Here is a 461373-nt window from a genome sequence, read left to right as displayed (position 1 = left end):
GCTATTCCGGTTATTGCGAAGAAAAATGCGTCGACGATTCGGACTGCCAAACGATCGAAGATTGGAAGCACGAGTGTCACGCCGGGCGCTGCCAGATCGTCTGTAATGCCCAGTATGCCTGCCCTCAAACCCTCGACACGCCGCTCGAGTGCATCATCCAGTGGTGCGCCGCGGTGAAATCGGACTGATCATGCTCGTCGATCCGAACAGCCGCCTCTTCGATCGCGTTCAAGATTTATTCGTCAGTCCGTTTCCCGGGGCCGACTCCTACGCGGACGACGCATTCCAGGCACTGATGACGCGCGCCTCCGGCGACGGTTCTCGGACCGTGGGCCAGGAACTGCTCACTCGCGCCGGAGGCCAGGCCTGGAACCAGGCCACACAGATCCTCTGGAAGACGAAGGCCACGCAGGCGGGCGACCTCCTGTCGGGCGTCTGGTCGAAAGTCTCGTGGCTCAACACCAAGAAGGACACGATCGCCGGAGTGCTGGCCGAGGTTCCGTTCACCTTGACCCAGATCCCGAGGAGTTGGTCGCGTCGATCGCCTCCGTGGCGCTTGACGCCGCGCTCGACGCCGTCACCGCCGTTCCAGTGGTCGGGTGGATCGTGGGGATCGTCGCCGGCATCGGTCAGGCGCTCATGCCGCTGTTCGAGGGCTTGCTGGAGGGCGATCAAGTACCGCCGGAGCGCCGAGCCATCCTGCCATGGCGCCGCTATAGCAGCGACGTCGACCAGCAGTGGGTTCGCGCCTTCGTCCAGGTCGAGGCCGCCGGCGTCGACTGGACGCCGATGTTCTCTCCGCCGACCGACGCACGGCCGTGGTCGCTCGCGGACGGAGCCGATGACGACGGCAACATCGTCGGCCAGGTGCTCGCGCCCTTCGCCGGCAAGTCCGTCACATGGAACGGCGCCTACGGCTGCCTCCCCGGCACCTTCCGCGTCGCGGGGATCCTCCAGTACCGCGGTCGCCCACAACCGCCCAACTCGGCGCTGCGCTTCTACAGCGACGCCACCCTGATTCACCACTACGGCGACTTCACGCAGACCGGCGACTTCTATCCCTCGCTTCAGCAGCTCGCCGGGACCACATGGCAGCAGCTCGCCGCCGGCGGACCCGACAGCTACAAGGTCGACTGCGCCGCCCTCGAGAAACTGTGGCGCGACTGGTTCACCGCCCTCTACAACTCCGTCCTCGACCAGGGCCACGGGGACTGGCTTCTCGGCTACCTCGCCCGCGAGGTCCTCGGCGAGTGGCGTTTCGAGCCAGCGCCTCCGGCGCGCTGCGCCCCGAGGCCATCGATGGGACCACGGTGCCGCTCGTCACCCGCGCCACCTTGCAGAACGGCCAGCGGCGACCTCGCGGTCCCGCACGACCTGCATGTACAGCGACCTCGTGCTCAAGGACAAGCCGCGCACCCAGAGCGGGTATCTGCCGCAGAAGTGGTCCCGCGATCCGAAGACCAAAGAGTACATCGCTCCCGCGCTGTACGCCCAGACTCGCGCTCCAGGGTACGCGTGCGTTCCTGGCCTCCCGGCGAGTTGCTGCTCTCCAAGTACAAGCGGGCTGACGATGCGATCGTGCTTCCCGCCATCCGCGCGGTCGCGCAGCTACAGCGCCGCCGGCTCTCGCGCAGCCTCGATTGTGCGTACGTCCGCCCGATAGCGGTCGGCAGCAAACCCGCCTACGCCGCGTTCCGGGATCCGTCGCTCCGCGAGCACTGCATCGAGATGCGCAAGCGCCTGCTGACGCACCCGTCGCGCATGCTCGTCGAATACGAGACCGCTCGCGAGGTCGACCCCGAGTTCGCGAACGCCCTCAAGGAAGCCGGCGTGCCGACGAACGCGATCCAGCGCGGAGCGGCGAAGTTCGGGCTGCGCGACTCCGCCGCGACCGAGCCGCTCGATCCCAAGTCTCCCGCGCCCGAGCGCCCCGTGCGGCTGCAAGGCGGCCTGCCCTTCGATCCCGAGCCTCAACGGGTGCTCAATCATCGGAAGTGGCTCGGTCCCGCCGTGCTCGGCGGCTCCGCCCTCGCCACCGCGCTCGCGGTCGCCGTCGGAGCGCACCGAAGCCGAGCCAACGCAAGATAGGAAGGTGAATGTGAAGTGGGGACTCCAACACGTCAAGGTGACGCTCGAAGAGCGCGATTCAGGAGAAACGGTCGTCATCGAACAGAGTTCGGACGGCCGCGTCACCTGCGAGCGCGGCTCGACGGGCAAGCGCACCGAGGCCGTAAGCAAAAGCGCGCGCCCCCGGGCCCCCGAAGGCCACGCCTCCGGCAGAGAAGCACGAGAAGCCCAAGGTCGAGCGCAAGCATGAGAGAGACGACGGGCCGAGGCCCAAGGCCGCTGCGAAGCCCCCCGCTGAGTCCGCCGCTGGCTCGAGAAAGCAGACCGGCGCGAAGAAGAACCGTGCTCGGGACCAGCGGGTCGATCGCAAGACGGACGATACCGGTCCTCTGCGTTGGGAACCCGTCAAGGATCACGAATATGACGGCTTTGCCGCCAACTCGCGCGCTGGCCAGTTCAAAGTCCTCATTACTAAGGGATCGCTATGGGCGTTGTTCTACGAGGAGAAGCCCGCTCATCCCAAGAACCTGGGGTGCTTCCTCCGGAGCGAGCTCGAAGAGGCAAAAAGCACGCCCAGGCCCTACACGATTCCGGATGGCCCGAGTCCAAGTCCGGCCCCATCACGCCCGCCCGCATCATCCACATGTGCCCGGCCCCTCCTGAAGCCGAGGGCGAGGGCGTCGCGGAAGCCCGAGGGAAAGCCATGACCGAGGCCGAGAAACACCCAATGCCCAAGAAAACACCGACGGACACTTCCAAGCCGCCGCCGCCCGCTCCCGAGCCGAGCAAGGCTCGCAAGGGTGAGGCGGACCGCGACAACGAATTGCTGACCAGCTTCGCCAAGGCCGTCGACACCGCTCTCGACGACGACGAGGACGATTGACATGTCACAGCATCAACCCGGCTCCATCTACAAGGTCGGCGGCCGTCGCTACGTCGACAGCCAAGCCGTGTACAACTTCGCTCAGCGCCACGAGATCGTCGCCGAGCACGACGGCTGGCGCATCATGGTCCCCGGTGGGGCCGTCCTCTGCGCCCGCGTCGAGGATCCCGCCGACCTCCCCGGGCAGCGCGGCAGCCTCTACCAGCTGTCTGCCGACCCGGGGATCAGCTTGAAGGCCCAGAGCTCGGCGTGGATGTCGCAAGGCCTCGTCCAGGCCGGCGGCACCTTCGAGACATCGGCTGCGGCGAAAACCTCGTGCGGCGGTTGCGGCAAAACCTGCGGCTGCGGCCCGTGTCGCCTGAAGCACGGCCACGACCACTCCTAGCATTTCGCCTCGGGCATCGCCCTCTCGAGCGATCCCAGATCAATCTGGTCCAGCGCGGCCTTCGTCGCCATCGTTTCCTTCGTTGGAGTCCCCATGAAACCCGCAGCCATCCTCGACAAGGTCTTGCCGCAATGGCGAGCCAACCTGCCGGACGACTATTCGCCCGAGTACGTCGACGGTTTCATTCGTCGTAACCGCGATGCGCTCGAGGCGCTCATCGCCCGACGCATGATGGGGCGAAAGCTCAAGCGCGGCGCGCCTCCTGAGACGGTCGACGAGTTCGAGGTCTACGCGAAGCTCGTCGCGCGCGAGCGGGCAAAAGACCAGGATAGCGACGCTGATGTGCTCAAGCGAGTCCAGCGGCGGATGAGCAAGATGCTGGAACGCGACGGCAGCCCTGCCGGGAAGGAGGCAGCGAGCGCGCTCGGCATTCAGTTCGCCGAGCTCCGCGCCCTGGCGCTGCTTCTCCGGCAAGCGGGATGGGAGGTCGTTCCGTTGCTCCTTCGGCTCCCCTCTCTGGCCGTCTTCTCCACTGGCTCGGTGGTAGCGGTCTGCGACCCCAAGAACGACCTCCACTTCTACCCGGGTCTCGAGAACAGCGGCGAGAAGCTCCGCGCGGACTTGGCCAACGCACAGCGGCGACTTCAGCAGCTTCGCGCTGGAATCACGGATGGCGCGCGCTTTGAGCGCTACGCGCTCGCCCTGTGGAGCCGAACCCGCATCCATGCCGCCCCCGCTCCCGCCATACCCGTGTCTGAGGTACCGCCCGACCTCCAGGACAGGTCGCGCCGCACGCAAGCGAACATCCAGGCGCTGCGCCTCGCGGTGACCAAGGAGCCAGACGAGCTCACTGCCGAGGATCGCCAGGCGTTGGCGCAGTACTCCGGGTGGGGTGGCCTGTCCATTGACAACGTCAAAACGCAGCTTCCGCCTGAGCTCATCCCCGAGTCGTTCGGCCTGATTCACGAGTACTACACGCCGACCGCGATCACCGAAGCCATCACCGAGACCCTCTGCCCCCTGCTCCCCGAGCTCGCCGGAAACGATGGTGTCGTGCGGGCGCTCGAGCCAAGCGCCGGTATCGGCCGGCTGATCCGGGCGTTCAGCCCGCAGCGCTGCCTCGCCCTCGAGGCTGGCGGGCAGATCAAGAAGATCCACTGGACGGCGGTCGAGTTCTCCGTCGCCAGCGCGAGGCTGTTGCGTGCCCTTCGACCGGACGTCGACCTCCACAACATGCCCTTCGAGCGCTGGATCCGCGAGGAAGGCCGGCGCCAGCAAGGTACCTTCGGACTCATCGTCTCGAACCCGCCCTATGGCGAGCGCGGGGTGATGGCGCGCGAAGATCCTGACGAGTTCTACAAAGAGAAGCGGGCGTTCGCCTACTTCATGCGCCGCACCCTCGACCTGCTCGTCCCGGGTGGCGTCGGCGTGTTCTTGATCCCCGCCGGCTTCATGAGCGGCAACCTCAACCGCGGCCTGCGGGAAAAGCTGCTCCGACGCCATCACTTGCTCGGTGCTTTCCGGCTACCGAGCCACGATCGCAAGGGTCGGGAGACCGTGCCCGGCGCCTCGGTCGTGATGGACGTGGCCTTCTGGCGCAGCCGCGGCGGCGAGCTCACCGAGGTCGACGAGGCGGACGAGTTCATCCTCGACGGCGAGTACTTCGAAGCGCATCCGCATCACATCCTCGGTGAGGAAGATGGATCCTTCGCCGGGGACGACGAGGCCGGCCTGGCGAGCTGGCGGTACAAGGTGACCGGCGACTTCCGCGGCCTGCCGCCGTTGACGCCGCGGCCCGTCTGCACCGCCTGCGTGCTGACCTCGATCGTGCCGCGCGAGGATGTCGGGACCTTTCAGACCGTCGTGCGCGAGGACGAGGCGATCCCCGCGGATATCGACGAGGCGTTGCGGCCCGCGCTCGAGCTCGGCCGACGCGTGGGACGGTACCTGGCCGCCCTCGGTGCCGATGACGCCGACCGAGCGGCCCAACTCTGGCCCGAGCTCTACGCGGCGCTCGGCGATTTCACCGCCCACTTCGGCAACCCCTGGCGCTCGAAGCCGCTACGCGAGCTCGCCGAGGGCGCTCGAGCACTCGTCGCCGCGCAGCAGCTTCTCAACGCCTTCGAAAAATCCGGCGGCCTCGTAGCTGCGCTGCGCGAGGCGCCGGCGATCTCGCCGAAGTTCTCCGGCCAGCCGGACGACGTCGTTGCCCAAGCCGAGGCTCTCTTCCGCCAGCAGCGCGCGCTGAACGTTGCGCAGCTCATGCGCTTCCATGAGCAGCAGGGCGGCTCCCTCACGCCCGAGGCCGCTCTCGGCGCCCTTATGGCGGCCGACTGGAACCTCGACGGCGATGCATGGGACCAGCTTATGCCTGCCGACGCCTACCTGAGCGGGAGCGACCTGTGGGAACGCTACGACCGTGCGGTTGCCCGTGGCGACGAGCAGGCGAAGGTTCAGGCGCGTCGATTGCTCGATGCAATCAAGCCTGCGGTCTTCGACGACCTCACCGACATCAGCCCTCAGCACGGTTACGTCCCGCTCGACCTCGTGGCGGCCTGGATCTCCGCCACCTTGAACGCCCGTTACGGCACAATCGAACTCGAACGCAAGGGCGGCTTCGTACAGCTCCGCGGGCACGACTACACCGCCGAGGAACAGCCTGCGCTGGCCCCCGAGGCCCTCGCGTTCCTGGGCTACTACAACCACGACCCCGAGCTGTTCCGGCCGCCGCTAGAGAAGCGAGAGCGCGACGCGGGCCCCATGACGCGGGAGGAGCGGTCGGCGAAGAAACAGAGCCTCGCCGAGCGGCGCATCGCCCTGGCGAAGAAGTGGGACACCTCTTTCCGAGCCTGGGTCGCCGCGGACGAGAACCGAAGAGAGCAGCTCGTCTATGCCTACAACCGGATGTCCCGAGGCCGAGTCGTCCCGACGTATTCCCCCGAGCCCCTCGACATCATCCGCTGGGGCGCGCATGCGCCAAACTCAAGCCCCACCAGATCGCAGGTGCGCGCCGTGTGCTCGCCCAGCGTGGAGGCCTCGTCGCTTTCGACGTCGGCGTGGGCAAGACGTACACCGCGCTGGCGATCATTGCGCGCGCGCGCCAGGAGGGCTGGGTCCGCCGCCCGGTGATCCTCGTGCCTGGGTCACTGGTTTGGAAGTGGCACGACGACATCCTATGCACCCTCCCTGATTATCGGGTGGTCGTCATCGGCTCGAACCGCAAGCAGATCACCCGCGGCGTCCGCAGGGGCATCATCACCTCCGAGACCGACTCGCCGCAAGAGCGGGCAAAGAAGTGGCTCGCGCTGCAGAGCGGCCAGGCCGACGTCGCCGTGCTCAGCTTCGACGCCCTCGCGCGGACGAGGATGAGCGAAGACGCGGTGATGGCCTACGTCGAGCAGGTCGAGGCCGTCTCGCGCTCGATCGCCCTGCGCAAGCGAACGCTCGAGGAGAAGGTCAAGAACGCCAAGCAGCGCGACAAGCTGTCGGAGCGCGAACGAGCGCTCCTCGAGCACGGCGTCCGAGCCTGGGTCGAAGAGATCCTCGCTCTCCCATCCGACTGGGAGTACGACCCCGGCGTCGCGTGGGATGAGATCGGCATCGACATGCTCATCGTCGACGAGGCCGCAGCCTTCAAGAATCTCTATAAGCCGCAAGCTCGCGAGGACGGCGTCCCGAAGTTCATGGGAGGAGGCGGCGAGGGCTCGGACCGCGCATGGCAGCTCGACTTCCGCGCGGCTGCCGTGCGCCGGCATACCGGCGGTGCCGGCATCGTCCTGCTCACCGCCACCCCGGCGAAGAACTCGCCGCTCGAGTTCTACAACCTGATCCAGTTCATCGATCCGACCGCCTTCACCCGCGCTGGGATCCGCGACCCTGAGCAGTTCATCGATCGCTTCCTCAAGATCGACTACCGTGAGGTTTTAGACGCTGCCTTCCAGGTCACGAAGAAGAGCGCTGTGACCGGCTTCAAGAACCTCGACGACCTCAGGACGCTCATCCACATCTACGGGGAGTTCCGCACCGCCGCCGAGGTCGGCCTCAAGCTTCCGCGCCCGCTGGTCGAGACCCTCACCATCTCCATGGACGAGGAGCAGGAGGCGAAGTACACCCGCTACGTCGCGCAGATCGAGCAGATCCTCGAGAACCCGAATCCCGAATCAGGTGAGAGCTACGCGATCCTCGGCTTGCTCGCGCGGTTGTCCCTGATCGCGCTGCATGCCTCGTTGGAGGAGGGCTACTCCTACAAGACGGCGCTCGACGGCGGGATGGTCCAGAAGCGTGTTTATCGCGACGGAGAGCCCGTCGACGTCACCGTTCGGCTCGGAAAACCGACCTACGAGAGCCCGAAGCTGACGCAGTGCGCGAAGCGAGTCGCCGCCAGCCCGCACTGCGGCCACATCATCTTCTGCGAGCCCACCGCAGTGCATCAATGGATGCGCGAGGTCCTGGTGAAGCACGGGATCCCGCGCGAGCGCATCGCCATCCTCAACGCGGAGGAGACTGGGCCAGCGGACCGCATCCGGATCGCCCGCGAGTTCAACGGCCTGTCCTCGGAACCCCCTGCGCCTGGTACCTGCGCGCGCCCGATCGACAGCGCCATCGCGCCCAAGTACGACGTGGTCATCGCCAACTCGGTCGCCTACGAGGGCGTCGACCTACAGGTCCGGACATGCACGATCCACCACCTGGACCTGCCGTGGACGCCCGCCGATCTCGAGCAACGCAACGGCCGCGCCGTGCGCCAGGGCAACACCCTCGGCACCGTCCAAATCTACTACTACTTCGCTGACGGCTCGACCGACGGGTATCGCTTCTCCCTCATCGACGGTAAGGCGGGCTGGCTTGGCGAACTGCTCAAGTCGCAGGTCCGCGACACCAACAACCCCGCCGCGCAGCAGCAGCTCACCCCCGAGGACATCTTACTGATGATCTCGCGGAACAAGGAGAAGACGCGCGCACTGCTCGAGGAGAAGCGGAAGCGCCAGGCCGAGGAAGCCCGGGCGCGGATCGCCAAGGAGGCCTCGCGGCTGCTCCGACAAGCCGCCGGACGCTTCCGCGACGCCCGCACCAGCAGTGATCCCGAGCGAGCGGCTCGTCTGCGCGACGAAGGGGAGCAGCGCCTCGCCGACCTTGAGCACGTCAGCCCCGACGCGTGGCCATGGGCCCCCTGGATGTATGCCGTGCGCGACGTGGACATGCTCATCCCGGAGAGCGGCGGCGCTCCGGTCTACGAGAGCCTCCGGGTGGCCCGACCCCGCGCGGGCGCCCCGGACCAGCTCGACTACCTCGAGTTCGGGCAGCTGGTCAGCACGGTCGAGGGCGACAAGATCGGCCTGCGCGCCGCCGGCTCGCCGGGCTGGCAGCTCGTCGCCTACACCGGCAGCCTCAACGGTTCACCCATCGCCGCCACCGAGCTTCCCCGCGACGGCGGTCCCCTCTGGCCCGACGATGACGACCTACGCACGGCGGCGGCGATCGAGAAGAAGCTGGAGGAGGTCTTCCGCTACGGCCGCTTCGAGAGCTTGCGCTGGCGCGGCGCCAGCGACGCCTGGCTGGAGAAATGGTGGCCGCGCTTCGAGACGGCCATCCGCGATGGCCTCGCCCGCTCGCATCACCGTGAACAGGTGCCCGTCGTCGACGGTGAAGGCCTGGCGATCGGCGCCGGTGTCAAGCTGCTCGGCGCCACCCTCCTCCCGCCGACACGAGCCGGTTGGCAGCGCTTCCTCGAGCTCGCCCCATCGAGCGGCGAGAGCTTCACAACTCTGAAGACCATCGGTCTCGCCTGGTGGGACCGCAAGGTCCCGTCGGATTTGCTGTCGAAAGGACGCAGCACGGACGAGCCAGCAGCAGACCACACGGACGAGCCAGCAGCAGACCACACGGACGAGCCAGCAGCAGACCTCCCCGAGCCCGTGGTCCCCTCAAGCGGTACCTCCCCCAGCGGTGAGCCACTTCCCGAGGGCGAGCGACCCGAAGCAGTTACTCGGGACGATGTCTCACACCCCGCAGCACCCAAAGCGGCAGAGACGGCCCCCTACGAGGAGGCCCGAAGCGCAATCAAGGCGCTCGGCTTGCCCCTCGCCAGCAAGCTCGCTACGTCGCCCAAGCCGAGATGGCCATCGCCAGCGGAAAGAGTTACCAGCAGATCGTCGAGCGGGCGCGCAAGGCCGCGGAGAAACCCAAGACCCTCACGAGCGCCAAGACAGCTCAGCCTCAGGAGCATTCTCCCGCACGGCTCCCCCGCATCCTCGACATCGCGCTCGACACCTTCAACGCTGAGCCTCGCTGGCGCCTCGAACAACTTCGCTCCCGCCCGAATGGCTGGACCGTCGTGGTCTACCCGGAGGGGCGTGACGCTGATGACGCGGTCGCGGCAATCGACATCATCAAGGAGAACGTGGACGAGGTCCGCTGGCTCGATGCGGGTTTGTCGCAGGTCGAGCAGGACTCGATCATGGAACGGCTCGACCGCGCGCTGTGGGCCGCGTTCGATGCCAGGGAGAAGGAAGAAACAGCCGGCCAGCATGCCCACGAAGCCGAACAGACCCGGATTCCCTCTCCGATTCAGAACCTGATCGAGATGATGGAGCGACGTAGTCGTTCTCTGGTGGTTCCGCAGGCAGCCAGCGCACCTCCACGGCGGGAAGGTTACGAGCGGATCGCCGAGGCTTTGCGAGACCTGTCAGCGCCGACGGGCATCAGCGCCGAGGATCTTCAGCGGTGGTTAGAGTCGCACGGGTTGATGGCCGCGGGCGACGTGGTGGGCCGCTCCCGGGGGCCGAGCCGGTCTCGTTTCGCCAACTGCTCCGTGATCTCTGGTACGCCGTCCTCAGCTTCTATCCGATCGAGGAAGTCGAGGGCGAACCCGATGACTTGCGGATCTCGGAGGGGGTTATTTTCGGTCGTAAGGGCGCGGAATTCGTCCTCGAGCGCGTGACCGAAGGCGAGCGTGCATCCCTCCGCCGGATCCGCATCCATCGTGGCGAGTACGACGAAGAGACCGAGACCTACAGGATCGAGGAGCCGACCGATCGCCTCAGACCGGGCGGCAAGGTGCATACCCGGATCGGTGACGAGCCGTTCCTGGTCGAGCTGTACCAGAAGCTCGGCACATTTTACAGCGATCTCGAGCGAGCGCCCATGATTCTCCAAGATGTGCGCACGCTACTTTACTGGACCGCTGTGATGCTCGATGCCCCCCTGTGCCAAGGCGACGTCAAAGCACGGACATCCGCGGCCTTCGAACAAGCCAAGGCCTACTACGACACGGCTCGACGCCAACTCATGGAGGGTCGCAGCGTGGACGCGGTCCGTCGCATGCATGAGGCCCTTCGGCGCATCAGCGCGGCGTCGGCCGAAATCGCCCGGAGCTGCGGCGAGGGCCAACTCGACATCACCGCAGCCCCGCGCGCCCTGTCCGTACGACCCGAAGACGCCGCTCTGATCGAGGGTGGTGAACTGGAGACGAACCCGTGACCGAGTTAGGCATCCCGAGGAGGCACTGAAGATGGCTCGTTCGACCGAATGGGAGCAACTGGTGATGGCGCAGGGCGACACCAAGCCCGCCTGGCCGTTACCGACAGTGTCCCCTAACTCGCCACATGGAGCGTAGGCGGCGGCCGGCCCTTCGGTTGCGAGGGCGACGCGTGCGAGCGCTGGCACGCCGGCATCGACCTCACCGACGCGCCGGATGGCGCCCTGATCCTCGCGCCCGAGGACGCGCTCGTCGTCGGCATCGACCGTGGCTGGAGCGAGGGCTCCAAGGCGGCATTCCTGCGCACCACTTCCGGCCTCTTCGTCGTGCTCGGCGGGTTCAAAGCCGGCTCCCACAAGGAGTATGGCATCACGACCGGGCAGAACGTGCGCAAGGGCGACAAGCTCGGGCGCGTCCTCGGCTCCTACGGGATGATTCACCTGGAGACCTACGCGGCCGAGGCACGCACAGCCAATTCCGTCTGGTGGGAGGGCGAACCACCGCCGGACGGCTTGCTCAACCCGACGAACTACGTCGAGCGGATGGTCGGGGACACGGTGTCGCTGCTCCAGACACGGCAGCGACATGAGGCCCTGAAGGCCCTCGGGTACTACAAGGGGGACGCCGGTGCGCCCTGGGGAACGGCCTCCACAGAAGCCCTTCGCGCGGCGCAGACAGCTCTTGGGATCGGCGTCGACGGCAAGTGGGGCCCTGAGACCGAGGACGCCGTCCAGCGCGCGCTTGCAGCCCAGACAGGCTGCTCTGCCGACGAATGCAGCCCGAAAGGCTCCCAAATATCTCCGGCAGGAGAGAGTTCCGACCCCCTCCGGGGGATCGGTCGGCTCGGCTGGTGGATCATCGGCGGCACCGCCATCGTCGGAGTCACCGTTGGAGTGGCTCTGGCGGTGCGGGAACGGTCCTAGGACCGCTTCTTCTTCACGCGCAGGAACTCGCATGAATCGCTCTCTCCTCATCGCTACCCTCGTCACTGGCTCGGCGCTCGCTGGCGCCGGATACCTCCTGCGCCCTCGGCCTGGGCAGCGCCAAATCCCCTCGCCCGTTATCCCGCTAGTCACGCCAGTGATCGACGTACGGGTAGCAGAAGACGTGCTCGAGGTGATGGAAAAGCTCCGCGACGGCGAGGTGACGCTGCTCCTGCACACGGCCGGAGGATGCGTGACCTCCTGCGTCATGATCGCCAACGCCCTGCGAGAGTTCGAACGGTCGACGGCCGTCGTCCCCTACATGGCGCTCTCCGGAGGCACGCTTATCGCCCTCAACGCCCGACAGCTCCAGATGGGCCGCGGAGCGTCGCTCTCCGCGGTGGACCCCATCATCCAGGGCCAGCGGGCGAGGCACATTCCGGCAGACGAGCCCCACAACGAGATATCGGCGCTCGCGCGAGAATACGAGCGAGCCATCGGTCGCCACGTGCACGACACGCTCGTCGATCGGCTGCCGGGCGCCAGCGAGACCGAGCTGGAGCGAGCGTACGACGTGTTCATGGGCAAGGATGCACCGCACGAGTGGCCGATTCGCCGGCCCGAGCTCGAAGAACTCGGGCTGCGTGTGAGCCCCGCGTCGCACTCATGGTTTGAGATGGTGGATTCATACAGGAGGAGGTGGTGGTGATGCCCAGTGCAATGGACGAGGCGGTGATTGACGCGCCTGAGAACCCGAAAAGCGAAGAGCCGCCCATCTGCGTCGAGGTCGTCGAGGGAACGCTATGCTCGTCGGCCGAGCTTCAGCGAGCCGTGGTGACAGGGGCGATTGTCTCGGGCCTCGTATGCACGCTCGCGGGACTGACCGTGGGTTACCTGCTCGGCCATCGCGACGGAAGGGAGTGGAGATGAAGTTTTCGATGCTCAACCTCCTCGCCGGCCGACGCCACCAGTTCGGCGCGTTGATGCTGATGCGCGGAGAGACCTTCCTCGAGACGATCGATGAGGGCGGCATGGCGGCGTTCGTCCTCATCCGGGGTTCGGCGGCGGTGTCTCGCCAGCGAGTCGGGGCCCAGGCTGGACTCCACCTGACGCCGCGGCTCGGGGAACCGGTGGTGCTGACGAACCCGGGAACGTACTGCGTAGTGGCCAAAGAACACGTCATCGGTCTGCGATTGCTTCGGATGGGAGATGCCCCATGACTGCCGTCGACACCATCGAGCTGGAGACTAACCCAGAGACGGCCAGCTATCGCCACGGCCTGCGTCGGCGCTTGCACACCGTGCGCTCACAGTATGAGGATGAAGTCGCAGACGCGAAGCGTGACGGTCTCGCGGACGAGGTCGCATCCTCGACGGCTGGGCGCGCGGTTCAGGGGTCAATCCGTGCCCTACTCTCTGAGCTGCTGGCCCGAGCGGCTCTGCCGGCGGTGCGGGAGTTTCTGGCGACCGGCCACGCGGGCCACGAGAGTGTGGCCGGCCTCTTGGCTGACAGAGCGTTACTCGAACTCGTGGAGAGCGCGTACCCAGAGCCCACCTGGACTGCGCAGGCGTACCTCGATCGACACGAGGCCGAGGACGACGCGCTATGGCTCGCCTGGATGACTGCGTGGGCCGAAGCATTCGATGCAAGCGCCTCGGCGCCGCGTCGAAGCTCAAGAACGATTGCGCCGACGACCGTTGGCAAGAACGACCCCCCAACCGAGAAAACCAGGACTGACATGACGAGCAGCGACGCTTCGAGCAAGCCCACATTGAGCCCGAGAATGCAGAACATCATCTCACTGCTGACCCTGGCCGCCAACGCCTACGTCGCAGCGGATAAGTGCCGGCAGGAACGGCTGGCGGGAGAGACTGTGCGCCCCGCCACGCTCGAGGACGTCATGGCGAAGTCGGGTCTGAGGATACCGGGGATCCAGGACGCTCTGGTGCAGCTCATGGGCGGGAGCGAGGAGGCCAAGAAGGCCGCCTCGCTGCTCGTTACACGCCCGACCTCGCAGAGCTCCTTCGTCAGCTCACGGGGCAGTTCGGCGGGGCCCCGTCGACCGCAATCGTCACCCCACCGCCCGCGCCGAAACCGTCCGCGAGCCCCGCGCCAGGCCTGGTAAAATACCGTCCCGAGTTCACGAGTGCAGCCCGAGAGGCTACCCAGGCCCCCAAATCGCAACAGCCCCCGCTGGCAAGGTTTCGGCCTGAATTTACGCGGGAGGCCCGCGAAGCTGCGGCGCCAGCAACCGCTGTCTCGCCGTCCGCAAACATCCTCCGAACGCGGGTTGCCGCCGAGCAGCAAGCCCAGCTCTCCCTCGTCGCCAAGGTCCAGGAGCAGCTCGACGCGCTGCGCCGTCAGGTCAAAACTCATGAGGCTGAGCTCGACCTCCGCCTGAACCGCGCGGAAGCCGAGCTCGTCGTGTTGCAACGACAGATCCAGGAGCGGCCCGTCGCCGACCACGCGGCCACTCAAAGCGAGGGAACGTCCCGACAAGCGGTGGAGGCGGAAGTCGACCAACCGAACGCCGAAGCAGCTCAGGACTTCGACTCGGAGAAGCAGTCGAGCGACATCACTAAACCCGAGGGAGACGTGGACATCGGCCATCCCCACTGGCCCGCCGCTGCGACCGAGCATGAGGTCGCGCAAGCCATCGAACTGGTCTCCAAGTTCGCAGGCGAGGTCGACGTCCACCACCAACGCCAGCTCCGGCGCGTCGTCAGCTTGGAGCAGACCGTGAGCACCATGCGCGCGCTGGTGCTGCGGGAGCCCAACTCCATGGGAGCGTCGCCCTATGGATGAGAACCAAGACATCGTCGTCCTCGCCAAGAAGGTCTACGAACTTTCGATGCTGGCGCCTCCGGATCTCGAGGCCCGCAAGTGGGAAGCCTTACTGATCGTCAACGCAACGATGAACGCCGCGACTTCCGAGGGGGTGGCCAAGGCACACGCGGACAAGGATGCCAGATGGGGCTCGGAGATCCAGCAGGAAGGGCTTCTGTCGCGGGTCCATCCCAAGTGGCTCTTGCGCACTGACGACCAGAAACCGCCGGCGATCAAGCACGCACTGGAGAGCGCGTTGGACAACCCATACCGCGACCTCCGCACCCGCCTGCAGACGCTGCTGCTCCTGCCCCCGCGGACCGCGAGCCTCTCACCGACCTCGTGCGAGCGCTCGAGGTCGACGCCTACACCGGCGCGAAGGGTGACGCGCGCGAGCGGTTCCTCGACACTATGCGCGGCATCTCCAAAGAGTGGTTCAAGGACCCGTGGCTGACGGCACTGCCGCGCGACGGGCAACCGCCACCGATCTCCATCCTGATCGAGAACCAGGGCTCCACGCACGACGGCGGATGGCACGACGATCCGACCGACGACACGGAACTGGAGAAGGCCCAATTTCTCTGGGCGGATGCGATCCGCCACTGGGACGTTGACGTTCTCCGCGACAACCCCTTGAGTCAACTATACCTGTCCGTGGAGTCAGCCGCTTCGTCTGCCGGAGAAGTGGCGTCAGGCGCGAATGAAGCCGTAAAGGGCATCGGCACGCTCCTCAGATGGGCCCCGTACATGCTCGCCGCGATCGGGGTCCTCGGACTGACGACCGCCGCGCTCGCCGCGGCGCGGCGATGAGGATGCCGACGACCACGGCTGACGGCTAAAGCGAAACGGAGAGCACCATGAGCCAGTTTCACACCCAACGGCACACCGTCACGGCTCCCGCGCGCGCCGAGGGCGACCGCGTCCAAGCGAAAGCGGTGCATTACCTGCTCGGGGAGGTTACCCGTGTCGGTGTCTAAGCTCGCCGCGCGCGTCATCCTGACCTACGTCGGCCTGGTCGAAGGGTCAGCCGCGTTGATCCGCGGCCGCGAGCGCACCGCCGCGTTCCAAAGCGCGGTAGAGCGGGCTGCTGCGCTCGGCCGCCGCCTTGTGGTCATCGGTGACCCCGACGCGGGGCTCCATACCCGCCTGATGCGCGCCTACGGCTGCGGAGACGTGTGCATCGACATGAACGGCTGTCCCAAGTGTCCAGTCACGCTCGTCGCCGACATCACCAAAGGACCCATCGCCGACATCGCCGACGACTCGGCGGTAGTCTTCGTGTCCTGTGTCCTGGAGTACGTGTCGGACCTCAATGCCGCGCTCCGCGAGGTCTCGAGGATGGCTGGCAGCCCCGACAACGTCTTCGTCGTCACTGTGCAGCCCTGGACGCTGACGGCCAGGCTCTACCCCGGAGCTCGCTGGCGCGGCTCGGTGAGCTCGACCGACGGCTCCCAGACCGTCTACATGAAATCGGTGGGCCTGGAAGAGAAGCTCGTTCTCACGGGCGCATTGGGGCTCACGCTCGCGGCTGCGTTCTGGCCGAAAGGGCGCAAGTAGAGGTCATGCCGACCTCGGATATCGAGCAGGCCCTCACGGTCGCGCGGGCTGAGGTTCGAGCGCTTGCAGACCAGCTCCGTCAGGCGCGGGCAGACCTACACCGCCTAGGTATCACCGACCAGAACCGGGCTCTCAGATACGCGGCTTTAGCTGGGGCCCTCGGAGTGCTGTGCGGCATCAGTATCGGGCTAAGCATCCGGAAAAATCAGTCATAGGCGGCGGTTGTGCGAACGGGGCTAGCAACCCCGAAATTTCTCATCCTTACAATATAGCGGCTCACGAGAGAGCGCCTTCATCCACGGTTAGGCACCGTACACGTGCGCCTTCGCTACCGTGGCCGGCGTGGCCGGTAGAGAAAGAGGGAAAATGCAGAATCAGCAACGAGAGGAATCGCCGGCCTTGCTTCGCGTCGCGGAAGTCGCTGCGATCATCGGCACCAGCGAGGCACAGGTGAGAAACATGCGGGCGCGCGGTCAACTCCCGCCGCCCGTGAAGATCCCAGGACTCGGGCTCCGATGGCACCGTGCTGTCCTAGATGGATGGCTCGCGCAACTCACTGCGTGCCGGTGACACCGAAGTGATTGTGCAAGAGAGCGCCAGCACGCCGCCGGCCGCGGCGGCCAGCCCTCGTTCACTTCTCGGCACGACGCCGCGGTCGTTCACCAACATGGCGGCCTTCGGGCAGGCGCTAGCGTCGACGGAGAACGCCCGTCTTCGCCGCCCCCAGCGCGGCGATGTGGCCGACGCGTGCCCGCCGAGATCGCCGCGGCCTGAAAGCCCTTGACCAGCCCTCGCTCTCGGCGCTAACGCTCGAGCTCGAGGGCTGCGCGGAAAGAGAACGCGCAGATGAGTGTAACCGTGCGAGAACGAACCGATACCCAGCCGCCGCGGCTCCAGGTCGTCATCTGGGCCATGGCGCCGGGCAAACTCAAGGTGGAGCGCTACCGCTACACCCCGCCTCGCTCGATCACCAGCAAGACGGCGGCCCAGCGATGGGGCGAGCAGATCCGCCGGGAGATCGAGGCCGGCAGGCCGCCCCCACGGAGCCACGAAGGCAAGGCGAAGGCGGAGGCCGAAGAGGTCAAGCAGGAAGCGGCGGCCGCTCAACAGCACCTCACGGCCATGACGGTCGCAGAGTGGTGCGCGGCCTGGGAAGCGAGCGAACGGGCGCGCCGCGTACGAGAGTCGACCCTGGCTTCCCGAGAGAGCTCTCCGGTGCCTTTGCGCCGCGCGAGACACATCAGGGAAGCCGTTGGGCGAGAAGCGCATCAAGGACTTCCGGGCGACGGATTTCGACGACGTTCGCTCGGCCCTCTCCGAGCTGAGGTCGAGCACCGCGAACGTCTACCTGGGCGTCATGCGACACTGCCTGGAGGTTGCTCGGTCGAAGGGGCTCCGCACGGAGCCCATCGGGTCGCAGTGCGTCGAAGTGACGGAGCCCCCGTATGAGCGCGCGCATCTGGACGAGGAGGAGGCGGAAGTGCTGTGCCAGGCGCAACTCGACCTGCCCCACCGCCTGGTGGTGCTCCTCGGCCTGGACGCGGGTCTCCGCGCAAGCGAGATCGCCGGCCTCCAGATCAGGGACATCGACGGCGACGACTTGCATGTGCGCCGCTCCGTCTTCGCTGAGAAGGGTAAGCGCCTCGTGTACCACACCAAATCGGGCCGAGAACGGGTCGTGCCCATGTCCCGCGGCTCGCCGCCTGCGTGCGAGAGGCGGCGAACCTCAGCACGGACGAGTGGCTGCTCCATAACAAGTTCGGACAGCCCGCGACTCGGCGGACCGTGACGAACTACCTCTACACCGCCGCCAAGCTGGCAGGGATCGAGCGCCGCGGTCCCCACAGCCTGCGGCACTCGTTCGCCACGCACGCGTTGCGGGCTGGCGCCGATCTCAAGACCGTGCAGGAGTTGTGCGGACACGCTTCACCGCGCACCACGGAGGTCTACCTGCACGGCAGCAAGCGCACGCGGCGCGATGCGATCGCCAAGATGGCCGCCCACCGGACGAGCCTCGCCACCGAGAGTGGCAAAAATCTGACACAGGCCGGGGCGACACGAGGCGGCCCTGACGAAGGCACCGCCAACCCCGCGTAACTACAAGTTTTTCAAGTGGTGCCGTGAGCAGCGAGCCACTTGTGCATGAACGGCACGCTGGCCTCCCAGCCTTCGCGGAGCTGCTTCTCGAGCGAGCTCTCGATCAGGCCGCCGACGCCGAACACCTTGGCTTCGACCACGAGGTCGGCGATCCGGCGCACCTTGTTGTCGCCGATCGGCTCGATGCGCAGGGTGCCCTCGTTGCGGACCTTGTCGGCCATCGCGCTCGGGGTGACCTTCCACGTCCAGATCTTGGTCGCGCGGTCGAGCTTGCCGTCCTCGACGTAGCTGAAGTTGGGCCCGACGAGCTTGGCGATCGGCCCCGGCAGGTTCATCTTCGGCGTGCCCTTGACCTTGCGGGTCACGGTCGTGTCGGTCTCGCGCTGCTCGAGGATGTCGTAGCCGGAGAAGCCGAGCCCCTCGAGGTACAGCTTCTTGTTGTACTCCTGGTCGAGGAAGACCTTCCAAAAGGTGTCAGCGTCGCAATTGATCTCGTGGACGAGCGTGAACTTGGACATGCTGTGAGCCTTGCTGCTGCTGCTGCTGCGCGCCGGACTGTACCAGCGCGTCCCGCCTGCGGGAAGCGCAGATGCGCGCAAAACGGCCCTGCGGCGGCTAAGGCCGCGTACGCCGGACGAACAGCGCCCCGAGCCGCACGCCGACGACGTCGCTGCGGCCGTCGCCGTCGATGTCGGGGAACCCCACCACGTCGAGCGGCACCTCGGCCAGGGTGACCTGGGCGACCCCGTCCTCGCCGCGCAGCCACACGTGCGTGCCGTTCGCGTCGGCGATCGCGAGGTCGTAGCGGCCGTCGCGGTCGACGTCGGCGACGCGACGGAGCACCGCGCCGTCCTGCGCGTCGCGCTGCAGCAGCAACGACCGGCGCTCGGGCGCGCTGCCGTCGTGGCGGTAGAAAGACGCGCCCTCCTGCGTCACCAGCTCGACGCGCCCGGCCGCGTCGGGCGGGCCGAACATCGCCACCTCTCCGGGCAGCGCCGCGGGGCTCGCCCACGCGCCGTCGGCCTCGGCCCGGACCAGCATGTTGACGCCGGGAGCGGTGCTGCGGACCTGGATGTCGGGGCGGCGATCGGCGTCGACGTCGCCGAGCTCGAGCGTCGAAGCGTAGGTGTCGACTTCGGCCACGGTGACGAACGGCGCGAACTGCAACGGCCCGGTCCCGCGGGCCACCGCGACGAAGGCCTGCTCCATCATGAAGAGCGCGACGAGATCGGGCAGGCCGTCGCCGTCGAGGTCGGCGACCTTCGCGGCCTGCACGTGGCCCTCGGCCAGCTCGGCGAGGACGAACGGGGCCTCGCGCGTGTCCGGGCGGAGCGGATGGACCCAGATGCTGTCCGGCGAGGCGACGGCGAGGACCTCGAGCGTGCCGTCGTCGTCGAGGTCGCCGAGAGACAGCGAGCGGCGGAAGAGCCCGTCGGTGCTCGCCCGACCGCGCGCGAGCGGGTCGGTCTCGGCGCCCCACAGCACGCCGACGTCCCCCGCCACGTCGCGCGCGGCCGTCACCACGTCGTCGAACCCGTCGCCGTCGACGTCGCCGAACACGAGGTCGTACGGCTGCCCGACGAGCCCCTTGCCGCGGGTCAGCACCGGCCGCGCGACCGAGCGCATCAGGTGCGTGGCGATGCCCGAGCGCGACAGCGTGACGATGTCGAATTGCCCGTCGCCGACCGCGAACGCGCCCGCCGTGCCCTCGACGAAGCTGGCGCCCCTGATCGCGGGCTCGAACGTGCCGTCGCCGAGCCCGCGCTGCCAGTAATAATATCCGGACTGGATCGCCGAGGCGATGTCGAGCCGACCGTCGCCGTCGAGATCGCGGAGCGTGTGCGGCGGCTGGATGTCCGGGATCACCGTCGCCGCCGCCGTCCCGCTCGCGAGGCCGGACACGACCACGCCCGCTTGATAGGCGCTGATCACCGCCTCGACCGCGCCGTCGCCGTCGATGTCGCCGACGGCGAACCCGCCCGGGCGAAACACGTCCGCCTCGAGGCCCGTCAACGCCCCGAGGTCGTGCGTCGCGGCGGCGACGAAGTTCGGGCCCTCGGGGACCATGTGCGCCAGGACGGCGGCCTGCGCGTCGCGGGCGTACACCAGCAGCTCGTCGACGTCGTCCTCGTCGAAGTCGACCGTCACGATGCCGAAGACGTCCTGCCACGGGCCCAGCGGGACCTCGTCGGCGACGCTGCCGTCGAGGCCGAAGCGCAGCAGCGACGCGCCCTCGCCGTCGTACCCCAAGCCCGAATCGTGGACCGAGAGCGCTGCGATCGCCGCCGGCGACGCGGGCCCGGTGCGCACCGGCACCAGCTTGTACGGCAGGATCGCGGCCGGATGCGGCGGGCGCAACACGTACGAGCCGCCCGCGCCGGCCTGCGCCAGCCACACGTTCGCCACGTCGGACGCGAGGACGTCGGCCAGACCGTCGCCGGTGACGTCGGCGATCGTCAGCCCCATCGGCTTGACCTCGAGGTCGAGCTCGGCGATCCGCTCGAGCCCGCGGTCGGCCCGGCCGCGCAGCACGAGCAGCCGAGATTCGGAGATTGCGGCGACGTCGAGCAGCGGATCGCCGTCGAGGTGGCCGGTCGTCACCGCGCTGGTGTAAAGGCTGCTCTGCAGCGTCTCGTCGCGCCAGATCTCGATCGCCGCGCCGTCGGACGCGTACTCGCTGCGCTGCAGGAACCCGTACCCACCGCTCAGCAGGCCGCCGTCGCTGCTCGCGCCGACCCAGCTGCCCGGGGTCGGCATCGGCTCCTCGAGGCGGCCGAGCCACGTCGCGCCCTTGCCGAACCACGTCGTGATCCCGCGCGTCGACGGCACGGTGACGCCGAACAATCCGCTCGCGGCCACCGGCCCGACCACGAGCCCCGCGCCGTCGTCGTCGTCGCCCGTGCCCGCGATCGGCAACGCGATCGGGCTCGAGAAGCGGCCGTGGCCGTCGTTGCGGTGGACCAGCACCTGGGTCGAGTCGGCGCGCGTGAAGGCGTCGAGGTCGCCGTCGCCGTCGTGATCGCCGAGGTCGATCCACTGCATCGCCGCCGCGGCCGGGCTCGCCGTCGCCGCACGCATGCCGCCGTCACCTGTCCCGAAGAACACCTGCAGCGCCTGGCCCGGATCGACCACCACGACGTCGAGGTGCTCGTCGCCGTCGACGTCGCCCACGTCGAGCCGCAGCGGGGACCGGCCGGCCGGGTGCTCGCGCAGGGTCCCCGTCGACGGATCGATCACCGCGATCACACCCGCGTCCGGGAGGGTCGCGACCAGCTCGGGCGCGCCGTCGCCCGCCAGGTCGGCGGCCACCAGCGCCGCGGCCTCGTCGCGCAGGACGACCTCGCGGCGGCGCCCCAGCCGGCCCGAGGCGTCGGCGGCGAACACCACCACCACCGGCGGCTCGCTCAGCGCCACTGCGACCGCGCCCGGCAGCCCCGCGATCGCCGCGGGCGCCTGGGCGGGCAAGGCCAGCATCGTCCGCTGTCCTTCGGGCCAGGCGACCACCAGCTGTTCGCCCGCGCGGTCGAGCACGACTTGCTCGCGCTCGCCGTCACCGTCGAGGTCGACCTCGACCGCCTCGTCGACCCGCGGCGAGACGAGCTTCCACCCGCCCTCCCGCGCGCACAGCCGCTCCAGCCGGCCGCACGGCCCCTCGACGTCGCCGCACGTCGTGGCCGCGAGGGCCAGGCCGACGACTCCCGCGCCCCGACGAGGCGTGGAGGCAGGTCGACGGCGACGCGGCCACATGCCGCCTCAGTCTACACCCATGCCGGCGAAACCGTCGCCTGCGCACGCCCCGCGACGCACCCGGGCCCGACCCCAGCCGCGAGACGGTGGCAGCCGCCCGCCGGTCGCCCCTCGCGTGCCCGCCCGCCTGCTCTTCGGGACATGCCCCGATGGACAGCTCACTCCGCGATCAGCACCGGCCGGCGCGGGCTCGGATCGACCGTCACCTCCGTCAACCAGCCCGAGTCCTCCGGATAGAACACGATCGCGGTGCCTGGTCCGCACACGCCCTCGCACGAGGTCGGCCGCTCCGACAGCCCGCCGCACATCCGCGGGGCCGAGCGGACGTAGCGGAGACAGGCGCGGGCGGCGGCGCGGTCGTAGTCGCAGGTCGCGGCGAAGTCCTCCGGGCTGCCGGCGTCTTCGTAGGCGAGCCGCTCGCACTCCACCAGCGGCTCCTGGCTGTCGGCGCACTTGCGGTTGTACTTGCATATCCCGCGCGTCACGCCGCGCCAGAACGTCTCCGGTCCGGCGCTACAGCCGGACAACATCATACAGACTACGAGGACCATACGCGTCATCACCGCGATGGTGTCCACGCCCGGCGCTCGCGGTCAAGCAAAAGGCGTGCGCACGAACACTGTTAGCATTGCCCCGGCGCTGAAAACATCCCCGCCCCGCGCCGCCTCGCGGGCACGAACGCGCGCGAACGCGGTCGGTCGGCCGACGCGAACCGCCATGAATCACCATACCACCCGGAAAGACCGCCCCCACCTCGTATCATTGGCGGGTGCCCCGTGTCCTCGCCGGCGCGGGGTCGCTAGCCTCGCGTTCGGCCGTCGCCGCGGGCGCGCGCCCGACCCGCGCGCGCCGTCCCCCCGGCCTGCACCGACGAGCTCGCCCCGAGCTCGCGCCCAGGAGCCCGCCGCGCCCCGTCGCGGCCGTCTTTGACCGCGAGCGCCGCGGCCGGTACGCTCGCGCGCTCGCATGACCGCCCTGAACCTGCCCCCCGGACACCGCGTCGTCGTCAAAGAGCTCGCCGAGGATCCGGCCGAGGCGATCGCGCATCACATGTCCTTGGAGCCAGTCGACCCGCCGGACCCGCGCCTGCTCGCGCCGACCGACGTGATCGTGCGGATCCGCAGCGCCGCGGTCGGCTGGGTCGACCTGCTGATGACGAGCGGCCAATATCAACACGCGCCGCCCCTGCCCTACACGCCCGGGCTCGAGTACGCCGGCGAGGTCGCGTGGCTCGGCCCCGGCGTCGACCCCGGGCACTGCAAGTCGGCGACCCGGTGCTGGTCGACGGCCTGCTCAGCGGGCCGCGCTCGGTCGGCGCCTATCAGACCTACGGCGGGTTCGCCGATTACGCCGTCGCGCCCGCCGCGGCCGTGCGCCGCCTGCCCGCCGGCCTCGACTTCGATCAGGGCTGCAACCTGCTCGGCAATTACGAGACCGCCTACCACTGCCTCGTCACCTGCGGTCAGGTGCAGGCCGGCGAGACCGTGCTGATCCACGGCGCCTCCGGCTCGACCGGCCTGGCCGCCGTCCACGTCGCCAAGCTGCTCGGCGCCACCGTGATCGCCACCGGCCGCTCCGACGACAAGCTGGCCGAGGTGCGGGCCCAGGGCGCCGACCACGTGATCAATTGCAGGAACCTCGACGGCAGCCCCGGCGTGCGGCGCTTCCGCGACGAGGTCAAGGCGCTCACCCGCGGCCACGGCGTCGACGTCGTGCACGACGGGGTCGGCGGCGACATCTCGCTCGAGAGCCTGCGCTGCGTGAAGTTCGGCGCGCGCTTCCTGATCGTCGGCTGGGCCGCCACCCCGGCGGTGGCCCGCGGCAAGGGCCTGCGCGGCGCCCCGAACGCCAACATGCTGCCGACCAATCTGATCATGATGAAGGGCCTCACCGTGCGCGGCTGTCCGACCGTGCTGTCGACCCTGCACGATCCGTCGATCCGCGCGCCGCGGCTGGCCGCGATCTTCCAATGGGTGGAGGAGGGCCGGCTCCGTCCCCACGTCTCGCGCGAGTTCCCGCTGAGCGCCTACAAGGAGGCCATGCTGGCCAAGTGGCGCGGCGAGTTCGTCGGCGGCTGCGTCCTGCGGCCCTAACGCGCGCGCGCTCCGCGGCGAGCTCGGCGGCTCCGCGCCCGCGCGGCGGCCTCGACCGTGACGAGCCCACAAGCCCGCATTGGCGGCGGCGCGGCCCGATCTCGCGGCTTGCGCGGGGGGGCCCTGCTGCTAGCGTGGACGGGAATCATCGGTGCGAATGCGGGGGCGTCACCGGCCTCATCGCATTGGCGCCGTCGCCGCCAGAACGCGCCTCAGCGCCTCGCAGCGAGGTCTTGCGCGTTGACGCGCAGCGGCGACCGAGCTCGTCCTGGCAAATATGAATCGATGAGCTTGCACTTCCGGCGATGCGGTGCATGCCCTCAGCGCCGCTTGCCCTGGCGAGCCGCCGGGCGGGCAACACTCGAAAACGCATCACCCGAGAGACAACAGGGAGATTCTCATGCGACGAGACACTCATGCCCAAGCGTGGGCCATTGCGGCGCTGTTCACCGTGGTCGCCACCGGCGCCTGCAACAGCGAGCGCGAGCGGGCGGCCGATCGCCCGGCGCAGCAGGCCGAGCGCGCGCCGATGCCGCTGCCGACCACCGACGTCGACCAGGTGAAGGAGCACCCGGCCTGGTACTACGACAAGAAGGTCCGCGTCACGGGCGAGATCGACGAGGTCTACAGCGACCAGGCGTTCCGCCTCGAGGGCACCGGCTGGGCGTTCGACGACGACATCACCGTGCTGCTGAAGAAGCCGATGGACGCCGCCTCGCACACGTCCTACGCCAAGGACGACGAGCTGATCGTCACCGGCACCGTGCGCCGCTTCGTGGTCGCCGACGTCGAGCGCGACCTCGGCTGGGACCTGAGCCCGGAGATCGAGATCAAGCTCAAGGAGCGCCCGGTGCTGATCGCCGAGGCCGTCCGCAAGATCACCCCGGAGCAGGCCAAGGCCGCCGCCGAGGTGATGAAGGGCGACGTCGAGACCGTCCCCGAGATCCTCGCGGTCACCGACCAGAAGTCGCTGCACGGCAAGAACGTCGACCTGAACCGCGAGAAGGTCCAGATGATCGTCGGCAAGGGCATGTGGATCGGGCCGAGCACCAGCGAGAAGGTGTACGTGGTCCCGAAGGAGATGCCGAAGGACGTGGTCGCCGGCGACTACGTCACCGTCTCGGGCGAGCTCGAGGAGGTCCCCGCCAACGCGATCGAGACGTGGGAGCTGCCCAAGGAGATGGCGAACGACCTCGGCAAGGTCGTGTTCATCGACGACGCCCGCGTGCGCGAGATCGCCGACGACGACCAGCGCCGCAACTGAGGCCGCCATGGCGCGCCGCGCTTCGCCGCCGCTGCACACCCCCGACGGACGATACATCGTCGTCCGCGGCCGGTTGTGGCGCGCGGCGAATCCTTTGGCCGCGGACGTCCGGGCCGCGCTGGTGCAGTCATTGATGACGGCGCGCCGCGACGTCCGCCGCTTCCAGGCCGAGGGCGACGTCGCCGGCCTGCGCGCCGCCCGGGCCCGGGTCCACGCCGCCAAGGTCGGCCTCGGCGAGCGCGGCCCGGTGTGGTGGAAAGACGGCGCGCCGGACCTCGGCCGTCGCATGATCCACAATACCGAGTACGCAGAATGGTACCTCGATCGCGCGGCAGAGCTTGCACAACCGGGCGACCCGCCTATACAATTAGTAGGAGTTACGTAAAAGACCATGAGCAACGTCCTTCATCGCTCTTTCCTCGCGTTCGCTTTCCTGTTCGGCGCCGGCTTGGCGGCCTGCGGCGACGACAGCAGCGGCGCGACCAACCTCGAGATCAGCGCCAGCTGCAAGTCGTACTGCGACAAGGCGCGCGAGTGTGACGAAGACGTCTCGGTCGACGAGTGCGTCAACGACTGCAAGGACAAGATCGGCAACTGCATGGCCGACGAACAGCGGGAGACGCTGGACGACCTCGACTCGTGCGCCTCGGACGCGTGCGGCGAGTTCGGAGCGTGCACCGTGGGAGCGGGGTTGCAATGCACATTCGGACTGTGAGCTCGGGCCCCGGCGCGCCGGGTCCCGACACCATCGACCCCGCGGATCCGGGCCAGAACCCGCCCGATCCGCGGGGGCCGCGTGAGGCGCCCGGCCAGCCGGATCCGCGGGGACCCCGAGAGGACCCGACCCCGCCGCCGCAGCAGGATCCGCAGCCGACCCCGCCGCCGCGCGAGGACCCGACCCCGCCGAGCCCGCCGGAGATCGAGCCGCCCCCGAGCGAGCCGCCGCGCATCGATCCGCCGCCCGACCAGCCGCCGAGCGAGGATCCTCCGCCCATCATCGCCGGAGCCAGCGATGCCAACCTCGGCGTCCCCTGATCCCAACGACCCGCTCGCGCCTCGACCGGACGACCCAGTGTTCTTCCGGTGGTGGCGCGGCGCGCCGCGTTCGGCGTACCGCCGCCCGCTGCGGCTCACCGCCGCGATGCTCCTGCTCGCACTGGTCGCGCTCGTGGTGGTGATATTGCTGCGCTCGCCCTGAATCGTCGCGGTCGCTGTGCATATTTGCGCGTGCCCCAGTCGTCGACCGGTGGCATGCCAATGCGCATGACACAAGACGATTCCGTCACCGCCGTGGGTCCGATGCCCACCCCGCCGCGCGCCGGCGTCTGTTGGGGCTCGATCTTCGCGGGCACCCTCATCGCCGTCGGCGCGTGGCTCCTCCTCCATCTGCTCGGCATGGGAATCGGCCTCACGGCCATCCAGCCGCACGACCCGGGCTCGCTGCGCAGCGTCGGCATCGGCGCGGGGGTCTGGGCGCTCGTCGCCCCGATCCTCGCGCTGTTCATCGGCGGCCTCGCGGTGGGCAAGCTGGCCCAGCCGCAGGGGCGCGTCGCCGGCGTCATCCACGGCGCGGTCCTGTGGGCGCTGGCGACGGTGGCGTCCATCACGCTGTTGTGGATGGCGCTCACCGCGGTGATCGGCGGCGCGGTCTCGGCAGGCGCCAGCATGGCCTCGGCCACCGCCGGCGGCGCGGCCGCGGCCATGGGCGCCGGCGCGAGCGCCGAGATCACGCCCGAATCGCTGGGCCTGTCGACCGACGACCTGCTGGCCCCGGTCAATCGTCGCCTGCAGGCCGAGGGCAAGCCGGCGATCACGGGCGATCAGCTGATGGCGGCCGCGAAGAAGGCCCTGCGCACCTCGGTCCGCGAGGGTCGCCTCGACCGCCAGCTTCGTCGTGAACGCCCTGGCCGAGAACACCGCGCTCTCGCCGGCCGAGGCCGCCGACATCGCCGGGCAGATCGAGCGCGGCTACGAGACCCGCATGCACGAGCTCGCCGCCACCGCCCGCACCCACGCGCTCGAGGCCGCGGAGGGCACCGGCAAGGCGCTCCTGGGGCTGTCCCTGGCGATGCTGTTGGGTCTCGGCGCGGCCGTCGGCGGCGCCCTGGTCGGCGTGCATCGCTACCAGCAGAGCCCGCGCGACGGACGGCGCCGCTACGAGGGCGTCGCCTGACGCCGCCGTCATGCCTGCGCGCCGAAACGCGAATCACCGGTGAGGATCACCGGTGATTCGCGTCTCACGCTCGCCACGAATCGCTAGCTCAGGGCGGCGTCGGAGACGGCGGCGGCGTCGGGCTCGGCGACGGGTTCGGGCCCTTGGGCTTGGGCGGCTTCGGCTCCGGCTTCGGCTCCGGCTTCGGCTCCGGCGGAGCCGTCGGCGCATCGGGCTCCGGCTGGGCGATCTTCTCGGTCTTGCCCTTCTCGGCCGCCTGGGCGGTGGCCACGGTCGCCGTCATCATGGCGACCCCCAGGAGCGATGCGAGGACTCGAATTCGATGTTGCATGAATGCCCTTTCTCGCCGTCGAGCTTAACCGTCACCGGCCAGCGCGCAAATGCGGCAGATGCGTATACACGCCGACCGCGCGGCGATCGTGGGGGCATTGTGCTGGACCTCGCAAGCGGCGGCGACGCCTGCCCGGGTCGGCGGGGCGCTACGGGACGGCGCTGCGGCACACGTTGTCGATGCACAGCGCGACGATCTCGTCCTTGTCGGCGGTCGACTCGCCGTCCTCGGCGTCGGTCGGCTGCGGCGCGCAGTCGCAGAACGGCTCGAAGGTGCACGGCGCCGCTGCGGTCTGCCAGGCATCCGTCGATTGCACGTTGACGCTGTACGCGTCGACCGAGCCGCAACAGTCGGTCTGGTGGAACACGACGAGGCAATCCTGGTCGAACTGGCACGATCGGTCGACACCGGGCGCGTCCAGCGGGGGATCCTCGCACAGCTGGCCGCCGGTGGTCTCGACGCCGCTCGTGCTCGAGGTGGCGGTCTGCACGGTGTCGGAGCCCTCGCTCGAGCTGCTCGACGTCTCCCACGGACCGGAAGTCGAGGTGGTGGAGGTGCTGGTCTGGTCGGTGTCGGAGCCCGCGCTCGAGCTGCTCGACGTCGCCTCCGGACCGGTCGTCGAGGTGGAGCTGGTCCCCTCGGAGCCCGCGCTCGTCGTGCTCGAGCTGCTCCCGTCCGAGCCCGCGCTCGTCGTGCTCGAGCTGCTCCCGTCCGAGCCCGCGCTCGAGCTGCTCGAGGTCGCGTCGGCGCTGTCCTCGGAGTCGGAGTCGGAGTCGGTCGCCGAGTCGTAGTTCGGCTCGCCGAGGAGCTTGGCGTCGAGGGTGCAACCGCCGAGCGTCAGCGCGGCGAGGGGGAGGATGCTCAGGAAGTTGAATGTCATGCTTGCCTCAGTGCCCGGTGAATGTCCACACCCCCGCGCTTTCGTTGGCCCCGCCGCGAGAAAATCGACCTGTCCGTTCGGACTTGCGATCTCACCGCACGTCGCAGGACCGGCGCACCCGCTCGGCCGAGAGCGAGCCGGGGTGCGCGCGCAGGAACGCCGCCGCCGCGCTCGCGCCGTCCTCCCGACCCGCGGCGCACAGCGCCACCGCCCGCAAGGCGGCCGCCTCCTCGCGCAGCGCCCCGGCCGGGAAGCGCCGGTGGTAGTCGTCGAGTCGCGCCAGCGCCGGCTCGGCGGCCCCGCCCGCGAGCGAATCGTTGACCGCCCGCACGATCGCCAGCTCCTCGGCCAGCGCGTCGCCGCTGCCGCTCGCGGCGTTCGTCGGAGCCGCGGTGTCCGCATTCGTCGCAGCGGCGCCCGCCTCGTCCACGCCGGCGCCATTCGCCGCGGCGGGACCACGAGTCGACGCGGCATTCGCAGGGGCGCCGGCGCCGCGAGCTGGCGGCTTCGCCGGCGTCGCCGTCGCCGAAGTACCGCGATTCGCGTCGCCGGCCGTCGCAGCCGCGCTCTCGCCTTCGTCGTCAGCGCCCGGCCGCTGCAGCGGCGGCTCGGGGTCCGCCGCCTGCTCCGGCGCGACATCCAGGGTGGCCGACCCGGCGCCGTGCCGCACCCGCGGCGTCACCGAGGTGCTCGCGGCCTCGTCGGCCGATTGCAGCGCGGCCGCCGAGCGGGCCGCGTCGGCGTCGGCGTCGAGGCGCCGCGGCGACAGCTTGAAGGCGAGCGCCAGCGCGGCCGCGACCAGGCCGACCACGGCGACGCCGAGCCACTGACGCGAGCTGCTGCGCGGCCGCAACGGCACCACCCGCGCCTCCGCGGCCGCGGCCGCGCTGCGCCGCACCGACGCCAGCAGGCGCTCGGTGGCGGCGGACGACGGCCCGGCGTCGCTACGGTAAGCGGCCAGCAAGGCGCGGGCGCGCGGATCGAGTTCGTCAGCCATGGGGACCTCCCGCCGCGCCGCCGTGCAAGGCGGCGACGAACGCGGCGAACCGCGACCTCGCCGCGCGCAGCCGCGTGTACACGGTGTTGACATTGAGATCGAGCGCCGCGCTCACCTCGTGCGCGCGCAGGCCCTCGATCTCGAACAGCTCGAAGACCACCCGCTGCTCGGGGGTCAGCGTGGCCAGGAATTGCGCCACGGTCGCGGCGGCCTGCGAGCGCTCGAGCCACTCGGCCGGCCCCTCCGCCGGCCCGGGCTCGGGCACCTCGGCGTGCCGCCGCTGTCGCCGCTGATCGCCGCGCCGGCGGTTGCTGGCGATCCCGCGCGTGATGGCGTAGAGCCAGGTCGTGATCGCCGCGCTGCCGTCGAACTCCGGCAGGCGCCGCAGCACCACCAAAAACACCTCGTGGGCCGCATCCTCGATCTCCGGCTCGGGCACGCCCAGGCGCCGCAGGTTGCGCCACACGAAGCCGACGTGCTCGCGGTAGACCGCCTCGAATTCGCGATCGGCGGCCGACGCCTGAGCGGACGGTTCATCGGCGAGCGGGCCTGGCATGGCGGCGGCGATCATGCGCGCCGGCGTTCATGTCCGGGCCCGGCGAGAATCGTTGGCCCGCGGCTCACGGCAACCTCACCTCGACGCCGAGGCTCCCGGTGGCGCCCACGGGCGCGCTGCAGCAGACCTCGCCGGCCTGGGCGACCTCGAAGCGCACGCGGGTCAGCATGACCAGCAGCTCGGCGCCGAGAGTCAGCGCCACCTTGGGGGCCACCCGCACGTGCAGGCTCGGCCCCACGGTCGCGGCCGCCCACGCCGAGGTGGCGCGGTACGAGGCCGAGAGGTCGCCGATCCCGCGCCCGCGCAGGGCCCCCGCGGCGACGCCGGCGCACAGCGGCGCCTCGACCCGGCCCTTGCCGACGATCCCGCAGCCCTGCACGCCGGTGGCCGCGAGCCACATCCGCCCGCCGACGTCCGGATCGCCGGCCGCGGGCAGGTCGCGCGGCAGCCAAAAGCTCTGCGTCAGCGCCACCGACCAGTGCCGGCCGCGCAGGCCGACCGCGGCCCGCAGCAGCGCCGAGACCCCCGGCAGCGCGCCCGCGCCGATGCCCGCGCCCAGGCCCAGGGTGGCCCTCAGCGGGCTGCGCGGGCGATTGGGGGCCGACACCCCCGGCGGAGTCTCCCGCCCGGTGACGGCGCCCGGCAGTTCGGGCTCGAGCTCGCCCCCGGCGCCGGGCGCCCAACCCGTCTCCGGACCCTCTGCCGGGCCGCCGGGCGCCGGCTCCGAACCTTGGATCCCGGGCGCCTCCTGGCCGGCAGGCCCTGCGGTGCCTCCTGCCCCGCCGGCCCTCGCGATGCGCCCTGGTTCGCCGCCGGCCCTCCCGGCGCCCGCTGGTTCGCGGCCGGCCCTCCTGGCGCCTCCTGGGCCGGCTGCGCGGGCGCCTCCTCTGAAAGCGGGCCGGAAGGGCCCGCTTGCTGCAGTTCGGGCGCGGCCGCGATGGCGGTCAACAGCGCGGCCGCCTCGGCCAGCGCCTCGCAACGGTCGCCCTCGAGGCTGCGGCGGCCCTGCCCCTCGCGGCTGGTGATGGTCGCATCGAGCCGCCAGCGCCCGCCCGGCAGCGCCTCGACGCGCAGGTTCACCTGCGGCGCCTGGCCGGTCCGGGCCGGCGCCCGCGCCAGCAGCGCGGCGATCTGCGCCTTCACCGAGGCCTCGTCGGGGCAGCCGGGCGGCGCCTCCCAGCGGACCTCCGGCATCCCCGCGCCCTGCCCGGGCCCAGGCCCGAGGAGCAGCGCGGCGCACGTGGTGAGCGCGAGCATCGGCGGGGCAGACTAGCCGGCCTCGGCCGCGAACCCAACCCCGAAGCGCACGCGGCAATTCGCGCCCGCGCTGTCGACAATGCCGTCCCTGCGCGCCCACGCAGCCGCCCGCTGCACGCGGGGCGATGCGAGCGATGCGTCCATACCGGCCATGAAGACGCGCGCACGAATACCGCATCGCATGCATCACCAGACCCCGCCCACACCATCCATACGGCGGGACACGATCACGCTCATCGCATCTGCCTGCACATTCGCCGGATCTCATCCCTGCCACCACTTCACCCGCGAGTCCACGCCATCCACGGCGACGCATCCCTCGCTGCACATTCTGCGACTCGCCCCTCGACATTTTGCCACTCACGAGACCGCCGGAGGTCCCGACCGCGATGCGTCCCGCGGTCGGGCCGCGAGTCCGCCGCTCCACGCATCGTCGCTTCCCGGTCTCGCCGCTCGGCGGATCTGCGAAAACCTCGGCCGCGCCGCGGTTGCATCTCCCGCAGCAATTGGCGGATGCTCGCGTCCATGCGCCCGCGCCTCGTCCGCCCCTCGCTCCCCGGCCTCCTGCTCCGCCGCCCCGGCGTCCTCGTCCTGTGCGGCCTCCTGGCCTGCGGCGACGCCGGATCGGCCGGCAGCGACGGCGACACCCAGGCCACCACGCAGGGCGAGACGGGCGACGCCGTGTGCGGCGACGGCGAGGTCGCGGGCGACGAGGCCTGCGACGACGGCCCGGACAACGGCGTCGGCGGCAAGTGCAAGGCCGACTGCAGCGGCCTGCTGGTGGCGACCGTCGAGGGCGACGCGATCCCGTTCGACGCCAGCCCGAACGGGCGGATCGCCGGCGCCGAGGTTGCGATCCTCGAGTTCCCCGAGCGTACCGTGGTCACCGGCGCCGACGGCAAGTTCAAGTTCGAGGGCCTGCCGGTCGGCGCCGACGTCACGCTGACGATGACGCACCCCGACTATCACCCGATCCAGACCGGCACCCACGTCGTGCCCGAGGCGGGCCTGCAGCGGATCACCTTCCAGGCGGTCACCCACGCCATTTACGACGCCCTGGCCGCGATCGTCATGGTCACGCCGAACGAGAGCGAGTACTGCCAGATGGTCACCACCGTGACCCGCGTCGGCAAGTCGATCTACGACGAGGGCGCCCACGGCGAGGCCGACGTGGTCGTCACCCTCGACCCGCCGCTGCCGGCCGAGAACGGCCCGGTCTACTTCAACTCGAGCGTGATCCCCGAGCCCGGCCTGACCGAGACCAGCGACGACGGCGGCGTCCTGTTCGTCCAGGTCCCGCCCGGCGAATACACGTGGACGGCCACCAAGGCCGGCGCCGAGTTCCGCCAGGTGCGCATGAAGTGCCGCGCCGGCTGGCTGATCAACGCCGCGCCGCCGTGGGGCCTGCAGCGGCTGTGACGGCGGGGTGCCGGGCCCTTCCGCGGCCCGCATGGACCAGCCGCTTCAGTGAGCCTTCCAGGGGGACGTCTCGACTGTCCCCGAGGATATTCCAAAAGACATGACCGAACGGACATGTCCCGGAGACCATCCCGCTCGCGGGGTCCGACGATCGAGGCATCGCGGGCGGCGGCGCGCCGCCGTTCCCGCCGCCGCGGCTCACGCCTCTTTCGGCGGGATGTTCGCCTCGGCGGCCAGGGCCGCCTCCTCCTCGCCGAGCGCGCGGTGGGCCTTGGCGATGTTCTCCCACCCCGAGGCCCAGCTCGGTTCGACCTCGAGGTAGCGCTTGAGGTGCCAGATCGCCGGGCGCCAGCGGCCGAGGCGGACCAGCGCGTTGCCGAGGTTGTTGTGCGTCGGCGCGTGATCGGGGTCGAGCAGCAGCGCCTCGCAGAAGGCGTTTACCGCCTCGTGGTCGTCCTCGATCGCCGTCCCGTACTGAAAGTGCACGTCTGCGTCCTGGCAGTTGCGGCCGCGCAGCGCGGCGAACTGCGCCGTCCCGTCGGCCGCGCGGTCCAGGGTGTGCAAGATCCGGAACCCCGCGTTGAAAGCCTGCACGTAGCGGGTGCGCGGCCCGAGCAGGCGCTTGCCCTCGCCGAGCTTGCGCAACGTGTCGTCGTCGAGCGCGTCGGGGTCGTCGCTGTCCAGGCTGAGCACCCCGATCGCGGTCAGCGACGGGCGCGCGGCGACCAGCTCCGGCAGCACCGCGTTTGAGTTTTTGCCGAAGAAGCCGAGCTCGGTGACGTGCGGCAGCAGGGCGATCACGACCGCCGGCTCGACCGAGAAGTAGCTCTCCCAGCCGAGCCGCACGAGCCGCGGCAGGCGGGCCTCTTTCAGCGTGGCCATCACCGCCGCGTCGGGCTCGATGAGGCCGCAGTTCATCGCCTTGACCCACAGGCAGGTCAGCTCCGGCAGACCGAGCCCGGCCAGCGACGACGTGTCGTCGAAGTAGACCTCGAGCACCAGCTCGGTCGCGTAGCCCACCGCGTTGGCGGCCGCCACCAGGCGGCCCGAGTTCTCGTCCTCCGAGAGCACCTCGCCGGTGTCCGGGTCGACGTTGTCGCCGTTGAAGTGAAACCGCGTGACTCGCAGCGGCTGGCGCTTTGCGACCTCGACCCACGCCTCCGTCCCGTCGTCGATCCGCAGCTCGATCTCCTCGAGCTGCGCCAGCGCCGGGGCGGCCGCGATCTCGGGCCACAGCGCCGCCGCCTCGCTCGTGCTCAGCGTGACGCGCCGGACCCAGCCGTCGAAGATCGCCACGGTCGCGTCCTTCGGCAGCGGCCCGAGCAGCTCGGCGCGGGCCTGCTTCAGCAGCTGCTGGCCGCGCTTGACCTGCTTGGCGTCGAACTCGACCTGTCCGCGCGTGGCGAGGAACTCGAGCAGCTTGGCGTGCTTCGGTCCGAGCGGATCACCGGCGCCCGGCGTGGAGGTGGTGGGATTCGCCTTCTTCGTCATCGTGATCGCGGGGGGATGGGGGTTGTCGCGGCGGTGCGCGACGATCGACGGCACCGCGCGCGCACGCTAGCACGGGCTCGCGCGGCGCCTCGCCGCGTGGCTGCGGCGATGCAAGACTTGCCTCACTCGCCCGCCGCCTGCCTCGACGCGCCTGCCTCGACGCACAGGATGTTCCCCCTCGGGGATGCCACGGGTCATTGCATCGTGCCGGGTCCCGGCGAGCCTTCGCCTCGCGACAGGAGCGCCCGAGACCGCGACCGCGGCTGTCCGGCGATTGATATCACCTGTCCCATCAGACATCTCGTCGCGCCGACTCGCCGCCCTCAATCCGCCGCCACCGCCCGGGCGATCTGCTTGATGTGCGCGCGAGCGAAGCGGCACGGCGGGTCGTCGTCGGTGGCGACCGGCCAGAGCAGCTCCATGGTCCCGAGCGGCATGGCGAACGGCAGCGGCGCGGTGCGGAGGTGCGGCCGGACCTCGCGGATCTGCTCGGCCACCAGCGCCGGGATGGTCGCCAGCATCGCCGTGCCGTCGATCAGCGCCCCGAGGTGGGCGAACGACGAGACCGAGCAGCGGATGTTCCGCGCCTTGCCGAGGTAGTCCTCGACGACCCCGCGCAGGTCGCCGTTGTACGAGACGATGATGTGCTCCTGGGCGAAGTACTCGCGCTCGGTCAGCTTGCGCAGGCGGACGTGGCGCGGGTCGAACAGGCAGGTGAAGCCGCCGGAGATCAGGCGCTCGCGCCGGATCGCGGTCGGCAGCTCGTCGGCGACCGTGACCGCGGCGTCGAGGCCCGCGGCGAGGGCGGCCCCCACGGTGCGAAACTGGACCGGGATCGCTACCACGCGCATGCGCGGGGCCTCGACCGCGAGCACCTGCAAGAGGCGCGGCAGCAGCCACAGCTCGGTGGAGTCGGACAGGCCGAGCCGGAGGGTGCGCTCGCTGGTCGACGGATCGAACGAAGGAGCCGCCAGAGCTGCGTCGATGAGCGGCTGCAGGTGCGGCTGGACGCCGGCCCGCAGGCGCTCGCCGCGGCTCGTCAGCACCAGCCCGCGACCGCTGCGCACGAACAGCGGCGCGCCCACGGCGGTCGTCAGCCGCCGCAGCGCCGCGCTGACAGCCGGCTGCGTCAGGTACAGCCGCTTGGCCGCCTCGGTGACACTGCCGACCTCCGCGACGACGGCGAACACGCGCAGCAGGTTGAGGTCGAGGTCCCGTCCATAAATGTTGTTCATGTGTCGCATTCATCCTATTCACTGGGAAGATAAAGCGCCAGGGGCTACGTTGGGGCCCATGACGACTCGGACAACGAAGCTCGGTACGCACGGCCCCGCCGTCTTCCCGCTCGCTCTCGGCTGCATGGGCCTCGGCGCCGGCAGCTGGTACGGCAAGCACGACGACGCGGAGGGCGTCGCCACCATCCACGCCGCGCTCGAGCGCGGCGTCAATGTGCTCGACACCGGCGACTTCTATGGCATGGGCAAGAACGAGCTGCTGGTCGGCAAGGCGATCGCCGACCGCCGCGACCGCGTCCTGCTCAGCGTCAAGTACGGCGGCCTGCGCGGGCCCGACGGCGCGTTCCTCGGCTTCGACGCCAGCCCGGCCGCGAGCAAGAGCGCGCTGGCCTACAGCCTCACGCGCCTCGGCGTCGACTACATCGACATCTACCGCCCGGCCCGCCTCGACCCGCGCGTGCCGATCGAGGACACCATCGGCGCGCTCGCCGAGATGGTGAAGGCCGGCTACGTCCGCTACATCAGCCTGTCGGAGGTCGGCGCCGAGACGATCGCCCGCGCCGCCGCGGTGCACCCGCTGTGCGACCTGCAGATCGAGTACGGCCTGGCGAGCCGCGGCCCCGAGGCGACGATCATCCCGGCGCTGCGCACCCACGGCATGGCGATGACGGCCTACGGGGTGCTGTCGCGCGGGCTGCTCACCGGCAGCAAGCCGACGGGCGACGACATGCGGGCCCACCTGCCCCGCTTCTCCGGCGACAACGCGGCCAAGAACCAGCCCCTCGTCGCAGCCCTGCACCGCCTGGCCAAAGACCGCGACGTCTCGCCCGCGCAGCTCGCCATCGCCTGGGCGCGGGCCAAGGGCGCCGCGCAGGGCGTGACGGTGATCCCGACGATCGGCTCGCGCACGCCGCAGCAGATCGCCGACAGCATCGCCGCCCTGGCGATCGCGCTGACGCCGGCCGAGGTCGCGGCGCTCGAGACCGCAGTGCCCGCGACGGAAGTGGCCGGCGAGCGCTACCCGGCGCCGATGATGGCCCACCTCGACAGCGAGCGGTATTCGGGCCTCAGGCATGATGTGAGACATGACCATAAGGGCATGTCTCATCATACATGCGACGGCGCGCGGCTGCCCGTCACGCCCGGTCAGCGCCTCGGCGCCGGCGCGGCCTGATTCGCGGCCGACGCCTTTTTCTGCCCCGGCGCCAGCTTGATGATGAACGCCAGCGAGAACAGGTGATTGCTGTTGTCCGGGTCGCGCGGGCGGACGATGTACTGATTGAGGTAGCCGAACTCGACGCGGACCGGCTTGGTGTCGTACGCCAGGCCGACGAAGATCCGGTTCTGATCGAAGCCGGGCTCGGTATACGCGGTGCGGGTCAGGTGAAAGAAGAACTCGTCGTACAACAGGAGCTGCCACGGCGCGTCTCTTTGAAATTGATGGCGACGCGGAGCTGCTGGCGGAACCGGTGGGCCCAGCGGCTCATCCCCATCGTCTGCGGCACCCCGTCGACGACATCGTCGCTGCCGAGGCCGTGGGTGCGGATCCGGTGCTCCACGCGGTTGCGCCAGTTGATGTCGAAGCGGCCCTCCACCGCCCAGCGCAGCGTCAGCTGGGTGTAGATGCGGTGCTCGTCGACGTTGCGGGTGCGCGCGAACTCGGGGTCGTCGAAGAAGTCGGGCAGCCAGATGTAACCGGCGAACAGCCCGCCCCACTTGGCCCACATATAGCCGATGGCCGGCCGCACCACGACGAACGTGTTGGGGTTCTGCCGCGTCTCCACGATTTGCCCCGCCATGTCCCGGATGTATTGCAGCGGGGAGTTCATCCGCCGCAGGTGAAAGTCGAGCTGGAGGCGCAAACCCTTGGCCTTGGCGTCGAGGTTGCCGTCGAGCATCACCTGATTCCAGATACCCACGTCCGGCTCGGGCGGCGTGGTCGCGCCGGCCGGTCCGCCGGCGACGAGCGCGGCGACGCCGACGACGAGCGGGAGCAGGCGCGATGGGCGGCGAATCATGGCAGCCCCGGCACGGGGCCGACCAACAAGGCCCGACCCCGGCGCGACGACCGGGACATCGCGCGCGATCGCGCCTGCGCGCCGCGCGAGGCGAATGATTCGCCGCCTCGCCGGATCCTGCGCAGCCGCCGCTGCGAACGAGCGAGCAGCGGCCCGCGCCACGCGACGCCCGCCGCGCCGATCGGGCGGCGCCTTCACGGCCGGCCGCGACGCTCCGGCGAATCGCCACACCGACGATTCTCCCGAGGCGCGAGCGCGCCGATCGTCACGCCGTCGACGGTCGCGTCATTCCCTGCGGTCGGTCTGCTCGAACGAAGCCCGCGGTCAGGGATGCGGCGGCGGCTGGACGGGCGCCGGCTGAGCGGGCGCGGGCGCGTGCTTGGCGTGGCCGAGCTTGATGATGAAGTTCAGCGCGAACACGTGATTCAGCTGATCGGGGTCGTGGAAGCGGCGCACGTATTGATTGAGGTAGCCGACCTCGACGCGCACCGGCTTGGTGTCGTAGCCGATGCCGACGAACGCGCGGTTCTGGTCGAACCCGCGCTGCGTCGTGAAGGCCGTCTCGTTGAGGTGGAAGAAGAACTCGTCCCAGACGATGAACTGCCACGGGGCGTCCTTCTTGAAGTGGACGGCGAAGCGGACCTGCTGGCGGAACCGGTGGGCCCAGCGGGACAGCCCCTTGTCCTGCGGCTCGCCGTCGACGATGTCGTCGCTGCCCGGCCCGTGGAAGCGGACCCGGTGCTCCAGCCGGCTGCGCCAGCCGAGGTCGAAGCGGCCCTCTCGTTGCCAGCGCAGGTTGAACTGCGTGTAGATGCGGTGCTCGTCGATGTTCTTGACGCGAGCGACCGCGCGGTCGTCGAAGAAGTCCGGCTGCCACGCGTAGCCGAGGAACAGCCCGCCCCACTTGGCCCACATGTACCCGATCGCCGGGCGCACGATGGCCACGGTGTTCGGGTTCTGCCGCGTCTCCGTCACCGTCCCCGACATGTCCTTGATGTACTGCAGCGGCGCGTTCATCCGCCGCATCTGCAGGTCGAGCGACAGCCGCAGGCCCTTCGCCCGCGCGTCGAGGTTGGCGTCGATGAGCACCTGACTCCACATCTCGAGGTCCGGCTCGGGCGGAGCGGCCGCGCGTGCCTGCCCCCCGGCGAGGACCGCGGCGAGGCCGGCGGCGACTTGGAGCGAGCGCGAGGACACGAATCGGCGGCGGCGAATCATCGGAGTCTCGGCGGGTGCGGTGCTGACAAAACAAGGCCTCGATCGGGCGACGACGGCGGTGACGTCGGCCGACGCTGCGGCGAAGACTCGTCCCGGCGGTCGCTTCGGGCCGCCCGGTCATCGCCTCCCCGCGCTAGCGAGAGCGCCTGCGCGGGCTCCGCTCGGCCAGGGCCGGCGGCTCGGTTCCTTGTTACGTTCTGGTCACGATCGTCACGGAGCGGGCCGGTGCGAGATCGGGCTGAGTCCCGTCGACGCCGGGTAATTCCGCCGTCCGACGCCGTCTCGCAGGCTTCGGCGCCGCCGCGAAGGTGTCAGGCCGAGTTTGCAGAACGATGGCTTTATTGTCACACCTGCGTGACAAACGTCGTCGGGTTCGCGCCACGCGGATCGTGATTTTCCCCCGCAAGGGGTCCACTCTCCGCGCGGAACGGCATTCCGCCGAGCATTACCGGTTTGTCGCGAGAATGACACAATCGTTCCGCGCCCAAACCACGAGTCTTCGGACACGCGTCCACCGGCGAGCACCGCAGATCTACCGCCCCGAACGCCCTCGCCAGCACCGTAGTGGCCTCGAAACACCACCCAACATCCCGGTCGCTCGCTCGCGCGGCCTGCCGACCGGAGAGCCGGTCTCATGATTCGCGTGACGCCTGCAACGCGTGAATCGCACGACATACTCTGGGCAGTACGCACCCCCTGGCAGCGCATGTGGCCGCGCCGTGCGACAGAAGATTCCCGCGGCGCGAACGAGCGCTCCCTCTCGGCCCTCCCCTGTCCATCATCATTGCATGCGCGGACTGCCTCCCGCGGTTGCACGATCCGCAGCAGGCGGTGAGCCTGCACGACGCCCACGATGCATGCCGCCTGGCAGCTGCAGCGCGAGCACGACCTCGGCTCGTTCACCTCCGGCACGTGCGCAGACGTCGAGCACGTCCACGCGCCCGGGGCACCGCGCTGGTGGGACCCGCGGCCCCTTGAAACCGCGCGCAGGCGGCTCTACTCTCCGCTTTCGCGTGCCCGAGCCGATCACCATCCCCGACCCTGTCGCCGGTCCGGGAGCCGTGGGCCAGGTGCAGATCGATCGCCACCCGGGGCCGAGCGACGGGACCGCGCCGCCGCTCGTGATCGTCGGCGGCATGACCCAGACCCTGGCCAGCTGGGGCGCGCAGGTCCGGCCCCTGTCGGCGCAGCGGCCGGTGCTCGTATACGAGGCGCGCGGGCAAGGCCAGACGCGGCTCGCCACGCGCGACGTGTCGCCGCCGGTCCACGTCGGCGACTTCGAGCATTTGCTCGACGCGCTCGGCGTGACCGAGCCGGTCGACCTGTGCGGCTTCTCGTTCGGCGGCCGCATCGCGCTCGGCATCGCGGCGGAGCGCCCCGAGCGGGTGCGGCGGCTGGTGCTGTCGGGCGTCGGCGCCGGTCGCGGGGCGCTCGCGCGGGTGATCCTCCGCGCCTGGCGCGAGGCGCTCGGGACCGGCGACCTCGAGGCGCTGGCATGGCTCAGCCTGGCCGACACACTCGGCCCGCGTTACCTCGAGGCCAACGAGTCGGTGCTCGCCGCCTTCGTCAAGGCTACCGTGCGGCGCAACGCTTATGAAAACACCGCCGCCCTGTTCGCGCAGACTCTGGACGACGGGCCCGACTCGCTGTGGGCGCCGCTGAAGCTCGCGCCGCGAGTGCGGGCCCCCGTCCTGCTGCTGGCCGGCGAGCTCGACCGCCTGGCCTCGCCCAGCGAGCTGGAGGCCCTCGCGGCCGCGTTTCCGACCCCTGCGCGCGTCGAGGTGCTGCCCGACGTCGGGCACACGGTGGCCATCGAGGCCCCCGAGCCGTGGCGCGCGCGCGTCCTCGAATTCCTCGCCTGACAGCACGTTTCACGCCGGCTGATGCGAGCGGTCGCTCGCGTCAGAGGTCACGCGACCCGAGCGCCGCTTGCCCGCCATCCCGGCTCAGCCGCCCCCCCGTGCTGTGAAGCGCGAGGCTCCCATCAGCCTATTGGTCTGAGGAGAACCTCGCGCCGGCGAATCACAGCAGCTCGCCGCGGCCGAGCGCCGCCGCGATCTCGCCGCGCCGCAGCTTGCCGCTGGTCGTCTTCGGCAGCGCGCCCGGGGTCACCATGACGATGCGATCGACCGTGACGCCGCGCAGCTGCAACGCCGCGTCGAGGCGCGCCCGCAGGTCCTTTTGTTCCTGTCCTTCGAGACGTGTCTCGACGACCAGGTACGCGACCTCGGTCTCGAGCTCCGGATCGCGCACCCCCACCGCCGCGACCCCGCCCGCGCGCACGCCCTCGACCTCGGCGGCGATGTCCTCGATCACCGACGGGATCAGGTTGAGCCCGCCGCGGATGATGATGTCCTTGCAACGACCGGTGATGAACAGCTCGCCGCGGTCGACGAAGCCGAGGTCGCCGGTGCGCAGCCAGCCCTCCGCCAGCGCCGCCTCGGTGGCCGCGGGGTCCTTGTAATAGCCCTGCATCAGCGTCGAGGCGCACACGCGGATCTCGCCGACCCGGCGCTCCGGGAGCAGCTCGCCCGCCGCGTCGACGATGCGCAACTTGGTCTCCGGGATCGCTCGACCCACCGCCACCAGCTCGAGCGCGTGGGCCTCCTCGGACGGCGTCACCGACCCGTCGCGCTCGAGCGCCGCGCGATCGACCCGCAGCACCCGCGTCGGCGCCAGAAGGCGCGGGAAGCTCACCGCCACCGTCGCCTCCGCCAATCCATAGACCGGAAAGAACGCCTCCGCGCGGAAGCCGACCGGCGCGAACGCGTCGGCGAAGCGGCGCAGCAGCGGCGCCGCGATCGGCTCGGCCCCGATCATCGCGCACTCCCACGCCGACAGGTCGTGGCCGGCCGCGATCGCCTTCGGCGCCAGCCGCAGCAGCATCGCGTAGGCGGAAGGCGGCGCCGCGCAGATCGTCGCCTTGAACCGCGCCATCGCCTCCAGCCACACCAGCGGCCGCGCGCGGAAGTCGAGCGGCGACATCATGTTGGCGACGAAGCCGTTGTAAAACGGGAACAGCAGCCCGCCGATGAGCCCCATGTCGTGGTGCAGCGGCAGCCACGACACCGCCACCGAAGCCTCGTGGCTCGGCAGCACCCGGCTCATGCACGCCAGGTGGCGCAGCAGTCGCTCGTGCGTCAGCACCACCCCGCGCGGCTCGCCGGTGCTGCCGCTGGTCAGCTGAATCAGCGCCGTGTCGGCCGCGAACGAGTCGGGGTGCGGCAGCCCGTCCACCGGATCGCTCGCGCTCAGCTCCTCCGCCACGTGCACCGGCAGCCCCGCCGACGTCGGCGCGAACGGGGCCAGCGCCGCCGACAGCACCAGCGCGCGGGCGTCGAGCCGGGCCGCGGTGTCCTCCAATTGGGCGATGAAGCCGGCGACATCCGTGAGGCGGAACGGCAGCCCGACCTGGATCGGCACCGCGCCGATCGACCACGCCCCGAACAATGTCAGCACCGCCGATTCGACGTCGGTCACCAGCATCAGCAGGTGATCGCCGGGGCGGACCCCGCGGGCCCACAGCCCCGCGGCGGCCCGGCGGGCGCCGTCCCAGTAGCCCGCCCACGTGTACTCGCGCCATTCGTCGCCGCTCACCCGGCAGCGCAGCGCGACCGCCTCGGCGCAGCTCTCGGCGCGCGCCTTCAGCAGACCTGCCAGCGTCCGCGCGCTCACGACCGCCCGCCCTTCTGCGCGATCGGCCACGCCCCCGGGTCCACCGTCGGCGCGCCCTTCGTCGCCAGGATCATGTACTCGAGCGCGGTGCGGCGGGCGAAGCTCATGCGCGCCACGGTCATGTACTGCTGCAGCACCGCGGCGAAGCCCGGGGCCATGGCGTCGATCGTCTTTCGGTGCTTGCGCACGTTGTCGATCCAGTGGGCCAGAGTCTGCGCGTAGTGGCGGGTCAGGTCCTCGACGTGGAGGATGTCGAGGCCGGCGCGCTCCATCAGCTGCAGCTCCTCCGCCAGGCCGATCAGGCGGCAGTAGCCGAGCGCCTCGACGAAGATGTACTCGGTGGCCGCGCTGTCACGATCGCCGCGCGGCTGGACCGGGAAGTAACAGTCGGAGATCAGCACCCGCCCGCCGGGCTTCAGCAGCTCGCCCACCATCTCGTGCACCGCCGGCCGGTTGTGCATGTGGACGATGCTGCCGCTGAACAGCACCGCGTCGAACGACTCGGGCCGGAGCTTCAGGTCCTCGACGTGGCACACGTCGATCTGCACGCGATCGGCCACGCCCCACGCGCGGGCCCGGCGGAGCGCTTCCTCGCGCTGCTGCGCGCTGAGGGTGATGCCCTGGAACACGCCCTCGCTGTGCTGGGCCAGGTACAGCAGGTTCGAGCCCCAGCCGCAGCCGACGTCGAGCACGCGCTGACCGGGCCGGATGTCGAGCTTGGCGGCGATCCGGGCGTACTTGCGGGCCTGGGCCGTCTCGAGGTCCTCGCCGGCGTGCTCGTATACACCTGTCGCATAGGCCAGGCGGCTGTCGAGCACCAGCGAGAAGATCTCCGGGCTGTGCTCATAGTGGGCCGCCACGGCCTGGCGCTCGTGTTCACGCTGGTCGAAGGCGCTGCGGAGGTTGGCCTCGCGCTCGGCGCGGGTGTGGGCGGCGGCGGTCACTGGGCACCTCCCGCCTGGCGCGCGGCCACCTCGCGGGCGACCAGCGCGGCCACCTCGCGCACCGAGCCGAACGGGGCCGCCCCGGGCGCGGCGAGGTCGGGCATCGTGATGTCGAACGTCTCCTCGATGCGCACCATCAGCTTGATGAGCCCGAGGGAGTCGATGCCGAGCTCGCTGCCGTCGACGCGGGCGTCGAGCGGGATGGCGGACGCCGGCTGGCGCACGCTCTCGGCGATCAGCGCGCGCACGCGGGCGAGGATCAGGTCACTTTCGCTGGTTCCTTCCACGATAATCTCTCCGGTAAGAGGGCCGCCCTCGCGGGCCTATCGCGCGAGGGCGGCCTCATGTCATTGAAGCGATCGGGATAGCGACGCCGCCCCGCCGCGGGATCGCCGGCCGCGCGTGAGCATCCGCCGCAGCGCCCGTGAAACCGCCCCGCTCGCCCTCCAGGCCCGATCGGCGCCCGCGAGGGCCCACGTCCGCGGGCGCCGACCCTGGGACCTACCCGTGTCGGCCCGGCGCCCAGGGATGCGCGTCACAATATGCACACTCGAGCGACGTGCCGCGAATCACCAATGTCGACACTGCCGCCATCCGTCGCCGGCGCGAAGACCTCCGCGGGTCGCGTCAGCCGGGCGACCTCGCCGCGGGCGCCCGCCCCGCCCGACGCCCTGCGGGTCGGCGTGCGCCGACTCGCACGCCGCCGCCCCCGGCAAACCGCGGTAAAGCCCGCGCGCGGGCCCTGGCGGGCTTGAAGCAGGGGGCGCGCTCGGTACACCAGGATCATGACCGAGGCCAAGCCCGCGCCGCAGCCGATCTTCCGCAAGGACTACCGCCGCCCCGATTACACCATCGACCGGGTCGACCTGCGGTTCGAGCTCGGCGAGGAGACCACGCGGGTCCACGCCACGCTCACCGTGCGGCGCCTGGACGGCGCTCCCCAGGCCGCGCCGCTGGTGCTCGACGGCGAGAACCTGCGCCACGTGTCGGTCGCGCTGGGCGGCCGCGAGCTGTCCGCCGGCGAGTACGTCGTGAGCCCGACGAGCCTCACGATCCCCGCCCCCGGGGCCGCCTTCACTCTGGCGACGGTGGTCGAGATCCGGCCGCAGGACAACCTCGAGCTGTCGGGCCTCTACCGCTCGAGCGGCAACTTCTGCACGCAGTGCGAGGCCGAGGGCTTCCGCCGGATCACCTGGTTCCTCGACCGCCCCGACGTCATGGCCCGCTACAGCGCCGTCGTCGAGGCCGACAAGGCCAAATATCCGGTGCTGCTCGCCAACGGCAACCGCGTCGCCACCGGCGACCTCGACGGCGGCCGCCACTTCGCCCGCTGGGACGACCCGTTCCCCAAGCCGAGCTACCTGTTCGCGCTGGTGGCCGGCGACCTGCGCTGCTTCCCCGGCGAATTCGTCACCCGCTCCGGCCGCACCGTCCGCCTCGAGATCTGGGTCGAGCCCGACAACATCGACCGGTGCGCCCACGCCCTGCGCTCGCTGCAGGCCTCGATGCGCTGGGACGAGGACAAGTTCGGGCGCGAGTACGACCTCGACATCTACATGATCGTCGCGGTCAACGACTTCAACCTCGGGGCCATGGAGAACAAGGGCCTCAACCTGTTCAACGCCAAGTACGTGCTGGCGCGGCCCGACACCGCCACCGACGACGACTACGACGGCATCGAGTCGGTCATCGCCCACGAGTACTTCCACAACTGGACCGGCAACCGCGTCACCTGCCGCGACTGGTTCCAGCTCACCTTGAAGGAGGGCCTCACCGTCTTCCGCGACCGCCTGTTCAGCGCCGACATGGGCTCGCCCGCGGTCGCGCGGATCGGCGACGTCCTGGCGCTGCGCACCAATCAGTTCGCCGAGGACAGCGGCCCGATGGCCCACCCGATCCGGCCCGAGTCGTACATCGAGATGAACAACTTCTACACCACCACGGTGTACGAGAAGGGCGCCGAGGTCATCGGCATGATGCGGACCCTGCTCGGCGAGGCCGGCTTCCGCCGCGGCATGGACCTCTACTTCGAGCGCCACGACGGCCAGGCCGTCACCTGCGACGACTTCCGCGCCGCCCTCGCCGACGCCAACGGCGTCGACCTCGAGCAGTTCGGCCGCTGGTACAGCCAGGTCGGCACGCCGGTCGTGCGCGCCCGCGGCGAGTACGACGCCAACACCCGCAGCTACACCCTCACGCTCGAGCAGGCCCCGCCGCGCGGCCGCACCAGCGCCGAGCTCTTGCACATCCCGGTCGCCGTCGGCCTGCTCGGGCCGGGCGGCCCGCTCCCGCTCAAGCTGTCCGGAGAGACAGCCGCCGGCGCCGACACCCGCGTGCTCGAGCTGCGCGAGCGCAGCCAGAGCTTCCGCTTCGAGGGCGTCCCGGCCGCGCCGGTGGCCTCGCTGCTGCGCGGCTTCTCGGCCCCGGTCGAGCTCGAGGTCGAGCGCAGCGACGCCGACCTGGCCCGCCTCATGGCCGCCGACCCCGACGCCTTCTCGCGCTGGGACGCGGGCCAGGAGCTCGGCCGGCGCGTGCTCCTGCGGCTCGCCGCCGACGTCGAGGCCCGCCGCCCGCTCGCGCTCGACCGCGCCTTCGTCGACGCCTGCGCGAAGATCGTCGCCGACCCCGGCCTCGACGGCTCGCTCAAAGCCCTGGCGCTGACCCTGCCGAACGAGCGGCTGCTCGGCCAGCACCAGCCGGTGGTCGCCGTCGACGCCCTGCACGAGGCCCGCGAGTTCGCGGTCCAGGCCCTCGCCGCCGCCCTGCGCGAGCCCCTGCTCGCCATCTATCAGAGCAGCGCGCCGCAGGGCCCGTACCGCATCGAGCGCGCCGAGGTCGACCGCCGCAAGCTCCGCAACCTCGCCCTCGCCTACCTCGTCACGCTCGGCGAGCCCGAGCTCGTCGCCCTCGCGGTGTCGCAATTCCACCTCGCCGACAACATGACCGACAGCGAGGCCGCCCTCGCCTGCCTCATCGACCACGGCGGCCCCGAGCGCGACGCGGCCCTGGCCGAGTTCCACCGCCGCTGGCACAAGGACCCGCTGGTGCTCGACAAGTGGTTCGCCCTCCAGGCCGCCTCCAGCCACCCCGACACGCTCGAGCGCGTCACCGCCCTCGCCGACCACCCCGACTTCAACCTGCTCAACCCCAACCGCGCCCGCTCGCTCGTTGGCGTGTTCGGCGTGCGCAACCAGCATCAGTTCCACCGCAAGGACGGCCGCGGCCACGCCCTCGTCGCCGACAAGGTGCTGGCCATCGACCCCCACAACTCCCAGCTCGCCGCCCGCCTGGTCGCCGCCTTCAACCCCTGGCGCCGCTTCGACCCCACCCGCCAGCAGAGCATGCGCGCCCAGCTCGAGCGCATCGCCGGTCAACCGGGCCTGTCGAAGGCGGTCCGCGAGATCGTCGACCGCGCCCTCGCGCCGGCGTGAACGCGGCGGCGCAGACCTGCCCCGGCGTCACGGCTTCGACGCATCCGCCACGCATACGTCATACACAGCGAGGCTGATCGGGCCGGTCGGCTGGCACGCCGCGACCTCGGGCGGCAGGACCGGCGCGAAGCGCTGAAAGGCGTGCGCGAGCGTCTCCCGCAGCTTCTTCACCGTCGGCCCCTCGCCGGCCATCTCCACGATCCGCCGGGCCAGCCGCGTGCAGTCGGTAGGATCGGCCTCCGGCAGGCCCGGGGCCGCGACCTCCTTCATCGCGGCCTCCAGCTTGGGCTGAACGCTCGCCGACATCGCCTCCTGGAACCCGGGCTCGAGCATCGCCGCCGCCATCTCGATCATGCTCGTCTGCCACTTCTCGAGCAGGTCGGTGTGTAACGGCATCGCCGCCGGCGTGGCGAGCGCGAGCGCCTCGGAGTACGCGACCCGGCTCTTCGGCTCCGACGCCGACACCTGCCGGACCGCCGCGACCATGCGATCGGCGACGTCGCCGAAGAATCCGAGCACTCGTGTTCGCCGATCGGCGGCGAGACGCGCCGGATCGGGCGCTCCCTCGAGCGAAGCATCCGCCGTCGACGCCTGTGGATCCTTCCCCGGGCCTCCGGCCTGACAGGCGACGAGGCACAGACACAAGAGGCGACTTCGCGTCACCCTGATCTCATAGCACCACGGCGCGCGCCGGGGCCACCCCGGCGCGAGCACGTCCGCGGATCATCCACGCGCGACCTCGCTCTCATCGTCGGGTTCGCGGAGAAACAGCGCCGCGGAGAAAATTTCGTGCAGCGTGAATTGTTTCGGCTCGGGTCTCGACTCTCGAAGCGCCGATGGGCCGAGGCGCGCCGAGGGGCTGCTCCCCGGGGCGACGGGTCGCGTCGGCGACGCTGAACCGAAAGAGCACGAGTCACATGACCAAGTCGATTCATTCCTTCATCCTCCTCGCCCTCTTCGCCCCGCTGGCGTGCGACGACGACACCTCGCTCGCGGCGCTCTCCGTCGACGTCGACGACCCGGTCGCCTCGGTGGACGCCGCGCAGCCAGCGGGCGCCCGGTCGCGTGCTTTCGAGATCCACGAGGACGGCGAATCGCTCGAGGACCGGATCGTCGCAGTGGTCGAGGCCGACGCCGAGACCACCATCTACTTCAGCCGCGGCGACGCCGACGTCGACGGACACTTCCCGGTCGACGTGACGATCCTCGGCCGGGACGGCGGCTTCGATTACGGCGGTCTCGTCACCTCCCAGCAGGCCACCCCGCTCGAGCTGTACCTCGCGGTCGCCGCCGACGACGCGCCCGTCCCCGAGGCCCTGCAACGCGCCCACGACTGGCAGATCGCCGCCGAGGGCCGCCCGGCCCTCGCGCCCCGGCCCTCGCGGTCCCCGGTGCCGACCCGCTGGCGGCCTTCGAGGACATCCTCCACACCGACCAGAGCGACTTCACGTGCCTGTCGTGGGCCAACTTCCAGAGCTACATGGGCTCCCGCTTCGCCGGCGCGCCCGGTCGAGTGCAGGAGCTCGGCTCGGCGACCGGCTCGGCGACGATCTACAATCCGCACCCCAGTTCTTGGTACCCGGACAGCCACGTCGACATGGTCGCGTGCAACTACGAGTCCAGCAGCAGCCCCGGCTACAATGACGTGATCCACGCCGAGCTCTGCCACGTGCGCGGCTTCGGCGGCGCGCTCACGACCATTGCGGTCAGGCCGATCTCGACGACGGCTACTACCTGCGCCGGATCTACGGGCCGATCTCCGAGTACCGCCAATACAAGATCAACGTCGACCCGGTGAGCGCCGCATCGCTCCAGAGCTACAGCGGCATCGTCAAGCGCGACGCTTGAACCGGCCGGACAAGGATCGACCGCAGCCTGCGAACCGCAGGCTGGCGGCGCTCACGAGGCTGCGCCGCAGCTCCGTCGCGTCGCGCGGTCCCTCCGCGCTCGCGTCAGTCGAAGTGCTCGATGTCGAGGTCCGGCGAGATCGCCCAGGCGTGGCGGCGCTCCTCGTAGACCGACACCTGCGGCGCCTTGAAGCCCGGATCTGCGAACGCACCGACGGCGACCGTGACGAAGCCGGGGATACCGTCGGCCTCCCAGAACACGGTCGAGCCGCACCTCGGACAGAAGCGGAAGGTCGCACGCCCGCCGCTGTCGCCGACGCGCGCGAACTCGGTCGCGTCGCCGAAGAACGTCACCCGCTCGCTAGCGAAGCGCGCCTGGACGCCGAAGGCGCTCCCGGTGCGCTGTTGACAGGCGAGGCAGTGACAGATCGAGACGCGCACGGGGTCGCCCTCGCACGTGATGCCGAGCTGGCCGCAGCTACAGGAGGCGCGATGTGTGGTCATGGCCCAGCGCCATAGCCGTTCGCGCTCCTCACTTCAAGGCGCCGCGATCGGTCGCCGGGACGCTGATGGGTCCTCATCGGCATCCAGGCGCCGACCGCGGCCGGCGGCCCCCTCGGACGCGGCACCGCCGAAGCTGCCGCCCATCCGCGGCCCCGGAGATCTCGCGGGCCCGCACCTCTGGTACACGTCGACAGTACGCCGATGCCACTCGCTCCGCTGAAAGAACGCAAGCAGCTCATGGCCGCCTGTCTCGAGCGCGACATCCCGATCGCGGGCTGGAACTACTGCGCGACGCTCGACCCCGACGGCGCGAAGCTGCTGCTCGGTCGTCCCGGCGGCATCCTCGTGATCGACCTCGCCAGCGGCGGCTCGCACGAGGTCGAGGTGCCCGCCGCCGCGTACGACGCCGTCTCGAGCCTCGAGTTCACGCCCGATCGCTCGCGGGTGATCGCCACGCTGTGGGTCGGCTCCGTCGCGGTCCTCACCTGGCCGGAGCTGCACTGCATCGCCGTCCACCCCGTCTGCGACACCCGCCTGCACGGGCTCGCAGTGCTGCCGGACGGCCGCTCGGCATGGGTCGGCGGCCACGACGGCAAGCGCACGCGGATCGACCTCGACGACGGCACCGTGCTGGCCGCCCGCGCCGGCGAGCAGATGTGGATGGCCGACGCTGCGCTGTCTCCCGACGGCGAGCTCCTGATCACTGCGGACGCCGCCTGCAACGTGCGCCTGTGCGACCCCGAGTCGGGGCTCGAGCGCCGCCTGCTGCGGAGCCACGGCATCGCGCACGACCTGAGTTTTCACGGCGCCGAGCTGCTGCTCCCGGCGCTGACGACCGCGATCGTCGATGTCGCCAGCGGTGAGACGCGCGCCAGCTTCACGGGCGAGCACAAGCTCGGCGCCCAGACGGCGACGCTCCTCGCCGACGATCTCGTGGCCACCGGCGGCGCCCACGATCCGCTGCTGGTCCTGTGGAACCGCGCCGACGGCAGCAGCGCGCTGACGCTGAAGCCGTATAACAAAGGCGCCATCGAGCGCGTGCTGCTGACACCCGACCGGGAGCACCTCGTCGTCGTGCCGCGCTGCGACCACGCGGTCCAGATCTGGCGCGCCGCCGGGCTCGTCGAGGCGGCGCGACGCAGCCGCTGACGGCCCGCCCGCTGCACGGATGCCTGCATGAAAGAACATGTCCTCGCGGGCATGTCACCCCGGCGGAGCCGTGGTTCACGAGCGAGAACGCCGTCTTCTGCCCCTCGACCGGATGCGACCTCGCTGCACGCGGAGAGCCGGCATGACGATCGCGCGGGATAGCGACGCCGCCTTCCCCCTCGCCGCCGGGCGAGCACGGGTGTGCTACCGTCCCGACCCGGAGGGACCATGGAACGGCTCGGTTCGCGGCTGCGCAGGTGGCTTCGCCAGCGGGCGACGGGTGAGGCGTCGCGCGAGACGCACGGGCAAGGACCGTATCGCACCGACGCGGGCGAGCAAGCAGCGAAGGCGAAGCCGGCGCACGTCGTCTTCGCGCCAGCGAACGGCTGGGTACGTTGGGCCGGCGAGGACGAGGAAGGGTTGCTCGTCGCCGGGACTGACGGCCTGGCGCGGCTGCGTCCTGGCGAATCCACCCCGCGGAAGTTGACGTCCCCCGAATGGGTGCATCACCATGCGCTCGGTCCGCGCGGCGTGGTCTGGCTCGCGAGCGCAGGTCCTCGCACGGAGGTGCATTGGCTCGAGACCGGGAAGCAATTATCGCACCGAATCGCGGAGTCCGACGGCGCGCCGGACGGGCTCGTCGCGGACGAAGCCGGCGTCTATTGGGGGAACAGCAATCCGGACATGGATCCCGACAACCCGAAGGTGATGCTGAAGGCGAACGGCCAGGTCTTCTACGCCCGATTCGACGGCGGGTCGCCGGTCCGGGTCGCGCGTCGGGACCAGCACACATGCCCGGTGTTCGCCGATTCGAGCGGAGTCGTATGGTACGAGTCCGGCGATCCCGGCATGGTGGTATTCGAAGCCACCGTCGCGGGCATCGTGAAGACGACGCAATCCCGCAGTGCGACGACGCCTGGTGGGGCCAGGCGACGACGATCGACGCGAGCGCGGTGTACCTGTACGACCGCAAGGCCGGCGGGCTCGTCGCACTGCCTCGCCGCGGCGGCGAGCCGCGGCTGCTGGCGCGCACCCGGCAGCCGCCGCTCGCGCTCGCAACCCGTGACGGGGCGCTGTATGCGATCGTCGGCGATACCCGACGCGCGCCGCGCGAGGTCTGGCGGCTGGACCTGGCGAGCTCGCAGGTGCACGTGCTCGGGCACTTCGTCGCCGACCCCTGGCCCCACGGCAGCGGATACCCACGCCTCGGCCTCGCCATCGGACGCACCGCCTTGTATGTATTTGGCGGACAACAGCTCCTGAGCGTGCCGCGGGTATTGTGATTGGCGATCGCCAGGCCGCCGAAGCGCCCCGGCCGAGGTCGACGTGGCGATGGCGATCGCCGCCATGTTCTTCGCCTCCCTGCGCAAGCCGAAGCGGCCGATGATGACCCGGAAGTGGATGGCCTTCGGGACAGGTCGAGGGCCACGGGCGCGGATCGACCTGACTGCAGCAGACAGGTCGCTCGCGCGGTCACGCGGTCGACGCGTGCGCGCTGGCTGCGCCGAACCTCGGGAAATGCCGTGCGCCGGCACCAACGGACATGTCCCGGGAGACATCGACCTGCGATCGCCTTTGCCCGTCCGCCGCACCCGCGCCCACCTGTGCGCTGGGGCCGAGACGCGGCACCCGGCGACATCCCCGGTCCACGATCGCGCGCCGGCGTCCGCGATCGCCTGCCCGCAGCTTGCACCCTTCGCCCGCATCCGAGAACCTCGAACAGGCGCCGATGCCCGTCGACCCCACGCACTCGAGCCAGCTCGTCACCCGCGTCGACACGCCCGCGCCGGCGTCCGAGCGCGGCAGGCGGGCCGAGTCCGACGGCGACGCCGGCCCGGCGAAGATCGGTCGGTTCGTCGTCCTGCGCAAGCTCGGCGAGGGCGGCATGGGCGTCGTGTACTCGGCCTACGACGAGCAGCTCGAGCGCAAGGTCGCGCTCAAGCTGCTGCGCGGCGAGATCCGCGGCCAGCAGCAGAGCGTCGGCCAGGCCCGGCTTTTGCGCGAGGCGCAGGCGATGGCCAAGCTGTCGCACCCCAACGTCGCCCAGGTCTACGACGTAGGTCCGTTCGGCGACGCGGTGTTCATCGCCATGGAGTTCGTCAGCGGCGGCAGCCTCAAGGACTGGCTTTTGCGCGAGGACCGGTCGTGGCGAGCGGTCCTCGGCGCGTACCTGCAAGCCGGCCACGGCCTCGCCGCGGCCCACGGCGCCGGCATCGTCCACCGCGACTTCAAGCCCGACAACGTGATCGTCGGCGACGACGGCCGCGTGCGCGTCGTCGACTTCGGCCTCGCCCGCCACGACGAGCACGCCGTGGTCCTCCCGGGCGGCCCGCCGCCGAGCGCGAGCAGCGTCGAGCTGACGCAGATCGGCACGTTCATCGGCACGCCCGCGTACATGGCCCCCGAGCAGCTGCTGCGCGAGCCGGCCGACGCGCTCAGCGACCAGTTCAGCTTCTGCGTCGCGCTGTTCGAAAGCCTGAACGGCTACCGCCCGTTCAAGGGCGCGACGACGGCGGAGATCTCGAAGGCTGTCCTCGAGGACAGGCGCCTCGACCCCCCGCGCGACACCGCGGTCCCGGGTGGGTCCACGCCGCGCTGGTGCGCGGCCTCAGCATCGATCCGGCCCTGCGCTTCCCGACCATGGACGCGCTCCTGCAGGTGCTGTCGGCCGACCCCGACCGCGCCCGACGCCGTCGCCTCGGTATCGCCGCGGCCGTCACCGGCGTGATGCTGTTCGCCAGCGCCGGCGGCTACGCGGCCTACGCGATCCAGGCCCGCGACGCCGCGACCTGCGTCGGCGCCGACGAGCAGCTCGCCGGCGTCTGGGATCTCTCCGTCGCCCCCACCGTCCGCGCGGCCCTCACCGCGACCGGGACCGCCTACGCCGACGAGGTCGCGACCCGCGTCGACCAGCGGCTCGCCGAGTACGCCGGGGGGTGGATCGACATGCGCCGCGGCGCCTGCGAGTCGCACCGCCGCGGCGAGCAGTCCGACTCGCTGTACGACCTGCGCGTCGCCTGCCTCGACGATCGCAAGACCGCCCTGCGCGCGCTCGTCGGCGTCCTGACGACCGCCGACGCCGCGGTGCTCGAGAAGGCCGTGCAGGCCGCCGACCAGCTGCCGACGCTCGCGCGCTGCGCCGACACCCGCGCCCTGCTCGCCCGCAGCCCCGCGCCCGACGACCCCGCGGTCGCGCGCGCTGTCGACGACCTGCGGGCCCGCCTCGCCGGCGTGCAGGCCAAGTTCGACGTCGGTCAGTACAAGGCCGCGCGCGCCGAGCTGGGGCCGCTGCGCGCCGAGGCCGAAGCGCTCGCGCACCCGCCGACGCTCGCCGCCACGCTGCACCTCGCCGGCAAGATCGACGACCAGCTCGGCGACTACCCGAACGCCGAGGCCGCGCTGCTGCGCACCGCCGCGACGGCCGACCGCGCCGGCGACGACGATACCCGCGCCGCCGCGACCATCGACCTCGTCCGCACCGTCGGCGTGCGACAGGCCCGCTTCGACGAGGGCCTGCACCTCGCCGAGCTCGCGCGCGGCGCCACCGGCCGCCTGTCGGACGGCGGCACCGCCGAGGCGCTGCTCGAGGGCCGCCTGGGCGACCTCTTGCTGACCCGCGGCGACCTCGAGCGCGCCGCTCCGCACATCGACCGCGCCGTCGATCTGCGCGCCCAGCTCCACGGCGAGACCTCGATCGCCCACGGCCAGGCTTTGATCTCCCGCGGCACGCTCAAATTCCTGCGCGGCGACTACCCGGCCGCCATCGCCGAGTACCGCCGCGTCCTGGCGATCTTCGAGCAGACCTACGGCGCCCACCACCCCGTGCTCGGCGACGTGCTCAACAACATCGGCGCCGCCGAGCTGAGCCTGTTCCACCTCGACGACGCCGAGGCGACCTTCACCCGCACTCTGGCGATCGTCCGCGGCGCCTACGGCGACAGCCACCCCGCCCTGGCGACCGTCCACTTCAACCTCGGCATGATCGCCCAGTTCGAGGCGCGCTACCCCGATTCACTGGCCGCGTTCCGGCAGGCGCTGGCGATCTACGACGCCCACCTGCCGCCTGCTCACCCGAGCCGCGGCGACTGCCTGATCGAGCTCGGCAACACCCACCTGTTCGCCGGCGAATTCGCCGCGGCGGAGCAGTCGTTCGCCGACGCTCAGGCGATCTTCCAGCAGGCCTTCGGGACAGGTCACCCGCGGACCACGCAGGCGCTCGCCGGCATGGCGACCGCGCATTGCGCGCCGGTCGACTCGATGACGCCGAGCGCACCTTCCAGCGCGCCCTCGCCGAGCTCGCGACCAATCCCGTCGACCCGACCCGCGGCGTCCCGCTCGCCGGCCTCGGTCGCGTCCACCTCGCCGCTGGCCGCCACGCCGCCGCCGCCGAGGCGCTCGAGCAGGCGCTCCCGCTGCTGCCGGAGAACGCCTTCGTCGCCCCCTACGACATCGCCGAGGCTCAGTTCGCGCTCGCGCGTGCGCTGGTCCGGCTCGACCCGGCCAACGCCGCCCGCAGCCGCGACCTCGCGGCGGAGGCGAAGGCTCGCTTCCTCGGCGTCGGCGCGGCGTTTCAGCCGGCCGCCGCCGAGGTCGACGCCTGGCTGTCCGCTAGGGCAGGTTGATGTACGCCGTCCCGTCGGACTTGCCGGCGCACACCAGCCCGCCGATCGTCATCGTCTTGTCCCAGACGACGACCTGCCCCTCCTGCTCGATCATGTCGAACTTGCTCTTCGGCGTCAGGCACTGCAGGTCGGCGTTGCTCTTCTTGCAAGCCTCCCACACCGTCACGCCGGTGAAGCACTCGCACACGATCGGCTTGACCGTACAGGGCTCCTCGAAGTTCATCTTGTTCGCGTCCTGCCCGAGCGTGCTGCCCGTCGTGCCGTCCGTCCCGCCGCCCGTCGTGGTCCCGCCGCCGCCGATGACGCCGGTGCCGATGATCACCTTGCCCGGGTAGAAGTAGTTGGCCACCGCGGTCTCGACGATCCCGAGCCCGCACGCCGCAAACACACCGATCACGATCAACTTGCGCATGTCCAAACCCTCCGTTTCCGAACCGAGCTATCTATTTGGCCGACGCACCCGCGGCGCGTCAATCCGTCTCGCGCCCCCAAGCAGCGATCCGACGCATGACGCTGCGATGTAGGTGAAGGGTGCAGGAGCGCCAGTGTGGACCAGGGTTATCATGGCAGCCCTGATCGTGGCCCCCGACGGCGCCCGTCCACCGCAGACCGCAGCGGGGGCGGCGTCCCGCTCGAGCCACCCAGGCCTTACATCGGCCCCATTGGTGACACTCGCGTGGCGCCGCCGCCCGACAGACATGGCGCATGAGACAGGTGCACCGGAGAAGCGTCCGACGTCGCCGGGCGGACGGCTTCGATTCGACACACCGGCGATGCGTCGCGCTGACCCACGACGGGCGCCTCGAGCGGGAGCCAGGCGGCGTGCCATCGCCTCGTGGACCCTCGCACGATGACGCCCGCGGCAATCGACGATCGCGGGTCGAAGCACAGCAGAGAGAATCCCACGTCGCGACTGACGCGACTTGGATTGCTGACATCACAGATTCACTACACCACCTTGCTCTCGCATTCAGGTACGCCGGACGCCTCAATCATCGCAACGATTGGCCGTCTCGCGGGCGCCTTGCCGTCCTCGTCCAGGCGCGCCGCCCACGGCTCCGCCCACGCCGCGAACGCGCGGTACACCGCCAGCATCGACGCCTCCGTCGGGTCTCGCTCGAGCTCGAGCAGCGCCGGAGCATCGTCCCCCGCACCGCCGCATGTCGCTCGATCGACGCGTCCAGCGCCGCCGCGTCGCCGTCGTCGAGGAGGTCCGTCGTGATAGGGGCCTGGCAGGCCGCCACCAGCGCCGCGCGAGCGTCCATCTCCTGGTCGAGCTCGAACCGCGCCAGCGCCTCGTTCGCCCTGCTCTGGTTCACCTGCCACTCGATGGCGCTGCTGCTGTCACTGTCGGTGTCGACCGCCGACGCGCGCGCCGCCTCGTCCCGCAGCGCCTGGTGGATCGCTCCTCTGTCGAACCCGCGAGCGATCAGCGTCGAGCAGGTCGACCGCACCGACGACGGCGCCCCGCGGCCACGGCGAGGACGCGCGCTCGGATCGATCGTCGGCCGCCCGTGCGCGCGCGTGAACGAGGCTTCATTTGGCCTGTGGGCGCCCGGATGATGCGAGCGCCGAGGTGGGGATGACTCGCATATGCGCCCGACGCCCGGAGCATGTTTCGGAGGCGCGCCAGAGCCCACGCCGGGCGAGGAATTCAGCGGCATCGCCATCGGTGCGTGGTGGCGCGCGCCTCGCCTGGCGCGGCGGGCGGCGACAGAGCCCCCGACGGCCTCGCTCGCCCTCGGGGGCGCCGTCGTGGCATCCTCGCCGCGAGCCTTTGTTCGCCGGGCTGCAGGAGACATCGATGAACTCGGATCTTGAGCTCACCCAGTTGCGTCAGCGCGTCGCGGAGCTCGAACGCAGCGAGGCTCGCTACCGCAACATCTTCGAGAGCTCTCCGATCTCCCTGTGGGAAGAGGACTGGTCCGCGGTCAAGCAGCACCTCGACCGGATCCTCGCCACCGGCGTCGATCTCGACGCATACCTCCGCAGCCACGTCGACGACGTCATCGCCTGCGTCGGCCTGGTGCGGATCCTCGACGTCAACCGGGCCACGCTCGAGCTCTGCCAGGCCCCGAACAAGGATCAGCTGCTGCAAGCGCTGTCCGTCGTGTTCAACCAGGACTCGCTCGACACCTTCCGGCGCGAGCTCGTAGCGATCGGCGGCGGGGCGATGTTCTACGAGGAGGAGACGACCATCTGCACGCTCCTCGGCGAGGTCAGGAACATCATGTTCCGCGTCGTCGTCAGCGCCGACTGCCAGCACACGTGGGAGCGCTGCTTCGTGTCGCTCGTCGACATCACCGACCGCAAGCGGGCGGAGGAGGCGCTGCGCCTGAGCAAGGAGGAGACGATCCAGGCGCAGCGAGAGATGCTGGCCAGGTTGTCCGCCCCGGTGATCCCGATCAGCGACGACGTCATCGTCATGCCGTTCGTCGGCCAGCTGGACCAGGCCCGCATGCAGCAGGCGCTGGGCGTGCTCCTCGACGAGGTGCAGCGCCTGCGAGTGACCACCGCCATCCTCGACATCACGGGCGTCCCCGAGATCGACGCAGACGGCACCCAGGGGCTCATCCAGGCCGCGCAGGCGGTGAAGCTGCTCGGCGCGCAGGTGGTGCTGACGGGGATCCGTCCGGCCATCGCGCAGGGCCTGGTCGCCCTCGGCTCCAACCTCGACGAGCTCGTCACGCGCGGGACGCTGCAGACCGGGATCGCGTTCGCCATGCAGAGCGGTCGCGCGCGACGGTGACGCCGACCCCGCGTCGGCGACCGTGAGGCGCGAGCCGTGACGCCGCCGACGAGCCCGCTACTCGAAGAGCGACAGGGGCACCGCGTCGGCCATCGCCTGGTAGCCGGCGTCGTTGGGGTGCAGGTGATCGCCGCTGTCGAAGGCGGCGAGGATCCGCGTGGGGTGCTCGGGGTCGCGCACCGCGGCCTCGAAATCGATCACCCCGTCGTACGCCTCGTTGCCGCGGATCCACGTGTTGACGGCCTGGCGAATCTCCTCCCCTTCGAGCGAGTAGTACGGGGAAACGCCGCCTCGAACGGCATGATCGTGCCGACGAGGGTCTCGACCCCGTTCGCCCTCGCCTCGTCGGCCAGCGTCTCGAGCCCGTCGATGAGCTCGTCCGCCGTCACCTGTTCGGAGGGTCCCACGAATCCCGGCATGCCGATGTCGTTGATGCCGATCAAAACAATCGCGTGCGTCACTCCGGGCGTGCCCAGGACGTCGCGTTCGAACCGCGACAGCCCGCTCGGCCCGATGTCGTCTCGCAGCAGCCGGTTGCCGCCGAGCCCGTGGTTGACGACCGCGACCGACCGGGTCTCCGGGTCCTCCTGCAGGCGCGCGTAGAGCCGGTCCGGGTAGCTGCTGCGACCATCGAGGGTCGAAGAGGCGCCGTCCGTGATCGAGTCGCCGAACGTGACCAGGACCCTGTCGTTCGCCGCCGATTCGACGTCGACGCCCGCGAGCCAGAACGCGGACGTGAGCGCGCTCGGCTCAGTGAGACGCTGACTCGCCGCCTGGTTGCCCGCGGCGACGGCGTGCGTCGTGAGTGAGAGCGGATGCCAGGTCGCGAGCTCCGACGGCTTCGCGGCGTAGATGCTGACGATCAGCCGCTCGCCCTCGCTCACCTCGAGGTCCACGACATCGCTGAGGAGCTCGGCAGCCGCCGGGATCGTCGCGCCCGAACGGCCGGCGAATTGGACCTGGCGATCGCTGCCCGGCGCCGTGACGAGCGGCTCCTGCTCCTTCGCCACCCGGACTTCGGCGAGCTCGAGGGGCTGGCTCCCGAACAGGTTCGAGAGCCGCAGCCGGACCCGATCGCCCGAGGCAGTCACGGTGACCGTCTGGCGCAGCGTCTCGTCGCTGAAGCTGCGCGACTTCAGCTCGCCGATCTGCGCCCCCGGCTCCATCATGCTCGTCGCCCAGGCAGCGACCCACCGCGCGTCCCCGGCCCCGCTGCCGTCGTCGCAGCCGGCAGCGGCGAGCGCGAGCACGAACGCGCCGATCTTCGCCGGACGGATGAAGTCGAGTCCCATGGTCAATCCTCGTGAAGGTCAGCATTGTCGGTCCCTCGCTGGGGCGTGCCCCGCCCCCACTCGCACGACGAACGAGGACGCCGCGGATCGACACGGCGAGCACTAAAAAACAAAAACGCCTCGAGGGCCCGCGGCTCGCCCGCTCACGCCGCTGGTTGCGCGGCTGCGCTCGCTCTCCTTCCGGCCCGACGGAGCCGGCGAGCTCGTCCGTTCCGGAACCCAGGCGCTGCGACCGCTCACTGGCGGACCAGGCCGAAGGCGGCCCAGTCGTCGCTCGGGCCGTCGCACGCGTAGGCGCTCTCGGGGTCCGACAGCCACGACGCGCCCGTGTGCACCGCGTACGGACCGATCTTCCCGACCTGCAGCGGGAACGCCTCGAGCGAATCGTCGCCGCTCGAAAATCGCAGCACCGCCGGCTCGCCGAGGGCGAAGCAGCTCCCCTGGCCCTTGGGACAGAGACCACCGAGCGCCTCGACGGACACCGGCGCGAAGATGTCGTCGATCTGCCCCTCGCCCTCGACGAACGGCAGCGCGCTGCTGCCGGCCGCCAGACCGAGCAGCAACACGTCGCGGAAATCGCCGAGCGCGAGCCAGTCGCCGCGGTACTCGTAGTCGGCGCGGACGTAGCGCAGCGTCACCGGCGCGTCGAGCTGTTGGAGGCCCTCGGGCAGCTGCACCGCCGCGTTGGTAAAACTCACCACGACCTCGACGTCGCTGCCGTCGACGTCGCAGGCCAGCGTGACCGCGTCCGACACGTCGCCGAGCGACACGCTCTGGACCGTGCATGACGCCTGGACGTGGCCCTGAAAGTCGTCGGCGAAGCCGGACACGTCGAACATCACGTCGGGCACCTGCGGCGCCGGGCACATCCCCGCGGGTCCGGTGGTCTCGCTCTCGCCGGTCGCCTCGCCGGTCGTGCTCGCGGACGTCGTCGACGCCGAGGTCGTCGGCTCGACGCCGTCGGTCGTCGCGGTGCTGGTCGAGCCCTCGCCGCTGGTGTCGCCGCTGCCGCCCTCGGTCTCGCCGCCGGGGGTCTTGGGCCCGCACGCGGCCATGCCGACCAGGATCCACGCATAAGTCAGTCGCATGGCGGAGTCGTACCACCTCCCGCGCCGCCGAGCACGTGTTCGCGGTCAGGTCGGCCGACCACGACGGCGAACGCCGCGTCGGCGGCCGCGGGCGGTCTGCAGGCATCGCTCGCGCGCTGCCGATCGGCGACCCCAAAGCGGGGTCGGCGAGCCGCCGCGGCGCGTGCCGTCGCTCGCTACTCAGCCGTTGGTGAGCCCGAGCTTGAACGCGCCCGCCTTGATCTTGGACTTGGTCTTCATGGTTCCTCCTGTGGTGTATGGGGCAAGTCGCCCGGCGCACCGCGCGTCGCGGCGGTCCCCCAAGGAGATGACAGGTGCCGCGATCCGATGTCGCGTCGCGCGAGCAAAAAACCTGGCCTCGCCCGTTCGCGCGCCCGCCGGGCGACGCACGGCAGCATGAACTCGAGGACATGTCCGAATGGACATGCATCGTCAGCGCTCCCGCTCCCCACGAGCGCGATCCGGTGTGACCTCCGGCCGTGCCCGACGCGCCGATCGACCTGGAGGCCCTCGCGGCCCGCGTCCTGCGAGCGGGTCGGCCCGCGCTCGCCGACGCGCGTGCGGCAGTCGCGGACCGCGTCCGCCCCGCTCGGGCCGCTCCTATCCCTTGTGAGTCTTTGTCGCGAACAGCACGTACCCTGCCACCCCGAGCAGCACGAACCAGGCGAGCGCGAAGCACTGCAGGCCGGACGTCGAGACCGTCGTGCGTCCGGCCGGGTGGTCTCCGAGGTAGTCCAGCATCGTATAGGCGTATGGCACGAGGTCGAGTGCGCGCGGTCGTCGTCGCGGGGACGCGCGCGACCGGCTGTCGTCGCTCGATCGCTGCGCGCAAAGAGCCGATCAATTCGCGGCCGAGCACGCTGGCCGATCGGCGAGCCCGCTCCATGCTTCGCGGCCCCGAATCGGAGGCTGTCATGGTATTCATTCACAGTGGAAAATCGACGAATCGTCGCATGGGGCGCCTCGGTCTGTGCGCCGCATTGGTCGCTCCCGGCGTCGCCCTGGCGCCCGCGCTCGAAGCCGAAGTCGAGGCCGCGGATAACGAGCCCGGCGCGAACCTCGGGCTGACCGCCCCGAACACCCCCTCTGCCGCAGCTCTCGCAGAGCTCGTCGATTTCAACGGGGACGGTCGGTCCGACCTCGCCCTGACCGGTACCGGCGGCTGGGTGACCGTGCCGGTCGCACTGTCGGCCGGCGACGGCACCTTCACCGTCCTCAACGAGGGTGTGGGTGACTTCGCCGCCTGGGCTGCGACCGGCGCCAGGGTCCTCTCGGGTGATTTCGACGGCGATGGTCGCACCGACATCGCGCTGACGGGCACCAGCGGCTGGAGCACCGTGCCGGTCGCATTCGCCAGGGGTGGCGGCAGGTTCGACATCACCAACGGCTCCGTCGGTGCCTTCGCCAACTGGGCCGCCACCGGCGCCAGGGCCATTTCCGGCGATTTCAACCGGGACGGTCGCACCGATCTCGCCCTGACCGGCACGAACGGCTGGAGCACCTTGCCCGTCGCGTTCTCCAGGGGCGATGGCACGTTCGACATCAGCAACCAGGCCGTCGGAGACTTCGCCGCCTGGGCCGCCACCGGCGCCACGGTCGTCCCGGGTGACTTCAACCGCGACGGCCGCATGGATCTGGCGCTGACCGGCACGCATGACTGGAGCACCGTGCCGATCGCCTTCTCGCGGGGCAATGGCGGGTTCGACATCACCAACCAGGGCGTCGGTGATTTCGCGGCCTGGGCCGCCACCGACGCCAGAGTCATCCCCGGCGACTTCAACCGCGACGGTCGCACCGACATCGCCTTGGTGGGCGGCAATGGCTGGAGTACTGTCCCCGTCGCGTTCTCGCGGGGCAATGGCGCCTTCGACATCACCAACAGCGCGGTCGGTGATTTCGCGGCCTGGGCCGCCACCGGCGCCGAGGTCGTCCCGGGCGACTTCAACGGGGACGGGCGTACGGACATCGCCCTGACGGGCACGAGCGGCTGGAATACCGTCCCCGTCGCCTTCTCGCGGGGCGATGGTACTTTCGACGTCGCCAACACCGGCGTCGGCGACTTCGCCGCCTGGGCCGCCACCGGCGCCGAGGTCGTCCCTGGTGACTTCAACGGTGATGGCCGGACCGACCTCGCGCTGACCGGCACCCAGGGTTGGAGCACCCTCCCGGTCGCCTTCTCGACCGGCACCGGCTTCAGCGTGACCAATCGCCCGATCACCGACTTCGCCACCTGGTCGACCGCGCCGGGCGTGAAAGTCATCGGCGCGCTGCGGTGATTGGCCGACGCCTCTCGTCGTCGAGCTCGCCGTCGCCCACCTGGCGATCGATCTCGACGAATCGATCCTCGTGCCGAGGAGCTTGTCCAGCTCGAGGCCATCAATATGCGTCAGTCGGGTGCCCACGCACCGAGCCTCGCCACGTCGGTCCGCTCACACACCGCTCCCTCCTCGTCCCGTCCCGCAGCGTCCCGACGCTCGAGCGGCTCGACCCGTCGAGCCGCTTGCACCTCCCTCGCCGCGACCTACATTGGCGCGCCGTGCCCATCCATTATGTCGCCCTCGGGGACTCGGCAGGCGCGGGCTTCGGTGTGCCTGCCGGCGCGGGCTACGTCGATCGCGTGTTCACGCGGCTGCAGGGACGAGACCCGTCCGCGCGGCTGCGGAACCTCGCGCGCAACGGCGCAACCACCGCGACGCTGCGCACCGACCAGCTCGGCGCTGCCGTCGCCGCGCAACCGACGGTCTGCTCGCTGTTCATCGGCGGCAACGACCTGTGGCGCGGCGTGACCCCCTCGCACTATGGCCGCAACCTCGAGGCGATCGCCGATCAGCTCGACCGCGCCCGCTGCCCGGTCGTGGTCGGCACCCTCCCCAACCTGGCCCATGCGCCCGCTGCGGCGCTCGCCGAGCGCTTCCTCGGGATCGCCCGCGCCCAGATCGAGGAGCGAATCGTCGCCTACAACGAGCGCGTGCGGCGGCTCGCGGTCGACCACAGCTACACGCTGGTCGACCTGTTCGGCTCGGCCCGCCTCGACGAGCACGCCGAGTACTTCGCGGCCGACGGCTTCCACCCCTCCGCCGCCGGCCATGCCGCGTGGTTCGAGACGATCTGGCCGGCCTTCGCCGCGCTGCATCCGTCGTGACCACAAGCGCCATTTCTCCGCGTGCGCATCCGCGGGTGATTCTCGAAACGGCCCAACGGCTCGCTTTGCCTCTGCACAGGTCGATCGGCGACCCGCTACAGGCCGCGTGCTCGGATGATCGCGGCCGCCTCGGGGTACGCCGCGGCCCATGCTCGCAGGGCCGCCATTGTCACCTGTTTCACCGCGGCCCGCGCCTCTGGCGTGACGAGCTTGTCCTTGACCGGGCTGCCCCACTTGACGTCGCTCAAATTACGGCGACCGCGGCCATGAGCCCCTCACGTCGGGCCGCCGCACCCTTGCGCGGGAAGAAGCCGCGTAACCCGTCGAGCAACCCCTCGCCGTGCGTGCCGGGCTCGCGCGTGCGCTCCATGTTGACGAATCCGTGGATGCACGTCGCCGGTCGGGAATCGTCACACCACGCCAGGACGACCTCGACGTCGATCGGCCCCGCCTCCGTCTCCACCTCCTGGCGGCGATGGGCGATGCCGCCGAGCGTCGTGCGAGCCGACAGTCTCACCAGATCGACGAGCCCCTGCCCGAACCGCGGCGCAGACCCCGTCCATGACAGCCGCACCTGCGGCATGAGGAACGACAGGTCCAGGAGCCGAGCGCCGAGGTCCTCTCGCGGGATCCGCGTGACCGTGAAGATCTGCGGATCCGGCCGCACGCGGACGCGCGTGCCCGTCGGCTGCGTGGTCGGTTCGACGACCAGCGGCTGCACCGCGATCCCACGGCTGTAGCGGGCCGTCGCCCGTCGCCCGTCGCACACGGTGACCAGCTCGAACGACTCGCTGGCCGCGTTGACCACCGCGAGCCCGATCGCCCCGAGCCCGAGGTGTACGTGGGGGCGATGTCCGTCGACCGTCGGCCATTCGTCGCGGTGCTCGAGGATCTCGATGAGCGACGGCCCTTTATCCCGAGCGACGGGGATCCCGGGGCCGTCGTCGCTCACGGTGACGCTGTCGTCGTCGCCGAATTCGACGTCGATGCGGGTGCAACGACCGCCGAGCGCGAGGTCGAGGGCGTTGGCGATCACGTCGAGCACCAGGTGGAACAGGCCGCCCTTGTCATGGACGTCGCCGAAGTACATGCCAGGCCGCTTGCGCACGGCCTCGCGCAATGGGGGGATCTCGAGCTTCAACGTCGTCATGCAGACTCGGGTGCAGGGTCGTTTCTCGCCGAGCGTATCGCGTCGTATGCTTTTACCACGCCTCGCCCCGGCCCCGATCGCTTTGACAGCCGGCGCCCGTTCTCGTATGGCACCCGGATGAGGCGAGCGATTCACTGCGAGGCGGCGCTGCTGGTCGCGTGCGCGTGCACGGTCGGCGGTCGCGGGGCCGTCGACGCCGTCCCGCGAGCGGCGGAACCCGCGGTCGAGCTCTACGGCGCCGGCCACTTCACGACCGGGGCGTGGGACTTCTTCATGGCCTTCTCGCCCGATCAGCGGCAAGTGCTGTTCGGCCGCGCCGACCCGGCCTTCGACCATTACGAGATCTTGGAGACGCGCCTCGGCGTCGACGGTCGCTGGTCGAAGCCGGCGCACCCGAGCTTCGCCGGGCAGTGGAGCGACGCCGACCCGCACATCTCGCCCGCCGGCGACGCCGTGTACTTCATCTCGAATCGCCCCATCGGCTCCGACGAGCCGGGACCGCGCGCCACGTACGACATCTGGTTCGCCCCCCGCGCGTCGGACGGCTCGTGGGCGCCTGCGCAGCGCGTGCCCGAGCCGGTCAACGACGCCGCGGTCGACGAGTGGTCGCCGGCGATCGCCGCCAGCGGCAACCTCTACTTCGGGATCGAGCGCCCCGGCGGCCACGGCGGCACCGATCTCTGGCTCGCGCGCCGCATCGACGGCGTCTATCAGCCGCCCGAGAACCTCGGCCCTGCGATCAACACGCCGGGCCTCGAAGTCGAGCCGTGGATCGCCCCCGACGAGAGCTATTTGATCTTCGCCGGGCTGCGCCGCGCCGACTCGGTCGGCAGCTACGACCTGTACTTCAGCCGCCGGCGCGACGGGGCGTGGGAGCCCGCGCGACCGCTGGCGAGCCTCAACACCGCCGCCTCCGAGTGGAATCACAGCGTCTCGCCCGACGGCGCATGGTTGTACTTCAGCAGCAATCGCCGCTACTCGGGACCGCTCGGCCCGCGCTTCGACGAACCGCGGGACGACCGCAGCGTCGCCGGCGTCGGCGACGGCAAGCAGGGCGACATCTATCGCGTCTCGATGCGCGCGCTCGGCCTGCCGTGAATGCTCATTGCCACGTTCGCCGGACCGGCGCGTCGCCGCGCCGCCGGTGCGGCCCTCACAGCGGGTAGACGATGAAGTCGTCGTGGACCTCGATCACGGGCTCCTGCATGGCTTCGACGGCGTCGCGCAGCTCGAGCAGGTGGGCCAGGTCGAGCTCGAGCGGGTGCTCGTCGGGGTGCGACGGCTGCATGAACTCGAAATCCTCGCCGGGGGTGTTGGTCATCTCGATGTGCGCGCCGAGGACCCGGCAGACCTCCTTGTCGGCGAGGTGATCGACGAGACGGCCGATGCTGGCGACGTAGGCGGGGAAGTCGGCGATGTAGAGGCGGCCGGGGTAGAGCGTGTCGCCGGTGAAGACGACGCCGGTGGCAGGGTCGTAAACGGCGATGTGCGCCTTCTCGTGGCCGGGCAGCGGGACGATGTCGAGGACGCGCCCGCCGAGGTCGTACTGCACGATCTGCTCGGGCCAGCCGTCGATGCCGAAGAACTGGCGCACCGCCGCCTCGCCGATGCCGACGATGCTGGTGTCGGCGTCGCCGACGAACAGGTCGTTGCCGGCGACGTGATCGCCGTGGGCGTGGGTGTTGCCGACGACGAGCTCGATCGGCGCGCCGCCGTGGGCCTGGGACCAGTCGTCGACGAGGCCGTGGACGATGTCGTCGATCGGGATGTCGCCGTCGCCGGTGTCGAGCAGGAGGGCGCGCTCCGAGCCGAACAGCAGCATCATGAACGGGCCCTCGAAGCTGGTACACAGCGACTGGCGGAGGATCCAGGTGTCGCTGGAGTACTGATGGACCTGGACCTGCGGCTCGCTGCCGCAGTCGGTGCCGTCGATCCAGTGGGCCGGGAGCTCGCCGGCACACTCTTGCACGCCGGTGGTGGCGCTGGTGGTGGCGCCCGTGGAGCTGTCGTCGCTCGTCGAGGTGGTGCTCGTGGTCGTGGCCGGATCCGCGGTGGTGCCGGTCGTGGTGGTGCTGACGGTCGTGGTCGCGCCCTCGGTCGTGGTCACGTCCGTGCCCGAGGTCGTGGCCGCGGCCGTCGAGCCGGTGGTGGTCCCGTCGCTGGCGGCGGGCTCCTCACCGCCGCATGCGAGTACACAGAGCAGGGGAGTCCAGAGCTTTCGCATCACGCGAACGGTACGCCACCCTCGCTCGCGCACGCAACCACGGACAGGTGGACCGGAGTCGGCTAATCTGGGTCTGCAGCGGGCCGGGAGCGGCGGCCCGGGCGTCGGTCCCGCGTGTGGTTACGCCGTCCCCTTTTTCAGCATCCTGCTAGACCTGAAAGTAGTTCCGCCAGGCCTGGTAGAGCGCGTCCCGGATCGCCTGCGGGACCGCGCCGCCGCCGCGGTGGCTGAAGACCCCTGTGTAGCCGTAGTAGTAGTATTCGTTGTCGTTCGTCGCCATGTGATCGTCGCCGGGATTATCCACGTGACGGCTGAAATGGATGTTCGCGAAGGCGGCGATCGTGTTGCAGACGTAATAGACCCAGTTCCCCGTGAGGTTCTCCAGGGCGTTTGCGATCTTCCAGTCGTTCATGCTCATGGCGGCCCCGTCAGCGCTCGGCGAGGGAGATGTTGCCCGTCGGATCGACGGTCATTTTATAATCCTGCGGGCTGCTGTGGACGTCGGCGAGGACCATCTCCCCCGAGCCGTCGTCCCATTCGGCCTTGATCTTCCAGTCCTCGTCCCAGAGGATGCAGCGGCCTCTCCCGGTCTGGATGCTGAGCGGTATGTTCTTGTGCTGGGAGATCCACGCGTACACCTCGGCGTACGACCGTGGCCCCACCGTCTGGCTGTCCGCCGGGTGCTCCATGTTCACGATAGATATGTGGGCGTTCGATTGGTTGTCGCAGCCGCGAATGCCTGTCGTCATTGTTTCCTCAGGGGTTGCAATATGTCTCGCAGACATCGCGGTGCCGTGGGCGAAACGGCCTCTCGTGACCCCGACGACACCGCCCGCGCGCGGCCGCTCGTGCCGGTGGCCGCAGCGCACGCCGCAGCCGCGAGGCAGGCCGGAATCATCGAATCGCGCTCGCCGCCGACGCGCGCGATCGTTGTCGGCTTCCTCGTGCCTCGCCGCGCGCCGCCTGCAGGTCATGGCCGGCCCACGCGCCGCTCCGTGCGAGCATCTCAGGTGCTCGCCGCCTGAGAGCGCTCGAGTTCGTGGTGCCCGACGCCGACGAGTCGCCGCGGCGCATGGCGATGCGGGTCTCGTGCCCAGGCCGCGTGTCTGGCGCCAGATCGGCGTTCGGGCGCCGAGCGCGACACGCGGCATCGCCGCGAGCAAGCGGCTCACCGTCAGCCCCGTGACATCGCGTCCAGGGCGTCCCGGAGGATCGCCCCGCAAAGATCGAGCCCGACTCTCGCATCCGTCAGTGCCGTGTCCTCCGTGACCTTCAGGCCCTCGAACTTGCGCTCGCCGAACGTCGCCTGCAGCGACATGGAGCACGGCCGCTCAAGCAGTCCATTGCACTGGTAGGCGATCCTGAAGTCGACGACGGCCTTCGCGCCGATCCGAACGTCATCGATGGCGACGCCGCGATACGTGGCGGTCGGGTGCGCACACAAGAGCACCGCCTTGGCGCTCGCCGTCACGGCCGACTTGAGCAGATCGATCGACCGCGACACGAGCGTCGCATCGGTGAACGTGAAATCCTCGACCTCGTGCGTCAGCGTGTCGGGAGGGTCTCCGCTGCCGTCCCAGTCGGACGGAACGCCCCGAACGTCGTATGTGTGGAGGCGGAGACCGGAGAGGCGCTTGGCCTCTGGGGGCGAGAGGATCTCGACAGAGTGTTGCTTGCGGTCGCGCCACTGGCGACATCCGCTGCGCGTGCGGACCTCATGGAGGGCGTCGCGGAAGGTAAACTTGTAGCAGAACCCATACTCGGGATCAGTGTGCTTGGACTCGAAGTAGAGGCGGATCGGAGAGCCGTCCCGGACGATGTTCGTGCTCTGCCAATCGATGGTCGACCCGGACGCGTGATCGACGGCTGTACTGAACAGCAGTAGGTCGTACAGCTTCGCGTCCTCGCGGACTTCGGGCGCAACATACACGGAGCGGGGTGTCGCCGACGCGAGCGCCGGGACGGTCCAGAAGATGGCAGCGACGAACCATGGCTTGGGCATATCGTTTTCCTGACGATTGGAGCCTCGTTGCACCCTTCGGCGACCCGAGGCGTGGTGGGTCGGCGGAGCTTGCCGCCGTAAAAGGGGGTGCACTCCTCGGCGCGGCACGATCAGGGAGCGCTCGCTGCGAAAACTCACTGAAAGCCTTCACAAGGGGCCGCGGAGCCGCAACGTGGATGACGCCGCACCTCACCGACCCCGTCTCGCCGATCTGCGATACTTTGCCCTGACATGTCCCGTGAAGCTGCTCTGCACGACCTCCTCGTCTCGCTGTTCAGCGCCGGCGAGTTGCGCATGCACCTGTTTCGCCAGCATGAGGGCGGCGAGCTCCTCACCACGCTACCGGAGGGCGCGTCGCAGGCGACGCTGGTGATGGCCGTCATCGAAGCGTTGAAGCGCCGCGGGCTCATCGACCATGACTTCTTCGATGGCCTCGAGGCCGGACGACCGAAGCGCGTGAACGAGGTCCGCCAGGTGCGCGCACAGTGGATCCATGGGGTCGCCCTCGACCGAGGGGCGAAATGGGCGGATGCTCGCTACGAGCTCGAGGCGTCGTGCGGGCGAGGAAACTTCGGGTTGGTGTGGAAAGCCCTCGACCGGCATACTCTCGAGTATGTCGCCCTGAAGATCTTGCTCGAGCAACACTCCGATGATCCGCGGATCCGCCAGCGATTTGCCCGCGGTGCGCGAGTGCTCGCAGCTCTGTCGCATCCGGCGATCGTCAAGGTCCGTTCCGGCATTGAGCAGGAGGGTCTCCGGTTCTTTTATGCGATGGACTATCTCGAGGGCCGGTGCCTCGGCTCCCTCGTCGGCGAGCGCCCGCGCGACGAGCTGATCGCGCACATCATTGAAATCGGCGACGCCCTCGACCATCTCCACGCGCGCGGTCTACTGCATCGAGACGTAAAGCCGGGCAATATCCTCGTTACTTCGAAGGGACAGCCCAAGCTCATCGACTTCGATCTCGTCAGCGGCGACAACTTCGCGGCGATGACGACCCGCGCCCTCGGCACAGCGATTTACGCACCGCCGGAAGCGATTACGACTGACCCGAAGACCGCGGCTTACGATGTCTTCAGCTTGGCTCGGACCGTCGAATGCGTGCTCCGAGGGCGCGAGCCGCGGCTCGACGAGCTTGGGTCCTGCGACGCGCTCGAAACCTCCACCGCGGTCAAGGACGTTCTCCGAGCCGCCCTGCTCCACGATCCGAGCCGACGCACCAACTCAGTAGCACAGTTCTGTCGCGACCTCGAGCGCGCATGGGCGGGAGAGCGTCGACTTGTCAGGAGGGCAGAGGTCGAGCCCCGCGAAGCCACCGAGACGCTGTCGCAGGCAGGCGATGCCCGATTGCATGCGAACGCGTCGCAAACGAACGAGGCGCACCTCCAAACCGAAGCGCGCCTGCAAGAGGAAGCGCGAGCGCAGGAAGAGGCACGCCTCAAAGCCGAAGCGCGGGCGCAGGAAGAAGCGCGCCTGCAAGAGGAAGCGCGAGCGCAGGAAGAGGCACGCCTCCAGGCCGAAGCGCGGGCGCAGGAACAGGCGCGCTTGCAAGAGGAAGCGCGAGCGCAGGAAGAGGCGCGCCTCCAGGCCGAAGCGCGGGCGCAGGAACAGGCGCGTCAGCAAGCGGACTTGCAGGCCCACGACGAGGCGCGCCAGGAATCTATCCGTCGCGTACGCGCCGTCCAGGCACAGACGCGCGAGTCGGAGCGGCGCCAGTTGCAAGTCGCCGGGCACCGCGCGCGGGAGAGTGCCAGGCGCCGCGTGCTGCTCGTTGGGTCTCCTCCCGGGGACGTGAGCGCCGACGCGTCGGACCCCGGCGCCGACCCGGAGGCCACGAGCCCCGCGTCTCATACGCGAGCCACGGCCGTGGTTCCGGAGCTACCCGCCGCGTCGGAGTCCTGGCAGCCGAGACCACCCTGGCAAATGGGCGAACAGGCCGAACGAGCGTCGGGACCGCTCTCGGAGCCGCATGCTCCCTCGGCGCTCGCTCGGCTCCCCTGGACGACCATCGGCGACGTCACGTACGTCTGTCTCGTCCTCGGCGGCGGCATCTGCTACGGAAAGATCGAGACGACGCCCGAGGGGCTGTTCTTGCTGGCGGGCGTACTCTTAGGCGGACTCGCCGCGCTCTCGCTCATCTACAAGGTCCTGCGGCACGTCCTGGCTGTGCGACGAACCTCATCGTGACGGCACGGCCTGGCCGCATGATGTACCGCGTCGCGGCGACACTGCCGCCCCGACCCGTCGTTCGTAGTGGGCTCGCCCGGACCGGTCACGTCGACGGCCTCGTGTCCCCGGCGGCGGCGGATCTGCCTGGGTGGGCCTCGCGTCGCGCCGCAGACCGCCTTTCCCACCGCCAGGCGCACGCCGCAGCCGCGAGGCAGGCCGGAATCATCGAATCGCGCTCGCCGCCCACGCGCGCGGCCGTGTCCAGCTTCCTCGTGCCTCGCGCGCGCCGCCTATGGGTCATGACCGCAGGGCTGGTGCGGGAGTCGCCGAGCGCCCGTGCGAGCGGTTCGAGCGACGGGGGCTCAGGCGTCGGCGAGGCAGGCCGTCACCGCCCGCATGCAGGAGTCGGCGAACGCCTGATTCTGGCACATCGAGCACTCGGCGTTCGGCGGCGTGGACATCGTGCAGGTCGCCTCGCAGACATCGGCACAGGCGCCGCAGATGCACGCGAACAACGCGTCCGACAGCATCTGCGAGTCCTCGCAGAGCTCGCCCTCCGCGCCCATGAGCGCCTCGGCGCAGCGCAGGCAGTCGGCTCCGGTCGAGCCCGAGCTTGAATCGGGCTCTCCGGAGCTCGAGCTGGACGTGCCCGGCTCGCCGGTCGTGCTCGACGAGCTGGTGGTCGGCGCCGCGGTGGTCGCGTCCGTGCCGGGCTCGTCGGTCGACCCCGAGGATGTGCTCGCCGGGGCCGTGCTCCCGCTGCTGGCCCCGGTCCCGGTGCCGTCGGTCGTGGTCATGTCGCCGGTTTGCCCGCCGCACGCGCCCAGCAGTCCGGTGATGATAAGGACGATCCGTGTCTTCATGGCGACCCCTTCGCCGGCGCCGATGCGCGGGCCGTCACAGTGTGATCCCCTCGCCCGCTCGCCGTCAACTTCGACCGGCGCTCGCGGTCGACGAACGTCCCCCTGGGACATCCGCGAAGTCGTCGCATGAGACCGTCCCCGTCGGGACCCTTCGCCTCGCGCGAGCATCCGAGGATCCTTGAACAATCCGGCGTGGAACGGCCGGTGCTCCGGCACCTTCGCATGACCTCCGCGTCCCCGTCTCCCCGCGGATCGTCCCCGCCCTCTGTCGACATTCACCGCGCTCGCCCTGTTTCCCGGCGCGTTCGAGCTCGAGGGGCCGTGGCGGGGAACATCCGCGACGACTGACACGATTCGCTCGCTCCCCGTACCGACCTCGCTGCGCCGACGACCCGTCGTTCGTCGTCACCCACCGCCTGCCGCTCGAGCAGGCGCCGGACGCGTACAAGACCTTCCGCGACAAGCAGGACGGCTGCATCAAGGTCGTGCTGCGCCCCTGAGGTGATAGCGCCGGCCCGGAGTCGACGTAAACGCCGCGGCGGTGCGCCAGCGGCGTCTCTCGCATTTAAGCGCTAAAATGCTCCAGCGGAGGGCGTCGCGCCGCGATTGCTGCGCCCGAGGACACAGTCACTGTCTGCGCGGACGGCCAATGCTCGGCCAGCGGCCCGCGTCTTCCCTATGCACCGGATCCGGCGCCTCGCAGCACGCGAGCGCGGCCGCGAACCGGCGATCCGCAGCAGGTGAAGGAGATGTTTATGGCCAACGAAACGATGTCCACGACCGCGAACAGGTTCGATTTCTGGACCCCGCTCCCGGCGCAATCCGATGTCCGTCAGTTCGATCAGATCGCCGCGGGCGGCCGCGACGGTACGACGCTCTGGGGCGTGGCGACCGGCGGCGCGGTCTGGCGGTGGAACCAGCAGGCCTGGGAGCCGGTGCCGACCCAGCCGGAGGTCTCGACTTTCTCGCAGGTCTCGGTCGGCGCCGACGACGGCACGGTCGTCTGGGCGGTGGCGACCGGCGGCGCGCTCTGGCGGTGGGACGGGCGCGCCTGGGAGCGCGTCCTCACGCAGCCGGAGGTGTCGAGCTTCTCGCAGGTCTCGGTCGGCGGGGCGGATGGGTCGACGATCTGGGCGGTGGCGACCGGCGGCGCGGTCTGGCGGTGGAACGGGAAAAGTGGGACAAGATCCCGACGCAGTCGAATGTGTCGAGCTTCTCCCAGGTCTCCGTCAGCGGCGACGGCTCGGCCATCTGGGCGGTGGCGGACGGCGGCGCGGTCTGGCAATGGCGTGAGGGCGACTGGATCCGCGTGCAGCCGCAGATCGACGTGCAGAGCTTCTCGCAGGTCTCGGTCGGCGGGCCGGGCGGTTCGGTCGTCTGGAGCGTGGCGAACGGCGGGGCGGTCTGGAGGCGGCAAGCGAGCCTATGGGCGCAGGTCCCCGCGCAAGACGACGTCAGCCGCTTCCGCCAGGTCGCGCTGAGCGGCGCCGATGGCTCGACGATCTGGGCCGTGGCCGAAGGCGGCGCGGTCTGGGTGCGAGGACCCCAGGTCTGACCGCGGATATTCGGGTACGACGATTGTCCGTAGCACTCGCCGGCCGCGCACGGACGCGCGGTCGACGGGAACCGGAGCAGACACGGATCTCGGGCCGAGCCGAGCGTGAGCGCCATCGCCGAACCCGAGCGCGTGCGTGGCCGCGGAGCCGGGCGCGGACCCGCCTGTCATCCCGCGGATGATCGCCGATCACGGCATCGCGGCGCGCCCGTTGCGCCCGCCATCATGCGTGATATTGCGGCCACGATGCGCAGAAGCCGTGACTGTCCCGTGATTCGACTGTCGATATTGCGCTTCCAGGCGTCTCCGCTTGACAGCGTAAATTTATCGAAGGCAGTATGCCCGCGCCGCAGCGCCGCGCCGATCGCGGTGACAGGAATCATCACGATGCATTATTTTTCGCTCCGTCTCCCCGCGATCACCACATTCGCCCTGCTCGCCCCCGTGATGCTCGCCGCCTGCGGCGACTCCGGCTCGTCCACCACCGAATCCGCCGGCACCGACACCGACGCCCCGACGGGGACCACGACCTCGACGTCCGCGCCGGGCACCACCGCCGTCGACCCCACCTCCACCGGCACCACCGACGCCCCGACCACCGGCACCACCGAGGGCACCACCACCGAGGGCACCACCACCGGCACCACCGAGCTCACCACCGAGGGCACCACCGCCGGCACCACCGAGGGCCTCACCACCGACACCACCGACACCACCGACACCACCGGCGAGCCCGTGACCCCGGAGGGTTCGCGGGCCGTGCTCGCGCTGCTGGAGACCACCGATCTCCACACCACGATCCTCGGCTTCGACTACTACAAGCTGACCGAGGACCCCTCGTACGGCCTCGATCGCACGTCGACCCTGATCCAGCAGGCGCGCCAGGAGTTCGCCAACACCGTCCTCGTCGACAACGGCGACACCATCCAGGGCACGGTGCTCGCCGACTACCAGGCGCTCGTCGAGCCGCTCGAGTGCGCCGACACCCTGGCGATGTACAAGGTGATGAACCACCTCGAGTTCGACGTCGGCGGGATCGGCAACCACGAGTTCAACTTCGGCCTGCCCTTCCTGTCGCAGGTGACCCACACGCCGTTCGACGTCCCCGACCTCGATCTCGCCGGCTCCGAGATGTGCGGCGGGCCGACCTTCCCGCAGCTGTCGAGCAACGTCTTCAGCGCCAAGACCGACGCGACCCTGTTCCCGCCGACCGCGCTGCTGTCGCGGACGATCACCGCCACAGGTCCCGACGACGCCCCGCTCACCTCGACGCTGACGATCGGCTTCGTCGACGTCACCCCGCCGCCGATCCTCAACTGGGACAAGAAGTGGCTGGACGGCAAGGTCTACACCCAGGGCGTGCAAGAGACCGTGCCTCCGCTCGTCGAGGCGCTGCGGGCCCAGGGCGCCGAGATCGTGGTGGCGATCATCCACGGCGGCCTTGACGACTCGCCCTATACGCCCGCGCTCGAGAATCAGGCCTGGTATCTGGCCCAGATCCCCGGCATCGACGCGATGCTGATGGGCCACTCGCACCAGGTCTTCCCCAACCCGGCCAGCACGGCGCCGCAGTTCGACCTGCCGATGGTGGACAAGGACGTCGGCACGGTCGCGGGCGTGCCGGCGGTCATGGCGAACTTCTGGGGGCAGCACCTCGGCGTGATCAAGACCGGGCTCGTCTTCACCGAGGGTCGCTGGACGATCGACGCCGGTCAGACGGTCGTCGAGGCGCGCCCGATCGGCACCACCTGCATGGGCGGTCTGCCTGTGGCCTGCGACGCCGATCAGCGCTGGCGCACCGGCGAGCCGTGCGCTTTCGCCGGCATGTGCGAAGGCCAGGTCGACGGCGCCAAGATCCGCGTCGACGCCGATCCCTCGATCGCGCCGCTCGTCGACGCCGAGCACCAGGGGACGGTCGCCTACGTCAAGACGCCGATCGGCACCACCGACTTCGAGATGACGACGCTGTTCGCCGATCTCGGCGACGTCGGCGCGATCCAGATCGTCAACCAGGCGCAGGCCGACCACGTCTCCGCGTACATCCAGGCCAACCTGCCGGAGTACGCGTCGCTGCCGGTGCTGTCGGTCAGCGCGCCGTTCAAGACCGGCTTCGCCGGCGGCAACGACTTCACCGACGTGCCCGCGGGCAACATCGCCATCAACAACGCGGCCGACCTCTACCTCTACGCCAACACGCTCCAGGCGGTGAAGGTGACCGGCGCGGAGCTCCACGACTGGCTCGAGAAGGCGGCGACGCGCTTCAACCAGATCGACCCGCAGGTGGCGACGCCGCAGCCGCTGATCAACCTTGCGATGCCGGGCTACAACTTCGACATGATCACCGACCCGCGGGTCAGCTACGAGATCGACGTCACCCAGCCCCTGCCGCCGATGGGCGAGAAGGCGAGCGGCCGGATCAAGAACCTCACGTTCGACGGCGCCCCGATCGACCCCGCCGCCGAGTTCATCGTCGCCACCAACAACTACCGCGCCGGCGGCGGCGGGCAGTTCCCCGGGCTCGACGGCAGCAAGACGATCTACGCCTCGCCCGACACCAACCGCGAGGTCCTGATCGCCTACATCAAGAAGATCGTGACGCTCACCCGCCAGGACCACGGCTCCGCCCGCAGCTGGCACTTCACCAAGGTGGCGACGACGGGCCCCGTGGTCTTCTCCTCGGCGCAGAACGCCCTGCCCAAGGCGCAGGAGGCCGGCATCGACGGCATCACGCTGGTCGAGCAGGACGACGGCAGCAACAAGATGCTGTCGCTCTACGCGATCGACCTCTCGCAGTGAGCCCATGCGAACGACGCCGATCCCTGTCGTCCTCGTGACCGCGCTGGCCCTGTGCCGGTGCGCGCGAGAGGAGCGTCCAGCGCCCGGCCCGCGCGAGGCCGTCGCCCCGGCCGGGCAAGCGGCGCCCGTCGAGCGAGCGCCGCACGTCGCTCACGGGCCCCGGGACGCCCACGCGGCCCACGACGCCCACGCGGCCCATGACGCGCAGGAATCACCGCACGCTGCCCACGACGCGCAGGAACCACCGCTCGCGGCCCTCACGGCCGCGGCCGAGTCCGGCGATGTCGACGCGGCGGTCGCTCTCGGGCGGCGATACCTTCGCGGCTCGGCCCAGTTGCCGGCCGACGCCGGTCAGGCCCGGGCCTGGTTCTTGCGGGCCGAGGCGGCGCGTCCGGGCAGCGCCGCCTACGAGCTCGGACGGATGAGCCAGAGCGGCAAGGGCGTGCCGGCGGACCCCGTCGAGGCCGTGCGATGGTTCGAGGTGGCGGTCGACGCCGGCTCGGCCGACGCGATGTTCTTGCTCGCAGGCGCCGCCCGCACCGGCGCCGGCCTGCCACGCGACGACGCCCGCGCGGTCGCGCTGTATCGGCGCGCCGCCGCCATGGAGCACCCCGAAGCCTTGCAGGCGCTCGGGCTCGCGTACCAGCACGGAGAGCTCGGCCTGGCGATCGACGAGTCCGAGTCTCGCCGTTACATGGCCGCCGCCGGTCACGCGCTCCAACACCACCACCGCTGATGGCGCGACGCCCCAATGGGGCCACCGCGGCCGAGCGCACGAACGCCCCAGACGGGGCGACGAGCGGCGCCGCGAGACATGTCCTATTCAACATATCCCGGAGGACATGTTCTTCTTTAAAACAATGACCTTTTCGCCATGTCCTGTTCGACATGTCGATGAGGCCATGTCGTACACGCGCCCGCCGGTCGGCCTGTCCCTCACGTGAGGTGCAGCGGCAGCGCGCGCAGGCCGTGCAGGTTGATCGAGCTCCGCCACCGCAGCCGGGCAGGGTCGACGGCGAGGCGCAGCCGGGGAAAGCGCCGGACGAGCGCCACCAGGGCGATCCTCCCCTCGAGACGGGCCAGCGGCGCGCCGAGGCAATAATGAAGGCCGAGGCCGAACGCGACGTGACGATTGGGCTCGCGGGTGATGTCGAGCCGATCGGGGCGCTCGAACGCCGCCTCGTCGCGGTTGGCCGCGGCCAGCAGGGGCATCACCGCCTCGCCCGGCGGGATCGTGACGCCCCGGATCGTCACCTCCTCGCGGGTGAAGCGCGGCGGCGGCTGCTCGACCGGGTTCGAGAAGCGGAGCAGCTCCTCCACCGCGCTCGGGATCAGCTCCGGGCGCGCGCAGCAGCTCGAGCTGATCGGGGTGCTGCAGCAGCGCGAGCGTGCCGTTGCCGATCAGGTTCACGGTCGTCTCGTGCCCCGCCAGGATCAGCAAGAACAGCATCGCCACCAGCTCGTCCTCGGTCAGCTTGTCGTCGCGGTCGCGGGCCTGGATCAGGGCCGTCGCCAGGTCGTCGGCCGGCTCGGCCTGGCGGAGCCGGATCAGGCGGCGGAGGGCGCGAGCGAGCAGGAGGAGGCTCGGCATCTGGCGCACGATGTTGAGCAGGCTCGCTCCGCTGTTCTCGACCATCGCGTTCATCCAGCGGCGCAGCTTCATGCGCTCCGCCTCCGGCACCCCGATCATCTCGGAGATGATCGTCAACGGCAGCGGGAGCGCGAAGTCGGCGATCAGATCGACCGAGCCGCGCGCCGCGGCCCGATCCAGCAACGTCGCGGTCAACCGCTCGATCGGGCCCGACAGCGCCTCGATCCGCCGCGGGGTGAACACCCCCTGGACGAGCGTGCGGAGCCGGCGGTGCCCGGGCTCGTCCTGCGAGATCATCGACGTGTTGAGCGTGCGGACCACCGGCGGGAGCCACCACTGATCGGGGCGCCATCGATTCGCGCCGGCGTTCCGCGGGTCGCTCACGAGACGCGGATCTCGCAGCGCGCTGTACACGTCGTCGTAGCGCGACAGCAACCAGACGCGGCCGAAGAACGGCAGGCGAATCGAGGCGACGGGCGCCTCTCGCCGCAGGCGGGCGTAGAGCGGATAAGGATCCTGGCGGACCTGCGGGTCGGCGAAATCGATCTCGAGCGTCATACGGGGCTCTCAACGTAGCGCCCCGCCCCTCTTCCGGCACGCGCGAAGCGCCGCGTTCGCTGCCGACCCGGCAAGCGCCCCGAGCAGCACGGCGCCCTGTTGGGGCCTCGGACGCCCACTGCCGCCGCGGCCTGCTCATCACAAATGTCGAAGGCCGCTGCAGAATATTCTCAGGCTGGGCCCGCGTTGCCCGCGCGCGTGGCTTCGCTTCGCCAAGGATCTCGCGAAGACCCGGACTGGCACGCCCCGTGCTTAGCCCGACGGTTCAAGATCATGCGTGCTTCCGAGATCCTGGCCATGACGAGCGCGCTCGTGCTGCTCGCCTGCAACGGCGACGCGCCGACGAGGACCCTGGAGGCGCCGCTCGGCCCGGCGCCGTTGCTCGACGTCGATCCGGCTCCGGACGCCATCGAGGTCAGCGTCGTCGCTGCGCCGGGTCGGTGGGCTTTCCTCCCCGGCAAGCCCGCCGACGTCTGGGCCTACCGCGACGGCAACGTGGACGGCGACGAGGGCCGCGTGCCGGGTCCGATGCTGCTCGGCAAGGTCGGTGACCACGTCACGGTCCACTTTCGCAACGACCTGCCCGAGCCGACGACGCTGCACTGGCACGGGATCAAGGTGCGGGCGATGCACGACGGCAGCAACGTGTCGCAGATGGCCGTCGAGCCCGGGAAATCGTTCACCTACGAGTTCACGCTCACCGAGGCGGGCACCTTCTGGTTCCACCCGCACCTGCGAGCGGACGAGCAGATCGAGCGCGGCCTCTACGCGCCGATCGTGGTCCTCGGCGAGGACGAATTCCCGGTCGACACCGACCGCGTCCTCGTCCTCGACGACGTCAAGGTCGAGTCGAGCGGCCAGCTCGCCGACGATCACCAGCCTGGACCTCATGGTCGGCCGCCAGGGCAACGTGCTCCTCGTCAACGGCGAGAGGCTCCCGCGCCTCGAAGCCCCCGCGGGCGGGCGAGAGCGCTGGCGCCTGCTGAACAGCGCCAACGGGGCCTACTTCGACGTCAGCCTGCCCGGGCACTCCCTGCGCGTCATCGGCTGGGACGGCGGTGTCTTGCCCGAGCCCTACGACGTCGACCATTTGCTCATCGCGCCCGGCGAGCGCTACGAGCTGCTCGTCGAGCTCGGGGGCGCCGAGGGCGACACGATCGAGCTGCAGACGCAGCACTACGACCGCGGCCACGCGCTGCCGGACCTCGGCCCGCGGCCCCTCGCCACCTTCGCGCTCACCGCCCCTCCTGCGAACCCTGCGCCGAGGTCACCCGAACCGCGAGGCGACGTCGAGCCGCTGCCGGTGACGCCCGCCACGCCGCGCCGCAGCTTCACCCTGTCCGAGGAGGAGCCCGCGGGCCCCGCGGACGAGCCGCGCTTCTTCATCAACGACGAGGCCTACCCCGACGTCACGCGCCTGGTCGTCGGGACAGGTGAGATCGAGGTGTGGGAGATCGTCAACGACGCCGAGATGGACCACCCCTTCCATCTGCACGGGACCTTCTTTCAGGTGCTCGATCAGCCGCACCTCGGCTGGAAGGACACCGTCAACGTGCCGCGGAAGTCGACCGTGCGGATCGCCGTCGACTTCGACAACCCCGGCCTGTGGATGTACCACTGCCACATCCTCGAGCACGCCGAGCGCGGCATGATGGGCGTCCTGCAGGTCGGAGAAGCGCCGTGAGCGGCGCCGGCGGCCGGGCGCCGCGGTTGCCGCGCCCGTCCTCGTCAGCGATCCCGACCGCAGCAACAGCGAAAATTTTCTGCGTAATGCTCCATCGTCCTTGCCGTCCAATGGAAGGCCAGCCCCCATGCTACACCGACGCTACGCCCCGCTCGCTTTGATCCTCACCGTCCTCCTCGCCGCTTGCGGCGAGGACCACAAGAGCACCGATGCCACGACTCACGCGGGCACGCACGGCGGCGGAGGTACTGCGGACACGACGACCTCGACCACGGGCGAGGGCTCGAGTCCGACCACGACGGCCGTGGCGCCGCCGGCGGCGCCGACCGACCTCGCGGGCGACATCCTCGAGGGCGGCGTCCACCTCACCTGGAAGGACGCCTCGGACAACGAAGACAACTTCATCATCGAGAACAGGGCCGACGGCGACGCGGACTTTTCGCCCGTCATCGAGCTGCCCTTCGACTCCGTCACCTATCACGACACCGACGTCATGTCGGGCAAGAGCTACGTCTACCGCGTCAAGGCCGTCAACGCCGCCGGAGAGGCCGTCTCCGACGAGATCACGGTCACGCTCCCGTGACGCTCCGGGGCCTCGATCGAGGCCCCGCGAAGACGCCGAGCGTCACCCGGGTCCGAAGACCCGGGTTCGATCACGATGGTAGCGACGCCTCTCGTCGAGCCTGTCGCCTGGCGCTTGGCCAGACGAGATTGTAAGGACTCACGACGTGCGTGGCCCCTGAGCATCGCAAGAATTCGAGGACGATCATGAAAGACATGAAACTCAGTCGACGCCAAGCCCTCGTGGCCAGCGCGGCCCTCGGGGGCGCAGCCTCCGCTCTGGCGAGTCGAGAGGCGCAGGCTGCGGCTCCTGTTCACAAGTGGGAGTCGAGCTACAGCGGCGGAGGGACCTCCGCCGCGCGGGCGCCGGGACTGCCGGGGCGCGACTACCAGCCGACCGTCACGCCCGGGGGGGCCACTCTGGACTGGAAGATCGTCGACGGCGTGAAGGTCTATCACCTCGTCGCCGAGGAGGTCGATCACGAGTTCGCCCCCGGCCTTCGCGCGCGGTGCTGGGGCTACAACGGCCGGGTCCACGGACCGACGATCGAGGCCGTCGAAGGCGATCGCGTGAGGGTCTACGTCACCAACAAGCTCCCCGCGCCGACGACGGTCCACTGGCACGGCGTCTTCCTCCCGAACGGCATGGACGGGGTCGGTGGCCTCAATCAACGGTCGATCGCGCCGGGGGAGACGTTCCGCTACGAATGGACCTTCAAGCAGTCCGGGACCTTCATGTACCATTCGCACCACGACGAGATGACCCAGATGGCGCTGGGCATGCTGGGCATGATCGTCGTCCACCCCCGCCCTGCGCCGCAGGGCCACCGGGTCGACCGGGACTTCGTGATCATGCTGAGCGAGTGGAAGATCGTTCCGGGCGCCAGGCGGCCCGACCCGAACGAGATGACGGACTTCAACGTCCTCACCATGAACGCCAAGGCGTACCCGGGCACGGCGCCGCTGGTGTGCCGCACCGGCGAGCGAGTGCGGATCCGCTTCGGCAACCTCAGCGCCATGGACCACCACCCGATCCACCTGCACGGCTATTACTGGAAGGTCGTGGCCACCGACGGCGGCCGGCTGCCGGTGTCCGCGCAATGGTCGGAGACCACGGTGCTCGTGCCCACGGGTAGCACCCGGGATGTCGAGTTCGTCGCCGACGCGCCCGGGGACTGGGCGATGCACTGTCACATGACCCACCACGTCATGAACCAGATGGGACACGACCTGCCGAACATGATCGGCGTCGACGCGCGCAAGGTCGGCGCGCTCGGCGGCCGCGTCGTCCGCGGCTACATGCCGATGGGCGAGCGCGGGATGGGCGACATGGCCGAGATGGGGATGCCTGTCCCGAAGAACAGCATCCCGATGGTCGGCGCCAAGGGGCCGTTCGGCGACATCACGATGGGAGGCATGTTCACCATCGTCAAGGTGCGCGACGAGGACATCGGCGACGGGAACCAGGACCCCGGCTGGTACAAGCACCCGCCGGGCACGGTCGCCGCTCTCGCAAGGAAGGAGGACATGGCTCGTGACGGCATCCAGGCGTGAAACTCCGATTCGCGGTGCTCTCATCCGACACGGTCGTGCTCGTCTCCTCGCCTCGCTGCTCGCGGCGCTGTCGGCCTGCCGCGCAGGCCTTCCGCCCGAGCCTCCGGGGGCCGATCCGGCCGACCCGAACGCCCCTGCAGCGCCGTACGAGACGCAGGCGAATCCGTACGAGGTCTCGGCCTTCGCCGACGCGCCGGCCGAGTCTCACAGCGGGCACGAGCCCATGGACCATGCCGGGCACGGGCACATGGGCCATGGTGGCGGTGCCTCGGAGCAGCCCGCGAATACAAATCCTCACTCCGAGCACGCAGGCCACGACAGCGGCGCGAGCTCGTCGTCTCCGCGACGCGGAGTCGAGCCCGGAGCTCCTCCCCGGCAGGAGGGTACGCGGCGATGAAGACCCATGCTCTCATTCTGTCGCTCGTGGCTGCGCTCCTGGGATGCGCCTCGGTCCAGCCGACCCGGGCACGGCGAGACGTCGGGGAGATCGTCGAGACCCGCGTCGGGCTGGCCGATGTGGTCCCCGAGAAGCAGGACGCGGAGAGCCGCGCCCGCGTGCGTGACCGCGTCGCCGAGCTCACCGCGGAGCCGCTGACGCAGGAGCGCGCGCTGCAGGTCGCGATGCTCAACAACCGTGAGCTGCGGGCCGTGCTCGAGGAGCTCGGGGTCGCCCAGGCGAAGCTGGTGCAGGCGGGCTTGCTGGAGAACCCGGTGATCGCGGGCGACCTCGTCGACTCGACCCGCGGTTACGGCCTCGGCGGCGGGCTCTCGCTGACGCAGAGCCTCCTCAGCGCGTTCTTGATCCCCGCCAAGCGGCGCCTGGCGCAGGCTCGGCTGAATCACGCGATCGTGACGGTCGGCCAGGCAGCCTTGATATTGGCGCGGGACGTCAAGGTGGCGTTCGTGCGCACGCAGGCGGCCGAGCAGATGCTCGAGCTGTACCGCGGCCGCGCCCAGGCAGCCGAGGTCGCTCACGAGCTGGCGCAGCGCCAGCTCGACGCCGGCAACATCAACCCGCTCGACCAGCAGCTGTTCGCCGCCGCGCTGGACCGGGCCCGCATCGAGCTCGCCGACGCCGAGCTCGCCGCGCTGGTCGAGCGCGAGGCGCTGACCCGCTTGCTCGGGCTGTGGGAGAGGACGTCGCCTGGAAGCTCGCGGGCCCGCTCGCGGACGCCCTGCCAAACGAGGCCGAGCTCGGCCGGTTGGAGCAGCAAGGGATCGCCGACCGACTCGATCTCTCCGCGGCGCGCGTGGAGGTGAAGTCGATCGCCCACGCCCTCGGGCTGCGTCGACGGGGCATCGTGACGGGGATCGAGGCGGGCTTCGTGATGCGCAACGAAGTCGGCAACGACGCGGGCCACGAGCCGGTCCTCGGCGGCTCGCTCGCGCTGCAGCTGCCGATCTTCGACCCCGGTCACGCCGACATCGCGCGCATCCAGGCGTACCTGCGGCAGGCCCAGCACCGGCTGCAGGACGCGGCGATCCACGCGCGCTCGGAGATCCGCGTGCATCGAGCCGAGCTGGTCGCGGCGCGCCGCAAGGTCGAGCACTACCAGAAGACGGTGTTGCCGCGCGCCGAGTCGATCACGGACCTCACGCTGCTGCAGTACAACGCGATGCTCGTGGGCACTTACCAGCTGCTCGAGACCCGCTCGGACCAGATCGAGGCGCATCGCCAGTACGTCGAGGCCCTGCGTGACTACTGGGTCGCCCGCAGCGACCTCGAGCTCGCGGTCGGCGGGCGCCTCGTCCCACGGCGCGAGTGAGGCGCCCGCTCGGCGCCGTGTGATGATTCGTCGGCGACGATGGGGTCACCGGCGGAACGACAGCAGCGGCCCCGCGACGCGCTGCGGCGATTCGGCGGCGAACCACGCCCGCGTCGCGTCACGAAAGTCGGCGAGCCGAAGGCCGCCGGCGTCCGGCGCACACGCGTCGAGCTTGGCCAGGCCGCGCGCGAGCAGCCGCGCGGCGCTCTCGGGTTTGCCCTGCACGCGCAGCTTGTGATGGGCCGCGGCGACCTGGATGAGGCCCTGCAGCAGGCGGCGCTCGTCCGGGTCGGTGGCGACGCGCCAGCGGTCTTCCCAGGCCTCGTGGGCGGCAAAATGAGCGCCTGCGTTGAACAGCGCGACGCCCTGCGCGAGCGGCGTGTCGAGGCTCGTCGGCGGCACGGTCATCGGTCCCGCTTCATCCCGGTCACGGGGTGAATTCCGCGATTCGCCACAGCGCGGCGGGATCGTACATCTTGCCGCGCGTGACCACGGCCGTCACCTTGCGGACGTTGCGGATGTCGGCGATCGGATCGCCGGCCACGAGCACCAGGTCCGCCCGCTTCCCCGGTTCGACGGTGCCGACCTGCGCCTGCATGCCCATCACGCGCGCCGGGACGCTGGTGGCGGCCTGGATCGCCGCCATCGGCGAGAGCCCCGCCTCCACGTACAGCTCGAGCTCACGGTGCAGCGAATGGCCCGGCACCGAAATGTCCGTGCCGGCGACGATCGGGACGCCGGCGCGGTGCAGCTCCCCCACGACCGCCAGGTACTTGGAAAAGATCGCCCCGTCGAGCTCCGCCTGCGCGGGCGACGAACCGTCGAACAGCCCGCGGAGCTCCCGCGGCAGCTTGGCGAGGCCGGGCTCGCGGCGGGCGTTCTCTTCGGCGGTGTGAGTCATCAATTCGTAGAGCGCGAGGGTGTCGTCGAGCATCACCTTCTTCGCCGCGAAGGCGCGGACCACCTGCGCGAGCGGAGGCGCCTTGACGTCGGCGTCGGCGATTCGCCGCCCTCTGGCCTCGCGCGACAGCTTCCCGGCCTCGCCCGGGGCGAACAGCGGATCGAACAAGAACTGCACGTGGCTGACGCCGTCGTAGCCGGCCGCGATGGCCTCGAGGACGCTCATGCCCTCCGGCACGTGCCCGACCACCCGCATGCCGCGGCGATGCGCCGCCTCGGCGATCGGCCGCACCAGCGAGGGCGCGACGCTCGAGTAGAGCTTCACCTCGAGGCAGCCGGCGCGCTTGAGGCGATCGAGCACCGGCGCGATGTCTTCTCGCCGCTGGATCCGCACCGTCCCGAGCGCGCGCGGACCGTCGCCGTCGACGATCCCGCTCACCAGGATCCGCGGCCCCAGCCCCTTGCCCGCGTCGAGGGTGTCGCGGATGCCGGTCACGAACTCGAGGATGTTGCCGAGGTCGCGCACGGTGGTGACGCCGGCCGCCAGATACGCGGCGCCCTGCTCGACCTGCTGCACGTGCGCGTGCATGTCCCACAGGCCAGGGAGGATCGTGCTGCCGGAGACATCGAGCGTCGATGCGCCGGGCGGGATCGGCGTCGACGCCCGCGGCCCCGCGGCGACGATCTTGTCGCCGTCGTAGACGACCACCGCGTCGCGCACCGGGGGCCGACCGGTGCCGTCGACGAGGTCGGCGCCGACGAGCGCGACCGCTCCGGCCGGCCCTCGCGCCGCGGCTTGTCCGACCTCGGACAGCCAGGCGACGCCGTCGGCGCCCGCGCGCGACACGAGCTCCGGCAGGAGCGCGACGAACCCCTCGCGCGCGGCCTCGAAGTGATCGAACTCGGCGTCCCGCGTCACCACCGCGACGAGCCTGCCGGCGTCGTCGAGCCACGCGTCCTCGCGGCCCCACACCAGCCCGCGCACGCTCACGTGCTCGAGGATCACTCGCTTGCCCTCGACCTCGTGCTCCTGCTTGCCGCGCGACTCGATCGTCACCGTCGCCGCGGGCAGCAGCGTCATGGTCGCAGGGCGACCGCGGGCGACCCACGCGCGGAGCAGCAGGTCCTGGGCGAGCAGCGGCGCGTAGCCCGAAGCGACGACGTACGCGCCGGACGGCGTGCCGCGGACGGGCGCCTCGCCGACGCGGCTGTGCATGAACGTGCCGTCGGCCTCGACGAGGACGCGCTCGTCGATCGACGACATCCGCGAGGTCTTGCCCCACGCCTGATAATCACGCGGCGCGCCGTCGGGCCCGAGCCGGAACGACGCCGCGAGCGTCACCTGGCTGCCGCGATCCTGGAAGCCGAACGACGCCTTTGCCTCGAGCTGGCCCGCGCCGTCGCGCGTGTACGTGTCGCGCTCGACCCCGATGCGCTGCAGGAACTTGTGAAGGTGAAAGACGGTGGTCTCGACCACCTCGCGCTTGCCGTCCGGCGCCCCGGCCGGCCCCGCGCGCTCGCCGGGCGCCGCTTCGGAGGCGACGCCGGTCGCAGCCGGGGTCGTCACCGACGGCCCCGGCGTCGGCCGACACGCCGCGACGCACGTGAGAAGGAACGCGAAGCGCGAGAGGCTCGACATCTCCGACCGTATATCGGACGGAGCGCCGGGCTGTACAGCGCGGAGCGACGAAGCGGCGCCACGGGGGGCGCCGCCGTCGTCGATGAGGGCGCCACCGGTGCTTCGCGGAGCTTGCTCGCGCCGGACGTCGCGAGATATCCACCGACACCGGTCGCCCGGCGCGCGCGGATGTTCACGCGGCCGCTGCGAGGGACGACTCGTAGCCGGCCTCGCGCAGCGCCGCGATCACGTGGTTCACGGTCACCCTGTCCCGGTCGTGGCGCACGAGCACCTTGCCGTCGCTCAGCCGGACCTCCACCTCGGCGACCCCGTCCAGTTCTCCCAGGGCCTCGCGGATGTGGCGGACGCACGACTGGCAGCTCATGCCCGGGACATCGAGGATAGTTTCTTGATGCGTGTTCATGGCAGGTCTCCTTGCGGCGCAGAAATTCGCGGCTCGCATCGAGCAGACGCGACGGGCCGGAGCGCATTACAGGGCCACGTCTGCGCTTCACCCGCCGAGCGAGCTGTAATCCCCGGCGGGGTGCGGCGTCAGCGAGTCGAGGAAACCATGCCGAGCACCGACGTCACTGCGAGAACCGCGACGCCCGAGGACGCTGCCTCCCGCGTCGACCTGCCGATCCAGGGGATGACCTGCGCCAGCTGCGTCAGCCGGGTCGAGCGCGCCCTCAAGGCCGTGCCCGGCGTCGAGGAGGCGCACGTCAACCTCGTCACGGGGCGCGCGAGCGTCACCTTCGATCCATCGACGGCGACGCCAGCCGCGCTCACCCGGGCCGTCGAGGACGCCGGTTACGAGGTGCCGCGCGCCGCGACCGCCAGCACCACGAGCGTCGAGCTGCCGATCGCGGGCATGACCTGCGCCAACTGCGTCCGACGGATCGAGAAGGCGCTGCGCGCGGTGCCGGGCGTGACCGAGGCGACCGTCAACCTGGTCACGCAGCGGGCGACCGTACAGTTCGCGCCGGACACGACCTCGCCGCGCGCGCTGGTCGAGGCGATCACGCAGGCCGGTTACTCGGTGCCGAACTTCGCCGCCGCCCCGGCTGCCCGCTCCGAAGCGGCGACCCGGGCCGAGGCGCTCGAGCAGTCCGAGCAGCGAGAACAGCGAGGGCTCCGCCGCGACTTCATCCTCGCCGCGACGCTCACCGTCCCGCTGCTGGTCGTGGCCATGTCGCACGGCGCCATTCCAGGCACCGCGGGCGCGTTCGGCCGGTGGCTGCAATTCGGCCTCGCCACGCCGGTGGTGTTCGGTCCCGGCGGTCGGTTCTTGCGGCTGGCCTGGAAGGCGCTGCGCCACGGCGCGGCCGACATGAACACGCTGGTCAGCATCGGCACGCTCGCCGCGTGGGTCTACTCGACCGTCGCGCTGACGCTCCCCGGCCTGTTCCCGCACGCCGAGCACGGGGTCCTGCCGCACCTGTACTTCGAGGCAGCCGCGGCGATCATCAGCTTCGTGCTGCTCGGCAAGCTGCTCGAGACGCGGGCGCGCCGGCGCCTGTCCGACGCGGTCCGCGGCCTCGTCGCGCTGGTGCCGAAGACGGCGCGGCGGCTCGTCGGCGACCGCGAGGACGACGTCCCCGTCGAGTCACTCGTGCCCGGCGATCACGTGCTCGTGCGCCCTGGCGAGCGGATCCCGAGCGACGGCGTGATCGTCCGCGGCGTGTCCGCCGTCGACGAGTCGATGCTGACCGGCGAGAGCATCCCCGTCGACAAGACGAAGGACGCGCCGGTGTTCGGCGGGACGCTGAACCAGAGCGGCGCATTGGTGGTGCGGGTGACGCACACGGGCGGCGAGACGGCGCTGGCGCGGATCGCCCGGGCCGTCGAGCAGGCGCAGGGCTCGCGCGCCCCGATCGCGCGGCTCGCCGACGTCGTCAGCAGCTACTTCGTGCCGATCGTGCTCGGGATCGCCGGGGTCGCGCTGCTCGCCTGGCTCGCCGTCGATCCGTCCGCGGCGGGCTTCGCGGCGGCCCTCGAGCGCTTCGTCGCGGTCCTCGTGATCGCGTGCCCGTGCGCGCTCGGCCTGGCGACCCCGGCCGCGGTCGCGGTCGGCACCGGGCGGGGCGCCGAGCTCGGGATCCTCGTCAAGGGCGGGGCGGCGCTCGAGGCGGCGAGCCGCGTCGACACCGTGCTGCTCGACAAGACCGGCACCCTGACCGAAGGCAAGCCGGAGCTGACCGACGTGGTGCCGGCCCCGGGCTGGAGCGCCGCGGAGCTGCTGGCGCGGGTCGCCGCGGTCGAGCGAGAGAGCGAACATCCGGTCGCGCGGGCCATCGTCGAGGGCGCGCAGCAGCGTGGGGTCCGGGCCGCGCAGGCGAGCGATTTTCGCATGGAGCCGGGCTTCGGGATCGCCGGCAGCGTCGACGGCCGGGTCGTGCTCGTGGGCACGAGCGCGTGGCTGGGCCGCAGCGGGGTCGACGCAGCGAGCCTGGAGGCCGAGGCCGAGCGCCTCGCGGGGCGCGGCCGGACCCCCTCGTTCGTCGCGGTCGACGGCGCCCTGGCCGGCCTCGTCGCAGTCGCGGATCGACCGACCGCGGGCGCGAGGCAGGCCGTGGCCAGCCTGAGGGACATGGGGATCGCGGTGGCGATGGTGACGGGCGATCGGCGAAGCACCGCGGCGGCCATCGCGGCCGAGCTCGGCATCGACCGCGTGATCGCGGAGGTGCGCCCCGAAGACAAGGCGCAGGTGGTCGCCGACGAACGGGCCCGCGGTCGGGTGGTGGCGATGGTCGGCGACGGGGTCAACGACGCGCCCGCGCTGGCCGGCGCGCACGTCGGGGTCGCGGTCGGCACCGGCACCGACATCGCCCTCGCGGCCGCCGACATCGCGCTGCTGAAGGGCGGGATCTCGAGCTTGCCCGTCGCCCTGCGACTGGCACGCCGGACCCTGCGGACGATCCGGCAGAACCTGTTCTGGGCGTTCGTCTACAACGTGATCGGGATCCCGATCGCCGCCGGGGCGCTGTACCTGTGGACCGGGTGGTTGCTGTCCCCGGTCCTGGCGAGCGCCGCGATGTCGCTGTCGAGCGTGTCGGTGCTGACGAACTCGCTGCGCCTGCGGCGCTTCACCGCGGCTTGACCCCGGGCGGTCGTCGGCCGCCGGTGTAATGCCCCGCCGACCGCTGCGTCAGCCCTGTTGGAGCGAATGCAGGCACACACGAGGAGAACACAGGTCATGAGCGCCCAGGAGACGCACTTCGAATCGAAGCCGACGCCTGAAGTGGTGAGCCGGCTCGTCGCCAACCACCGCGAGTTCCTCGCCTTCCTGCAGATGCGGGTCGGCAGCCGAGCCGTCGCCGAGGACATCCTGCAGGACGCGTTCGTGCGCGGCCTCGACAAGCTCGGCGGCCTGCGCGACGACGAGGCCGCGGTCGCCTGGTTCTACCGGCTGCTGCGCAACGCGGTGATCGATCGCCGGCGGCGCGACGCGGCGGCGGGCCGGCGCCTCGACGCCCTCGCGGCCGAGCTCGAGGAGGCGGTCGAACCGGCTCCCGAGCTGCGCGGCGCGGTATGTCAGTGCGTGGCGCGGCTCGCCGACACGCTGAAGCCGGAGTACGCGCAGGCGCTGCGGCGCATCGAGCTCGACGGCCTCGCGGTCAAGGACTACGCGGCCGAGGCGGGCATCACCCCGAACAATGCGGCAGTGCGGGTGTTTCGCGCCCGCGATGCGCTGAAGAAGCAGGTCGCCCGCTCGTGCGGCACCTGTGCCGTACACGGCTGCCTCGACTGCACCTGCAGCGGAGGATGCGGCTCGTGATTGCATGAACGCGCGAGCCCCCTGTCGTCGCCAGCGCGAGCAGTCGGAGGGCGATGGCCAGGCCGGCATGAATCCGTCGCGCGAGACAGAGTCTCGCGGGCCTTTCGCGTGAAGCAAGGCACGAGACCTGCGCCGGGCCGGGCTGGCTCGAATGCTAGGATGCAGTCGATGCAACGGATGCAGCGATTGGCGATTTGTGGGTGGATGACGGCGGCGTGCGGACCCGGGGCGCCGGAGGGCGGCACGACCGCGACGGACCCAGATCCGTCGAGCACGACCGCTTCGTCGACCGACACGCCGAGCCCGTCGACGAGCACGGCGTCCACCACCGAGGTGCCGACCACCGGTGCGCCGACCACCGAGGGATCCACGACGACCGACGGCACGAGCGCGACGACCTCGATGACGGACGACACCTCGAGCGGCGAATCGACCGCCACCGAGGGCAGCACGACCGGAGAGGCGGCGCCGTGCTGCGTCGCTCCGGACGAGCCCACGTCGAGCGTGCAGGCCCAGACGCCGGTCGGCACGAGAGCCCTGCCGTGGGCCGCCTACGGCATCTCCGGCGGCGAATGCGGCGGCGCGCGGTTCCTCTACCTGTACTCCGAGGCATCCGGCGTGGAGGCGCCATCGTTCGAGCTGGACGGCGTCGACCACCTGGAGATCATGATCAGCAGCTACAGGGGCATGTGGCCGAACGACTTCATCGGCACCGGCCCTGCGGAGGTGACGGCGCGCTTCGACGGCCAGTCTGCGAGCGTCACGGGCGAGCTCACCGTCCTCGAATATGACAGCGGCTCCGAGGACACCCTCGGGTGCGCGCCGGAGATGACGCCGATCATGCCCGACGCCCACATCTCGTTCACGATCGCCCTGAAGGCCGACGGCTGGGACATCGCCGGCGAGGTGGTCGCCGGCTACTGCCCGGCGCTGAGCAAGTTCTGTCCGTGAGGTGCTCGGCTCCCCCGAGCGACGCGCGCGCGAGCACTTGAGCCGGGAGCGAGGCGGGTGATACCGTGCGACATGGATCGCCCGGGTGCTCGTACTTCGTCGCGCCGACCTTCACCTGCGACGAGCGAGGGGCCGCGATGACCGGTGACTCGGTCGAGGCGGCGCTGGCGAGCCCGGGGCCGAAGCTCGCGGCGTGGGACACGTCGCGGCCCGGAGAGGCGGTGTTCGCCATCTTCGCGGTGTCGTCGGCCGGCGCGCGGCTGCTGGCGCAGGGCGAGGCGGCGGACAGGGACGCGACGGCCGCGGCGTCGCGCCGCCGCGGCCTGCGGATCGGCGCGTGCCACGGCGGCCACGAATTCGTGTGGGTCGCCGACGAGCTCGGCTGCGTCGTGTGGTCGCGCGCCGCCGTCCGCCTCGACCTCACCCGCGTGCTGCTGCGATTCGCGGGCGACGAAGTGGCGCTGCGCGACGTGCGAGCGGTCGTGTCCTTCGTCGCCGACGACTGGGTCCGCCGCGGCGTCCGGATCGAGCGGATCGGCGGCGAACCGGTGGTCGCGCTCGACGAGCACGACGAGGTCGCGCGGCTCGATCCGACCTACAACTACGATGATTTCTCGATGTCCGACGCCGGCTGGACGAGCAGCTTCGGCCGCGATCTGGCGGCCTGGCTCGGCGTGCCGCACCGCGACGACGCGTTCGGCGGGGCGGTGACGGCGATCGTGCAGCCCGAGCCGCGGGACGACATTCACCGCATCGCGCTCAAGCTCGCCGAGCTGCGGGCGCTCGGGTCGCGCTGCCACTCGTCGCCGTTCGGCTTCGAGACGCGCCCGCCGCTCGCGCTCGCCACGGTCGACGCCTTCGAGCGCGAGTACGCGGTCGCGCTGCCGTCCGACTACGCGCAATTCCTCGTACGTATCGGCGACGGCGGGGCCGGACCGATCAGCTATCATTCGCTGTACCGGTTGTCGCTCGCGCTGCGCGAGGGCCGGCCCGCCAGGCCGTTCTTGCCGACGGGCCCGGCGGCGCACGCGTCCGCCGACTCGTCCGACATCGAGTGGCTGCTGCGACAGGCGGACGTCGAGGCGAGCCGCGAGGTCGCGCACCGCATCGAGGCCGACTTTCCGGCGGACTGGAGCGAGCGCGACGGCTGCGTGATGCTCGGCACCGACGGCTGCGGCAGCGACTCGCTGCTCGTCGTCGCGGGCGAGCGCCGCGGCGAGGTGTGGCTGGCCTGCGATTTCGGAATGGTCCGGACCTGCCGCTCGTTCGTCGCGTGGTACGAGGGCTGGCTCGACGAGCAGATCCTGGTGCTGCGCAACGAGCTCGCGTCGCTGGGCCACTTGGCGGACTTCGCCCGCGCCGGTCTGCGGGCGGGCCGGTTCGGCGAGGCGCTGTCGGCGGCCGAGGAGCTGCGGCGCCGGCAGCTCGCGCTGGATCCCGACACCGATTATTACCCGTCCGAGATGCTGCTCGGGATGGCGCGCGCGGGGGTCGACGGCGACCTCGACCGGGTGGCTGTCCTCTCGGACAGGTTCGTGGTGGACGACGGCTGGACCGGTCAGGCCGTCGAGGCGCTGCACGACCTGCTGGCGCGGCGGCAGGAGCTGCTCGAGCGAGCGCTGGTCCGCGGCGGGACGTGGACGCGGGCGGACGTCGAGGCTGCGTTGCCGGCGATCGACGGCGCGCTGCTGGCCGACGAGCGGGCCGCCGCGTTCGCGGCGTGCGACGCGGTGCTGGCCCTGATCCCCGACTGCGCGACGGTGCGGATGAAGCTGGCGGTGACGCTGCTCGCCTTCGACGACCCCGCCGGCGCGCTCGCCCAGCTCGCGCCGCACAGCGAGCCGTGCGCGCACGCGTGGAACCTGCGCGCCGCCGCCTGGTCGCGGCTGGGGCGGCTGGACGAGGCGCTCGCGTGCGCGAAGACGGGCCTGTCCTTGCGGCCAGGCTGGATCGTCCTCCGCGACAACCTCGGCGCCTTTCACGGCGAGAACGGCGACCCCGCGCGCGCGGCCGAGATCCACGCGGCCTCGATCGCGGCCGAGCCCGAGTACGAATGGGGGCACCACAACCGCGGCGTCGCGCTCGCCCGACTCGGCCACACGGAAGAGGCGCTGGCGTGCATCCGGCGCGCGCTCGAGCTCGGCCATCCGCGCTGGCGGGTCGCGGCCGAGCCGGGCATCGAGGCGCTCCAGCGGTCGCCGGCGTATCGGGCGCTGATGCTCGCGGGCTGACGCTCAGCGCACGCGCCAGGCCGGGTGCTCGTCGCCGACGGCGGGCGCGGGCAGAAGACCGTTCTCGACCGCGCCGTCGTCGCTCTCGGGCTCGCACAGGTACACCGCGATCGCCCCGAGCGGCTGGTCGGTGTCCACGCGCGACCAGCCCGTGGGGGCGGCCCGCGCCTCGCTGCGCCACTCGACGCTCACCTCGCCGACGCGGGCCGCCTCGAGGATCGCGCGCCCGCCCTCGGCGCCGATCGCCGCGACGCGGGCGACCTCGACGTCGTGAGCGCCGGCCGCAGGTTCGACGCGCAGGCCGTGCTGGCGCAGGTGCGCGGCGATCGGCGGCGGCACGAGGTAGGCGCGCGGGCGATCGACGACCGTGGTGCCGACGAACCTCGCGTGGTGCGGGATCGTCACGGAGACCGGCGCGCCGTCGGGCGTCCGCGGCTCGCGGGTGAGGATCTCGATCGGCGCGGCGAACCGCTCGAGCCGGTAGCGCACCGCGACGCGCTCGGGCGGGCGGGCGCTCGCGGCCACGACGTCGCGGATCTCCGCGGCGTGCTGCGCGGCCCAATTCAGCGTCTCGATCTGCCACGCCGACGCCGTCGCCACCCGCTCGGCGAACGGCAAATAGCTGTAGCACTCGAGCAGCAGGTCGAGGCGATTGGTGAGACCGCGGTAATTCGAGCCGAAGCGCGGGTGGTGCGGGTAAGTCATCCAGCCGAGCCCGACGGCCGCCGACGGGTCGACGTCGCCGCCGGCGTCGAGGACCTGCTCGTCCTCGACGAAGTTGCCGTACCACCCGCTCTCGAAGCCGCGCCGGCGCACCGCCGCGATCACGTCGGGGACCAGCCGCTCGCGCATGAACGCGATCGGCTCGGCGCGGCCCGACTCGACGGTGTGCGGGACGTCGACGGTCATCTGGAACCGGTGCACCGAGCCGTTGGTCGCGTGGTTGTCGATCGTCAGGTCGGGCGCCCACGGGATGTACACGCCCTGCTGCAGCAGGCGCATCTCGAGCGCGGCCTGGCGCAGGTAGTCGCGGTTGAGGTTGATGCCCTCGCTCTGGGTGCGCGTGCCGACGACCGGGCCCGGCTGACCGGCGAGCTTCTTGAGGTCGAGGCGGCGGTTGGCGGGGTCGAGGGCGTCGTTGCCGTCGGGGTTGAACAGCGGCACGACCAGCAGCACCAACTCGGACAGCCAGTCGGGGTGCTTGCCGTCGAGCAGGTCGCGCACCAGCGCGAGGCTCGCCTCCTTGCCCTCGACCTCGCCCGGGTGGATGCCGTCGAGCATCAGGACGACCGGCCGCCCGCTCCGGCGCGCCTCCTCGGGCGTGCGCACGCCGTCGCGCGAGAGCACGAGCAGCGGCAGCTCGCGGCCGCCGGGGCTCGCGCCGAACTCGGTCACGTGCAGGCGCCGGTCGTTTCGCGCGCGCAGGCCGGCGACGAAGCGCATCACGTCGGCGTGCAGGGAGGTCTCGCGGTATCCGGTCGCTTCGGCGCGGGTCAGCAGCATGACCGCCTTGTGGCACGAAAACCGCGCCGGCGTCGATCGCCGCGCGCCAGTCCCCGGCGTGCGGAAGTGCGCGTCACCGCGACCGCTCGGCCGCGCGTCCGGGCGAGCGCCTGCACGCGACGAGCGCCCTGCAGCGAATCGACAGGACCGGCGGTGCACTCAGTCGAGGACGATCTCGTGCGAGCTGCTGTACGTCCGGCGGCAGAACTCCCTGCGACACACGTCGTAGTCGGGCGCCCATGCCTCGGCGGCCAGCACCTCACCGGCGCGGCGGACGACCACCGAAGCGTGGTTCGGCATCCACGCCCGCGAATCGCACAGCGCGTGTTCCATGTCGGTGGTGAGCAGCACCACGGCGCCGTCCTCCCCCGTGAAGGCCGTGGCGTCGCGACCGTCACGGTCAGAGTCAGGCGATCGCGGTGACTGCCTCGACCGGAGCGCCGAATCCTGTCACCCGGGCGGAGCGTCGAATCGATACTGCGTGCGCTGGGCGGACGGCCGCGCCGCGAAGCGCTCGGCGAAGCGCGCGAGCGCGGGGTACGGCTCGACGGGCACGGTGGCGCGGAACGAGAGGTGGTCGACGAGGCAGAACAGGGACGCCTCGAACAGGCTCAGGTCGCGCGGCGAGGGCAGCTCGTCCAGCACGCGCGCGAGGTGGTCGTCGAGCCAGCGCAGCGCGCCCTCGAAGCCGTGGCGCGCCTTCACGAAGTAGAGGTTGTCGGCCGGGAGCCCGCACAGGACCGGCCCGAACACCAGCTGCACCTGCGCGGCCATGCCGTGCCGCACCAGCTCGTGGGCGTTGCGCGCGAGGTCGGAGCGGAGCTCCTCGGGCCACACGACGCGCCGGTCCGCGCCCGCGAGCTCCGCGAGCGCGCGACAGATGTTCTCGGCGCCGAACACCAGCGAGCCGCCCCTGCGCAGCGTCGGCAGCTTCAGGGCCGGGTTGCCGGCGTAGAATTCGGGCCGGGCGACGGTCATGTCGTGGACCGGCACCAGCTCGAACCGGACCGCGAGCTCGTGCGCGAAGACCTGCGCCAAACGGGTGAAGTGAGAGCTGCTACGACCGATGATCTGCACGTCGCTCATGTCGACTCGACCCCTCGCCATGGCATACCACCGGGTCGCGGCCGGCCACAGACACAGTTCCGGTCGCGCCGGGCCGGGGATCTGTGCACGGGCGAGGCCGCCCGACCTCGATCACCGGGTGACGGGGGCGTCCGCGGCTGGCTCGCCCGCCGCCACGGCCCGCGGCCCGCCGCGGAGCGGCGCTTCGGCGAGGATCGGCGAGATCGGATACGATGCGGGCATGCGTCCAGTCGCCCTCGCCGTCGTCACGCTGCTGTCCGCCTGTTCGAGCGTCCCCCCGGCGGCGGGCGTGCCGGACAGCGACACCGACACCAGCACGGGCAGCAGCGGCGGCGACAGCACGAGCGAGGGCGGCCACGCCCTGTGCGACGGCGGGCCGTGGCAGAGCGGGCAGCCGATCGCCGTCCCGGAGCTGCCGGTCGGCGATCCGGCCGCGGGCTACGAAGCCCTGCTCACCGAGGACTACGTCAGTTGCGGGATCCCCTGGGAGCTGTTCGGCTTCGCCGAGGACGTGCTCGGCGTCGAGGAGCCGCTGCCCGGGCGCACCGGCAAGAACGCCGAGGTCGGCCACGCCTGGAACGTCGTGACCCTCGAGGACGGCAGCGAGCTGGTCGTCTCCAACTGTCTGCAGTGCCACGCCGGCTACTTCGACGGCGAGCTGATCGTCGGCCTCGGCAAGGCCTCGGCCGACTTCACGACCTCGCTCAGCGACTTCGCCGAGCCGCTGCCGGACCTGCCCGAGACCAGCGACGCCAACGCGGCCTTCAACAAGTTCAAGGCGCGCGCCGCGGCGCTCGGGCCCTATTCGACGATGCTGACGATCGGCGCCAACCCGGCGGTCATGTTCGCCATCATCCTGCTCTCGCACCGCGACCCGGTCACGCTCGCGTGGAGCGACGAGCCGCGCTACGAGCTGTCGACCGAGCTGGTGATCCCGGCCGATCCGCCGCCGTGGTGGCGGGTCGGCAAGAAGGCCAGCAACTTCGCCAACGGCATGTCGCGCCGCGACCACCGCGGGACCATGGTCCTCGCGTCGTCGCTGTGCACCGACAGCGTGGAGGAGGCCGGGCCCGTGGTCGACTACTTCGCCGACATCCAGGCCTACCTCGCCTCGCTCGAGGCGCCGCGCTACCCGTTTGCGATCGACGAGGCGCTCGCGGCCGACGGCGCGGAGATCTTCGAGTGCAACTGCGCCGGCTGTCACGGCACCTACGCCGCCGACCCCGCGGCCGAGACCTACCCCAACCTGCTGATCCCGCTCGACGTGATCGGCACCGACCCCTCGTTCGCCACCCTCTCGGCCGAGGGCGGCTTTTATCATCACCTGAAAGATTGGTTCAACGAGTCGTTCTACGGCATGTTCAGCGAGGTCGTGACCGACGACCCGACGCCCGGCTACACCGCGCCGCCGCTCGACGGCATCTGGGCGACCGCGCCGTACTTCCACAACGGCTCCGTGCCCAGCATCGCGCTCGTGCTCGACAGCACGGCGCGCCCGAGCACGTGGCGGCGGCTCGACTACGACAGCACCCACTTCGACGAGGCCGCGCTCGGCTGGCCGTGGGAGCCGGCGATGGCCTGGTCCGAGGCGCCGGCGAGCGAGCGCAAGTTCATCTACGACACCACCGCGTTCGGCTACGGCAACGGCGGCCACACCTTCGGCGATCACCTCGACGACGCCGAGCGCCTGGCCCTGCTCGAGTACCTGAAGACGCTCTGACCCGAACGGCCCTCGCAGCGAGGCCGCGCAGCCCGGCGCCGCTCGAGACATTCCCGGGCCCGCGAGCCGCCCCGGAGAGCCTCATGAACCCGACCGCCACCGTCCCGCCCCCTGCCAGCAGCTTCGACCTCCCCCAGGACGCCTCGCTCCCGCGGCGCATCGGCCTCGCGCTCCGCGACGACGACACGCACCTTCGGACATGTCCTCTGCGACATGTCCATTGTCGCATGAGAATACATTGACCGTATGCGCTTCACGACATGTCCTTGATGACATGTACCATGAATAGAGGACACACCCGTCACGGCGCGGCCGCCTTCAGCGCGGCCCACGTCGCCGCCGCCTCCTCCTGCAGCGCGACCGCCCGCTCGCGGTCCGGCGGCGTGCGGGCCAGAAGCGCCCGCGCGAGCAGCGTCTGCGCCTCGGCCAGCCACAACAGCGGCAGCAGCGAGGGTCCGTCGGCCTGCCCCGCGAACCACGAGGCGGCCCGCCCGAGCGCCTCCGCGGCCTCGACGGGGCGGTCCAGCAGCAGCAGCGCGCGGCCCCGGAGCAGCTCGAGCTCCGCCACCTCGCCGGCGATCCACGTCGCCTCGCGCAGCTTGTCGGTCCACGTCCGGGCCCGCTCCACCTCGACCAGCGCAGCCGCGGGGCGGCCGGTGTGGACCGCGGCGAACGCCCGCGCCTTGGCCCGCTGGTGCGCCTCCTGCTCGCCGGCGCCGGCCTCCGACGCGCACGCCGGCACCCGCCCGGCGCTGGCGAGCGCCGCTTCCGGTTCGCCGCGGAACATCTGCAGGTGGGCCAGGTACTGGAAGCAGAACCCGCAGCTCGACGAGGCGCCGCCGACCACCAGGTACTCCGGGCACAGCTCGGCCAGCGTCGCCGCGGCCGCGGACAGCTCCGGCTCGTAACGGCCAGCGATCGCCCGGTGTTCGAGCGTGAGCGGGTGACGCGGCCCGAGGTGTGCGACCAGCTGGGCGTTGGCGCGGGCCAGGCCGGCGTGGCGGGCCTCGCCCTCGACGGTCATCATCGCGGCGTTGAGCATCGCGTTGGCCAGCTCGATCGGGTCGGCGTGCGGCGCCGCCAGCAGCTCCTCGACGGCGCGCCGCAGCGACGCCGCGCCGCCCTCGCGGTCGCCCGCCATGAACTGCACCGCGCCGACGGTGTTGTTCGCCAGCCCGCGGGCGGCGTGCGGCTCGGGGGCGCGGCCGGCCATGGCGACGACCAGCGGCGCCAGGCGCAGCGCCTCCGCGGGGCGGCCGCTCTGGACCCCGTCGACGTAGAGCAGGCGGGCGATCGCCTCCGCGGCCAGGTCGTCGCGCCGCGCCTCGACCGCCCGCGTCAGCGCCTCGACCAGCGCCGGCCGGGCCGCGTCCCAACGCGTGCGGCTGAACAGGATCCGCGCCTGGACCAGCAGCGCCTCGGCGAGCAGCGGCTCGAAGCCGACGCCGCGGGCCCGCCGGACCGCCTCGTCGGCCTTGACCAGCGCCCCGTCGAGGTCGCCCGCGTCGTGGCGCACGCGCGCCTCGATGAGCTCCGCGCCGGTCGCCGCGACGGAGCCGGCCAGCGCCGGATCGTCGGGCACCCGCGCCTCGCCGAGCACCACCGCCGGCTCGGCGCAGGCGGTGATCGGCGGCAGGCGGGCGACGAGCTGGACGGCGTCGAGCCCGGCCTCGCCGGTCAAAAGGCGCGCCGCCGCGGCCAGCGTCTCGCGCCGGCGGTCGAGGCAGCCCATGCGCGCGTCGAGCAGCGCGCTCGACTGCTCGCCGCGGCGATGATCGAGGCAGGCTTCGCGGTGCCCGACCAGCCACGCGCCGGCGTAGGCGTCGAGGCCCGCGAGCACCCGCGTCGAGCTGTCGGACCCCGCGAGCGCGGCGGCGACGGCCTCGCGGCGCTCCGGGTTCCACGCCCCCGCCAGCGCCTCGGGGCCGCCGCTGCACGGCTCGGGCCCGCTCGTCAGGGCGGCGACGAGGCCCGCCAGCAGACAGGCCCCGCCCAGCCCGGCCAGCCAGCGCCGCCGCCGTCGCCCGCGGTCGACCGCCAGCGCGGCGAGCAGCGCCTGCATGCTCGGGTAGCGGCGCTCGGGCTCGTACGCCAGCCCGCGCGCGACGATCCGCGTCAGCTCACCGGGCACCCCGGGGCCTCGCGCCGGCCGCAGCTGCCCCGCCTGCATCGCCGCGAGGATCGCCGCCGCGTCGTCGCCCGCGAACGGCCGCTGCCCGTGCAGCGCCTCCCACAGCGCCATGCAGAAGCTGAACTGATCGCTGCGCGCGTCGGCCGTGCCGCCGCGATGCTGCTCGGGTGACATGTACGCCGGCGTCCCGAGCAGCGCGCCGGTCATCGTCAGCGAGCGCGACAGCGTCCCGCGATCGGGCTCGGCCGCGGGCGGCCCCTCTGGCTCGTCGTGCTGGCGCACCAGGCCGAAGTCGGCCACCCGCGCCCGCCCGTCCTCGCCGACCAGCACGTTGTCGGGCTTGAAGTCGCGATGCACGAAGCCGGCCTCGTGCGCCGCCGCCAGCCCGCGCCCGGCGTCGAGGAACACCCGCAGCACCTCCGCCGGCGTCCGCGGCTGCGCCAGCCAGCTGCGCAGGTCGACGCCGCGGACCAGCTCCATGGCGATGAAGATCCGGCCGTCGATCGCCCCGGTGTCGTGGATCTGGACCACGTTGGGGTGCGACAGCCGGGCCAGCGCGTGAGCCTCGCGCAGCAGGCGGCCGGGGCTGGCGGTGTGACTGTCGGCGCGCAACAGCTTGAGCGCGACCTTGCGATCGAGGTCTGGATCGTAGGCCGCGTACACCACCCCCATGCCGCCGGCGCCGAGCTGCCCCAGCACGTGGTAGCGGCCGAGCCGCGCCGGCAGCGAGCGCGCCGCGGCTCCTGGCCGGGGTGACGGGTCCGCCGTCACCTCGTCGCTGTTCGACGCCGGCGAGCCGGTCGCCGACGCCAGGCTGTCGTCGCCGATCATCCGCGCGTCACAGAGGCTTCCAGGTCACCCATTCGTGCGTCATGTTCGCCCAATTGACGTTGGCGCAGTCCGGGATCGCCACGGGGCACTCGGCCAGGACGTCCGCGACATCCTCCTTGCGCGGCGTCGAGAGGCAGATCGCGCCACTGTCGTCCCACACCGCCTCGATACCCTCGACCTCGTCGGGGTCGTTCGTGTCCACCTTGGGCACGACGGTCCCGGCGGTGTTCCCCCAGAAGATGCTCGTGTTCTGCTCCGTGAAGCTGAAGCCGGTGCCGCAGTAGTCGGCGGTGATCATCTTCAGCGTCGCGTCCTGCTGCTGCCGCGTGGCCGGGGCGCCGGTCTGGGCGAATTCCACGTTCTGCTCGTAGCCGAGGGCCTTGGCCTTGAAGGCCGCCTCGTCCTTGCAGGCGAAGGTCACCCAGTCGCCGTCGATCAGGTCGACCGACTTGCCGACCCGGTCGTAGGTCTCGCCGGCGATGATCGTCAGGACCGGATTCGACGGCTCGTTCCAGTACGTCGGGCACACGTTCTTGGTGGTGACGATGGGGCCGCTCGCGTCGGTGAACGCGATCGCGTAGGTGGTGAAGGGCCGACCGTTGTCGTCCAATGGCGGCTCCGTGGGGTTGTACGCGACGATCTGGCCCCACTTCGTGTCGTTGTCCTTCTCGAGGAGGACGAACCAGCCGACGAGATCGGCGCCGCTGTAGAGGACGTCATCGTTCTCGTCGAGGACGACCAGCTCGTCGCGATTGGCGACCACGAGCGGGTGGAGGGCTGCGTTGCCCGGGGGGCCGGACAGGCCGACCAGGGTCACGCCGGCGGAGTTCGGCTGCCCGGACAGCGACAGCTCCGGGAACGGCGCGTCGTTGATGTACGGCGAGTTGGTGGGGGGCAGTTCACGCCGCAGGTCGTGCGGAACTCCAGCTCGGGGTACTCGGGCTCGGGCGCGCAGGCGGGGGTCACCGCGGACAGGGTGGCGAAGACGGGCAAAAAGCGTGCGACGGGCGATGTCATGATCGGGGTAACTCCAAGCAGGTTAAGCGGCGGTCAGCGTGCCCGACCGCGGGGCTGTGTGGACACTCCCTCAGCAACGGACATGCCGCGATTTTCCTCAACGATCGCGGGGCCCCGGGCGCGACGACACCAGGTTTTTCTCGGCTTGCCCCGGTGCCGCCGCATGGGACACCATCAACCCGCCCCATGGGCCCGCGCAAGTTCGAAAAGACGCCGTTCGAGCCGCGGTCCGCCGAGGAGACCGCATCCACCGAACGCTCCGTGCGCATCTGCGCGGCGCCGCGCACCGCCCGGCTCGTCCTCGTGCACCCGCGTGGCCTGGGCGAGGCGCAGGCGCTCGGCGAGGCTCCGGTGGTGCTCGGCCGCCAGCGCGACGCCGGTCAGCTCGTCGCCGCCCACAAGACCGTCTCGCGCCAGCACGCCGCGCTCCGCTGGGACCCGGTGGCCGGCTGCCACACCGTCGCCGACCTCGGCAGCCGCAACGGCACGTGGGTCGACGGCCGCTCCGTCCACGCCTTGCCGGTCTACCTCGAGGACCAGGCGGTGCTGCGCTTCGGCGACGTCCTGGCGGTCTACGAGCGGCGCGACGCCGACCTGCGCGACGCCCCGCAGGTCTCGACCGACGCGGTCCCCGGCGAGTCGCTGGCGGCCCGCAAGCTGCGGCTGGCCATCGGCCGCGCCGGGCCCGACCTCGCGCCCGCGCTGATCCTCGGCGAGACCGGCGTCGGCAAGGAGCGGATCGCCGGCGAGCTGCACCGCCTCAGCGGCCGCCGCGGCCCGCTGGTCGCCGTCAACTGCGCCGCCCTCAGCCCACAACTCGTCGAGAGCCAGCTGTTCGGCCACACCCGCGGCGCCTTCACCGGCGCCACCACCGAGCAGCCCGGCATGTTCCGCGCGGCCTCCGGCGGCACCCTCTTCCTCGACGAGCTCGGCGAGCTGCCGCTCGACCTCCAGCCCAAGCTGCTCCGCGCCGTCGAGCTCGGCGAGGTCGTGGCCGTCGGCAGCACCCAGGGCCACCGCGTCGACGTGCGCCTGATCGCCGCCACCAACCGCTCCCTCGCCGTCGACGTCGAGCAGGGCAAGTTCCGCCGCGACCTCTACGCCCGCATGGCGCTGTGGGAGATCCACGCGCCGCCGCTGCGCGCCCGCCGGGCCGACCTGCTGGCGTGGGTCGACCGCCTCCACCGGGCCTGGCACGCCCCGCGCAGCCGCGGCGAGCCGCCGCTGCTGGAGCTGCCGGTCGCCCTCGCCGAGGCCCTGCTGCTGCAGCCGTGGCCCGACAACCTGCGCGGCCTCCAGCGCTTCGTCCACGCGTTCGGGGCCGCCGACGGCGACATCGAGCCGGACGCCTGGCCCGCGCACCTCCTGTCCCTGGGGGCAGGTCCACCGGCCGCCGCGCCCGCGCCCGCAGCTCCGCCCGTCGACGCCCCGGCCGCCCGCACGAGCCCGCGAGCCCCGCGGCCGCGCCCCAGCCGCGAGGCGCTGCTCGCCACCCTCGAGGCCAACGCCTGGAGCATCCGCGCGACCGCCAAGCACTACGACTGCGAGCGCAAGCAGATCACCCGCTGGCTCGGGATGTACGCGATCGCCCTGCCCAGCCGCGACCCCGAGGCCTAGGCCGCGGACGCGCTGCTGTCGCCGTTCCGGGTGGCTGCCCGGGGCGACGCCGCGCCGAAGCGCACGCGACGTCAATATCCTTGAAGACATGTCCTTTAAGACATGCCTCAAAAGACGTACAAATGCGTGGTCGGAACGGCGCACCGACATGACTGGAAGGACATGTGATGCGGACGACCCGCGGCCCCGCGCGCGTCGGACGACCCCGCGAGCGCCGGCCGTCGCGCGCTCGCGGGGCGCCGCCGCTCAGTCGCGGGCCGCCGTCAGATAGTAGCTGTAGGGCGACGCGCTGGTGAGCTGCACCTTCGAACGGTAGTTGTTGGCGGTGATCGTGCTGCTGGTATAAGTGACCCAATCGTTGGCGGTCTGGGAGATGTCCGTGCCCGACACGAAGCTCCACGCCCCCGGGATGCCCTCGACCTGGACCTCGAAGTCCCAGCGCTCGGAGCACGTCGTGCCGCCGAGCCACCGCTGCCCCGCGGCTCCGGTATAGGCATACGCGACGGAGCTGGTCGCCTGGCCCGAGTCACACCAGTCGTACCCGCCCTGGTTGGCGGCGATGTCCGGGCAGAAGTCCTGGGACCACTGGTAGCAGGTCACGGTGATGTGGAGCGTGCCGTTCCACATCGTGAACAGCGGCTCCGGAGCCCGCGCCGCGAACGTGTCCCCGGCCGGCGCCAGCGCCCCTGTTCGAGCCGGAACGCGCGCGGCGCCCGGGACTCTCGCCCCTGCAGCTCCACGGCCTGGTCGTGGTCCTCCCACAGCCGCGCCGGCGCCTCCTTCTCCGGCGCGAGCGCAAGGTACAGCTCGAGCGGCGTCAACTCGAGCGCGCGAACCGCGTCGGCGAAGCGCGGCATCCCGCGCGCCAGCATGCCGACGCCGCCGTCCTCGATCGACACCTGCTCGTCGACGAACCGCACGCTCGCGCCCTCGGCCAGGACGATCTCGTCGAGGATGGCCTCCGCGTCGGCCTCCGCCCGGATCTCCCGCACCTCGTCCTCCGCGGCCGCGACGATGCCCCCGGCCTGCTCGGGCGCGTCGGGCCCGGTCTCCGCGTCACAGGCCCCCGTCAGGGCGGCGAGAGCCATCAATGTCACGATCTTCGAGGTAATCTGATTCGCCTTCATCGCTAATGTCCATTCGTTCGTTCGAGGGGCACCGGCGAGGCCGCCGCAGGGCATCTGCGCGGGCTCGTCGCTGCGTCGGTCGACACCATCGACCTCAGCAACCGACGTGCCCCGAATTTGTCGTGGAGTTCCGCGAGCCCCTCACCGAAGCGCCCGCCAGCGGCCCCAGGGGCAGCCCGCGCTGCCCCATGGGGCCGTCCCAGAGGCGGCCGCCACCTCGCCGAATCAAGGCACATCCATCGTCGACCCTCGACCCCTGAACGCTGTGCTCGTCCCCGCTCGGGCCACCAGTCCGTCACCCACGGTGCAGATCGCTCGACCCGTCCACCCCCGGCGCGACAGGACCCCGCATCCGGCACCGAGCGGATGAACAATGGCTTGAAGTGTCTCTTCTTTCAGACATTCATGCACCTTCGGGTTGCCGGGCGAAGGCCACTCGCGACTGAGCGCACTGTCGGGCCGCACGAAAACATCATTGAGCAAACGGCGCTCGATTTGCACCGCCTCAAGCACAAGACAACGTTCGACTCGACGCCCGGCCGCTCGCCAGCCTCGCGGCCATGCGGCGCTCGCCCGCTCGCTCGCCTCGTCAGCTCGACCACCCGCCCGTGCTACGCCACGCGCATGAGCGACAAGCCGACCACCGCGCACCCTGGCGTCCCCTCGCATCTGTTCGTGGAGGCCTATCAGGGCACCCCGCCGTGGGACGTGGGCGCGCCTCAGGCCGCCTTCGTCGCCCTCGCCGACGGCGGCCTCATCCGTAGTGACGTGCTCGACGTCGGCTGCGGCCCCGGCGACAACGCCCTGTTCGCGGCCGAGCGCGGGCACGGCGTGTGGGGCGTCGACCTCGTGCCCGAGGCCATCGCCCGCGCTCAGGCCAAGGCCCAGGCGCGCGGGCTCGACGTCCGCTTCCTCGTCCACGACGCCCTGAACCTCGCCGCGCTCGGCCGGCGGTTCGACACCTTGCTCGACTCGGGCCTGTTCCACGTGTTCGGCGACCGCGAGCGCGTGTTCTACGTGCGTTCGCTGGCCGACGCCATCCAGCCCGGCGGCCTCCTGCACATCCTCTGCTTCAGCGACGAGGAGACCGGCGAGCAGGGCCCGCGGCGGATCTCCCAGGCCGAGCTGCGCGACGCCTTTCACGACGGCTGGACGGTCCGCGAGCTCCGTCCGACCCGCTTCGCCAGCCACCTTCATCCCGGCGGCGCGCGGGCCTGGTGCGCCACGATCGAACGCACCGGCGCCTGACGGTCCGCGAGCGCAGGCATGATTGCGTCGGGCCCAGGCACCTCGCGTGGGGCCGTTCGGACGCACGTGATTCTCCGTCGGGATCCGGCTCCGGACCGACAATCGTCGCACCTGGTTCCTGGCCGTAGTTCGCTGCCGACAAAACCGAGTGGAGCGAGCCATGATGCGACGGAGCCGGACATCCTCGTCGCGTCGGCCAATGCGATGGCCGCGCCCACCGAGACCTGCGGCGACCCGAGCCAAGGCGACGAGCGGGTCGCCTGAGCCCGCTCGCCGCCGCGCACGGTCCGGCGCGGGCTCGAACGGCCCTGACGGCCGCCTGGGGGATTCTCGTGGCCGAACGCGTCCCCGGCCCGCGAGTCGCGGCGAACCGCACGCTGCCTGCAATGCGCCTGCGAGGATGGACGCTGGTCGCTCGCGCCGCCGGGTGTATGGTCCGGCGGCATGAAAGCCCGCTCGCTCGCCGTCACGCTCTGTACCCTCGCGCTCGGCCTCGCCTCGACGACCGCGCACGCCTCCAACTACCCGCCGGACTACGACATGTGCAGCCTCACCGAGACGCTCTACTCGGGGCCGTTCAAGGTGATCCGCGACTTCGTCGATCCGTGGGACGAGCACTACAAGCTCACGATCGTCTACGACGGCTACCTGCGCGACGACTATGCCGACGACCAGATCAACTTCTACGTGTCGCTCAACGGCAACAGCGCGATGCTCGACGCCCTGCCCGGCGTCAACGACGACGCCTACGTGTTCCTCGACTCCGGCCCGCGCGGCTGCTTCTGGTGCCCCAACGGCCCCAACCCGAACAGCTCGTGCGACAACGTCACCTTCGAGCCGTACCAGAGCGGCAAGTGGATCTGCAGCTACCCGAGCGCCGTCGAGAACCACCTGTTCTACTGGTCCCACGACGAATTCGGCGGGCTCAACGCCTGGGACATCGAGCTCGCGGCCGAGGCCGGGGGCCAGTGGGACAGCAACTACGGCGGCAACTTCGACGTCCGCTTCGAGCCGCGCTCCTGCTGGTGATCGAAGGCCCACGCGTCGCCACCGTGCGCCCCGACCGCTCCCCGGCCGCGACGGGCTCCGCCTCCCCGGAAGCGACAGCGCCGCGACCTGTCTAAAAGACAGATCGCGGCGCTCCATCGGTGACGCGCTCGCGCGCGGGCGATCCCGCCGCCGCCCGCACGGGCACGGCGACGGGCGGCGAGTCAGGTCTCAGCAGTCAACGCACGGGCTGTTGTAGTACTGCCACGAGCCCCAGGCCCCGTTCTGACACGTGCGGTAATAGCGGTTGTACTTCTGGCCCGGGTACGCGTTGTTGATCAGGCACCCGCCGCAGCTGCCGCTCGGGTTGTCCTGCCACTGCACCTGACCGGTGAAGCAGGTGGCCGCGCTCGGGTCGCCCGCGTCGGCGACCTCGAGGCTCGGGTCCAGCGAGATGCCCTCGGCGTCCTCGTCGGCCGGGGCGTCGCGCACGGCGCTCGGCGGCGGGGGTACGTCCTCCTCGGCGAGTTGCTCGACGCGGAGGCTCTCGGCGTCGAGGTCCGCGCCGTCGCAGGCGGCGAGGGGCAGGAGAGTGAACAGGCAGGCGGTCTTCAGGAGTGTATGGAAGCGCATGAGTTTCCTCGGTGTGCCGACTCGGAATGCACCGACCGTGCCACCCGAGTGCACGCCGATATCGGGGCCCCGGCCGCGCGTCTGTGGCTCCGCAGTCCACACGCGGCGGAAGCTTGTGGCCCCGCCGTCCACAGCACCCCGGCGACGCGCCCGGCGGCCGCGAGCGCTGGCTTCTGTCGAAGAAGCCTCGCTCGTGGCTTCACATGACCTCGCGGATTCTTGGCGCGAGGGCTCGAACGCGCAATCCTGATGAACAGGCCCCGAATCGCCGACGCTGGCGCCGACGATCAGTTCGTCGACGGCGCTGCGGGGGGACAGGTGAGCTCGAACCAGCCGTCCTCGGCCGGCACGCACGGCGAGGCGCACGGGGGGCGTTCGATGCAGCTGCAGTCGTCGGCGACGCAGCTCCACGGGAACCCCTCGCACTCGAACGTGCTCGCCTCCCCGCGAGCCGCGGGCAGCACCTCGGCGCAATACCCCGCCGGCTCCGCCTCGCAGTAGTTGTATCCGCACGGGCGCAGCCCTTCCGGCACCTCGCAGCCGCCGCCGGCCGCGACGTCGACCCCGTGTTGTTGCGCGTCGCATTCGTTGCCGTACACCTTCCCGTCGCACGCGCAGGTGTAGCGCAGAACCAGCTTGCAAGGCGGCGGCCGCGGTCGGCACGTCCCGCGCCCGACCCCCTCGCCGCAGCGGTCGTCGGACCAGTCGCACCACTCGTCCGGCCCACACCTCGCGCAATCGTCGTCGTTCGCGGCCACCGAGGTTTCCGTGACTTCCGCGGAGCGCTCGCTGCAGGCCGCGGCGATGGCCACCATCATGAGCGCCTTCTGGACCCGCACTCCGGCAGTATAGCCCGCGCACGGTCGACTCCGAGACACCATGCTCGCGGCCACCGACAGGTCCGGGTGCGGCTCACCGCCCGACGCGCTCGCGGAGCTCGCGGGCCCACGTCTCGAGATCGGCCGCGACGGCCGCGGCCGGCAGTGACTGCATCTGCGCGGCGAGCAGCTCGCGGCCGCGTCGCAGGCGGCTGCGTACTGTCCCTTCGGGCAGGTCGAGCACCGCGCCGATCTCCGCCGCCGTCAGCGACTCCCAGTAGAACAGTTCGAGCGCGATCTGCAGGTCGAGCGGCAGCGCCTGCAATGCCCGGTAGAGGATCTGGAGGTGCTGGCGGCGGTCGACGAGGTCGCTCGGCGAGGTCCGCAGATCGGCGACCGAGACCGTGCCGGCGTCGATCGGGCTGCGGTACTCGTCGCGGAACCGACGCAGCAGCAGCTTCCTGGCGATGCCGAACAGGTAGGCGCGCACGCCGGCCTCGGGCGCCTCGGTGCGCTCGAGCAGGGCGAGGAAGGTGCGCTGGACCAGGTCCTCGACGCCGGTCTGGACCTTGCTGAAGAAGAAGCGGGTCACGCCGTCGACGTGCCGCGCGAAGAGCGTCCGGCCGGCCTTCGCGTCGCCGCCGCGCCACGCGGAGAGGAGCACCTCGTCACTGTCCACCGGGCAACGGTAACCCGGCCCGGGGGCGCGCGAAAAAAAATCGAGAGGGCCCGTGATCGCGGAGGCGGGATCGGGAACGTCGTGCTCGAGGTGACCTTCGTGCTCACGCGTGCGACCCTGATCCCCGTGCCCCCCACCGTCCGCCTGACCGCGGCGCCCGGCCCGCTGGCGCCGATCGACCAGGTGCGCCGCCACGTCGCGGCCGCGCTGTTCGGCGACGCGACGCCGGCCCTCGCGGTCGGGCGGTTCCAGATCCAGCGCATGCTCGGCTCCGGCGGCATGGGAGTGGTGTACGCGGCAACCGACCCGCAGCTCGGGCGGACCGTCGCGCTGAAGCTGATCCAGCCGACGACGGCCGGCGAGCACGCGACCGAGCGTCTGCTGCGCGAGGCGCAGGCGATGGCGCGGCTGCAGCACCCCAACGTGGTGGCGGTCCACGAGGCCGGCGTGCACGGCGGGCAGGTCTACCTCGCTATGGAGTACGTCGACGGCGGCACGCTCGACGTGTGGCTGCGCGCCCGACCGCGCGGCTGGCAGGAGGTCCTCGGCGTCCTCGCGCAGGCCGGGGACGGCCTCGCCGCCGCCCACGCCGCCGGCCTGGTCCACCGCGACTTCAAGCCCGCCAACGTGCTGATGAGCGGCGCCCGGGCGCGGATCTCCGACTTCGGCCTCGCGCGCAGCAGCGCCGTCGCCGAGGAGCTCGAGCGCACCGCCAGCGACGGCGCCCTGCTGCTCGACCAGCCGCTGACGCGCACCGACGTGCTGCTCGGGACCCCGGCCTACATGGCGCCGGAGCAGTTCCGCGGCGGCGCCGCGACCCCGGCCAGCGACCAGTTCTCGTTCGCAGTCGTCGTCTTCGAGGCGCTCGCCGGCCACCGGCCGTTCCGCGGCGAGACGGTCGGCGCCCTGCTGGCGGCGATCGAGCGCGGCGAGGTCCACCCGATGAAGCGCGGCGTGCCGGCGCGGGTGCTCGCGGTGCTGCGGCGCGCCCTCGCGGTCGACCCGGCGCGCCGCTGGCCCGACATGCCGGCGCTGCTGGTCGCCCTGCGCGGCGTGCGGGCGACCCCGCGGGCGCGGGCGATGGTGGCGGCGGTCACCGGGGCGAGCGCGCTGCTCGGCCTCGGCTTGCTGCTGTCCGAGCCCGACCTGCCGCCTTTAACGCTGCCCCCGCTGCCCATCGACTGCGGCGAGGCCGAGCCGCTGCGCGGCGTGTGGGACGCCGGGCGCCGCGGACAGGTCGCTGCGGCCATGTCCGCAGAGACAGGTCTCGCGCTCGCGCCGATCGACGCCTACGCCGCCGAGTGGCGGGTCGCCCAGCGCGAGTATTGCGACGCGCCGGAGCCCGACGTGTGGACCGCGACCTGCCTCGCCGATCGCCGGACGGCGCTGTCCGACTTCACGCAGGCCGTCGTCGAGGCGCCGCGCTCCGGCGGCGTCGGCCTGGCCGCCAGCGAGCTGCTGCCCGCGCTGGCCGACTGCGCCGCGCCGGTGAACTACCGCGCCCTGGTCAGCGAGGCCCCGCGCGAGGTGCGAGCCCGGGCGTGGCACCTGCGCCTCGTCAACGCCAGCGCGTTCGGTCCGCGGCCCGCGACCCGCGAGACGAGCTTTCCGCCCGACCCCGAGCTCGCCCGCTGGTTCGTGACGACCGTGCCGAGCGCCCAGGACCCGCGCGCCACCCACGAGGCGTGGTTCTCGCTGCTCGTCGCCGGCCTGCAAGGGCCGCTGCTGCCCGCGCGCGACTCCCTCGTCGACGCCGTCGCGCTGGGCCGCCGCGCCGCCGAGACCGGCCTCGACGACATCGCCGCGCGCGCGTGGGTCCTCGCCGCCGAGCTGCTCGAGGCCGGCCCTCACACCGACGACGCGCGCGAAGAGGCGTGGGTCGGCGCCGCCACGGCCCTCGCCGCGCTGCCGGAGAAGCACCCGCTGCGCGTACGCCTGCGCCGCGACCTCGCGTACATCGAGCTGGCCCACGCGCGCCACGCCGTGCCCGCAGGGGTGTGCGCGCACGGGGATCCGACCTGTGTCGCCCGCTGGCGACGGCGATCGCCGACCTCGCCGCCGTCGCCGCCGATCCGTCGGCGACGTCCGGCGACACCGAGCTGCTCGCGCGGGCCCACGACCACGCCGGCGACGTCGGCGCCGCGGCGGCGGTCCGCGCCGGCACCGCGCCGCTGTGCCTCGCGGAGCGCGACCTCGGGTTCCTCGACTTCCCGGCGCTGAACACCCGGCTCTGACCGCTCGGCGCCCTTCACCGATCCGTGACCTCGGCCGCAGCACGGCTCGAGGCGCCGGACCTCGTCGAAAGAGCGGCCCCTCGTCGCCGCGCAGTCCCATCGTCGCAGCATCCCTGCGGCAGCGCAGGCCGCAATGTCGAGACCTGCGAGCGACTCGCCGGACGCTTCGGCGCAGGCCGATCTACCGTCGATCGACGGCTGCACCGGGCTCGCGTGACCGGCGTGAAACAGCTCCCCTCGCGGCCCGAGCGCAGCAGGCTCGGCGGTGGCGCGCTCTTCCTGCGGTCCGGGTCGCCCGAGCGCCCCGCCGTCGCCGGATCGGGCGCCGAAAAATCGAACGATCCCGAACTTTTAACGTCGCCCGGGCTCGCGTGATCGACCGATGAGTTCGCGAAGGCCGGGCGGTCTGTGCGATCGAAACCATGCGGCGGGGGTCCCGACCCGCCTCTCCGGAGATCGACATGACACGCAAGTTCTTCGTGAACCTCCCCGTCCGCGACCTTCCCAAGTCGATGGCCTTCTTCCTGGCCCTCGGCTTCGAGTTCGACCCGAAGTTTTCGAGCGACCGCAGCGCTTGCATGAAGGTGAGCGAGGGTACCTTCGTGATGCTGCTGACAGAGTCGTTCTTCGGCGGCTTCACGAAGCGCGAGCTCTGCGACACACGCACGCACGAGGAGGCTCTCTTCTCGTTCACGGCCGCGAGTCGGTCGGACGTCGACGCGATCGTCGCGAAGGCGACGGCGCACGGCGGCGTGTCTGCGGGCCCGCCGGAGGACCACGGTTTCATGTACGACCACGGATTCTACGATCTCGACGGACACGGATGGAACGTGGTGTGGACGGACCCTTCGGCGACGTGATGCCTCATCCGAAGTTGCTGCTCATCTCTATCGGGAGTACTCTCGCGCAATGCGACCCCTTCGCTATTCCATCAACGTCACCCTGGACGGGTGCTGCGATCATCGTGGGATCACCCCGGACGAGGAGATGCATCGTCGTGCGGCCGAGAACCTCGCCAAGGCCGACGCCCTGCTCTTCGGCCGGGTGACCTACGAAATGATGGAAGCAGCGTGGCGGACGCCGACCGTGACGGAGACGAGGCCTGCCTGGACGGACCCGTTCGCCCGGACGATCGACGCGGCCAAGAAGTACGTCGTGTCGAGCACCCTGGACCGCGTCGATTGGAACGCGGAGCTCGTGCGTGGGGACCTCGGGGAAGCCGTCCGCAAGCTCAAGCAGGAGCCGGGCAACGGACTGTTCGTGGGCGGCGTGAAGCTCCCGCAGGCGCTGGCCGAGCTGGGGCTCATCGACGAGTACGAGTTCGTGGTGCACCCGTCGATCGCGGGCCACGGGCCGACCTTGTTCGCGGGGCTGCCGAAGCGTATCGACCTGAAGCTCGTGAGCCGGCAAGAGTACGGCTCGGGGGCGGTGGCGATGCGGTACGAGCCGAGAAGGTAACCGCGCGATCGACGGCACCTTCCGCTCGTCGTTCGAGCGCGAGCCACCGGCGAGCCCGACGCTGCCGGGCTCGTCGGTTCGAGCCCTCCTCGTCCCTCGGGTCTCGGCGGCTGTTCGGCGGCGAGTGAGCCCGCGCCCGCGTCAGCGGCGAGCTGCGCCGCCGACGTCTGCAGGACGGATCTCGCGGCGTCGCGTCACGCCGGTCCGCGCGCCGCCTGTCCCAAGAGCCAGGCGCTCGCGCGCGGCGCGGGCGCGACGCCGGCGTGATCGGAAGATTTCCTCCGGAAAAGGCGTTCGCGCGTGAAAGATCGCAGTCGCCGCCGGCCCGATCGTCACCTGAACATCGTCGGTGCGACAGGGTGCGACGACGCAGAGGATTGTCCAGCCGCGCCGCAATGATTCGCACAACCGAGCGAATCGTGGGAGTGCCGATCCGCCCGCGCGCCCTCACCCCCATAAAGTCGGGTTTACGGTCCGGCCGTGCCTCTGCCATCCTCCCGGTGGACCCGACAATGACAGCCAGCGCGGACGCCGATCTGATCCTCTTCAACGGGCGAATCACGACCATGGACCCGCGGGTGCCCGAGGCCTCCGCCGCGGCGATCCGCGACGGGCGATTCGTCGCCGTCGGCGACGACGCCGACGTCCTGGCGCGCGCCGGCGCCGGCGCGCGGCGGATCGATCTCCGCGGTCGGCGGGCGATCCCGGGCCTCATCGATTCGCACCTCCACCTCATCCGCGGCGGCCTGACCTACAACAGCGAATTGCGGTGGGACGGCGTCGCCTCGCTGGCCGAGGCGCTGCGGCGGCTGCGGGCGCAGGCGCAGATCACCCCGCCGCCGCAGTGGGTGCGCGTCGTCGGTGGTTGGTCGGAGTTTCAGTTCGCCGAGCGGCGCATGCCGACCCTCGACGAGCTCAACGCCGCCGCGCCCGACACCCCGGTGTTCGTGCTCCACCTCTACGCGCAGGCGCTGCTCAACCGCGCCGCGCTGCGGGCCGTCGGCTACACGCGCGACACCCCCGACCCGCCGGGCGGCGTCATCCAGCGCGACCGCCACGGCGAGCCGACTGGCCTTCTGGTCGCCAAGCCGAACGCGTGGATCCTCTACGCCACCCTCGCCAAGGGCCCGCGGCTTCTGCCCGACGAGCAGCGCAACAGCACCCGTCACTTCATGCGCGAGCTCAACCGGCTCGGCATCACCGGGGCCATCGACGCCGGCGGCGGCTTCCAGCAGTACCCCGAGCACTACCAGATCATCGAGGAGCTCGCGGCCGCCAGGCAGCTCACCGTGCGGGTCGCCTACAACCTGTTCACCCAGCGCCCCGGCCAGGAGCTGGACGACTTCCGTCAATGGTCGCAGGCGGTCAGCCCCGGCCGCGGCGACGACTACTACCGCCTCAACGGCGCCGGCGAGATGCTCGTCTACTCGGCCGCCGACTTCGAGGACTTCCTCGAGCCGCGGCCCGACCTGCCGCCGCAGATGGAGACCCAGCTCGAGGCCGTGGTCGAGCACCTGGTCGCGCACCGCTGGCCGTTCCGCCTGCACGCCACCTACGACGAGTCGATCACCCGCATGCTCGACGTGTTCGAGGCCGTGAACAGGAAGGTCCCGTTCGCCGGCCTGCGGTGGTTCTTCGACCACGCCGAGACCGTCTCGGCGAAGAACATCGACCGTATCGCCGCGCTCGGCGGCGGCATCGCCATTCAGCACCGCATGGCCTACCAGGGCGAGCACTTCCTGCACCGCTACGGCCCCGAGGCCACCAGCGACGCCCCGCCCGTGCGCCGCATGTTGGCCGCGGGGATCCCCGTCGGCGGCGGCACCGACGCCACGCGCGTCGCCAGCTACAACCCGTGGGTCGGCCTCGGCTGGCTCGTCTCCGGTCGCAGCGTCGGCGGCACCGAGCTGCTCGGCCCCGGCGCCCGCCTGTCGCGCGAGCAGGCGCTGCGCCTCTACACCGCCGGCAACGGGTGGTTCTCCGGCGAGGACGGCCAGCGCGGCCTCGTCGCCGAGGGCTGCCTCGGCGACCTCGCGGTGCTGTCGGACGACTACTTCGCGGTGCCGGAGGCGGAGATCCGCGACCTCACCTCGGTGCTCACGGTGGTCGGCGGCGACGTCGTCCACGCCAGCGGCGACTTCGGCGGCCTCGCCCCGCCGCCGCTGCCGTTCAGCCCCGACTGGGCCCCGCCCGCGCAGTACGGCGGCTACGACCCCGGCGTGGTCGCCCGCGCCCTGCGCCACCGCGCCCACCATCACCACCACCACCACGTCGGCCTCGCCTGCCCCTGCGCGGTGTTCTGAGCGCCATGCACCTGTCCTCGCGGACATGCCCGGCGCCGCGCCGCGCCGGGCCCGGCGGTCGCGTGCGCGCGGCCCGGACCGCGGCGCTCGCGGTCGCCCTCGGCGGCCCGAGCCTCGCGCGCGCCGAGCCGCCCGCGGGCGGTCCGCACGGACATGTCCCTGCGGACATGTCGCCCGCGGCGGTCGCATCCCATGTCCCTTCGGACACACCGACCACCACCCTCGCGCCGCATGTCCTCGCGGACATGACCCTCAGCGCGCCCGCGGCCCCCGGATCTGCCCCCGAGGACAGGTCGTCCCTCGCCCCCGCCGACGCTGCCCCTGCAGCGACGACCACCTCCGCGCCCGGGCCAGGATCCACTGTCCCAAGGGACAGCCAGCCTACCCCGCCCGCCACGGCGCAGCTGACTGTCCCCGAGGACATGAGCGCCGCCGCCCCGCGACCTGTCCCCAAGGCCATCTCACCTTCCATCAAACCCGCGTCGCCGGCCCAGGCCGCCGGCGCCAGCGAGGCCGCCGCGCTGGCCGGTCGCGGCGGCGGTCCGCCGGCCGCCCCGCCGCCCTACCGCCTGCTGCGCGCCGATGAGGACTACCGCTATTTGCGCGACCCCACGCGCCAGGTCGACCTCCTGGATGTCCTCAAGTACATCCCGCTCGGTCCGCGCAAGCGGGTCGCGCTCGGCTTCGGCGGCGAGACCCGCCAGCGCCTCGACGCCTTCCGCCACCTCGACTGGGGGGCAGGCCCGCCGCGCTCGCTGTCGTGGCTGCAGCGCTACATGCTGCACGCCGAGCTGCGCGCCCCCTACTTCCGCGCCTTCGCGCAGATCAAGAGCGCCCTCGAGACCGGCCGCCCCGGCGGCCCGCGGGACATCGACCGCGACGACCTCGACTTCCACCAGGCCTTCGCCGACTTCGACCTCGAGCGCCCCGGCCTGCGCGTCATCCTCCGCGCCGGCCGCCACGAGCTCGCGTTCGGCTCCGGCCGCCTGGTCTCCCCGCGCGAGGGCCCCAACGTCCGCCGCAGCTTCGACGGCGTCTCGCTGATCGTCGCCGTCCGCCGCGTCCGCGCCCACCTGTTCGTCACGCGCCCGGTCGCCACTCGCCCCGGCGTGTTCGACGACGGCTGGGAGCGCGGCCAGTGGTTCGCCGGCGCCCACGCCACGGTGCCCTCGCCGCTGCCCGGCGGCCAGGTCGACGTCTACGCGCTCTACCTCGACCGCCCCGACGCCGAGTACCAGCGCGGCCGGGCGCACGAGCGTCGCCTGTCTCTCGGGACACGTTGGTTCGGCGCCGCCGGCCGGCTCGACTACAACCTCGAGGCGGTGCTGCAGACCGGCAAGTTCGGCGACGCCCCGCTGCTGGCCTGGACCCTCGCCAGCGACACCGGCGTCGCCCTCCCGCTGCCGTGGGACCCGAGGCTCGGCGTGCGCCTCGACGTCGCCTCCGGCGATCGCGGCGGCCGGCGGCCCATGGGCACCTTCTCGGCGCTGTTCCCCAAGGGCTCCTACTTCGGCGAGGACGCCCTGATCGGCCCCGCCAACTTCTACGACGTCCACCCGATGTTGACGCTCGCCCCCCTGGAGCGCCTGAGCCTCACCCTCGACTGGGTGTGCCTGTGGCGCTACAGCCGGGCCGACGGCATCTACAACGTCCCCGGCGAGCCGATCCTCGCAGGGCTCAACGACGCCCGCTTCATCGGCCACCGCGCCGGCGCCACCCTCGAGGCCGAGCTCGGGCGTCACATCGGCTTCGTCGTCACCGTCGGCCGCTTCTTCCGCGGCCCCTTCCTCGCCCAGGCCGGACGCACCCGCGACGTCGACTTCGTCGCCACCTGGCTGACCCTCAAGTTCTGACCGTCACCGTTGCACTCAACTCAATCACCCAAGGACTCGACATGCCCACCGCCACCGCCACCCCCGCCAAGTCGCTGCTCACCCCCGGCGACCACACCCTGATCCTCATCGACCACCAGTCGCAGATGGCGTTCGCCACCCGCTCGATCGACGCCATCATGCTGCGCAACAACGCCGCCCTGGCGGCCCGCGCGGCCCGGATCTTCGGCGTCGCCACGATCCTCACCACGGTGGCCGAGAAGACCTTCTCCGGCCCGATCTTCGCCGAGATCCGCGCCGCCCAGCCGGAGCTCGACCTCATCGATCGCACCACCATGAATTGCTGGGAGGACCAGAACGTCATCGACCGCGTCAACAAGCTCGGCAAGTCCCGCGTCGTCATCGCCGGCCTGTGGACGTCGGTGTGCATCGTCGGCCCGGTGCTGTCGGCGATCGAGCAGGGCTTCGAGGTCTACGTGATCACGGACGCCTGCGGCGACGTGTCCGACGAGGCCCACGAGCAGGCGATCACCCGCATGGTCCAGGCCGGCGCGCGCCCGCTGACCGCCCTGCAGTACCTGCTCGAGCTGCAGCGCGACTGGGCCCGCGGCGAGACCTACGGCGCGACCACCGGCCTGGCCGCCGAGCTCGGCGGCGCCTACGGCCTCGGGATCATCTACGCCAAGACCATGTTCAACGCCTCCGAGGGCGGCCACTAGGCCTCCATGAAGCTCTACCTGCTCTCGCTCGGCGTCGGCGTCCTCGTCGGCGTCCTCTACAGCGTGCTGAACGTGCGCTCACCGGCGCCGCCGATCGTGGCGCTGCTCGGGCTGTTCGGCATGCTCCTCGGCGAGCAGGTCGGGCCGATCGCGCGGCGGCTCCTCGCCGGGGAGCCGCTGAGTGCGGCATGGTTCTCCCGCGAGTGCGCGCCCAAGATCACCGGCGTGCCCGCGCCCGAGCCCGACCATGGCGACCACGCCCCCCGCTGATCCTCCCGCTTCGTCCGCCGCTCCCGCCTCGGCCTGGGCGCCGCTGCGCCACCGCGTGTTCCGCTCGCTGTGGCTCGGCGCGCTCGGGTCGAACATCGCCCTGTGGGTGCAGAACGCCGTCGGCAGCTGGGACATGACCTCCCTCGCCAGCGCGCCGATCTACGTCGCCCTGCTGCAGACCATGTCCGGCGCGCCGGTGCTGCTCGTCGGCCTGCCCGCGGCCGCCTTCGCCGATCTGTTCGACCGCCGGCGGCTGCTCGTCGGCTTCGCCGCGTGGATGGCCGCGGTCTCGCTCGCGCTCGCGGTCCTCTCGATCACCGGCGCGCTCGGGCCCGCGGCCCTGCTCGCCCTCACCTTCGCCCTCGGCCTCGGCGCCGCGCTGTCGGCCCCGCTGTGGCAGTCGGTGCTGCCGTCGCAGGTCGCCGCCGGCGAGCTCGCCTCCGCCGTCACTCTCGGGGGCGTCGCGGTCAACATCGCTCGCGCCGTCGGGCCTGCGATCGGCGGCGTCGGCGTCGCCCTCGCCGGCAGCGGCGCGGTCTATGCGTTCAACGCCTGCGTCTTCTCGCTGGTCGTGGTCCAGGTGGTGCGCTGGCGACCCACGCGAAAGCCCCCGCCGCAGACCCCCGAGCGGGTCGTCGGGGCGATCGTCGCCGGCATGCGCTTCGCCGTCCACGCGCCGGTGCTGCGGGCCGTGATCGCCCGCGCCGCCGCCTTCATCGTCTGCGGCAGCGCGCTGTGGGCCCTCTTGCCGGTGATCGCCCGCCGCGAGCTGCACATGAGCCCTCTGCGGTTCGGCGCCCTGCTCGGCTGCGTCGGCGCCGGCGCGCTGTTCGGCGCCGCGGTGATGCCGAAGCTGCGCGCGCTGGGGCCCCGATCGCCTGACCGCCGCCGCCAGCCTGCTCTACGCCGCCACCATGCTGATGCTCGGCCACGTGCGCAGCGAGCCGCTGCTGTACCTCGCCATGCTCGCCACCGGCGTCGCCTGGATCAGCATCATGTCGAGCCTCAACGTCGCCGCCGCCTCGGCTGCGCCCGGGTGGGTCCACGCGCGCGCGCTCGGCTTCTACCTGCTGGTCTTCCAGGGCGGCCTCGCGCTCGGCAGCCTCGCCTGGGGCAGCCTCGCCGGTCAGCTCGGCTCGCCCGGCACCCTCACGATCGCGGCCGCCGGCGTCGCCCTCGGCGCGCTCGGGGCCGTGCGCTGGCGCCTCGGCGACGCCCGCCGCGAGGCCGTCGCGTCGTGGGCCGCCTGGCCCGAGCCCGTGGTCCTCGGCACCGACCTCGACCACCACGCCGGCCCGGTCCTGATCGTCCGCCGCCACCGCGTCGCCGCGGCCCGGCGCGCCGAGTTCCTGGCCCTGAGCCGCGAGCTCGAGAACCTGCGCCGCCGCGACGGCGCCAGCGACTGGTCGATCTACGAGGACCTCGCCGATCCCGACCTCTTCGTCGAGACCTTCGCGCTCGGCTCGTGGTCCGAGCACCTGCGCCAGCACGGCCGCGCGGTGGTCGCCGACCAGGCCCTGCTGACGAAGCTCGCGGCCCTCAGCGAAGACGCCGGCGTCGTCCACCTCGTCGACGCGCGCGCCCTCGCGGCCGCCCGGGCCCGCGGTGCTTCCATCGATCCGCCGCACGCCGAGCATCCGTGACACCCGCCGGCTCTCGCCGCCCGAGCACTCGTGACGCCTGCGGGCTCTCGCCATCCGCCTCGACTCGCGTGAGTCGAGCGCTCGAGCCTCGCCGTTCGGCGTCCTGTCATTCATCGCACTTCGATCCGTTCGCCGCCCGCCGGCGACCGCTATCGACCTCGCTATTGTCGACATTCGCGGCCCAGCGGTCCTGCGACCCTTTCATGGCACCGCGAGCGTGCGGGCGCGATCGTTTTCAAAACAGTTCCGGTCGTGCTCTACGCATTGTCGTCCGCCCGCTCGCCCTCCCCGGGCGGCCGCGATCGGGCGCCCCCGGCGCCGCGGCATCACCGCCGGCCCGGGTCGTCGCGTCCGGACGCGCGCGTTCGCTCGCGTTCACCCGTCGTGGTCGCCGGTCCAGGCGTCCGAGCACGCGCGTATTCGCCCCTCTGAACCGGCGCCCCTTGCGCGCTGATCGGCGCGAGCTCCGCCAGGCTCGTGCCCGTCGTGGCGCACCTTGCGCCGACACGGGCCAGGGCTCCCGGCCCGCGGGGATTCCTCCTCCCTGCTTGCGTCCGAGCGCCGCGGTGCGCCGTCCTTCGGTCCCACGTAGCGCAAATAACGGACAATCCGATCGGGTGATCGACCCACCGCGCACGCCAGCCGGACGAACTCATGCGGCGAATCCGAGCCGTGCTTCCGCCTGGCCGTGCGCAACCGGCTGCGATTCGATTCATGAACCCGAGTGCGACCATTGGCGCCCCGAGCACGACCGCTGCGGCCGCTCTGGAATGAGGACAGCGAGCGGGGCGAATGCGTGCACGGCGACGACCGGACCCTGCCGGCTCGCTGACGACCGGCGCGCAGGAGGGTTTGCGTGGATCGCCGCCCAGGCCGCGGACACCGCCTCGCGGCCGCAGATGACCCTCTCTCGCCTCGACGAAAGCCCGCGAGCTGCAAGCCGCTGCGCGCTCGCCTCGTCGAGGCGTCGGCGCGGCCCCCGGCCTGGCCAATCGCCTTCCTATTAATACATGTCGCCCGCGACAGGCCGCTGCGGCCCTCGCCGTACGGCTCAGCCTGCCAGCAGCTCCGCCACCAGCATCACCGCGAAGCCGCCCAGGAAGATGTAGAACAGCACCTGCGCCAGCTGGACCGCGACCACCGTGATGCCGCCGAAGCCGATCAGCGCGGCCACCAGCGAGATGAACAGGAAGATGAGCGCCCAGCGAAGCATGTCCGAATCCTCGTGAGCCTCTTATTTTCGGATCGCCGGCCCGCGCAACCGCGCCCCGGGGGCTGCGGCGGACACCCGTCCTTCGGCCTCCAGAGCGCCTCTGAGAGGCCCCGGAGGCCATTTCCACCGATCCACGTGCCAATCCCCGCGCACGCCGCGCGACGCCCTTCTACCATTGCATGCGCGACAGCCCGCCCACGCCGCCGGGCCCTGCGATCGCCGTAGAAGGAGTGTCCAGGGTCCGTTCGCCTGACGCCGCGCCTGCGCCTCGCTGGGCGCTTCGGACCCCAAAAAACGTCGCGAAAAAAGTTGCGCCGGCCGGCATTGACATCCGTCCGGGCCCCGATCAGTTCTCCCACAAGACGACCGAGCGCCCGGGAAACAAGGTTCTCCCCGGGGCGAGGGCGAGATCCGCGGCACGGCCTCGATGCGCCGGCGAGCCGCTCGGACCACGCGTACGGCGGCGAATGGCCGCCCGGATATGGAAGGACTGACACCATGCTGCGAGAAATCGATACCCGTGACTCGAACGGCGCTCTGGTGAATGATTCGTCGCACCGGCCACTCACCACTTACTTCCGCGACCTCGCCGACGCCGAGGTGATGACGCGCGAAGAGGAGACCGCCGCTGCGATCAAGCTGGTGCACCTGCGCCGCGGCATGTGGACGGCGCTCCTCGACTATCCGCCCTACGCCGAGCCGATCTGCGCGTTCGTACGCGAGCGGCTGGCCGACGAGGTCTGCTCGCACGCCGCCCTGGCCGCCTATGAGAAGGCCGCGCGGACCCTCCGCGACCGCGACCTGCGCAAGCACCACGACGCCTTCCACGCCGCCCGCGACCGCGTCGCCGGCATCCTGCTCGAGGCCGACGTCGACACCGAGCTCGCCGACCTGCTCGTCGCCGACCTCGGCACCCTCGAGGGCAACCGCGGCGCCCCGACCTGCCTCGCCGTCCATCCCCCGCGCCGCGGCAGCGTCCCGTTCGCCCGCTACGTCGCCGCCGTGCGCAGCAAGCAGGCCGCCTTCGTCGCCGCCCGCAACGCCTTCGTGCGCTCCAACCTGCGCCTCGTCGTCGCCCTCGCGCGCCGGTTCTACCGCGGCAGCGTGCCCCTGCCCGACCTCATCCAGGAGGGCAACCTCGGCCTGCTCAAGGCCGTGGCCCGCTTCGACCCCGCCCGCGGCTGCCGCTTCTCGACCTACGCGGCCTGGTGGATCCGTCACGCCATCACCCGCTCGATCGCCGACAAGTCGCGCTGCGTCCGCCTGCCCGTCCACATGATCGAGGCCTGCCAGAAGGTCGCCCGCGCCCGCCGCGACTTCGAGCTCGCCGAGGGCCGCGAGCCCACCGACGAGGAGCTGGCCTTCGTCAGCGGCGTCAGCCGCGAGCGGATCTCCCGCATGGGCTGGTCGCTGATGGAGACCCCGCTGAGCCTCGCCTCGCCGGCCTCGCGCGACAGCGATGGCACCCTCGCCGACGCCGTCGCCGACCCCGACTACGTCCCCCCGTCCGACCTCATCGACCGCGACCTGCTGCAGTCGCAGCTCGCCGAAGTGTTCGCCCAGCTCACCCCGCTCGAGGCCGACATCCTGCGCAAGCGCGTCGGCCTCGACGGCGAGACCGAGATGACCCTCAAGGACATCGGCGCCGGCTACTCGCTGTCGCGCGAGCGGATCCGTCAGCTCCAGGAGGGCGCGCTCGCCAAGCTGCGCGCCGAGTTCTCGCGTCGCAAGCTCATGTGACGCGCGCGGTCGGTGGCGCCGCGGCCCCTTCTTTCGCTTGCCCGCCGCCTCTGCGCACTGCGGGCCGAGCCCAGCGCTCGCCCGCGAAACGATACCCCGTAGCGCGTCACCGACCGATTTGTCTTCCAATCCCGAACCGCCAAACCGCTCCGCGCGGCGGACCTGTCCCGCAGGACACGTCCGCCGCGCGGCCTCCTTTTGCGGCCCGCGCCGCCTGGCTCTCCGACCCGCCGACGCGCCGCGCGTCACCGGCCGGCTCTTCCGCCCGGCGCGTGACGGACATGTCCCGAAGGACATGCTCCCCGCGCGGCCGCCTCCTCCGAGCCGCGCGGCGGACGGGTAGCGAAAGACAACACCCGTCGGCACGTCGGTCCGCCGAGGCATGCCGAGGACGGGACCGGCGAGCCCGGGACCGAGGACGTCTGTCCGAGTCGAGGTTCGGGCGCGGCGCCGCCTCCCGTCCGCCCCGTCGAGCGACGCGAGGCCCGAGCCGTCGCCCGGCCAGGTCACGCCGCGCGGCGCCCCGGGCGCGCAGCCAGCCGAAGCGCACCCGCCCTTCGCGGCGACGGGGCGGGGCGCCTCCGCTACACTGCGCCGCCCATGCGCTTCCCCTTCCACGTCAGCGCCGTCGACCCCGGTTCACGGGCACGCCGCGGCGCGCTCGACACCCCGCACGGCCGGATCGAGACCCCGGTGTTCATGGCCGTCGGCACGCGGGCCACGGTCACCGGTCTGACGCCGGCGGAGCTGCACGAGGTCGGCGCCGAGGTCGTCCTCGGCAACACCTATCATTTGATGCTGCGCCCCGGCCCCGACCTGTTCCGCAGGGTCGGCGGGATCCACCGATTCATGGGCTGGCACGGCCCCATGCTGACGGACTCGGGGGGCTACCAGATCTTCTCGCTCTCCGACGATCGCGTGATCAGCGAGCGCGGCGCCCGCTTCCGCAGCTACACCAATCAGCAGTTCCACATGCTCTCGCCCGAGGCCTCGATCGCCATGCAGGAGGCGATCGGCGCCGACATCATGATGGTGCTCGACGTCTGCGTCGACGCCCGCTCGGACGAGGCCACCACCCGGGCCGCCATGCAGCGGACCCACCGCTGGGCCCTGCGCAGCCTGGCCGCCCGCACCGACACCCCGCAGGCGCTGTTCGCCATCATGCAGGGCGGCATCTTCTCCGCGCTGCGGCGCGAGTCGGCCGCCTTCCTCACCGACCACCCGTTCGACGGCTTCGCCATCGGCGGCCTCGCGGTCGGCGACACCCGGGCCGAGCGCGAGGACATCACGCACATGGCCGCCGAGCTGCTGCCCGCCGATCGCCCGCGCTATCTCATGGGCGTCGGCACCCCGCCCGACCTGCTGCACGCCATCCTCGCCGGCGTCGACATGTTCGACTGCATCCTGCCGACCAACCTCGCCTGGCAGGGCACCGCCTTCACCTCGACCGGCCGCGTCAAGCTGACCCGCGCGAGCACCAAGGACGACGACCGCCCGCTCGACGCAACCTGCCCCTGCAGCACCTGCAAGCTGTACACGCGCTCGTACCTGCACCACCTGTTCCGCTGCGGCGAGCCGCTCGGCCCGCGCCTCGTCTCCATCCACAACCTGCATCACTATCACGCGCTGATGGCCGAGGCCCGCGCTGCCATCGCGGCCGGTCACTTCGCGACCTACGCGCGCGCCAAGCTCGAGGCGATCGATCGCTACGAGCACAGCGATCGCCGGATCGGGGCCCCCGCGTGAGCGACGAATGCGAGGTGGTGACGACCACCGGCGGCGCCCAGGCGATCCTCGATCGGCGCGTCGGCGAGGTCATGCATCCTGTGGTCGGGCCCGCGGTCGAGGCCGCGCGGCTCTACTGCGAACCGGCCCGCCTGGCCGCGCGGCTGCAGCGGAGCGAGCCGTTGGTCCTCCTCGACGTCGGCCTCGGCGCCGGCTCCAACGCGATCGCGGCGTGGCGGCTGTCCGAGGCGCGGACCGCCGGGCCGCGCCTCACGATCGTCAGCTTCGAGCGCAGCCTCGACGCCCTCGCGCTCGCCCTGCGGCCCGAGCACGCCGCCGACTTCGGCCTCGACGGCGCCGCCGGAGCCGCCGCCTCGACGCTGCTCGGCGCGGGTGTCCACGAGGCCGCGCGGACCACCTGGCGCCTGATCGCCGGCGAGCTGCCGGGCTCACTCGCGGGCGCACCCGCGGCCGATGTCGTGTTCTGGGATCCGTTCTCGCCGCGCGCCAACCCCGAGCTGTGGTCGGTCGCCGCGTTCACGACGTTGCGCGGCCGCTGTCGCGCCGGGGCCACCGTGCACACCTACAGCGGCGCGACCGCGGTCCGCTCGGCGCTGCTGCTGGCCGGCTTCTTCGTCGGCGTCGGCGAGCCCACCGGTGCGCACAAAGCTGCCACTTGCGCTGCCGTCGATCCTGCGGACCTCGAGCACCCGCTCGATCGCCGCTGGCTTGCCCGCCTCGCTCGCTCGACCGCGGCCTTCCCCGCCGACGCCCCGGCCGACGCCTATTCGCGCGTCGCCGGTCACCCACATTCGCGTAGCCTCCGACGCGCGCAACCGTCGGCGCGGCGCCATTCGCATGCACCGCAATCACCGTCCGGCGAACTGCATCGTGACGACGGCCGGCCCCGGCGGCTGAAGGTCGAAAGCGACCCATGAAGCTCGTGATGCCCGCGGCGCGGCCGGCTGGCTGTCTCGCATGCCTGCGAGATGGTCTCGCATGCCTGCGAGACCATCTCGCATTCGCGCGACTCCTGGCGATTCCTTGTTGCGCCGAATTCCCCGTCGCCGAGGCGTCGCTCCGGTCCTGACGAATCGACGTGCCGTGAGCGCGCCGCCGCAGCAGCGCCCGACCCGGCGCACGCCCCGGCCTGCTGGAGTCGACGGTGCCAGGGGTGCTATGCCCGGCGGAATACTCCGAAAGGCCGCGCTGCGCCTGCCTTCGTCGCCCCGAGCGGGAGGGCCGGCTGTCCACAATGGGCGCGCAATCGTGGGGGCGCCCGCTCCCACGCGATCGAGAGCTCGCCTCGTCCGCAATCCATATATCGTTGACCGATACATCATACGGTGATAAGCCGAGAGTCGATGCAGGACCCCACGTTCCTGATCCTCCTCGCGCTCTCCGATCGGCCGCGCCACGGCTACGGCATCCTGCTCGAGGCCAAGGAGCTGAGCGGCGGCACGATCCGGATCGGCCCCGGCACTCTCTACGGGGCGCTCGAGCGGCTGGAAGACGCCGGCCACGTCGAGCTCGACCGCGAGGAGATCGAGGACGGGCGGCCGCGACGTTACTATCGCCTCACGCGGCGCGGGCGGGGCGTCCTCGTCGAGGAGACCCAGCGGCGGGAGAACCTCGTCGGGCTCGCCAAGCGGAGGCTCGCGCACCGATGAGCCGCCTCGAACGTCGCGTCCGCGCGCTCACCTCCCTGTTTCCCGTGGCGTTTCGAGCGCGCTGGGAAGAAGAGCTCGTCCGTACCACGCTCGAGAATTGCCCCGCCGGGCGGTCTTGGCCCCGCCCGCGAGACACCTGGGACCTCGTGCTGGCGGCGATCCGTGCCCACGCGAAGGCGCCCGCCGACCAGCCCTTCCGCCTCGTGCTCGTCCAGGGCATCGCTCTCGGAGCGACCTTCCTCGCCGGCGTCCGCGTCGGCACCGTCCTGCTTCGCCTCGGCCTGTTCCTCTACTGGCTCCCCGGCAACATCACCGCCGGCGTGCCGTTCGCCGAGCTCGCGCTGACCGTTGCGCCGCTCGTGCTCGAGCTCGTGACGTACATGCTCCTCGGAGTGGCGGTGCTGCTGCGGCGGCGCGCGGGCGTAGGGGTGGGGGCCGTCGCGCTCGTCGGCATCGGCCTCCTCGCGACGCTCCGTTACTCTGGACCCTTCGACCTCCGGTGGGCGCTCGGCATGGCGGTTCCCGGCGCCGTCCCCTTCCTCGTCGCGGCGGCCGCGACCGCCGCGACGACGGCCGAACGCGCGCTCGCGGTTCGCCCGGCCTTCGTCGGGCTCGCGCTGGTGTCGATGGCCGCCGCCGCGTGGCGCCTCGCCGCCTTGTTCGTGACGGCGACCTGGCACCTCTCACCCGGCACGGTCGACCGGGTCTCCGTCGCAGCCGCGGCGCTCCTGCTCGCCGTCTGCATCGCCGCCGGCTTCGCCGATCCGCGCTGGCTCGTCGCCCTGGGGCTCGCGGTGGTCAGCTGGAACGCCCGCGAATTCATCCAGACCGCCGACCCGCTCGCCTTCCTGGGCACCGCCGTCGTCGTGACGGTCGCGTGGGTGCACTGGCGCGTCCTCCGTCGCGGCCGAGCCGCGTGAGCGAGACACACGGCCGTCGAGCATGGCCGAGAGGACATGCTCTAAACGACATGCCCATCAGGACATGCTCCAAACAACATGTCCTTCGCTCACGCTCTGACGCAGCGACAATGCGGCGACCCGCCCCGGGCTCATCCCTTCTTTGCGAGGGACCCGGCGCCGCTCCGGGCTCGCGCAGCAGCGTCGGCAGCGTGATGTCGAGGCGGCTGTCGATCAGCCGCATGATGCTGTCGAGCTCCGCCGCCGGCACGTGGAGGCGCCGGCCCAGCGCGCGGCGGGTCTGCTCGAGCACCGCGCGGCGGGCCCCTTCGACCCACCGGGCCGTCGTCGAGCGGTGCACCTTATAAAAATCGGCCAGGCGGTCGATACTCAGCCCGTCGAGCGCGTGCTGGCGCAGCAGCACGCGCTCGCGGTCGGACAGCCCCGCCACGGCCTCGCGGAACGCCTGTTTAAATGCCTCGCGGTAGTGCTGCTTCAGGTGTTCGACCTCGGGGCCGGCGTCCGCGGGCAGGAGCGCCGCCATCGCCTCCTCGTCGCCGGAAACCTCGCGCTGCGGGCGGGCCAGCAGGCGCAGCGTCTCGCGCGTCGCGACCACGCGGATCCACGCGCGCAGGCTGCCGCGGCCCGAGTACTCGGCGAGCCGCGCGTGCGCCTCCTCGGGGGCCGACGGGCGCGGCATCAGCAGGCGCTCGCGCACGACCTGCTGCAGGTCGTTCTGCTGCGACGCAGTCGCCCCGCGGCGGCCGGCCGCGCGCTCGACGAGCGGGACCAGCAGGCGGTCGAACTGCGCCAGCGCCCGCGGCTCGCCCTCGACGCACGCGCACGCCAGGTACAGGTCGCCCGTGCACAGCTCGGCCAGCGCGGCCTCGACGGGCCGGTCCGCGGCCAGCCGGGGCGCCAGCGCGGCCACGAAGCGCTCCGCCGCCAGTGACACGCCCGGCCACGCGGCCGCGGCCGCGGCCACGACCGAGGCCAGCGCGCGACCGAGGCCCGGCGTGACCGCCAAATCGGGCCGCGCCGCGACGAACGCCGCCGCCAGCGCGGCCGCCTCGCGCTCGCGCGCATCGGTGTCCTCGCGCCCGGTGACCACCTCGCCGGTGATATCGTGCCCCGGTCGAGCGAGCAACGATGCCGTCGTCACCGCAGAGCGCATGCCTGGGCACGGACACGCTGCTCGAGCTCGTCGAGGGCCGCGCGGCCGCGGCCACGCGCGCGCGCGTGGAGGCTCACGCCTCGCGCTGCGAGGCCTGCCGCCAGCTGCTCTCGGAGCTCGCCAGCGACGCCGCCGAGGCCCCCACGCACGACGCCGGCGCGCCGACGCGCACGCCCGCAGCCGACGCCGCCGACCCGAGCGAGCTCGACCTGCCGCTGCAGCCCGGGGCCCGCCTCGGCCGCTACGTCGTCATGTCGCAGCTCGGCGCCGGCGGCATGGGCGTCGTCTACGCCGCGCACGACCCCGAGCTGGGCCGGCCCGTCGCCCTCAAGCTGCTGCGCCCGCACCCCGCCGGCCCGCGCCGCGAGCTCGAGGATCGCCTGCGCCGCGAGGCCCAGGCCATGGCCCGCCTCTCGCACCCCAACGTCGCCGCGATCCACGACGTCGGCCGGATCGGCGAGCGGATCTTCATCGCCATGGAGCTGATCCGCGGCCAGACCCTGGCGGCCTGGCTGCGCGCCGCCCCGCGAGCGCGCCGCGACGTCCTCGCCCGCTTCCTGCTCGCCGGGCGCGGCCTGGCTGCCGCGCACGCGGCCGGCCTGGTCCACCGCGACTTCAAGCCCGAGAACGTGCTCGTCGGCGACGACGGCCAGGTCCGCGTGGTCGACTTCGGCCTCGCGCGCGCCAGCGGCGACGAGCCGCTCACGATCACCGCGCAGTCGGGCCCCGGCAGCGAGCGACTCGCCGATCTGACCGCGACCGGGGCGGTGCTCGGCACCCCGATCTACATGGCCCCGGAGCAGCACGCGGGCCTCCCGGCCGACGCGCGCTCGGATCAGTTCAGCTTCTGCGTCGCGCTCTACACCGCGCTGTACGGCCAGCGCCCGTTCGCCGGCGACACCGTCGAGTCCCTGGCGCTCGCCGTGCGCGACGGTCGGCTGAGCCCCGCGCCCCGCGGCGCCCGCGTGCCCCGGCGCCTGCGACGGGCCCTGCTGCGCGGTCTGTCGGTCGCCCCCGCGGATCGCTTCCCGACCATGGACGCCCTGCTGGCCGCCCTCGCGCGCGAGCCCGGGCGTCGCCTCGGCGCGGCCGCCCTGCTCGTGGGCGCCGGCGCGCTGGCGGCCGGCCTCGTGTACGCCGCGACCGCCGAGCCCGCCCGGTGCCGCGGCGCCGCGCGCCACCTCGAGGGCGTGTGGGACGGCGAGCGCCGCGAGCAGGTGACCCGCGCCCTGACCTCGGCCGGGTCGCCGCCGGCCGCCGTGGCCCGCCTCGCGGGCAGCCTCGACGACTACGCCGCCCGCTGGGTGGCGATGCGCACCGAGGCGTGCGCGGCCACCTGGCTGCACGGCGAGCAGACCGAGGCCCTGCTCGGCCTGCGCACCTCCTGCCTCGACGCCCGCCTGCGCGAGCTGCAGGCCCTCGGCGAGCGTCTCGTCCACGCCGATCGCCCGACCGCCGAGCAGGCCGTGCGCGCCGCCCAGCGCCTGTCCGACCTCGAGGCCTGCGCCGACGTCGAGGCCCTCGGCGCCCCCGTGCGCCCGCCCGCCGATCCGCAGACCCGCCAGCAGGTCGAGGCCCTGCGCGCCCGCCTGGCCGAGGTCAAGGCCGCCTGGGACGCCGGCCGCTACCGCGACGGCCTCGCCCACGCGCGCGCCCTGGTCCCCGAGGCGCGCGCCCTCGGCTACCGCCCGCTCCTCGCCGAGGCCCTGTACCTCGAGGGCATCCTCGCCGACGACCTCGGCCGGTTCGACGACGCCGCGCGCTCGCTCGAGGCCGCGATCTGGGCCGCCGAGGCCAGCCGCCACGAGGTGGTGCTGGCCGACGCGCTCACCGACTTGATGTGGATCCGGGCGATCGAGCAGGCCGACTACGACGACCTGCCCGCGCTCGAGGCCCGCCTGACCGCCGCGCTCGAGCGACTCGGCCGCCCGCCCGCGCGCGAGGCCAGCTTCCTGTCGATGCGCGGCCGCGTCGCCCTCGAGCGCGGCGACCTCGACGCCGCCGACGCCGACCTGCAGCAGGCCCTGGCGATCCGCGAGCGTCGCTTCGGCCCCGACGACCTGCGCACCCTCGAGGTCGTCTTCTACCTCGCCGGCGTCGCCCTCCAGCGCGCCGACGGCGAGCGCGCCCTGCCCCTGCTCGAGCGCGTCCTGGCCGGTCAGCGGCGGGTCTACGGCGACGACCACCCCGAGGTCGCATTCACCGTCGAGACCCTCGGCGCCGCGCTCTACGCCCTGCACCGCTACGACGAGGCCGAGGCCGCCTACGAGCGGGCCCTCGCCACTTACCAGCGCGCGCTCGGCCCCGATCACCACCGGATCGCCACCGTCCTGCACAACCTCGGCCAGGTCCACGCCTGGCAGGGCCGCGAGCAAGACGAGCTCGATCGCATGCGCCAGGCCGCGAGCCTGAGCGAGCGCGAGCTCGGCCCGCAGCACCCGCACACCGGCGACGTCCTGGCCGGCCTGGCCGGGCGCTGTCGCGGGCCGGCCGGCACGGCGAGGCCGAGGCGATGTACCGCCGGGCCCTCGCCGCGCTGCGCACCAGCGTCGACCCCGATCACTACTGGATCGGCGACGCCCTGTTCGGCCTCGGCGAGCTCGAGGTCGAGCTCGGCCGCTACGAGGACGCCCGGCGCTCGATCACCCGGAGCCTGGCGATCTCCCGCAAGGCCCGCGGCGACGACTACGGCGGCGCCGACGAGCTGCGCGTGCTCGGCGACATCGAGTACCGCCTCGGCCGGCCCGAGCGCTCGGCCGAGCTGCTCGAGCAGGCCGTCGCGGCGCAGGACCCGGCCGCCGATCCGGGCCTCGTCGCCTGGACCCGCGGCCTCCTGGCGCGCGCCCTGTACGACGCCGGCCGCGACCGCCCGCGCGCCCGCACGCTCCTCGACGAGGCCTGGCGCCACATCCGCGCCGACGCGCGGATGGAAGAAGAGCGCGCGACCCTCGAGCAGTGGATGAAAGCCCGCGGCCTGGGCCCGCCGAGCTGACACGCCCGCGGGAGGCCTTCGCGCGGAGCCGGCTCGCGGTCATCGAGCGAAAGACGGGACTCGACCTCGACGGCCGCGATGGCGTGACCACGCGCCCCGTCTTGCGCATCCTTGGACCCGAGCTCGTCGGAGATTCCCGAAGCCGCCGCCGGACCGCTACGGGTCGATGATCGTGACAGGCGTCCAGGCGAGGCCCCAGCCGTAGTCCGGGTCGACCAGGGAGTCGGCGTTGGTGAAGTTGCTCAGCCTGCCACGGTAGCGCGCGCCGCCGGGGTGGTAGGCGTAGAAGGTGTAGGCGTCGCTCTGCGAGTTCGGGGCGGCGTCCAGGAAGTGGGTCTCGACGGTGCTCCACACGCCGCTCTGCAGCTTCTGGATGGTCAGCCACTTGTCGTCGACGTCCTCGCTGCCCATGTGGTCGGCGACGCAGCCGCCGATCCACGTCTTGGTGTTGGGGCTCGAACCCGGCCCGAAGGTGATCGGTGCCTCCAGGTACTCCTGCACGTAGTGCTGGGCCGCGTCGTATTGGCTGACCGGGTTCAGGTCGTTGTGCCACGAGCTCACCCACTGGGTGTGCGTACAGTAGCCGGCGATCGGGTGCGAGCCCTCCTCGCTGAGGTCCTCGGGCGAGAAGACGACCCGCGGGTCGGCCCGCAGCGGCCGCGCCGGCAGCTTCGACACCTGCTCGTGGTGCAGCGTCAGGCGGGTGATGGCGCCCGGGTCGTCGCCGTGGGCGGCGAGGTAGATCTCGAGCGGCGTCGGGTCGTCGGCCTGGACCGCCAGCAACCCCGAGCGCTGACGGGCGCTGCGGGCCTCCACCACGGCGACGCCGTCTCCGAGATCGATGAAGGTGAGGGTCGCGCCGTCGTCGCCGTCGAGGGTGGCGATCACCTCGCCGATCACCCCGTCCGACTCCGGCGCCTCGTCGGCGTCGAGCACCACCAGCGGGTGGACGTCCGGCGCGGCGGTGTCACACGCCGACAGGAACGGCAGCGCGCTCAGGGTCATCACATTCACGGTCCGCGAGAGCAGCTTGGGCATGATCATGATTCGTCTCGTATCTCCACAGACGCCGTCGCCTCAGCGGCCCGTCCGCGAGCGCGACGACGACGCGTCGTTCGACTCGCGGCCCCTCGAGCAACGGACATGCCCCGAAATTGTCGAGGAGTTGCGAGCGGCGGCCGCTCGACGGGCCGCGTGTGCCCCATGGGGCCCCATGAGGCACCCCAGGGCCGAGACCCGTTCCGGCATGCTCGCAAAGCGTGGCCGTCCCCGACGTCGTCCGCGCGCGAGCCCGACGCGGGTCTTCCGCCCCGGCACCCGCACCAGCGGCGCGCCCGACGCCGGCAGCACTGCCTGCGCGCCCCTGGCGAGTCTGGCGATGGCGCCACAGCGCGCCGCGCGCTCCGCTGCGCACCGCGAATGCCCGAAAGGACATGCTCGATGGGACATACATCAGCGCCGTCTCCGCGAGGCGCGGTCCTGCCATTGCGCGCGCGACGCGGTGATGAACGCGATCCCGTTCGCCGATCTCGACCGGATCTCCGGGCTCGATCGCCCCTTCACGCCGGCATCCCCGCAGCGACGCCTCGATCGCCGAATGCCTGCACTCGAGGGATTGCGAAAAGCGCGCCGCAGGTCGCCGATGCAGAAGGCTCCGCCCTGCCCTCCCCTGCACTCGCGAGTCCTGCGTTTGACCGAGCGCGAATGTCGGGCGGCGCCCGCCCCGCCGCCGCGATCGATGCAATCCGGAGAGATGCGCATACACCTCGATGCAGGCTGACGATGCGTCGCCGACCGCATTTGCGAGCGACGCCGCCCCACGCAGCACAGGCCGTGAATCGAGTACGATGCCGGCCGGGAGAGACCGATGAAAAGACGATTGTGGAGCCGAGCGGGGCTGATGGCCGCGGTGCTGGCCGCGGCGTGCGGGGACGACAGCGCGACCTCGAGTGCGACGAATGCATCGACCACCGAGGCGGCGACGGAGGCGGCGACGACCACCGGCGCGCCGGCGACGACGGAGGCGACGATCACCACCGGCACGCCGACCACCGGCGCGTCCGCGACCGGGACGACCACCGGCGAGCCGACCACCGGCGAGCCGACCACCGGCGCGGTCGCGGAGTGCGGCGACGGCAAGGTCGACCCGGGCGAGGAGTGCGACGACGGCCGCGGCAACGGCATCGACCAGGCCTGCACCGACGAGTGCAAGCAGGCCACCTGCGGCGACGGCCTCGTCGGCCCCGGCGAGGCGTGCGACAACGGGGCCGACAACGCCGACATGAACGCCTGCAAGGCCGACTGCAGCGCCAACGTGTGCGGCGACGGGGCCGTCGGCCCGGGCGAGGGCTGCGACGACGGCAACCAGACCGACGACGACGAGTGTACCAACGCCTGCAAGCTGGCCAGCTGCGGCGACGGCGTGGTCGCGCCGACCGAGCAGTGCGACGACGGCAACCAGGACGACACCGACGCCTGCACGAACAACTGCACCAACGCCAGCTGCGGCGACGGCTTTTTGCAGGCGGTCGCCGGCGAGGAGTGCGACGCCGGCGCGAGCAACGGCGTCAACGCCGACTGCACCGACGCCTGCAAGGCCGCGGTGTGCGGCGACGGCAAGGTCCACGACACCGGCGCCGGCACCGAGCAGTGCGACGAGGGCCCGAACAACCTGCCCAACAGCACCTGCAACCCGAGCTGCCAGCTCAACGTCTGCGGCGACGGCGACAAGGGCCCGATGGAGGGCTGCGACGACGGCAACGCGATGGGCGGCGACGGCTGCAGCGCCAGCTGCCAGACCGAGGGCTGCGGCAACGCGGTCGTCGACGAGGGCGAGGTCTGCGACGACGGCCAGAACGGCGACCAGGACGACGGCTGCACCGACCTGTGCGCCCTCCCGGCCTGCGGCGACGGCTTCGAACAGCCGGGCAGCGGCGAGGCCTGCGACCTCGGCAACGGCAACAGCAACAACGGCGCCTGCACCCTCGCCTGCGAGGACGCCGTCTGCGGCGACGACTTCATCCTCGTCGGCGTCGAGCAGTGCGACGACGGCCCGCTCAACGGCAACGACAAGGCGTGCAAGGCCGACTGCACCACCCAGAAGTGCGGCGACGGCTTCGTCGGTCCCAACGAGACCTGCGACGACGGCAACATGAACAACAACGACGCCTGCACCAACGTGTGCAAGGCCGCGACCTGCGGCGACGGCTTCGTCCAGCCCGGCGAGCAGTGCGACGACGGGGCCAACAACAGCAACACCGGCGCCTGCACCAACGTTTGCAAGACCGCCGTCTGCGGCGACGGCTTCGTCCAGGCCGGCGTCGAGCAGTGCGACGACGCCAACACCAGCAACACCGACGCCTGCACCAACGCCTGCAAGACCGCCGCCTGCGGCGACGGCTTCGTCCAGGCCGGCGAGCAGTGCGACGACGGCAACCTCGCCAACAACGACGGCTGCTCCTCCACCTGCAAGAGCGAGGTCTCGGCCCAGCAGTGCCAGACCGGCACCGACCCGTTCACCAACGCCCCGTGGGTGGTGTGCGAGGCCAACGCCAACAGCGCGTGGATCTCGGCCAACAACACCGGCACCTACACGCCGCTCGTGATCTGCCAGCAGCTCGGCTACTCGCAGGTCGGCCAGTACGGCGGCACCTGCGGCAACGTCTGCGGCTACTGCCAGGGCGCGACGACGTGCAGCAGCCCCGGCACCAAGACGTTCGACATGGCGGGCAAGAGCTGCGGCGCCGACAAGCTGTGCTTCACGGTCATGTGGACCTGCCTGAAGTGACCTCTTGGATAAGTGTTCTTGAGGACATGTCCTGAAGACCACTGATCGGAGCCGCGGGCGCGGCGGGCCGGGGGCCACCGCGTCCGCCGTGATCCGCGGGCCCGACTCGCACACCCCTCGGCGTCGAAGCGAGCACGCAGGCCCGTCCGCTCGCTCGCTCGTGGCGGCCCCGCCACGTCGGCGCGCAGCCGGCCGGCTCGCGCATTCCCGTGCGTCGCGGCTCCACAGCTGCTCCACACCGGTGCGTCAGCCTGATGTCATGCGCACCCCCGCCCTCCTCTTCTTCCTCGCCACGCACCTCGCCTGCAACACTCCCGAAGACCCTCCCGCCGAGACCCTGCGCGGCGCTCGCTACTGCGAGATCTTCCTCGGCACCGCCGACCTCGCCGCCGGCACCGTGGCCGTCGACGTCTACAACACCCAGCAGCTGAACGACTGCCCCGAGGACGCCTGGGCCGCCCTCGACGTCGCCGCGCTGGAGGCCGAGCTCGCGGTCGACGCGGTGATCCTCAACGGCCCGCGCTACTGGACCATCGACGCCTTCGACCGGGCCAGCCTCCTCGATCCGGAGATCCGCAGCTTCGGCGGCATCGACATGCGCAAGGTCGGCGCCCTCACCTTGACCCTCGCCGACGTCGCCGGCGGCGGCAAGCCTTACACCCCGCGGACCGTCGCGCGCGAGACCGTGTGGCGGCTTTACGCCGGCAAGCCGGTCTACGAGCTCGTCGACGCCGATGGCGCGGTCCACGTCATGCAGTCGTACAGCGACCAGAAATTCGACCAGGACGAGGCCGCGCTCGCCGAGCTCGGCGACGTGCTCGCGCCGCCCGCCGGCTGGAGCTTCCGCGTCCGCGTGCCGACCGAGGACCTCCTGGTCGAGGCGGTCGACGGCCTCGCAGTCGTCGTCCAGGACGACCGCGCCAACACCTACCAGCGCGCGCAGCCGTGAGCCGCGACCTCCGCCGGCCCCCGTCGCACGACCACGAGCCCGCGCCCGCGCCGAACCTGTCCCCTGCGCCAGGTGCTTGTGCGGCGTCGGCCGCAGCGTCCGGCCCTCGAAGCGGTAGAGCGTCCCGCCCACCCGGCCGGCTGCTTGACCTGGTTGTGCAGGCTGACGACGCGTCGCCCACCGCATCCACGAGCGACGCGACCACGCGAAGCCCGGACCGGCGAATCGAGGACGATGCCCGCCGGGAGAGACGATGAAACGACGATCGAGGCGCGAGCTGCCGCCGTCTTTTCAGCGCCGCGACGGCGCGAGGCTGCGCTCGATGCTCGCGACGAAGCCGAAGATCAGGCTGTGCTGCTGCGCCGCGAGGCCCTTCGCGCCGTCGGTAGTCGCATCACCGCGGTAGAAGAACCCGCCGTCGCCGAGCGCGCGGTCGTAGCGGTATTCCACGCGGAGCAGCAAGGCGTCGAGGAGGTGGAAGTCATTGGTATAAGTCCCGGCGACGAGCCAGCGATCCAGCACCGGCCCGCCGAACATGCGGCCGCGGTGGTCCCAGAAGAACTCGGGGCGGGCCGCCATGCTCCAGCGGGCGCGGCGGCCCAGCACGTGCCAGCGCAGCGACACCATCGCGTTGGCCCACGCCGCGACCGGCTGTCCTTCGAGCCAGGTCAGCCGCTCCCGCCCGTAGTCGCCGACCACCGCGACCGCCCAGCGCTCGCGCGTGAACACGACCTGGCTGTCGATCAGCATCCGCCACGCCGAGAGGCGGAGGTCGCCGTCTTCGGGCCCGGCGTACACGTTCTGGACCAGCGTCAAGTCCCGCCCGGGTTTGACGACGAGGTTGACGAGCCCGCTCGGGGCCCGGTTGGCGTCGGCGAGCGTGCCGTAGCCGTTGACCAGCCACAGGTTCACGCCGGCGCGCGCCCCGAGCGGCAGATACGCCCGCAGGCCCGTGAGGACGAAGGGCACCGACGAATAGCCCCAGGTGATCGAGGCGTGCCAGTTGTCCTTGGTCCAGAAGCTGCCGAAGTGGGTCGGCGCGGGCATCAGCCCTGCCGCGATCTCGACGCCCGAGCGGAGCCGGACCCCACCCCACGCGCGGCCGATGTGCTTCCAGGTCTCGGGGCCGGAGTATCGGCCGCTGTCGCCGCCGGGCACCGGATCGGCGGCGTACACCGCGTCCGCCGCGGCCCCTGCCTGGAGCGCCACCTCGAACATCCACGGCGACGCGACGGGGTCCTTGCGCACGTAGCCGACGAGCAGGTTCGGGCTGAACTCCCGGTCCTCGCGGTCACCGGGGTGCCGCGAAAGACGTGGTTGGCGGGGAAGTTGCTGTTCACCACGTACTGCGTGTCGACGAAACCGCCGACCACCCACCCCGACGGCCGGAGCGGCGGCCGTGCCGGCCCCAGCGCCTTCGGAGCCGCAGGGGCCGCTCGCGCGCCCTCCGCCGCCGGCGACCACGGCCCGAGAGCCGGGAGCGAGGCGAGCGTCGCCACCAGGGCGTTCATCCCTATCCACATACCCCACCCCCTCGTACGGACGCACTCTCAAAGTAATGTCGGGACCGCCGATCAGCCGGCCCTGGACGCCGCGGCGCCGCACACGGTCTCGACGATCATGCGGGTGACGACATACGGATCGCTGTTGGCGTTCGGGCGCCGGTCTTCGATGTAGCCCCGCTTGTCGCGCGCGACCTGCCAGGGGATCCGGATCGACGCGCCGCGGTCGGACACCCCGAACGAGAAGGTGTCCCAGCGCTGGGTCTCGTGGCGCCCGGTGAGCCGGTCCTCGATCCCGTGGCCGTAGTTGGCGACGTGCTCCGCCGCCCGCTCGCGCAGCGCCTCACAGGCGGCGATGCAGGCGTCGTAGGACTCGCGCATCGCCTTGGTCGAATAGTTGGTGTGACAGCCGGCGCCGTTCCAGTCGCCGCGGGCGGGCTTCGGGTCGAAGGTGGCGTCGCAGCGGAACTGCTCGGCGATCCGGCACAGCAGCCAGCGCGCGAGGATCAAATGATCGGAGACATCGAGCGGGCTCAGGGGGCCGACCTGGAACTCCCATTGCCCGGGCATCACCTCCGCGTTGATCCCCGAGACCCCGAGCCCCGCCGCGAGGCAGGCCGACAGGTGCGCCTCGACGATCTCGCGCCCGAACACCTGGCTGCCGCCGACGCCGCAGTAATAGGGCCCCTGCGGCGCAGGGTAGCCATTGGCCGGGAAGGCGAGCGGTGTGCCGTCGGGCTTGAGGAAGGTGTACTCCTGCTCGAGCCCGAACAGGCTCTCGTGCGCGGCGTACGTCTCGGCCGGCCCGCGCAGCAGCGCCCGGGTATTGGTCGGGTGGGGCGTCATGTCGGTCATGAACACCTCGCACAGCACCAGCTTGTGGTCGCCGCCGCGGATCGGGTCCGGGACCACGCACACCGGCTGCAGGACGCAGTCCGACGAATGGCCGGCCGCCTGGTTGGTCGACGAGCCGTCGAAGCCCCAGACCGGCGGCTCCTCGCCGGCCGCGAGGATCTTCGTCTTCGATCGCATCAACGCCGTCGGCCTGGTGCCGTCGAGCCAGATGTATTCAGCCTTGTAATTACTCATCGTCCGAGCTCCTTGTTCTTGTGGCCGCGACAGCGGCCGCGTTCACTGGTTCGACGTCGACTCGCGGTCGATCGCCGGGGCCTGCAGAGGCGCTGCCGCCGGAATTCGCGCGCAGCGAGGCAATGGCGCTCGAGCAGCGCGACCACCTCGTCCCGGCGGTGACGGACGGCGTCGTCGAGCGGCGTGCCGCCCCAGCGGTCCTTCGGGCTCACGCGCACGCCCTGGTCGAGCAGCAACTTGACGACGGCCGCGTGCCCCTCGGCGGCCGCGAGGTGCAGCGGCGTCCGCCGGTCGTAGTCGGCGCCGTCGAGGTCGACGCCGCGGGCGATCAGGCGCTGGATCGCCTTGACCTCGCCGAGCGCGGCCGCCCAGATGAGCTCATTGGTCAGCCCCGATTCGCTGTGCTCCGCCATCTCGGCGGCGTCGCTCGGCGGGCTGAATTGCGCCCCCGAGCGCACGCCGCCGTGCGCCTCGAGCAACGCGATCACGGCCTCGTGGCCCTGCATGTAGGCGTCGTCGAGCGGCGTCGTGCCCCAGCGGTCGCGGGGGTTCACGTCGGTCCCGCGGCCGACGAACCACTCGACGATCGCCACCTGGCCCTCGGCCGCCGCCAGGTGCAGCGGCGTGCGCAGGTCATAGTCGGCGCGGTCGATCCCGGTACCGCGGACCACGAGCCGCTGGATCGCCCCCAGGTCGCCCTTGCTCGCGGCCCAGATCAGCTCGTTGACGCTCTCCGCTCGCGCCTGCACCCGGCTGATCCGCGGGTCCTTCTTCTCGGTGTGGCCGGTGAGCGTGTCGTAGTGGAAATTGAAGGTGGCGACCAGGCGGCGACAGAATTCGATCCCGCGCACGCTGTTGCCCAGCTTGTCGAGCCGCGGCGACCACGTGCAGATCCCCATCACGTTCGGGACCACGATCATCAGCGCTCCCGCGACCCCGCTCTTGGCCGGCAGGCCGATCGTGAACGCGAACTCGCCGGAATAGTCGTACATCCCGCACGAATACATGAGGGACAGGCAGTGCTGCACCGTCTTGGTCTCGAACACCCGTTCGCCGCTGATCGGGCAGATCCCGCCGTTGGCCAGGGTCGCGGCGACTGCCGCCATCTGCTCCGCGTGGACCTCGATCGAGCAGCACTGGAAGTAGAACTCGAGCGTCTCCAGCAGGTCAGTGCTGGTCGGGAACGCCTGCTTCTCGCGCATGAAGTAGCCGAGGGCGAAGTTGCGGTCGGCGGTCGTGCGCTCGGACAGGTACACCGAATTGTTGAACTTGACCCGGGTCCCGCCGCCGAGGCGCCGCCAGGTGTCCATCACCAGGTCGAAGCGGTCGGCGACGTTGACCTCGCCCTCGCGCTTGAGCAGGGAGCAGCACATGATCGCCCCGGCGTTGATCATCGGGTTGTGCGGCCGGCCGTCGTGGTTCAGCGTCAGCTCGTTGAAGCCGCGTCCGCTCGGCTCGCGCCCCACGTGGCGGTGGACGATGTGCTCGCCGTGCAGCTGCAGGGCGAGCGAGTAGTTGATCGGCTTGCAGGTCGACTGCACGCTGAAGTCGACCTTCGAGTCGCCGAGCGACAACCGCTGGCCGTCGACCGTACACAGCGACACCGCGAACTGGTCGGGATTCACCCGGGCGAGCTGCGGGATGTACGAGGCGACCTGCCCCTCGCCGTTCGGCAGGGTCGATTCGTAGATGTCTGTGATATCGCGGCAGAACTCGTCGAAGTCTCGGATCACCATGTTGCCCTGGAGGGCGCGCTCCGCCAGCAGGATGCTGGGGCGGATGATCTCGCAGAACGTCCGGTAGTCGAGTCGGTCGTCGGGGCCGATCCCCGCGAGGAGCTTGCGCGTCTCCTTGAAGCGGTAGTCGTCGAGCGAGAGGCCCTCGCGGGCGATCGCCTCCTCGAGGTCGCGCCGGTAGATGTAGCTCTTGTTCTCGCTGTCGAGCGAGGTCAAGAGCCGATGCTCGCGGGCATCTCGCTCCTCGCCGCGCTCGTCGCGGCCGTGTCGGAGCTTGTGGCCGTTCGTGCCGCTCGTGTGGGTGCTGTTCATGCTCATACCGTCACTCCAAAAGCAGTGGCCCTACAGGGCGTCGATGCCGCGCTCGCCGGTGCAGACCCGGACGACCTCCTCGAGCGGCACGACGAACAGCTTGGCGTCGCCGTGCTCGTCGCGCACGTTCTCGAGGATGGTGCGAATCACCCGCTCGACCTCGGTCGACGGGACCACGAGCTCGACGCGGATCTTCGGCGTGAGGTCGGGGACGAACTCGACGCCCCGGTACAGCTCGGCGTCGCGCAGCCGGCCGTGGCCGGTGACCCGCGAGACCGTCATGTGCGCCACCTGGACGCCGAGGAGTCCCTCGCGGACCTCGTCGAGCCGCTCGTTGGCGATGATCGCAACTATCATCTTCATGGTCGCCCCGATTCGTCGTCAGTTCGGGTTGAGGAACCCGTAGCCGTGCTCGCCGTGCATGCTGTGATCGATGCCCGCGCGCTCCTGCTCGGCGCTCGCGCGGAGGCCGATCGTGCGATCGACCAGGACCAGCAGCGCCAGCGTCCCCACCGCCGAGACGCTGACGCTCAGCAGGACGCTCTTGAGCTGGTACCACAGCTGGATCGCCAGGCCGTGCTCGGGGAGGTCGCGGAGGAAGAACGTCAGGCCGAGCGCCCCGACGATCCCCGCCATGCCGTGGATCCCGAACACGTCGAGGGTGTCGTCGTAGCCGAGCCGCGCCTTGAGCAGGATCGCCAGGTAGCACGTCAGCGAGGCGAGCGCCCCGAGCAGCAGCGCGCCGGTCGGCAGCACGTCGCCGGCCGCCGGCGTGATCGCCACCAGGCCGGCCAAGATCCCCGACACCATGCCGAGGCTCGTCGCCTTCCGGTGGAGCACCTGCTCGATCACCATCCACGCCAGCGCGCCGCTCGCCGCCGCGATCTGCGTGACCGTCAGCGCCTGCGCGGTCTTGAGGCCGCTCGACACCGACGAGCCGGCGTTGAAGCCGAACCACCCCACCCATAACAGTCCCGCCCCGACCAACGTGAGCACCATGTTGTTCGGGTGCATCGCGGTCCGCGGGTAGCCGCGGCGCGCTCCCAGGTAGAATGCACACACCAGCGCCGCGGTCCCGGCCGAGATGTGGATCACCGTGCCCCCGGCGAAGTCGATCGCCTCGCCGTAGAGGAAGCCTCCGCCCCAGACGATGTGCGCGAGCGGGTTGTAGATCAGCAAGCTCCACAGGGCGATGAACAGGCAGTAGCCGCGGAACGAGACCCGCTCGGCGAAGGCGCCGGCGATCAGCGCCGGCGTGATGATCGCGAACTTGCCCTGGAACATCGCGTACACGTACTCCGGGATCGCGTGTTCGCGCATGATCGCGGTGTCGATGCCCGACAGCATGAACTTGTCCCAATCCCACCCGACCACCCCGCCGATGGTGGTCCCGAACGCCATCGCATAGCCGCAGACGGTCCACAGGACACCGATGATCGCCATCGCCATGAACGAGTGGAGCATCGTCCCCAGCACGTTCTTGGTCCGCACGAGGCCGCCGTAGAACATCGCCAGGCCGGGCACCATCAGCAGGACGAGCGCCGTCGAGGTCAACATCCACGCCGTCGTCCCGGTGTCGAGCGCGACCGGCTCGCCGGCGCGGGCGAGCCCGGGCGCGAGCGCGATGGCAGCGGCGACGACCGCGGCTGCGCCGCGCGAGGCGCTTCGTTGTTTCGCTCCTGTCATCATTGCTGTCTCCTGCAGCCCCCACGAGCGCTCGACACCGAGCCGGGGGCCGCGTCGCCATGGCGGCGGTGCCCCCGCACTGCCCGGTGGGCGCCGTTCGTCGGCCGCGACGGCCCTGTGTCTGCGCGGGCCTGGGGGCTTGTGCGGCGGGTCTCACCGCATTCGCCGTCGAGTCGGAGCTCGGCGGATCGGCGGTCGTCGCTCCCAATGAACACCTTGGACGAACCCTCGGGCGCGGCGACTGAGGGAATGACTCAATCCGCGGGGGAGCATACCGCTGCTAGTTTGATGGGCGTATGGCGACTTCCTCCTCCGGAGCGCGCCGAGGTGCGCAGTCCTCGAGGGGCGGGGCATCGACGCAGAGGGACACCGTCCTGGCCCTGCTCCTCCGCGAGGAGTCGCTGACGCGGCGGCTCGGACACGGCTACGTCCTGGCGCTGGCGATCGTCGCGTTGCTCTGCCTCGCGGGCCTCGTGCTGATCCACGGCGTCGTCCACCGGCACGTGGCCGACGCGACGCTCATCAACCTCGCGGGTCGCCAGCGCATGCTGAGTCAGAAGGTCAGCAAGCTGGCCCTCGAGATCGATCGAGCCCACGCGTCCGGCTCGCCGGGCGAGGTCGCGTCCGCGGGCGTCGAGCTCGCGACCGCCCTCGACGAGTGGCAAAAGGCCCACGCGATCCTGCGCGACCGCCCGAACGCGCGCTTGCCCGGGCGAAACAGCGGCGTGGTGGTCCCCCTCGTCGAGGCGGCCGAGGTCCATCTCCTCGCCATCGCCGAGGCCGGCGCGCGCCTCGAACGCGCGGCGGTCGACGGCGCCTCGCGCCCCGCCGTCGCCGCGGCAGTCGCGACCATCTTCGCGCAAGAGCCCGAGTTCCTGGCGACGATGGAGGCGATCGTCGAGACCCACGAGCGCGAGTCGCTCGCCGGCGTCCGGCTGATCCGCGACATCGAGAGCTTCCTCGTCGCCGCTTCCATCCTCACCCTCCTCCTCGAGGCCCTGCTGATCTTCCGGCCGGCGCTCCGCCTGCTGTCCCAGACCCAACACCGCCTCCGCACCGCCCTCGTCGCCCTCGCCACGAGCGAGCGCTCGAAGTCCGCGCTGCTCGAGGCGGTCCCGGACGTGGTCCTCCAGCTCGATCGCCGGCGGGTCTGTCGGCTCGTCCACGTGCCCGCGAACAGCGACCTGCCGGCGCTCGACGGACCGGTCGAGGACCGCTCGCTCGACACCGTCCTGCCACCTGCCGCGGCCCGCGAGATCGAGGCCGCGATCGCCCGCGCCCGCGAGTGCGAGCTGCCGCAGCGCTTCGAGCTCGCGCTGCCGGGCCGCGACGGCGAGCGGCGCCACGAGGCCCGGATCGCCCTCGCCGGCCTCGACGACGTGCTCGTGCTCGTCCGCGACGTCACCGAGCAGCGGGCCCTCGAGCGCGAGGTGGTCGCCGCCGTCGGCGACGAGCGGCGCCGGCTCGGGCGCGACCTGCACGACGGCCTTTGTCAGCACCTCGCCGGCCTCTCGCTCCTCGTCGGCTCGCTGGCCCACCGCGCCGGTTCCGAGGGCCTGGGCCCGATCGACGCAGCGGCGCTCGAGCAGGTCGGCGAGCTGATCGACCGCGCCCTCCGCGAGAGCAAGCAGATCGCCCGCGCGCTCCACCCGATCGCGCTCGAAGCCGGCGGCATCGCCGGCGCGCTCGACGATCTCGCCCGCTCGATCGAGGCGCTCTACCGCGTCCGTTGCGACGCGGAGGTCGACCTCGGCGACATGCAGCCGTCGATGCCGACCGCGACCGAGCTGTTCCGGATCGCCCAGGAGGCCGCGAGCAACGCGGCCCGCCACAGCGGCGCGACGCAGATCCGGCTCCGCCTGGTCGGCGACGGCGGCCACCTCCTCCTGACGATCGCCGACGACGGCGTCGGGATGGCGCGTGGACCCGCGGACCCGCGGGCCAGCGGGATGGGCCTACGGATCATGCAGCACCGCGCCAATGTGCTCGGTGCGCGGCTACGCATCGACGCCAACGCGGCCGGCGGCACCACCGTCTGCTGCGAGCTGTCGGTCGGCGCCTGACACGAGACAGCAGCGATGACGACGACGAACTCGACCCAACGGATCTTTCTCATCGACGATCACCCGGTGTTCCGCCACGGCCTCCGGCAATTGCTCGAGGCCGAGAGCGGCCTCGCGGTCTGCGGCGAGGCCGAGGACGCCCCGGGCGCCCTCGCGTCGCTGCAGGCCGGCGACCTCCCCGACCTCGCGCTGGTCGACGTGTCGTTGCCCAGCAGCGGCGGCATCGACCTCGTGCGGCGCCTGCGGGTGCTTCACCCGCAGCTCCGCTGCCTGGTGGTGTCGATGCACGACGAGCACCTCTACGCCGAACGGGCCGTCCGCGCCGGCGCGGTCGGCTACATCACCAAGGCGCTCAAGCCGAAGGCGATGGTCGCGGAGATCCGCAAGGCGCTGCGCGGCGAGCTGGCTCTCAGCGAGGGCGCGGCGACCATGCTGCTCCGATCGGCGTACGGCGGCGAGCGCCGGGAGTCGCGCTACGCCAACCTCAGCGACCGCGAGCTCGAGGTCTTCGAGCTGATCGGCCGTGGAATGAAGGCCGGCGCGATCAGCGAGGCGCTGTGCATCAGCACGAAGACGGTCGAACGTCACCAGGCCGGCATCAAGCAGAAGCTCGGCGTGGCGCACACCAGCGAGCTGCGGCGGATCGCGGCGATCTGGCTCAGCGAGAGCAGCGCCCTGACACCGTAGGCCGAGGGGACCACCGGCCGGTCGACGGCGTCTCGGAGATTGCCGATGTCCTTGTCCACAAGGAGGTCGAGATAGTTGCTGAACGGCGAGCGGACCGACCGAGGTCGCCCGCGCCCTCATTACGATGCGCCTGTCCCCACGGACATCCCTTCGACCTGCCCTTCGAGACATCAAAGCGCACCCGGGCGGTACGCGGCGCGGACCCGCTTCACGTGGCCTCACGCGCCCCGGCTTCAAGCCCGCGCCCGCGCCGAACCTGTCCCCTGCGCCAGGTGCTTGCGCACGTGGGCCTCGAGCGCCGCCACCTCCGCGATCGGCGGCGCCCGCTTGCGTTTGATCAAATGCACCTGAAGCCGCGGCAGATCGACCACCGGCACCGCGACCGTGCCCGGCGGCGTCGGGATGTACGCGTTGACCACCGTGAGGCCGAGGCCGAGCGAGGCGTAGTGCGTCATCAGCTCCCAGCCGTCGACCTCGACCGCCACGTGCAGATCGCCGCCGAGCGCCGCCGCCAGCGTCGCCCGGTGCGTGCGGCCCGGCGGCGGCAGGATCAGCGGCCGCCCGGCCAGCGCCCGCGCGCGGATGTGCCTGCGCTGCGCCAGCGGGTCGTGCTCCGGCACGATCGCCACCTGCCCGACCTCGAGCACGCGCGTGCCGTCGAGCTCCGGGTCGGCCTCGAGCAGCGACGTGAGCCCGAGGTGGGCCCGCCCGCTGCGGACCGCCTCGACCGTCGCCGGGCGGTCCTCCGTGCGCAGCGACAGCGGCCCTGACCACCCGCGCAGCGCCCTGGCCAGCACGTACAGCTGCAGCGCCCGGCCGGCGCTGACCACCGGCACCGTCGCCACCTTGCCGGCCGCGCGCGCGCGAAGCGGTCGACCGCGCCCTGCACCTCGCGCGCCAGCACCTCGACCTCCTGCCCGCGCGGCGTCAGCCGCAGCGCCCGGCCCTCGAAGCGGTAGAGCGGCCCCGCCCACCCGGCCAGCTGCTTGACCTGGGTGTGCAGCGCCGGCTGCGACAGGTGCAGGCGCGCCGCCGCGGCCGTGAAGCCGCCGGTCTCGACCACGGCGAGGAAGGCGCGGAGCCAGTCGAGGCGGACCTGCGACGTATCCATTTCTTGAATATATCATCCAAAACGAATCGTGTACATGGATGCTACGGCGATGCACTCTCGGGGCGTACCAAGCAAGGAGAGATTTATTTTATGCATCGCATCGGCATCGATATCGGCCGCGTCATCATCGGCCCGGTGGTAAACGGGCGCGCGGACACCAGCTTCCTCGGCTCCGGCCACGAGGAGGCCATGCGCACCCCGCCGGCCCCCGGCGCCTTCGCCGGCGTGGCCGAGCTGGTCGCGCGCACCGGCGGCAACGCCTGGCTGGTGTCCAAGTGCGGCCCCGGCGTGCAGGCCAAGACGCGCGCCTGGCTGGCCCACCACCGCTTCTGGGAAGAGACCGGCATGGACCCGTCCCACCTGCGCTTCTGCCTCGCGCGCCCCGACAAGGCCGTCCACGCGCGCAAGCTCCGGCTCACCGTCATGATCGACGATCGCCTCGACGTGCTCGAGCACCTGCGCGGGCTCGTCGAGCACAAGCTGCTGTTCGGCGAGCAGAAGCGACCCGCCCCGCCGTGGACCACGCCGGTCCTCGACTGGGCCGCCGTGCACGAGTGGGCCGCCCGTCAGTGGCCCTCCGCGGCCTGACGCCCCGACGACCCGCGCCGCGCCCCCCAGGGCCTCACACACGCTCGCGGACGAGCGACCACGAGACCCGTGCGTCGCCCGGCCGCGAGGCCCCGCCCTCGCGCTCGCGCTCGCGTTCACGACTCCCCGCTCGCGGCCGCGCGACCCCACGCGTCGCGCGGCCGCGAGGTCTTGCGCTCGCGCTTGCGGGGTCGATTCACCGCGCGCTCGCGGCTGCGCGACCACGAGACCCGTGCGTCGCCCGGCCGCGAGGCGCCGCGCTCGCGCCGAAGGGCGAGCCGTAAAATTTCCCCCTCGTGACGGAAGCCGTCGCGGACGGGCACGAGCCGCGTCGGAGGTGTTTCTCTTGCCTTACACCACGCCCCCCGCGCTCCTCGGCGTATCCGCGCTCGCCCTGTCCGCCTGCATCCCCTCGATCGTCGTGGGCGACAGCCCGCAGGACGAGACGACGGCCAGCTCGTCCACCACTCCAGGCTCGACCACCGCGCCGGACCTCCCGACCGGCGACCCGACCGACGGCGCCACCGCGACCGACGGCACCACCGACGAGCCGGCCCCCGGCGTGTGCGGCGACGGAGTCGTCAACGCCGGCGAGGCCTGCGACGACGGCGACGACGAACCCAACGACGGCTGCGACGCCGCCTGCACCCGCAGCGGCGAAGTCGTGTGGACCGTCGAGCGCGACGGCGAGATCTTCGGCTTCGCCATGGCCGCCGACGGCACGATCTACGTCAGCGGCCACGACCCCGTGTCCTTCCTCGCCGCCTTCGCCCCCGATGGCAGCGAGCAGTGGCATATCGACGCAGCAGGCTCCGGCCCGCTGGTCGTCGACGCCGCCGGCCAGATCTACCTGCTGTCCAAGTTCTCCGGCGTCCTCGCGTTTGCCCCCGATTCTACCGCGTTGTGGCACGTGGGCCCCGACGGCGAGTCGACCCCGAACCCGCCGGTGGGCATCGACGTCGGCGACGACGCGCTCTACATCGCCAACTACGAGCCCGGCGCGCAGGAGCGAGTCGTCGTGCGCCGCCTCGAAAAGGGCACCGGCGCGATCGTGTGGGAGGCGCTGACGCCCGAGGGCGAGGACGTCGACGCCCAAGATCTCGCGCTCGTCGGCGAGCGCATCTTCGTCGTCGGCAAGACCTGGAACGACGTCGACGGTGTGCGGCCGATGCTCGCCACGTTCGACACCGCCGGCGCCCTGCTCGGACTCGAGCTCGACGACCCGATCGACTCGCGACTCTGGAACGCGCTCGACGGCCTGGGCAACGGCGACCTCGTGCTCGCCGGGGGGAGCGCGGACGTCGGGCTCATCGTCCGGCGCCTCCACCCCGACCAGAGCGAACAGTGGTCCAACGCGACCGGCGGCGTCCCGAACATCTGGACCCAGCGGGTGATCGCCGGCCCCGGCGACCGGATCGCCGCCATCGGCAGCGACATCGGCAAGGACGGCGTCGGCGCAGTCAACCTCCACGCCGGCGACGGCGCCCTGCTGTGGTCGTCGAAGTTCTCCAGCCCCGAGGAGGGCGTGAACGAAGACCCGATCGGCGTCGGCTTCGGCCCCGACTTCCTCGTCGCCGGCGGCAGCATCTGGACCCAGCATGAGGACCAAAACATCACCACGACCTGGTGGCTCCGCGGCTTCGCCCTCGACTGAGCGCGCCTGCCGACCCGCACCGTCACGAGTCGCTCGTTGCGAACGCCAGCGAATCCCTCGAGACCGTGGCGAGCCGTCCTGCGGCGCGCCCCGGTGAATCACTCCGAGGGGCACCGTGCCCCACGAGCGACCCCGTGGCTCGAGGGCACCCGTGACGAGCCATCCTCTGGACGGACGCGTGCCCTCCCTGCATCCTCGTCTCCGAAGGCCACCCCTCAAACGCGCGCCTGCGGCTCCGCCGATGCGCGGTCCGCCTCGCGCCGCCCCAGCAGCCGCCGCGCCGACGGAAGAATCACCGCCCGCAACGTCGTCGCCGCCAGCTCGCGGCGCTCTGCCGCGCCGAGCCGGCCGCGAGCCGGATCTGCGACCGCCTCGGCGTCGATCCGCGGCGCTCTCAGCCCCGCCACTGCCGCCGTCACCGCCGCCCGCACGGGCGCCCCGCCGCGCTCCAGCGCCCACGCCAGCGCGCGCCAGGCAAGCGCCGCGTGGCGCTGCTCGTCGGCCGCGATCGTCCGCAGCACCCGCGCCACCGCCGGATCGGCGCAACCTGCCACCGCGTAGCCGGCCTCGACCGCCGCGATCGTCTCGCCGACGCAGCCCTCGATCAGCGTCGACACCGCCAGCTGCGACATGTCCGAAGAGACAGCCATCGCCGGCGTCACCGGCAGCGCGTCCGGCCCGAGCGGCCGCCCCGCGTAGGTCGACGCCAGCCCGAAGCACAGCCGCGCGTGCTCGATCTCGTCGGCGATCGCCGCCTGCGCCGCCGACACCAGCGCCGGCGGGGCCCCGCACGCCAGCAGCTCCACGATCCAGCGCGCGAACGCGGCCACCGACGCGTGCTCGAGCGCCGCATCACGGCCCCACGCGGCAGCCAGGCGCTCGCGCCTGCCTTCGTCGAGCCCCGTCGTCGTCGCCGCCACCGCCTCGCACCAGTCCTCGCGCCCGGTCAGCGCGGCCGCCCGCGCCGTCCCCTCGACGATGAACGGCCGGCCGACCCCGTCCTCGAAGCAGCCCCCTGCTCCTCGACGAACACCTCCGCGATCAGCCCGTCGTCGCCGACCAGCAGCTCGTGGCCGCCCCGCGACAGCGCCCGCGGCGTCGACGGCAGCGCGACCGACGGCGCCAGCGGCGAGTCCTCCGGCCACGGCCCCACCCGGTCGTCGGCGAACAGCGCCACCCTGCCGATGGTATCGACCAGCCCGACGTCGATCGCCGGCGCCGACGGCACGACTGTCTTGAAGGCCAGGTCCTCCCCCTCGACCACCACCTCGCCCGCCTCCGTGGCCGCGAACACCCGATCCTGCTCGAGCACCAGCCGCCGCAGATCGGCCGTCGTCCCGCTGTCGAGCTTCGTCCACGTCGCCCCCGCGTCGGTGCTGGCGATCGCCAGCCCGCCGTCACCCACCGCCACGATCCGCGTCCACCCGGCCTCGACCGCGCGGAACGACCCCGACAGCTCGGGCGCCAGCGCCACCGGCACCCACGTCGCCCCCGCGTCGTCCGAGCGCAAGAGCACCCCGTCGCCGACGATCACCCCCATGAATTGCCGCACCTCCCCGGGCAGCCGCACCGTCGCCAGCATCGCCGCCCGCAGGTCCGCCGTGGTCCCGAGGTCGATCGCGGTCCACGTCTTGCCGCCGTCGACGCTGCGCAGCGCCGCCCCGCCGTCCCCGACCGCCAATGCCACCGGATCGGCGCACGGCTGCAGCTCCGGGCACTCGGTCGCGCCCATCGCCACCGCCCGCAGCGTCCCGCTCGCCGGCTGCTCGACCGGCTCGAACACCGCGCTGCCGAGCGGCGCCAGCAGCCGCCCTTCGGCCGTGAGCGCCACCGAGAACTTCGCCGAAGTCCCCGCCACCGCGACCAGGTCGACCGCCTCCGCGGTCATCAACGACGACGCGCGCAGGTTGTACTCCCACTCCGAGTTGCACCCCTGCTCGCTCGTCACCCCGTCGCCGTCGGAGCCGTCGCCCGCGACCTTCACGGAGCACGCGAGCGTGACGGCCTGGAGCACCGCCAACACAGCAGCACGCAAATCAAGCGAGTTCATGCCACCTACGATACCACCCGCGCATCCCCCCAGCAATCGCCGGTGTCGACGCGAGCCCCACGGCCTCACCGCGACATCGATGTCATGGCAAAGCGACCCCGGGCCTGCGCGGGCGAGCGCGACCGCCGAACGCGACGTCGCCCCGCCCTCACGCAGCTCAGGCCAGCAGCGCCGCCGCCTCGTCGAGCGCCCGCACGCTCGCCACGACCGCCCCGTCGCCGCCGATCCAGCGGAGAAACTCCGCCAGGTCGTACGAGTGATGCAACCGCGGCAACGACCACGCGCGCGGATCGGTGGCCGCTCGCCACATCGCCGCCGCGAACACGCCCGCCGCCTCGGCCGGCGCGACCACTTCGCGCGCCGCCCACAGCTCGTCGAACCATAGCCCCTCGCGCAGCCCCACCGGCGTCATCGCCTGCTCGACGGCCAGCCGCGCGATCGACCGCGCCTCGGGCTCCATCGCCCGCTGCGCCGCCAGCAGCAGCAACATCTCGATCTGCTCGCGCCCGCTCGTCCGCTCGCGCACCCGCGAGGCCCACAGCGCCACCGGCCCCGTCGCGTGCCAGCTGTCCACCAGCACCTGCAGCGCCGCGCTGCGCAGCTCGACCTCGCCCACCCTGCACGCGCGGTCGAGGCAGCCGCGCAGCAGCGCCTCCGACGGCAGGTGCCCCGGCGGCTCCAGCACCTGCGTCAGGCCGACGATGAAGCGCAGGAACAGCGAATCATCGGACCACGTGTCGCCCGCGGGCAGCGACCACGCCTCGCCGAGCGCCACGCGATGCCCGAAGATCTGCCCGTGCGCGTCGGCCCGGACCACCGCGTCGGCGATCGCCGGCAACAGCCGCTCGGCCTCGTCGACGCGGCCGAGCGCGGCGAGCCGCACGAACAGACAGGCGCGCGCGTGGCTCAGCTGGTGCCGCCAATCGGCGGTGGCCATTCGCTCGCTCACCGCGATCGCGCGGCGCAGCTGCGCCTCGTCCATCCACGGCGCGAGGCGTGCGAACGGCCCGGGGTCGTTGCCCGGATCGATCGGCGCCAGGGCGATCGCGGCGAACGCCTCGATGGCCCGATCGACGACCGCCGCCCGTCCTTCCGGCGCCGACGCCTCGGCCAGCTCGGACAGCCGCCAGGCGAAGAACGGATCGCCCGGATCGATCGACCCCGCCTCCTCGTCCGCGTACGCCGCGTCGTCGGCCTCGACCGCATCACCCGCGAGCCGGCGCCGCAGCTCGACCGCGTACGGCCCGGGTCGATGCGGCCTCCGCTCGCGCATCCACTGGATCACCAGCACGCCCCGCAGCATGCGCCCCACCGCCGCGGCCGCCATCGACTCGTCCGCCAGCCACGCCGCGCGCGCGGCCGCGACGTCGCGGCGAAACCACCCGGCGATCGCCGCCGCCAGCTCGTCGCGCTCCGGTCGCTGGCAGAGGCCTCGCCACTGCTCGCGCAACGCTACCAGTTCGTCCGCGTCGCCAGTCACGCTCGGCACCATCGTCGATCGCCCGCCCCGGCCGCGCAAGCGTCAGCGATCGACCGCGCACGAGAACACGTTTCTCGCCGAACCAGGACGATCGACCGCTCGACCCCGCAGACCGTTCGCGTGCGCCGAGCCTCGCACGAGCCCGCAGGCCCAAGACGCGCCCGCGTCGACCTTCCGCGGCGCCGCGAACGATCGTCCGCATCGACCTCGTCGCGAGCAACGTCCTCACCGTCGGCAGTAGCGAACGACCGCCTCGACCTCACGACGAGGACACGCTCTCGCAGTGAGGTCGACCTACCCCGACCGGCCGCTCACGAGCCCGCGAAGAACTCGTGCGCGTCGACGTACTTGACCCCGAGCGAGCGCGCGAAGTCGCGGTCGCTGTCCATGTCGCCGACCATCACGACCCCCTCGCGCGCCAGGCCGTGGCGCTGGATCAGCGACACGCCGAGCCCGGGCAGCGGCTTGCGGCAGAAGCAGCCGGCCGGGAACGCCGGGTGCGGGCAATACATCACCTCCGCCACCGGCAGGTCGAGCAGCGCGATCGTCCGCGCGAACGCGGCCTCGACCGCGTCCTGGCTGACCGTCCCGGACGCCACCCCACTCTGGTTCGACACGAAGAACAGCTTGTAGCCCTCGTCGACGAAGCGGCGCAGCACCTCGCGGCGGCCCGGCAGCAGCTCGACGTCCTCGGGGTCGCGCGGGAAGATCTCGCCGCTCTTCGTCTTGCGCAGCGTGCCGTCGACGTCGAGCAGCAGCCCCTTGCCGGTGAATTGCGGATCGACGCGGCGCACGAACGGCACCTCCTCGACCACCCCGAAGCCCTCGTCGACGTGCGGCGCCTCGAAGCTCGCCGCCCACTTCGCCATCGCCGCCGGCGGCGGCAGGTTGGGGTCGTCCTTCGCCAGCTCCTTCAATTCGTCGGGCCCGAGCAGCTTGCCGTAGCGCTCGAGGATTCGCAGCACCACGTTGGTGTAGGCCTCGTCGATCGGCGTCGCCAGGAAGCGGCAGCGCACCGGCACCCCGTGCGCGTGCGCCATCCGGATCACCGGGAACCGCGACACCCGCGTCGCGTAGGTGTTGTCGAGCACCACCCGCCGCTGCCCCGCCGCCAGCAGCTCGCCCAGCTTCGGCACCAGCCCGTCGAGGTCGCCGCCGAGCAGGTCGCGGTTGAGCCGCGCGTAGCCGCGATCGAGGTAGCGGGCCACCTCCGACGATTTGCCGGCGCCCTGCACCCCCATCATGATCACCACCTCGGGCTCCTCGCCGGGGCCCTCGCCGGTCACCAGCACGCGCAGCCCGGCAGGCACCACCGGCGGCGCGGTGGCGGCCAGCGCCTCGGGCGTGGCCGCGAACGAGATCTTGGTCGCGAGATCGGCGCGGTCCTTGGCGTCGAACGGGACCTTCAGCGCGCGCAGGCTCGACTCGACGCTGGCCCGCTTGGTCGCCCCGAACAGCGGCACCACCGGCGGCCCGAGGTCGAGCAGGGCCGCCAGCGCCGCCTCGTGCGGCGTGATCTTGTGGCGGGTCGCGATCGGCTTGACCGCCCGGTTCTTCAGCAGGTTGGCCGTCTTCGCGTGCCCGCCGAGCGGCCGGTGGGCCAGGAACGGTATGTTCATTTGCCGCGCCAGTGCCACCAATCCGTCGACCCCGCTGTTCCGGTCGATCACGCTGAGCTCGTTCTGGATCGCCTGCACCTTGAAGTGGCGCTCGGCCTGGCGCACCTCCGCGATCGACGTGTTCGACAGCCCGAGGTGCTCGATCTTCCCCTCTTTCTGCAGCTCGGCCAGCGCCGTCAGGCTCTCCTCGAGCGGCGTCTTGGGGTCGCCCGCGTGCAGCAGGAGCATGAAGATCCGCTCGACCCCCAGCGCCTTGAGGCTGCCCTCGACCATCTTGCGCAGGTGCTCGCGGCGACCGTTCGGCACCCACTTGCCCTTCGGCCGGGCCAGCCCCGCCTTGGTGACCACGCGGACCTGCTCTCGCGGCCCGCTCCAGCCGCTCAGCGCCTTGCGCACGAGCTCCTCGCCGTAGTGCAGGTCCTTGTCGCTGAGCGCGTACGAGTCGGCGGTGTCGAGCAGACGGATGCCCTGATCGAGCGCGAAGCGGACGACGTCGATCGCGTCCGCCTCGCTCGGCCTGCCTTCCGTCGACAGCCGGAGGAGACCGAGCCCGAGCGGGACTTCGAGGGTACCGAGGACGCCATGGAGGGGGTTGTGGTGCTCACGGGATCTCTGGCATAGCCCCGAGAGCGGGGCGGAATCAACCGCGAGCCCGTGAATTGTGCATACAAGCGCACCGCCCCGCGGCCGCGGCCCGCGCCGTACGCCGGGGCCCTGCGACCCGCCGGACTTGCCTCACTGGGACGCGGCCCGTGCGAGCGCCGGCGTCGGGACATCTCTCCGTGGCGAAGGCGCGGGGCCGAGGAGCTCCGGGTGACGGCGGGCCTGGCGTCAGGATGTTACCCCCTCGTCATCCCACCACGCCGGTCACGCCACGCGGATCATTTCTTAGAAGAGCGAGGAACATGTACTGCCGCTGGCGCTGAGCCGGGCGGTCAAACGGGCCGCGCAGCGGCCGGGAGCGCGAGCGACGACGGCACTTGTTCCGCAGGTCGGGCCGTGGTCATCTGCCCCGGATGCTGCTGCACGTCACCCGGAGCGACCTCGTTCTCGTCGAGCGCATCGCCTCGTACGCGGTGGTTCGACGGGGCGCTGCACTCCGAGGGCTGGGCCTCGTCGGCCGCGCCGCCCCCACCCCGCGGAAGACTTGAAGGTCCTTCGCATGCGTCGCCCCGCTCCGAGTCTCCGCGAGTGCTTCGCTTTCCCCATCAGCACCCCCGAGGGGCGGCGTGACGTGCTGCTGGGAGGTACGCTGCTTCTCCTGCCCCTGCTGGGCTGGATCCTCAATCTCGGCCACCGTCTGGATGTCGTCTACCGGGTCTATCACGACGAGCCGCCTTACTTCCGCGGCTTCGCGCCCTGGGGTCACACCTTGCGTCGAGGGTTCCGCGCCTTCGCGGCGATCACCGTCTATCTCACGCCGGCCATCCTCCTCGCGGGCGCGACCGCGGCCCTTCACGGCCTTGCGTCCTCGGCCCTGATCTGGGTGACAGGCCCGCTCGCGCTCGCATGCTTCCTGCTCGCGATCTATGCGTTGCCCGGCGGGATGACCTACAACGCAGCATTCAACGATCTCTCCTATTTGTACCGACCGGACAAGGCGTTGCGGCGAGCGCTGGACGGCGGCTCCTCGTACCTCCGCGCCTGGGCCATCGCCCTCGCCGCCATGGCACTCACTCCGCTCGGCCTCCTCGCGGTCGGCGTCGGCTTCTTCTACAGCAGCGTATGGGGCTGGAGCGTCGTCGGCTACGCATTCTCACGAGCCCTCGTCCTCGACGAGAGCTCCCCGTTCGCCCGCCGCCTCCGTAGCGGCCGGCCTGACACGTGACAGGTCTGCACGATCACGACGTGAGCCTCGCACAGCTCCAGCGAGGGCAGGCCCAGGCGCGAGCCCCCGAAGGACCTCCTCGCAATCGTCGACTCTCGGGCCGGCGATTCGTCACACGTCGGCCATCACGAATCTTTCGGTGATCCCAGCGACTCACCATTTTCGGGTCCATGCAGAGGGTCCGCGACGTAATTCAAGCCTGCATTCGCCTCACGTGATTCGCGGTCTCACCTCCAAGTCCGCTGCGAAAGGCGAACGCCAAGTACCGACTCCCGCGACTCCGATCGCCCGACTTCCTGCCCATTAAAGGAGTCCGCCGCCGGGCTGGCGCCATCGAGCCGGCGCCCGCGCTCGTCCTCGCCCGTTCCGCGCGACTGTGACCGCCGGGCTGCGCGGGTCTGCGGCGCGGACGTACATGGCTCGAAGTTCAGGTGTGCGCCGGCGGTGGCCGATCAAATCGCCACGGGCCTGGACTCATTCTCGGGTCCGACGCGTTCATGTCGGCCTCACGTTCGCGCCTGCGCCTGGCGGTCGCGGCGTGGGTCGCTCGTATCCAACCAGTCGATCGGAGTAACAAACAGATGGCGAACACGAAGAACCTCGCGGCTCGTCGCGCGTATACCTGCGCGCTTGCGACGGCGCTGCATCTCTTGGCCACCGGCTGTGACGGTGCCGTGGAAGTCTCGATCAATATCACCAGTCCCTCGCCCGAGCTCCCCTGCGGGGACGGCGAGATCGGGCCTGGCGAGGAGTGTGACGACGGCGCCGCCAACGGCGACGACGCCGCTTGCAAGCTCGATTGCACCCTGGGCGTCTGCGGCGACGGCCACGTCGGCCCCGGCGAGGCCTGCGACGACGGCGACGCCGTCGACGACGACGAATGCAGCAACAGCTGCGTGGTCGGCCCGATCTGCGGCGACGGCCACGTCGACCCCGGCGAGGCCTGCGACGACGGCAACGCCGTCGACGACGACGCCTGCAGCAACGCCTGCGCGCTCGCCAGCTGCGGCGACGGCGTCGTCCAGGTCGGCGAGGCCTGCGACGACGGCAACGCGGTCGACACCGATCTGTGCACGGCTGCCTGCCTCCCCGCCAGCTGCGGCGACGGTTTCATCCAACCCGGCGAGGAGTGCGACGACGGGGCCGCCAACGGCCCGGGCGCGGCCTGTCGGCCCGGCTGCGTCCTGGCCGTCTGCGGCGACGGCGACATCGGCCCCGGCGAGGCCTGCGACAACGGCCCGAGCAACGCCGACAACGCCGCCTGCAAGCTCGATTGCAGCCTGGCCGCCTGCGGCGACGGCTTCGTCGGTCCGATGGAGGGCTGCGACGACGGCAACGACATCGACGACGACGCCTGCACCAACGCGTGCATCGCCCCGCTCTGCGGCGACGGCGTCGTCCAGGCCAGCGAGGCGTGCGACGACGGCAACACCGACGACACCGACGCCTGCACCGCCGCCTGCACCCTCGCGGCCTGCGGCGACGGCTTCGTCCAGGCCGGCGAGGCCTGCGACGACGGCCCGGACAACAGCGACGGCGGCGACTGCACCCTCGCCTGCGCGGTCGCGACCTGCGGCGACGGCCTCGTCCACGATCAGGGCAGCGGCGACGAACCGTGCGACGAGGGCCTCGCCAACGGCCCCGGTCACGCCTGCCTCGCCGGCTGCGTCCTCAACGTCTGCGGCGACGGCGACCTCGGCCCCGGCGAGGCCTGCGACGACGGCAACCTCGCCGGCGGCGACGGCTGCGGCCCGACGTGCTTCCACGAGGCCTGCGGCAACGAGCTCGTCGACATCGGCGAGCAGTGCGACGACGGCCAGGACGGCGATCCCGACGACGGCTGCACCGACGCGTGCATGCTGCCGAGCTGCGGCGACGGCCTCGTCCAGGTCAGCGAGGGCGAGCAGTGCGACGAGGGCCCCGGCAACAGCGACGGCGGCGCGTGCACCAGCCAATGCAAGCTCGCCACCTGCGGCGACGGCCTGGTCCAGCTCGCGGTCGAGCAGTGCGACGACGGGGCCGGCAACGCCGACACCCACGCCTGCAAGCTCGACTGCACCCTCGGCTACTGCGGCGACGGCTACGTCGGCCCCGGCGAGGCCTGCGACGACGCCGACGCGATCGACGCCGACACCTGCACCAACGCCTGCAAGCTGCCGACCTGCGGCGACGGCATCAAGCAAGCCTCCGAGCCGTGCGACCTCGGCCCGCTCAACGACAACGGCGGCGAGTGCACCCTCGCCTGCACCCTCGCCGTCTGCGGCGACGGCTTCGTACACGCGGGCGTCGAGCCCTGCGACGACGGCAACGCCAGCAACAGCGACGCCTGCCTCGGCGGTTGCGTCCCGGCCACCTGCGGCGACGGCTTCGTGCGCACCGGCGTCGAGGCCTGCGACGACGGCAACAACCTCGACGGCGACCTGTGCAACGCCGACTGCACGCGGCCCAAGCGCGTGTTCATCACCAGCATCACCTTCACCGGCGGCCTCGGCAACACCCTGGGCGCCAAGAGCAAGTGCCAGGCGCGGGCCACCGCGGCCAATCTGGGCGGCACCTGGGACGCCTGGGTCAGCTCCCCCGGCAGCAGCCCGGCGCTGCGCTTCGTCAAGTCGACGACGCACTACGCTCGCCTCGACGGCCCGGAGATCGCCCAGAGCTGGGCCGACCTGACCGACGGCAGCCTCGACGCCCCGATCAACATCGACGAATTCGGCGCCCTCGTGCCGCAGGCCAGCGTGTGGACCGGCACCTCGGCCACCGGCACCGCCCTGACCGACAACTGCAACAGTTGGTCGAGCACCTCGACGGGCCTCAAGGGCTACGAGGGCCGCAACGACGTCACCGACTTCAATTGGACCGCGCGCTCGCTCGCCCTCACCGCGAACTGCGCGAGTTATCAGCGGCTGTACTGCTTCGAGCAATGACCCGCGCCATCGACATCTCCGGAGATTTCATCACCATGACCATGAAGATCCGTCCCACCCACTCCCTGCGCGCGGGCCTCCTCGCGGCCGGCTTGCAGCTCGCGGCCCCCGGCTGCGACGGCGCCTTCGACGTCGCCGTCGACATCAACGTCTCGTCGGGCGGCACCGCCGGCAGCGCCTGCGGCGACGACCACATCGACCCCGGCGAGCAATGCGACGACGGCCCGCTCAACGGCCCCGGAAAGGCCTGCCTCGCCGACTGCCAGACCAACGTCTGCGGCGACGGCGACCTCGGCCCGGGCGAGCAATGCGACGACGGCGACGACAACGGCCCGGGCGCCCCCTGCACCGATCAATGTCAGCCGGCGGCCTGCGGCGACGGCTTCGTCGGCCCGGGCGAGCAATGCGACGACGGCAATCCGATCGACACCGATCTGTGCACCTCCGCCTGCGTCCCCGCGGTCTGCGGCGACGGCCTCCACCAGCCCGCCACCGGCGAGCAATGCGACGACGGCCCGACCAATGGCCCGAGCGCCGCGTGTCGCAGCAATTGCACGACCAACGTCTGCGGCGACGGCGACATCGGCCCCGGCGAGGCCTGCGACAACGGCCCGAGCAACGCGAACGGCGCCGCCTGCAAGCTCGACTGCACCCTGAGCGTGTGCGGCGACGGCCACGTCGGTCCGATGGAGGGCTGCGACGACGGCAATCCGGTCGACCTCGACGCCTGCAGCAACACCTGCGTGGCCGCCACCTGCGGCGACGGCCTGGTCCAGGCCACCGAGGCCTGCGACGACGGCAACGCCAGCGACACCGACCTGTGCACCACCGCCTGCACCGCCGCGGCCTGCGGCGACGGCCACCTGCAACCCGGCGAGGCCTGCGACGACGGCCTTGAGAACAGCAACGGCGGCGACTGCACCCTCGCCTGCGCGCTCGCGACCTGCGGCGACGGCCTGCTTCACGCTCAGGGCGGCGAGCAATGCGACAAGGGCCCGGCCAACGGCCCCGGCAAGGCCTGCCTCGCCGATTGCAAGCACAACGTCTGCGGCGACGGCGACCTCGGCCCCGGCGAGGCCTGCGACGACGGCAACCTCGTCGGCGGCGACGGCTGCACCGCGGCGTGCAAGCTCGAGCAGTGCGGCAACTTGATCGTCGATCCGGGCGAGCAGTGCGACGACGGGGCCACCGGCAATCAGAACGACGCCTGCACCGACCTGTGCACCATCCCGGCCTGCGGCGACGGCTTCTACCAGCCGTACTGGGGCGAGCAGTGCGACGCCGGCGCGGGCAACAGCAACAACGGCGCGTGTACGCTGAGCTGCAAGCTCGCGGTGTGCGGCGACGGCCTCCTGAACCTCGGCGTCGAGCAATGCGACGAGGGCGCGGGCAACGGCAACGACAAGCCCTGCAAGCTCGACTGCACCGGGGCGGTCTGCGGCGACGGCGTCGTCGGCCCCGGCGAGGCCTGCGACGACGCCGACGAGGACGACGACGACGAGTGCACCAGCGCGTGCAAGGCCATGACCTGCGGCGACGGCGTCGTCCAGGCCGGCGAGCAGTGCGACGACGGCCCGGCCAACGACGACCTCGGCGCCTGCACCCTCAGCTGCCTGCAGGCCAGCTGCGGCGACGGCTTCGTCCAGGCCGGCGAGGCCTGCGACGACGGCGACGGCGACGACACGGACGCCTGCCGCAACGACTGCCAGCCGGCCGCCTGCGGCGACGGCGTGGTGTGGGCCGGCGTCGAGCAGTGCGACGACACCAACGCCAGCAACGCCGACGCTTGCAAGAACGACTGCACCGTCCCGAAGCGGGTGTTCGTCACCGGCATCACCTACAACGGCAACCTCGGTGGTTCGGCCGGCGCCAAGGCCAAGTGTCAGGCCCGCGCCGACGCGGCCGGCCTCGGCGGCATTTGGGACGCGTGGATCAGCACCGGCAGCAGCACCCCGCTCACGCGCTTCGTGCAATCGGCGGGCGGCTATCGGCGCCTCGACGGCGTGTTCGTGGTCGACGACTGGGCCGACCTGATCGACGGCACCCTCGACGCGCCCATCCTCATCAACGAGTTCGGCGGCATCGTCGGCGCCCAGGGCGTGTGGACCAGCACCTTTCAAACCGGGACGGCGACCTCCCAGCGTTGCAACAGCTGGACCTCGGGCACCGCCACCTACACCGCGATGGAGGGCCGGACCGACGTCGTCGGCGTCGGCTGGACCTACAACGCCGCCACGATCTCGTGCGACCAACAGCGCCGCCTGTACTGCTTCGAACAATGACCCTGCGCGATCCGAATCACAGGAGAATCGACATGACCCACCATCTCTTTCGTACCATCGGCATTCGCGCGGGCCTGCTCACCGGCGCGCTGCTGCTCGTGGCTTCCGGCTGCGACGCCGACGTCGGCGTCAACCTCGACGTCGAGCCTCCGAACCTCACGGGCGGCGGCGGCGGCGGCGGTAACGTGAGCGTGTGCGGCGACGGCCAGCTCGGCTACGGCGAGGAGTGCGATCACGGCGTGGCCAACGGCCCCGGCAAGGTGTGTCGCACCAATTGCCTGCTCAACGTCTGCGGCGACTTCGAGGTCGGCCAGGGCGAGGAGTGCGACCTCGGCCCCGGCAACGGCGACGACAAGGCCTGCACCTCGGTGTGCCTGCTCGCGGTGTGCGGGGACGGCCTGGTCGGCCCGGGCGAGCCGTGCGACGACGGCAACGGCGTCGACGGCGACGCCTGCACCAACGCCTGCACCCTCGCCACCTGCGGCGACGGCGTCGTCCAGGCGCTCGAGGCCTGCGACGACGGCAACGGCGTCGACGACGACGCCTGCAGCAACACCTGCGTCGCGGCCGTGTGCGGCGACGCCGTCCTCCAGCCCGGCGCCGGCGAGGCGTGCGACGACGGCCCGGCCAACGGCGCGAACGCGGCCTGTCGCGGCAATTGCCTCCTCAACGTCTGCGGCGACGGCGACCACGGCCCCGGCGAACAGTGCGACAACGGCCCGAGCAACGCCGACAGCGCCGCCTGCAAGCTCGATTGCTCGATCGGCGTGTGCGGCGACGGCCACGTCGGCCCCGGCGAGAGCTGCGACGACGCCAACGCGGTCAACAACGACGCCTGCAGCAACGCATGCACCGTCCCGACCTGCGGCGACGCCATCGTCCAGGCCACCGAGGCGTGCGACGACGGCAACACCTCGAACCTCGACAACTGCACCAACGCCTGCACCGCCAAGGCCTGCGGCGACGGCTACCACCAGCCGGGCGAGGGCTGCGACAAGGGCGCCGCGAACAGCAACGGCGGCTCCTGTACCCTCTCCTGCAAGAACGCCTATTGCGGCGACGGCCTCCTCTACAATCAGGGCAGCGGCACCGAGCAGTGTGACAACGGCGCCAACAACGGCCCGCAGAAGGCCTGCCTCAGCAATTGCAAGCTCAACGTCTGCGGCAACGGCGACCGCGGCCCGGACGAGGGCTGCGACGACGGCAACCTCGTCAACGGCGACGGTTGCAGCTCCCTGTGCGCGATCGAGGCCTGCGGCAACGGCGTCGTCGATCCGGGCGAGCAGTGCGACGACGGCATGGACCACGATCAGGACGACGGCTGCACCGACCTGTGCCGCTTGCCGGCGTGCGGCGACGGCTTCACCCAGCCGAGCTTCGGCGAGGAGTGCGACACCAGCAATCTCAACAGCGACAGCGGCGCGTGCACCCTGGATTGCAAGCAGGCCGTGTGCGGCGACGGCCACCTGTGGCTCGGCGTCGAGCACTGCGACGGCGGCGCGGACAACGGCGAGGACCAGCCCTGCAAGCCCGACTGCACCGGCGCCATCTGCGGCGACGGCTTCGTCGCCCCCGGCGAGCCGTGCGACGACGCCAACCTCGTCAACGAGGACGGCTGCACCAACGTCTGTAAGCTGCCGACCTGCGGCGACGGCTTCCTCCACCCCGGCGAGGCGTGCGACGAGGGCGCGGGCAACGACAACAGCGGCACCTGCACCCTCGCGTGCACCCTGCCGACCTGCGGCGACGGCTTCACCCAGCCCGGCGAGGGCTGCGACGACGCCAACCTCGTACAGACCGACGACTGCCTGAACCACCGCCGTGCCGACCTGCGGCGACGGCTACAAGTGGCTCGGGCACGAGGAGTGCGACGACGCCAACGCCGTCGCGGGCGACGGCTGCCACGAGTGCCAGGCCGCCACCCGCGCGTTCGTCACCAGCACCACCTACGACGGCAACCTCGGCGGGCTCGAGGGCGCCGCGGCGAAGTGCCAGGCGCGAGCCACCGCGGCCGGCCTGGGCGGCACCTGGGACGTGTGGCTCAGCACCGACACCAGCGCCCCGCTGACGCGCTTCGTGCCCAACGCCGCCGGTTACGCGCGGCGCGACGGCTCGCTCATCGCCAACGACTTCGCCGACCTGATCGACGGGTCGCTCGACAACCTCCTCAGCCAGACCGAGACCGGGGTCTCAGTGGGCAACTCGGACGTGTGGACCGGCACCGACCCCTTCGGCGTCGCCACCACCGCCACCTGCAATAACTGGACGTCGAACAGCTCCCTCGTCAGCGGCGAGTACGGCCGCTCCAGCACGAGCACCTCGACGTGGAGCGACAACGGCACGCCCGCCGCGTGCAACGGCCTCCGCCGGCTGTTCTGCTTCGAGCAGTAGGACACGGATTTTGCCAACCACCTGATCGCGCTCGCCTTTCGCCCCAAGTCCGCGTCCTGGCACAGAAATTCTGCTAGAGCCTGAGAGCCCGTGAGTCCCCAAGACTCACGGGCTTCGACCTGTCTCGTGGAGAGATACTGGAGACGCTCCAGGTCCGTGCAGAGACGGGCGCTATGCCGCGTGCGCGAGGCCGGGCGTCTACGTCCCACGGCAGACCCACGACTGCGATGCCTCGGTGCTGGTGCGCCGGCACCTCGCCGACTTCCTCGCGCGCCTCGAGGAGAGCGGCCATGGTCCGTTGCCAGCGCCTTCAGCTCCTCACGGACCGAAGGCGCCACACGAAGCCGCTGCGCTCGCGGGCCTGGCACATCGACGAGATCGTTTTCGCGCCTCGCCTATTCCGTCGCCTGGATCGTCCTGACGATGGATCCAGGTGGATCCAGGACGGAGCAGCTCGCATGAACCCTTGGAGAACTTCGGGCCGGCTGTACTAGCCGGTGGGTGACTTAGAACGTAGTGAGCGTCAGACTCATGGTGGCGTCCACCGTCTCGTAGCCGATGTAGAGCGTGAGGACGCCTCCGCTATAGGTTCCGGCCACCTGATCGATCGGCAACGACACCGAGCCGAAGCTGCTGATCGGCGTGCCATCGAGCGCGACGGCGCCGGTGGAGAGCCGGACCCAGAAGACCCCGAAGGGGAAGGACACGACGGGGGACGAGGAGACGGAGGGAGTAATCGTGCCGCGGACCGGCTCTGCGAGCGAGATCCAGATCCCGTCCACGCTGAAGGGGTACGGATCGTCCGCCGCGTCGTAGAAGGTGCCCGTGTACTCCGCGTAGTGCAGACCGAAGTTGTTGATCGTGATATCGCAGGCCTGCCCGACGCAGTTCTCGACGCTGTAGTCGATGAAGCCGAGGTTGTCGCTCCCGACCGACGCGTGGGCGCCGCTGTCGAGCAAGAGGTCGCCGCTGAAGTGGAAGGGTTCGACGATCTTCTCGACGTCCTCGCTGTGCAGCTCGTAGTACGAATTATAGCACTCTTCCTCCACGTCGCTGACCCACTCCATGGTGTTCCCGTCGAAGACGCCGCAGTCGAGATACCCCTCGGGCCGATAGTTGTTGCCGTAGTCTTCGAGGTAGATGTCGTGCGCATCGAGGCACACCTTCGTGCATTTATCGGACGCGGCGGCCTCGGTCGCCGCGATCACGCAGTATTGCGCCCGCCGGGCTTCGTATAGGGGCAACGATCCGTCTCTTCCTCGCTGTAGCCCCAATCCTCATAGACGAACCCGCAGGCCGACGAGGTCGAGCCGACGCAGCTCCACGGGCGGTCGGCCTGGGGGTCGCCGCTCGGGCCGAGGTTGCACCAGGGGTCCGGTTCGAGGCCGAGGCTCGGGTACACGTCGATCAATTCCGCCAACGTCGTGCAGTAGCTCTCCCGCGAGCATTGGTCATAGTGCCCCGTGTCCAGGGGAACCATGTTCGTGGCGGCAGGTACTTCCTCGTAGTTCTCGAACGGCTGCGCGACGCTGCACGAATTCATGTCGTCGAACTCGGACGTCGGGTAGTCATCGACCTCGGCGAACGCGAATGGGGGATCGTTCATCTCGTAGTCCTGCGGGTCTCCGCCGAATGTCCGCGCGCAGATCGCCTGGAGGTATTCCCTATGGAGCCCGTATTGGAACAAGGCGGACCCGCCCCGACAGACTCGGCGGGCACGCAGGTGACCATCGGCGTCAGGGTCGGGCCGGCGCCGGTCGCAGCTCCGGTTCCGCCGGCTCCGGTTCCGCCAGCCGGATAGCATTCCACGAACCGTCCGTCGATGACGAGGTCCTCGTATTCAGGAGGCAGTGGAGGGGGGTCCGTTGGACCTGCGGAGGCGGAGGCAGATTGTAGTCCTCCCCGGCGGTGCTGCAGCCGAGGAGCGCTCCTGCGCCCGCGATCGTGAGCGCCACGCAGATCGCGCTGCGTTGCCGATTCTCCCGCTTCGGAATGACGTTGCTGATGATCATCGTTTTCTCTCCGTCTTGCCGTCCTTGCGGCGTTCTCGACGGCGCACGCATCAGCAACCGATGTGCCGCGAGTTTGTCGTGGAATTCTGCGAGCCGATGGCGCGGGGCCGACGCGGGGCCCCTGGGGCGCCCCATGGGGCTGGGCGGCGCCGGAGCCTGGACCAGATCCTCGCCCCGCGCGAGCGCTATACCACCGGCGACCTCGTCGCTGCGCTCCGCCTTCGACCCGCGGCGCCCGCCGGACCGGCGACGCGGCTCACCTGTCGACAGGTGAGCCGCGCCGCCGCTGAGGCTGCCGGGGCCCCGATCGTGACATGTCTCGAAGGACATCTTACCAGCGGCGCGCCTGCGCCGCGGCGTGAACCCCTCACGGCACGTGCACCGCCGCGCCCTCCACCTCCCGGACAGATCCTGCTGTTCCGCTGATCGCGGCCAGCGACGAGCCGGTCGCCGGGCTGCGCGAGAGATACCGCCAGACGATCGCGCACCTCGACGGCACCTCGCCCGCGTGACACGGAAGGCGCGCGCAGGAGCGTGGCATCCGGCGAGGGGTCGTGAAGCTGCCCCGAGGCCGAGCGCGGCTACGTGTTCGCCGCGTCGCTGGGTGGTTGAGCGGAGCCTCGCGTGGACGGGCCTGTCCCGACGGCTGGCGAGGGACCTCGAGAGGCTGCCGGAGACGCTCGCGGGGCTGCGCGTGCTGGCCTTCGTAGTCTGGTGGTGGCAGTCCCAGGATAAAATCTCCCTCTGGCGCCCCTTCACGCCGCTGGTATCGTGAGCGCCGTGAGCAGGCCGACCGGAGCGTCCGGTGGCTTGCATAGAGAGGATTTTCCAATGCGTTATCGACTGTTCGGCCGCACTGGCCTTTACGTCTCGGAGCTCTGTTTCGGAGCGATGACATTCGGCGGGAAGGGCTTCTACGAGCCCATTGGGAGGACGGCCGAGGCCGAGGCCGACGAACTCGTGTCCATCTCGCTCGAGAGCGGCATCAACTTCTTCGACACCGCTGACGTCTACTCCGAGGGCGAGTCCGAGAAGATCCTCGGCAAGGCCCTCGGCGCGCGCCGCAAAGACGTCGTGCTCGCCACGAAGGTGCGCGGCAAGGTCGGCGCTGGTCCGAACCAGCAGGGCCTCTCCCGCGCGCACATCATGAGCGCCATCGAGGGCAGCCTGAAGCGCCTCGGGACCGACTGGGTCGATCTCTACCAGATTCACGGCTTCGACCCGGTGACCCCCTTCGACGAGACGCTGCGCGCCCTCGACGACGTCGTCCGCTCTGGCAAGGTGCGTTACGTCGGCTGCTCGAATCTCGCAGCATGGCAGCTCGCCACGGCCAACGGCATCGCGGCGCGCCATGGTTGGGCTCGCTTCGAGTCGTTGCAAGCCCACTACACGATCGCCACCCGCGATCTCGAACGCGAACTCGTGCCTCTCCTGAACGACGCGCAGATGGGGCTCATGGTATGGAGCCCGCTCTCCGGCGGCCTGCTGTCCGGAAAGTATGGTCGTGACGGCAAAGGCCCCGACGGCTCGCGCCGAGCCAGCTTCGACTTCCCGCCCGTCAACAAGGACCGCGCCTTCGACTGCATCGACGCGATGCGGAAGATCGGCGACGCCAGGGGCGCGAGCGTCGCATGCGTCGCGCTTGCGTGGCTGCTCGCAAAGCCCCACGTCTCTGCGATCATTATCGGGGCGAAGAACGAGGAGCAGCTCAGGGACAACTTGAAGGCGAGCGACTTCGTGCTCGACCCCGCCGAGCTCGCCGAGCTCGACAGGGTGAGCGCACTGCCCGCCGAATACCCGGGCTGGATGATCGAGTTCCTGCGCAACCAAGGCCGAGCGCCGAAGAACGCTCGCTGACGGCCACGGTTGCCGTCTGGCGAGCCCGCATGCCCGCGTGTCGTTCACGCCGTGCGCGACCATGCGGGCTCGTCGGAGGCAGCGGTCAATAAACAAGTGAGGATCCATGATTCAAAAGCGCGAGCTCGGACAGGGACTGGAAGTATCGGCGCTCGGCCTCGGCTGTATGGGCATGAGCTTCTTCTACGGTCCGCCCAAGGACGTCGCGGAAATGACGAAGCTGCTGCGCGCGGCGGTTGACCGCGGCGTAACCTTCTTCGACACCGCAGAAGTCTACGGACCTTTTCTCAACGAGGAGTTGGTCGGTTCGGCGCTCGCGCCAGTGCGCGACCAGGTCGTGCTCGCCACCAAGTTCGGCATCAAGCACGGCGAGAACGGGCCGAGCCCGCTGTCGGGGGTCGACAGCCGACCCGAACAGATACGTCGAGTGACGGACGCATCTCTGAAGCGTCTGCGGACCGACAGAATTGACCTGCTCTACCAGCATCGTGTCGACCCGGAGGTGCCCATCGAGGACGTGGCCGGCACCGTGAAGGACCTGATCGCCGAGGGGAAGGTCAAGCACTTTGGCCTGTCGGAGGCCGGCGCGGCGACGATCCGCCGCGCGCACGCCGTGCATCCCGTGACGGCGTTGCAGAGCGAATACTCGCTCTGGATGCGAGAGCATGAGGCCGAGATCATTCCGACTCTGGAAGAGCTGGGCATCGGGCTGGTGCCCTACAGCCCCCTTGGAAAAGGCTTTCTGACCGGCACGATGGCCGCCAGCACGCCGTTGGCCGACGACGACCTCCGCCGGCTACTGCCGCGCTTCTCCCAGGACGCGATGGAGGCGAACCACGCGCTCGTCAGCCTGCTCCAGCAGATCGCCGACGACAAGCGAGCCACGCCGGCTCAGATCGCGCTTGCCTGGGTGCTGGCCCAGAAGCCCTGGTTCGTTCCGATCCCTGGCACGACGAAGTTGCACCGGCTGGAAGAGAACCTGGGCGCGCTCGACGTCGAGCTGACGCAGGGCGACTTGCAGCGCATCGAGGAGGCCTCGGCAAAATTCGCATTCAGGGCGCGCGCGTGCCCGAGCGGCTCCAGGCTCAGTTCGGACGATAACTCTCTCCGGGCCGTCCTCGACGACGGCGACCTCGAGGTCTCACCCCGCTGGGATCGGCCCGAAGAGTCGCCTCGTGCGCTCCTCGCTCTCGCCGGCCTGCGGTGAGTAGAACGTGACACGAAGCACGCGTCCGTCGGGCTCCGCCTGCGTGAGCGTCACGTACTCGAAGCGCACGAGCCCCACGTCCGGATGGATCAGCTCCTTCGATCCCTCGCCCACCTCGACCACGTCGTGGTCGCCCCACCAGCGGGCGAATCGGGGCTCACCCGCGACAGCGCGGCCGCCAGCTTGTCGAAGGCCGAGCGGTCGGCCGAGCGCGCCGCGTCGAGGCGAAAGCGCTGCACGCTGGCCCGCGCGTGCTGCTCCCAGGCGGGCATCATGCGGCGCTTGGCCGGGTCGGTGAACAGGCTCCAGAGCCCGTTGCGGAGCAAGGGCGTGAGCTTCGAGAAATCGCCGTGAAGCCTCACCGCGGCCGCGTTCCAGGCGAGGTAATCCCAGCGCATCGTGGCCACGACCGCCGGGAACGGGTGCATGTCGAGCACCCGCTGCAGCGCCTCGCTCACGCCGGCCGGGGCGATCAGCGGACTCGCCGCCGGCCGCCCCTGGGCGAGCGCAAACAGGTGCGCTCGCTCGCTCGGGGTCAGCCGCAGCGCCTGCGCCAGCCGCTCGAGGAACGGCTCGGACACATGGATGTCGCGCCCCTGCTCGAGCCACGTGTACCAGCTCACCCCCACGTCGGCGAGCTGCGCGACCTCCTCGCGCCGCAGCCCCGGCGTGCGCCGCCGGCCGCCCTCGGGCAGCCCCACGTCGGATGGCCGCAGCCGCGCCCGGCGGGTCCGGAGAAACTGCGCCAGCTCGGAGCGCGGAGACGACAGGGACGCGGCGGTCACGGCCGCAGTCTAGAGCCTGCCAGGCGCTTTGGGCAGGTGGTAGACCTGCGGCGTGAAGCGCAGTGGCTACCCAGCGACCTGCTCGGCGAGGTGCCATCTTCGCCTCCCTCGCGCTCATGCGAGAAGACGCGATTGGACCCACGACGACAGCGCCGGCGGCTTGCACCGCTCGACCCTGCGTTGCGCGGACGAAGGTTTCATCGTCGGCCCAGCGATCGACGCCTGCGTTCCGGTCGAGCCATGGTGACGAGGAGGTTCGGGACATCGCACGGCGGGCACGGTCGGCACGTCGGCACCGACGGGCCGAGCCGGAGCGACTTCATGGCGGCGAGGACGCGCCGTCGCCCGGCTGCGCGGCGATGCAGGCGCGCAGGCCCTCGCTGAGGCTGCGGAACGTGCGGACCGCGACCCCGTATGCGTGGGCGACGAGCGCCTGCGCGAGCTGGGGACGGATCCCGGTGATGATGCCGTCGGCGCCGACGAGCCGCAGCGCGGCGACCAGGCGCTGCAGCGGCTCGACGCTCGCCGGGTCGAGCGTCGCTACCGCCGTCACGTCGAGGATCACCGCGCGCGCGCGCCGGGTGGTGACCGCGTGCAGGAGGTCGCTGGCGAGCGCCGCGGCGCGCTCGCTGTGGAACTCGCCGATGATCGGGACCGCGAGCACGCCGGGCCAGACGTCGAGGATCGGGGCGGCCCGCGCGTGCAGTTGGGCGCTCTGCTCGGCGATCAGCGCCAGCTTGGCGTCGAGCTCGGCGACCAGCGCCCGGCTGCGCTCGGCCTCGCGGCTCGCGGCCTCGGTCTGGGCCTCGAGCGCGTGCACGAGCTCGGCGTTGGTCTCGTGCAGCGTCTGCAGGCGGTGCTGCTCGCTGACGTTGGTGAACTCGACGAGCACGAGGCCCGGGGCGAGCGCGCCGGCGACGATCGAGAACACGCCGTGGGCGACGATGTCGTCGTTGTACGGCACGTCGCCGAGGTGGCGCTCGCCGCCGCGAGTCGCTATCTCGGTGAAGACGGACGGCAGCGGGGTCGCCAGGCAGCCCGGGAAGCCCTCGACGATCGGCCGCCCGAGCACCGCCTCGCGGGCGACGCCGAGGAACCGACACGCCGCCGCGTTCGCGATCACCAGGCGCAGACTCGCAGGGTCGTCCGCACGCTCGAGTCGCCACACGCACACCCCGACCTTGAGGCCCTCGAGCGTCCTCGCGTGCATCGCGAGGTCCACGTCGCCGGACCACTCGCCCTCGCTCCGCGCTTCGCCAGTCACGGCGCCGAGCCTACCACGGGCGCCGCGGCGCCCGCCTGTCCGTCGAGGCCGCGCCGGACAATTGGTGGTACAAGGTGCGGGTGCCCTCGGGCGAGCGGGTGGTCGCGCTGCTCCGCGACCACCCGGCGAGCGCGGCTCGCCGCGCGCCGAGTTCCTGCAGCGGCTGGCGAGCACCCGCTTCGTCGCGGCGCGCGACTACCCCGGCCGAGCCGCTGCGCGGTCGAGCGGGCCGACGAGGAGGTGCGCTTGCCTGTATTGGGGGCCGGGAGGTTCTGACACCGGTGCTGCCAGCCGACCATGATGCACGTCTCAGCGCTACATATGTTCGGGGCCGTGGTGTTCACTGACTCACATCCGGAGACGAAGTCGGGCCGCGATCCGAATTCGACGGCCAGGGCAACCCGGCCTCAGTCGCGCAGCGGCAGGCGACGCTCGAGATGATCACCGCCGACTACTGCGGCGCCGGCCAGAGCTACACCCAGAACGGCACCGCGCTCACCACCATCGCCTACGCCGGCGGCGACTCGGGGATCTCCAGCTACGACTGCGCGCTGTCGGGCGACACCTTCTCCAACAACGGCGCGGTGGTGTTCTATGGCCAGCCACCGGCTTCGGCGTTCCTCACGGACTGCCGCATCGAGCACAGCGCCCGCGACGGTGTGGTGCGCGGCTGGGTCGGCGATCCGCTCGACTTCACCGCGACCAACACCTTCGTCGATGTCGCGCGCTGCCTACAGACCTTTCCCCAGCCGCAGAACGACTCGTGTCCGGCGGATCCGCCCTGCCCGAAGTGAGCGGCCGGACCGAGCGATCCGGCAAGCGCGACGAGCACGACGGGAAGCTCCCGCGCGCTCACAGGATCCTCGACACCGAGCGCCAGGCGATTTCTTCACACTCGCTCGGCCGGGCCCGACAGCTCATCCGTCGCGTCTCCCCGACGTATCCAAAGCCGAGCTCGGGTCAGGCCGACCTCTCCCTCGGTCCTGGCCCTTGGGACATCTTATCCCGTCAGCCTCGGTGCAGCGCAAACCGGGTCACTCCAGCGGCGCCGCGTCGGGCGCGAAGTAGGCGCGAGCGTCTTCGATCGCCTGTGCGGCCTGAGCGGCGAGCGCCGGGAAGCGCTCGCGGTAGGCGGCGAGCGCCGCGTCCAGCTGGCCGCGGCGGATCAGCGCGACGAGGTCGTCCGGCAGGCGCGGACGCTTGCGATCGCGGCCGTAGAGCGCGTCGTACTCGACCGTGCGCTCGGCGATCTGCCGGGTCCGCGCGCGGCGATCGTCTTCCGTGCGACGCTCCCGTTCGGCGAGACGCTCGGCGATCTGACGCGCCAGCGAACCGCGGGCGGCGAACGCCTTGCGCTTCGCAGGGCTCTGCAGCTCGGGCACGTGATAGATGTGCTCGATGAGGCGGCAGCTCAGCGAGATGGGCAGCTCGCGGCCGGACTTCGCCAGCGCGATCACCAGCTTCTGCCGAATATCCGAATCGTCGAGCTCGTACCCGGTGAAGCGATCGAGCCGCGCGAGGGCGGCTGGATCTCCGCCGAGCGCGTCATCGAGGAGCCGCTGGAGCGCGGGGAGATCGGCGGGCAACGGCGCTGCCGCGGCCTCGGCCCGCAGCCGCCGCTCCTCCAGCGCGGCCGCCTTCGTCTGGATCGGCCTGTCGCCCGCGAGCCCCGGCAGCGCCGCGGCGGCGAGCACCAGCGCGTCGAACGGCCCGGGGTCGGGTCGGCCGCCCAGGACGTCGTGGAGGGCGACGATCGCCGGCGCCGAGGCGGCGTCCCCGGCGGCGACTCGCCGCCCAAGCACCGGAATCGCAACCTCGCCGATCCGGTGCAGCTGCGACCCCGCGGCGTTGACCGCCCGCCGCTGCGCCGCCACGAGCTCGCGGATCCACGCGGCGAGCCCGGCGAAGTCGCCGGCGTCGAGCAGCTTGCGCGCGCGTGAGGCCGTGCGCTTCGGGTCGGCGTCGGCCCAGATGTGCGTGAAACGGCCGGACGGGTGGCTATACACCGCGCCGTGCGTCGCGTCGGCGAGCGCCCTCGTCCAGCTGTCGAAGTCGTCGTACGTGTCGTCGCTCAGCCGGCCGTTGGCGCGGATCACCGCGACGACCCGCTCCGCCCATTCGGGTTCGGGCAGCGGATCGGTGTCCTCGAGCTCGGCCCACTCCAGCGACATGCCGCCGAAGCTGCCTGATCGGCCGCGGGCGCTCCACTTGAGCCACTCGGTTCGCTTGCGCAGGAAACGCTCGGGGGACTGCGTGCAGAGGAGCGTGAAGTCGATCGACACGCGCGAACGTAACACGGCCGCGCGCCGCCGGCATCGCTCCGGCTCACGCGACGAGTCCGTCCCCGTGCGTCGTTCGCCTATTCGGCGTTCAGAGCCTCGGGCCCCGTTCGCCGGTTCGCGGTAGAGACGTGCCGCCGCCGCGCGGCCGTCGACCATTCGGAAGCTCAGGAGGCAGATCGTGTCGAGGCCGGGAGTGGGCGGATCGAGACCGGGCTCGGCAGCAGTGGCCCGGATGCGGCACTCGCCGCCGAGGGAGCGTCTCTCCGCGAACAATGGTGCGTCGGCATCGCCCGTCTCTCGCGTCACCGCGGCACGCCGAGGATCCAGCCGGTCGGCTCGGCGGGCGGCGCGAGCAGCTCGGCGCGCACGCGTTCGGGCTCGTCCAGCACGGCGTCGCGCATCGCCAGCACCTGCCGCGCGTCCTTGATCGCCACGCCGGCGTAGCGACTGCTGCGAAAATCGCCGAGCGTCGGCCAGATCTCCGCGACCACCAGGGCATCCTCGCGGTCGACCGATTCGAATGGCCACAGGCGGCCGCGCCGGCCGGCGAGGCGGAGCACGCGGGCGACGGCCGGCAGACCGAGCAACGCCTGCGAGCCGACCGAGCCGGCGCCGAGGAGCTTCCACGCGGATTGAATGTTGCGCTTGCGGGCACGCAGCATTCGCTCGACCGGGCGGTACTCGGCGACCCCGGTCTCGCGCGGCTTTTTGACGGTCACGTCGGCGGTGGCCTGCGCGGCCGGTACACCCCAGAACGGGCCCTGCGCACGGCGGGTGCGCTGGCGGATCTCCCGATTGAGCGCCGCGGCGACGGCGAAACGGTTGCCGGTCCCATCCGGCCGGTCGACGATCTGCGCCGCGATCGTCTCGACCAGCGCACGGCCCTCGGGGAGCACTGGCCGGTCATCCTCGGCGCGCGGGTAGCCGATCGGGAAGTCGAAGCCGATCAGCGCCCCGCCGGGGTGCTCGCGCAACAGCGCCTCGACCTGGTCCATGCAGTCGCCGCGGGTCCTGCAGTACACCGGTGCCGGGCGCACGGCCTGTCCCCGGCGGCCCCATGCGAACCAGCAGCGGTCCGCCGATTCCTTCGCCGGGCCTCTCGTCGAGGACGCGGACCAATCGATCATGATCACGAGCTGCGGCGACATCCGGCGCCGCGATCCTGCATGACGAGCTCGGCGCGTCGCGTGGGTGATGCACGAAGTCCCCGTCACCCACGCCCGAGGCCGGCTCGCGGATCCACCTCGGCCCACGACGAGCGCGGACGCCGATGACGCCGGTTCGCGCTTCGAGACGGCTCCGGGCGATCGAAATCTCGGCCGATCCGGCATCAATCTGCGCCCTGTCGCCCGCCTGCGCCGGGGCGCATCCTCGGGTCATCACCGTCCGCCTCGCGCGGGCGCCTGGAGGAGCATCATGACCCACGACCACTCCGCTGCTTCTGCTCACTCGACCGTGTCGGGCTTCGGCGCCGACCGGGCTGCGCATTACGACACCCAGGCCGCCGTCGCGCTCGCTGGCGTGCACGCGATGTACGAGCTCGGCGTCAGCGCGCTCACCAGCCAGCTCGACGGTCAGGAGGCGGCGTCCCTGCTGTTCGTCGGCCTGGGCACGGGCGCGGAGCTGGTGCCTATGGCCAGTTCGACGTCCCGGGCTGGCGCTTCACGGGCGTCGATCCGTCCGACGCGATGCTCGCGGTCGCCCGGCAGCGCCTGGCAACCGAAGGTCTGCTGTCGCGGACGCACCTGCACGTCGGCGAACTGCACAGCCTGCCTCCTGGACCCCCATTCGACGGCGCGCAGATGCTGGGGGTGCTGCATCATGTGCCGGAGACGGAGCGCCTGGGGCTGCTGCGCGAGGTGACCCGGCGGCTCAAGCCCGGCGCGCCGCTCGTCGTGGGCTGCCGCGTCGGCATGGACCCTGCACTATGGGACGTGGAGCTGCGGCGGTGGCGTACCCACGGCATCCCGCAGGAGGAGCTGGAACATCGGCGTCAAGGCCTGAGGACGATGCGATTCATCGAGTCCGATGCTGCGCTGTTCGAGCTGTTCGCGCAGACAGGGCTGATGACGCCGCGGCCGATCTTCGTCTCGCTGCAATTCAAGGTGTTCCTCGTGCGCTGGGAACCCGGCGCCGCGGGCTGAGCCTCGGCCGCCATCGTCGCGGGCGCGCCCCGCTGCCTGGATCCGCCGCATCGTCAGGCTGTCTCGAAAGCCAGGTCAACCGCCGTCAGTCGCCCCGCCTCGCCTTCGCTACCTGCGGCCGAACGAAGCCCAGACTCGCGCCCATGAAGGCGACTGGGGAGTGACGCCGACGGGATCGGAAGCGGTCTCCTCGCGGCGACGGCCCTGCCTAGCGAGGCCTCGGCGGCCGACCCTGTGCGCGCGGCGGAGCGCGCGTCGGTGGATCGACGACGCTTGGGCCGACGCGCGCTCGTCATGGTACGTTCTGCGTAGGATGGCGTGGGTCCACCTCTGGCGCAGCATCTCCCGAGCCGGCGTCGACTCCGGCCTGGACGAACATCTGCGGCGAAAAATCGAGCTGACGAACACGCTCGGCTTCACCGCGGGCGTCCTGGTATTCACGGGGAACTCGCTGTTCTGGGGAGTCCTCGGCGCCGACATTCGCATGGTCCTCGTGTTGTTCGCGGCGGCCCTCGCCTATGCCTCGCTCCCCTTGCTCAACCGCGCGCGTCGTTACGACCTCTCGCGCAGCATGCTGACGGTTCTTCCGCCGGTCTTCATCGTCGCAGCGGCGGGCATCATCAGCGACACTCCGGTCCTCAGCTTCAAGTTCGCGTTGCTGTCGGTTATCGCTGGGCCCCTCCTCGTGTTCGGCATCGAGGAGCCGCGGAAGATGAGCGCCGGTATCGGGTGGGTCGCCGTCTGCCTCGTCGGGATGGACGCGATGATGCCGATCATACCGAATTTTTCGGGTTTGGACGCCGATCCGCTCCGGGGTTCGCTCTCCGTCACGATCAACGCGGCGGTGAGCTGCGTGATCTTCACGTTCTCGTTCGTCTATTTCCAGCGCCTCAATCTCGCCGCAGAGAAAGTTGGAGGCCGAGAAGGCCAAGTCGGAGCGCCTGCTCCTCAACGTCTTGCCGCGAGAGATCGCGGACACGCTCAAAGAGTCCGAGCGAACCATCGCGGAGCACCTCGCTGGCGCCAGCATCCTGTTTGCAGACATAGTCGGGTTCACGCCGCTCGCGGCGAGGCTCTCGCCGGGCGCAGTCGTCGAGCTCTTGAACGAGCTGTTCTCCGAGTTCGACCGGATAGCTGAGCGGCTCGGCGTGGAAAAGATCAAGACCATCGGCGACTGCTACATGGCGGCCTCCGGGGTCCCCAGACCCTGCGACGACCATGCCCTCGTGCTGACACGGCTCGCGCTGGCGATGCAGGCGTACATGAGGGAGTACCGGTTCGAAGGACAGCGCCTCGCGCTACGAATAGGGATCAACTCTGGACCGGTGACTGCCGGTGTGATCGGTCGCAAGAAATTCATCTACGACCTGTGGGGCCACACCGTGAATGTCGCTAGCCGGATGGAGTCGCAGGGCAGCGGTGGGGTCGTTCAGATCACGGATACGACTCATGCGCTGATCAAGGACGATTTCGCGTGCACGTCCGGCGGCGTCGTCAACGTCAAGGGCACAGGCGAAATGCACGTGTGGCACGTCCTCGGTGCCCGCGACGGCCGAGCTTGACGGGCATGCTGCTGCGCGAGGTGACCCAGCGGCTCAAGCCCGGCACGCCGCTCGTCGTCGACTGCCGCGCCGGCAGGGACCGGGCGCTGTGGGACGGGCTGGCATCGAGGTCTCCGTCGCCCAGGACTGAGCCCGAATGAGGCGCACGTCTGCATTTGACGACGGCACCCACGAAACGAAACATGGAGAGCGACTCTCGTCTCTCTCCATGTCCAGGTTATATCAGACACGGGGGCTTGCAGCAAGCCCCGTAGCATGCCGCAGAGTCCTCGGCCATGACGACGACGAAGCAGGCAGTGGTGACACCGACCGATGTGCTCGACCTCGCGGAGGTCGATCGAACGAACGCCGACCGGGTCGGAGGGAAAGGCGCCAACCTGGGCGAGCTCTCCGGGCTCGCGGGCATTCGCGTGCCCGCCGGCTTTTGCGTCACGACCGCGGCCTTCCGGCGGATCGTCGCAGACGCGCCGCCCTTCGGCGCGTGGCTCGATCGGCTGTCGTCGCTCGCGGCGAACGATCGGGACGCGATCCGGGAGCTCAGCGGCGAGCTGCGTCGAATCATCGAAGCGACGGCCATCCCCGACGACCTGCAAGACGCCCTCGCCCGGGCCATCTCCAGGCTCGGCGCGGACGATGCCTACGCAGTACGCTCGAGCGCGACCGCCGAGGATCTGCCGGGGGCGTCCTTCGCCGGCCAGCAAGACACATACCTGAACGTCCGCGGGACGCCGGCGATCGTGGCGCACGTGCGTCGCTGCTGGGCGTCGCTCTTCACCGAGCGCGCGGTGACCTACCGGATCCAGCACGGCTTCGACCACCGCAAGGTCCACATGGCGGTGGTGGTGCAGAGGATGGTCTCTCCGCAGGCGGCGGGGATCCTGTTCACGGCCGATCCGGTCACGTCGAATCGCAGGGTGACGTCGATCGACGCCGGCTTCGGTCTGGGAGAGGCGCTGGTCGCCGGCCTCACGCGCGCCGACAGCTACAAGGTGCGAGACGGCCAGGTCGTCGAGAAGGCGATCGCCACCAAGACGCTGGCGACCTACGCCCTGGACGAGGGCGGCACCGAGGAACGACCGCTCGACCTCGAACGACAGCGCGAGCAGGTGCTGACGGAGACCCAGATCCTGCAACTCGAGCGCCTGGGCCGGCAGATCGAGGGCCACTTCGGCGTCCCCCAGGACATCGAATGGTGCCTCGTCGAGGACGAGTTCCACATCGTCCAGAGCCGGCCGATCACCACGCTGTATCCCGTCCCCGAAGCCGGTAAGCACAGCGACCGTGTCTACATTTCGGTCGGCCACCAACAGATGATGACCGACCCCATGAAGCCCCTGGGGCTGTCCGTGTTTCAGCTGGCGGCGTCCGGGCCCATGCACGCGGCGGGCGGCAGGTTGTTCGTCGATCCCACGAACCTGCTGGCATCGCCGGCCAGCCGGGATTCCTTTCTGGACATGCTCGGACGCACCCATCCGCTCATGAGGGACGCCCTCCAGACCCTCATCGAGCGGGGGTACTTCGGCCAGACGTCGCCCGGCGCGGCCGCGGCCTCGCCACCGAGCCAGGAGAGGCATCGCGCGGCGACCACCGGCTCCGACGCGCCGGCCGAGGACGATCCTGCCCTCGCCGCGGAGCTGATCGCGCGCAGCCGGGCCGCGATCGAGGCGCTCAAGCGCGACATTCGAACCAAGTCCGGGATGGCGCTGTTCGATTGCATCGCGGAGGACGTCCAGAATTGGGCCAAGTCCATGCGCGAGCAGCGGAGCATGGGCGCGATCATGGCGGGCATGAACGCCTCCGAGTGGCTCAATGAGAAGATGCTGGCGTGGCTGGGCGAGAAGAACGTCGCCGATACGCTGTCCCAGTCGGTGCCGAACAACATCACCTCGGAGATGGGCCTGGCCCTGCTGGACGTCGCCGACGCGATCCGCCCCCATCCGGAGGTGATCGCATTCTTGCAGCGCGTGAAGCACGACGACTTCCTCGACGAGTTGGTCGCGCTCGACGGCGGGCAGCAGGCCCGGGACGCCATCCGGCGTTACCTCGACGAGTACGGCATGCGCTGCGCCGGGGAGATCGACATCACGAGGCCGCGGTGGAGCGAGAAGCCAACCGCCCTTTTGCCCTTGATCCTGAGCAACATCAAGAACTTCACGCCCGGCGCCGGCGCGCGGAGGTTCGCGCAGGGGCGACAGGAGGCGCTGCAGCAGGCGCAATCGCTGTTGGAGAGGTTGAGGCAGCTGCCGGACGGGGAGCAGAAGGTCAGCGAGACCCGGCGGATGATCGACCGCCTGCGGAACTTCGCCGGGTACCGCGAGTATCCGAAGTACGACCTCGTCAATCGTCTCTTCGTCTACAAGCAGGCCTTGCTGCGAGAGGCCGAGCGGCTCGTGCAGGCCGGCGTGCTCCGCGACGTCGAAGACATCGACTACCTCGCGTTCGACGAGCTCCGCGAGCTCGTGCGCACGCATCGGCTGGACGAGCAGGTCATCCGCGACCGCAAGGCCGAGCACGAGCGGAACAAGAAGTTGACGCCGCCGCGGGTCATCACGTCCGAGGGGGAGATCGTGGCAGGTGCCTACAAACGCGCCGGTCTGCCCGCCGGCGCCATCGTCGGGCAAGCGGTCTCCTCGGGCGTCGTCGAGGGGCGCGCCCGCGTCCTCGTGGACATGGCCGACGCGGAGCTGGGCGCAGACGACATTCTCGTCACCACCTTCACCGATCCCGCTGGACGCCGCTGTTCGTGTCGATCAAGGGCCTGGTGGCCGAGGTGGGCGGGCTGATGACCCATGGCGCGGTGATCGCCCGGGAATACGGCCTGCCGGCCGTCGTCGGCGTCGAGCATGCGACCCGGCTGATCCGCGACGGGCAGCGGATCCGCGTGCACGGAACCGACGGGTACGTCGAGATCCTGTCATGAGGCCGAGCGAGCCGGCGTCGCACGGCGCGACGCCGGCCCGGTCGCCGCGCGTCACGGGATCTTGCAGATGTAGGGCCGCGCCGCGTCGCAGGCCAGGTCGTTCCACAGCCCGCCGGCCCACGCCGGCACGTTGACGCAGTCCTCCTCGCCGCTGTTGTTGGGCTCGCCCTCGTTCCACGCCGTGAAGTCGAGCGGCGTGCCGTCGGTCCACACGAAGTCGTCCTCGGCGTCGACGTCGTTGAGGCCGATCCACCAGTCGTTGTCGGCGATCGCGAACGCCTCGGCGACGACCCAGTCCTGGACCTCCTGGCTCGGGATCGACAGCAGGTGGCCGCCCTGGGCCACGCAGTCGGCCTCGGCCTCGGCGAACGGCAACGCGACGAAGCAGAGCTGCGCGGTGCCGGGGCCCGGAGGTCCTTCTCCACGCAATGGGGGCACTGCGGATCGTCGTCCCACACCCCGTTGCAATTGTCGTCGTCGAGGTCGCACGCCTCCTGCGCGCCAGGGTTCACGGCGGGGTCGTTGTCGTCGCAATCGTCGATGCAGGCCGAGAAGCCGTCGCCGTCGAGGTCGACGTCGCTCGGCACGGTGCAGGCGAGCCCGGCCTGGACGGTCGCGGCGCGCTGCATGAAGAACGCGACGTTGCCGGCGATCTCGTTGGTGTTGTCGCCGTTGCTGCACTCCTTGCGCGGGTCGGCGGCGACCGCCGGGGCGATGCTCGCGCCGAGCTCGGCGGCGGCGCCGGCGAGGTCGAGCGCCTCGACGCGCATCAGCACGTGGTCGAAGCTGTCGGCCAGCAGCTCCCGGCACGGCAGCGACGCCGCGCACATCTGCTCCAGCCGCCCGCCCCCGCCGAACGGATCGAGGTGGTCGCGCAAGATCTGGTCGATGCCCCACGGCATGAACGTCCACAGCGCGCCGTCCTCCTGCAGGCGGTGCACGTAATAATTGTTGCGAGTCCACGCGTAGCCGTCCCAGTGGCCGAGGTAGATCTCGGTGGCCGCGAAGTCGAGGTAGCGCCCCAGGTCGAGGACCGCGGCGACGTCGCTGGTGAAGGTCGCCGGATCGAGCATCGTATCGAGCGCGGCGGCGAATTCGTAGAGGTCCGCGAAGCCGACGTCGTCGCCGTTGTCCTGGTCGAACGAGGGCACCAGCTCGTTGCGGATGTCGCTGCCGTAGGCGCCCTCGTAGATGCTGCCCTTGTCGCTGCCGTACCAGTGGTCGAGGTAGGGCTCGTTGTCGACCGACTCGACCGCGGTGTAGAGGCCGTAGGGCTCGCCGTTGACGCGCACGACCACGTGGCCGGCGCGCGGCGCGGGGATGCCGACGTCGCGGAACAGCGAGTAGCCGAGGATCTCGCGCTGCATGCTGCAGTCCTGGACCATGTTGTTGACGGCCAGCTTCTCGAGGCCCAGGAGCAGCTGGTCGTCGACGTAGCGGTCGAAGTTGAGGAGGAAGGCGGCCTTCTGATCGAGGGTGCGGTACGAGCCGTAGTTGCCCTTGAGGCGCACGCCGATCTCCGGCAGCTCGTAGGTCTGGCCGTCGATCTTCGCGACGAGGTCGCCCTTCGTGTACTTCTTGCCGTCCTCGTCGAGGTCGGCGATGGCCTCGTCGGACAGGGTGATGTCGAACTCGGCCATGGCGCCGAAGGCGAACAGCGGCTCGGCCTCGAGGTACGGGTCGGCCTCGCCGGTGGTGCCGCTGGTGGTCGTGTCGGGCTCCTGCGTGGTCGCGGTGCCCTCGGTGGTGGTGGACGTCGCCTCGGTGGTCGCGGTGCCCTCGGTGGTCGCGGTGCCCTCGGTGGTCTCGGTGGTCGGCGCGATCGTGGTCTCGGTGGTCGGCGCGGCGGTCGTGCTCGTCGTCGGCGCGTCGGTCGTGCTCGTCGTCGGCGCGGTCGTCGTGCCGGGGACCGTCGTCTCGCTGCCGTCGGTCGTCCCGGTGGACGTGGCGTCGGTCGTGGCGTCGGTGGTCTGGGCCGTCGGGGTGGCGCAGGCGGCGGCGAGGAGGAGCGGTACGGTGCGATAAACGACGGTGCGGGCCATGACCCGCGACGGTACGCCGAACGCAGACGCGGGGGAGAGGTCGGCGTTTGCGGGCGCGCGCACGTAGGCGCGCCGGGGCCCGGGCTCGCTACCGCTCGAGCTGGCCTTCGGGACAGCTCTGGTGATTCTCCGCGCTCGCCGGCCGCGCGGTGGCGCCTTCGAGCCCGCTCACGCCCGGCGTTCGGCGAGGAACCGCTCGACCGCGCCGCGGGCCGCCTCGCCCTCGCGGCGGCCCATGTCGAACGCCTGGCGGACCCGCGCCGGGTTCGTGTAGTCCCACTTGTGGATCGGCACCGGCTCCGAGGGCGCGAGGTAGCGGACGTTGCCGGTCGCGGCCTGCGGGGGTGCGGGCGGTTCAGCAGCACCAGCACCGCGCCGGCCCGCGCCTCGGCGCCGAGGGCTCGCACGGGGGCCGCGTCGACCAGGCAGCCGTCGAAGTACATGCGACCCGGGGCGCGCAGGATCGGCGTCACCGGCGGGCTCGCCGACGAGCGCAGCACTCGCTCGGCCAGGTCGTCGACGCTGGTCGCGTCCTGGGCCGTGTCGACCTCGGCCGCGACGCCGCGGTGGGGCACCTCCGGGCCGTGCAGCAGCCCGCGGCGGCGCCGCGCCGCGTAGGCCCACCAGGCGCTCGCCACCGTCGGCGCGACGAGCCACCCCGGCTTGACGCAGGCCTGGAGGATCCGGACGCGCGGCGCGTCGGCGAGGCGCCGCAGGCTCGCGTCGCCGAGCAGCTCGCGCATCGTCGCCCGGTACATCGCCTCCTGCGGAAACACCGGGCGCCCGAGGAACAGCCGCTCGGGGTAGAGGTTGCGCGGGTTGACTGCAGTGCGGGCGCAGAAGGCCGCGACGAGCGCTTCTTCGAGGCCCAGGGCCGCCGCCAGCCCCATCGCCGCCCCGGCGGACACGCCCGCGACCTCGACCGTCCTGGCCAGCCCGGCGAGCCCCGTGTAGGCCCCGAGCGCCCAGAAGGTCCGGCAGCCGCCGCCGGCGAAGACGACCGACATCTCGCTCATGCGGCGCAGGTAACATCGGCGGCGGATCGGGGTCAAGAGCGCCCGCGAAGGCCGCGCGCCGGCGCCCGCTCGCTACATGCTCAGCCCGCCTCGCGCGCTGCGCTCTCCATGCGCTCGCCGAGAATCGGCGCTCCTCGCATTCGCGGCGTCGGTGCATTCGTCCGCGCTCCACGCATCATCGTGGATTTCGTGCATTCGTCGATCGCCGCCGCGCTCCGCCATGACGCGCATCTCGGCCGCGCGGATGGACTGCGGGCATTCGCCGAAGCTCCTGCCGAGGGCCGGCGCGTGACTTCGTCAGGGTCGCGATCGCCGGCGCCAATGTCATGAGCGCGGGCCTCGCCGCGCGGCGCTTCGGCGAAGGCGACCGCCATTCGTCTCGACCCCGACACCGTCGAGCCCCTGCCTCTCCGCGCGCGCCTCGGCCTTGCGCCGGAGCCGGGTTCACTCGGCGTCGGCCGCCCCGCCGAGCTCCTGCCCGCAGCGGGCCGCCCAATCCTCGAGGCGCGTCAGCGTGCTCTCGAGCACCTCGCGCGAGCGGGCCAGGCGGTCCATCGCCGCTTGCAGCGCGTCGCGGGCCCGCTGCAGTCGGCTGCGCACGGTGGCGGCCGGGACCCCGAGCACCTCGGCGATCCGGTCGGTCTTGAGCTCCTCCCAGTAGTGCAGCTCGAGCACCACCTGGTAGTTGACCGGGATCGATCGCAGCGCCTCGAGCAGCAGCCGCTGCTCCTGCGTGCGGGCGATGACGGACACCGCGCCCGGCTCGAGCTGCTCGACCGACACCTCGTCGAGGTCGACCGCGGGCGTGGCGCGCGAGTGCCGGCCGAAGTGGCGGCACAGCGTGTGATAGGCGATGCGCAGGAGGTACGCGCGGAACCGGCTGGCGTCGGCCACCCGCTCGCGGCTGGCGACGCTGGCGACGAACGTCTCCTGCATGAGGTCGGCGATGTGCTGCGGGCCGACCTTGTTGCGGAAGTACCGCTTGAGCAGCCGATAGTGGCGAGCGAACAGCTGCTCGCCCGCCACGGCGTCGCCCCCCGCCACGCCTCGAGCAGCTTGGCGTCGGTCGGCCCCTCGGAGGCTTGCGGCGGGGAGGTCATGGGCGCGACGGAGCCGCGATGATAGGCGAGCGCGGCGGCCGTGTCACGGCGCGCTCGGCGGGCACGACGTCAGCGGCTTGAACTTCGGCGATTTGGTCGGCGTATCGAGCGGCGGCCCCACCGTGTCGCTCCGCGGCGGCTCGGTGTACGTGACCGTGACCGTGTACTCCGTGTTGAGGTGGTCGGTGGTGAACACGATCTGGTTCGTGCCGCAGACGGGCCCGGTCGGGTAGCAGGCCACGCCGGTGACGCTGCCCGTCGAGATCGGCGCGCCGGTCGGGTCGCGCAGGGTCGGCGGGACGAAGATGACCGTGAGCGACGGCGCGGCCGCGTTGACGCGCACGGTGTAGGCGGAGTCGCCCGTTTCGAGGCTCTCGACCTCGAGGTAGGTGGGATTGGCGGTGAGGCATTGCGGCATGGGACGAAATCTCGTGACTTGCGGTGGGGGGTTGCGGTGGGGGTGAAGGGAGTGCTCCGCGGAGGTCGAGTCGAGCGCGCCTCAGCCGGCGGCGAGCCGGCGCTCGCTCGCGCTGGCGCCGAGGCTGTCGAGCAGGACCGCGAGCATCGCCTCGCCGCCCGCGACGGCGCGGGCGTGGGCGTGCGCGCGGGCCAGCAGCGCCGCGCCCTGCGGGCCCCGGGCTCGCGTCGCGCGGCCACGAGCCCCGACAGCAGCGCGAAGGTGACGCGATCGAGCTCGCCGGCGGGAGCCTCGGCGAACTCGGCCAGTCGCGCGGCCGCGCGCGCGGGCTCGCCCGCGACCAGCTTGACGGCCGCCAGCCCCAGACGCGCGTCGTCGCTCGCCTCCGGGGTCGCCCCCGGCCCGGCCTCGATCGCGGCGCGCCCCGCCTCGAGCTCCGCGCGCGCCTCGGCCGGCTCGCCCGCGGCCAGCAGCGCCCAGCCGAGCGCGACGCGAAACGAGGCCGTGTAGGGGTCGTCGGCGCCGTGGGCCGCGCCGTAGCCGGCCACCGCGCGGCGGAGACCGGCCACCGCCGGCCCCGGGCGGCCGAGGAAGTAGTGCCCGGTGCCCAGCAGGGCCGCCACCTCGGCGTGCTCGATCCGCGCGGGCTCCAGGACCGCGCGGAACACCGCCTCGGCGTCCTCGGCCAGCGCCACCGCGGGGGCGAACCGGCCCGCGTCGAGCTCGAGCTGCGCCAGGACGAACGCCGCCCGCCCGGCGTCCAGGGTCCGCGCCTCGTCGGTGCCCTGCCAGCTCGCCACCGCCCGCCGCAGCAGCTCGCCGGCCAGCGCCTCGTGGTCCGCCCCCGTCCCCGGGGCCCCGCGGAGGGCCTGGGCCAGGTTGTAGGCCGCCCGCGCGACCTCCGGGTGGCGCGGCCCGAACACCCGCTCGCGCCGCTCCAGGGCCCGCTCGAAGGCCTCCCGCGCCGCCCCGGCCTCGCCGCGCCCCAGCAGCGCGAGGCCGAGGTTCGACGCCGCGTGCGACGCGTGCAGCAGGTCGCCCTGGTCCGTCAGCGCCGCCTCGGCGGACTGCAGCTGCCGGGCGGCCAGGTCGAACTCCCGCGCCAACAGCGACAGGCCGCCGCGGGTGGCCTCGAGGCGCGCCGCGGTGCTCGCGTCGAGCCCCACACGGGCGCTGGCCGCGTCGGCGCGGCGCAGCCACTGCCGACCGGCGGCGAGGTCGGGCGCCTCGGTAGCCGCGACCATGGCCATGTGGCGCCAGCTGCTGGCGACCACGCGGTCGTGGTGCGCCGCCTCGGCCGTGTCCGCGGCCTGCTCGAGCCGCTCCAGGCCGTCCTGGCTGCGCCCCCGGGCCACCGCGACCCGCCCCAGCGCCGCTGGACCTCGGCGGTCAGCGGGGCGTGGCCGAGCGCCTCGGCCCGGTCCGCCAGCGGGAGCGCGCCCGCCCAGGCCGCCTCCACCCGCCCCGTGTGCAGCTCGGCCTCGGTCCGCGCCAGCAGCTCGCGCACCTGCTGCACCTCGCTCGCCAGGGCCGCCGGCGGCGCGGGCGGGCCGCCTTGCCGGGCCTCCGCCTCGCACGCCTGCGGGTCCTCGAGCTGCAGGACCGCCCGGGGCGCCGCGCGCAGCACCGCCGCCTCGCCGCCCTGCAGCGCGGCGACCAGCGCCTGGGCCGCCCCGCGGTGGCGCTCCAGGCAGCGGCCGAGGCGGTCGAGCACCACCGGGTCCCCGCCCGCCCGGGCCCGGCACAGCGCGCCACGGGCCGCCAGCCAGCGCCCGCGCCAGCGATCGAGGCCGGCCAGCACCGGCGCGGCGCTGTCGGCCAGCCAGGCCATGCCCTCCCCCGCCCCCGCGCCCGCGAAGCGCTGCCCGAGCTGCGCCCGCGCCTCGGCCCCCCAGGTGTCGTCGAGCTCGCGCTCCAGGGCCGCGCAGTCGTCGACCGCCGGCGCCGCGCCCCACCACGCCACCCCGGCCCCGCTGAGCAGGCCCACGCCGAGCGCCGCGACGCTCCCGAGCGCCACCAGCCGCCGCCGCCGCCGTCCGGCCAGCCCCGCCTCGATCGCGGCCAGCAGCGCGTCGACGTCATCCCAGCGCCGCTCCGGCTCGGCCTGCAGCCCGCGGCGGAGGATCGGCCACAGCCAGCCGGCGACCGCCCCGCGCGGCGGCTCGGCGGGCACCCAGTCGACGCGGCCGTGCAGCACGTCCGCCAGGGTCCGCCGCGCGAACGGCCGGTTGCCCCACAGCCCCTCGTACAGCGACACGCACAGCGCGAACTGGTCGGCGCGCGCGTCGGCGTGGCCGCGGAACTGCTCCGGCGGCATGTAGGCCGGCGTGCCCGCGATCTCGCTGGTGCGGTCGAGGGTCGGCCCCAGGCCGGGCCAGGCGGTGCCCGTGCCCGCGTGCGACTCGCCCGCGATCGCGTCGCCCCGCTCGAGCGCCGCGAGCCCGAAGTCGACCACCGCCACCCGCCCGTCGGCCGCCCGCAGGACGTTGTCCGGCTTGAAGTCGCGGTGGATCACCCCGGCCCGGTGCGCCGCGGCCAGCCCCCGCCCCGCGTCGACGTACGCGGCCAGCACCTGCTCCCAGCGCGGGGCCGGGCGGCCGCCCAGCCACTCGCGCAGGCTGCCGCCCTCGATGCGCTCCATCGCCAGGTACGTGCGGCCGTCGTGCTCGCCGACCTCGTACACGTGGACGACGTTGGGATGAGCCAGCCGCGCCAGCGCCCGGGCCTCGCCGCGCAGCCGCGCCGTCGAGCGCGGATCGGCGAGGTGCGGGTGGACCAGCTTGATGGCGATCGGCCGGTCGAGCTCGTCGTCGACCGCGAGGTGGACCTCGCCCATGGCCCCGGCGCCGAGGCGGTGCAGCAGGCGATAGCGGCCGACGCGAGCCGCCTCGCCGCGGGCGAACAGCCGCGACCGCAGCTCGGCGAACAGCCGCTCGTCGTCGACGCCGCTGAACGCGAGCTCCTCGGTCGCAGCGTCGGGCGGCGGACCTCCGAGCCCGAACGGCGTGGACGCGACGTCACTCGACGACGAACTTCCACGGTCGTATCGCGCGCTCTGCCGCCTCACGTCGCCCCTGCCCCACGGAAAGCCCACCTACTCCTAGTCCCCGGCCCGCGCGACCGTCAAGCCACGTCGGCACGGTCGGACGCGTCGCCCTCGCACGCCCGGGCGCCCACGACCGCCCGCCCACGTCGCCCGCGGCGATGCAGCCCGGCGAAGCGCCGCGCGCTGCTGCCAATCGCCCGGAGGAGCCCGCCGCGCGATTCGTCCGCGCGAATGCTCGGCGCGCGGACGCGCATAAACACCGCATCGCGCAGGTGAACATTCGCACCCGTCACGCACGAAAACACCCGTCGGTCACCCCGCTGCGCACGTCGGCGAGGCGGCGTCATTGCCATCACACCGTCGTCACGCGCGGAGCGGCGGCTCGCGGGGCTCGACGACCCCACCGCGAGCGAGCGCCGCGCGGCCGTCGACGAAGCGGCGCGCGCCGGTCGTCCGCTCGGGTCGTCCTGCCTCGGCTCTCCGCCCGCGCATGAACTCGGACCCGCCTGCCCGTGCCCGCTCGCGGTTCGATCGGCGATGGGCCCAGAATGACGTCACTCGCGGGTCTCGCTGCCGCCACCGGAATCAGGTGACCATGGGACCGCGATCGCTGGACCCGAGAATCATGGCAGTCCCGTCCGTCGCCGCTCGACGATGGGCCGGTCCTGCGCCGCGCTCGCGCCGCTACGCCGGGCGGCGCGCCGGCCAGTGGAACCAGGCGACGAAGTGATCGCGGATCAACCTGGCTCCGAGATACGCCTCGCGGAGGGCCTCGCGGGGCGAGTCGAGGCCGTAGCCGTGGGTGACGATGTCGGTGCAGATCTGCAGGCCGATGCCGTGGCCGTCGGTGGTGTAGCGGCTGGCGAAGATCCGGCTGAAGTCGTCGCCGAGATCGGTGAGCAGGCGGGCGCGGTGCTCGGGTGTGACCAGGTTGCTGACCACGAAGCGCAGGTCCGTCTCCTGCGATTCGGCGAGCGGAAAGATCTCGACGCGGACCACCGCGTCGGAGGCGAAGCGCGACGCGTTGTTGATCAGGTTGTACATCACCCGATCGAGCGCCGCGAACTCCATGCAGCACTCGGACACCGAGCCGCGGAAGTCGCACGCCATCTCGATGTGCACCCGGCCGGAGTCGGTCGCTCCGTACGCGATCCCGGCCCACTTCTCCACCAGCAACGACGTGTCGTGCTCGGCCGGCGACAGGTCGACCGCGTAGCCGGCCGGGTCGAGGTCGGGCAGCGCGTTGCGCATGATCTTGAGGTGGTCGCGGACGAGGAAGAACACCCGTTCGACGTCTTCGGCCTCGGCCTCGTCGGCCTCGCACAGGTCGAGGTGCATCAACAATCCGCTGAGGCTGCCGCCGCGGACGTCGTGGTAGACCTTGCGCACCGCCATCGGCATGTCCTCGGCGACCAGCGCCGCGCCGAGGCCGCGGATCTGCTCGCACAGCTCGCGGTAGTCCTGGCGCGCGAGCTCTGCCTGCAGCAGCGGGACGCCGGCCCTCGGCTCGTCGAGGCGCTGCACGAGCCGCTGCAGCGACCGCAAGAACTCGTAGATCCGGCGCACCACCGGCACGTCGGCGGGGGCCAGGTCGTGGATCGAGGCGACCACCGTGTCTCCCACGTAGCGACGCGGCCGCGGGCGAATGTTGGCGGGCGCTGCGAGTGCGAGCAATTCGGGGCGCGAGAGCGGAGAGCGGACTCCATGGGACGCCAGGATGCTGCCCCCAATGCCGTGTACTTGCAAGTCGGCCGCGCAGCCGCCGATCCGTCGCCGCCGTGACGGCGGCGCCATGCAAGGTTTGTCTCCGCTTCGTCCAACGTGACGGCTGAAACCGCGCCGCCGCACGGTCGAGGCCGCTGACGAGGTATACGAACTCGACCGCGCGGCGGACATTCGCGCTTCCGTCCCGACACGCCCCGCCCGAGGCGCTCCTGTCGTCCTTCAATCGCGGCACCACGGCCCCCGCGATACATCACGTCGTCGCGCGCACTCCTCACAATGTCACCGCGGCCGACTCGCCTCGATCGCCGCGCGACATGGCCTCGAGGCCAGGCTCGCGGCGCGGCGGGCGGCAGGGCCGCTGGCCCGCCCGCTCGCCGCGGCGTGAGCGTCCCCGGGGGCGCGGCGCGCCGCGCGGCCGCTCCCGTCTGTACAATGTCTGTCCTCGTTGTAAAAGGTTGTCCTCGCCGCCCCCGATCGAGGGTGGTTCGCTGTTCACCGGCGAAATGCGGGCCTCGGTCTGTTGATATTTGCGCCGCCCGGGCCGCGGCTTGACGTAGTGTCACCGCTCACGCTATCATCATATGAACCCTGGGCGAAAATCCGGGCTCGGCCCTTCCCCTGGGGCTCGCGCGCCGCCGCCGGGAACAGGCATTGGTCGGGCATGCAGAACCCCCTCAAACACTATTCTCTCCGCCTGACGCTGCGCAGCCCGATCATCTCGCTCGGGCAGCGACGGCCGCGAGCGTTCGACCTGTTCTTCGGCGAGCTCGTGCGCGACGACGACGTCACCTGCGCCGCGGCCAACGTGTACGCCGTGCGCCTCGGCGCCGAGGCCGTCCAGTATCCCCGGGCGGCCGCGCGGATCGGCAGCGAATACCTGGTGCGGGTCTGCGACGACGCGCTGACCCGCGACGGCCACGTCCAGGAAGAGATCGCCGATTGTTTCTGGCACCCCGTGACCGACGTCTACGTCCTCGACGGCCTCACGGGCGCCTTCGAGGCCGCCGAGCGGCCGGTCCTCCTCGGGCTGTTCGTGCAGACGATGTGGGCCGCGCTGTCGCGCGACAGCGGCATCCTGTTCCTCGACGTCCCCGCGGCGGAGCTGCCGTTCTGGCGCCACTTGATGGGCGCCGAGCAGCTCTCGGGCTTCGTCGTCGCCGGGGGCGACGAGCTGGCGCGCAACGACAGCAGCCGGCGCGCGCCCGGGTTCGAGGATTACGCCGCGCTGGCCAAGCTGCACGGCCGCTCGGCCACCGGCCGCAACTAGCACGAATGAGGCGCGGCCCGGTCCGGCCCTCAGCCCGCCGGCGCGGGGCCGCAGTATCGTCGTACGAGACCGAGCAGCAGATCGAAGTCGATCGGCTTGCGGACGAACCCGGCGACCCCGGACGGCGCTTTGTCGGGGTGCGCGGCCGACAGGACGACGACCGGCAGCGCGAGGATGCGGTCCTCTTCGCGCAGGACGTCGACCACGTCCCAATCGCCGAGGATCGGCATCATCAGGTCGATCAAGATCAGGCACGGATCACGGTCGGAGCGGCGCAAGAAGGTGAGGGCCTCGTCGCCGCTCCTCGCCTCCTCGACGATGTAGCCCTCGCGCCGCAGGAGCACGGCCGTGATGCCGCGAATTTCGGAGTCGTCTTCGATGATGAGAATCGTGGGCATCTCGCCGGAAACCTAGCAGACGATTCGTGGTGCGCATGGCGAGCCACCGCCCCACGGCGCATTCACCGCAGCCACGCGACGGACCAGCGACCTCAGCCGTTGGTTCATGGGCCGGGCCCTGGGGTATGTCGCCCGCCCGCCTGCGCCCGCCCGCGCCGCGCGAGGCCCGCAACGACCCACAACGGCCTTGAGACCCGGCTGGCTGGCCTTCGAGCACGCGGCGAGGGGCATGCTATTCTCGGCGCGGTTGATGAGCAACGCCGGGTCCGATTCTCGCTCCGACGCCCGTGCCCGCCTCGCAGCGATCGTGGAGGACGCTTACGACGCGATCCTGAGCAAGTCCCTCGACGGCACGATCCTGTCGTGGAACCGCGGCGCGGAGCGCCTGTTCGGTTACCTCGCGCACGAGGTCGTCGGCCGGCCGATCACCCTGCTCGTGCCCCCGGAGCGGGTCGACGAGGAGGCCCAGGTCACGGCGCGGATCGGCACCGGCGACCCGCTGCCGCCGTTCGAGACCGAGCGGCGCCGCAAGGACGGCCTCGTCACCGCGGTGGTCCTCGCCGTCTCGCCCCTGCGCGACGAGCACGGCCAGATCGTCGGCACCTCGATCATCGCCCGCGAGCGCAATGACGGCACCCGCGTCGAATACGACAGCACCGCGCCGTTCAACCACCTGCGCGACTCGAACCCGACGATGGCGTCGCTCCTGGCCGCGCTCGAGGACGAGCTGCGCAACCGCCTCCACGTCGTCACCATCTCCGCCCACCTCCTGGCCCGCAGCCCCCGCGGCGACGCGGCCGCCGACACCGCCCGCGAGCTCCTGGCCCGCCAGGCGAGCGAGCTCCCGCGGCTCATCGGCCTGTTCACCGACACGGCCACCGGCCTCGACGAGCCGGCGCCGGAGCGCAAGGACGCCCCCGACAAGGGCGTCACCGACGCGGCCTCGCTGGCCTGAACCCGGCCGCGAGCGCGTCGGCCGGCGAGCGCCATGTCTCACGGGACATGGTCGAGAGGTCATGTCCCAGCAGCCAGGCGGTGGCGGGTGGCCTGGAACGAGGCTCGCGCCGCCATGGCCGCGGTGAAGGCGGCCAGGCGAGGCCGGCCCGCTCGCCAGTCGCGGTCGGGCCAGCGGAAATCACAGTAGCCGGGCAGCAGCGCCGCGCAGATCTCCGCGAGACAGGGTGCATCGCCCGCCAGCGGCTCGCCTTCGAGCGAATCGAGCGTCGCCTCGACCGCGCGGGCGAGGCGGTCCCGCGCCGGCTCCGGCTCCCCGCGGCGCTCGCCCGCGAACAGGCGCCCCGCGGCCGCGCAGGCGTCCGCGGCGAGGGCTTGCAATCGCAGCGCGCGCCAGCGTCGCTCGCCGTCCTGGGGGATCAGCCGCCGCCCCGCGCAGGCGTCGAGATAGTCGCAGATCACCGCGCTGTCGTAGAGCGGCTCGCCGCCGTCGCGGACCAGCGTCGGCACCTTGGCCAGCGGATTCATCGCCCGCAAGCGGCCGTCGGTCCACGGATCGATCTCGACCATGGTGATTCGCTCCCACAGGCCGAGCTCGTGCGCGACGATGCGGACCTTGCGTGCGAATGGTGAGGTCGACGCGAAGAACAGCTGCACGCCTCCAGGGTGGAAGGCCGCGGCGCACCCGGCAAGCCGCGTCGCAGCCCAGGCCACGGCCCGCCGCCCGCCGCGCCCGTCGGCGCCGCGGGCGAACTTCGCCGGCCGCACGGGCGCGGCGGCCCCGGCGCGGCCTGCAAGCGCGTCCTGTCGACATTTGTGCCGGCAGAGGCGCGCCCGCGCTTCCAGCGTCCAGCGCGCCATGGTACTGCACAAACATGCAGTACGCGAGCATCCCCCACCCGCCTGTGCAGGCGGCCGAGGTGGCGACTCGGATCATTCACGAATGGGCGGCGGCCGGTCTCCTGCCCGGTCGTTCGCGCCGGGCCGGCGCGGGGTCCTCACGACATTCGCCGCCGGCTGCGGCGAATGCGGCGAGCCGGGCCTCGCAGCCGGTCGTCCTCGACAGCTTCAACCTGGAGGCGGCCGAGCGCCACCTGTGCGAGCAGGCGCTCGCGACCGCAGGCTCCCTCGTCCACGCCGCGGCCGCCCTCGGCATCACGCGGCATTCCCTCAAGCGCCGCATCGTCAAGCTCGGGATCGTCTGGCCGCGCCGTGGATCGGAGTCCTGAGCCGGCCGTCGTCGGACTCGAGCCGATGATTCGTCGCCCTCGCAGCGGCGCGAGCGCCCCCGCGCCGCGGCCTCAAGGGCGCCGTGGGCCGCGCGCCCCACCTCCGGCGCAGCAGCCCCCGGCGTGCCGCGCCCGTCCAGCGAGCTCCGCGAGGACGGATTTGCGAGCGAGCAGGGCGCCTCGACCCGAAGAGCGCAATGGCGGTACTTGCGAGGCGCCGGCCGTCGTCGAATGGAGCGAGCCCCGCGGGCGGGCGCCCACGGGCGCCCACGGGCGCCCGCCGGACCGCGACCGCATTAAATAGACAGGATCGTCGAGGTGCGCTCGCGCCGTGGATTCGGTACCCTGGGGGGTATATGCAAGCAGCTCGGACCGTCACTTTGCTCGACGTGCCATTTCGGGTGCTAGGCCCCGTCCCACTGGCTCCCTATCGCCTCGGCGCGCGGCTCCGGGCCGCCGGCCTCACCGCTCGCGTGCTGGATCTGAAGCCCCTCCTCGTCGCCAAGATAGGCCGCGGCGCCTACCGCGAGCTCAGCGAGAACGACGGGGTCGGCAAGTTCGGCGAGTGGCTGTTCTCGAGCCACGCCTACGGCGACCGCGTCGGCCGCGGCGACGACGAGTTCCTCGAGCGGTTCGCGGCCGACCTCGGCCCCCTGCGGTTGCTCGGCGAGCCGCGACGCTGGTTGCGGCGGATCCGCGACGAGGTCGTCCCCGAGTTTTTGCGCGACGCCTGCGCCCGCGTCGAGCTCGCGGGCGTCCCCGCGGTGATCGGCTTCGCCTGCGAGTCGTTCCAGACCAACGCCGCCCTCGCCGTCGGTCGCCGGCTCAAGCGTCGTCACCCGCAGCTCAAGCTGGTCCTCGGCGGCACAGGCGTGCGCGACGGCAACACCACGTCGTTCCAGCTCGCGCCGTGGATCGACGTCGTCGCGCCGTCGGGCACCGAAGAGCTGCTCGTCCCGCTGTACAAGGCGCTCGTCGCCGGCTGACCGCGCGGGGCCCTCACGACTTTGTTTGAACATGACCTTTCGGCCATGTCCATGCTCCCGCCCGCTGACGGCGCCGTCGTGAGCGTGACAGCGGTGTCGCGGTTGACCGGGCCTGCGCGGGTTGGTAGCCCGTCTTCATGCCTTCTCTTGGCTTGCGCATTTCTGCCCTCGTCGTCTCGCTGCTCGGCGTCGTCCCGGCGGCGGCCGCCTCGATCGCGGTCACCACCAGCGAATCCGACTCCGACACCTTCCCGGACACCACCGGCGAGCCGCCGCAGCTCATCACCATCGTCGAGCCCGCCACCAATGACGTGTTCGTCGGCGCCCCCGAGGCCACGGTCCAGGTCATCATCGAGTTCGAGGGGACCTTCGACGGCGCCGACATTCACCTCGTCAGCAAGACCCGGCTCGACGGCGACGGCCCGTGGACCGTGGTCAAGGAGGACGTGTGCGCCGCCGGCCCGTCGCCGTGCATGCTCGAGCTGTCCCTGGCGCCCGACAAGTACATGCTCAGCGCCCAGGGCGAGGGCCCGGCGGCGCCCTCGAGCAGTCGGTCGTCATCATCGAGGTCGTCGAGGGCGAGGCGACCGACACCGACGCCAGCGGCTCCGCGACCGAGGGCGAGACCGGCAGCGCCCCCACCAGCTTCGCGACCGGCGAGGACCCCGGCACCGACTCGACCGGCAGCACCACCGGCGACGACCCGTCCGCGTCGGGCGGCGACTCGGCCGACGGCGACAAGGGCTGCGCCTGTAGCACCGGTGCGAGCGGCCCCGACGTCCTCGGCCTCGCGCTCGCGCTCCTGCTCGTCCCCGGCCGCCGCCGCCGCCGCTGAGCGCCCGCAAATGCACATGTCCTGAAGGACATGTCACCGATCCCGCCCGCCTCGTGTACGATGCCGGACATGCGAGCACCCGGGTGGTGGGCGATCGGCGGCGTCGCGGTGCAGGCGCTCACGGGCTGCCCGACCAGCGCGGGCGACCCGACCGCGTCCACGAGCGAGCCCGCCGCGACCTCGACGTCGAGCACGAGCACCACCGGCGGCTCGCTCGCCCCCGACCCCACGACCTCGAGCACCACGACGACCTCGACCTCGACCACGACCTCGAGCACCACGAGCAGCGTCACCGGTGACACCTCGACGGGGCCCGACGGGGCCGTGGTCGCGCTGCAGATCGATCCGCCGCAGCTCGTCGTCACGGTCGCCAGCGGCTGGTCGTTTCCGGCGCAATTCCACGCGGTCGGCCTCGACGAGCGCGGCCACGAGGTCCCGGTCGAGGCCGAGTGGAGCCTCGCCGAGCCGGCGCTCGGCACGATCACGCGCCACGGCGGCACCTTCCAGGCCAGCAACACGACAGCCGGCGCCGCGGACATCCTCGTCAGCGCCGCCGGCCTGCAGACCACCGCGCAGGTCACCGTCGAGTTCGTCGACGACGCGCCGGGCTGTCCGCCGCGCCCGCCGCTGACCGACGGCGACCCGGCTCCCGGCGCCTTCGTCAAGGTCGTCGCCCCCGAGTACCGCGGCACCGGCGTCTACCACGGCCTCTATCTGCCGCCCGACTGGCAGCCCGGACGTCGCTACCCCGTGATCGTCGAATCGCCGTGCAACAAGTACGGCGATTTCACCGGCAAGGTCGACGACGCCACCCTCGGCTACTACCTCGCCGGCTGTCGCCATTACGCCTGGCTGGTCCTGCCCTACGTCGAGGCCGGCGCCAACCTCGATTACGGCTGGGGCGACGTGCCGGCGACGATCGCCTACTGGCAGACCCAGCTGGGCCGCACCGTCGACGCCTTCGGCCTCGATCCGGGCGCCGTGGTGGTCGCCGGCTTCTCGCGCGGCGCGATCGGCACCAGCTTCATCGGCCTGAATGACGCCACCATCGCCGACGCCTGGCTCGGCTTCGTGATGCACAGCCACGCCGACGTGGTCACGCCATTGACCCCCGACCAGGGCGCAGGCTCGGCGACGCGAATGGAGCGCGTGCGCGGCCGGGCCGCCTGGCTGTCGTGGGGCGCCGCGGGCGACGGCGGGGCGGCCAACAGCCTCAAGGGCGTCGAGCTGCTCACCGGGTTCGGCTATCCGGTGACCACGCTCGCGGTCCCCGGCGTCGGTCACACCGACGCCTGGATGGCCGACGACCCCGCCTCGCGGCAGGCCGCGCAGCAGTGGCTGTTCGCCACCGTGGCCGCGCGGCCGGGCACGCACGCGATCCGCGGGCGCGTGGTCGACGGCGCCGGCCACGGCGTCGCCGACGCGGCGATCGCCTCGGGCCTGCACGTCACGCGCACCGACGCGCACGGCTATTACGCGCTCCTCGGCCTGCTCCCCGGCCTGCGCGAGGTCGCGTGCACGCACGCGACGCTCACCTGCTCCGAGAGCCAGGTCATCGACATCACCGCCGGCGACGCCCAGGACGTCGAATTCGTCGCCGGCGGCGGCCCCTGACGCGCCTACTTCTTGCGCGCCGCCTGCACGATGGACGCCTTCCGCAGCGCCCGCACCTTCTCGAACAGCGCCACGTTGGCCGCCAGCAGCTTGGCCGTCTTCACCAGCGTCGTCCGCGTCGTCGAGGCCGTGGCCGCGGCCGCCACTGCGGTCAGCGCCTCGGTGTTCGCCAGCGACTGCTCGGCCAGCAGGAACGCGACGTCGAGGAGCATGCACTCGCGGCCCTCGGCGTCGACGGAGCCCGCGAGCAGCGGCGCCTGGGCCAGCGCTCCCACCATGTTCCCGGCCGCCCGGCTCGCCGGGCTCACGTACAGCGCCGGCAGCTTGAGCTTGACCAGCAGCGACTCGAGCGCCCCCGTGCGCTCCGCGTGCAGCTGCGCCAGCTTCTCGTAGACCTTGCGCCGCTTGGGCCGCGCGGTCTGCTCCGCTGCCGCCGCCGCCACGCGGGCCGCGTGCCGCTCGTGCATCGCCAGCGCGCTGACGAGATCGGCGACGAACACCCCGTCGAGGCCGGCCTGCTTGCCGATCGCCTTCAGCTTCGTCAGCGGCACGACCAGCGCCGGCTCGATCACAGTCATGCCCTCGGGTCGACTGACGCCGCCCTTGTCCTTCGTGACCGTCAAGGTTGCCATGGGTCCTCCTATTCCTCCGCCTCGTCGGCGGCGTCCTCGAGATCGGCGTGGGGGCGCGAGCGCAGCGCGGGGATCGGGTGCGGGCCCTCGGTGGTCAAGCGGAAGTCGTCGCCGAACGCTTCCACGTGGCGATCGATGACCGCCTCGCTCGGCACCTCGATCCCGCCGTTCACCGCCGCCTGGTACTTGAAGTAGCGCGCGTCCGTCGGCAGCGCCGTCAGCGGGACGAAGTCGAGCCCCACCGAGGTGAGGTCGATCTCCGCGGCGAGGACCGTGCGGATGTACTGCTTGTTCTCCTGGAAGCGCGTCGGCGCGGGCAGCTTCGCCGGCAGCAGCTCCGCCGGGTCCGTGCCCTGGTGGCGGCGCAGCAGCTCGCCGGCCACCCGGACGTGCTCGATCTCCATCGCCAGGTGCAGCTCCCACAGCTTGCGGATCCGCGGGTCCACCTCGTCGTGCATGAACGACCAGTACAGGTAGCACTCGTTGTAGTGGTGGAGCAGCTCGCGCTCGAACCACGAGTCCAGCGGGTCGAGCAGCGACTCGTACTGCGTCACGTGCTGCTCCTCGATCTCCGCGATCTCGAGGTACAGGCCGCGCGCCAGCGGCGGCACGTAGGTCGGCCCGACGTTCATGTAGAAGTTCATGGTCTGCTGCTCGGCCGCCAGGATCGTCATCGAGTGCAGCCGCGACAGCGGGTCGACCGTGTGGGTCTCGAAGTGGCGCCGGACCTCGTCGTACGGGTGGCGGTGCTCGACCACCGTCGGCCGCCCCGGCATCACCTCGGTCAGGTTGCCGACGATCTCGTGGACCCGCTTGGGCCCTCGACGAGGTCGATGAGGTTGGCGTAGCGGTACAGGTGATCGAAGTCCTCGAGCAGGCCGAAGTTCAGCACCTGGCGCAGGTACGGGTTCGGCTCGGTGCGGGCCAGCCAAGCCGTCAGATCGATCGCCACCTGCTCGTAGGCCAGGGTGGTCTCGAGCACGCTCTGGTCCCCGGGGAGCAGCCAGTTGACCGCCTTCTGCTGCTGCTGGTCGACCCGCCGCACCAGCGCGAGCTGGCGCTTGAGCGCCCAGTCGTCGGTGTGGCGCGCGAACTGGTGCGAGAACATGACCGACTCGACCTCGACGCCGTTCATCACGATCACGCGCGCCCGCGTGTACGGATGCACCTCGCGCTTGTCGAACGGCTGGACGTTGAGCTCCGACCAGTTGCGGATCTGCTTCTCGAGCGGGATCCCCTTCTCGGCGAGCGGATTGAAGCCCATGGAGACTCTCCTTCGTCCCCGGTGTCGATGCGCTGTTTCGCACCGAGCGTCGTGGGGAGCGTTCGTACCGGTAACACCGACCCTCGCCGCCGCCACTCGCTCGCGCTCCGTCGCGCTGCGACCCGCCCCCGATCGTCGCGCCGGCTTCGCCCTCGACTGCCATCATTCGTGCGGAGTGCCCGCTCGCCGCTATTGCTCCGTCGCCGACATCGATATCGAGCGTGCGCGCCGATTCGCCCGGCCGCGGCGTCCTCCCGCTCGCGCGCGACGGACCGTGGCGACCCCCTGGGCCGATCCCGCGGCCTCGTCGATCCTCATCGATCTCGGCGACGCGGGGTCCTCGTCGTTGCGACGCGAATCACGGCGGCCGCGTGGCCCGGCGCAGCGGGCCCGACCGGCCCCAGCGACGCGCGCGCCGGGCCGCTCGGCGGGCGCCAGGCTCCTGGTCCGGCGGCGGCGGGCCCGCGTGCCCAGCCGGACTTTCGAGGTCCGCGACGCGTCGGCCGCGTGCGTCGGCGTGTAGCGGCGCCCGGGATGCGTCGCGCGCGATCGCTGGCACACCCCGTCGCCGTGAATCACCACGACCTCGTCCACTCGTCATCGTCGCGCACGTTCACGACCTCGCAACAACTCCTGACGCGCGCGCGGGCCCTGATCCCGGGCGGCTATCACCTGTCCGGCCGGCCGCTGGTGACCCCCGCCGATTCGCCGATGTACTTCGAGCGCGGCGCCGGCAGTCGCGTGTGGGACGTCGACGGCCACGAATACATCGACTACGTCATGGCATACGGCCCGCTGCTCCTCGGCTACGCCCACGAGGAGGTCGACCGCGCCGCGTTCGCGCAGGCTCGCCGCGGCAACCTGCTGACGCTCAACCACCCGCTGCACCTCGAGTTCGTCGAACGCCTGGTCGCGCGCCTGCCCGGGGCCGAGATGGGCGCCTTCTTCAAGACCGGGTCCGACGCCACCACTGCCGCGCTGCGACTGTCGCGGCGGGCCACCGGTCGGCGCCGCGTCGCTCGCTGCGGCTATCACGGGTGGCACGATTGGTGCCTCCCGCTGGCCGACTTCGTGCCCGACGGGCTCGACCGCCAGGTCCTCGAGTTCCGGCCCGACGAGCCCGAGTCGCTGCGCGAGCTGCTGCGGACCCACTCCGGCGAGGTCGCCGCGGTCATCCTCGCCCCCGAGATGATGCCGTCCACGCGCCCCGAGCTCGCCCGGCAGTTCGCCGAGCTCGCGCGCGAGCACGGCGCGGTGTTCATCCTCGACGAGATCAAGACCGGTCTGCGCATTCACCCCGGCTCCTTTCAACAGTGGGCCGGCGTCGTCCCCGATCTGACCACCCTCAGCAAGGCGCTCGGCAACGGCTGGCCCGTCGCCGCGGTGGTCGGTCGCCGCGACGTCATGCGCCACGGCGCCGAGCTGCACATGTCGGCCACCTACCACGGCGAGACCACCGGCCTCGCCGCCGCGCTCGCCGTCCTCGACGTCCTGGGCCGCTCCGACGTCACCGGCCACGTGTGGCGCCTCGGCGAGCGCCTCGTCGCCGGCTTGCAGGCCGCCGCCGAGCGCCACCGCGTGCCCGCCCTGGCCTACGGCGAGCCGCTGCCGCCGATGCCGTTCCTGCGCTTCACCCACCCCGACCCGCGCGTGCGCGACGCGACCGCCGCGACCTTCTACACCGAGATGCTGCAGCGCGGGATCTTGCTGCACCCGCGCCACCTCTGGTTCGTCAGCGCCGCCCACTCCGACGACGACATCGATCGCACCCTCGCCGCCGCCGAGGCCGCGATGCTCGCGGCCGCGGCGAGACACCATTCGCCGCAGGATCCGTCACACCCATGAATGGCGGCGAATGTCATGACCGGCGCCACTCGTCGCGTCCGCGACGCCCTGGGACTTACCCTGGAGCTCGCTCCTCGTCGCACTTTTTACGCCCGGCTCCGCTTGTCAGCGCGCGAAGCTGGCCCATGCTCGGCGGACCGCGGGGCCGACCGACCAGGACTGCGAGCGCCGCGGCGAGCGGCCGTCCGCGCAGCACGAGCGCTGCGCGCCTCGAGATCCGCCCCGCGCTGTCGACGAGCGTAACGTGCCCGGCCCCTCGCATATGAACTCCGACCTCACGCCGACGGGCCGCGGCTATCCGCGCCCGCTCCTGCGGCGGGCCGACGACAGCTGGGTCAGCCTCGACGGCGCGTGGGAGTTTGCGATCGATCGCACGGGCCAATGGCGGCACCCCGCCGAGGTCGCCTGGAAGGGCTCGATCGAGGTCCCCTTCGCGCCGGAGACCGAGCGCAGCGGCGTCTGCGAGCGCGGCTACTTCGTCGCCTGCTGGTACCGGCGCCACCTGATCCTCCCGGCCGCCTCGCCGCGCCAGCGGCTGTTCGTCCGCTTCGGCGCGGTCGACCACGCCGCCACCGTGGGTCGACGGCGCCCACGTGGCCACGCACGAGGGCGGCTACACCCCCTTCTCGGTCGAGGTCACGCGCCTGGGCGGCGCCGGCAAGGCGATCGAGCTGGTCGTGCGCGCGGTCGACGACCCGCACGACCTCGCCAAGCCGCGCGGCAAGCAGGACTGGCAGGAGCAGCCGCACTCGATCTGGTACCACCGCACCACCGGCATCTGGCAGAGCGTGTGGCTCGAGCGCGTCCCTCACGTCCACATCGCCTACCTGCGCTGGACCTCGAACCTGTTCCGCTGGGAGATCGGCTTCTCGGCGCAGATCGCCGGCCTCGTGCCGGCGACCCTGAGCCTGCGGCTGCGGCTGTTCAGCGGCCGGCGCCAGCTCGTCGAGGATCAGTACCGGTGCACCCACAACGAGCTGCACCGGCGGATCCCCCTCTCCGACCCCGGCATCGACGACGCGCGCAACGAGCTGCTGTGGTGCCCGGGCTCGCCCAACCTGCTCGACGCCGAGATCGAGCTCGTCGACGACCACGGCGTCGTCGTCGACGCCGTGCGCAGCTACACCGCCCTGCGCACGATCGCGGTCCACCGCGACCAGATCCTGCTGAACGGCCGGCCGATCCGCCTGCGCATGATCCTCGACCAGGGCTACTGGCCCGACACCGGCATCACCGCCCCCGACGACGCCGCCTTGCGGCGCGACGCCGAGTTGGTCCTCGCCATGGGCTTCAACGCGGTGCGCAAGCACCAGAAGATCGAGGACCCGCGCTATCTCTACTGGGCCGACCACCTCGGCCTCCTGGTGTGGGAGGAGATGCCGAGCGCCTACCGCTTCACCGGGCGGTCGGTGCAGGCCCTCATCCAGGAGTGGATGCAGGTGCTGACGCGCGACACCAGCCACCCCTGCATCGTCGCGTGGGTGCCGTTCAACGAGTCGTGGGGCGTGCCGAACCTGCCCGACAACCCGTCCGAGCGGCACTACGTCACCGCGCTGTATCACCTCACCAAGACCCTCGACCCCAACCGGCCGGTCGTCGGCAACGACGGGTGGGAGAGCGTCGCCACCGACATCATCGGCATCCACGACTACGAGGTCGACCCGGCGCGGATGTTGCTGCGCTACCAGGCCCCGAACGTGCGCAACAACCTCTACGAGCGCGAGCGCTTCGGCGGCCGCGAGCTCGTCCTCGGCAACTTCCAGACCTTCGACCACCCCGTGGTCCTGTCGGAGTTCGGCGGCATCGCCTTCTCGGACGACCGCCGCGGCACCTGGGGCTACAGCCGCTCGAACGACGCCGGCGAGCTCGAGCGCCGCCTGCACGCATTGTTCGCGGTCGTGCGCGCCCAGGACATCCTCGCCGGCTATTGTTATACGCAGTTCGCCGACACCTATCAGGAGGCCAACGGCCTGCTGTTCGCCGACCGCACGCCCAAGCTGCCGATCGAGCGGATCGCCGCGCTCAACGGCCTCGGGCCGCCGACGCCGCACGACGACCACGGCCACCACGGGCAGGAGGTCTAGCGTGTTCAAGCGCAGCCTCGTCAAGCCCGACGGCCGCCTGCTCCACCTCTACGGCCGCACCTCGCCGCCGCCCGAGTGCGACTTAGGCGGGCCGAGCGGCGGGTACGGCGGCTCGCACATGCGCTGGCACCCGCTGCGCGCCGAATGGGTGGTGTACGCCACCCATCGCCAGACCCGCACCTTCTTGCCGCCGCCCGAGTACAACCCCTTGCTGCCCTCGAGCGACCCGAATCAGCCGACCGAGGTGCCCGGCAGCGCGTGGGACGTCGCGGTGTTCGACAACCTGTACCCCTCGCTGTCGGCCGACGCCGGCGCTTCCCCGCCGCAGATCGTCGACACCGTCCCGGGCGTGGGCGCGTGCGAGGTCGTGGTGTTCTCGCGCGACCCCGGACAATCGCTGGGGACCCTGCCGCTCGCGCAGATCGAGCTCATCCTCGACGTCTGGGCCGACCGCACCGCCGACCTCGGCCGACGCGCCGAGCTCGCCTACGTGTTCCCGTTCGAGAACCGCGGCGTCGAGGTCGGCGTCACCCTGCACCACCCGCACGGCCAGATCTACGCCTATCCCTTCGTCCCGCCGCTGCCCGCCCGCGTGCTCGCCCAGGAGGAGCGCTACCACGCCCTGCACGGCCGCGCCCTCGCGCTCGAGCTGCTCGAGGCCGAGCTCGCGGCCGACGAGCGGGTGCTCTACCGCGGCCCGCGGGCGGTCGCCCTCGTGCCCGTGTGCGCCCGCTACGCCTACGAGGTGTGGGTCACCCCGCGCGTGCCGTGCCCGTCCCTCCTCGCGCTCGACACCGAGATCCGGGCCGACCTCGCGCGCGCGCTCAAGACCACGCTGCTCAAGTACGACGGCCTGTGGGGCCGCCCCTTCCCCTACGTGATGGCCTGCTACCAGGCCCCGAGCGACGGCGAACTGCACCCCGAGACCCAGCTGCGCATCGAGTTCTATCCGCCGTATCGCATGCCGGGCCGGCTCAAGTACCTCGCGGGCACCGAGCTCGGCGCCGGGGTGTTCACCGCCGAGACCCTGCCCGAGCTCAAGGCCGCCGAGCTGCGGGCCGTCGAGGTGGAGCTCGAATGACGGACCGCGACGTGTTCGCCGCGCTGTTCGGCCACAGCAGCGACGTCTGCGCCAGCGCGCCCGGTCGCGTCAACCTGATCGGCGATCACACCGACTACAACGGCGGCTTCGTCCTGCCGACCGCGCTGCCGCAGCGGACCCGCGTGCAGCTGAAGCGGCGCGCCGATCGGGCGGTGCGGGCCGCCAGCGCCCAGCGGCCCGGCGTGGTCGGCTACGAGCTCGGCGCGGAGCGCAAGACCGGCGGCTGGGTCGACTACGTGCAGGGCGTCACCGCCATCCTCGCGGCCGAGGGGCGCACGCTGGGAGGCTTCGAGCTCCACGTCGACTCGGACGTGCCGGTCGGCGGCGGCCTGTCGTCCAGCGCCGCCCTCGAGGTCGCGCTGCTCCGCGGCCTGCGCAAGCTGTTCTCGCTCGCGTTCGACGACGACGTCCTGGCCGCGCTGGCCCACCGCGCCGAGACCGAGTTCGTCGGCGCGCCGGTCGGCATCATGGACCAGCTGGCCTGCAGCCGCGGCCGCGAGGGCGAGGCGCTGTTCATCGACACCCGCTCTCTCGTCCTCGAGTCGATCGCCCTGCCGCCGCAGCTCGGCCTCGTCGTCATCGACTCCGGCGTGCCGCACGATCACAGCACCGGCGATTACAAGACCCGCCGGGCCGAATGTGAGCAGGCCGCCGCGCTGCTCGGCGTCTGGCAGCTCCGCGACGTCGATGCCGGCGACCCGCGGATCGCCGGCCTCTCCGAGCCGCTGGCGCGGCGCACCCGCCACGTCGTCCACGAGAACCAGCGGGTCCTCGACGCCGTGCGCGCATTGAAGGCCGGCGACCTGCCTGCGCTCGGGCGATTGTTCGACGAATCACACCGGTCGATGCGCGACGACTTCGAGGTCTCGCTGCCGGCCATCGACCTGCTGGTGGCCCTGGCCCGCCGCCACCCCGAGGTCCTGGGCGCGCGCCTCACCGGCGGAGGTTTCGGCGGCGCGGTCGTGATCCTCACCGCACAGGCCCACACCGCCGCGGTCGCGCTCGACGTCGTCGCCGCGTACTCGGCGATCCTCCCTGGCGAGCCGGTGGTCATCCTCCCATGGTTGCACGCACAACAAAACCATCCCATGAACCTCGAATCATGAGCGCTCCCCTGCAAGACCGGACCGCACCGCAGCGCGGCGTCGACCCGGCCTGGGCCCTCGCCGACTACGATCTCGTGTGTCTGTCGCACCTCCGCTGGGACTTCGTCTACCAGCGCCCGCAGCACCTGCTGTCGCGCTGCGCCCGGGCGCGGCGGGTCTTCTTCGTCGAGGAGCCGGTCCGCGGCGACGCCCTGCCGCGGCTCGAGTGCAGCCGCCGCGACTGCGGCGTGACCGTGGTGGTCCCCCACGTCCCGCGCGACCTCGACGACGACGAGACCGAGATGATCCTCGCCAGCCTCGTCGACGACCTGCTCGGCGGCCAGCGGATCGGCAACTACGTGCTCTGGTACTACACGCCGATGGCCCTCGGCTTCACGCGCCACCTCGTCCCCGCCGCCACCGTGTACGATTGCATGGACGAGCTGTCGGGCTTCTGGGGCGCCCCTCGGGCCCTGCGCGAGCGCGAGCGCGACCTGCTGCGCAGCGCCGATCTGGTGTTCACCGGCGGCCGCAGCCTCTACGAGGCCAAGCGGGCGCTGCGGCCGAGCGCGCACCTGTTCCCCAGCAGCATCGACGCCTCGCACTTCCGCCAGGCCCGCGGCCTGCAGCCCGAGCCGCCCGACCAGGCGGGGCTCGGCCGGCCGCGCCTCGGCTACTTCGGCGTCATCGACGAGCGCCTCGACCTCGAGCTGCTGGCGGCCGCCGCCGACCTGCGCCCGGACTTCACCTTCGTGATGATCGGCCCGGTGGCGAAGATCGATCGCGCCACGCTGCCGCGCCGGCCCAACATCCATTACCTCGGGCAGAAGCCGTACGCCGAGCTGCCCGCCTACATCGCCGGCTGGGACGTCGCCCTGATGCCGTTCGCCCGCAACGACTCGACGCGCTTCATCAGCCCGACCAAGACGCCCGAGTACCTGGCCTCGGGGCGGCCGGTCGTGTCCACTTCGATCCGCGACGTCGTCGAGCCCTACGGCCGCGAGGGCCTGGTCGCCATCGCCGACGCGCCGGTCGAATTCGTCGCCGCCGCCAGTCGCGCCCTGGGGGCCACCCGGCGCGCCGAGTGGCTGCAGCGGGTCGACGCCTTCCTCTCGCGCGGCTCGTGGGATCACACGTGGGCGCAAATGGAATCGCTGATCGGCGCCGCGGTGCGCGCCAATCGGGCGACCGGCGCCCCGAGGATCGAATCATGTTCGACTACCTGATCGTCGGCGCGGGCTTCGCCGGCAGCGTGCTCGCGGAGCGGCTGGCGGCCGGCGCGGGCAAGCGGGTGCTCCTGGTCGACCGGCGGACCCACGTCGGCGGCAACGCCTACGATCATTACGACGACGCCGGCGTGCTCGTCCACAAGTACGGCCCGCACATCTTCCACACCAATCCACGCGAGGTGTTCGACTACCTCGGCCGCTTCACCGCCTGGCGGCCCTACGAGCACCGCGTCCTGGCCAGCGTCGACGGCCAGCTGCTGCCGATCCCGATCAACCTCGACACGGTCAATCGCCTGTACGGTCTCAGCCTCACCTCGCTCGAGCTCGAGCAGTTCTTCGCCGCCCGCGCCGAGCCCGTCGAGGCGGTGCGCACCTCCGAGGACGTGATCGTCAGCCGGGTCGGCCGCGACCTCTACACCAAGTTCTTCCGCAACTACACGCGCAAGCAGTGGGGCCTCGACCCCGGCGAGCTCGACGCCTCGGTGACCGCGCGCGTGCCGGTCCGCATCGGCCGCGACGACCGCTACTTCAGCGACACCTACCAGGCCATGCCGCGCCACGGGTACACCCGCATGTTCGAGCGCATGCTGGCCCACCCGGGCATCAAGGTGCTGCTGGGCGCCGACTACCGCGACGTCGTCGGCGAGGTCGCCTACCGCGAGATGATCTACACCGGCCCGGTCGACGAGTTCTTCGACCACCGCTTCGGCCCGCTGCCGTACCGCTCGCTGCGGTTCCAGCACGAGACGCACGACCGGCCGGTGTTCCAGCCGGCCCCGGTCGTCAACTACCCCAACGAGCAGCCGTACACGCGGATCACCGAGTTCAAGTACCTCACCGGGCAAGAGCACGCCAAGACCAGCGTCGTCTACGAGTACCCGTGCGACGACGGCGACCCGTACTACCCGGTCCCGCGGCCCGAGAACGCCGAGCTGTACCGCCGCTACAAGGCCCTCGCCGACGCCACCCCGGGCGTCCACTTCGCCGGCCGGCTCGGCACCTACCGCTATTACAACATGGACCAGGTCGTCGCCCAGGCGCTGACGCTCTACGCCCGGCTGCGCGAGTGACGAGGACGCCATGGAGCCCAGGCCCACCCCGGCCCCCCTGGAATTGTGGGGCGGCGTCGAATGCACCGTCAATCGCGTCGGCGACCGCTTCCACGACCAACTCGTCGCCAGCGGCCATCACCGGCGCCACGCCGACATCGACGCGATCGCCGACCTCGGCGTCCGCGTCGTCCGCTACCCCGTGTTGTGGGAGCGGACCGAGCGCTCCCCGGGGTGCCATGATTTCGCCTGGTCCGATCGCCGCCTGGGGCTGCTCCACGCGCGCGGCCTGACCCCGATCGTCGGCCTGCTCCACCACGGCAGCGGGCCGCGGCACACCGACCTGCTCGACCCCGAATCCCGCGTCTGCTGGCCCGCTTCGCCGGCGCGGTGGCCCGCCGCTACCCGTGGGTCGAGCTCTACACCCCGGTCAACGAGCCGCTGACGACCGCCCGCTTCAGCGGGCTGTACGGGCACTGGTACCCGCATCACCGCAGCGACGCGTCGTTCTGCCGCGCTCTGGTGAATCAGTGCCTGGCGACCGGCGCGGCGATGCGGGAGATCCGGCGCGTCCACCCCGGCGCGCGCCTGGTCCACACCGAGGACCTCGGGGCCACGCTGGCCGCCCCCGCGCTGCTCTACCAGGCCGAATTCGAGAACGAGCGCCGCTTCCTCTCGCACGATCTGCTGTGCGGCCGGGTCGGCCGCGAGCACCCGATGTACGCCTATTTGCGCGCCTCCGGGATCGCCGACGACGACCTGGCGGCCCTGCGCGACCAGCCGCCGCCCGACCTGCTCGGCGCCAATCACTACATCACGAGCGTCCGCTTCCTCGACGACCGCCTCGAGCATTACCCTCACATCCCCGCCGGCGGCAACGGCCGCCACCGCTACGTCGACGTCGAGGCCGTGCGCGTGTGCGACGACGGCATGCCCTGGGCCTACGAGCTGCTCCACGAGCTCGGCGCCCGCTACCGGCTCCCCGTCGCCGTCACCGAGGCCCACCTCGCCTGCGACGTCGACGAGCAGATCCGCTGGTTCGACGAGCTGTGGCGGGCCGCGGAGCGCTGCCGGGCCGCCGGGATCGACGTCCGCGCGGTCACTGCGTGGTCGCTGTTCGGCGCCTACGACTGGCATTGCCTCGTGACCCAAGAGACAGGTCGATACGAGCCCGGCGCCTTCGACGTGCGCGACGGCAGCCCGCGCCCCACCGAGCTCGCGCGCTACCTCGCCGGCCTCGCCGCCGCCCCCGCGGCCCCCCACCCGGCCCTCGCCGCGCCCGGCTGGTGGCGCCAGCCGTCGCGCCTGCACTACCCGCCGGCGCGAGCGCGGCGCCACCGCAGCGGCCCCTGCCCGGGCCCCATCGACGCGGCCGTCCCGCGAGGAGTGTGAACCAATGCGCGTACTCGTCACCGGCGGCGCCGGCTACATCGGCAGCGTGGTCGTGGAGGAGCTGCTGGCCGCGGGCCACGAAGTCGCGGTGATCGACAACCTGAGCAAGGGCCACGCCGACGCCGTCCCCGCCGGGGTCGAGCTGGTCCGCGCCGACCTGCGCGACGCCGACCTGGTGCGCCGGCTGCTCCGCCACGCCCGCGTCGAGGCGGTGGTCCACATGGCCGCCGACTCGCTGGTCGGCGAATCGGTGCAGAGCCCGGCCAAATACTACGACAACAACGTGGTCGCCGGCCTCGGCCTGCTGGGCGCCATGGTCGCGGTCGGCGTGCACCGCCTGGTGTTCTCGTCGACCGCCGCGGTCTACGGCGAGCCCGAGGCCCAGCCGATCGACGAGACCGCGCCGACGCGGCCGACGAACCCGTACGGCGAGACCAAGCTCGCGCTCGAGCGGGCGCTGGCCTGGTACGAGCGCGCCTACGGCCTGCGCTCCGCCTCGCTGCGCTACTTCAACGCGGCCGGGGCCAGCGCCCGCTGCGGCGAGAGCCACGACCCCGAGACCCACCTGATCCCGCTGGTGCTGCAGGTCGCCCTCGGCCGCGCGCCGTACGTCACCCTCTACGGCGACGATTACCCGACCCCCGACGGCACCTGCGTCCGCGACTACATCCACGTCGTCGACCTCGCCCGCGCCCACGTCCTCGCGCTCTCGGGCCTCGATCGCGGCAGCTGCATCTACAACCTCGGCTGCGGCGGCTCCGGCTACAGCGTGCGCCAGGTCATCGACACCGCGCGCGCGGTGACGGGCGCGGCGATCCCGGTGCGAATGGGCACCCGCCGAGCCGGCGACCCGGCGGTCCTGGTCGCCAGCTTCGCGCGGATCCAGCACGACCTCGGCTGGGAGCCGCGACTCGGCGCATTGGCGACGATCGTCGAATCGGCGTGGACGTGGCTGCGCGCCCACCCGAACGGCTACGTCCATTGATTCGCCAGAGTCGCGACGAGCTCGCCGCGCGACCGCAAGAGCTCCCCTCGATTCGCCAGAGTCGCGACGAGCTCGCCGCGCGACCGCAAAACCTCCCGTCGATTCGCCAAAGTCGCGACGAGCTCGCCGCGCGACCGCAAGAGCTCCCGTCGATTCGCCAAGGTCGCGACGAGCTCGCCGCGCGACCGCAAAAGCTCCGTCGATTCGCCGGACCCGCGAGCGCACGACCGCGGACAGGACGAACCGACGCGCCGAGCACCGGGATGCCCGCCCGACGCCGGGCGCTCGCGCGCCCTCGCCCGCGACCCCGTGATCCGCCGCAGGCGCTGACGCGGGGGACCCCGCGATCCCTCGCCCGAGGCATGCGCTCCGGTGCACCCGCATTGCGCGGCACCTGCCTCGTGATCGCCCCGCACCACGACGTCGGCGCCACCCCGGACTACGCGCAGCGCCGCCCGATCTCGCGATCCGTGCCCCCGTTTTCCAGGCCCGCCGTGATTTGCCGCGGGCGCGCGATCCGACGCCGCCCGACTAGTAGGAGTGGCAGCATGCGGAGCTCGACAATCCTCGCGGCGAGGGCCGACGAGCCGCCCGCGCGGGCGGGCCCCGATCTGCCGTCGCGGCTGCCAGAGCCCCCCTCGCTGCCCCTCCTGGCGCGCGCACGGCCCCAGCGGCGCCGGCGCGGAGGCGACGAGTGCCATGATATCCGCGATGGACCGACACGCAATCTCGGCACCGGGCGGAGCGTCCGCCGGCGCGGTCCTCGCCCCCGAGGCTTGACTCGGCCCGAGGATGACGCGTAGGGTCCTGGCATTATTGCGAGCGCTCCGCGACCGGCGGAGCGCGCCGCGGGCGAGTCGAGCGGGCATGTCCACATTCGGTCAATACACAATCGTCGAATCGTTGCATGAAGACCCCGAGACCGCGCTCGTGCGCGGGTTTCGCACCGAGGATCGCGCCCCGGTCACCCTGCGGCTGCCGCGGCGCTCGCCCCCGACGGCCCGCGACCTGGCCCGGCTGCAGCACGAATACGCGATCCTCCGCAGCCTCGCGGTCCCCGGCGTCGTCGCCGCGCACGCGCTCGAGCACCACGGCGACCGCCTCGCGCTGGTGCTCGCCTCGCCGCCCGGCGAGCCGCTCGATACGGTCCTGCGCGCGGGCCGGCTGCCCGTGCGCGAGGCGCTGGCGATCGCCGCCGCCGTCGCCGACATCCTCGTCGGCGTCCACGCCAGCGGCATCATCCACAAGCACATCAAGCCGGCCAACCTCGTCGTCCGCCGCGAGCCGCTCGCGGTCCACCTGATCGGCTTCGGCCTGGCCACGCGGCTGTCGGTCGAGGCCCAGCGGCCCACCAGCCTCGACGCGCTCGAGGGCAGCCTCGCCTATATGTCGCCCGAGCAGACCGGGCGGATGAACCGCTCGCTCGACCTCCGCAGCGACTTCTACTCGCTCGGCGCCACGCTCTACCACATGCTCACCGGCGTCCCGCCGTTCCCCGGCGACGACCCGCTCGAGCTCGTGCACGGCCACATCGCCCGCGTGCCCCCGCCGCCGCGCCAGCTCGCCGACGTGCCCGAGGTCGTCTCGGCGCTGGTGATGCGGCTCCTGGCCAAGGCGCCCGAGGAGCGCTACCAGAGCGCCAGCGGCCTCGCGGCCGACCTGCGCGAGTGCCTGCGCCGACAGGGCGCCACCGGCGACATCCCGGCCTTCCCGCTCGGGCGCCACGAGGGGGCCGCCGCGCTGCGCCTGCCGCAGAAGCTCTACGGCCGCGACGACGAGCTGCAGACCCTGCTCGCCGCGTTCGCGCGGGTGCGCAGCGGCGCCACCGAGCTCTTGCTGGTCGCCGGCTACTCCGGCATCGGCAAGAGCGCGCTCGTCCACGAGCTGCACAAGACGATCGCCCGCGACGGCGGCACCTTCGTCGCCGGCAAGTTCGACCAGCTGGCGCGCAACGCCCCCTACGCCCCATTCGTGCAGGCCTTCCGCGACCTCCTGCGTCAGACCCTCGGCGCGGGCGGCGATCGCATGGCCCGCGTGCGCGACGACCTCCTGCGCGCCGCCGACGGCCACGCCCAGGTCCTCGTCGATCTGATCCCCGAGCTCGCGCACGTCCTCGGACCCCAGCCGGCCGCCCCCGAGCTCGGGCCCACCGAGGCGCTCAACCGCTTCAACCGCCTCGTCGACGAATTCGTGCAGACCTTCGCCGGCGGCCAGTCCGGCCCGCTGGTGCTGTTCCTCGACGACCTCCAGTGGGCCGACCTCGCCTCGCTCAAGCTGCTGCAGCTGTGCCTCACCTCGCCCTCGCCGCGGCGGCTGCTGGTGGTCGGGGCCTACCGCGACAACGAGGTCGGCCCCACGCACCCGCTGACTGTCGCCGCCGACGAGCTGCGCGGCAAGGGCCTCGCCGTCCATGCGCTCGCGCTCGGCCCGCTCGCCCCGCAGCACCTCGGCGAGCTGCTCGCGGACGTGCTCGGCGGCACCTCCTCGCGCGCCATGCCGCTCGCGCGGGTCGTGTGGCGCAAGACCGACGGCAACCCGTTCTTCGTCGGCCTGTTCCTCCGCGGCCTCTACCAGGACGGCCTCCTCCACCCCGGCGCCGGCGACGGCGGCTTCACCTGGGACCTCGCCGCGATCGAGTCGCGCGAGGTCACCGCCAACGTCGTCGACTTCATGGGCCAGCGGCTGCGCCGCTGCGGCGAGGCGACCCAGCGGGCCCTGCGGCTCGCCGCCTGCATCGGCCACGAATTCACCCTCGCCGCCCTCGCCACCATCTGCGGCGAATCACCGGACGCGACCGCGGCCGCGCTGTGGGAGGCGCTCGAAGAGAACCTCGTCCTGCCCGACAGCAACGACTACCGCTTCGTCCACCACGCCGCGCCCGCGCCCGCGCAGGACGGCGCCCTCGAGCTGAGCTATCACTTCGCCCACGATCGCGTGCAGCAGGCCGCCTACGCGCTCGTCCCCGAGGACGAGCGGCCCGCCACGCACCTGCAGATCGGTCGGCTCCTGCTGGCGCGGCTCGGCGCCGATCCGCGGCCCGACGAGTTGTTCGACGTCGTCGACCACCTGGGTCGCGGCCTCGATCGCATGGTCGACCCGGACGAGCGCCGGCGCGTCTCCGAGCTCCATCTCGTCGTCGGCCGGCACGCCAAGAAATCCACCGCCTACGCGGCCGCGGCCCAGTACCTGCGCGTCGGCATCGAGCTGCTGGCCGAAGGCGCCTGGGACCACGACTACGCCCACGCCTACGCCCTGCACTGCGAGCTCGCCGAGTGCGAGTCGCTGGCCGGCGCCTTCGAGCGGGCCGAGCAGCTGTTCGCCGTCATTCACGACCGCGCGCGCGACCCTGTCGATCGGGCCAACGTCTACATCCTGCAGATGCGCCTCTACCAGGTCGCCGGGCGCTACGACGCCGGCGTCGACCTCGGCGTGCGGGGCCTCGCCCTGTTCGGCGTCGAGCTGCCCGAGCAGGACGGCGCCCTGCAGAGCGCCATGAGCGACGAGGCCTCCGCGATCGCCGGCAACCTCGCCGGGCGCCCGATCCCCTCGCTGCTCGACGCCCCCCTGATGACCGACCCGACCCATCGCGCGATCCTCTCGCTGATGGTCGGCATCATGCCGTGCGCCTACATCGGCCGGCCGAAGGTGTTCCCGTACTTCGCGCTCAAGGCCGTCAACTTCTCGCTGCGCCACGGCAACGCCGAGGACTCGTGCTTCGCCTACAGCGTGTACGGCTTCATGCTCGTCGCCGTGTTCGCCGACGCCGCCGCCGGCTACGCCTTCTCCGAGATGTCGATCCAGCTCAACGAGCGGTTCGGCAACACCAAGCTGCGCGGCACCCTGCTCCACCTCCACGGCGACCACATCAACTTCTGGCGCCGCCCGCTGCGCACCGACTTCCCGATCCTCGAGCAGGCCTTCCACGCCTGCGTGTCGGCGGGCGACCTCGTGTACGCCTCCTTCCTGGCCTTCGAGACAGTCTGGCAGCACATCGAGGTCGGCGCCCCGCTCGGCGAGGCGCGGCGGGCCGCCGAGCGGTTCGCCGCGTTCGCGCGCGAGAGCAACAACGACGCCGTCTATCAGACCATCCGCCTGCAGCAGCAATTCCTCGACAGCCTGGACGGCCGCGTCCGCCCCGGCACCCTGCTCGACAGCGACGACTTCGACGCCCGCGAGTGCCTCGACGTCCTCACTCGCGCCAGCTTCGGCTGCGGCATCGCCTTCCATCACATCATCCGCCTGATCCTGCTCTACACCTACGGCCGCCACGACGAGGCGCTGGCCGCCGCCGCCGCGCGCGAGGTCCTCGGCGCGGTGATGGCGATGCCGATCGAGGCGACCTTCCACCTCTACGAGGCGCTGGCGGTGTGCGCCCGCGCCCGCGTCGTCGATCCGACCCAGGCCCTGGGCGACCGCGACCTGCTGCGCGACAGCATCTTCAAGCTCGCGCGCTGGGCCGACGACTGCCCCGACAACTTCGAGCACAAGTACCTGCTCGTACGCGCCGAGGAGGCGCGCGTCACCGGTCGGCCGCTCGAGGCCGAGGAGCTGTACGACCAGGCCATCGCCTCGGCGCGGCGCCACGGCTTCGTCCAGTACGAGGCCCTGGCCAACGCCCTGTGCGGCGAGTTCTACCGCGAGCGTCAGCGCCACGTCATCGCCCCCGTGTACATGCGGGCCGCCCACGACGGCTTCTTGCAGTGGGGCGCGTCGGCCAAGGCCGCCCTGATCGCCCGCGAGTTCCCGCAGGTGGCCGCCGCCGCCTTCGCGCCGTCCGCTCCTGCGCCCGAGGACGGCGGCGCGGCCGACGGCGGAGTCGCGCTCGATCTGACGACCGTGGTGCGGCTCGGCCAGGCGCTGGTCGGCGAGATCGAGCTCGACAAGCTGCTCGACCGCCTGGTCCGCATCGTCATGCAGAACGCCGGCGGCACGCGCGTGTACCTCCTGCTCGACCGCGACGGCGCGCTCGAGCTCGCGGCGGTCGCCGCCGCCGACAGCGACGTCGTCGAGGTCGTGCCCGGCACGCCTTTGGCCGCCCGGCCCGACGTCCCGGCCACCCTCGTGAACTACGTCGCCCGTACCCGCGAGGCGCTGGTCCTCGGCGACGTCGCCCGCGACGCCCGCTTCGCCGCCGACCCCGCGCTCGCGGCTCGCCACGTCAAGTCGGTGCTGTGCCTCGCGCTCGCGCACCGCCGGCGCACCAGCGGCATCCTCGTCGTCGAGAACGACCTGATCCGCGACGCCTTCAGCCGCGGCCGCGTCGAGCTGCTGCAGGTGCTGTGCGCCCAGGCGGTCACGGCCGTCGAGAACGCCCTGCTCTACCGCCACGTCGTCGGCGCCAACGAGCGCCTCGAGGCCGACGTCGCCCAGCGCACCGCCGACCTGCGGGCCGCCAACGAGCGCCTGTCGGCCGAGCTCGGCGAGCGCGAACGGGCCGAGCAGGCCCGCGCCGCCATGCAGGAGGAGATGATCCGCCTGCAGCAGGCCATGCTCGCCGAGCTGTCGACGCCGATGATCCCGATCACCGACGCGATCGTCGTCATGCCGCTCATCGGCACCCTCGACACCGCCCGCTGCGAGCACCTCTTGCACACCGCCCTCCAGGGCACCGAGGCCGGGCGCATGCGCGTCGTCATCTTCGACGTCACCGGCATGAAGGGCATCGACACCGGCGGCGCGATCGCCCTGATCCAGGCCGCCTCGGCGCTGCGCCTGCTCGGCGCCCGCACGGTCCTGACCGGCGTCAACCCGGCGACCGCGTCGCTGCTGGTCGACCTCGGCATCGACCTGCGCGACATCGCCACCCACGGCACCTTGCAGGACGGCATCGCCTTCGCCATGCGCCAGCTCGCCGGCAAGCCGCGCGGCGGCGCCGCCTGACGCCGACGATCAGCCCGCATGCCCCTTCGCACATGACCGAACGGACATGCTTCAAAGCGCATGTCCATTCGGCCATCATCGGATTCGCCCCCGGCCTCCGCGCATTCGCGCGCGCCGGAGGTCCGGCCTCAACGCGGCCGATCGATCCGCAGCGCCTCGATCACCGCCCGCAGCGCCGGCGTCACGTGGCGACGGCTCGGCCAGTACAAAAAGCTCCCGGGGAACCGCGGGCACCAGTCGGCCAGCACCGGCACCAGCGCTCCTGCGGCCACGTGCGCCGCCACGTGGCTCTCGAGCGCGTAGGCCAGGCCGACCCCTGCGCGCGCCGCCTCGACGATCAGCTGCGGCTCGTTCGTCACCAGCGCCGACTCCATCGCCACGGTGAGCGCGCGTCCGTCCTTCTCGAGCTCCCACTTATAAAGCACCCCGGACGAGTGGCGATAGCTCACCGCGCGGTGCTGGCGGAGCTCCTGCGGCGTCTTCGGCGGCGGGTGGCGCGTGAAGTACTCCGGCGAGCCCACGATCGCCGCCCGCTCGTCGGGCCCGATTCGCACCGACACCATGTCCTTGTCGACCAGGTCGCCGAGGCGCACCCCCGCGTCGAAGCGGTCGGCCACGATGTCGGCCAGCCGGTCGTCGGCCACGATCTCGAGCACCACCTGCGGATACTTGCGGGTCAGCTCGGGCAGGCGCGGCGCCAGCAGGCGCAGCGCCGCGTCGCGGTGGACCGTCAGCCGCACCGAACCGGCCGGCTCGTCGCGCAGCTCGGCCAACCCGTCGACCGCCGCCGCCACCCCCTCCATCGCCGGCACCAGCGTCGCCAGCAGCCGCTCGCCCGCGGCCGTGGGCGCCACGCTGCGGGTCGTGCGGTGGAGCAGGCGCAGGCCCAGGCGCTCCTCGAGCCCCGTCATCGCGTGGCTGATCGCCGACGTCGACAGCCCGAGCCGCGACGCCGCCTTCGTGAAGCTGCGCGCCTCGGCGACCGCCACGAACACCGCCAGATCCGGCCAGTCCTCGCGCCTCATTGTTGAACCTCGCTCATCGGCCCTTCCTGCCGGGCCTCTCTACTCGACCCCCGCCGCCGTGCCTAGCCTGGCGGCGAAGGAGCCTCATGCCCGAAGTCCGAGCCTACGCCGCGCAGTCGCCCACCAGCGGCCTCGCGCCGATCACCATCGTCCGCCGCGAGCCCCGCCCCGACGACGTCGTGATCGACGTCGCGTATTGCGGGATCTGCCACACCGACCTGTCCCAGGTCCGCGACGAGTGGGGGAGCGCCGAATACCCCATGGTGCCCGGCCACGAGATCACCGGCATCGTCCGCGCCGTCGGCAGCGCCGTCACCGACCTCGCCGTCGGCGCGCGCGTCGGCGTCGGCTGCTTCGTCGACGGTGGCTGCTCCAGGGGCCGCTGCGACCGCGAGCACGAGCACCGCCACCTCGCCGACCTCGTCGCCACCTACAACGGCCGCGAGCACGACGGCGCCCCGACTTACGGCGGCTACTCGCGCTCGATCGTCGTCAAGCGCCCCTACGTGCTGGCGCTCCCCGACGCCTTGCCGCTCGACGCCGCCGCCCCGCTGCTGTGCGCCGGCATCTCGCTCTACTCCCCGCTCGTCCACTGGCGCGTCGGTCCGGGCAGCAGGGTCGCGGTCGTCGGCCTCGGCGGCCTCGGCCACCTCGGCGTCAAGCTCGCGCGCGCCTTCGGGGCCGACGTCACCGTCCTCTCCCGCACCGACGCCAAGCGGTCCGACGCCCTCGCCCTCGGCGCTCACGGCTATCACGCCACCTCCGACCCCGACACCTTCACGCGGCTGACGGGCCGGTTCGACCTCGTGCTCGTCACCGTCGGCGCCACCCTCGACTGGAACGCCTACCTGCGGCTCCTGCGGCCCGAGGGCACCCTCGTCCTGATCGGCATGCCCGACGCGCCCGGCAGCGTGAACGCCTTCGAGCTGCTGACCCAGCGCAAGTCGATCTCCGGCTCGGCCATCGGCAGCATCCCCGAGACCGCGCGCATGCTCGAGTTCTGCGCCCGCCACGGCGTCGCCGCCGACATCGAAGTCATCCCGATCCAGGACCTCGCCGCCGCCTACGCCCGCCTGGACCGCGGCGACGTCCGCTACCGCTTCGTCATCGACATGCAGTCGCTGGACCGCGCGCCGTAGCGCCGCGCCGAAAGGCCGAACGGACATGCTCGTACGAACATGTCCGTTCAGTCATCTCACCCGCCGGTCGCCCGGCGCGCGCTCACGGCGTGTAGGCGATGTCGAGCTTGCCGGCCAGCGCCACGGCGGCGTCGACCACCCCGTCCTTCACGCTGAAGTTCTCGAGCTGGACGTCGGTGAGCTCGCCGTCGACTTGCAGCTTGCCGGCCAGCACCCCGCCGAGCGCCTTCGTCACCGCCTCGGTCAGCGCGGCCGCCTTGGCGTCGAGCTTCCAGCGGGCCTTGTCGGCCACCAGCTTGCGCAGCGCCACGTACTGCGACTGCGACAGCTTCTGCAGCTTCTCGTTGTCGGTGTCGACCGTGTAGTCGAAGTTCTCGATCGACAGCTCGCGCGCCTTGGCATCCCACTCGAGGTCGCCCTGCAGCTTGAGCTCGCCGCGGAGCGCCCCGCCGACGCCGACCGCGAACGACAGGCGGTGCGGGTGTCGGCCCTCGAACGCGTCGACCAGCTTCACGTACGTGATCACGATGTCGGGCGTGTTGCGGCCGTCGAGCTTGACGTTGGCGACGCGCTTGCTCAGCTCCTCGTTGAGCTGGCTGAGCGGCAGGTGCAGGCGCGACTTGAAGGCGAACCCGGGCGGGTCGGTCACCGGCTCGAGCTTCGGCAGCGGCGTCGGCTTGACCGCCGGCTTGTCGCCGAGCTGGACCACCAGCTGACCCGCGAGGCCGAGGTCGACGCGGAGGTCGTCGCCGTCCATGCGCGGCTGAGACACCCCGATCGACGTCGGCTTGGCGACCAGCCACGCCGGGGTCGAGCAGATCGCCCCCGCCTCGGTCGGGCAGCGGCCCTGACCGAGCTGCTGCAGCGACTGCGGCTGCTGCAGCGCCGTCCACAGCGTCTGCGCCTGCTTCTTCAGGTTGAGCTGCTTCTCGAACTGCGCGTCGGCCTGGTCCAGCGCCTGCTCGATCTTCGGCACCAGCTGCTTCTGCAGGTTCTTGTTGACCATCGGCGCGACGGTCTCCTTGGTGATGCACACCTTGGCCAGCGCCTTGACGCACACCTGCCCGCTCGGCGCCGGCCCGAAGTCGATGTCGTCGAGCTTCGCCTCGGCGGTCACGCGGAAGTCGTCCTGGATCTTGAAGTCGGCGTGGAACTTGGCCGCGACCCGCTGCGGCTCGGCCTTGGTGCCCCACGTCTCGCCCTTCGTGATCCAGATGACGCGCTTGCCGATCTTCGTCGACGCGCGCACGTCGGCCGCGTAGCGCACGTTCACGCTCACGTCGAGCCGCCCGTCGTCGAACTTGGCCTTGATCGGGTCGCGCCAGACCGTGTAGCGGACCTCGATCTTGGTCGCCGACTTCGGGTCGCTGACCACCTGCCAGTCCTGCGTGATCGTCTTCTGGATCAGGCTGTCGACCTTCTTCACCGACTCGTCGAACGCGACGCGCAGCGGCACCACCATCTGGGTCCCCTCGCGCACGCTCGGCGGCGGCTCTTCCGGCTTCGGCGCCGGCCGCGGCGTGGGCGGCTTCGGCTGCGGCTTCGGCTTGGCCGGCTTCCCGGGGCCCGACGGCTTGGCGGGCTTCGGCGTCGGCTCTTTGGTCGGGGCCTGACTCGACGGCTTCGGCTTCGGCTTCCCCTTCGCCGGCTTGGGCTTGCCCGCTGCGCCCCGCGGCGGCGAGCTCGGCCCTGAATACGGCACGCGAACGATGGTGCAGCTGCAGAGGAATACGAGCAGCGTCGCGAAGGAGAGCTTGGGTGTCGGGAGCATCGTGCCGTCCTCAGACTCCGAAATCCGGGCGCGCTTCACCTCGCGCGGGTGCGGACCTCGGGCCGGCCGAGCATCGCCGGCACGGCCCCGCCAGGGAAGCCGCCCCGCACCGGCGCGTCATCGCCCCTGCCCCTCGCGCCCGCGCTCGCGCTCGCCTGCCCGCCACGCGCCCCGCAGCGGCCCAGCAGGCCGTTCACGCCAACGGAGCCGCTCGCGCATCGACCGCCGAGGGGCCGCGCTCGCCTGCAGGCGCTCCCGAGCGCGCCGCACACGCGGCGCATGCCCGACCCGCGCGGCGGTCCATCTGAGCGTGCTCACGCCGCCAGGATCGCCGAGCCCGCGTCCGCGGCGGAGCGATCCTCCCGCGACTTCATGAACCCCTCGTCATCTCTCCGCCCGACCTGTCTCTTCAGACACGTCGTCGCGCGAGGCCATCGGGCGACGAGCGGCCTCACGGACAACTTCGAGCCTCACCCCAATCTCGCCGTGCCATGACTTTGAAGACATGTCCAATGAGTCATGTGATCGAGAGACATCCGACCACGGTCGAGCGCGGCGACCCGACCGCACTCACGCCTCGGGCAACCAGGCTCGCAACCTCGCGGCGACCCCCGCGAGCTCCGCGTCAGCTTCGCCCTCGACCAGCGCGGCCCACACCTCCGGCCACCGCGAAGCTCCGTCGTCGGCCGCGAATTGCCGGCACAGCAGCCAGTGGACGCGCGGCCACCAGTGCTCCGGCGCCGGCCCGCCCGCGATCCGTCGCCAGCGCTCGCCCGTCGGCCAGCGCCCCGTCGTCGTGTACTGCGTCCATCCGAGCGCGAGGAACAGCGCCAGTCGATCGGCCTCCGGCGGCTCCGGCAACGACGCCTCGATCGCCTCCCAGTTGAGCCAGATCCACGTGTGCGCCTGCCGCTGCGCCCCGTATTGCTCGGCCAGCGCAGGCTCGGCGGGGAACGTGTCCGCCGCGATCCGCACCTGCGCCGCATGGAGGGCGATCACCCGGATCAACAGGTCGCCGGCATCGAGCTCCCCGCTGCGGTGCATTGCCAGCAGATCGTCGACGCAGAGCCCGCCCGCAGGCGCCTCCATCGCCACCACGTGCAGCTTGCCCAGCGCTTCGTGCAGATCGACCACCACGCACTTCTCGGGCGTGTAGTTCCCCGCTTCCACTCGTCGTCCTCTTCATCGGCGATGACGGGGTCGAGGTGCTCGCGCACCTCGTCGCGGGGATTCGGGCCGTACCACGCCTCCCAGTAACCGGGGTCGCACGAGCGGACGTACGCTTCCACGTCGACGCCCGCGGACGGCGGAAAGTAGCCGAGGAACTGCCACGGAGGCGCGTCCGCGTAGCACGCGAAATCACCGCCCGTATAGCCGAGCAGCGGCTCGTGCGGGGCGGCCAGCGGGTACGCCTCACGCACCAGCCTCTGCGATCCCTCGACCAGCGTCACCGTCATCTTCGTCGAATCGACCTCGGGCCAGCTCGGCAGCGTCGCCGGCACGATCGCGCGCCAATCGAGCCACTCGACCCGCAGCGCACGCACGGGCGGCTTGATGCAGCCGAGCGACCACACCGCTCCCAGCACCAGGCCGAGCGTCAGCGCCGCGCGACACCCCGCGCTCGCCGGCCCGCACGCCACCGCCACCGCCGCCGCGAACGTCGGCGCGTCGGGAAACGCTCCCGTGAATGCGAGCAGGGCCGCACCCACCTCCGCGCGGCTGCGCAGGTGCTGGCTCAACGCGACCAGCGGCGCCGACTCCGACGATTCCCGCACCGGCGGCAACAGGAAGAGCGCCACGGCCCGCGCCCTCGTCGCATCGTCCCGCCGCCCCAGCGCCCCCTCCACGACCTCCGGCGACACACCCACGCGCGCCGCGGCCGGCAGCAGCTCGACGAGCCCCGCGAGCGGCGCGCGCTGCAGCGCCGTCACGAACCACGCCTCGATCGCGGGCGCCTCGGTCGGCGAGAATCGGAACACGTCCGCCAGGATCTCGAGGTTCTGGCCCGCGCGGCCGGCGATCCCCGCGGCGATCAGCGGACCGAGCTGCTCCGGCGTCAGGCTCATGCCCTCTCGCAGACACATCAGCAAGAACTCGCGGCCGCCCGGATCGCCCATGAGCGCCGCGTAGACCGGATCGATCTGCACGTCACGACCGCCGCGACGTCCGAGCCGGAGCAACGCGACCTCCCGCCAGGTCGCCTTGCGCGCGTGCTCGACGATCCAGCCCACCTCGGCGTCGGCCGAGCGCACCCGCTCCAGGCGGCAAGCTGCCATGTACTCGCCCAGCGAGCGGTGAATGAAGCCGAACACCCCCGGGCTGTCGGCCACCAGCATCCCGTTCTCGCACTCGAAGCGCTCGATCCACTGCTTCGCCGCCCGTTCGCGCCCGCGCGGCCCGAGCCGCGCGAACTCCGGCTCCTCGCCCAGGCGCGCGGCCACCACCGCCAGCAGCTCGGGCTCGGCGATGAGCGCCGCCCCGGCCGACCGCTCCGACGCGCCGTCCAACATGTGCCACGCCACGTCCTCGAGGCAGCGACGCTGCACGTCGATCTCGAGGTTCGTCGGCCCGCGCCCGCGCAGCTCCGGCCAGGTCTCGAGCAGCGTCTGCACGCAGCGCTCGTACAGCTGCGCGCGCTCGCCCGGCAGGCGTTCGTCCGCCGCGTAGACCCGCGCCACCAGGGTCGCCAGCAGCGGATTGGTGGCCAACTTGCCCACCGCCGGGGTGGCCTGGAGGGCCGCGAGAAGCCCCTCGGTGAGCCGCTGGCGCCGCGACGGCTCGTCCGTCACCTGCAGCTGATACCAGCGGCGCACGAACGCCGCCAGCTCCTCGGCCCGGAACGGCTCGATGCGGTAGCAGGAGAACCGCTGCGGCCCCGAGCTCGGCAGCGCCGATTCCTCGTACCCTGCCACCCGGCTGGTGACGAGCAGCGCGGCCTCCGGGTACACCGCCGCGAACGCGTCGATGCGCTCGCAGATCGTCGCGCGCCAGGTCGCGTCGACGCGCTCGCCGCTCGTCGCGCGCGGCGTCGGGTCGCCGACCTCGTCCAGCCCGTCGAGCAGCACCACCGCCCGCCCCGACCGCAACCACGCCTCGAGCTCGCGCTCGCTGAACGACACCGACAGCCGCACGCGAGCTTGCTCGCGCAGGAACTCCGGCAGCGACACGTCCGCCTTGGCGATCTTCGCCACATAGTCGCGGAGCGGCAAGAGCAGCGGCAACGGAGCCGCCGAGCCCGGCGGCAGCAGCCCCTCGATCGCGCCTGCCAGCGCCGCCGTCAGGTAGCGACAGAGCGTGGTCTTGCCGCTGCCGGGATCACCGAGCACCACGATCCGCGGAGCGCCCTCCCGGACCTCGCCGTCGGCCCGGATCAATGCCCGCAGCAGCGCGCCGATCGAATAGCAGTACCGACCCCCGCGCAGCCGCAGCGGCACGTACAGCGCCTCGATGGGCAAGGTCGACGTCGGCCCTGCCCCGCCCACTGCGAGCAGGCGCACGAACCGGTGCGCCCCCGCGAGGGCCACTCGATAGCGGGCGAACCCGTCGTCGCCGCTCGCCGTCCGCTCCGCCGCGGGGGTCTCCGCCGGCGCGTCCCCGAGGCACACTCGTCGCAGCTCCGCGATCGCCTCGCACCGCCGCGGCCGCGCCGCCATGAGCCGGTCGAAGAACCCGTGGTCGATCGAGCCGCGCCGCTCGAGCGCGCGCACGGCCTCCTGCGCGAGCGACCGCAACGACGCCGCGGTGCCGGGCAACCACGGCAGCACCTCGACGGCCCCGGGCTCGCCGGCCAGGTGCGTCCGCATCCTCGTCGGTGAAGCTCTTCACCAGGAACTCAGCCAGCTTCGCCTCGGCGGCCACAGCCGCGCCAGTGTAGCGCATTCACGGCGCAGCCCGCTCCGCGACCTCGCGGCCGCCGCGTTCATCCTCGCCGGCGTCGTGATCGCTCGCACCCGGCACCTCGCCCCTTGCCCCTCGCCCCTCACGGCGAGCTCCGGCGCAATGTTCGCGATCTCTCGGCTCGCGCTGCCCCTCGCACCCCTCGGCGAGCTCCGGCGCAATGTTCGCGATCTCCCGGCTCGCGCTGCCCCTCGCACCCCTCACGGCGACCTCCGGCGCAATGTTCGCGATCACCCGGCTCGCGCGGCCCCTCGCACCCTCGGCGACCTCCGGCGCAATGTTCGCCCGGCTCGCGCTCGCCTCCGTCCCTCGTCCCGTCCGGCTTGCGACGGGATCCGACACAACGTGGGCGAGCACCGGTCGGCGATCGACCCTCTCCTCGTCGGAACCATGCCTCGCCGGGTGTCGGGCCCGCTCCGGCGCCCTCGCACCGACCGCCCTCGTCACGCCCGACATCCTCGATCGCAGCAAACACCGCGAGCCTCGCAATCATCGCACTCGCATTGTGTCGCCGACTGCGCGGCCTCGCCTGGAGGCATCATTCGCCGCCCGCCCGAGCCCGCTGCATGTGCATCGATATCCCACGCGCGTGTTTTGCGCTCACCCCATTGTGGACACGCATTTCCGCGCCACCCCGCGTCGGCCGGCCCGCGCTCGATCGCCGTTATTTCGACTTCTCGCCGCGATACGCCCGCTCTCGGCGCTGCCCGCTCGCTTTTCGCGTGGCCGATGCCCTCGGCCGGGTCAGGGAAAAACATGCGTACCAAGCACCAAAACCTCGCCTGGATCGCGCTCACCCTTGCCTTCGGCTTCGCCTGCGATCAAGAATCGACCGACGCCCGCAAGAGCGACGCGTCCGACCTCATCCCCTGCGCCGGCCCTGTCGGCCTGCTCTGCCCCGAGGGGCTGGAGTGCCGCGACGACGGCGCCGACGACTGCGATCCTGCCCAGGGCGACAGCGACTGCCCCGGACATTGCCAGCCCAGCGACCCCGTCTCCTGCGGAGGCGTCGCGGGCTTCGACTGCCCGGGAGACCAGCCGTGCGTCGACGATCCGAGCGACAATGCGACCCCGACGCCGGCGGCGCCGACTGCCTCGGCATCTGCATGCAGCCGCCGATCGCCCACTGCGGCGGTCCGGACGGCTCCGAATGCGCCGCCGGCCAGGTGTGCATCGACGACCCGAACGACGACTGCGACCCCGCCAGCGGCGGCGAGGACTGCATCGGCGTATGCGAGGACCTGGAGATCCTCGCCCAGGCCCTCGAATGACCGCCCCGGGCCCGCGGCCCCGCCCGCGCCGACTACCGCGAATCGCGGCGGAGCGTCCGCTCGAGCCCGAACCTGGGAGCTCACGATCGCGTCGGCGACCGAATCGACGATGCAGTGCGGCCCGCTCTCCGTGAGCATCTCGTCGAACTTCACCAGGAAGTCGTTCCCGTCCGGCAGACCGTGGTCGGTGATGACCACCATGAACAGCTCCTCCGCCGGCTCGACGCCTCAGGAACACGCCCGCGCCGCGCGCCGTGGCCCCCCTGTGAGCGCGTCGAATCACATTTCCCAAAGGACATGTCCCATAGTTCATCTCGCTATTTCGCGTCGTCGCGCTCGCACCGCCACGAATTCATCGCGCACGAGTGCCACCATTTCTCTCTTTTCCGGCCTGCTCTCCCCTCACCTCCGACGCTGCGAGTCAGATCTCCGAGCTCGCGGGCGCGTGAGCCAGCGCCGCTGCAGCCGGTAGCACGGCCCTCCGCCGTCGCCGGCCGCGTCGGGACGGACCGGCCACCGCGTGACGCCTCCCTCGCGCGCGCTCTCGCGCCCGCGTTCTGGTACGCTCCGACGATGAGCCTGCCTCGTCTGACCTCGTGTGTCTGTCTATTGGCCCTGCTCGCCGCGTGTACCAATCCCGGGGGCGGCGACGAAGGCACAGGCACCAGCACCACCGGCGATACCGGTGGTCCCGAGAGCACCGGCACCACCGACGCGCCCACCGGCACCACCGGGGACACCACCGCGACCGAGCCGCCGACCGGCACCAGCGACGTCAGCACCACCGGCCCCGACGAGCCGCCGCCCGCGCCCGAGGCCTTCCCCGTCCTGCAGGACATCGTGTTTTACGACGGCTACGCCGCCACCGTCGACGAGCCGATCCCCGACGGCGTCATCCGCCACAGCAACGCGCTGGTGGCCACCCGCTTCACCGAGGAGATGCAGGCCAAGGTGCAGACCACCTTGACGCTCGGCGTCATCGTCGGCGCCCTGTGCGACAACTACGATCGGCTCGGCGGAGTCAACCTCGCGCTCGTCCCCAAGGGCGCGCAGACCTACGTGCCCGCCGACGTCGACCGCATCGAGGTCGCGCGGTTCATCACTCCCTTCATGGACATGAACAAGCACCCGATGACGGTGCCTTACGAATGGCAGGCCAGCGACCTCGTGCCGATCTTGAAGGACCCGGAGCTGCTCGCCGAGTACGACCTCTGGTTCGAGCTCAGCATCTTCGGCGTGCCCTACGCCGCCAACGAGGAGGTCGACGGCTGCGCCGGCCGCAACGACACCCAGCTCGGCACCCTCCTGCTCTACACCGACAGCAAAAAGCCGGCCCCGACCTTCCATCACCTGGTGCCCGTCGCCATCTCTCAGGACTTCAACAATACACCGAGGGCGCCAGCGACGAGCTCGGCACCACCCGCAAGACCGTCCATTTCGAGCTCCCGGCCGACACCGCCAACGCCCAGCTCGTGCTGATCACCTCGAACCACGGCGCCAACGCCGGCGGCGAGGAGTACATCCGCCGCGACCACTACGTCTACGTCGACGGCGAGATGGTCCTGCAATACAAGCCCGGCCGCACCTCGTGCGAGCCGTTCCGCCCGTACAACACCCAGCCCAACGGCATCTACGGCCCCTACCCGCAATCGGACGAGGACTGGCAGTCCTTCAGCAACTGGTGCCCGGGTGACGTGATCGACACCCGCATCATCCCCTGGGGGGCCGCCAGCGCCGGCGAGCACGAGTTCGTGATCGACGTCCCCGACGCCACCTTCGTCGACATGCAGGGCAACTTCCCGTTCTCGCTCTACGTGCAAGCCGAGTAGCGAGACGCCTCGGGGCCGCCGGACCTCGCCTGCGAGACGCGATGGCCGTTTGACCGTGCCACCGGCAGCCTCGCGCGATCTCCCGCGCATGGCCGCGGAGGTCTCCCCGGCCTCGCGCCCGCTGCGGGCCGCTCCGGCCGCTCCTCTTTCATCGCCACGGCCCCGCGAACTGCGGTCTGCCGCCAGCGTCGGCCCCCAGCCGACGCTCGGACGGGTCGAGGTCCACGCGCCGCGAGCTGCCTGCTCCATGCGCAAATCCACGCCGCGCCCGCGGCATGAACCAGGGCTCATCGTTCGCGCCGGCCACCGGCTGAGTCCGCTCGGATACACTGGCCATCGTGCGCCACCTCTACTTCATTCCGCTTGGCCTGACTGCGCTGATTGCTTGCTCCACCGATCCGGCGGCCACCGACGCCGCCAGCGACACGCAGCATACGAGCAGCGGCACGGATCCCAGCGAGACCGGCGAGAGCACCGTGCCGACGACCACCGTCGGCATGACCGGCGAGACCGAGACCACCGGCGAGCCGCCGATGCTCGACACTTACAAGTTCGCCGGTGGCTGCTTCTCGCTGCGCAGCGGCGACCGCTACCTGGCCGCCGGCGACCCGGCCAGCTTCGCCTTCGCGGCCGACAAGGCCGGCGCCGCCCGCTTCACCATGAAGGCCGCCGACCTCGGCACCTACCTCTTCTACGACCAGGACGGCGGCTACCTCGTCGCCGACGACGGCCCGCTGCTGCGCCAGACCGCGCTGCAGTCCGACGTCACCCTCATCGACGACGCCTACGTCTCGGGCGCCGAATGGACCCTCGAGACCTCGACCGTCGATTGGTCGCAGTATCAATTGCGCAACCGGCGGAACGACCGCCTGCTCGGCGCCGACGCGCTCGCCGACGACGGCGTGCCCGTCAGCTTCGAGCCCGCCGACGGCTGCAAGCAGCACCCCGAGCTCAGCCTCGACGCCAGCGGCCAGATCTCCCGCACCATGTTCGACGACGGCGACCTCTACGGCATCGTCGACACCCACTCGCACATCCACTCCAACTACGCCTTCGGCGGCGGCGGCCTGTTCCACGGCGGCGCGTATCACCGCCTCGGCGTCGAGCATGCTCTGCCCGATTGCTCGATCTCCCACGGCGAGATGGGGCGCAAGGACTTCTTCGGCTACATCTTCGACAACTCCGGCAACGAGGAGGCCGACCTCGCCAGCCTCCTGCCCGACCTGGTCGCCAAGCAGCTCAGCGAGGACGCCCACGCCACCGCCGGGTACCCTGATTTCACCGAGTGGCCGAACGGCCCGCGGCGCTCCACCCATCAGACGCAATATTACATGTGGTTGCAGCGGGCCTACCTGGCCGGTCTGCGCCTGGTCGTCCAGCACGCCACCACCAACGCCATCATCTGCGACTTCATGATCGGCGAGGGCATCCAGAAGAGCCGCTACGGCTGCGACGACATGACCGCGGTCGACCGCATCATCGACGAGACCTACGCGATGGAGCGCTACATCGACGCCCAGTCGGGCGGGCCCGGGCTCGGGTGGTTCCGCGTCGTCCACACCCCGGCCGAGGCGCGCGAGGTGATCGCCGGCGGCAAGCTGGCGGTGATCCTCGGCATCGAGACCTCCAACCTGTTCGACTGCAAGCTCACCCCGCACGACGGCGACCCGACCTGCGACGAGGCCTACGTCGAGGCCCAGCTCGACCATTACTACGACCTCGGCGTGCGCGCCGTCTTCCCGGTCCACAAGTACGACAACAAGTTCTCGCCCGGCGACGGCGACCGCGCCTTCATCGAGCTCGGCAACTTCGCCAACAGCGGCCACTGGTCCAACTTCACCCTCGATTGCCCCGACCCGCAGGTCGGCGGCTTCGACAGCGGCAACGTCAACTTCGGCGGCCTCAACATGCCGCGCGACGTCTACGACTCGCCCGCGCCGATCGACAACAGCAAGTTCGCGACCGCTCCGCTCACCACCACCGGCATGTACCTCGGCCAGATCACCGAGCCCGCGCTCGAGGGCCCCTACTGTCAGAACGCCACCCTCACCGCGCTGGGCGAGCACATGATCGGCCAGATGATGGCGCGCGGCATGATCATCGAGGTCGACCACCTCCCGCAGTGGTCCTACGTGCGCGCCTACGAGCTGCTGCAGGCCGCCAGCTACCCGCCGATCGGCAGCCACGGGCGCAACAACGGCGGCGTCCTCTACGAGCTCGGCGGCGTCTCGGCCGGCGGCTTCGGCGTCTGCCGCGGCGACGCCCCCGGCACCACCGTGCAGGGCTTCAAGGACAAGATCCAGTTCATCATGGACAACGGCGGCTACCCGGCCGAGGGCTTCGGCTTCGACCTCAACGGCTTCGCCGGCGCCCGCGGCCCGCGCTTCGGCGACGGCGTGTGCCCGCTCCCGCAGACCGACCCCGTCACCTACCCCTTCTCGTCGTTCGCCGGCGACATCGAGTTCACCCCGCCGGTCGTCGGCAACCGCGAGATCGACTTCAACACCGAGGGCCTGGCCCACATCGGCCTGCTGCCCGAGCTCCTCGAGGACGCCCGCCGCGACGCCGTCGACGAGGCGGACCTCGAGCCGCTGTTCCGCTCGGCCGAGGGCTACATCCGCATGTGGGAGCTGGCCGAGGCGCGCGCGGCCGAACTCGGCGGCTGAACGCTCCGACCGCCCCGCATCGCCGCGTTCGATGCAGGCGGCGACCCGGCGATCGCGGTCGCAGGCCGCGACGACCTATCCCGGCTTCCCCGCGGCGTTCGGCAGCTTCGACGTCGCGGTGGCTTGGTTGTCGACCCCGGCCCGGCGCGCAGCGCGGATCAGGGCGACGAAGGCGCGCAGCGGCGCCGGGGGTTGCGGCCGGTCGGGTAGTAGAGGCAGAGGCCGGGCGTGTCCGGGGTCCAGTCGTCGAGCACCTGCGCGAGGTGCCCCTGGGCGAGGTCGGCGTCGACGAGCCAGCGGGGCAGGTACGCGAGGCCGACGCCGCGGCGGCAGGCCTCGAGCATCAGGTGGGGCTCGTCGACGATGAGCGACCCGGACACCGCCACCTCGAGCCGCTTGCGTCCGCGCTCGAGCGGCCAGCGGTACTCGGCGCCCGGCGCGGTGCGGACCCTGACGCAGCGGTGGCGCGCGAGGTCGTCTGGAGTCGCCGGCCGGCCGTGAGCGCGCAGGTAGGCGGGCGAGCCGACGATCACGAACGAGAGCGAGCCGCCGATGGGCACGCGGATCATGTCGCGCGGGACGCTCTCGCGCGACCGGATGCCGGCGTCGAAGCCCTCGCGCACGATGTCGACCATGCGCCGGTCGGTGACGAGCTCGACGGTGACGGCCGGGTAGCGGCGCCCGAACTCGGCCACGGCCAGCGTCAGGAGCTGCCGCGCCCCGCCGAGCGAGCTGTTGATGCGCAGCGTGCCCGACAGCTCCGCGCTCGCGGTGCGGGCCCGCTCGGTGGCGCTGGCGATGGCGGCGACCGCTGGCGCGACCTCGGCGACGAAGGCCTCGCCCGCGGCCGTGAGCGCGACCGAGCGCGTCGTGCGGTGAAAGAGCCGCACGGCGAGCCGCTCCTCGAGGTGGGCGACGGCGTTGCCCAGGGCGGTCGGCGACATGCCGAGGTCAGCGGCGGCCGCGCGAAAGCTGCGGCGGCGCGCGACGGCGAGGACAGCCTCGAGCTCGATCAGGCCAGAGCGATGCACCGGGCGATTATCGCAAAAATCGTGATGATGCAGCGCGGTTTGTCTCTGTTATCACGAAGCGCCCCGAGCCTCAGTCTGTGACCCATGAACACGAACCTCTCTGGCAAGCGCGCGCTCGTCACCGGCTCCACTTCGGGCCTCGGCGAGGCGATAGCGAAGATGATGGCCCGCGAAGGCGCTCACGTCGTCGTGCATGGGCGCGACGCGTGGCGCGCCGAGGCAGTGGCGACGGCGATCCGGGTAGACGGCGGCAGCGCGACCGTCGCGCTCGGCGACCTGACGAGTGACGAAGCCGCCGATGCGGTCGCCAGGGCGGCGGGGCCGGTCGACGTGCTGGTCAACAACGCGGGCGCATACCACCACGCGAGCTGGTTCGAGACCACGCCGGCGCAGTGGGCCCAGAGCCTCGACCTCAACGTGATCTCGGGCGTGCGCATGGTCCACCGGCTCGTGCCCGCGATGCGCGAGCGGGGCTGGGGGCGCGTGATCACGATCGGCGGCGGCCTGGCGATCCAGCCGATGCCGATGCAGCCCGACTACCAGGCGGCGCTCGCGGCACGCCACAACCTGGCCGTGTCGCTGGCGCGTGCGCTCGCCGGCACCGGCGTCACCTCGAACGTGGTCGCGCCCGGGGCGATCCTCGTGCCCGCGGTCGAGCAGTTCCTGCGCGAGATCGGCAAGCAGCGCGGTTGGGGCAGCACATGGGAGGAGATCGAGCCGACGCTGGTGCGCGAGATGGTGCCGAACGACGTCGGGCGCCTCGGCCACCCCGACGAGATCGCCGCCGCGGTCACCTTCCTGGCTAGCGAGCACGCGGCGTACATGAGCGGCGCCGTGTTGCGCGTCGACGGCGGCACCATCCGCTCGGTCGCGTGAGAGACGGCGCGGCGCGACAGGGGCTCCCCTGGTGCGCGCCGCGACGGTCGTCGACCCGCCGCGTGCTCGCCCGACCTCGACTCCATTGAGCTCGCCGGGTCGAAAATCAAGACCCCGGCACTGCGGCGTCAGCACGCGCACCACCGGGTGCGCCGATTCGCCGCCTCGCGCGCACTTATCCGCCGCGGATGCACACCGCCAGCTCGTCGAGCAGCGCGAGCTCGCAGCTCGGGTCCGTCACTCGCACGAAGCGCGCCTTGGGCACCGTCGGCGCACCTGGGTCCAGGTGGCTCGTCAGCACGTGCTCGTCGTCCTCCTCGAGCCGCCGGAACTCGAGCGTGCACGCGCGCACGTGCCAGCGCCGGCTCTCGTAGCCCATCCCCGCCGCATTGCTGCGATCGCTCAAAGCAGGCAGCTCGACGACCACCCGGTCCTTCGTCGCGCGGAACGTCCCCTCGCCGTACTTCTCGTCGGTTCCGTAGTCTGACGCGTAGATCTGCCCGTAGCGCGCGATCTTCTGCCCCGCCGCGTCCCGGCTCAGCACGAGCACGTGGAGCTCCATCATGCGGTCGTAGCGGTCTTCGGTGTCCTCGTCCGGATCGTACGTATCCTCGATCCACGTCCCGAGCAGGTCGCTCTGCATGGCCATCGGCGCATCATACCGCCAAGAGAACCGCCGATCTACCCGCTCACTCCGCCCGCGGCTCGACCACGAACACGACGCTCCCCACATACACGCGATCGCCCGCATGCAGCCCCGCGCGGGTGACCTTGTGGCCGTTCACGACCACGCCGCAAGCGCTGTCGAGATCGGTGACGATGCAATGACCCGCGCCGTCGAAGCTGAGCGAGCAAGTCCGGCGCGACAGCGTCACGTCCTCGATCACCAGGTCGCAGCCGGGCGCGCGACCTATGACCGTGACGGCCCGCTCGAGCGCGACCGCGCGGCCGCCGAACACCACCCACGCGTCTCGCGGGCGCCTGTCCTCGGCCAGCGCGAAGCGAAGCGACGGCCTGCCGGCGCCTCCTCGTCCTCGCCCACCGCCGCCAGGTGGGCACACGCACCGCAGCAGAACCCCTCCTCGGCCATTGGTAGATCCTACTTTCCTTTCCGCATGAGGCGGAGAAGTTGGGCAAGACCCCCGTTCAAACCGTGCATGCGAATTTCCCGCACACGGCTTACCGGTGGTCTCTCGGGCCGTCGCATTACGCGGCCTCCGGGTACTGCACGGTCCCACGTAGTCGGTGGAGCCCGTGGTCATGGAAGAAGTCGCTTGTCCAACCTTCGACGTCGTTGGCTCGCAGGTGTCGGCCATGGCGCCGCACCATGAAGTGCGTGAGCCGGCGCCATACGTACGTGTCGATCTGATTGAATTTCGCGGCGGCGTTCCCGGTGCGGAAGTAGTTACCCCAGCCGTGCAGCACGGGGTTGATGTCGCGGATGAGCACCCGGACATCTTTGACCCCGTTGCGGTTCGAGCCAGTTAGCTCCTTCACGCGGTGCCGAACCCGCGTCATGCTGCGCTGCGAAGGCCAGCGCTGGAGGAAGTACACCCTGCGATGCTCCTTCTCCCAGATCGGCCCGGACATGCGCTTGCGCAGGTGACAGCCGAGGAAGTCGAAGCCTTGCCGTCCCCGGCTCAGCTCGACGCGCCTCGTCTTTTCGGGATGCAGCTCCAGCTTGAGCCGTCGCAGGATCTCGCGGACCCTGACCTCGGCCTCCTCGCACGCCTTCGCGGTCCTGCACAGGATCACGAAGTCGTCGCAGTAGCGCACGAGCTCGCCCAGGTGGGCGTGTCGTCGCTGCCACAGCTTGTCGAGGACGCCGAGGTAGATGTTCGACAGCAGCGGTGAGATGACGCCGCCCTGGGGTGTCCCCGAGAGCATCGCCGTCACTTCGCTGTCTTCCATCACACCGGCTTCGAGCCACTGCCGCACCAGCTTGAGGACCCTGCGATCCGAGATTCGCATCGCCACGAGCTTCATCAGTCGCTCGTGATCGATGCTGCCGAAGTAGTCGCGGATGTCGGCGTCGAGCACGTGGTTCCCACCGCGCGCTCCCAGCACGCGCAAGCGCTCGAGCGCCTGCGTCGCACTGCGCTTCGGCCGGAAGCCGTACGAGCACGGAAGGAAGTCCGCCTCGAAGATCGGCTCCAGCACCAGCTTCGCCGCCATCTGCACCACTCGGTCCCGGACGGTCGGGATCCCCAGCGGCCGCTTCTTCCCGTCCGCCTTCGGGATGTACCGCCGCATGACCGCGCTCGGCCGGTACGTCCCGCCCTTGAGTTCGTCGGCGATCTCTTCGAGGAAGCGATCGACGCCGTACTCCTCCACCTCGGCCAGCGTCTGTCTGTCGACGCCCGCCGAGCCCCTGTTCCTCTTCACCCGCCTCCATGCTTCCCTCAGGACGTCACGCCTGAAGATGCGGTCGTACAGCGCATGGAAGCGGCGACCCGGATGCCGCTTGGCCGCGGCCCACAGTCGGCGTCGAAGTTCTCGCACTTTGTCACGCGGCCTGCGCCGCGTGGGGTTGTTGGGACCTGTCCTGCAGGCCATGCCCTCGCGCTTACCTTCTTCTCCGACACGACCACCCCAGGGGCCCTTCCCTCCGGCGGCGTTGTTCTGCGCCGCCATCGCCGGTACTACGGCCCCCTCGGACTCCCGCTGCACAGCGCTCGACTTCGCCTTCGGCTTATACGAGTCGCCTCGCCCCGACACGGGCCGTGCAGACGGGCCTCTCCTGTTCCGCATCGCTCCTTGAACGCGTGCTGCGCCCCGTACCCCGGGAGGACCCACCGCGCTTTCTGATCCGGATGACTGCGCGGTGGACGTGGCCTTCGCCGTGACATGAGCGGCTCGGCTCCTCCATTGTTTCTCTGTCGAGGCTGCAGGCTTCACTTCATGTTGCGGCCCGCGTTCTTGCTCCCTCCGTAGAGGCTTTTGACGCCCCGCTCGGGCCGCGAGAATCTCTCCTCGCGCCTGGGGCCTGCTACCGGGCGCTCCGGCGCCTACCCGGGCGGGACTCTCACCCGCTGGAACGGTGCAGCATGACGCGGCCGAGCCGCCCCCTTCGGGGTCCTGCTCGCCCTCGTCTTCAGGACGCACCACGCCGCCAGGGTAGCACGCGCCCCGCGCCTCGCGCCTCGTGGTAGACGACCGGCCGTGGAGCCCCGAGCACACTGTCCGCGGTGCCGTCGCCCCCGGCAGGTGTGCTGGTGCAGCGCCGTCGTGCCGGTGCCCAGCCGCACCCGCGTCGTCTTCTTGCAGCACCCGCGCGAGTCCCGGGTCGGCGTCAGCACCTGCCGCATGGCCCACCTCTCGCTGCCCGGCTCGCAGCTGCACGTCACCCTCGACCCCGACCGCCAGCCCGCGCTCGCCGAGCTGCTCGCCGCGCCCGACACTCACCTCCTGTTCCCCTCGGCCGACGCCACCGACGTCGACGCCCTCGCCCGCGCCCCGCACACCCTCGTGGTCGTCGACGGCACCTGGGCCAACGCGCGCAAGCTGGTCGGCCGCAGCCCCCTGCTGCGCGCGCTCCCGCGGCTGTTCTTCCGCCCCGACTTCGCCAGCAACTACCGCATCCGCCGCGAGCCCGACGATCACTGCCTCTCGACCATCGAGGCCACCGCGCACGTGCTCGAGCGCCTCGAGCGCGCCCCGGGCCGCTACACACCGATCCTCTCGGCCTTCGAGCGCATGGTCGAGATGCAGCTCGCCTACGTCGCCACCGGCGCCGGCGCCGACCGCCACCGTCAGCACAAGCCGCCGCGCGCGCCCAAGCCCACCGTCGATCCGCGCGCCCCGCTGCGGGCCGTCGCGGGCCGCATGGTCCTGCTGCACGTCGAGCCCAACGCGTGGCCCTACGCCACCCCGGACGCTCCGCCCGTCGAGGCCATCGAGCTGCGGGCCGTGCGGGTCGCCACCGGCGAGCGCTTCACCGCCTTGCTGGCCCCGCGCCAGCGCCTGTCCCCGCGCGTCACCTTCAACCTCGACCTGCCCGAGGCCGACATCCGCGCCGGCGCCCCGCTGGCGGCCACCCAGGCCGCCTGGCGCGAGTTCCTCGGCCCCGACGCGGTGCTCGGGATCTGGGGCTACCACGCCCTGTCGCTGCTGCGCATGGAGCCCGGCTGGACCCTCGCCCCCGAGCTCGACCTGCGCGCCTTGTGGCAGCGGGCTATCGGTCGCGCCGAGAACCTCCCCGACGGCCAGGGCCGCGCCCCCCGCCGGATCGCCGCGCTCGAGCAGTCCCTGCGCGCGCTGCTGGCCGACGCGTGACCCGTCACGGCTTGGGGATGTGCAGCGTCTTGCTGATCATCAACGAGCCCGACAGCGCGAACATCAGCACCAGCGGGTGCAGCTGCCAGCCGAGGTCGATCGCGCCGAACCACAGCGAGTCGCCGAGCCGGCCGTTCCAGGCCGCCAGCGCCAGCACCACCACCAGCACGAGGCTGGTCGGGATCGGCGTGCCCTCGAAGTAGCGCACCTTGCCGTCGTCGCCGGACAGCGACTCCGCGGTGACGTTGTAGCGGGCCAGGCGGCTGACGCCGCAGCAGACGAAGTACGACAGGACGACCCAGTCCCAGCCGCCCTGCATGCCGCAGGCGTAGGCCAGCGCGGCCGGGGCCACGCCGAACGAGATCACGTCGGCGAGCGAGTCGAGCTCGCGGCCCATGCTCGACGACTTCTGCCGCCAGCGGGCGATCCGGCCGTCCAGCGCGTCGAACAGGAACGCCAGCGGGATCAGGGCCATGCCCTGCAGCAGCGCGTGCGGGCGCCCGTCCTGCAGGAAGCGCATCGCGGCGAACACGGCCCCGGTGCCGCAGAACGCGTTCGCCAGCGTGAACCAGTCGGCCAGGTGAAACTCGCGGATCATGGAGAAGTGGCGCTTCATCGTGGTCTGCCTCGCTCGCCGGTCAGGGTGCCAAAGATCGGCCTCGATTGCAGAGAACCGTGGTCGCCGGCGAGCCCACGCGCAAGGCGAGCAGAAACGAGCCGCGGGACGCACGCGAGGCGGGCACCGACCTGATCCGGACGAAAACCCGTGCCGTGCGCCGCGCCGCGCCGCGCCGGCGAGCTCGGCACCGACCGGCGATCCCGATAAGCTCGGGCGCGATGAGCGAGCTCCGCGTCTATCACATCCCCGTCTGCCCCTTCAGCCAGCGCCTCGAGATCCTCCTCGCGCTCAAAGGCCTCGGCGGGGCGGTGAAGTTCGAGGTCGTCGACGTCACGAAGCCGCGTGACCCCGCCCTCCTCGCCAAGACGCCGGGCAGCACCAGCTTGCCGATCCTCGAGACCGAGACCGGCGGCGTCCTGCGCGAGAGCCTGGTCTTGATGCAGTACCTCGACGATCGCTTCCCCGAGCGGCGCGTCGCCGCGAGCGACCCGTTCGCGCGCGCCGTCGAGAACATGCTGACCGCCCTGTGCAGCGACTTCGTCAACGCCGGCTACGGCTACGTGATGAACCAGGACCCGGGCAAGCGCGAGGCGCTGCGGGACCGGCTGCTCGCGCAGTACGCCGGCATCGACGCCTTCCTCGCCCGCTACAGCCCCGACCGCACCTTTCTCCACGACGAATTCGGCTGGGCCGAGGCGGTCTTCACGCCCATGTTCATGCGCTTCTGGTTCGTCGAGTACTATGAGAACTTCGCGCTCCCGGACGAGCCGAAGTACGCGCGGGTCCGGCGCTGGCAAGCCGCCTGCCTCGCCCACCCGTCCGCGCAGCAGGTCACGCGCGAGGAGATCGTCAAGCTCTACTACGACTATTCGCGCGGCGTGGGCAACGGCGCCCTGCCCGAGGGGCGCACCGTCTCGTCGGTCGCGTTCGAGCCGCACTGGTCGCGCCGGCCGATGCCCCCGCGCGAGAAGTACGGCCGCAACGCCACCGACGCCGAGCTCGGCCTGGTGTGACCGTCAGGACGGGGCGAGGACCAGCAGAACCTGGCCCCTGTCGCCGGCAGCGACGGCGTCGCGCCACGCCGCGATGATCACGTCCAGGCTCGCTCCGAGGATATTCGTCCCGAGAGCGGGCGCGGGGATGGCTTCTCCCTTGGGGTCGATCATGACAGTCCCGCTCTGAAACACGTAGAGTCCCTGCAAATCATCGCCGCAGTTCATCCTTGCGATCGCGGCGTACGACACCTCGTCGACGCCATCGACCAGGATGTAGCCCGATGAGCCCGCCGAGCCGACATTCAGGGACGTGGGCGGGCCCAAGGCCGTCGAGAAGCCGTTGTCCGTCAAGGCCCCGAATGTCCCGACGGACTCCAGGACACGGTTCGACAGGCCGGCGAAACCATGGGTCGCGCCGAAATAAAGATCATCGAGACCCTGAATGAGGGAGAACAACTGGCAGATGAGTTCGTCGACCTGCCCGTGCGTCGTCATGCGAAGCACCTTACCGCTCGCCCTCGACGCGAGCAACGACGTTCACGACGCCGTCGGTCCCGCGCTCGCGCTGCGAGGCGCGACCACGGCCGGCGGCAGAGCGCGCGGATCTCGAGGTGGCGCGCAGGCGCTCGTCGACGACTTCGGCCCCCCCTCGAGGAGGCGGCGGTCGAGATCGCCGGCCTCGCGCAAGCAGACTCGGCTGGTCCCCGACAGCCTGGGATCCAGCCGCGGCAGCTCAACGCCCCGGCGCCGCGCGGCGCATCACATGTTCTTGAGGACATGCTCCTCCGAGCATGTCCTCACCTCTCACGCCGCGGCCGCCGGCGCGTGACGGGCCAGCAGCGCGCGGCCGGCCGGGCCGATGACCGCGACCATCGCCCGCCGGGCCACCGCCGCGCGGCCGGCCGCCCCGAGGCGCCCGTGCGCGAGCATCCTTTCGGACATGTCCTCTTCAACATGTCCCGAAGACCTCCCGACGTTCGCCTCGGCCGCCGCCAGCGCCGCCGCGCAGGCCGCGTGGACCTCGGGCCCGCCGCGCTCCAGCGCCCAGGCGACGAAGCGCCAGGCCAGCTCGGCGTGGCGCAGCTCGTCGGCGGCGATCTGCGCCAGCGCCTCGCGCACCGCAGGGTCCTGCGCCTTGGCCAGCGCCGCCTCGGCCTGCAGCGCGGCCAGCGTCTCGCCGATGCAGCCCTCGCGCAGCGTCGCCACCGTCACCGCCACCAGGTCGTCGACCCCGGCCAGCGCCCCGGCCAGCGGCAGCGGCGACGGCCCCTGCGGCGCGCCGCCGTAGGCCGCGGCCAGCCCGAAGCACAGCCGCGCGTGCGCGATCTCGTCGGCCATCGCCTGCTGCGCCGCCTCGACCAGGGCAGCCGGGGCCCCGAGCGCCAGCAGTTGCAGCGCGAAGCGGGCGAACGCGGCCACCGACGCGTGCTCGGCCAGGCCGTCCTCCACCCATTCGGCCGCCAGCGCCGCCCGCTCGCGCGCCGTCAGCCCGGCCAGCGCGGGCGCGACCGGCGAGCTCCAGTCGGCGCGGGCGAGCGGGCGCGCCGTGCGAGCTGTCTCTTCGACCAGGAAGGGCCGCCCGCAGCACGTCTCCTCCCACGCCACCTTCACGCAGCACTGCCCGCGCTGCTCGAACACCTCGGTCAGCGGCACGCCGTAGAGCCCGCAATCGCTGGCGATCGGCACCTCGACCCCCTCGCACGCCCCGCTGCCGCCGGTCGTGCCCGTCGTCGTGTCGCCGGTCGTCGTGCCGCTGGTGCTCTCGCCGTCGCCGGTCGTCGAATCGCCGGTCGTCGTGTCGCCCGGCGGGTCGACGCACTCGACCGTGTCGTAATAATCGATCGGGCAGTCCGGGGTGCGATCGCTGTCGCTCCACGCGGTGGTCTCGTCGGGATCCGGGCCCGTCATCTCTCCCGTCGTCGCGCTCGCGGTGCCCGGCTCCGTCTCCGTCGCGGTGCCCGGCCCCGTCGCGGTCGCGGTGCCCGGCTCCGTCTCCGTCGCGGTGCCCGGCTCCGTCGCGCTCGCGGTCCCCGGCTCCGCCTCCGTCGCGGTGCCCGGCACCGTCTCCGTCACCGGCCCGGGCGACGTGCCCGGCGTCGTCTCCGCGCTCGTCTCGTCGCCCGCGGTGGTCGTGCCGACCCCCGACACCTGGCCCTCGGTCGCGCCGATCGGTCGGTCCGCGCACGCGCCCGCGAGCGCCAGCGGAGCCACCCCGGCGGCCCGCAGCAGCGCCCCCATCACCTGCGCCTCGCGCAGCGTCATCCTCAAGTCGAAGCTCTTCATGCGACCGGCATATCACGCCGCGCCCCGGCGAGACAGCACCGCGCGCGCTTCATGACTCCAAGGACATGTCTCCAAGACCACATCTCCAAGACCACATCAACGGCGTTCTCGGGCCCGCCGCCCCGGCGCGCGGCCGCGACCGCGCAGTGTCCTCGCCGGCCACTCCGGCGACCGAGCGTGTCCTCGCGAGCCACGCCGCGCGCCCGGACGGCCGCAGGAGCTCGCCTGGCGCATGGCACGGCGACTGCACTCGCGCCGCGCATCCGGCCGATCGCGCTCCTGCGCCCCGACCGGACCTTGGGAACGAACATGCGCAAACGTCACCTGCTCCTCACATCCTTGAGTCTCGCCGGCCTTCACGGCTGCGAGGCCGCCGAGCCGCCCGCGGCCGAGGCCGCCGCCCCCCGCAACGTGTCGCTGTGGGAGCCCCCGCTCGAATCGTGCCTCACCGGCGTCAAGATCAGCTTCCAGCACGGCGACGGCACCACCGACGTCGCCACCTCCGTCAGCCAGGGCCTCGAGCAATTCGCTCGCCCCGGCGACCTCGTCGAGCTGAGCTTCGCCGTCACGCCGGGCTGCATCGCCGACCACGGCCCGCGCGTCACCCTGGCCGCGTACACCACCCCTGGCATCACCATGCAATCGCTGGTGCCGGTGCAGCCGCCGCAGGCCTACGACGTCCACACCGCGCGCCTCGAGGGCGGCGAAGCCACCCTGGCGGTGCGCCTGCCCGACTGCTTCTTTCACGTCGCGCTCGCGTTCGGCGAGCCGCTGCCGGTCCTGAGCGCGCCGCGCACCTACGAGGCCGAGAAGCGCCTGATCGCCGCGACCCAGGGCGGCGAGGCCGGCTGCGGCGACGTCCCGCGGCTCGCCGTCGAGGCCTTCGACACCGTCGAGCGCGGCTGGGGCGACGCGCCGCTCGTCACCCACTTCGGCTGGAACATCCTCGCCGGCAAGGGCACCGGCGACCTCACCTGCGAGCTCGACTTCGAGGGCGACGGCGAGGTCGACGAGGTCCTCAGCCCCTGTCCGGTCACCACCAGCGACATCAAGGTCGACGGCCTGCCGGTGCACACCTTCGACCAGCTCGGCGAGCACCGGCCCGAGCTCGTCGTGTCCGAGGGCGGCCGGCGGCTGTGGGCCGGCACCACCGTGCTCGCCAACCACCTCGACTACACGTCCGACGTCCGCTTCCCCGAGCAGCACCCGTACTTCGTCGCCGCCAAGCTCACCCCGGCCGAGGCGCCGACGCTGAGCCAGCTGGTGCTCAGCTACTCGAGCATGAAGGGCCTGCCCAACATCCAGGCCGGCGACGTCGTGGTCGGCCAGGGCGGCGCCGGCTACATGCTGCGGGTCGTCAAGCGGTTCCAGAGCGGCAGCACCCTCACCCTCTACGGCCACCCGGTCGGCCTCGACGAGACCATCGCCGGCGGCTACTTCGGCGTGCGCGACGTCGCCATCTCGACCGCCGACGCCCACTGCGTCGGCAAGTGCATCGGCACCATCACCCCCGTCCCCGCGGCGCCGGGCGGGATCTTCGCGACCAAGCAAGCGCTCGCCCTGGGCGCCGCCGCCGACGAGCTCATGGGCGACGAGGAGGACAAGCTCGGCGTCAAGATCACCATCCCGCTGGCCGAGGGCACCTCGCCCGGGACCGCCAGCGAGGCCGAGGTGTTCGCCGGCATCGTCGTCAAGAAGTTCTCGATCGACGGCCTCGTGTTCGGCGACCTGCGCGTCGACATCGACGTCGCGCCGACGATCGAGGCCTCGGTCGCGGTGAAGGCCGAGATCGCCGACTCGCTGCACCTCGGCGACCTCTTCATCGGCGGCCTGCCGACGCCGATCCCGGTGACCCTGCACATGCGCCCGCGGATCGACTTCGCCATGGCCTTCAAGTGGGCCGGCAAGTTCACCGCCGCGGCCCCGTTCCAGCTCACCCACGACGAGACCGGCTGGAACCACAAGTTCGCGCCGCAGATCTCCGGCGACGCCGACCTGCTCGAGACCGGCCCCGGCATGGAGTTCGCGCTCGAGTCCAAGTTCACCCTCGTCGACGAGGTGGGCTTCATGCTCGGCTTCCTCTACGGCCCGCACGTCGCCCCGTTCGGCGCTCTCGGCCTCAAGGCCACGGTCGACCCCGGCGCTTGCAAGTTCTGCGTCGCGGTGTTCGGCGAGGTCGGCGGCGAGTTCGGCTGGGACGCCCCGTGGGGCCTCGGCACCTTGTTCGACCCGCTGGTCGTCACCCTCGGCGAGCGCGAGTTCAAGAAGCGCTGCGAGGAGTACGACGACGAGTGCGACGACCCGCAGCCCCCCGGCGATCCCGGCGGCACCTGGGGCGATGTCCACGTCATCAGCCACGACGGCCTGCTGTTCGACTTCCAGGCCGGCGGCGAGTTCGTGCTCGTGCGCGCGACCGCGGGCGCCCCGCTCGAGATCCAGGCCCGCCAGGCCCCCCTGGGCGACAACTTGAGCCTCTCGTACAACACCGCCGTGGCCGCCAGGATCGGCGACCAGCGCGTCAGCTTCCACGCCGACATGCCCGTGGAGGTGTACGTCGACGGCGAGGTCGAGCTGCTCGAGCCCGGCGTGCCCGTCGCGGTCGGCGGCGGCGTCCTGCAGCTCGCGGGCGACCGCTACCTCCTCGACTGGCCCGGCGGCGACCGCCTGAGCGTGCGCGTGTTCGCCGACCACCTCGACCTCCAGGTCGCGCTCGCGCCGGCGCGCGCGGGCGCGGTCGAGGGCGTGCTCGGCGACGCCGACGGCGACCGCAGCAACGACATCGGCCTCGGCGGCGGCGTCTTCCTGGCCCAGCCGGTCGGCTTCGAGGCGCTCTACCGCGGCCCCGGCAGCTTCAGCGAGGCCTGGCGCGTCCCGCAGGACCAGTCGCTGTTCGTCTACGCCGCGAACACCGGCCCCCAGACCTACCGCGACGCCCCCTACGCCCTGATGCCGGTCAGCACGCCCCCGCCGAACCCCGAGGACATCGAGCTCGCCGAGGCCGAGTGCAGCGACTGTCCCGCGGCCCTGCGCGACACCTGCATGCTCGACGTCGCCTTCACCGGCGACCCAGCGTTCGCCGACGCCTGCCACGACGTGGCCCCGACCCCGGCCGAGACGATGTACCCGGCCGACGACTACGTGGCCGTCGCCCCGCGCTACGGCGCCGCCATCGACTGCGCCAACGAGAAGGTCGTGTTCCGCGGCCCCGACCTGGCCACCGCCGACCAGTACCCCGAGGGCAAGGACCTCAGCGTCCGCGTCGAGGCCGGCTTCAACTATGACTCGGGGTTCTTCCCCATGGACTACTTCGACACCACGAGCCCGCCGGCCGGCCCCGGCACCCCCGCCTCCGACTGGGGCACCCGCTTCGACTGCGTGGCGATCGGCGACGACGGCTACGGCGAGTGCGCGCTGCGGCTCGACCCCACCGACAGCCCCTGCACCAACCCCATCGACTACAGCCTGTTCCGCTTCCAGGTGCAGGAGATCGCCGGCGAGCCCGCGCTCCACGACATCGCCTACTTCACGGCCCCGTCCGACGAATGAACGCATGTCCCGGGGGACATGTCGCGCGAGCGCGGCATGTCCTCGCTCTGCGGCCATTGCATGCATGACCCGATAGACATGTTCTGAAGGACATTCACCCGCGCCCTGCCCCGCCCGCGCCGACGCCTGCCGAGGCAGCATCGATCCCCTATCTCTTCGGACATGCCCCAAAGGACTCGCGGCGATTGTCCGCACCGCCCCGCCGGCGAGCTCGACCGCGCGCAATCACAACATGTCCCCAGGGCCATATGATGCCCGCGTCCGCCGCGAGCGAACCCGCTCGCGCGCGCCGGCGACACCTCGCCCTCGCACGTCCGGTCCGGGCCGGGGCCGTTGCCGGGCGGCGCGAACGGTTGTATCCGTAGGCGGATGTCGACCGACGACCGCCGGGAGCCGGTGCCTGCCGCCGCGGCCGCGACCCTCGCCTGCGCCGAGCCGCAGGCGGGCCGGGCCAGCGTGCGGCGCTTCGGCCTCACCGTGGTCGAGGGGCCGGCCACCGGCGCGACCTGGCAGTCCGCGACCGATCGCTGCTCGATCGGCTCCCACCGCAGCAACCACTGCATCGTCGACGATCCGACGGTCTCGCGGTTCCACTGCGAGATCGTGATCGACGAGGCCGGCGCCCGCGTGCGCGACTTGAAGAGCCGCAACGGCACCGTGCTCGACGGCGTCAACGTGCTCGAGGCGTTCCTGCGCGCCGGCAGCCTCCTGCGCCTCGGCAAGACGGTGCTCCGCTTCGACCTCGGGGCCGAGGTCAACCGCCTGCCGCTGGCCAGCGAGCCGCGCTTCGGCGCGCTCACCGGGGTCTCGGCGCCGATGCGGGCCACCTTCGCCATGCTCGCGCGCGCGGCCGAGAGCAACGCCACGGTGCTGCTCGAGGGCGAGACCGGCACCGGCAAGAGCCAGGCCGCGCGCTCGGTCCACCGCGAGGGCGCGCGCGCCGACGGCCCGTTCGTCGTCGTCGACTGCGGGGCGATCCACGGCAACCTGCTGGAGAGCGAGCTGTTCGGCCACGAGAAGGGCGCCTTCACCGGCGCCACCGAGCGGCGGATCGGCGCCTTCGAGGAGGCCTCGGGCGGCACCCTCTTCCTCGACGAGATCGGCGAGCTCCGCTCGACCTCCAGCCCAAGCTGCTGCGCGCGCTCGAGGCCCGCGAGGTCCGGCGCGTCGGCTCCAACGCGCACCGCCCGGTCGACGTGCGCCTCGTCGCCGCCACCAACCGCGACCTGCGGACCGAGGTCAACCTCGGCAAGTTCCGCGCCGACCTCTACTTCCGCCTCGCCGTCGTCACCATCCGCATGCCGCCGCTGCGCCAGCGGCCCGAGGACATCCCGGCCCTGGTCGACGAGATCCTCGCCTCCCTGCACGCCTCGCCGGCGCAGGTCGAGCCGCTGCGCGACCCCGCCTTCCTGGCCCGGCTGCGCCACGCGGTGTGGTCCGGCAACGTCCGCGAGCTCCGCAACTACCTCGAGCGCTGCATCGTCCTCGGCCCCGGCCAGGCCGAGCCCGAGACCGGCGAGGCCGGCGGCGACGGCTTCGTCGTCGATCCCGCGGCGCCCTACGCCGCCGAGCGCGTGCGGGCCCTCGCCGACTTCGAGCGGCGCTACTTCGCCGGCCTGCTGCGCCTCCACGACGGCAAGGTGGCGCGGGCCGCCGACGCCGCCGGCATCGATCGCGCCTATCTCTACCGCCTGCTGCGACGCCACCGCATCGAGCCGTAGATGGACCGGGGCGGCCGCGACACCGGCGCGGGGCTCGGGCGCGCGACGGCCCCGCTGACGCAGCCGCTGGCGGCGCCCGGGGCCGCCACGGAGCTGTCTCTCGGGCCAGGTCGCTGGCTCAAGCACTACGAGATCATCCGCGAGCTCGGCCGCGGCGGCATGGGCCGGGTGTTCCTGGCCCGCGACACCCGGCTCGCCCGCCTGTGCGCGATCAAGCTGCTGCACGCCTGGGGCGGCGAGCGGGCCGGGCGGTTCCTCGCCGAGGCGCGGGCCACCGCGCGCTGCCGCCACGAGCACATCGTCGGCGTCTACGAGGTCGACGAGGTCCAGGGCTGCCCGTACATGGTCCTCGAGTACCTGGAGGGCCGCACCTTGCGGGCCTGGCTCGACGAGCGCGAGCCGCTGTCGCCGCGCCAGGCCGCCGAGCGCCTGCTGCCGGTCGTGCGCGCGCTCGCGTGCGCCCACGCGATGGGCATCGTCCACCGCGACCTCAAGCCCGAGAACGTGCTCGTCGGCGACGCCGGCCAGGTCAAGGTGCTCGACTTCGGGGTCGCCAAGCGGCTGACCGGCGACGCGGCGAGCTGGCTGGTGACCGACGGCGCCCCCGGCCCCGGCGACGGCCCCACCCTCGACGGCGCGTGCGTCGGCACGCCCGCGTACATGTCGCCCGAGCAGTGGCTCGGCCGCCCCGTCGACGCCCGCACCGACCTCTGGGCCGCCGGCCTCGTCCTCCACGAGATCCTCACCGGCGCCCACCCGCTCGCGCCCCTGTCCGCGGCGCGCCTGGCCGGCGTGCGCGACCTGGCCGCGCCGATGCCGAGCCTCGCCGCCGCCCGCCCCGATCTCGGCCCGATCGCCGACCTCGTCGACGCCTGCCTGGCCAAGGACCCCGAGCGCCGGCTCGCCTCCGCCGACCTCCTGCTGCGCGCCCTCGTCGCCCTCGTCACCGACGACGCCCCCTCCGCCCGCGACGCCGCCCCGTTCGCCGGCCTGGCCGCCTTCCAGGAGGCCGCCGCCGCCCGCTTCTTCGGCCGCGAGCGCGACACCGCGGCCGTCCTGGCCCGCCTGCGCCAGCAGCAGCTCGTCGTCATCGCCGGCCCCTCCGGCGCCGGCAAGTCCTCGCTGGTGCGCGCCGGCCTGATCCCCGCCCTCAAGCGCTCGGGCGCCCGCTGGGACGCCTTCATCCTCCGCCCCGGCCGCCGCCCCCTGCTCGCCCTCGCCGACGTGCTCGCCCAGCTTCGGCCCCCGGGGCCGCGCGCCGCCGAAGCCTCGCCGCGCGCCGTCGCGCCTGCCGGCGCCCCCGGCGACCGCCCCGACGCTCACGGCGCTCCATCCCTGCGCGCTCGCGCCCGTTCCGGACCCCGCCGTCCTGTCGCCCCACGGGACCGCCCCCGCGGCCTCTGCGAGCAGCGGGCACCCGCGCGTTCTCGCGCCTCCCTCCGCCGCCGACGCCTCGCCCCCGCGCGAAGGCGCGCCGACGCTTCCCGCCGACGCCTCGCCCCCGCGCCAAGCCGCGCCGACGCCCGCCAAGCACGCCTCGCCCCCGCGCCAAGCCGCGCCGACGCTTCCCGCCGACGCCTCGCCCCCGCGCGAAGGCGCCCCGCTCCCGCGCGACCTCGCCCCTCCGCCCGACGCCGACGCCCTCGCCGCCTTGCTCCCCGACCGTCCCGGCCACGCCGGCGCCCTCCTGCGCGCGCACTGCCGCGCCGGCGGCGGCCATCTCCTCCTGTTCGTCGACCAGTTCGAGGAGCTCTACACCCTCGGCGCCGCCGCCGACGAGCGGGCCGCCTTCCTCGCCTGCCTCGAGAGCGCCGCCGACGACGCCTCCTCCCCGGTGCGGGTCGTCCTCGCCGTCCGCAGCGACTTCCTCGACCGGGTCGCCGAGGACCGCCGCTTCACCAGCGAGGTCACCCGCGGCCTCGTCCTCCTCCCGCCGCTCGGCCCCGACGCCCTGCGCGACGCCCTCGTGCGCCCGGTCGAGGCGGCCGGCTACCGCTTCGAGGGCGACGACCTCGTCGACGAGATGCTGGCCGCCCTGGCCAGCACCCGCTGCCCGCTCCCGCTGCTGCAATCCACGGCCGCCCGCCTGTGGGACACGCGCGACGGTGCGCGCCGGCTGCTCACCCGCGCCAGCTACCACGCCCTCGGCGGGGTCGCCGGCGCGCTCTCCACCCACGCCGACGCCGTCCTCTCGACCCTCGCGGCGCGCGAGCAGCAGCTCGCGCGCGCGATCCTGCTGCGCCTGGTCACCCCGGAGCGCACGCGCGCCGTCGTCAGCCTCGCCGAGCTGCGCGCCCTCGCGCCCGGGGGCGACGCCGCCGTCCAGGTCGTGCAGCGCCTCGCGGCCGCGCGCCTCCTCCTGATCGGCGCCGGCGACGAGCGCGACGGCGCCACCGTCGAGCTGGTCCACGAGTCGCTGGTCGAGCGCTGGGCCCGGCTGCGCCAGTGGCTCGACGAGAGCCGGCAGGACGCCCATTCCTGGCCCGACTGCGCGCCGCCGCCCAGCAGTGGCGCGCCAGCGGCCGCGCCGAGGGCACCCTGTGGCGCGAGGACGCCGCCGAGGAGGCCCGCGTGTGGTCAGGCCGCCGCCGCGCCCCCGAGGCCGCCGCCCGCCTGCCGCTCGGCGCCGACGAGGAGCAGTACCTCGCCGCCGTCGTCGCCCGCCTCGGGCGCGCCGAGGCTCGCCGCCGGCGCCGCCTGTTCGCCGTCATCACCGCGCTCGTCGCCGTCGCCGCGGTCGTCTCCTGGCTGGCCTTGCGGGCCCGCGCCGAGGCCCTGCGCGCCCACGACGAGACCGCCCGCGCCGAGGCCCTGGCCGCCCGCGCCGACGCCGAGGCCCGCCAGGCCCGCAACGCCACCCGCATGGCCGCCGCGCGCGAGCTCGAGCTCCGCGACCCGACCACCGCCCTCGCCCTCGTGCGCGAGCTCGAGCCGCCCGACCTCCCGCGCGAGTGGGCCGACCTGGCCCTGCGCGCCCGCGACGGCGGCCTTTACGTCACCGTCCTGCCCCACCCCGCCCGCGTCCAGCACGCCGCCTTCGCCCCCGACGAGCGCAGCGTCGCCACCGCCGGCGAGGACCACCTCGTCCGCCTGTGGCACGACGACCGCGAGCCTCGCGTGTTCGCCGGCCACCGCGCCAAGGTCAGCACCGTCGGCTTCAGCCCCGACGGCCGCCTCCTCGTCAGCGCCTCCGCCGATCGCACCGTCCGCCTGTGGCCCGTCGACGGCGGCGAGCCGCGGGTGCTCCGCGGCCACGACCGCGCCGTCACCTCGGCCGCCTTCAGCCCCGACGGCCGGCGCCTCGTCAGCACCTCCTTCGATCACACCGTGCGCGTGTGGCCCGTCGACGGCGGCGGCGAACCGCTCGTCCTGCGCGGCCACTCCGACGCCGTCCTCTTCGCCGCGTGGAGCCCCGACGGCCGGCGCCTCGCCAGCACCGGCTACGACGCCACCACCCGCGTCTGGTCGGCCGAGGGCGGCGCGCCGCTGGCGACCTTCGTCGAGGAGCACGGCTGCTACGCCCTCGACTGGAGCCCCGACGGCGCCGCGCTCGTCGTCGGTTGCAACGACGACGCCGCGCAGATCCACGACCTCGCCCGGCCCGAAGCGCCGCCGCGGCGCCTCGCCGGGCACGACGGCCCCGTCATGGCGGTCGCCTGGAGCCGCGACGGCCGGCGCGTGCTCACCGGCTCGTACGACGCCACCATCCGCGTGTGGCCGCGGGGCGGCGACGGCCCGCCGCAGGTGCTGCGCGGTCACGAGGGCGCCGTCCACTCCCTGGCGTGGAGCCGCGACGGCCGGCGGATCCTCGCCGGTTCGTGGGACCGCAGCGCCCGCGTGTGGCGCCCCGAGGGTCGACCGCCGCCGCGGGCCGTGCACGCGCCGGGGGAGTCCATGCACGGCGCAGCGTTCGGCCCCGACGGCCGGGTCGCCATCGCCGAGCACGACCGCGTGCGCGTGTGGGATCCGTCCCGCGACGGCCCCGACGGGGTCCTGCGCGGCCACGCCGGCGCGGTCTACGGCCTCGCCTGGAGCCCCGACGGCCGCCGCCTCGCCACCGCCTCCACCGACGCCACCGCCCGCGTCTGGGACCTCGGCGGCCGCGAGCCGCGGGTGCTACAGGGCCACGGCGACTGGCTCGCCGGCGTCGGCTGGAGCCCTGACGGCCGGCGCCTCGCCACCGCCTCGGGCGACCGCACCGCGCGGCTCTGGGACCTCGCCGACGGCCGTGAGCTCGCCGTGCTGCGCCACGACGAGGCCGTCAACACGGCAGAGTGGAGCCCCGACGGCGCCCGGATCCTCACCTCCTCGCTCGACAAGGCCGCGCGCGTGTGGGGCAGCGAGCGCGGCGACCTGCAGCTCGTCCTGCGCGGCCATCACGAGTCGGTGTTGGCGGCCACGTGGAGCCCCGACGGCCTGCGCATCCTCACCACCTCCGAGGACATGACCGCGCGGCTGTGGGACCCCGACAGCGGGGCCGAGCTCGCGGTCTTGCGCGGCCACGTCGGCGGCGTCACCCGCGGCGCGTGGACCCGCGACGGCCGCTGGATCGCCACCTCGTCCAAAGATCGGACCGTGCGCGTCTGGCCGGCCGACGGCGCCGGCGACCCGCTGGTCCTGCGCGGCCACGACGCCACCGTCAACACCGTCCACTGGGACCCGGGCGGTCGACGGATCGTCAGCGCCTCCCACGACGGCAGCGTGCGCCTGTGGACCGACCTCGAGACGCTCACCCGCGTCGACGACCCCGAGCTGTGGAGCGCCACCCGCCACTGCGTCGACGTCGACCGGCGCGTCGCCCTCCTCAACGTCGCGCCGGAGGCGGCCGCGGCGGCGCGCGCCGCCTGCCTGGAGCGCGTCGCCCTCGCCGGCCCGGCGCTGTGAATCGTCACAAGGCGAAAAGGACATGTCCTCGTGGACATGTCCTTTTCGCCTCGTCTCATGATTCAGGCGCCGCGCGGCGGCGCCGTCTCACGGCTCACATCGGCGGCATGACGCCGCAGTCGTCGACCTCGCTCGGGACGCAGCCTTCGCAGTCCCAGCGGAAGTTGTCGAGGAGCGCGGTGCTCGTGTAGTACGAGTCGCCCATATCGGTGATGAAGAAGCCGATCGTGATGTCGGCGCCGGGCTGGACGCCGCCCTTGGCGGTGAACCAGTCGGAGCACGCGTGCTGCTCGAAGCCGGTGCCCTGCAGCTGCGGCTCGGCGTAGGTGTAGCCCGGGCCGTCGTAGTACGGGTCGAGCGCGGTGATCGTCAGCGGCAGGCCCTTGGTCGGGTCGTTCGGGTCGGGGATGAACGTGACGTTGCCGGTGTAGGGCTGGACCGGCGGGTTCGAGTTGGGGTTGGCCGGCGTGGGGTCGACCTGCCAGGCGACCAGGAGGTCGTTGAACGAGGTGTCGACGAAGGTCGGCCACTCGCCCGAGCAGAACACGAAGTCGAAGGTGTAGCCGAAGGTGCCGGCCGGGACCTTGGTCTTGAACGTGAACCACAGCTTGTCGTTCGGGTCGGCGTCGGCGATGTCGAACCACTGGTGCTGCAGCGTGTCCGAGCAGTCGTTGATGCCGTCGCAGTCCTGGAACGGCATGCCGCCGCTGCCGTTCATCGGCACCATCGGCGCCGGCATCGTGTCGGGCAGGTCGGGGTTTGGTTGCTGCCGACGAACCCGGACTGCGAGTTCGGCGGCTGGGTGACGATCCCGTCGCCGTTCGGCGCCGAGATCGTGCCGGTGCTGATGATCAGCATGGTGTCGCCTTCACGCGGGCTGTAGAGCAGCTTGTTCGGCGTGACGGGGTCCATGTCGTGATCGTACGTGTAGGAGCCGAAGCCCTTGGCGATCTGCCACGACGCGTTGTCGGTCGCGTTGAAGCTCCAGTCGGTGATCTGGATCGAGTTGGCGGGGCTGTCGTTGCAGATGCCGATCGCCTTGTGCGCCTGGGTCTTGTCGGCCTTGTCGGCCAGGTTCAGCGCGTCGTCGCAGACGACGTAGTCGGCCGGGGCGTTGCACGAGGCCGGGAAGAACGGGGTGCAGTCGTTCTTGCAGAAGTCGCCGGGGCCGCCGTCGACGTCGTTGCCGTCGTCGCACTGCTCGTCGCCTTCCTCGACGCCGTTGCCGCACTCCGGGGGCGTCGGCGTGCAGTCGGGCTCGCAGCCGTCGCCCGGCTCCTGGTTGCCGTCGTCGCACATCTCCGGCTCCTGGACCGTGCCGTCGCCGCACTCCGGCTCCGGCGTGGCGGTCTGGCAGTCGGCGCTGCACTCGTCGCCGTCCTCGGTGTTGCCGTCGTCGCACACCTCGCCCTGCTCGATCGTGCCGTTGCCGCACTGCGGCGTCGGCACGCAGCTCGGCTCACAGCCGTCGCCCTCGACGTCGTTGCCGTCGTCGCACGCCTCGCCGCCCTCGACCTCGCCGTTGCCGCACACCGGGTCCGGCGTGCCCGTCGTGTCCGGCAGGGTGGTGCCGTCGGTGTCGGTGACGCCCGCGGTGGTGTCGGTGGTCGCCGCGGTGGTCGAGTCCCCCGAATCCGAGTCCGTGCCCGCCGAATCGGTGGTCGTCGGCGCGGTCGCCGACGCTTGCGACGTCTGGGTCGTCGTCGGCGTCCCGCTGTCGTCCGTCGTCGCCTCGGAGGCGCTCCCGCCGTCGGTGGCGGTGCCAGTCACGTTGTTGCCGTCGTCGCCGCACGCCGCCAGCAACAGGGTGCTCAATCCAATGCTCAGGGTTCGAGTCGTCATTCGGCTGTTCCTCATGGGTAATCCTTGTGGGTCCGGCGATCGCGCGATGACCGCGATCGCGCATGCAACCCCCACGGTACCGCACAGGATCTGCGGGGTCGGTCGCCCCCGAGAGACGAGACTCACAGGCCACAGCGAGGTCACGATGTGCGCCGATCCACGCCGCGAGGCCGCGGGCGGGCGACGGATTCCGCGTCTTCTGGCGCGATTCCCCCCGCGGCGCGCACACGCGGCATTCGTCTGTTGACCCCGATTCAAGGACATCGGACAAACCCCGATATTAATAATCGGTGCCGGGCCTGCGCCGACGTCCGGCCTTTCGCCGGGAGAATTTTCGAGCCGCGCGGCGATTCGCGCGATCCCCGTCGGAGCGGTCCGTCGAGGCGGCGCGGAAGCGAGCACTTCGCGCGCCGCGGCCGCCGCGCCGAACAATGACAGCACCCGCCGGGTGCCCTCATTTCCGTCGTCGCGGTGCGTCGCGGCTCGCGTCCCCGCTGCCGTCATTCGCACGTCGTCGCCGCGATCGCGAACCGAAGCGCGTCGCGCCGCGCGGCCGCGAGAGGCGGCGATCGCAGCGCGACGAAACGGCGACGAACCTCGTCGGCGGCCCGGCTCGGGCGGTCGAGCGGGGCCGCCCGATTCACGGTTTTTGCCGCCTGACAGCACGTGCGGGTCGGCTTGAGCCGGAATGGCGGCTCCAGGCGAGCGGCGCTCGGGTCGCTTGGCCTCTGACGTGAGCGCCCGCTCGCATCAGCCCGCGTGAAACGTGCCGTGAGGGCGACCCGGGCCGCTCCCGGCCAATGGCATGACATGTCCGATTCGACATGTCATGCCGACGCGGCTCGGCGACCGGCCGGGCCCGGACCTACTGCTTCTGGCACAGGTTCCACTCGGAGTTGACGCACAGCTTGCCGCCGTTCATGCCGGCGTTGGTCGCCTCGACGTCCTGGCACACCCAGTTGGTGCCGTCGATGCACGTCTCGCCGACCTGCTTGTTGCCGCTCGAGCAGGCGGCGATGCAGATGCACTCGCCGGTGTCGGCGAACTTGATGTACGTGCCGTCGGCGCAGTTCTTCGGCACGTCCGGGTCGTCGCAGGCCTGGCCGAGGGTGGGGTCGCCGGAGAACGGCACGGAGCCGAGCGAGAAGTCGCCGTAGCAGGCCTCGCCGCCGGTCGTGGTCGGCGTGCCGCTGGTGCCGTTGGTGTCGTTGGTGTCGCCGCTGGTGTCACCGCTCGGATTGCCGGTCGGGCTCCCGCTCGGGTCGCCGCTCGGGTCGCCGCCCGTCTCGCTCTCCTCGGTGGAGCCGGTGGTCGAGTCGTCCGGTTCGCCACAGGCGGGCGCGAGCAGCAGCGCGGCGAGGGTCGAGGTGCGGAGGACGGTGGAGCTGAAAATCGTGGGCATTTGGGTCGTCTCGCTACCGAGATGCCGGCCGAATCGCGCCGTCGCAGCGGTCGCACGCTTCGTCGCTTGCGCGAGCTCACATGTCCTCGCGCGCGTCGGCGCCCGCCTGCGCGAGGCCGTCCGCCACGGAGCCCATCCCCTCGCGGCCGCCCGTCGACCGACTCCCTGGTCAGCGCAGCCGCGAATCATGCGACCTCGGGCCGCTCGCCCGCCGGCACCGCTGCATTTGCGGCCGCGGTGCGTCCCGGCGCCGCACCCGGGTCCGCCCCCCGGGCCGCCGTGCTAGCGTTCCCCGCATATGGCCGGCTCCACTTCTAAAAACATTGCGTCCGCTGCGAGCGCGACGTCGCGGTCGAATATCAAAACTCCGCCGCCGCGCGCCGCTGGTGGCGCCTGTACTTCCTGATCCCGATATTCTTGCTGCCCGCCTCGCCGTTCCTCGCCTCCGACTATGTCATCTGCCTGCCGCTGATGATGTCGTACATGGTCGGCATGGGCCCGGTCCTGTCCATCGTCCGCGAGGTGCCGGCCTGCGCCGAGTGTGGCGCGCTGATCCTCGCCGAGGAACAAGGCCCCGCCGCTGCGCGTACACGCGCCCCATGCGTGCCCTGATCCTCGCCCTGACGCTGGTCGCCTGCAGCGGCGGCCACGACTCGCGCCCCTCGACCGCCCCCGAGCCCTCGCGGGTCCCGATCGCCCTGACCTACCTCGGCGTCGCCGGCTGGCAGCTCGACGCCGGCCCCACCACCATCCTGGTCGACCCCTACTTCTCGCGGCCCGACCTCGACGGCCCGCTGGTCCCCGACCCCGCCGCCATCGCTGCCCATGCCCCAAAGCGTGCCGATGCGATCGTCGTCGGCCACTCCCACGTCGACCACGTCCTCGACGCCCCCGCGGTCGCGGCCGCCACCGGCGCGCAGCTCATCGGCAGCGAGAGCACCGCCCGCCTCGCGCGCGCCAGCGGCCTGCCGGACAGCAAGATCGTCGCCGTCCACGGCCATGAGCAAATCGCCGGCGACGGCTGGTCGGTGCAGGTCGTGCCGAGCCTCCACTCGAAGATCGGCGACGAACACCTCGGCGGCGAGATCGCCGCGCAGCCGCAGCTGCCGATGCGCTTCGCCGACTACGCCGAGGGCGGGACCTTCGCCTATCTCGTCGAGGTCGCCGGCCGCCGCGTCCTGTTCCTCGGCACCGCCAACTTCATCGAGGCCGAGGTCACCGGGCTGCGCCCCGACATCGCAGTGATCGCCACCGGCCTGCGCGAGAAGGTCGACGACTACACCTGTCGCCTCATGCGCGCGCTGGGCCAGCCCCCGCTCGTCTACACCAACCACTTCGACGACTGGCAGGCCCCGCCCGTCGACGAGCCCGCCGACGACGACCTGCAGGCCTTCGTCGCCGAGGTCAAGCGCTGCGCGCCGGCGACCCGGGTGGTGATCCCGCGCCACTTCGAGCGCATGGAAGTGCCGTGAATCGCGGCGCCGTACGGTCACCGCGCCGCGATTCACAAACATGTCCGAAAGGACATCTCACAGCCCGCGCACGAAGCGATCGATCCGCCGCAGCGCCTCGGCCAGCTCGCCCTCCGTGCCGGGCGTCCGGAGCACCTCCGACCACTCCCGCGTGTTGCTGAAGCCGCCGGTCGGCATGCCGATCGTGTGACCGAGCTCGTTGTCGACGATCGTGGCCGCGAACGTCTCCATGCCGCCGCGCACGTCGAGCGCGAGCCGCTGATTCTTGACCGGCGAGAACGCCTCGCGCCGCGCGGTCTTGTCCCAGATCTCCGCGAACAGGCGCACCCGCGGCTCCGCCGTCCCGAGCGGCCCCGCCGCGGCCGCCGGCTCGCTCGCGGGCGCTGAAGGGGTGGGCGTCACGGTCGCGGTCCTCTCGGGTTTGCACGCCGGCGCGACGACACCGAGGACGACCGTCGCGATTGCGAGGCATCGTGTCATGTCGAGTGCGATGATAGGCGCGGCGAGGCAGCGCGCGGCAACCGCCATTTGTCCGTCTCCCCGCAATCGCGGCGCAATGGCACCACCCGGCGGCCGCACCGCCGCGCCTCCCTGCGGCGAGCGGCAATATGGCGAGTCCGCCGCCGCGCTCCGGCGCCCGCTCCGCGCAATCATGTGTCCCCGGCGGTCGGGGATCTGCACGCGCGCCGCTCCCTCTTGACGCCGCGCGCCGGCGCTGCTGCGCGTCCGGGTCGTCGACTCGCGCCGCCGCCTCGCGATCGGCCCCGCCTTTTCGCCTGCAGAACCCCCCCAGCCACCCGATACGAGCCTTCTCAGCCTCGTGATACCCTGCCGGCGTGAGCGACCCGACCCCGCACCCCGGCATCGTCCTCGTCCCTCGCGCGGCGCAGCGGCGCGTGCGATGGAAGAACGACGGCGGCTGGACCACCGAGCTGGCGGTGTGGCCCGAGGGCGCGAGCGAGTTCGACTGGCGGGTCAGCGTCGCCGAGGTCGACGCCGACTGCACCTTCTCGCACTTCCCCGGCGTCGATCGCAGCATCCTCGTGCTCGCGGGCGCCGGCTTCGACCTCCACGTCGACGGCGAGGCCCCGGCGCACCTGCGCCTCGGCGGCCCGGCCCACGCCTTCTCCGGCGATCGCAGCGCGACCTGCACCCTCGCCGGCGGCCCCACCCGCGACTTCAACGTCATGTCCCGCCGCGGCCGCGTCCGCCACGCCCTCGCGCGCTCGCAGGCGCCGACGACCCTCGAGCGGCGCCCCGGCCTGACTTGGGTCGTCTACGTCGCCGCGGGCGAGACCACCATCGCCGGCCTCACCGCGGCCGCCGGCGATTGTGTCATCCTTTCAAAGGATGTCCCCGGGGACATGTCCCCTGTCACCCTCGCCGGCGACCTCGTCCTCGTCCGCCTCGAAGACGCGTGATCCGTCACAGCTTCGTCACCGTCACCGAGCGGATGCTGTACTGGCTGTGCTGCGTCGAGTCGGAGTCGAACGCGAAGTTGTAGCCCCACTTGCCGACGAACTGCGGATCGTCGATGTCCCAGGTCTTGGTGACCCAGTCCTCGCCCTCCGGGATCGTGTACCAGGCGCCGGTCGACTTGTAGCCGTCCACTCCCTCGTACTTGAGGTTGAATCCTGCCGACTGGGCGCCGTTGCGGCGCAGCACCGCCTCGATCCGGAGCGGCGCCGTATCGTAGGACATGAAGTTGGGATCGACCGTGAACGACTGCGCGGGGCGGCTGCCGATGTCGCGCGCCGGCACCCCGTCGATCGTCACCAGCTTGGCCTCGCCGAGCGGGTGCAGCCCGCTGTCGCCGTCGGCCGCCGAATACGTGATCGACGGCGCATCCGTGAAGTCGCCGCCCCACGGGAACGGCTGGGTGCGGTTGGCGATCGCCTCGGCCAGCAACTCCTCGGCCACGCCCACGAAGATCATCGGCGCCCCGGTCAATGCGTACACCGTCGCCTCGGAGGCCTCGCCGGTGCGCGGGTCGACGATCTGCACCGGCGCGGGGAACGTCAGGTCGACCGTCAGCTTCGGCCGCGCCCACGCCACCATCGTCGGGCCCTCGTCGGTGGCGAACACGAAGCCGTGGTATTGCCCGTCCGGCACCAGCCAGCCGCGGTATTTGGGGAGCGATCCGAGCCGCGCCACCAATGTCGTCATCGCCGTGTACGACAGCCGCGGCTCGTCGTCGCCGGTGAGGAGCCCGAACGGCCCGGAGTCGCCGTCGCGCCCCTCGAACCAGTGGACCCGCGTCACCCCCTGCGCGATCGCCATCGTGTACGCCTTTATCAAAGTGTTCGCCTGCTGCTCCGGCGTGATCTCGGCCGTCACCGGTTGCCCGATCTCCGTAAACCACACCGGCGCGTCTGCGTTGTCCGGGTCGCGCGCCGCCAGCATCTTGCGCAGCGTCGGCACGATGCTCATGTACTCGGCCTCCCAGCCGTCGTCCACGAGGCCCAGGATCTCGTACGGGTGCACCGTGACGTAATCGAAGTGGCCCGCCGCGCCGGCGAGGATTGTCTGCTCGAGCCAGTTGACGTGGTTGCTCTGGGCCGCGAGCCCGACCTGCACCGCCGGGTCGACCGCCTTGACCGCGTCGTAGGCGGCCTGAACGATCGTCGCGTAGGCGGCCGGCGACTTGTTCTCGGTGAAGTTCGGCGGCTCGTTCCAAACCTCCCAGTGGTACACGCGGCCGAGCGTCTTGCCGAGCAGGGTGGTGATGAAGTCCGTCCAGCCCGGCAGGTCGTCGACCGGGAACGTCCCCGGCGACTGCTTGGAATAGTAGAGGATCCCCGCGACCTGCCAGCCGTTGGCCTCCGCGGTGTCGAGTCGCGCCTCCGGGTCGGAGTTGTCGATCCCACGCAGCCACGTCACGCCGGTCGCTGCGATCGGCGCGGCCCAGACGTCGAGGATCTGCGACGACGAGTGCGAGCTGGCGATGCCCCACGGGCTCTCGACCGGATCGACGAAGCCTCCGGTGTCCTCCCCGGTCGACGTGCTGTCGGTCCCCGTCGTCGCCGTCGTCGTCGAACCGCTCGCGGTCGTCGGCTCTCCGCTGCTCGTGGTCGGCGCGCCGGTCTGCGTGCCCGTCGTCGGCCCGCCGTCGCTCGTGCCTGCGCTCGTGCCCGTGCTCGTGCTCGCCGGTCCGCCCGTCGCGCCCGTGTCCCCGCCGGCGTCGACGCAGCCCGCGAGGGCACACAGGAGCCAGGGAGCCAGGCGGAGCGCGTACGGGGCCGACATGCGGCGATGGTGGCCGGCGCCGACGGCCGCGTCCACCGTCGACGATCGCGGAGCCGTCGCCATCCCTCCCCGCGCTGGCAAATTCGCCGCGACACCCGGGCGAGCTCACGCCATTGACCACGCGAGGCCAAGACGCCCCGCGAGGGCGCACGAGGGCCGCAGGACGCTCCCCGACGCGACTGGCATGAATCCACCGAGCCGCCGCCGCGCGCCGCCGGGGCGCGTCTCACGGGTAGATGTCTCTCGGGACATGTCATTCGCTACACGCCGGTGTCGCACTCGCCTCGCCGAATCTGCCGGCGGTTCAGCGATCGCCTGCGTCGGCGGCGCGCAGCTCACGGCGTCGCCCGACTCGCATGATTCATCGGTCCGCGTGTTGCGATTCCGCGCCCGGCCGCGTATCCTCGCCACCATGCGCGCTCCTCTCCTCGTCCTCACGCTCGCCGCCTGCAGCCGCCCGTCGACCCCGACCGGCGCGGCGCCGGAGCCGACGCCCGCCGCAACGCCGGCGCCAGCGGGCGACGACGTGCTCGAGACCAGCGCCGGCCGCGTGCAGCTCCACCCGATCCACCACGGCACCGTGTACTTCACGATCGGCGACAAGGTGGTGTGGGTCGACCCGTGGTCCAAGGCCGACCTCACCGGGCCCAAGGCCGACCTCGTGCTCGTCACCGACATCCACCAGGATCACTTCGACGCCGCCGCGATCGCCACCGTGCGCAAGGACGACGCGCTGGTGATCGCGCCGGCGGTCGTCGCCGAGAAGTTCGCCGGCGCGGTGGTCCTCGCCAACGGCGAGGCACGCGACCTCGGCTTCGTCCGCGTCGAGGCGGTGCCGATGTACAACCTCGTGCGCGGCCCCGAAGAGGGCAAGCTGTTCCACGACAAGGGCCGCGGCAACGGCTACGTCCTGACGATCGGCGACCGCCGCGTCTACCTCTCGGGCGACACCGAGTGCACCCCCGAGATGAAGGCCCTGCGCGACATCGACGTGGCCTTCGTGTGCATGAACCTGCCCTATACGATGACCCCCGCCGAGGCCGCCGGGTGCGTCGCCGCCTTCAAGCCCAAGGTCCTCTACCCCTACCACTACCGCGACTCCGACCTCGACGAGCTCGACGCCGGCCTGGCCGGCAGCGGCGTCGAGGTCCGCCGCCGCGACTGGTACTGAAGCCGCGCGCCGCCCCGGCGCGGCGACGCTTCACGCGCGCGCTCGCATCAAACCCCGAGGCAGAGCTCGAGCGCGTCCTCGCATTGCTCGTGGATGCTGCACATCGGGCAGTTGCACTCGTGGCCCACCGTGTCCATCACCTGGTCCTGGCACGCCGAGAGCTCCTCGACGCTCACCCCGGGGTAGCAGCCGGCGAGCGCGGCCTCGCAGTCGCTGCCGACGCCGGGGTAGCAGCCGAGGAGCAGCAAGTGCCAGCAGTTGTCCCAGTCGAACGGATAGCCCCCCGCAGTGCAGGTGCAGAACGTCTCGCCGCAGCCGGGTCCGCCCTCGAACAGGCACTCGTGCGACACTTCGGCCGAACAGAAGCTCACGACGTCCGACGGCGCGAGCACCGGCGCACCGATCGGGTAACAGCTCGCGACCGCGTCGACGCACGCCTGCGTGACGTTCCAGTTGCCCTGGCCCGCGCACGCGTCGACCATCTCGCCGAAGCAGGTCTCATGGTCGAGGCCGACGCACCCCTCGGGCAGCTCCTCCGGTCCGCCGCTGCCCGCGCTCGTCGTGCCTGCGCTCGTCGTGCCCTCGCCCGCGCTCGTCGTGCCCTCGCCCGCGCTCGTCGAACCTTCCCCCGCGCTCGTCGTGCCGACACTCGTCGACCCTGCGCCCGTCGTGCCCTCGCCCGCGCTCGTCGAACCAGCGCTCGCAGTGCCCTCGCCCGCGCTCGTCGTGCTCTCGCCCGCCGTGCCCTCACCGAGGCTCGTCGACACCGACTCGCTACTATCACCTTCGCCCGACGAGGTCTCGTCCTGCGACAGCTTCGAGATCGTACAAGCACCCATCGATAGGAGCCCCGCAGCCAGGGCCGACACCAAGTTACGCACATGCATCATGTCTGCAATCCTTGCCGGCCCGACGCCTCGCGTCAAGCGACAGGCCATTCCGGCGACGCGTCCGAGCACCCTGCTCCGCCCCGGGCAGGCCCAGGAGCAGCGGTGCGGTCCGGCCCGACAGGCTGCGGCTCTCGCGTTCGAATCGCTCGTTTGCCGCAGGCCAGGGCCCCCTTCCGTGTTGCCCGGGCGAAACTGAGCCCCATTCTCGCAGCGTCCTCGACGCGTCGGGCGCCAGGACCGCGCGCCCAGCATTTCGAGCGCGACACCGACACGCAAAGACATGTCCAAAAGGACATGCTCACAAGGACATTCACATCACTCACACACGATCCCGTCGCCGTCGACGTCGCGATAATACTCGTACTCGCGATCGACCCCGCGACGATACGGCCCCGCGCCGTGGGCCCGCGCCTCCTTGCAGGTGCCGTAATCCGGGTCCGCCCCGCCGGTGGGCTTCGGGCCGCGCGTCGGCGCCTCGGTCTGCTTCGCCGTACGCGCCCCCGCCTCGGGCGCGTCGATCGGCCCGCCGCCCTCGGGCACCATTTCGTCGGGGCAGCCCTGCAGCACCTTCTTCATCGCCTCGCGCTCGTCCTCGGTGACCCACAGGCCGTACTTCGCCTTCACCGCGATCTGTCGCGCCACGTAGGCGCAGCGGTAGGCCGGGTTCGGCGGCAGCCACAGCGCAGCGTTGCTGCCGCCCTTGGCGCGATTGGCCGCAGCGCCGACCGCCAGCAGGTTGAGCGGATCGTTGGCCAGCGCGAGCCGCCGCGCCGGCTGCCACCCGGCCGCGCCGGTCGCCCACGCGTCGGCGAGCGCGACCACGTGATCGATGTCGACCGCCGGTCCCCCGCCGCGCAAGAACTCGACGTGCTTCGCGGTGTACGGATCCTCGAGCTCGCCCGCCGTGACCACGCAGGGGCGCCTGGCCGGCTCGAGGCGGACCTCTTGCAAGTCGCGGCGCAGGATGTCGTCGCGCGTGTCGCAGCCGTTGCGGTCGACGTCGGACCACGCGTGTCCGAACTGCTCGCGCGCGTAGCCGGGCCGGGCCTCGCGCGGCCGCACCGGGAGCGAGGCCAGGAGCGGCGCCGCCAGCCGCCCTCCCGGCGTCTCGCTCGCCTCTGCGGCCCCGCCGTCGCCGCGGCTCGCCGTCATCGCCGCGGGCAGGTAACCGGTGTGCGTCGCCGATTCGCCGGGCACGCAGCCGAGGAGCAGCGAGACGACGAACGCGGCGAGCGGGACACGCGGAGGCGCAGGCACGGCCGGACCCTCGCCGACCGGCGCCGGGCCGTCCAATTTTCGCCGAGGCCGCGGCGCCCGTGCGGGGCAATCTCGCGCCATTCGCCGCGGACCGCGAATCATCGCATCCGCGCCCGCAATCATGGCACCGTGGCGACGAATCGTGCCTGTCCCGGGACCCGCGCCGCTCGCGGGGCGCGTGAGCGGCGGATGGCGGACTGCGATACACTCGCGGCGTGCACCGGCTGTTCGCGGCTCTGGCGCTGGAGCTGGCCCCGGCCGCGCCCGACGAGCTCCTGCGGTGGGACGCGCCGGCCGCGTGTCCCTCGCGCGAGGCGCTGGGGCGGGCCGTCGCCGCCGATCTCGGGCGCCCGCTCACGCCCGCCGACGCCGCAGCCGTGACCGCCCGCGCGACCGCGCGGCGCCGCCCCGACCGGCGCTGGGAGCTGGGGCTCATCCTCGAGCCGCGCGACGCTCCTCCCGTCGCCCGCACCGTCGTCGCCGAGCGCTGCGAGCTGTTGGTCGACGCCGCCGCATTGATGATCGCGGTGGTGATCGATCCGGAGCTGCTCGCCGGGCCTCCTCTCACCGCCGCGCCCGCGACGCGCGAGCTCGGCGACGTCCCGCTGGCCGTCCCCGTCGTCCGCGAGCTCGCCCCCCGCCGCGCCCGCACGCCTTCCGGCCGCACCCGCGAGCGCGCCCGCCCCCGCGCCCGCGCCCGCCCCCGCGAGCCCGCTCGAACCCGCGAGCCCACCCCCGCTGCGGGCCAGCCTCGCGGTCGCCACCGGCCTCGACGTCGGCGCCCTGCCTCGCCCCGCGCCCGGCTTCATGGTCCGCCTCGGCCTCCTCGCTCGCCGCGTGCGCGCCGAAATCGGCGCCGTCCACTGGCCCTGGCAATCGGTGCGCGTCGCGGGCACCGGCAGCGGCGGCGACCTACGGCTCACCGCCGCGCAGCTGGCCGCGTGTCCGCGCCTGGCGCTGCGTCGGGTCGAGTTCCCGGTGTGCGCCGGCCTCGAGATCGGGGCCATGCACGGGCGCGGCGTCGGCGTGACCACCCCCACGGCCGACCGCGTGGTCTGGCTGGCCGCGCTGGCCGACGCCCGCGTGCAATGGGTCCCCGTCCCGCGGCTCGCGCTCGGCCTCCAGTTTGGCCTCGCCGCCCCGCTGCTGGCCGCGCGGTTTCGCCTGCGCGGCCAGGACGACGACCTCCACCGGGCCGCGCCGGTCGCCTTCCGCGGGGCGTTTGCGATCGAGCTGCGTTTTCCCTGACAGATCGGCCGGCCTCGTTGCATCACGGGAGCATCCCTCCGGTCCTCGCCCCACCGGCCGCCCTCGGCGACCCCGCCTCGCGCGCCCACGACGGCCAGCAAACCGCCGCCTTGCCGGCCGTGGCCGAGCTGTTCCGCGACCACTACGAGTTCGTGTGGCGCCTGACCGGCCGCCTCGGCGTCCCCGCGGCCGTGGTCGACGACGCCGTCCAGGACGTGTTCGTCGTCCTCCACCAGCGCCGCCACGAGTTCGCCGTCCGCGGCTCGGTGCGCGCCCTGCTCTACGGCATCACGCGTCGGGTCGCCCGTCGTTATCGCGAGCGGGCCGCGCGGCACGTCGAGCTCGTCGACGACCCGCGCGAGCCCGCCGGGCCCGGCCTCGACGAGGAGCTCGCGCGCCGCCAGGCCGCCGCCGTGCTGCGCGACGCCCTCGCCGGCATCGACGAGGACAAGCGCATGGCCTTCGTGCTCGCCGACATCGAGGGCATGCCCATGCCCGAGGTCGCCGAGTGCCTCGAGATCAACCTCAACACCGCCTATTCGCGGGTCCGGGTGGCCCGGCAGCTGTTGCAGCGAGCGATCGCCCGCCACCACGCCCGCGCGCACCGGAGGACCCCGTGATCGAACCACTCGACGACGAGCTGCGCCGCCTCGTCGGCGCCCTGCGCGAGGTCGACCGGCCCGGCGACGCCGCCCGCGCGAGCACCTGGGCCGCCATCGACGCCCGCCTCGCCGCCGCTCCGACCCCGCGCCGGACCGCGGCCCGCGTCTCGTGGCCATTGGCCGCCCTCGCCGCCGCCCTCGTGCTCGCCCTCGGCCTCGCCGCCGCGACCGCCTGGCGCGAGGCCGAACGAGCCGGCGTCGAGGCCGTCGACCAGCATTCGCCGGACTCGACGCCGCGAGCCGTCGAGCCGCGCCCGCTCCGCGCGGTCGAGACCTCGCGGTCCGTGACGGGCGAGAGGCCCGGCGAATCACCCCAGTCCGAATCACCAGGAGCCGCCTCGCCCGAATCAATTCAGGCCGACGCGCCCGAATCACTCCCCCATCCCTCACAGCTCGCCTCGCCCGAATCATCACAGCCCGACTCGCCCGAATCACACCCCCATTCGTCGCCCACCGGCTCCCCCGAATCACTCGCCCATTCCCCGCCACCCGGCTCCCCCGAATCACTCGTCCATTCCTCGCCACCCGGCTCGCCCAAATCACGGCCCGATCCCTCACCGCCCGCCTCGCCCGAAGCCTCCGACCCGTCCGGCCCCCACGCCTCGCCGGGCCTCGAGCCCGCGCGCCCCGCCTCGCCCTCGCGGCGCCGCCCGGCGGACAGCCCCTCGCTGCGCCCCGAGGAGGTCGCCTCGTTCCAGCGCGCCCAGGCGGCCCTCGCCGCCGGCCGCTACGACGACGCCCTCGACGCCCTCGACGCCCACGGCCGGCGCTTCGCCGGCGGCCTCTTCGAAGAGGAGCGCCAGGTCTCGCGCGCCACGGCCCTGTGCAAGCTGGGCCGCGTCGACGCCGCCCGCGACGCTCGCCGCCGCTTCCTGCGCGAGCGTCCCGGCTCGCACCTCGCCGAGCGCATGCGCCAGATCTGCCGCGACGACGAATAGCCTCACAGATCGGTCTGCGAGCCTGCATCTCGAGCGATGACATGACCTTCTCCTCGCGCCTGACCTCCAACCTCTTCCTCTCGACCCTGCTCGCCTTTGCGATCGGCGCCTGCGATCAGCAGCCCGGCGACCTCGGCCAAATGACCGACGGCGACGAAGCGCAGTGCGGCGACGCCATCGTCCAGCCCGGCGAGCAATGCGACGATGGCAACGCCGTCGACGGCGACGGCTGCACCGCCAATTGCACCCTCGAGAATCAACCCGCCTGCGGCGACGGCATCCTCCAGCCCGGCGAGCAGTGCGACGACGGCAACGCCCAGGCCGGCGACGGCTGCACCGCCAATTGCACCCTCGAGAATCAGCCCGCCTGCGGCGACGGCCTCCTCCACGACGGCGAGCAGTGCGACGACGGCAACGCCATCGACGGCGACGGCTGTACCGCCAATTGCACCCTCGAGGGCCAGCCCGCCTGCGGCGACGGCCTCCTCCAGCCCGGCGAGCAGTGCGACGACGGCAACGCCGTCGACGGCGACGGTTGCACCGCCAATTGCACCCTCGATGACCAGCCCCTGTGCGGCGACGGCGTCGTCCACCCCCTCGAGCAGTGCGACGACGGCAACGCCGTCGACGGCGACGGCTGCACCACCACCTGCATGCTCAAGGGCCAGGGCGTCTGCGGCGACGGCATCCTCCACGACGGCGAGCAATGCGACGACGGCAACGCCGTCGACGGCGACGGCTGCACCGCCAATTGCACCCTCGAAGGCCAGCCCACCTGCGGCGACGGCGTCGTCCAGCCCGAGAACGGCGAGCAGTGCGACGACGGCAACGCCGTCGACGGCGACGGCTGCACCACCACCTGCATGCTCGAGGGCCTGGGCGCCTGCGGCGACGGCATCCTCCACGACGGCGAGCAGTGCGACGACGGCAACTTCCAGGACGGCGACGGCTGCACCGCCAATTGCACCCTCGAGGGCGTGGGCCTGTGCGGTGACGGCGTCGTCCACCCGCTCGAGCAGTGCGACGACGGCAACGCCATCGACGGCGACGGCTGCACCACCACCTGCATGTTCGAGGGCGCCTGCGGCGACGGCGTCCTCCAGCCCCCCGAGCAGTGCGACGACGGCAACTTCCAGGACGGCGACGGCTGCACCGCCAATTGCACCCTCGAGGGCCAGCCCCTGTGCGGCGACGGCGTCGTCCAGCCCGGCGAGCAGTGCGACGACGGCAACGCGCAGAACGGCGACGGCTGCACCGTCACCTGCCTGCTCGAAGGCTGAACCCGCCTTCGCAGATCGGCTGTCCAGTTAAATCCGCAAACCTTCGGCCGGCCGCGCGGAGCGCTCGACAACGAGCGAGGCGCGACCGTCGCCGATGAATCCCTCTTCAGGTGTAGCTCATCGCCTCGCGTGCTACTTCGATGCTCGCCGCCCGTCGCCCCGAATGTCGCGTCCGCCGCCCTGCCCTCGGCAATGGGGACACTGCGTCGCGACCGAAATCACGGGCTCCCTCGCGGCCGTCGTCGATTCATCGGTGATTCACCGGCGCGCGCCGCAGTGATTCATCGCAGCGTCGGCGCTCTCGCGGTGCGACGACCGCCGCGGCTCAATTCGCGGACTTTCGACAATCGTGAGCCGACGTGCTTCACTGCCGCCATGCACACGCCTGGTGAAGAGGGGGACGGCGGTCGCCCACCGCGTGCCGTTCGTGCTCGTCGGCTTCGACCGCGACCTGCGGGTCTCGGACTGGAACGAGCGCGCCGAGCGGCAGTTCGGCCGCAGCGCCGCCGACGCCCGCGGTCACGGCGTCGCCGAGCTGCTGCCGCTGGCCAGCGGCGACTGGCGCGACCTGTGGACCGAGCGCGACGACGTCCCCCCGGTGTGGCTGGAGCACGCCGACGGCCGCACCTGGGAGTGGACCGTCGCGCCGGTGCGCCAGGGCGACCGTGTCGTCGGCGTCGCCTGCTACGGCGCCGACGTCACCGCCCGCGCCACCACCGCCCGCGAGGCCGAGCTCGAGCACGTCATGCTGCGCGTGCTGGTCGACAACCTCCCGCTGGTCGTATGCGCCTACGCCTCCGACGGCACCTACCTGTACGTCGGCGGCCAGGGCCTCGCCGCCACCTCGCTCACGCCGGAGCAGATGATCGGCCAGAACCCGCTCGTGATGTTCGCCGACAACCCCGACTCGGTGCAGTTCATCCGCCGCGGCCTCGAGGGCACCCCGACCCGCATGACGATCGAGTCGCTCGGCCGCTGGTGGGACAGCTGGCACATCCCCGCCCCGCCCGACAACCGCGCCGCCCTGGTCAGCATGTCGCTCGACGTCACCGAGTCGCACGCGCAGGAGCGCGAGCTGCGGGCCAAGCTCGAGCTGATCGAGCGCCAGCAGCGGGTGATCCGCGAGCTCTCGACCCCGATCATCGAGGTGTGGGAGGGCGTGCTGGTGATGCCGATCATCGGCCTCGTCGACAGCATGCGCACCTCCGAGATCATGGACAGCCTGCTGCAGAGCCTCGGCCGCATGCGGGCCAAGTTCGCCATCCTCGACCTCACCGGCATCGAGGTCGTCGACACCGCCACCGCCAACCACCTGATCGCCATGATCCGCGCCGCCCGCCTGCTCGGCGCCGAGGGCATCCTCACCGGCATCCACCCCGGCATCGCCCAGACGATCGTCACCCTCGGCGTCGAGCTGCGCGACTTCGTCGTCCACGCGACCCTGCGCCAGGCCCTCAAGCACTGCCTCGCCGCGATGGACGGCCCTCGCAGACCGTCCGGCAAGTAGCTCCGCTCGCTCGCCCACGAGCGCCGCGAGTCGCGCCCCTGCACGGCTCGCCGCCCGGCCGCGCCCCTCCCGTGGCTCGCGCGGCCCGCTGCGCACATGCAGCGGGCGCATCGCACATGTCCGCGAGGCTAGAACACGTAGCAGCCGGTTCGGGGCCGCGCCGCGATCGGGGAGGCGCCCCCACGACCGATCTCACGAGGCGGTCGTCGAATCATGGGACCATGACCTTGGATTTCGTCAGCGACCGCCAATTCGTCGCTCTGATGATTCTCCGAATGGCCCCTGTCGACGCGATGTCCATGAATGCCGACAGCCTGGACGGGCGAAGAAAGGCCCTTGAAGACGAGGACGATCACTCGTAGGTTCGTGCCTCGAAAACCAGGAGTCACCATGATGTTGCGGAAGGCGTGTGTGGTATCGACGATGTTCCTGTTCGCCTGCGGTGAATCGGAGGTCCTCGACGGGGCGGAGCTCGAGACGGTCAATCAGGAGATCGTCGACAACCTGCTGGCCGCGGGCTACCCGGACAGCGAGATCGAGGTCGGCGACGACGGCGTGGTCATCGTCGGCGGCGACGCGGTCGTCACCCTGGCGGCCTCGCGCGAGATGATCGGCCTCGACGGCCACGACGACCACCACGGCGACACCCAGTTCCGTCAGTACCGGACGACCAACCTGGTCGCCCCCGACGTCGCCGTCATCTGCGTCGACGGCTCGGCCTACACCGGGACGCTGGGCGCCGCGCTCGACAAGGCGATCGCCAATTACACCAGCCTGAACCTGTCGTTCGACATGGTGCGGACGAACGGCTCCGACGCCGGCTGCGACGCCGAGATCGTCATGACCGCCAAGGGCGGCGCCGGCGGCTCGTCGGGCTTCCCGGAGGGCGGCCTCCCATACCACACGGTCAACGTCGGCAAGTCCACCGCCAACTACGGGCTCGCGGTCGCCACCCACGTCATCACCCACGAGCTGGGTCACTGCATCGGCTTCCGCCACACCGATTACTACAACCGCGCGATCAGCTGCGGCACCGGCGGCAACGAGGGCGACGCCGGGGTCGGCGCGATCCACATCCCCGGCACGCCCACCGACGCCGTCCTCAACGGCTCGGTCATGAACTCGTGCTTCAATCAGGGCAGCACGGGCCAGTGGACGCCCGGCGACCTCACCGCGCTGAACGCTCTGTATTGACGGCACGCCGGCCGCGCGAGACCCGGCGCCCGCAGCGGCGCCGCGGACGTGCCCACCCGCGCGCAGCTCGATGATCGCCGACGAAAGCTGACGAAAGGTCATTGTGCGGGGCCGTGAGGCCTTCGTGTACGTGCACCGCCGCGAGTGCGACGATCGGCGGTCGGGCGCCTCGCGCGCCGGCAATCGCGGCACGACGCCACGCGAATACGACCGCAAGCGGTACGCGCAAAAGCCGGGCCGAATCTGCTATCGTCCCTGCGAATGACACGTGACCTGCTCCCGGCCCCGGCGCTCCGGGCCCGCATCGATTTCGACGAGCACGAGCTGGCGACCCGGCGCGCCTACTTCGAGATCGAAGACGCCGACCTCGAGCGACTCGGGCGCCTGGGGCCGTTCGCCCAGAAGCACATGGACGACGTGGTGGAGGACTTCTACCGCCTGCTCCTCGGCCACGCCGCGCCGCGCGGCTTCTTCGCGGACGAGGCCACCATTCGCCGCGTCAAGCGGCTGCAGCGCGACTACTTCGTGCAGCTGTTCGCCGGGCGCTGCGACCTCCAGTACGTCGAGGATCGCCTGCGGGTCGGCGCGGCCCACGAGGCGATCGGGATGCAGCCGCGCTGGTACATCGGCGCCTACCGGCACTACCTCTCGATCCTCCACGACAAGCTCTTTCACGACTTCCCCGATCCGGCCGAGGCGAGCGCGATTCATGCGAGCCTGCTCAAGCTCGTGATGTTCGACGTGTCCCTGGCCATCGACGCGTACATCGCCGCGAACCTCGAGACCATCGGCCGCCACCAGGCCGCGCTCCGCGAGCTCTCGACGCCGATCGCCAAGCTCCACGATGGCGTCCTGCTGCTGCCGCTGATCGGCGCCCTCGACGCCCAGCGCGCGCAGCAGGTGATGGACGCGGTGCTCCTCCGGCTCGTCGAGGAGCACGCGAAGGTGATGATCCTCGACATCGCCGGCGTGGCCGCGGTCGACGGCCGCGTCGCCGACCACCTGGTCCGGACGATCGCCGCCATGCGCCTCGTCGGCGCCCAGGCGATCCTCACCGGCATCAGCCCGCAGGTGGCGCGCACGCTCACCGAGCTCGGCGTCGACCTCGGCGCGGTGCCGACGCTGGCGCACCTGCAGGAGGGCATCGAGCTCGCCCTCGCGCTGACCGGCAAGCAGATCGCCGAGCGCGCCTGAGCACCGAGGCGCACGGCGGGTCCGCAGGAGCCGGCCCCCGGGCGATTCATCGCTACATGTCCTATGAAAAGACATGTCCTCTCGGACATGCCATCATTCCATCTTCGCCAGCAGCGCCTCGACCTTCACGCGCACCTTGCGGGAGTGCGGGTCGTCCGGCAGCTCGGCGCGGGCCGCCTCCGCCAGCGCGCGGGCCCGCTCGGGCGTGCGCCGCAGGGCCACCAGGGCCGCAGCGATCAGGTAGCGGGCCTCCGCGCGAGCGCTGGCCTGCTCGGGCAGCGACTCGACCAGCGCCAGCACCCGCTCGGCCAGAGCCAGCGCCTCCTCCGGCTGCCCGCGCCCCAGCGCCGCGCGGGCCAGACCGACCAGCGGGTGCGTCAATTCGACGTGCTCGGGCCCGTAGGCCTTCTCCCACAGCGCCAGCACCCGGGCGAACCGCGACGCCGCCTCGTCCGGTCGCTCGCGGTCGAGCGCGATGAGCCCCAGGTTGTTGAGCGGCGAGCCGAGCTCCGGGTTGTCCTCGCCGAGCGCGGCCGTCGAGATCGCCAGAGCGCGGGTGAACAGCGGCTCGGCGTCGTCGAGCCGCCCTTCGTTCTGGGCCAGCACGCCGAGGAAATTCAGCGGGTACGCGACATCGGCGTGCGCGGGCCCCAGCGCCTGCTCGAAGCTCGCCAGCGCCGCCTCGCCGCCGCGCCGCGCCGCCTCGCGATCGCCGCGCAGCATGTCGATGTGGGCCACGTTGTAGCGGGTCTGCGCGACCAGGAAGTGCTGCGGCCCGAGCGTCGCCTCGCGCAGCTCCAGCGCCGCCACCATCTCGCGGCGGGCCGTCTCGTAGTCGCCGGCGTCGGTGGCCAGGTTGGCGAGGTTCATCCGCGCCGCCGCGACCGACGGGTGACTCTCGCCCAGCACCCGCGACGCGAGCTCCAGCCCGCGGGTGAACGCCGCGCGGGCCTCGTCCTGGCGCCCAAGCTCGCGCAGCGCCGAGCCCAGGCTGCCGTCGAGGTTGGCCACGCCGGGGTGGTCGGGGCCGTGGGCCGTCACGAACAGCGCGCGCGCCTCCGCGAGCGCGACCACGGCCGCCGCCACCTGCCCGTCGGCCCACAGCGCCTGCGCCGCGGCGTTGCGGGCCCGCGCGCGCAGCGACGGCGACGCCGGCAGCAGCTGCACCGCCGCCGCCATCGCCCGCGACCAGTGCAGCGCCTCCTGCGGCCGCCGCAGGCTGGTCGCGGTCAGCCGCGTCAGCGCCACCCAGGCCCGCGCGTGGCCCTCGAGGTCGCGCGCCGCCGCGGACGCCTCGATCGCCGCCTGCAGCCGGGTCTCGCCGGTCGCCGGATCGCCGGCCATCACCGCCAGCTCGCCGGCGGTCCGCAGCGCGTCGCCGACCAGCGGCGGGTGGCCCAGCGCCTTGCTGTCCTCGAGGACAGCTTCTGCCAGGCGTCGACCCTCGGCGTAGCGACCGAGCTCGAACATGCTGTCGACCTCGGCCAGCCGCCCGTGCAACGCGTCGACCGCGGCGCGCTCGGCTGGATCGGTCGGCGGCGGTACTGCGGCCAGGAGCGCGTCGACGTCGCCGCAGGCCGCCACCGGGGTCAACGCCGCGGTCGCCTGGATCGCGCGGTCGGCCGCCTCGGCGTCGGCGGCGACGAACTGCTGCGCCAGCGCGTCGACCTCGCGCAAGCGCTGGCCCAGGCAGCGCATGCGCAGGTCGAGCAGGCTGTCCGACTGCTCGCCGCGCGCGTGCGTGGCCAGGCAGGCCTCGCGGTGCATCGCCGTCCACGCCTGTCCGTACTGCTCGAGCGCCGCCAGCACGCGCGTCGCGGTGCCGCTCGCGTGGGCCCGGCCGGTGGCCAGCAGCGCGGCCCTCACCTGCTCCGCGCGCGCCGCCGGCCACACCTCGGTCCAGCGCGCCTCGCCCACGGCGCAGCGATCGGCCTGCTCGCCCGTCAGCGCCAGCGCCAGCGCCACGCCCGTGACCGCCGCCAGCGCGCCGCCGATCCACCACCGCCGCCGACGCGCCCGCGGATCGTCGGCCAGCGCCGCCAGCAACGCGTCCATCGACGGCCAGCGCTCCTCCGGCGCCGCCCGCAGCCCGCGCAGCAGCAGGCGATGGAGATGCCCCGGCACCGCCGCGCCGCGCGGAGGCGGCCGCACGTGCCCGCTCACCACGTCGTGGGCCAGCTCGACCAGCGTCTCGCCGGCGAACGGCCCCTCGCCGTAGACCGCCTCCCACAGCGACACGCAGAACGAGAACTGATCGCTGCGCGCGTCGGTGGCCTGGCGGTGGAACTGCTCCGGCGACATGTACGCCGGCGTGCCGAGCATCCCGCCGGTGCGCGTCAGGTCGAGCGACAGCAGCGACCGCTGCAGCTCCGGCGCCTCGTCCCCCGCCTGCGGCTCGAGCGTGCCGTGGCTGCGCGCCAGGCCGAAGTCCATCACCCGCACCCGCCCGTCGCGCCCGATCATGATGTTGTCGGGCTTGATGTCGCGGTGCACCAGCCCGCACGCGTGGGCCGCCGCCAGCCCGCGCCCGGCCGCCGCGAACACCTCGACGATCTCGGACACCCCGCGCCGCTGGTCCGCCAGCCACTGCGTCAGCGTCCAGCCGTCGACGTGCTCCATCGCCACGAACACGCGATTGTCGTGGGTGCCGACGTCGTACACCGCGACCACGTTCGGGTGCTGCAGCTTCGCCAGCGCCTGCGCCTCGCGCTGCAGCCGGCCGCGCGCCAGGTCGGCGCTGGTCGCCGCGCCGGCCGCCGCGTGCCACAGCTTGATCGCCACCTTGCGATCGAGCTCGGGATCGTACGCCGCGTAGACCACCCCCATGCCGCCGGCGCCGAGCGGCCCGAGCACGAGGTAGCGGCCGAGCGCGGCCCCTCGCTGCAGCCGCACCGGTTCTCGCGGCCCCGCGCCGCCTCCGGTCGCCACGGTGGCCGCCAGGGGATCGTGGGCCTCGCCCGGGAGCGTCGCGCCGAGCGAATCGTCGGCGATCGTGGTGTCGTGGCCCTTCACTCGACCCAGGGTACGCCGACCGGCCGCCAACTGATCGATCGAACCTGACGCGCGCCTCCGCGCGGGCGCCCGCGGCGCCGGAGAATCACATGTCCCTCAAGACATGTCCTTCACGCCATCCCGAACCTCGCCCGCGCCGGCTCAGAAGAACCGCATCGGCTCGGTGCGCGTCAGCGCCTCGATCGGCACGTCCACCTCGACCTCGTCGGTCGGGATGAACGCCGGCCGGTCGATGCACAGGAAGCTCTGCTCGATGTCGGTGACGTTCTCGTAGCGGTGCGGGAACCCGCGCGGCCACGTGTGCGCGGTGCCGGCGACCACCGGCGCGCCCTGCAAGAGCAGGCCGTCGCCGAGCACCAGCTCCGTCTCGTCGAGGTGGTGGTGGACGTGCGTCGGCAGCACCGTGTGCGGGTGCAGGCGCTCGCGGTACACCCCGGACTCGCGCGTCTCGAACACCACGTCGACGTAGCCGAACGACTTCGTCTCGGTCACGAACTCGAGGTCGCCGCGCTCGCGGTGGATCTCGAGCGTCGGCACCGCCGCGCCCGACAGCGCCACCAGCTTCGACAGCCGCACGTCGACCGCCTCGACCTGCGGCCGCGGCACGTCCGCGCTCGGCGGCAGCAGGATCCACGCGGCGACCGCCTCGGCCGCGCTCTCGAGCAGGCGGAAGCGGGCCGCCACCATCACGAAGCGCAGCTCGCCGAGCAGCCGCGAGTAGTCGAGCGTGCTCGTCAGGCGCCCGTCGCGGGCCGCCGTGCGCGTGTCGAGGTGCAGCGTCACGTCGAGCCGGACCGGCTGCGGCGTGTTGCGCTCGTAGCCGAACAGGCCGACGATGCAGTCGAAGCGCATGTCGTGGAGAGAGAGGCGATCGAGGGTTCGGGTCATGCTACCGACAGTCCTCCGTCGACGCGCAGCGTCTGGCCGGTGACATAGGGGGCCGTGGCGAGGAAGACCACGGCGCGGGCGATGTCCTCCGGCGAGCCCTCGCGGCGCAGCGGCGTGCGCCGGAGGATGTCTTGCCGCTGCTCGTCGGTCGTCTCGCCGGCCATCGCCACCGGGCCGGGCGCGACCGCGTTGACGCGCACCTGCGGGCCCAGCTCGAGCGCCCAGGCGCGCGTCAGCTGCTCTAACGCCGCCTTGCTGGCGAGGTAGTGCGAGAACGCGTGCGTCGTCGTGTACGGGTGCGACACGGCCATGTCGGTGATGTTGACGACGCAGCCCGGGGCCGCCGCGCGCAGGCACGGCAGCAGCGCCTGGGTCAGCAGGAACGGCGCGCGCAGGTTGACCGCCAGCATCGCCTCGAGGCGCTCGCGCGTGATCGCCTCGAACGCCACGTGCTCGTAGCTGGCCGCGTTGTTGACCAGCAGGTCGAGCGCCGCACCGCGCTCGCGGACCTGCGCCGCCAGCTCCGCGGGCCCGTCCGGATCGGCGAGGTCGGCCACCGCGATCCAGGCCTGGCGCCCGGCCTCGCGCAGCGCCTGCACCAGCGCCTCGGCCTCCGCGAGCGAGCGGCGGGTGTGCACGACCACGTCGAACCCGGCCGCCGCCAGCGCCTTCGAGGTCGCCGCGCCGAGGCGCACGGCGCCGCCTGTGACGAGCGCGAGGGGCACCGCGCTCGTATACACCCGAGCCCCTGCGCGTGCGACTCGCCGCCGCGTGCGCCCCCTCGCGGCGACCGACTCGCGCCGGTGCAGCCGCCCCCGCGAAGGACAGGGCGCGACGCGCTGCGGCTCGCGCTCGTCGTCGCGTCTCGGGCCCGGGCCGCCGCCCCTGCCGCGCTCGCCGGCCCGCGTTACAATGTCGGCCGATGCGGCTCCTGCTCAGCAACGACGACGGCTACCTCGCCCCCGGCCTGGCGGCGCTCCATCAAGCCTTGAAGCCGCTCGGCGAGATCACGGTCATCGCCCCCGAGCAGAATTGCAGCGGCGCCTCGAACTCCCTCACGCTGTGGCGCCCGCTGTCGGTCTACACCTCCGCCAACGGCTTTCACTACCTCAACGGCACGCCCACCGACTGCGTCCACGTCGCGCTCACCGGCATGCTCGACCACAAGCCGGACCTCGTGGTCTCCGGCATCAACAACGGCCAGAACATGGGCGACGACACCCTCTATTCGGGCACCGTCGCCGCCGCGACCGAGGGCTTCTTGTTCGGCGTGCCCTCGATCGCGTTCTCGCTGGCGCACCGCAATTGGGAGCACCTCGACGCCGCCGCGCGGGTGGCCGCCGACATCGTCGAGCACTTCGCCCGCCAGCCGCTGCCGGGCCACACCCTGCTGAACGTCAACATCCCCAACCTGCCCTACGAGTCGCTCGCCGACTGGCGGGTCACCCGGCTGGGCAAGCGTCATCCGTCGCAGCCCGCGATCCGTCAGACCAACCCGCGCGGCGAGCCGATCTACTGGATCGGCGCCTCGGGCGAGGCCTTCGACGCCAGCGAGGGCACCGACTTCCACGCGGTCGCGCACGGCTGCGTGTCGATCACGCCGCTCCAGCTCGACCTGACCCACACGCAGATGCTGCCGACCTTGCGCGAGTGGTTGCACGGCCGCCGCGGCGCGCCGTGAAGCCCGCCGCGAGGCCGCAGATCCGGGCCCTTCGGCCCGCCACAACACCTGTCCCAAAGACCTGGGATTCGAGCGCGAAGATCGGCTGCTGACGAAAATGCAGCGCATCGCCGGCGCAGGCGCAGAGACAGGCAAAAGCGACGACGAAGGCAGCAGCGCGACACTCGCCGGCCACGGCAGCTCCCCCGCCGCCCGCGCGCAACTGCCCACCATTCTTTTAGAAAAAATGGGGACCTACAGTTCCGGGTTTCAAGCCGAAGCAAGGCCCGCTCGTGCGTTCTGCCTGCAGAGGGTCGGCGATCTGTTCGCCTGCACGCGACGCTGACACGAGCAGATGACAACTTTGCGCCGCACCTTCCGCGTCGCCGCCTCCCCGGAACAGGTCCTCCAGTTCGCCAAGCTCAAGTTCGCCGGCGCAGACAACCGCGTGGCGCGGGTCCGTCTGCAGGGCACCTGGGGGGGCTTCTACCTCCTGCGCACCGCGGAGAACCTCCCGGAGCTCTCCGAGTGGGTCGCGGCGGCGCGCGTGCATGTCAGAGGCGCGGGGGACGGCACGATCGTGACGATCGAACACGCCGGGACGGTGATGCGCCGCAACGGCCGCCTGGAAAAGTGGGAGCCCCTCGCGCTGATAGCGACGGTCCTCGTGACGGCGACGCTGGAGCTTTTGGGCGGGCTCCTCCGGGGCCAACTGGAGTCGCTGATTGTCGGCCTCGTCTTCCTGATGTTGTTCGTGGGCCTCTCGCGGCCGTACGTCACCAACCACCGTCGCCGCGACGCGCACTTCGCCGAACTCTCCGGCGCTCTGGAGGAGGTCCTGGCCCCGCTCTCCGACCCCGAGATCGCCCCGATGGCCCTCCGCATCGCGGCTGAGTTTCTCAAGTAGCGGTTCCGACACGGTCGTCGCCGGACGGGCCTACCTCGACTGCGCCTATTTGCGACGCCTGCGCCGACCTGTGCGACATCGGCGGCGTCACGTGCGGTCCGTGAGCTTCGCGGTCGAGACATGTCCCCGGGGACATGTCATGCCATCGCGGTCCGGCGCGCCGGGCGCATCATCGCAGCACCTCACGTGCATGTTCAAAGAGACATGTCCCGAGTGCCATGACCGCTCCCCGTCCGGCGCTCGTCGGCCCGAGGAGCGAACGCCAGCCACGCGTCGATGGTCAGCAACCATATCAGCGCGGTCGCCGACCACCGGGCTCATGTACCCGCGCCACACGAGCGCGATCGCTTCTCGAAGCGAGGAGCTCCTGCGTCCGCGAGGACGCGTCCAGCACGGACGAGCTCGCTTGCGGCCTCGCGCACGCACGACTCCATGCCCCTGCACGAGCAGATGCATCGCCAACCGCGCGCACCCGAGCCCACCACGCCGCTCCGACTCCGCGAGCGAGGCCTCATGTCGATCTCCGCCCCCATCGCCCGCGACGTGCTCGTCGCCTGCGGCGCGCCGCTCCCTCGGACCCGCCCCGCTTGACCCGCTGCGAGCGTGCGGGCCAGTATCGCCGTTCATGGGTCCTCTCCGCGTCCTCCTCCCCGTCCTCCTGGCCGCCGCCTGCGACGGCGGACAACCTGGCCCTTCCAACATGCCCGCAGAGACATCCAAGACACCGCCCGCCGCCACCCCCGCCGACGCGCCCCCCGCAGCCGACGCGTCGTTGTTCGCCAGCAAGGACGGCCTCGTCGCCGCCCCGCGCCCGTCCGGCGACGGCTGGGATTGCGTCGAGCAGACCGCCGCCGAGCCCGGTCAGGAGACCACGCTCATCAAGTGTCGGCACACCGACAAGGCGCGCTTCTTCTTCCTGCTGGCCAAGGACTACGCGGTCCCGCCCGACCAGGTCCGCAGCGCCGAGCAGCTGGCGAACGAAGTGTTCCCTGCCACCTACCAGAAGCTGTTTCAGAAGTTCGAGGTCACCGAATCGAAGCCGACCACCCGCGACGGCAAGCCCGGGCACGAGCTGCGGATCTCCGCCGTCCACGCCAGCATGGGCGAGATCCGCAAGCGCGAGCTCGTCCACACCGCCGGCAACCACGTGTTCGTCGTCAGCGCCGAGGGCCTGCCGGACGTCTTCGACGCCGAGTCGGCCGCCATCGAGGCGTGGTTCGCCGGCGCCCGGTTCAGAATCTGCAATAGGGGCCCGCGGGCGCCGGTGACCTGTCCTTCGGGCCATGTCGTCGACGCCTCGCGCCCGGGCCGGCGGCCTCGGCTACGCTGCTCGCATGCTCCCTCGATCTGCCCCCAGATACCTGCTCGCCGCGCTCCTCGGCGTCGTCGCCTGCAACGCGACGCCGGGCGGCGGGCAGACCGACGGCGCCGGCGGCAGCTCGACCACCAGCACCGGCGGAGAAGCCACCAACGGCACCGACACTACGACGAATGAAGCCGGCACTGGCGACATTCACGGCCCCGTCGGCGAGTGGGTGTGGCACGACGTGCCCGGGGCGATCTGCGCCAACGGCACGCCGACCGGCCTCGGCGTCAATCAGGGCACCGGCGATCGCCTGGTGATCTACATGTCGGGCGGGAGCGCCTGCCTCGACGAGGGCTGCAGCATCGGCACCCCGTCGATGCGCAAGGACGGCGGCTTCGGGGCCACCGAGCTCGCCGCGTGCGTCGCGGGCGACTGCGACGGCTCGGTCACCTTCCCTGACAAGAGCATCTTCGATCGCGCCGCGGCGACGAACCCGTTCGCCGACGCCACGTTCGTCTTCATCTCGAACTGCGCCGGCGATTACTACGTCGGCGACAACGACCACGCCTTCCCGGGCTGGACCGCGCAGTTCCACGGCTCGCGCAACCAGCGACGCTTCGCCGCCGCGCTCGGGGCCTCGTTCCCTGCCGCTTCGCGCGTGATCTTGACCGGCGGCAGCGCCGGCTCGGTCGGCGCCATGCTCAACTACTGGCAATGGGTCGAGGCCTTCCCGGGCACGCGGATCGACCTCGTCTCGGACTCGTTCGCCTTCGTGTTCGCGGACGGGCCCGAGTGGCGCTACGAGCTCCACGACCCGCAGGTGCCGCCCGGCTGCACCACCTGCGCCCCCGACTACCGCACCGTCTACGAATTCAACGCGGGCCTCGCCCCGGACTCGCGGATCGCCGTGCTCGACTCCGAGAACAACTGGACCCTCGATCTGGTGACCGGCTATCAGTACACCGCGGGTCTCGAGGCCCTGCAGACCCGCCTCGACGACCTCCCCAACCTCCGTTACTACGTCGCCAACGGCAACGAGCACATCTTGCTGCAGCACCCGCTCGACAGCGACGCGATCGTCGTCGAGCGCGACGGCGAAGAGCCGCAGCGCCTGTCCGAGTTCCTCGCGCACATGCAGGGCGACGATCCGGCGTGGGCCAGCATGACGTGTCTGGAGCCGTGACCGGCGCTCACGAGGGCGACCGCGACGCGACCTCAATCGCCGCCGACGATCTCCGGCCCCTGCGCCGCCAGCTCGGCCACCAGCTCGGCCGACACCCCCGTCCCGCGCAGCTCGAGCCGCCGCAGCCGCGGCAGCCACGGCGCCTCCAGCAGGCATGCCAGCCCCTCGTCCCCCAGCTCCGGCGCGTGCGTGATCGCCAGCGACGACAGCCGGGGCGCCTGCCCCACGAGCGCGTCGAGCAGCGTCGGCGACTCGAACCCGCGCAAGCTCAGGTCGCGCAGCGCGGGCAGGCGCTCGCTCGCCAGCGCCGCGGCGAACTCTGCCTCGTCCAGCGCCTCCGCCACGCCCGATCCGAGCCACACGTCGAGCCGCTCCAGGGCCGGGAACGGCGCCGCGATCAGGGCCTCCAGCGGATCGTCGGCCGCCTCGCCCACGTGCATCACCAGAGCGCGCAGCCGCGGGTGACCGGCCTTGGGCACCAGCTCCCAGCCCTGCTCTCCGTGCAGGTCGAGCCGCAGCAGCGCCGGCAGCTTCGCCAGCGCAGGGCCGACGCCCTGGCACACCCCGCGCGCCGGCGGCAGCTCGCCCGGGAACGCGCCGATGTGCAGCCGCTCGAGCCTCGCCAGCCGCCCCGCGTGGCGCTTCATCAGCGGCAGCGGATCGCCCTCCTCGAACGCCACGTCCCACGGGTCGAGCGCGTACTCGGTCCAGTCGGCGAGGATCAGCGTGCGCAGCCGCGGCGCCCCCGGGTCGCGCAGCAGCGCCGTCAGCAGCCGCAGCCAGGTCGCGCCCGCGTCGTCCTCGCCATCGCCGCCGTCGTCGGGCCGCCGCACCACCGACACCGCCCACGCGATCTTCTCCGGCAGCGTCAAACCCAGCGCGGGGTCATAACAATCGACGATCTGGTCGTCGAGCGTACGCAGCACCTCGAGCGGCGGCCGGGCCATCGTCCGAGGGTACCGTGCGCCGCGACCCGGCCGCAACACCGCGCGCCTGCTCGACGCGCAGCGCCCGACGCCTGGTGCCGCGCCCTCGTCGAGTACGTCCCGCCGATGAACGACGGCTCCCCCGGCCAGCCGAACCCGCCCTGGCGCTGACACCTTTCCTGAAAATCACATGTCCCGAAGGACATCTATGATCATTGCCTCCGCGACGCGCGATGACGGCGCTCAGGCCTTCCGGCCCAGCGCTCGCAGCCCGACCCCGACCCCGAGCACCGGCGCCAGCAGCACCCCCTGGGCCACGCGTCGCGGCAGCGCCGTGAGGTCCTCGGTGCGCTGCAGGGCGTCGAGCCAGCCCTGCGCCAGCCCGCGCAGCGGCCCCGGCTCGCGCGCATGAACACTTCCAGAAAGACGTCGGAGGCCCAGCGCGCCCTCGGCGACGCCTCCGCGTGCGGCAGCGCCTCGAGCCAGGCGCAGTACTCCGGGCGCAGCGCGCTGAGTCGGGCCCCCTCGCGGATCAGCTCGAGGTAGCGCCGCGACGGCGTGCGCTCGCGCTGCAGCCTGCGTCCGGGGGCTGCGATGAACACCTCGGCGATCACCTTACGATCGTCATAGGCGATCACCTCGACCTGCTCGCGCACATAGAAGCGATCGCCGCCCTCGCTGCCGACCAGCGCCGCGAACTGGTGCGCAGTCAGGCGGAGCAGCAGCCCGTGGACCTCGCTGCCGGCCTCGCGGCGAATGCTCGCCATCGCCGGATCGGCCGGCGGCACCCCCGGCATGTCGAACACCAAACGCCAGCCGCACAGCGTCCCGGGCGTGGTGTCCAGCGGCGACAACGCGGCCCTCGTCGCGCGCCTCTGCGGGTGCAGGTTGGAGCCGTAGGCGAAGTACCAGACATCTCCCGAGGATCGCGATGTCGTGTCGACCACTACCCGCTTCACCACCGCCCCGATGCTATCAGCTTTGGCCGCAGCACGGCTCGCGCGCGCCGGCGCGACTTTGCCCTCGCCGCGCGCTGACCCGCGATCGCGGCGCGTGTATCATGTTTCAGGTGTCGCTCCACGGCTACATCACCGTCGAGGTCCTCCACGAGGGGATGAAGTCGGAGGTGCGCCGTGCCACGCGGGCCAGCGACGGTCGCCTCGTGATCCTCAAGGTCCCGCGGGCCGAAGCGGTGACGCACCAGCGGCTCGCCGAGCTGCGCCACGAGTACGACGTCGCCGCGCGGCTCAAGCTGAGCGGCGTCGTCCAGGCGCTCGCGCTCGAGGAGCGCGGCCTGCCCTTCCTCGTGTTCGAGGACTTCGGCGGCCTGTCGCTGACGCAGTGCTTCCCGGGCAAGGTCGGGGTCGGCAGCTTCCTCGCCATCGCCCTCCAGCTGACCGAGACGCTGGCGGCGATCCACGAGCACGGCGTCATCCACAAGGACATCAAGCCGGCCAACATCATCCTCAACCCGCGCACCGGCGAGGTGAAGCTGACCGACTTCGCCATCGCCTCCGCGCTCGCCACCGAGTCGGTCGCGCTCGCGGCCCCCGAGCGCCTGGTCGGCACGCTCGCGTACATGGCGCCCGAGCAGACCGGCCGGGTCGGCCGCGGCATCGATCAGCGCGCCGACCTCTACGCCCTCGGCGTCACCTTCTTCGAGCTGCTCACCGGCCGGCGCCCGTTCGCCCAGAGCGACGCGATGGAGCTCGTCCACGCCCACCTCGCCCGCACCCCGCCCGACCCTGCCGCCCTCGAGCCCAGCATCGGCCGCGAGCTGTCCGCCATCATCCTCAAGCTGATGGCCAAGAACGTCGACGAGCGCTACCGCAGCGCCCACGCCCTGCGGGCCGACCTCGAGTACCTGCGCGCGACCCTCGGCGGCGACAACACCCCCAACCCTGCGCGCACGCGTCGCAGCGCCGAGTTCCGCCTGCCGCAGCGCCTCTACGGCCGCGCCGCCGAGCGCACCCGCCTGCTCGCCGCCTTCGAGCACGCCGCCGCGGGCGAGCGCGCCCTGGCCCTCATCGCCGGCTGGTCGGGCACCGGCAAGTCGGCGCTCGTCCACGAGCTCCACCAGCCGATCGTCGCCCGCCGCGGCAACTTCATCGCCGGCAAGTTCGACCAGTACAACCGCCACGTCCCGTTCGCCTCGCTGCTGCAGACCCTGCGCCAGCTGGTCGAGCTGGTCCTCGCCAGCCCGCTCGGCGAGGTCGAGCGCTGGCGCCGGCGCCTCGCCGACGCCCTCGGCGCGCAGATGGCCGTGCTCGTCGACACCCTCCCCGACCTCGCCCACGTCGTCGGCGAGCAGCCGCCCCCGCCCCCCGTGTCGGGCACCGAGGCGCAGAACCGCCTGCACCTCGCGGTGCTGCGCTTCATCGGCGTGTTCGCCGACAAGGGCCACCCGCTCGTCATCTTCCTCGACGACCTGCAGTGGGCCGACGGCGCGACCCTGCGCCTGCTCGGCGCCTTGCTCGGCGACCACGACCTGCGCCACGTCCTCGTCATCGGCGCCTATCGCGACCACGAGGTCGACGCCTATCACCCGCTGCGCAAGACCCTCGCCGAGCTCGAGCAGGCCGGCGCCAGCATCGAGCGCATCGAGCTTACCCCGCTCGGCCGCGCCGACGTCGCCGCCATCGTCGCCGACGCTCTGGCCGAGACCCCGGCCGCGGTCGCCGACCTGGCCGCCGAGGTCCACCAGCGCACCGAGGGCAACCCGCTGTTCGTGCGCGAGTTCCTGCGCGTCATCCACGGCGAGGAGCTGATCCGCTTCTCGCCCGAGCTCGGCCGCTGGACCTGGGACCTCGCGGCCCTGCGCGCGGCCAGCATCCCCGACGACGTCGCCGACCTGCTGCTCGAGCGGATCCGCCGGCTCGGCCCCGACGTCCGCGCCCTGCTCACCTGCGCCGCCTGCATCGGCGCCCAGTTCGACCTCGACACCCTCGCCGCCGCCGCCGGCAAGCCGAGCAGCGACATCGGCCCCGCGCTGTGGGAGGCGATCGGCCGCGGCCTCGTCGTCCCGATCGACCCCGAGTACCGCCTGCTCCCGTACGGCCACGGCGGCCAGCTGCCCAACGTCCGCCTGCGCTTCCTCCACGACCGCGTGCGCCAGGCCGCCTACACCCTCGTCGACGCCGACGCGCGGCCGCAGATCCACCTCGCCATCGGCCGCCACCTGCTGGCCACCCTGGCCACGCGCGACCGCTCCGAGCTGCTCGAGGCCGTCTCGCACCTCAACCTCGGCCGCGCCGGCCTCACCGGCGCCGAGGAGCAGATCGAGCTCGCCGCCCTCGACCTCGAGGCCGGCCGGCGGGCCAAGGCCGCGACCGCCTACGACGCCGCCGTCGGCTTCCTCCGCGTCGGCGCCGAGCTGCTCGGCCCCGAGCGCTGGCGCAGCCACGACCGCCTCGTCCACGCCCTCTACCTCGAGCTCGCCGAGTGCGAGTATCTGTGCGGCGACTTCGCCCGCGCCGAGCAGGCCTTCGACGTCCTGCTCACCCACGCCGCCTCGCGCCGCGACGCCCTCGCCGCGCGCTCGCTGCGGGTCGTCCTCTACGTCACCATCGGCCGCTCGAGCGACGCCTTGACGATGGGCGTCGACGCCCTGCGCCTCGCCGGCCTCGACGTCCCCGACGGCGACGACGCCCTGCGCGAGGCCGCCGCCCGCGAGCGCGCCGACCTGCAGCGCCGCCTCGCCGGCGCCCCGATCGCCGCCCTCGCCGATCGCCCGCGCAACACGGGCCCCGAGTTCTGCTCGACGATCAAGCTGATCACCGACCTGCTCGCCCCGGCCCAGCTCACCCGCCAGGCGCTGTTCGAGTACCTCTGCCTCAAGCAGATCAACCTCAGCCTGGAGCGCGGCCACGCCGACGCCTCGCCCTACGGCTACCTCGTCTACGCCTTCTACCTCACCACCTCGCGCGGGGCCGTGCGCGAGGCCCACGACTTCGGCGAGGCCGCCCTGGTCGTCAATGAGCGCCTCGGCAACCTCGATCAGGTCCCGCGCCTGAACTTCGTGTTCGGCTCGATCCTGCACTACTACCGCCCGCTGCCCGAGGTCCTCGAGTACCTCGAGCGCGCGCGTTACCACGGCCTCGAGACCGGCGACTACATCTTCGTCTCCTACGCCTGCTCGCACTCGGCGATCGTCCAGTTCGGCGCCGGCACCCCGCTGCGCTCGGTCGCCGCCCAGACCGACGAGTACCTGCACCTCATGCAGCGCACCCGCGTCGCCTCCTCGACCGCCGCGCTGCGGGTGGTCCGGCGCCTCGTCGCGTGCTTGCAGGGCGAGACCGCCGGGCCGACCAGCCTGCAGGGCGACGGCTTCGACGAGGACGCCTTCTTCGCCGCCGCCGAGCGCGATCGCCTGACCTTCGCCACCCTCTGGTACTGCATCGCCAAGCTCTACCTGTGTTTCTTGCACGGCGAGCTCGACGCCGCCCAGCGGTGGATGCGGGCCGCCGAGCAGCGCCTCCTCAACTCGTCGTGGTTCCTCACCACCGAGCTCGCCTTTTATTCGGCGCTCGTCCACGCCGCCCTGCTCCGCCGCGGCGGCGGCGACCTCGACGACTCGCGGCAGCGCCTCGAAGCGCTGCGCGAGCGCTACGCCGTGTGGGCCGCCTCGTGCCCCGAGAACTTCGCCCACAAGCTCGCGCTCGTCGACGCCGAGCGGGCCGACCTCGCCGGCGACGGCCTCGCCGCGCTCGGCGCCTACGACGCCGCCATCGCCGGCTCGCACCGCGGCGGCAGCATGGCCACCGAGGCCCTCGCCACCGAGCTCGCCGGCGCCTTCCACCTGCGAGCCGGCCGCGACAGCATGGCGGCCGCCGCCATCGCCGACGCCGAGGCCGTCTACCGCCGCTGGGGCGCCGCCCCGCGGGCCGACGCCCTCCTGGCCGTCCACGGCAACCTGCTGCGCACCTACTTGCCGCGGGCCGTCGCGCGCCCGCTGCTCGCCGGCGACTCGCTCGAGGCCTCGATCGTCACCGCCACCTCCGTCGACCCGCGCCTCGACCTCTCGAGCGCGATCAAGGCCGCCGAGACCTTCGCCGTCGAGGTCGACCGCAACGCCCTCCTGCGCAAGTTCATGGCGATCCTCGTCGAGAACGCCGGCGCCGATCGGGGCGCGCTCGCCCTCGCCGGCAGCGGCGGCCTCGTGGTCGTCGCCAGCTACGCCGCCGAGCACGGCGTCGTCCTCCACGACGACCTGCCGATCAGCGAGGCCGACGTCCCCGCCGGCCTCGTGCGCGTGTGCCAGCGCAGCGGCCGGGTCCTCCTGCCCGACGACGTCGACAACAACCCCAGCCTGCTCGGCGCCTACCTGCTGCGCGTGCGTCCGCTGTCGCTGGCCTGCTTCCCGCTGCTCAGCCGCGGCCAGCGGATCGGCGCCCTCTACCTCGAGAACCGCGCGATCTGGGGCGCCTTCACCCCGCACCGCCTCGAGATCCTGCGCCTCCTCACCACCCAGCTGGCGATCGCCATCGAGAACGCGCGCATGTTCACCGCGCTCGACGAGGCCCGGCGCTCGGCCGAGGAGGCCAGCGTCGCCAAGAGCCGCTTCATGCTCAACATGAGCCACGAGCTGCGGACCCCGCTCAACTGGATCATCGGCGCCGCCGAGATGCTCGGCGAAGAGGCCGCCGACGACGGCCTCGACGCCATCGCCGGCGACCTCGACAAGATCTCGCGGGCCGGCCGCGGCCTGCTCGGCATCATCTCCGACGTCCTCGACATCACCCAGCTCGAGTCCGGCCGCCTCGTCCTCGCCGCCGCCAGCTTCCCGATCGCCGACGTCGTCCGCGAGGTCGTCGAGGCCCACCTGCCCGAGGTCGAGCGCAACCACTCGACCCTGCGCGTCCACCTCGACCCGCCGCAGTTCGACGTCGTCAACGACCGCATCAAGCTCGCCCAGGTGATCGGCAGCGTCGTGCGCAACGCGGCCCGCTTCACCGAGCGCGGCACCATCGACCTCCGCGTCGTCCGCCGCGGCGATCGCCTCGTCGTCGAGGTCGCCGACACCGGCATCGGCATGAGCAAGCAGCAGCGCACCAAGATCTTCGACGCCTTCAGCCAGGTGGACGACTCGCCGACCCGCAAGGTCGGCGGCATGGGCCTGGGCCTCGCCATCTGCCGCAAGCTGTGCGAGCGCATGGGCGGCACGATCTCCGTCGTCAGCGAGCTCGGCACCGGCTCCACCTTCACCATCGACCTGCCCCTCGTCGTCGGCCCGACCCGCTGATTCGGAGCGTCCCCGCGAGCGCGGTTCCGAACCGACGACCTGCACCCACCTGTCCTTACGGCCATGTCCCATCGGGCCGCCGGCGGGTCACGTCCACGTGACCCGCAGGTGCGGGCGCGCGGCCTTCGGACCCCTGCGGGCCTGCTCGTCGTCGTTCGCGGCTACGGACGCGCCGGATGGTCGCCGCGCCCCGCGGTCGCGTAGCATCGAGCCTCGCGTAGGAGGTTGTGCAATGACCGCTGTCTCGCCCAAGGCCACCGGGATCCACCACGTCTCGATCACCGTCAATGACTACGAGCGCTCGCGGGCGTTCTACACCAGGTTGTTCGAGCTGCTCGGCGGCCAGGTCGTCATGGACGTCGTCGGCGCCCCGCACAAGCACGAGGGCTGTCGCATGATGCTGCTCGCCGCCGGCACCTTCATGCTCGGCGTGTGGGAGGCCGCCCCGGAGCACCGCGGCCGTGCCTTCGATCGCTACAGCGTCGGCCTGCACCACTTCGCCATCGCCCTCGACTCGCGGGCCTCGATCGACGAGGTCCACCGGCGGCTCGTCGAGGCCGGCGTCGAGATCCTCGACGCCCCCGCCGAGTACCCCTACGCCCCCGGCTACTACGCCGTCTTCTTCAGCGACCCCGACGGCATCAAGCTCGAGCTCGTGCACATGTAGCGAGCCCGAAGGTCCGCCCGAGCTCGTCCAGCCACTCGGCCTCGCTGCGGCTGGCGTCGATCGTCAGCGCCGGGCTCGGCGGCGCCGCCCCGGCGAGCTCGCGCACCCCGCCCGTCAGCATCAACAGCGCCCGCTCGCCGGCCGTAAGCCGGCCCTCGTCGATCGCCTTGAGCACCCCGACGCCGGTCAGCAGACCTGTCTTTTCGACCACCTCGTCCGTCCCCGGCAGGCGCGAGAACTCGAACCCCGCCGCCCGCATCCGTGCCAGCAGCGGCGCCTGGTGGCGCGCCAGGTCGTCGTCCGACAGCGCCAGCATCTCCCCGCCGACCTCGCGCAGCAGCGCGGCCAGGCGCGCGTACTCGCGGGCGGGGTCGGTGTTGTAGAGCCCCGGCTCGAGGTAGCGGTCCGGCTCGGGTCGCACGTGCTCGCGCGTCAGCGCCGGCTCGCCCGCTTGCCACGCGCGCACGATCGGCGCGTTGGCCTCCTGCTGGAACCCGAGGAAGCGAGGCACCTCGCTGCGGCGCAGCAGCCCGTGGCCGCGCAGCGCCGCGAAGCACTGGTAGATCCCCGCCGGCCCGAAGCCCGCGCACACCGTCTGCGCCAGGCAGTCGACGCGCCCCAGCTCGGCCGCGCTCTCGAGCACGAACATCGCCCGCACCGCCGACGCCGCCAGCCGCCAGCGGACGTCCGGCACGTGCGCCAGGCCGAACCGCTCCGCGAAGGCGCGCGCGATCCGCTTGACCTCGGGCTCGGGCAGATCGACCGCGATCAGCCGCACGCCCGGGCCGAAGTGATCGCCGCGCTGCTTGTACAGCGTGCGACGCGGCTGAAACAGGAACGCCTCGAGCCCCGCGCGCCCCGCGTACGTCGCCAGCGCCGCGCTCAGGTTGCCGCCCGACGACGCCACCACTCGCTGCACCCCGGCCCGTCGCAGCAGCGCCACGGTCACGCACGCGTCGAGCGCCTTGTAAGTACCGGTGCACATCCGGCTCGACTCGTCGCAGACGATCACCTCGCGCGCCGCGGACCCCGGCAACGCGAACGTCGTCGCGCCCTCGCCGTGCGAGCAGGGCTCGAGGTCCGCGAGCGCCAGATCGACCGCCAGGCCCGGCACCGCGAGCACCTTGTGGTAGCGCAGCAGAAGGCTCTGCGACGCCGGAAATCGTCGATCGATCAAGGATCGCCAGTCCTCTGCCATCCCCGCACCCACCGCCGCCTCGATCCTCCGCGTCGCCGGACGCGCTGTCAAACACCGATGCGCGAGCGAGATCGCGACAGCGACATCGGCGCGCGAGGAGTCTTCTCAGGCCGCGGAGGATGTTGCGAGCGACGGCCGCGCGATGGCCACGCGTCCCTCGCTCCGCTACGCTGTGAACAGCGGCTGGTGGCATGGCGGCGCTGCTCAAGATCGAATACCGCGATCCGCTCGAGCCGGTCACCGGCGTCCTGGTGATCGATCGCCTCGTCGACGGCGTGTGCGCCGGCGGTCTGCGGATCGCCGCCGACGTCGACGCCGACGAGATCGCGGCGCTCGCCCGCAACATGACGCGCAAGCAGGCCGCCTTCGCCCTGCCGGTCGGCGGCGCCAAGGCCGGCCTGCGCATGGCACCCGATCACCCCGCGCGGCCTGCGGTCCTGCGCCGCTTCCTCGCCGCGGTCGCCCCCTTCATCGAGCGCAGCTGGTCGGTCGGCCCCGACCTCAACACCACCATGGCCGAGCTGCAGCGGGCCGCGGGCGACGTCGGCCTGCCCTGCCTCAAGCTCGCCGTCGGGCGCAGCCGCGGCCTCGCCGATCACGAGTTCCTGCGCCGCTACGCCTTCCTCGACGCCGCGGTCGACGGCTGGCCGGTCCACGCCCTGCGCGCCCCCGCGGCCGTGCGCGCCGCCACCCTCGCGCTCGGCCGCGCCCTCGCCCGTCCGGCCGGCCTGCGCGTCGCCATCCAGGGCGCCGGCGCGATGGGAGGCGGCGCCGCCTGGCTCCTCGATCGCGTCGGCTGCCGCGTCGTCGCCTGGGCCGACGACCTCCGCTGCCTCGTCGCCGACGCCGGCCTCGACGTCCCCGTGCTGCTGGCCGGCCGCCGCGACGGTCGCCTCCCCGAGCTCGCCGCCGACGTCCGCCCCTCCGACGCCGTCCTGCAGGTCGACTGCGACGTCCTGATCCTCGCCGCGGTCTCGCGCGCCTTCGCCATCGGCGACATCCCGCGGCTCCGCTGCGCCGGCGTCGTCGAGGCCGCCAACCTCGCGCTCGCCCCCGACGTCGAGGACGCCCTCCACGCCGCCGGCGTCCTCGTGATCCCCGACCTGCTCGCCAGCGCCGGCGGCTCTCTCGCCGTCGAGGCGCTCTACGCCGGCGCCCCGGACGGCCCCGCCGACGTCCTCGCCCACGTCGAGCGCCGCGTCGCCGCCCGCGTCGAACATGTCCTCGCGGACAGCCGCGCGACGGGCCGGTCCCCGCGCGCCGCGCTGACGGAGGCGATCGATGGCCCCTGACCCGGCATGTCCCGAAGGACACATTGAATGTCCCTTGAGACACACCGATCGGGGCATCCTCGTCCCCTGCTCGATCTGCCTCTCGGGACATCTCCCCTGTCCCATGCGCCACCCTCCGCCTCCCGCCCGACCTGTCCCCGAGGACATCCTCCGACCTCTCCGCGGGAGCGACCGGCCGTGACCGACATCGTCTGGCTCGACGGACAGCTCGTCCCCCCCGAGGCCGCGCGCTTCGGCCTCCTCACCCACTCTCTGCACTACGGCACCGCCGTGTTCGACGGCGGGCGCCACTACCGATTGGCCGACGGGGGCGTCGGCGTGTTCCGCCTCGACGACCACCTGCGCCGCTTCCTCGCCAGCGCCGAGAGCCTGTGGATGACCCTGCCCTGGCGCGCCCGGCAGCTCCGCGACGCCACGCTCGCCGTCGTGCGCGCCAGCGGCCGCGGCGACGGCTACGTCCGCCAGCTCGCCTTCTACGGCGACCAGCGGATCGGCCTCGGCGCGCACAACCCCGTCCACGTCGCCGTCGTCGCCTGGGAGCCCGGCGGCCCGCCCGGCGCCCCCATGAAGGTGCGGATCGCCTCGCTCGGCCACGGCGCCGGGTGGATCCCCACCGCCAAGCACGCCGGCCACTACGGCCGCGCCTTCCTGGCCCTGCGCGAGGCCCAGGCCTCCGGCCACGACGACGCCCTCTTCCTCGGCGAAGACGGCACCGTCGTCGAGGCCACCGGCGCCAACCTCTTCATCGTCCGCGACGGTCGCCTCGTCACCCCGCCCGACCACGAGCCGCTGCTGCCCGGCATCACCCGCGCCACCGTCCTCGCCCTCGCGGCCGACCTCGGCGTCCCCGCATGCGAGGCCCCGATCCCGCGCCACCACCTCGTCACCGCCGACGAGGTCTTCCTCGCCAACAGCGCCGCCGAGCTGCGCCCCGTCGTCCTGCTCGAGGGCCGGCGCTTGCCCGCCCCCGGCCCCGTCACCGCCGCGCTCGTCGCCCGCTACCGCGCCGTCGTCCGCGGCGAGGACCCGCAGCGTCGGCCGTGGATCGCCCGCGTGGAGGACCTCGCGTGATCGCCATCCTCGTCGCCAACGTCCGCGCCGCTCTCGGTGATCGTACGCCCAAGACCGCGGCCGACGCCGCCCACGCGCTCGGCCGCCTCGCCGCCCTCGCCTTCGCCGGCGACGACTACGCCGCGGTCGCCTACCACGGCCTCGTCTGGGACCTGCACGCCGACCCCGACCCGCGCACCTACGCCGTGCGTCGCTTCGTCGTCGAGGCCGGCTACGCCGTCGAGGAGGCCCACGTCCCGCCCGTCGCGCTCGAGCCGCTGCTCGCCCCCGCCGACCTGCTCGCGCGCCTGCAGGCCGAGCAGCACCAGCGCACCGGCCTGCGCCACCCGATGTCGGAGCACCTGTTCCACGGCGACCCCAGCCTCGCCGACCTCAAGATCTACCTGCGCCACCACTGGCACCGCTCGCGCCTCTTCTACCGCGAGCTGACCGAGCTCGCGCTGAGCTGTCCCTTGGGTCATGCGAGCGTCCTCCACCGCAACCTCTACGACGAGACCGGCGGCGAGGACGGATCGCAGGCCCACCCGGTCCTGCTGCAGCGCCTCCTGCGGCACTTCGACCTCCCGCACGGCTTCGACGACCGCCCCGAGCTGCCCGAGGCTCAGGCCTACCTCAACAACCGGATCCGCTGCGCCCGCCACCCCGACCTCGCGTGGGGCCTGGCCGTCCTGTTCTCGCTCGAGGCCGGCACCCCCGCCACCCACGGCAACATCCACGCCTTGCTGCAGCGCTTCGACGTCCCCGAGCCCGCGCGCGAGTTCCACCGGATCCACATGAGCGCCGACGTCGAGCACGCGCGCGAGACCGCCGAGCTGATCGGCGCCGTCGTTCACAGCCCCGCGGATCAGGCGATCCTGTTCGCCTCGCTCCGCTACCACCGCGCCCTGGGGCAGCGCTACTTCGACGCCATCTGGCGCGAGATGCAGGCGACGCATGACCACCGCGACCGGTGAGAAGCTCCTCCTCGAACTGCTCGACGGCTTCCTCGGCAGCAAGCTGCTGATGACCGCCTACAAGCTCGACCTCTTCACCGCCGCCCGCGAGCCGATCGCCCGCGACGCCCTCAGAGCCGCCCTCGACCTGCCCGAGCGCTCGTTCAAGATCGTCGTCGACGCCTGCGTCGGCCTCGGCCTGCTTCAGGAGGACGAGCGCGGCGTCGCCACCCCGGCCGCCCTCGCGCCCTTCCTCGTGCGCGCCCCCGATCGCCCGTTCCAGACCACCACCTATCTGCTCGAGTACTACGACGAGGTCTACCGCGCCCTCGCCGACATGGACGCGCTCGTGCGCAGCGACGGCGCCGCCTCGCCGTTCAAGCTGCGCGACTACTTCAAGGACGACGTCGACGCCATCGACCCGCAGGTCGCCGCCGAGTACTCGCGCTACATGGACGCCACGATCGCCAGGATCGTCGAGGTCGTCCTCGCCACCTATCCCTTCGGACAGCACCGCCGCCTGCTCGACCTGTGCGGCAACACCGGCAGCTTCTGCGCCGCGATCGTCGCCGCCACCCCCGGCCTCCACGGCGCCTTCCTCGACGTCCCCGCCTGCGTCGCCATCGGCCGCCGTCAGCTCGCGGCGCGCCCCGAGCTCGCCGGCCGCGTCGAGGCGATCGCCGGCGACGTGTTCCGCACCCCGCTGCCCGCCGGCTACGACGTCATCACCATGTGCCGCTCCGCCATGGACTGGGGCGACGACAAGATCGTCGCCGTCTACCGCCGCGCCCACGAGGCCCTCCCGCCCGGCGGCCGCCTCCTCGTCATCGAGCGCATGCTGCCCGAGCGCGTCCTCCGCGAGGCCTTGCCGATGTACCTGCGCGGCGTCTACTTCCTCGCCAAGTCGGAGAGCACCCGCTACCGCTCGCCGCGCGAGCACGTCGCCCTGCTGCAGGCCGCCGGCTTCGCCGCCACCGAGGAGCTCGAGCCCCCGCGCGCCCCTTACGAGTTCTTCCAGTCGATGCGGATCCTCGTCGCCAGCAAGTGACGTGGTCTCGACTCGCGCGACGCCACCTCGACCGGCTCGCGCTCCTCTCACCGCACCTCGGCGTCAGCACCTGACGCCGCCCCGTCCCCCGCACTTCCGCCAGCCATCGCCGCCGCCCCATCCCCCGCACTTCCGCCAGCCATCGCCGCCGCCTCGCCCCCGCACTTCCGCCAGCAATCGCCGCCGCCTCGCCCCTGCACTTCCGCCAGCCATCGCCGCCGCCTCGCCCCCGCGCAGCGCCGCCGCACCTCGCCCGCGACCGACGCTGCCTTGCTTTCACGAAACTCCGTCGCACCCCCGCAACTGATGCCGCCCGCCTTGCCCACGCTCGCCGCGATCGCCCAGGTCCCCGACGACCTGCTCGCCGCCGCCGTCGCGCTGTGCCTCGACGCTGCCGCCCTGCCCGTCCTGCTCGGCGCCCTCGACCTCGATCTCCTGGCCCGCCTCGCCCGCGGCCCCGCCACTCTCGACTGGCTCGCCGCCGAGCAGGCCGATCGCACCGGCGACGCCGCGCTCGAGATGCTCCTCGAGCTCGGCAGCGGCTTCGGCCTGTTCGCCCTCCGCGACCGTCGCTACGAGCTCACCGCCCTGTCCCGCACTTTCTTCTTGGAAGACTCGCCGCTGCGCCTGCTCGGTCTCGTCGATCGTCACCGCCGCTACGTCGACGCCATCGCCGCTCTGCCCGCCGCCCTGCGCGACACCAGGCGAGCCGATCGCCGCGTGTGGTCCCCGGCCGCCGACGCCGGCGCCCAGGCCGACTACTTCCGCGCCCGCGCCGCCTTCAACGAGGCCAGCCGCGACTACTTCCGCGACACTGCCTCCTTGCTGGCGCGCGCCCACGGCCCGCGCGACCTCCGGGCCCACCGCGTCGTCTGCGACGTCGGGGCCGGGCCCGCGGCCTTCGCCGCGATCCTCAAGGCATCCGCGCCGCACCTGCAGGTCCACGCCGCCGAGGTCACTTACAAAGATCCCGCCTACCTCGCCGCCACCGCCGCAGACCTGCGCGCCGAGGGCCTCGACGTCGCCCTGCACCCCGTCAACGTCCTCCACGAGCCGCTCCCGCCGGCCATCGATCTGCTGACCGCCAACCGCCTGTTCTCCGGCCTCGATCGCAGCGGCGCCGAGGGCTGGGCCGCGCGCCTCCACGCCGCGCTGGCCCCCGGCGGCACGCTCGCCCTGGTCGACTTCTTCGCCACCGGCGACCCCGCCCACGACCGCTCGCTCGCCGCCCTCGTCGCCCTGTGGATGGCCTGGAACCGCCACGAACTGCAGCGCGTCCCCCTCACCGATCCCAGCGACGACCGCCACGCCTGGGGCTGGAACCCGCCGTGGCGCTGCGACGAACTGAGCCGCCTGCTCGCGCGCGTCGGCTTCCACGACATCCGCGCGCGCAGCGTCGTCCCCCCGTTCGCCCTCGTCGAGGCTCGCAAGTGAAGCGCAGCGAGACCGCGAACCGCCGACCCGTCGCGCCGCCGCGAGCGCCCCGTCGATCCTCCTCGGCTCGCCCCATCCTCGCGCGCGTCACCGCGATGCTGCTCACGTCTCCGCCGACGACGCTTCGCCGTCGCGGCCCGCGAGGTCCGCTGTGACCCTCGACCCCACGCCTGTCCGCTGCTGCGACGTAGTCTGCCGCGACCTCGCCCGCGACAACGTCCTCGTCTACGGCGTCCACAGCCGCGAGGCCCGCGTCGTCGCGCGCGCGGCCGCCGACGCCCTCGTCGCCGCGCGCCGCTTCCGGCCGCTCGCCGAGCACATCGACCTCGCCACCCGCGGCTGCCCGGCCGAGGAGGCCGCCAACATCCAGAGCGGCCTGCTCGCGCTCGCCGACGCCGGCATGTTCGTCTCCTTCGCCGACCTCCGGCGCGTCTGCGTGCCCGACGAAGCGCCGCCGCCGATCGATCTCGTCGCCATCCCCAGCGCCGATCGTCCCGCCGCGGCCGAGCGCGCGGTCGCCTCGCTGCTCCTCGACGCCCGCCGGTTCGCGCGCGACCGCGAGCTCGTCGTCGCCGACGGCTCGAGCGATCCGTCCGTCCGCGCCGACTACCGCGCCCGCCTCGCCGGCCTCGCGCGCGCGCACGCGGCCCGCCTCGTCTACGTCGGCGCCGACGAGCGCCGCGAATTCATCGCTCGCCTCGCCGCCCGCGGCCACGACCCCGACCTCCTCGCCTTCGCCCTCGCCGACCCCGAGCGCACCGGCATGGCCTATGGGACAGGTCGCAACGCCCTCCTCCTCCGCGCCGTCGGCCGCCGCTTCGTCTGCCTCGACGACGACGTGATCGCCCGCCCCGTCGACCCGCCCGATCCCCTGCCCGGCCTCAGCCTGTTCACCGGCGACGGCGAGGGCTACGACAACTACCAGCCGCAGGACATCTGGTTCTACCCCGACCGCGCCGCTGCTCACGCCGCCGCGCGCTGGTCGGACCGCGAGGCCCTCGACGGTCACGCCGAGATGCTCGGCCGCCCGCTGCCCGCCCTGCTCGCCGCCGTGCCCGCCGGCGCCCCGATCGAGCTCGACGACTGCCTCGACCGCGCCATCCTCCGCCGCCTGCGCGGCGGCCAGGGCCGCGTGCGCGTCACCTTCCAGGGCCTCCTCGGCGACCTCGGCTGGTACGCCCCGACCTGGTGCCTCCTGTTCGACCGGGCCAACCGCGAGCGCTTGCTCGCCTCCGAGGAAACCTACCGGCGCGCGCTCGCCTCGACCCGCCAGGCCCTCCGCCTCGTCCGCCGCGCCACCGTCGGCGACGGCCGCTACTGCCAGGGCGCCGTCCTCGGCCTCGACCACCGCGACCTCCTGCCGCCCTTCTTCCCCGTCGGCCGCTACGAGGACGGCGTGTTCCGCACCACCCTGCGCGCCCTCGACGACACCACGCTCTTCGGACATGTCCCATCGGCCCTGGTCCATGAGCCAGTCGCGGAGCGGTCCTGGGCCGAGGGCGACGTCTGGCGTCCGGGCGGCTGGGTCCGCCTCGGCGAGATCGTCGTCCAGTGCGTGCGCGCGGCCGCCTCGCCGCTCCCCATGCCCGCCCTCGGCGCCCACCTGCGCGAGCTCGGCCGGCTCGCCCCCGCCGACTTCCGGGCCTTCGTCGCCCTGCGTCTGTGGCGGCAGAAGGAGCTCTACGCCCGCCACCTCGAGATCTTGCTGGCGCGACACGGCGGCGGTCCGTCCTACTGGGCCGACGACGTCCGGCGCCACCTCGACGCCCTCGCCGAGCACGCCGCCACCCGCGAATATCCGGCCCCGCGCGACCTCCTCGGCGACGGCGGCGATCCCGACCACGCCCTCGCCCGCGCCCAGCGGCTCGTGGCCCGCTTCGGCGAACTCCTCGTCGCCTGGCCCGACATCGAGCGGACCACCGCCGAGCTCGTCGAGGCCGGTCACCGGCTCGGCGTCACGCTCGCGTGAATCGTCGCCTCTGCGGCCTTACCGCGGCCGCCCCGGCGCCGCCACGCGTCGGCCGAATAACGACGTAAACGGCGGACAAAGCCCCGCGCCCACGGCGTCACCGCCGGCCCGCACCATTCTCCCGGCGTGGGCCGACTGCAGCGAATCGCGGCAGCACGCGCGAGCGATTTCGCGTATTCGCAGATCTGCGAATACGCGCATTCGACCGCCGCGCGCGCCGGAGCGGCCGCGTCGGCTTGCAAATCGCCGCCGTCGCCCGGTCCAACCCCTGTGCCCTCCGACCCGCGGCCGGGAATCATCGGACTCGTCGACCGCTGCGGCAGCGACGGCTGCGCGGCGCCGCCGCGGCCGCCAGCGCCCTCTCGCGGCCGCGACGCCGATGTGGGCCGCGCCGCCACCCGCGCCCCGGGCGATCGCCCCGGCGCGAGGAATGTGGGCAGGGCTCGCGCTCTGCCCACATCCGCCGCCCGCAATACCGGCCCCCTGTGTTCACAACACCCCGCGCTCGCGGCTCGGCGCACCGCCGCGAACAATCGCCGCCCGCCGCGCGAAACAATCGTCGCGCGCCCGGGCCGCCGACGAATCACCGTAAGGACGCCGTTCTCACGGTCTCGACGCAAAGCGAGCTGTTCCGCCCGTCGACGCCGACGGCCGCGAACGGGCGCCAGCCCCCCGGACGCCACAATCCTGTCAGCGCGAAATCGCCGCCGAAGGCCGGTTCACCCGTCTTCACAATGCCTCGACCCGCGCTCGGCGCCCCTCATTGTCGCTTGCGGCGGCATCGGCGAGGCGCGTCGATCCTGCCGCGACGTCACTCCCATCGTTTTTCCCAATCACATGTGTATGACGATCGGCGACCGGACACCTGTTCTCTTTTTGGTTGCCTTCCAAGCTCGTCCTTGCGATGATGACAGGGCGTCGAATCCGATAGCGATCGCACTGGAACCGTTCACGCCGAGCGGTCCCGCCAAGGAGATTTGTCATGGGTAATACATCGAATCAGGTCAAGAAGGCGATGGAGATTGACGGAGCGATCGCCGCGGCGATTGTCGATAGTGAGAGCGGCATGACGCTCGCGACCGCCGGCGGAACCGCCGCGTTCGACATCGAGGTCGCCGCCGCCGCCAACACGAACGTCGTCCAGGCCAAGCTCAAGGCGATGAGCAGCCTGCGGCTCGCCGACGAGCTCGAGGACATCCTCATCACGCTCGGCAAGCAGTACCACATCATCCGCCCGCTGCGGCGCACGCCGGCGGTCTTCTACTACCTCGCTTGCGAGCGCAGCCGGACCAACCTGGCGATGGCGCGCCGCAGCCTGGCCGAGATCGAGCAGGCGACGACGCTCTAGCCCGGCCTGGACCGACGCGTCGGCGCACCGAGCTCGTGCGTCGGCGCCGGCACTGGAGGCGTGTATTTTGGCTTCGCTGTTCATCGTCGACGACGATTCGCAGTTCCGCAGCGCGCTGACGCGCGAGCTCGAAGGGCGCGGCTTCCAGGTCGCGTCGGCGGCCTCGGTCCACTCGGCTCTGGCGGCGCTGGCGAAGCAGCCGGCCGACGTGGTGCTGACCGACCTGCGGCTGGGCGGCCCCGACGGGCTCGACCTGCTCAAGCTGCTGCCGAGCGTGTCGCGACGGACGCGCACGATCCTCATGAGCGCCCACGCCTCCGCGCGCGATCATCAGATCGCCACCGAGCTCGGCGCGGTCGACATCCTCCTCAAGCCGTTCTCCTCCGCCGAGCTGCTTCGATCGATCCAGAAGGCGATCGACTGCGAGACCGGGTTTCAGGGCAGCGTCCACGGCCTGTCGCTCATCGACATGGCGCAGATGTTCCACCTCTCGCAGCGCTCGGTCACGATCGTCGTCACCCACGCCGACCAGCCGCCCAGCAAGATCCACTTCCGCCGCGGCGAGATCATCGACGCCGCCCACGGCTCCGCCTCCGGCTGCGCCGCCTTGCGAGCGATCCTCGCCAGCTCCTCGGGCACGCTGCACACCACCAGCCTCGAAGCGGACGTCGTCCCCACCATCGACGCCCCCTTCGATCAGCTGCTGCTGGCCAGCCTCAGCCAGCTCGACGAGGAGCAGCACGAGCACCGCCGCGCGGAGGTCGGCCAGACCGTGTTCGAGCTCGATGGCATCGTCGACGACGAGCCCGCCGCGCCCCCGCCGGCCGAGAGCCCCGCGCGCCTCCCCGTGGCCGACGCCGCGTGCCGGCGCCTGGCCGAGTCGGTCGACGGCGCGCTCGCCTGCAGCGTCGTCGACCTCGCGCGCGGCGTCCTGGTCGGCCACCACGAGCGTCGCCGCGGCGCGGTCGCGCTGCCCGAGGCCGCCCTGGCCGCGGCGGGCGTCGACCTGTTCGGCGGCCGGATCGCGCTCGGCCGGCTGCACGAGGTCCAGCTGACCGCCGCCGAGCACTACATCTTCGCCCGGCGCCTCGCCAGCCGCGAGTGGGCGCTCCTCCTCTGCACCGACCGGTCGATCAGCATCGGCCTCGGATGGGCGCAGCTGCGCGCGCAGATCGGGCTGGTCGAATCGCTGGCGCCATGATGCAGATCACGCAGATCGTGCAGGGGATGCAGGGGACGCAGGGGAGGATCCGGACATGGCAGTCTTCGAACCAGACCGCGCGCGGATCGTCCTGCGCATCGTCTATGACGGGCCCGGCCGCGCCGGCAAGACCACCAACGTCGAGCAGCTCGCGCGCATCTTCGGCACCAGGCCCGGCGACGAGCTGCAGGTCCACCCGGCGGCCACCGGTCGCACGATCTTCTTCGACTGGTTCAGCTTCGACGGCGGCGTGCTCGACGGCCAACAGCTGCAGGTCCAGGTCGTCACCGTGCCCGGCCACAAGAGCCTCGAGCCGCGGCGCGCCCACATCTTGCGCGGCGCCGACGTCGTCGTGCTGGTGTGCGACAGCGCCGTGTCCGGCCAGGACTCGGCGCGCGAGATGCTCGACAGCCTGCGCGAGCACCTCGGCAGGAGCGCGGTGCACGTGCCGCTGCTGGTCCAGGCCAACAAGCAGGACCTCCCGAGCGCCATGCTGCCGCACGAGCAGGGCCGCGCTGCGCCTCGGGCCCGACGTGCCGGTGATCGGCGCCCAGGCCTCCGCCGGCATCGGCGTCCGCGAGACCGCGGTCGGCGCGATCCGTGCCGCCGTGCGGCAGATGAAGCAGCGCACCGCCCGCGAGGGCCTGGGCGCCCTCGCCGGCCAGGCCGGAACCGCCGAGCAGCTGCGCGCCGCGCTGCAGACGATCGAGAGCATCGGCACCCACCGCAGCGCCGACGACGAGGCCCGCCGCGGCCCGTCGCGCCCGCAGCCGGACGAGGGCCGGGTCGTCTACATCCGCTCGGCCAAGCGGACCACGCCGTTCGCCGGCGACGACGCTCCGGCCCGCCCGCGCACACGACATGTCCCCGAGAGCATGTCCGAAAGACCCGCCGCCGAACGCCCCGCGCGGCCGAAGATCCCCGTGTCGGCCATGTTCATCGAGCCGACCCCGCACGTCGAGCTGCCCGACATCCCCTCGCCCCCGGCCCCGACCGTCCGCGTCCCGCCGCCGCCCGTGCTCGCCCACGCCGACGCGCCCGTCGCCGTCGCCGAGCCGTTCGATCTCGAGGAAGCTCGCTCCGAGCCCGACGCGCCCGGCGGCGCCCTCTCGACCTTCGCCCCCCGAGCCACGGCACCCTCCGCGACCGCTGGCCGACCGAAGCGCCGCCCCTGAGCGAGGAGCCGCCCGACCCCGCAGCCTCCCCGCAGGACGCCGACGAGGCCGCGCCCTCCGCCCCGGACGACACGCCGGATCTTCGACCCCGCGAGACGCACGCCTCCGGGCCCGACCGGGAGGACGCCGCCCCCTCGCCGCCTGCACATGTCCCCGAGGACAGCCTCTCTCCGGCCGCCTCCGAGCCCGACCGGCAAGACGCCGCGCCCACGCCTGCACATGTCCCCGAGGACAGCCTCTCATCGGCCGCCTCCGAGCCCGACCGGCACGACGCCGCGCCCACGCCTGCACATGTCTCCGAGGACAGCCTCTCTTCGACCGCCTCCGGGCCCGACCGGCAGGACGCCGCGGCTGCCCCCGCGGACGGCCGCGCCTTCGCAATACCTGTCCAGGAGGACAGCTCCGCCGTCCCGCTCGCCCACCTCTCCGAAGCCGGCCATCCGCCCGAACGACCCGCTTGGGGCGCCGAGTCCCGCACACCCGCGCCGTCCGTCCACGGCGACGCCGGCCGTGATTCTCGCGGCCGAGAGGTCCCGCGGGACCGCGCCGCCGCGGCCGCCACGGCCTCGCCAGGACCTGTCCCCGCGGACAGCTCCGTCGCGCCCGCGCCCCTCCCCGAGGACGATCATCCCCCCGGCCAACCTGTACTGGAGGACAGCACCGTCTCGCCCGCCCCCCGCGACGCTCGTCCTCCCGACCGCCCTGCCCAGGAGGACAACTCAGCCATGCCCGCCCGGCTCGTCCACATCCCTGGGGACCGCGCTCCGAGAGACCCTCCCGGCCCGCACGACAGCGCCTCCGCGGCATCTCCCTCCGCTGTCCTCGAGGACAGCCACGCTGGATCGCCGCCGGACTCTGCGACGGCGTCGGCCTCGTCCGACGCCGTCCGCGGGGACAGTCCCACGGCGAACGCGCTCCCGGCCTCTCTCCCCGGCGAGAAGGACCGCACAGCCACGACAGCCGCTCCCGTCGACGCCCCCGGGGACCTCCGTTCCGCCGGGCCGCCAGCGCACGCCGCCGAAGTCCACGCCACGAGCGCCCCCGCTCGACCTGTCCCCGAAGCCATTCATGCTTCATCCTCGGCCGCCGCGCGGGACGGCGCCCCCGCTCGACCTGTCCCCGAGGACATTCACCCCGCAGCCTCGCCGGCCGCGGGAGATGCCATACCTGTCCCCGAGGACATCCACCCCGCAGCCTCGCCGGCCGCGGGAGACGCCCTACCTGTCCCCGAGGACATCCGCTCCGCAGCCTCGCCGGCCGCGGGAGACGGCGCCGCTCCACCTGTCCCCGAGGACATCTACGCAGTCTCGACCCCGCCCTCCCAACCTGTCTCCGCGGACACCCCGCCGTCGCCCGCCACGGACACCGAGCCCGCGCCCGACGACCTCGCCGTTCCCCGGCCGGACCTCCCGCCCGGCCACGTCTGGCCGGTCCCGGCCGGTCGTCACGTGCTCGAGCGGATCGCCGGCGGCCCGCTCGTCCGCGCCCGTCTTTCAGGACATGCCCCTTCGAGCATGCTCTACAAGACAGGCGGCTTCTGCCTGCGCACCCGCCTCGAGTGGCGCTTCGGCGACGACGAGCGCGGCCGGGCCGCCCTCCGCGAGCACGTCCGGCGCGCCGCGCGTCTCGGCCCGCTGCTGCCCGCGGACACGGCGGTCGCCCTGGCGGTCGGCGCCGGCGATCACGTCTTGTGGCACATCGTGCCCGACCTGCCCGCCCTCGGCGCCGAGCTGCGCACCGCCGCCGGGCCCGAGCGCCCGCACCAGCTCGTCCGGCTCGCCTCCGCCTACGCCACGGCCCTGCGCCTCGGCGCCCGCGAGGGCCTCGCGCTCGACCTCGAGGCCCACGCCTTCGCCGAGCAGGACGGCCGGTGGGTCTACCTCGGCGATCGACTCGGCGAGCCCATGCCCGCCCCGGCCCTGCTCGACGCCCTGCTGCGCCCGCCCGCCGGGCCGCTCGCGGCCTGGCTCGACGCCCTCGACCAGGTTCTGCCCACCGTGCTCACGCGCGACGACGTCGCGACCCTGGGCCTCGCGGGCGCCCTCGCGAGCTCCGAGGCCGCCCCCGAGGCCCGCCTCCGCGCGCTCCTCGAGCGCTGCGCCTGAACCCGCCTCGCCGCGGACCCGCGAGCGCGGGCGCTCCGCCTGAGCCCACTCATGACGCGGATGGATCGAGCCGCGAGGTCGGACCGCGGTACGTCCTTGCAAGCCTCGAGCGCCCCGCCTGAGCCCTCCTGCGACGTGGATCCACAGGCGTCGCGAGGTCGACTGCGGTACTGCATCCTCGGGCTCGCGTCGCACAACCGCGACCGCCGTCACGCCTCGACCCAACCCTCCGCCGTCAGCCGCAGCAGCGCCACCTCATCGAAGATCACCGGCCGCCGCGCCTCCTTGCGCGGGCTGACCCGCATCAACGGGCTGCGCCAGCCCCCGTCCAGGCTGTCCAGCGCAGCCAGCAGCCGCGCCCGCGACGAACACGGCCCCGCGCGACGGAGCAGCTCGACCGTCAGCTCCGCCAGCGCCTGCCCGCCCACGCTCGTCCCCGTCACCTCGATCTGCGGCGCCTGCCGGGCCATCAACGCCCGGTGCTCCGCGATCGCCGGCGAGTCTGACCCTTCGGCCATGTGCAGCCAGTGCGACCCGATCACCCCCTCGCCCGCCGCTCCGAGCATCGCCGTCAAGCCATCGACGAACCCGACCAGCCAGCGCGGCCGGAACCCGCGGCGCTGCCCGTGCAGGATCGCCGCCACCTCCTGCTCCGGGCGGACCACCGCCAGCACCGCCTCCATCCCCTCCGCCTGCATCGCCTCGACCGCCGGCTCGATCGCCTCCTCCGGGCCCAGCCAGCGCGACCGCTCCGGCGCCCGCCCCAGCCCCGTGGCGAAGCCGGCCACCCAGTCGCGGCCGAACGCAGTGTCGTACGTGATCGTCCCGACCCGCGCGAGCTCGCGGACGTGCAGCCCGAGCGCGCGCCCGTTGCTGTGATACGGCACGTTGGCCACGCACATGTTCGTCCGCGGCGCGTCGGCCATCGACGACGCCCCGGTGACCACCGCGAGGTCGGGGATGTTCGCGGTCGCCAGTCGGTCGAGCACCGTCAAGTGCGGCGGCGTCCCGACGCACATCAAGAAGCCGAACACCGCGTGCTCCGCCAGCAGGCGCTCGACCACCGCCGGCGTCTCCGCGGGATCGTAGCGATCGTCGCCGACGATCAGCGCGATCCGGTGCCCGTGTACCCCGCCGGCCGCGTTGACCTCGGCGAACAGCGCCTGGGCCGCCACGGCGATCTCGCCGAACATCGCCATCGTCCCGGTGAGCGGCGCGTGGCAGCCGAAGCAGATCGTCGCGCCCGGCCGCAGTGCCTGTTCCGACTCCATCCTCATCCCTCCCGCTCACGTGACATGCGTGCGCACGGCTCGGGCCGCCGCGCTCCAGACTGCCACCATTTCGCCCCGCGTGTCATGTCAAACCTCCTCACCGGGCCACGCTTCGCCGCGGAGCCAGCGCTCGACCATCACCACCCCGCGGTCCCCGGCCTCGACCGCCCGGAGCTGCGCCTGGATCCGCCCCAATCCCGCCGCGTACGTCCCGGCCAGCGCCCGATCGAGCGCCGCCTCGATCCGCCCCGTTTCAAGAAATTCCGCCGGCGTCAGCGCCTCGCCGAGCCCGTGGTGCCGCACCCGCGCCGCGTTGCCCTGCGCGTCGTACGGGTTGAATTGCGGCACCAGCACCAGGGGCACCGCGTGCCACAGGCACTCCTTGATCGTCCCCATCCCGCCGACCGAGATCATCGCCGAAGCCGCGCGCAACACCGCGTGTTGTGGCGCCCACGCCACCACCTTCGTATTGCTCGGCGCCGCCGCGGCCAGGCCGTCCGCCGAGTGGGCGTCCCCCGCGATCACGAACGACAGCTCCGGCCGCCGCCGCGCCAATGTCGATACCTGCGCCAGCAATTCATGGTGTTGCGGCCGCCACAGCCCCTGCGATCCGAGCGCGCAGTACACCAGCGGCCGCCGCAGCAGGAACGCCGCCAGCTCCGGCGCCGGCGGCGATTCCATCACCGTCACGCTGGCGACATCGTCGTGACAGCGCGCCGGCAACTCGCGCGGGAACTCGAACGCGCGCGGACACAATATCAATTGCGGCAGGCGGGGAAAGTCCGGCGCGATCGCCCCCTCCCACGAAAACTCCGCGCGCGGGAATGCATACACCCGGAGCAGCTCCTCCACGTAGCGCGGATACCACGAATCGGCAGCCCGCCGGCGTTCCTCGGCCAGCCGCGCCCACTCGGCCTCCGCGACCCGGCGGGCCGCCGCGTCCGTCCCCCAGCGGGCCCCGCTCGACAGCGGCGGCACCCCCGGCTCGCGGCCCTGGAAGCACGACGGCGACAATGATGCCACCGCGATCTCCAGCTTGCGCGCCACGATCGGGATCGACACATCGTACGCGTCGCCGAGGATCAGGTCCGGCGCCGCCGCGCGGTAGACCTCGTCGAGACCGCCGGCCAGCAGCCAGCGCACCCGCGCGTCGCGGCGCTGCTCCGCGTCGGCCTCGCGCGCTGCCTGCTCCATGCGCGACCACGCCGCCTCCGCCTCTGCCGGAAAGACGTCCTCGAGGTACGGCCGCAGCGTCAGCCCGTGCGCCTCGCAGAACTCGCGCCACCACGGCGTCAGCAGGTGCTCGACCCGATGACCGGCCGCCGTCAACGCCCGCGCCAGCTTCAGCGTCGGCAGCACATGCCCGTGTTCACGCAGCGTGTGGATCAGGATCCGAGCCATCGCCAGCCCCCTCGTGTTTCGGCGACATCCAGCGCCACAGCGGCAATGCGAGCACCGCGGCGAGCGCCGCACAGCCTGCCGCGGTCCAGTAGAGCGCCGCGTAACCGGCCCGCGTCGCCACCGCCCCGAGGCCGAGCTCGGCCGCGAATCCGGCCGCCGCCAGGGCCGCGCTCAGGGCCGCGCTCACCATCCCGCGGCCGCGCACGCGATCGTAAAACGTCGAGTACAGCGCCGGCCACAACAGCAGGTGCCCCAGCCCCGTGGCGATCCCCAGCGCGATCATCCCCAGCTGCGTGCGGACCTCCGCCAGCCCCGCGCCCACGCCCACCAGCACCAGCGCGCTGGCCACCACCACCGGCCCGCGGCCCAGGCGATCGACGAGGTGCCCCGCCGCCGCGCGGCCGAGGGCGATCACCGCGAAGTACGCGGTGAACAGCGGCGTCACGCTGCCGAGCGCGCGGTGGGTCGCCAGCGCGGTGATGAACGACTCCTGCGCCACGAAGTGGATCGACAGCAGCGTGAACACCAGCATCAGCGCCAGCACGCGCGGCCGCGCGAAGTCCCGCAGGAACTCGCGGTACGGCGGCGCGTGCTCCTCGCTCACGGGCGTCGGCGTCGCCGCGATCGTCCGCACCAGGACGTGCAGCGCCGCCAGGCCGGCCAGCGCCAGACACATCGTCGAGAAGCCCCAGCGTCCCAGCAGCCCCTCCGCCAGCGCCGAGCCGATCACGTTGCGCGCCAGGCTGACGAACGCGAAGTAATACGCCAACACCTGCGGCCGCCGCTCGGCCTGCACCGACGCCACCACCGTCGCCACCACCCCGACGTCGAGGTGCGCCGTGCCGAGGCTCATCAGCGCCACGCTGGCCGCCAGACCGGCCACGCTGTCCGCCGCCAGGCCCGCGCACGCCAGCCCGAGCGCCTGCACCAGCGCCCCGCCGATCAGCATCGCTCGCAGGCGGTGCTGCGCCAGCCAGCCCGCCAGCGGCAGCGCCAGGACCCCGCCGAGGGTCGACGCCGCCATCACCTCGCCTATCGTCGCCGGCGAGTGGCCCGCGGCCTCGAGGTGCCCCGGCACGAAGCGCAGCGCCATCGAGGCCACGGGGCCCAGCGCGGCCGCGGCGAAGAAGCCGACGAAGCGTGGGTCATGCCACGGCAGCGCCGACGTCCTGGCCACATTCGCGATTCGACCGCTCCCACCCCGCTCGGGCCCTCTCGGGCCAATCTCGCACGACCCCGGCGCCGACGCGAGCCGGGGCGAGAACGCCCGCGCCGGCGCCGGGACGCCGGCGAGCACCACCATCGCGGGGTCGGGCGCCCGCGGAGTCTCCGGACGCGCAGGCGAATCTGCGGAGGCGCCGCCCTGTCATGATTGACCCGCCTCGCCGCCGACGATCGTCGCGCCCGTCCACGTGTAGAGCTCGGTCGTCGGCGGCCCGAGCGGCGCCTTGCTCGGATCGGAGCCCGACAGGGCGAGCACCGTCGATTTGAACCACACCTCGAATTCGCCCGAGCTGGCGGCGTACGCCTCGACGTCGGCGCAATCGTCGATCCGCGTGACCACCAGCACCCACGGCCCGAACGGCGTGTCTTGAATGTGCCAGGTGTCCAGCAGCACCCCGTAGCGCCGGTACGCCGCCTCGGCCTCGGCGCGCCGGGTCCCCCGCAGGGCCGCCACGAATGCCATCAGTTCGCCGACCGGTCGGCGCAACGGGAATGCACGTACCGCGTAGGACATGCTCGCGAACGTAGCACCGGCCCCATTGCCCGCGAGCGCAAGGGCCGCCCGCAGCGATCCACGTCGCACCCCGCGGGTCGTCGGCGCGCCCCGGCTGTGCGTCGCGTCGCCGCGGCCTCGCGTCCGCGCCCGTCCGCGACGTCCGCGCGCCGCTGCCCCGAGCTTGTGCCGCGGCCGCGCGCCGGGCATCGTGGCCGCCCATGGCTTCCCGCGCGCTCGCCCTCGCCTCGCCCCTCCTCCTCCTCGCCCTCCTGCCCGCCTGCAACGGCGAGGAGAAGACCACCGCCGACGTCACCGCGACGATGGCCACCACCGACGCGACGACCACCGCGCCCGCCACCACCGACGGCGAGAGCGAGACCTCGACCGCCACCACCACCACGGGCACGCCGACCTCGACCACCACCGCGGCCGAGACCACCACCACCGCGGCGCCGACCAGCGAGGGCACCACCGTCGACACGACCGCCGACACGACCGACGGCACCACCACCGCCTCCACCACCACCGGCGTCATGCCTGGCCCGTGCGAGGGCGACGCGCCGCGGATCCGGATCTCCACCACCCTCGGCGACATGGTCGTCCAGCTCGACGCGGTCAACGCCCCGATCACCACCGCCAACTTCGTGCATTACGTCGAGACCGGCTTCTACGACGGCACCATCTTCCACCGCGTGATCGACGGCTTCGTCATCCAGGGCGGCGGCCTCTTGCCCGACCTGTCGAGCAAGCCGACCGACCCGCCGATCCCGCTCGAGGTCAGCCCCGCGCTCACCCACGTCGACGGCGCGATCTCGATGGCCCGCACCAACGACCCGAACAGCGCCACCTCGCAGTTCTACATCTGCGACGGCCCGCAGGACTTCCTCGACGGCCAGTACGCCGCCTTCGGCGTGCTTGTCGAGGGCTTCGACGTCCTCGCCGCCATCTCCGCCGTCCCGACCGGCAGCGAGAACGGCTACGACGACGTCCCGATCACCGACGTCATCGTCAACTCGGCCACCTGCGAGTGACCCATTTCTTCCGCTGCGCGAAGGGACATGCCCGAACGGGCATGTCCCTTCAATCATGTCGCGCAGATCGTCGCTGAGAAAGGCCCTGGACCGCCCCCGCGGCCAGCGCTGCGCCCGCCGGATCTCGGCCCTGCATCGCGCCATGAACCGCGACGGCCGGGTCCGCTCGCCGCGTTGATGCAACTTTTAGCTGACAGGCGAGGGCGGCCGACTACCCTCAAAAGTCCAAGGCCTCTTCTGCCGGAGGTCCTCGTGTCACCCGCCCGGAGCACGCCGTCCGGAGCCTCGCCACGCCCCGAAGGAATCAGCCGTCATGCAAATCCGGTCCCCTCGTCCCAGCGTCCGCGGATTCTCGAGCGGCGCCCTCCTCGCCACCCTCGCCGTCTTCTTCGCCCTCTACGGCACCATCGTCAACATCGCCGAGGCGAGCCGCGCGCTGGCAGCCAGCAAGGAGTCGCTGGCGAAGAGCACGCGCATGCCGGTCGCGGCCCTCGAGGCGCGGCGAGCCTTCTCCGTGCACCGCCGGGCCCCCGCCCCGCACGACGACGCCTCCGTGAGGGCCGACCTGCGAGCCGCAGCCCTCGCGTCGTCGGCCCCTGCCACCGGCCTGGCCGACACGGCGCGCAGCGCCGGCGTGCACCTCGGCGCGGCGCGCTGATCGGCGGCCTCGCCGCCGGCGCCATGACCTGTCTTCCAGGACATGTCGCCCGCGGACGAGCACCGGCCGCGCGCTGCTAGCCCGGCGGCTCGAAGGTCTGGCAGGCGGTGTCGATCACGCTGACCGCCGCGTCGAAGAACGGCGCGTAGTCGGGCGAGCAGATCGAGCCCCAGTTGCCGTAGGTGAACGACTCGGCGAACTCGCGCAGGCGCGGCGAGGCCTCGGCCTGCCCGGTGCACACGGGGTTCGGCTGGTCGGGGTCGCCGATGAGGCCGAGGACCACGATGTTCTTCTCGAGCCCGTACTTGGCGGCCACCAGCGACGCGTTCCAGCCGACCGGGTTGCCGTTCGACTCCTCGTCGTCCTCCTCGTCGGTGATGAAGGTGACGACCAGCAGCGCGTCCTTGCGCAAGAACCCGTCGTTGCACGCGCCGCCGTTGGTGAGCTGCCCCGTCGCCGCGACCATCGCCTCCATCGGCCGCTCGCTGCCGTCGCCGTTGGTGCCGACCTTGGCCAGACACTCGAAGGTGCTGGCCAGGTTCGGCTGGCCGTTGATCATGTAGCGATTGCCGCCGACGATCCCGCACTCGCTGTCGCTCGGGTCCTTGGTGAGGCCGACCCCCAGCGTCGCGTCGCAGCCCTCCGGCTGCGGCAGGTTGTTGCACGGATACCCCTCGCACTCGGGGAAGAACGTGCACAGGACCAGGCACTCCTGCAAGAACGCGTTGCCCGCGTCGGTGTCGATCACCATGATGTGATAGTCCTCCGCCATCACGGTGTTCTGGATCGACGAGATGAAGCCGTCGAAGCTGACCGCCAGCGCCTCCTGCTCCTCGGCCATCGAGCCCGAGTTGTCGACCACGAACAGGAAGTCGATCTTCTGACAGCCCTTCTCCTCGCCGGTCTCATTGGTCGGATCGATCGGCCCGGTGTCCTCGCCGACGTCGAACTTGGGGCCGTCCATGCCGCCGCTGCCGGTGGGGTTCGCCGTCGACGCCTCGCCGCTCTCGCTCCCGCCCGCGGTCTCGCTCCCGCCCTGCTCGGTCGTCGACTCGCCCCCGGTCCCCGGGTTCGACGACGCCGTGATCTGCGGGAGCGTCCCGATCGACGATACCGAGGTCTGCTGCGTATCCCGGCTCTCGTCGGTGTCGCCGCACGCGGGCAGCAACGCGGTGCAGATGCAAGCAGTAAAGAAGTGGCGCATGGTCCCCCGCACCATATCCACGAGTCACGTCCGCTGTCGAGCCCGCTCCGCACCGCAGGCCTTGCCGGCAAAGACCGCCCAGGCCCGCTCCGCGGCGCTTCGCAACCATGCCCCAGCCAAGCTCACAACGCCGCGCCACACCGCCGATGCGAGCGATTTCGCACGACCTGCCGGCCGCCGCCGCCGCCTCGGCGCATGACGAGGCCGTCACGTTTCGATCGACCGCGATTCACCCGCTCGCCGACACCCCCCATTCCCAATCCCACGACCCGCACTCACGACAATGGCCCGCCGCCGGCCTCCGCGCCCGCGAACACCCCCGCCATCTTCGCGACGTCGAGGCGATCGACCAGCCGGCACAGGGCGCGGTGGATCACGAACGCGCTCGGCAACAGCTGCGGCCGCCGCCACAGCGGACGGGCCAGCGCCGCGAACGAGGGCGGCCGGCGGCGCTCGAGCAGCGCGTCGTAGAAGGCGTGGCACAGCTGAAACCCGAGGCTCGCCGACCGCAGGTTCGCCAGCGAGTAGCGCTCCAGCGCCGCGTCGTCGCCGGCTCGCAGCACCGCCCCGATCGCCTCGCCCGCGAGCCGCCCCGAGTGCAGCGCGATCGGGATGCCGGCGAAGATGATCGGCGTATTGAGCCCCGCGGCGTCGCCGACGAGGAGCAGCCGGCCGTCGCGCAGCCGCGAGAGGTGGCGATAGGGGATCCGCGCGCCATGCACGGCGTCGACCGGCGTGTCACCGACGAGCGCCCGATAGCGCGGGCGCGTCAGCAGCTGCTCGAGCACGGCCCGCGGCCGGTCGAGCCCGAGCCCGGCGACGCCGATCACGAGCAGCCCGGGGTCCTTGGGGAACACGTAGGCGTAGCCGGTGCCCAGGATGTCGGGCTCGACGAAGAAATCGAGCGAGGTGACGCCGTGCGGCGCGCGATACCAGTGCTCGACGGCGATCGCACACATCGACTCGGGCAGCTGCTCGGGGAACAGCTTGCGCCGCACCATCGACATGCAACCATCGGCGCCGACCAGGTAGGTCGACCGCGCCGAACCGTTCGAGGTGCGCACGGTGAAGCCGCCCTCGTCGCGCGCGACGTCGAGGAGCGTCGTGTCGAACATCCCCTCGGCCCCGGCCGCCCGCGCCGCCGCGGCCAGGTGCTCGTCGAAGCGGTCGCGGTACACGGTGCGGTAGCGCAGCGGGATCGTCAGCCGCCGCTGCGCCGCATCGAACACCCGCACCTGCGGCGCCGAGAAGCCGAGCTCGGTCGGGACCCCGTACGGTTCGAACAGCACCTCGGGGATCCCGCCGCCGCACGGCTTGTGCCAGCCGGGGCTCTTCTTGTCGATGAGCAGCACCGAGGCCCCGCGGGCCGCCAGCTCGCGCGCGCAGGTGGTGCCGCTGGGGCCCGCGCCGACGATGATCGCGTCATAACGGTCGCGCATCACGACGCCTCCGCGACCTCGCCCGACGCGGGCACGTGCAGCACCCGCGCGGACGTCGACGCCACGACCACGGTCGACGGCGTCCACGCGATCACCACCGGCGCCTGCGCCGACAGCTGCGCCCCGTCCTGCTCGATCAGCACGTCGCCACGGAGCACGATCGAGAACGCCGCGTCGGTCCCTCGCAGCCGCGCCCCCGGCTCGAGCTCGGCCAGGCGACCGCTGCGGGCCCAGGTGATCCGCGCCTCGCGGCCGAGCTGGCGATGTCGGCCGCTCGCGCGCAGATGATCGTCGAACAGCCGCGCCGCCGCCATCTCGCCCAGCGCGTCGCCCAGCGGCCCGCGACGCATCACCGCGCGCACGGCCTCGCCGGGGATCTTCACCAGGGTGGTGGGAATCACCGCGCGCACCGACGCCTTGCGGCGACCGCCGGTGAGCGCCGCGATCTCGCCGAACAGCGCGCCCGCGCCGAGCTGGTCGAGCATCTCTTCGCCCGCCACCACCGCCACCGCCCCGCGAGCGACCACGTACACCTCGTCGCCCGCGTCGCCCGCGTGAAACAGGGTCTGCCCGGCGGGCAGCGCCACGATCGTCGCCCGCTCGGCCAGACGTCGCAAATCACCGTCCGCCAATCCCGCCAGCAGCGGCGCCGCCTCCAGCTGGCGACGCACCGCCCGCGGCCGCAACAGGCGCTCGACGAGCGGCAGCCGCTGCGCCGCCGCCAGCGTCCCCTCCACCAGCCGCGCCGCGCGCTCGCGGACGATCCGCGAGGCGATGCCGCGCAGCATCGACGCGGTGATCGGGAACATCGTCACGATCCCGTCGCCCTGGCTGTACGCCGGGTTCATGGCGACGAAGAAGCGCGCCGCCGGCTTGTCGCAGCGGCGCCAGTAGTCGCGCTCCGCGTCGCTCTCGCGGGTCGGCATCGAGCCGGCGCGGAGGAGCGGCCGCGACGGATCGATCGGCCGCATCTTGAACTCGTCGGCCAGCTCGACGATGAAGCCCAGCATGTCGGGCGGCACCGGCTCGTCCGGGCGCGGCCAGAACACGTCGACGTAGCGCGCCACCTGCAAGTAGCTCGACGGATGCACCATCGGCCCCATCCCGTACATCGGCTTCCCCGGGTGCCGCAGCCGCTGCTTCAGCAGCACGCCGAGCGCCCAGCGGATGTTGGCGTTGCGCCCGCGATAGGCGCGGAGCATGCCGACCGACGAGCGGACCACGATCGTCGGCACGCCGCGGAAGTGACGCTCGAAGAAGTGGATGGCGAAGTAGCCGACGATCCGGCCCTCGGCGTTACGGTGCAGGAGGATCGTCGTGAACTCGGACTTCGGCGCGACCATCCCCTCGACGATGAACTCGCGGGTCGCCCCGGCGAAGATCTCGGCATAAACCGCGAGCAATCCGTCGGCGAGCGCGTCGCGCTCGGCCGCCGACATCGTCGCCGGCACCACCTCCTCGCTGCGGACGATCCGCTCCCGCGGCCCCTCGACGCGCGCGTTCACTGGCCCCGTCCCTTCGTCTTCAGCAGCTCGCGGTACACCTTGGCGCTGAGTGGCGCGAACATCTCGAGCACCCCGATCTCCTCGATCGTCAGCTCCGGGTGGTACGCCTTGATCAGCAGCACCGCGCGCGCTCGTCCGGTCCGGTTCCAGGCCTCGTGGTCGAAGGTGTCGTCGAAGATCACCATGTCGCCGCCGGCCCACCCGCGCGTCTCCGTGTCGACGCGGATCGCCGCGTCGCCCGGCGGCACGTCGAGCGGCAGGTGCAGCGTCAGCTTGCAGTTGCTGCCCCCGAAGTGCGGCGGGATGTGCGTCCCGGGCTCGAGCACCGAGAGGAACAGCTCGAAGCGATCGAGCTGGTCCGGGCCGAAGCGCTCCGTGATCGCCCGGATCGTCGGCACGCGCGCCATCAGCTCGTGATCGGGCTGATAGTCTTTGAAGAAGAACAGGTTCTTCCAGCCGCGGATCTGCTCCGGCTCGACCGACAGGTGGTCGTACGGCACGCCCATCCGCGACGTGTCGAGCGCCGCGATCTCGGCCGCGATCGCCTCGCGTCCCGCCTCGAACGCAGCGATCATCTCGGAGAGGCGCCCGCACTGCTCGCGGGTCCAGAACGGCCGCGCCGTCAGGCCCGGCGTGTAGACCCACGTCGGCCGCTGGCGCTCGTCGGCGAACCTCGGCGATTCGAAGCTGGAGAGGGTGCTGGCGGCGATGCGGGCCACCGCCGCGGCGCCGTACCGCTCCGCAGCGGCGGCCGCGACCGCGGCGATGCCTCGATCGACCTCGGGAATTCCTGTCTTCATACGAATGCTCGCAGGGTGTCGCGCCGGATGCCCGGCGCCTCGAGCGAGACACTACATCAAGCGTGCCAACCACGAATCGACCCTGTTCTGCTGCCATCGCCCTCTCGGCGCCGCACTCGGCAAGATCCGCCGGCACTTCCCGCCGGCCGCTCCCGCCGACTTACTCCGTCCCGGGCCGTGACACCCTGGTGCCCCGCTTCTGCGCCGGCGGCTCGTGAAGCGCGCGGCAGAGCGGTCATCGCCGCCGTCGCGGCGACGCAGGCCCGACGTGGACGTGAAGCGGCCCGCAGACGCCCGCAGTGACGCGTTCTCCGCCGCGCCGGCGCTCGCTCCGGGAACTCTTCCGCCTTTCCGGCCGCCCGCACCTCTTCACGTCCCGCTCGGCCGCGTCCGCATTCGCGGTTAGGCTCCCGCTCGCTATGCCCTCGTCCGACGATCCCGCCGCCTCCGCCGTCACGCGCTGCGTCCGTGTGCGCGGCGCCCGCGAGCACAACCTCAAGAACGTCGACGTCGACGTCCCGCGCGACGCCTTCGTCGTCTTCTCCGGCGTCTCGGGCTCGGGCAAGTCCTCGCTCGCGTTCGGCACCCTCTACGCCGAGGCCCAGCGGCGCTACTTCGAATCGGTCGCGCCTTACGCCCGCCGCCTCATCGATCAGGTCGGCATCCCCGACGTCGACAGCATCGACGGCCTGCCGCCCGCCGTTGCCCTGCAGCAGCAACGCGGCGCCCCCAGCGTGCGCTCCTCGGTCGGCAGCGTCACCACCATCTCGAGCCAGGTGCGCCTTTTGTACTCGCGCGCCGGCAGCTATCCGCCCAAGCAGCCGATGCTCTACGCCGAGGACTTCTCGCCCAACACCACCCAGGGCGCCTGTCCCCACTGCCACGGCCTCGGCAACGTCTACGACGTCACCGAGGAGGCCATGGTGCCCGACGACAGCAAGTCGATCCGCGAGCGCGCGATCGCCTCGTGGCCGCCGGCCTGGCACGGCCAGAACCTGCGCGACATCCTCGTGACCCTCGGCTACGACGTCGAGCGTCCCTGGCGCGAGCTGCCGAAGAAGGACCGCGACTGGATCCTCTACACCGAGGAGTCCCCGACCGTCCCGGTCTACGCCGGCTTCACGCCCGCCGAGACGAAAGCCGCCCTGCGCAAGAAGACGGAGCCCAGCTACATGGGCACCTTCACCGGCGCCCGCCGCTACGTCCTCCACACCTTCGCCACCACCCAGAGCGCGCTGATGAAGAAGCGCGTCGCCCGGTTCATGACCGGCACCGTCTGCCCCGTGTGTCACGGCAAGCGCCTCAAGCCCGAGGCGCTGGCCGTCACCTTCGCCGGGCTCGACATCGGCGAGCTGTCTCAGCTGTCTCTCGATCGCCTCGCCGAGGTCCTGACCCCGGCCGCCGAGGGCCGCTTCGACGAGGCCATCGCCGGCAACAAGGCCACGCTGAGCCGGGCCGCCGCGCGCCGCGACACCGCCCGCCGCGTCGCCGCCGGCGGCTCGGCCCACGCCGGCGCGCCCGACGTGCGCCGCACCCCCGACCTCTCGCCGGAGAAGCGGATCGCGGCCCAGCGGATCGCCCACGACCTGCTCGGCCGGCTCGCCACCTTGCAGGAGCTCGGCCTCGGCTACCTGTCCCTCGATCGCAGCACCCCGACGCTGTCCTCCGGCGAGCTGCAGCGATTGCGCCTCGCGACCCAGCTCCACTCCAACCTGTTCGGCGTCGTCTACGTGCTCGACGAGCCGACCGCCGGCCTGCACCCGGCCGACAACGAGGCGCTGCTGCGAGCCCTCGACCAATTGCGCCGCGCCGGCAATTCGCTGTTCGTCGTCGAGCACGACCTCGACACCATGCGCCGCGCCGACTGGCTGATCGACGTCGGCCCCGGCGCCGGCCAGCACGGCGGCGAGGTGCTCTACAGCGGCCCGCCCGCGGGCCTTCAGCGCGTGACCGCCTCGCAGACCGCCCGCTACCTGTTCGCGCCGGCGAATGTGGAGACCCGCACCCCGCGAGCCCCGAGCGGCTGGCTCGAGCTGCGCGGCGTCACTCGCAACAACCTGCGCGGCCTCGACGTCCGCTTCCCGCTCGGCACCCTGACCGCGGTCACCGGCGTGTCCGGCTCGGGCAAATCGAGCCTCGTCAGTCAGGCGCTGGTCGAGCTGGTCGGCGAGCGCCTCGGCCAGGCCGCCAGCGCCGAGGACGAAGAGGACGACGTCACCGCCGGCCCGCGCGTCGCGACCACCACGAGCGGGCGGATCCACAGCGGCATCGAACACCTGCGGCGGCTCGTGCGGGTCGATCAGCGGCCGATCGGCCGCACCCCGCGCTCCAACCTCGCCACGTACACCGGCCTGTTCGACGCCGTGCGCAAGCTGTTCGCCGCCACCCCGACGGCTCGCTCGCGCCGCTACGACGCCGGTCGCTTCTCCTTCAACGTCGCCGGCGGCCGCTGCGACACCTGCGAGGGCGAGGGCTTCGTCAGCGTCGAGCTGCTGTTCATGCCGAGCGTGTACGCCCCGTGCCCGACCTGCCAGGGCGCGCGCTACAACGAGAAGACCCTGCAGGTCACCTGGGGCGGCAAGAACATCGCCGAGGTCCTGCGCATGACCGTCGACGAGGCGCGCGAGTTCTTCGCCGACGAGCCGTCGGTGCATCGCCCGCTCGCCCTGCTTCACGACATCGGCCTCGGCTACCTCCGCCTCGGCCAGCCCGCGACCGAGCTGTCGGGCGGCGAGGCCCAGCGGATCAAGCTGGCCACCGAGCTCCAGCGGGCGCAGCGCGGCGACACCCTCTACGTCCTCGACGAGCCGAGCACCGGCCTGCACCCCGCCGACGTCGACAAGCTGATGGCGCGCCTGCAGGGCCTGGTCGACGCCGGCAACACCGTCGTGCTCGTCGAGCACGACCTGCGGATCGTCGCCGCCAGCGACTGGGTCATCGACATCGGCCCCGGCGCCGGCGAGGCCGGCGGCCGCGTCGTCGCCAGCGGCCCGCCGCGGACCGTCTGCGACGCCGAGGCCAGCCGCACCGCCCCCTATCTGCGGCGTCAATTCGCTGACGACGCCTGAGCCTCGCGCTGGACCTCTCGCGGCGCTCGCACGCCAGTGAGGTCGAGCGCGGTGCGCCGGACCCCATCGCCGAGCCGCAGGGCCGAAGTCTGATTCGTCATCGACGGCGCCTGTTTGCGGCCGCGGCTGCCTGCGCCTCGCCCGTGACGGCCCCACGCCGCGGCATCGACCGCGAATCCGCCGAGCGCCCGGCGGCCTCGACCTCGAATGCGCGCAGTGCGGGCGCGCGCCAGGCCTCGCGCCATCGGTCGACCCCCGGTGCGCCTCACCGCAATGCGCGCTCGTGGAGGCCGATCATCCGCGGTATGGTCCGCCGATGATTCGCCGAACCATTACTCTTGCGATCGCGCTGGCGGCCGCCTGCGGCCCCGGAAAGTCCGACGACACCGAGACGGGCGAGCCCACCACCGCCGCCACCACCGAGACCGACCCGCCGGCCACCGGCACCACCACGAGCACCGGCGACCCGCCCACCGGCACCACCGATACGACCACCACCGGCACCACCAGCTCGAGCACGACCGCGGAGCCGACCACGACGATCGGCACCACCGGCGACTCCGAGGATTTCGACCAGCTCGGCGCCTGCGCCGTGCCGATGGTGTGCGAGCAGTTCCTCCACGACGACGGCGAGATTCAGGGGCACCAAGAGGGCCCCGAGGGCTTCCTCGACGTCGAGCGCTGCATCCTCACCGGCCTGCGCGACGGCACCCCCGGCTTCTACGTCTACGGGGTGAACTCGGTCTTCGCCAACGGCGACGAGCGGGAGGTCAACCACATCGTCGTCCACGCCGATCGCACCGTCACCTTCGCCTCGCACTTCAAGGGCAGCTTCTTCGACGCCGACACCGACAGCAGCACCGAGGTGTTCGAGCCGGCCCAGACCTGCACGCTCGTCGACGCCGCGTTCTTCGACAATTGCTTCGAGAACCACGACGACTGGACCCACTACTCCGAATGCATGAAGATCGAGAAGTGGTGGACCGACTGCGTCGCCATGGGCCCGCGCTGCGAATAGCGGCCCCGGCCGCGCGATTACTCTTCGAGGTGGATCCCGAACCCGCGCCCCGATTCTCGCGCGTCCTTCGCCGCCGCGCCCGGGCCAGCCCGGCGACGCGCTCCAGCCCGCTCGCCGCCGCCCCGGCCGCGCCCGACGCCCACGCCGCAGCGCACGCATCACCCTACCGCCATGCTCAGCGAACGCGAGAAGATGCTGGCCGGCGAGCTCTACCTGGCCGCCGACCCGGAGCTGGTGGGCCTGCGTCGGGCGGCGCGACGCCTGACGCGCCGCTTCAACGAGACCACCGAGGACGAGGTCGAGACGCGCCTCGAGATCTTGCGGACCCTGCTCGGCCGCTGCGGCTCGCGCCTCGAGATCGAGCCGCCGTTCCGCTGCGATTACGGCGCCAACATCGAGGTCGGCGACGGTTTTTACATGAACTTCGACGGCGTGATCCTCGACTGCGCGCCGGTCACCATCGGAGAAAACGTGCTGTGCGGCCCGGGTGTCCACATTTACGCCGCGACCCACCCGCTCGACCCCGAGATCCGGATCACCGGCCTCGAGACAGCCAAGCCGGTGCGGATCGGCGACCGCGTGTGGCTCGGCGGCGGCGTGATCGTCTGCCCCGGTGTCACCATCGGCGACGACACCACGATCGCCGCCGGCAGCGTCGTCACCCGCGACGTCCCGGCCGGCGTGCTCGCCGGTGGCAACCCGTGTCGCGTCATTCGCCCCCTCGCGCCGCGCTGAGGCGACGCGCGGCCGGGCCGATCATCGGAAGATGTCGAAGTTGCCGAGGACCATCCACAAGAGGATGAAGATCAGGACGGTGCCAATGACACCACCGCCGAGCTTCCAGGCCCCAACACCCGCGACTGCACCTCGTAGAAGTTTGCTCATCGTGATCCTGACTTGGTCGGTTTTTGCTCGCGCGCCAGTGCGTGAAGGGCGCTTTGCGAATGCAGCGTGGGCGGCGGACCTGGGCCCACGGTGGCACGGGCCGAACGTGGTCACGCGAGGCGCGGGAACCTGAACTGCTCCGCGAGCCCCGGGGCCCCGACGCGCCGGTGGCGTTGACCCCGCGCACCGGCGGTGGATCGTCCACGGGCGAGCGCTGGCGCTCCCGTCGCGATTTTTCGTCGCCGGCAATTTCCTCCGGGTGGGCGGTTACTCCACCTGCGCCGGCGGACGCGACCTGCGACCGGCGCGCTCCTGCTTCACCGAGAGACTCGAACCATGCTCCGCTCCGCTCGAACCTCGTGCCTCGCTGGTTCCCTCGCCCTCGCAGCCGCGGCCGGCGCGGCGCTGCCCGGCGCGGTCGCCTGTAACGCGTGCGACCTCTACTACCAGCCGGTCGTATGGGCCGCGCAGGTGAGCCCGGTGGAGGCCGACCTGTTCGCGGTCGCGGCGGCGCAGGGCGTCGTCGTGGCGGTGGGCGCAGGCGGGGCGATCGCGCGGCAGGCCGGCGAAGCGGCCTGGACGGCGCCGGCGAGCGCGACCGACACGTCGCTGCGCGGGGTCGCGTTCACCGGGGACGAGACCGTGGTGGCGGTGGGGGACGGCGGCGTCGTGGTGCGCTCGACCGACGCCGGGGAGACCTGGGCGGTGATCGACGCCGGCGTCACGAACGACCTGGTGGGGGTCACCTGCAGCGAGGAGGGCACGTGCGTGGCCGTCGGCGACGGCGTGCTGCGCCTCAGCACCGACGCCGGCGCGAGCTGGGGCTGCCGGCCGAGGTGCCGGCCGAGCTCGGCGACCTGCGGGCCGTCGCCTTCGATCCGTCCGTGGCCAACGCGTTTATCGCCGTCGGCCTGGACGGCGCGGTGGTGCTCAGCGAGGACGGCCAGACCTGGACGGCCATGCCCGGAGCGAGCGCCGACTTCCAGGCGCTCGCCTCGTACGCCGGCCGCTGGGTGCTCGCCGGCGCCGACGGGGCCGTGTCTTTGATCATCGACGGCGAGTTCTTCGACGAGAGCCAGTTTGATACGACGACGATCACCGGCATCGCCCGCGAAGGTGAATGGCTGGTGCGCGAGGACGGGGTCGTGATCAGCGGCTCCCCGTTCTGGTACGACGAGACCGCCGTGCGCGTCGAGGAGGAGCTGCCGCCGCTGCGCGCGGTCACCCCGATGGGCGACGAGGCGATCGTGGTCGGCGACGGCGGGCTCATCGGTCGCGCGCGGATCTCCGACGAGCTCGAGTGCGACCGGCGCTACGCCGCGAGGTAGGCCGCGCGCGGAGCACTGCCCGCAGCGGAGGTCGGTACAAAGACGCGACGAGTCGTGCGAGGCCGGAGGGTTCACTTCGTCCTCGTTTTCACGCGGCGCTGCCCGCCGCTCGACGTGCACGAGTTCAATGTCTGTACCCGGCGCTCCGCCGCCCGGGTTCGCAGTCGCGGACAAGATGCTCCGCTCGTCGTCGGCCAGGTCTTGCTGCGGGCCCGAGCACCTTCGTTCGGAGAGGTTTCCAGCGGTGCCGCTCCCGTACGTATCCGTCGCTCGACGGCAAGGAAATCGCAGTGGACTGGGCTGACCGCGCGGGGCACCTCGACACTCGCCGGCCGCGCGCGCCCGGTTCGATTCCGCGCCCGCGCAGTGCACCTTGCGACGCGCCGCGGTTGTGTGGGAAACCATCGAGCGGCGCGTGCGCGGCGATCCGACAACCCGACGGCCCAATCCTCGCAGTCGGGGAGCACCTCGCCGGCGACGCGCTCCGTGCTCGCGGTGTGTTGCGGCAGCCTCACCGGCGCGGTGTTCGAGCTCAGCGCCGCCACCACCCTCGTCGGCCGCGGGCCCGGCGTCGATCTCGTGATTCCCGATCGAGGCGTCTCGCGCAAGCACCTCAAGTTGCTGCGCGGCATCGACAACGGCTTCATGGCCGTCGATCTCGGCTCGACCAATGGCACGCGGGTCAACGACCTCCCGGTCGAGCTCGTCGCGCTGCGCCACGGCGATCGCATCGGCCTCGGCCCCGACGTGGAGCTGTCGTTCGCCGCCGCCGACTCGCCGGAGCTGCAGCGGGTGCTGGCGCAGGCCCAGGCGCGGCAGGTCGTCGCGGGGCTCAGCGAGCGCGAGGTCGAGGTCGCCCGGCTGGTCGCCGAGGGTCTGACGAATCAGGCCATCGCCACGCGGCTCGGCATTCGCCCGCGCACCGTCGCCAGCCACCTCGAGCACGTGTACACGCGCCTCGACATCCACTCGCGGGCCGAACTCGCGCGGCGGATGGCCGAGGCGGGCCTGCTCGCTCCGTGAGCCCCGCGCGTGGCGGCGCGCGGCCATCGGCAGGATGACCGACCCGCCGCCCATGGGAGAGCGCCTCGCCTCCGCTGTTCGATCGATGCTGCGGCGATGGGCGGCGGCTAGGGTCGCGCCGCCGGACGAGGACCACGGGCCCGGCGGGATAGCGGTTCATGCACACCTCTCACCTCGACCACTCCACGCGGCGCTCGGCCGCCTCCATCCTCTCCAGCCTGCTGCTCGCCGCGGCGTTGACGGCCCCCGGTTGCGGCGGCGGTAAGTCGGGAGGCGGGAGCGAATTGACGCCGGCGGCCCAGTTCTGCGGGTCGCTGTCCGAGTACGTCGGCGCCTGCGCGGCCGCGGCGACGCCGTGCGACCAGGCCATGATCGACGACTGCGCCAGCGTCGTCGGCCTCGTCAGCGACGGCTTTTTGCGCAGCGCGAGCGACTGCATCCAGGCCGGCGGCTCGCCGTTCTCGTGCCTCGCCGGCGCCATCGGCGGGCTGGCGCCGAGCGCCGCGCACGAGGCGTTCGTGGCCCAGTTCTGCGACGAGTGTGCGTTCGGCGTCGGCGGCTGCGCGGACGTGCTGCTCGGCCGCGCCGAGGGCCCGCCCGAGCTCAAGGCCGCCAGCGCGCTGGTCCTCCCGCTCGGCGACAGCCTCGTCGACGCCCTGCGGGCCGAGTGCGCGAGCGGCCTCGGCTGCCTCGCCACCTTCCCGAGCTGCGCCCAGAAGGTGCTCGCCCAGCAGGTCATCCCCGAGAACACGCTGCAGTGCCTGCTCGACAGCCTCGGCGGCAAGACCCCGGACGCAGCTGTCCCCGAGGACATCTCGGGCGCGTGCGGCCTGAGCGGCGGCGAGACGATGGGCGGACCCGGGTGGACCACCGCGGGGACCGCCGGCGCGAGCGCGTCGGAGGCCACCGGCACCGACGCGACCGGGGAGACGAGCGCGAGCACCGGCCCCACCGGCGGCGATCCCGGGACGACGCAGGGCGACCCCACCGACACTGCCACGAGCACTTCCACGGGCACCACCGATGGAGACGTCTCGACCAGCGGGACCACGACCACGAGCACGAGCACGGGCCCCGACATGGGCTCGACCACCGACGGCTGGGACCAGCTGTGCGCCGGGCCGTTCAGCGAGCATAACGAGTGCGAGGTCGGCGGGCCGCTGCCCGAGGAGTGCACCTGGTGCACCGATCTGGTCTGCAACTACATCGACGCGTTCTGCTGCGATACTCAGTGGGACGACATGTGCCAGGCCCACGCCAAGGAGCGCTGCATGATGTCCTGCGCCGCCGGCACGCAGCTGTGCGCGCACGCCCCGTGCGAGGCCGGCGTGGCGCTCAACCGCGCGTGCTCCGATTGCGTGCTGGCAGTGTGCGACAGCAAGCCGGCCTGCTGCGACGTCGCGTGGACCGACGAGTGCGCGTCGCTGGCCTTGGCTTGTGGGAGCTGCTGACGCATGGTAGTCGGCTCGTCGATGGCGTCCGGGGAGCGACTGGTCGATGACGACGCGACGCCGGTGCTGACGTCGCGGACGAGGTCGCCTGGCGCCGCCGCATCGCTGGCCCGGGGTGACCTCGTCGGTCGTTACGTGATCCTCGATCGCGTCGGCGAGGGCGGCATGGGCGTCGTCTACGCGGCCTACGATCCGGAGCTCGACCGCCGGGTCGCGATCAAGCTGGTCCGCCCCGACCTGCGCGACGCCGACAGCCGCGCGCGACTGCTGCGCGAGGCCAAGGCGATGGCGCGGCTGCGTCACCCGTCGGTGATCGCGATCCACGACATCGGCGAGGTCGACGACCAGGTGTTCCTCGCCATGGAGTTCATCGACGGCGTCACTCTGGGCGCGTGGCTGCGCGAGTTCCCGCGGCGCTGGCAGGACGTCCTCGGCGTGTTCGTGCAGGCCGGCCGCGGCCTGGCGGCGGCGCACCAGGCCGGCGTGCTGCACCGCGACTTCAAGCCCGACAACGTGCTCGTGGCCCGCGACGGGCGGGCGATCGTCACCGACTTCGGCCTCGCGCGTCCGACTGCGCCCACGTCCACCGAGCTCGAGACGCTGCGCAGCACCCCCGACGGCGCGTGGCAGGCCGCGCACGAGCTCACCGACGCCCAGCAGTTGCTCGGGACGCCGCCCTACATGGCCCCGGAGCAGCTCGCCGGCGGGCCGGCCGACGAGCGCTCGGAGCAGTTCGCGTTCTGCGTCGCCCTGTTCGAGGGCCTCTACGGCGTGCGGCCGTTCGCCGGCGCCTCCGTCGCGGTCCTGCGCGCGGCGATCGAGGCCGGGCAGCTGGTGCCGCGACCGCCCGCGCGACCGACCCCCGCGTGGCTCGATCGCGCGGTGCTCCGCGGCCTGAGCGGCGCACCAGCGCGGCGCTGGCCGTCGATGCCGGCCCTGCTGGCCGTCCTCGAGCGCGGCCCGCCGCACCGCCGCTGGCCGTGGCTGGCCGCGGGATTGTTCATGGCCGTCGGCGTGTTCGCGGCAGTGCGCCCGCCGGCAGCCGCGGCCGAGCGCTGCTCGGGGAGCGAGCTGCGAGCCTCTCGCGTGTGGGACGAGGCCCGCCGCCACTCGCTGCGCCGCGCGCTCCTGTCCGCAGGGACAGGTGACCGCTCGGCCACCGCGGCCGCGGCCCTGCGCGAGGTCGATCGCTACGCGCAGGCCTGGTCCGAGGCGCGCCGCGACGCCTGCTTCGCCACCCACGGCCAGGGCGAGCAGTCGGGCGCGCAGCTCGAAAGGCGCATGGACTGCTTCGATCACCAGCTGCGCCAGCTCGACGGGCTGCTGACGATGCTCGAGCGGGCCGAGGGCGGCACCTCGAGCAGGCGCCGGGAGCCGTGCGCCGCCTGCCGCCGCCGAGCCGGTGCGCCGTCGGCGACGTCCGCCTGAAAGCAACGAACACCAGCGACGGCCCGCTCGCGCAGCGCCTCGCGGAGCTGCGCACGCTCGCCCTGCTGAAGCAGAGCCCGAAGATCGTGCCGCTGGCGCAGGCGCTGGTGCAGGACGCGGACCCCGTCGCCGACCCGGCGCTGGCGCTCGAGGCCCGCTACCTGCTCGGCGGGGCCCAGCTCGACATGGGCGATCAGGTCGCCGCGGAGCACACTCTCGAGGAGACCTACTGGTCGGCAGTGCGCGCCGGTCTCGACGACCTGGCGGCGCGCGCGGCCCTCGACCGCACCAGCGCGACCGCCGGGGGCCCCGCAGTCGAAGCGACGCTGACGTGGGCGCGGCACGCCGAAGCCGCGGTCCTGCGCGCCGGCGGCGATCCGCAGCTGCTCGGCAAGCTCGAGGGGATCCTCGCGCAGGTCGAGCAGGCCCGCGGCGACTTCGCGGCCGCCCGCGCGCACTTCGAGCGGGCGCTCGAGCTGTTCACCCGCGCCGGCGCGGCGGCGCAGGGCGACCTCGGCAGCGTCCACGCCAACTACGCCGGGGCGCTGCGCCGCGCCGGCGACGAGCGGGCCGCGCAGGAGCACCACGAGCAGGCGCTCGCGCTGTTCGAGGAGCACTGGGGCAGCGACCATCCGAACACCCACAGCGTGCGCCTCAACCTCGCCACCCTGCTCGCGGCGCACGGCGAGGAGGCGCGCGCGGGCCTTGCTGGACCAGGCCCGCGTCGGGCTCGAGCAGGCGCTCGGCGCCGGCCACCCGTCGCTCGGGGTCGTGTGGGGCACCTCGGCGGCCTCGAGTACGCCCACGGCCGCTACGGTGCGGCCAGGGCCGCGTTCGCCCGCGCCTACCAGCTCGCCCTGACGACCTACGGGCCGGCCGACGAGCGCACCCTGCCGCCCCTCTTCAACCTCGGCAACACCGCCCACGCGAGCGGCGACCTGGCCGCGGCGCGCCACTTCTTCGAGCAGGTGCTGGCCGCGAGGATCGCCCTGAGAGGCCCCGAGCACCCGGAGCTCGTCCGCTGCTGGACCGCGCTGGCGAGCGTCGCCATCGACCAGCGCCGCTTCGACGCGGCCCGCGAATCCCTCGATCGCGCGCTCACGGTGCAGCAGGCCGCGTTCGGGCCGCAGCACATCGAGACCGCGTGGATCCGCGTCCGCCAGGCCGAGCTCGCGGAGGCGACGGGGGTGCTCGAAGAGGCCCGCGAGCGCTACCTCGAGGCCGTGGCGATCGCCCGCGCCTCGACCGACGCGGAGCGGCCGGAGACCGGCCTCATCCTCCACGCGCTCGCGCTGCTCGAGCGAAGCATGCGGCTCGACGCCGACGCGCACCGCGACGCCGAGGCTGCCCTGGCCATCCTGTCGCGCTTCCACGACGCCCACGAGCCCCGGCTCGCGGAGCTGCGCCAATGGCTCGCCGAGCTCCCGCCGCCCCCCGCGGCGACGAACACTCCTCCGCCGCGCTGACCCGCGCTCGCAAGACACGTCCTGCGAATCATCCCGCTCTCCCTTCATTCTCCATGCTCACTCGCCGCGAAGCACCGCTTCGACGCTGTGACTGCCGACCCGCGCCCGAACAACAGGTCCTACGAATCAATCCCCGCTCCGCCCGACATTCTCCGTGCTCCGCTCGCCGCGAAGGACCGCCTCGACCCTGTGAACGCTGACCCGCGCGAACAGCACGTCGTGCGCATCAAGCCCCGACCTGCCCCGACATTCTCCATGCTCCGCTCGCCGCGAAGGACCGACTCGACCCTGTGATCGGCCACGCACGCGAACACCACGTCCTGCGAATCAAGCCCCGCTCCGCCCCCCACCCGGCGAATGTCCACTTCGCCGTCGCGCGAATCGAAGACATTCGCAGCGGCCGAATACGTCCCTCGGACATCCCCGCATTCGCCCCCGCGCGCAACGAATTCCCGACCGCCGGCAGCTGTTTGCGCTCTGCGAGCCATGCTCGCGTCGGCATTCATGGGACGCGCGCTCGACTCGTCCGCCGCCATGAGATTCCCCATCGCCGCTCGCCTCGCTTCGCCCATGGTGTATGCTGCGACTCGTGACAATCCTTCGCTCCGTATGCCTCGGCCTGCTCGCGGCCGTCGTGATCGTCCTCGTCCTCGTCGCCGCGCAAGGCCATGGCGACGACCGGCTGTACTGGCTGCTCCTCCTCCCGCTGCTCGCCCTGCATTGCGCGGCGGTGTTCTCGCCGAGCGCCGGCTGGCGGCGCCGGCTCGTCCGCGGCGCGCTCGGGTTCGCCGGCGCCGCGGCGGCAGGGTTCGCCACCTACGCCTGCCTGGCAGCGCTCACCGACTGGTTCCGCGGCCTGGACGACGCGCGCTCGCTCGTCCTCGTCGTCCTCCACGCCGCGGTCCCCGGCGGCACCGCGGCGGCGGCCGACTCGCCGGGCCGCGGCCTCGCGCTCGCGGGCGGCCTCACTCTCGGCCTCGGCCTCGCCGGCGAGCTCGCGGGCAACGCCCACCCGGGCTACACCATCCTCCTCGCCGTCGGCACCTTCGCCGGTGCGCTCGCCAACGCCCTCGATCTCGGTCGCCCTCGCGCCAAGTGACCCCGGCGGGCTTTCCCTGCCTCCGGGGGTCGCGCGACGACCGTGGACGCTCGGGGAACCACGCCTGTCCCCGCGCGCGGCGACTCGAGCAGGCCGCCCGCCGCATCGTGCGGCATGCAGCGTCGTCGCGGCTCGCCCGCCTCCTGGCCCTCCTCGTCGCCGGCTGCAGCGGCTGTCCCGCCATGTGGCTCGTATGCCTTTCGATCGTCATCTGTCCTTCAAGACAGTCTCATGATTCGATCAGCGCCACGAACTCGGGGTGGTCGAGGACCGTCGCGAAGTCGTCGTCGCCGATCGCGTCGACGCGGAGCTTCGGCTCGGACGCGACGGCCCGGCCCAGCGCGGCGATCGCCGCGTTGACCTGCCCGTGGCGCATGTGGACGCAGGCGCGGTTGTACCAGGCGTCCTCGTCGCCGAGCTCGGTGGCCCGCACGAGCGCGGGCAGGGCCTCGCGGTCGTCACGCAGCTGCGTGAGGGCCGTGCCGAGCAGATACCAACAACGGGCGCTCTCGGGCGCGAGCACGACCGCGCGCTGCATCAGCTCGCGCACGCTGGCGGCGTCGTTGTCGAGCGCGAGGCTCGAGGCGGCCTGCTCGAGCTCCTCCGCGTTCCAGCGCCACGGCCCCGGCACCGCGTCCGCGGCCGCGGCGACCGCGGCGCGTTCGTCTCGCCGGCACGCCTGGACGACGGCGTACAGCGGCATCCGCGGCCGCAACCCCCACGGCTTCTCCCAGAAATGATCGGGGTACGGCGCGGCGAGGCTCGCGGCCAGCTTGCCCAGGGTCGCCATCGCGGTCGCCTCGTCGCGCGCGACCAGCGAGGCGACGACCGAGGCGACGAACGGCTTCTCGAGGCGCGTCCATGTCAGCAGCACGTCGAGCAGCGCCACGCGCGCGAGCGGCCGCGCTTCGAGGTGCTCGCGGACGGCGGTCAGCTGCGCTTCCTCCTGCGCCGGCATGGCGCAGAACAGCGGCTCCAGGAACGCGGCCCGGTCCGGCTGCGCCGCGCCGTCGAGCAGCGCGACCACCTCGTCGAGCGTGGCGGCGGCGACCGCCCCGCGCTCGAGTTCTTGCTTGAGTGCGACGCCGAGCTCGAAGGGCTGCATGCGGTCCGGGTAACACGGCCGGCGACGGCGGAGCAAACCCCCGCCGGGGAGCCGATCGTCGCCCAGAGACGGGCATCGCGGCCCTTCGCGCGCGTGGGACGCGTAGAATTGCGAGTGCCGTTCGCACGGATGCGACGTCGAGCCCGGGCTACACCATCCTCCTCGCCGTCGGCACCCTCGCCGGCGCGCTCGTCGACGCCTCGATCTCGGCCGCCCTCGCGCGAAGTGACCCGGGCGGGCCTCCCTGGCGCCCTCCGCCTCACTGTGGACGCTCGGGAAACAGTGCCTGTCCCCGCGCGCGGCTACTCGGACCGGGCCGCCCGCCGCATCGTAGCGGCATGCAGCGTTTCTCGCCCGTCCTCCTCGCCCTCCTCGTCGCCGGCTGTGGCGGCAGCGCCACCGAGGCGACCCAGACCTTCCGCGCCTGTGACGGCGCGCCCAGCTTCGTCGAGCCGAACCCCGCCTACGCCTGGACGCCCAACGCGATCCGGCTCGTCTCCGAGGAGCTCGCGCCCGGCGTGTTCGCCATCTACGACCGCGACGCCGCCGAGCACGGCCCCGCCGGCATCCCGCTGGCCACCAGCGGCGGCTTCGTCGTCGGCGAGGACGGCGTGCTCATGGTCGAGAGCATGATCAATCGTCAGCTGTTCTGTCAGGCGGTCGCCCTGGTCCAGGCCGAGACCGACAGGCCGATCCGCTACGTCGTCAACACCAGCAGCCACGGCGATCACACCTTCGGCAACGTCTTCCTCCCCGACGACGTCGAGGTCGTGCAGCACGAGCAGACCGCCGACTATATCGCCGCGAACTTCGACGAGGACGTCGCGTTCATGGAGGCCAACTTCGGCGCCGATCAGGGCATCGACGAGATCGAGCCGGTCGCGGCCGACATCCGCGTGAGCGACGACGGCTGGTCGGTCGACCTCGGCGGCGTCACCGTCGAGGCGCGTCACTACGGCTTCGCCCAGACCCCCGGCGACCTGTTCGTCTACGTCCCCGACGCCAAGGTGCTGTGGACCGGCAACGCCTTCGTCACCGAGGAGCCCGGCATCCCCTGGCTGCTCGCCGGCAACGGCGCCGCCGCCGAGGTCACGCTCACCGCGGTGCAGGCATCGCTGCCTTCCGACGCGATCGTCGTGCCCGGCCACGGCCGCCCGCTCGCGCCCGCCGCCATGGACTTCTCGATCGGCTACCTGCGGGCCATGATCGCCGGGGTCCAGACCGCCGTCGACGACGGCCTCGACCTCGAGGCCACGGTCGCCGCGGTCGACCTGCCCGACTATCAGGGCTACCGCCTGTGGGACTGGATTCACAAGCAGGTCAACGTGCCCAACACTTACGCCGAGCTCAACCAGTGAGCCCGGCCCAGGGCGGCTCGCGCATGCGCTCGACCAGGAAATCGACGAGCGCTCGCGTCTTCGCCGGCACCCGCGGCGTCGGCGGATACACTGCGAACAATCCGAGCGGCCAGTGCCACGCCGGCAACACGCGGCGCAGCCGACCCGCGCGCAGCTCGGCCGCCGCCAGCAGCACCGGCACGAACACCAGCCCGAGCCCCTGCGCGGCCGCCTCGACCAGCATCGACCCGTGATTGGCGACCATGTGCCCCGTGACGTCGACCTCGACCACGCCGCGCGGCCCCTGCACCTTCCACCGCCCCGGCGCCGCGTGATAGGCGTAACGCAGGCACTCGTGCTCGCCCAGCGCCTCCGGCTCGCGCGGCGTCCCGGCCCGCTCGAGGTAGCGCGGGCTGGCCAGCACGATGCGGTCGGTGCTCGCCAGGCGGCGCGCGATCAGCCGCTCGTCGCCGAGCTCGCCGATCCGCAGGCCCACGTCGAAGCCCTCGCCGATCAGGTCGACCTGGCGATCGAGGAACACCAGCTCGAGCGAGAGCTCGGGGAAGCGCGCCTTGAACTCGGACAGCACGCCCAGGGCGAACAGCGAGCCGAACGCGTTCGGCACCGTCAGGCGCAGCGTCCCGCGCGGCGCCTGCTGCAGGTCCGCCGCCAGCTGCTCGGCCTCCTCGAGCCCGCGGATCACCTCGGTGCAGCGCTCGAAGTAGGCCCGCCCCGTCTCGGTCAGCGACAGCTTGCGCGTGGTCCGTATCAGAAGCCGCGCGCCCAGCCGCTCCTCGAGCCGCGTCATCAGCTTGCTCACGTAGGACGTCGTCATCTCCAGCCGCCGCGCCGCCGCAGTGAGGCTGCCGTCCTCGACCACCCGCACGAACACCTCGGCCTCGAACAGGCGATTCATCGACGTCGATGATATCAGCGCCCCGCCGCCCGCGCGAGCGAAGCCCGGCGCCGCGTGGTCGGCGGTGCGCGATCCTGCTGCCGAAGCTGGCGACGCGGCCTCATTTCTTCTTCGCGGGCGGCGCGACCTTGTCGCCCTTCAAAAAGCTGTAGTCCGAGCGCGGCGCCGCGGCGCCGTCGCGCGTCACGGTCGCCTCGGCGAACACCGCCTCGAGGCCCCAGCTCTTCTCGAAGCGCGGCCCGTCTTGCAGCTGCACGTGCAGGTGCGGCTCGCTCGAGTTGCCGCTGTTGCCGCAGGCGCCGAGCACCTGCCCGCGCCGGACCTTGGCCCCGGGCTTCACCTTGATGCTGCCCGGGATCAAATGGGCATAGGCCGAGTGGACCTCGCCCTCGTGGCGGATCACCACCATGTTGCCGGGCGCCATGTAAGGATTGCGCTCGCCGAGCGGGCTGTCGGGCACGCCGTCGACGACCGTGACCACCACCCCGTCGGCCATCGCCAGGATGTCCTGGCCGTACGCATAATAATCCGTGAGCGCGCGGCCGTCGCCCTTGTGCGATTTGCCGCCGGCGTCGACGATCACCAGATCGGCGGCGCGCCGCTGCGACGGGTGATCGACGTGGTGATTGAGCTCCTTGCGGTCGCCGCCCCAGAACACCAGCCATTCGCCGCGGAACGGCAGGCCCATCGGCGCGCTGCGGGCCACCGGCGGGGCCGGGTCCTCGGGCTCCTTGACGAGCATCCCGGCGATCTTGCCCTGCTCGTCGAGCGTCACCTGCAGCTCCCACTCGCCGCGCTCGGCCACCAGGCGGAAGCGACCTTTACGCTCGCCGGCCTCGATCGGCGCGACCCCGGTGAGGCGGCCGCGCGACGCGACCAGCGACTCGAACAGCGGCTGCACCTGCGTCAGCGGCACCGCGGCCTGCATCTGGGCCGAGAAGCGGGCGAACAGGGCCTCGCCGTCGCCGGCGTTGATCCACTGCACCACCTCGGCCGCGGTCGAGGTCGCAGACACGGGCGCCGCCGCCGGCTCCACGGCCGCGGGGCTCGGCGCGGCCGCGGGAACGACCGCGGGCTCCGGACATCGGGTCGCCGGCGCGGGGGCGCAGCCGATCGAGAACGTGAGGAGCGACGCGAGGAGCGTGGACGCGAACGAGCGCATGCCCGACATGAGACATCGCCGCGCTCGCCCCGACAAGGCGAAATCGGCGGACCGCGCGGTCTCTCGCCGATGCGGGCGCGTGGTAGCCTCGCGCCCGCTCATGTCCGGCCCCCGGTTTTTGTTCATGGTCGCGATCGTCGCGCTCGCCCCCGGCTGTCGCCCTGCCAGCCCAGACCCGCCGCAGAAATGCAGCGAGCGCGACCCGGCCGCCCGCGGCTGCGAAGCGCCGGCGAACGAGGCGCCGGGCGATCCGGACAGTTCGGCCGCGGCGCTGCGCATCAACTGCGACGCCGGGCACGCGCCGTCGTGCAACGACCTCGGGCTCCGGCGCATGGAGGGCAAGCACGGGCCGCGCGACCTGGCAGCGGCGCTGGCGTTGTTTCAGCGCGGCTGCGACGCCCGCCTGGCCGCGGCCTGCGCCAACCTCGGGGCGATGCACCTGCGAGACAAAGACGGGATGGTCCCCGACCTCGCGCGGGCCCTGGCCGCGCTCACGCGTGCGTGCGACGGCGGCGATCCGAGCGGCTGCGCCAACCTCGGGACGCTGTACGGCACCGGCGCCGGGGTGCCCCTCGATTATCCGCGAGCGATCAGCCTGTTCGAACGCGGCTGCACCGGCGGCAGCGCGCAGGCGTGCGCCAACCTCGGCCAGGCCCACGAGACGGGGGTCGCCGGACAGCGCGACCCGGCGCTGGCGGCCCAATACTACGAGCGCGGCTGCGCTGCGGGCTCGTCGGACGCCTGCGCGTTCCTCGGGGGGCTGTACGCGCAGGGCCGAGGCGTCACCGCGAATCTCGAGCGAGCGTTCGAGCTGATAGCAAAGAGCTGCGAGCTCGGCGAACTCAATGCCTGCTCGGATCTCGGCATCGCGCTCCTCCTCGGCCAGGGCCTCACGGCAGATCCGGAGCGCGGGGTTCGGACCCTCCAGAAGGCCTGCGACGCGGGCGGCGCCCGGGCGTGCAACAACCTCGCCACCGTCTACGTCAACGGCGTGGGCGGCGTGACGGTCGATGTCGGCGAGGGTCTACGCCTGGCCGTAAAGGCCTGCGATCTCGGCGAACAGCGCGGCTGCAACCTCGCGCAGCTGCTCCGCGGGCGGTGATGCTCGCGGCGCGCATCCCGGTCCATCGGCTCTCCCTGAGCGTCGCGCGCTCGCCCGTTGACATGCTCGCGGTCCAGCCGCCGAAGCCAGCATGCCGCGATTGTTCATCGTGGCGGTGAAACCGCGGGCCGCCGCCAAGCCCAGGGGGCGAATGACGAGGCTGTTCGGGCGCCTGCTTGCGCGGCCCGGCGAGGCGCGACACCTCAGCGCCGGCTGAAATGTTCAGCTCCTTCGTCAGCGAGGAGTTTTTCAATGTTGTTCATCGGAGTCATCCAAAAACTACAGGCGGCCGCGCTCGGATTGTTGGCCTCGTTCACCGTCGCGTCCGGGCCGGCGGAGGAAGGACCTTCGGCGAGCCTGGCGACGGCACCGGAGCCGGCGTTGTCTCGGTAAATGGGTCGATGCGACCCTCGCGTCCTGCGAGAACACCTGCGACAACGCAGGCCTGCGGGCGGTCGTCGCCGGGGTCTACGTCAACGGCGAGAAATTCTTCGTCTGCGCCACGAACTACAACAACGAGGGCTTCCGCCCGGGCTACAACCTGCGCCCGAGCTGGGCCAACGCCTGCATCGTCGGATGGGGCGGCCAGGAGGTGGGCGGCGTCCCGTACGTCTGTTTGTGCGAATGACGCCAGCGGCCGCTCACGGGCGCCCGCGGGCGCCCGGAAGCCGGTGCCGCGGCCTCTCTGTCAGCCCGGCGGGATCACCAGGTCGGTCAGCGCGATCGCGTTGCCGCCGGCCGGGTACGCGTACGACGAATAGCTGTCGAGGCCCCACACCACCAGGCCAAACTGGCCCTCGCTCTCGGCGGTGTGCTGACCGTTGGTGCAGCCATTGACGCCGACGTCGGCGCGGATCAGATCCACCGTGGTGACCTCGAACCGGCCGTCGCCGCCGACCGGCTGCCAGCCCCCGATCGTCCCCAGACAATCGACGGTGACCTCTTTGAAGCCGTCGCCGTCGTCGACGCGCGTGACCACCAGATTGGTGGTGGCGAACGACGGGTCGGTGAAGAAGATGTACTCGTGGAGGAACTGCGCCGGCGGCAGCAGGACCACCCACTCCTCGTCGCCGAGCAATTGCATGAAGCCCATCGCGGTCGCCCCGGGGCGGGTGCCGCCGGGGATGTTGCAGGTGTCCATGATCTGCGACAGCACGAACGGGTGCCCCTCGTCCTGGCTGCGGATCTGGAACGACCCGGTGGCCGCGAAGTCGACCACCTGGCCCTGCGCCAGGGTCGCCGGGGCGCCCGGCACCGGCGGGTCGTAGGTCAGCGTGGTGCCGTCGACCGCGCCGACCACCCTGTACTCGATCTCCTCCGGCGCCAGGTCGGCGCGGCGCGTCTCGTAGGCGCCGGCCACGTATTCGTAGCCGAGCGCGGTGACGGCGTGGTTCTGCTGGTGCGTCGCCTCGCCGCCCGGCGCCAACATCGGCTGCAGGCGCAGGAAGCGGTTGCCGGTGTGCAGCGCGACCGGCTTGTCGCTCAGAATCAGCGTACCCGAGGCGTCGCCGGCCCCGGCCGCGACCTCCCATTGCACATACTCGCCGGCGTCGACCGTGAACGTCTTGACCACGTCCTTCGCCGCGCCCTCGAGGTCCGGTCCCGCCTCGAGGTCCGCGGTCGGGCGGATCTCCACCGTCGTCCCGTCCTGCGCCCCGACCACCTGCAGCCACAGCGGCCCGGGCGGCTCGAACGTGCCCGCCGGCGGCATCACCGTCACGTAGTTGGTGCCCCACGCGCTGGTCGGGAACAGCAGCTTGGCGCTCGGGATGTACGAGAAAGCGCCGCCGAACGGGGCGATGTCGTAGGCGGTCAGCGGGACGTCGGAAGTCACGTGAAAGTTGAGACCGCGGCCCGACGCGTCGACCTGGGTGGCCGCGCCCGCGGCGTCGGGCACCGGGCAATTGAGCGATTGCATGGTCTCGGGGTGGATCGAATTGGGGTGACTCGACAGGAACAGCACCGCGACCTCGCCGGGGCCGAGGCCGGTGGCGGCGACCGGCGACCAGTCCTCCGGGGCCTGCCCGGGCGTGACGACGCGGGCGAAGCTGCCGAGGTCGAACGCGGCGCCGTCGCGCGACACCTCGATCTTGGCCGGGTGCCCCCAGCTGTTGGTGAGGAACGCGGCGAAGCACGGCGGCGTCGGCAAGAACGGCGACGTGGGTGGCGTGGGGATCTGGAACTCGCAGCCGAAGTTGGCCTTGCTGGCCCCGGCGGCCTCGCAGGCGGGCACGCACTTGGCGTCGGCGCAGCCCTGGTCGGTCGCGCACGCCTCGACGACCTGGCCGGTGCCGTCGACGACCGCGTGCAGGTCGGGGCTGCACTGCAGCGTCTTCGGCACGTCGGGCGCGCCGCCGAGGTCGAAGATCGGGCCCGAATCGGTGCTCGTGCCGGTCGTCGTCGGGGTCGCGTCGGTGCCGCTGCCGGTCGGCGCCGCGGTGCTGCTGCCGTCGCTGGCCTCGCTGGTGCCGGTCGGCATGGTCGCGGTCGCGGTGCCGGTCGCGCTGGCGGCGTCGCTGTCGGCCGGTCGACCGTCGTCGCCGCACGCGACGAGCACCGGGACCATCAAGATTGCAGCGGTCAGGCGATTCATCGCATTGCGAGTACATCGCCGGCGCGCGCGCGGTCAAGGGGCCGGCATCGGCGGGCCGGAGGATGTCGCAATCGCGACGAAGATGCGCGCACGATCGTGACGGCGGCGCTCAGCCGCGCGCGTCGGCGAATCCGAGGGTGCGCAACGGGCCGCACATCGCGTGGTCCGCGAGCGCCGATCGCCCTGCTCGCGCAGCGGAGAACGATGCGCGACGAGTCGCGCATCGCGTGGTCCGCGAGCGCCGATCGACCCGGCTCGCGCAGCGGAGAACGATGCGCGGTTACCTCGGCGGCTGCACATCGCGTGGTCCGCGAGCCGCCGATCGACATGCTCGCGCAGCGGAGAGCGATGCGCGGTACCTCGGCGGCTGCCCATCGCGTGGTCCGCGGGCGCCGATCGACCTGCTCGCGCAGCGGAGAGCGATGCGCGACGAGCCGGGGGTCGCGCATCGCCGCGGCCGTCGGTCTCACTCGCGCAGGCGGGCGACGATCGCCGCGACCAGGCGCGCCAGCGCCGGCGGGTGCTCGGCGAGGAAGAGGGAGGGCTCGATCAGCTCGAGCTCCATCACCCGCGGCGCGCCAGCGTCGTCGCGGACCACGTCGACCCGTGCGTACAGCAATTGAGCGGCGAGCGGCGCCAGCGCGGCCTCGGCGAGCCGGCGCTCGTCGTCGGCGATCGGCAGCGCGGCCGAGACGCGCTCGTGCTCGCCGGCGAAGCGCGCGGTCTTGCGGATCGCGTGGCTCAGCGCGCCGTCGATCCAGATCAGCGCGCGCTCGCCCGGCTCCTCGACCGCGCGCATGTACGGCTGCACCATCGTGTCGCGCAGGGCCACGTCCGCGGCGAAGCGCGCCTGACTGGCCGCGGCCGCCTTACGCTCGACCCGCCACGTGCCCATCGAGGCGGCCGAGATCGCAGGCTTGACGACCGCACGGTCCCACCCGCGCTCGTCGAGCAGCGCCGCGAGGTCGGGCGCCTGCCCGCGCGCGAGGTGGACCGTGTCGACCACCGCGACCCCGCGCACCGCGAGGCGGGCCAGGTAGCTCTTGTGATAGTTGTCCTCGAGGACAGGCAGCGGATTGTACATTCGCGTGACCGCGGCGACGCGCCGGGCCCACGCGAGGAACTCGTCCGCGTGGTGCGGGTAGTTCCAGGTCGAGCGCAGCACGCACAGCGAGACCTCGTGCCAGGCCGCGGCCGGGTCGTCCCAGGCGAGCACCCGCGGCTCCACGCCCGCGTCCGCGAGGGCGGCGACGAGCAGCGCCTCGTCGGGGTCGGGCTCGGGCTTGTGGAGGCAGGTGGCGATGGCGACGCGCATGGTCGGCGGAAGATAGCCGAAATCGCGCCCGGACGGGCCGGCAGGGTCATGCCTGGGTACGCCGGTGTGCCCCCGGGCCGGCGCGGATCTCGCGGACGCTCCCGCGGCGAACGCCGTCCGCATGGCCAATACGGTGACATGCCTTAAAAGACATCTCGGAGACATCCCCCGTCCCGCGCGAGCGCGCCCGCAGCACCGCGCTTGCGCCCGGCCGCGGTCCACTCCATCGTCGAGGCAGCGGGAGGTCGGTCGCGTGCGGCACGAGACGTATCAGAGGATCGTGTGGTGGTTGTGTCTGCTGGTCGCGCCGCTGGTGCTGGCGGTCATCGAGCTGTTCCACCCGGCCGAGTTCACCGAGCACCCCGGGATGTACCAGTACCTCTCGCAGCCCGAGGCCCACGACGCGACGCACAAGGCGCTGGCGTACTTCGGGCCCGACTGGTGGTTCACCCTGCACATGATCCAGACGCCGATGATGGCGCTGGTCGCCGTCGGCGTGTGGCTGCTCGTCAGCGACGTCCGCACGGTCCACGGCGCGCTGGCGGTCGCGTGCGCGTGGCTGTCCCGGCTCGCGGCCTTCGTGTTCTTGATTTATTACACGGTGCTCGACGCGATCGGCGGGATCGGCCTCGGCCGCACGATCGTCCTGACGCAGGAGATGGTGGCCCGCGGCGAGCTCAGCGACCAGGAATTGCAGGGCGTCATCGTGGCGCTCGACGCGACCTGGACCGACCCCTGGGTCGGCGGCGTCGGCTCGTTCGTCAGCGAGACCGGCTCATGGGCCGCGTTCGCCATGACAGCGCTGGCCGCCGCGGCCCGCTTCTTCGCCAAACAGGGCCCGTGGGCGGCGTTGGTGCTGCTCGGCGCGGCCGGGTGGATCCTCCAGCTCAGCCACGCAGCGCTGCACGGGCCGTTCGCGTTCATGCTGCTGGCCGCCGCCGCGATCTGGCTGGCGTGGTGGGAGCGGCAGCAAGCGAAGGCGAAGCCCTCGCACTGATCGGCCACTGGACTTCCGCTACGCGCGGCCAACTGGACGCGCGGCCGCCTTGGCCAGCAGGAGACAGCCTCCAAACGCCTTTACGGAATACGCAGACGTAATAGCTAACCCTCACTGGACGGTGAGCGAGGAGAAAGCTTGTCTTGGGCTCGGGAGCGCGTTTCGGGGAGTGCAGACCCTCTCTAAGCGCAACCTGAAACCCGCAAATTTGAGCCAAGAGACCATTGTGACCTAAATCACACATTGCAACTTTCCTTCGACCTGTATCCCAAGCTAGACATGGCTGCATGTTCGCAGAGTACCTTGAGGATCTCGATGCTCTTGTTCTGTCTTGCCGAAGTCTTCAATCAAAGACTTATCTTCAAGAATCCGTAAGGGCCTATCGCGCGAGCGCGTATCGGGCGTCAATTGTCGCATGCTGGATCGCCGTCGTATGTGATTACATTCACAAACTGGAGGAGTTAAGTTTAGGAGGAGATGCGCAGGCCCAAAATCAACTACAAATTCTCTCAAAAGCTCGTGATAATCAAAACGTCCAAGGTCTTCTAGACTTCGAGAAGCGAGTTTTGGATAATGCGCGAGACAGTTTCGCCTTTATCTCAGCGAGTGAACACCACGACCTAGCGCGGCTGCAAGAGGATCGGAACCGATGCGCTCATCCTGCATTCGACAGTAACGGACAATTATTCAACCCACCGGCTGAGCTTGCGCGTCTCCACATTCTGAAATTCCGTTCACATTCTCCTCGCGCTTCCGCCGACACAAGGCAATTTGCCATTCAAACCTTGGCAGCCGACGTCGAATCGGTCCACTTTCCAAAGCACTCAGCGGATGCCATCAAACACTTCAAGCACGGCCCTCTTTCAAGACCCCGGATGCTCTCGTACGCAATTTCGTTCTAGCCCTTTTGAAGTATTTGCTGGACACCGAAAATAAACTCACCTGGAATGCGGCTCTTCGAGGGGCAGCGGCGTTGTCAGCCGTTCGAGAAATGCATCGAAGCATCGCCGAGGCAGTACTGCAGCAAAGCCTTAACACCGCGCTCCACGCTGCATTGATTCTGAATAGAGGAAATGCCGCGATCCGCTTCTCTCCTTGTTGACGACATCTGGCCACTCATTAACGAAGCTAATCAAGAATCTCTACGACGACTACTCAGTGAGTCACCTTTTCCCGAAACCCCAGAGCTCATCCCGTCGGCCCTTCATCATCCTAACCTTGGCGAGGTGGCTATAAACCGTGCTCGAAACGCCACCCGATTGCATTTAGAAGCGATGACGGCTTGGGCAATCCTATCTGGAGATAGCGAAATTTCTCTCGAATCAAAAGAAGCGATAATTGAACTAGCCATCGGCGAGTATGCAAGATCTCGGCAGTACCGCGACGCTCACCAGTGGGCGAGAAATATGATAATTCCAATAATTCCACACATGAACGCACAACTGATACGCTCTCTCATCAAAACCATGGGAACCTCAGACCAGATCAAGCCTTCCTGGAACGCAAGAGATGTGGTAGTGGCTTGTTCTCAAACAGAAATGATTCCCGCGGAGGATTTCAGCATCTTGGTGCAAGAACATGGCCTGACTTCTTTGTGGCACCCAACTGAAACACTTGCATTAGATTTTCCTACAGGAGAGAAATTTGAACCGCTTGTCTCGGAGATTGACCTTGATAAGCTTAAGAAGATATGAACAGCAAGCCGAAGGTGCTCGGTCATTTCTCCAAACCGAGGCCAGCTTCGGACGACTTACGGCGGAACGAGCCTGCTCTTGGGGGTCAAGAAACGCGCTCGCACGGAATGAAACGCCGCTCACCGCCCCGCGCGGCCGAGCTGGGCCAGCAGAAAGGCCGCCTCGAAGGCGCGGCTCTGCAGCCATTCGTGGCGGCTGCTCGGGCCGGCGTGGCCGGCGTGGGCCTCGGTGCGCAGCAGGGTCGGGCCGCCGCCGCGGGCCAGGCGGCGCAGGCGGGCGACGTAGCGGGCCTGTTCGTGGTAGGCGACGCGGGCGTCGGCCAGCGATGATTCGACCAACAACGCCGGATAGGCGCGCGGGCCGAGGTTCGAATAGGGGCACCAGCCGCGGATGACGTCGTAGTCGGCGCGCACGGCGGGGTCGCCCCACTCCTCGTATTCGGTGGTGGTGAGCGGCGCGGTCGGGTCGGCCATGGTGCCCACTGCGTCGAGGAACGGCACGCGCAGGACGGCGGCGCGGAACAGCTCGGGGCGCTGGTTGAGCGCCGAGGCGACCAGGGCCCCGCCGGCGCTGTCGCCGGCGACTGCGAGCATTTCCGGGGTGGTGTAGCCGCGCTCGACGAGGTGGGCCGCGACCGCGAGCAGGTCGTTCACCGCGTTCATGCGCCCGCGCCGGCGGCCGGCCTCGTGCCACGACTCGCCGAGCTCGCCGCCGCCGCGCACCCAGGCGATCACGAAGTCGACGCCGCGGTTCATCACGGCGCAGCGGGCGGCGTCGAAGTCGGGGTCCCAGGCGAAGCCGTAGGAGCCGTAGGCCTCGAGCAGGATCGGCCGCGGCCCTTGGTGCGGGCCGGCGCCGGCGAAGTACATGTAGAGCAGTTCGGTGCCGTCGTCGGCGCGCGTGGAGGCGAAGGCGCCGAGGTTGCTGCCGCAGGCGGCCGGCGCGGGGCGGCGGTGCACCAGGGTCTCGGCCCCGTCGGCGAACGCGAGGTCGACGGTGTCGTCGGGCGCGTGCACGGCGGTGAGGTGGACGCGATAGTGCGTGGCCGACGGATCGGGGTTGTCGCCGGGGCTGATGTCGACGATCTCGCCTGTCCGCGGGGACAGGCCGCGACCGCGCTCCGCCGTGCCGGCGCGCGCGGTCCGGCCGGTCTGGAGGTCGAGGAACACGAGCCGCGGAAAGCCGCGCTCGCGCTGCAGGAGGGCCAGGTGGCCGGTGAAGGCGTCGAGGTGGGTGATGGCGACGCCGGGCCGCTCGCCGACGACCTCGCGCCAGCGCGCGGGGGCCGGATCGTCCTCGGCGGCCGCGACCACGCGGAAGTGCGGAGCGCCGCGATTGGTGCGAACATAAAAATCGTCGCCGGCGTGATCGACGTCGTAGAGGTGGCCGGGCTCGCGGGCGGCGATCACGGTCCAGGGGCCGCCGGGCGCGCTCGTGCGGGCGACTCGCACCTCGGCGGTGGTGGCCGAGGCGCTGCGGGCCAGCAGCCATTCGCCGGAGCGGCTGCGCTCGACGTAGACGTCGAAGCGCGGGTCGGCCTCCTCGAAGATCGGGCGATCGTCGCCGCCGAGGATGCGGCGGCGCAGCGCGTACGAGCGGAAGGTGTCGTCGCGCACGGTGTACACGAGCTCGCGGCCGTCGGCGCTCCACGCCGCCGAGGTGATCCGATCGATCTGCTCGGACCGGACCACACCGGTCGCCAGATCTTTGATATAGAGGGTGTAGTTCTCGCCGCCGACGTGGTCCAGCGAATAGGCGAGCGCGGCGTTGTCGGGGCTGACCTCGAACACGCCGAGGTCGAGGAAATCGCGGCCGCGGGCGAGGCGCTGCAGGTCGAGGATCACCTGCGGTGATTCGCCGGGGGGCGCGTCGATGCGGCGGCGGAGGTAGACCGGGTGCTCGTCCTGGCGGCGCTGGCGGGACCAGTACAGCCATTCGCCGCGGCGCACCGGGGCGGTCTCGTCGTCGACGTAGGCGATCGCCTCGATCTCCCGCTCGAGCGTGCGCCGGAGGGCGCGATGCGGCCGGAGCTGGGCGTCGGCGTGGCGGTTCTCGGCCGCGAGATGGGCGCGCACGGCCGGATCCTCGGGGCCGGCGCGCAGCCAGGCGTACTCGTCGCGCAGGGTCTCGCCGTGCAGCGTGACGGCCGCGTCGTCGCTCGTGCGGGCGACCGGCGCCGGGGCGCCGGCGAGGCCGAGGACGAGCGCGAGGGCGCGGAGCATGGCGTGACGATGCCCGCGGGTCGGGCCGGCTGTCCAGCGCCGGGGCGCCGCTGCGAGGTCCGGAGCACACGCGCGGGCGCCGGTCGACCGCTCGCTGCATGTTTGTATGCGCCGGAGCCGCCCATCCGGCGAGGAAAGCCCCGGCGACGCCGCTGCGGGCGACGCACGTGAATCCTCGCGGTCGACGAGCTCGCACCCCGCAACGACCCGGTGACGTGCCGGCTGGGCTGCGAGCGGCGAGCGCGGTAAGGTCGAGGTCCACGGAGGACACGGATGCCTTACGACCAAGGAGTGGCGAACCGGCTGCGGACGGCGGTGATGCGCGCAGGGCCGCAGGGGCTCGTCGAGGAGCGCAAGATGTTCGGCGGCATCGCCCTGATGCTCGACGGGAGCATCGCCTGGGGGGTGCTGGGCAGCGACCTGGTGATTCGCGTGACCGACACGGCGGCGGCGCTGGGGCGGCCGCACGCGCGGCCGTTCGACTTCACGGGTCGGCCGTCGCGCGGGCTGGTGTATGTGGCGCCGCCGGGGTTCGCCGCGGAGGCCGACCTCGATGCGTGGGTCGCGCTGGGGATCGCCGGGGCGCGAGCGAAACGAGCGACGCCGAAGGCGCGGGCGCCGAAGGCCCGGGTCCAGGCGCGGCAGAGCGGTCGGGCGCGAGCGGCGAGGACGGCCGTGCGGTCGCCGCACTGAACAGATACAAATACGGACATGTCTCTTGCGACATATGATACGGGCCGCAGGTCGGCTCACCCGCGCCGGAGCGGCCGAACGCGATCGACGAGGACGGAAGCCGTCCCGTTCTCGTCGCTCGCCGGCCGGAGCGTGTTCGTGCTGGGGTCCGCGGAGGGCTGCGACCTCTCCGCGCCGGAGGCGGCATGAAGCTCTACATCCGCACGCAGGAGCCGGGGGACCGGCGCGACCGGCAGCCGCTCGAAGGCCAACGGTCATCTGAACCGGCTCGCCTCCCAGCGCACGATCCACGCGTTCGTGTGGGAGGGCTGCCATACGCTGGTCACCGAGGACCAGAAGTTCACGCTCGGGACGCACTACGTCGATCACGACTTCGGTCCTCACGTCGTGCCGGTGTTGACGGTCACGCTGGAATGGTTCGACGAGAAGGTGCGATTCGACGCCGACGTCGTCGGCGAGGTCGAGGCGTTCGACCCCGCGGAGTGACCGCGCCCCGTTCAGTACGGCCGCCGCTCGTCGGACCGAGCCTCGGACGACATGTCCTCCGAGACATGTGCCCATTGCGCCGCGCGCAGCTCAGCGCGGCCGGCTCTCGACGCCGGCCAGGCGGAACTTGCCGGAGCTCGCGGGCAGCAGCTCGGGGCGGCGCGCCGCTGGACGCGGGCGCCGGGGCCCAGCGCGGCGTGTAGGGCCGCGATCACGTCGGGCAGGCATTGTTCGGCGAAATCCTCGGCGGGCAAGTAATCGAGGCGGTACAGCGCCTCGCCGCGCTGCAGCAGGCAATAGCTGACGAGCCCGCGGGCGGCGGGGGCGAGCGCCCGGTCGACCGCGGCGGCGGTGAGGCGCCGGCCGTCGGGGGTCCGGACGCTGTCGACCGCGCGGCCCTCGAGGCTCGCCAGGGTGTCGGTCTCGCTCCACGCGCACGTGCAGGGCGCGTCGGCCGGGCGCGCCAGGTCGCCGGTGGCGTAGCGCAGGAGCGGCATCAATCGCTTGTCGAGGGTGGTGACGAGCAGCTCGCGGGCGTCGTCGCCGGCCCCGTCGTCGCGCAGCTCGACGACGAAGCTCCGGGGTTGACGTGATAGCGGCCGGCCTCGCACTGGACCGCCAGCGCGCCGTACTCGGTCGCGCCGTAGGCGTCGTACACCGGGCATTCGAACGTTCGCTCGATGACCTGCCGGTGGAGCGCGCTGCACAGCTCGTACGCGGTGATCACGAAGCGCAGCCGCGGCAGGGGCAGGCGCCGGCGCAGCGCCTGATCGGCGAACATCGCCAGGTACGACGGATCGGCGAGCACGTAGGCCGGCTCGTGCTCGCGCAGCTCGGCGGCCATCTGTTCGAGCCGCGCCGGCGACAGCGCGGCGATGTCGAGCCCGCTGTCGAGCGACAGCCGCGGGCCTCGGGTCCGCTCGGCCCGCGAGGCGCCGCGCAGGTGACACTCGCTGCCGTCGCAGAACGGAGTGGTGAGCCGGCAGAAGCGCTCGCCGCGGGCGGCCTCGACGACACGATTGAGGGCCCAGGTGTGCGGCTGCGAGGCGTCCCAGTCGGCCAGCGAGCGCACGACCTGCTGCCGCTCGCCAGTGGTGCCCGAGGTCGAGAGCCAGCGGATCCCGCCGGCCGGCATGCTCGCAGGCAAGAACTCGTCGAAGTGGGAACGCACCGCCGCCTTGTCGAGCACCGGCAAGCTGGCCAGATCGATCGGCGAATCGTCGCCGGGCGGCTCGGCCGGCAGCGTCTTCGCGTAATAAGGCAGCTCGCGCAAGCGCGGCAGCAGGGCCCGCAGCTTGTCATTCCATCGATCTTCGTAGTGGCGGCGCCGCGTCTGCCGCTGGCGCTCGCGCAATTGCTCGCGCGTCCGATCGGGCGCTTCGAGCAGGCCGAGCTCGGCGAACGCGAGCAGCCACGCGCGGACCAATGCCTCGTCGATGTCGGCGTCGAGCTGCTGGCCCGCGCTCGCGGCGGTGCGGCCGACGTCGCCGTGCTCGGCGAACGTCCGCAGCAGCACCGCCTGCGCCGGCGACAGCGCGAAGGCCCGCCCGGTCTGCGGATCGACGAGGAGCGCCCCGTCTTCGGAGGGCGCGTCCTGCCACCGGAGGTCCGCCCGCAGGCGCGGCGGGTCCGGCGGCGAGGGGGCCTCATTGTTCAGACGTCACCGCCCCCGTCGTCGCCGCCCTGACCGCCGGCGCGGATGTGGCTCGCGATCCGGCCGATGTCGCGGCGGAGCGCGTCGGCGGCCTTCTCACGGCGCTTGCGGTCCTGCTCGGCCGGCTGGGTCTCGGGGCTCTGGGTCTCCTGAGTGCGCGGATTCTTGATCGCCATGCGGGTCTCCTACTCCCGTCAATCAAAGACGGGCGGGCAGCGTAACCTCGGCGCCCGCGGCCCGTCAAATCCGAGCCCGCGGGCCGAAATGCGGGGACCGCTCATTGTTCACAGCACGCCGGGCACGATCGCGCGAGTCGTTATCGAGCGACCCGCGGCGCGCCCTCGAGGATCGACACCCACGCGGCCGTGGGCGCGACGCGACGCAGGCGCAGGCCCGCAGTCGCGAACAGCTCGGCGTATTCGCGCCGGGTCCGCTCGCGCCCGCCGTACATCACCAGCATGTGAAGATCGGCGAGGCGATCCGCCGAGGCGCGTCCGCCGGCCGGCAGCACGCGCTCGACCACGACCACCCGCCGGCCGCGACAGTTGCGCAAGATGCGGGACGCGTCGTCGTCGTCGTAGCAATGCACCACCTCGGCCAGCAGGTAGACGTCGTGGCCGGCCGGCAGCTGCTCGCGCGCGTCGGCGACCACGACCTCGCAGCGCTGGCCCCAGCCCTGCGCCTGCAGCCGCGCCCGCGTCCGCGCGGCCACGTGCGGGGCCTCGACGACGATCCCGCGGACACCTGGCCTTCGGGACAGCAACGCGACCAGCAGCTCGCCGCCGCCGCCGCCGACGTCGACGACCGTGCGGGCGGCGCCGAGGTCGAGCGCGGCGACGACCGCCGGGTCGCGGCGCGCGGCCCTGCGGGCCCGCTGGGCCTCGGCGACGGCCATGGCGGCCTCGTCGGTCGCCAGGTGCTGGTGCAGCGAACGCCCGAAGGCGTGGTCGAAGGCCGGCTGCCCGGTGGCCACGCTGTGCATCACGGAGCCCCAGGCGAGGTGTTGCTCGTGGCCGGCGAACAGGATCGCCGTCCGGCGCGAGCGCGGGTGGTCGGACAGCAGCGGCTCGGCGGCGCGAGTGAGGCGCCAGCGGCCGTCGCGGGCGCGGGCGAACACGCCGACGCTGGCGAGCGCCCGCAGCACCCGCGCGAGGGTGGCCGGGTGAGCGCCTGTCTGTTCGGACATGTCCTCGAGGGCAAGCGGGCCGGCGACCAGCAGATCGGCCAGGCCCAGGCGCGCCGCCGCGTAGAGCAGCTGCGGCACGACGTAGGCGCCGACGGTGAGCCAGAGCTCGTCGTCGACGCCGCGCCTGCGGGCCATCAGCCGGCTCCCCGGCGCAGCAGGGCCCGCAGGCCGTCGCGCAGGCGCAGCACGTCGGCCTCGGTGTTGTAGAAGGCCAGCGAGGCGCGCAGGGTGGCCGGCAGGCCGAGGGTCGCGTGGAGCGGGTGGGCGCAGTGGTGGCCGGCCCGCGTCATCACGCCGAAGGTGTCGCTCAGCACGCGGGCGACGTACTCGCTGCCGAGCGCGCCGTCCTTCGCGGTGACGGTCAGCATCGGCGCGCGCGTGGCAGCCGGCGAGTGAACGTGAAGCCCGGGCAGCGTGGCCACCTCGGCGTCGAGCAGCTCGCGCAGCGCGTCCTCGTGGTCCTCGATCGCGTCGAGGCCGATGTCCTCGAGGTATTCGACGGCCGCGCCGAGGCCGATCGCCGCGGCGATGTCGGGCGTGCCGGCTTCGAGGCGCCAGGGCAGCTCGCGCAGCTCGTAGTCGAGGTCGAGGCCGACGTGCTTGACGCAGCCGCCGCCGAGGTTCGCCGGCGCGAGGCGTTCGAGCGCAGCCTGGGTGCCGTAGAGCACGCCGCTGCCCGGCGGCGCGAACAGCTTGTGGCCCGACAGCGCGAGGTAGTCGCACTGCAGGCCCTGCACGTCGATGCCGCGGTGGGCCGCGAGCTGGGCCGCGTCGACCAGGAGCGGCAGGCCGTGGCGGTGGGCCAGCGCCGCCCAGTCCTGGACCGCCACGTAGACGCCGGTGACGTTGGAGCAGGCGGTGACCGCGAGCAAGCGCGTGCCCGCGTCGATGGCCGCCTCGGCCGCGGCCAGGCTCGGCAGGCCCGCGGCGTCCAGCGGCACCACGCGCACGTGGCAGCGCGTCCGCCACGGCAGCAGGTTCGAGTGGTGCTCGAGCGCGCTGACGACGACGTTGTCTCCGGGCTGCAGGCCGAGCCCGCCGGCGACCAGGCCGATCGCCTCGGTGGTGCCGCGCACGAACACCACCTCCGACGCGCGCGCCGAGGAAGCGAGCGACGCGGCGGCGGCTGTCCTCGTAGGCCTCGGTCGCGCGGTCGGCCAGAGCGTGCTGACCGCGGTGGACGTTGCCGCTGTAGTCGGCGAGGTAGCCGCGCACCGCCTCGATCACCGGCCGCGGCTTGAGCGTGGTCGCGGCGTTGTCGAGGTAGACGATCGGCGCGCGCTCCGAACCTCGCTGCAGCAGCGGGAAGTCGTCGCGCAGCCGGTCCACGTCGAACAGCACCGCAGAGCACTGTACGGGCCAGGCGTGGGCCCTTCAAGCGCGCCGGCCCGCGCGTGCCCGCGCGAGGCCGACGAACTCGCGCGCTAGTCGGCGACGGCGACGCGCACCGGCAGGTCGAGGATGTCGCGGAAGATCGGGTGGTTGCCGTACACCGGCTTGCCCGCGAGCTCGAGCGTCGGGTAGCGGGCGAGGAACTGCTGCAGCGCGGTCTCGGCCTCGAGCCGCGCGAGCGAGGCGCCGAGGCAGAAATGCGGGCCGTGGCCGAACCACGGGCTCGAATTGGTGCGCCGGCGGATGTCGTAGACGTCGGGGTCGGCGACGAACTCGGGGTCGCGCAGGGCGCTCTGCGTATTGAGGAACAGCGGCTGACCGCGGTGGAACTCGACGCCGTTCCAGCTGAACGACTCCTCGACGAAGCGGGTGAGCCCGCCGCCGCGGCCGAACGCGTTGTAGCGCAGCGTCTCGTCGAGCGTGGAGCGGGCCAGCGACGGCTCCGCGCGCAGGAGCGCCAGCTGGTCGGGGTGGCGCAGCAGCTCGAGGATCGCGTAGGTGGTGAGGTGCACCGTCGTGTCGGAGCCGCCGACGAGGAGGCCGCCGATCAGCGACTCGAGCTCGCCGTCGCTCAGGCGGTCGGCGTCGTCGCACGCGCTGATGAGGTGGGTCATCAGGTCGTCCTCCATCGGATGCGCGCGGCGGTCGGCGATCACGGCGCGCACGATCTCGCGGCCGCGCGAGATCGCCGGCATGTACGAGGCGAACCGCTCCGGCGACAGGCCGGGGAAGATGGTGGCGATGAGCGCGTCGGCGAAGGCCAGGAACTCGGCCTCGAGGCCGGACGGGATGTTGAGCATCGCCGCGATCACGCGCACCGGATAGGTCTGGGCGAAGTCGCGGAACACGTTGATGACGCCGCGCTCCGGCAGCTTGGCCAGCACCTCCTGGATGATCTGGGCGACGCGGGGCCGGTGCGCCTCGAGCTGGCGCGGCCCGAACAGCGGGGTGACGAGCTTGCGCACCCGCGCGTGGGCCTCGGGCCGCATCATGAACAGGTCGTTTTCCCGCACGGCGACGTAGTCGGGCCAGGCCGCGCGCAGCTCGGGCGAGAAGCCGCCGCCGAGCGTCGGATCGGTGCCGAGCCGCGGGTCGCGGATCAAGGCCATGACGTCGCGATAACGGAACACGATGTGCCCCTTGACGTGGTCCCACGCGTAGATCGGCGCCTCCTCGCGGAATCGACGGAAGGTCGGATACGGATCCTCGACGAACAAGGGGTCGAACGGATCGAACTTCAACTCGGACGGGGCGCTCGCTTCCAGCATTGGCCCCACGTAGCACATCCCCGCCGCAGAATCGACGGACTCCGGCGGCCACGCGCGCGCCCGCGACCGCCCGCGCGAGCCGGCCTCGGCCTGGCCAGGGACACGCGCGGCAACCGCTGCGCGCGCGCGAGCCCCGGAGCGCCGCGACGAAATCACCGCCGGGTACACACCCTATTGTCGCCGCGGGAGACTGTGGTGATTGGGACGAGGCAGACCCCGAGCGGGCTGACTCACATGTCCCCGAGGACATGTGAGCGCGCGCGCAAAGCCGCGGCCGCTCGCCCCCAAGCGCCCGTTCGCCGCCCGCGCAGGAGCCCGCCCTCGCACGCACGCGCCCGCCGACGCACCCGCGCCTGCAGCGAGCCGGTCGGTCCCACCGTCGCCGACGCGCTCGAGTCGCCCGCGCCTGCAGCGAGCCGGTCCATCGCGTCGTCGCCGACGCGCTCGAGCTCGAGTCGCCCGCGCCCGCCGGCGAGCCGTCAATCCCACCAGCAGAACACGTAGTCGCCGACGCGCTCGGGTCGCCAGTGGTTCGCCTGCGCCAGCTCGGGCCCGTCGAGGCGGCTCTGCCAGTCCTGCGGCGTCAGCCGCGTCTCGAGCTCGGCCGCGCCGGCGAGCTCGTGCGGGCCGAAGAACGCGGCGGCCAGCGCGGGCGCGTCGACGAACCGATAATCGAGGCGGTCACTCCATTCGGCGAATGCCAGCACCGGCTGCATCGCGTTGAGCAGCAGCCACAGCGGCCGGCCCTCGTGATCGACGCGGGCGCGGTAGTACTCGGCCGTCGCGTGCGGGCCCTCGCAGGGGCCGAGGGTCGTGCGAGGCGCCGCGCGGACCATCGCGTGGCAGGCGGTGCGGAACGCGGCCAGGTCCCAGCGCGGGTCGTGGCTGCCGCCGAAGCCGGTCAGGCCCGGGCGCACCAGCGCCAGCGCGTCCGTGACGACGTCCCTGCCCTCTCGCTCGCGCGGCCTCGCCATCGCCGGGCCAGCATAGCCGGGCTCACGCGCCGTCGCACTTGCCGTCGTGATCGCCGTCGACGCCGCCGCTCTGCCAGCAATCGAGCCAGTGGTCGAGGAACAGCCGGCGCTCGGCCACGAACTCGCGCATGTCGTCGACCTGGTCCTGGTGCTGATCGAGGGTGAACGGCCGGTTGGGGTCGTCGGCCGCGGCGTCGGCGATCTGCGCGGCCCAGGCGTCGAGGCGGCCCTGCAGGACCGCGACGTCGTAGCCGGTGTCGACCGCGAAGGCGATCGCGTCGACGTAGCGGCGAAACCACACCGGGTCGGCGGTGGCGATGTCGTAGAACGGCCGGCCGTGGTGGTTCTCCTTGATGTACGTGTACGGGTCGGTGTCGGGCTCGAGGCGCGTGAAGGTGTCGTCGAGGTCCCACGGGATGACGACGAAGCCGGTCCTGGGGTCGTTGTAGACGTACTGGTTGAGCCCCCCGCCCCACGCGCCGTCGCGGTCGGGGATCACCGCCTCGGTCGCCCACTCGAGCAGCGCCTGCTCGAGGTTCATCACCGCGCGCAGGTCGTCGACCGTGTCGGCGGCGTTCAGCTGCTCGACGTCGGCCTCGCTCGGGTCCTCCTCGTTGGTCTTCTTGTCCCAGCCCGAGCCGCCGCCGCCGCGCTTGTAGAGGTTGCCGCGCGGGTCCTCGAAGTTGCGCTCGAGGAACTCGCTGTCGACCTTCTCGATGTTGGTGAAGAGGCCGTAGAAGGCGCCGTTGAGGACGACGCGGGCGTTGTTGGCGCACGGGGCCGCGAGCCCGACGTCGCGCAGGATCGCCAGCGCCAGGCGATCGCGCAGGAAGCTGCGGTTGTACTCGGCGGCGTCGAACAGCACGTGCTTGAGGCCCTCGAACCGGCCCTTTTTGTCATACGTGTTGAACGAGACCTCGAACTGCATCTTCTTCTGGTCGTGCCAGTGCGAGGCGTTGCCGCGCAGGCGCACCGAGGCATTCGCTATCACGGTGTCGTCGACCTTGAAGCTCAGCAGCGGGTGCTCCTGCAAGTCGTTGTCGTCGGCGATCGCCCACTCCTGCTCGAGCTCCGCCAACTCGGACGGATCGATCTGCAGCTCCACCGTGGGGAAGCGGTCCTGGGCGTAGAAGCCCGGGCAGTCCTTCGGCTGCCACGCCGGCTCGCCGGTGGTCGGCGACTCGGGCTCGCCGGTCGTCGCCGGCGGCTCGCCGGTGGTCTCGCCGCCGCTGCCGGTGGCCGCAGAGCCGGTCCCGCTGCTGGTCGAGGTCGGCTCGTCGTCGCCGGTCGAGGTCGCGACGGGCCCCGTGGTCGTCGTGCCGACTGCGTCCTCGGTGGTACCTGCTCCGGCCTGCGGGTCGGGACAGCCGGCGAGGATCGGGGCGATGAACAGGGCGGCGACGTGACGCATGTCGACAGGCTGAACCTGCGAACACGCCCAACAAGCGAGCGGCGTCACGACCGCCGTTCGCGGCCGCCCGAACGTGGCTCCGTCCGAAAGACGTGGTGGGATGATCGATCGGGGAATGTCCGCAGCTCGCGGACGCGCGGACGCTGGGTGCAGCGAATCGCAGCGCCACGCGCCCGGCGCGGGCCTGCATCAGAACCGGATCATCAGCCCGGAGCCGGTCGCCGCGATCCGCTTGCCCACGGCGTGGCGGCGCAGCCCGTAGTGAGCCGCGACGACGCCCAGGACGGCGAACGGCAGGGCCACCGCGAAGCCGACCAGGCTGCTCGTGCGCGCGTGCCTGCTCGCCTCCTCGCGCTCGGCTCGGGTCTCGAACGCTATCTTCTCGGATGTGATCGCGTCGCCGCGGGCGATGAAGAAGAAGCCGACGCCGAGCCCGACCAACGTGACCGCGCCCGCCGCCCCGGCCACCGCGAGGTAGCGATTGCCGGAGCGCTGCATCTCGCCGCGCCACGCCTGCTCGCGCGCGTCGTCGGCCTGGTCGAGCTCGACCAGGCGAGCCTCGCTGGCGGCCACGCCCTGCTTCGCGCGCTCGAGGTCGGCCTCGGCCGCGTCCACCGCCTGCGCCGCGGCGGTCGCGTCGCCGCGCAGCTTCGCCAGCGCGTCCGGAGGGCTGTCCTTTCGGCCAGGTGTAGGCAATGCCCCCGACGACACCGGGACCCACGGATCGGCGAGGCCCTCGTCGCGCAGCGCGGCCGCGACCGCGTCCTTCGCCGCCCCGCGCGGCAGCTCGCGCTGCGCCTTCTCGTGGTGCTGACGGCGGAGCTTCACGGCGGCCTTGCGGCACGGCTCGAGCCCCGCGATCGCGGCGTCGCGCTCCGGCTCGGACACGTACGCGGCGAGCTCGCGTCGCAGCGCGATCAGTCGCTCGACCGCGAGGGTGCAGCCGGGCGCGCCCGCGCGGGCCTCGGCGATCGCCTGGGCGTAGCGCTCGCCCTCCTGCTGGTGCGTCGCGGCGTCGGCGTCGGCCGCGGCCTCGGCGGCCTCCAACGCGACCGTCGCCGCGGTATCGGCCTCCCTGGCCTTTCGGACAGCCTCCTGGGCCTGCGCCTCGGCGGCCCGCAGCCCGCGGCCCGTCGCCTCCTCCTCGGCGTGCGCCGCCACGTCCTTGCCGGGCATCGCCGGCGGGGCGAGGCGACACGCGCCGGCCACCAGCGCCAGCGCCACCGAGCTCGCAGCGATCGAGGGACGTCGAGGAGGCATGCGCGGCGGGCGGAGTATCACCCACCCGGGGAGCCCCCTCAAGCCGCGCGGCTCCGAAGCCGATGGCTCGCAGCCCAGGCGCAGCAGCGGCGAGCTCTGGAACGACCGCACGGGTCGCCGGTCAGCCCGGCGCGGGCGGCACGGAAGCGACGTGCGGGAGCGCCGCGACCGAGCGGTCGAGCCGCCCGCACGCGTCCGCGAGTCCGCCAGGCCCGCGTCGCCGCGACCGTTCAGCCCGCCACGCTTCGGTGACCTCGCTCGTCGGCCTCGCCGGCCCGTCGCAGCTCGACGCGAGGGCGGCTCGAACGCCGCGTCAGGCCGCGGGGGCCAGGCGAACCGCGGGCGTGCGCACGGCGATCAGCTCGGCGAGGAAATCGGCGAACGGGATGCCGGCGGCGGCCAGCGCGTTGCGGAAGCCGGAGCCGGAGCCGAGGTCGGGGTTGGCGTTGACGTCGATGACCTGGACCGCCCCGCCGGCCAGGCGGAGGTCGAAGCGGCAGTAGCCGGTCATGCCGAGCAGGGTGGCCGCGCGCGTGCAGACCGCGAGGAGCTCGGCGTGGATGGCGGGGTCGAGGTCGGCGACGATCCGGCTCACCGTCTCTTGCGCCTCGCCCGAGGCGACGTCCCACTTGGCGGTCCAGCCGACCACGCGCCGCTCGGGCGCCAGCGCCGGCGAGAACACGATCTGTCCCGGCGGCAAGGCGACGAGGCCGCGCGGGCCGGCGTGGTAGAGCGCGAGGTTGTACTCGGGCCCGTCGACGAAGGTCTCGACGAGCGCGGGCTGGTAGTGGCGGGCCCACACCTGGCGCGCGCGCGCCAGCGCCGACTCGGCGTCGCCGCACACGCTGCCCGCGTCGACGCCGACGCCCCCGCCCTCGCGCGCCGGCTTGACGATGACCCGGCCCGAGGCGGCGCGGGCGATCAATCGCGAATGTCCTCGAGGACATGTTCTTCGGAGCAGCCGGGCGCGACGGCGAAGCCGGCCGGGGTCGGCACGCCGGTCTGGCGCAGGAACTGCTTGACGAACGGCTTGTCCTGGCAGAGCGCGAGGGTCACCGCGTCGCAGCCGCAGCAAGGGATGCCCAGCATGTCGAGGCCGAGCGCCAGGTGGGCCTCGAACTGCGTGCGGCCGACCGCGCCCTCGCACAGGTTGAACACGACGTCGGGCGCGGCCGCGCGGACGGCCGCGAGCGCGGCGGGCACCGAGTCGCCGACCGGCACCAGCACGCATTCGTGGTCCGGCGCCAGCGCGGCGTGGACCTCGCGGGCGGTGGCCGCGAGCTCGGGCGCGCCGAGGAGCGCGGCGGGCGGATCGGAGAGGGGGGCGACGTGATAGGTGATGGCGATCCGCATGGGGCTCCGGCGAGGTCGAGGACCAATTCGCTAATGTTCGGGGGGTTCGATTGCGGGCGGTCGGGGCTGAACCAGCGCTGGGTGGCCGCGCCGAGGATGCGGCCGATCAATTGCTCGTAGCTCCAGCCGTGGCCGCGAGCGATGATGACGAGGTCGCTGCTGACCGGGTGCAGCCCCGGCAGCGGGTTGACCTCGATGAAGTTGGGGTCGCCGCGGCGGTCGCAGCGGATGTCGATGCGCGACAGGTCGCGGCAGCCGAACACGCGGTGCACGTCGAGCGCGAGCCCGCGGATGGCGGCCAGCCGGGCCGCGTCGAGCCGACCGGACTGCAGCAGCTCGTCGGTCATGACGTAGCGGACCTGGTTGAGGTAGTCGCGCTTGACCTCGAGCGAGTAGACGAAGTCCTCGCCGCTCGCCTCGCGCGGGGTCACCTGCATCACCCCGACGACCTCGGCCGCGGCGCCGTTGCCGACCACCCCGACCGTGAACTCGTCGCCCGACAGGAACTCCTCGATCAGGACGGCCTGGCGGTAGTCGCGTTGCAGCCGGGCCACCCGCTCGCGCAGCGCGGCCTCGTCGTGGCACACCGAGTCCTTGCGGATGCCCATCGACGAGCCCTCGGCCACCGGCTTGACGAACAGCGGATAGGCGAGCGCGACCGGCCCCAGCGCCTCGTCGGCGCCGACGATCTGGAACGGGGCGGTGCGGATGCCGTGGGCCGCGGCGAAGATCTTGGCGACCCCCTTGTCGAGCGCCAGCGCCAGGGCGAACGGGCCCGAGCCGGTGTTGGGGATCCCCAGCACCTCGAGCACCGCCGGGATCTGCGACTCGCGCCCGCGACCGCCCACGCCCTCGGCGAAGTTGAACACGCCGTCGATGCGCCGCTCCGGCGGACGCTCCGCCAGCGCCGCCAGCAGCGGCTCGCCCCACCCCAGCCGCTCCACCTCGTGGCCGAGCCCCCGCAGGGCCCGGTCGATGGCGTCGACGGTGTCGACCGAGTCGAACTCCTCGAAGCGATCGATCGGGTCGCCGGGCGACGGACCGGCCTCGGGCTTGAGGTTGTAGGTCAAGCCGAGCCGCATGCGACCTCCGCCCGGCCCGAAATCGGAGAGACCGGAGAAACCGGGGAAGTAGACGATGCCGACCCGCGAATGGCCGCTGAGCCGCAGCCGGCGGCAGGGGATATCAAGGACGATGCACCCGGAGGTTCCAATGTGACGCTCTCGGGTCGCAACCATAGCCACTTCGTCGCCGGGGGAAAGAAAAAACTTCGCCAGGACCGGCGGACGGGGCCGAACCCGCGACGCGCCCGCGAGCGCCGCGGCGAGTCGCCGGCCGGCGGTCCGCGGGTCAGGCTTGCGGTGACCTCCGGTGCGGCTTCGCGCCCATGGCGGCACGGCCCACGAGCGCCGGGCGGAGGACGCGCTGTTGCAATTGCGTACACCGTCCGGAGCGATCGACACGCCGTTCCGCGGGCGAATCAATAGGGTCCATCCACCGGTCGCCCGCAGTATCGCTTCACCAGCCCGAGCAGGAGATCGAGGTCGATCGGCTTGCGCACGAAGGCGGCCACGTCGGGCGGCGCCGTCTTCGGCGACGCGGCCGACATCACCACCACCGGCAGCGCGAGCAGGCGGTCCTGCCCGCGCAGGCGGTCGATGACCTGCCAGCCGTCGAGCACCGGCATCATCAGGTCGAGCAAGATCAGGCACGGCTCGCGCGCGGCCTGGTGGAGGTAGGCCAGCGCCTTCTCGCCGTTGTCGACCCCGTGGACGTCGTACCCCTCGTCGCGCAGCAGCTCGGCCACCGCGTCGCGGATGTCGTCGTCGTCCTCCACCAACAAGATGGGCGGCATCATCTCAACTCAACGATGTTCGCAGTCGTTCGCAGGGCAAGCGCAGCCGAGGTCGCTGCGCACATTGCGACCCGTCCGGGCCCAGCGGCGCCGCGAGCCCGCCCGCGAGACCTCCGCGGCGCCGCTTCGCCAGGACCGGCGCGGGCCCGCCGATCACGACACGCTCGAAGCACCATGAGCGCCGTTCTCGATGCCCACACTTGCGCCGACGACGCCGGGCTCGTCTACGTGACCGACGCGCAGCCGGGCATCCGTCGCCGCCGCACCGGCCACGGCTTCTCCTACCGCGATCCGAAGGGCCGCCCGCTCCGCGACGCGGAGGTGCTGGCGCGCATCCGCCGATTGGCGATCCCGCCGGCCTGGACGGAGGTGTGGATCTGCCCCGATGAACGCGGGCACATCCAGGCGGTCGGCCGCGACGCCCGCGGCCGCAAGCAATACCGCTACCACCCGCGCTGGCGAGAGGTCCGCGACAGCACCAAGTACGAGCGCATGCTGGCGTTCGCGGCGGCGCTGCCGGCGATCCGCGCCCGCGTCGACCGCGACCTCCGCCGTCACGAGCTGGACCGCGACAAGGTGCTCGCCGCCGTGGTGCGCCTGCTCGACACCACGCACATCCGCATCGGCAACCCCGAATACGCGCACACCAACGATTCGTACGGGCTGACGACGATGCGCGACCGCCACGTGCGGATCCACGGCGAGCACATCGAGTTCCGCTTCCGCGGCAAGAGCGGCAAGGAGCACCGCGTCGCCGTCGACGACGCCCGCCTGGCCAAGATCGTCCGCAGCTGCCGCGACGTGCCCGGCCAGGAGCTGTTCCAGTTCTACGACCACGCCGGCACCCACCACGCGATCGGCTCGGCCGACGTCAACGCCTACCTGCGCGCCTGCTCCGGCAGCGAGTTCAGCGCCAAGGACTTCCGCACGTTCGCCGGCACGGTGCTGGCCGCCCAGGAGCTGTGGCGAGCCCCCGCCCGGAGCAGAAGGGCCGGCGCAAGCAGGCGGTCACGAAGGCGATCGAGCAGGTCGCCGGCTGCCTCGGCAACACCGCGACGGTGTGCCGCAAGTGTTACGTCCACCCGTCGGTGCTCGAGGCCTACGAGGACGGGGCGCCGCTGCCGACCTCGCTGCGCGGGCCGAAGGCCTACCAGGCGCTGCGGCTGGAGGAGCGCCGCGCGGTCGCCCTGCTGCTCGAGCGCCAGCGCACCGCCGGCCAGCGCACCCTGACGGCGCGGCTGGCGGCGTCGCTGAAGCAGCGGCGAACGGCCCGGCACGAGCCCGAGCTGCGCAAGGCGGCCTGACAGCTCGTTTCACGCGGGCTGATGCGAGGGGGCGCTCGCATCGGAGGCCACGCGATCCGAGCGCCGCTCGCTTGGAGCCGCCGTCCCGGCTCAAGCCGACCCGCACGTGCTGTGAGCGGGCGCGCCTCGACTCGAGCGACCCCGGGCAGCCGTCGCGGCGTGACCCGACGAGCATGCCCGATCGGACATGCTCGAAGGAGCATGCCCCGACGGACATGCTCCTTCGAGCATGTCCCCGGGTTCAGCCGCCGCTCGGCTGCCCGGCCTTGCGCCGCTGGACCGCCGCCTGCATGCACTGCAGCAGCGCCTCGCGCAGGGTCGCGAGGGTGGCGATCCGCCCGAGCTCGACGCCGAGGGAGATGATCGAGGAGGCGACGTCGGCGCGCACGCCGACGACGATCCCGCGGGCGCCGAGCAGCTGGACGGCGCGGACCAGGCCGATGATGTGCTGGGCGGTGCCGGTGTCGACGACCTCGACGCCGGTGAGGTCGATGATGGCGAAGCGGGCGCGCAGGCGGCCGATCGCGTCGAGCAGCAGCTCCTGCATGCGCAGGGCCTGACTGGAGTCGATGGTGCCGAACAGCGGCATCAGCACCACGCCCTCCCAGACCTCGATGATCGGCGTCGAGAGCTGGCGGATCGCCTCCTGCTGCGCGGCGATGATGTCGAGCTTGTCGCGCAGGCTGGCCTCGGTGCGCTTGCGGGCGGTGGCGTCGAAGAAGAAGCCGCGGCGCAGCGGCGAGTCGCCGCGGGCCTTGTGGGCGGCGCGGATGCTGTGCACCCACAGCTCCTCGCCATCCTCGGCGCGCACGCGGAACTCGAGCTCGCGGGCCTCGCCGCCCGACGCCGACAGGTGCAGCGCCAGCGCCTCGCGGTCGGCCGCGTGGGTGATGCCGGCGAGGAACCCGGGGTCGCCGGTGAAGCGGTCGCTGCCGTGGCCGAGCAGGCCGGCGATCTGCGGACCTACGTAGGTGAGGCGGCCGGCCGCGACGTCGGCCTCCCACGGGACCGCGCCGGCGCTCTCGACCAGCTGGCGCATCCGCTCCTCGCTCTCGCGCAGGCCCTGCTCGACCTGCTTGCGCTCGCGGTTCTCGCGGGCGAGGTCGCCGTACAGCGACGACACCGCCAGCGAGATCGCCGCCTGCGTCAGCAGCAGCTCGAGCACCGCCGTCCGCTGCGGGGTGAAGGCGCCGCTCATCCAGTTGTTCTCGAGGTAGAGCACGCCGACCAGCGCGCCGGAGCGGACGATCGGGACGCACAGGACGCTGCGCACCTGGCCGCGCGCGAGGTGGGGGTCGGCGGCGAACAGCGGGCTCGCGCGGGCGTCGGTCAGCAGCACCTGCTCGCGGGTGCGGCGGACGTACTGCACGATCGACAGCGCCAGCTCGTCGTCGGCCGCGACCTGGCGGGCCGGCAGGGTGACCTCGACGCCCTGCTCGCCGGTGCGGGCGCCGGCGGCGATCACCAGGCGCTCGCGCTCGAGCAGCAGCAGGTGGCCGTTCTGCGCCCCGGCGTGCTCGAGCACGATGTGCATCAGGCTGCTCAGCAGCTTGTCCTGCATCAGCTCGCCCGACAGCGCCTGCGTGGCCTTGACCACCGCGAGCGCGTCGACCGACAGCCACTGCGAGCCCGGCGGGGTCATCGGCCCGAGCTCGGGCACCCGGGTGGCCAGCTGGGTCAGCTTGGCGGTCGCGCCCCAGCGGGCGTAGAGGCTGCGGGCGCGCTCGAAGTAGGCGACCGCGGCCACGCCGAGGCCGAGCGCGCGGGCCAGCTCGCCGGCGCGCTCGCAGGCGATCGCCTCGACCGCGAGGAACGAGTCCTGCGCGGCCGCCCGGGCCGCCGCCTCGAGCCGCGGCAAGGCCTCGGCCGAGCGGCCCTCGAGCCGCAGCAGCTCGGCGCCGAGCAGCTCGGCGCGGGCGCGGAAGTTGGCCGGGCAGCGCGCCGCCAGCCGCTCGCACACGGCCGCCTGCACGCGCACGCGCTCGAGCAGCTTGGCCCGGCGCAGCGGCTCGCGGTCGGCCACCGCCGCGGCCACGAGGGCGCAGTAGAAGTCGCCGTCGGCGCCGAGGAAGGTGCCGAGCAGGCCGTTGCCCTTGGTCGCGGCGAACCGCTCGGCCGCCTGCAGGGCGCCGGTCAGGTCGCCGAGCAGGTAGAGCCGTTGCATGCGCAAGAAGTGGTGGGTACCGAGCGCGGAGCCTGCCGCCTTGCCGACGGGCTCGACCGCGTCGTCGGCGTCGACCCGGGCGCCGCGCAGGCGCGGTAGCTGGGCCAGGACGATGTCGACGGTCATGACCGCGATCTCGTGCTGCATCTGCACGTAGCTGCCGCGGTGGCGGGCCCACTGCTCCTCGACCTGGGCCAGCGCGTCGCCGCGGCACAAGAGCAGGGTGTCCTGGCCGAGCAGCGCGAAGGCGCCGTAGGCCGAGAGGTCGCCGGCCTCGACGCCGGCCTGCTGCCCGGCGCGCAGGTGGGCCAGGATCTGCGGCAGCGGCTCGTGCCACGGGCCGCTGAACCACCCGTAGATCGTGCGCACCTTGGCGTGCACGCCGGCGTCGGCGATGTGCTCGAGCCGGCGCAGGGTCATGCGCGCGATCCGGCCCGACATCTCGTGCTCGCCGAGCACGGTGACCAGCAGCAGCGCGAACGAGGCGTAGCCGACCACCGAGTCGCGCGTCTCGCCGTGGACCAGCGACAGCTCGACGAGGCGCAGGATGATGATCGAGAACAGGACGATGTCGAGGTAGAAGCTCGACGGCAGCAGGCTGACCAGCACCTGGGCTGCCACCCGCCGGGCCGGGTCGGCGACCGAGGTCGCGTGCTCCATCGCCTCGATGTCGAGCGCCGAGAAGCGGGCCACCGCCGCCTCGATCATCGGCCCGAACGCGGACAGCCGCGCCTCCGGGGTGGCCGGGATGTCGATGCCGAGCTCGCGCAGCGCCTTCTGGCCGACGTCGAGGCTCTCCTGCATGCGCCCGACCGAGTAGTAGAGGCTGATCTGCAGCGTGTAGATCTCGGCCCGCTCGAGCGGCCCGCGGGCGTGCGACAGGGCGGCGTCGAACAGCTGCTCGGCCGCCTCGTTGTCGTTGCACAGATAGGCGCACTCGGACAGGTCGCGGTGGAGGTCGAAGGTCAGCTGGAAGTGCGCGTCCCAGGCGTCCGCCGGCAGCAGCGCGTGCGCGGCCCGCAAGTAGATGAGCGCCGAGGCGTAGGCGTTGGCCTGCTTGGCGCGCCGGCCGGCCTGGAAGTCGAGGCGCGCGAGGTCGAAGCGGGCCGCGGGGTCGCCGATCAGCGCGGCCGCGGCGTTGAGGTGGTTGACGACCGCGAACAGCCGCTCGGGCGCGACGTCGCTGCCGAGCGGGCCGCGCAGCTCCCGACCGATGCGCAGGTGCACGCCGGCGCGCTCGGCCTCGGGCGTGAGGCTGTAGGCGGCCTGCTGCACGCGATCGTGCGAGAACTTGAGCTGCCCGCCGCGCACGACCACGAGGCCGTCGGCCAGCGCCGGCGCGAGGTCGGCCAGCACGGCGGCCTCGTCGCGGCCGAGCAGCGCGGCCAGGGTCGCCGGCGCGATCTCGGCGCCGGCGCACGCCAGCAAGCTGAGGACCCGCTGCGCCGCCCCGGACAGGCCGCGCAGCCGCTCGAGCATCAGCGCGACGATGTTGTCGGTGTAGCCCTTGGCCTCGATCGCGGTCAGGTCCCAACGCCACGCGCCGAGCTCGGGGTCGAGGGAGAGCAGCCCCTCGGCGGCCAGCATGGTCAGGAACTGGCCGACGAAGAACGGGTTGCCCGCGGTCTTGGCGTGCAGCAGCGCGGCGAGCTGGTCGGCCGCGTCGGGGCTGCAGCGCAGGGTGTCGAGCAGCAGCGCGGCGACGTGCTGCGGCGGCAGCGGGGCGACCGCGAGGTCCGACACGCGCACGTCGGCGCTCTGGATCTCGAGCAGCGCGGCGGTCCACGGGTGCGACGGGCCGATCTCGCCGTCGCGATAGGCGCACACGACGAGCACGTGCTGCACGTCGGGGTGCGTGAGGATGTGCTGCAAGAGCCGGATGCTGGCGGTGTCGGCCCACTGCAGATCGTCGAGGAACAGGACGAGCGGCTGGTCGGGCTGGGCGAACACGCCGATGAACTGACGCAGCACCCGGTTGAAGCGGTTCTGCGCCTCGAGCAGCGGCTGCGGCGGGACCGGCGGCTGCGGCCCTATCACCAGCTCCATCTGCGGGATGATGTCGATGATGAGCTGGCCGAGGTTGCCGAGCTCGCTCTGCAGGCGCTGGCGCCAGGCGGCGAGGTGCTCCTCGCTGGTCGCCAGCAGCGCGCGCGAGCTCGCCGAACGCCTTGACCAGCGTGGCGTACGGGATGTCGCGGTCGTACTGGTCGAACTTGCCGGCGACGAAGATGCCGGCCTGGCCGGTCTGCCGCCGCTCGAGCCCGTGCACGAGCGCCGACTTGCCGATGCCCGAGGGCCCGCGCACCAGCGCGAGCTCGGGCGCGCCGCGCTGGGCCACCCGCTCGCGCGCCGCCTCGAGCGCCTGCAGCTCGGCGTCGCGGCCGTAGAGGCGCTGGGAGATCCGCAGCTGCTCGGGCACGTCGCGCAGGCCGAGGGCGAAGCGCTGCTCGCCGGCCCCGCGGGCCGCCGCCGCGAGCCAACGGTCGAGGTCGGCGATAAGGCCGGCGGCGCTCTGGTAGCGCTCGTCGGCGGCCTTGGCCAGCAGCCTGAGGGCGATGTCCGACAGCGGCGCCGGCACCTCCGGGCGCAGCTCGAGCGGCGCGCGCGGGGCCTGGGCGACGTGGGCGTGGGTCCAGCCGAGCAGGTCGACCGCGGTGAACGGCGGCGCGCCGGTCAGCAGCTCGTACAGCAGCGCGCCGAGCGAGTAGAGATCGGCGCGGTGATCGGGGGCGTGCAGGGTCGGCTGCAGCAGCTCGGGGGCGGCGTAGGCGAGCTCGTCGGGGCGATGCACCGCGAGCCAGTCGGCGCCCTCGTCCGCGCCCGCGAGCTCGACCAGGTCGTCGCCGTCGAGGTGGATCCGCCGCGGCGCGAGGTGGCGGTGTACGCGGCCCTGCCGGTGCATCGCGTGCACCGCTGCGGCGACGCTGCGGAGCAGGACGGCGGAGCGCTCCGGGGCGAGCGGGCGAGCAACGAGCTCCAGCAGGGTCGTGGACAAGGACGATCCTTTCGCGTCGGCGACGCGGCGCGATCATCGAACAGTGCGACGAGTCCGACAAGGGTCGAGCGGGCGCAAGAGCGCTCCTTCGCCGAACCGATCGACGACGACGCGTCGCGACTGAAACGAAGACCACTCGACGCGTGCGAGGATGTGCGTGTGTCGCCCGACGCGCCGCGAAGGACGCGACGAGGCGAAGCGAGGGACGTGAACGCCCGCGCACAGGGGCCGGGCCCGATGCCCGGCGCCCCGATTCCAGCGGCGACGGCCGCCCATCGCTACGCGCGACGTCCGAGGACTCACTCGCCGTCGCGGCGCAGCGCCAGCGACTCGCCGGCCACGGTGGCGCCGCCCTCGAGGCACAACATCCGCACATGCCCGCTGGCGACCATGCGCTGATCGTCGTCGCGGATCTCCACACGCCACACCTGCGTGCGCCGCCCGCGGTTCAGCGGCGTGGCGCGAGCGCGCAGCGTGCCGCCTCGCGTGCCCTGCAGGAAGGAGGTCGCGTCTCGAGGCCGACCGTCGACTGCCCGCGCCGCATCGCCGACAGCGCCGCCCCCGAGCTCGCCAGGCTCTCCACGATCGTCGCGTACACGCCCCCGTGGACCAGCCCGTACGGCTGCAGCAGCTGCGGCGTGACCGGCACCTCGGCCTCGACCGCGTCGTCGCTGACGCTGGTGAACACCAGGCCGATCAGCCGGTCGAAGGCGCTGCGGTGGTCGTTGAGGATCGCCACGATCGCCGCCGCGTCGCCGCCGGCCGCGACCAGCGCTGCCAGGGCCGGGCCGGCGTCGGTCATCCCGGCCACCCTACTCGGCGGGCCGGGCCGCTTCAAGGCCGCGCGGGTCCGACGTGTCGACCGTACACCGACACTGGCGCATCCGACATGTCCTTCAGAGCATGGCCGATCGAGCATGCTCCTCGGCGCAGGCTCAGCCGCGGGACAGGCCGGGCCGCGGGCGGTCGGTGCCGACGGTCTCGGGGCTGATCGGGGCGCCGATGGCGGCCAGGGCCTGGCGGTGCTCGGCCGGCGGGACCTTGAGCAGGGCGCGCTCGAACTCCTTGAGGCGGACGAAGCTCGGCAGGGCCAGAGTCCGCTCGACGAGGCCGGCCAGGCGGGGCCACCGCTCGGGCTCGGGCTTCACTTTCGCCAGGGCGGCGTTGCGCAGGAAGCTGGCGACGGCGATGTCGGCGATCGACAGCTCGCCGCAGAAGAAGCCGGCCTCCGGGGCCTGCGACTCGAGGTAGTCGAACACGTGCGGCACGTCCTCGCGCAGGGTCTTCTCGATCAGCGCGGTGTCGGGCTGCTGGCCGAACACCGCCGGCCGCACGATCAGCTGGGCGAACACCCGCCACACGAACACCTCGCCCATGCGCGTGTCGGCGAACTCCTCGAGCCAGCGCGCCCGGGCCCGCAGCGCCGGCTCGCGCGGCAGGAGCGGCGGCGTCGGGTGGACCTCGTCGAGGTACTCGCAGATGACGGTCGAGTCGGTGAGGGTGAGGTCGCCGTCGACGAGCACGGGGATCCGCCGCAGCGGGCTGAGCGCGGTGAAACCGTCGCCGCCGAGGAACGGGATGATCGGATCGATCGTGTAGGCGACGCCCTTGAGGTCGAGCGCGACCAATACCTTGCGGACGTAGGGCGAGACGTAGTTGCCGACGATGTGGACGGGGGGCTTCACGCGCCGATCCGAGCACCGCTGCGCGGGGCTGTCAACACGGGAGAGCCGCCGGCACGGGGGCGGAGGCGAACCTGTCCTCAGGGACATATCACCACTCTCGCGGGCGCGGAGGCGCGAGAGTGAACCTGTCCTCGGGGACATCCGAAAGTCGTGGGCCGGCTCACGCGGACCCGGCCCGCGTGACCGCGGACATCGGTGACGATGGGCCGTGATCGCCGAAGGCCCGCACCTGCTCACCCCGGCGCAGCTCCGCGCCGCGCTCGCCAGCCCGCAGGCGTCCGTGCGTGGGGCCGCCCTGCTGCGGCTGCAGGACCGGCTGGCGGCCACCGAGGATCCAGCCGCGCTGACCGAGCTGGCCGCGCTGCTGCCGACGTCGCCGGCCGGCCTGACCCCGCCCCTGCAGCTGCGGCTGGCGGCGATGTACCGGTCCGTATGGACATGTCGCAACGAACATGTCCTTCCGGACTGGCGCGCCGTCGATCTCGAGCCGGCGGTCGCCCAGGCGTGGCTGCGGCTCGAGCTGGCGGCCCTGCCCGCCGGCCTGGCCCTCCGCGAGGTCGACGCATTCGTGGTCGCGGCCCTGCGCGGGCTGACCGCGGCCGATCTGTTCGAGCCGGCCGCGCTGACGGCGATCGCCTGCGCCCACGCGCGCGCCGACGTGCAGGCCGAGGGGCTGCGGCTGGGGAGAGAGGCCCTGTACGCCGGGCTGCTCGCGCCGGCGGACGCGGCCGCGTCGCTGCGGGCGCTGCTCGCCGGCGCCGACGCCGAGGTGCGCCGCGCCGCGCTGCTCGAGCTGGCGGCGCCGTGGGCCCGCGCCTGGCCGTGCCCGCGGGCGACGCTGCTGCCGCTGCTCGCCGACGACGACGTCGCGGTCGCGACCGCGGCGGTGCAGCTCGCGGCGGTGCAGGGCCTCGTCGCCGACCTGCGCGGTCTGGCCGAGGACGACAGCGCCGACCCGCGCGTGCGCGCCGAGGCGTTCGCCCGCGCGATGGCTCGCTGCGAGCGCGACGCCCTGCCCGGCTGGCTCGCGCTCGCCCTCGTCGATCCGCTGCTGTTCGGACCGGCCTGCCTGCAGGCCCTGCGCGCGCTGCATCGCCGGGCGATCTTCGTCGGCGACGACGAGCTGCCGGCCGTGCTCGCGCTGGCGAGCGCGGATCACTGCCTCGATCTCGAGGAGTTGGCCGCGCTGTGCTTCACCGCTCGCAAGCCGCTGCTGCGCCGGCTCGCCGCGCTGCCGGCCGACGACCCGCGCTGGCCGCGGCTGGTGACGCTGCTGGCCGCGATCGACAGCGACGAGGTCCCGGCGGCCCTGCACGCGCTGCTGGCCGCGACCGCCGACCGCGAGCTGCAGCGGCAGATCCTCCGCCACCTCGGCCCGCATGGTGATCCGAGCAGCGAGGCGGTGGTTTTGGCGCGGCTCGAACAGGAGCCCGCGGCCTGCCTCGAGGCGCTGCGCTGGCTCGGCGGGCCCGCCACCGTGGCCGCGCTGCGCGACGGCCTCGGCCTCGGCGACCGCGCCGGCGTGCGCCCGCACCTGTGCGACCTCGCCGGCGAGGCCGCGGCGCTGCTGTGGCACCTGGTCGACGACGACGCGCCCGAGCGCGCGCGCCTGCGGGCCCGTCTGCGCTCTCCGGCGCTGCCGCCGGCGATCCGCCGCGACCTCGAGCGACCTGCGGCGCGCTTCGACCCCGCGCTGCTGTTCGCCTGCGCGGGCGAGCCGGTCAGCGTGCGGGCGCTCGAGCTGCTCGGTCGCCTCGGAGGCGCCGCTCATCTCGGACTGGCCCGGGACCTGCTGCGGCGGATCGTCTCCGAGGTGGTCGCCGGCGTGCTCGTCGAACGCGACGGCCGGCCCCAGCGGATCGAGCCCGGGCCGGTGCGCGCGAGCGAGGCGGAGCGGCAGATCCCCGAGGTCGCGCTCGCGGCAGTGCGCGCGCTCGGGCAGCGCCTCCACGAGCGCGGCGCGATCCGGCCGACCTGCCTGCTCGCCGCCGTCGACGCCGCCGACGCCGGAGCGCGGGTGCTCGCCGAGCTGCTGCTCGACCTCGACGACGAACCGCTCGACCCCGAGGCGCGCGCGATCGTCCTGCGCGCCCTGGTCGGGCAGCGCGGCCGCAGGACCCGCCTGCGCCGGCACCTCCACGGTCACCTGCGCGACCCCGATCCGCGGGTCCGCGCCGCGGCGGTGACCTGTCTCGCGCGACATGTCCCGGACGACCTGTGCGCAAGTTTATTAAAACTCGCCGAGGGCGACGACCTGCCGACCGCGCGCCAGGCCCTGCTCGCGCTCGCCGAGGCGCGGGCGACCGCGGCCGCGCCGACGATCGCCGCCTGGCTCGAGCACCCGAACATGAACCTCAAGAAGACCGCCGCCGAGGCGCTGCAGCGGGCCGGGACCGCCGAGGTCGCGCCCGCGCTGGTGCGCTGGCTCGGCGCGCACGACAACCCCGGTCTGCGCGCCGCGCTGATGGACGCGCTCGACGCCTTGCTCGCCGGCGCGGTCACGCCGACGCTGCTGGCCGCGCTCGACGGCCAGTCGCCGAGGGACCCGCAGGCCGCCGCGCGCTGGCGCTCGTGGTCGCAGGCGCTCGACGGCCGGCTCGAGCCGCCGGCGATCTTGCACGCCGCGCGGCGCGGGGCGCCGTGGATCCTCAATTCCTGCAGCTGCTGATCGCGCGCGAGATCCGTCCACGCGGCGGCCTCGACTCGCTCCTGGTGCTGCTGCACCGCCACGGCCTGCCGCTGCACGAACTCGCGGTGCCCTCCCCGCCGTCGCTGCGCCCCGCCGTGCGAGCGCTGCGCGACCATGGCTTTCAAGATCACGCCGCCGCGGTGCTCGCCGACGCCGAGTCGCTCGTCGCCGAGGAGCTGGCGATCGTGCGGCCTTACCTGCGCGAGTGGCTGCTCGCGCTGCCGAGCCCCGGGGCGCTGGCGATCGTGCTGCAGCTGCACGCCGCCGGGCTCGACGCCGAGGCGCTGCGCCGCTGCGCCGCGTTCGTCGACGACCTGGCTGCGAGGCTCGATGATTCGCCGCGCGAGCCGCTGCTCGGCCTGCTCGACGACCTCATGCCCCTGCTCGAGGTTCCCGCCGCGCTCGCCCTCGCCGAGCGGCTGCGGCGCAGCGAGCCGCGGCCCAACCTGTCCTCTCGGTCATGGCTCGGGCGTCTGCGCCGCTGCGGCGCGGTGCTCGTGCGCGCCGACCTCGAGCGCGCCCTGCACGACTGCGCCGGCACCCCGAACCCGATCGCCCTCGCCCGCGCCGTCCTGCGCGACGCCTTCCCCGGCCTGCCCGCGCTCGACGAGGCCGCCCGGCGCCTGCGCGAGGACCTCGCCGAGGCGCTGCGCGAAGGCGACCCCGCCGTGCTGCACGACCCGCGGCTCACCCCCGAGCTGCTGTGCGAGCTCCACCGCGACGTCCCCGCCGACCTGCACGCGGCCTGGCTCGATCGCCTGTTGCAGCTGCAACCGCTCGACGTCGATCGCCTGCAGCCGCGCCCGCCCGCCCCGCCGCGGCACCTGCCCCCGCCGCGCTCCGCCGCCGTGCTGGCCGGCCTGCTCGCGCGCCTCGGTTGCTCCGCGCCGCCCGAACGCGAGCGCGCCGCCGACCTCCTGCTCGCCTGGCCCGAGCCTGCCGCGCAGTCGGCCTTGCTCGCCGCCTGTCTCGAAGGCCATGTCGACATCACGCCCGCCCGCGCCCGCGCGCTCGCGGCCCGCTTCGCCGCCGAGGCTCCCACGTGGCTGGCCGCCGCCGAATACGACCTCGCGCTGCGGGACCGTGTCGTCGCCCTGTCCACCGACCTCGCTCCCGCCGTCCTCCTCGACCACGCGCCGACCCTGATCCGCTGGTGGATCGCCGGCGAGCCGCACCAGCGCGCCGGTATCGCCGCGAGCCTGCGACGGATCCCCGCCGTCCGGCTCCTGGCGCACCTCGGGCCCCGCCTGCGCGCCGGCGAGTGGGGCTGCCTCGACCTGCTCGCCGCGCCCTCGGCCCTGCCCACCGAATGGCACGAGCTGCTGGCCCGCGCTCCCGGCCACGCCGATCGCAAGCCCGTCGCGCTGCCGCTCGCGGCGGAGGATCAGCCTCCGTTCGCGCTCGCGGCCCTGCGCGCACCGCTGCCCGCGCCCCCGCCCGCGTCCCCGGGCCGCTCGATCGCCGAGCTGCGGGCGGAGTTCGCCGGCGCCGAGGCCGAGCCGATCCGCCAGGCGCTCAAGGACATGTCCTCGCGGACAGGCGACGATTGGTTCGATCTGCTCGCCGATCTGGTCGGCCACGCCAGCCCGCGGGTGCGGCTGCAGGCCCACCGCCTGCTCCGCGCCGGCGACCGCGGACGCTACCTGAGCAGCACCCTCGGCCTGCTGGACGACCCTGATCCCAACATCCAGCGCACCGCGATCCGGACCGTCTCGCACGCCGGGTACGCGCCCGCAGTGGCCCCGCTGATCGCCCGCCTGGCCCACGAGCGCGACCCGCTGCACCGCGAGCTCGTCGCGGCCCTCCGCCGCCTCGGCCCGCTCGCCGAGGACGCCCTGGTCCGCGCCGCCCGCGAGGCCCGCCCCGACCGCCGCCGCCACTTTGAAGAGGTCCTGGCGGCCATCGCCGCCGACGTCGCGGCAGGCCAGCCGCTCGAGGACGCCGCGGAGGACGACTGACTCACGCTCCATGCACGGCGGGCGAGCCGCTCGAGGACGATTGACTTACGCTCCATGCACTTCGAGCGAGCCGCTCGAGGGCGCCGCGGAGGACGACTGACAAGCATGCGCTTCGAGACATGTTCTTCAAAACATGTCTTGAATCACATGTCCTCTTCGACATGCTCGATGCGCCACGCCCTGCAGGCCGCGACGTTCAGCGCCGCCGACGCCGCAGCACGAACGCCAGCACCAGCCAGCCGACCCCCATCCCCGCGCCTCCCAGCGCGCACGAGCTGGCCGCGGGCTTCGCCGGCTCGCTCGCCCCGGCCGCGGGCTTCGCCGCTTCGCTCGTCGCGGGCTTCGCCGGCTCGCTCGTGCCGTTCGCCGGCGCCGGCGGTGCCGTCTTGCCGTCGGCGGACCAGCTCCCCTTCGCGCCCGGCGGGCAGAACAGCTCCTGCCCGCTGTAGTTGCCGCCGTCCCGGCAGCGCCGCTGCAGCCCCTTGGCCGCCACGGCGGTGCGGCAGTCCGCGCCGACGTGCTTCCATTCGGCCTCCGGCTGCCCCGGCCTGAACGCGTAGTCGCAGAACTCGCCGCCCGGACACTGCTCGGCCAGCGAACAGTGAGCGTCCGGCGAGTCCGGATCGGGCGGAATGTCGGCCAGGGCGACGGCTGGCACGCATGCGATCGCCATCCCGGCGAGGACGGCCCTGAAGGCGCGGCTGCTCATGCCGGGCATGATAACGAATCCGGCGGCCCACGGACATCGGCGCGCTTCTGCGCCCCGAAGTCCGCGTCCAGCCCTTGTTCGCGCACGCGCCGGCGAATGTGCAGAGAGCTTTCGCGGCCCGAATGCGCAGACCTACGCGATCTCGCGGCGACGCGCACGAGCTCCTCCTCCATCACGTCCTGATGGACATGTCCGTCGCCGACCTGACGTCGATGGCCGACATGGTGCTGCTCATGTCCGGCGCCATCCCTGGCGATCGGGTCGATACGGCGGCCTGCTGCAGAGGCTCCTCGCCTTCGCCAGCTTCGTCCCGCTCGCGGTCGCCGGCCCGGCGCTCCGGCGCGAGCCGACGGGCCTCGAACGGCCGGCGCGGCCTGGCGTCATTGCGCAGTGTAACCGCCGTCCATCGCATAGAACCCGCCGGTGATGAACGACGCGCGATCGGACAGCAAAAAGCCACCAGCTCGGCCACCTCGCTGCGCTCGGCCATGCGGCCCATCGGGTGCGCCGCGGCGAACCCCGCGCGGACCTCGTCCGGCATCTCGGCGATCCGCGGGGTGTTCACATACCCCGGCCCGATCGCGTTGACGCGCACGCCCCGAGTCGCGTACTCGAGCGCCGCGCTGCGCGTCAGGCCGAGGACCCCGTGCTTGGCCGCGGTGTACGGCCCCAGGCCCGCCAGCCCGACCACCCCGTTGGCGGACGACAGGTTGACGATCGCCCCGCCCCCGCTCTGCACGATCGCCGGCAGCTGGTACTTCATGCCGAAGAAGGTCCCGCCGAGGTCGGTGTCGATCACCTCGCGCCAGTCCTCGATCGTCGTGTCCGCGATCGTCACGCCCGCGGGCCCGGTGACGCCGGCGTTGTTGACCGCGAAGTGCAGGCCGCCGAATCGCTCGACCGCGGCCTGCACCGACGCCTGCACGGCCTCGGGGTCGCGCACGTCGACCTCGACCGCGACCGCCCGCTGCCCCGACGGGTCGAGGCGCGACGCCAGCTTCAGCACCCCTTCCATTCGCCGCCCCGCGGCCACCACCGCGGCCCCCAGCGCGTACAGCTTCTCGGCGATGGCCTCGCCCAGCCCCGTGGCGGCCCCGGTGACGATCGCGACCTTTCCCGTGAATTCCGGCATGACCCGGCGAGGGTACGACACCTCCGATCGAACGCAACCCGCGGCCCAGTCCGCTGGCGACTCGCTGCATTGCCCGCGGCCATGGCACAGGCGACAATGATCGTACCGCCCCTGAGCGATGGCCGCGGCGTCAGCGGGTACGAGCCTGGGCATGGGCCCCAGGCCCCTTCTTACGCGCCCACGCCCTACTCCCGCGAATGCACCCGCGGCGCAGCTCGCTGGCAGCTCGCTGCATCGTCCGCGGGCCCACGGCAGAGGCGACAATGCTCGTCTCGCTCGCAGCGGCGTCGGCGGCCCGAGGCTGGGCCTGCGCCGCCGACCCATGCATACGCGGTCGAATCACTCGCAGCTCACGGGCAGCGCCGCCGGCTGCGCGGCCAGCTTGACCGCCGCGATCGCGTTGGCGCGCTCCACCGCCGCCGCCGCCAGCGAGTTGCACTTCGACGCCGCGTCGAGCAGGCGCGCGTTGTCGGGCGCCGGCGCGCGCGTGGCCGCCTCGACCAGGTCCTGGCAGCAGCGCAGATAGTCGATGCGGATCCTCGCCCCCCCGCGGCTTTGACCGCGGCGCCGCCCTGTCCCGAGCGCCAGCCGAGCGCGACCTTGCCGATGTCCCCGCGGTTGTGCGGCGAGGCCCCGCGGAAGCGCGGGATCGGCGGCGGCGTCTTCGAGCCGGTGGCGAAGGCCGTCAGCATCCCGTCGCGCGCGGCCACCAGGAGCTCCTGCGTCCCGTCGCCGTCGACGTCGGCCACCAGCGCCGGGGCCTCGATCGCCCCGCCGAGGCGCGCCAGCTTGCGTCGCTCGCCGTCGGCCGTGAATGCCAGCAGCAGCCCCTTCTCCGTGCCGACGATCGCGTCGAGCCGGCCGTCGTCGCCGAGGTCCATCACCACCGCGCTGGCCGACACCCGGCCCTCGTACGCGCGATAGGCCCGGCTCTCGGCCCCGACGAGCACCACCCCGTCCTCGTCGCCCCACCACGCCGTCCCGGCCACGATCACCCCCGGCTTGCCCGCGAGCGGAACCGGCGTGGCGAACAGGCCCTCGATGCCGGCGCCGTCCATCTGCACCACCGTGGCCCAGCGCGGCTCGCCGGTGGCGCCGTCGTGGACGCTGAGATCGCCGTAGGACCACGCGGCCAGCACCTCCGGCTTTCCGTCGAGGTCGAAGTCGGCGATCGTCGGCGACGCGTGGATCCCCGAGTCCCGCGATTGTTGCCACAACACCTCGCCGGTCTTGCCGCGATACGCCGCGAGGATCGCGTCGCGGGCCCCGGCGACCACGTCGTCGTGGCCGTCGCCGTCGAGGTCGGCGATCGCCACCGCGCCGATGTAGCCGCGCGCCGCGTATTCGTTGGTGCCGCTCTGCTTCTGCCACAGCGGCGCCCCGGTCTTGCCGTTCAACGCCCGCAGCGTCCCCGACTCGTCGCCGACCACGACGTCGACCGCGCCGTCGCCGTCGAGATCGGCCAGCGCCGGGGCCGGCCGCACCTTGCCGCTGGCCTTGGCCGTCCACAGCAGCTCGCCGTCGAGCGTGGCCGCCACGATCTGCGCGTTGTCGGCGGTGAAGTAGACGGTCTCGCCGTCGATCGCCACCCCGCCGACGTCGCGGTCGCCGCTGCCCGGCGTGGCGATGAACCGGGTCTTTTCGCCGGTCTTCGCCGTGAGCACGTACACGCCGTCGGTCTTGTCGTTCTTGCCCTCCAGCGAATCGCCGTGGGTGCCGATCACGATCTGCTCGCCGACCTGCGCCATCGTCGTGCGGAACGTGGTCTGACCGACCTTCGCCTGCCACAGCGAGCGCAGCTTCTCGCCGTCCTGCCGGCGCACCGGCGGCGTCGCTCGCTGCTCGGGCGGGATCGTCGGCGTCACCACGAACTCGCCTTCGGGCTCCGCGGGCGGCGGCTCCGCGGGCGGCGGCGCGGGCGGGGCCGCCTTCTCGACCGGCGGCGGCGCCGGCTGCTCCGCCGCCCTGTCCTTGACCGGCTCGCTGGGGGTGCAGCCGGCGAACGCGACGAGGAGACCGAGGGGGACGATCGAGCGAGCAAGCGCCATGGTGGTGCCACGATACATCGCTGCCGAGCCCGGCGAAACCGCGACGCCTGCGAGCTCTGCGGTCGGCCGATTTCGCCCGCGCGGATGCACGAGCCGCGGCCACGGATCATGCTGCAGAGGTGGCCCCCGACGACCCCGACCTGCGTCCGGGCGGCCGGCGCTTCGCCGCGCTGGTGGCCGGCGTCGCCGTGACGGCGCTGGTGCTGCGATACGGCCTCGCCCTCGCCGGCGACGTCGGCCCGGCGCGGGCCACCGGGCGCTATGTCAGCGACTTCAGCGTGCTCAGCAACGGCCTCGTCGCCCTGACCGCCGGGCTCGCGGCCGCGGCCTCGCAGCGCCCGCTGGCCCGCCTGCTCGCGCGTCCGGGCGCGCGCGCAGGCGTCGGGCTCTACATCCTCGTCACCTTCGGCCTGTACTTCCTGGTCCTGCGCCACCTGTGGCGCCCCCGCGGCCTGCAGTGGTGGGCCGACGCCGGCCTGCACTACGCGGTGCCGCTGCTCTACCTAGTCTGGTGGACATGTGCGATCGACCATGGCCATTTGAACAGGCGCCACCTGCTGCTGTGGCTGCTGTTCCCGCTGGCCTACCTGGTGTGGTCCATCGCCCGCGGCGCCTGGGCCGGCGAATACCCGTACCCGTTCCTCGACGTGGGCGCGCTCGGCGTCGCCGCGGTCGCGGCCGACGCGGTCGCCGGCGTCGCGGTGTTCGTGCTGGTCGGCTTCGCCGTGCTGCGGATCGACCGCGCCTTCGGCCGCCGCGAGGGCCCCGTCACCCCGCGCGTCGCCCGGCCGCATTGACCCGCCGGCGCCGTCGCGGGGCTCGGCCTCGCGGTCACGCCGATCGACCGCGCCCTCGGCCGCCGCGAAGGCCCCGTCACCCCGACCGCATGGACCGACCGACGCCGTCGCGGTGCTCGGCCTCGCGGTCCCGCGGATCGACCGCGCCCCGTCACCCCACGCGTCGCCTGGCCGCATGGACCCGCCGACGCGCACCCGCGCTATCCTCCGCGCATGCGCTCGCCCCGGATCGCGTGCCTCGTCCCCGCCGCCACCGACCTCGCGGCGGCGCTGGGCCTCGACGTCGTCGGCGTCTCGCACGAGTGCGACCACCCGATCGCCCGCGGCCTGCCGGTGCTCACGCGCAGCCGGATCGCCGCCATGCACCCGCACGGCCCCGGCCCGGCGGACATCGATCGGCAGGTCAGCGCCGCGGTGGCCGCGGGCGAGCCGCTGTACGTCGTCGACCGCGCGGCGCTGGCCCGCCTCGCGCCCGACATCGTGCTGTCGCAGGCGATCTGCGACGTCCGTGCCGCCCGCGCGGACCGCTGCGATCTGCCCGCCGGCGCGCGCCTGGTCGAGCTCGCCGCCACCAGCCTCGCCGGCCTCGCCGACGACGTCAGGGCCGTGGCCGCGGCCGCCGGCGTACCCGAGCGCGGCGAGGCCTGTCTGGCGGATATCGCCGCCCACCACGCCGCGCTGGTGCGTCCGCGCGATCGCCCGCGCACCCTCGCCCTCGAATGGGGCCACCCGCCGTTCCTCGGCGGCCACTGGGTGCCCGAGTTGGTCGCGCTCGCCGGCGGCGAGCACCTGCTCTCCGGGACAGGTCAGCCCTCGCGCCGCGCCGACTGGGCCGAGATCGCGGCCGCCGACCCCGACCTCGTGGTGTTCATGCCGTGCGGCTACGACCTCGCCGCGGCCGCGTCCGAGGCCCAGGCGCTGTGCCGGCATTCGCCGCTCGGTCAGCTCCGCTGCGTCCGCGCCGGCCGGCTGTGGGCGGTCGACGCGGTGCGCCTGTTCAGCCGCTGCACCCCGTACAGCGTCATCCACGGGGCCGCGGTGCTCGCCGCGCTGCTCCGGGGTGACGAGCCCCCGATCGCGCAGGCCTGTCGCATCGAATCGACGCCTGCGCTCTCGTGAATCACGACACCCGCCATTTCGTGCGATGTTCACGGCGTTCGCTGTCGCGTAGCGTGCCGGCGATGCGCACTGCAGCCATTCTCGTCAGCATCTCCCTCGCCCTCGCCTGCGGCGCGGACGCCGGCAAGGCGGCCCCCGGCGGCGAAAAGAAGGCCGAGGCGCCCAAGGTCCAGGCGCCCGAAGCGAAGGCGCCGGAGACCAAGGCCGCGGAGAGCAAGCCCGCGCCGCTGCACCTCGACGTCAGCCACGACAAGTCGGGCGTGCTGGCGCGCGCGGCCTCGACGCTCGAGACCTCCGAGGCGGTGACGAGCCCGGCGCTCAAGGAGCACCTCGCCGAGCTGTCGCACCACGCCGAGAAGGGGCCGACCAACGAGGCCCTGTGCGCGCACATGGCCAAGCTGATGGCCGACAAGGCGCCGCCGGCGGTCGACTGCATCCACGCGCTCGAGCACCAGCGGGTCCACGTCGGCCCCGAGATCTTCGCCGAGGTCGCGCGGTGCGTCACCGAGGCCCAGACCCTCGACGCGCTGCTGCGCTGCGAGGACGCCGAGAAGGAGGCCGAGCGCGAGCTGCACGTGAAGAAGCGCGGCAGCGGCGTCGAGCCCGAGACCTGCACCAAGCTGTTCACGCACTTCGAGAAGCTGGCGATGGCCGACGCCGGCGACCAGGCCAAGGCGGTCGAGGAGATCCTCGAGGAGGTGCGCGCCGACATCCTCGAGGCGTGCGCCGAGCAGGGCACGCGGGCCGAGGTCGACTGTGCCCTCAGCGCCAAGGACATGCAGGCGCTCGGCGCCTGCCAGTCGTCCCTCATGTGATTCGCCGCGATGGCGAGTCCTCGCTCCCGTGATTCGCCGCCGCGGAGACCGGCGAGCGACGGTCCCCGCTCCTGAGATTCGCCGCCCACGCGCCGACGCGTCGGCCGCGACGCTCGGCGCTCCCGGGATGCCTGCGATTGGCCTTACGCCGCCGACTCTTCGGCGGCGGCGGGCGAGCGGCCCTGCAGATCGTCGTGCAGCGTCTCGAGGTCGGGCGCGACCGGCTTCGGGCGGGCGAAGATGGCGAAGATCTTCAGCAGCGCCTCGCCCCAGCCCATCGTCCGATATGGATAACCCATGCGCTCGCAGAAGGCGCGCACGTGCGGGCTCATCCGCTTGTAGTACACGTGCGAATAGTTGGGGAACAGGTGGTGCTCGATCTGGTACTGCAGCCCCGAGCACACGAAGCCGCCCAGCAGCCCCGTGCGGAAGTTGATGGTCGTGCAGGTCTGCAGCGCCAGGAAGTCCTTGGGCCACTCGCCGCGGCGGACGCAGCCGGCCTCGTGCGGGTAGTGGGCGGGGGCCAGCACCGCGAACAGCGGGTAGCCGAGGAACGCGATGCGCACCGTCGCCGCCAGCAGCGCGTCGGAGAACGGGACGAACAGGCAGGGCACGCCGATCCACGCCACCCAGTAGAGCGACATCGCCAGCAGGTCGAGCCAGTGGGCCCGCCGGCGCCGCGTCGGGTCGAGCAGCGCCTTCGTCAGGAACACCCAGCTCGACTTCTGGCGCAGGAACACGTGGATCCAGAGGATCATCGGGAAGAAGTACTTCTGGACGTGGCGGTAGTAGAACCGCGCCAGCCCGCGCGTCTTCCTCATCTCCGCCTCGGTGGTCACGAACCACGGCATGAAGTCGTGATCGTCGTCGATCCCCATCACGTTCGGCGCCGCGTGGTGAATCGTGATATGCGCGTTGCGCCAGTACGTGAGGGACAGGTTGGCGAACAGCGGATAGCCGAGGTACGACAGCAGGTCGTTGACCCACTTCTTGTCGCTCGTGCCGTTATGCGTCGACGTATGCGTGTTGGTGACGACCCCCAGCATGCCGTAGGTCGAGATCGCCATGCCCAGCCAGGCCCACAGCCGCGACTCGCAGGCCAGGAACATCACGTAGCCGGTGATGCAGACGGCGAAGCTGAACAGGAGCTCGGCGACGACCGCGCCGGTGGCCTTGCGGTGCCACCCTCGAACAGCGAACTCGGCCCGGAGCGCCGCGAATTCTTCGAGATCCATGTGACCCCACACGTACCTTGCCCGGGTCAGCGACGGAAGCGGAGAATCGTGAGCTTACAAGCGCGCATCGAGTTGCCCACGCACGGCCGCCGCGGCGCCAAACGGCCCAGATCGATCCACGGCGACCGATCGCGACGGCGGCGTCGGTGGAGGCTGCGGCGCCAGGGCGCGGCGGCGCGCAATGACCGTTTTGTGACAGATCTCCTCGCCCCGGGCGCGCCGCCCGCTCGGGGCGGGCCTGTCCGCAAGGGCATGTGCCGCGACGTCGGCCCGGGTGCCCCTGCGCTCGCCGACCGGGGCGTGGTGTTCACATTATTTTAACAGGCCCCGGGCAATGTCGCGACCCTCGATGCGAATGCGATGATTCGGCGCGGGCCGCCACGAATGCACACACTCGTCGAGCCGCGGCGACCGCGAATCTTCACACCCGGGCGGACGACCGCGGCCACGGTCGCCGACGAATCGCCCGAGCCTGCGCCGGACATCGGGGCCGCGGCCCCCGGCTCGGCGCGCAGCGGCTCGCGCCCCGCCAGGCCTGCGGCCAGCGAGCTCGGCCGTCTCGCCGGCCTGGACGTCGTGCCAGTCCCTGCGCCACCCACATCAGCACCTGAACTGCGTTTCGTTTGCTGCCTGCGCCGGCCCCCGCGCCCGGCTCGCATCAATCGGGTAGATTGGGTAAAACCATCAAATCCACATGGACCCGACGTCGGATTCGTCCGAGACCACCGAGACGACCGCGGACGGCTCCTTCGACGGACCCCAGGGACCGCCGCCGGGCCCCGGTGAGAGCATCGGTCCGTACCGGCTGGTGCGCTACCTCGGCGCCGGCGGCATGGGCCTCGTCTACGAGGCGATCGACGACGAGCTCGGCGATCGCGTGGCGATCAAGACCCTGAGCCGGCTCGACCCGTGGCGGCTGTTCCGGCTCAAGCAGGAGTTTCGCACCCTGGCCGGCATCCGCCACGACAACCTGGTCCGTCACGAGGCGCTGGTGGTGGCCGACGGCACCTGGTTCTTGGCCATGGAGTACGTCGCCGGCGTCCGCCTCACCGACGCGGTGAAGGCCGACCCCTCGCGGCTGCGCCCGGTCCTGGCCCAGCTCGCCGGCGGGGTGCGGGCGCTGCACGCCGCCGGCGTGGTCCACCGCGACCTCAAGCCGGCCAACGTCCTCGTCGAGCCCGGGGGGCGCGTCGTCATCCTCGACTTCGGCCTGGCCCAGAGCGCCGCCGCCGGCGCGGCCCCGACCCGCCGCAGCCCCGCCGGCACGCCCGGCTACATCGCCCCCGAGCTGGCCGAGGGGGCCGCGCCTTCGCCCGCCAGCGACTGGTTCGCCGTCGGCGTGATCCTGTTCCAGCTGCTCACCGGCGAGCTCCCCGGCGCCCGCCGCCGGCCCGGGCCTGCGCCCCGACGTCCCGCCCGACCTCGACGGCCTGTGCGCGGCGCTGCTCGAACCTGACCCGAAGGACAGGCCCGACGGCGCCGCGATCGTCGCCCGGCTCGGCGCCGCCGGACCGCCCGAGGGCGCGCTCGCCCCCGTGCCGCTGTTCGGCCGCGACGACGAGGAGCGGGCGCTGAAGGCCGCGATCGCGGCGACCGTCGCCGGCGCGCCGGGCTTCGTGCGCGTGCGCGGGGCCTCGGGCGTGGGCAAGACCCGCCTGGTGCGCGAGGTCCTCGAATCGCTCGAGCGCGCCGGCGCGGCCTGGGTGCTGGCCGGGCGCTGCTACGAGTGCGAGTCGGTGCCCTACGGCGGCTTCGACGCGGCGATCGACGCCCTGATGCGCCGGCTCAGGGCCGCCGGGCGCTGGCGCGAGGACGACGTGGTCGCCGCCTCGACGGTGTTCCCGGTGCTGTCGGCGCTGCTGCGCGCCGCTGCCCGAGGCCGACGGCGACGATCGCAGCGCGGCGTTCGCCGCCGTGCGGGCGCTGCTGGCCGCCGCGGCCGACGGGCGCCCGGTGGTGCTGTTCGTCGACGACCTGCACCACGCCGGCGCCGACACGGCCGGCCTGATGCTCGACCTGCTGCTGCCGCGCCCCGACGGCCTGGCCCTGACGATCGTCGCCACCTGTCGCAGCGACCGCGAGGCCGACAGCGCCTGCCTGCGCGAGCTCCACGCCCGCGCCAGCGCGCGCGGCCAGGCCATCGCCGAGCGCCCCCTCAGCGTCGGCGCGCTGGCCCCCGCCGCCTGCGAGGCGCTGCTGCGGCATCACCTCGGCGGGCGGGCCGACGCGCGGATCTCCGACCTGGCCCGAGAGTCAGGTGGCAACCCGTTTTTGGTGGAAGCGCTGGCTCGCGACGGGCAGGCCGGGCCGGCCTTCGCGATCGCCGAGTGGGTCCGGCGGCGCGCGCAGGGCCTGCCCGACGAGGCCGCGCGGCTCTTGGCCGCGGTGGCGCTGTCGGGCCAGCCGCTGCCGCAGGGGGTGCTGCTGCAGGCCGCGCGGGTGAAGAGCCCCGGGGCCGCGCTCGGGCCCTGCGGGCGCTGTCGCTGATCCGCATGCAGGGCACGCGGCGGTGGGACATCGTCGAGCCGAGCCACGACCGCATCGGCGAGGGCGTGGTCGACGGCCTGGCGCCGGCGCTGCGGATCCAGCTGCACGGGGCCATCGCCGACGCGCTCGAGCGCGAGCGCTGCGGCACCCCCGAGCTGCGGGCCCGCCACTGGCACGGCGCCGGCGAGCTCGGCCTGGCCTGCGGCGCCGCCGAGGAGGCCGCGGCCGAGGCCGAGCAGGCGCTGGCCTTCGAGCGCGCCGGCGCCCTGCTCGACGACGCGGCCGCCTGGATCGCCGGGCTCGACCCCTCGCGGTCGGCCGCGCTGCGCCGCCGCCAGGGCCGCGTGCTGGTCCGCGCGGGCCGCTGCGCCGCCGGGGCCGAGGCGTTCCTGGCCAGCGCCGAACATGTCCCCGAGGACAGCCGCGCCGAGGTCCTGCGCCAGGCCGCCGACGCGTGGATGGCCGCCGGCTACATCGACCGCGGGCTCGACCTCCTGCGGCCGATGCTGCGCGCCGAGGGCGTGTGGTGGCCGCGCTCGCCGCTCCTGGCCGTGCTCGCGCTCTTGTGGACCTACGCCCGGCTGCGCCTGCGCGGCATCGAGGTCCGCGGCGAGGTCGCGCCGACCGCGGCGCAGCTGCGGCGCGTCGACCTGTGCTGGTCGGTCGGCATGGGCCTCACCAACACCATGCCGGCCGACGGCATGCTGTTCGCGGTGCGGGCCGTGCTGGCCGCGCTGCAGGCCGGCGAGCCGGGCCGGGTCGGCCGCGGGCTCGCGGTGCTGGGCGCCTTCCACCGCCTGATCGGCCGCGCCGAGGTCGGCGCGCGCTTCGTCCAGCGGGCCCGCGAGATCGCCGAGGCCCGCGACGACCCGCAGCTGCTCGGCCTCACCTACGTGTGCTCGGCCGCCGACGCGATGATCACCGGCGACTGGCGCGAGTGCGTCGCCCGCACCGCCAAGGGCCTCGACGCGCTGTCGGCCCCGCGCGCCGGCATGCCGTGGGAGCGCGTGCTGGGGGCCTGCTTCGAGCTCACCGCGCTCGACCAGCTCGGCCGCTTCGTCGACGTCGAGCGCCGCGCCGGCGAGCACCTGCGCGACGCGGAGGCCCGCGGCGACCTCTACGGCCTGGTCGTGTTCAGCCAGTTCTTCGCCCAGGCCCGCGTGGCCGCCGGCGACCTCGCGGCGGCCCGCCACTACGCGCGCGACAGCGTGCGCCGGTGGACCCAGCGGAGCTACACCCTGCAGCACTTCTACGCCCTGCGCGTCGAGGTCTGCTGCGACCTCTACGACGGCGAGGTCCACCGCGCCGACGCGCGGCTGCGCGAGCGCTGGTCCAGCATCGTCGGCGCGGGCCTCTTGCGCAACCCGATCTCGCGGATCGACGCGCTGCTGCTGCGGGCCCGCTGCGCCCTCGCGCGCGGCGATCGCCGCGGCGCGATGCGGGTCGCGTGCCGCCTCGGCTGCGAGTCGCGCCATGACGCGGCCCTGCACGCGCGCTGGATCCGGGCCCGCGCCGCGCCGACGCGGGCCCGCGCCGACGCCGAGCTCGCGGCCGCCGCGGACGGCTTTCAGGCCGCGGGCATGACGCTGGCCGCGTGGTCGATCGAGCAGCGAAGGGCCGGCGCCGACGTCGAGCGACGCGCGCGGGCCGAGCGGGCCCTCCGTGAGCTGGGTGTTTCCGACCCCGAACGCTGGCAACGGGTGTTCCTGCCGTGACTGCGATAGGATCGCCGGCCGTGGGAGCGCTCCTGGGGCTCGATACGGGGCGGGAAGAGCTGCTCCCCGCCCGCTGCCTGGTCGGCCGCTCGCGCGCCTGCGACCTGATCCTCGCGGCCCGCGACGTCTCGAGCCAGCACGCGGTCGTGCAGTGGACCGGCGCGGTGTGGGAGCTGCAGGACCTGGGCAGCCGCAACGGCACCGCCGTCGGCGAGCACCGGCTGGCCTTCGGCGAGCGAGTGCCGTTGCGGCGCGGCCACCAGATCCGCTTCGGCCGCCAGTCGGGCGCCTTCGAGTTCGTCGACGACGCCCCGCCGCGGCCGATGGCGGTCCACCTCGACAGCGGACGGATCCGCGTCGCCGCGGCCGGCCTCCTGGCGCTGCCCGACGACGACCCGCCCGAGCTGCTGCTGTACCCCGACGGGCCCGACCGCTGGATCGGCGAGCGCCACGGCGAGCTGTCCGAGGTGGGCGACCGCGCCGTCGTCCTGGTCCGCGGCGAGATGTGGCGCGTGCACCTCCCGACCGGCGGCCCGGGCACGTGGGAGGAGCACCCCTCGGACGTCACCGTCGCCGACCTGCTGCTGCGGTTCTCGCACAGCTCGAACGAGGAGTACGTCGAGCTGGTCGCGTTCGTCGGCGAGCGGCGCCTCGACCTCCAGGCCCGCGCGCACCACTACCCGCTGCTGCTCCTCGCCCGCGCGCGCGTGGCCGATCAGCAGCGCGGCGTGCCCGAGGCGGAGCAGGGCTGGGTGCAGCAGGACCGGCTGCTGGCGATGCTGAAGATCGAGCCGGGGCACCTCAACATCAGCATCCATCGCAGCCGCTCGCAGCTCGGCCAGGCGGGCGTCGCCGACGCGGCGAAGTTGGTCGAGCGGCGCAAGGGCACGCGTCAGCTGCGGCTCGGCGCCTGCAGGATCGAGATCGTCCGGGTGTGACGCCCGGGCCGCCGTAACTTCCGGGTAATGTACAGGCCGCTGGGCCCATGCGAGCTTGGCCCCGCGAATCAGGGGCGGTCGATGAGCTCACCCTATATATCCGCGCGCGGTCGACTCTCGGGGACCCGGATCGCGGCGATACCGGCGATATCTGTAGACGAAGCCGCGCTCGCCGTCCGTCCGGGCTCCCCGGGTCGTATTGCCACCTCGCAGTGGCTCGACCGTCTGATTCGCACCACCCTGGCCGGGCGGCTGACCGAGGCCGCGCTGCTGCGCTTCGGCGCCGACAGCTATTATTTGCCGTCGCGCCGCGAGCTGGCGCTCATCCTCCGCGAGAGCCAGGCCGACCGCAAGGCGCACATGCTCGAGCGCTACGACTGCGACGACTTCGCCTACGCGATCAAGGGCGAGATGACGGCCCACGCCTACGACACCGGCGAGCTGCGCTACGGCCTGTGCGTCGGCCTCGCGTGGGGCCGCTTCGACTGGATGGCGACCGAGGCGCACGCGATCAACTGGGCCATCACCAGCGACGAGGCGGTGTGGTTCATCGAGCCGCAGACCGACGACATCTATCCGTTCGAGCGCTGCGTCGGCGGCATCCGGCTGCTCCTCGTGTGAGCCGCTGGGCTCGCTCGCCGGGCCCGCAGCAGGCCGCGCGAGCGAGAGGCCCCGCACCGCCGCGCGCCGCGTCCGCCGTCCTCGGCCAGGGTTCGGCGAAAGTCGCCTGCGCCGCGGCGCGCGCAGCCGGGCGGGTGTTCCGGGCGCGCCGAGATCGCCCCGGCCCGGGCCGCGCGCGACGAGCACGCGACGCGAGTGGCACGATGGGGCTGCCGCGACCTCCATCTGCCACACGGACGTCCGTCCGGCGCTCGCTTTTGCATCGGCGACGTCGTCCTCATGACTCACGGAATGTTCGGGTCGCGAGCCCACGAACGATTCCGCGGCGGCCTCGCCATCGATTCCACCGGGCCGTCATCGATCGAAAGCGGGCACAGCATCGGGGTCCTGAGGCCACGTGCGAGCCCCGTCAATATGGTGAAAACCTCTGCGAGTTCGTGATACACTACTGAGGCGTGACGCCCACGATCGCGGAACAGCTCTGGGTCGCAGGATGCTCTGCGACAGGGCTGAGGGAATGCCCGGCGGTCGGACCTCACATCGAATCGTGACTCCACTCTCTTGCTGGTGAACCTTTCGACTGTGATAGCCTTACGCAGTTTTTCATGAGTCAAGCCGCGGAAGCAGGGAGGAAGTCGGTGCTGGCACTGCTCATCGCAGTGTTCACCGCCCTCCTGTTCTCCGCGCCGCGAGACCTATGGGCGATCCAGCGCGGCCAGGACGAGGACCGCGTGACCGCCGGTGGGCACGAAGGGCCCATCGTTTCGCGCCAGCAGGAACCGCCCGATCATTCCCCGCGGCGCGACCAGAGCGACCCCGCACCCCCGCCTCTCGACATGCTCGAGCGGCAGGAGCAGTGGTTCGCGTCGTGGCCGCTGCCGACGCAGAGCCGCCCGCACCATTCGTGTCAGGCCTGCGTCTCGCGCGCCCGCGGTCCTCCGCCGGTGGCCTGATCGCTCCGGCGACCCCGGTCGCCTGCACCTCCCCACGCTCTGCTCACCCCGTGACGCAGATTCGGGGAGCCGTGTGAAGCCCTCAGGACATTGCTGCCACTCCGAATGACTCGCGGCCGGCTACGCCGGCGGCGGTGTCAGGCCGCGCTTTGGGCTCTCGCCGGTCTTGCGAACAATCCACCTCCACCGTGCGCGCCTGTGCCCATTCGCGGGGCTCACGGCTTGATCGGGTGTGCCTTGAATCCAGGTTTCGATGACTGATCCAACGCGAGTCTCCGCCCGCGTGCTCGAGATCCTCGCGAAGAGCGCCGGCCACGACCTGCCCCTGCAGGTCGCCCGCGAGGCCGCGCGCAGCGTCCGCTGGACCGGCGAGGACTGGGTCGGGCCGGTCGCCAAGGCCATGCGCCGCGCCGGCCTCAAGGCGTCTCGCTTCGCCATGTCGGGCCCGCAGGAGCTCTCGCGCCTGCGCTCGCTCGAGGCGCCGGCGGTGACCCGGGTCGGCGAGCGCTGGCTGCTGCTGGTCGGCGAGCGCTCCGGCGCCCTCGTGCTGCGCGTCGTCGACGCGCTCGGCGAGGAGGCTTTGCGGCTGCGCGGGCCGGCGCTGACCCGCTGGCTGGCGGACCACGGCGCGACCTGGCCGATGGCGTGGCTGGCGATCGAGCCGCAGCTGATGTACGCCGCCCTGTCGCGCGCGCCCACCGACCTGCGGCGACTGCTGCGGACCCTGGGGCTCGAGCGGCGCGGCATCGCCATCGTGCTCGTCTACGGCGTCGCCATGGCCGTGGCCTCGCTGGCGGTCCCCCTGGCCACCGGGGCGCTGGTCAACACCATCTCGGCCACCGCCATGCTCGAGCAGATCGTCATCCTCGCGGTGATGCTGGCGATCGCGCTCGGCGCGGTCGCGTTCCTGCGGGTGCTGCAGCTCGTGGCCGTCGAGCGGATCCACCGCCGCTGGTGGGTCCGCGGCGCGACCGACTGGCTCCGCCGGATCTCCCACACCTCGCGCAAGTCGCGGCAATCGACCTCGAACCGCGACCTGACCAACCGCTTCCTCGACGTCGCCATTCTCCAGAAGGACGTCGCGGCGCTGCTGCTCAACGGCTCCTCGCTGGTGCTCGTGATGCTGGTGAGTCTGGTCCTGCTCGGGTTCTACCACCCGGTCCTGCTCGCCTTCGACGCGGTGCTGATCCTGGGCATCGGCGGCGTCCTGCTCGCCGGCTTCGGCGCGACCGCCGGGGCCAAGCGCGAGGCGTCGGCGCGCTGGGCGGTGTTCGCGTGGATGGACGACGTGGCCGGCGGCCGCCTCACCTTCGCCGGCCCCCGCGGCCGCGCCCTGGCCGACGGCCGCGGCGAGTTCCTGCTGCGCGATTGGCTGCACGCCCGCGGCCGCTACTTCCGCCCGCTCCTCCGCCACGTCATCGCCGGCGCCGGCCTCGAGGTGGTGGCGACCGTCGCGGTGCTGGCGATCGGCGGCTCGCTGGTGATGAGCCAGGAGCTCGAGCTCGGCCAGCTCGTGGCGGCCTCGGTGCTGGTGTCGCAGATCGGCTCCGGCGTCGGGCGCCTCGGCCGCCAGCTCGACCCGATCTACGAGGGCATCGCCGCCGTGTGGTCGATGAGCCAGGCCCTCGACGCCGAGCTCGAGCCGAGCGGCGGCGAGGTCCTGCCGCGGCTGCCGGCGCCGCTGGCCGTCGAGCTCGTCGACGACGCCGGCGCCGTCGTCATGGCGGTGGCCCCCGGCCAGCGCGCGGCCCTGGTCGGCGCCAGCGACAGCCACAGCAAGGTGCTCGACCTGTTGTACGGGTTCTGCGGCCGCACCTGGCTGCCGAACCTGTCGGCCCGCCTCGACGGCCACGACGTCCACCTGCTCGAGATCGAGAGCATGCGCGACCAGGTCGCCCTGGTCCGCGGCGGCGAGGTCGTCTGCACCACCGCGCTGGAGAACCTCGTCGGCGTCGGCTGGACCGGCCACCCCTCCGAGCTCGACGCCCTGCTCGACCTGGTCGACCTGCACCCCGCGCTGCAGCGGCTGCCCAACGCCCTGCAGCAGGAGCTCATCCCCGACGGCGACGCCGGCCCGCTGAGCGAGAGCGAGATCCGCCGGATCGTGCTCGTACGGGCGCTGATCGCCGGCCCGCGGCTCTTATTGCTCGACCTCGGCCTCGATCGCCTCGGGCTCACCGCCGCCAAGCGCGCGGCCCTGCTCGACTGGTTGTTCGACCGCAGGCGCCCCTGGACCATCCTCCTCGTCACCGACAGCGTCCACAGCCGCGACGTGCTGGCCCGCTGCGACCACCAACAAGTGATCCGGATCGGAGGGAGCGAACGATGAGCGCACCCACGCACTTGACCCCGTTGTTCGACACGACCCGCACCAGCCTCCTGTCGGTCCGCCAGCCGCACAGCACCCGCGTCGCGGTCGTGCTGCTCGGCCTGGCGCTGCTCCTGATCGTCACGGCGCTGGTGTTCGTGCCGTGGCAGCAGAGCGTGCCGGCCACCGGCCGCGTCATCGCCTACGCGCCGCTCGACCGCCAGACCTCGATCGAGGCGCCGATCGACGGCCGCCTGCAGACCTGGCACGTCGAGGAGGGCTCGCACGTCAAGACCGGCGACCCGATCGCCGACATCAGCGACAACGACCCGGAGATCCTGGCCCGCCTCGAGCGCGAGCGCCTGGCGATCGACTCGCGCCGGCTGGCGGCCCAGAGCGCGGTCGAGGTCAACCGCGCCAAGATCTCCGCGCTCGAGATGAGCGAGACGGCGCAGTCGTCGTCGGCCGGGCTGCGGGCCAAGATGGGCCGCGACCGCCTCGACGCCGCCCAGCGGTCCGTCGACGCGGCGGTGGCGGCCAACGAGACCGCCACGCTCAACCTCACCCGCACCGAGGCGCTCTTCAAGGAGGGCCTGGCCTCGGAGCGCGAGCTCGAGCTGGCCAGGCTCGAGGTCGACACCAGCTCGGCCGAGCTCGACACGGCCAAGTCCACGCTCAAGGCGGCCGAGCGCGAGATCGGGGCCCTCGAGGCCGACGCCGACGCCGTCTCCACCTCGGCCCGCGCGACCATCGAGGAGGCCCGCAGCGCCCTCGCCGACGCCGAGAGCAACCTCGCCGCGGCCGAGGCCGACCTCGTCCAGCTCGAGGTCCGCTTCGCCCGCCAGCGGCGCATGAAGATCGTCGCGCCGCGCGACGGTACGGTCCTGAAGCTGGTCGGCCGCCACGGCACCGACATGGTCGCCGCCGGCGACGTGATCGCGACCTTCGTCCCCGACATGGGCGCCACCGCCGTGGAGCTGTGGGCGTCGGGCCGCGACGGGCCGCTGATCTCGGCCGGCCGCAAGGTCCGCCTGCAGTTCGAGGGCTGGCCGGCGGTGCAGTTCGTCGGCTGGCCGTCGGTCGCGGTCGGCACCTTCGGCGGCGAGGTCGTGTTCGTCGACGCCATGGCCAGCGACGACGGCCGCTACCGCGTCGTGGTCCTGCCCGACCCCGACGACCTGCCGTGGCCCGAGAGCCGCTGGCTGCGCCAGGGCGTGCGCGCCAACGGCTGGGTCCTGCTCGAGCGGGTCCGCCTCGGCTTCGAGGTGTGGCGCCAGATCAACGGCTTCCCGCCCGCCCTCGGCACGCCGCCCGACCCGCAGGCCGCGCAAGGGAGCCCGTGAGCGCGATGCCGACGCGAACCCTGCGAATCGCCGGCGCGGCGGCCCTGCTGTGCCTCGGCCTGGCCCTGCCCGCGACGGCGGCCCCGGCCCGGGCGCCGAGTCCGAGCAGCACCGCCCCGGCCCGGTCGCCGAGCGACTCGGCCCCGGCCCGGTCGCCGAGCCCGAGCGACCGCGTCCCCGACGCGGTCCCCATCGAGGAGCCCGTCAAGCCGCCCGAGGCGCCGGCCCCGAAGCAGCGCACCGGCCCCGTGCTGACGCTGGCCGAGGTCCTCGACAGCGTCGAGCAGCGCGACCCGCGGATGGAGGGCGCCGAGCTCGGGATCCAGACCGCCCAGGGGCACGCCCGCCAGAACAAGGGCGTCTACGACCCCGTCCTGCGCGGCCGCGCCGCGTACGAGCCGGTCTACCGCAACGCGGTCGTCGACGCCCGCGTCGAGCAGCCGACGCCGCTGTGGGGCCTCACCGCGTGGGCCGGCTATCAGGTCGGCGTCGGCCGGCGGCCCTTCTACAACACCACGCTCGACAGCATCCTCGACGTCGACGACCGCGTCGGCAGCCGCGACGTCCGCTCGGCCGCCGGCACGCTGACGGCCGGGCTCACCCTGCCGCTGTGGCGCGACCGCGGGATCGACCGCCGGCGCGCCAACCTCCGCCAGACGAAGATGGAGGTCGACCGCATGAAGGACGTCCGCGACGCCCAGTTGCTGACGCTCGAGGCGGAGGCGGCGACGAAGTACTGGACCTGGGTCGCCAACGGGCTCCGCCTCGAGATCGAGCAGACCCTGCTCGAGCTGGCGCAGGAGCGCGACGAGGCGCTCGGCCGGCGCATCGAGCTCGGCGCCCTCGACCCCCTGGCCGGCGTCGACAACCGGCGCCTGATCCTCGACCGCGAGGGCCGCGTGGTCGCGGCCGAGCGCGCGTTCCAGCAGGCCGGGCTCGAGCTGTCGCTGTACCTGCGCGACGGCAACGGCAACCCGGTCATCGCCGGCGTCGAGCGCCTCCCGGCGCAGCTGCCGGCGATGCAGGCCCCGGACGCCGGCAGCAACATCGAGACCGAGATCGCCGAGGCGCTCGACCGCCGGCCCGACCGCCGCGCCCGCACGACCCTGCGCTCGCAGGCCGACGTCGAGCTGCGCTGGGCCAAGAACCAGCGGAACCCGCGGGTCGAGCTGTCGGCGTGGGTGTCGCGCTACATGGGCCGGCCGCTGATCCCGGAGTTCTCGCGCAACAACGCCGTCATCGCGCTGCTGTTCGAGGTCCCGATCCCGCTGCGATACTCCCGCGGTCAGCTCGAGGCGACCCGCGCGAACGCCCAGATCGTCGCCGCCCAGCTGCGCTTCCTCGACAACACGATCGCCGTCGAGGTCCGCGACGGCCACCAGGCGCTCGTGGCCGCCTACCGCCGCGCCCGCCTGGCCAACCAGGAGCTCGAGCTGTCGCGTCAGCTCGCGGCCGCCGAGTACCGCAAGTTCCAGCTCGGCGCCGGCGACCTCCTCCTCGTCAACCTCCGCGAGGTCGCCAGCGCCGACGCGGCCCACAACGAGATCCAGGCCGTCTCCGACTACTTCGTCGCCAAGGCCCGGCTCGAGGTGGCGCTCGGCGAAGGCGTCCAGCCGGTGACCCCGTGAGCGGTCCTTTTCGTCCCTTGCAAGTACACGAGGTCGCGCGTGGAATCGATGCAACAACCGATCATGGATGACCCCGCCCCGGTGCCGCCGCGGGTGCTCGAGCTGGTCGCCCAGGCGACCCGGCAGAAGCTGGCGCCCCCGGTGATGCACGCGCCCGACGAGACCGCGGCCCGGCTCGAGGCCTGGGACGTCGCCGCCGCCCGGGCGGTGCGACAGGCGGGCCTGAAGGCCGCGCGCTTCGAGGTCGAGACCGCGGAGGAGCTGGCGCGCCTGTGCACCCTCGACGCGCCGGCGTTCACCTTGCTCGGCGACCGCTGGGTGGTGCTCCTGGGCCAGCGGCGCGGCGTGCTCGACCTGGTCGTGATCGACGGCCGCAGCGAACGCCGCCTGCGCCTGCGCCCCGCGGCGCTGATGGCCTGGATGCGGCCGCCCGGCGCCCCGCGGGTCAGCCAGCCGTGGCTGGCGATCGAGCCGCCGATGATGCTCACGCCGCTGACCTTCCCGCCGACCGAGTTCATCCGCCTGATGCGGACCTTCTTGCTCGAGGGGCGCGAGGTCTGGGTCGTCGTCGTGTACGGCGCGGTGATGGCGGTCGTCTCGCTCGCGGTGCCGGTGTCCGCGCAGGCGCTCGTCAACACCATCTCGGCCAACGCCCTGGCGCAGCCGATCTTGATGCTGTCGACGATGCTGCTGGTGGCCCTGAGCGCGATCGCGGTGCTGCGGGTGATGCAGTTCGGCGTGGTCGAGCGGGTCCATCGCCGCCTATGGGTCCAGGGCGTGGCCGACTGGATCCGCCGCACCTCCCGGACCTCCCGCGAGTCGCGGCAGGAGATCTCGAACCGCGAGCTGTGCAACCGCTACATGGACATGCCGATCTTGCAGAAGGACTTCTGGTCGCTGCTGCTCGACGGCACCTCCCTGGTGATGGTGAGCGTCGCCAGCCTGCTCCTGCTGGCGTTCTACCACCCGCTGCTGCTCGCGTTCGACGTGGTGCTGCTGGTCGGCATCGCCGTCGTCATGCTCTCGGGGCGCGGCGCCGAGGGCCGCGCGGTCTATGAGTCCCACACCAAGTGGTCCCTGTTCTGCTGGATCGACGACGTCGGCCACATGCGGATCGCCTTCTCCGACCCGCGCGGGCGGGCCCTGGCCGACGCGCACGGCGAGGTGCTGGTGCGCAACTGGCTGCAGGCGCGCGGCAGCTACTTCTCGACGCTCCTCCGCCAGATCGTCACCGGCGCCGCGCTCGACGTGCTGGCGACCGTCGGCGTGCTGGCGATCGGCGGCTGGCTCGTGATCTCGCGCGAGCTGACGCTGGGCCAGCTGGTGGCCGCGTCGGTGCTGGTGTCGCAGATCGGGGCCGGGGTCCGCGGCCTCGGGCAGCAGCTCGACCCGATCTTCGAGGGCGTGGCCGCGATCGAGACGCTGGGCCGGACGCTCGACGCCAAGCTGGAGCCCGTCGGCGGCGAGGTGTTGCCGGCGGTGCCGCGGCCGATGGCGGTCGAGCTGAGCGTGGATCATATCCAGCTCGTCATCCAGCCGGGCGAGCGCGTCGCGCTGGTCGGCGGCAACGACGGCCACAGCCAGGTCCTCGACCTCCTGTACGGCTTCTACGACCGCCACCCGCCGCTGACGCTGACGGGGCGGCTCGACGGCCGCGACGTCGCCCAGCTCGAGCTCGAGAGCCTGCGCGAGCAGGTCGCGCTGGTCCGCGGCGACGAGGTGGTGGGCGCGACCCTGCTCGAGAACATCGTCGGCCCCGACTGGCTCGGCGACCACGCCGAGCTCGACGCGCTCATCGACCTCGTCGAGCTGCGCAGGCCCGTGCTCGCGCTGCCCGGCGGCTTCGACCACGACCTGCTGCCCGACGGCGACGGCGGCATGCTGAGCGACAGCGAGGTCCGCCGCCTGGTGCTGCTGCGGGCGCTCGTCGCCCGACCTCGGCTGCTCCTGATCGACCTCGGCCTCGACCGGCTCGACCTCGCCGCGCCGCAGCGGGCCGCCCTACTCGACTGGATCTTCGACCGCGCCCGCCCGTGGACCGTGCTCGTCGTGACCGACAGCGTCGACAGCGACGAGGTGCTCGCGCGCTGCGATCGCCGGCACGTCCTCCACGCGGCCTGACCTCCGCGCATCGCCGGCGGCGAAGACCTCGTCCTCGATCGCCGGACGTCGCGGCCGCGGGGCAGGGCCGCAAGCGAAGATCGGGGTTCTGTCGACATTGGCTGTAATCGCGCGGTAACTGCCGCGCCGCCGCCAGCGCGTACGATCGCTCGCGGACAGCCATGCCGCCCCCCGATCTCCGCGACGTCGATCTCAGGTCCTGCTGCGCGAGCTGGACCGGCGCTTCGCGGGCGACGACCGGCCCGTCGACCTCAGCGGCGTGTCTTCGCGGGCGCTGACGTCGGCGCTGCTGCGGCGGATGGTCTCGGTCCACGGCTCGAACGACCTCGTCAACCTGCCCGAATGTGGCGACGCGCTGCCGCCGCGGCTCGGGGTGCTGCTGGGCAACCTCGACCTCGAGGCGCGCCAGGCCGCCGATTACCTGCGGGAGCTGCGGGCCGACGAGGAGGGCGTGGCCATCCTGTTCGACCGCGCCGAGCTCGGCGAGGTCGAAGGCGGCCGCTACCGCCTGCGCACGAAGCCGCTGCGCGAGCACTTCGACCTGTGCGACCACCGCTTCGCCCGCGAGCCGTGCCTGCCCGGCGCGCGCGGCTCGGGCTTCCTGGTCGCGCGGTTCCCCCAGCGCCGGCGCAGCCGCTGGCTGGTGACCGCCTCGCACTGCGTCGACCCGGCGCAGCTCGCCAACACCGTCGTCACCTTCGCCTTCGACCTCGAGGCGGTGCAGGACGACGCGGTGTGGATCCCCGTCGACGAGGTCTACGAGCTGCGGGCCGAGCTCGTGCGCTGCGCCGACGACGACCCGGCCGACTGGGCGATCTTCGAACTCGACCGCGAGGTCGTGGGGCGCACGATCCGCCCGCTGGCGACCGAGCCGGTCGCCGCCCGGCGCCCCGTCCACATCGCCGGCCACCCGCTGGGCCTGCCGCGCAAGCTGGCCGGCAACGCGGTGGTGCGCGACACCGCGGCCGCCGATCACTTCAAGGCCAACCTCGACGCCTACGGCGGCAACTCCGGCTCGCCGATCTTCGACTCCGAGACCCACGCGATCGTCGGCCTGCTGGTGTCGGGTCAGGAGGACCTGATGCCCTCGCTCGGCTGCAAGCTCGATCAATGCATGCTCGACCAGTGCCCCGGCGAGACCTGCACGCGCGTGGCCCTGTTCGCCGATTATATTCCGTACCCCGAATCGTAAGGAGGGACTATCCGTGTTGTTGTATCTGCTCACCGACTTCGCCCGCGACGTCTCCGGCGTCCGCGACCGCTTCGCCAACGACCCCGCCGCGGTGCTCGACGACTACAACGTCAAGCCCGCCGACTATGAGGCCCTGCTGGGGCTGCCCGACGGCATCGTCACCCTGCTGCCCGTCGGGGTCGTCGACGCCATTCGTGCGATCAAGGACGTCCCGCCGCCGGCCCTCATGTGGCCGGGGCCGACCCTGTCGATCCGCAGCGTCAAGCCCGACATCGTCGGCACGGGCGCGCCGGTCACTCTGGCGATCACGATCGAGATCGATCCGCCCGACGAGTTCTCCGGCGGCCCGGCGTTCGCGGTCGAGGTGTATTTCCGCTGCGAGCGCATGGTCGTCCGCGGCGCCCCGGTGCTGCCGATCCCGGTGCCCAAGCCGCCGGTCGACGTGGTCACCTTCGAATGCGTCGCCAACTTCGAGCTGCCCGGCGAGTACCAGGTCGACGTCGCGGTCACTCGCCTGCGGCCGCGGCCGTTCCGCAAGGTCGCCCGCTACTTCGGCACCCTCAAGGTCCGCGAGGCCTGAGCGTGCCGCCCGCCCCGCAAGAGGTCCTCGCCGCCGTCGCGCCGCACGTCCCCGCCGCCCTGGTCGACCCGGCCCGCCTGCGGACGATCGCCGGCTGGTCGCGGCGGCTGCCGCCGGCCTTCAACTGGCTCGGGTTCGAGTGCCGGCTGACCGCGGACGACCCGCGCGTCGACTTCGCCGGCTGCTGCGAGGCGTGGGACGGCGGCCGCGAGCAGCTGCTCGCCGCACTCGCCCGCGACCCCGAGCTGTGCGGCCCCGGGCCGGCGGCGCTGGTGCGCGCGTGGCCGAACGAGCCTGTCCTCAAGGACAGCCCGTCGGTCTGGCTCGAGTTCGACTTCGTCGGCGACGGCCCGCCGGCTGCGTTCGCGTTCCTGTGCCTCGACCCGGCCTGCGCCAACACCTTCCGCGCCCACCGCGGGGCCGAGCGGCCGCCGCTCGCCGGCCTAGTCGCCGCCGCCGAGCGCGGCGCGACATTGCTGTTGGGACATGCCCCTTCGGCCATGTCCATCGAATCGCTGCGGCGCGCCGCCGAGGCCCTGCCCGCATCCGGCCGGGCGCTGCACGTCGCCGCCACCCCGCACCGCGGCGGCGACGACCTGCGGGTCCACTACGCCCTGCTGGCCCGCGACGTGCCCGCCTGGCTGCGCCGGATCGGCTGGCCCGGCGACCTTTCGACCGCCGAGCGGGCCCTCGCGGCGATCGGCGACGAGTTCCGCCAGGTCGGGGTCCAGCTCACCACCGGCGAGGCGCTGCGCCCGGTCCTCGGCCTCGAGGCCTACGTCGCCCGCGGCCCCGCCGACTTCCCGGCCTGGCAGCAGACGTTCACCGCCCTGGCCGCCGACGGCGCCTGCGACCCCGCGAAGGCGCAGGCGCTGCTCGGCGACTGGTGGGGCCACGCCACGGTGGCGCTGCCCGGCGCGCCGTGGCGGGTCGCGGTCCACCGCCAGTTCTACGTCAAGCTGACGATCGCCGGCGACCGCCTGCAGGCCAAGGCGTACCTGGCGATCTTCCCCCGCTACACGCTGCTGTGATTCGGCGGCGTGTTCGTGGTATCGGAGCGGGGTGACGATCGACGTCGTGCACGCCACCAGCGCCGCGCAGATCGAGCAGGCCCGCGCGCTGTTCCGCGAGTACCAGGCCTCGCTCGCCGTCGACCTGTGCTTCCAGGGCTTCGCCGACGAGCTTATGCGCCTGCCCGGCGCCTACGCCCCGCCCTCGGGTCGGCTCCTGCTCTGCACCGTCGACGCGGTCCCGCAGGGCTGCGTCGCCCTGCAGGCGCTCGGCGCCGCGGACTGTGAGATGAAGCGCCTGTACGTCCGCTCGGAGCAGCGCGGCCTCGGCCTCGGCCAGCGGCTGCTCGGGCAGGTGCTCGCCGAGGCGCGCGCGCTCGGGTACCGGCGCATGTTCCTCGACACCTTGCCGTCGATGACCCGGGCGATCGCCATGTACGAGGCGCTCGGCTTCCAGGACGTCGCCCCCTATCGCCCCAACCCGGTCCCGGGCGCCCGCTACCTGGCCCTCGCGCTGTAGCGGCGAGCGACTCACCCGCGCTCGGGGCGACGAGCCGATGATCTTCGTCACCACGGCCCGTCCACCGACGGCCCGCGGACGCCGTACGCCGGGCCTCGCCGGCGCGGGCGCGTGAGCGGCATCAACCTCCATCGTTGCCGCGTCTGCGACGTGTCGCATCCTGGAGGTCACCCGGGCGCAATATCTCCGGCGGAGGAGCCTCTGTGAACTACACCACGATCGCGCTGAGCAGCCTGCTATGCACAATCCCGTATCTTCAGGACTTTCATTGCGACGTCGACCCGCAGGACGATCACGACGACGACGACGATGACGACGACGATGACGGCGACGAGCTGTACTGGGCCGAGGGACCGCAGATGGACGTGCCGGGGGACGCCCTCGTCGGCTGGTCCGAGTGCTTCGCCAATCTCTACGGCGAGCACGAGCCCGACCTCTCCACGGAGGTCCTCGGCCAGCAGTGCACCGGGTCCAAGCTCCTCATGGCCTGCCGCCCGGTCGGCGCGGCCGACTTCCAGCTGCTGGCGATGGGCGAGCGCGCCGACGTGCTGTTCGACGTCGGCTCCCAGGTCGACGGCAAGCACGAGGCCAACGGGGTCGCCTGGTACTTCAGCAACAACTTCTCGTGGGGCTTCGCGGCCGCGGGGGACACCGTCAATCGTATCGAGTGCGACGAAGATTTCTTCAATCCGCAGACCAACCCGAGCAGCGGCTGTGTTGGCACACCCTCGGGGACACCATGGACGCCGGCTATCGCTGCGGCGCCGACAAGGGGCTCAACGGGTCGATGGACTTCGAGCGGGTGATCTTCCAGGCCGATTGACGCCGCCCCGCGGGAGTTCGACGCGAGCGAGGGGACGCTCGCCGGTCGCGCCTCGCTGCGCCGCCTCGCTGCCGCTCGCCGGCCGCGCTGGGCCCGCTGCGTGATGGACCGAGTCAGCTGCGCGGCGATGCCGGCGCCGCTCGCTCGACGTTGCCGCGGCGGCGCCCTCCTCCACGTTGCGTGCATGTCCCCACCTCCGCTCCGCAGCCTCCGGTCTCCCGCAGCGCGCCTGGCGATCGTCGCGGCCTCTCTGTCGAGCATGGCGCCCGCGACCGCGACCGCGACCACGCCCATCGCCGACGCCGCGCCGTCCGAGTTCTGCAACCCGGCGCTCGAGCGCCTCTCCGAGGCCGGCGAGGCGCTCGGTTACGCCGTCCAGTTCGACGAGGCCGGCTTCTCCGCGACCCGAGATGCGAGCGAGCTCCGCTGCTACTGTGCCGAGGGCCAGCTGACGATCGCCCTCGCCGAAGACGACGTGAGCGTCAGCGTCGATTTCACGTACGAGAGCTCGATGTTCAGGCTCGAGCTCGCAGCCCTGTTCCCCGAGCTCGGCAGCGTTCGCCACGCGTGGAGCCTCGACGGGACCGCGGGTCCAAGGACCGGCGCCCTCTCCTTCGCGGCCCACACTGCCGACGCCGCTGCGTTCATCGAGGTGGATCTCGCGGGCGCAGTCTCGGCGGTGCACGGCGACGCGGACCTCGTGAATCACCAGTTCGCACCGGTCCTGGCCGGCTCGCCGCTGTGGAAGGACGCGCACGCGTTGACGGCCGCGCTGGCCGACGCAGGAACGCCGGGCCTCGAGGTCGCGACGGCTGTCGTGGTCCCGAGCCCGCGCTGGTGGGGCGTCAAGAAGAGCATCCTCGGGCAGGCGTTCGCCTGCGGAGGCGCGGCGATCACCTGCACCGCCGCCGCCGCCGGGTTCTTGCCCGCTGCCGGCAGCTGCGTGAATTCGGCGGGCGGGTGTGCGCTCGCCGTCGCCTGCTCGCTCGCGAGTTGCCTCGATTGAGGAGATCCAGCGTGCAACCGGCCCCCATCCCCTCGGCTCGCCGTCACCTGCTGGATCGGCCGCAGCGGCTGGGCTTCCTGCCGACGGTGTGGTTCTGGAACGACCCCGAGCGGCAGCGCCTGGTCCTGCCGATCGTGCTGTCGGTGACGCTCCCGTGGACGCTCGTGCTCTTCTACCTCGTGATGCGGTGGCCGATCTCCTTGGCCCTGTTCGTCGTCGTCAACACGCTGGCGCCGTATCTGGGCATGGGGCTGATCGAACGCCACATTCGCCGCGAGCTCCGTCGTCGCCAGCTCGCCGCTGCCGAAGCCCGGGCCGACGACGCCGGCGCTGCCCCTCTCGGCCCGCCGGCGTGAACGCCTCGATCACGACCGCTTCACGCCGGCCGCTCCTTGCGCCCGTCGGCGTGGATGGCGAACCGACCCTCCTCGCGCGCGTGCACCGGCCCGTCGCTGCGCCACGGCCAGCCGCCGAAGCGGGTCCGCTGATAGTCGCCGAAGGCCTTTTGGATCTCCGCCTGCGAGTTCATCACGAACGGCCCGTACGCGGCCACCGGCTCGCCGATCGGTCGGCCCTGCAGCAGCAGCAATTCGCTCGCGGCCTCGCCGTTCACCAGCTCGACCGCGAGCTCCGGTCGCAGTTGAATGCGATGACTGACCTTCACCGCCAGGCCGCCCGCGCGCAGCTCCTCGCCGCGGAAGAAATACAGCGCGCGGAGCGTCCCCGGCAGCGCCGCGGGCAGCGTCCAGCGGGCCCCGGGCGCGAGTTTGATGGTGGCGATCGCCACGTCCGTGTCGGGCCGCGCGGCCCACGAGTTCGGCGGCGGCGCGGGCGGCTTCGCCTCCGCGAATTGGCCGGCGACCACCGTCACCTCCGTGCGCCTCCCGTCGCCATCGACGGCCACGTGCGTCGGGATCGTCTCGCGCCACAGCATCGAGAAGTGCGGCGGCGCCAGCTTGTTCGCGCGCGGCAGGTTGAGCCAGATCTGGAACAGCTCGGCCGGGTTCGGCCCCTCGCGGTCGAGCAGCGGGAACATCTCCGAATGCACGATGCCTGCCCCGGCCGTCAGCCATTGCACGTCGCCGCCGCCGAACCGGGCCGCCGCGCCGAGCGAATCGCTGTGATCGATGAGACCGCTGCGCACGATCGTCACCGTCTCGAAGCCGCGGTGCGGGTGGGCCGGGAATCCGGGCACCACGTCGCCGTGGTACATGCGCCAGCCGTCGATGCCGGCGAAGTCGTGGCCGATGTCGCGGCCCGCGAGCGACGCCGCCGGCCCGAGCGCCTCGTTGCCGGCCGGGTACGCGTCGTCGTGGTGGACGCAGAAGAGGAACGGGTCGAGCGTCGGCCACGGCGGCGGGCCGAGCGGGATCACGCCCAGCACCGCGTCGTCGGTCGAGGAGGAGGTCGGGTCTTGCTCGCGCATCACGCTCGAGTATGCAGCCGGAGCGCGCGCGTAAGCCAGGACAGTGCAACGCGCTGTTGTCCGTTCGGCAACAGTGGCCTGCAGCGGCCCGTACAGCCGTCCGCACGCGCTTGCGAGCGCGGCCGCCCGGGCCCGCGCCCGCCGCTCTCGCGCGCCGCGCGCGACGCTTGTGACGGGCTCGGGCGCCGCGTACTGTGCCCGCATGCACTCCCTTATCACGCGCGGAATCCCGTTCTGCCGCCTCGCCGGCGCGGTGCTGGGGCTGCTCGCGGCCTGCGGCGACGACGGTCGCGACAGCGCCAGCGCCACCGCCGGCATCACCAGCGTCCCCGGGCCGACCACCGCGCCGCCGGCCACGACGACCACCGGCGACGCGACCACCGGCACCAGCGACGACGGCACCGGCACCTCGACGAGCGCGGGGCTCACCACCGGGCCGACCACCACCGACGCGTCGAGCACGAGCACCGGGCCGGCGACGACCACCGGCGCGGCGAAGTTCGACCTCGGGGCGATGCCCGACGTCGGCATGACCGAGTGCGTGGATTGTGCCTTGACGATCGATTCGCAGCAGTCGGGCACTCTGGCGATCCTCAATCAGAACACCTTCGCCACCGCCGAGCTGCAGGGCGAGATCGTCTACGCCCTGGGCAACGCCGGCCCCGGCCGCTTCATCGCCACCGCCGACAGCAGCCTCCCGTTCAACGAGCAGTCCGACTGCCCGATCCGCGAGTGGCTGGCCGGCAGCCCCGACCCGAACCCGAAGCTGTTCTGGTGGGGCTGGGGCGACTCCGACGGTCCCGCCAACTGGAACTACCCCGGCGATTCGTCGGGCATCCACCTGCCGCCGCAGTACGTCGGCAACCCGGCCCAGCTCGCGGCCGACTACGACATCGTGATGTACCTCGAGGGCTCGGGCCAGTTCGACGGCGGCGATCAGCCGACCGACGAAGAGATGCAGACGCTGCTCGAGTACGTCACCGTCCACGGCGGCGGCGCGTACATCAGCTCGGAGTTCGCGGGGTATCTCAAGCCGGCCGACTACGCCAGCGTCAACCGCGTGCTGATGCCGCTGGGGGTCGAGGCGCTCGAGGTGAACCTCAACTGGGGCGACGTGAACGGACAGATCGAGTTCACCTGCTTCCCGGCGCCGGTCGGCTGAGTTCGCTTCGGGGGACGCGCGGCGCTCACGTCCGAAAGCTCGCGGCATGGGCCTTGGAGCCCGCCGCGCCGCGGTGCTAGACTCCAGGTCTCAGAGGCCTCGGTGACCGATCCCAAAGACCGCCCCCCCGCCGAAGCAGTCATGCCCCCGATGATGGACGCCGTCGCCACGCTCCTGCGCGGCGTCGGCGAGAGCCCGGCCCGCGACGGCCTCGAGCGCACGCCCGAGCGCGTCGCCAAGGCGCTGCGGTTCCTCACCAGCGGCTACGACCAGTCGCTCGAGACCATCCTGAACGGGGCGATCTTCGACGTCGGCCACGACGAGATGGTGCTCGTCCGCGACATCGACATGTTCAGCCTGTGCGAGCACCACATGCTGCCGTTCATCGGCCGCGCGCACATCGGCTACATCCCCGACCGCAAGGTCGTCGGCCTGTCGAAGCTCGCGCGCGTGGTCGAGATGTTCGCCCGCCGCCTGCAGGTCCAGGAGCGGCTGACGCGGCAGATCGCCGAGGCCGTCCAGGAGGTGCTGCAGCCGCACGGCGTCGGCGTCGTCATCGAGGCCAGCCACATGTGCATGATCATGCGCGGGGTGCAGAAGCCCAACTCGTGGACGGTGACCTCGTCGATGGTGGGCGTGTTCCAGGACAACCTGAACACGCGCCAGGAGTTCCTCAACCTCATCCGCCACAAGGTGATGTTCTAGCGGGCCGCAGCCGCGAAGGGGCCGCCGATGGAGATCTACCGCGTCTATCACTTCGAGGCGGCGCACCGCCTGCCCGCGGTCCCGCCCGGCCACAAGTGCGCCCGCCTGCACGGCCACTCGTACGCGATCGACGTGCGCGTGCGCGGGCCGGTCGGCGCCGACACCGGCTGGATCATGGACCTCGGCGACCTCGACGTCGCCTGGGAGCCGCTGCACCGCCTGCTCGACCACCACTACCTCAACGAGGTCGAGGGCCTGGAGAACCCGACCAGCGAGCTGCTCGCGCGGTGGATCTGGCGCCGCCTGAAGCCGTCGTTGCCGCTCCTGTGCGAGGTCGGCGTGCGCGAGACCTGCACCTGCGGCTGCATCTACCGCGGCGAGGACGAGGACGACCGCCCGCCGGCGGCCTGAGGCCTGCGATGACCGCGAGCACCGACCCCGCGCCCCTGCCGATCACGATCGAGCTGTCCAAGGAGGCGATGAAGTTCTCCGCGGGGCACTTCACGATCTTCTCGGCCGACCGGCGCGAGCGGCTGCACGGCCACAACTTCGCGGTCCAGGTCAGCATCACCGGCGAGCCCGACGCCAACGGGATGATGGGCGACTACGCCGAGTTCAAGCGCATCGTGACGCGCCTGTGCGACAGCCTCGACGAGTGGGTGCTGCTGCCGGGCCGCTCGCCGCACCTGAAGCTGCGCGAGGAGGGCGAATACGTGTACGCCGAGTTCGCCGGTCAGGCGATCCCGTTCTTGCGCAGCGACGTGCAGGTGCTGCCGATCCGCAACATCACGGTCGAGGAGCTGGCGCGCTACCTCGTCGGCCGCCTGGTCGACGAGGGCAAGGTCCTCGCGGTCGCGCCGATCCACGCGCTCATGGTCAAGGTCTCGTCGGGCCCGGGCCAGCTCGGCGCCGCGAGCTGGCGGAGGGGCGCATGAGCCCCGCCGCCGACACCGTGGTGCTCACGGGCGGCAGCGCCGGCATCGGTCAGGCGATCGCGGCGCGCTCGCGCGCCGACGGCCGGCGCGTCATCAACCTGTCCCGTCGGCCATGTCCCGTCGAAGGGGTGGAGAACCTGGCGGTCGACCTCGGCGAGGCCGCGGCCGTGGCCGACGCGATCGCGCGCGTGCGCGACCTCGTCGGCGCGCGCGGCCGCGTCCACCTGATCCACAACGCCGCCTTCCCGATCGCCGACGCGGTCACCGACTTCGACGCCCGCGCCTGCGAGCAGGCCATGCGGATCAACGTGGTCACCCCGGCCGAGCTGACCGCGGGCCTGCTGCCGCTGATGGCGCCCGGCTCGTCGGTGATCTTCATCGGCTCGACGCTGTCGGAGAAGGGCGTGCCCGGCCGCCTCACCTACTGCGCCAGCAAGCACGCGCTGGTCGGCCTGCTACGGGCCACCGTGCAGGACCTGTTCGGCGCCGGCATCCACGCGGTGTGCGTGTGCCCGGGCTTCGTCGACACCCCGCTGCTCGACCCGCTGCGCGCGCTCGGCCCCGAAGTGATGCAGCGGGTGCTCGGCATGATCTCGTACGGCCGCCTGCTGAGCCCCGAGGAGGTCGCCGACATCGTCGCGTTCTGCGTCGAGCGGCCCTCGCTCAACGGCGCGGTCATCCACGCCAACCTCGGCCAGCGCGAGAGCTGAGGCTCAGGCGCCGAACACCGGGCGGAAGATCATCGCGGCGAGGATCCCGAGGATCAGCGCCGCGAATACGATCACGTGCCCGCGCCCGGCCCCGCGCTCGGCCGCGGTCACGACGACGACATGGGCCGCCAGCGAGAGGCCGAGGCCGAGCAAGATCCACAGCTCGGTCAACGGGATCGCCGACAGCGTCGCCAGGGCGAACCCGCCGCACCAGGCGATGAACAGCCCCGTCGAGGCGATCTGATGCGTCGCCCGGCGCCGCTCCTCGCGGGTCTTCGCCAGCAGCGAGGCGCCCGAACCGGCGATGAACAGCATCACACCGGCGAACTTCGCCAAGAGCACGAGATGAACGGCAGGCGTCTCCACCCGGCGAGGATAACCGAGCACCTCCCGGCGGCGCGCCCGCGACGACGCTTCGCAGCACTATGATCATTCGGCGCCGCGCTCGCCCCGCCGTTTTTTTTTACAGGAGGGGTGCGGTCGACTTGCGACCCTGCGTCGCAGGTCGTGTGCTCGCGTCTTCGCAGGATTGCGCGCGCCGTGGCACTGCGTCGCGGGGACGCTTGATTGTTCGCGGCGTCGGAGTCGTGCGAGACATCGACGGCCTCGTCACGACGCGGGGTCGCGGACAGTTCGCATTTGTCGAGAGTTGCGACGCCCCAGCGGCACCGAGGACGGATCCCGAGGTCCCGACACGCCGCAGTTCAGCCTGGTCGTGTACGATCCGATGGGCCGGATGTGTGGACCGAGAGCGCGCAGGGAGCTGCCCTCCGTCGCGCTGTCGCTGCGAGCTCGCAGCCGGTCGCATGACGCTGCGGGCTGCGGGCACGCGGTCGGGTCGCCATGGGTTACACTGCGCTCGTGCGCGCCGGCGCCAGACCGCTCGAGGGCGTCCCCTCGGTGTATCACCAGACCACCCGCGGCCAATGGCTCGTGTTCGTCGGCGTCGTCCTGGCGATGGTCTACGGCCCGACCCACGCGACCGTGCAGGAGCTCCAGGCCCGCGGGCTCGCCGTCGAGAGCTGGCAGATGTTCGCCGTCGCTCTGGCCGGGGCCGCGGTGTACGTCGCCTCTGCCTGGCCGCTGTGGTGGGTGTTCGACGCCCTGCCGCTCACGCCCGGGCTGCGGGCGCGTCACGGCCTGCTGCGCGTGCTGCTGTGCGCCGACTACGTCGCGGTCGACGCCGTCGTCACCCTCGTGTTCCTCTTGCTCGCGGTCGCGCTGCTCGGCGCCGACCCGGGCGTGATCGCGGCGCAGATGCGGCCCGGCGAGGTCGTCATGCGCGGCACGGCCGGCTTCGTCGTCCTGACCCTCGCCCACGCGGTGCTGCAGCGGGCTCACGAGCGGGTCGAGCGCGAGGTCCTCGCGCGCTCGCTGGCGCGGGCCAACCTGCGCGCCCTGTCGCTCGAGCTGCGCCCGCACTTCCTGTTCAACGCCCTCAACGGGATCGCCGCGCTCGTCCGCGACGACCCGCGGCGCGCCGAGCGGATGCTCGTCGGCCTCGGCGACCTGCTGCGCCTGACGCAGCAGGCCGGCCCGGAGGGTCAGGTGCCGCTGCGCCGCGAGCTCGAGCAGGTCGACCTCTACCTCGAGCTGCAGGCGATGCGCTTCGGCCCGCGGCTGACCGTCGTCCGCGACGTCGATCCGGCTGTCCTCGGCGCGCGGGTGCCGGGCATGCTCCTGCAGCCGCTCGTCGAGAACGCCCTCGCCCACGGGATCGGCCCGCGACCGGGGCCGGGGCGGCTCAGCCTCGGCGCCCGCCGCGAGGGCGAGACTCTGGTGCTGCGCGTCCACGACGACGGCGTCGGCCTCGAGCCCGGGCGCCGCGAACGGACCGGCGTCGGCACCACGCGCGCGCGGCTGACGGCGATGTTCGGCGAGGCGGCCCGCTTCACGCTCGCCCCGGCCGACGGCGGCGGCACTGCGGCCGAGCTGCGGCTCCCCTTCCAGCCCTGGCAGGCGGCATGACGGCGCTGCGGGTCGTGATCGCCGACGACGAGCCGCTGGCGCGCAGCCGGCTGCGGGCGCTGCTCGCCGATCACGCCGACGTGGTGATCGCGGCCGAGGCCGAGGACGCCGACGCTGCGCTGCAAGCCATCCGCAGCGAGCGGCCCGACCTCGTCCTGCTCGACGTCGAGATGCCGGGCCTCGGCGGCGTGGCGCTGGCGCGGCGGCTCCACATGACCCCCGCGCCGCTGATCGTGTTCGTCACTGCGTACGCCGACCACGCCGTCGACGCATTCAGAAACCGGCGCCATCGATTATCTTTTAAAACCGTTCGACGAGGCTCGTCTGGCGACCGCGCTCACTCGCGTGCGGGCGGCGCTGGCGGCCCGGCGCGCGCTCGCGGGTGAGGCCGTGACGACCTGGCTCGAGCGCGTCGCGGTCACTCTCGGCAAGCGGACGATCTTCGTCGCCACGGCCAGCATCGACTGGCTGGCGGCCAGCGCCAACTACGTCGAGCTGCACGTCGGCGCGGAGGTCCACCTGCTGCGCACGACCCTGAGCGCCCTCGAGGCCCAGCTCGACCCGCGCGTGTTCGTCCGGATCCACCGCTCCTACGCGGTCCGCCTCGACGCGGTCAAGGAGCTGCGCAGCGTCGGCGCCGGCGAGTACCGGGCGATCCTCGCCGTCGGCGTCGAGCTGCCGGTGAGCCAGCGCTACCGCGACCGCCTGCCGTGAGAGTGAGCTGCTGCGCAGCGTCGGGCGCTCTTCGTCGGCGGCGTCGAGCTGCCGGTCCGCCAGCGCTGCCGCGATCGTTCGCCGTGGACCGCGCCCGTCCCACGAGCGACCGCGTTCGTCCCCCGAACGCCGGCCTTCGTCCCGCGCGGGCCGGCGCGTCGCGGTCCGTCGCCTAACCTCGCCGCACACGAGGTCCGGCGATGACGCAGAGAGCGACGAAGCAATGGATGAGAATCGGCGCAGCCCTGTCCCTGGCGGCGTGTTCGACCAGCGACGAGTCGATCGTCGAGACCGACGTCGGTCGCGTGCGCGGCACGCTGACCGACGAGGTCCGCCTGTTCCAAGGCATCCCCTACGGCGAGCCCCCGGTCGGCGCGCTGCGCTGGCAGGCCCCGCGTCCCGCGAGCGCGTGGACCGAGCTGCGCGACGCCACGCGCCCGGGCAACCGCTGCCCGCAGGTCGGCACCGCCTACGTCGACATCGCCAGCGACACCGAGGATTGTCTGTACCTCAATGTCACCACCCCGCGCGGACCCGGCGCGTCGCGGCCGGTGATGGTGTGGATCCACGGCGACGGCGCGATCGGGGCCGGCGACCTGTTCGACGCCCGCAGGCTGGCCAGCGAGGGCGACGTCGTGGTCGTGACGATCAACTTCCGCCTCGGCGTGTTCGGCAACTTCGTCTACCCCGGCCTCGACGGCTCGGGCACCTTCGGCCTGCAGGACCAGCAGCTCGCGCTGAAGTGGGTCCAGCGCAACGCCGCGGCGTTCGGCGGCGACCCCGACAACGTCACCCTGTTCGGCGTGTCGTACGGCGCGACCGCGACGACCGCCCATCTGACCTCGCCGAGCGCCGACGGGCTGTTCCACCGCGTCATCCTGCACAGCGGCGAGGCGCTGATGGACATCGTCCCCGGCGGCATGGGCCCGGACGTGCCGGCCGACCCCTACATCTTGTGGGCCACGCGGGACGAGCAGGAGCCGCTCGGCCTCCACGTCGCAGGCCAGCTCGGCTGCGGCGACCCGGCGACGGCGCTGGCGTGCCTGCGCGAGCTTCCGGTCGCGCAGATCCTCGCGGTCCCCGCGGTCATGCACATGTTCCAGCCCTACGTGCCCGGCGACGCGATCCTGCCCGAGAACCCGGGCGAGGCGCTGCGCGCCGGCCGGTTCCGCGCGGTGCCGGTGCTCGCCGGTCACACCCGCGACGAGCACCGCCTGTTCGTCGGCCTGTTCCACGACCTCGCCGGCGCGCCGATCACCGCCGAGCAATACCCCGACCTGCTGGCCAAGGCCTTCGGCGATCAGGCCGAGGCCGTCGCGGCCGCCTACCCGCTGGCAAACTACGCCTCGGCGGCCGAGGCCTGGGCGCAATTGCTGACCGATCGCCTGTGGGCCCGCACGACCTCCGAGCAGAACGCGATCTTCGCCGAGCGCGCCCCGGTCTACTTCTTCGAGTTCGCCGAGGCGAGCGAGCACGACCTCCCGTTTGCGCCCGAGCTGCGCGCCGGAGCGCTGCACGCCGACGACACCGAGTACCTGTTCGGCGACGGCTCGACCTTGACGCCGGCGCGGCTGCGCCTGTCGGAGCAGATGATCCGTTACTGGTCGAACTTCGCCCGCACCGGCGATCCGAACGGCGAGCAGCTCCCGACCTGGGATCGCTTCACCGCGGCGACCCCGAACGTGCTGGCGCTGGCGGCCGGCAAGGGCAACATCCAGCCCGTCGATCATCGGACCGAGCACCAGCTCGAGTTCTGGGCGACGCAGCCTTGACCTACGCGCATCGCCGAACGCGCGTTCGGCGATGCGCGCATTCGCAATCGACCAGGTTGGCCAATCAAGACAGGCTCTCGTCGTCGCCAAGGACACCCACGAACCCGGCGAATGCGAGGATCCGCCGCCGCTCCCACTCCCGCAACTGGGAGCGCTCTACGTCACCCGCAACCACACTGCCCTCGGGGGCGTGGCGAATGCAATGACTCGGCCCGACCGATGGCGTCCGCGCGAATCACAAGCCCGCCCCGATTCACCGGCGGTCGCGGGCATCCTCGCCCGCGACCGCTCTCGTCTTCGTGGCGCGGCGAATGCAATGACTCGGCCCGACCGATGGCTTCCGCGCGAATCACAAGCCCGCCCCGATTCACCGGCGGTCGCGGGCATCCTCGCCCGCGACCGCGCTCGTCTTCGTGGCGCGGCTCGACCTCAGAACTTCAGCGTCGCCACCGCCCCGATCTGCGCCTTGCTCACCTTCTTGAAGGTCGAGCGCATCAGCTCGCCGGCCGCGCAATTCGCCAGCGTCGGGTTGCCCGCGTCGTCCTGCGGCGCTGCGGTCAGCACCTTGCCGTCGGGGCCCGCGATCGACAGCTTGATCGTCACCTTCTCGCCGCCGCGCGCGTGCGTGCGGCAGCGGTCCAGCGCCGCGGCCTTGGCCGCGCGGGTGCCGTCGGCGATGTCGGCCGGCTCGAGCTTCTCGGGCAAGCTGTCCGCAGAGACAGACGCCGGCGGCGGCTCGACCTTCGGCGCCGTCGCCGGCTTGGTCTTGCACTTCTCGGGCGAGAGCAGGCACTCGACGCTGTCGTTCGCCGGCCCGGACGGGGCCGCCGGCGTCACCACCTTGATCGGCGCCGGCTTGTCCGCGCCCGGCGTCGCCGGCTTGATGACCGGCTTGCGCGGGCGCTTGCTCGGCCCGGGCTCGGCGGGCTCGGCGGGCTCGGCGGGTAGGGCCGCGGCGACCGTCGCCGCGGGCACGGCCGGCTCCGCCTCCGCTTCGGGCTCCGCCTCCGCCGCCGACGCCGACGCCACCACCATCGGCGCCTGCGAGATGTGGCGCTCGATGATCACCGGCGCCGGCGTCGGCGGGCGCGTCACCAGGAAGCCCGCGAGTCCCATCATTCCCAGGGCCACCACGCCCAGCATCAGGTACAGCGGCATCGGCGGCGGCGCCGACGTCGCCCGGCCGCGCACCGGCGTCGGCGGGATCACCAGCGGCGCGGTCGTCAGCTCGCTGAAGCGGGGCGCTCGCGCCTGCGGGCGCTCCGCCTGCATCACGCCGCCGAGCGCGCGCACATCGATGAGGCCCGAGCCGTCGGTCGGCTCCGGCGCCGACGACGGGCGCTTCGCCACCGCCAGCGGCGCGGGCGCATCGGCGACGGTACCGACCTCGAGCGCGCGCAGGCTGGCGAGCGAGAACAACACCGAGTTTTCATCGCGGGCGCCCGTCATGCGGCCCGCGCCTCGAACCTCCCGGCCGGCGATCGACTCGCCGCACCGGCTGCACCGCGGGGTCGAGGACGCGCCCGCGGCGGACAAGATCAGGGCACCATGGTGATCGCATACGAGGTTCATGACGGCGTACCTTCCATTCGCCGCAACTCGCCGCGACGGACAGGATCGAAGGACCGCCGTCGCTGGAGCTGCGCCGAGGAAATGAGGCTGCTCTCCCCGAACGAGCCCGCGGCGCGATCGATCTACGCCGCGAGGTCGACCGCCCCCGCCGTCACCGGGGCGCCCACTGGAGCACCACGAATTCCCCGTCGTCCGGGCGCTCGTCGCCGCGGTGGCGCCCGACGCTGAACGGGAAGTTGTTGTCGTTGGCGACCAGCACCCGCTCCGCGGGCAGCAGCACCAGGCTCTCGATGGTGACGAACGGCATGGCGAAGCGACCCTCGCCCACACCGACGTCCCCCGCGACCGCCGGCGCGAGCCCGTGCGGGTCGGCGATCGCCAGCAGATCGATCTGCGTCACCACCTCCGCCGTCGCGCCTGGAGCGCCGAGCGTGAGCACGCGGATCGCCTTGTAACCGCCGAGCTCGCCCTCGCTGTCGTCGCGCTCGATCACGAACCCGCGCCCCTCGGCGTCGAGCTGGAAGTCGGCCGCCGCCGTCGCGCGCGGCTCCAGGCGATGGACCCAGCGCCGACCGGTATATGTCCTTTGCGACAGGTCGAACTCGTGGACCCACACCTCGCCCGCCGGCGCACCCGCGACCGGCTTCTCGAGCATCGGCAGCAGCGCCGGCGGCGAGCTGCGCAGCGCCATCCCCTCGAACCCGCCGCTCGTCGCCACCCGCAGCGGCTGCGTCCGCGCGGTCACCCCGTGCGGCCACCAGAGCCCCGCCAGCCACGGGCTCGGCGCCTCGCTCCCGATCGGCAGGTTCACCCCGTCGGCCAGCAGCACCACCGTACCGATCGCCGGCGCAAGGTCTTGCACGTGCCCCAGAGCGCGAAGGTCGAAGCTCTGCACCCACGCCCGCTCGGCCACACCCGCGGCCGCGATCGCCTCGCTGACGCGCGCGGCGAACAGCGCCGCGAAGTCGTCCTCCGGCGTCAACTTGGTCTCGACGCTGAACCGCACCTGCCGCGCGTTCGCGGCCCGTAGCGCCGCCTCCGGGTGGCTCGCGCCCGGCCCCGTCGAATAGTAGTCGGCGTAAGCCGCGACGAAGCGGAGCCACTGCGCCAGCGTCGGCGGCGTGTACGGATCGGCGAGCCCCTCCGCGCCGGCGAACGCGACCGTCACCGGCGACAGCGCGCGCTCATTCGTCTGTTCGGGCCCGCGCACCAGACCGTCGCACACGAACCGCCGCTGCAGCTCCGCGATCATCAGCGCCCGCACCGCGCGCGAAGTCTCGCCGCCGAGCACGTCACGACACTTGCGCGGATCGAGCTGCGGATCGTGCCCCAGCACCGGTACGTCGTCCGCGGTCAGGCCGACATCGGTCTCGAGCGTCGTCACCAGGTGGTCGAGCGCCGCCTCCATCGCCGGCAACGTGTTCTCGGGCCGCAGGTCACGCGCCCCGCGATGTCCTTGCAGGTCGATCACATCGCGCCGCACCAGCCCGTCCGCCCCGACGAGCTCCGGCACCCCGTCCCCGTCCCCGTCGAAGCTGCGCGCCGCCTTCATTAAAAGATCGGGCCGGTCGGAGATGATGCCGTCGACCCCGAGGCGCATCAGCGCGTGCATGCGCGCGACCTCGTTGACGGTCCACACCACCACCGGGAACCCGGCCGCGCGCAGCGACTTCACGTCGAACAGCTCGCGCCCGAGCTCGCCGGGCTCGTCGTCGACGACCATCGCGTGGTGCGGCGACAGCACCGGGGGCCGAGTCGCGCCGCGCTGCCGAGCCCGCCAGTCCAGCGCGTTCATCAGCCGCAGCGCCGCGCCCTCCTCGTTGTTCGGGTTCTGCGGCGCGCGCAGCTCCAGCCCCGGCTGTTCGACGTCCGGCAGGCCGATCGGCGGCTCCAGCACGATCCCATCGGCCGACGTGTGCAGCAAGAACGGCCCGAACTCGTCGCCGAACCACAGCGTCCCGTCGGGCGCGCGCTGCATCGATTCGGGGTCGAAGTCGGCGCCGGTCAGCACCCGCGCCTCGCTGAATTGCTGGACGATCGGGAATCTGACCGCGCGCCCCGGATCGCGCAGCTCGAAGTGCCCGACGATCTCGACCGCACCGCTACCACCATTCGCAGTGCGCGGGTCGAGCCGCAATGTGTAGACCCGCAGGTGGAAGTCGGCCGAGTTCTCGATCTTCCCGTAGCCGTTGTCGGCGAGCGCGAGGTAGGTCCCGTCGCCCACCGCGACCAGCGCCGAGAACCCCTGCACCGGCTGCGACGGAAACGGCGCCTGCTGCCCGTGGATCGGCGACGGACCGAGCCGGGCGCCCGAGGCCGGCCCGGGCGCGAACGTGGCCGCCGGCAGCACCGCGCGCCCGACCAGCGTCGCCGGCGGGGCCGCGGCCGGCCGCCCGCACGCGCTCGCCAATGCCAGTACCAGCCCGAGCCCGCTACGCATGTTCGCGGACCCCGCTCAGCGCCTCCACGCTGCACGGCGAGGCCCACGCCTGCACGCACTGCGGCGCGCGCGTCCAGCCGCTCTCGAGCTCGCATTCCGCCGACGCCCGCGGCCGGATGACCCTCTCGTGAATCGTGGGCTGCGCGCGCAGGCCAGCGACTTTCGCCTCGAAGCGCGCGCGGAACGACGGAGCCCGGCTCATCGCTGCGCGATCTGGCCCGCCCCGCCGCGCCCTGTCAAGCCGGGCCGCACAGAGCCGGCCTCGGCCCATCGCTCGTGGCTCAGGCCGCCATCGCCGCCGTGCGCACGTGCTCCGGCGTGATCCCGAAGTGCTCGCGCACCTGCTCGATCGGCCAGGTCAGCATCGCCGCCCAGTCCGCCCCGAACAGCGGCCGCATCGTCTTGCCGAGGCGCCAGCCGCGGGTGATCGCCTCCATGCGCCGGTCGCCGTCCTCGTGCTGGAACAGCATCCCGTTGAGCAGCCCCGCCGACAGCAGCAGGTGCCCGAGCGGCGACTGCATGGGCGATGTAGAACGCCTGCAGCCCGAGCTCGCCGGCCACGTCGGTGTCGAAGCCGAGCACCGTGTGCCACAGGTCGTGGCTGCGCTCGAGGTGGAGCTTCATCAGCGCCGCGTCGCCCGACGTGTCGACGGCGCTGTGATAGACCCCCGTCGGGTCGAGCTTGCGCTGGTCGAGGAACCTGGCGAATTCGCGCCCCAGGCTGCCCTCCGGCAGCGCACGCAGCTCCTCGAGCTTGAGCGTCAGCGGCGGCAGCGGGCGGGCCAGGTACGCCTTCACCTCGGGGCGGGCCAGCATGCGCCGCAGCCCGGGCGACTCGTCGAACGAATCGGCGAGGGCGAACACCAGGTCGAGGCGGTCGGTGTCGCGGACGAGGCGGACGTAGGTGCTGGCGAAGCGGAACAGGCCGACGATCTTGCGCATGCGAATCACTCCCTGCGGGCTTGCAAAGAAAATGAGCCTTTGCTCAGATCCTCGCTACTCGCTTTTGTCCCGTGCCCGCCGCCGCCCGCAAGAAGCCCGTCAAACGCCGCCGGAGCCCGATTCAGAGCCGGGGTCAGGCCACCGTCGACGCCATCGTCGAGGCGGCCGCTCAGATCTTGGCGCGCAAGGGACCGGCCGCGGCCACCACCAACGCCGTGGCCGCGCGCGCCGGCGTCAGCATCGGCACCCTCTACCAGTACTTCGCCGACCGCGAGGCGCTGCTGCAGGAGATCGGTCGCCGTCACGTCGCCGAGATGCAGGCCGTGCTCGCCGACGCCCTCACCGGCATCGACGGCCTGGCGCTGCCGGCCGCGGTCGATCGCCTGGTCGCCGCGATCGTCGCCATGCACCGCGTCGCCCCGCGGCTGCACCAGGCGCTGCACCAATCGCTGGCCCGCGACCACCTCGACACCATCGACGCCTTCGAGGTCGCCGTCGAGGCCATGGTCTCGCAGGCCCTCGCCGGCCGCGCCGAGCTCGACCTGGCCCACCCCGCCCTCACCGCCACCGTGCTGGTCCGCGGCCTCGGCGGCCTCATCCGCACCACCCTGCGCCGCGAACCCGAGCGCCTCGACGACCCCGCCCTCGCCCTCGCCATGCGCGCGATGATCCTCGGCACCCTCGGCGAGAGCCGCCGCCGCGCCTGAGTCCAGATGTCTCTCAGGATATGGTCTTCACGCCATGCCCATCGGAACATGCCCTTCAGAGCATGCTCAATCGGACAGCCGCCGCAGCACGAACAGCCGCGCCGCCGGGTTCGTGGCCGGCCCCGGCAGCGTGCTCGCGGCCTCGCGCTCGAGCGCGAACGCCGGGGCGAACAGCGCCGCGATCGCCTCGCGGGCATAGGGCGTCACGCCCGCCGCCGGCTCCGCCAGCGTCTTCACGAGCAGCGCCCCGCCGGGTCGGACCAGCCGGGCCATCGCCGCCGCGTAGCGCCCGGCCTCCGCGCCGGCGAGCAGGTGCAGGCACGCGCGGTCGATCGCCGCGTCGAAGCGGCCGCGCAGGCGCGTCTCGGTGATGTCGTCGCACAGCCAGATCGCCCGGCTCTCGGGCGCGCGGGCGCGGGCTTGCTCGAGCGCCGCCGCCGAGATGTCGCTGGCGATCACCGAGTGCCCGCGCCCCGCGATCGCGGTCGCCAGCGCCCCGAGCCCTGCCCCGACCTCGAGCACCGCCAGCCCGGACGCGCCCTCGTGCTCCAGCGCCGCCAGCAGGTCCGGATCGGCCTCCTCGCGCTGCCACGGCAGCGCGGCGGCCGCGTGCGTGCGGTACAGCCGGTCCCAGCCCGCCGCCCCGCGCGGCGCCTGCGACAGCGCCGCGCTCGCGCGCTCGCGGACGATCGCCTCGAGCAGCTGCACCACCACCTCCGGCGGCGGCGCCCCGCCGAGCATCGGCGTGCGCGTCGCCGGCGGGTCTGCCACCTCGAGCGCGCGGGCCGGGTGCGCCACGTGCAGCCCGTCCGCGACCAGCCGGGCCAGGTTGCGCTGCACCGCCGGCTCCGCGTACATCGCGGGGTTCATCGACGGCACCACCAGCACCGGCGCGCGCGTGGCCAGGGCGATCGCCGCCACCACCGACGCGTGGTCGCCCGCGGCCAGGCGCGCGATCGTCGTCGCCGACGCCGGGCACACCAGCACCGCGTCGGCCCACTGCGCCAGCTCGATGTGGGGCACGCGGTGGACCTGGCTCTCCGGCCAGATCGCGCTGACCACCGGCGCGTGCGTCAGCGCCTCGAGCGCCTCGGCGCGGACGAACCGCAGCGCGCTGTCCGTGACCGCCGCGCGCACCTCGAAGCCGCGCGCCTGCAGCCGCTGGATCAGCGCCGGCGCGTGCATCGTCGCCGCCGCCCCGGTCAGCCCCAGCACCACCCGCGGCCCGCCAGCCCGCGTCGGCCTCGCCGGCTCTGCGGCCGTCGCCGCCGCGAGCGCGCCCGCCCGCAGCAGCAGAGCGAGCAGCTCCCCGATCACCTCGGGCCGCTCGATCGGCGCGCCGGCCAGCGCCTCGACGTGCGCCAGCACCTCGGCCCCCGTGTGCGGCGCCTCGAGGAACGCCAGCACCGCGGCGGCCAGCGCCGCCGAGTCGCCGGTGAGCGCCTGGCCGTCGCCGTCCGGGGACAGCACCACCATGCGCTCGCCGCATTCGTAGATCCGGACCACCGACGCGCGGCGGAGGTTCCATTCGGTCCAGCGCTCGGGATCCGTCATCTCTCGTCCTGGTTCAGCTCGCAGCCCGACCGGGCCGCCCGGGATGCTATCATATGATGAGCATCTCGCACTGGCCGTCGATCCACGCGCAGAACTGCTGCACGCCGCAGACCGACTCGTCGGTGATCTGCATGCAGTCGACCGTGCATTGCAAGATCTCCGGCGGCCAGGCGCACAGGGGTGTCGCCTCGCAGGTCGCCTGATCTTCGATCGCGTCGCAGTCGGGCACCCCGTCGGTGTCCGTCTCCGAGGTCGTCGTCGTCGTCGCCGCCGTCGGGTCCATCGTCGTCCCGGTGGTCGGCTCGGTCGCCGTCGTGGTCGTGCTCGTGGTCGTGCTCGTGCTCGTGCTCGTCGGGTCGCCCTCGGACGTCCCGGTGGTCTCGGTCATCGTCGTCTTGTCGGTATTGCTGCAGGCCGGCGCCGCGGTCACCGAGGACACCGCGAGGATCGCCGGCACGCACAGTCTTCGTCCGATGTCGGGTCTCACGCCCGCAGCCTACCACGCCGCCCCTCGCGCGGATCGCGGGGTCTGCGGCCCGCGCCCCCCAGAGCCGCGGGCAGCCTCGAGCTAAGCTGCCCGGGCCCCCGGGCCGCTCCGAGCCGCGGCGAATCGCTACAGACATGTCCTTGGCGACATGTCCATGACAACAGGTCTCTCACGACATGTCCACGAGCACCAACATCCGCGCCGCCGAGGTCGTCCTGCCCTGCCCCGAGCTCGCGCTCACGATCGCCTTCTTCGTCGACGTCCTCGGCTTCCGCCTCGACGCCATCGCCCCGGCCGACGCCCCGCGGACCGCCCTCCTGAGCGGCCACGGCCTGCGGCTGCGGCTGCTGCAGGGGGCCGCGGGCGCGCCCGGCGTCTTGCGGCTCTGCTGCGACGACCCTGCGCGCGTGGCCGGTGGGGCCGGCGAGCTCGTCGCACCCAACGGGACCCGCGTCGAGCTGGTGGCCGCCGCTCCGCCGCCAGAGCTGCCGCCGCTCGTGCCCGCGCTGGTGCTCACGCGCGCCGGCGACGACGCCCACCGCGGCGTCGGCCGGGCCGGCATGCGCTACCGCGACCTCATCCCCGGGCATCTGGGCGGCCGATTCATCGGCTCGCAGATCGGCATCGTCGCCGGCGGCCCGGTGCCCGACTACGTGCATTATCACATCGTCCGCTTCCAGCTGATCTACTGCCTGCGCGGGTGGGTCCGCGTCGTCTACGAAGACCAGGGCCCGCCGTTCGAGCTGCACGCCGGCGACTGCGTGCTGCAGCCGCCGCACATCCGCCACCGCGTGCTCGAGAGCTCGCCGGGCCTCGAGGTGCTCGAGGTCAGCTGCCCCGCCGAGCACGAGACCTTCGCCGATCACGAGCTCGCGCTGCCGACCGCCGAGCTGCGACCCGAGCGTGATTTCGGCGGCCAGCGGTTCGTCCACCACCAGGCCGCGAGCGCCCGCTGGGACGCCTGGCGCTTCCCCGGCTTCCTCGCGCGCGACACCGGCATCGCCGCCGCGACCGCCGGCCTCGCCGACGTACGCGTGATCCGGCCGCACGGCGCCGACGCCACGCCGGACGCCCGCCACGACGGCGAGCTCCTGCTGTGGTTCGTGCTTGCCGGCAGCGTCACCTGGTCGGGCCCTCGCGACGAGTCGCTGGCCGCCGGCGATTGCGTGGTGGTCCCGCCCGCCCTGCCGCACGCCCTCACCGCCTGCTCGCCCGATCTCGAGCTGCTCGAGGTGCGCCTGCCGGCGTGACCGGCGAATGTTCGTAGGGCTCGCTCGCCCGCACGTCGGCCTGCTGGCGCCGATCGCCGCGTCGGGCTCTCGCTCCGCAGCATGTCGCGCCGTCGCTCGCCCCACGTCGGCGCCGACCGCCGCGTCGGGCTCCTCGCTCCGCAACATGTCGCGCGTCCATCCCGAAGTCCGCGATCTGCCGACGCGCGATGGCGAGCGCCGCGAACCGAACGCGCAATGAATCATCGTTCTGCACGACCACGGCGGCCGATCCCGAGCGTCGATCGCCGCCCGCGGCTCCGCGCTATCCTGGGCGGATGGCCGCGTCGCCCGAATATCCGATCCTCTCCGAAGCCTTCTTCGCCGACCCGTACCCGCTATTGCGACGGCTCCGCGAGGAGTGCCCCGTCTATTATCACGAGCCGCTCGGTGCGTGGTTCCTCGCCCGCCACGACCACTGCGAGGCCGCGGTGCGCGACCGACGTCTCGTCAACGCCCGCGCCCGCGAGCTGCTGTCGACGCTGATGCCGGCGCTGCGCGGCACCGGCGAGCTCGAGGCGATGATCGGGCAATGGTCGCGCCTGTTGTGGTTCCTCGACCCGCCGCAGCACACGCGCAGCCGCGGCCTGGTGATGCGAGGCTTCAGCGCCGCGGCGATCGAGCGCGTGCGCGGCGAGGTGCGCGCGAGCGTCGAGCACGCTCTCGCGGGCGTGACCGTCGGCGGCGAGCTCGACGTGGTGTGGCAATTCGCCGACCCGATCGCCCTCGAGGTCCTGTGCGCGATCTTCGGCCTCCCCGACGAGCAGCGGTCCGACTTCCGCCGCTGGACCACCGACATCATGCAGGTCGCCGGCGCCGGCGCCACCGACGAAGATCCGGCCCTGCGGGCCAAGGAGTCGTCCGCCAGGCTGTTCGCGCTGCTCGCCGCGATCGTCCAGGAGCGGCGCGCCCGCCCGGGCGACGACATGATCAGCCGCTTCCTCGGCGACGACCGCGACGACCCCGCCGTGTTCGAGGAGGTCACGATCCAGTGCTTCCAGATGGTCGGCGCCGGCTACGTCACCTCGCGCAACCAGATCGCCTGCGCCGTCCTGGCCCTGCTCGAGCACCCGGACGAGCTCGCCCGCCTGCGCGCCACCCCGGCGTTGCTCATCCCGGCGATCGAGGAGCTGCTGCGCTTCGCGCCCTCGGTGCTGACCACCAATCGTCTGGCGGCCGAGGACCTCGAGATCGGCGGCAAGCAGATCCGCAAGGGCCAGCTGGTGTTCCCGATCCTCGCCTCCGCCAACCGCGACCCCGCCGCCTACGTCGATCCCGACCGCCTCGACCTCGCGCGCGGCGGGCGACCGATGACCTTCAGCGTCGGCCCGCATTACTGCCCCGGCGGCCCGCTCGCCCGGCTCGAGCTCGAGGAGGCGCTGCAGGCCCTGCTGCGATTCCCCGAGTGGCGGCTCGTCGGCGGATTCGACTACCGCGGCGCCAGCCTGCAAGACCGCGGCCCCTCGCAGCTGCGGGTCCGCCTCGGCGCCTAGCGACCGCGACCGTCGCCGCGTCGCCGCGGCCTGCGCGGCGATGGGCGCGTGCCGCCGCGGGCGCCGGGGTTCGCGGTCGTTCGGCCCATGGCTGGGCGAATGGCGCGCCGCCCCTACACTCCTTGCATGCGCAAGGACAACCCGAAGCTCGCACCGCGCGAGCACGACGCCCCCTCCAACCTCGAGAAGGACCCCGACGATTGGGTCACCGGCGACGAGCGGATGACCGACGCCCAGGCCTCGTACCTGAAGACGCTGTGCGAGGAGGCCCACGAGGACTTCGACCCGGCGCTGACGAAGGCCGAGGCCTCCAAGCGGATCGACGCCCTGCAGCAGGTCACCGGCCGCGGCCGGCACGACGACGCCCCGCACGAACCGACGAGGCCGGCCTCGCGCGGCCGCCCCGAGGAGGACTACAGCCCCGACGACCTCGACGAATGAGCGGACCCGCGATCGCCTGAGCCCGCATGCGCCCGCGATCGCCCGCCCTCACACTCGAGGCATGACCGCCGCCCAGAAGATCCACGGGCCGCACGACCCGAAGAAGATCGACCTCGACCACGACTGGGAGCTCGACTACTGGACGCGCGAGCTCGGCGTCACCGAGCTCGAGCTGCGCGAGGCGATCCGCTCGGTCGGCAGCAACGACACCGAGCGGGTCCGCAAGCACCTCATGGGCGCCCGGCCGCAGCAGATCATCGACCGCAGCGCGTGATGACCTGCCCCTTCGAGCAGGTGGTCAATCGCCGGCCGTCGCCTGGTCGCCTTGCGGGGTCAGCCTGGCGTCGCTGCCGTCCGGGTAGAATTGCGAGAACCACCGGCGCAGGCGGTGGATCGGCCCGTCCTCCTGGACCAGCACCGGCCGCGGGCGGTGGATCTTGTTCTCCCAGATGACGACGTCGTTGCGCCACTGCGACACCCAGTTGCCGATCACGTACGACACCAGGAGCCGCGGGATCTTCGGCGCCGCGAACCAGTGGAAATCGACCTTCTGCTCGAGCGGGCCGAGCGGCAGGTGCGTCTGGAACATGACGATCTCGCCGAGATCGGGGATCGTGAAGCGAAACGTGACGACCCCGGCGGGGCCGTAGAACGTGATCAGCGCCGACGCCCGGGTGCTCTGCACGAAGCGGCCGAAGATCTTGAGGATCGCGTGGTTCTTGAAGTAGGCCAGGTGGCGACGCGCCGGGTCGATGTCCAGCTCCCACGCGGCCTCGTGGCGAATGGCGATCCCCGGCACCTGCAGCCGCGTCCACGGCACGAACATCTTGCCGTGCAGGGGGCCGAAGTGCTGAAAGTCGACGCTGTTCTCGGCGAACTCGAGCAAGTGCATGTGCACCACCTCGGCGTCGTGCTTGCCGCGGAACACCAGGCGACCGTCGTCGATGTCGGGGACGGCCGGCATCTCGTACGGCGGCGGTACGGCGGCGTCGGGGGTGCTGCCGCCGCGGTGGTAGATGAAGATCTGGCCGTACTGCTCGCGGATCGGCCAGGTCGCCTGCAGCGAGCGCGTGGGCAGCCGCCTGGCATAAGGGATGTGCGCGACACGGCCGTCGCACGCCATCTGCCAGCCGTGGAACGGGCACTCGACGTGGCCCTGCTTGACGCAGCCACCGGCGAGATTGGCCCCCAGGTGCGGGCAGAACGCCGCCATCGCGTGCACGCTGTCGTCGACGTCGCTGCGGTACACGATGATCTGCTCGCCAAGGCACTCGATGTAGCGGATCTTGCCGCGCCTGACCTCGCTCGACAGCGCGACGCGGTACCACCCGTCAGGGAAAGGAGGTGGATAGGTGCGCTCGCGCATCGTGGACGCCGGTCGTGAAAAACCCATGAACTCGCCAGTGTACCCCTGAAGCGTCAGCAGCGGCGTCACCGATGCGTGCGTCTACCGCTCACCGATGGCGGGAATACGCCGTCCAGGCCGTCGCGCTGGCGTCCCTGACGCCTTCAGCCCTTCAAGAAGCACGGTCGTCCTGCGCATGCCCGGCGGCGCCCCGGCGCTCCCTGCGACGCGCGCGGCGACGCGCGATCGCCCTTCAGGAAACTTACCGGCGAAATTCTCGGCAAGAGCCACCCGGCGCGACGGGCGGAGGCTCGCCACCTCGTCGTCCGCGACGTGCTCGCCGGCGAACCGACGGCGAGCGAGCAGCGAGTCGGCGAGCGCGGCCGACTGTGATGATTGGCTTCAGCGGACGCCGGGGCTCGATTCGCCGCAGTAGCGCAGCGCGTCCTGCAGCGAGCGCAGGGTGTGCAGGCGGCTGAGGTCGAGGCCGAGCTCGGCCATGATCCGGGCGATCGGCGGACGGATGCCGGTGATGATCGCCTGCGCGCCGAGCAGGCGCACGCTGTGGATGATGCGGATCAGGTGCTCGGCGGACGTCGGGTCCACGGTGTCGACGCCGGTGAGGTCGAGGATGGCGAAGCGCGCCCGCTTGTGCGCGATCGCCTCGAGCAGCCCGTGCATGATGGTCGCCGCCCGCTGCTCGTCGAGCGACCCGACCAGCGGGACCGCCAGCGCGTCGTGCCCGACCTCGATGATCGGGCTCGACAGCCGCACGATGGCCTCCTTCTGCTCCTGAATGATGCGCATCTGCGCCCGCAGCAGCTCCTCGTCGCGGCGCCGCTGGGTGATGTCGGAGGCGATGCAGTAGGCGCCGGCGTAGTTGCCCTGGGCGTCGCGGCGCGGCAGCGTGGTCTGGCTGTAGAGCGAGTCGCCGAAGCTGAACTCGATCACCCGCGTCTCGCCGCGGAAGGCGGCGCCCATGGCGTCGGCAAGGTCGGGGATGGTGGCGTTGTAGGCCTCGAAGACGTTGACGCCGACGTTCTGCCCCGGCTTGAGGCCGATCTCCGCCAGCAAGCCGCCCTCGGAGATCTCGCAGACCCCGCGCGGGTCGACCGCGAACACGTTGGTCGGCAGGTTGTTGACCAGCTCGCGGAGCATGTGCGCCTGACGCACGGTGGTCAGGTCGCGGGTGACGTCGATCGCCAGCATCGCGGCGCCGACGATGGCGCCGTCGGCTCCGCGCAGCGGGTAGAACGATTGCAGCCAGTACGCCTGACCATAAATCTTCTCGACCCGCACCCGCTCGCCCCGCAGGCCGCGGCGGAACAGCTCGACCAGCTCGGGGTGCTCGCCGAACGCCGCCGCGAGCGAGGCGCCCACCGTCGCGGTCCCGGCCACACCCATGGGCCCCAGCCCCCTGCCCTCGGCCAGCGTCAACACCTCACCGGCGTCGATGCCGATCAGCGTCGTGCTCTCGGACTCGAGCAGCCCGGTCAGGACCTGAAACTTGAGCGCAGGATCGACGGTCGCCATCGGGCCGCACTATATCGGAGGCCCCGCGCCGCCGCACCGACCTGAGCCGGCCGCAACGGCGGCCTGCGGCCCGCGGAGCGGCCCATGCGCGAATCCGAGGGGTCGTCAATGGCGACAGGGCGAGCCGCGAAGAGCCATTCCGGACAAAATCGCGCACGCTCCATACGCCCCGATGCGCCCGCGCGACGAGGAGCCTCACGCCCGCGTCGCCGCGCAGGTCGTCGTCAGCACTCGTCGCCGTTCAGCGTGCCGTCGAGGTCGCGGTCGATGGCCACGCGGCGGCCCGAACCGGGCGGTACGCAGGTGTAGGTGAGCTCCTGCAGGAGCAGGGCGGCGCGGGCCCGCAGCTGCGAGTCGGTGAGCGTCGGCTTGGCCTGCTCGTCCTGCAGGAACGCGGTGCCGTTCCACAGGTACCCGCGCATCCGCCCGCCGTAGGCGCCGTGGACCACGAGGTCACACTCGCCCGCGCTCGCGCGGGTCCGCATGAGCGTGAGGCGCGAGCTGACGGTCGTGGCGTTGCTGCTGGTCAGGGTGATCTGCTGACCGACGATGGGGGCCATGTTGGAGTCGAAGGCGAGCACGAACGCCTCGACCTGGCGGCGCTCGGTCGGGGTGTCGGACTCGAGCCCGCCGGGGTTGAAGATCGGGTCCTCGACGAAGCCGATCTGGCTGAGGAAGCCGAACACCGAGTCCATCGAGCCCTCGTGCGTGTAGCCGAAGCCGCGGATCTGGTCGCCCAGGAACGAGTCGTCCTCCTGCGGGTTGATCGACGAATTGCGCGGCAGGCCGAACTTGCCGATCTTCGTATAGGCGTTGCGCAGGTGCGGGACCTTCATGGTCTGCACGAATTCGGTGCCGACGTAGGAGCCGTCGGAGCCGAAGAAGCCCGGGCGGTCGACCCCGTACTGGGCGTTGCCGGTCGTGTCGAGCACGTGACAGAAGTTGCAGGTCATGCCGAGCGTGGCCGGCTTGTTCATGTAGAGGTCGCGGCCGGCCGCCTGGAACGCGGTGAGCGAGTTGTCGAGGTTGCGCACCGGGTTCGGCGGGTAGGTCAGCTGCAGCGCGAAGTCGGTGAACTTCTGCATGTCGGCGGCCGGGATCTCCTGCGTCCGGCCCATGACCTCGACGAACGTCTTGTTGAACTGCTTGAACGCCATCACCTCGTCGAACGAACCCTGGTTCGGCTGCGCGTTCGGCGGGAAGTTCGGGCTGGTCTTGTCGCCGCGCCAGTGCATCGCCCCGTGGTTTGCCATGCCGCGCAGGCTCTGGGTCGTCATCGGCCCCTTCATCGGGTGGAAGTCGATCGGGAAGTCGGGCAGGAAGATCGTCTTGAACGGCCCGGGCGCGATCGTCACGTCGCCGTCTGGGTTGCCGAGGTCCCACGCCAGGTGGTCGACGTCGCCGTACACGTGACAGGTCGCGCACGCCGAGTCGCCGCGGCCCGAGGTGTACGTCGCGTCATAAAGGAAGCGGCGGCCCTCGGTCACGCTCGCCGGCTCGGGGTTGTGCATCGCCAGGTGCTGGATCTCGTCGCCGTCGCAGGTGTCGAGGATCGACACCGCGTTGTCGAAGCGGGTCATCACATACAGACGGGAGCGCGACTCGTCGAGCAGCACCGCCGTCGGTCCGCCGCCGCTGACCTGCAGCTGCTCGGCGGGGTCGGGCCAGAACGCGTTGTTCTCGAGCGCCGCGGTGTCGTACATGCCGATCTTGTCGGAGCCGAGCGCGGCGACGTAGAGCGTGTTGCCGTCGGCGGAGATCGCCATGCCCTGCGGGAGCGCGAGGCTGAGCTCGGCGTCCTCGTTCGGCAGCGGCTGGAACGGCGCGTCGAAGTCGAGGTGCGGGTTCAGGTGGTGGGTGGTGACCGTGTGGCTCTGCGGGTTGACGATGCTGATGTTGTTCTCGGCGAAGTGGCCGTTGACGTTGGACTCGGCGAACACGCCGGGCCCGGAGAAGCGGACCTCGTTGCGCGCGGAGGTGTTGGCGACGTAGATCTTCCCGTTCACCGGGTGGACGATCATGTTGTAGAGGATGGCGCCGACCCCGGTGTAGAAGCCCGCAGAGCCGGCGAGCTGCACCGGCGTGGCGGCGTTGGCGTCGATGACGAACAGGTCCTTGTCGGGCAGGCTGAATTTGACGTTGCTGTCCCACTGGACGCCGCGCTCGTCGACCCAGTGCTGGCCGTCGTACTTGACGATCAGGGGGTTGTTGGGCGCGGGGACGCCGTCGTAGTTCTCGTTCGGGGCCGGCGTGTCGCCGGCGACCAGCACCGAGTCGATGGTGGTCGTGCGATTGCCGGAGAAGTGCGCGGCCGCGTACACCTTCGAGCCGTCGGGCGACGTCGCCAGCGCGCGCGGGGTGTCGGCGAACAGGGTGATCACGGTCTTCGGCGTGCCGCCCAGCGTCGCGCCCAGGTTGGTCGCGTCGAACACCCAGACGTCGGCCCGGCCGACGCTCGGCGTCGTCAACTGCGGGTCGAAGCCGATGTTCTGCCCGCGGTGGGCCGTGGTGATGAAGGCCCGGTTCTTCCCGGGGCCGGCGAAGACGATGTCGCGCGGCTCGTCACCGACGAGCAGCGTCCGCGTCACGCGATTGGGCGCCGCGGTGCCGACATAGACGACGCTGACACTGTCCGACACGTGATTGACGACCCACACCTCGGTGTTGCTGCGGGCCGCCACGGCGACCGGCTCGACGCCGACCGGGATCGACGTCCGGTGGGTCAGGCCCCACCACGTCACGTCGTAGACCTCGAGCCGGCCGTCCGGCGTGTTGACGGCGAATAACGTCTTCTTGTCGGGCGAGAGCGCAAGCGGACGGACTTGTCCGCTTTCGAACAGGGTGTACGAAGGGGGCGTCGCCTTCGCCGCCCCCACCGCGCCCATCGCCAGCCCCAGACCTACCGACCACGAAAATACGCGCGCGCCTATCGAGAGCATCCCTCACCTCCAACTACGCAGAGCCGATTGTCCAACGAATCGTCCCCCCCGGGTCCGACCCCCACTGTCGCGTGTCCGAGGCGCCTGCGCGGGCGCGGCGCCGTCGTATGAGTGTATGTTAGCAGGTCAAAGGATCCTAGGGCTACGATTAATTAATCAAAATCCCCCGCCGGGTCGCCCGCTCCGGGTATCCCACCGCACCCGACCCGACGCCGAGGTCGGAGGGCCGCGCGCGAAGTCTGTATGTACAATCGCCACACCGAGGGACAGCGCGTGCTCACAATGCCGAACCCCGCCGAGCGAGGCTGCGGCGGGGCGTCGCGGGCGGGGCCCGTGCAGCGAGCGGGCGTCAGGCGGGCGTGACCGCGACGGGCAGCGACTTGAAGCCGCGGACCATCATGCTCGGCACCCACTCGAGCGGCGCGTCGCCCTCGAGGCGCAGCTCGGAGAACGTCCGCAACAGCGTTTGAATGGCAATACGCCCCTCGAGCCGCGACAGCGCCGCGCCCGGGCAAGTGTGGATACCAGAACTGAAGGACAGGTGACGTGTGTCTTGACGCTCGATGTCGAACCGGTCGGGATCGGGGAACCGATGACCGTCGCGGTTCGCGGAGCAGAGGACGCTCAGCACATAGTCGCCGGCGGGGATCGGGCCCCCCGGGAGGTCGGTGACGGCCACGACCGCGCGACGGAAGGTGCCGAACGTCGGGCTGTCGTAGCGCATCAGCTCCTCGAGCGCGCCGTCGATGAGCCGCGGCTCCTCGCGCAGGCGCTGCGCCTGCTCGGGGTGGCGCGCCAGAGTGTTCACCGCGTTGGCCACCATATATAGTGTAGTCTCCTGGCTGGCCAGGAACAGGGTCACGCACATCGCCACGAGCTCGGTGTCGGTCATCCCGACGCCGTCGACGCGCGCCTCGACCAACTTGCTCAGCAGGTCCTCGGTCGAGCGGCTGCGCCGCGCGGCGATGTGCGCGTTGAAGTATTCGTAGTAGCTCATGACGCCGCGGTAGGCCGACTCGACGCTCTCGGCGGTGGCGATGCCGGCGCCGAACAGGGACATGACGATGAGCGCGTCCTCCCGCAGCCGCTCGCCGTCGTCGCGCGGGATGCCCATCAACTCGCTGAACACGATCATCGGCAGCTGCGCCGCGAAGTCGGCGACCACGTCCATGCGCCCGCGCGGGCGCACCGCGGCCAGCAGATCGTCGACCGCGTGCTGGATCCGCGGCCGCAGCCGCTCGACCGCCTGCACCGTGAACGCCTTGGCGATCAGCGCCCGCAGCCGCGTATGGTTCGGCGGGTCCATGAACGCGACCCAGCTCGAGACGAAGGTGTTGAACACCTCGAGCTTGTCGCGCACGCTGTCGGGCGCGCCGAGGCCGTACTGCTCGACCTTCGAGTTGGAGAACTCCGACTTGCTGTCGCGCAGGACCCGTTGGATGTCGGCGTAGCGGGTCAGCACCCAGCTCTTGAGCAGCGGGTGCCAGAACACCGGGTCCTCCTCGCGCATGCGCCGGAGCGTCGGGTACGGGTCGGCGAAGAAAGCTGGGCTGAGGATGTCGTACTTGACTGCAGGCGCGGTCGGCTGAAGAGACATCGGCGGGAGCTCCGAGACCGTCCTGGTGACGGCGCGGCCCGGCCCGCCGCCGACGGTTCAAGATGGTTGAGCATACATCGCGGCACGGCGGCCGAGAACGGAAACGCGAGGCCCTTCTGCGAGCGCCGCGGGTCCTGTGCTGTGGCCATCGATCGAAGGCGGACGTCGTGCGGATGGTGCAAGGCGCGGTTTCGGGCCGACTGCGCGCCACGGCCCGCGGACGGGTGTTCGCGGGCTCCGGCGGCGCGTCATCGCCGCCAGGGCGCTAAGGGCTGACCCCGCCTGCGGGCGTGGCCCTGCGCACCGCGCGAATGCAGGGGTGACGACACGCGACGCAGCGGGGTCGCCAGACAGTATGATACGCCTGTTCGGCTCAGCGACTCCGCGACATGGACGCCTCTCCACGTTTCTCGCTCAAGCAACGGCTCCACGAGGGGCAGAACTCGATCATCTTCCGCGGCGTCCGCGAAGACGAGCAGACCCCCGTCGTGATCAAGGTGCTGAAGGGCGAGTACCCGAGCCCCCGCGCATTGAGACAGCTGCGCCGCGAGTACGTCACCCTGCGCGAGCTCGACGTGCCCGGCGTGGTCCAGGTCTACTCGCTCGAGAGCTACGGCAACGGCCTCGCGCTGGTGATGGAGGACGACGGCGGCGTCCCGCTCAGCGACGTCATCCACGGCGAGGCGCTGCAGCTGCGCCGCGCGCTCGAGCTCGGCCTGGCGCTGGCCGAGACCCTGGCCCGGCTGCACGAGCGGGCCATCATCCACAAGGACATCAAGCCGCACAACATCCTCGTCAATTCGTCGACCGGCAGCGTCAAGCTGATCGACTTCGGCATCGCCACCAACCTGGCCCACGAGACAGCTCAGGTGTCGAGCCCGGAGGCGCTCGAGGGCACGCTGATGTACATGTCGCCCGAGCAGAGCGGGCGCGTGAACCGGGTCGTCGACCAGCGCACCGACCTCTACTCGCTCGGCGTCACGCTCTACGAGATGCTGACGGGCTCGGTCCCGTTCAACGCCAACGACGCGATGGAGCTGGTCCACAGCCACATCGCCCGCACCCCGGTGCCGCCGTGGGTGCGCACGCCGACGATCCCCCGCGTCGTCTCCGACATCGTCATGAAGCTGTTGGCCAAGGGGCCGGAGGACCGCTACCAGCACGCCCTCGGGCTGGCGGCCGACCTCGCCCGCTGCCTCGCCGCGCTCGACGAGACCGGCGAGATCGAGCCGTTCGAGCTCGGCCAGCGCGACCGCGCCGACGTGCTCCGCATCCCGCAGAAGCTCTACGGCCGCGAGGCCGACATCCGCGCGCTGACCGAGGCGTTCGGCCGCGTGCAGGACGGCCGCCCCGAGCTGCTGCTGGTCGCCGGCGGCGCGGGCGTCGGCAAGTCGATGCTGGCCCACGAGATCCACCGCGTGATCGCCCGCGGCGGCGGCCGCTTCGTCAGCGGCAAGTTCGACCTGGTCCAGCGCAACATCCCGTTCAGCGCGCTGGCGGCGGCGCTGTCCGAGCTGATCCGCCAGCTGCTCACCGAGTCGTCGCGCACGCTGGCAGAGTGGCGCACCCGCATCCAGGTGGCCGTCGGCGCCAGCGGTCAGCTGGTCGTCGACCTCGTGCCCGAGCTCGAGCGCGTCATCGGCAAGCAGCCGCCGCTGCCGCCGCTGCGCCCGACCGAGTCGCAGAACCGCTTCGGCCTGGTCATGCAGAACTTCGTGCGCGCCCTGTGCCCGCGCACGTCGCCGCTGGTGATCTTCCTCGACGACCTGCAGTGGGCCGACGCCGGCACGCTGTCGCTGCTGCGCCTGATCCTCACCGACCCCGACGGCGGCCACCTGCTGCTCGTCGGCGCCTACCGCGACGCGGAGGTCGACCTCGCCCACCCGCTGCGCGCCGCGGTCGCCCAGCTGCGCAAGGACGGCGTGGCCCTCCACGAGCTCGCGCTCGGCCCGCTCGACCGCGCCAGCGTGCGCGCGCTGCTGGCCGACACCCTCACCCGCGAGCGCCCCGGCGCCGCGCCCCCGCGCGAGGAGGTCGAACGCCTCGAGGCCCTCGCCACCCTGGTGTTCGACAAGACCCACGGCAACCCGTTCTTCCTGTCGCAGTTCTTGACGATGCTGCACCGGAACGGGCTCGTCCGCTTCGACGCCGCCACCGGCGGGTGGACGTGGGACCCCGCCGCGGTGGCCGCCGCGCCGATCACCGAGAACGTCGCCGAGCTGCTGTCCGAGCGCCTGCGCGAGTTCCCGCCCGACACCCAGCGCCTGCTCGCCGTCGCCGCCTGCGTCGGCCACGAGTTCGACGTCGTCACCCTGGCGCGGATCGCCGAGCGCGGGGTGGGCCGCGTCGCCGCCGAGCTGTGGCCCGCGCTGCAGGCCGGCCTGGTCGTGCCGCTCGACTCCAACTACCGCCTGCTCGAGGGGATCGACGACGGCGCGCCCGAGGCGAATGAGACAGCGGAGCTGGTGGTCGCCTGCCGGTTCCTGCACGACCGCGTGCAGCAGGCGGCGCTGTCGCTCAGCACGCCCGAGGCGCTGCACGAGGTCCACCTGCGGATCGGTCGCAGCCTGCAGGCGGCGCACGTCGGCGAGCTGCGGGGCGACGCGCTGTTCGACGTGGTCCGCCACCTCAACGCCGGCGCGCCGCGCCTCACCGACCCCGGCGAGCGCCTGCAGCTGGCCCGCGCCAACCTCGAGGCGGCGCGCGCGCCAAGCGCGCCACCGCCTACGCCGCCGGCGCCTCGTTCGCGGCCGCCGGCGTCGCCGTGCTGCCCGAAGACGCCTGGGACTCGCAGTACGCGCTGACGCTCGCGCTCCACCGCGAGCAGGCCGAGTGCGACTACATGTGCGGCCGCGTCGACCGGGCCGACGCCAAGCTCGAGGACCTGATCCGCCGCGCCCGCTCGCCGCTCGAGCAGGCCGACCTGTTCGCGCTGCGGGTGATGCTGCTGTCGTCGCAGGGCCGCTTCACCGAGGGCCTGGCGGCCAGCCGCGCCGGCCTCGCGCAATTCGGCGAGCTCCTGCCCGAGACCCCGGAGGCGACGATGGCGACCTTCGGCGCGGTCTACGGCGAGATCGAGGCCGGCCTGGCCGGCCGCACCGTGGAGTCGCTGGCCGACGCCCCGGCGATGCGCGACCCGGCCCGCAGCGCGGTGCTCCGCCTGCTCAACGAGGCGTTCGGCGCCGGCTTCGTGGTCGACGCCCGCCTCGGCTCGGTGGTGATCCTCAAGCACGTGCTGCTGTCGCTCACCCACGGCCCGGGCGAGCTGTCGGCGTTCGGCTTCGCGACCTACGGCTACCTGCTGGTCGGCCCGCTCGGCCGCCCCGCCGACGGCCTGCGCTACGGCAGACTCGCGCTGCAATTGCTCGAGCGCTTCACGTCGACCGAGGTCGCCAGCCGCGTCCACTTCATGGTCGGCTTCTACACCGGCCACACCCGCCCGCTGCGCGACAGCCTGCACCACCTGAACCAGGCCCGCGTGCTCGGCCTCGAGACGGGCGACTTCATGTACGCGTCGCAGGGGGCCGTGTTCCACGCGCTGGCCAACCTGCGCCGCGGCGAAGACCTGTCGGCGGTCCGCGAGGAGATCGATCAAGGCCGGGCGCTGATGGTCCGCACGCGCGACGCGATGTCGACGGCGCAATTGGTGCTGCTCGGCAACGTCGTCGACGCGCTGCAGCACGAGCGGTGGTTCGGCGGCCCGCTGTTCGGCGACAACCAGGGCGAGGCGGACTGGCTGAAGGTCGTCGACGCCGCCGGCCTGGTGATCGTGCGCTTCCTGCACCACGTCAACAAGCTGATGGTGGCGACGCTGTTCGAGGCGTACGCCGAGGCGCTGGCGCTCGCCGCCGCCGCCCAGCCGCTCATGGCCGTCGCCGTCGGCGGGCCGCACACCGCCGACCTGCCGTTCTACAGCGCGCTGGCGCTCGCGGCCAGCCACGCCCAGGCCGCCGACGAGGCCGAGCGCGCGTCGCTGATGGCCCAGCTGCTCGAGCACCGCGCGGTCACGGCCCAGTGGGCCCAGCTGTGCCCCGAGAACGAGCAGCACCGCCTGCACATCATCGACGCCGAGATCGCGCGGCTCCGCGGCCAGGACCTGGTGGCGCTCGACGAGTACGACCGCGCGATCGAGTGGGCCCGCCGCAGCCAGTTCATCCACCACGAGGCGATCGCCAACGAGCTGTGCGGGCGCTTCCACCAGGCCCGCGGCCGCGCCCAGATCGCCCGCGTCTACCTCGGCCAGGCCCGCTACGGCTACGAGCGCTGGGGCGCGCTCGCCAAGGTCCGCGCGCTCGACGTGAAGTACCCGCACCTGGCCGCCCGCGCCGAGAGCGTCGGCGCGACGATCACCGCCAGCAGCAGCCGCGCGCTCATCACCAGCTCGCTGACCACCACCGGCAACCAGGGCCTCGACCTCACCAGCGTGATCAAGGCGGCGCAGGCGCTGACCGCCGAGATCGCGGTCGAGCCGCTGCTCGAGAAGATCATCCAGATCATGATCGAGAACGCCGGCGCCCGCCGCGGGGTGCTGCTGCTCGAGCGCGACGGCCAGCTGTGCGTGGTCGCGGAGTCGTCGGTCGACACCGGCTCGTACACGCTGAAGCAGCCGCTGCCGCTGAGCGAGACGGCGGCGGTGCCGGTGTCGATCGTCAACTACGTGGTCCACACCACCGACAGCGTGGTGCTCGAGGACGCCGCCCGCTCCGGGCCGTTCACCACCGACACCTACGTGGCCCGCAGCGGGATGCGCTCGGTGCTGTGCACGCCGCTGGTCCACCAGACCAAGCTCACCGGGGTGCTCTACCTCGAGAACGAGCTGATCCCGTCGGTGTTCCCGGAGGCCCGCCTGCACACGCTGAAGCTCATCGCCTCGCAGGCGGCGATCTCGATCGAGAACGCCAACCTGTACGCGAACATGGAGCGGCTGGTGCAGAAGCGCACCGACGAGCTGCACCGCGTCAATCAATCGCTGACCGCCAGCAACGCCGAGCTCGACGCGTTCGCCCGCACGGTCGCCCACGACCTCAAGAACCCGCTCGGCGCGATGGTCGGCTACTCGGAGTACCTGCTCGAGAACATCGAGGAGGTCGACCGCGAGGAGGTCGAACGCGTGGTCGAGAACATCCGCCGCGCGTCGCACACCGCGACCAACATCATCGACGAGCTGCTGCTGCTGGCCGGAGTGCGCAAGCAGCAGGTCCAGTCGTCCCGCCTCGACATGGCCGTGATCATGCGCCAGGTCGAGCAACGCATGGACTACATGCTGCGCGAGTACGGCGGCGAGATCGCGGGGCCGGAGTCCTGGCCCGCCGCGATCGGCTACGCCCCGTGGATCGAGGAGGCCTGGACGAACTACATCAGCAACGGCCTCAAGTACGGCGGCTCTCCGCCGCGCCTGCAGCTCGGCGCCGACCTGCAGGACGGCAAGATCCGCTTCTGGGTCCGCGACAACGGCCCGGGCATCGACGAGGAGGCGCAGGCGAAACTGTTCGCCGAGTTCTCCCGCCTCGACACGGTCCGCGCCGAAGGCCACGGCCTCGGCCTGTCGATCGTGCGCCGCATCATCGAACGCCTCGGCGGCAGCGTCGGCGTCGAGAGCGAACTCGGCTCCGGCAGCCTGTTCTTCTTCACGCTGCCGGCAGCGTGAGGCGCCTTCACTCGCCGGCCGATCGACGATGCGGTTGCAAGCGGGAGCAGACGACCGAGGGACGGCGCAAAGCATCGTCATGACCCACGAGAGCCCCGCCAGCCAGATCGCCGAGCTGCAAGCGCGCCTGCTCCGCCAGCTCGAGCAGAACGGCCTCCGCCTGGTCAGCGCGGCCGGCGAGGTGAAGCTGGTGCGGATGGAGGAGGCCGACGCGCCAGGGCACTTCCGGCTGATCGAGGAGAACCGAGCGCACCTCCGCGAGTGGCTGGGCTGGCTCGACGTGACGGTCCAGGCCGAGAACCTGCGCGAGTTCATCGCCGAGGCGCGCAGCCGGACCCGCGACGAGGGGGCGATCGAGTGGGCGATCCGCCACGGGGGTCAGCCGGTGGGAGTGATCAGCTTCCACGAGATCGAGTGGTCGGCGCGGGTGGCGTCGATCGGCTACTGGCTGGCGAAGCCGGCGACGGGCCGCGGACTGGCGACGGCGGCGCTGCGCACGGTGGTCGAGTTCGCGTTCGCTACGCTGGGGCTGAAGACGGTGCGGGCCCGGATCGCGCCGGGCAACGTCCGCAGCGCAGCGCTGGTGCGCCGGCTGGGCTTCCGCGTGGTGGGGGTGATCGATCCGGGGGAGGCGCTGTACGGGCGCATGGTGGCGCACGAGGTGTTCGAACTCGAGAATCCTTCGGGCTGATCTTTTATGTCCTTCGGGACATGTACTTGAGTTCTCGTTCTTGGGGGACTGACGGGCTCTCTGCGAAGGTCTGACCTGGGGCTCGCGGAGCTTGCGGCGTCGCGGGCTGTGGCATGGCTGGGTTCGCGTCGGCCTGGAGCTCGCGCTTCGCAGATTGCCGACTGCGCCTCGCGGGGGCGCGGGGAAAGGACGGCCGCGAGTTAACCGGCAGGATGCACGCTCGTGCCTCGCGCCCATCCCGCCTCTAATCGCGGCCGCCCTTTCCCCGCACCCCTGGCACGGCTGCAGCCGTGAGTGGCCGACCCGCCGTCGTGGGCTCCGCCGCAAGCCTTGGCCGGCCGCAGATCGCGGGGCGCCTGTTCGACGGCCAGGGCTGGCCGCCGAACAGGCGCCTTCTCGCGTCATTACCGGCGTGTCACCTCCGGGCGGCGAGGCCTTGGCGCGAGCGACGAGCGCCGCGGGTCCCTCGCCGGCTGTGACTCTGGCGGGCCGCGAGCGCCGCAGCATTCGTCATGTCTCCGAGGACATGTGCCGCCTCTGCACGCCCGCATGCCGTTTTTTACTCGCGTGTCATCTCCGGACGGCGAGGCCTTGGCCGCGAGCGACGAGCGCCGCGGGCCCTCGCCGCCAGGGCTGTGCCTCTGGCGGGCCGCGAGCGCCGCAGCATTCGTCATGTCTCCGAGGACAGGTGCCGCCTCAGCGCGCCCGCATGGCGTTTTTTACTCGCGCGTCATCTCCGGACGGCGAGGCCTTGGCCGCGAGCGACGAGCGCGGCGAGTCCCTGCCGCGAGCGCCGCAACGCCGGACATGTCTCTGAGGACAGATTATGACAAGCCGCGCTTCAGCGGGCTCGCACGGCGTACAGGAAGCGGGCGTAGCCGATCTCGGCGGCGTTCTTCATCAGCTCGAGGTTGGCCCACGCGACCACGTCGGCGAACGGGCGGTCCTGGATCGGCCAGCGGGTCCGCTCGGGCGCGCGCAGGTCGTCGTCGGTGAGCGCCTCGAGGGCGGCGCGCCAGCTCCCGTGAAGGCGGCCCAGCCACTCGCGCACGCCCTCGGCGTCGCCCGGCCAGGTCACGTCCTCGCGCGCGAGGGTGGCGGCGCCGAAGGAGTGATCGAGGGCCATCGACCACCAGAAGCCGACGTGCCAGGTCAGCCAGGCGATGCTGGGCGGGCCGATGTCGTAACCCTCGTGCTCGGGCCAGTCGGCGCGCCAGCGGCTGTCGGCGGCGCGGTGGACGTGCAACCCGACGTGCGCCGGGCGCCACAGGCACTCCTCGGTGGCGAGCCCGTCGAGGTGGTACTGCGTCAGCATCCACGCTGTGTCGAGCTGTCGCAGCAGATAGTCGCGCGTCTCGGTGGCCATCGGCCGGCATCTTCGAGAAGTGGGCGGCGAAATTCAAGGGTGGCAATCATGTGTCCCGGAAGACAGGTTCGACCTCACCGCGGACCCCGAGCACGCGAAACGATCGTCGCCGCTCCGCACCGCCGTCCTCGCGCTCCGCGGTGCGACCACGGCAGTCACCCGCGAGACCACGACGCGAGCGATGAGCCTCGCCCTCCGCCCGCGCTCGCGGGCACACCCGGGTCTCGTCGCGGCAGACGCCCGGGGTTCACCGGGCGGCACGAATGGACATGCCCCAAGGGACAGTCCTCGGTCCGCCGCCAGGCGCTCGCGCGAGGCCTTTCCCCCCAGCCGCGCGGGCCCCTATACTCCCGCCCGCCCCTGTCCGGAGCCCCGCATCATGAGGACGGCGAAGATCCTGGGAACCCTCGTATTGCTGGCGGCGCTCGGCGTCGGCGTCGCGTTTTGGCTCCGCCACCAGGAGGTGAACGAGCAGCGCGTCGCCTCGGCCAGGGAGGCCGCCTCGCGCGCCACGAAGGCGACCTTGACGGGCGAGGACGCGTGCTGGCTGGTCATGGACTTCTACCACTCCGGCCGGGGCCGCATGGGCCGTGCGCCGCTCGTCGAGTGTGCCGGGGAGATGGTCGCCGTCCCGGGCGGATACAAGCTCACGCGCGTGCTGGTGGAGCCGGAATTCATGGCGGGACGCTTCGTCCGCGAGCTGTGCCTCGGCCGCGGTCAGGGGTGGTCGGTGCTCGGGGAGGCAAACCAGCTCGACGACTGTCGTTCGCTCCCGGTCGGCAGCGACGACCCTGCGGCTGACGCGGCGCGACGCGTGCGGGGGCTGGTGGCCGAGGACGTCGCGCGAGCGCGGGCGGCCGTGAAGACCGCCCTGGCTCAGCCCGCGCCGCCCGAGACCTGCGCATCCCTCGCCCCGGCCGAAGGCACGGCCCACCTCGACGCGCGGCGCCTCGAGCCCGGTACGCCGATCCCCGCGTGGACGAACATGATCCCCCACGACCCCGCCTTCGAGCTGTGCGCCGATCCCGACGCCGCCGATCCGCAGGCCGAGTTCGCGTGCAAGCAGCGGCGACCGTGGACGCACGTGATCGTGGCGCAGGTAGAGCACATCGAGCCGCCGCAGCGCCACCCCGGCGCCCGCGAATTCTCGGGCGGCCAGGCCGTCGGCGAGCTGTGGCTGGTCGACGTCGCGGCGGCCCGCGCGATCTGCCGGCGCCCGTTCGCAGCGAAGATGCCGGAGCTCGTGCTCGAGGCCTCGGTCGAGACGACCTTCCTGGACGCCGTGCGGCGCGCCCTCGACGACGCGGAGGCCGGGTTCCGCGCCCCTCCGCGCCCGTGAGGCGCGCGGCTCGACCTCGGGCCGCGCGCCCGACGAGACAATGACATGCCCCGAGAGACATGCTCGGCCGCGAGCGAGCCTGCTGCCGTGCGACCTCGACCTCATGCGCCTGCCCAGCGCCGCGATGACATGTCCCGAAAGACATGCTCCCGGCAATAAAGCCTGCGCGGCCGCGGGCACGCCTGCCCGCGGCCGCGCGCCTCAGGCCCGCCGCGGCAGGTCGCGCGCCAGGTGGCGGTCGATCAGCCGCGCCAGGGTCTCGACCCACGGGTCGTCCATCATCGTGAAGTGGTCGCCGGGCGTGCGGTACAGCGAGAACTCGCCCTCGACGAGGTCGAGCCAGTACATCCCTGCGTGCGTGTCGCGGGCGTCGCGTTGCTCGCTGGCCGCGAAGTACACCACCTCCGCCGAGATCGGCCGCGGCTTGTAGCGCTGCTCCGCCAGGCACGTCGCCAGCACGATCTGGCGCAGCGCCGGGTCAGTCTCGAGCGCCGCCACGAAGCTCTGATAGGACGTCGACTCGCACGACGCGAACGCCTCGTGGCTGCGCAGGAAGTCGTCGATCGTCTCGATCACGTCGTCGTACACGGCCGGCATCGACGGCGCGTCGAGGATCAGCAACTTGACCGCCTGGCCGCGGGCCTCGAGCTGGCGGGCCACCTCGTAGGCCGTGATCCCGCCGGCAGAGTGCCCGCCGACGGTGTACGGCCCCTCGGGCTGCTCGCGCAGGATGTCGGCCACGTAGCGCTCCGCCATCGCCGGCACCTCGTCGAGCACCGGCTCGCCGGGGTCGGTGCCCGACGCGCGCACGCCGAAGATCGCCGCCCCGCCGGCGTCGAGGTGGCGCGCCAGCGGCAGGTAGGTGTAGACCGTGCCGCCGATCGGCTGGACCAGGAAGATCGGCCGCGTCCCCGGCCGACCCGGGCGCATGGACCAGCAACGAGGCGCCGCGGGCCTCGTCCTGGCCGCCGATCAGGCTGCGCAGCGCGGCCACGAAGTCGGCGAAGCGCGGGCGCTCGAGCAGCGCGTGCACCGGGGTCGTCACGCCGAAGCGCTCGCTAAGACGGGCGCGGATCTTCACCGCCGTCAGCGAGGTCCCGCCGAGGTCGAAGAAGTTGTCCTCGTCGCGCACGCGCCCGACCCCCAGCGCCTCGCGCCAGATGTCGGCCACGATCGCCGCCAACCCGTCGCGCGGCGCCTCGGCGTCGCGCACCTCCGTGCTCGTCGGCTCGTCCGCCGGCGGCGGGACCAGCACCAGAGTCGGCGCGGCCGGCCGCAGCTCGAGCGCGTGGCGGGTGCGCGCGAACGGGTAGGTCGGCAGCGGCAGCTTGCGCCGGCGCTCCTCGCCGGTGAACGCCTGCCAGTCGACCGTCGCCCCCGCGCACCACAGCTGGCCGACCGCGAGCATCAGCGCCTCGAGCTCGCTGCGACCCGAGCGCCAGTGGGCCATCGACGCCACCACCAGCCGGTCGGGGCCCGCGTCCGGGTGGTTGCGGATGAAGCTCGCCAGGTGGCCGCCGGGGCCGACCTCGAGGCACACGAAGTCGGGGTCGGCGTGCAGCGTCGCCACCCCGTCGGCGAAGCGGACCGTCTGGCGCAGGTGGCGGCCCCAGTAGGCCGGGTCGCGCACCTCCGCGTCGATCCAGTCGCCCGTCACGCCCGAGATCATCGCGATCTGCGGGGCCGCGAACGCGACCTCGCGCGCCCGCTCGACCAGGCGCCCCACCAGCGGCTCCATCAGCTCCGAGTGCGACGCGGTGGCGATCGGCAGCCGCCGCGCCTCGAGCCCCTCGGCCTGCAGCATCGCCACGAACGGCTCGATCGCCGGGGCCGCGCCCGCGATCACGCAGTCCTCGGGCCCGTTGATCGCCGCGACCGACAGCCCCGGCGGCAAGCGGGTCGTCACCGCCAGCGGCACCGCGACCATCGCCGCCGCCGGGGCCGCGTCGCACAGCGCCCCGCGGGTGGCCACCAGCGCGACCGCGTCGGCCAGCGAGAACACCCCCGCGAGCGCGGCCGCCACGTACTCGCCGAGGCTGTGGCCGAACACGGCCGCCGGGCGCAGGCCCCAGCTCGCGAGCACCTGCGACAGCGCGTACTCGACCGCGAAGATCGACGCCATGTTGCGCGACGGCGCCAGCAGCCGCTGCTTGGCCGCCTCGAACCCGCCCGGCGGGGGAACATCGAGTCCCGGATGTCCTCGCCGAGCTCGTTCACGAACAGCGCGGCGCACGCGTCGAGCGCCGCGCGGAACACCGGCAGGTGGGCGTACAGCTCGCGGCCCATGTCGACGTGCTGGCTGCCGCCGCCCGGGAACACGAACACCACCCGCGGCGCGCGGGCGCGCACCTGCCCGCGGACCACCTGGCCCGCGCCACGGCCGCTCAGGGCCGCCCGCGCGCCCTCCGAGTCGCGGCACACCGCCACGCAGCGCGCCGGCGCCAGCGCGGCTCGCTGCTGCAGCGTGTACGCGACGTCGGCCAGCGGCAGCGCCGGCCGCGAGCCCAGGTGCCCGGCCAGCCGCTCCGCCTGCGACGCCAGGGCGGCGCTCGTACGCGCCGACAGGGGCAACAGCGACCACGGTCGCCCGGGCCCGCTCGGCGCGGGCGCCGGCGCCTCCTCGAGGACCACGTGCGCGTTCGTCCCTCCGACCCCGAACGCGCTCACTCCCGCGCGCCGCGGCCCCGCCCCCGCCGGCCAGGCCACCGGCGCCGTGTTGACGAAGAACGGGCTCTCCGCGAGCCGCAGCTTCGGGTTCGGCGCCCGGAAGTGCAGCGTCGGCGGGATCTGGCCGCGCTCCAGCGCCAGAGTCGCCTTGATCAGCCCCGTCACCCCCGCGGCCGCGCTGAGGTGGCCCAGGTTGCTCTTCACCGAGCCCAGGGCGCAGCTCCCGACCGCCGCCTCGGCCCCGCGGAACACCTGCGTCAGCGCCGCGACCTCGATCGGGTCGCCGAGCCGCGTCGCCGTGCCGTGGGCCTCGACCAGCGCCACGCTGGCCGGCGACACCTCGGCCGCCGCGTAGGCCCGGCGCAGCACGTCGACCTGGCCCTGCAGCCCCGGCGCGGTGTAGCCGACCTTCTCGGCCCCGTCGTTGCCGATCGCCGAGCCGCGGATCACCGCCCGGATCGCGTCGCCGTCGCGCAGCGCGTCGCCGAGGCGCTTCAGCACCACCACCCCGACCCCGCTGGCGCCCACCGTCCCGCCGGCCTCGGCGTCGAAGGGCCGGCAGTGGCCGTCGGGCGACAGGATCGACCCGTCCTCGTGGACGTGGCCCAGCACCGACGCCGGCGCCACCGCGGCCCCGCCGGCCAGGGCCACGTCGCACTCGCCGGCGCGCAGGCTCTGGCTGGCCAGGTGGACCGCCACCAGCGACGTCGAGCACGCCGACAGCACCGTCACCGCCGGCCCGCGCAGCCCCAGCTTGTAGGCCACGCGCGAGGTCAGGTTGTCGGGGATGTTGGCGACCCCGCGCTGGAACTCGTCGATGCCCCCGCTCGACCCGCCGAGCGCCAGCCAGTGGCGCGGCGGGTCGCAGCCGCCGAACACGCCCACGCGCAGCGTCCCACGGCCCGGGTCGCAGGCCGCGTCCTCGAGCGCCGCGAACGCCGCCTCGAGGAACACCCGCTGCTGCGGGTCCATCAACCGCGCCTCCTGCGGGCTGTAGCCGAAGAACGCCGCGTCGAAGCAGAACGCGTCGTTCATGCGCCCGAACGCCGGCACGAATCCCGCCGCCGTCCGCAGCGCCGGGTCGACCCCGGCCGCGCTCAGCTCCTCGGCGTCGGCGAAGCGGATGCCTGAAGCCCCGCCGAGCAGGCCCTGCCACAGCGCCTCGACGTCGTCGGCCCCGGGGAAGCGCCCCGCCATGCCGACGATCGCGATCGCCTCGCTCCGCAGCTCCGGCCGCGTCGCCGTCGTTGCAGCTGCAACCTCCGAGGTCGCCGCCCCGGACAGCCGCCCCGCGAGGCTGCGGATCGTCGGGTGCTGGAACAGCTCGACCATGTCGACCCGCCGCCCGAACCGCGCCTCGATCGCCGTGCGCACCCGCGCCAGCAGCAGCGAGTGCCCGCCCAGCTCGAAGAACGCCTCGTCGATCCCGACCTGCTCGAGCCCCAGCACCTCGCGCCAGATCTGCGCCAGCGCCTGCTCCACCTGCGAGCGCGGCAGCTCGATCGCCCGCGCCTCCGCCCGCGGCCCCCGGTCCGCCAGCGCCCGCACGTCGACCTTGCCGTTCGGCAGCGTCGGCAACGCCTCCACGACCACCACCGACGACGGCACCATGTGCCCCGGCAGGCGCCCCTGCGCGAACGCCCGGACCGCCGCCGCCAGCCCCGCGTCACCGCTGCGCGGCACCACGTACGCCGCCAGCTCCTCGCGGATCACCACCACCACCGCGTCCTGCACCTCGGGGTGGGCGCGCACCACCGCCTCGACCTCGCCGAGCTCGATGCGGAAGCCGCGGAGCTTGACCTGGCGATCGAGCCGCCCGGCGAACTCGAGCTGCCCGTCGGGCCGCCAGCGCACGCGGTCGCCGGTGCGGTACAGCCGGGCGCCGCGCTGGCCCGAGAACGGATCCGGCACGAACCTCTCGGCGGTCAGGGCGGGCCGCCCGAGGTAGCCGCGCGCCACCCCGGCGCCGCCGACGTACAGCTCGCCGAACACGCCGACGGGCGCGGGCTGCCCCGACGGCTCGAGCACGTACACCTGCACGTCGGCGAGCGGCCGGCCGATCGGCGGCGGACCCTCGCCGGGCTCGCACGCGGCCGCGGAGGCGCACACCGTGGTCTCGGTCGGCCCGTAGGCGTTGACGAACCGCCGCCCGCGGCCCCACCGCGCCACCAGCTCGGCGCTGCAGGCCTCGCCCGCGGCGACTACGTGCACGAGGTCGGGCAGCGGGTCGTCGGCCATCGCCGCCAGCACCGACGGCGGCAGCACGCACATCGACACCCGCTGGCCGCGCAGCAGCTCGGCGAACTCGGGCCCCGGCACCGGCAACCGCGGCGGCAGCAGGCACAGCGTCGCCCCCACCCCCCACGCCAGCAGCAGCTCGAACACGAACGCGTCGAACGAGAGCGCCGAGAACTGCAGCACGACGCTCGCGTCCGTCAGCCCGAACAGCGCCCGCTGGGCCCGCGCCAGGTTGACCGCGCTGCGGTGCTCGACGACCACCCCTTCGGCCGCCCGGTCGAGCCCGACGTGTAGATCACGTACGCCGCCCGCCCCGGATCGTCGGCGACAGTCAAGTCCGTTGCATTCGCAACGATCGCCTCGTGATCGGCGTCGAGCCGGATCACCTCGCGCCCGACGAACCGCTCGGCCAGCCGCGCCTGCGTCAGCACCACCCGCGCGCCGCTGTCGGCCAGCATGAACTCCAGCCGCTCCGCGGGGTACGCCGGATCGAGCGGCAGGAACGCCGCCCCGGCCTTGAGCACCGCGACCACCGCGATCACCAGCTCGAGCGAGCGCTCCACGCTCACCGCCACCAGCGACTCCGCGCCGACGCCCCGCGCCGTCAGGTGCCGCGCCAGCTGCTCGGCGCGCCGCTCGAGCTCCGCGTACGTCAGCCGCGCCTCGCCGAGGGTCACCGCCACGCGCTCGGGCCCCTGCGCCGCCGCCCGGGCCACCAGCGCGTGCATCATCTCCGTCTCACGCCCCGGCGCCGCCGCGGTCCGGTTCCAGCGGGTCACCACCTCGGCGCGCTCCTCGGGCCCCAGGATCGCCACCTGCGACACCCGCCCCTGCGGCCGCGCGATCGCCCCGCGCAGCAGCGCCAGCAGGTGCTCGCCCATGCGCTCGATCGTCGCCCGCTCGAACAGATCGGCGCTGTACTCGAGCATCGCCGTCAGCTCGCCGCCCTCCTCCGACACGTACAGCGTCAGGTCGAAGATCGCCCGCGGCACGTCGGCCTCGACGCTCTCGACCTGCAGCCCCGAGAGCCGCAGCGCGCGGGCCCCGGGCGGCTGCGGCGCGAAGCCGACCTGCACGATCGGGTTGTGACTCAGCGTCCGCTCGGGCCGCAGCTCCTGGACGATGCGATCGAACGGCACCGCGTCGTGGTCGTAGGCCGCCAGGGTGGTCTTGCGGACCTGCGCCAGCAGCTCGACGAAGCTCGGGTCGCCGGCCAGGTCGACGCGGATCGGCAGCGTGTTGACGAAGAACCCGACCAGCCCCTCGAGCTCGACGCGGTCGCGGGCCGCCGTCGGCATGCCGAGCACGATCGTCGACTCGCCGGTGTAGCGGTGCAGCAGCGCCGCGAACCCGGCCAGCAGCACCAGCGTCGGCGACAGCCCGGCCGGCGCGCCGAGGCGCCGCAGCGCCGCGCTGACCTCGGCCCCCGGCGTCAGCGCGATCGCCCCGCCGCGGAAGCTCTGCGTGGAAGGCCGCGGCCGATCGGTCGGCAGCGGCAGCAGCTGCGGCGCGCCGGCCAGGGCCTCGCGCCACCACGCGATCGACCCCTCCAACCCCTGCTGCAGGCGTCCGCGCTCCCACGCCGCGTAGTCGGCGAATTGCAGCCCGAGCGGCGCCAACGAAGCGGCTTCACCGCGCACGTCGGCCTCGTACAGCGCCGCCAGCTCGTCGAGCAGCAGCCGCATCGACCAGCCGTCGATGACGATGTGGTGCAGGTCGAGCAGCAGGAAGTGCTCGTCGTCGGCCAGCTGCACCAGGCAGCCGCGCACCAGCGGCCCGCGCTCGAGGTCGAACGGCCGCCGCACCTCGGTCGCCAGCCGCTTCTCGAGCTCGAGCGCCCGCAGCTCGTCGGGCAGGCTGCGCAGGTCGAAGCGGCGCAGCGGCACCGCCCCGCGTTCCGCGACGACCTGCCGCGCCTGCCCCTCGATCTCGACGAAGGTCGTGCGCAGCGCCTCGTGGCGCGCCACCAGCCCGTCGAGCCCGCGCTGCAGCGCCGCCGCGTCGAGCCGCCCGCGCAGGCGGAACCCGTGCGGGCAGTTGTAGGCCGTGCTCTCGGGCGCCAGGCGGTGCAGGAAGAACAGCCGCTCCTGCGCCAGCGACAGCGGCAGCGGCCCGCCGCGCCCGGCCGGCTCGATCGCCGGCGCCTCGGTCACCGGCGCCCGCCGGGCCCGCACCAGCCCCGCCAGCGCCGCCACCGTCGGCCCCGCGTACAGCTGCGCCAGCGTCAGCTCGACCCCGAAGGTCCGCCGCACCCGCGCCAGCACCTGCGTCGCCAGCAGCGAGTGCCCGCCGAGCGCGAAGAAGTCGTCGTGCGCCCCGACCCGCTCGACCTTCAGCACGTCCTGCCAGATCGCCGCCAGCGACACCTCGAGCTCCGAGCGCGGCGGCACCGACGTGCTCGCCGTCGTGTCGTCCTCGGGCCGCGGCAGCGCGCGCTTGTCGATCTTCCCGTTCGGCGTCAGCGGCAGCTCGCGCAGGGCCACGAACGCCGTCGGGATCATCGCCTCCGTCAGCGAGCGGCGGAGGAACACCCGCAGCTCGGCCGCCACCTCGCCGGCGGCCTCGTCCTGGGTCGCCACGAAGTAGGCCACCAGCCGGCGCTCGCCCGGCGTGTCCTCGCGGGCGATCACCACCGCCTCCTGCACCCGCGGGTGACGGGAGATCGCCGACAGCACCTCTCCGAGCTCGACCCGGACGCCGCGGATCTTCACCTGATCGTCGCGCCGCCCCAGGTAGTCGATGATGCCGTCGGGCCGCTGACGGGTGATGTCGCCGGTGCGATAGAGCCGCGCCCCGGGCTCTGTGGCGAACGGATCGGGCACGAAGCGCTCGGCCGTCAGATCGGGGCGGTTCCAGTAGCCGCGGGCCAGGCCCTCGCCGCCGATGTAGAGCTCGCCCGGCACGCCGACCGGGCACGGGTTCATGTGCGGGTCGAGCACCAGCACGCGGGTGTTGGCGATCGGCCGCCCGATCGGCGGGTGCGGCACCCACTGCGCGCGCGCCTCGGGCAGCGCGTGGGCGGTGACCACGTGGCTCTCCGCCGGCCCGTAGTGATTGTGCAGGCTGCAGCCCGGCAGGCGCTCGAGCAGCGCGATCACGGGCGCGGTCAGGTGCATCTGCTCGCCCGTCGTCGTCACTTCCTTCAGGCTGCGCAGCACCTCGGGGCGCTCGGCGAACTCCTCCGCCAGCTGCTGCAGCACCACCACCGGCAGGATGACCTTCTCGATCGCCTCGGCCTCGATCACCGCGCCGAGGCGGGCCACGTCGTGGCGGACCGCCTCGTCGATCATGTGGACCGAGCCGCCGGTGCGCCAGGCGATGAACATCTCGTAGAAGCAGACATCGAAGCCGAGCGCCGCGAACTGCAGCGTGCGCGCTCCCCGAGCAGCTCCGCCGCGTGCCACTCGATCAGGTTGACGAGCGCTCCGTGCGGCATGCCGATCCCCTTCGGCCGGCCCGTCGAGCCCGAAGTGTAGATCACGTACGCCAGGTCGCCGGGGGCCGTGCGCGGCAGCGGCACCGGGCTCGCCTCGAACGCGACGTCGACCAGCACCGACTGGGCCTGGCTCGGCGGCAGCGCGGCCGCCAGCGCCGAGGTCGTCACCATCGCCGCCGCCCCGCTGTCGGCGACGATCCACCCCACCCGCTCCGCCGGGTACGCCGGGTCGAGCGGCACGTAGGTCCCGCCGGCCAGCAAGATCGCCAGCACCCCGACCGCCAGCTCGAGCGAGCGATCGAGGAACAGCCCGACCGGCACGTCGGCGCCGACGCCCAGGGCCCGCAGGCGCCAGGCCAGGCGGGTCGCGCGCTCGTGCAGCGCGCGGTAGGTCAGGCTCTGCCCGGCGCACACGACCGCCGGCGCCTCGGGCGTGCGCGCGACCTGGGCGGCGAACAGCGCCTGCAGGCAGTCGGGCCCGCGACGGGCCGCGTCGGTGGCGTTCCATTCGCGGACGATCGCCTGCATCTCGGTCGGCACCAGCAGCGCCAGCGCGGCGACCGGCCGCGTCGGCTCGGCCAGCGCCGCGACCAGCACCATCTCCCAGTGGCCGAGCAATCGCGCCACCGTGTCGGCCTCGAACAGGTCGCGGTCGTAGGCGGCGAGCAGCAGCCCGTCGCGCAGGTCGATCGACAGCTCGAGCTCGTGGCCCACCACCCCGAGGTCGAGGGCGACCGCCGACGGCTCCGCGCACGCGCCGTGGAAGTAGACCTGGCAGCCCGGCGCGCGGGTCGTCATCGCCGCGACCAGCGAGGCCAGCGCCCCGTGCTCCTGCGCCGTCGCGATCGCCGTGCGCGTCCGCGACAGCAGGGACTCGAAGCCTTGCTCCGGCGCCACCGCGACCCGCAGCATCCAGCGGTCGGCCACCGGCCCCAGCCGTACCTTCTCGGTCGGCCGGGCCGCGCGGGCCTCCACCACCAGCTCGACCTGGCCGGTATAGCGATGCAGCACCGCCAGCAGCCCCGCCAGCGCGACCGTCTCGACGTCGACGCCGGCGCGGCTCGCCGCGGCCGTGAGCGCCGCCGGAAGGTCGTCGCCGACCCGCCGCGACACTCTGCCGCCGGCGCGTGCGGGCATCGGCGAGCGCGGGCGATCCACCGGCAGCTCGAGCAGCGCCGGCGCGCCGGCGTGCTGGGCTTGCCACCATGCGATCGCGCCGCGGGTCCGGGGCGACTCCAGCGACTCGGCCTGCGCGTGCAGGTGCTGCGTATAGAGCCCGGTCACCTGTCCGGTCATGAGACCGGTCCCCTCGACCAGCATTCGCCATTCCTTGAGGAGGGACTCCGCGTCGCTGTCGGCATCGGCGAGGAGCGCGTGTACGACCAATACTGCCAGGTGCCGGTCGGCGCGCTGACGGATCAGGTAGATCCGCCAGGGTGGCTCGCCCTGCGGGTCGAGGCTGCCACGGGCCGCTTCGGCGGCGCGGCGCAGCACCTCTTCCTCGCTCCAGTCGCCGCCCTCGACGCGGACCAGCCGCGGCGACGCGGCCCCGGCGATCACTTGGTACAGCCGCGGTTCACCGTTCTCCTGCGTCTGCTCGCAGAAGGTCGTCCGCAGCAGATCGTGGCGCTCCCCGAGCCGCGCCGTCGCCTGCAGGGCCCGCCCCGGCTCGAGCGGTCCGTCGAGCCACGCGCCGGCGCAGCGGTGGTTCACCGGCGACGGCCCGAACAGCCCCAGGCGCAGCCACACCAGCGCCTGTTCGCACGAGGCGGCGATTGTGTAGCCCTCGACAGGTGCCTCCCGGTGCGGCGGGCCGACGTCGACGCAGTCGATTTCCGTGTATACATCCGAACGACGAAGGTGCACATTTCCCCCTTGATGCGCGAAGTCCACGCGCTAGAGCGACTCGCTGCTGTCCCTGGCCACTTCGTCTCGAGCGCGAATATGTATCGCCGAGAGAAATGCCCCTGGTCGTGGAGCCAAATAAAGACTATGTCCCGTGTAGCGGGTATGAATAGATATACACCGCGGCAACTCGCCGCGTAATAGGAATTCTACCGACCGGACACCTGTCCGCCATTCGCGTCGCGAATGTCATTCGCGAGAACTATGTATTTCAAGGTATCGCGACCTGGGCAACAAACTTTCGCACCGGTGAAACTGCTTCGTGCGGAGTGGGGAGATCTCCCCGGCGAATGACACTGTGAAACATTCACGGCTCCTGCAGCGAGCCGCTCGCCGCGCGAGATGCACATGCTGGGGTGTTTCTCGGTCGCCGCGGCCACACTACAGGAAAGGTCAGCATCGCGCACCTCGGATGTGTACTGGCCTGTCTCCACATTTCGCGGGCGCTCGCGGACGTGGACTCTCTCCAGCCGCGAGGTCGGCGACCGCTGCTTGCACTGGACCCTGATGAGACCGCCCGGCGCGACCCGACGGTGCGCCGACGCCGAGGAGATCGCCGGGCGAATCATGCCACCCCGCCTCCTCGTGCTGACAATCGATCCGCCCGCGCACGTCCTCGTCGGCGGCCCGCTGCGGACCGGCCTGTCAGGAACCGCGGCGCGCCGGGCAACAATCGCGGCCGGTCCGTCACGACCCCCGACACCGCAGCGGAGACCGACGTCCGCCTGCCGCGCGAGACCGCCGCGGTCGTCGCCGAGCGGGCCGCGAAACGCGGGTCGATCTGTCGCCGCCTCCTCGCGCGCAGCGACGGATCGTCGGCGCCCACCGCCGGACTCGCGCGCTCGCTCGACCGCGAGCCACCGCGCAGGCGGCCGCTCGCGCGCGCAAGATCGCCGCCGCTCTTCCTCTCCGCACTCCGGCGCCTGCCTCGATTCCCCGCACCGCCGCGCCCGCGACGGCTCGGGGGCGCTTCGATTCCTCGCACCGCCGCGCCCGTCGCCACGGCGACGGCGCGGGGCCGTCCTCGCGGAGTCCACCCGCGCTGCGATCTCCATCACGATCGCAGCTCGACGATCCGCTTCGCCATGTGTACCCGCGACACGACCCGCACCGCGATTCCTCGCACCGCCACGCCCCTGGCGACCGCGGCCACTCGTCGATCCGTCATCGCCATGCTTACCCGCGTCGCGGCCAGCCGCGCGATTCCCCGCACCGCCGCCCTCGCCACAGCTCGTCGGCCCCTCCCTGCGATGTTCTCCCGCGTCGCCGCCCGCACCGCGATTCCTCGCACCGCCCCGCCTGCAGCAACTCGTCGCCCCCTCACCGCGATGTTCACCCGCGCCGTCACCCGCCCCGCGATTCCCCGCGCCGCCGCCCCCTCGCGGCCGCGGCCACTCATCGCCCCCTCACTGCGATGTTCACCCGCACCGCCATTCACCGCCCCGTCGCCCTCGTCGCTGCGCCTGGCTCGGTTCCCCGCGGCGGCCTCGCTCAGGCATTCGTCAACCGCCGTGAGCTCGCTTGATCGATCCCGGCGAGGCCCGGCGGCCACCCAGCGCGTCGACTCGCCTCCCGCTCTCCCCCGTTAATAAAAGTAAAAAGGAATGGGCCCGCACGTTCCGACGGTAACCGGCGCGCGGACCAGACGCAACCGGTTCGGCCTGCCATGAATCTGCAGCGACGCCCGAGGTTGCGGCCCACAGACAGCACCTGGCCGAATCATCGGCGGCCGCCGTGAATCGTGCCTGACGTGCGCCGTCCCGCGGTCGATTGACCGCATGTTTTAAAAGACATCTCTCCCGCGCACCTCCGCGCTGCGACAATTCGCCGCCATCGACCCGGCCACGGCCCGACGCTCGCGTCGAGGACACCGGGCGAGGCGCTCCTGGCATTCATCGTCGGATGCCCGGTCCGCCTTCGTCCGTCGGGGCGACGCGGTGTGCGGCTCGCGGAGCGTCGACTCGCGCCCGCGAGTCCCGCATGAATCATGCCCTCGAGGCGCGCCGGACGACGGGCGAATCGCCTCGGTGCATCCGGACCCCAGCGCGCGCGCTCCTCCCATTCCCCTGTCGCTCGCACGCACCGTCCTGAATCACGAGCGCGCCGCGACCTCGGCCTTTTTGCGCCGCGCGCTCACGCTCCGCGCTCGGCGATGTGGATCGCGCTGGCGACGCTGTGCGCCACCGTCTCCTGCAGCAGCGACGAGAACAGCGTATACGCGGCCTTGTGCCCGTAGTACAGCCCCACCGCGCGGCGCTCGTCGATGCGGAAGCCGTGGCGCCACGCGATCGCCCCCGTGTCGGCGCGGCGGATCTCCACGTCCAGCTCCCCGTCGAACGAGAGGAACGTGAACGGCACCCCGAGCAGCCCCAGCACTCCGAGCGGTACTGCATTGCTGTGCAGGCGCAGGTCGGTGCGGCGGATGGCGCCGTCGATCACATACCTCGCGTCGCCGCCGGCCCGACAGCGATCCGGCGACGCCGTGACCTCGATCGGCCAGTCGGGCCGCGCCTCGCGGATCGTCGCCGCCAGCAGGTCCGGCAGCGCCGTCTGTAGATCGCCCGAGCGGACCTGCGGTCGCCCGTTCTTGCTGCCCGCGAACCCGCCGCGGTCGACGTAGTGGATCGTGTTCCCCATATAGAGGAGATTGGGCCCGGGGATCAGGCCCACCGGCGAGGTCGTCATCAACCGGTCGCCGCGCAGGTCGTCGAATCGACACACGAGCAGCGGCACCGGCGGGCCCGAAGCCTCCGGCAGCGCGGGCAGGTGGATCGGCGCCTCGTGCAGCGGTGAGAGGTGGGTACTACAGCCTGCCGCGACGAGCGACGCGAGCGCGAGTCCGCGTGGGAGCATGCGACCTTGAACCCGATGACCGCCCGGCTATTCCCGACTCGCAACGATCTTCGCCGCGCGCACGAGCGCCCGCCCGCGCGGGTCGACCCCGCCGCGCCCCGGTTCTCGCCCGCCCGGGGCGCCTCGCTCGCCGGCTCGTGGCTCGCCACGTCCGCCGTCTACCCCCGTATCACCTTTATCGCCCCCGCCGCTCATGTCGAGGCTCCACTCGCCTCACATTCGCCGCCTTGAGCCGGCGAGTATTCTCCCTCGCTTCACCCCTGCGCTTCACTCGCCTCACATTCGCCGCCGCGAGCCGCGAGCATTCTCCCTCTTCACTCCCACGCTCCGCTCGCCTTCCATTCGCCGCCGCGAGCATTCTCTCCCTTTACTCCCACGCTCCGCTCGCTTTCCATTCACCGCCGCGGGCCGCGAGGCAACCTCGCTTCACGCCGACGCTCCGTCCGCCCCTTTTCCGCCGCCGAGGCCCGCGAGCCATCCTCTCTCGCCTCGATGCTCCGCTTGCGTCCCATTCACCGCTCCCCTTCGCCTCGCTACATTTTCCATCTCGCTTCATCGCTATCCAATCGGCTCCGCAGCGTTCGCGCACTCGCCTCATCCACCATTCGTCCCCTCGATGCACCTCCGCGCGTCTCACTATCCGCCTCATCCGCTCACATCCTCGCATTCGCCAATTCCTCGCACTCCCCTCGCGTCTCCGATCCACCTCGCTGCTGTCCCCGCCCCGCGGAAGTGCGCATTCCCGTCTCAAGCCGTGCGACCTCGCGTCGCGGCGCCGTGTCCCTGCGCTGTCGGCTCGCCCCGATGACGCCGGGGCAGGTCCACCTCGCGCGCACACGCTGCGGACGGTGTCCGGTCCAGCTCACGCGCCCCGCAAGTCTTGCCGGCACGACTCCCTGGTATCGCGTATCGCTGGTGATACAGTGCAGTCCATCGATTGGCTGTCGACCGGAGATTGCGGTGATAGAGCCCATACGCGCGTTGCGCCCCCGATCTACCGAACTCCTGCGCGGCGACCTGCGCGACGTGAGCCTCGTCTCATTATTGCAACTGGCGCAGGTCGAGGCCATCAGCGGCTGGCTGCGCATCGAGGGCCGCGGCGAGATCAGCTTGCTCAAAGGTCATGTCGGCACCGTCGCCTGCGGCCGCCTCACCGGCGTCGAGGCCCTGCGCGAGCTCGCCTTCCACGACCGCGGCCGCTTCGTCCTGGCGCGCGGCGAGCCGGCCGGCGACCGCACCTGCGACAACGTCCCCTTCGCGCTGATGGACGCCTATCGCCTGCGCGACGAGTGGAAGCGGCTGGCCGACACCGTGCTGCGTCGGGTCGACGACAAGCCGTGGAAGCCCACCGGCGGCCCGTTCGACCCGATCGTGCTCGAGCTCGACGGCCGCCGCAGCCTCGCCGAGCTCGTCGACCCCCACCCCGGCATCACCACCCTGGTGATCGACGCCGCCCTCGACGCCCTGCGCCTCGGCCTCGTCGAGCGCGTGCACGGCGTCCCGCGGCGCCCGCCCCCGCTCGCGGTGGTCGACAGCGAGGACTACGACGACCTCGTCGACCGCGGCCGCGAGCTCACCCGCCGCGGCGAGTTCGACGCCGCCGAAGCGCTGCTCCGCCGCGCCCTCGCCCGCCGCCCGGACGATCGCGCGGTCCAACAAGTTGCGGGTCCTCGCCCGGCGTCGCGCCGAGGCCGGGCCCGACCCGGAGGAAGTCCGATGACCCGTTCCGAACAGATAAGCAAGCTGCTGCGCAACCTCTCCACCACCACCCCCGACATCGAGGCCGCGGCCGTCGTCGACAACGACGGCCTGCTCATCGCCTCCGCCTTGCCCGCCGACGTCGAAGACGACCGGGTCGCCGCCATGAGCGCGGCGCTCCTCGGCATGAGCGAGCGGATCGTCCGCGAGCTGGCGCGCGGCGAGTTCTCGCTGGTCATGGTCCGCGGCTCGCAGGGCTTTGCGATCCTCGCCCGCACCGGCGCCGACGCGGTGCTCACCGTGCTCGCCACCGAGGCCGCCAAGCTCGGCCTCGTCTTCCTCGACATCTCGCGCGCGGCGAAGGAGATCGGCCGCCTGCTCGGGTGACCCGATGCTCGGCGTCGAGGCCCAGCTCACCACGCTCCTGGGCGGCATGAACCGCGGCGGCGGCTACCCGCTGTCGCTCGTCTGCACCGACCAGGGCCTGCTCGTCGCCGCCGCCGGCGAGCACGCGCGCAGCGACGTCGCCGCCGGGCTCACCAGCCTGTTCGACGACATCGTCAACCGCGCCGTTCGCGACCTCGGCCTCGCCGGCGTCGACGAGCTCACCCTCGCCGCGCCCGACGCCGGTCGTGTCGTCATTCGCCCGCTGGCGCGCGACTGCGTGCCGCGGCTGTTCCTCGTCGTATTCGTCCCCGGCGGCCGCACCTGGCGCCGCCACACCAATCTCATCACCCGCAAGCTGCTGGCGCTGCTCAGCCCCTGGCTCACGCGCGCTGCGGCCCCGCAGGACACGCCATGACCGACACGTCCGAGATCTACGCCGCCATCCAGCGCTTCATCGGCTTCGACGCCGACGACGCCGCGCGCCTGCGCGAGCTGGCCCCGCTGTTCGCTACCCACGGCCCCGAGCTCACCGATCGCTTCTACGCCAAGCTCGCCGCCGACCCCGAGCAGGCGGCGCTCATCGCCGGCCGCGTCGACGCGCTCAAGCAGACCCACCTGCGCTGGCTGAACGAGCTGTTCGCCGGCGACTACGGCGAGCGCTACTTCGCCGAGCGCTGGCGGATCGGCCTCGCCCACGTGCGCGTCGGCGTGCGCCCGTGGTGGGTCGAGGCCGTCACCAGCTTCCTCCGCGGCGAGGGCCTCGCGCTGATCGAGGCGCACGCCGACGATCCCGCCCGCCGGACCGCCGCCGGGCGCAGCCTGCTCAAGATCCTCGACCTCGACCTCATGATCATCAACCTCGCCTACGCCGACGATCGCGTCGACCGCCTGTGCCGCTTCACCGGCATGAGCCGCAAGCTGATCGAGCGCTGCATCGCCCAGGCCCGCTGAGTCACGGCCCGGAATGACATGTCCTCGGGGACATGTCACGTCGGCCCGCCCGCGCGCCGCTCACTTGTAGCCGCGCGTCAGCAGCATCTTCGCCGAGGCGTCGAACGACGCCTGCGACGGCACCTCGAACTCGAAGGCGTCGGCCAGGCGGGTGATCACGTTGAACGCGAACGCCACCATCAGCGCGTCGATCACCCCCTGGCGCGACACCCCGGCGGCCAGCACCGGCGCGACGTCGGCCGCGGTGAGCGACTCGCGGGCGCGCGTCACCTTCGTCAGCAGGCCCAGCGTCGCCTTGACCTTCTCGGACAGCGCCGCGCCGTCGGGGTCGGCCAGCGCCGCCGCGACCGTCTCGTCGCCCATCACCTTCGACGCGACCGCGCCGTGGGCCCGCGTTCAGAACTCGCACTCGTTCTTCTTCGACACCCAGGCGGCGAACAGCTCGCGCTCGCCGAGCGACCACTCGGACGGCCCGCGCAGCACCTCCTGGAACAGCGCGCCCATCGGCGCGCCGAACATCTCCGGCCGGTAGCGCAGGGTGCGGACGACATCGGGCGCCCGGTGCCCGCTGAGCACCCGGATCAGCGCCAGCATCAACTTCTCTCGCACGCCGCGCGGCGCCTCGATCGACGGGATCCGCATGTCAGCCCTCGCTCTCCGCCAGCGCCGTCGCCAGCGCCGCCATCGCCGCGTCGAACTGCCGCGTCGCCTCGCCCACCGCCGTCGCCACGGTGAGCTCGAAGATCGCGTCGTCGCCCAGCCCCGCCTGGCGCACCGCCGCCATCATGTCGTCGTCGACGCGGTACGCGTCGCGCTGCACCGTCGCCACGTACGCCGCGATCGCCCCCGGCTCGCCCTCGCCGTCGTACGCGCGCCGGCGGGTCGCGCGGTCAGTGACGCCGTCGCGGCCGAGGATCGCCTGCTGGACCGCGCTCCGCAGCGCGCTGAAACGATCGACCTCGTGCATGCCGCGAGCATGCCACAGCCGGCCGACGGCGGGAGAGCGGCGCGGGGCGACCCACGCCCTGCCGGCCCGAGCCGCCCCGCCGCTCCGAGACTCGCTCGGACGGGCGGGGCGCGCTCGCGCCCACGGGACCTGCTGAACTTCAGGACATGTACTTCGGAGCAGAACTCTGGATCGACACCGGAGCCGCTCGAGGGGCGAGGTTCGGCGCAGCCGGAGAGGTCCGGTGCCGCCGTCGTGCGGCGCCCGTCGAGGAGCGCCGCGGGGCCGGTCCGCGCCGCCAGGACGCCAGTCCTGGACGCGGCGGTCGCTCAGCTCGTGTGCGCCGACGCCGACGCCGACACCGCGGCGGACTCACCGGCCCGACGCGGCCACTCGAGGCCGAGCTTGACGATCCGCCGCTTGAGCGCGTGGCGGGTGATGCCGAGCAGAGACGCCGCGCCGACGATGTTACCGGCGGTGGTGAGCGCCTCGTTGCAGAGGCGGCGTTCGGCGTTCTCGAGGTTGAAGTCTTCCAAAATCATCTGTGGCAAGGTCCGTACTCCGTGTGACGATGTGTATATCGCAACGGAGTGTTCTCGCGCGGATCAAGCGGAGCCGCGGCGGCAACTCACGACCGTTCCAGCCCCGCTTTTACGGCCGTCTGTGCCGGCGTCGCGTCCGCGAGGCCCCGCCCACGAGCGGCCGCCAGCGGGCTCCCCGCGCCCTTACACGCGACTTTCACGAAGATTCATCGCCGCCCGCGGCGGTCCGATCGCCGTCGCCGGTCGCCTGCGAGATCGGTCGAGTCCCACATCCACGAACTATGGCGACACGCGCGATTATGAGCAATGCCAATCCGCGGTGACGCCAGGCCCCTGCGACCGCTCGGCGCGGCCGACGACGCGGCCGCAGCGGCGAGCGCCTGACGACGTCGTCGGCACGCCCGCCGCAACTCGGACGGAGCGACCGGCGGCTCATGCCCTGGTCGGCACGCCGCCGCGGCCCGGTCGATCGCGTCGTCGGAGCGGCCGACGCGTGCCGACGTCGTCGTCACGCCCGACGCTTGCAGCGACGCAAGGTCCGACGCGCCGCGAGGAGGTTGCTTGCTGCTGCGACAGCTCGAGCCCCCACGACGTCCCCGACCTGCACGAGAGCAGCGCGTCGCCGGGCCCTGCACGCTGCGGCAGCTTGCGAGCGCGAGCCACCTACGATCCGTCCTCCGCGACGCGCACGATCGCCGCGGACGAGCTCCTCGCCAGCGCCGTCGCTGCTGCGCTGCGCAGCAGCCGCGCCGCCTCGCAAGCACGGCCATCGACGCGGACGAGGTCATCACCACCGCCCTGGCGCCGCGGATCGAGCCCGCGATCTCTGCCGTACTGCGAGCGTCAAGACGCGCCGGCAGCTCCTGTCCACCTCGCGGGTCTGTCCTCCGCACCGACGCCGCGAGATCCTGCACCGCAGCACCCGCAGTGACCCGCTCACAGCGTCGACGACGCGCTCGCCAGCGCCGGCAATTCGCCGGCTCGCGGACTGCCCCCATGGGGTTCACCGCCCACCCCACGCGCGATTTTTGCCTGTCACGCCGCCGACCCCCTGCCTCGTCGTGCCTGCATGAGTCACGCGACCGACCCTTCCCGCGACGCCGCGCGCGAGCGCGCGCTCATCCGTGTTCAGGCCGCCAGCGGCGCCCTGTTCGCGCTGTTCCTCCTGGCCCACCTCGTCAACCAGATGTTCGCCGCCGCCGGGCCCGACGTGTACGACGAAATTCAGGGCCGGCTCAGGACGGCCTACCAGGCGCCGCTCGTCGAGCTCGCGTGCGTCCTCGGTCCGCTGCTCGTGCATATCGTCGTCAGCGTGTGGCGAATGGCCCGACGGCGCCGGCGCGGCCAGAAAGCCTCCGATCACCCGCGAGCGCGCTGGCAGCGGATCACCGCGATCGTGCTGCTCGTCTTCGTGTTCGGCCACACGCTCGCCACCCGCGGCGCCTCTCTGGTGTATGGCGTGTTCCCCGGCTTCGACGGCGTCGCCTACACCCTCGTGTGGTTCTTCGCCTATTTCTTCCCCTACTATTTGCTGTTCTCGCTCGCCGGACTTTATCACGGCCTCAACGGCCTCGCCCTCGCCCTGCCACGAATCGGCCTGCCGGTCCCCGCGGCCGTGCGCTCGGGCCGGGTTGTCGCCAGCCTCTGGCTCGTCGGCGCAGCGGCCCTGGTGCTCGGCATGGCCGGCTTCGCCGGCGCCTTCCACGACGTCCGCGACCGCGCCGTCGCCAGCCCCTACGCGCGACTGCTGGTCGACCTCGGCGTCTCGAGCGGCCCGGCCGAACCATCACAGCCGGCGCGCTGACGGCACCTCCGGCGCCGGCGGCTCCATGCATCGACCGTTCACGACCATTCGCACCAGGGCCGGTCAGAGTCCCGTCAATTCGCTGAAATCACCTCACGGTAAATGACGATTGTCCAGCACGCTTCACCGCGCCGCCCGCTCGCCCCGCAGCCCGGCGGCTCGGCCGGACGGCGGCCTCGCGCGGTTGCCAACTCGACGAAGCCGCGCATAGTCGCTGGCCATGATTACCAAGCTCTCTCCGCTGCCGCTCGTCGCCCTGCTCGGTCTGTTCGCGTGCAAGGAGGACGGGGCGACCGCCCACTCCACCATCTCCGACCTGCCCGCGAACAAGAAGGTCTCCGAGCTGAGCGCGGCCGAGCAAGAGCAGCTCTGCGAGGCCACTGCGACCTACTCCGCGCACGAGATCGAGGCGGACGAGATCCGCCGTGCGGTGTGCTCGCTGCAGGGCATCGTGCTCTCGTCGACGTTGCACGACGGCAGCGTCGACGCCTGCATCACCGCCCGCGACGAGTGCCTCGCCGCGCCCGAAAAGCCCGCCCACGTCGAGTCGGACGACAGGACCTGCGCCATCGATTGGTCCACCTGCAAGACGACCGTCGGCGAGCTCGACGCCTGCATCGAGGAGGTCGTCACCGAGCTCAAGTCGTTCTACATGGAGCTCGATTGCGGGAACATCGGCAAGTACAAGGACGAGATGCCGAGCAAGGAGCCCGAGCCCGGCGAGGCATGCCGCCGCGTGCAGACCCAATGCCCGGGCTTCGTCCCCGGCGACCTGGTCTCCAACCCCCAGGCAGCGCCCACTTCCTGAGCCCCTGCGACCCGCCCGCGACCGAAGCACCTCGGCGCCCGCGTCCGCAGCCCTCGACGGGGCGACCGCACTCGCACGCGGACCGCCTCGCGCTGCGTCGAGCCTGGCTCGGTGACTGCGATTCGGCCTCGATGGGGCGCCTCGCGCCGCGTCACCCCGGAACCTGGACGCGGACCTGGCCGGTGGCGATATAGCGTTGAATCGTCCGCGGGCTGATCCGCAGGCGAGTCGCGGCCCGCCTCGTATCGCCGCCGGCCTCGATCAACGTGGCCTCGACGATCTTGCGGACCATCGCGTCGAGGCCGTCGTCGAGCGAGAGCACCAGCGGCCCGGGCGCGACGGCGAGCTCGCCCGGCGCCTGCGCGTGCATGTGCTCCGGAAGATCGTGCAGCCGGACCTGGCGACCGCCGCGCAGCAGGCACAGCCGCTCGATGACGTTGCGGAGCTCGCGGACGTTGCCGGGCCAGTCGTATTGCAAGAGCACCGCGCGCACCGGCCGGGTCAACCGCGGCGGCTCGACCCGGTGGCGCGTCGTCGTCTCGGCGATGAACTGGCGAATGAGCGGCATGAGCGCCGAGCGACGCTCGCGCAGCGGCGGGACCTGCAGGGTCACGCCCTCGATGCGATAGTAGAGATCGGCGCGAAACCGTCCCGCGCGCACGTCCTGGGCGAGCGGCCGCAACGTGGCGCACATCAAGCGCACGTCGGCCTCGAGCTTGGTGGTCCCGCCGACTCGCATGAATCGGCGGTTATCGAGGAAGCGGAGGATCTTCGCCTGCATGGGCGCGGGCATCTCGCCGATCTCGTCGAAGAACAGGGTGCCGCCGTCGGCCGCCTCGACCTTGCCGCGCGCCCGTTCGCTGGCGCCGGTGAACGCCCCTCGCTCGTGACCGAACAACTCGCTCTCGAACAGCGACTCCGGAATCGCCGCGCAGTTGATCGGCACGAAGGGCCCGTTGCGCCGATCCGACAGCTCGTGCGCCCGGCGAGCGAGCACCTCCTTCCCCACCCCGCTCTCGCCGATGAACGTCAGCATCACCTGCTTGTCGGCGACGGATCGCAGCACCCGATCGAGCTTGCGCATGGCGGTGGACTGCAAAATCGGAGCAAAGCGGCGACAGTCTGTCGTTTCTTCGCCATGGCGCGGGCAAAGATACGCCCGTTTCGTCGCCCCGTCCCGGAAATGCACCCCGAAGGCCCCTCGGAGCCCCTGGGCGGCCGAATCCTGCGCGTGGCACGCTTGCTGCAGCCCAGGGGGCGTGACCTGCCTTCAAGGCGCCAAGACGACTCTCGGAGCGGTGTTGCTGATCGGCGCGGGCGCCCGCTTGACCCACGTGGGGGACCTGCTGCGCCGCTTCGGCTTCGCCGTGCACGAGCACTACGGGGTCCCCACCTCCGCCCAGATGGGCGACCACAGCGCCCACGAGCTCCGGCTGGCGGTCGTCGAGGAGGCGCTGTGCATCGGCGCCGGCGTCGACCCGCTCACCCTGCTGCGCGAGATGCCGTCGCAGGCGTCGATCGTGATCGTGCCGCAGTCCGGCTCGCTCCGCGACCAGCGCGCGACCGGCGATTCGACCCGCTGCCGCTACCTCCCGCCCAGCTTCTCGCCGCTCGATCTGACGCTGACGATCGTCGACGCTCTGAAGTGGCGAGCGAGCGGCGCGAACTGACGCGCGACCGCGGCCGCGCGCGCTATGTTCATAGTCCGCGATCCACCGCGCGGAGCAGCGCCCGCGCGCAGGCGTTGCCGCCGCGGACCGCCCCCTCCTGCGAGCCGAAGAACTCCTGCTGCGTCCAGTCGCCGGCGAGGAACAGGTTCTCGACCGGAGTGGCCTGTCGGGGCCGCCGCGTCATCGCCCCGGGCAGCGGGCGGATCAGGTGCTGCTTGTGCTTGAGCACCACCTGCTTGACGACCTTCGCCGCCGCGATCTGCGGATGGGCGGCGCCGAGGTCGGCGAGCACGTGGGCGACGATCGCCGCCTCCTCCCAATCCATGAGCGGATCGGCGGGGCTGACGATCACCGAGATCCGGCTGCCCTGCGCGTAAGGATAGGTGTAGCGCGACTGGTCCTGATACACCGGGCAATTGCTGCCGGCCACCATCGTGAAGCCGTCGCGTCGGGTCACCACGCGGTCGAACCACAGCTGCACCGAGATCGCCGGCGCCGTCGGCAGATCGAGGATGTCGGCGAAGAACGGCAGGCCGCGCAGCGGCGTCGGGATCTTCGGCGCGAACAACCAAGCCGGCAGGGCGACCACGTAGATGTCGGCCTCGAGCAGCTCGCCGCCGACGAGCTTGAAGCCGGTGATCGCGCCCGCCTGTTCGTCGTACACGATCTCGTCGAGCGCCACCTTGGTGCGGATCTCGACCCCGCGCTGCTTCAGCCAGGCCGCGAGCGGAGCGAAGATCTGCGAGTCACGCGCGCCGCGATAGCCGCCGAGCCGCGCCCGCAGCGGACGGATGAGCGTCTGATGCGCCCAGCCGAGCAGGTTGTAGGCCGAGAACTGCTCCGCGTCGGTGAACTGGATCGCGCGGCAGAACGGCCGCAGGGCCCGCTCCAGCGCCTGCTGCGAGCCGCTCGCGCGCCGCCACCAGTCGACCACGGTGAGGCGATCGAAGCGCCGCAGCAGCGCCTCCGGCAGCGCGGCCGGGGCCAGCAGCGGCAGCAGGGACAGCTTGGCCAGCGGCCCCAGATAATCGTTGTTGCCGAGCGCGCCGAGCAGCGTGCGCAGCGGCGCGTACAGCGGGTTGGTGCCGAACAGCGCCGAAGGACCCGAGGGCGTCTCGAACCGCAGGTCGTCGGTCCAGTACAGCACCTCGCGCGGCGGCCGGCCGATGTCGCGGAGCAGCGCCCGGATTGTGAATATGCCCCGAGGAACAGGTGAAGCCCCTGCTCGACCCATTCGCCGTCCTGGTCGAGGAAGGTGCTGGCGCGCCCGCCGAGGTAGGGTTGGCTCTCGAGCACCGTGACCGGCAGGCCGGCCTCGGCGAGCTGCTTGGCGCAGGCGAGGCCGGCGAGGCCGCCGCCGGCGATGACGACGCGGGGGTTTTGGCGCGGGAGCATGAACTGTGGGTGTGCCCGAGGATCGCGGCCCGACAAGCCGCGGTCCGGCGAGCGGCGAGGACGCGGCGAGGTCGTCACAATCGGCGCGCGGATCTGCGGCGAAGGCCGCGGGCCGCACGACCGCGGAAAAACCCGGGCAGCGGGCGCGCAGTTCGTTCTCGCGCATGCGACGCGGACAGCGGTCACGACCGCGTACGAGGCCGTTCGCGGGCCTTTCGGCGGGCCTCGTCGTCGCGCGCCGCCTCCGCGTTGCCGCGCGTGTGAAATGGTGCATGACAGCGGCGAGGATCGCCGCGATGTCCGACGCGCCCAACCTGTCCGACGACGACGAGAAGGGATGTCACTACGCGTTGCTGATCATCGACATGATCAACGGCTTCGACTTCCCCGACGGCGAGCGGCTGCGGCCGCAGGCCGAGGCGGCCGCCGGGCGGATCGCCGCGCTGGCAGCTCGCGCGCGCGCGGCCGAGGTGCCGGTCATCTACGTCAACGACAACTTCGGCCGCTGGCGCTCCGACTTCCGCCGCGTCATCCAGCACGTCCGGGGCCACACCGCCGGGGCCGCGATCGCCGAGCGGCTGGCCCCGGCGGAGCGCGACTACTTCGTGCTCAAGCCGCGCCACTCCGGCTTCCTCGGCACCTCCCTCGAGGTCCTGCTGGCCCACCTGGAGGCGCGCTGTCTGATCCTCACCGGCATCACCGGCGACCTCTGCGTGCTGTTCACCGCGATGGACGCCTACATGCGGGGCTTCGAGCTGCGCGCCCCCGGCGACTGCATCGCCTCCGTCGACGAGGCCAACAATCGCCGCGCCCTCGAGCTGATGCGCGAGTCGATGCGCGTCGACACCGCGCCGGCGCAGTCGATCGACCTCCGGCGCGAGTCATGACATTGAGCGGCCGCCGCCGGCGTCGATGCGACGCGCGGGCGGCGGGCCGCCGATCATCGTCACGGGTCGATCGGGTCGCCCCACCACGCCACGCTGCCGAAGCCGGCGAAGCCTTCCTCGTCGTCGCCGACCTTGACCTCGTTGAGCAGCGAGCCGCCGAGGGCCGCGCCCTGGAAGGTCGCGCCGATCTCGATGCCGGTCACGATCCACTGCGGCTCCTCGTCCTTGTAGAGCGAGGCCGGGTCGAGCGAGCCGTTCAGGCCGGGCGGCAGCAGCTCGACGCGGAGCTGGGCCGACTCGGCGTCGAAGAACTGCAGCACGCCGTCGCGGTGCTCGTCGAACTCGAGCCCCTCGGTGACGAAGTCGAAGCCGACGTCGACCTCGAGGCGATCGAGGCATTCGCCCGGGAAGCCCTCGCCGCCGTACTCGGGGTTCATCTCCGAGTCGACCCAGCGGATCTCGCCGCCCTCGTAGCGCAGCTCGACGGACAGCGGCAGCGTCACGCCGCGCCAGGCGTCGGCCAGCGTCAGCGGCTCCTCGGCGAAGGTCAGGAGGGTCGAGCGCGGGCCGAGCTTGTCGGCCAGGAGCCCCTGGGCGGTGTTGCCGAGCGGCGTGTCGGCGTCGACGGCGATGACCGTCGGCGTGTCGATGCACGCCGGGCCTCCGTCGACCGGGCCGGTGGTGTCGCCGGAGCCCTCGGTCGGGTCGCTGGTGCTCGTGTCGCCCTCGGTGGTCGTGGCGATCGGTTCGTCGCCGGTCGGATCGCCGCTGGGGTCGCCCGTGGGGTCGCCCGCGGTCGAGTCGGTGCCGGAGCTCTCGGTGCTCGGCTCGTCGGTCGTGCTGTCGATCGGGTTCTTGTCGGGGTTGCAGGCGAACAACACCGCCAGCGACAGGGCCATGGGGGACAGGTTGGCTTTAATCATGGTGTGCGTTTCAGGTAAGTGGTTAAGCAGGGAGCGGAAGCAATTGACGATAGCATCTGGCCACCGGGGGGCGCAAACACCTATCGACGTGATCGATGCCTCGGCGGGGCCCCTGTCAGCGTTTGCATTTGCGCGGGGGTGCGCGCCGTCGGTCGCACCGCGACGCGCGGGCCATACCAGGGCACGGATGTCGTGGGGACGACGAATGCCGACCTCGGCGGGACATGGTCTCGATGACTATGTACATAGCCCATGGCGAGCCCGACAGCGCGTCGCTTCGGTCCCTTGCCCGACGCCGACGAGCCTCGTGAATCTCGACCGGGCACGCTCGGCATCGCCTCGCGCGTGGGTTCCGTGCGCAGCATCGACGAGCCTCGTGAACTCGACGGGCGAGCTCGCCATCGCCTCACGCTTGGCTTCGTGCGCATCGCCCACGAGCCTCGTGGATCTCGTCTGGCGAGCTCGCCATCGCCTCACGCTTGGCTTCGTGCGCCGCGCCGACGAGCGCCGTGCATCGCGGATGACGACGAACGGGGCACCGCTCCCGTCTATCCGGCTGGCGCGCCCGGCGTGCAGCTCCGCGACGCGCGCTCGCTCCCCGGCGAGGCGTCGCTCCCCGCGCTCTCCGCCCCGGCCCGCGCGCTCGCGGCGGCGCCCCCGAGCGTGGCGTGAGCCGCAACCGCCGCCGCGAGGCCCTCACGAGGTGACTGCGGGGCGGTCGGCCCTCGCGGAGCGGCGAGCATTTTCGCGCGGAGCCCGGCCCAGGCGCGCCGCGGTGCTACGATTTCTCCCCGGAACAGATGCTCCGACGAATCGCAGGAGTCACGCGCAGCCGCTCGCTGGCGGCCCTGTGCGCGTGGTGGTTCGCGTCGGCGCCGGCGCTCGCCGCGGCGGAGCAGCCCGCGCTCGTCGAGTTCAATTCGGACGACCGCCAGGACACGTCGCTCGCCGGTTATCTCTACCGCCCGGCCGGCCCCGGACCCTTCCCCGCAGTGATCGCGCTGCACGGCTGCAGCGGCTTGTTCAGCACCGAATCGCCGAAGCGACTGTCGGCCCGCCACGACGACTGGGCCCAGCGCCTCGTCCGCCAGGGCTACGTCGTGTTCTTCCCCGACAGCTTCCGCTCGCGCGGCGTCGACAACGTCTGCAAGACCCGCCCGCGCCCGGTGTCGGTGGGTCGGCGCGCCCGCGATGTCCAGGGCGCGATCGCCTGGCTCGCGCGCCAGCCCTTCGTCGACGGCCAGCGCCTGGCCCTGCTCGGCTGGTCGCATGGCGCCACCAGCGTGCTGCTGCTCGCGGACCGGCGCCGCCCGCCCGGGGTCGAGGTCCGCAAGGCCGTGGCGTTCTACCCCGGCTGCCAGCGCTTCCTCGCCGATCGCAGCTGGCGGCCGCGGATCCCCCTCACCATCCTCATCGGCGCCGAGGACGACTGGACGCCCGCCGAGCCCTGTCGACGCTTGGCGCAGCGGTTCCCGCGGATGATCGACCTCGTCGAGTATCCGGGCGCTTTCCACGGCTTCGACGCGCCCGCCCAGCCGCTCCGCCCGCACACCGGCCTGGCGTTCACCGCCTCGGGCACCGGCGAGGCGCACGCGGGCACCGAACCCTAGGCGCGCCGCGACGCGATCCGCGAGGTCAAGCTGCAACTCGACCACGCCTTCGCCCGCGACTGACCGCTGGCCATCGCAGCGCGAGACTCATGTCGTGTTCGCAAGACCCCTCGTTCGCGCATTGCGACGACGGCGCCGGCGAACAACCATAGGCGCGCCGCGACGCGATCCGCGAGGTCAAGCTGCAACTCGACCACGCCTTCGCCCGCGACGGACCGCTGGCGATTTCAGCGCGAGACTCATGTCGTGTTCGCGAGACCCCTCGTCCGCGCATTGCGACGACGGCGCGGACGAACCTCGCGTCCCGCGAGCCTTCTCGATTTATCATTGCGGTGACCGACGTCGCCCGAATCACGCCATCGATTCGTAGCCGAACCAGTGAGCGAGGAACTGCCCGAACGAGTCGTACTTCCACCAGAACTCGTAGCGCCGGTCGCAGCCGAGCACGCGAGGTTCGCGGCCGGGCCGCAGCACGAGGACGTGCTCCTGGCTGCCCGACATCGGCAGCTCGAGGCTCGGGGCCTCGGCGAGGCCGCGTTCGGGGAGCAGGTCGATCCAGGCCGCCAGGAGCTCCGCGCCCGAGGGATCGGCGGGGTCCTGCGCGCCGTCGGCGGACGTCACGAGCCACCGCGCCAGGATCTCGCGCAGCGGGCTCAAGTTCAGGCGTGGCGCCGCGAGCGGCGCGGACGGGTCGAGCAACGGCAACCACGCGGCGTCGTAGGCGAGCCACGCGGCGAGCTCCGCGGGCAGCTCCGAACCGTCGGGCAGGCGCAGCCGGGCGAGCGCCGCGGGCTCCAGCGGGCGCGGGTCGCGATAGATCTCGTACCACGACCTCCCGACGTCGCCCTCGCTGCGGAGACGCTGGATCACGTCGTCGACGGTCATCATGCCGGCTACGTACCACGAAACGCCGCCTGCAAGAGCGCCCAATGTCCACAGCGCCCGACCCGCGGCCCCGGCTCGTCCGATTCGTCGGTCGGGTCGACGATTCCGGCGCCTGTCGCCGCGTGTGTCTCCGACGACTCTCGCGCAGCGGGCCGCCGGCCCCGAGCCTGTCCTGTGATTGACGAATCGCGGCAGTCTCCGACGACCCGCAGGTCGGCGCACGGACCATCGGGTCTCCGTCTGCGGGCCTTGGCGCGCGCCGGGATTCCATCTCGCGGCGTCTCGGCCTAAGGTCTCCGGGTGCCGAGAATTCGACGTGCCGTGAGCTCCTGCGCCCTTCTGCTCCTCGCCGGTGCGGCCTCGTCGGCGGCGGCGGCCGAGCCGCTGCACGAGCCGTTTCGGGTGATGACCTACAACGTCCGGCAGGTCAACGCCGCCGACACGGGCGCCTATACCTGGGAGAACCGCAGCCCCGGCGTGATCGAGGTCATCGCCGACAACGACCCCGACATCTTCGGCGTCCAGGAGTCGAGCAGCAAGATCATTCAGGACGACCTCGTCGCCGCCTTCGACGCCGCCTACGACAGGTTCCAGCCGACCAACGGCAGCCCCAAGACCATCTTCTTCCGCCGCGCGCGCTTCGAGCGACTCGTCGTGCCGCCCGAGGACGGCCAGGGCAACATCAGCATCCCCAACCCTTACCCCGAGGATCACGCCTGCTTCGACAACGCCAACGGACGCACCGCCGCGTGGGTCAAGCTGCGCGACCTCGTGTCCGGACGCGGCTACCTGATCGTCAACGCCCACGTCGCCCACGGCAACGCCTGCTATGAGGCCCGCAACCTCGCCGCAGACGCCCTGCACGCGCTGATCGGCGCCCAGTCGGAGGGGCTCGGCGTGGTCCTGTTCGGCGACCTCAACTCCGATCCGCAGACCGCCGGCGCCTCGGGTGACGACGACATCGTCGAGCTGCTCGAGGCCCTGCAAACCACCTATCGGCTCGCCCGCTCGGCCCGCCACTCGGGCGAAACCTCCGCCGACACCGCCACCTTCAACAGCGCCTGGAAATCTCCCAGCAACAACTTCTCGCGCCTCGACTACATCTTCACCAAGATCGCCGACGCCACCACCTACCACCAGCTCGTCGATCGCCGCGAGGTCGACGGCATCACGCCCTCCGATCACTTCGCGGTGCTGGCGACCATCCGCACCGCCCCCTTCGGCCCCGATCCGCTGATTGACGACAGAGGCGACGCGTCCGGGGCCGCGCTCGCCTTCGCCGACGTCACCGGCGACGGCGCGGCCGACAAGCTCGTGTGGAAGTCCGGTGACGATCTCCTGCGCGTCTATCCCAGCGACGGCACCGGCCAGTTCGGCGACCCTGTCATCGGCGCCGCCGTCGACGCCGGAATGTGGTTCGCCGACGTCGACGGTGACGGCTGCGCCGACCGCATCGAACGGGACGCCGACGGCGGCGCCCTACGAGTCGGCCGCGCCCTGTGCGACGGCAGCTTCGCCGCCTCCGCGGACAGCGGTGACGTCGTCGACGGTGCGGGCGCTCGGCTGTACTTCGCGCGGATCGACGCCGACGCCTGCGCCGACCGCATGGCCTGGGATCCGGGCGCCCTCGACGGACGATCCCGGGTCGCGCTGTCGCGCTGCGACGGCGAATTCGACCCCGAGCTCGTCAACGACGACCCCGGCGCCAGCACCAACACCGACGCGCGGATGGATCTCGCAGACGTGAACGGCGACGGCCTCGCCGACAAGATCGTCTGGGACCCCGATGCCGTCGAGGGGCGCACGCGGGTCTACGCCGGCGTCGGCGACGGCACCTTCACGCTCCTCGCCGAGCACACGGGCGGCACCAGCGGCGTCGCCGCCTCGCGCTTCTTCCACGCCGACGTCGACGCCGACGGCCGCGCCGACAAGCTGTTCTGGCGCTCCAGCTTCCGCCAGGGCCACCCGCAGCTGTATCTCGGCAGACCCGACGGATTCGACCCCAGCCCGATGATGGTCAACGCCGGCCCGAGCGAGTCCGCCGACAACCGCTACTTCCTCGCCGACATCGACGCCAGCGGCTCGCACGACCTCATCGCCTGGGACGCGGGCAAGGGCGGCGCGACCCGGGCCTACCTCGCCCTCGTGCACGCGCCCGCCCCACCGGACCCGCCGCCCGACGACACCACGGGCGGCGAACCGGCCACCACCGGCGAGACACCGACCACCGGCGATGCGCCCACGACGGGCGATGGCCCATCGAGCACCGGCGACGAAGCATCGACGACCGACGCGAGCCCGCCCGCGACCACCGACGCGGCGAGCAGCACGGCCGGCGCCAGCGACAGCGGAGGCGCGACCGAGGGCAGTGAAGCCGGCTGCGCCTGCACGCAATCCGGCCGCCCCGACCCCGCCGGCGCCGCGCTGCTGCTGTTCGCGCTCGGAGCCCGCCGCCGACGCCGCCCGCAGTGACTTGTCACCGCGAGCTCGAGCCCCGCCGACGCGTTCCTGATCGGCGGGCTCGAACCATGCGATCCATCGACGCCCCCTCGACGAGGTCGAGCGCTGCCAACCCATGTGCTCGAATTCCGCGAGCGGGGACCTCCTACGTACCGCGAGCTCGAGCCCCGCCGACGCGTTCGTGCCCGGCGAGCTCGAACCACGTGAATCCATCGACGCCCCCGCGACGAGGTCGTGCGCTGTGAGCATCCCGCGTCGCGGCGGGCAGACCACGAGATCCGGCAGGAGGCACTCGACCCCGACCTGCGCGCGGAGATCGCCGTCTCGCCGCGGAGCCTCAACCTCGCTTCGCCGGCCCGATGTCCGGCAAGAACCAGGTCAACAGCCCGATCGCCGGCAAGAACGAGCAGACCGTGAACACGAACTGAATGCTCGTCGCGTCCGCGAGCTGCCCGAGCAGGGCAGCCCCGAGCGCCCCCGCGCCGAACGCAAAGCCGAAGAACACCCCGGCGATCATCCCGACGCGTCCGGGCACCAGCTCCTGCGCGAACACGACGATCGCCGAGAACGCCGACGCCAGCACCAGGCCGATGATCACCGAGAGCACCTCGGTCCAGAACAGGTTCGCGTGCGGCAGCAGCAGCGTGAACGGCAGCGCCCCGAGGATCGAGGCCCAGATCACGTACTTGCGACCGACGCGATCGCCGACGGGGCCGCCGATGAAGGTGCCGGCCGCGACCGCCGCCAGCAACACAAACAGGTGAATCTGCGCGCTCTGGACCGAGACCCCGATTTGTCGATCAGATAGAACGTGTAATAGCTGCTCAGGCTCGCCAGGTAGATGTTCTTCGAGAACACCAACAGCACCAAGACGATCAGCGCCGTGCGCACCTTGCCGCGAGGCAGCGCGCCGACGACGTTCGCGCGCGTCTTCAGGTGGTCGGCGATCTGCCCGCGGTACCACTTGCCGACGCCGATCAGGATCGTCATCGCCGCCAGCGCCGTCACCCCGAACCAGGCGATGCTCTGCTGCCCGTAGGGCAAGACGATGTACGCGGCCAGCAGCGGCCCCGTCGACGAGCCGACGTTGCCGCCGACCTGGAACAGCGACTGCGCGAACCCATGACGGCCGCCGGACGCCAGCCTGGCCACGCGCGACGACTCGGGGTGGAACACCGAAGAGCCGATGCCGACCAGCGCGACCGCCAGCAAGATCGTCGCGTACGCCGGCGCCACCGACAGCAGCAACAGCCCGACCAGCGTGAACGCCATCCCGATCGGCAGCGAGAACGGCTGGGGCCGCCGGTCGGTGAACGCCCCGATCAGCGGCTGCAGCAAGGAAGCGGTCGCCTGGTTGGCGAACGTGATCAGGCCGATCTGCCCGAAGTCGAGGCGATAGGCGTCCTTGAGCAGCGGGTAGACCGCCGGCAGCACCGACTGCATCAGGTCGTTCATGCCGTGGCACACGCTGATCGCCGCCAGCACCCCGAGGGACGGCGTGGGTATGCGGGGTGACACGGTGCTCACGCGGCGCGGAGTATATCGACCCCGACGACCGCGGGCGCGGCGCAGCTCGGCTTCTCGCGGCGAGCCGAGGGTGGCCCGGGAGCCCACCGCAGGCGTGGCCTCGACGCGACCAGAGCGCCACCGCGGCCGCGCGGGACCCAAATAAAAAGCCCCCTTCTTACGAAGGGGGCATAGCGCTGGCGGCGTCCTACTCTCCCACAGGGTCTCCCCTGCAGTACCATCGGCGCTGGAAGTCTTAACGACCGAGTTCGGGATGGGATCGGGTGTGGCCCTTCCGCTATAGCCACCAGCAAAACTTGTCGACGAGCGGCGAGGAGAGATGACGGCGGAGCCATCGAATCGCCTCGCAAGAGATCGTGCTGTGAAGTGAGCTCCGATTTGGAGCGGGCCATTACGGCCTTTGTGCAGGTGTCGCTCGGAACCTCGGACTGCAAACCGCCACACGGGACGGTGCCCAAGGTCAAGCCGAACGGTCGATTAGTACCGGTTAGCTCCGCGCGTCGCCGCGCTTCCACACCCGGCCTATTAACGTCGTCGTCTACGACGGACCTTCAGGGAATCCTCATCTTGTGGTTGGCTTCCCGCTTAGATGCTTTCAGCGGTTATCCGTTCCAGACATGGCTACCCGGCGATGCTCTTGGCAAAACAACCGGAACACCAGGGGTCTGTCCATCCCGGTCCTCTCGTACTAGGGACAGCTCCACTTCAAGATTCCTGCGCCCACGGCAGATAGGGACCAAACTGTCTCACGACGTTTTGAACCCAGCTCGCGTACCGCTTTAATTGGCGAACAGCCAAACCCTTGGGACCTACTACAGCCCCAGGATGCGATGAGCCGACATCGAGGTGCCAAACCACGCCGTCGATGTGAACTCTTGGGCGTGATAAGCCTGTTATCCCCGGAGTACCTTTTATCCGTTGAGCGATGGCCCTTCCATTCAGAACCACCGGATCACTAAGGCCCACTTTCGTGCCTGCTCCTCTTGTATGAGTCGCAGTCAAGCTCCCTTATGCCTTTACACTCTTCGGCTGGTTTCCAATCAGCCTGAGGGAACCTTTGCGCGCCTCCGTTACTCTTTCGGAGGTGACCGCCCCAGTCAAACTACCCACCAGGCAGTGTCCCGGACCAGGCTCACTGGTCACGGTTAGGCTTTCAGACTTCTCAGGGTGGTATTTCAACGTTGGCTCCGTGGAACCTAGCGGCCCCACATCATAGCCTCCCACCTATCCTACACAGACAAGTCCGAAAACCAGTGCCAAGCTGCAGTAAAGGTTCACGGGGTCTTTCCGTCTTGCCGCGGGTACGGGGCATCTTCACCCCGATTTCAATTTCGCTGAGTCCCGGGTCGAGACAGTGGGGAAGTCGTTACGCCATTCGTGCAGGACGGAACTTACCCGCCAAGGAATTTCGCTACCTTAGGACCGTTATAGTTACGGCCGCCGTTTACCGGGGCTTCGATTCGATGCTTCGCTTGCGCTGACATCTCCTGTTAACCTTCCGGCACCGGGCAGGCGTCAGACCCTATACGTCGTCTTGCGACTTCGCAGAGTCCTGTGTTTTTGGTAAACAGTCGCTACCCCCGATTCTCTGCAACCCCCAAAGGCTCATGGCGCGAGGCCCGTCACCCTCAAGGGCACACCTTCTCCCGAAGTTACGGTGTCAATTGCCGAGTTCCTTAACCCGAGTTCTCTCAAGCGCCTTGGGATGTTCTCCCCACCCACCTGTGTCGGTTTACGGTACGGTCAGCACAGCGGTACACTTGTACGATGCTTTTCTTGGAAGCTTGGACTCACCGAGTTGTCCGCCTTGCGGCGACCCTCATCACCTCTCGGCGTTGCCCGCGCGTTTGTGGCCAGATGCCTCCTACGCGAGCCGCCTACCGGCTTGAACGACCATCCATCAGGTCGCTCGGCTATCCTCCTCCGTCCCACCTTACAAAACCATCCGTGCTGGTGCAGGAATATTCGCCTGCTTCCCATCGACTACGCATTTCTGCCTCGCCTTAGGGACCGACTAACCCTGAGAAGATGATCTTTACCCAGGAACCCTCGGGTTTACGGCGACCGGGTTTTTCACCCGGTTTATCGCTACTCATGCCAACATCAGCTCTTGTCTGCACTCCAACGCTCGTTTCCGTACGCATTCACCGCGCAGACAATACTCGCCTACCGCCTATCTTTCGATAGACCCGGAGCTTCGGCTCATCACTTAGACCCGTTGAATTTTCGGCGCAGGTTCGCTCGACCAGTGAGCTGTTACGCTTTCTTTAAAGGATGGCTGCTTCTAAGCCAACCTCCTGGCTGTCTGAGCGCTCCCACATCCTTTACCACTTAGTGATGAATTGGGGGCCTTAGCTGCCGGTCTGGGTTCTTTCCCTCTCGGCAATGAAACTTAGCTCTCACTGCCTGAGTGCCAGCCTGTTGTCATCGGTATTCGGAGTTTGGTTGGGTTCGGTAAGATTGTGGTCCCCCTAGCCCATCCAGTGCTCTACCCCCGATGCAAATCGACTGACCCCATACCTCAATATGTTTCGGCGAGAACCAGCTATCTCCCAGTTTGATTAGCCTTTCACTCCTATCCACAGGTCATCCCCCATATTTTCAACTATGGTGAGTTCGGCCCTCCACGCAGTCTTACCCGCGCTTCAGCCTGCCCATGGATAGATCACAAAGGTTTCGGGTCTGTAACCAGCGACTTAGACGCCCTTCTCAGACTTGCTTTCGCTTCGGCTTCGCCTATCGGCTTAACCTTGCCGCTGACCACAACTCGTTGGCTCATGATACAAAAGGTACGCCGTCGAGCTTTGCCTTGCGGCCATAGCTCTCCGACTGCTTGTAAACACACGGTTTCAGATTCTTTTCACTCCCCTCGCAGGGGTTCTTTTCACCTTTCCCTCACGGTACTCGTACACTATCGGTCACCAAGGAGTACTTAGCCTTGGAAGATGGTCCTCCCAGCTTCAGACAGGGTTTCTCGTGTCCCGCCTTACTCGGGGAATCCCTAGGGCTGCTCGAACTTTCGCATACCGGGCTCTCACCGTCTATGGCCGGCCTTCCCAGGCCGTTCTGCTAGCTCTTACAGTCCCATGTCGGGCCCCCACAACCCCTGCAGGAAACCTGCAGGTTTGGGCTAATCCGCATTCGCTCGCCACTACTAGCGGAGT

Annotated in this window: 366 protein-coding genes, 2 rRNA genes and 29 pseudogenes (2 of these 397 running past the window's edge); 227 read left to right on the top strand and 170 right to left on the bottom strand. The window is 72.1% G+C overall.

Features of this window, described 5'->3' with window-relative positions:
* From OV079_RS02455 to OV079_RS53460, 19 genes are all read left to right on the top strand, one after another.
* Positions 1-188 carry the 3' portion of a hypothetical protein gene (locus OV079_RS02455; protein ID WP_267765994.1) on the top strand. Its footprint begins 127 nt before the window's first position, so only the last 188 of its 315 coding nucleotides appear in the window; the start codon falls outside the window, past its left edge; it ends in the stop codon at positions 186-188.
* A gap of 361 nt (positions 189-549) precedes the next feature.
* Positions 550-2088, top strand: coding sequence for a hypothetical protein (locus tag OV079_RS02450; RefSeq protein WP_267765993.1), 1539 nt, complete (start codon positions 550-552; stop codon positions 2086-2088).
* A 10-nt stretch (positions 2089-2098) separates the two neighbouring features.
* Entirely contained in the window at positions 2099-2317 is a 219-nt protein-coding gene (locus OV079_RS02445; RefSeq protein WP_267765992.1) for a hypothetical protein, read from the top strand.
* 453 nt (positions 2318-2770) lie between these two features.
* Positions 2771-2950 carry a hypothetical protein gene (locus OV079_RS02440; protein ID WP_267765991.1) on the top strand — a complete coding sequence of 60 codons (180 nt, stop codon included), beginning with the start codon at positions 2771-2773 and terminating at the stop codon, positions 2948-2950.
* Position 2951: 1 nt separating this feature from the next.
* Entirely contained in the window at positions 2952-3335 is a 384-nt protein-coding gene (locus OV079_RS02435) for a hypothetical protein (protein ID WP_267765990.1), read from the top strand.
* A gap of 93 nt (positions 3336-3428) precedes the next feature.
* The gene (locus OV079_RS55510; protein ID WP_267765989.1) at positions 3429-6464 is read left to right on the top strand and encodes an Eco57I restriction-modification methylase domain-containing protein; all 3036 of its coding nucleotides are present in this window, start codon (positions 3429-3431) and stop codon (positions 6462-6464) included.
* Positions 6350-9913 (top strand): SNF2-related protein, encoded by a 3564-nt coding sequence (locus OV079_RS02425; protein ID WP_267765988.1) that lies wholly within the window; start codon positions 6350-6352, stop codon positions 9911-9913. Before OV079_RS55510 ends, OV079_RS02425 begins: the two co-directional genes overlap by 115 nt.
* 145 nt (positions 9914-10058) lie before the next feature.
* Positions 10059-10814, top strand: coding sequence for a hypothetical protein (locus OV079_RS02420; RefSeq protein ID WP_267765987.1), 756 nt, complete (start codon positions 10059-10061; stop codon positions 10812-10814).
* Positions 10815-11138: 324 nt separating this feature from the next.
* The gene (locus tag OV079_RS55505) at positions 11139-11735 is read left to right on the top strand and encodes a peptidoglycan-binding domain-containing protein (RefSeq protein ID WP_267765986.1); all 597 of its coding nucleotides are present in this window, start codon (positions 11139-11141) and stop codon (positions 11733-11735) included.
* 157 nt (positions 11736-11892) lie between these two features.
* Positions 11893-12444, top strand: coding sequence for an SDH family Clp fold serine proteinase (locus OV079_RS02410; protein ID WP_267765985.1), 552 nt, complete (start codon positions 11893-11895; stop codon positions 12442-12444).
* On the top strand, positions 12435-12665 hold the full coding sequence (locus OV079_RS02405; protein ID WP_267765984.1) for a hypothetical protein: 231 nt from the start codon (positions 12435-12437) through the stop codon (positions 12663-12665). The genes OV079_RS02410 and OV079_RS02405 overlap by 10 nt, the downstream gene beginning before the upstream one ends.
* Positions 12662-12955: a hypothetical protein gene (locus OV079_RS02400; protein WP_267765983.1), complete on the top strand. Its 294-nt coding sequence runs from the start codon at positions 12662-12664 to the stop codon at positions 12953-12955. The genes OV079_RS02405 and OV079_RS02400 overlap by 4 nt, the downstream gene beginning before the upstream one ends.
* Positions 12952-13860 (top strand): hypothetical protein, encoded by a 909-nt coding sequence (locus tag OV079_RS02395; RefSeq protein WP_267765982.1) that lies wholly within the window; start codon positions 12952-12954, stop codon positions 13858-13860. The genes OV079_RS02400 and OV079_RS02395 overlap by 4 nt, the downstream gene beginning before the upstream one ends.
* 299 nt (positions 13861-14159) lie before the next feature.
* Positions 14160-14540 carry a hypothetical protein gene (locus OV079_RS02390; RefSeq protein WP_267765981.1) on the top strand — a complete coding sequence of 127 codons (381 nt, stop codon included), beginning with the start codon at positions 14160-14162 and terminating at the stop codon, positions 14538-14540.
* A 363-nt stretch (positions 14541-14903) separates the two neighbouring features.
* Positions 14904-15371 carry a hypothetical protein gene (locus OV079_RS02385; RefSeq protein WP_267765980.1) on the top strand — a complete coding sequence of 156 codons (468 nt, stop codon included), beginning with the start codon at positions 14904-14906 and terminating at the stop codon, positions 15369-15371.
* Between the two features lie 153 nt (positions 15372-15524).
* A complete protein-coding gene (locus OV079_RS02380; RefSeq protein WP_267765979.1) occupies positions 15525-16118 on the top strand; it encodes a class I SAM-dependent methyltransferase in 594 nt (197 codons plus the stop codon).
* 366 nt (positions 16119-16484) lie between these two features.
* Positions 16485-16688 carry a helix-turn-helix transcriptional regulator gene (locus tag OV079_RS57125; RefSeq protein WP_420829388.1) on the top strand — a complete coding sequence of 68 codons (204 nt, stop codon included), beginning with the start codon at positions 16485-16487 and terminating at the stop codon, positions 16686-16688.
* A 682-nt stretch (positions 16689-17370) separates the two neighbouring features.
* Entirely contained in the window at positions 17371-17907 is a 537-nt protein-coding gene (locus tag OV079_RS02375) for a site-specific integrase (protein ID WP_267765978.1), read from the top strand.
* Complete coding sequence (locus tag OV079_RS53460; RefSeq protein WP_338088865.1) at positions 17826-18215, top strand: tyrosine-type recombinase/integrase; 390 nt, start codon at positions 17826-17828, stop codon at positions 18213-18215. Before OV079_RS02375 ends, OV079_RS53460 begins: the two co-directional genes overlap by 82 nt.
* A gap of 11 nt (positions 18216-18226) precedes the next feature.
* Here the strand turns inward: OV079_RS53460 and OV079_RS02365 are convergent, their stop codons facing one another.
* The 3 genes from OV079_RS02365 to OV079_RS02355 form a co-directional block, all read right to left on the bottom strand.
* Positions 18227-18733: a DUF2505 domain-containing protein gene (locus OV079_RS02365; RefSeq protein ID WP_267765977.1), complete on the bottom strand. Its 507-nt coding sequence runs from the start codon at positions 18731-18733 to the stop codon at positions 18227-18229.
* 97 nt (positions 18734-18830) lie between these two features.
* Entirely contained in the window at positions 18831-21962 is a 3132-nt protein-coding gene (locus OV079_RS02360; RefSeq protein ID WP_267765976.1) for an FG-GAP repeat domain-containing protein, read from the bottom strand.
* A gap of 158 nt (positions 21963-22120) precedes the next feature.
* The gene (locus OV079_RS02355) at positions 22121-22447 is read right to left on the bottom strand and encodes a hypothetical protein (RefSeq protein WP_267765975.1); all 327 of its coding nucleotides are present in this window, start codon (positions 22445-22447) and stop codon (positions 22121-22123) included.
* A gap of 481 nt (positions 22448-22928) precedes the next feature.
* On the opposite strand from OV079_RS02355, the pseudogene OV079_RS57120 reads away from it, so the two are divergent.
* The 8 genes and pseudogenes from OV079_RS57120 to OV079_RS02320 all read left to right on the top strand — a co-directional run.
* Positions 22929-23198: pseudogene (locus OV079_RS57120) on the top strand (alcohol dehydrogenase catalytic domain-containing protein); the annotation flags it as partial.
* A gap of 38 nt (positions 23199-23236) precedes the next feature.
* Entirely contained in the window at positions 23237-24055 is an 819-nt protein-coding gene (locus OV079_RS02350; protein WP_267765974.1) for a zinc-binding dehydrogenase, read from the top strand.
* A gap of 400 nt (positions 24056-24455) precedes the next feature.
* The gene (locus tag OV079_RS02345; protein ID WP_267765973.1) at positions 24456-25319 is read left to right on the top strand and encodes a hypothetical protein; all 864 of its coding nucleotides are present in this window, start codon (positions 24456-24458) and stop codon (positions 25317-25319) included.
* A gap of 7 nt (positions 25320-25326) precedes the next feature.
* Positions 25327-25704 carry a hypothetical protein gene (locus OV079_RS02340; RefSeq protein WP_267765972.1) on the top strand — a complete coding sequence of 126 codons (378 nt, stop codon included), beginning with the start codon at positions 25327-25329 and terminating at the stop codon, positions 25702-25704.
* A 6-nt stretch (positions 25705-25710) separates the two neighbouring features.
* Positions 25711-26034: a hypothetical protein gene (locus OV079_RS02335; RefSeq protein ID WP_267765971.1), complete on the top strand. Its 324-nt coding sequence runs from the start codon at positions 25711-25713 to the stop codon at positions 26032-26034.
* Positions 26031-26354 (top strand): hypothetical protein, encoded by a 324-nt coding sequence (locus tag OV079_RS02330; RefSeq protein WP_267765970.1) that lies wholly within the window; start codon positions 26031-26033, stop codon positions 26352-26354. The genes OV079_RS02335 and OV079_RS02330 overlap by 4 nt, the downstream gene beginning before the upstream one ends.
* A 37-nt stretch (positions 26355-26391) precedes the next feature.
* Positions 26392-26517 (top strand): hypothetical protein, encoded by a 126-nt coding sequence (locus tag OV079_RS02325; RefSeq protein ID WP_267765968.1) that lies wholly within the window; start codon positions 26392-26394, stop codon positions 26515-26517.
* 696 nt (positions 26518-27213) lie between these two features.
* Positions 27214-27492, top strand: a complete 279-nt coding sequence (locus tag OV079_RS02320; RefSeq protein ID WP_267765967.1) for a hypothetical protein — start codon at positions 27214-27216, stop codon at positions 27490-27492.
* A gap of 88 nt (positions 27493-27580) precedes the next feature.
* On the opposite strand, the gene OV079_RS02315 is transcribed toward OV079_RS02320, so the two are convergent.
* Together OV079_RS02315 and OV079_RS02310 are read right to left on the bottom strand one after the other, a co-directional pair.
* Positions 27581-27778: a hypothetical protein gene (locus OV079_RS02315; RefSeq protein ID WP_267765966.1), complete on the bottom strand. Its 198-nt coding sequence runs from the start codon at positions 27776-27778 to the stop codon at positions 27581-27583.
* 193 nt (positions 27779-27971) lie between these two features.
* Positions 27972-28313, bottom strand: coding sequence for a hypothetical protein (locus tag OV079_RS02310; protein WP_267765965.1), 342 nt, complete (start codon positions 28311-28313; stop codon positions 27972-27974).
* Position 28314: 1 nt separating this feature from the next.
* On the opposite strand from OV079_RS02310, the gene OV079_RS02305 reads away from it, so the two are divergent.
* Positions 28315-28614, top strand: a complete 300-nt coding sequence (locus OV079_RS02305; protein WP_267765964.1) for a hypothetical protein — start codon at positions 28315-28317, stop codon at positions 28612-28614.
* Positions 28615-28794: 180 nt separating this feature from the next.
* On the opposite strand, the gene OV079_RS02300 is transcribed toward OV079_RS02305, so the two are convergent.
* The 3 genes from OV079_RS02300 to OV079_RS02290 all read right to left on the bottom strand — a co-directional run bounded on the left by OV079_RS02300 (position 28795) and on the right by OV079_RS02290 (position 30863).
* Complete coding sequence (locus tag OV079_RS02300) at positions 28795-29700, bottom strand: hypothetical protein (protein WP_267765962.1); 906 nt, start codon at positions 29698-29700, stop codon at positions 28795-28797.
* Positions 29693-30256, bottom strand: coding sequence for an RNA polymerase sigma factor (locus tag OV079_RS02295; protein WP_267765961.1), 564 nt, complete (start codon positions 30254-30256; stop codon positions 29693-29695). The genes OV079_RS02300 and OV079_RS02295 overlap by 8 nt, the downstream gene beginning before the upstream one ends.
* A gap of 64 nt (positions 30257-30320) precedes the next feature.
* The gene (locus tag OV079_RS02290) at positions 30321-30863 is read right to left on the bottom strand and encodes a hypothetical protein (RefSeq protein ID WP_267765959.1); all 543 of its coding nucleotides are present in this window, start codon (positions 30861-30863) and stop codon (positions 30321-30323) included.
* A 414-nt stretch (positions 30864-31277) separates the two neighbouring features.
* Between OV079_RS02290 and OV079_RS02285 the strand changes: the two genes are divergently transcribed.
* Both OV079_RS02285 and OV079_RS02280 read left to right on the top strand, forming a co-directional pair.
* Positions 31278-31529 (top strand): hypothetical protein, encoded by a 252-nt coding sequence (locus OV079_RS02285; RefSeq protein ID WP_267765958.1) that lies wholly within the window; start codon positions 31278-31280, stop codon positions 31527-31529.
* Between the two features lie 509 nt (positions 31530-32038).
* Positions 32039-32932, top strand: coding sequence for a hypothetical protein (locus OV079_RS02280; protein WP_267765957.1), 894 nt, complete (start codon positions 32039-32041; stop codon positions 32930-32932).
* A 198-nt stretch (positions 32933-33130) separates the two neighbouring features.
* Here OV079_RS02280 and OV079_RS02275 read toward each other — a convergent pair whose 3' ends face one another.
* Together OV079_RS02275 and OV079_RS02270 are read right to left on the bottom strand one after the other, a co-directional pair.
* Positions 33131-34477 carry a hypothetical protein gene (locus OV079_RS02275; protein WP_267765956.1) on the bottom strand — a complete coding sequence of 449 codons (1347 nt, stop codon included), beginning with the start codon at positions 34475-34477 and terminating at the stop codon, positions 33131-33133.
* Between the two features lie 269 nt (positions 34478-34746).
* Positions 34747-35658, bottom strand: coding sequence for a LysR family transcriptional regulator (locus OV079_RS02270; RefSeq protein ID WP_267765955.1), 912 nt, complete (start codon positions 35656-35658; stop codon positions 34747-34749).
* A gap of 58 nt (positions 35659-35716) precedes the next feature.
* On the opposite strand from OV079_RS02270, the gene OV079_RS02265 reads away from it, so the two are divergent.
* On the top strand, positions 35717-36832 hold the full coding sequence (locus OV079_RS02265; RefSeq protein WP_267765954.1) for an aldo/keto reductase: 1116 nt from the start codon (positions 35717-35719) through the stop codon (positions 36830-36832).
* Here the strand turns inward: OV079_RS02265 and OV079_RS02260 are convergent.
* The 3 genes from OV079_RS02260 to OV079_RS02250 form a co-directional block, all read right to left on the bottom strand.
* Positions 36805-37065 (bottom strand): DUF2490 domain-containing protein, encoded by a 261-nt coding sequence (locus OV079_RS02260; RefSeq protein ID WP_267765953.1) that lies wholly within the window; start codon positions 37063-37065, stop codon positions 36805-36807. The two genes, OV079_RS02265 and OV079_RS02260, sit on opposite strands and share 28 nt — an antisense overlap.
* Positions 37038-37676, bottom strand: coding sequence for a DUF2490 domain-containing protein (locus tag OV079_RS02255; protein WP_267765952.1), 639 nt, complete (start codon positions 37674-37676; stop codon positions 37038-37040). Before OV079_RS02255 ends, OV079_RS02260 begins: the two co-directional genes overlap by 28 nt.
* A 324-nt stretch (positions 37677-38000) precedes the next feature.
* The gene (locus OV079_RS02250) at positions 38001-38894 is read right to left on the bottom strand and encodes a DUF2490 domain-containing protein (protein ID WP_267765951.1); all 894 of its coding nucleotides are present in this window, start codon (positions 38892-38894) and stop codon (positions 38001-38003) included.
* A 1013-nt stretch (positions 38895-39907) separates the two neighbouring features.
* On the opposite strand from OV079_RS02250, the gene OV079_RS02245 reads away from it, so the two are divergent.
* A complete protein-coding gene (locus tag OV079_RS02245; RefSeq protein ID WP_267765950.1) occupies positions 39908-40756 on the top strand; it encodes an alpha/beta fold hydrolase in 849 nt (282 codons plus the stop codon).
* Between the two features lie 160 nt (positions 40757-40916).
* Here OV079_RS02245 and OV079_RS02240 read toward each other — a convergent pair whose 3' ends face one another.
* The 3 genes from OV079_RS02240 to OV079_RS02230 are packed head-to-tail and all read right to left on the bottom strand — an operon-like array spanning position 40917 to position 43800.
* On the bottom strand, positions 40917-42569 hold the full coding sequence (locus tag OV079_RS02240) for an AMP-binding protein (protein WP_267765948.1): 1653 nt from the start codon (positions 42567-42569) through the stop codon (positions 40917-40919).
* Entirely contained in the window at positions 42566-43513 is a 948-nt protein-coding gene (locus tag OV079_RS02235) for a class I SAM-dependent methyltransferase (protein ID WP_267765947.1), read from the bottom strand. The genes OV079_RS02240 and OV079_RS02235 overlap by 4 nt, the downstream gene beginning before the upstream one ends.
* Positions 43510-43800 carry an acyl carrier protein gene (locus OV079_RS02230; protein WP_267765946.1) on the bottom strand — a complete coding sequence of 97 codons (291 nt, stop codon included), beginning with the start codon at positions 43798-43800 and terminating at the stop codon, positions 43510-43512. Before OV079_RS02230 ends, OV079_RS02235 begins: the two co-directional genes overlap by 4 nt.
* Before the next feature lie 498 nt (positions 43801-44298).
* Between OV079_RS02230 and pepN the strand changes: the two genes are divergently transcribed.
* Entirely contained in the window at positions 44299-46944 is a 2646-nt protein-coding gene (gene pepN / locus OV079_RS02225; RefSeq protein WP_267765945.1) for an aminopeptidase N, read from the top strand.
* A gap of 27 nt (positions 46945-46971) precedes the next feature.
* Here pepN and OV079_RS02220 read toward each other — a convergent pair whose 3' ends face one another.
* On the bottom strand, positions 46972-47463 hold the full coding sequence (locus tag OV079_RS02220; protein ID WP_267765944.1) for a hypothetical protein: 492 nt from the start codon (positions 47461-47463) through the stop codon (positions 46972-46974).
* 398 nt (positions 47464-47861) lie between these two features.
* Here OV079_RS02220 and OV079_RS02215 point away from each other — a divergent pair, with 398 nt between their 5' ends.
* Together OV079_RS02215 and OV079_RS02210 are read left to right on the top strand one after the other, a co-directional pair.
* The gene (locus OV079_RS02215) at positions 47862-48593 is read left to right on the top strand and encodes a hypothetical protein (protein ID WP_267765943.1); all 732 of its coding nucleotides are present in this window, start codon (positions 47862-47864) and stop codon (positions 48591-48593) included.
* Complete coding sequence (locus OV079_RS02210; RefSeq protein WP_267765942.1) at positions 48590-48742, top strand: hypothetical protein; 153 nt, start codon at positions 48590-48592, stop codon at positions 48740-48742. Before OV079_RS02215 ends, OV079_RS02210 begins: the two co-directional genes overlap by 4 nt.
* A gap of 154 nt (positions 48743-48896) precedes the next feature.
* Here OV079_RS02210 and OV079_RS02205 read toward each other — a convergent pair whose 3' ends face one another.
* Positions 48897-49295 carry a GFA family protein gene (locus OV079_RS02205; RefSeq protein ID WP_267765941.1) on the bottom strand — a complete coding sequence of 133 codons (399 nt, stop codon included), beginning with the start codon at positions 49293-49295 and terminating at the stop codon, positions 48897-48899.
* Positions 49296-49496: 201 nt separating this feature from the next.
* Here OV079_RS02205 and OV079_RS02200 point away from each other — a divergent pair, with 201 nt between their 5' ends.
* The 5 genes and pseudogenes from OV079_RS02200 to OV079_RS02180 all read left to right on the top strand — a co-directional run bounded on the left by OV079_RS02200 (position 49497) and on the right by OV079_RS02180 (position 55066).
* The gene (locus tag OV079_RS02200; protein WP_267765940.1) at positions 49497-50444 is read left to right on the top strand and encodes a WD40 repeat domain-containing protein; all 948 of its coding nucleotides are present in this window, start codon (positions 49497-49499) and stop codon (positions 50442-50444) included.
* A gap of 953 nt (positions 50445-51397) precedes the next feature.
* Positions 51398-51727: a hypothetical protein gene (locus tag OV079_RS02195; protein ID WP_267765939.1), complete on the top strand. Its 330-nt coding sequence runs from the start codon at positions 51398-51400 to the stop codon at positions 51725-51727.
* Between the two features lie 446 nt (positions 51728-52173).
* Positions 52174-53172: a serine/threonine-protein kinase gene (locus tag OV079_RS02190; RefSeq protein ID WP_267765938.1), complete on the top strand. Its 999-nt coding sequence runs from the start codon at positions 52174-52176 to the stop codon at positions 53170-53172.
* Positions 53085-54590 (top strand): annotated as a pseudogene (locus OV079_RS57115) (tetratricopeptide repeat protein); the annotation flags it as partial. The gene OV079_RS02190 and the pseudogene OV079_RS57115, both read left to right, overlap by 88 nt.
* Before the next feature lie 92 nt (positions 54591-54682).
* Entirely contained in the window at positions 54683-55066 is a 384-nt protein-coding gene (locus OV079_RS02180; RefSeq protein ID WP_267765936.1) for a tetratricopeptide repeat protein, read from the top strand.
* Here OV079_RS02180 and OV079_RS02175 read toward each other — a convergent pair.
* Together OV079_RS02175 and OV079_RS02170 are read right to left on the bottom strand one after the other, a co-directional pair.
* Positions 55053-55478, bottom strand: coding sequence for a hypothetical protein (locus OV079_RS02175; RefSeq protein WP_267765935.1), 426 nt, complete (start codon positions 55476-55478; stop codon positions 55053-55055). The two genes, OV079_RS02180 and OV079_RS02175, sit on opposite strands and share 14 nt — an antisense overlap.
* A gap of 536 nt (positions 55479-56014) precedes the next feature.
* The gene (locus tag OV079_RS02170; RefSeq protein WP_267765934.1) at positions 56015-56161 is read right to left on the bottom strand and encodes a hypothetical protein; all 147 of its coding nucleotides are present in this window, start codon (positions 56159-56161) and stop codon (positions 56015-56017) included.
* 123 nt (positions 56162-56284) lie between these two features.
* On the opposite strand from OV079_RS02170, the gene OV079_RS02165 reads away from it, so the two are divergent.
* Both OV079_RS02165 and OV079_RS02160 read left to right on the top strand, forming a co-directional pair.
* Complete coding sequence (locus OV079_RS02165) at positions 56285-56629, top strand: hypothetical protein (RefSeq protein WP_267765933.1); 345 nt, start codon at positions 56285-56287, stop codon at positions 56627-56629.
* 241 nt (positions 56630-56870) lie between these two features.
* On the top strand, positions 56871-57815 hold the full coding sequence (locus OV079_RS02160) for an STAS domain-containing protein (RefSeq protein ID WP_267765932.1): 945 nt from the start codon (positions 56871-56873) through the stop codon (positions 57813-57815).
* A gap of 57 nt (positions 57816-57872) precedes the next feature.
* Here OV079_RS02160 and OV079_RS02155 read toward each other — a convergent pair whose 3' ends face one another.
* From OV079_RS02155 to OV079_RS02140, 4 genes are all read right to left on the bottom strand, one after another.
* On the bottom strand, positions 57873-58043 hold the full coding sequence (locus OV079_RS02155; RefSeq protein ID WP_338089044.1) for an SGNH/GDSL hydrolase family protein: 171 nt from the start codon (positions 58041-58043) through the stop codon (positions 57873-57875).
* Positions 58013-59107 carry a GDSL-type esterase/lipase family protein gene (locus tag OV079_RS02150; RefSeq protein ID WP_267765930.1) on the bottom strand — a complete coding sequence of 365 codons (1095 nt, stop codon included), beginning with the start codon at positions 59105-59107 and terminating at the stop codon, positions 58013-58015. Before OV079_RS02150 ends, OV079_RS02155 begins: the two co-directional genes overlap by 31 nt.
* A gap of 236 nt (positions 59108-59343) precedes the next feature.
* Positions 59344-60195 carry a hypothetical protein gene (locus OV079_RS02145; RefSeq protein WP_267765929.1) on the bottom strand — a complete coding sequence of 284 codons (852 nt, stop codon included), beginning with the start codon at positions 60193-60195 and terminating at the stop codon, positions 59344-59346.
* A gap of 600 nt (positions 60196-60795) precedes the next feature.
* Positions 60796-60954 carry a hypothetical protein gene (locus OV079_RS02140; RefSeq protein WP_267765928.1) on the bottom strand — a complete coding sequence of 53 codons (159 nt, stop codon included), beginning with the start codon at positions 60952-60954 and terminating at the stop codon, positions 60796-60798.
* An 8-nt stretch (positions 60955-60962) separates the two neighbouring features.
* Here OV079_RS02140 and OV079_RS02135 point away from each other — a divergent pair, with 8 nt between their 5' ends.
* Together OV079_RS02135 and OV079_RS02130 are read left to right on the top strand one after the other, a co-directional pair.
* Positions 60963-62471, top strand: coding sequence for an FG-GAP repeat domain-containing protein (locus OV079_RS02135; protein ID WP_267765926.1), 1509 nt, complete (start codon positions 60963-60965; stop codon positions 62469-62471).
* A 260-nt stretch (positions 62472-62731) separates the two neighbouring features.
* Positions 62732-63337, top strand: coding sequence for an SGNH/GDSL hydrolase family protein (locus tag OV079_RS02130; RefSeq protein ID WP_267765925.1), 606 nt, complete (start codon positions 62732-62734; stop codon positions 63335-63337).
* Between the two features lie 244 nt (positions 63338-63581).
* Here OV079_RS02130 and OV079_RS02125 read toward each other — a convergent pair whose 3' ends face one another.
* Positions 63582-64487, bottom strand: coding sequence for an ATP-binding protein (locus OV079_RS02125; protein WP_267765924.1), 906 nt, complete (start codon positions 64485-64487; stop codon positions 63582-63584).
* Between the two features lie 117 nt (positions 64488-64604).
* Between OV079_RS02125 and OV079_RS02120 the strand changes: the two genes are divergently transcribed.
* Positions 64605-65585, top strand: coding sequence for a TolB family protein (locus OV079_RS02120; protein WP_267765923.1), 981 nt, complete (start codon positions 64605-64607; stop codon positions 65583-65585).
* Between the two features lie 55 nt (positions 65586-65640).
* Here the strand turns inward: OV079_RS02120 and OV079_RS02115 are convergent, their stop codons facing one another.
* From OV079_RS02115 to OV079_RS02100, 4 genes are all read right to left on the bottom strand, one after another.
* Positions 65641-66711, bottom strand: a complete 1071-nt coding sequence (locus tag OV079_RS02115; RefSeq protein ID WP_267765922.1) for an MBL fold metallo-hydrolase — start codon at positions 66709-66711, stop codon at positions 65641-65643.
* Positions 66712-66859: 148 nt separating this feature from the next.
* Positions 66860-67129 carry a hypothetical protein gene (locus OV079_RS02110; RefSeq protein WP_267765921.1) on the bottom strand — a complete coding sequence of 90 codons (270 nt, stop codon included), beginning with the start codon at positions 67127-67129 and terminating at the stop codon, positions 66860-66862.
* A gap of 10 nt (positions 67130-67139) precedes the next feature.
* Positions 67140-67400, bottom strand: coding sequence for a hypothetical protein (locus OV079_RS02105; protein ID WP_267765920.1), 261 nt, complete (start codon positions 67398-67400; stop codon positions 67140-67142).
* A gap of 485 nt (positions 67401-67885) precedes the next feature.
* Positions 67886-68713, bottom strand: coding sequence for a hypothetical protein (locus OV079_RS02100; RefSeq protein WP_267765919.1), 828 nt, complete (start codon positions 68711-68713; stop codon positions 67886-67888).
* Positions 68714-68944: 231 nt separating this feature from the next.
* Between OV079_RS02100 and OV079_RS02095 the strand changes: the two genes are divergently transcribed.
* On the top strand, positions 68945-70900 hold the full coding sequence (locus OV079_RS02095; protein ID WP_267765917.1) for a serine/threonine protein kinase: 1956 nt from the start codon (positions 68945-68947) through the stop codon (positions 70898-70900).
* A 344-nt stretch (positions 70901-71244) separates the two neighbouring features.
* On the opposite strand, the gene OV079_RS02090 is transcribed toward OV079_RS02095, so the two are convergent.
* Both OV079_RS02090 and OV079_RS02085 read right to left on the bottom strand, forming a co-directional pair.
* Entirely contained in the window at positions 71245-71745 is a 501-nt protein-coding gene (locus OV079_RS02090) for a hypothetical protein (RefSeq protein WP_267765916.1), read from the bottom strand.
* Between the two features lie 841 nt (positions 71746-72586).
* Complete coding sequence (locus OV079_RS02085; RefSeq protein ID WP_267765915.1) at positions 72587-72814, bottom strand: hypothetical protein; 228 nt, start codon at positions 72812-72814, stop codon at positions 72587-72589.
* A 93-nt stretch (positions 72815-72907) separates the two neighbouring features.
* Between OV079_RS02085 and OV079_RS02080 the strand changes: the two genes are divergently transcribed.
* The 3 genes from OV079_RS02080 (at position 72908) to OV079_RS02070 (ending at position 76832) form a co-directional block, all read left to right on the top strand.
* Positions 72908-73300: a hypothetical protein gene (locus tag OV079_RS02080; protein WP_267765914.1), complete on the top strand. Its 393-nt coding sequence runs from the start codon at positions 72908-72910 to the stop codon at positions 73298-73300.
* Between the two features lie 387 nt (positions 73301-73687).
* Positions 73688-76096 carry a 5'-nucleotidase C-terminal domain-containing protein gene (locus OV079_RS02075; RefSeq protein WP_267765913.1) on the top strand — a complete coding sequence of 803 codons (2409 nt, stop codon included), beginning with the start codon at positions 73688-73690 and terminating at the stop codon, positions 76094-76096.
* A 34-nt stretch (positions 76097-76130) separates the two neighbouring features.
* Positions 76131-76832: a tetratricopeptide repeat protein gene (locus OV079_RS02070; protein ID WP_267765912.1), complete on the top strand. Its 702-nt coding sequence runs from the start codon at positions 76131-76133 to the stop codon at positions 76830-76832.
* A 200-nt stretch (positions 76833-77032) separates the two neighbouring features.
* Here the strand turns inward: OV079_RS02070 and OV079_RS02065 are convergent, their stop codons facing one another.
* Both OV079_RS02065 and OV079_RS57110 read right to left on the bottom strand, forming a co-directional pair.
* On the bottom strand, positions 77033-77416 hold the full coding sequence (locus tag OV079_RS02065; RefSeq protein WP_267765911.1) for a cytochrome P450: 384 nt from the start codon (positions 77414-77416) through the stop codon (positions 77033-77035).
* A 94-nt stretch (positions 77417-77510) separates the two neighbouring features.
* Positions 77511-77687: pseudogene (locus OV079_RS57110) on the bottom strand (cytochrome P450); the annotation flags it as partial.
* 702 nt (positions 77688-78389) lie between these two features.
* Here OV079_RS57110 and OV079_RS57105 point away from each other — a divergent pair.
* From OV079_RS57105 to OV079_RS02030, 6 genes and pseudogenes are all read left to right on the top strand, one after another.
* Positions 78390-78974 (top strand): annotated as a pseudogene (locus OV079_RS57105) (multicopper oxidase domain-containing protein); the annotation flags it as partial.
* Positions 78975-79134: 160 nt separating this feature from the next.
* Entirely contained in the window at positions 79135-79929 is a 795-nt protein-coding gene (locus OV079_RS02050) for a multicopper oxidase family protein (protein WP_267765908.1), read from the top strand.
* A gap of 127 nt (positions 79930-80056) precedes the next feature.
* Positions 80057-80512, top strand: coding sequence for a fibronectin type III domain-containing protein (locus tag OV079_RS02045; RefSeq protein ID WP_267765907.1), 456 nt, complete (start codon positions 80057-80059; stop codon positions 80510-80512).
* Between the two features lie 194 nt (positions 80513-80706).
* Entirely contained in the window at positions 80707-82044 is a 1338-nt protein-coding gene (locus OV079_RS02040) for a multicopper oxidase family protein (RefSeq protein ID WP_276602586.1), read from the top strand.
* A 423-nt stretch (positions 82045-82467) separates the two neighbouring features.
* Complete coding sequence (locus OV079_RS02035; protein ID WP_267765905.1) at positions 82468-83304, top strand: TolC family protein; 837 nt, start codon at positions 82468-82470, stop codon at positions 83302-83304.
* Complete coding sequence (locus OV079_RS02030) at positions 83295-83810, top strand: TolC family protein (RefSeq protein ID WP_267765904.1); 516 nt, start codon at positions 83295-83297, stop codon at positions 83808-83810. The genes OV079_RS02035 and OV079_RS02030 overlap by 10 nt, the downstream gene beginning before the upstream one ends.
* 45 nt (positions 83811-83855) lie before the next feature.
* On the opposite strand, the gene OV079_RS02025 is transcribed toward OV079_RS02030, so the two are convergent.
* The 3 genes from OV079_RS02025 to OV079_RS02015 form a co-directional block, all read right to left on the bottom strand.
* Entirely contained in the window at positions 83856-84218 is a 363-nt protein-coding gene (locus OV079_RS02025; protein WP_267765903.1) for a DUF309 domain-containing protein, read from the bottom strand.
* A 19-nt stretch (positions 84219-84237) separates the two neighbouring features.
* Positions 84238-86349, bottom strand: a complete 2112-nt coding sequence (locus OV079_RS02020) for an amidohydrolase family protein (protein ID WP_267765902.1) — start codon at positions 86347-86349, stop codon at positions 84238-84240.
* 172 nt (positions 86350-86521) lie between these two features.
* Complete coding sequence (locus OV079_RS02015; protein WP_267765901.1) at positions 86522-86752, bottom strand: heavy-metal-associated domain-containing protein; 231 nt, start codon at positions 86750-86752, stop codon at positions 86522-86524.
* Between the two features lie 147 nt (positions 86753-86899).
* Between OV079_RS02015 and OV079_RS02010 the strand changes: the two genes are divergently transcribed.
* The 4 genes from OV079_RS02010 (at position 86900) to OV079_RS55500 (ending at position 93288) form a co-directional block, all read left to right on the top strand.
* Positions 86900-89428: a heavy metal translocating P-type ATPase gene (locus tag OV079_RS02010; protein ID WP_267765900.1), complete on the top strand. Its 2529-nt coding sequence runs from the start codon at positions 86900-86902 to the stop codon at positions 89426-89428.
* Positions 89429-89524: 96 nt separating this feature from the next.
* Positions 89525-90106, top strand: coding sequence for a sigma-70 family RNA polymerase sigma factor (locus tag OV079_RS02005; RefSeq protein WP_267765899.1), 582 nt, complete (start codon positions 89525-89527; stop codon positions 90104-90106).
* A gap of 168 nt (positions 90107-90274) precedes the next feature.
* Entirely contained in the window at positions 90275-91057 is a 783-nt protein-coding gene (locus tag OV079_RS02000; RefSeq protein ID WP_267765898.1) for a hypothetical protein, read from the top strand.
* 65 nt (positions 91058-91122) lie between these two features.
* On the top strand, positions 91123-93288 hold the full coding sequence (locus OV079_RS55500; RefSeq protein WP_267765897.1) for a tetratricopeptide repeat protein: 2166 nt from the start codon (positions 91123-91125) through the stop codon (positions 93286-93288).
* Between the two features lie 3 nt (positions 93289-93291).
* Here the strand turns inward: OV079_RS55500 and OV079_RS01990 are convergent, their stop codons facing one another.
* From OV079_RS01990 to OV079_RS01980, 3 genes are all read right to left on the bottom strand, one after another.
* On the bottom strand, positions 93292-94791 hold the full coding sequence (locus OV079_RS01990; protein ID WP_267765896.1) for a M14 family metallopeptidase: 1500 nt from the start codon (positions 94789-94791) through the stop codon (positions 93292-93294).
* Positions 94792-94950: 159 nt separating this feature from the next.
* Positions 94951-95145 (bottom strand): hypothetical protein, encoded by a 195-nt coding sequence (locus OV079_RS01985; protein WP_267765895.1) that lies wholly within the window; start codon positions 95143-95145, stop codon positions 94951-94953.
* 96 nt (positions 95146-95241) lie between these two features.
* Positions 95242-95877 carry a glutathione S-transferase family protein gene (locus OV079_RS01980; protein WP_267765894.1) on the bottom strand — a complete coding sequence of 212 codons (636 nt, stop codon included), beginning with the start codon at positions 95875-95877 and terminating at the stop codon, positions 95242-95244.
* 220 nt (positions 95878-96097) lie between these two features.
* Here OV079_RS01980 and OV079_RS01975 point away from each other — a divergent pair, with 220 nt between their 5' ends.
* Positions 96098-97597, top strand: a complete 1500-nt coding sequence (locus OV079_RS01975; protein ID WP_267765892.1) for a c-type cytochrome — start codon at positions 96098-96100, stop codon at positions 97595-97597.
* 301 nt (positions 97598-97898) lie between these two features.
* Here OV079_RS01975 and OV079_RS01970 read toward each other — a convergent pair whose 3' ends face one another.
* Positions 97899-100559, bottom strand: coding sequence for a serine/threonine-protein kinase (locus tag OV079_RS01970; RefSeq protein WP_267765891.1), 2661 nt, complete (start codon positions 100557-100559; stop codon positions 97899-97901).
* Positions 100560-100566: 7 nt separating this feature from the next.
* Positions 100567-101376, bottom strand: a complete 810-nt coding sequence (locus OV079_RS01965; RefSeq protein WP_267765890.1) for an ADYC domain-containing protein — start codon at positions 101374-101376, stop codon at positions 100567-100569.
* 386 nt (positions 101377-101762) lie between these two features.
* Between OV079_RS01965 and OV079_RS01960 the strand changes: the two genes are divergently transcribed.
* Positions 101763-103193, top strand: coding sequence for a sigma 54-interacting transcriptional regulator (locus OV079_RS01960; RefSeq protein WP_267765889.1), 1431 nt, complete (start codon positions 101763-101765; stop codon positions 103191-103193).
* A 246-nt stretch (positions 103194-103439) separates the two neighbouring features.
* Here OV079_RS01960 and OV079_RS01955 read toward each other — a convergent pair whose 3' ends face one another.
* Positions 103440-103820 carry a hypothetical protein gene (locus tag OV079_RS01955; RefSeq protein WP_267765888.1) on the bottom strand — a complete coding sequence of 127 codons (381 nt, stop codon included), beginning with the start codon at positions 103818-103820 and terminating at the stop codon, positions 103440-103442.
* Complete coding sequence (locus OV079_RS01950; RefSeq protein WP_267765887.1) at positions 103790-104290, bottom strand: hypothetical protein; 501 nt, start codon at positions 104288-104290, stop codon at positions 103790-103792. The genes OV079_RS01955 and OV079_RS01950 overlap by 31 nt, the downstream gene beginning before the upstream one ends.
* A 654-nt stretch (positions 104291-104944) precedes the next feature.
* On the opposite strand from OV079_RS01950, the gene OV079_RS01945 reads away from it, so the two are divergent.
* Positions 104945-105568: a class I SAM-dependent methyltransferase gene (locus OV079_RS01945; RefSeq protein ID WP_267765886.1), complete on the top strand. Its 624-nt coding sequence runs from the start codon at positions 104945-104947 to the stop codon at positions 105566-105568.
* A 444-nt stretch (positions 105569-106012) separates the two neighbouring features.
* Positions 106013-106597 (top strand): hypothetical protein, encoded by a 585-nt coding sequence (locus OV079_RS01940; protein ID WP_267765885.1) that lies wholly within the window; start codon positions 106013-106015, stop codon positions 106595-106597.
* A gap of 189 nt (positions 106598-106786) precedes the next feature.
* Here the strand turns inward: OV079_RS01940 and OV079_RS01935 are convergent, their stop codons facing one another.
* From OV079_RS01935 to OV079_RS01925, 3 genes are all read right to left on the bottom strand, one after another.
* On the bottom strand, positions 106787-107188 hold the full coding sequence (locus OV079_RS01935) for a hypothetical protein (protein WP_267765884.1): 402 nt from the start codon (positions 107186-107188) through the stop codon (positions 106787-106789).
* Positions 107189-107475: 287 nt separating this feature from the next.
* On the bottom strand, positions 107476-108027 hold the full coding sequence (locus OV079_RS01930; RefSeq protein ID WP_267765883.1) for a hypothetical protein: 552 nt from the start codon (positions 108025-108027) through the stop codon (positions 107476-107478).
* 73 nt (positions 108028-108100) lie between these two features.
* The gene (locus OV079_RS01925; RefSeq protein ID WP_267765882.1) at positions 108101-108685 is read right to left on the bottom strand and encodes an RNA polymerase sigma factor; all 585 of its coding nucleotides are present in this window, start codon (positions 108683-108685) and stop codon (positions 108101-108103) included.
* A gap of 81 nt (positions 108686-108766) precedes the next feature.
* On the opposite strand from OV079_RS01925, the gene OV079_RS01920 reads away from it, so the two are divergent.
* The 8 genes and pseudogenes from OV079_RS01920 to OV079_RS55495 all read left to right on the top strand — a co-directional run bounded on the left by OV079_RS01920 (position 108767) and on the right by OV079_RS55495 (position 119144).
* The gene (locus tag OV079_RS01920; protein ID WP_267765881.1) at positions 108767-110905 is read left to right on the top strand and encodes a protein kinase domain-containing protein; all 2139 of its coding nucleotides are present in this window, start codon (positions 108767-108769) and stop codon (positions 110903-110905) included.
* Between the two features lie 436 nt (positions 110906-111341).
* Entirely contained in the window at positions 111342-111779 is a 438-nt protein-coding gene (locus tag OV079_RS01915) for a VOC family protein (RefSeq protein WP_338088864.1), read from the top strand.
* Positions 111780-111828: 49 nt separating this feature from the next.
* Positions 111829-112377: a dihydrofolate reductase family protein gene (locus OV079_RS01910; protein ID WP_267765879.1), complete on the top strand. Its 549-nt coding sequence runs from the start codon at positions 111829-111831 to the stop codon at positions 112375-112377.
* A 512-nt stretch (positions 112378-112889) separates the two neighbouring features.
* On the top strand, positions 112890-114680 hold the full coding sequence (locus OV079_RS01905; RefSeq protein ID WP_267765878.1) for an amidohydrolase: 1791 nt from the start codon (positions 112890-112892) through the stop codon (positions 114678-114680).
* Positions 114681-114685: 5 nt separating this feature from the next.
* The gene (locus OV079_RS01900; protein ID WP_267765877.1) at positions 114686-116533 is read left to right on the top strand and encodes an alginate export family protein; all 1848 of its coding nucleotides are present in this window, start codon (positions 114686-114688) and stop codon (positions 116531-116533) included.
* A 41-nt stretch (positions 116534-116574) separates the two neighbouring features.
* Complete coding sequence (locus OV079_RS01895) at positions 116575-117231, top strand: isochorismatase family protein (protein ID WP_267765876.1); 657 nt, start codon at positions 116575-116577, stop codon at positions 117229-117231.
* 6 nt (positions 117232-117237) lie between these two features.
* Positions 117238-117501, top strand: coding sequence for a DUF1427 family protein (locus tag OV079_RS01890; RefSeq protein ID WP_267765875.1), 264 nt, complete (start codon positions 117238-117240; stop codon positions 117499-117501).
* Positions 117479-119144: pseudogene (locus tag OV079_RS55495) on the top strand (MFS transporter). The gene OV079_RS01890 and the pseudogene OV079_RS55495 overlap by 23 nt, the downstream one beginning before the upstream one ends.
* A gap of 1051 nt (positions 119145-120195) precedes the next feature.
* Here OV079_RS55495 and OV079_RS01875 read toward each other — a convergent pair.
* On the bottom strand, positions 120196-120357 hold the full coding sequence (locus OV079_RS01875) for a DUF1328 domain-containing protein (protein ID WP_267744173.1): 162 nt from the start codon (positions 120355-120357) through the stop codon (positions 120196-120198).
* Between the two features lie 498 nt (positions 120358-120855).
* Between OV079_RS01875 and OV079_RS01870 the strand changes: the two genes are divergently transcribed.
* The 5 genes from OV079_RS01870 to OV079_RS01850 all read left to right on the top strand — a co-directional run bounded on the left by OV079_RS01870 (position 120856) and on the right by OV079_RS01850 (position 126412).
* The gene (locus OV079_RS01870; RefSeq protein WP_267765873.1) at positions 120856-122097 is read left to right on the top strand and encodes a sigma-70 family RNA polymerase sigma factor; all 1242 of its coding nucleotides are present in this window, start codon (positions 120856-120858) and stop codon (positions 122095-122097) included.
* A gap of 600 nt (positions 122098-122697) precedes the next feature.
* A complete protein-coding gene (gene tgt, locus OV079_RS01865) occupies positions 122698-123843 on the top strand; it encodes a tRNA guanosine(34) transglycosylase Tgt (RefSeq protein ID WP_267765872.1) in 1146 nt (381 codons plus the stop codon).
* Positions 123840-124760, top strand: a complete 921-nt coding sequence (locus tag OV079_RS01860) for an MnmC family methyltransferase (protein WP_267765870.1) — start codon at positions 123840-123842, stop codon at positions 124758-124760. Before tgt ends, OV079_RS01860 begins: the two co-directional genes overlap by 4 nt.
* Before the next feature lie 426 nt (positions 124761-125186).
* On the top strand, positions 125187-125492 hold the full coding sequence (locus tag OV079_RS01855; RefSeq protein WP_267765869.1) for a PadR family transcriptional regulator: 306 nt from the start codon (positions 125187-125189) through the stop codon (positions 125490-125492).
* A 44-nt stretch (positions 125493-125536) separates the two neighbouring features.
* Entirely contained in the window at positions 125537-126412 is an 876-nt protein-coding gene (locus OV079_RS01850; protein WP_267765868.1) for a hypothetical protein, read from the top strand.
* On the opposite strand, the gene OV079_RS01845 is transcribed toward OV079_RS01850, so the two are convergent.
* On the bottom strand, positions 126312-127538 hold the full coding sequence (locus OV079_RS01845; protein WP_267765867.1) for a sigma-70 family RNA polymerase sigma factor: 1227 nt from the start codon (positions 127536-127538) through the stop codon (positions 126312-126314). The genes OV079_RS01850 and OV079_RS01845 overlap by 101 nt on opposite strands.
* A 2-nt stretch (positions 127539-127540) precedes the next feature.
* Between OV079_RS01845 and OV079_RS01840 the strand changes: the two are divergent.
* Together OV079_RS01840 and OV079_RS57100 are read left to right on the top strand one after the other, a co-directional pair.
* Positions 127541-129997: pseudogene (locus OV079_RS01840) on the top strand (protein kinase domain-containing protein); the annotation flags it as partial.
* Between the two features lie 80 nt (positions 129998-130077).
* Entirely contained in the window at positions 130078-130557 is a 480-nt protein-coding gene (locus OV079_RS57100; RefSeq protein WP_420829491.1) for a tetratricopeptide repeat protein, read from the top strand.
* Between the two features lie 156 nt (positions 130558-130713).
* Here the strand turns inward: OV079_RS57100 and OV079_RS01835 are convergent, their stop codons facing one another.
* Entirely contained in the window at positions 130714-131601 is an 888-nt protein-coding gene (locus OV079_RS01835) for a hypothetical protein (RefSeq protein ID WP_267765865.1), read from the bottom strand.
* An 835-nt stretch (positions 131602-132436) separates the two neighbouring features.
* On the opposite strand from OV079_RS01835, the gene OV079_RS01830 reads away from it, so the two are divergent.
* Both OV079_RS01830 and OV079_RS01825 read left to right on the top strand, forming a co-directional pair.
* Positions 132437-134344, top strand: a complete 1908-nt coding sequence (locus tag OV079_RS01830; RefSeq protein ID WP_267765864.1) for a DUF4215 domain-containing protein — start codon at positions 132437-132439, stop codon at positions 134342-134344.
* 259 nt (positions 134345-134603) lie between these two features.
* Positions 134604-135293: a hypothetical protein gene (locus OV079_RS01825; protein ID WP_267765863.1), complete on the top strand. Its 690-nt coding sequence runs from the start codon at positions 134604-134606 to the stop codon at positions 135291-135293.
* Between the two features lie 291 nt (positions 135294-135584).
* On the opposite strand, the gene OV079_RS01820 is transcribed toward OV079_RS01825, so the two are convergent.
* The 5 genes from OV079_RS01820 to OV079_RS01800 form a co-directional block, all read right to left on the bottom strand.
* Positions 135585-136670, bottom strand: coding sequence for an outer membrane beta-barrel protein (locus OV079_RS01820; RefSeq protein WP_267778435.1), 1086 nt, complete (start codon positions 136668-136670; stop codon positions 135585-135587).
* A 197-nt stretch (positions 136671-136867) separates the two neighbouring features.
* Positions 136868-137884: a glutamine synthetase GlnII gene (gene glnII, locus OV079_RS01815; RefSeq protein ID WP_267765862.1), complete on the bottom strand. Its 1017-nt coding sequence runs from the start codon at positions 137882-137884 to the stop codon at positions 136868-136870.
* Complete coding sequence (gene glsA, locus OV079_RS01810; RefSeq protein WP_267765861.1) at positions 137881-139932, bottom strand: glutaminase A; 2052 nt, start codon at positions 139930-139932, stop codon at positions 137881-137883. The genes glnII and glsA overlap by 4 nt, the downstream gene beginning before the upstream one ends.
* A 30-nt stretch (positions 139933-139962) precedes the next feature.
* The gene (locus OV079_RS01805; RefSeq protein ID WP_267765860.1) at positions 139963-140295 is read right to left on the bottom strand and encodes a P-II family nitrogen regulator; all 333 of its coding nucleotides are present in this window, start codon (positions 140293-140295) and stop codon (positions 139963-139965) included.
* Positions 140296-140313: 18 nt separating this feature from the next.
* Positions 140314-141621 (bottom strand): ammonium transporter, encoded by a 1308-nt coding sequence (locus OV079_RS01800; protein ID WP_267765859.1) that lies wholly within the window; start codon positions 141619-141621, stop codon positions 140314-140316.
* A gap of 293 nt (positions 141622-141914) precedes the next feature.
* Between OV079_RS01800 and OV079_RS01795 the strand changes: the two genes are divergently transcribed.
* Positions 141915-143681, top strand: a complete 1767-nt coding sequence (locus OV079_RS01795) for a sensor histidine kinase (protein WP_267765858.1) — start codon at positions 141915-141917, stop codon at positions 143679-143681.
* Between the two features lie 15 nt (positions 143682-143696).
* On the top strand, positions 143697-144368 hold the full coding sequence (locus OV079_RS01790) for a response regulator transcription factor (protein ID WP_267765857.1): 672 nt from the start codon (positions 143697-143699) through the stop codon (positions 144366-144368).
* 233 nt (positions 144369-144601) lie between these two features.
* Here OV079_RS01790 and OV079_RS01785 read toward each other — a convergent pair whose 3' ends face one another.
* A complete protein-coding gene (locus OV079_RS01785; protein ID WP_267765856.1) occupies positions 144602-145204 on the bottom strand; it encodes a LysR family transcriptional regulator substrate-binding protein in 603 nt (200 codons plus the stop codon).
* Positions 145205-145341: 137 nt separating this feature from the next.
* Positions 145342-145479: pseudogene (locus OV079_RS57095) on the bottom strand (helix-turn-helix domain-containing protein); the annotation flags it as partial.
* A 90-nt stretch (positions 145480-145569) separates the two neighbouring features.
* Between OV079_RS57095 and OV079_RS01780 the strand changes: the two are divergent.
* On the top strand, positions 145570-146067 hold the full coding sequence (locus OV079_RS01780; RefSeq protein ID WP_267765855.1) for a hypothetical protein: 498 nt from the start codon (positions 145570-145572) through the stop codon (positions 146065-146067).
* Positions 146068-146404: 337 nt separating this feature from the next.
* The gene (locus OV079_RS01775) at positions 146405-147721 is read left to right on the top strand and encodes a hypothetical protein (protein WP_267765854.1); all 1317 of its coding nucleotides are present in this window, start codon (positions 146405-146407) and stop codon (positions 147719-147721) included.
* A 215-nt stretch (positions 147722-147936) separates the two neighbouring features.
* Here the strand turns inward: OV079_RS01775 and OV079_RS01770 are convergent, their stop codons facing one another.
* From OV079_RS01770 to OV079_RS01755, 4 genes are all read right to left on the bottom strand, one after another.
* Positions 147937-148641, bottom strand: coding sequence for a ferritin-like domain-containing protein (locus OV079_RS01770; protein ID WP_267765853.1), 705 nt, complete (start codon positions 148639-148641; stop codon positions 147937-147939).
* A 26-nt stretch (positions 148642-148667) separates the two neighbouring features.
* On the bottom strand, positions 148668-149771 hold the full coding sequence (locus tag OV079_RS01765) for a WD40/YVTN/BNR-like repeat-containing protein (protein WP_267765852.1): 1104 nt from the start codon (positions 149769-149771) through the stop codon (positions 148668-148670).
* Positions 149772-149928: 157 nt separating this feature from the next.
* A complete protein-coding gene (locus OV079_RS01760) occupies positions 149929-151251 on the bottom strand; it encodes a hypothetical protein (protein ID WP_267765851.1) in 1323 nt (440 codons plus the stop codon).
* 311 nt (positions 151252-151562) lie between these two features.
* On the bottom strand, positions 151563-153368 hold the full coding sequence (locus OV079_RS01755) for an aldo/keto reductase (RefSeq protein ID WP_267778434.1): 1806 nt from the start codon (positions 153366-153368) through the stop codon (positions 151563-151565).
* Between OV079_RS01755 and OV079_RS55490 the strand changes: the two genes are divergently transcribed.
* The 6 genes and pseudogenes from OV079_RS55490 (at position 153282) to OV079_RS01725 (ending at position 162295) form a co-directional block, all read left to right on the top strand.
* A complete protein-coding gene (locus tag OV079_RS55490; RefSeq protein WP_267765849.1) occupies positions 153282-153491 on the top strand; it encodes a hypothetical protein in 210 nt (69 codons plus the stop codon). The genes OV079_RS01755 and OV079_RS55490 overlap by 87 nt on opposite strands.
* A gap of 613 nt (positions 153492-154104) precedes the next feature.
* Entirely contained in the window at positions 154105-154698 is a 594-nt protein-coding gene (locus OV079_RS01745) for a DUF4013 domain-containing protein (protein WP_267765848.1), read from the top strand.
* Between the two features lie 674 nt (positions 154699-155372).
* Positions 155373-157622 (top strand): DUF4215 domain-containing protein, encoded by a 2250-nt coding sequence (locus OV079_RS01740; protein WP_267765847.1) that lies wholly within the window; start codon positions 155373-155375, stop codon positions 157620-157622.
* Entirely contained in the window at positions 157619-159904 is a 2286-nt protein-coding gene (locus OV079_RS01735) for a DUF4215 domain-containing protein (RefSeq protein WP_267765846.1), read from the top strand. Before OV079_RS01740 ends, OV079_RS01735 begins: the two co-directional genes overlap by 4 nt.
* Positions 159901-161706 (top strand): annotated as a pseudogene (locus OV079_RS01730) (DUF4215 domain-containing protein); the annotation flags it as partial. The gene OV079_RS01735 and the pseudogene OV079_RS01730, both read left to right, overlap by 4 nt.
* 19 nt (positions 161707-161725) lie before the next feature.
* Positions 161726-162295: a DUF1554 domain-containing protein gene (locus OV079_RS01725; RefSeq protein ID WP_267765845.1), complete on the top strand. Its 570-nt coding sequence runs from the start codon at positions 161726-161728 to the stop codon at positions 162293-162295.
* 506 nt (positions 162296-162801) lie between these two features.
* On the opposite strand, the gene OV079_RS01720 is transcribed toward OV079_RS01725, so the two are convergent.
* Both OV079_RS01720 and OV079_RS01715 read right to left on the bottom strand, forming a co-directional pair.
* The gene (locus tag OV079_RS01720; protein ID WP_267765844.1) at positions 162802-163539 is read right to left on the bottom strand and encodes a hypothetical protein; all 738 of its coding nucleotides are present in this window, start codon (positions 163537-163539) and stop codon (positions 162802-162804) included.
* Positions 163500-163901 (bottom strand): hypothetical protein, encoded by a 402-nt coding sequence (locus tag OV079_RS01715; protein WP_267765843.1) that lies wholly within the window; start codon positions 163899-163901, stop codon positions 163500-163502. Before OV079_RS01715 ends, OV079_RS01720 begins: the two co-directional genes overlap by 40 nt.
* Before the next feature lie 764 nt (positions 163902-164665).
* Here OV079_RS01715 and OV079_RS57090 point away from each other — a divergent pair.
* The 3 genes and pseudogenes from OV079_RS57090 to OV079_RS01700 all read left to right on the top strand — a co-directional run bounded on the left by OV079_RS57090 (position 164666) and on the right by OV079_RS01700 (position 167265).
* On the top strand, positions 164666-165082 hold the full coding sequence (locus tag OV079_RS57090; protein ID WP_420829387.1) for a transposase: 417 nt from the start codon (positions 164666-164668) through the stop codon (positions 165080-165082).
* A gap of 56 nt (positions 165083-165138) precedes the next feature.
* Positions 165139-166164, top strand: coding sequence for an aldo/keto reductase (locus OV079_RS01705; RefSeq protein ID WP_267765842.1), 1026 nt, complete (start codon positions 165139-165141; stop codon positions 166162-166164).
* 109 nt (positions 166165-166273) lie between these two features.
* Positions 166274-167265: pseudogene (locus tag OV079_RS01700) on the top strand (aldo/keto reductase).
* Between the two features lie 40 nt (positions 167266-167305).
* On the opposite strand, the pseudogene OV079_RS01695 reads toward OV079_RS01700, so the two are convergent.
* Together OV079_RS01695 and OV079_RS01690 are read right to left on the bottom strand one after the other, a co-directional pair.
* A pseudogene (locus OV079_RS01695) lies at positions 167306-168156 on the bottom strand (helix-turn-helix transcriptional regulator).
* A 319-nt stretch (positions 168157-168475) separates the two neighbouring features.
* Positions 168476-169420, bottom strand: a complete 945-nt coding sequence (locus OV079_RS01690; protein WP_267765841.1) for an STAS domain-containing protein — start codon at positions 169418-169420, stop codon at positions 168476-168478.
* Positions 169421-169830: 410 nt separating this feature from the next.
* On the opposite strand from OV079_RS01690, the pseudogene OV079_RS01685 reads away from it, so the two are divergent.
* Positions 169831-170214 (top strand): annotated as a pseudogene (locus tag OV079_RS01685) (ADYC domain-containing protein); the annotation flags it as partial.
* A 240-nt stretch (positions 170215-170454) separates the two neighbouring features.
* Here OV079_RS01685 and OV079_RS01680 read toward each other — a convergent pair.
* A complete protein-coding gene (locus OV079_RS01680) occupies positions 170455-171702 on the bottom strand; it encodes a hypothetical protein (protein ID WP_267765840.1) in 1248 nt (415 codons plus the stop codon).
* A gap of 302 nt (positions 171703-172004) precedes the next feature.
* Positions 172005-172739: a hypothetical protein gene (locus OV079_RS01675; RefSeq protein WP_267765839.1), complete on the bottom strand. Its 735-nt coding sequence runs from the start codon at positions 172737-172739 to the stop codon at positions 172005-172007.
* Positions 172740-173024: 285 nt separating this feature from the next.
* On the opposite strand from OV079_RS01675, the gene OV079_RS01670 reads away from it, so the two are divergent.
* The 5 genes and pseudogenes from OV079_RS01670 to rph all read left to right on the top strand — a co-directional run bounded on the left by OV079_RS01670 (position 173025) and on the right by rph (position 178328).
* Positions 173025-173846 carry a class I SAM-dependent methyltransferase gene (locus OV079_RS01670; protein WP_338089043.1) on the top strand — a complete coding sequence of 274 codons (822 nt, stop codon included), beginning with the start codon at positions 173025-173027 and terminating at the stop codon, positions 173844-173846.
* A 313-nt stretch (positions 173847-174159) separates the two neighbouring features.
* Positions 174160-174984, top strand: coding sequence for a hypothetical protein (locus OV079_RS01665; RefSeq protein ID WP_267778868.1), 825 nt, complete (start codon positions 174160-174162; stop codon positions 174982-174984).
* Positions 174875-175408 (top strand): adenylate/guanylate cyclase domain-containing protein, encoded by a 534-nt coding sequence (locus OV079_RS01660; RefSeq protein WP_267778431.1) that lies wholly within the window; start codon positions 174875-174877, stop codon positions 175406-175408. The genes OV079_RS01665 and OV079_RS01660 overlap by 110 nt, the downstream gene beginning before the upstream one ends.
* Positions 175409-175413: 5 nt before the next feature.
* Positions 175414-175548, top strand: coding sequence for a hypothetical protein (locus tag OV079_RS01655; RefSeq protein ID WP_267765838.1), 135 nt, complete (start codon positions 175414-175416; stop codon positions 175546-175548).
* Between the two features lie 135 nt (positions 175549-175683).
* Positions 175684-178328: pseudogene (rph, locus tag OV079_RS01650) on the top strand (rifamycin-inactivating phosphotransferase).
* Between the two features lie 51 nt (positions 178329-178379).
* On the opposite strand, the gene OV079_RS57085 reads toward rph, so the two are convergent.
* The 9 genes and pseudogenes from OV079_RS57085 to OV079_RS01615 form a co-directional block, all read right to left on the bottom strand.
* Positions 178380-178673 (bottom strand): C-type lectin domain-containing protein, encoded by a 294-nt coding sequence (locus OV079_RS57085; protein ID WP_420829490.1) that lies wholly within the window; start codon positions 178671-178673, stop codon positions 178380-178382.
* A 113-nt stretch (positions 178674-178786) separates the two neighbouring features.
* A pseudogene (locus tag OV079_RS57080) lies at positions 178787-179968 on the bottom strand (CotH kinase family protein); the annotation flags it as partial.
* A gap of 570 nt (positions 179969-180538) precedes the next feature.
* Positions 180539-180664: a hypothetical protein gene (locus OV079_RS01635; protein WP_267765836.1), complete on the bottom strand. Its 126-nt coding sequence runs from the start codon at positions 180662-180664 to the stop codon at positions 180539-180541.
* Positions 180665-180780: 116 nt separating this feature from the next.
* Positions 180781-181377, bottom strand: a pseudogene (locus OV079_RS57075) (patatin-like phospholipase family protein); the annotation flags it as partial.
* Positions 181378-181830: 453 nt separating this feature from the next.
* A complete protein-coding gene (locus OV079_RS01630) occupies positions 181831-182430 on the bottom strand; it encodes an RNA polymerase sigma factor (protein WP_267765835.1) in 600 nt (199 codons plus the stop codon).
* 99 nt (positions 182431-182529) lie between these two features.
* Positions 182530-182904, bottom strand: coding sequence for a hypothetical protein (locus OV079_RS01625; protein WP_267765834.1), 375 nt, complete (start codon positions 182902-182904; stop codon positions 182530-182532).
* An 872-nt stretch (positions 182905-183776) separates the two neighbouring features.
* Positions 183777-184070 (bottom strand): annotated as a pseudogene (locus OV079_RS57070) (tetratricopeptide repeat protein); the annotation flags it as partial.
* Positions 183953-185971 (bottom strand): serine/threonine-protein kinase, encoded by a 2019-nt coding sequence (locus tag OV079_RS01620; RefSeq protein WP_267765833.1) that lies wholly within the window; start codon positions 185969-185971, stop codon positions 183953-183955. The gene OV079_RS01620 and the pseudogene OV079_RS57070, both read right to left, overlap by 118 nt.
* A gap of 663 nt (positions 185972-186634) precedes the next feature.
* Entirely contained in the window at positions 186635-187561 is a 927-nt protein-coding gene (locus OV079_RS01615) for an ATP-binding protein (RefSeq protein ID WP_267765832.1), read from the bottom strand.
* 775 nt (positions 187562-188336) lie between these two features.
* Between OV079_RS01615 and OV079_RS01610 the strand changes: the two genes are divergently transcribed.
* Positions 188337-188942: a hypothetical protein gene (locus OV079_RS01610; RefSeq protein WP_267765831.1), complete on the top strand. Its 606-nt coding sequence runs from the start codon at positions 188337-188339 to the stop codon at positions 188940-188942.
* A gap of 29 nt (positions 188943-188971) precedes the next feature.
* Here OV079_RS01610 and OV079_RS01605 read toward each other — a convergent pair whose 3' ends face one another.
* Positions 188972-189340: a response regulator gene (locus OV079_RS01605; protein WP_267765830.1), complete on the bottom strand. Its 369-nt coding sequence runs from the start codon at positions 189338-189340 to the stop codon at positions 188972-188974.
* 106 nt (positions 189341-189446) lie between these two features.
* Here OV079_RS01605 and OV079_RS01600 point away from each other — a divergent pair, with 106 nt between their 5' ends.
* On the top strand, positions 189447-190295 hold the full coding sequence (locus tag OV079_RS01600) for a PAS domain-containing protein (protein WP_338088862.1): 849 nt from the start codon (positions 189447-189449) through the stop codon (positions 190293-190295).
* Positions 190296-190354: 59 nt separating this feature from the next.
* Here the strand turns inward: OV079_RS01600 and OV079_RS01595 are convergent, their stop codons facing one another.
* Positions 190355-190951 (bottom strand): glutathione S-transferase, encoded by a 597-nt coding sequence (locus OV079_RS01595; protein ID WP_267765828.1) that lies wholly within the window; start codon positions 190949-190951, stop codon positions 190355-190357.
* A 248-nt stretch (positions 190952-191199) separates the two neighbouring features.
* Here OV079_RS01595 and OV079_RS01590 point away from each other — a divergent pair, with 248 nt between their 5' ends.
* Together OV079_RS01590 and OV079_RS01585 are read left to right on the top strand one after the other, a co-directional pair.
* Complete coding sequence (locus OV079_RS01590; RefSeq protein ID WP_267765827.1) at positions 191200-191523, top strand: helix-turn-helix domain-containing protein; 324 nt, start codon at positions 191200-191202, stop codon at positions 191521-191523.
* 473 nt (positions 191524-191996) lie between these two features.
* On the top strand, positions 191997-192509 hold the full coding sequence (locus OV079_RS01585; RefSeq protein ID WP_267765826.1) for a radical SAM protein: 513 nt from the start codon (positions 191997-191999) through the stop codon (positions 192507-192509).
* A gap of 13 nt (positions 192510-192522) precedes the next feature.
* On the opposite strand, the gene OV079_RS01580 is transcribed toward OV079_RS01585, so the two are convergent.
* The gene (locus OV079_RS01580; RefSeq protein ID WP_267765825.1) at positions 192523-192846 is read right to left on the bottom strand and encodes a hypothetical protein; all 324 of its coding nucleotides are present in this window, start codon (positions 192844-192846) and stop codon (positions 192523-192525) included.
* 111 nt (positions 192847-192957) lie between these two features.
* On the opposite strand from OV079_RS01580, the gene OV079_RS55485 reads away from it, so the two are divergent.
* Together OV079_RS55485 and OV079_RS01570 are read left to right on the top strand one after the other, a co-directional pair.
* Positions 192958-193344, top strand: a complete 387-nt coding sequence (locus OV079_RS55485; protein ID WP_267765824.1) for an MYXO-CTERM sorting domain-containing protein — start codon at positions 192958-192960, stop codon at positions 193342-193344.
* A gap of 69 nt (positions 193345-193413) precedes the next feature.
* On the top strand, positions 193414-194958 hold the full coding sequence (locus OV079_RS01570) for a carboxypeptidase-like regulatory domain-containing protein (RefSeq protein WP_267765823.1): 1545 nt from the start codon (positions 193414-193416) through the stop codon (positions 194956-194958).
* Between the two features lie 5 nt (positions 194959-194963).
* Here OV079_RS01570 and OV079_RS01565 read toward each other — a convergent pair whose 3' ends face one another.
* Positions 194964-195590 carry a hypothetical protein gene (locus tag OV079_RS01565; RefSeq protein ID WP_267765822.1) on the bottom strand — a complete coding sequence of 209 codons (627 nt, stop codon included), beginning with the start codon at positions 195588-195590 and terminating at the stop codon, positions 194964-194966.
* Positions 195591-195598: 8 nt separating this feature from the next.
* A pseudogene (locus tag OV079_RS57065) lies at positions 195599-196854 on the bottom strand (hypothetical protein).
* A gap of 570 nt (positions 196855-197424) precedes the next feature.
* Here OV079_RS57065 and OV079_RS01550 point away from each other — a divergent pair.
* From OV079_RS01550 to OV079_RS01505, 10 genes are all read left to right on the top strand, one after another.
* The gene (locus tag OV079_RS01550; RefSeq protein ID WP_267765818.1) at positions 197425-198699 is read left to right on the top strand and encodes an aspartate aminotransferase family protein; all 1275 of its coding nucleotides are present in this window, start codon (positions 197425-197427) and stop codon (positions 198697-198699) included.
* A 593-nt stretch (positions 198700-199292) separates the two neighbouring features.
* Positions 199293-200783, top strand: coding sequence for a glycoside hydrolase family 2 protein (locus OV079_RS55480; protein ID WP_267765817.1), 1491 nt, complete (start codon positions 199293-199295; stop codon positions 200781-200783).
* Position 200784: 1 nt separating this feature from the next.
* The gene (gene galT / locus OV079_RS01540) at positions 200785-201864 is read left to right on the top strand and encodes a galactose-1-phosphate uridylyltransferase (protein WP_267765816.1); all 1080 of its coding nucleotides are present in this window, start codon (positions 200785-200787) and stop codon (positions 201862-201864) included.
* The gene (gene galK / locus OV079_RS01535) at positions 201861-202991 is read left to right on the top strand and encodes a galactokinase (protein ID WP_267765815.1); all 1131 of its coding nucleotides are present in this window, start codon (positions 201861-201863) and stop codon (positions 202989-202991) included. Before galT ends, galK begins: the two co-directional genes overlap by 4 nt.
* On the top strand, positions 202988-204196 hold the full coding sequence (locus OV079_RS01530) for a glycosyltransferase family 1 protein (protein WP_267765814.1): 1209 nt from the start codon (positions 202988-202990) through the stop codon (positions 204194-204196). Before galK ends, OV079_RS01530 begins: the two co-directional genes overlap by 4 nt.
* Positions 204181-205269, top strand: a complete 1089-nt coding sequence (gene glf, locus OV079_RS01525; protein WP_267765813.1) for a UDP-galactopyranose mutase — start codon at positions 204181-204183, stop codon at positions 205267-205269. Before OV079_RS01530 ends, glf begins: the two co-directional genes overlap by 16 nt.
* A gap of 10 nt (positions 205270-205279) precedes the next feature.
* Entirely contained in the window at positions 205280-205693 is a 414-nt protein-coding gene (locus OV079_RS01520; protein WP_267765812.1) for a hypothetical protein, read from the top strand.
* The gene (locus tag OV079_RS01515) at positions 205639-206640 is read left to right on the top strand and encodes a glycoside hydrolase family 1 protein (RefSeq protein WP_267765811.1); all 1002 of its coding nucleotides are present in this window, start codon (positions 205639-205641) and stop codon (positions 206638-206640) included. Before OV079_RS01520 ends, OV079_RS01515 begins: the two co-directional genes overlap by 55 nt.
* A 4-nt stretch (positions 206641-206644) precedes the next feature.
* The gene (gene galE / locus OV079_RS01510; RefSeq protein WP_267765809.1) at positions 206645-207625 is read left to right on the top strand and encodes a UDP-glucose 4-epimerase GalE; all 981 of its coding nucleotides are present in this window, start codon (positions 206645-206647) and stop codon (positions 207623-207625) included.
* A gap of 903 nt (positions 207626-208528) precedes the next feature.
* Positions 208529-213505 carry an AAA family ATPase gene (locus tag OV079_RS01505; RefSeq protein ID WP_267765808.1) on the top strand — a complete coding sequence of 1659 codons (4977 nt, stop codon included), beginning with the start codon at positions 208529-208531 and terminating at the stop codon, positions 213503-213505.
* A 128-nt stretch (positions 213506-213633) separates the two neighbouring features.
* On the opposite strand, the gene OV079_RS01500 is transcribed toward OV079_RS01505, so the two are convergent.
* The gene (locus OV079_RS01500) at positions 213634-214530 is read right to left on the bottom strand and encodes a LysR family transcriptional regulator (RefSeq protein WP_267765806.1); all 897 of its coding nucleotides are present in this window, start codon (positions 214528-214530) and stop codon (positions 213634-213636) included.
* Between the two features lie 86 nt (positions 214531-214616).
* Between OV079_RS01500 and OV079_RS01495 the strand changes: the two genes are divergently transcribed.
* Positions 214617-215669: an NAD(P)-dependent alcohol dehydrogenase gene (locus OV079_RS01495; protein ID WP_267765805.1), complete on the top strand. Its 1053-nt coding sequence runs from the start codon at positions 214617-214619 to the stop codon at positions 215667-215669.
* Between the two features lie 82 nt (positions 215670-215751).
* Here OV079_RS01495 and OV079_RS01490 read toward each other — a convergent pair whose 3' ends face one another.
* The 3 genes from OV079_RS01490 to OV079_RS01480 all read right to left on the bottom strand — a co-directional run bounded on the left by OV079_RS01490 (position 215752) and on the right by OV079_RS01480 (position 221243).
* On the bottom strand, positions 215752-217440 hold the full coding sequence (locus OV079_RS01490; protein ID WP_267765804.1) for a DUF4403 family protein: 1689 nt from the start codon (positions 217438-217440) through the stop codon (positions 215752-215754).
* A gap of 570 nt (positions 217441-218010) precedes the next feature.
* Positions 218011-218484 (bottom strand): hypothetical protein, encoded by a 474-nt coding sequence (locus tag OV079_RS01485; RefSeq protein ID WP_267765803.1) that lies wholly within the window; start codon positions 218482-218484, stop codon positions 218011-218013.
* Positions 218445-221243, bottom strand: coding sequence for an NACHT domain-containing protein (locus tag OV079_RS01480; RefSeq protein ID WP_267765802.1), 2799 nt, complete (start codon positions 221241-221243; stop codon positions 218445-218447). Before OV079_RS01480 ends, OV079_RS01485 begins: the two co-directional genes overlap by 40 nt.
* 1134 nt (positions 221244-222377) lie before the next feature.
* Here OV079_RS01480 and OV079_RS01475 point away from each other — a divergent pair.
* From OV079_RS01475 to OV079_RS55475, 4 genes are all read left to right on the top strand, one after another.
* The gene (locus OV079_RS01475; protein ID WP_267765800.1) at positions 222378-222608 is read left to right on the top strand and encodes a hypothetical protein; all 231 of its coding nucleotides are present in this window, start codon (positions 222378-222380) and stop codon (positions 222606-222608) included.
* 573 nt (positions 222609-223181) lie between these two features.
* A complete protein-coding gene (locus tag OV079_RS01470; RefSeq protein ID WP_267765798.1) occupies positions 223182-224087 on the top strand; it encodes a PNGase F N-terminal domain-containing protein in 906 nt (301 codons plus the stop codon).
* A complete protein-coding gene (locus OV079_RS01465; RefSeq protein WP_267765796.1) occupies positions 224081-224437 on the top strand; it encodes a peptide-N-glycosidase F-related protein in 357 nt (118 codons plus the stop codon). The genes OV079_RS01470 and OV079_RS01465 overlap by 7 nt, the downstream gene beginning before the upstream one ends.
* 338 nt (positions 224438-224775) lie before the next feature.
* Positions 224776-227103 (top strand): amidohydrolase family protein, encoded by a 2328-nt coding sequence (locus OV079_RS55475; RefSeq protein ID WP_267765795.1) that lies wholly within the window; start codon positions 224776-224778, stop codon positions 227101-227103.
* Between the two features lie 158 nt (positions 227104-227261).
* Here OV079_RS55475 and OV079_RS01455 read toward each other — a convergent pair whose 3' ends face one another.
* Positions 227262-228134, bottom strand: coding sequence for a LysR family transcriptional regulator (locus OV079_RS01455; protein WP_267765794.1), 873 nt, complete (start codon positions 228132-228134; stop codon positions 227262-227264).
* 84 nt (positions 228135-228218) lie between these two features.
* On the opposite strand from OV079_RS01455, the gene OV079_RS01450 reads away from it, so the two are divergent.
* Positions 228219-229010: an SDR family NAD(P)-dependent oxidoreductase gene (locus OV079_RS01450; protein WP_267765793.1), complete on the top strand. Its 792-nt coding sequence runs from the start codon at positions 228219-228221 to the stop codon at positions 229008-229010.
* 175 nt (positions 229011-229185) lie between these two features.
* Here the strand turns inward: OV079_RS01450 and OV079_RS01445 are convergent, their stop codons facing one another.
* From OV079_RS01445 to ltrA, 3 genes are all read right to left on the bottom strand, one after another.
* The gene (locus OV079_RS01445; RefSeq protein ID WP_267765792.1) at positions 229186-229659 is read right to left on the bottom strand and encodes a hypothetical protein; all 474 of its coding nucleotides are present in this window, start codon (positions 229657-229659) and stop codon (positions 229186-229188) included.
* Positions 229660-229699: 40 nt separating this feature from the next.
* A complete protein-coding gene (locus OV079_RS55470) occupies positions 229700-229969 on the bottom strand; it encodes an FHA domain-containing protein (RefSeq protein ID WP_267765791.1) in 270 nt (89 codons plus the stop codon).
* Positions 229970-230216: 247 nt separating this feature from the next.
* Complete coding sequence (ltrA, locus tag OV079_RS01435; RefSeq protein ID WP_267778429.1) at positions 230217-231566, bottom strand: group II intron reverse transcriptase/maturase; 1350 nt, start codon at positions 231564-231566, stop codon at positions 230217-230219.
* A 606-nt stretch (positions 231567-232172) separates the two neighbouring features.
* On the opposite strand from ltrA, the gene OV079_RS01430 reads away from it, so the two are divergent.
* Positions 232173-233285 carry a tRNA-uridine aminocarboxypropyltransferase gene (locus OV079_RS01430; protein WP_267765790.1) on the top strand — a complete coding sequence of 371 codons (1113 nt, stop codon included), beginning with the start codon at positions 232173-232175 and terminating at the stop codon, positions 233283-233285.
* Positions 233286-233289: 4 nt separating this feature from the next.
* Here the strand turns inward: OV079_RS01430 and pssA are convergent, their stop codons facing one another.
* Entirely contained in the window at positions 233290-233901 is a 612-nt protein-coding gene (gene pssA, locus OV079_RS01425; RefSeq protein WP_267765789.1) for a CDP-diacylglycerol--serine O-phosphatidyltransferase, read from the bottom strand.
* A 221-nt stretch (positions 233902-234122) separates the two neighbouring features.
* Here pssA and OV079_RS01420 point away from each other — a divergent pair, with 221 nt between their 5' ends.
* Complete coding sequence (locus tag OV079_RS01420; protein ID WP_267765788.1) at positions 234123-234917, top strand: glutathione S-transferase family protein; 795 nt, start codon at positions 234123-234125, stop codon at positions 234915-234917.
* A 3-nt stretch (positions 234918-234920) separates the two neighbouring features.
* Here the strand turns inward: OV079_RS01420 and OV079_RS01415 are convergent, their stop codons facing one another.
* Together OV079_RS01415 and OV079_RS01410 are read right to left on the bottom strand one after the other, a co-directional pair.
* Complete coding sequence (locus OV079_RS01415; protein WP_267765787.1) at positions 234921-235394, bottom strand: hypothetical protein; 474 nt, start codon at positions 235392-235394, stop codon at positions 234921-234923.
* A gap of 309 nt (positions 235395-235703) precedes the next feature.
* On the bottom strand, positions 235704-237182 hold the full coding sequence (locus tag OV079_RS01410; RefSeq protein ID WP_267765786.1) for a ferritin-like domain-containing protein: 1479 nt from the start codon (positions 237180-237182) through the stop codon (positions 235704-235706).
* Between the two features lie 309 nt (positions 237183-237491).
* Here OV079_RS01410 and OV079_RS01405 point away from each other — a divergent pair, with 309 nt between their 5' ends.
* From OV079_RS01405 to OV079_RS57045, 5 genes and pseudogenes are all read left to right on the top strand, one after another.
* The gene (locus tag OV079_RS01405; RefSeq protein ID WP_267765784.1) at positions 237492-240728 is read left to right on the top strand and encodes a VWD domain-containing protein; all 3237 of its coding nucleotides are present in this window, start codon (positions 237492-237494) and stop codon (positions 240726-240728) included.
* A gap of 369 nt (positions 240729-241097) precedes the next feature.
* A pseudogene (locus tag OV079_RS57060) lies at positions 241098-242449 on the top strand (sigma 54-interacting transcriptional regulator).
* Positions 242450-243703, top strand: a pseudogene (locus OV079_RS57055) (serine/threonine-protein kinase); the annotation flags it as partial.
* 397 nt (positions 243704-244100) lie between these two features.
* Positions 244101-244862: pseudogene (locus OV079_RS57050) on the top strand (nSTAND1 domain-containing NTPase); the annotation flags it as partial.
* 449 nt (positions 244863-245311) lie between these two features.
* The gene (locus tag OV079_RS57045; protein ID WP_420829489.1) at positions 245312-247333 is read left to right on the top strand and encodes a WD40 repeat domain-containing protein; all 2022 of its coding nucleotides are present in this window, start codon (positions 245312-245314) and stop codon (positions 247331-247333) included.
* 94 nt (positions 247334-247427) lie between these two features.
* Here OV079_RS57045 and OV079_RS01390 read toward each other — a convergent pair whose 3' ends face one another.
* The 3 genes from OV079_RS01390 to OV079_RS01380 all read right to left on the bottom strand — a co-directional run bounded on the left by OV079_RS01390 (position 247428) and on the right by OV079_RS01380 (position 250577).
* Positions 247428-248072: a choice-of-anchor L domain-containing protein gene (locus OV079_RS01390; RefSeq protein WP_267765782.1), complete on the bottom strand. Its 645-nt coding sequence runs from the start codon at positions 248070-248072 to the stop codon at positions 247428-247430.
* The gene (locus tag OV079_RS01385; protein WP_267765780.1) at positions 248048-249148 is read right to left on the bottom strand and encodes a DUF4215 domain-containing protein; all 1101 of its coding nucleotides are present in this window, start codon (positions 249146-249148) and stop codon (positions 248048-248050) included. The genes OV079_RS01390 and OV079_RS01385 overlap by 25 nt, the downstream gene beginning before the upstream one ends.
* Before the next feature lie 892 nt (positions 249149-250040).
* The gene (locus OV079_RS01380) at positions 250041-250577 is read right to left on the bottom strand and encodes a hypothetical protein (RefSeq protein WP_267765779.1); all 537 of its coding nucleotides are present in this window, start codon (positions 250575-250577) and stop codon (positions 250041-250043) included.
* 417 nt (positions 250578-250994) lie between these two features.
* Here OV079_RS01380 and OV079_RS01375 point away from each other — a divergent pair, with 417 nt between their 5' ends.
* Positions 250995-251189, top strand: coding sequence for a hypothetical protein (locus OV079_RS01375; RefSeq protein WP_267765778.1), 195 nt, complete (start codon positions 250995-250997; stop codon positions 251187-251189).
* Positions 251177-252049: an MBL fold metallo-hydrolase gene (locus tag OV079_RS01370; protein ID WP_267765776.1), complete on the top strand. Its 873-nt coding sequence runs from the start codon at positions 251177-251179 to the stop codon at positions 252047-252049. The genes OV079_RS01375 and OV079_RS01370 overlap by 13 nt, the downstream gene beginning before the upstream one ends.
* A 57-nt stretch (positions 252050-252106) precedes the next feature.
* Here OV079_RS01370 and OV079_RS01365 read toward each other — a convergent pair whose 3' ends face one another.
* Entirely contained in the window at positions 252107-252451 is a 345-nt protein-coding gene (locus OV079_RS01365) for a hypothetical protein (RefSeq protein WP_267765775.1), read from the bottom strand.
* Between the two features lie 434 nt (positions 252452-252885).
* On the opposite strand from OV079_RS01365, the gene OV079_RS01360 reads away from it, so the two are divergent.
* Positions 252886-253470, top strand: a complete 585-nt coding sequence (locus OV079_RS01360) for a HutD/Ves family protein (protein WP_267765774.1) — start codon at positions 252886-252888, stop codon at positions 253468-253470.
* Positions 253471-253474: 4 nt separating this feature from the next.
* Here OV079_RS01360 and OV079_RS01355 read toward each other — a convergent pair whose 3' ends face one another.
* Complete coding sequence (locus OV079_RS01355; RefSeq protein ID WP_267765773.1) at positions 253475-255295, bottom strand: glycoside hydrolase 5 family protein; 1821 nt, start codon at positions 255293-255295, stop codon at positions 253475-253477.
* A gap of 412 nt (positions 255296-255707) precedes the next feature.
* On the opposite strand from OV079_RS01355, the gene OV079_RS01350 reads away from it, so the two are divergent.
* Positions 255708-256466 (top strand): MBL fold metallo-hydrolase, encoded by a 759-nt coding sequence (locus OV079_RS01350; RefSeq protein WP_267765772.1) that lies wholly within the window; start codon positions 255708-255710, stop codon positions 256464-256466.
* A 47-nt stretch (positions 256467-256513) separates the two neighbouring features.
* On the opposite strand, the gene OV079_RS01345 is transcribed toward OV079_RS01350, so the two are convergent.
* Together OV079_RS01345 and OV079_RS01340 are read right to left on the bottom strand one after the other, a co-directional pair.
* Entirely contained in the window at positions 256514-257305 is a 792-nt protein-coding gene (locus tag OV079_RS01345) for a hypothetical protein (RefSeq protein ID WP_267765771.1), read from the bottom strand.
* A 366-nt stretch (positions 257306-257671) separates the two neighbouring features.
* Positions 257672-258613: a GmrSD restriction endonuclease domain-containing protein gene (locus OV079_RS01340; protein WP_267765770.1), complete on the bottom strand. Its 942-nt coding sequence runs from the start codon at positions 258611-258613 to the stop codon at positions 257672-257674.
* A gap of 837 nt (positions 258614-259450) precedes the next feature.
* On the opposite strand from OV079_RS01340, the gene OV079_RS01335 reads away from it, so the two are divergent.
* The 8 genes from OV079_RS01335 (at position 259451) to OV079_RS01300 (ending at position 266636) form a co-directional block, all read left to right on the top strand.
* Entirely contained in the window at positions 259451-259861 is a 411-nt protein-coding gene (locus OV079_RS01335; protein WP_267765769.1) for a hypothetical protein, read from the top strand.
* A 17-nt stretch (positions 259862-259878) separates the two neighbouring features.
* Entirely contained in the window at positions 259879-260481 is a 603-nt protein-coding gene (locus tag OV079_RS01330; protein ID WP_267765768.1) for an RNA polymerase sigma factor, read from the top strand.
* A complete protein-coding gene (locus OV079_RS01325; protein ID WP_267765767.1) occupies positions 260478-261461 on the top strand; it encodes a hypothetical protein in 984 nt (327 codons plus the stop codon). The genes OV079_RS01330 and OV079_RS01325 overlap by 4 nt, the downstream gene beginning before the upstream one ends.
* A 41-nt stretch (positions 261462-261502) precedes the next feature.
* Positions 261503-262741, top strand: coding sequence for a DUF4215 domain-containing protein (locus tag OV079_RS01320; protein WP_267765766.1), 1239 nt, complete (start codon positions 261503-261505; stop codon positions 262739-262741).
* 388 nt (positions 262742-263129) lie between these two features.
* On the top strand, positions 263130-264248 hold the full coding sequence (locus OV079_RS01315) for a PAS domain-containing protein (RefSeq protein ID WP_267765765.1): 1119 nt from the start codon (positions 263130-263132) through the stop codon (positions 264246-264248).
* Positions 264249-264469: 221 nt separating this feature from the next.
* Positions 264470-264610, top strand: a complete 141-nt coding sequence (locus OV079_RS01310; protein ID WP_267765764.1) for a hypothetical protein — start codon at positions 264470-264472, stop codon at positions 264608-264610.
* A gap of 28 nt (positions 264611-264638) precedes the next feature.
* The gene (locus OV079_RS01305; protein ID WP_267765763.1) at positions 264639-265442 is read left to right on the top strand and encodes a M57 family metalloprotease; all 804 of its coding nucleotides are present in this window, start codon (positions 264639-264641) and stop codon (positions 265440-265442) included.
* A gap of 261 nt (positions 265443-265703) precedes the next feature.
* Positions 265704-266636, top strand: a complete 933-nt coding sequence (locus tag OV079_RS01300) for a protoglobin domain-containing protein (protein WP_267765762.1) — start codon at positions 265704-265706, stop codon at positions 266634-266636.
* A gap of 93 nt (positions 266637-266729) precedes the next feature.
* Here OV079_RS01300 and OV079_RS01295 read toward each other — a convergent pair whose 3' ends face one another.
* The 3 genes from OV079_RS01295 to OV079_RS01285 form a co-directional block, all read right to left on the bottom strand.
* Complete coding sequence (locus tag OV079_RS01295) at positions 266730-269648, bottom strand: serine/threonine-protein kinase (RefSeq protein WP_267765761.1); 2919 nt, start codon at positions 269646-269648, stop codon at positions 266730-266732.
* Positions 269649-269789: 141 nt separating this feature from the next.
* Complete coding sequence (locus OV079_RS01290) at positions 269790-270536, bottom strand: dihydroneopterin aldolase (protein ID WP_267765760.1); 747 nt, start codon at positions 270534-270536, stop codon at positions 269790-269792.
* Positions 270533-271261, bottom strand: a complete 729-nt coding sequence (locus OV079_RS01285) for an SDR family oxidoreductase (RefSeq protein ID WP_267765759.1) — start codon at positions 271259-271261, stop codon at positions 270533-270535. The genes OV079_RS01290 and OV079_RS01285 overlap by 4 nt, the downstream gene beginning before the upstream one ends.
* A 197-nt stretch (positions 271262-271458) precedes the next feature.
* On the opposite strand from OV079_RS01285, the gene surE reads away from it, so the two are divergent.
* From surE to OV079_RS01260, 5 genes are all read left to right on the top strand, one after another.
* Positions 271459-272217: a 5'/3'-nucleotidase SurE gene (gene surE / locus OV079_RS01280; protein WP_267765758.1), complete on the top strand. Its 759-nt coding sequence runs from the start codon at positions 271459-271461 to the stop codon at positions 272215-272217.
* A 97-nt stretch (positions 272218-272314) separates the two neighbouring features.
* Entirely contained in the window at positions 272315-272542 is a 228-nt protein-coding gene (locus tag OV079_RS01275; RefSeq protein WP_267765757.1) for a hypothetical protein, read from the top strand.
* A gap of 18 nt (positions 272543-272560) precedes the next feature.
* Entirely contained in the window at positions 272561-273103 is a 543-nt protein-coding gene (locus OV079_RS01270; RefSeq protein ID WP_267765756.1) for a hypothetical protein, read from the top strand.
* Between the two features lie 625 nt (positions 273104-273728).
* Positions 273729-274598: a hypothetical protein gene (locus tag OV079_RS55465; RefSeq protein WP_267765755.1), complete on the top strand. Its 870-nt coding sequence runs from the start codon at positions 273729-273731 to the stop codon at positions 274596-274598.
* 40 nt (positions 274599-274638) lie between these two features.
* Positions 274639-275592 carry a pectin acetylesterase-family hydrolase gene (locus tag OV079_RS01260; RefSeq protein WP_267778428.1) on the top strand — a complete coding sequence of 318 codons (954 nt, stop codon included), beginning with the start codon at positions 274639-274641 and terminating at the stop codon, positions 275590-275592.
* Between the two features lie 32 nt (positions 275593-275624).
* Here the strand turns inward: OV079_RS01260 and OV079_RS01255 are convergent, their stop codons facing one another.
* Together OV079_RS01255 and OV079_RS01250 are read right to left on the bottom strand one after the other, a co-directional pair.
* Positions 275625-276539: a hypothetical protein gene (locus OV079_RS01255; protein WP_267765754.1), complete on the bottom strand. Its 915-nt coding sequence runs from the start codon at positions 276537-276539 to the stop codon at positions 275625-275627.
* Positions 276540-276730: 191 nt separating this feature from the next.
* The gene (locus OV079_RS01250; RefSeq protein WP_267765752.1) at positions 276731-277480 is read right to left on the bottom strand and encodes a gamma-glutamylcyclotransferase family protein; all 750 of its coding nucleotides are present in this window, start codon (positions 277478-277480) and stop codon (positions 276731-276733) included.
* A gap of 107 nt (positions 277481-277587) precedes the next feature.
* On the opposite strand from OV079_RS01250, the gene OV079_RS01245 reads away from it, so the two are divergent.
* Complete coding sequence (locus tag OV079_RS01245) at positions 277588-282759, top strand: AAA family ATPase (protein ID WP_267765751.1); 5172 nt, start codon at positions 277588-277590, stop codon at positions 282757-282759.
* Positions 282760-282991: 232 nt separating this feature from the next.
* On the top strand, positions 282992-283426 hold the full coding sequence (locus tag OV079_RS01240; RefSeq protein ID WP_267765750.1) for a VOC family protein: 435 nt from the start codon (positions 282992-282994) through the stop codon (positions 283424-283426).
* Here the strand turns inward: OV079_RS01240 and OV079_RS01235 are convergent.
* A complete protein-coding gene (locus OV079_RS01235) occupies positions 283401-284603 on the bottom strand; it encodes a pyridoxal-phosphate dependent enzyme (protein WP_267765749.1) in 1203 nt (400 codons plus the stop codon). The genes OV079_RS01240 and OV079_RS01235 overlap by 26 nt on opposite strands.
* 212 nt (positions 284604-284815) lie before the next feature.
* On the opposite strand from OV079_RS01235, the gene OV079_RS01230 reads away from it, so the two are divergent.
* From OV079_RS01230 to OV079_RS01180, 11 genes and pseudogenes are all read left to right on the top strand, one after another.
* Complete coding sequence (locus tag OV079_RS01230) at positions 284816-285916, top strand: Glu/Leu/Phe/Val dehydrogenase dimerization domain-containing protein (RefSeq protein ID WP_267765748.1); 1101 nt, start codon at positions 284816-284818, stop codon at positions 285914-285916.
* A 177-nt stretch (positions 285917-286093) separates the two neighbouring features.
* Positions 286094-286987 (top strand): aminotransferase class IV, encoded by an 894-nt coding sequence (locus OV079_RS01225; protein ID WP_267765747.1) that lies wholly within the window; start codon positions 286094-286096, stop codon positions 286985-286987.
* Complete coding sequence (locus OV079_RS01220; RefSeq protein ID WP_267765746.1) at positions 286984-287940, top strand: iron-containing redox enzyme family protein; 957 nt, start codon at positions 286984-286986, stop codon at positions 287938-287940. Before OV079_RS01225 ends, OV079_RS01220 begins: the two co-directional genes overlap by 4 nt.
* Positions 287921-288967, top strand: a complete 1047-nt coding sequence (locus OV079_RS01215; RefSeq protein ID WP_267765745.1) for a methyltransferase — start codon at positions 287921-287923, stop codon at positions 288965-288967. The genes OV079_RS01220 and OV079_RS01215 overlap by 20 nt, the downstream gene beginning before the upstream one ends.
* Before the next feature lie 318 nt (positions 288968-289285).
* Positions 289286-290401, top strand: a complete 1116-nt coding sequence (locus OV079_RS01210) for a class I SAM-dependent methyltransferase (RefSeq protein ID WP_267765744.1) — start codon at positions 289286-289288, stop codon at positions 290399-290401.
* A gap of 151 nt (positions 290402-290552) precedes the next feature.
* Complete coding sequence (locus OV079_RS01205) at positions 290553-292370, top strand: hypothetical protein (protein WP_267765743.1); 1818 nt, start codon at positions 290553-290555, stop codon at positions 292368-292370.
* A gap of 1066 nt (positions 292371-293436) precedes the next feature.
* Positions 293437-293718: a hypothetical protein gene (locus tag OV079_RS01200; RefSeq protein ID WP_267765742.1), complete on the top strand. Its 282-nt coding sequence runs from the start codon at positions 293437-293439 to the stop codon at positions 293716-293718.
* Between the two features lie 67 nt (positions 293719-293785).
* On the top strand, positions 293786-294919 hold the full coding sequence (locus tag OV079_RS01195; protein WP_267765741.1) for a response regulator: 1134 nt from the start codon (positions 293786-293788) through the stop codon (positions 294917-294919).
* Positions 294920-294974: 55 nt separating this feature from the next.
* Positions 294975-295364: pseudogene (locus tag OV079_RS57040) on the top strand (hypothetical protein); the annotation flags it as partial.
* Between the two features lie 88 nt (positions 295365-295452).
* Positions 295453-296094, top strand: coding sequence for a hypothetical protein (locus OV079_RS01185; protein ID WP_267765739.1), 642 nt, complete (start codon positions 295453-295455; stop codon positions 296092-296094).
* A 725-nt stretch (positions 296095-296819) separates the two neighbouring features.
* Entirely contained in the window at positions 296820-298199 is a 1380-nt protein-coding gene (locus tag OV079_RS01180) for a hypothetical protein (protein ID WP_267765738.1), read from the top strand.
* Between the two features lie 209 nt (positions 298200-298408).
* Here the strand turns inward: OV079_RS01180 and OV079_RS01175 are convergent, their stop codons facing one another.
* The 4 genes from OV079_RS01175 to OV079_RS01160 form a co-directional block, all read right to left on the bottom strand.
* On the bottom strand, positions 298409-299470 hold the full coding sequence (locus OV079_RS01175) for an ABC transporter substrate-binding protein (RefSeq protein ID WP_267765737.1): 1062 nt from the start codon (positions 299468-299470) through the stop codon (positions 298409-298411).
* A gap of 87 nt (positions 299471-299557) precedes the next feature.
* The gene (locus tag OV079_RS01170) at positions 299558-300871 is read right to left on the bottom strand and encodes a glycosyltransferase (protein ID WP_267765736.1); all 1314 of its coding nucleotides are present in this window, start codon (positions 300869-300871) and stop codon (positions 299558-299560) included.
* The gene (locus OV079_RS01165) at positions 300840-302048 is read right to left on the bottom strand and encodes an MFS transporter (RefSeq protein ID WP_267765735.1); all 1209 of its coding nucleotides are present in this window, start codon (positions 302046-302048) and stop codon (positions 300840-300842) included. The genes OV079_RS01170 and OV079_RS01165 overlap by 32 nt, the downstream gene beginning before the upstream one ends.
* Before the next feature lie 189 nt (positions 302049-302237).
* Positions 302238-302558 (bottom strand): hypothetical protein, encoded by a 321-nt coding sequence (locus tag OV079_RS01160; protein ID WP_267765734.1) that lies wholly within the window; start codon positions 302556-302558, stop codon positions 302238-302240.
* A 251-nt stretch (positions 302559-302809) separates the two neighbouring features.
* Here OV079_RS01160 and OV079_RS01155 point away from each other — a divergent pair, with 251 nt between their 5' ends.
* On the top strand, positions 302810-303622 hold the full coding sequence (locus tag OV079_RS01155) for a peptidylprolyl isomerase (protein WP_267765733.1): 813 nt from the start codon (positions 302810-302812) through the stop codon (positions 303620-303622).
* A gap of 313 nt (positions 303623-303935) precedes the next feature.
* Entirely contained in the window at positions 303936-304280 is a 345-nt protein-coding gene (locus tag OV079_RS01150; protein WP_267765732.1) for a hypothetical protein, read from the top strand.
* 76 nt (positions 304281-304356) lie between these two features.
* Here OV079_RS01150 and OV079_RS01145 read toward each other — a convergent pair whose 3' ends face one another.
* The 4 genes from OV079_RS01145 to OV079_RS01130 form a co-directional block, all read right to left on the bottom strand.
* Entirely contained in the window at positions 304357-305484 is a 1128-nt protein-coding gene (locus tag OV079_RS01145) for a hypothetical protein (protein ID WP_267765731.1), read from the bottom strand.
* A 275-nt stretch (positions 305485-305759) separates the two neighbouring features.
* A complete protein-coding gene (locus tag OV079_RS01140) occupies positions 305760-306923 on the bottom strand; it encodes an FAD-dependent oxidoreductase (protein ID WP_267765730.1) in 1164 nt (387 codons plus the stop codon).
* Complete coding sequence (locus OV079_RS55460) at positions 306923-308428, bottom strand: cyclic nucleotide-binding domain-containing protein (protein WP_267765728.1); 1506 nt, start codon at positions 308426-308428, stop codon at positions 306923-306925. Before OV079_RS55460 ends, OV079_RS01140 begins: the two co-directional genes overlap by 1 nt.
* On the bottom strand, positions 308425-309228 hold the full coding sequence (locus tag OV079_RS01130) for an aspartyl/asparaginyl beta-hydroxylase domain-containing protein (RefSeq protein WP_267765727.1): 804 nt from the start codon (positions 309226-309228) through the stop codon (positions 308425-308427). Before OV079_RS01130 ends, OV079_RS55460 begins: the two co-directional genes overlap by 4 nt.
* Before the next feature lie 419 nt (positions 309229-309647).
* Between OV079_RS01130 and uvrA the strand changes: the two genes are divergently transcribed.
* The 3 genes from uvrA to OV079_RS01115 all read left to right on the top strand — a co-directional run bounded on the left by uvrA (position 309648) and on the right by OV079_RS01115 (position 314049).
* Complete coding sequence (gene uvrA, locus OV079_RS01125; RefSeq protein ID WP_267765726.1) at positions 309648-312296, top strand: excinuclease ABC subunit UvrA; 2649 nt, start codon at positions 309648-309650, stop codon at positions 312294-312296.
* A gap of 316 nt (positions 312297-312612) precedes the next feature.
* Positions 312613-313314 (top strand): hypothetical protein, encoded by a 702-nt coding sequence (locus OV079_RS01120; protein ID WP_267765725.1) that lies wholly within the window; start codon positions 312613-312615, stop codon positions 313312-313314.
* 171 nt (positions 313315-313485) lie between these two features.
* Positions 313486-314049: a sugar O-acetyltransferase gene (locus OV079_RS01115; protein WP_267765724.1), complete on the top strand. Its 564-nt coding sequence runs from the start codon at positions 313486-313488 to the stop codon at positions 314047-314049.
* Between the two features lie 21 nt (positions 314050-314070).
* Here the strand turns inward: OV079_RS01115 and OV079_RS01110 are convergent, their stop codons facing one another.
* Positions 314071-314199 carry a hypothetical protein gene (locus OV079_RS01110; RefSeq protein WP_267765723.1) on the bottom strand — a complete coding sequence of 43 codons (129 nt, stop codon included), beginning with the start codon at positions 314197-314199 and terminating at the stop codon, positions 314071-314073.
* Between the two features lie 443 nt (positions 314200-314642).
* A complete protein-coding gene (locus OV079_RS01105) occupies positions 314643-314963 on the bottom strand; it encodes a hypothetical protein (protein WP_267765722.1) in 321 nt (106 codons plus the stop codon).
* On the opposite strand from OV079_RS01105, the gene OV079_RS01100 reads away from it, so the two are divergent.
* The 6 genes from OV079_RS01100 to OV079_RS01075 all read left to right on the top strand — a co-directional run bounded on the left by OV079_RS01100 (position 314964) and on the right by OV079_RS01075 (position 321994).
* The gene (locus OV079_RS01100) at positions 314964-315527 is read left to right on the top strand and encodes a hypothetical protein (protein WP_267765721.1); all 564 of its coding nucleotides are present in this window, start codon (positions 314964-314966) and stop codon (positions 315525-315527) included.
* Between the two features lie 486 nt (positions 315528-316013).
* Complete coding sequence (locus OV079_RS01095; RefSeq protein ID WP_267765720.1) at positions 316014-316550, top strand: LuxR C-terminal-related transcriptional regulator; 537 nt, start codon at positions 316014-316016, stop codon at positions 316548-316550.
* 158 nt (positions 316551-316708) lie between these two features.
* Positions 316709-318001, top strand: coding sequence for a hypothetical protein (locus tag OV079_RS01090; protein WP_267765719.1), 1293 nt, complete (start codon positions 316709-316711; stop codon positions 317999-318001).
* A 21-nt stretch (positions 318002-318022) separates the two neighbouring features.
* Positions 318023-319429 (top strand): serine/threonine-protein kinase, encoded by a 1407-nt coding sequence (locus tag OV079_RS01085; protein ID WP_267765718.1) that lies wholly within the window; start codon positions 318023-318025, stop codon positions 319427-319429.
* A complete protein-coding gene (locus OV079_RS01080) occupies positions 319378-320895 on the top strand; it encodes a tetratricopeptide repeat protein (protein ID WP_267765717.1) in 1518 nt (505 codons plus the stop codon). The genes OV079_RS01085 and OV079_RS01080 overlap by 52 nt, the downstream gene beginning before the upstream one ends.
* Before the next feature lie 589 nt (positions 320896-321484).
* Positions 321485-321994 carry a hypothetical protein gene (locus OV079_RS01075; RefSeq protein WP_267765716.1) on the top strand — a complete coding sequence of 170 codons (510 nt, stop codon included), beginning with the start codon at positions 321485-321487 and terminating at the stop codon, positions 321992-321994.
* A gap of 229 nt (positions 321995-322223) precedes the next feature.
* On the opposite strand, the gene OV079_RS01070 is transcribed toward OV079_RS01075, so the two are convergent.
* Positions 322224-323099 (bottom strand): TPR end-of-group domain-containing protein, encoded by an 876-nt coding sequence (locus OV079_RS01070; protein ID WP_267765714.1) that lies wholly within the window; start codon positions 323097-323099, stop codon positions 322224-322226.
* Between the two features lie 338 nt (positions 323100-323437).
* Here OV079_RS01070 and OV079_RS01065 point away from each other — a divergent pair, with 338 nt between their 5' ends.
* On the top strand, positions 323438-324457 hold the full coding sequence (locus tag OV079_RS01065; protein ID WP_267765713.1) for an MBL fold metallo-hydrolase: 1020 nt from the start codon (positions 323438-323440) through the stop codon (positions 324455-324457).
* On the opposite strand, the gene OV079_RS01060 is transcribed toward OV079_RS01065, so the two are convergent.
* Together OV079_RS01060 and OV079_RS01055 are read right to left on the bottom strand one after the other, a co-directional pair.
* Entirely contained in the window at positions 324447-325352 is a 906-nt protein-coding gene (locus tag OV079_RS01060) for a LysR family transcriptional regulator (protein WP_267765712.1), read from the bottom strand. The two genes, OV079_RS01065 and OV079_RS01060, sit on opposite strands and share 11 nt — an antisense overlap.
* 100 nt (positions 325353-325452) lie before the next feature.
* Entirely contained in the window at positions 325453-326514 is a 1062-nt protein-coding gene (locus tag OV079_RS01055) for a peptidoglycan DD-metalloendopeptidase family protein (protein WP_267765711.1), read from the bottom strand.
* 100 nt (positions 326515-326614) lie between these two features.
* On the opposite strand from OV079_RS01055, the gene OV079_RS01050 reads away from it, so the two are divergent.
* On the top strand, positions 326615-327616 hold the full coding sequence (locus tag OV079_RS01050; RefSeq protein WP_267765710.1) for a tetratricopeptide repeat protein: 1002 nt from the start codon (positions 326615-326617) through the stop codon (positions 327614-327616).
* Between the two features lie 688 nt (positions 327617-328304).
* On the opposite strand, the gene OV079_RS01045 is transcribed toward OV079_RS01050, so the two are convergent.
* Complete coding sequence (locus tag OV079_RS01045; RefSeq protein ID WP_267765709.1) at positions 328305-330209, bottom strand: IgGFc-binding protein; 1905 nt, start codon at positions 330207-330209, stop codon at positions 328305-328307.
* Positions 330210-330675: 466 nt separating this feature from the next.
* Entirely contained in the window at positions 330676-331524 is an 849-nt protein-coding gene (locus tag OV079_RS01040) for an ATP-grasp domain-containing protein (protein ID WP_267765708.1), read from the bottom strand.
* A gap of 253 nt (positions 331525-331777) precedes the next feature.
* Between OV079_RS01040 and OV079_RS01035 the strand changes: the two genes are divergently transcribed.
* From OV079_RS01035 to OV079_RS01025, 3 genes are all read left to right on the top strand, one after another.
* Entirely contained in the window at positions 331778-332521 is a 744-nt protein-coding gene (locus OV079_RS01035; RefSeq protein WP_267765707.1) for a hypothetical protein, read from the top strand.
* A gap of 287 nt (positions 332522-332808) precedes the next feature.
* Positions 332809-333423 (top strand): hypothetical protein, encoded by a 615-nt coding sequence (locus OV079_RS01030; RefSeq protein WP_267765705.1) that lies wholly within the window; start codon positions 332809-332811, stop codon positions 333421-333423.
* A gap of 324 nt (positions 333424-333747) precedes the next feature.
* Positions 333748-334215, top strand: a complete 468-nt coding sequence (locus OV079_RS01025; RefSeq protein WP_267765704.1) for a hypothetical protein — start codon at positions 333748-333750, stop codon at positions 334213-334215.
* A gap of 119 nt (positions 334216-334334) precedes the next feature.
* Here the strand turns inward: OV079_RS01025 and OV079_RS01020 are convergent, their stop codons facing one another.
* A complete protein-coding gene (locus tag OV079_RS01020) occupies positions 334335-336437 on the bottom strand; it encodes a prolyl oligopeptidase family serine peptidase (RefSeq protein ID WP_267765703.1) in 2103 nt (700 codons plus the stop codon).
* Positions 336438-336710: 273 nt separating this feature from the next.
* Between OV079_RS01020 and OV079_RS01015 the strand changes: the two genes are divergently transcribed.
* Together OV079_RS01015 and OV079_RS01010 are read left to right on the top strand one after the other, a co-directional pair.
* Positions 336711-337130 carry a TfoX/Sxy family protein gene (locus OV079_RS01015; protein WP_267765702.1) on the top strand — a complete coding sequence of 140 codons (420 nt, stop codon included), beginning with the start codon at positions 336711-336713 and terminating at the stop codon, positions 337128-337130.
* A 297-nt stretch (positions 337131-337427) separates the two neighbouring features.
* Positions 337428-337616: a hypothetical protein gene (locus tag OV079_RS01010; protein ID WP_267765701.1), complete on the top strand. Its 189-nt coding sequence runs from the start codon at positions 337428-337430 to the stop codon at positions 337614-337616.
* 11 nt (positions 337617-337627) lie between these two features.
* Here the strand turns inward: OV079_RS01010 and OV079_RS01005 are convergent, their stop codons facing one another.
* The 13 genes and pseudogenes from OV079_RS01005 to OV079_RS00945 all read right to left on the bottom strand — a co-directional run bounded on the left by OV079_RS01005 (position 337628) and on the right by OV079_RS00945 (position 349972).
* On the bottom strand, positions 337628-338113 hold the full coding sequence (locus OV079_RS01005; protein WP_267765700.1) for a hypothetical protein: 486 nt from the start codon (positions 338111-338113) through the stop codon (positions 337628-337630).
* Positions 338113-339132, bottom strand: coding sequence for a phenylacetate--CoA ligase family protein (locus OV079_RS01000; RefSeq protein ID WP_267765699.1), 1020 nt, complete (start codon positions 339130-339132; stop codon positions 338113-338115). Before OV079_RS01000 ends, OV079_RS01005 begins: the two co-directional genes overlap by 1 nt.
* A gap of 137 nt (positions 339133-339269) precedes the next feature.
* Positions 339270-339446 carry a hypothetical protein gene (locus tag OV079_RS00995; RefSeq protein ID WP_267765698.1) on the bottom strand — a complete coding sequence of 59 codons (177 nt, stop codon included), beginning with the start codon at positions 339444-339446 and terminating at the stop codon, positions 339270-339272.
* Positions 339447-339586: 140 nt separating this feature from the next.
* On the bottom strand, positions 339587-340591 hold the full coding sequence (locus OV079_RS00990) for a methyltransferase (protein ID WP_267765697.1): 1005 nt from the start codon (positions 340589-340591) through the stop codon (positions 339587-339589).
* Positions 340591-341671 (bottom strand): annotated as a pseudogene (locus OV079_RS00985) (aminotransferase class V-fold PLP-dependent enzyme). The gene OV079_RS00990 and the pseudogene OV079_RS00985 overlap by 1 nt, the downstream one beginning before the upstream one ends.
* 209 nt (positions 341672-341880) lie before the next feature.
* Positions 341881-343116, bottom strand: a complete 1236-nt coding sequence (locus OV079_RS00980) for a cytochrome P450 (protein WP_267765696.1) — start codon at positions 343114-343116, stop codon at positions 341881-341883.
* Between the two features lie 479 nt (positions 343117-343595).
* Complete coding sequence (locus OV079_RS00975; protein ID WP_267765695.1) at positions 343596-344090, bottom strand: hypothetical protein; 495 nt, start codon at positions 344088-344090, stop codon at positions 343596-343598.
* Between the two features lie 22 nt (positions 344091-344112).
* Positions 344113-345501, bottom strand: coding sequence for a CotH kinase family protein (locus tag OV079_RS00970; RefSeq protein WP_267765694.1), 1389 nt, complete (start codon positions 345499-345501; stop codon positions 344113-344115).
* Between the two features lie 189 nt (positions 345502-345690).
* The gene (locus OV079_RS00965; RefSeq protein ID WP_267765693.1) at positions 345691-346761 is read right to left on the bottom strand and encodes a hypothetical protein; all 1071 of its coding nucleotides are present in this window, start codon (positions 346759-346761) and stop codon (positions 345691-345693) included.
* A 313-nt stretch (positions 346762-347074) separates the two neighbouring features.
* A complete protein-coding gene (locus OV079_RS00960; protein ID WP_267765692.1) occupies positions 347075-347686 on the bottom strand; it encodes a D-alanine--D-alanine ligase family protein in 612 nt (203 codons plus the stop codon).
* A complete protein-coding gene (locus OV079_RS00955) occupies positions 347683-347817 on the bottom strand; it encodes a hypothetical protein (RefSeq protein WP_267765691.1) in 135 nt (44 codons plus the stop codon). The genes OV079_RS00960 and OV079_RS00955 overlap by 4 nt, the downstream gene beginning before the upstream one ends.
* The gene (locus OV079_RS00950) at positions 347814-349196 is read right to left on the bottom strand and encodes a D-alanine--D-alanine ligase family protein (protein ID WP_267765690.1); all 1383 of its coding nucleotides are present in this window, start codon (positions 349194-349196) and stop codon (positions 347814-347816) included. Before OV079_RS00950 ends, OV079_RS00955 begins: the two co-directional genes overlap by 4 nt.
* Before the next feature lie 398 nt (positions 349197-349594).
* Positions 349595-349972 carry a response regulator gene (locus tag OV079_RS00945; RefSeq protein WP_267765689.1) on the bottom strand — a complete coding sequence of 126 codons (378 nt, stop codon included), beginning with the start codon at positions 349970-349972 and terminating at the stop codon, positions 349595-349597.
* 171 nt (positions 349973-350143) lie between these two features.
* Here OV079_RS00945 and OV079_RS00940 point away from each other — a divergent pair, with 171 nt between their 5' ends.
* The gene (locus OV079_RS00940) at positions 350144-351199 is read left to right on the top strand and encodes a DNA topoisomerase IB (RefSeq protein ID WP_267765688.1); all 1056 of its coding nucleotides are present in this window, start codon (positions 350144-350146) and stop codon (positions 351197-351199) included.
* Between the two features lie 315 nt (positions 351200-351514).
* Here the strand turns inward: OV079_RS00940 and OV079_RS57035 are convergent, their stop codons facing one another.
* The 4 genes and pseudogenes from OV079_RS57035 to OV079_RS00915 all read right to left on the bottom strand — a co-directional run bounded on the left by OV079_RS57035 (position 351515) and on the right by OV079_RS00915 (position 358117).
* A complete protein-coding gene (locus OV079_RS57035) occupies positions 351515-355180 on the bottom strand; it encodes a GAF domain-containing protein (RefSeq protein ID WP_420829488.1) in 3666 nt (1221 codons plus the stop codon).
* Between the two features lie 141 nt (positions 355181-355321).
* Positions 355322-356339 (bottom strand): annotated as a pseudogene (locus OV079_RS57030) (serine/threonine protein kinase); the annotation flags it as partial.
* A 541-nt stretch (positions 356340-356880) separates the two neighbouring features.
* Entirely contained in the window at positions 356881-357234 is a 354-nt protein-coding gene (locus tag OV079_RS00920) for a PaaI family thioesterase (protein ID WP_267765687.1), read from the bottom strand.
* 133 nt (positions 357235-357367) lie between these two features.
* Positions 357368-358117 (bottom strand): glutathione S-transferase family protein, encoded by a 750-nt coding sequence (locus tag OV079_RS00915; protein WP_267765686.1) that lies wholly within the window; start codon positions 358115-358117, stop codon positions 357368-357370.
* Positions 358118-358325: 208 nt separating this feature from the next.
* On the opposite strand from OV079_RS00915, the gene OV079_RS00910 reads away from it, so the two are divergent.
* Both OV079_RS00910 and OV079_RS00905 read left to right on the top strand, forming a co-directional pair.
* Positions 358326-360785, top strand: coding sequence for a HEAT repeat domain-containing protein (locus OV079_RS00910; RefSeq protein WP_267765685.1), 2460 nt, complete (start codon positions 358326-358328; stop codon positions 360783-360785).
* Positions 360758-362764: a HEAT repeat domain-containing protein gene (locus OV079_RS00905; RefSeq protein WP_267765684.1), complete on the top strand. Its 2007-nt coding sequence runs from the start codon at positions 360758-360760 to the stop codon at positions 362762-362764. Before OV079_RS00910 ends, OV079_RS00905 begins: the two co-directional genes overlap by 28 nt.
* Before the next feature lie 196 nt (positions 362765-362960).
* Here OV079_RS00905 and OV079_RS00900 read toward each other — a convergent pair whose 3' ends face one another.
* The 3 genes and pseudogenes from OV079_RS00900 to OV079_RS00890 form a co-directional block, all read right to left on the bottom strand.
* Positions 362961-363473 (bottom strand): hypothetical protein, encoded by a 513-nt coding sequence (locus OV079_RS00900; RefSeq protein ID WP_267765683.1) that lies wholly within the window; start codon positions 363471-363473, stop codon positions 362961-362963.
* A 380-nt stretch (positions 363474-363853) separates the two neighbouring features.
* Positions 363854-364605, bottom strand: a pseudogene (locus OV079_RS00895) (SDR family NAD(P)-dependent oxidoreductase).
* A 350-nt stretch (positions 364606-364955) separates the two neighbouring features.
* Positions 364956-366653, bottom strand: a complete 1698-nt coding sequence (locus OV079_RS00890) for an FG-GAP-like repeat-containing protein (RefSeq protein WP_267765680.1) — start codon at positions 366651-366653, stop codon at positions 364956-364958.
* Between the two features lie 119 nt (positions 366654-366772).
* Here OV079_RS00890 and OV079_RS00885 point away from each other — a divergent pair, with 119 nt between their 5' ends.
* From OV079_RS00885 to OV079_RS00875, 3 genes are all read left to right on the top strand, one after another.
* Entirely contained in the window at positions 366773-367450 is a 678-nt protein-coding gene (locus OV079_RS00885; protein ID WP_267765678.1) for a Pr6Pr family membrane protein, read from the top strand.
* 213 nt (positions 367451-367663) lie between these two features.
* The gene (locus tag OV079_RS00880) at positions 367664-368569 is read left to right on the top strand and encodes an ABC transporter substrate-binding protein (RefSeq protein ID WP_267765677.1); all 906 of its coding nucleotides are present in this window, start codon (positions 367664-367666) and stop codon (positions 368567-368569) included.
* A gap of 62 nt (positions 368570-368631) precedes the next feature.
* A complete protein-coding gene (locus tag OV079_RS00875; protein ID WP_267765676.1) occupies positions 368632-369384 on the top strand; it encodes a hypothetical protein in 753 nt (250 codons plus the stop codon).
* Between the two features lie 143 nt (positions 369385-369527).
* On the opposite strand, the gene OV079_RS00870 is transcribed toward OV079_RS00875, so the two are convergent.
* A complete protein-coding gene (locus OV079_RS00870) occupies positions 369528-370619 on the bottom strand; it encodes a fatty acid desaturase family protein (protein ID WP_267765675.1) in 1092 nt (363 codons plus the stop codon).
* 694 nt (positions 370620-371313) lie between these two features.
* Here OV079_RS00870 and OV079_RS00865 point away from each other — a divergent pair.
* From OV079_RS00865 to OV079_RS00785, 18 genes and pseudogenes are all read left to right on the top strand, one after another.
* A complete protein-coding gene (locus OV079_RS00865; RefSeq protein ID WP_267765674.1) occupies positions 371314-372075 on the top strand; it encodes a serine/threonine-protein kinase in 762 nt (253 codons plus the stop codon).
* Positions 372076-372154: 79 nt separating this feature from the next.
* Positions 372155-372484 (top strand): annotated as a pseudogene (locus OV079_RS57025) (ATP-binding protein); the annotation flags it as partial.
* Between the two features lie 49 nt (positions 372485-372533).
* Complete coding sequence (locus tag OV079_RS00860) at positions 372534-373106, top strand: hypothetical protein (RefSeq protein ID WP_267765673.1); 573 nt, start codon at positions 372534-372536, stop codon at positions 373104-373106.
* A gap of 5 nt (positions 373107-373111) precedes the next feature.
* Complete coding sequence (locus OV079_RS00855) at positions 373112-374821, top strand: ATP-binding protein (RefSeq protein ID WP_267765672.1); 1710 nt, start codon at positions 373112-373114, stop codon at positions 374819-374821.
* Between the two features lie 20 nt (positions 374822-374841).
* Entirely contained in the window at positions 374842-375759 is a 918-nt protein-coding gene (locus OV079_RS00850; RefSeq protein WP_267765671.1) for an FHA domain-containing protein, read from the top strand.
* Between the two features lie 81 nt (positions 375760-375840).
* Positions 375841-376380, top strand: coding sequence for a lectin MOA-related protein (locus OV079_RS00845; protein WP_267765670.1), 540 nt, complete (start codon positions 375841-375843; stop codon positions 376378-376380).
* A gap of 638 nt (positions 376381-377018) precedes the next feature.
* Positions 377019-377333, top strand: coding sequence for a hypothetical protein (locus OV079_RS00840; protein WP_267765669.1), 315 nt, complete (start codon positions 377019-377021; stop codon positions 377331-377333).
* A 283-nt stretch (positions 377334-377616) separates the two neighbouring features.
* Positions 377617-379662: an ATP-binding cassette domain-containing protein gene (locus OV079_RS00835; protein ID WP_267765668.1), complete on the top strand. Its 2046-nt coding sequence runs from the start codon at positions 377617-377619 to the stop codon at positions 379660-379662.
* Positions 379659-380984: an HlyD family secretion protein gene (locus OV079_RS00830; RefSeq protein ID WP_267765667.1), complete on the top strand. Its 1326-nt coding sequence runs from the start codon at positions 379659-379661 to the stop codon at positions 380982-380984. The genes OV079_RS00835 and OV079_RS00830 overlap by 4 nt, the downstream gene beginning before the upstream one ends.
* Positions 380985-380989: 5 nt before the next feature.
* Positions 380990-382612, top strand: coding sequence for a TolC family protein (locus tag OV079_RS00825; protein ID WP_267765666.1), 1623 nt, complete (start codon positions 380990-380992; stop codon positions 382610-382612).
* Positions 382613-382660: 48 nt separating this feature from the next.
* Positions 382661-384733, top strand: coding sequence for an ATP-binding cassette domain-containing protein (locus tag OV079_RS00820; protein ID WP_267778424.1), 2073 nt, complete (start codon positions 382661-382663; stop codon positions 384731-384733).
* Positions 384734-384992: 259 nt separating this feature from the next.
* Positions 384993-385925, top strand: coding sequence for a trypsin-like serine peptidase (locus OV079_RS00815; RefSeq protein WP_267765664.1), 933 nt, complete (start codon positions 384993-384995; stop codon positions 385923-385925).
* Between the two features lie 13 nt (positions 385926-385938).
* Positions 385939-386505 carry a hypothetical protein gene (locus OV079_RS00810; protein ID WP_267765662.1) on the top strand — a complete coding sequence of 189 codons (567 nt, stop codon included), beginning with the start codon at positions 385939-385941 and terminating at the stop codon, positions 386503-386505.
* A gap of 2 nt (positions 386506-386507) precedes the next feature.
* On the top strand, positions 386508-387536 hold the full coding sequence (locus tag OV079_RS00805) for a hypothetical protein (RefSeq protein WP_267765661.1): 1029 nt from the start codon (positions 386508-386510) through the stop codon (positions 387534-387536).
* Positions 387537-387567: 31 nt separating this feature from the next.
* On the top strand, positions 387568-388035 hold the full coding sequence (locus tag OV079_RS00800; RefSeq protein ID WP_267765660.1) for a GNAT family N-acetyltransferase: 468 nt from the start codon (positions 387568-387570) through the stop codon (positions 388033-388035).
* Positions 388036-388238: 203 nt separating this feature from the next.
* Positions 388239-388841, top strand: coding sequence for a hypothetical protein (locus OV079_RS00795; protein ID WP_267765659.1), 603 nt, complete (start codon positions 388239-388241; stop codon positions 388839-388841).
* 276 nt (positions 388842-389117) lie between these two features.
* Positions 389118-389864 carry a hypothetical protein gene (locus OV079_RS00790; protein ID WP_267765658.1) on the top strand — a complete coding sequence of 249 codons (747 nt, stop codon included), beginning with the start codon at positions 389118-389120 and terminating at the stop codon, positions 389862-389864.
* A gap of 11 nt (positions 389865-389875) precedes the next feature.
* On the top strand, positions 389876-390220 hold the full coding sequence (locus OV079_RS00785) for a hypothetical protein (RefSeq protein ID WP_267765657.1): 345 nt from the start codon (positions 389876-389878) through the stop codon (positions 390218-390220).
* Positions 390221-390240: 20 nt separating this feature from the next.
* On the opposite strand, the gene OV079_RS00780 is transcribed toward OV079_RS00785, so the two are convergent.
* On the bottom strand, positions 390241-391290 hold the full coding sequence (locus OV079_RS00780; RefSeq protein ID WP_267765656.1) for a pirin family protein: 1050 nt from the start codon (positions 391288-391290) through the stop codon (positions 390241-390243).
* Between the two features lie 202 nt (positions 391291-391492).
* Between OV079_RS00780 and OV079_RS00775 the strand changes: the two genes are divergently transcribed.
* From OV079_RS00775 to OV079_RS00755, 5 genes are all read left to right on the top strand, one after another.
* A complete protein-coding gene (locus OV079_RS00775) occupies positions 391493-392452 on the top strand; it encodes a hypothetical protein (protein WP_267765655.1) in 960 nt (319 codons plus the stop codon).
* A gap of 141 nt (positions 392453-392593) precedes the next feature.
* Positions 392594-393157, top strand: coding sequence for a GTP cyclohydrolase I FolE (gene folE / locus OV079_RS00770; protein WP_420829487.1), 564 nt, complete (start codon positions 392594-392596; stop codon positions 393155-393157).
* Between the two features lie 27 nt (positions 393158-393184).
* On the top strand, positions 393185-393568 hold the full coding sequence (gene queD / locus OV079_RS00765) for a 6-carboxytetrahydropterin synthase QueD (protein WP_267765654.1): 384 nt from the start codon (positions 393185-393187) through the stop codon (positions 393566-393568).
* Positions 393569-393576: 8 nt separating this feature from the next.
* Positions 393577-394092, top strand: coding sequence for a 6-pyruvoyl trahydropterin synthase family protein (locus OV079_RS00760; RefSeq protein ID WP_267765653.1), 516 nt, complete (start codon positions 393577-393579; stop codon positions 394090-394092).
* Entirely contained in the window at positions 394089-394802 is a 714-nt protein-coding gene (locus OV079_RS00755) for an SDR family NAD(P)-dependent oxidoreductase (protein WP_267765652.1), read from the top strand. Before OV079_RS00760 ends, OV079_RS00755 begins: the two co-directional genes overlap by 4 nt.
* Before the next feature lie 3 nt (positions 394803-394805).
* Here OV079_RS00755 and OV079_RS00750 read toward each other — a convergent pair whose 3' ends face one another.
* Positions 394806-395168 carry a hypothetical protein gene (locus OV079_RS00750; protein ID WP_267765651.1) on the bottom strand — a complete coding sequence of 121 codons (363 nt, stop codon included), beginning with the start codon at positions 395166-395168 and terminating at the stop codon, positions 394806-394808.
* A 495-nt stretch (positions 395169-395663) separates the two neighbouring features.
* Here OV079_RS00750 and OV079_RS55455 point away from each other — a divergent pair, with 495 nt between their 5' ends.
* The 4 genes from OV079_RS55455 to OV079_RS00730 all read left to right on the top strand — a co-directional run bounded on the left by OV079_RS55455 (position 395664) and on the right by OV079_RS00730 (position 399256).
* Positions 395664-396770, top strand: a complete 1107-nt coding sequence (locus tag OV079_RS55455; RefSeq protein WP_267765649.1) for a sensor histidine kinase — start codon at positions 395664-395666, stop codon at positions 396768-396770.
* Complete coding sequence (locus OV079_RS00740) at positions 396767-397156, top strand: LytR/AlgR family response regulator transcription factor (RefSeq protein ID WP_267765648.1); 390 nt, start codon at positions 396767-396769, stop codon at positions 397154-397156. Before OV079_RS55455 ends, OV079_RS00740 begins: the two co-directional genes overlap by 4 nt.
* Positions 397157-397160: 4 nt before the next feature.
* Positions 397161-397484: a LytTR family DNA-binding domain-containing protein gene (locus OV079_RS00735; RefSeq protein ID WP_267765646.1), complete on the top strand. Its 324-nt coding sequence runs from the start codon at positions 397161-397163 to the stop codon at positions 397482-397484.
* Positions 397485-397711: 227 nt separating this feature from the next.
* Positions 397712-399256: a carboxylesterase/lipase family protein gene (locus tag OV079_RS00730; RefSeq protein WP_267765645.1), complete on the top strand. Its 1545-nt coding sequence runs from the start codon at positions 397712-397714 to the stop codon at positions 399254-399256.
* 429 nt (positions 399257-399685) lie between these two features.
* Here the strand turns inward: OV079_RS00730 and OV079_RS00725 are convergent, their stop codons facing one another.
* From OV079_RS00725 to OV079_RS00715, 3 genes are all read right to left on the bottom strand, one after another.
* Complete coding sequence (locus OV079_RS00725) at positions 399686-400678, bottom strand: hypothetical protein (RefSeq protein WP_267765644.1); 993 nt, start codon at positions 400676-400678, stop codon at positions 399686-399688.
* A gap of 301 nt (positions 400679-400979) precedes the next feature.
* Positions 400980-403238, bottom strand: a complete 2259-nt coding sequence (locus tag OV079_RS00720; RefSeq protein ID WP_267765643.1) for an esterase-like activity of phytase family protein — start codon at positions 403236-403238, stop codon at positions 400980-400982.
* Positions 403239-403466: 228 nt separating this feature from the next.
* The gene (locus tag OV079_RS00715) at positions 403467-404210 is read right to left on the bottom strand and encodes a Coq4 family protein (RefSeq protein WP_267765642.1); all 744 of its coding nucleotides are present in this window, start codon (positions 404208-404210) and stop codon (positions 403467-403469) included.
* Positions 404211-404281: 71 nt separating this feature from the next.
* Here OV079_RS00715 and OV079_RS55450 point away from each other — a divergent pair, with 71 nt between their 5' ends.
* On the top strand, positions 404282-404917 hold the full coding sequence (locus OV079_RS55450) for a TetR/AcrR family transcriptional regulator (protein ID WP_267765641.1): 636 nt from the start codon (positions 404282-404284) through the stop codon (positions 404915-404917).
* Positions 404918-404983: 66 nt separating this feature from the next.
* Here the strand turns inward: OV079_RS55450 and OV079_RS00705 are convergent, their stop codons facing one another.
* Positions 404984-406471 (bottom strand): flavoprotein, encoded by a 1488-nt coding sequence (locus tag OV079_RS00705; protein WP_267765640.1) that lies wholly within the window; start codon positions 406469-406471, stop codon positions 404984-404986.
* A 49-nt stretch (positions 406472-406520) separates the two neighbouring features.
* Positions 406521-406958: a hypothetical protein gene (locus tag OV079_RS00700; protein WP_267765639.1), complete on the bottom strand. Its 438-nt coding sequence runs from the start codon at positions 406956-406958 to the stop codon at positions 406521-406523.
* A 176-nt stretch (positions 406959-407134) separates the two neighbouring features.
* Here OV079_RS00700 and OV079_RS00695 point away from each other — a divergent pair, with 176 nt between their 5' ends.
* The 4 genes and pseudogenes from OV079_RS00695 (at position 407135) to OV079_RS00680 (ending at position 410434) form a co-directional block, all read left to right on the top strand.
* The gene (locus tag OV079_RS00695) at positions 407135-408208 is read left to right on the top strand and encodes a cupin domain-containing protein (RefSeq protein ID WP_267765638.1); all 1074 of its coding nucleotides are present in this window, start codon (positions 407135-407137) and stop codon (positions 408206-408208) included.
* A 296-nt stretch (positions 408209-408504) separates the two neighbouring features.
* The gene (locus OV079_RS00690) at positions 408505-409719 is read left to right on the top strand and encodes a cytochrome P450 (RefSeq protein WP_267765637.1); all 1215 of its coding nucleotides are present in this window, start codon (positions 408505-408507) and stop codon (positions 409717-409719) included.
* A gap of 126 nt (positions 409720-409845) precedes the next feature.
* Positions 409846-410073: pseudogene (locus tag OV079_RS00685) on the top strand (DUF3072 domain-containing protein); the annotation flags it as partial.
* A 148-nt stretch (positions 410074-410221) separates the two neighbouring features.
* A complete protein-coding gene (locus tag OV079_RS00680; protein ID WP_267765635.1) occupies positions 410222-410434 on the top strand; it encodes a DUF3606 domain-containing protein in 213 nt (70 codons plus the stop codon).
* Positions 410435-410458: 24 nt separating this feature from the next.
* Here OV079_RS00680 and OV079_RS00675 read toward each other — a convergent pair whose 3' ends face one another.
* The 4 genes from OV079_RS00675 to OV079_RS00660 form a co-directional block, all read right to left on the bottom strand.
* On the bottom strand, positions 410459-411595 hold the full coding sequence (locus OV079_RS00675) for a Rieske 2Fe-2S domain-containing protein (protein ID WP_267765634.1): 1137 nt from the start codon (positions 411593-411595) through the stop codon (positions 410459-410461).
* Between the two features lie 312 nt (positions 411596-411907).
* Positions 411908-413038: an STAS domain-containing protein gene (locus OV079_RS00670; protein ID WP_267765633.1), complete on the bottom strand. Its 1131-nt coding sequence runs from the start codon at positions 413036-413038 to the stop codon at positions 411908-411910.
* Positions 413039-413262: 224 nt separating this feature from the next.
* On the bottom strand, positions 413263-415977 hold the full coding sequence (locus tag OV079_RS00665) for a YncE family protein (protein ID WP_267765631.1): 2715 nt from the start codon (positions 415975-415977) through the stop codon (positions 413263-413265).
* Positions 415978-416326: 349 nt separating this feature from the next.
* Positions 416327-417574: a cytochrome P450 gene (locus tag OV079_RS00660; protein ID WP_267765630.1), complete on the bottom strand. Its 1248-nt coding sequence runs from the start codon at positions 417572-417574 to the stop codon at positions 416327-416329.
* A gap of 389 nt (positions 417575-417963) precedes the next feature.
* Here OV079_RS00660 and OV079_RS00655 point away from each other — a divergent pair, with 389 nt between their 5' ends.
* The 3 genes from OV079_RS00655 to OV079_RS00645 all read left to right on the top strand — a co-directional run bounded on the left by OV079_RS00655 (position 417964) and on the right by OV079_RS00645 (position 423912).
* Positions 417964-420378, top strand: a complete 2415-nt coding sequence (locus OV079_RS00655) for an ATP-binding protein (RefSeq protein ID WP_267765629.1) — start codon at positions 417964-417966, stop codon at positions 420376-420378.
* Positions 420339-423221: an ATP-binding protein gene (locus OV079_RS00650; protein WP_267765628.1), complete on the top strand. Its 2883-nt coding sequence runs from the start codon at positions 420339-420341 to the stop codon at positions 423219-423221. The genes OV079_RS00655 and OV079_RS00650 overlap by 40 nt, the downstream gene beginning before the upstream one ends.
* A gap of 79 nt (positions 423222-423300) precedes the next feature.
* Positions 423301-423912 (top strand): GNAT family N-acetyltransferase, encoded by a 612-nt coding sequence (locus OV079_RS00645; RefSeq protein WP_267765626.1) that lies wholly within the window; start codon positions 423301-423303, stop codon positions 423910-423912.
* Positions 423913-424753: 841 nt separating this feature from the next.
* Here OV079_RS00645 and OV079_RS00640 read toward each other — a convergent pair.
* Positions 424754-425278, bottom strand: coding sequence for a DinB family protein (locus tag OV079_RS00640; protein ID WP_267765625.1), 525 nt, complete (start codon positions 425276-425278; stop codon positions 424754-424756).
* A gap of 379 nt (positions 425279-425657) precedes the next feature.
* Between OV079_RS00640 and OV079_RS00635 the strand changes: the two genes are divergently transcribed.
* The gene (locus OV079_RS00635) at positions 425658-426617 is read left to right on the top strand and encodes a hypothetical protein (protein WP_267765624.1); all 960 of its coding nucleotides are present in this window, start codon (positions 425658-425660) and stop codon (positions 426615-426617) included.
* Between the two features lie 201 nt (positions 426618-426818).
* On the opposite strand, the gene OV079_RS00630 is transcribed toward OV079_RS00635, so the two are convergent.
* The 5 genes and pseudogenes from OV079_RS00630 to OV079_RS00610 all read right to left on the bottom strand — a co-directional run bounded on the left by OV079_RS00630 (position 426819) and on the right by OV079_RS00610 (position 439716).
* A complete protein-coding gene (locus OV079_RS00630) occupies positions 426819-427547 on the bottom strand; it encodes a thioesterase domain-containing protein (RefSeq protein WP_267765623.1) in 729 nt (242 codons plus the stop codon).
* Between the two features lie 64 nt (positions 427548-427611).
* Positions 427612-428739: pseudogene (locus OV079_RS00625) on the bottom strand (acyltransferase domain-containing protein); the annotation flags it as partial.
* A gap of 269 nt (positions 428740-429008) precedes the next feature.
* Positions 429009-434848, bottom strand: a pseudogene (locus tag OV079_RS00620) (condensation domain-containing protein); the annotation flags it as partial.
* Entirely contained in the window at positions 434809-436824 is a 2016-nt protein-coding gene (locus OV079_RS00615) for an AMP-binding protein (RefSeq protein WP_267765622.1), read from the bottom strand. The pseudogene OV079_RS00620 and the gene OV079_RS00615, both read right to left, overlap by 40 nt.
* Before the next feature lie 2172 nt (positions 436825-438996).
* Entirely contained in the window at positions 438997-439716 is a 720-nt protein-coding gene (locus tag OV079_RS00610) for a hypothetical protein (protein ID WP_267765621.1), read from the bottom strand.
* 981 nt (positions 439717-440697) lie between these two features.
* Between OV079_RS00610 and OV079_RS00605 the strand changes: the two genes are divergently transcribed.
* Genes OV079_RS00605 through OV079_RS00595 form a run of 3 tightly spaced genes read left to right on the top strand, consistent with a single transcriptional unit; the run spans position 440698 to position 442752 of the window.
* Positions 440698-441801 carry a roadblock/LC7 domain-containing protein gene (locus OV079_RS00605; RefSeq protein ID WP_267765620.1) on the top strand — a complete coding sequence of 368 codons (1104 nt, stop codon included), beginning with the start codon at positions 440698-440700 and terminating at the stop codon, positions 441799-441801.
* A 4-nt stretch (positions 441802-441805) separates the two neighbouring features.
* Positions 441806-442216, top strand: a complete 411-nt coding sequence (locus tag OV079_RS00600) for a hypothetical protein (RefSeq protein WP_267765619.1) — start codon at positions 441806-441808, stop codon at positions 442214-442216.
* Positions 442213-442752 carry a protoglobin domain-containing protein gene (locus OV079_RS00595; protein ID WP_267765618.1) on the top strand — a complete coding sequence of 180 codons (540 nt, stop codon included), beginning with the start codon at positions 442213-442215 and terminating at the stop codon, positions 442750-442752. The genes OV079_RS00600 and OV079_RS00595 overlap by 4 nt, the downstream gene beginning before the upstream one ends.
* Before the next feature lie 60 nt (positions 442753-442812).
* On the opposite strand, the gene OV079_RS00590 is transcribed toward OV079_RS00595, so the two are convergent.
* The 4 genes from OV079_RS00590 to OV079_RS00575 form a co-directional block, all read right to left on the bottom strand.
* Positions 442813-443115, bottom strand: coding sequence for a carboxymuconolactone decarboxylase family protein (locus tag OV079_RS00590; RefSeq protein ID WP_267765617.1), 303 nt, complete (start codon positions 443113-443115; stop codon positions 442813-442815).
* Between the two features lie 33 nt (positions 443116-443148).
* Positions 443149-443394: a carboxymuconolactone decarboxylase family protein gene (locus tag OV079_RS00585; protein WP_267765615.1), complete on the bottom strand. Its 246-nt coding sequence runs from the start codon at positions 443392-443394 to the stop codon at positions 443149-443151.
* 1 nt (position 443395) lies between these two features.
* Positions 443396-443719 (bottom strand): hypothetical protein, encoded by a 324-nt coding sequence (locus OV079_RS00580; RefSeq protein ID WP_267765614.1) that lies wholly within the window; start codon positions 443717-443719, stop codon positions 443396-443398.
* A 308-nt stretch (positions 443720-444027) separates the two neighbouring features.
* Positions 444028-444240 (bottom strand): helix-turn-helix domain-containing protein, encoded by a 213-nt coding sequence (locus OV079_RS00575; protein ID WP_267778422.1) that lies wholly within the window; start codon positions 444238-444240, stop codon positions 444028-444030.
* 1069 nt (positions 444241-445309) lie between these two features.
* Between OV079_RS00575 and OV079_RS00570 the strand changes: the two genes are divergently transcribed.
* Both OV079_RS00570 and OV079_RS00565 read left to right on the top strand, forming a co-directional pair.
* Positions 445310-446044, top strand: a complete 735-nt coding sequence (locus OV079_RS00570) for a succinate dehydrogenase/fumarate reductase transmembrane subunit (protein WP_267765613.1) — start codon at positions 445310-445312, stop codon at positions 446042-446044.
* A gap of 220 nt (positions 446045-446264) precedes the next feature.
* Positions 446265-446852 (top strand): hypothetical protein, encoded by a 588-nt coding sequence (locus OV079_RS00565; protein ID WP_267765612.1) that lies wholly within the window; start codon positions 446265-446267, stop codon positions 446850-446852.
* Between the two features lie 151 nt (positions 446853-447003).
* Here the strand turns inward: OV079_RS00565 and OV079_RS00560 are convergent, their stop codons facing one another.
* Entirely contained in the window at positions 447004-447936 is a 933-nt protein-coding gene (locus tag OV079_RS00560; RefSeq protein WP_267765611.1) for a sigma-54 interaction domain-containing protein, read from the bottom strand.
* 214 nt (positions 447937-448150) lie between these two features.
* Between OV079_RS00560 and OV079_RS00555 the strand changes: the two genes are divergently transcribed.
* Complete coding sequence (locus OV079_RS00555; RefSeq protein ID WP_267765610.1) at positions 448151-448522, top strand: hypothetical protein; 372 nt, start codon at positions 448151-448153, stop codon at positions 448520-448522.
* A gap of 28 nt (positions 448523-448550) precedes the next feature.
* Here the strand turns inward: OV079_RS00555 and OV079_RS00550 are convergent, their stop codons facing one another.
* Both OV079_RS00550 and OV079_RS57020 read right to left on the bottom strand, forming a co-directional pair.
* Entirely contained in the window at positions 448551-449669 is a 1119-nt protein-coding gene (locus tag OV079_RS00550) for a hydroxysqualene dehydroxylase (RefSeq protein ID WP_267765609.1), read from the bottom strand.
* Positions 449670-449725: 56 nt separating this feature from the next.
* Positions 449726-449917, bottom strand: a pseudogene (locus tag OV079_RS57020) (FAD-dependent oxidoreductase); the annotation flags it as partial.
* Between the two features lie 296 nt (positions 449918-450213).
* Between OV079_RS57020 and OV079_RS00545 the strand changes: the two are divergent.
* Entirely contained in the window at positions 450214-450804 is a 591-nt protein-coding gene (locus tag OV079_RS00545) for a cysteine hydrolase family protein (protein ID WP_267765608.1), read from the top strand.
* 59 nt (positions 450805-450863) lie between these two features.
* On the opposite strand, the gene OV079_RS00540 is transcribed toward OV079_RS00545, so the two are convergent.
* On the bottom strand, positions 450864-451727 hold the full coding sequence (locus tag OV079_RS00540) for a hypothetical protein (protein WP_267765607.1): 864 nt from the start codon (positions 451725-451727) through the stop codon (positions 450864-450866).
* An 800-nt stretch (positions 451728-452527) separates the two neighbouring features.
* Here OV079_RS00540 and OV079_RS00535 point away from each other — a divergent pair.
* Positions 452528-453337, top strand: coding sequence for a dienelactone hydrolase family protein (locus OV079_RS00535; protein ID WP_267765605.1), 810 nt, complete (start codon positions 452528-452530; stop codon positions 453335-453337).
* Positions 453338-453688: 351 nt separating this feature from the next.
* Here OV079_RS00535 and OV079_RS00530 read toward each other — a convergent pair whose 3' ends face one another.
* A complete protein-coding gene (locus OV079_RS00530) occupies positions 453689-454225 on the bottom strand; it encodes a hypothetical protein (RefSeq protein ID WP_267765603.1) in 537 nt (178 codons plus the stop codon).
* A 318-nt stretch (positions 454226-454543) separates the two neighbouring features.
* Here OV079_RS00530 and OV079_RS00525 point away from each other — a divergent pair, with 318 nt between their 5' ends.
* Positions 454544-456694, top strand: coding sequence for an FG-GAP-like repeat-containing protein (locus tag OV079_RS00525; RefSeq protein WP_267765602.1), 2151 nt, complete (start codon positions 454544-454546; stop codon positions 456692-456694).
* 325 nt (positions 456695-457019) lie between these two features.
* Here OV079_RS00525 and OV079_RS53390 read toward each other — a convergent pair.
* The 3 genes and pseudogenes from OV079_RS53390 to OV079_RS00510 all read right to left on the bottom strand — a co-directional run.
* Positions 457020-458209 (bottom strand): annotated as a pseudogene (locus tag OV079_RS53390) (MFS transporter).
* Positions 458210-458383: 174 nt separating this feature from the next.
* A 5S ribosomal RNA gene (gene rrf, locus OV079_RS00515) occupies positions 458384-458500 on the bottom strand.
* Positions 458501-458665: 165 nt separating this feature from the next.
* Positions 458666-461373: ribosomal RNA gene (locus OV079_RS00510) — 23S ribosomal RNA — on the bottom strand (it continues 234 nt past the right edge of the window).

This window comes from Nannocystis pusilla, assembly GCF_026626665.1.
Taxonomy (GTDB): Bacteria; Myxococcota_A; Polyangia; order Nannocystales; family Nannocystaceae; genus Nannocystis; species Nannocystis pusilla.
Note: the sequence above shows the minus strand (reverse complement) of the source record. Positions and strands in the feature narration are given on the sequence as shown.

What these genes read in the sequence shown, in the direction of transcription:
- OV079_RS00775 (WP_267765655.1), top strand. Translation starts at nt 391,493, where the DNA reads ATGCACTCCCTTATCACGCGCGGAATCCCGTTCTGCCGCCTCGCCGGC.
- OV079_RS00600 (WP_267765619.1), top strand. Translation starts at nt 441,806, where the DNA reads ATGCTCGGCGTCGAGGCCCAGCTCACCACGCTCCTGGGCGGCATGAAC.
- OV079_RS01665 (WP_267778868.1), top strand. Translation starts at nt 174,160, where the DNA reads ATGGCGTGGGTCCACCTCTGGCGCAGCATCTCCCGAGCCGGCGTCGAC.
- OV079_RS01875 (WP_267744173.1), bottom strand. Translation starts at nt 120,357, where the DNA reads ATGCTTCGCTGGGCGCTCATCTTCCTGTTCATCTCGCTGGTGGCCGCG.
- OV079_RS01735 (WP_267765846.1), top strand. Translation starts at nt 157,619, where the DNA reads ATGACCCGCGCCATCGACATCTCCGGAGATTTCATCACCATGACCATG.
- glsA (WP_267765861.1), bottom strand. Translation starts at nt 139,932, where the DNA reads ATGAACAGCACCCACACGAGCGGCACGAACGGCCACAAGCTCCGACAC.
- OV079_RS00560 (WP_267765611.1), bottom strand. Translation starts at nt 447,936, where the DNA reads ATGCGCAAGCTCGATCGGGTGCTGCGATCCGTCGCCGACAAGCAGGTG.
- pssA (WP_267765789.1), bottom strand. Translation starts at nt 233,901, where the DNA reads ATGAAGCGCCACTTCTCCATGATCCGCGAGTTTCACCTGGCCGACTGG.
- OV079_RS01625 (WP_267765834.1), bottom strand. Translation starts at nt 182,904, where the DNA reads ATGCCGCAATGCCTCACCGCCAATCCCACCTACCTCGAGGTCGAGAGC.
- OV079_RS01795 (WP_267765858.1), top strand. Translation starts at nt 141,915, where the DNA reads ATGGCGACTTCCTCCTCCGGAGCGCGCCGAGGTGCGCAGTCCTCGAGG.
- OV079_RS01085 (WP_267765718.1), top strand. Translation starts at nt 318,023, where the DNA reads ATGGCGTCCGGGGAGCGACTGGTCGATGACGACGCGACGCCGGTGCTG.
- OV079_RS01180 (WP_267765738.1), top strand. Translation starts at nt 296,820, where the DNA reads ATGCCCGCCCGGCTCGTCCACATCCCTGGGGACCGCGCTCCGAGAGAC.
- OV079_RS00660 (WP_267765630.1), bottom strand. Translation starts at nt 417,574, where the DNA reads ATGTCTCTTCAGCCGACCGCGCCTGCAGTCAAGTACGACATCCTCAGC.
- OV079_RS00640 (WP_267765625.1), bottom strand. Translation starts at nt 425,278, where the DNA reads ATGGCCACCGAGACGCGCGACTATCTGCTGCGACAGCTCGACACAGCG.
- OV079_RS02280 (WP_267765957.1), top strand. Translation starts at nt 32,039, where the DNA reads ATGCGCCCGCGCCTCGTCCGCCCCTCGCTCCCCGGCCTCCTGCTCCGC.
- OV079_RS57125 (WP_420829388.1), top strand. Translation starts at nt 16,485, where the DNA reads ATGCAGAATCAGCAACGAGAGGAATCGCCGGCCTTGCTTCGCGTCGCG.
- OV079_RS01200 (WP_267765742.1), top strand. Translation starts at nt 293,437, where the DNA reads ATGACGCTCGCGACCGCCGGCGGAACCGCCGCGTTCGACATCGAGGTC.
- OV079_RS00665 (WP_267765631.1), bottom strand. Translation starts at nt 415,977, where the DNA reads ATGCTCTCGATAGGCGCGCGCGTATTTTCGTGGTCGGTAGGTCTGGGG.
- OV079_RS01490 (WP_267765804.1), bottom strand. Translation starts at nt 217,440, where the DNA reads ATGCTCCCGACACCCAAGCTCTCCTTCGCGACGCTGCTCGTATTCCTC.
- OV079_RS01495 (WP_267765805.1), top strand. Translation starts at nt 214,617, where the DNA reads ATGCCCGAAGTCCGAGCCTACGCCGCGCAGTCGCCCACCAGCGGCCTC.
- OV079_RS00825 (WP_267765666.1), top strand. Translation starts at nt 380,990, where the DNA reads ATGCCGACGCGAACCCTGCGAATCGCCGGCGCGGCGGCCCTGCTGTGC.
- OV079_RS01715 (WP_267765843.1), bottom strand. Translation starts at nt 163,901, where the DNA reads ATGAACGATCCCCCATTCGCGTTCGCCGAGGTCGATGACTACCCGACG.
- OV079_RS01905 (WP_267765878.1), top strand. Translation starts at nt 112,890, where the DNA reads ATGACAGCCAGCGCGGACGCCGATCTGATCCTCTTCAACGGGCGAATC.
- OV079_RS02025 (WP_267765903.1), bottom strand. Translation starts at nt 84,218, where the DNA reads ATGACCGTGCCGCCGACGAGCCTCGACACGCCGCTCGCGCAGGGCGTC.
- OV079_RS55510 (WP_267765989.1), top strand. Translation starts at nt 3,429, where the DNA reads ATGAAACCCGCAGCCATCCTCGACAAGGTCTTGCCGCAATGGCGAGCC.
- OV079_RS02315 (WP_267765966.1), bottom strand. Translation starts at nt 27,778, where the DNA reads ATGATGACGGCGACCGTGGCCACCGCCCAGGCGGCCGAGAAGGGCAAG.
- OV079_RS01935 (WP_267765884.1), bottom strand. Translation starts at nt 107,188, where the DNA reads ATGCGCTTCCATACACTCCTGAAGACCGCCTGCCTGTTCACTCTCCTG.
- OV079_RS00755 (WP_267765652.1), top strand. Translation starts at nt 394,089, where the DNA reads ATGAGCCCCGCCGCCGACACCGTGGTGCTCACGGGCGGCAGCGCCGGC.
- OV079_RS00595 (WP_267765618.1), top strand. Translation starts at nt 442,213, where the DNA reads ATGACCGACACGTCCGAGATCTACGCCGCCATCCAGCGCTTCATCGGC.
- OV079_RS01115 (WP_267765724.1), top strand. Translation starts at nt 313,486, where the DNA reads ATGCTCAGCGAACGCGAGAAGATGCTGGCCGGCGAGCTCTACCTGGCC.
- OV079_RS01970 (WP_267765891.1), bottom strand. Translation starts at nt 100,559, where the DNA reads ATGATCGGCGACGACAGCCTGGCGTCGGCGACCGGCTCGCCGGCGTCG.
- OV079_RS01345 (WP_267765771.1), bottom strand. Translation starts at nt 257,305, where the DNA reads ATGGGTGCTTGTACGATCTCGAAGCTGTCGCAGGACGAGACCTCGTCG.
- OV079_RS01835 (WP_267765865.1), bottom strand. Translation starts at nt 131,601, where the DNA reads ATGATCATGCCCAAGCTGCTCTCGCGGACCGTGAATGTGATGACCCTG.
- OV079_RS01155 (WP_267765733.1), top strand. Translation starts at nt 302,810, where the DNA reads ATGGCTTCCCGCGCGCTCGCCCTCGCCTCGCCCCTCCTCCTCCTCGCC.
- OV079_RS01370 (WP_267765776.1), top strand. Translation starts at nt 251,177, where the DNA reads ATGCGTGCCCTGATCCTCGCCCTGACGCTGGTCGCCTGCAGCGGCGGC.
- OV079_RS01610 (WP_267765831.1), top strand. Translation starts at nt 188,337, where the DNA reads ATGCAGAACCCCCTCAAACACTATTCTCTCCGCCTGACGCTGCGCAGC.
- OV079_RS01570 (WP_267765823.1), top strand. Translation starts at nt 193,414, where the DNA reads ATGCGAGCACCCGGGTGGTGGGCGATCGGCGGCGTCGCGGTGCAGGCG.
- folE (WP_420829487.1), top strand. Translation starts at nt 392,594, where the DNA reads ATGCCCCCGATGATGGACGCCGTCGCCACGCTCCTGCGCGGCGTCGGC.
- OV079_RS01890 (WP_267765875.1), top strand. Translation starts at nt 117,238, where the DNA reads ATGAAGCTCTACCTGCTCTCGCTCGGCGTCGGCGTCCTCGTCGGCGTC.
- OV079_RS01230 (WP_267765748.1), top strand. Translation starts at nt 284,816, where the DNA reads ATGGCGGCGCTGCTCAAGATCGAATACCGCGATCCGCTCGAGCCGGTC.
- OV079_RS02255 (WP_267765952.1), bottom strand. Translation starts at nt 37,676, where the DNA reads ATGATTCGCCGCCCATCGCGCCTGCTCCCGCTCGTCGTCGGCGTCGCC.
- OV079_RS01380 (WP_267765779.1), bottom strand. Translation starts at nt 250,577, where the DNA reads ATGCCCACGATTTTCAGCTCCACCGTCCTCCGCACCTCGACCCTCGCC.
- OV079_RS00635 (WP_267765624.1), top strand. Translation starts at nt 425,658, where the DNA reads ATGAGGACGGCGAAGATCCTGGGAACCCTCGTATTGCTGGCGGCGCTC.
- OV079_RS01040 (WP_267765708.1), bottom strand. Translation starts at nt 331,524, where the DNA reads ATGCGCGTCGCCATCGCCACCTGCCTCCACAAGCCCGAGCCCGACCCC.
- OV079_RS01120 (WP_267765725.1), top strand. Translation starts at nt 312,613, where the DNA reads ATGATTCGCCGAACCATTACTCTTGCGATCGCGCTGGCGGCCGCCTGC.
- OV079_RS00920 (WP_267765687.1), bottom strand. Translation starts at nt 357,234, where the DNA reads ATGACCGACGCCGGCCCGGCCCTGGCAGCGCTGGTCGCGGCCGGCGGC.
- OV079_RS02160 (WP_267765932.1), top strand. Translation starts at nt 56,871, where the DNA reads ATGAACTCGGATCTTGAGCTCACCCAGTTGCGTCAGCGCGTCGCGGAG.
- galK (WP_267765815.1), top strand. Translation starts at nt 201,861, where the DNA reads ATGACGGACCGCGACGTGTTCGCCGCGCTGTTCGGCCACAGCAGCGAC.
- OV079_RS00900 (WP_267765683.1), bottom strand. Translation starts at nt 363,473, where the DNA reads ATGAGCAGCCGCGCCTTCAGGGCCGTCCTCGCCGGGATGGCGATCGCA.
- OV079_RS01240 (WP_267765750.1), top strand. Translation starts at nt 282,992, where the DNA reads ATGACCGCTGTCTCGCCCAAGGCCACCGGGATCCACCACGTCTCGATC.
- OV079_RS02440 (WP_267765991.1), top strand. Translation starts at nt 2,771, where the DNA reads ATGACCGAGGCCGAGAAACACCCAATGCCCAAGAAAACACCGACGGAC.
- OV079_RS00705 (WP_267765640.1), bottom strand. Translation starts at nt 406,471, where the DNA reads ATGACGGATCCCGAGCGCTGGACCGAATGGAACCTCCGCCGCGCGTCG.
- OV079_RS00865 (WP_267765674.1), top strand. Translation starts at nt 371,314, where the DNA reads ATGGACCCGACGTCGGATTCGTCCGAGACCACCGAGACGACCGCGGAC.
- OV079_RS00530 (WP_267765603.1), bottom strand. Translation starts at nt 454,225, where the DNA reads ATGATGACCGTCGACGACGTGATCCAGCGTCTCCGCAGCGAGGGCGAC.
- OV079_RS00645 (WP_267765626.1), top strand. Translation starts at nt 423,301, where the DNA reads ATGACCCACGAGAGCCCCGCCAGCCAGATCGCCGAGCTGCAAGCGCGC.
- OV079_RS01900 (WP_267765877.1), top strand. Translation starts at nt 114,686, where the DNA reads ATGCACCTGTCCTCGCGGACATGCCCGGCGCCGCGCCGCGCCGGGCCC.
- OV079_RS01055 (WP_267765711.1), bottom strand. Translation starts at nt 326,514, where the DNA reads ATGCGCTCGTTCGCGTCCACGCTCCTCGCGTCGCTCCTCACGTTCTCG.
- OV079_RS02295 (WP_267765961.1), bottom strand. Translation starts at nt 30,256, where the DNA reads ATGCCAGGCCCGCTCGCCGATGAACCGTCCGCTCAGGCGTCGGCCGCC.
- OV079_RS02400 (WP_267765983.1), top strand. Translation starts at nt 12,662, where the DNA reads ATGAAGTTTTCGATGCTCAACCTCCTCGCCGGCCGACGCCACCAGTTC.
- OV079_RS57045 (WP_420829489.1), top strand. Translation starts at nt 245,312, where the DNA reads ATGGCCGCCGCGCGCGAGCTCGAGCTCCGCGACCCGACCACCGCCCTC.
- OV079_RS00970 (WP_267765694.1), bottom strand. Translation starts at nt 345,501, where the DNA reads ATGCGTCACGTCGCCGCCCTGTTCATCGCCCCGATCCTCGCCGGCTGT.
- OV079_RS02340 (WP_267765972.1), top strand. Translation starts at nt 25,327, where the DNA reads ATGGCGCGCCGCGCTTCGCCGCCGCTGCACACCCCCGACGGACGATAC.
- OV079_RS02015 (WP_267765901.1), bottom strand. Translation starts at nt 86,752, where the DNA reads ATGAACACGCATCAAGAAACTATCCTCGATGTCCCGGGCATGAGCTGC.
- OV079_RS00890 (WP_267765680.1), bottom strand. Translation starts at nt 366,653, where the DNA reads ATGGCGCTTGCTCGCTCGATCGTCCCCCTCGGTCTCCTCGTCGCGTTC.
- OV079_RS01940 (WP_267765885.1), top strand. Translation starts at nt 106,013, where the DNA reads ATGAAAGCCCGCTCGCTCGCCGTCACGCTCTGTACCCTCGCGCTCGGC.
- OV079_RS02040 (WP_276602586.1), top strand. Translation starts at nt 80,707, where the DNA reads ATGAAACTCAGTCGACGCCAAGCCCTCGTGGCCAGCGCGGCCCTCGGG.
- OV079_RS00585 (WP_267765615.1), bottom strand. Translation starts at nt 443,394, where the DNA reads ATGCGGATCCCGTCGATCGAGGCGCCGCGCGGCGTGCGAGAGAAGTTG.
- galE (WP_267765809.1), top strand. Translation starts at nt 206,645, where the DNA reads ATGCGCGTACTCGTCACCGGCGGCGCCGGCTACATCGGCAGCGTGGTC.
- OV079_RS00670 (WP_267765633.1), bottom strand. Translation starts at nt 413,038, where the DNA reads ATGGCGACCGTCGATCCTGCGCTCAAGTTTCAGGTCCTGACCGGGCTG.
- OV079_RS01870 (WP_267765873.1), top strand. Translation starts at nt 120,856, where the DNA reads ATGCTGCGAGAAATCGATACCCGTGACTCGAACGGCGCTCTGGTGAAT.
- OV079_RS00580 (WP_267765614.1), bottom strand. Translation starts at nt 443,719, where the DNA reads ATGCACGAGGTCGATCGTTTCAGCGCGCTGCGGAGCGCGGTCCAGCAG.
- OV079_RS02365 (WP_267765977.1), bottom strand. Translation starts at nt 18,733, where the DNA reads ATGTCCAAGTTCACGCTCGTCCACGAGATCAATTGCGACGCTGACACC.
- ltrA (WP_267778429.1), bottom strand. Translation starts at nt 231,566, where the DNA reads ATGGCCTGCAGGACAGGTCCCAACAACCCCACGCGGCGCAGGCCGCGT.
- OV079_RS02175 (WP_267765935.1), bottom strand. Translation starts at nt 55,478, where the DNA reads ATGCGCAAGTTGATCGTGATCGGTGTGTTTGCGGCGTGCGGGCTCGGG.
- OV079_RS01065 (WP_267765713.1), top strand. Translation starts at nt 323,438, where the DNA reads ATGCAGCGTTTCTCGCCCGTCCTCCTCGCCCTCCTCGTCGCCGGCTGT.
- OV079_RS00855 (WP_267765672.1), top strand. Translation starts at nt 373,112, where the DNA reads ATGCAGGGCACGCGGCGGTGGGACATCGTCGAGCCGAGCCACGACCGC.
- OV079_RS00535 (WP_267765605.1), top strand. Translation starts at nt 452,528, where the DNA reads ATGCTCCGACGAATCGCAGGAGTCACGCGCAGCCGCTCGCTGGCGGCC.
- OV079_RS01045 (WP_267765709.1), bottom strand. Translation starts at nt 330,209, where the DNA reads ATGAATCGCCTGACCGCTGCAATCTTGATGGTCCCGGTGCTCGTCGCG.
- OV079_RS01160 (WP_267765734.1), bottom strand. Translation starts at nt 302,558, where the DNA reads ATGGCATTCGTGGCGGCCCTGCGGGGGACCCGGCGCGCCGAGGCCGAG.
- OV079_RS01500 (WP_267765806.1), bottom strand. Translation starts at nt 214,530, where the DNA reads ATGAGGCGCGAGGACTGGCCGGATCTGGCGGTGTTCGTGGCGGTCGCC.
- OV079_RS00680 (WP_267765635.1), top strand. Translation starts at nt 410,222, where the DNA reads ATGACCGCCGCCCAGAAGATCCACGGGCCGCACGACCCGAAGAAGATC.
- OV079_RS02095 (WP_267765917.1), top strand. Translation starts at nt 68,945, where the DNA reads ATGTCCCGTGAAGCTGCTCTGCACGACCTCCTCGTCTCGCTGTTCAGC.
- OV079_RS01655 (WP_267765838.1), top strand. Translation starts at nt 175,414, where the DNA reads ATGCTGCTGCGCGAGGTGACCCAGCGGCTCAAGCCCGGCACGCCGCTC.
- OV079_RS01405 (WP_267765784.1), top strand. Translation starts at nt 237,492, where the DNA reads ATGCGCAAACGTCACCTGCTCCTCACATCCTTGAGTCTCGCCGGCCTT.
- OV079_RS02360 (WP_267765976.1), bottom strand. Translation starts at nt 21,962, where the DNA reads ATGTGGCCGCGTCGCCGTCGACCTGCCTCCACGCCTCGTCGGGGCGCG.
- OV079_RS02215 (WP_267765943.1), top strand. Translation starts at nt 47,862, where the DNA reads ATGACCAAGTCGATTCATTCCTTCATCCTCCTCGCCCTCTTCGCCCCG.
- OV079_RS00950 (WP_267765690.1), bottom strand. Translation starts at nt 349,196, where the DNA reads ATGCGGCTCGGCTTGACCTACAACCTCAAGCCCGAGGCCGGTCCGTCG.
- OV079_RS01005 (WP_267765700.1), bottom strand. Translation starts at nt 338,113, where the DNA reads ATGCCGCTCCTGCGCTACGCCACCGGCGACCTGGCGCGCCCGGCCGAC.
- OV079_RS00695 (WP_267765638.1), top strand. Translation starts at nt 407,135, where the DNA reads ATGTCCACGAGCACCAACATCCGCGCCGCCGAGGTCGTCCTGCCCTGC.
- OV079_RS01480 (WP_267765802.1), bottom strand. Translation starts at nt 221,243, where the DNA reads ATGCGGACGCACCTGGCCGGCGAGCCCGGGGCCGTCGAGGTGCTGCCG.
- OV079_RS01070 (WP_267765714.1), bottom strand. Translation starts at nt 323,099, where the DNA reads ATGCAGCCCTTCGAGCTCGGCGTCGCACTCAAGCAAGAACTCGAGCGC.
- OV079_RS01895 (WP_267765876.1), top strand. Translation starts at nt 116,575, where the DNA reads ATGCCCACCGCCACCGCCACCCCCGCCAAGTCGCTGCTCACCCCCGGC.
- OV079_RS02205 (WP_267765941.1), bottom strand. Translation starts at nt 49,295, where the DNA reads ATGACCACACATCGCGCCTCCTGTAGCTGCGGCCAGCTCGGCATCACG.
- OV079_RS00820 (WP_267778424.1), top strand. Translation starts at nt 382,661, where the DNA reads ATGCAACAACCGATCATGGATGACCCCGCCCCGGTGCCGCCGCGGGTG.
- OV079_RS02050 (WP_267765908.1), top strand. Translation starts at nt 79,135, where the DNA reads ATGGTCGGCCGCCAGGGCAACGTGCTCCTCGTCAACGGCGAGAGGCTC.
- tgt (WP_267765872.1), top strand. Translation starts at nt 122,698, where the DNA reads ATGCGCTTCCCCTTCCACGTCAGCGCCGTCGACCCCGGTTCACGGGCA.
- OV079_RS02045 (WP_267765907.1), top strand. Translation starts at nt 80,057, where the DNA reads ATGCTACACCGACGCTACGCCCCGCTCGCTTTGATCCTCACCGTCCTC.
- OV079_RS01805 (WP_267765860.1), bottom strand. Translation starts at nt 140,295, where the DNA reads ATGAAGATGATAGTTGCGATCATCGCCAACGAGCGGCTCGACGAGGTC.
- OV079_RS01305 (WP_267765763.1), top strand. Translation starts at nt 264,639, where the DNA reads ATGATGTTGCGGAAGGCGTGTGTGGTATCGACGATGTTCCTGTTCGCC.
- OV079_RS01800 (WP_267765859.1), bottom strand. Translation starts at nt 141,621, where the DNA reads ATGATGACAGGAGCGAAACAACGAAGCGCCTCGCGCGGCGCAGCCGCG.
- OV079_RS01980 (WP_267765894.1), bottom strand. Translation starts at nt 95,877, where the DNA reads ATGAGCGACGTGCAGATCATCGGTCGTAGCAGCTCTCACTTCACCCGT.
- OV079_RS00730 (WP_267765645.1), top strand. Translation starts at nt 397,712, where the DNA reads ATGAGAATCGGCGCAGCCCTGTCCCTGGCGGCGTGTTCGACCAGCGAC.
- glnII (WP_267765862.1), bottom strand. Translation starts at nt 137,884, where the DNA reads ATGAGTAATTACAAGGCTGAATACATCTGGCTCGACGGCACCAGGCCG.
- OV079_RS00590 (WP_267765617.1), bottom strand. Translation starts at nt 443,115, where the DNA reads ATGGGCGACGAGACGGTCGCGGCGGCGCTGGCCGACCCCGACGGCGCG.
- OV079_RS01015 (WP_267765702.1), top strand. Translation starts at nt 336,711, where the DNA reads ATGCCTTACGACCAAGGAGTGGCGAACCGGCTGCGGACGGCGGTGATG.
- OV079_RS02110 (WP_267765921.1), bottom strand. Translation starts at nt 67,129, where the DNA reads ATGAGCATGAACGACTGGAAGATCGCAAACGCCCTGGAGAACCTCACG.
- OV079_RS01215 (WP_267765745.1), top strand. Translation starts at nt 287,921, where the DNA reads ATGACCACCGCGACCGGTGAGAAGCTCCTCCTCGAACTGCTCGACGGC.
- OV079_RS01530 (WP_267765814.1), top strand. Translation starts at nt 202,988, where the DNA reads ATGAGCGCTCCCCTGCAAGACCGGACCGCACCGCAGCGCGGCGTCGAC.
- OV079_RS01090 (WP_267765719.1), top strand. Translation starts at nt 316,709, where the DNA reads ATGCACACCTCTCACCTCGACCACTCCACGCGGCGCTCGGCCGCCTCC.
- OV079_RS02345 (WP_267765973.1), top strand. Translation starts at nt 24,456, where the DNA reads ATGCGACGAGACACTCATGCCCAAGCGTGGGCCATTGCGGCGCTGTTC.
- OV079_RS00570 (WP_267765613.1), top strand. Translation starts at nt 445,310, where the DNA reads ATGAGTCACGCGACCGACCCTTCCCGCGACGCCGCGCGCGAGCGCGCG.
- OV079_RS01605 (WP_267765830.1), bottom strand. Translation starts at nt 189,340, where the DNA reads ATGCCCACGATTCTCATCATCGAAGACGACTCCGAAATTCGCGGCATC.
- OV079_RS01915 (WP_338088864.1), top strand. Translation starts at nt 111,342, where the DNA reads ATGCGGCGGGGGTCCCGACCCGCCTCTCCGGAGATCGACATGACACGC.
- OV079_RS01290 (WP_267765760.1), bottom strand. Translation starts at nt 270,536, where the DNA reads ATGACCCGAACCCTCGATCGCCTCTCTCTCCACGACATGCGCTTCGAC.
- OV079_RS01020 (WP_267765703.1), bottom strand. Translation starts at nt 336,437, where the DNA reads ATGCTCCGCGCCCTCGCGCTCGTCCTCGGCCTCGCCGGCGCCCCGGCG.
- OV079_RS00780 (WP_267765656.1), bottom strand. Translation starts at nt 391,290, where the DNA reads ATGCGCGAGCAAGACCCGACCTCCTCCTCGACCGACGACGCGGTGCTG.
- OV079_RS00940 (WP_267765688.1), top strand. Translation starts at nt 350,144, where the DNA reads ATGAGCGCCGTTCTCGATGCCCACACTTGCGCCGACGACGCCGGGCTC.
- OV079_RS02105 (WP_267765920.1), bottom strand. Translation starts at nt 67,400, where the DNA reads ATGGAGCACCCGGCGGACAGCCAGACGGTGGGGCCACGGTCGTACGCC.
- OV079_RS00740 (WP_267765648.1), top strand. Translation starts at nt 396,767, where the DNA reads ATGACGGCGCTGCGGGTCGTGATCGCCGACGACGAGCCGCTGGCGCGC.
- OV079_RS01050 (WP_267765710.1), top strand. Translation starts at nt 326,615, where the DNA reads ATGTCCGGCCCCCGGTTTTTGTTCATGGTCGCGATCGTCGCGCTCGCC.
- OV079_RS00880 (WP_267765677.1), top strand. Translation starts at nt 367,664, where the DNA reads ATGCGCTCGCCCCGGATCGCGTGCCTCGTCCCCGCCGCCACCGACCTC.
- OV079_RS02300 (WP_267765962.1), bottom strand. Translation starts at nt 29,700, where the DNA reads ATGGCTGACGAACTCGATCCGCGCGCCCGCGCCTTGCTGGCCGCTTAC.
- OV079_RS02270 (WP_267765955.1), bottom strand. Translation starts at nt 35,658, where the DNA reads ATGAACAACATTTATGGACGGGACCTCGACCTCAACCTGCTGCGCGTG.
- pepN (WP_267765945.1), top strand. Translation starts at nt 44,299, where the DNA reads ATGACCGAGGCCAAGCCCGCGCCGCAGCCGATCTTCCGCAAGGACTAC.
- OV079_RS02200 (WP_267765940.1), top strand. Translation starts at nt 49,497, where the DNA reads ATGCCACTCGCTCCGCTGAAAGAACGCAAGCAGCTCATGGCCGCCTGT.
- OV079_RS01445 (WP_267765792.1), bottom strand. Translation starts at nt 229,659, where the DNA reads ATGGCCATGCAGAGCGACCTGCTCGGGACGTGGATCGAGGATACGTAC.
- OV079_RS01945 (WP_267765886.1), top strand. Translation starts at nt 104,945, where the DNA reads ATGAGCGACAAGCCGACCACCGCGCACCCTGGCGTCCCCTCGCATCTG.
- OV079_RS01470 (WP_267765798.1), top strand. Translation starts at nt 223,182, where the DNA reads ATGAGCCTGCCTCGTCTGACCTCGTGTGTCTGTCTATTGGCCCTGCTC.
- OV079_RS01410 (WP_267765786.1), bottom strand. Translation starts at nt 237,182, where the DNA reads ATGAAGAGCTTCGACTTGAGGATGACGCTGCGCGAGGCGCAGGTGATG.
- OV079_RS01355 (WP_267765773.1), bottom strand. Translation starts at nt 255,295, where the DNA reads ATGTCGGCCCCGTACGCGCTCCGCCTGGCTCCCTGGCTCCTGTGTGCC.
- OV079_RS01955 (WP_267765888.1), bottom strand. Translation starts at nt 103,820, where the DNA reads ATGTGGAACGGCACGCTCCACATCACCGTGACCTGCTACCAGTGGTCC.
- OV079_RS01145 (WP_267765731.1), bottom strand. Translation starts at nt 305,484, where the DNA reads ATGCGCCACTTCTTTACTGCTTGCATCTGCACCGCGTTGCTGCCCGCG.
- OV079_RS02435 (WP_267765990.1), top strand. Translation starts at nt 2,952, where the DNA reads ATGTCACAGCATCAACCCGGCTCCATCTACAAGGTCGGCGGCCGTCGC.
- OV079_RS00690 (WP_267765637.1), top strand. Translation starts at nt 408,505, where the DNA reads ATGGCCGCGTCGCCCGAATATCCGATCCTCTCCGAAGCCTTCTTCGCC.
- uvrA (WP_267765726.1), top strand. Translation starts at nt 309,648, where the DNA reads ATGCCCTCGTCCGACGATCCCGCCGCCTCCGCCGTCACGCGCTGCGTC.
- OV079_RS01320 (WP_267765766.1), top strand. Translation starts at nt 261,503, where the DNA reads ATGACCTTCTCCTCGCGCCTGACCTCCAACCTCTTCCTCTCGACCCTG.
- OV079_RS00870 (WP_267765675.1), bottom strand. Translation starts at nt 370,619, where the DNA reads ATGGATCTCGAAGAATTCGCGGCGCTCCGGGCCGAGTTCGCTGTTCGA.
- OV079_RS02020 (WP_267765902.1), bottom strand. Translation starts at nt 86,349, where the DNA reads ATGTCGAGCCTCTCGCGCTTCGCGTTCCTTCTCACGTGCGTCGCGGCG.
- OV079_RS02005 (WP_267765899.1), top strand. Translation starts at nt 89,525, where the DNA reads ATGAGCGCCCAGGAGACGCACTTCGAATCGAAGCCGACGCCTGAAGTG.
- OV079_RS00565 (WP_267765612.1), top strand. Translation starts at nt 446,265, where the DNA reads ATGATTACCAAGCTCTCTCCGCTGCCGCTCGTCGCCCTGCTCGGTCTG.
- OV079_RS02000 (WP_267765898.1), top strand. Translation starts at nt 90,275, where the DNA reads ATGCAACGGATGCAGCGATTGGCGATTTGTGGGTGGATGACGGCGGCG.
- OV079_RS00610 (WP_267765621.1), bottom strand. Translation starts at nt 439,716, where the DNA reads ATGCTCCCACGCGGACTCGCGCTCGCGTCGCTCGTCGCGGCAGGCTGT.
- OV079_RS02145 (WP_267765929.1), bottom strand. Translation starts at nt 60,195, where the DNA reads ATGCGACTGACTTATGCGTGGATCCTGGTCGGCATGGCCGCGTGCGGG.
- OV079_RS00980 (WP_267765696.1), bottom strand. Translation starts at nt 343,116, where the DNA reads ATGCTGGAAGCGAGCGCCCCGTCCGAGTTGAAGTTCGATCCGTTCGAC.
- OV079_RS01780 (WP_267765855.1), top strand. Translation starts at nt 145,570, where the DNA reads ATGCATCGCATCGGCATCGATATCGGCCGCGTCATCATCGGCCCGGTG.
- OV079_RS02265 (WP_267765954.1), top strand. Translation starts at nt 35,717, where the DNA reads ATGACGACTCGGACAACGAAGCTCGGTACGCACGGCCCCGCCGTCTTC.
- OV079_RS01350 (WP_267765772.1), top strand. Translation starts at nt 255,708, where the DNA reads ATGCGCGCTCCTCTCCTCGTCCTCACGCTCGCCGCCTGCAGCCGCCCG.
- OV079_RS00965 (WP_267765693.1), bottom strand. Translation starts at nt 346,761, where the DNA reads ATGCCTCCTCGACGTCCCTCGATCGCTGCGAGCTCGGTGGCGCTGGCG.
- OV079_RS01450 (WP_267765793.1), top strand. Translation starts at nt 228,219, where the DNA reads ATGAACACGAACCTCTCTGGCAAGCGCGCGCTCGTCACCGGCTCCACT.
- OV079_RS02090 (WP_267765916.1), bottom strand. Translation starts at nt 71,745, where the DNA reads ATGAAGACACGGATCGTCCTTATCATCACCGGACTGCTGGGCGCGTGC.
- OV079_RS02120 (WP_267765923.1), top strand. Translation starts at nt 64,605, where the DNA reads ATGAGGCGAGCGATTCACTGCGAGGCGGCGCTGCTGGTCGCGTGCGCG.
- OV079_RS01990 (WP_267765896.1), bottom strand. Translation starts at nt 94,791, where the DNA reads ATGCTGCTGACCCGCGCCGAAGCGACCGGATACCGCGAGACCTCCCTG.
- OV079_RS02335 (WP_267765971.1), top strand. Translation starts at nt 25,711, where the DNA reads ATGAGCAACGTCCTTCATCGCTCTTTCCTCGCGTTCGCTTTCCTGTTC.
- OV079_RS01060 (WP_267765712.1), bottom strand. Translation starts at nt 325,352, where the DNA reads ATGAATCGCCTGTTCGAGGCCGAGGTGTTCGTGCGGGTGGTCGAGGAC.
- OV079_RS02150 (WP_267765930.1), bottom strand. Translation starts at nt 59,107, where the DNA reads ATGGGACTCGACTTCATCCGTCCGGCGAAGATCGGCGCGTTCGTGCTC.
- OV079_RS01855 (WP_267765869.1), top strand. Translation starts at nt 125,187, where the DNA reads ATGCAGGACCCCACGTTCCTGATCCTCCTCGCGCTCTCCGATCGGCCG.
- OV079_RS02075 (WP_267765913.1), top strand. Translation starts at nt 73,688, where the DNA reads ATGCATTATTTTTCGCTCCGTCTCCCCGCGATCACCACATTCGCCCTG.
- OV079_RS00945 (WP_267765689.1), bottom strand. Translation starts at nt 349,972, where the DNA reads ATGATGCCGCCCATCTTGTTGGTGGAGGACGACGACGACATCCGCGAC.
- OV079_RS01175 (WP_267765737.1), bottom strand. Translation starts at nt 299,470, where the DNA reads ATGGAGTCGGAACAGGCACTGCGGCCGGGCGCGACGATCTGCTTCGGC.
- OV079_RS01565 (WP_267765822.1), bottom strand. Translation starts at nt 195,590, where the DNA reads ATGGCAACCTTGACGGTCACGAAGGACAAGGGCGGCGTCAGTCGACCC.
- OV079_RS01110 (WP_267765723.1), bottom strand. Translation starts at nt 314,199, where the DNA reads ATGAGCAAACTTCTACGAGGTGCAGTCGCGGGTGTTGGGGCCTGGAAG.
- OV079_RS01300 (WP_267765762.1), top strand. Translation starts at nt 265,704, where the DNA reads ATGACACGTGACCTGCTCCCGGCCCCGGCGCTCCGGGCCCGCATCGAT.
- OV079_RS01130 (WP_267765727.1), bottom strand. Translation starts at nt 309,228, where the DNA reads ATGAAGACAGGAATTCCCGAGGTCGATCGAGGCATCGCCGCGGTCGCG.
- OV079_RS01600 (WP_338088862.1), top strand. Translation starts at nt 189,447, where the DNA reads ATGGGCCGGGCCCTGGGGTATGTCGCCCGCCCGCCTGCGCCCGCCCGC.
- OV079_RS01415 (WP_267765787.1), bottom strand. Translation starts at nt 235,394, where the DNA reads ATGACGACGCACGGGCAGGTCGACGAACTCATCTGCCAGTTGTTCTCC.
- OV079_RS00630 (WP_267765623.1), bottom strand. Translation starts at nt 427,547, where the DNA reads ATGCGCCCGGGTCGGCCGGGGACGCGGCCGATCTTCCTGGTCCAGCCG.
- OV079_RS00545 (WP_267765608.1), top strand. Translation starts at nt 450,214, where the DNA reads ATGTCCGACGCGCCCAACCTGTCCGACGACGACGAGAAGGGATGTCAC.
- OV079_RS55465 (WP_267765755.1), top strand. Translation starts at nt 273,729, where the DNA reads ATGGGTCCTCTCCGCGTCCTCCTCCCCGTCCTCCTGGCCGCCGCCTGC.
- OV079_RS00830 (WP_267765667.1), top strand. Translation starts at nt 379,659, where the DNA reads ATGAGCGCACCCACGCACTTGACCCCGTTGTTCGACACGACCCGCACC.
- OV079_RS01275 (WP_267765757.1), top strand. Translation starts at nt 272,315, where the DNA reads ATGCAGCGCATCGCCGGCGCAGGCGCAGAGACAGGCAAAAGCGACGAC.
- OV079_RS01975 (WP_267765892.1), top strand. Translation starts at nt 96,098, where the DNA reads ATGCGTCCAGTCGCCCTCGCCGTCGTCACGCTGCTGTCCGCCTGTTCG.
- OV079_RS02010 (WP_267765900.1), top strand. Translation starts at nt 86,900, where the DNA reads ATGCCGAGCACCGACGTCACTGCGAGAACCGCGACGCCCGAGGACGCT.
- OV079_RS01420 (WP_267765788.1), top strand. Translation starts at nt 234,123, where the DNA reads ATGAGCGAGCTCCGCGTCTATCACATCCCCGTCTGCCCCTTCAGCCAG.
- OV079_RS02395 (WP_267765982.1), top strand. Translation starts at nt 12,952, where the DNA reads ATGACTGCCGTCGACACCATCGAGCTGGAGACTAACCCAGAGACGGCC.
- OV079_RS01170 (WP_267765736.1), bottom strand. Translation starts at nt 300,871, where the DNA reads ATGGCTCGGATCCTGATCCACACGCTGCGTGAACACGGGCATGTGCTG.
- OV079_RS01790 (WP_267765857.1), top strand. Translation starts at nt 143,697, where the DNA reads ATGACGACGACGAACTCGACCCAACGGATCTTTCTCATCGACGATCAC.
- OV079_RS02115 (WP_267765922.1), bottom strand. Translation starts at nt 66,711, where the DNA reads ATGCGAAAGCTCTGGACTCCCCTGCTCTGTGTACTCGCATGCGGCGGT.
- OV079_RS01255 (WP_267765754.1), bottom strand. Translation starts at nt 276,539, where the DNA reads ATGGCCCGGCCGCCGCTCGAGGTGCTGCGTACGCTCGACGACCAGATC.
- OV079_RS01310 (WP_267765764.1), top strand. Translation starts at nt 264,470, where the DNA reads ATGACCTTGGATTTCGTCAGCGACCGCCAATTCGTCGCTCTGATGATT.
- OV079_RS00575 (WP_267778422.1), bottom strand. Translation starts at nt 444,240, where the DNA reads ATGATTTTGGAAGACTTCAACCTCGAGAACGCCGAACGCCGCCTCTGC.
- OV079_RS57100 (WP_420829491.1), top strand. Translation starts at nt 130,078, where the DNA reads ATGTACCGCCGGGCCCTCGCCGCGCTGCGCACCAGCGTCGACCCCGAT.
- OV079_RS01520 (WP_267765812.1), top strand. Translation starts at nt 205,280, where the DNA reads ATGGAGCCCAGGCCCACCCCGGCCCCCCTGGAATTGTGGGGCGGCGTC.
- OV079_RS02170 (WP_267765934.1), bottom strand. Translation starts at nt 56,161, where the DNA reads ATGCTGGCGGTGTACCGCGCGTTCGCGGCGTGGGCGGAGCCGTGGGCG.
- OV079_RS00760 (WP_267765653.1), top strand. Translation starts at nt 393,577, where the DNA reads ATGACCGCGAGCACCGACCCCGCGCCCCTGCCGATCACGATCGAGCTG.
- OV079_RS02190 (WP_267765938.1), top strand. Translation starts at nt 52,174, where the DNA reads ATGCCCGTCGACCCCACGCACTCGAGCCAGCTCGTCACCCGCGTCGAC.
- OV079_RS01150 (WP_267765732.1), top strand. Translation starts at nt 303,936, where the DNA reads ATGCAAATCCGGTCCCCTCGTCCCAGCGTCCGCGGATTCTCGAGCGGC.
- OV079_RS02125 (WP_267765924.1), bottom strand. Translation starts at nt 64,487, where the DNA reads ATGACGACGTTGAAGCTCGAGATCCCCCCATTGCGCGAGGCCGTGCGC.
- OV079_RS01390 (WP_267765782.1), bottom strand. Translation starts at nt 248,072, where the DNA reads ATGCCGGCGCCGATGGTGCCGATGAACGGCAGCGGCGGCATGCCGTTC.
- OV079_RS00790 (WP_267765658.1), top strand. Translation starts at nt 389,118, where the DNA reads ATGGCGCCCGCGACCGCGACCGCGACCACGCCCATCGCCGACGCCGCG.
- OV079_RS00995 (WP_267765698.1), bottom strand. Translation starts at nt 339,446, where the DNA reads ATGGCGATCAAGAATCCGCGCACTCAGGAGACCCAGAGCCCCGAGACC.
- OV079_RS01825 (WP_267765863.1), top strand. Translation starts at nt 134,604, where the DNA reads ATGCGCACCCCCGCCCTCCTCTTCTTCCTCGCCACGCACCTCGCCTGC.
- OV079_RS00715 (WP_267765642.1), bottom strand. Translation starts at nt 404,210, where the DNA reads ATGCGCAAGATCGTCGGCCTGTTCCGCTTCGCCAGCACCTACGTCCGC.
- OV079_RS02100 (WP_267765919.1), bottom strand. Translation starts at nt 68,713, where the DNA reads ATGCCCAAGCCATGGTTCGTCGCTGCCATCTTCTGGACCGTCCCGGCG.
- OV079_RS01485 (WP_267765803.1), bottom strand. Translation starts at nt 218,484, where the DNA reads ATGCACCGCAGCGGGGAGCTCGATGCCGGCGACCTGTTGATCCGGGTG.
- OV079_RS01765 (WP_267765852.1), bottom strand. Translation starts at nt 149,771, where the DNA reads ATGAACTCGCTTGATTTGCGTGCTGCTGTGTTGGCGGTGCTCCAGGCC.
- glf (WP_267765813.1), top strand. Translation starts at nt 204,181, where the DNA reads ATGTTCGACTACCTGATCGTCGGCGCGGGCTTCGCCGGCAGCGTGCTC.
- OV079_RS01960 (WP_267765889.1), top strand. Translation starts at nt 101,763, where the DNA reads ATGGGCCCGCGCAAGTTCGAAAAGACGCCGTTCGAGCCGCGGTCCGCC.
- queD (WP_267765654.1), top strand. Translation starts at nt 393,185, where the DNA reads ATGGAGATCTACCGCGTCTATCACTTCGAGGCGGCGCACCGCCTGCCC.
- surE (WP_267765758.1), top strand. Translation starts at nt 271,459, where the DNA reads ATGCGGCTCCTGCTCAGCAACGACGACGGCTACCTCGCCCCCGGCCTG.
- OV079_RS00540 (WP_267765607.1), bottom strand. Translation starts at nt 451,727, where the DNA reads ATGATTAAAGCCAACCTGTCCCCCATGGCCCTGTCGCTGGCGGTGTTG.
- OV079_RS01910 (WP_267765879.1), top strand. Translation starts at nt 111,829, where the DNA reads ATGCGACCCCTTCGCTATTCCATCAACGTCACCCTGGACGGGTGCTGC.
- OV079_RS00990 (WP_267765697.1), bottom strand. Translation starts at nt 340,591, where the DNA reads ATGGCCCGCAGGCGCGGCGTCGACGACGAGCTCTGGCTCACCGTCGGC.
- OV079_RS01140 (WP_267765730.1), bottom strand. Translation starts at nt 306,923, where the DNA reads ATGCGCGACCGTTATGACGCGATCATCGTCGGCGCGGGCCCCAGCGGC.
- OV079_RS00875 (WP_267765676.1), top strand. Translation starts at nt 368,632, where the DNA reads ATGCGCACTGCAGCCATTCTCGTCAGCATCTCCCTCGCCCTCGCCTGC.
- OV079_RS00655 (WP_267765629.1), top strand. Translation starts at nt 417,964, where the DNA reads ATGGACGCCTCTCCACGTTTCTCGCTCAAGCAACGGCTCCACGAGGGG.
- OV079_RS02250 (WP_267765951.1), bottom strand. Translation starts at nt 38,894, where the DNA reads ATGATTCGCCGCCGCCGATTCGTGTCCTCGCGCTCGCTCCAAGTCGCC.
- OV079_RS00975 (WP_267765695.1), bottom strand. Translation starts at nt 344,090, where the DNA reads ATGGCGAGGCCGCGCGAGCGAGAGGGCAGGGACGTCGTCACGGACGCG.
- OV079_RS01030 (WP_267765705.1), top strand. Translation starts at nt 332,809, where the DNA reads ATGTTCGCAGAGTACCTTGAGGATCTCGATGCTCTTGTTCTGTCTTGC.
- OV079_RS01705 (WP_267765842.1), top strand. Translation starts at nt 165,139, where the DNA reads ATGCGTTATCGACTGTTCGGCCGCACTGGCCTTTACGTCTCGGAGCTC.
- OV079_RS00845 (WP_267765670.1), top strand. Translation starts at nt 375,841, where the DNA reads ATGAGCTCACCCTATATATCCGCGCGCGGTCGACTCTCGGGGACCCGG.